We start from the raw sequence: 355,036 nt of genomic DNA, 5'->3' as shown, positions 1-355,036 counted from the left end.
CGATGCCAGCGATCGCACGGCTGAAATAGATCTTGAAATCAGTCAGGTCAAAACAACTGCCCGTATTGTCCTCGATCCGAGCGTAGATCGTCTGGGGGGAAGGGGGAACTATGATGTGGACCCCGCCCAAAATTTCCGTGCCGGGAATACCGTCAAAGGATTTTTGGAAGGTATCGTAATATTTTATGACGAAATCTGCTGGGTTCTGAGCACCCAAAATATCACCGTCATTATCGGTCAGGTTGAAGACACCCGCAGTGCTACCGTAATCGCACTGGTACATATCTGGCGCAGGGTTCGCTACTGGCTGAGGCCTAAATGTAATTACCACGGAATTACTATCAACTCTACAAATACCATCAACTGCTTCAACAGAATAAATACCGTCAATAGTAACAACTAGTGTTGGATTGGTTGCGCCAGGAATAGGAATTGCATTTCTAAACCATTGAATATTGAATGGAGGGTCAGTTACGCCTGAGTCCAAAATAACTGGTCTTCCCAAACAAGCTGGGCCAGGAGTAAGAAGTATTCCAGCCGTACTAAGGTCAACTGGATATATAAATTCATTGTTACTTTCATCAGTTTCTGCAACAATACCAGTACCATTTCCTATATCATCGACAACAGCTCTTAGGTTGAAATTATTTGGTGTGGCTATAGGTATATTTAGAGTAATAGTACCGCTTTCGGACCCTCCTAAAGGAATAATATTAGTAGTAGTGGTTTGTCCTATTAGCACCGCATCCGCATAAAAAGCAATTGGCGTATTGGCAGGCAATTCATTGGTACTGTTAACATTATAGACCGTATATTCTACATCTATATTATTGTTTTGGCAAAGCACCCCAAGATCATCTATCTCAATAGTTGCATCTGGTAATTCGGAATTTACACTGGTAATAATATTATTTACCATTATAAAATCCTGCTGCGATTCCAATTCAATTAGAATACTTGTATCCCCTTGAGCTACAATCCCAGTCAAATCGTAATAATCCAAATCCATGTTATAGTTCTGGGCATTGGCAGGTGGTCCAATATAAGAATTGGTTCCGTTAAATGCATTATTTGCAGGGTTTAATGCATTTGATATTAAAGTTCCATTAATAAAAAGACTTTCTCCATTGGCAATTTCAGCCTCTCCTTCCCAAGCCAAAAAGCCTATTTTTGAAAGAACATCAGAGCTTACATCAATATTAGTCAAGGTGATGCTCAAGTTATTATTATTTGCAGAAACACTTTCCAAACCATCAAAAAGGCTTATTTGATTAAGCAATAATGAAGGATCTTCATAAATAACATATATGGCCCAACCTCCAAAATTAGTTCCGCAATAGCCAGGAAGTAAAGCCTGTACGTCCATGTCAGAAAAGGTATAAGTGCCATTCCCCGTAGCGCCTACCAATGCTGTTACGTCGGCATAGGCGGAAAAATAAGGGCTACCATTAAATGTATGGCTAAAAATACGCTGTGCGCTAATAGGTGTTCCATTTAAAGCAACATCAAAATCGCCTGTACCTATAGAGCCCCAATATAGATGTGCAGACACGAAAGTTTGTCCAGGGTTTAAAGCCAAGTTAGCACTGCTTTGCAGCAACTGTCCACAATATCCATTGAAGTTTGGCTGTGCGTTTAACGTGTTACCAACAGCAGTAAAATCATAACGACCATTAAACTGTTGAAATAGTTGCACCGGTTGCGAAAAAATGAAAAGAGGAAATATGAGAAGAAGTAGAAGTATTAATTTTTTCATAATTGGGCTGTTAAGATGCCAAATATATTGAATACATTGTTTTTCTTTTTATATTTTCGCAAAAAAAACAAGTAAATGCTGCAATTTAACATAGATATTACTCAAACATCCAACCAAAATATTGTTAAATTTATTGTTAATTCCTTCTTAACACGCTCTACCAGCTACGAATTTAAAAATATTGATGAGGCGAAAGCGAGTCCGCTGGCGCAGCAACTTTTTTATCTTCCATTCGTAAAAACCGTTTATATCACTCAAAATTTTGTCGCCATTGAAAAATTTGACATTGTGGAATGGAAAGACGTGCAAGAAGAAGTTGCAGAATCCATTGTGGAATATTTGAATACTGGCAAGCCAGTAATTACTGAAACTGACATTCCTAAGAAAATTCCGGTAAGTATTTATGCCGAAAGCACCCCAAATCCTGCCGTGATGAAATTTGTGGCCAACAAGCCCATGGCTACTGGAACTTTTGAATTTAAAAATATTGAAGATACAGCGCATTCCCCATTGGCGAAGGCGCTGTTCAATTTTCCTTTCGTAAAGGAAGTTTTCATTAGCGGAAACTTCGTTTCCGTGATGATATTTAACATGGCTGAGTGGGAGGAAATTTCCATGGAAATACGAGAATTCATCCGAAAATTTATAGAAGACGGAAAACCAGTATTGAACGATGATGCAATGAACACCACGAATACTGCTTCAACTATTTCTTCAACTAAAGAATCTTCCGAACAGACCGTGAAAGTTCATACCGACCTCGAAAAAGAAATAATCTCCATCTTAGATGAATATGTGAAGCCTGCCGTGGCGAGAGATGGTGGCCATATTCTTTTTGATTCCTTCAATGAAGATACCAAAACGGTAAAAGTGATACTTCAAGGCGCCTGCAGTGGCTGCCCTTCTTCAACCATTACTTTAAAAAACGGGATTGAAACGATGCTGAAGGAAATGCTTCATGGGCAGATAAACAGTGTTGTTGCTATTAATGGGTAGAAGCCTTGTCCCCGTATCCCCCAAAGGGGGAACATCTAGCTGAAAAAGTTTCCAAGAAAACATTGCTATTCCTCCCCTTTAGGGGCCGAGGTAACATCCGTAGCTTTTAACTTAATTTTCAGATTATTGGGCTTGAATAATTGTATCTTGAGGCTTTATTAATATTTCGATGAATATCGAAAAAAAACTAAAATTTATGGCAGTATTAAAAGTAATTGAAATTCTTGCAAACTCAAAAGAAAGTTGGGAAGACGCAACTCGAAACGCCGTTAAAGAAGCTTCAAAAAGTGTTAAAAACATACGTTCTGTTTATGTAAATGAACAAAGCTGCGTTGTGGATGGCGCTAATATTACCCATTTCCGTGTGAACGTTAAAATTACTTTTGAAGTAAGTTAAATTCACCAAGAATCATGAAAATACGCTTTTGAGGTTTCAAAAGCGTATTTTTGTTTTCCTAAAATTCAGCTATGCGCATACTATTTGCTTTTTTGGCAACAACCATCTTTCTTGGCTGCAATTCTTCAAAAAAAGAAACTGTGAAAACACATCCCTTTACCAACGATTTAATCCACGAATCCAGCCCTTATCTGCTTCAGCACGCACACAATCCCGTGAATTGGAAACCATATGGTGAAGCTGCACTCCAGCAGGCAAAAAAAGAGAAGAAACTAATTGTAATAAGCATCGGCTATGCCGCCTGCCATTGGTGCCACGTGATGGAACATGAAAGTTTTGAGGACAGTACAGTTGCATCGGTAATGAACAAAAATTTTATTTCGGTAAAAGTAGATCGCGAGGAACGTCCAGACGTTGACCAAACCTATATTAATGCCGTGCAATTGATGACCGGAAGTGCAGGCTGGCCGCTGAATGTGGTTACCCTTCCCGACGGACGGCCTGTTTGGGGCGGCACCTATTTCCGTAAAAACGACTGGATAAACGCATTAGAGCAAATTCAGGAAACCTATAACAAAGAACCCGAAAAGCTGATTGCTTACGCCAACCGTCTGGAAGAAGGCATCAAAAGCATGGATTTGGTGCATTTGAACACGGAGGATGTTGATTTTACGAAATACCCCACTTCGGAAATAGTTAAGAATCTATCGCAGAATTTCGACCAAAAAAACGGCGGATTTAAAGGCGCTCCAAAATTTATGATGCCTAACAATCTTGAGTTTTTGTTACGACAAGCTTTTGAAAAAAACGACTCCGAACTACTGAATCACGTAACACTTACTCTAGATAAGATGGCCTATGGCGGGCTCTACGATCAAGTTGGCGGCGGTTTTGCACGCTATAGCACCGACGAAAAATGGCATGTACCGCACTTTGAAAAAATGCTTTATGACAACGCACAACTTGTAAGCCTTTACAGTAACGCCTTTTTGGTCACAAAAAAACCACTTTACAAAGAAATTGTTGAAGAAACCTTAGGTTTTATAGCGCGAGAGATGACCAATGAGGAAGGCGGGTTTTATTCTTCTTTAGATGCCGATAGCAAGGATGAAAATGACAAATTAGAGGAAGGTGCTTTTTATGTTTTTACCCCGGAAGAATTGCAGAAATTATTGAAAGGTGATTTCGATATTTTTAAGGAATATTATAACGTGAACAGCTACGGAAAGTGGGAAAACAATCATTACGTCCTCATCCGAAAAAAGACGGATACTGAAATTGAAAATGAATTTGGAATAACTTCTGAAACACTTCAGCTGAAAAAGAAAAGCTGGAAAAACACCCTCCTCGCCTATAGAAACAAAAGACCAAAACCGCGACTGGATGACAAAACCCTTAGTTCATGGAATGCAATGATGCTGAAAGGTTATGTAGATGCATACAAAACATTCGGCAAAAAAGAATATTTAGACGCTGCACTTAAAAATGCTACGTTTATTTCTGAAAAACAGCTTCAGAAAAACGGAGCGCTGTTCCACAACTATAAAAATGGAAAAAGCAGTATCAATGGTTTTTTGGAGGATTACGCATTTACAATTGAAGCATTTATTGATCTTTATCAAGTTACTCTAGATGAAAAGTGGCTGAACCTTTCAAAGAAAATGGCAGATTATGCAAAGGCTAACTTTTTTGATGAAGAAAAACACATGTTTTATTTTACCTCAAAAGAGGACGCAGCCATAGTTACACGAAATTTTGAATATCGAGATAACGTGATTCCTGCTTCAAACTCAGTAATGGCGAAGAATCTTTTTGTGCTTTCAAAATATTTTGAGGAAACTGGTTTTGATGAAATTTCGCGTCAAATGCTAAAAAATGTTTCTGTGGAAATTGAACAATACCCCAGTGGTTTTTCAAACTGGTTGGATCTTTTGTCAAATTTTCAAAATGATTTCTATGAAGTAGTAATCGTAGGAAAAGATGTTTCGGAGAAAATAAAAGAATTTAACAAACACTATCTTCCCAATATAATTATGGCCGGAAGCAAGGGAGAAAAAAACGGGCCACTTTTTGAAAACAGGTACACGCCAGATGCTACACTTATTTACGTCTGCGTGAACAATGCGTGTAAACTGCCCGTAGAAGACACGAAAATTGCAATTGAATCATTAAACAATAAAGAATAGATTTTATGGAAAGATTTCAGGACTTGGATATATATATCGAAAAGTACGGACAAAAATTAATTGATTTTCTGCCGAGCGTAATTGGCTCGCTTTTAATGCTGCTGATTGGTCTTTGGATTATTAAAATGATCAACCGTTTCATTAAAAAGTTTTTTGACAAAACAGAATACGATCCCACGCTGGAAAATTTTATTGCTAGTTTAATCAGATGGGGATTAAAGATTGTACTTTTTGTTTTGGTTGTAACGCAACTGGGTGTTGAATCTGCTTCATTGATTACTATTATTGGTGCTGCTGGTCTTGCCATAGGCTTGGCATTACAGGGATCGCTTTCAAACTTTGCAGGTGGCGTTTTAATATTATTATTAAAGCCTTTTAAAGTTGGTGATTTCATCAGTGCCCAAGGAGTGGACGGTACGGTGAAGGAAATTTCCATTTTCAACACAAAACTCAATACTGTGGGCAACCAATTGGCCATTATGCCCAATGGAAAACTGAGCAACGAAAACATTATCAATTTCACCGAAGAAGGAATACGCCGTGAGAGTTTAACTTTTGGCATAGGGTATGGCGACGACATAAAGAAAGCCAAAGATATCTTGCTGAATTTAGTTTCAGAACAAGAAACTGTTTTAAAAATTGAAGACAAAATGCCAATTGTGGCTGTAATTGAGCTTGGCGACAGCTCTGTAAATCTTATGGTACGTTATTGGGCTAACAATGATGATTTCTGGAAGCTGCGTTGGTTGATTTTGGAAGAAGGAAAAACAAGACTGGAAGCTGCAGGAATATCAATTCCTTTCCCTCAACGCGATGTTCATCACTTTAATTTGGAAACATTAAAAAAATAATGTTTAATTTGTAAGAATTATTAACAGTGTTAAAAAATTAAAATGAAAAAAATAATATTTACAGCGGTATTTGTCTTAATAACAATTTCGCTTTTTTCTCAAAAAAATACAGGCTATTACAGTATGTATGAACGCACGATAGATATAAATCAAAAGTCAATGGCCTTTGGTTTAACCGAGGCCGAATTCAGTGCAATAAAGGATGAGGCTTATGCAAATGTAAATTTCGTTCCTGGAAAAATATTCCAAGAAGATCAATTGATAAAAGACGATGTGCCAATGCGCTACAATGCATTCGCTGACGAAATTGAAATCAAGAGAAACACCTCTGATGTGAGTTATAGCGCTCTGATAAAAGATCCAAATATCTTTGTTAAAATTTTTAAGGATATTTATGTTTTTGTTCCCTATGAAGGAAGTAATGAAAAAGGGGGATATTTTGCTGTGCTTAATGATGGCAAAACTTACGACCTTTATAAAAAAACCACTGCTATTTACCGGGAACCTCATAAAGGCCGAACCAGTTATGAACGGGATACTCCGCCATCATTCACAAAAACTACCACTTATTATTTGGTACAGAACGGGACTTTTATGGAAATGCCAAGTAGTAAATCGAAAGTGCTTAAAATGATGGACAAAAAGAAAGGTGAAGTAAAAAACTATATAAAACAAAACAACATCGATACTGACAAGGAAGCAGACATGATAAAATTGGTTTCTTATTTTGATTCACTTTTGTAGAAGAAAAATCAGCCAAGTATAAATTCCTTTAAATAAAAAGGTTCAAAATAAGCGACATTTTCTGTGTCGCTTATTTTGTATTTAGCCTCCGCCAAAAGTACCATATCTGCTGAAGTTGGAAACGCATCATTTTGGAAAATGGCATTTTCGTTTTTACAAATTGCTTCAAATTTTACAGCGCCATCACCTATAAAAATTGTTTTACCATTTTTCAAATAATCAGTAAAGGAATTCTCGTTTAAAATTTCGGCCTTTGTTTCGCGAATTTGCTTTTTTTCTGAATTGAAAACAGCGGAATAAACTTCCATTCTTCGGGCATCGAGCAATGGAATTATAAAGCAATCTTCGCATTGCACTTGCTGCGCCAATACTTCCAAAGTAAGTGTAGAAATTAATGGAATGTCCATCGCAAAACACAGCCCTTTAGCTGCCGAAACGCCAATGCGCAAACCTGTATAAGACCCCGGACCTTTACTTACCGCCACAGCATCCAAATTCTTTTTATCAATCTTAGCTTCTTTTAAAACTTCATCAATAAAAACGTGGAGCTTCTCTGCGTGTGAATATTTTTGGTTGTTCTCTTCTCGGATCGCCTTTATTTCGCCATCAACCGCAATGGCCACAGAACAATTGGTAGTAGCAGTTTCAAGACACAAAATAGTAGCCATTACTTTTCTTTTTTATCCTTTACGGGAGCGGCAACTTGAACCTTATCGCCTTGTTTTAAAAGTTTGGTCACTGTGTTGTAGGGCCCTGTTATTACAATTTCGCCTTCTTTTAATCCAGATAATATTTCAATGTTTGAATCGTCCTGAATTCCAGTTTTAACAATGCGAAGTTTTGCTTCTTCCCCTTCCTTTATGTAAACAGCTTCAAATTTTTCGGCGTTTGTGTTTGCAACTTCCCCTGTATATGGTTTCTTAGAGTCTGTGGTATCCGTTTTTATAACGATGGCACTGATGGGAACCCCAATTACTTTATTTTTTTTATTGGTAATAACATCAACCGTCGCGGTCATTCCTGGACGAAATGGTGAATAGCTTTCTGGTTTTCCTTCAGTTAGGTCTTTGTACGATTCTGGTAGAATACTCACTTTTACCTTAAAATTGGTTACTTGGTCTGCAGTCAATGCGCTCTCTGCGCTATTTGCTATAGCCGTAACCACACCTTTAAATTCTCGCTTTAAATAGGCATCAACCTCAACAATTGTTGAATCACCAACTGTAACTTTTACAATATCATTTTCATTAACGTCAACTTCCACTTCCATTTTCTGAAGGTTAGCAACGCGGACAATTTCTGTACCTGCCATTTGTGCTGTACCCACTACCCTTTCTCCCAATTCAACAGAAAGCTTGGAAATGGTCCCACTCATAGGCGCATAAATAGCCGTTCTAGAAAGGTTGTCCACAGATTGCTTCACATTTGCAGAAGCACTCTGAACGCTGTAATATGCTGCTTTGGAACTCGCCTGAGCCATATCGTAATCAGCTACAGATTTGTCCCACTCTGATTTTGAAATTACACCTTTTTCAAATAGTGCTTTGTTACGATCGTAGTTTAGTTTTGCATTTTTTTCACTTGCCTGAGCTTGTGACAATTGTGCGCGAACATTTTGCAAACCTGCCTGTGATTGGCTCACGGCTGCTTGAATTAGGTCTGGGTTTATTTTAACCAAAAGATCCCCTTTTTCTACGGTTTGACCCTCCTTTATAGGAAGTTCAATAATCTCACCGGAGACTTCGGAAGAAAGTGCAACTTCTACTTCGGGTTGAATTTTTCCTGTTGCAGCAACAGTTTCAATAATATCAATGGGTTCAATTTTGGTTATTTCAACATCTTTGAAATCTCCCGATTTTCCAAACCATCCTGCTTTTTTCCCAACAAGGAGCAAAACAATAAGTAGGACAACGACTATAATAATCCAAATGAGCGTTTTTTTCTTCATACTTAAAATTTTAATTCGCTTGCAGGAACACCAAAGTAAAGTTCCAACACTTTCAATTTAAAAATATATTCAAATTTAGTTCTGTTTTCTTCAATTTTCGCATTATCGAAACGCAATTTTGATTGGCTGAAATCGAAAGCATTTGTAAGTCCAACATCATAGCGGTCTTTTGCATATTGATATGCCAACTCTTGCGATTCTAAGGCTACAACCGCAGATTCATAAGCCTTTTCTGCGCCCTGTGCATCTACATAGGCTTGGTAAACGTTTGACTCCAAATCAAGTTTTGCCTGTTCTAGTTGGTATTCGGTTCTTTTTAAATTGATTTTGCTCCTTTTCACATTATTTCTAACCGATAAACCATTGAATATAGGAACGTTTAGCTGCAATCCGTAAGAAATACCATCATTTAAATAAAGTTGCTCTGTATAAGGAAGCGCAGAAGTTGATAGTAAAGCGTAATTGGGCGCCACGACCACATCTCCTGTTGCCTCTACTATACCAATAGGCTGGCTTGGCTGATCTGGATCTATACCGCCTTGTAGTATTCTAGGGGCATCAGATTCTCTAGTGTTGTAATTCACAAAACCGCTTAATGAAGGGTAATAATTGCTTCGTGCAAGTTGCAAATCTTTCATTGCAATGGCAGCGTTTTCTTCGGCAATTTTCACTTCGGCGCGATTGTTTTGTGCGGCTTCAATAATTTCTTCAACCGGTTTTTTTGTAATGTCATTTTGAATTATTTCATACCCTTTATCTACAATATCAAAATGTTCGTAATCTTTTATAAGGAGTAATTGCGCCAAGCTTATCAGTGAAATTTTAACTGCATTTTCGGTCACTGTTATTTTCTGTTTTTCACTGGCATCTGTGGCCTTTATTTCCAATAGATCCCCACGAGGAAGCACTCCCGCATCTACTAGATCATTGGTCCTTTTTAACTGTTCTAGCGTAACGATATTCTGGGATTTGGCCACTTCCAGATTTGCTTTATTTAAAAGAATCTGTAAATATGAATTTGCCACAAGCAACGAAATGTCGTCTTTCATTTTGTCCAAATTGTATTGGGCGGCAAGTTTGGCAATATCGGCCTGTTGGCTTTCTCTGATATTTTTAAGTCCATTAAAAATGGTAATTCCTGCTGTAAGATTATAGGAAGAGTTACGCGTTGTTTGCGATTGTAAAACACCCGTAGTCACATTTTGCGTTAGCCCAGTATTCCAAGAATTAGAGGCAGAACCATTGAGGGTTGGTAAAAAATTGCCAATAGCATCTTTTTTAGCTAATTCCGTAGCTTCATAATCTAGTTCGCTTTGTTTTACCGAAATGTTATTTTCAAGTGCATGATTCACACATTCCTGTAAAGTCCATTGTTTTGTTTGGGCTGAGAGTGAAATGCTAAGTATCAAAAAAAAGAAAGGGATTGCTATCTTCTTCATAAGTTTTTCTATTGATGAATAAGTCTTTTGTAAAGCGAATGCGTTACAAAAATTATAATTTTTAATTAGAATTGTGTCTTTCTTAACCACAGAGTCACAGAGGACACAGAGAGATTATCCTCTGCCTCCTGTTGCTGGCGCTGGTTTTAACTGGTTCCAAACTTTAATGTTATCGTCTTTGGAAACACCGCTTTTTACTTCTACATCTATTCCATCACTCACACCCAACTCTATGTCTCTTCTTTCAAATATTTGATCTCCGACCATTACTTCTACAAAAGGCTTTTCTGTTTTGGGATCGTATTGAACCAGAGCTTCTTTTATGGTTAACACGTTTTCGGCCTTAGCCAGAATAATGGAAGCATTAGCACTCAAGCCTGCGCGGATGAAGGTTTGGGCTGTATCTAGATGCTTCATCGTTCCTTTTATTTCAAATTGTATGGCACCGTTTTCATCCACTCCTTTTGGGGCTATGTAATCAAGTACTGCATCAAAAGTTTTATCGGAAATGGCTCCCACAGTAATTTCCAAAGGAAGGCCTTCCTTTATTTTTCCTACTTCACTTTCGTCTACTTTTCCTTCGAAAATCATTTTGTCAACGTCTGCCAAGGTGGTGATGGTAGTGCCGTCATTGAAATTGTTTGATTCAATCACTTGGTTTCCAGTTTTCACGGGAACATCCAGCACCATTCCTGAGACCGTAGCGCGAATTTCGGTATTTGCCGAAGAACCCATGCCGCTGGTTGTACCAGTTTTTACAATGTCGTAATTTTGATTTGCTGCCGTGAGGCCAACTTGCTCTTGCTTAAGTCTTTGTTGGGCTTGATCGTAAGACAATTGTGCAGTATCAAATTCGTTTGCAGAAATCACACCTTTTTCAAACAATTCTTTCTGCCTGTTATAAATATTTTTTTGATTTTCGAAAGCCAGTCGGGCGGTTTCCACTTGTGTTCGAACGCTGTTGATATTGCTTTTGGCGCTATTTAATGAAGAAACGTTTGGAACAACCTTCACTTTTGCAATCAAATCACCTGCTTTTACTATTTCACCAGCTTCCACGAATATTTCATCAATAATCCCAGAAATGTTTGGCTTTATTAGCACTTCTTCTTTCGGAACAATACTTCCTGTAGCAACCGTTTTTTTAACGATTGAGCCCATAACTGGTTTTTCCGTTTCGTAAACAACCGGATCTTCAGCATTTTTGGAGTACAGCCAGTACATAGAAGCCACAAACAATACTGCAATTGTGACGAGGATGATTATGGTTTTTGTTTTTTTCATTTTTTTGATTGTTGAAATTATTCTCTAATTGATGATTTTTTCTAAATGTAAAATTAAGCTCCTAATAGTGACAACTGTTTTATTTTATGATACGTTAGCGCCATTGCGATACATTGTTTTAATTCAGTTTCAGGGATTTCTTCATTTAATTTGAAGCGTATCGCTCTATTTTTTTCATAATCGAATTTATCTTTAAAAATCGTTTTAAACGTAGGCACCAATTTGGATGTACATTTAAAATACATTGCGTACTGTTCTGGGTTCTTTGCTTTCCAATCCATACGTAGTGTGCTTCCGTTTTTTGTTACATAACTGGGTTCGCCCCATTTTAATGTTTCTTCAAGTTTTTCTAGCCCCTCAATTTCGGATGCCGTTTTTAGAACCAACTTTCTAAGATGACGCATCTGTTGTTTCACCAATTTGGGGTAGTTTTTAAAAACCTCCTCAACTTTTGGATCGCTTATTAATTCCATTCTCGATTTTTTATTCAGTTCTCAATGCTTCCACAGGTTTTATTTTTATGGCGTTCTGTGCGGGAATCAATCCTGCCAAAAGTCCGGAAACTATCAAAATGGTCAGTGCTATAAAGACAACGCCAATATTTACGGATGGGTTTATGAACATCATTTCGCTGGTGTCCATGGTGCTGAGCTGATAGTTAACCAGCCAAAGTACAGCAGTTGCCAAAATAATTCCAGCCATGCCGGAAACGATGGTCAAAAATATCGATTCCAATAATATTTGCGCGCGTATGCCCCAAGGTGTTGCACCAAGTGCGCGCCGTATGCCTATTTCTTTTGTGCGTTCTTTAACTACAATCAACATAATGTTACTAATGCCAATAATTCCAGAAAGCAGCACGAGAATTCCAACAAAATAAGCAACAAAATTGAGCGCCGTGAACAAACCATTTATTTTACTGTATTCTTCGTAGAGGTCAAAATTGCCCACGGCGCGGTCGTCGTTTGGGTTTATGGTGTGGCGTGTTTTTATTACATCAAAAATTTGGGATTTCAATTCGGTAATTGAATAATCATCTTGAGCGGTGATTGCCATCCAGCCCACGATATCGCCCATATTAAACGCCTGTGAAAATGCAGTAAATGGAACGTATATCTCCTTTTGCATTTCTTCGGGATCGCCATTGTTTCCTTTCTTTTTATAGGTGCCAACAACCATAAAATTGACTCCATTTATTTTAATATAGGAACCAATAACCTCTTCTTTCGGTCCATATAAAGCACTTTGAACACCACTGCCTATAATGGCAATCTTTCGTTTTTCGTTGATGTCTGAATAATTTATAAACCTACCAGAAGTGATATCCATTGGTTGTTGTTGAATTATTTCGGGATAATCGCCATAAACGTTGAAGGCACCTGTTTGCAAACCTCGAACCACATTATTGCTTCCGCGAAAACCACCCAATTGATTTCTTGGGGAAACAAAACGAAGGCCCTGTACGCTTTGTTTTATGGCGGGAACATCATCGGTCTTAAAATTATATCTGCGTCCCTTGGGCAAACCCTTATAGGGCTGTGAAGCGGTTTGCGACCACATAAACATAGAATTGGTGGCCATACCACTAAAACCTTGTTTAATTCCGTTTTCCAAACCATTGCCGGCAGCAAGCAAAATAACCAAGATGAAAATACCCCAAAGCACCCCAAAAGCAGTCAAAACGGTTCTAAACCAATTACTACTTAAGGCTTCAATGATTTCCGCCCAACTGTCTCTGCTGAATAATTTACTCATCTCTCAAGGCGTCTATGGGTTTGATATTTGCGGCTCGGTATGCCGGAAAAAATCCAGCAATAGCACCAGCAACAACAAGAATGATTACTGTTGTAATTGCCACAGAAAAATCTACGGAGGGATTACGGATATAGTCTGTTTCAATGAATGGGCCAACAATTTGCAATAAAAACAAACTAAAAATAAGCCCAACGAACCCTGCGATTGCGGTAACAAAAATAGATTCGTGCAGTATCATTCCAATAATGGACCACGGCTGAGCGCCAATGGCTTTACGAATACCAATTTCCTTAGTGCGTTCCTTAACGATGATGAGCATAATGTTGCTAACTCCAACCACTCCCGCGATGATAGTGCAAATACCCACACCCCAGAAAAACCAACGGATCATATTATTAAGATCATAAAACTTTTTGGTGTTTTCCAATGTGTTGTTAACGTTTACGGCTCTTTCATCGGTTGGCGCAATGGTGTGTTTTGCTTTTAAATCTGCTTCTAATTCTGCTGAAAAAGCTTCGGAAGCGGCCAAGGCATCTTCATAGTTATCCTGTTTTTCAAGTGTAAAAGCCAATGACCTGAGTTTATCACCAGCGTTATAGACGCGTTGCGCTGTGGTTAGCGGAATGAAAATTCGAGTTTCTTCGCGCTCGCCGCCAGGATCACTGTAAATACCCACAACTTTAAATTTTATTCCCGCGATGTCAACATATTCGCCGAGTGCAATTTTATCTCTGAAAAGATCCAAATACACTTGATTACCTATAATGGCAACTTTTTCAATAGTATTCAAATCGCTTTGATTTATAAATCTTCCGGCAACCAAGGTTGCGTTTTCCAAAAATTGGTAATCCCCACGTACACCTTCCACTCTATAGCTTCCGTTTTCTTTTTTGTAGGTTGTCAACTGCCCCCACCTGCTGTAAACGCCAGATTTGAATTCCAGTTTGTCACTATTTTTGTTAACCGCCATTTCATAATCACGGTTATCCATTTCAATAAATCGTCCGGGATTGAGTCCTTTGTATTCCACTGAAGTTACGTTCGTCCAAACGCTAATACGGTTGGTGGCATCTTTTTCGAATTCTTTTTCAACTCCGTTGGACATACCTTGTCCTATTGCGAGCAAAATGACCAAAATGAAAATACCCGAAGCCACAGAAAGACCTGTTAAAAAGGTTCGCAGTTTGTTTTTGCGAATCGCTTCAAAAATTTCCTGCCAGCGTTCAATATTAAACATATGCTTCGGTTTTGGCACGCACTTGGTTCACTTTGGAGTCGTCAATGATGATTCCATCCTTAAGATTGACAATACGTTTGGTCATATGTGCAATATCGTCTTCGTGCGTAACGATGAGGATTGTTTTTCCTTCATCGTTAATGCCCTGGATGAGCTCCATTACTTCGTAAGAAGTTTTTGAATCAAGCGCTCCCGTGGGTTCATCAGCTAGTAATACTTTTGGATCGCTGGCTAAGGCGCGAGCAATGGCCACACGTTGTTTTTGTCCGCCAGAAAGCTCGCTAGGAAGATGCGAAGCCCAATCAGCCAAACCTACTTTTTCAAGATAGTGCATTGCTTTTTCAGTGCGGATATTTCGTTTTACACCTTGATAATAAAGAGGCATTGCCACATTATCCAAGGCAGATTTGTAATTAATAAGGTTAAAAGATTGAAAAATGAAACCGAGGAATTTATTACGATAGCGTGCAGCTACCTTTTCATTCAAATCTTTAATCAATGTGCCGTCAAGCGTGTATGTGCCTTCATCCGCTTCATCAAGAATACCGAGGATGTTGAGCAAGGTAGATTTTCCAGAACCAGAAGAACCCATGATGGAAACCATTTCTCCTTCGGAAACCGAAAAGTTGATGCCTTTTAAAACATGGAGCGAATTCTTGCCCATGTGATATGATTTATGAAGGTTTTTGATCTCTATCATCCTGAAAATTGTTGGATTACAAAATAAAGGGGAAATACCCTTTTAAATGTGAAATTCTTGTTAAGACTTGAAAAGATTATGCTTTCGGTTTTTAATAAGACTTTAAAAACCGCTGCATGTTACAGAAACAATTGAAAAATTAGGAGTTTTCCTTAGAATGGGCTTTTTTTCGGCTTCTGTAAATAGCATAGCCAACACCGCCAATAAGCAAGTACGGAAAAATCATAAGATAAACGATTCCGTTGTTGATACCCTTGGCTGTTTGCCCTCCTTCCTCGCTTTCCAAAACCGCGCGACACATGGCGCATTGGGCTTCGGCGGGAAGCGCAACCACAAAAAGAAGTAATATTATGAAAAGAAGTTTAATTTTCATTTTTCATGTTTCTAATAATACGATGAAATCATTAAATAAACAATCACGCCACTTACAGCCACATAAAGCCATAGTGGATAGGTAATCCGAGCAATTTTTCGGTGCTTGTAAAACTGCCCCGAAATGGCTCTCACATAGGTTATAAGCACAAAAGGTATAACGATGATTGATAGTAGAATATGCGTTAAAAGAATAAAATAGTACACATATTTCAACATTCCTTCACCACCATACAAGGTTGAGTCTGAAGTCATATGATAGGCTATATATAGTAACAAAAACAAAACGGAACAGCCAATCGCGGTTTTCATCAAGCGTTCGTGCAATTTTCTGTTTCCCTTTCTAATTTGATAAACCGCAATTACCAATAGAATAGCAGTTATACCGTTAATGGTTGCATAAATGGGTGGCAGAAAGCCTAAACGTTCTACCCCAGGAATTTTTACTGAAAACAACGCAGCAACAGCAATAGGAATGGCAATGGATAGCATCCATATCCATACATTATATTTTTTTGTGTTTTCTATTGAAGTTTCCATAGGTTACAAAAGATTTTTGATGTCTTCTTTCAGTATTTGAATCTGTTTGTCGTCCAGCCCATCATAGTATATCATTGGATTTCCATTCTCATCCTTTCGGGAACGGATGTTACCGTTTTGGTCTATCAATGCGAAAAAGCCAGAGTGTTCAAAACCACCTTCCGCTTCTGCCACTTCTCCTACATAAAGATTGAAGCCTTCGTTTGCAAGTTTAAATATTTTTTCTTTTTCACCAGTCAACAAATGCCATTGTAATTTTGTGATTCCTTTAGTTTTGGCGTATTCCTTTAAAACTTCGGGAGTGTCGTACTCAGGATCAATAGAAAAAGAGGCTATACCAACTTTGGGATTGCCCAAAAATTCATTTTGAATTTTGATCATGTTTTCGGTCATTATCGGGCAAATACTTGGGCAAGTAGTGAAGAAAAACTCAACTACATAGACTTTGTCTTTATAATCTTTATTGGTAATCGTTTTTCCGTTCTGGTCCGTAAAACTGAAAGCTGGTACAGAACCTATAGTTTCAAGATCGGATTTTGAAAGGGTGTCCACAATTTTTGGCACTGCCCAAATACCAAAAATTAAAATAATGAATGAAATGCCTATGTATGAATAATTTTTTTTCACGGGAAATAGTATTTGTCTTATAAAATCGAGAAGAGCCTTTATTCTATTCTCTTTCTTATTTTTTTAAATTTCTCTGTTGGATTTATATTTTTTCAAAGCACGTCTGTATTCTGCCAAAAGCACTTTCACATCGTCACTCATTTTGTTGTTTATCTCTGCGATGTTGCTAGAGTCAAAACCATACATCACACCTGCATCTTCATCATCTTTTCTGCCCCGAAGACTTCGTTCTTTGTCAATTATGAAGACATAAGGACTGGACAAACTAGAATCTAAAGTAAGGTTGGAGTTAAGCGACTGAAAAACTCGATTTATGTCTTCGTCAAAACCAAAAGCGAAAAACCATGCATCCGTAGGAGCTATCTGTTTCAGTTTTTGTTCAATATTTTTGGCTTGCGCTTCGGCACCCTCAGGCAATAGAATTACAAATTGAAATTCTTTAAACTCGTGATTCTTGCTGTATATTTTTTGTGCGAGATTATAGGCATACGCTTTATGGGCCTCTACGTCACTTCCAAAAAAACCCAATACCGTAATGCGGTTTTCTAGTTGGACTGGTTTTCCATTGAGGTCCTTAAAACCATCCAACTCAGCAACAGAAGTAGTTAAAACAGGCAATGGCTTAAAATAGTTGGTGCTCATTGCAAAAAAAATGTATGCCGTTATGGGCAATATAAACAGGATTCCGAGTACTAAATACTTCTTCATTTTCGCAATTTTTTGCTTTTGCAAAAATACAGGGTAAAAGGGGGTTGGGCAATCTTTTGGGTGTTAATTTTAAAAATTTCAGGTTATAAAAAAAGCCCTCAAAAAGAGGGCTTTTAAATATATATTAAGTGTAGGTCTAAAAATTAAATTTTATAAAACCATTTTTATAAACTTCAAAAATATAATCACCTTCAATCAATATTAGCGTAACCAAATACGCTATCAGAAAAATTGAAGTCCAGATTACCGCTCTACGCAAACCTGCGGTTTCGTCGCGCATGTGCATAAAGTCCCAAGTAATGTAATAGGCTTTAAAAAGCGTAAGGATTATAAATACCCAGTTAAGAAGTCTTAGTGCCAAAAAGTGATGGTCCACCAAAAAGTCTGGGCGGATAATACCCAAAGCTACTTCTACAGTAGTAACAATGGAAAGTACAACAAATACTCCCCAAATCTTACTTACGTTTGATTTGAACTTTAAAGCTCCTCTAAATATTTCTAATTTATGTTCGTGTGCCATTTTTCTACTATAAAAATTTTAAACAAGATAAAAGAATGTAAATACAAATACCCATACTAAATCCACAAAGTGCCAGTATAGCCCTACTTTTTCAACCATTTCATAATGGCCGCGGCGTTCGTAGGTGCCCAAGATTACATTAAAAAATATGATACAGTTTATCAAAACACCAGTAGCAACGTGAAACCCGTGAAATCCTGTAATAAAGAAGAAAAAGTCAGCAAAAAGAGGATGGCCGTATTCATTATGGCGAAGATTTGCACCTTCCACCACCATAACGCCATCATTCACAACTTTTGCAATGGATTCTTCACGGTTTAAAACGATGTGCTGTCCGTGTTCATCTTTATGTTGTATCCTTACTAAAAGATTATCATTGGCAAGAAACCCTGCCTTTACCTGATCAAATGAAACACTTGGGTAATATTCAGATTCGCTTTTGAACCAAATTCCGTTTTCTTTTGATTGTTCTGTACGTTCCCCAGAGGCTACAGCTGCAAAATCACGAAGTGCAACACGCTCGCCTTCCTTATCCAAAAATTGAACAATTTGTCCTCCTTTGGTTTCTATTGCTCCATAATCACCTTTAATAAAGGTTGCCCATTCCCAAGCTTGTGAACCCAAGAAAATAAAACCTCCAATAATGGTGAGGAATAAATAGAAGATAACCTTGTTTTGTTGCATTTTATGACCAGCATCTACGGCCAAAACCATAGTTACCGATGAAAAAATCAAAACAAAGGTCATAAACGCCACATAATACATTGGCGCATCTACCCCATGCAGGAATGGAAAGTGAGTAAACACTTGATCTGGAATGGGCCAAGCATCTACAAATTTGAATCTTGAAAATCCGTAAGAGGCGAGAAATCCTGAAAAAGTCAAGGCATCAGAAACGATGAAAAACCACATCATCATCTTGCCATAACTTGCTTTTAGCGGATCGTTTCCGCCGCCCCAGGTTTTTCCTTCGGTACCTGTTTTAACAACAGTAGCTTCCATAAAAATAATTTGGTTTTAAATAAGGTTCAAAAATACGTTTAATTTTTATTTAACAAAATATAAAAATAAAAACAGGTAAATCCACACTATATCCACGAAATGCCAAAAAGTTGCAGCTAGTTCAACGCCAAGGGTTTTACCGTTTTCATATTTTAGTTTATAATGATTATAAATTACAACCAAAAGCGCTATTAGCCCTCCAAAAACGTGAGCCACATGCAGCAGAACTACCAAATAGATAAAAGAAGTGGTAACATTACTTGTAGGTCCAGTAAAATTATACCCGCTTTCTATAATTTCGGAAAAGCCAATAAACTGAAAAATAACAAACAAAACACCCAACAAAAAGGTAGTACCCAAAAGAAACATTCCAAGTCCGTTTTGTTGCTTTTTAATTGTTCTGAGTGCAAAATGAACTGTAAAACTACTCACAATTATCAATGCGAGACTTATATAGAATGCTTGTGGAATTTCAAAATTAGAAATCCAATCCGGTCTTTCCTTACTCACCACATAAGCACTGGTTAGCCCAGCAAAACTCATTGTTAAACTAATAATTCCAAACAAGAGTATGTTTTTCTTTGCTCTTTTTCTTTTGGCTTCTTCAGTTCCTTCGGTTAAATCCATTTTATATTTTGTTAATTCGTTAATTCGGGATCTTTTTTTTATTCACATATTATCTAGCACCTTGTTACCTTAAAAACTTATCAGCAACATAGATTATTTGCAACAATGTAATATAGCTCACACTTGCAAGCATAAGCTGTTTAGCAGCTTTTGATGTTTTTTCTTTATAAAGGCGAATGGCGTAATAAATAAGTCCAATTCCTAAAAGGCCAATCAAAATTCCTGAAATTGGCGTTAAGAAAAGTTTTCCAGTAATTCCTAAAACTGGAATAAGCGAAACCAGCACCGTCCAAACGGTGTATAAAATCACTTGAATTGCCGTGCCTTTATCACGCTTTCCGTTGGGAAGCATAAAGAAGCCTCCTTTTTTGTAATCTTCAAAAAGAAACCAGCCGATGGCCCAAAAATGAGGAAATTGCCAAAAAAATTGAATCATAAACAAGGTTCCCGGTTCAATTCCAAATTTGCCCGTAGCAGCCACCCAGCCCAGCATAAAAGGAATGGCTCCTGGAAAAGCACCCACAAAAACCGAAAGCGGTGTTCTGGTTTTTAAAGGCGTATAAAGACTGACATACATAAAAATGGAAATTGCTCCAAACATTGCCGTTATTGGATTGATGGAGTAAAGCACTACAATACCGACAACAGTTAAAATTGCGGCAAGAATAAAGGCCGACTGAACACTCATTTGTCCAGCGGGAAGCGGCCTGTTTTTAGTGCGGTCCATTAGCGCATCTAGGTCACGCTCAATGATTTGGTTATAAACATTGGAAGCCCCAACCATACAGTAACCTCCTACACACAACAAGAAAAGTATATAAAAGTCAATAGAGTCTGCACCCAACAAATAACCTGCAACCGATGAGAACACGACGCTAACGGAAAGCCGAAATTTGGTAATTTCGATAAAATTCCTGACAACGGACTGTGTAATTGATTGTGATTGAGTAACGAACAAGCTCATTTTTTTTAGGCTGGGCAAAGATACGCTTCCTGTAATTTTTCCGCAATATATTCTTAACAATGTTATGCTTTTATTTCAGCATTTTTAGTATTTTCAACCAATTTTAAAACTATAAAATTATGTTTTCCAAATTAATCCTAAACACTGCCTTTCTATTTTTCGTTTTAACAGCATTTGCGCAAACAGATACTGGAAAGAAAGTAAGCACCAAACTTATAAAAGTTAACAACAAAATCTATATGCTTCAAGGCAATGGCGGCAACATTGGCCTAAGTTTTGGCAACGATGGTATTTTTATGATAGACGATCAGTTTGCAGAAGATATTGAACAAATTCAGAATGATATTAAAGAAGTTAGTGACAAACCTGTTCGCTTTTTGGTAAACACACATTTTCATGGAGACCACATTGGCGGCAACGCAGCAATGGCTCAAACCGGAACCGTAATTTTTTCACAAGAAAATGTGCGCAATCGAATACAAGAAATGATCCGAAAAGAAACAAAAAAAATACCCCAAGAGGCACTTCCGTTAGTCACTTTTTCGGAAGATCTTACCTTTCATTTTAATGGAGAAAAAATATATGTTTTTCACATACACAACGCTCATACTGATGGCGATGCAATGGTTTATTTTACAAATAGCAACGTTTTACACACTGGGGACGTTTTCTTTAACGGGAAATATCCGTTCATCGATATCGATAACGGAGGAAGCTTAATAGGTTGTATTGAAGGTCTGGAAAAAGCGAGACTTATAATAAATGAAGACACTAAAATAATTCCCGGCCACGGAAATGTAGGCACCTATAAAGACCTCATAAAAACTATGGACATGCTGTCTACTGTATACAAAAGAGTATATGCGAATTACATCAAAGAAAAGACTGAAGACGAGGTGGCAAAGATGACTGATATAACAAAGGAATATGACGACGAGGGCTATGGCGCTGGCTTTATCAGTACCGAAGCTTTTTTAAGAATGATTTACAAAAGTGTTGCCCTAGAACGAAAATCTATTGAAAACAATGCCGAAAAAAACAGTCAAGCTCGCGAAAAGGTTGAAAAAATGATAAAAGAACATGAGCAAAAAGAGAAAAATTAATTTTTAGAAGTTTCTCTTAAATTCAATCTGTGTTGTGGCCAGGTTTTATCAAAAATCATAATACCAATTAAACAAATCTGTCCGTATTCCAAAATTCACCCAAGTGGTTTGATTTTTAAATACAGTTTCGGTATCAACTTTTGGATCAAAATCTCTAAAAATTAAGCTTCCATAAATCTTTAAGTTGGTTGCGGGGTTAATAACGTAACCAGCTTGCACCTCAGCGTGGAAAAAATTGGTCGTGTTTCCTTGAGCCAAATCGTTGCCGTCATCAGAAATACGATCATCTTCGTTTCCGTAAATATCTCCCCCGTAAAAACTGGAATCTTCCGGGGTATTGAACTCAAATCCACGTTTTGCAATAATAAACTTCGCATCCCCATAAATCCTTCCTTTTTGATAGCGTGCAATGGTTATAAATTCTGAAAAATTGGCGCCAAGGGTGTGTGCCATAGATTGGTTGTTATGCCCATAGTTAAGCACCACGGTATTATGTGAATATGTATAAGGCCTTACCCGGTTGTATTCAGTCTGTAAATAAAGGTTTTTTAAACCAAAGGCATCGTAATATTTCAACCCTAATTGATAGCCAGTTTTGTTTTTATAACTTCCTTTTCCACCAAAAACATCGCTGGTAGAAAACTCATCGATTATAAATTGGCCGTAAGCATTTATGCGGTCGTTCACTTTATACTTAGCACTGATACCAATCAACGCATTCCCGCCTCGGGATCCTGTTGAAAACTCTATGGCACGGTAAAAAATTATTGGGTTAAGATAGTTGACGTCAAAACCACGATTGTTGTCATTCTGCCAAAGTACAGATTCAAAGAGACCAATATTCAATCGTTTTGTAATGTTGTAGCTCAAATAATGGTTTGCCATATATTTTGTTCGGAAAGATCCGTCTTCAGTTACCTCGGGCCGAACATCGCGCAGCGACATCCAAGTGTTGGTGTATTTCAGTTTCCAAAAAGTAGTATTTATTTTGAAGAATGGATATGGGCTTGCATTATCGCTGGTAAATAATGAACGATACCCATCTCCTAAAAATGTTTTACCATGACCCAACTGAATGTTAAAATATTTTGAAGGTGTATAGGAAATATGGCCTGTTGCAAGAGGATAATCATACGAATCTGAGCGAAACTTTTTTGCAATACCACGCCCCGGAATGATTGCTGGATTTCCACCGTCTGGACGAATGGACTCAGCATATTTGTTAAAATAATCTGCAAAGCGGCCTTGACTTTCATAGATAACGCCAAAAAAACCAATTTGCTTCCCAATGCCGCCCTGTGTATAAACCAAACGGGTGTTGTTATAGGTATCAATATCAGCGTCAAAATCTTTTCCGGCTTGTAAATCCACGCCAGCATCCAGCGTTAACCAATAGTCTTTCCCTTTAATTGTAACGAGATGTTCGTTCCAAAGTTTTCGACCAAACCACGAAGTCTTGTTTTTTAAAATTTCTTTGTTGGCGGCTTCAAAATCATAGTACTTGTTTACATCGCTATAAACATAAGGCTTTTGGGCAGTGTGATTGTTCAAGCCAACTCGGTTTAAAGCTGGGTCAAAAAGGCTGTAATTATGGTGTGAAAGTGGAATGTTTACGTTGCTTTTATACTCTTCGTTATTATAAGGAAGATTTTCAAGGGCATCATATTCATTAACTAGTGCTTCTCTTTCGTTTTTCTTTGAAATTTCCGCTGTCTGTATGATGCTTTCGCCCGGCGCAACCAGAGGAATAGCAATAGGCAATGTAAATTGCACATAAGCAGGCGTTCCATTATAGGTAGCAGGTTCTACTTCAGGAAGCGATTCAAAAACACGTCGGGCTTCTTCTTTTAATTCATCATAAATTCCATCAACGTATAATACTTTGAACTTACCCTCTTTAGTTACCTCAAATAAAACATTTACATTTCCTTTGTAATTTTCCGCAAAGACTTTTTCAGAAACTTTAAAGTTTTCAAAAATGAACTGCTGTAGTGTATTTTTAAAACAACTTTCTACAGCAATAACATCTGCATTGGCACATTCCTTAAAAACTGGATATTTTTCATATTGTGCCGAAGTAACCTGTGCAAAAGAAACTACTGAAAAACATAAAACAAAAAGAAATATAAACTGCTTCATCGGGGTTTGACTGTTTAATGCCGAAAGATACAGTTTTTTTGTAATGACCAAATTCAAAAAAGGCCCCCTTTTTTATTGGGAGCCTTTCTTTTTTATATAAAATATGTTATTTAATTTTAAAAATGATGGGCACGGTGTAAAGTACATCTACATTTTTATTCCCTTGTTTGCCGGGTTTCATAGTCGGTAAATTATTAATTACACGCTGTGCTTCTTTCTTTAGGTTATTGTTGTTAGAGTTTGCCATCACATCGGTCACATATCCTTTTGAATCTATTTTAAAGTTAACATAAATCCTGTAGGTTTCATTTGCGTTAAGATCTTCCAATACTTCCTTTCTAAAATTATTATTTATAAATGAATTGATTTTAGAAGACATGCATTCCACCTTTTCGGCGTTTGACCCCAAAGATTCACAACCAGGAAAAACTGGAACAAACTCTACATTTAAGATATTCTTTGGCTTAGTGTCCTCAGGAACTACTGTAGCATTCACAGGTGGTTCTGGCGCTTCAATCACCGGAGCGTCTGTAGGTGCAATTGGCGTTTCAACATCTGTGGTCGTATTTGGTTTTACAACAAAGGTGTTGCTATTTACTACTCTTGGTATTGGCACACGTTTATCTATTATCTTTTTTACTGGATCAACAGGTTTGGGTATGTCCACATCAATTACATAGTCTCTCATAGGCGGTTCTTCCATACCATCGGAAGTTGGTTGCTTAAATTCTGCAACATTCATCTCAAAATCAGTCTGCATTATGAAGAAAACAAACAACAAACTGGCAATGACACCGATTTGGAAAAACAAACGTGAATTCCATTTGATGTTGATTTCCTTTTTTTCGGCTCTTTTGTTTTGGGTATTTTTTACTGCTTTTTTCATAATGTAAAAATTTTAATGGTTTATACTTATATGAAATACAACTGTTGTGCCAAAACGAAAAAACCCCGTATTTGCGGCGCAAATACGGGGTTTTAAAAATTTCTATAACTATTTACTGAATATCGAAAACTATTGGAAGTGAATAAAGCACCCCAACTGGTTTCCCACGTTGTTTCCCTGGGGTCATATTCGGCAAGGATTGTACTACGCTAATGGCTTCCTTTTCCAATCTTGGGTGTGGAGCACGGGCACGAACATCTATTACCTTTCCGTTTTTATCAATCTTAAACTGAACAGCAATACGTTGCCTACCGTCTAAACCAAGATCTGAAGCCAAATCGGTATTGAATTTTTTATTGATGAACTCACTAATTTTAGAGGACATGCATTTCTTTTTTGCATCATTCCCTTTTTCATTCTCGCATCCTGGATAAATAGGCACATTTTCAATTACTGCGAAAGGAACATCGGCGATTTCTTCTTCAACAACTTCTTCTCTAATCTCCTTAACCTCAACAATTTTTTCATCTTGTTTTGCTTCGGTAGACTTAATTACAGTTTCTTCTTCTTCCACTTCATCTTCCATAACCTCAATAACCTCTGGCGCTGGCGGTGGCGGTGGTGGCGGTGGCGGTGGCGTCAATTGTTGTGTAATTGGAATTTCTTCTTCAAGATCTTCACCTACATCCAATTTTCCGAAGTCATTATCGGATTTATCATAAGATTTCCATTCAATTGCTTGCCAAGCTAAGAAAAGCATAACAACCATTCCAAGTTGGAAAAAAAGCATGCTTTTGCGACTAACGTCTGCTTTCGGGTTTTTTTTGGGTTCCATAATAGTGGGTTTAACTTGTTGCTAAAATATAGAAATTATCAATCAATATAAAACTTAATTGAAATTTTAAGTTTTTAATTTATTTTTAATGTTTTTGAAAAAAAAGATTCCAATCAATGAACCTATAAAGTTCGCGGCTACATCAAAAATATCTGCACTGCGTGAAATTGTTAACAGCCCTTGTAATATCTCAATTATTATGCCATAAAGCAGTGCTGAAAGTAACAAAATCAAGATCCATTTATTGTTAAATTGGAAGTCGTTTTTTATATACAAATACAGCATCCAAAGATTCACCAATATAAAATAAATCAAACTGTGAACTATTTTATCTAATGCTGAAAATTGGACTTTCGGCAAATCTTGGCTAGGAATAAAGAACAGAACCGAAATAAAGCAAGTGTAAAATATTGCTATAAGCAAAAGTGGCTTATCCCCCAATAAGTTCTTTATATGCGGCATCATCCAATAGTTCTGCTATTTCATCGGGATTTGAAATTTTGATCTTTATCATCCAACCTTCGCCATAGGCATCAGTATTGACCTTTTCGGGTTCAGATTCAAGGTTATCGTTGAACTCTATGATTTCTCCAGATAGCGGCAAAAATAGATCTGAAACCGTTTTTACTGCTTCAACTGTGCCGAATACTTCATCTTTATCCATAGTATCGCCAACGGTTTCAACTTCTACGTAAACAATATCGCCGAGCTCACCCTGAGCAAAATCAGTAACTCCTATAGTTGCTAAATCGCCTTCAATTAGAACCCATTCGTGGTCCTTTGTGTATTTTAAATTTGATGGTATATTCATAATAATTAATATATAAAATTCTTAGTTTCCAAAGTTATAACGAAGGGTAAATCCACTTCTGATTGTTGTTTGTGGGAATGCCGTCGAGATGGCATATTTAGAGAATGTATGGTCGTAATAGAACAATGCCGTTAGATTTTTGCTCAAAGCATAATCAATGGAAAGCTGTGCGCCGTAGATGGTCTGACCAGCCGTGGTTTGGTTGTTTTGAATATCTAAATACCGAACGATTGTTATATTATCTCTTCTTGAAAGATCGACCTTAAAGTTCAAATCACTAGTTATTACCGATTTCTTTCCGCCAAAGTTAGTTGAAATGCGCAGATCCTTGACTCTGTATCCAAGACCAACAATGTATTCATTCCCTTTTATTTCGGTAAGCAGGTTGTTGGCGAAGCTCATAGAAAGCGCTCGGTCTTTTCGCATTTCGGCAAGGATTTTAACTGAGTTGTTCATTTCAAAATCCACGCGCAATAATGGTGAAAATTGCTCTGTCAAGTTTACATTAGTCAATAAAGTCTTTACTTTAAAGTTACCTGCTTGGTCTGGCGCTTCAGGACTATTTGGATCATAATCTAAATTAGATTGAAACTGATTCACAGTATAACTGGCTCTATATCCATGGGCAAGTGAAAAACGTTTGAAGTTTTTCTTAAACCAAGGAATGTTCATCAAACCGGTGTATTTAATGTCCCAATTTGGAAGTGGTATGTCTCTAAAAATTCCTGTTTTTTCTTTGGAAGCATTACTTCCTTTATATGCAGCAAGGAAGGAAGGCAGCAAGACATCTTGACTATTTCTTCCGAAACCAACTGGATATCCGAGTGTGTCTCGAGGAATTGGTCCACCTTGATAGTAATCTTCGGCAAGCCTGTTTGCAATGACCAATCTATTGCTTCGGAATTCATCAAAAGCAGCAGAACTGATTTCATCACTCGCACTAAATGCGGTTTTAATCAAGATTGTTGAAATGTTGAAGTTACCAAAGGTATTTGGCGTCAACGAATTGTACAAGTCGTTCTGCACAATATAATTTTCGGCATAGTTTTCAGAATAAATCCTGCTTCCGTTTACGTCAATAGTCAAATCATTTATAGGCTCCAAATTAGCTTGAATGTCCATTTGGCGACTTTCAACCTCTGTATATTGTTCGTTAAATTCCGGATATAATGTCAACCAACCTTTTCGGGCGGCCAGGTCCCTAACTTCAGCCTGACTTCCGAAAACAAAACCAGTAGTTGGCTTAAGCGTACCGATAAAACCAATGGATGGTGTGTATCCGGGTAAATAAATACCGTTGTTTTCCTGATAGTTGAATTGTATTTTCTTCAGCATGCTTGCAAAACCAATGGCGGTATTCAATGCTTTATCACCTGTATTTAAGCCTCCTCCAGCACCTTTTCCAAGAACGTTGGGAGAACCGGTTTTTCCATTTGAAAGAGCACCTTTCCCTTCAGGTTCCAATTTGCTTTCCCTACTCTCTTTTCCTTCTTTGCCATTACCTTTTTCGTCACCTTCACCAGCAGAAGATTTTTTTGCCTTACTCTTCTTAATTTTAGTAAGTCCAACATAACGGTAAAAACCATTCATATCTATGCTAGAGTTAATTTGATGTGTGCTTGCATTCTGGATAGAGTTACCCAAATTATAAGTATTTACAGTACCATCACTCAACTCAATGGGCAAATTATTAAACTGTTCACTTCCGCGTTGCCATTGGTAATCGCCAGTATATGAATAGGTAGCTCTAACAAATTTTAGAAATGGAAACTTGCTGAACGGTAAATCATAATTTAATTGTAGAGATTGGAAATGTTGGTTTGGATCTCCCACATCAAAGAAACCGTCCCAAACACCAATTTCGTTGTTAACTACACCGTCATCGCTCAAATAATTATTTACAATCATGTTATTTGAAGACGTGAAGTTTAATCGCAATGATTTGGTCAAGTTGTGATTGATGGTGTATTGCCAGTCAAAAAGGTAATTGCGTTGATATAATCTTGGCAAACCAATATTCCCAGCTTGCAAATCAATTTCCCTAAATTTCTGCTCGTTGTACTGTCGTGTAATGTTAGAGCTTACTGAAATATTGGTAGGCAAGTAATTAAAGTTTAAATCTTTCATAAACCTCCAGTATTGCCCCATAAATATGGAATCATTCTTTTTGAAAGGTTCTACTGGTTTTGCTATAAAGTTGTAATTATAAGTTGCCCCTACACGAACGTTTTGTTCTAGTGCATCTTCCACCTCAAAATCGTGATGGTCTAATTGGTTGTATGAAAAGGATCCTGTAAAGTTTTCTATATCATACACTTTAGCTTTGGAATCTCCTGTCCGTTCTTTACGGACTCCAATTAAGTTTACACTTTCACGCTTGGTATAATTTACTGATTGATTCTTTATCCTATCTTTTTCGTCTTGATCTTCTGCGTTGTCCAGTCTAGTCTCTAACTCTATATCCTGGAATTCGGGATCGTATTGCGGTGTTATCAATTCTTCTGAACGCCCATAATTGAATGGGAGTTGAATGCCCCATTTTTTTGGCAATAGTTGTCCAATATTCAAGTTTGTAACTACATCATATTGTTGTAGGTCTTCTCGGCTTCTTTGATTTGGACCTTGCTCCAAGGTACCAAAACCTAAAGTACTTCTTTTTCCTGTGGCACTAATTGTCGCAAAATCTGCAATATTGGCATCCATACTAACTACCGCTGCCCAGCCACCTTTGTTTTTAAGTTCGGACATCCTGAGTTCGTTGAACCAAACTTCACCACATAACTCATCATTTGTTGAGTTTCTTACACCGAGCATAATAGTACGAACGTTTCCGAAACTTGGATTTCCTTTTATACCTATCCGCAATTCGTTTTCGCCATTGGTTCCACCACCATCAAGTTCAGATTGGTTAAAGAAGTTCACCTCGGTTTGATCATAGCTTTGATCGCCAAGCACTTTTGTTTTTATTTGCTGAAGCAATTCCAAAGGTAAATTTAAACGGTTCGCGAGTGGCCAAATTTCCTCGGCACTTCTGGCACCAAAGTTTGTTGGATTTAAGGGTATTTGAACTTCGTAATAGTTATTAGTAAGGTCATTCCCCAAACGCATGAACGCTACCAACTGCCCGTCCTGCAATTCTGTTGAATTGATATTATCTATAATGGATTCTGCGTGAATGAACATTTCCAGGTTTTTATACTGGCGCATATCCACATTAAAGTTTTTATAAACAGCGCGGCCGTCATTTTGTTCCAAACCGCAAACCCGTAATGAAAGCGATTGCTCGTTCTCGCGAATAATGTTATTGTTGTTGTTTAACTGTTCACGCTCAAGTCCTGGAGGCAATACATAAGGAATAGGCTCGCGATTTTCGTTTTCTTCAATGCTTACCGATCCTACTTCAAAAAGGGTATCGTCATTAGCAGGATCTTCAAAGGTTACATCGTCTAATGTTTTTTCGAATCTTCTGTAATCGCCACGAATCAGCTCCAAAGTTCCAAAACGCAATACAGTCTTTTGTGAAAACTGTGAAAGGAACATTCGCATAAAACGGATAGATCTAAAGTCTGAAATACCATTTATAGCTTGATCAGGCTTACTGATTGGAACTTTAAATTGTACCCAACGCACGTCGATAGTGCTGTTATCTGGGGTGGTTATTTGTTGTAACTTTACATCGGTAACATATTTGTTGTTATCGGTATCCAGCTGGCCGTTAACGTTTTTGAAAGGCACATTGTATTCAAAATAGCTGTCAATCGTGTTCATGCTATTGTCACGATTTATATCTTCCACATCTGGTTGTGCGGTGCTACCACGATTAGTATTTGAAAATTCTACAGGAGAGTTTCCTTGGGTTCCATTATATTTTAGATATCGGTCCAAAATACTTCCATCTGCCTGCAGAAAGTATTGATAGTTGTCATTTGCGGGATCGGGTAAACCACCAAAAGCAGATCTTAAGGCTGCATTTTGAGGATTTATAGGATCAGTTAATTCATCAATATCATTAAGTCCATCCAATCCAATATCTTGATTTAGGCGTTCCTGTCCTTCGGAATCAAAGGTATAAACCAGAGATTGATTGGTAGGTACCTTACCAAAAGCTGTATAAGTTGTATTGTTATTCCCCCCATCTTTAGGCAATCCGTTTTCGTATTGTTTTCTTCCGTCTTTCAACACATCTTCCGAAATGCTTCCAAGGTTAAAATTTATTGTCCCCCCTGGGTTTGCATTGTTTTCTTCGTAGATGAAAGGATCCATTACCCAAAACTGGATGTATTCTACATTTGACTTTTCAAAGTCGGTGGTGGTAATGGGTCTCATTATCCCTCCAAAATTGTCTTGTGGATTCTGAAGTGTATTAGTGCCGTTCGCATTTGGACTAAAGTTATACTCTCCACGCTGTGATGGGTAATAAGCCAAATCTAAAGTGAACAAGGCCTGTGTTTGTCCTTGAATTATATCTTGGTTAGGGAAAATTTCATCCCTAAAAACGCGGCGGGTAAAGGGAGAAGAAAGATCTTCGTCGTTAATGCCTTCCGGTCTTTGGCTACTGTAAAAAATAGGGTCAATAGTGTACCATGCCAATTTTGCACGCTTAAAGTTATATTGAAGATTTTCATTTTCAAATTCACCTCCGTAATTAATTGGCGAACTGGACAAGAACCAACTAGATGGCGTGCTTATATCGTTTCCAGTTTGCGAAGATTCAAAATCATCTACATATACGGTAGTTTTTCCATCGAAGTCGGAAACTTTTGGAGCGCCTGGGTTTAAATATGCAAATTCGCCGCGCAAAGAAATATTGGATTCAACATCCGTATCAATATTTGGTAGATGGTTCACCATTCTGGTCAGGAATGGAACCTCAGTTGAATAATTTAAATTTATCCCGTAAATACTATTATTGATGGGTTCTACGCCATAAGATGATTTTTGAGTTAATGGGCGTTCGTTAAGATTTAAGTAGGTTGCACCCACTAAAAATTCATCACTAATCTTATGCTCCACGTTTAAGCCCGTAAAACGTTTGCTCTGTTGTCCAAAAAGTGAATTGTTTTCCGTACTTACAGAAATTGGAATGTTGCTGTTCAACAATGCAGGATCTATAATCTGAACCCTTCCCAATTGATAGTTAACGGTATAATCAACTCCTTCCACCAAAGTTCGTCCTCCAGCGGTTACGGTAACCGAACCTTGAGGAATATTGAAAGCCCCAATTGGAATTCCATCTGCGCCGGTGGATTTGTAACTTCCCTTTAATTGAAATTTATTTTTCTCACTTTCCTGCTGTTCTGCCTGTGTTTTTGTTCCCGTATAAAGGGTTCGGAAAACGTACTTCGCTTGATTGGCGTTGTAGGTAGCTGGCATAGAATAGGTAGCTGGTATGGTGGGTACATTTAGTTTATCAAACAAGTGTTTTCCAAAAGGTTCTACAGTTGTAAAAATAATCCGTCCGTTTTGTGCATCTACTGTTATTCCCGGAAGAAAATCAAAGAAACCATCGCCATCTTGCACCGGATCATTGGTAAAGTTTAACCTGTCAACATTGAATACCTTTAAAAGAATTTGATTCTTCACATCATCGGGAAGTTCTGGCCCTCCTTGAGCTTGTTCTATATAGTTAAGCGGTGAAGGATCTGTATAAAGTATATTCAGTCTAAAATCTTCTTTTTCAAGTTGGTATGCGCCAATTGGGTAGATGTTTTTCATCATCAAGTCCCAAGCTGGCTCTTGTACATTGGTAATACTGCTCTTCAGAAGTTTTACAACAAGGTTTTGGGCAAGTCCAACTTCTCCGCCTGGAGGATTTCCACCGCCACCGCCATTGTTATTTGTGCCGCCGTTTGCTTCTACACCATCATTGGAAAATTCACCCACTTGATAAACCTTTCCATTAACGGTAAATTGAAACGAAATAGCCAACACCTCATCATTGGTCAAACGTTGATTCAATGATATGTAACCTAATTGTGAGTTAAGGGAATATTCACCTGAATCTAATCTTCGGGCGTTTTCAAGTGTAACATAGTCCGTCCCCTCATTTACTTGAACACCTGTGAACCCTTGCTCTACACTAGCTATATCTCGGATTGCTGGGTTTAACAATGATGGTGTCCCTCCGTTTATACCAAAGGGATTAAAAAGGTTGTTCGCATTATCTGGATACGCATTTTGGGATGCTCTAATAAAGCCCCCTGGAGGAGTATTCAATCCAATATTTGTTGGATCGGATTCACCAATATCCTGCACTGCTACAATGTTTCGTACGTTTTCGGTACGGCTGGTTCGGTTGGTTATCCAAACTTCCATTCGGGTAATCTGGACGTTACTATTGATGAACGGATATTGTTTTAAAGCACGATCATAATTGTCTCTAAAATAGTGTGACAAAAAGAAGTGGCGGTTGTCGTCATAATCTAAGGCGAAAAGTTCATAATCCGTAATGGTAGCACCACCTTCGGCGGTAACTGTTCTTGTTTCCGATTTTTGCTCAGAGAAAACTCCTGTTATGGTGGTTTTACCAAACTGAAGTTGTGTTTTTACCCCGAAAAGGCTTTGTGCCCCTTGAATTAATGAGCTGTTCAGCGGCATGCTTACATTACCCACTTCAATTTTTTGAATGATATCGTCTTCTGTTGGGGTGTATTCCAGTTTTATTTGATTCTGGAAATCAAAAGTACTTTCGGTGTCGTAATTTGCGGTAACCTGAAGTCTTGTTCCCACTTTTGCCAATAGACTTAAACTAATTCTTTGGTCAAAATCGAAAGAGAAGTTGCTTCGGTTTCTTGGGGAATAGGCAGGATTATCCTGTTTGGTGTAAAGCAAACCAAGGTCCATCTCAACGGAACCCTGGGGGATTACTTCGATGGTATTTCCGCCAAAAACGGATTCAAAGAAGTTTGAATTCACATAAAAAGTTGGAAGTAGATTTTTCTGTTCTTCCTCAGAACCTTCTTTTCTACCATCAGCTGCATCAATTTTTTGTTTGAAATATGCCTTCATCTGCTCCTCTTGAATGAGGCGCTGGTATTCTTGAGGCGTAAGAATAATGGGGTAGGTTATATTAAAACTACCCAAGGTTTGGGTATAAATATACCTATCCGTAATAGGATCATAAGTATATAAATCCTGGATGCTGGTGGGGTTGGGAAGATCCATTCTTCCCATCTCGTTTCCGATTGCTGTTGAGTCCTGTGCCAGAGAAATATTGCTGACCAGAATGAAACTTACTATTGCTAAAAGCTTAAAAAAGCCACCCTTATAAACGTAATTTTTTGCCTTCAAATTTTACAAATTTTTTAAAGCTTGTTTAATGATCATTTCTACCGAAGCCTGTGGGTTTTCTTTCACAATGGCATCTACCGCTTTTTCAGACTGTTTACGAACAAAGCCCAAGGTCTCCAAAGCAGATAACGCTTCATTTTTGTTCGTATTGCTCGATCCGGCAGAAATAGACGACAAACCGTATACTTTTAAAATCTTATCTTTTAAATCCAAAACAACGCGCTGTGCGGTCTTGGCCCCTATTCCTTTCACTGATTGAATTGTTGCTATGTCGTTTAAAGAAATAGCATCCAAAACTTGCTCAGGTGCTAATGATGATAGCATCGTTCTTGCGATACTCGCCCCCACTCCAGAAACGCTAATCAACAACTTAAATATTTCACGTTCCGCTACACTTGAAAAACCGTACAATGTATGGGCATCTTCCCGAACAAGCAAATGAGTAAATAGTTTAACATTTTCACTAGTGGGGAGTTCGGAAAATGTGTGCAACGAAATATTAATAAAGTACCCTACTCCATTGCAATCTATCACTACGTCGGTCGGGTTCTTTTCAACTAATCTGCCCTGTATATGGGTTATCATATGTTAACGAAAACTTAAAGGGTCAAATATAGCATAATTATTTGCAACAGCCATTGGGGTTTTTATGAAAATATTGAGCGGAAAAGTATGCATTTTCTCACTTCCTTTCCTCCCTTGCTCGCCTCTCTTTTTGCTGTGCATCTACAACCGCAACTGCAGACATATTTACCATTTCTTCTACACTGGCGCCTAACTGCAGAATATGTACTGGTTTACGCATTCCCAACATAATGGGGCCAATGGATTCAACATTATTAAGTTCTTTCAACAATTTATAATTACTGTTTGCTGAATCAAGATTTGGAAAAATAAGCGCGTTCACTTTTTTACCTGCCAACTTTGAAAAGGGAAATTTCTTTTGAAGTAATTCTGGGTTTAAAGCAAAATCGGCTTGCAGTTCACCATCTACAATCATATCTGGATTGCTTTTGTGAAGCAAATCCACAGCCTCACGAACTTTTGTTGCGTGCGGATCTTTGGAAGAACCAAAGTTGGCATACGAAATCATAGCGATTACGGGTTGCAAACCGAACATTTTCATTGTATGATTCGTCATTTGCGCAATCTTGGCAAGCTCCTTCGCTGTTGGATCAATATTTATGGAAGTATCTGAAAAAAACAATGGGCCACGCTTGGTAAGCATCAAGTTGGTGGTCGCTACTTTGGTAACTCCCTCAAATCTTCCCACGGTTTCAAAAACGGGAATCACTACCGAAGGATAGGAACGTGCATATCCAGAAATCATACAATCCACATCGCCTTCGCTGAGCATCATTCCAGCAAAATAATTTCGTTCGCGCACCAACTTTTCAGCAGTGTAAAGTGAAATACCGCTTCTTCTTCGCTTTTCCCAAAGTTTTTGGGCGTAATGTTGAAGCTTATCAGTATGTTCGTCACTTTTCGGGTCAATAATTTCAATATCGTCGTCAAAATCGATTTGCTTCATTAATTCGAGAATGATATCCTTTCTTCCCAACAAAACAGGAATACCGATACCTTCTTCATGAACTATCTGCGCGGCTTTTAAAACATCCAAATGATCTGCCTCCGCAAAAACAATTCGTTTCGGGTTCAATTTTGCGCGATTCACCAACAAGCGAATGATTTTATTATCGCTGCCCATGCGTTCGCTAAGTTCATCTTGATATTTTGCCCAATCAGTGATTTCTGTAGTTGCAACACCACTTTCCATAGCAGCTTTTGCCACAGCAGGTGGAACATTGGTAATCAAACGTGGGTCAAAAGGCTTAGGGATGATGTATTCCTTCCCAAAAGTGAGTTTCGTTTCTCCGTAAGCAATATTTACTTGTTCAGGCACAGGCTCTTTGGCTAATTCCGCCAAGGCTTTTACTGCTGCCATTTTCATGGCTTCGTTTATTTTTGTAGCTCTAACATCAAGCGCTCCGCGGAAAATGAACGGGAATCCAAGTACATTGTTCACTTGGTTAGGATGGTCGCTACGGCCAGTTGCCATAATGATATCCTTTCGTGTTTTCACCGCCAAATCGTATTCAATCTCAGGGTCAGGATTTGCCATTGCAAAAACGATAGGATTAGGCGCCATACTTAGCAGCATCTCGGGCGTAACTATATCTTTAACAGAAAGGCCTAAAAACACATCGGCATCTTTCATAGCTTCATCCAAAGTATCAATTTTTCGATGTGTTGCAAACTCTGCTTTTTCTTCGGAAAGGCTTTCACGGTCTTTACGGATAACGCCTTTGCTATCTAGCATTACAATATTTTCAGTCTTTGCGCCAAAGGCTTTGTAAAGTCGCGTACACGAAATTGCCGCAGCACCTGCACCGCTAATTACTATTGAAACATCTTCAATCTTTTTTTCAGAAATTTCCAAGGCATTGAGTAGTGCAGCTGATGAAATGATTGCCGTTCCATGCTGGTCGTCATGCATTACTGGAATATTCAGCTCTTCTTTAAGTCTTCTTTCAATTTCGAAAGCTTCGGGAGCTTTTATGTCCTCTAAATTTATTCCGCCGAAGGTTGGGGCGATGTTTTTTACTGTTGCAATGAATTCATCAATATTTTCAGTATTTACTTCAATATCGAAAACGTCAATATCTGCAAAGATTTTGAACAGCAATGCTTTTCCCTCCATCACAGGTTTAGAGGCTTCGGGCCCAATGTTACCCAAACCCAAAACGGCAGTTCCATTCGAAATTACAGCAACTAAGTTTCCTTTGTTTGTATATTTATAAACATTATTAGTATCCTTTTCAATCTCAAGACAAGGATCTGCAACGCCAGGCGAATACGCCAAAGAAAGATCACGTTGTGTAGAATAACTTTTCGTGGGAACAACTTGAATTTTACCCGGTTTTGGTTTTGCGTGATATAATAAGGCCTCGCGGCGTTTGCTTTGCTTGCTCATATTTCTTTTGGTTTTTTTAATAAAATCAACTCGATATAGTAGAACTCGAGAAGTAAAATCAAAGGTACGGGTTTTGAAAGAATCGAAAACACAAATTAAGACTTACGTTTTCGCTAAGAAAATTAAAATCTAACTTTCCATGATTTTTTATATAATCAAAATAGGTTTCAATACTTTTGAGTCTTAACCGCTATTTAATAGAAGAATTGAAACCGACTCGCTTTTTATTTTTTTTATTTGCATTCGCTTCTTGCCTCCAGCTTTCTGCACAGGACAAGAAAACGGCACAGGATAGTACGTATCTATATAACAAAATAGAAACTTATTCCAAAAAAAGTAAGTATACTAAAATGGTCCACCGATGGATCTTTAGGCCCAAAGTTCCAAAATCCAAAAGAGCGCCTATCCCAGTGGAAAGCCCAGATTACAAAAAGTTTGAAGGGAAAATAATTCGGAATATAACCATAGACACTAAAGACCCGTTTGGGTATTCCTTTACAGATAGCACCGAGGTTGCCAATAGCTGGCTCGAAAAAACCGGAAATGCCCTGCATATTAAATCAAAAAAACTGGCTATTCGAAATTTTTTGCTTTTAAAGGAAAACCAACCATTGGACACACTTTTAATGGAGGAATCCGAACGCTTGTTGCGCGCTGAAAATTACATTCGTGAGGTTAAAATTTCGCCAGAGTTTGTTTCTTCAGCCCAAGATTCGGTAGATATTTCCATAACCGTTTTGGATTCTTGGAGCATTATTGCAAAAGCACAACTTTCAGGCACACAGACCAAGCTTAATTTAAGAGAGCGCAGCTTTATTGGGACGGGGCATCAGTTTAGAATTGGGTATTCAAAACGCTTAGAGGATGGCAATTACGCTTATGAAGCAAGGTATACAGTTCCGAATTTTAAAAACACCTTCATTAGTGCCACGGGAAGTTATGCAATTGACTATGAAGACTATTATGAAAAAACAATAGCCTTGGACAGAATGTTTTATTCTCCATTAACACGATGGGCGGGGGGACTATTTTTGCAGGAACGCTACTTGGCAAGAGAACTTCAGAATGATACATTGGCTTATGTTAATCAAAATTTCAAATTCAGTACACAAGATTATTGGGGCGGACATTCCTTTCGGATGTTTAAAGGAAATTCTGAAAAAGAACGCACTACCAATCTAATTATAAGCGCACGTGCCTTGTTAGTAGATTATAAAACCTTCCCCACCTTAGAATATGATAGTATCCGCTTTTTTTCGGACGAAAAGTTTTTTTTGGGCAGCATTGGTATTGCCTCACGCCAATTTGTGGAAGATAGTTATATATTTAATGATGGCATTACGGAAGATGTGCCCATAGGGCTTATTTACTCCCTAACTGGTGGAATTCAAAATAAAAATCGGTCAAACAGATTGTATCTTGGCGCAAAGGCTTCCTACGGCAACTATTTTAAATGGGGGTTTTTGAGTATGAACTTTGAATTGGGAAGCTTCTTCAACCATTCAAAAACAGAGCAAACCACATACAGTTTTCAGGCAAGTTATTTCTCACACCTTATTTCGTTGGGCAGTAAATGGAAGATGAGACAGTTTATAAAACCACAAATTGTTATTGGCATTAATAGATTAAATTCTGTAGGTGATAGGTTAAGCCTTAATGAAAACTCAGATTTTAATGGAGTTTACGGCAATCTATATCTGGACTATAGAAACGGAAACATTCAAGGTTTTGAAAGTCGCGAGGTAGGGACATCAAAATATGTAATTAAGCTGCAAACACAATTTTATGCGCCTTGGGAATTATTAGGGTTTCATTTCAACCCTTTTCTAAATATGTCGGTGGGAATGCTGGCTGAAAACAACCGCAGTTGGGGACGCAACTCTATATATTCTTCTTTTGGCGTGGGCTGCATTATTCGTAACGACTATTTGGTATTCAGTTCCTTTCAACTCTCCTTGGCCTATTTTCCACAAATGCCCGAAGAGGGAAATAATGTTTTTAAAACCAATGCTTTTGAAAGTGACGATTTTGGTTTTCAGGACTTTCAGATTGGAAAGCCACGAACTGTTATGTATAATTAATCTTTCAAAAAATTAATATTTCGCTGTAATCCTGAAAATTTGGTTCGTTTCACTGCGCTATTTTTAAAAAGTTTTTGAAAAACCTCCTCAGTGATTTCTTCCCAGTCTTTCTTGGTCATAGAAAGCATTTCAGGGTGTGGGTTAAAAATCGGTTCGCTGTGTAGTTTACTGAAACGGTTCCACGGGCATACATCTTGGCAAATATCGCAGCCGAACATCCAATCTTCAAAGTGACCTTTTTGTGAAGTTGGGATTTCGTTTTTCAATTCAATCGTAAAATATGAAATGCACTTACTGCCGTCCACTACTTTATCAGCAACGATTGCTTGTGTTGGACAAGCGTCAATACAGGCTGTGCAGCTTCCGCAATGATCGGTTACGGGCGTATCGTATTCCAAATCGAGATCGATTATCAATTCAGCAATAAAATAAAAGGAGCCCAACTGTTTTGTAAGCAAATTGCTGTGTTTCCCAATCCAACCCAAACCGCTTTTGGCAGCCCAAGCCTTGTCTAAAACCGGTGCTGAATCTACAAAAGCCCGACCGTGAACTTCCCCTATTTCTTCGGAAATGAAATCCATCAACTGCTTCAATTTAGCTTTTATGATGAAGTGATAATCGGTGCCGTAAGCGTATTTTGAAATTTTATAGGTTTCAGAAGTTTGTATTTCAGAAGGGAAATAATTCAGCAATAAAGAAATAACACTTTTGGAATCGGGAACCAAAATTGTTGGGTCAAGTCTTTTGTCGAAATGGTTTTCCATATAGGCCATTTCGCCATTCATATTTTTGTTAAGCCAGTTTTCAAGACGCGGCGCTTCTTCTTCCAAAAATTCTGCTTTGCTTATTCCGCAGGAAATGAAACCCAAGCGTTTGGCCTCGACTTTTATCAATTGCGAATATTTTAAAGGATTTTGAATCACTAAACTATCTTAAATTGAATTTCAATGTAGCGTTTTTTGGCTTTAAAGTAATTAGTGGTTTTATTTCGATGGGCGTTAACTTTTCAGAAATCTTATATTTCCCCATAATTTCTGCAATGGCCAAAACCATTTCATACATCGCAAAATTATTACCAATACACATTCGCGGACCCGCGCCAAAAGGAAAATATTGTCCAGAAAAATGATTGGGTTTACCTTCTGAAAAACGCTCCGGTTTAAACTTTTGGGGTTCCTCCCAATTTGCAGGATTGGTGTGGATTTCTAATAAAGAAAATAACAAACTTGAATTTTTCGGAATTTTCATTCCATTAAATTCGTCTACTTCAATATTTACACGGTCAATAAAATAGGCTGGCGGATAAAGTCGCAATGATTCTTCAATTACATTTTTTGTGAAGGAGCAATTTTTTATAAACTCCATCAAAGTTTCTGAATTCTCTTTTGCTTCAATTATTTCTGAATAAAGTTTTTCTTGAATTTCTGGGTTTCGGGCCAATAATTCGCAAGTAAAAGTAAGAGCGTTTGATGTGGTTTCGTGGCCGGCAACAAATAAAATAAGTATTTCGTCAACAAGTTGTTCCATTTCCATTGGCATTCCATCTTCATAACGTGCATCCAAAAGCATATCCAGCAGATCATCTTCCCGTTTTCCGCTTTGCTTCCTTTCATTGACCAGTTTTTTTAAAATGTTTCGGGCTTCTTGAGTTTCAGAAATATGTTTTTTTATTTTTCCACTGAGTATAAACCACCACCCAAGATGCGGTTGGCGCAATTCCTTTACGAGCATTTTTTGGGCGGATTCTGTTATATGTTGAAGTTTATTTATTTCCTTTTGATTTACCGCGCTGCTGAAAAGTGATTGTACAACTGTTTGGAAGGCAAGATCGTTAAACATTGGAAAAACATCCATCGGTTTATCTATTTCTATTTTTCTGAGTTCGGTTTTAATGGCGGCCTGAATGGTTTCCAACAAATTTATTAATTGTTTTTTATGAAAAGCGGGCTGTATAAGTTTGCGCTGCTTTTGCCAAAGCTCCCCTTCCGAAGTGAGCAGTCCAAAACCTACGTATTTTGAAAGATCACGAGTTTGGATAGGCGATTTTGTATAATTTTTATGGTTTTTCTGAAGTGCATATTGAGCAAATCCCGGATCCCTTGAAAAGATCACGGATTTTCCAAAACCCAATTTTAAACGAAAAGTATCTCCATGCAATTCAAAATTTTTATGATGAAATGGCAGGGGGTTTTTAATAATATTTGTGGAATGTATTAAAAAGCGGAAAACAGAAACTGAGGGGATTTTTTTTTCTGGCATTTTTAATGTTTGGTCGAGCGCAGTCGATACCTCAAGTTAATTTAAAATTACCCCTCGACTGCGGCTCGGGGAGACATTTCAATCTAAAACAATCCGCCCTGTGTTGGGCCTTTCAATTTACCGAGATGCTTGTAAGCAGCTTCGGTAACTTCACGTCCACGTGGAGTTCGCATTATAAAACCTTGTTGGATTAAAAACGGTTCATAAACCTCTTCAATAGTTTCGGGACTTTCAGAAACGGCTGTTGCTATTGTAGTAATTCCAACGGGGCCGCCTTTAAATTTTTCGATGATTGTTCTAAGAATTCTATTGTCCATTTCGTCCAAGCCGTGTGCATCTACGTGTAAAGCTTCCAAACCAAATCTTGCGATTTGAATATCAATCTTTCCGTTTCCTTTTATTTGCGCAAAGTCACGGATTCTGCGTAAAAGGGCATTTGCAATTCGCGGTGTTCCCCTACTTCTACCCGCAATTTCTATTGCCGCTTCCATAGTAATGGGAACGTTTAAAATTCCTGCGCTTCGCTGTAAAATTGTGGTGAGTAATTCTGTAGTATAATATTGTAATCTCGAAGAGATTCCGAAACGTGCACGCATAGGCGCAGTTAACAATCCTGAACGCGTAGTTGCTCCAATAAGGGTAAAAGGATTGAGATTAATTTGAACCGAACGGGCATTGGGCCCGGATTCAATCATAATATCAATTTTATAATCTTCCATTGCCGAGTAAAGATATTCTTCAACAATAGGGCTTAAACGGTGAATTTCATCAATAAATAGCACATCGCGTTCTTCCAGATTCGTAAGTAATCCAGCAAGATCGCCTGGCTTGTCTAGAACTGGGCCCGAGGTAACCCTAATGTTTACATTCAATTCATTCGCAAGAATATACGCAAGGGTGGTTTTTCCCAAACCTGGAGGACCGTGAAAAAGAGTATGATCCAACGCTTCGCTGCGCAAGTTTGCGGCTTGCACAAATATTTGAAGATTTTCCAAAGCCTGATCCTGCCCTGTGAAATCGTCAAAACTAAGTGGGCGTAGTTTTTTTTCAATATCCAATTCCTGTGGCGAGAGGTTTTCTCCGGTGGGATCGAGGTTTTCGTTCATAACACAAATATAGGAAAACACTTGGTATCACTTCTATAGTTTTGAAGCAGATAGAATAGGAAGTTTATAAATTTGAAAAATAAAAAAAGGCCGCCTAAATTAGATTTAGACGACCAAGTGAAATAAATGGTAGGTTCCTCACTTCCTACTTATTATAAACTCAACAGTTCAAAGATAGTGTATTGCTTTAAAATTCTTTCTACGTAGTCCTACTTAAAAATTACGTAGAAGCAAAAAGCCCTTTCAAAATTGAAAGGGCTTGATTGTGGTTTATGTACTTGTTTTATTAATGATCTAATTCATCTTCGTTGTCCTGTAACGGAACATGCTGAGGAATAAAGTCTTGTCCCGGAATCACGAAATCGGTTTCGTCTTTATTCAACTTGCTATAGTCATAAGACCAACGGTAAACATGTGGAATTGGACCATCCCAGTTTCCGTGGATGTGTTTCACTTCGGCAGTCCATTCTAAAGTAGTGGAATTCCAAGGGTTTTTTGGGCCTATTTTTCCAAAGAACATAGAGTGGATAAAGTTGTATAGAAAGATCACTTGGGCTGATATTGTAATGATAGCAAAAATGGTCATAACCACATTGATATCTGCTAAATCATCAAAATAAGGGAAGTTGGTATTGGTATAGTATCTACGAGGAAGCCCCGCCAATCCAACAAAGTGCATTGGAAGAAATATTCCGTAGGCACCAATGGCAGTTACCCAAAAGTGGATATAGCCCAATTTTTTGTTCATCATTCTACCTTCAAACATTTTTGGGAACCAATGATACACCCCAGCCAAAAAGCCGTAAGCGGCAGAAATACCCATTACCAAGTGGAAGTGAGCTACAATGAAATAGGTATCGTGAATGTTAATATCCAAAGCACTATCACCCATGATAATACCTGTTAAACCTCCAGTAATAAAGGTAGATACAAATGCTATACTCCATAGCATTGCTACGTTCATTTGTAGTTTTCCACGCCACAGTGTGGTTATCCAGTTAAAAGATTTTACTGCAGAAGGAATTGCAATAAGAAGCGTTGTAAATGTAAATACCGATCCTAAGAATGGGTTCATTCCTGAAATAAACATATGGTGCCCCCATACAATTGTAGAAAGGAAAGCAATGCTTAATAGGGAAGCGACCATGGCTCGATAACCGAAAATAGGTTTTCGTGAGTTAGTAGCCATGACTTCGGAAACGATTCCCATTGCGGGAAGAATCACGATGTAAACTTCTGGGTGTCCTAAGAACCAGAAAAGGTGTTCAAACAAAACTGGCGAACCACCTTGGTGATGCAATACTTCCCCAGCTATATAAATATCCGAGAGGAAGAAGGATGTACCGAAACTTCTATCCATAATCAACATCAGAGCTGCTGAAAAAAGAACCGGAAAAGAAACAACACCAATAATTGCGGTTAAAAAGAATGACCAAATTGTAAGTGGAAGTCTGGTCATGGACATTCCTTTAGTCCTCAGGTTAAGCACTGTAACAATAAAGTTAAGAGAGCCCAATAATGATGCTGCAATAAATATTGCCATGGAAATTAACCACAAAGTCATACCTGCACCAGATCCAGGTATTGCTTGAGGCAATGCACTTAAAGGAGGGTAGATTGTCCATCCCGCAGAAGCCGGTCCTGCTTCAACAAATAGTGATCCTAGCATTATTACACTAGATATAAAGAACAACCAATAGGAAACCATATTAAGGAAGCCAGAAGCCATGTCTCTTGCTCCAATTTGAAGTGGGATAAGTAGATTACTAAAGGTTCCGCTCAATCCAGCTGTCAAAACAAAAAACACCATTATGGTTCCGTGAATTGTCACCAAGGCCAAGTAAACACTTGGATCCATAACCCCATCTGTTCCCCATTTTCCGAGGAATATCTCAAAAATAGTAAACTTGTGGTCTGGCCAAGCTAGTTGCAACCTGAACAATAAAGACATCAAAATTCCGATGACACCCATAAATATACCGGTAATCATATATTGTTTTGAGATCATTTTATGATCTGTACTAAATATATATTTAGTTACAAAGGTTTGTTTATGATGATGCCCGTGATCATCGTGATGATCTTCTAATGCGGGGACCTGTGCGTGTGCTGACATATATTTTTAAAGCTAATATTATTTATTTTCGTTGCTAAGTTGTTCTGCCAAAGAAGGTTGTTGTGCCAACCAGGCTTTATAATCTTCTTCAGATTCAACAATTATTTTCATTTGCATGTTGTAGTGGCTAATCCCACAAATTTTGTTGCAAATAAGTACGTAATCAAATTGGTATGGTTCCAAGGCTTCTTCTCCAGCTGCGGTGAGGGCTTTGCTTTTTTCAGTTCTTATATTATTAATATTTGTTACTTTATCAATCATATAATCATCTTGCCTCATTTCTTCAGTAGTTATTGTTGGTGTGAAGGCAAACTGGGTAATCATTCCAGGCACACAATTCATCTGTGCTCTAAAATGGGGCATATACGCAGAGTGAAGTACGTCTTGTGAACGCATTTTAAACAATATTCTTCTGCCTACGGGCAAGTGTAATTCTGTTACTATTTTATCATCCTGTCCATTTGGATCGCCAGGATCAACACCCAATTGATTAATGCCTTGAATTAAACGAACATTGGCGTCACCAAGTGTGTTGTCATTTCCACCATATCGGGCCTTCCAGTTAAATTGTTGTGCATAAAGCTCTACTATTAATGGATCATCGTCTTTATCAACATCCATAATGTCTGTCCAGGTAAATAATCCATAAATTATAAGCCCTGCCAAGGTAATTACTGGGATTATTGTCCAAATAAATTCCAATTTATCGTTGTCGGCATAAAAGGTTGCTCTCTTAACTTTATTACCGCGATATATAAAAGCAAAGTAATGCAATACAGCCTGGGTAATAATTCCCACAAAGAAAATGAGGATCATCGAGATCAACATGAGGTTGTCTATCTTACTACCGTGTTCAGATCCAGCTTTGGGTAAAAGAGTATCTCCCCAGAACCAGAAGCTAAGAATGGTCAGAATATAGATGAAAGCCAAAAAGCCAATCATCAAATAACCATGTGTGTTATTGTCCTTATCCGAAGCTATTTCGGAATAGATGGTTGGCTTTGTTTGCGCCAAATTGAAAATCCGGCTCATCTGCCAAACAGAGATCCCAAAAAGAATGATTACTAATACAACTAAAAATGCGGTCATCTTTACAATTTCTTCTTTAAACTAAATGATTAAAAATGGTAGTTTTCACTTTCCTTAATAAATGGATCGTTTTCCGGTTTTAAGGAAACCTTGCTAAGTCCCTTTCCAACAACTAAAATGAAAAGACCCAAAAAGAACAGTAATGCTGCTATTTCTGGAATTCCAAAATGCCAGTTGTGACCTACTGTGGAAGGCATAACCAATAGGAAAATATCTATATAGTGTCCCACCAAAATAAATACGGCTGCTATAACCACAAACCACGGAATTCTTTTGTAATCACTATTCATCAATACGAGAATGGGGAAAACAAAATTAAGGATAAGCATTCCAAAAAACAACAATTTATATTCTTGTATTCTTATAATAAAATAGGTTACTTCCTCTGGAATGTTTGCATACCAGATAAGCATAAACTGACTGAACCATAAATAAGTCCAAAAAATACTAAAGGCAAACATATATTTTGCAAGATCGTGAAGATGTTTATCACTTACAAATGGAATAAGTCCAAGTCCTTTTAAATGAATGGTTACCAAAGCAATCACCGTAATTGCAGAAACAAACATACTTGCAAAAATATACCAAGCAAAAAGTGTACTGTACCAGTGTGGCGTCATAGACATAAACCAATCCCATGACATTGTTGCTTCTGTTACTATAAAGAATATAAGGAAAAACACGGATATCTTGAAGTTTTTCCTGTAAGGTCCGTAGTTATTCGTATCAGCTTGCACCAATGAGTTTTTTCGTGAAAAATAACGATATAGGTTCCAACCCAAAAGATAAATAACGGCCCTTATTAAAAAGAAAGGAAAGTTTAAGTATGTAGATTTTTCCTGAAGAATTTTATCACCTGCAACCAATTCGTGATCCTGCCAAGGATAGAAATGTGTTCCCGCAAAAACAACAATTAAGAATACAATAATAGAACCAGGAAGTAAATAAGTGGTAATACCCTCTATTATTCTATAAAGAACTGGAGACCATCCTGCTTGTGAAGCATATTGAATTGCATAAAAAACCAATGCTCCCAAGGCAAGCATCATAAAGAAAAATGCAGCAACAAAAGTTGCAGACCAAGGTCTGGTTTGCAATTGATGCAAAACATGTTCTTCGTGTGATGCGGCACCATGACCTTCTGGTTTTAAATCAGTGGCATGTTTCATGGCGTTTTCTGAGTAACCTTCCTGTCCACGGGCTTCATCAACAAAGTTGGCAGTTTCGCCTTCCTCGTTTCCTGCAACGGCATGGCTGTCACCGTGAAGGCTTTCTTGCTCTGCCATTATTTTTTTAACATCATCGATGGTTTTCGGCGTGGTTAAAAAACCGAAGATTATTCCGGCAAGTCCTAGGACTATCAGAACAATAGAAAACAGTTTTAATTTACTTGGTAGCGTGTACATATCTTTAGCTATTCTCTTTTAAATCTTTATTTAGGCTCCTATTTGGAAGCTGTGTTTGTTCCAGCCATTTTTGTTTCAACAACAGTGCTGTCTACAGTAGCACCAGCTTTTGAAGTTTCTAATATGCCTGGCTCTCCATTAAGGGCAGCTTTTAAATCCATTACATGCATTGCGATTTGCCAACGTTCCTTTTCATTGGTCTGTGAGACATAAGAACCCATTGCATTCAAACCGTAAGTTTCTACATGATAAATACCACCGAGTACAATATTACGTCCCGGATCAGCATAGCTAGGAATTCCCAAAAACTTCTCGCGTGTTGCCAAAATTCCTTTTCCATCACCTTTATCTCCGTGACAAACAGCGCAATAAATTGCAAACAACTGACTTCCTACTGCCAAGTTTTCTTCAGTTACCTCATACGGACTTTTTAGCTCCGCTTTTGCCAACTCAAGTCCAGCTATACTATTTTCGTATTCATAAGGTGTAAAACCACGTGGCACTGTATGTTCCGGCGGGGTCATAGCTTCCTGTTGGTCTGGAAAAATACCGTATTCACCGTATGTTTCATAGCCTACTGGTGCATACATATTTGGGAAATATTGATAGTTTGGTTTTTTATTGTTAAAACAAGAAACCATGCTAACCGAAGCAACAATGGCAATTACTATGTTTATTAATTTTTTCATATTAATGGTCTTGCTCGTTTTCAATTAGACTAATTTCCGATGCACCCGTATCATATAAGAACTTCGTCAATTTTTCGACGTCGTGATTATCAGCGTCAACTTCCATTAGAAAGTGATCGTCTGTGGTACGAGGGTCTGGATTTTCGGCTTTTTTAAATGGCCACAGCTTACTTCTCATATAAAAAGTAATTACCATTAAATGTCCAGCGAAAAATACAGTAAGCTCGAACATAATAGGTATAAAAGCTGGCATGTTTTGATAAAATGTGAAACTTGGTTTACCTCCGATATTTTGTGGCCAATCTTGGATCATCATATAGTTCATCATCAATACGGCAACACTCAAGCCAACCAACCCGTATAGAAAAGACGTAATTGCTATTCTAGTTGGAGCTATCCCTACTGCATGGTCTAAGCCGTGTACCGGAAAGGGCGTAAACACTTCGGAAATGTGATAATTTGCTGAACGTGTTTGTTTAACAGCCTGCATCAACAGGTCATCGTCTGTATAAATTGCGTGTATCTTAGTTGCAGCCATAATTAGTTCTTGTTTTTAAGTGTTAGTGCCTGTCCGGCCCAATCGTCGCGTTTGGCTCTTCCTGGGAATTCACTAACTATCTCGTCCAATAAGTCGTATTCGCGGTCGGTCATTCTACTTACCTGTTCAAAGGTAAAAATTCCCAACTGATGAAGCTTTTGTTCCATAACTGGACCAACTCCGTTAATCATTTTAAGGTCATCCTGTTTGTGAACTGCGGGGTCAAAGATTCCAACGCCACTAAGCAGGTTGTCTATTTTACCTCTGTGAAGTTCGTAATCCACTTCATTATTTTCTGAATCTTCTTCTTTTGAATCATCAAAAACGGTATCAAAATGTTTTCCTTCCACGTTAGCGGCCGGTCCAGCATCTGCAGGATATTCTTCTACAGTTTGAACGTGGCTGTGATCGTCACCATGTTCAGCACGTAATCTTTTAAAAGATTCACCAGAAGATTTCAAAATCGTTTTCACCTCTGCCTGCGCAATTACAGGGAAGGTGCGAGCATAAAGAAGGAAAAGCACAAAGAAGAATCCGATGGTTCCCATAAAGGTTCCTATGTCAACAAAAGTTGGTTGAAACATCGCCCAAGAGGAAGTTAATCTATCCTTGCTCAAATCCACAACAATAATATCAAAACGCTCAAACCACATCCCAATGTTGATAACAAGGGCTACGAAGAATGTCCATCTAATGTTTCTTCTTAATTTTTTTACCCAAAGTGAAAGCGGCACAATCAAGTTACACGTAATCAATGCCCAAAATGCCCACCAATATGGACCAGTTGCGGCACCAAAGGAAAGGTAGGTATAGTTTTCATAAGGCACACCAGAATACCAGCCAATAAAATATTCAGTAATATAAGCCACGGTAACAATACCACCGGTTAACAAGATTACCTTGTTCATATATTCTATGTGTAATACAGTAATATAGCTTTCAAGGTTTGATACTTTTCGCATTATGATAAGTAGCGTTTGCACCATTGCAAATCCTGAAAAGATTGCCCCAGCCACAAAGTATGGAGGAAAAATGGTACTGTGCCAACCTGGAACTACTGAAGTTGCAAAGTCAAAGGATACAATGGTGTGTACTGAAAGCACCAAAGGTGTTGCTAAACCTGCCAAGACAAGCGACACTTCTTCAAAACGTTGCCAGTCTTTTACACGTCCGCTCCATCCAAAGCTTAAAATTCCGTATATTTTCTTCTGAAAAGGACTTTTTGTTCTATCGCGAATCATCGCAAAATCAGGTAACAAACCTGTCCACCAGAATACCAATGAAATTGATAGATACGTAGAAATTGCAAATACATCCCAAAGCAGCGGCGAGTTGAAGTTTACCCAAAGTGAACCGAATTGGTTTGGAATTGGAAGCACCCAATATGCCAACCACGGACGACCCATGTGAATAATAGGGAACAAACCAGCCTGCACAACGGCAAAGATGGTCATCGCTTCCGCAGAGCGGTTAACGGCCATTCTCCATTTTTGGCGAAAAAGCAACAATACCGCCGAAATAAGTGTCCCAGCGTGACCAATACCTACCCACCAAACAAAGTTTGTGATATCCCAAGCCCATCCAATGGTCTTGTTCAATCCCCAAACCCCGATTCCGGTTGAGATTGTATAAATGATACATCCCAATCCCCATAAAAATGCAACAAGGGCAATGGTAAAAACAATCCACCAAGATTTATTGGCCTTTCCCAGAACGGGTGCCCCAACATCTACACTGATGTCATGATAGGACTTCTCTCCCAGAACCAACGGCTCTCTAATAGGTGCTTCGTAATGTGACGACATATATAATTCTTAAAAAATTGGTTCTTAACTACTATTATTATGCTTCCGAGGTGTTTTTTACAATCATATGGTAGAAAACGTTCGGTTTAGTTCCCACATTTTCCAAAAGGTGATACATACGATCGTCATTTTTCAACCTTAATATTTCGGAATCTTTATCATTTACATCCCCAAATACCATTGCTCCGGTTTCGCAAGCGCTTGAACAAGCAGTATGGAATTCACCATCTTTTATTGCCCTGCCATCACGTTTAGCATCGAGAATTGTTTTTTGTGTCATTTGGATACACATAGAACATTTTTCCATAACACCACGAGATCGCACCACCACATCTGGGTTAAGTACCATTCTACCAAGGTCATTGTTCATGTTGTAATCAAATTCATCATTTTCATTGTATAAAAACCAGTTGAAACGACGTACTTTATAAGGACAGTTGTTTGCGCAGTAACGTGTACCCACACAACGGTTGTAAGCCATATGATTTTGCCCTTGGCGTCCGTGTGATGTTGCCGCAACTGGACAAACAGTTTCACAAGGTGCGTGGTTACAGTGCTGGCACATTACCGGTTGAAATGCAACCTGAGGGTTTTCATAAGCGGGTACTTCTACCACTTTATAACTGTCAAAAGCAGGAAGATTTTCAAGTTTTTCAATTTCCTCTTGGAAAGTTTCCCCAGCAGAATAATATCTATCAATACGCAGCCAGTGCATATCTCGGAATTTCCTAACTTCTTCTTTCCCTACGACTGGAACGTTGTTTTCTGCGTGACAGGCAATAACACAAGCCCCACAACCAGTACAAGCATTTAAATCTATGGAAAGGTTGAAATGGTGTCCAATGGTGTCATCAAAAGGACTCCAAATATCAGCTTTTTTATCACGTACTGAAATTGCACTGTGATCATAATCAGTCACCGGAACACTGTTGAAATACTCTTTATCTTTTGTGTTGAAAATTTCAAGCGTAGTATCCTTTATAATATCTTCACTGCGACCTGCCATGGTGCTTTGCAATTGTACACAGGCAAATTCGTGCGTTCCGTTCGTTTTTTCAATAGAAACTTTCTGAACATCAGAAAAGTTCTGATAAAGCGGATAGGCATTAATACCCGTCTGCATTTCCTCTTGAATAGAAGCTGTTTTTCCATAACCCAAAGCCATACCTACTGAGCCCTTGGCTTGTCCTGGCTGGATGATTACGGGAACTTTTTCAAGGACTACATTGCCCATCGTTATATTTACATAACTTCCGTTCAAGGCGCCATTGGAAACGTGATAATTTTCAAGACCCAATGCTTCTGCATCGGCAGCTGAAACTGTAAGATAGTTATCCCAAGAAGCTCTTGTTATAGGATCAGGAAATTCTTGCAACCAAGGGTTATTGGCCTGTTGTCCATCTCCTAAACCAGTTGAAGTGTATAAGGTAAGTTCATAGCCACCCTCCTGAGAAAGTGAAGAAAGCGAACCGTTGGAAGTGCTTCCTTCAATTGCGCCTGCACCTTCAGTCGTAGGCTTCACTTCTTCCATTATCATTTCGGTACTACTAACCAAAACGCCAGCTTCCAAAGCTTTGTTCCAAGAACCGCCTTCCAAAATAGAAGTAGTCCAGTTTTCCTTTATATAATCGAAATATTTTGGTGCGTTACCGGTCCATTGCAACAAACAGTCTTGAAACTGACGCGTATTGAATAACGGACGGATTGTTGGTTGCATAAGGCTATAAGTGCCTTTTTTAATCTGCGCATCGCCCCAAGATTCTAGGTAGTGTGGTGTTGCAGCAACCATTTTTGCCAATGAAGCAGTTTCGTCCTGTTTCATTGCGAAAGCAAGACTCATTTCAAGTTTTTGATATGCTTCAGTAAATTCTACATTATTTGGCAATGAGTATACAGGGTTTACGCCAACGGTAATTAAACCTTTGATGCTTCCTGAAACTACGCCGTTAACAACGTTCATCACTTCGCTATTGTTTCCTTGTCTGATAAGCAATGGTTTATTAACGTCCATTGCTTCACTATTGGCATTGAAATTCAAAGCCATAGTTTGTGATTCAACATCTGGCAAACTAGTTACCAACAATGCTTTATTCCCAGCTTTTTGAAGTTGAGCTTTTGCTTTGTTTACGGCATCAGCTACATTTTCTGGTAAACCTGAAGCACTTCCACCTGTCAATGCTTTAAGAATTTGCATTTGTTGTGACGGTGTTGCCAAAACACGTTTATCTGCTTTACCTCCAGTTAAGGTTAGGTTAGCTTCGAACTGAACGTGTCTAGAAATTTTTCCGTTTTTAGGAATTCGGCCTTGAGCATAGCTTTTGCTATAGCTTCCACCTTGCCAATCTCCCAAGAAATCTGCACCAACAGATACAATTACATCTGCTTTTGAGAAATCGTAATCTGGCAATGCACGGGTTCCATATTTATTTTGAAAAGCGTCCAACGCGCCTGAACAAGATACGCTGTCATAAACAACGTGACGTACGTTTGGGTATTTCGCGGTAAATTCAGAAATCAATTTTGACGCGGAAGGACTTGCGAATGTTTGCGTAAGCAATACAACATCTTTTCCGGTCATTCCATCCAACTTCTGGGCAACGGCAGTATCAAATTCAGCCCAGCTAACTTCGGCACCGTCGACCATTGGGCCAGTTAATCTATTTTTATCATACAATGAAAGCACCGAAGCATGCACACGTGCATTTACGCTTCCACCATTCACTGCTAAATCGTTTCTTTCAATCTTAATAGGGCGGCCTTCGCGTGTTTTAACCAAAATATTGGCAAAATCAAAACCATCGGCCATTGTGGAAGCGTAGTAATTTGCAACTCCAGGAACGATTTCATCTGGCTGAATAACGTAAGGAATGGATTTAACGACTGGCCCTTCACAAGCTGCCAAAGTAGCTGCAGCCGTAGTAAAGCCAACGTATTTTAAGAAATCACGACGTGTAGTTGAAGAAGTTTCTAAGGCTTCTTTATTGCCAAGAAATTCGTCCGTTGGAATTTCGGTTACAAATTCATTGTCCTGCAGCGCCTTAACAATTGCGCTGTCTTCGTTCAGCTCTTCAACACTTTTCCAGTATTTCTTGTTTGATGCCATATTAGTATATGTAATAATCCTTTTAATTAATTAATAGTGACATTTGCCACATTCCAACCCACCCATTTCGGCGATTGTTAGTTTTGCAACACCGTACTTTTTAGAAAGCTCTTCGTGTATTTTGGCGTAATATTCATTGTCTTCCAAATTCACATTGGTTTTCTTGTGACAATCTAAACACCAGCCCATAGTGAGTGGCGCAAACTGCTCAACAATTTCCATAGTCTGAATTTCTCCGTGACATGTTTGGCAAGCCACACCAGCTACTGTTACGTGTTGGGAGTGGTTGAAGTAAACAAAATCAGGAAGGTTATGGATTCGAACCCATTTTACAGGTTCGGTTTTACCAGTGTATTGCTGATTGGCAGCATCCCAACCAACAGCTTGGTATAGTTTGGCAATTTCGCCATCGTAAAATTCTTTTGAATATTCTTCTGTTGCTGTTTCTGGAGCAACTTCCGAAATATTTTTGTGACAGTTCATACAAACATTCAACGACGGTATACCTGAAGTTTTACTCTTTCTTGCTGAACTATGACAGAAATTACAATCTATCTGATTATCGCCAGCGTGGATTTTATGTGAATAGTGTATTGGTTGAACAGGAGCATAGCCTTGGTCAACCCCAACTTGCATCAAATAACCATAAGCAAAATACCCAGCAGCAAGTATCATAAAGATAGATACCACCAAGACCAAGAATTGATTTTGCACAAAAGCTTTCCATAGTGGAGTACGCTTTTCTTTTTCCTCATACTCAACTCCATTAGCCTCTGCAATTCTTTTTAAGGTGTTTGTTACCAAGAAAAGCATGATTACCAATAACAAGAAAATAAGCGCTAAAGCTCCTAAAACCAATGAGTTTGAAACTCCGCCCCCATCGCCTGCAGTAGTGTCAGCAGCCCCAGCAGCAGTAACGGCCACAACGGGGGCTGCTTTAGGTTGACTAGTATAGGCAAGAATATTGTCAATATCTGTATTTGAAAGCGCTGGAAAAGCAGTCATTACAGTTTTATTATTGGCTTCAAAAATTTTTACAGCGTCTGGATCACCCGAGGCTATAAGAGCGGAACTGTTATTGATCCATTTGTATAGCCAATCTCTGCCATACTTGTCTGCAACACCACGCAAAGCAGGGCCAACAGATTTATTATCCAGTTTGTGGCAAGCAGCGCAATTAGCTTTAAACAAAGCTTCACCAGCAGCAACATCGCCCCCAGAGCTTGCATTCGCATCCGCCGGAGCTGCATCCTGAGAATATATGGTAGTTGAAAAAGTTAGTGAAAACACTAACAAAAGAAACGGCAATTTTGAGCGTAGATGTATAAAATTCACCTTTTTCATACTAATGGTTAAATTATGGTCGATAGTTTGGAACAGAATTAGTTACGAACATATGTAATCTTAATGCTCATTCTGTACCACAAATAAAGCAGCAAAAGTACATTATTAAGTCGATTTTGAAAATGCAAATAAAGTGTTAACTATTAATTTATATTTGTTCTAAATAATATTTTTGCACTTCACGAAGTTATTAAGTTTTACATTTGCACCAAAGATAGAATTATATGAATTCACTTACTTTTCCGAAACTTTTTATTGCCAGTATCTTACTATTGTTTATTTCTGCCAAAAGCATTGCGCAAAGTGCAACTTTAACAGTAAATCAAGATCCAAAAATCACTCAGTTGCTTGAATTGAAAAAAAATCTTGAAAAAGAACGTGAGTTTTCAGATGGGTTTACAATACAGTTATACTATGGCGAACTGGACAAAGCAAATCAAACACTTAGAAAGTATAAAGGAAGCTATAGCAACTGGCCTGCCTCCATTGAATACGAAACTCCGAATTATAAAGTTTGGGCAGGAAATTTTGCTTCGCGAATTGAAGCCGAACGCGCATTGATTGAAATTCAAAATAACTTTTCGGCAGCCTTTATTTTAAAACCTGAAAGAAGAAAATAAAAATGTTTAAATCTTTAAATCGCTTCTATTGGAAAAAGCAGATTTATTCATTTTATCATCACGAAACGCAGCACCAACGGGTTGTGTTTTGTTTTTAGGGCCAACCCAGTTTTTTACTCTATTATAATCTAAATAATAGCTAACCCTAAAGGATAAGCTGTTTAGCTGTGATTCGTCAAACAAATTTCTGAAGTTATTGGAAAAATTCACCCGTGAATCGCCTACATAACTGTCCATGGCATTTCTGTACAATAAGGTAAGTTGGCTTCCAGGAGCAAACCACCACGAAAACCGCAAATCTATGTTCCAATTGTTGTAGGTTGCATCACGATTTTCATCATATATTGCATTTTCCAAAAGCCCACCATCGCTTTGCAAAGTGTAAAATTGACTGTATTCTACTTCTGAATAATAATGACGGAATGCCAGGTTCAAAGCCATTTTGTTGTTGAAAATATATTGTGATTCCAAAGAATTTATCACCGTATTCCTGTCCCGTTTTCCGAAAATAATGTCGTCGTTTACAGAATCCACAAAACCTTCTTCTTTGTCCGAAAGAATCACGTTGGTGCCCAAAAACATTTTTAATTTGTCTGAAACTCGATATCGTGGGCTAAACTCCAGGTGTAACTCGCCACGGCCCTCTTCATTGTATTTATACCAATCTACCTTTACGTCAGTCGCTAATTTTTTTCTATAATCAGTGGAGAACCATCCCCAAACATCATAATAATCCGGAACTTTCACGTAACGTCCTTCTATTCGCGGCTCGTAAATATCATTTGTTCCAAATGGGGTCATTTCAAAACCTCCACCAAACCCTAAAAATTTCTTGGTCGTAAAACTGGAATTGAAATTGAACACAAAGTTGTTGTAAAGGTCAGTCTCCAATCTTCGGGTATAAATGAGATTGAAATTAAGATTTAGATTGTTTAGAAATCCTTTTGGTTGAAGATAACGATACCCGTAATAACCCGAATAGTTAATAAAATTTGTATTGCTTGAATAGCCCAAATCATTAATATCATATTCCATTGTCCTGAAATTTATTTCACCAGAAATACGGTGGCTCCCATTTATTTTTGCCATTCCCGCATTCCCTTCCATTCCAAATTTTGCGGAGCCATCCTTTACCCAACTTCCTTCGGCATTGGCGAAATAATTCAATGTATTTTTTTTGTTGGTTAAGTCCATATATAACCCTGTGGCATCGGCGTCTCTAAAACCATCTTCTCGAATTACATTTGTGTTCACAAAAGAAACAGAGGAGTTATCGCCAAAACGCTGGTCCAAAACTAAAATGTTATAGTTTGCAAGAGGTTCAACCAGTTCTTTTCGGGTTTCTTCTGTTTCGGTATTTTTTATATTTGCATAGGTTCTTTCCGTAATAGCGTTAAAAATACCAATTCCCAAATTTCCATCTGTTCTTCCAGAAATTTTAAAAGCATTTATAAGATCTACGGAAGGAGGAAAGTTTTCAGTTTCCTCATTTTCAGTAAGAGTAACATGCCCTGAAGGATAACCTCCAACGCGGCGTGAATAAAAAAGATTTCCTTTTGTGAAAAGTTCCGTTCCTTCTGTAAAAAATGGCCGATTTTCTTCATATTGTACTTCAAAGGCAGAAAGGTTCAAAACCTGTGCGTCAAATTTTGATTGCCCAAAATCTGGGATCAAAATCATATCTAGCGTGAAGGCATCATTTATTCCATATTTAAGATCCATTCCACCATTAAAAATAGTTTCGGTTTTACCGTCATAGTCGTTAACATAAGCCGAAACATAAGGCTGAAAAGAAAGTCTGGTGGGTGATTTTATATTTTCTATTCCATAGATTTCACCATCATATATAGAAAAAGAGCCTTTGGTATTATCAACATGACTCCAGCTATATCTGGTTCGGGTACGGCGCATTTCACGCTCCATATTTAGGCCCCACAACTGTACATTCTTATTGGGAAAGCGAACTTCAGAATAGGGAATGAAAATTTCTGCCACCCAGCCATCATCATTAATTTGCACTGCACTGTACCATATTCCGTTCCACGAATTGTCTTCGTTTTCATTGGTCATTTTCGCATCGTACTGTACCCCCGCAGCTGTGACTATAAATTGCAAGCTTTGTTGTCTATCGTTGTAACCATTTAAAAGAACAAAGAAGAAATCATCATTTCCAATACCGTCTCTTTCGGTAAGTTCTTTTAAAATTTGATCAGGCTGCGGATCTTTCATGGTCGCGCCAAAATAGATTCCCAAATCGTCATAAACTATTTTTACTTCTGTTTTTAGGCTATCAGCAATCGGCTTTCCATTGTTAGGCTGCCGTTCAACAAAATTAGTTGCTATTGGGGCATTTTGCCATGCCTCATCATTTAAAATCCCATCAATTTTTGGAGCTTCAATTATACGTGGAATGGTTATTTTTTTTCTTAGAATGCTGTCTGCAGTCTGGGCATTTACAGAAAAGCACACAGGAAAAAAAAGGGATAGAAGAATGGCTTTAAAGCAAATGTTCATTTGGAAAGTTTTCTTAATAGACATCCAAAAAAACTTGTTGTTACACTTTTATAGAAAATTTAAAATTGGATTGAAATAAAAAACGACCTGAAAATAAATTTTTCAGGTCGTTTAAAAATTAAATTTATGATTGTATTATTTCAGTTTTTTCTTAATCATTACTTCTTGGAACGCTTCAATAATATCGTTCTCATAGATGTCGTTATAGTTTTTAACCTGAATACCACAATCGTATCCTTTTGCCACTTCTTTTACATCGTCTTTAAAACGTTTCAATGAAGCAAGCTCTCCAGTATAAATTACTACTCCTTCGCGAATTAGACGAATTCCAGAATTACGGAATATTTTTCCGCTGGTAACCATACATCCTGCAATAGTTCCCACTTTCGAAATTTTGAAAGTTTCGCGAATTTCAGCTGTACCGGTAATTTCTTCTTTCATTTCCGGTGAAAGCATTCCTTCCATAGCATCTTTCACGTCGTTAATAGCGTCGTAAATGATAGAGTAAGTACGGATATCTATTTCTTCCTTATCTGCAATTTGGCGTGCGTTACCCATCGGGCGAACGTTGAAACCGATAATGATTGCATCAGAAGCCGAAGCCAACAATACATCGCTTTCGGTAATTGGACCAACTGCTTTGTGAATAATATTCACTTGAACTTCTTCCGTAGAAAGTTTTTGGAACGAATCTGTCAGCGCTTCCACAGAACCATCCACATCACCTTTAAGGATAATGTTCAATTCTTTAAAATCACCAAGAGCGATACGCCTTCCAATTTCATCAAGTGTAATGTGTCGTTGTGTTCTAACTGATTGCTCACGCTGAAGTTGGGTACGCTTAGTAGCAATTGCTTTTGCTTCGCGTTCGTCTTCAAATACGCTGAACTTATCTCCCGCTTGTGGCGCACCGTCCAAACCAAGCACGGAAACTGGGGTTGATGGGCCAGCTTCTTTCACGCTATTGCCACGCTCATCCTGCATTGCTTTTACTTTTCCACTGTTCTGTCCTGCAAGAAGGTAATCTCCAACCCTTAGGGTTCCACCTTGCACCAATACAGTTGAAACATAGCCACGGCCTTTGCCAAGGAATGCTTCCACAACGGTACCATATGCTTGACGGTTTGGATTTGCGGTTAGTTCCAGTAATTCAGCCTCAAGCAATACTTTCTCAAGCAATTCCTTTACGCCTTCACCAGTTTTTGCTGAAATATCGTGTGATTGAATTTTTCCACCCCAATCTTCTACCAAAAGATTCATTTGAGCAAGTCCTTCTTTAATTTTTTCAGGATTTGCACCTTGTTTATCAATTTTATTTATCGCGAAAACTATCGGAACACCTGCTGCTTGAGCGTGGCTGATAGCCTCCTTGGTTTGTGGCATAATATCATCGTCCGCTGCAACTACAATAATTGCAAGGTCGGTAACTTGAGCTCCACGGGCACGCATCGCAGTAAACGCTTCGTGACCAGGAGTATCAAGGAATGCTATTTTTTGTCCACCATCCAGTTCAACTCCGTATGCACCGATGTGCTGGGTTATTCCACCGGACTCGCCAGCAATTACGTTTTCTTTACGTATATAATCCAAAAGTGAAGTTTTACCGTGGTCAACGTGACCCATTACGGTAACAATCGGAGCGCGTGGCTCAAGATCTTCTGGGGCATCTACTCTTTGATCTATTGATTCTTCAAGATCAGCAGTTACGAATTCTACTTCATAGCCAAATTCATCAGCAACAATGCTTAAGGTTTCGGCATCGAGACGTTGGTTCATCGTAACCATCATTCCCAAACTCATACAAGCTGAAATAATTTTGGTAACAGGAACGTCCATCATCGTAGCCATTTCGCTTGCGGTAACGAATTCAGTAACTTTTATAAGTTTATTGTCCGCTTCTTGTTGTGCAAGTTCATCAGATTTTTGACGGTGAGTATCACGTTTTTCACGACGATACTTGGCGCCTTTACCTTTAGATGATTTTCCCTGAAGTTTTTCTAAGGTTTCACGTACTTGTTTTTGTACTTCTTCCTCGCTTGGCTCTTCTTTAGGTGTATTGGTACGGCCTTTTCTAACTCCTCCGCGATTGTCTTTAGAATTTCCACCTCCAGAAGCACCAGTTTTAGGAGCTTCCTTACTTATACGACGTCTTTTGCCTTTTTTGTCCTTTTTATCGTCAGCCTTGGGATCTTTTTTCTTTTCCGGCTTCTTGAATTGGGTAAGGTCAATTTTCTGGCCAGTAAAGTTAGGCCCATCCAGTTTGCGATATTGGGTTGTAACAGTATCAGATTCTTTAGGAACTTCTTCCTTTGGCTCTGTTTTGGCTACAGGAGTTTCTTTTACTTTTTCAGCAGGTTTCTCTTCCTTTTTTTCCTTTTCCTTCTCCTTTTCCTTTTCCTCTTTGATCGGAGCAACAGGTTTGGCCACTGGTTTCTCTTCTACCTCTTTTTTCTCTTCCTTAGGTTTTTCAATTACAACTTCAGGTTTTTCTTCTTTCTTGGCTTCAACTGGTTTTTCTTCAGTCTTAACTACTTCTTTCTTGGTCTTTCCAGCATCAAGGTCAATTTTACCTACTTGCTTTGGACCCTCAAGTTTTGTTTCCGCCCTTATAATACGAGAAGCTTCTTCTTTTTTGTGTTTTTCTTCCAGCTCGCGCTCGCGCTCCAAACGGAATTCTTCCTTTTCCTTGCGTTTTTCTTCGCCCACTTCCTTAGAAGCTACTTTTTTACTCTTGTCGGTTTCAAACTCTTCAAAAAGAACTTCGTACTCACCACCCGTTATTTTGGTATTGGGACTTGCGTCCACATCGAACCCTTTGGAACTCAAAAATTCCACGGCACGATCCAACGAGATGTTGAACTCACGTAATACCTGACTTAGTCTTTTCGTTTTTACTTCAGCCATAAATGCTTTTCCTGTTTTGTCTTTTTAAAAAATTTGTATAAAAGTAATTAAAGTTTTAATTACTCTTCAAATTCCTCTTTTAATATGTTAATTACATCGCGGATGGTTTCCTCTTCCAAATCGGTTCGTTTTACCAAATCGTTGATGTCATGCTCTAGTATACTCTTAGCGGTATCCAGTCCAATTTTATGGAATTCCTGAATAACCCATCCTTCTATTTCATCTGAGAATTCGCTCAATTCCACATCTTCTTCCGCACCTTCACGAAGCACATCAATTTCATAACCCGTTAACTGTCCAGCCAAGCGAATATTGTGACCACCACGGCCAATTGCTTTACTCACTTCCTCTGGGCGAAGAATAACCTCAGCGCGTTTTTTCACTTCGTCTATTTTGATTGAAGTTACTTTTGCGGGGCTTAATGCACGCGTAATGTATAGGTTAAGGTTGCTAGTATAATTTATTACGTCTATGTTTTCATTGCCCAATTCACGAACAATTCCGTGGATTCGAGATCCTTTCATACCTACACAGGCACCTACTGGGTCAATACGGTCATCGTAAGAATCTACCGCAACTTTTGCTTTTTCTCCTGGAATACGAACTACTTTCTTCACTGTGATCAAACCGTCAAAAACCTCTGGAATTTCTTGTTCGAATAATTTTTCAAGGAAGACTGGTGCTACCCTAGACATTATAATTGTGGGTTTGTTTCCTTTAAGATCAACACTTTCAATAATTCCACGAACGTTGTCTCCTTTTCTAAAAAAGTCTGAAGGAATTTGTTTTTCCTTCGGAAGAATTATTTCGTTACCATCATCATCCAAAAGAATCACGGCTCGATGGCGAATGTGATGTACTTCGGCAGTATAAATTTCGCCTTCAAGATCCTTGAATTGCTTATATATTATAGTGTTGTCGTGCTCGTGTATTTTTGAAATAAGATTTTGGCGCAATGCTAAAATAGAACGGCGGCCAAGGTCGATTAATTTAACTTCTTCTGAAACATCTTCGCCAATCTCAAAATCCGGTTCTATTTTTTGTGCTTCACTCAAAGAGATTTCCTCGTTCGGGTCCTCTACTTCGCCATCGGCAACTACTACCCTGTTTCTCCATATTTCAAGGTCACCCTTGTCAGGGTTCACGATTATATCAAAGTTGTCGTCACTTCCGTATTTTTTCTTCAATGCGTTTCTGAAAACGTCTTCAAGTATCGCCATTAGCGTTACTCTGTCTATTTGCTTGTCGTCTTTAAATTCTGAAAAAGAATCGATCAGCGCTAAATTTTCCATATCAATCCAATTAAAATGTTATCATCACTTTTGCTTCCATAATATCTTTATAAGGCAAGGTTGCCACCTTTTGAACGGTAACTTTTCCTTTACCAATAGGCTTGGGCTCTCGCGCAGACCACTTTAAGGTAATGCTATCTTCGTTTGCTTCGGTTAATTCACCTTCAATTTTTTCATCGTTTTTGGTTTTAACCTTTAAGCTTCTACCAATATTTTTTTTATACTGCCTAGGAAATGTCAACGGCTCCGAAGCTCCGGCCGACATAACTTCCAAAGAAAAATCATATTCCTCACGGTCCAGATTGTGCTCAATTGCACGGCTAACCATCATACAATCCTCTACCGTAACGCCCTTATCGCCGTCCAGAATGACCCGTATTTGATTTTCTTCAGAAATGTTTAGGTCAATTAAAAACAGTGATTTGTTTTCTTCCAGCGCACTTTCTAGGAGTTGTGCTACTTTTTCACGCATCATTTTAAGCTATAAAAAGAGGGGACTTTAGTCCCCTCAGATAATTTCGTATCAAATTCTGTGCAAATATACTATATTTTTTAATATTATAAAAACCAAGGGCAAAGGATTTATTTTTGTAATTTAAGGGTTCTAAAAAACATAAAACTAACCTCATTATTTATGAAACGTATTCTCGTCCCTACAGATTTTTCCGAACAAGCAGAAAACGCGCTTAAAGTCGCCTTAAAACTTGCTGAAAGACACAACAGTGAAATCTTTGTACTCCATTCCATGGAAATGCCGCTGCATTTGTCATCTTCAGGCGATACCGGCAACCTTCCGGAGTCCCTATTTTTTATAAAACTTGCTGAAAAACGCTTTGGAGACCTTCGCAAAAAGAAATATTTGGATGGAATTACCTTAAACGAAGCCATAGGCCACAACGAAATATACGAAGATATTGAAGAAGCTTGCAACAAAAACAACATAGATTTGATAGTGATGGGTTCCACAGGGGCAAGCGGTTTTAAGGAAATGTTTGTGGGAAGCAATACTGAAAAAGTGGTACGAACTTCCAATACGCCCGTTCTCGTTATCAAAAACAATCACCCTGAATTTAATATCAAAGATTTTGTTTTCGCTACTGATTTTTCCGAGGAAGGCCGCGGCGCCTTGGACAAAGCGCAAAAATTTGCCAAAATGGTTGGCGCCAAAATGCATTTACTCTTTGTAAACACTCCCGCAAATTTTAAAACTTCTTTTCAAGCTCAGGCTATTATGGAAAATTTTGTTAGAGGAATGGGGGTTGAAAACTATACGCTCAACATTTATAACGACACTTCCGTAGAGAAAGGGATTCTCAATTTTACACAACACATAAACGCAAAACTGATCGGGATGGGCACGCACGGCCGTAAAGGTATCTCACACTTCTTCAATGGAAGCATCAGTGAAGACATGGTGAACCACGCCAATATGCCAGTGATAACTTTTAAGATTTAATCATTAAAACATACATTTTGCTAAAGCCTGCGATCTATCAAATCGACAGGTTTTCGGCTTAATGGAGGAAAGCGAAGCGCTTCAATTTCTTCAGGCCTAGCAAATTCAACTTTTGGAGCTACGCGTAGCTTTGCTCGAAAATGGTCTTTTATTTCCAGCAATAATTCATCTGAAACAGCTTCCGAAACAATTTTTATCAATATCTCATCCGTGCCCAATTCATTGTGAAAAATTTCAATGACATAACTTTCAATCTCCGAAAAAACATTCAGAATATTATACATCGCTGGCGGATAGAGCGTAGTTCCTTTATATTTAATCATCTGCTTTTTGCGACCCACCACTGGCCCCAAACGCAATGTGTTTCTCCCACATTTACAAGGTCTATTGAACACTTGAACCATGTCGCCAGTTTTAAAACGCAACAAAGGCATTGCTTCAACACCTAAAGTAGTTATGGTTAGCTCCCCAACTTCGCCATTGGAAACTGGCAGATTATTATCATCCAGGATTTCAGCAATAATAAGTTCGGGGTGATGGTGACCTCCGTTGTGCATTTCACATTCGTTGAAAGCCGTGCTCATTTCGGTGGAAGCGTATGTTGAAAACAATTCAATGTTCCAATCCATTTTTATTTTTTTCGCTAAAATATTCAACGAAAAATCTTGCTCACGAATAGGTTCTCCGATGCAGATTGCAGCTTTTATTCCCGTGTTATTAATATCTATTTGTTGTTGTTTTGCGTATTCAATCAGTTTTAAAAGAAAGGATGGAACAGTAATTAAATAGGTGGGTTTGAATTTCAAAATGGAATCCCATTGCAGCTCCGGAATGCCTGAACCCACACGGATGATACCCGAGCCAAGTTTTCGCGCTCCTAAAAAATAAGCCAACCCAGCCATAAAACGGCGGTCCATCGTTGTCATCAATTGTAAAGTATCTTCTTTACTAACACCACAACAAGCGAAGGAAATTGCTTCGTTGTACGCCAACCTTTCCAAATCTTTATCGGTTAGCGCAAAAGTCACGGGATCTCCCAAGGTACCCGAAGTAGTTACATAATCTATGATTTCAGATTTTGGAACACAGCAGAAATCATCATTGAATTGCTGCAGATGATCTTTGGTGGTAACCGGAATTTTCTGAAGATCCTCTAATGTTATTATTTCTGAGACCTGAAGGTTGTTCTCTTTGAAAAAGCGTTTGTAGAATGGCGAATTTATATTCAAATATTGAAGTGTTTCCTTCAGTTTATCTTCCTGAAAGGCCTTGATTTCATTAATTGTCGCTTTTTCTATTTCTGGGATCATTCTCCTAATTTTTTTAAATATTGGGCAATATTTTCTTTGTCTGGAACGGTTGTTATTTCTTTGGTCAAAGCCGTTTTAAAAGATTTTTTTGCGGCGGCATCGTAATTTTTTTCAAAGTAATACTTTCCACTTAAATAATAGGCTTTCCAGTACTCAGGATTTTTTTGCTGTAAAGAAGTAATCGTCTCTGCAGAAATAATTTCTTTGTTTTCAATAGCAGCCTCCACTTCCCGCTCCAGAATTCGGTATTCTTCGTACTCTTTATATTCTTTTGACCGAACAAATGGATCCTCCTCCACATTTCCCTTCGGGTTTGAAATGGTTGAAGTTGCAGGATTTCCTTCCCTATTCCTGAAAATCTCATCCAGATCGTACTCCACAAATTCTCCCAACTGATATGGATTTGAAGAAACCCAAACTTTTCTACTTTCAGGTTTAAACACGATGCCGTGGTGCGCCAAAAGTTGGTTTAAAGCTTTTTCGTTCCCAAAACCAATCTCTCTGTCGTTCAATCCCTTTTTGTTTCGGAGAATGGAAACGGCATCGGACACATTCAGTTTGTTTTCTTCAGAAATCAATTCTTCCATTCTTTCAAAACGATACATCGAGTGGCTCTCTGCTATCCACTTCAAATTTCGTTCGTCGTTTTTATAGGCATCACTTTGAAAGTGATTACTACAAATCAATTCATTTGTATTTTCAACTTCATAAACATCGAAATTATCGGGTGCAACTTCTATAATAGCGGCTTTTCTATCCTTTGCACTTCCCACAAAAATAGCTTCTGAAACAAAAACTTTACGTTTTTTGGCAATTTCAATAGCTTCTTCAATGGTTGAGGCATATTGCAAAATCTCTCGTGTTACAATGGAAATAGGCGTTTTTGCAACCAACGGAATTTCCGATTTTCCTGCGTTGATGGTTACTGTTAAGCCTTGGTCGTTCATCCCCGAGACAACACCAATCATCCCGCCCCAGGTTACAGACATAAATTTGTGTCCTTCAGAAGGATTTACGAAAGCGATTATTTTTTCTTTAGCAAAATCATCGCCCGCATAAAAGTCGAAATTTCTCCCTATTAGTAATTCACCATCAACAGTTTTATCGCCCCAAACAGCAAAAGACGAACAACCCACAAGCATCAAATCCTGCATAGCATGGCCAATATCGTGTGCGCCGTGCAAATAAAGTAATCGCAGATAAGGCTCGCCGATTTCACTGAAATTTGAGGATGAATATTGTGAAAGGCCGTAAATTTCAGCTTTATATTCCTCGGGAATATGCTGGTACATTTTCCGATTGTACCAAGCCAAGAACTTTCGAAGCAAATATTGTTGCGCTTTTGAAGGTACCAAATCTTCCACTTTGTCAAAAAAAATGGCTTCCTGTTTTTGCATCAAATTCTGCGTGAGGCTTCCTGTAATTTCACCAATTTGCAATGGGTTTCCTTCTACATAAAGCTCCCATTGGCCTTGTTTGTTTTTCAGGAAAAAATTGTTTCCAGCAACAAAAGTGGAATCGTTTACTTTTACTTTTTTGGGGATTGCCGCATCGTAGCCACTAACATCTGGTCGATTGTGGATAGATTTTGAAACGCCGCATGAATTCAGAAAAATAATCAAAACCGCAAACGTGAATAATTTTTCCAAATTCTTCATCTTAACCGTTTTGTTTTTTCAGTTTTACAGCGTATTTATTGGTTTTTGATAGTGTGCGGTTTTCTTTGTAATCAATCCATTTTTGGCCCAGTGTTTTCCTCATTACGTTTTCAAAATTCCGCATAAAAAAAACATTGTAAAGCATATTCCCTAAACGACCCAAATGTTTTGGAAAAGCACGAAGTGTCATTGAAAAACCGCCATCCAGATATTTTATGTAATGCCAATAACCGCTAGGCATATAAAGCGCATCGCCGTGTTTCATTGTGGCGTGAAGACCTTCCAAATATTGAAGCGCGGGATATTTTTCAAAATCTGGATTATCCAAATCTATGCTTTCAAGATTATGTACTGCGAAAGGAATTTTATATAAATATTTTGTTTGCTTGGGTGAAAAAAGCGTTACACTTTTAGTGCCCTGGAAGTGAAAATGCACCAAATCTGCCAAATCCATATCATAATGAGGTAATACCTTAGAACCTTCGCCGCCAAAGAAAAGCACGGGAAGCCTTTTGAAAAATTTCAAACCAATATTGGGGTATTCAAAGTCCTTCAAAAGCTCGGGCAGCTTTACTTTTAAATCGTAAAAGAAAATACGCAGATCCGTAGGTTTTGTTTTTATCAATTCAATGTAATCGGCCATTTTCATTTCGGTAGCTGGCTCGGCTGAATTTTGTTTTCCTTTGGTAGGCTCGTTGTTGTAGAGTGGCACAATTTGTTCGCCAGCGTGCTGCTGGATGTAGTCCAAATTCCATTTTTTGAATGCTTCCCAATGCTCTGTCAATCCTTCAATTAAAACAGGTTTCTGGGGTTTGTAATAATATTTAATGAAATCCTCTTTAGAAATATTTCGGACCCTTTCAATAGGTGTAGTTTTGATTTGTCCCATATTCAAAAGATTTTAAGTTATTTCTTCCTTTTTTGTAGCTTCCAATATTTTGTTAAGCAAATATTCGCCTCCCAAAATTTCCGAACAGGTAACCACACCACTAATTGTAACGCCCAAAATGCCGTGCATATTCAAACTTTGTCCAGTAAAATACAAGTTTTTGATTTTGGTGCGTGGTGAAACGAAGGATTTTAAAGGGTTGTTGGCATCTTTCACATAACCATACATTGAGCCTTTGTTACAGCCAATGTAATCGCGATATGACAGCGGAGTGGACGAATAAACTGCTTCAATACAATTGCGAATATTAGGAAATTTTTTCTCCAATTCTTTAATAATTACTTCAGATTTATAAGCTTTGAATTCTTCATAAGTCTGCCCACGATCGTTCTTTTGTGCAGCTGTGTTAAAGGTGTTTGCCCAAGGCTTTACCTCATCAAAGTGCATATAGGTCATAACCGTAATATTATCACCATATTCCTCCATGTCCTTTTTTATTCCCATAGAAAGCATATAAGCCTCGGGCCAACTTTCCTGCGTATAATTATGAACATCCCAAATGCTGCGGTAATCTTTAAAATGATAATAATTGTAATTTCGATACTTGAAGCAATTGGGTTTTAGCACCAAATAGAGGCTAAAAGCAGCAACCGTGCTCTCTATATTTTGGATACGGCTGGCGTATGATTTTCTAAAATTTTCCTGCCCAATCATTTCAAGCGTCATTTTTGGATCAACGTTTGAAATAAAAATATCGCCGTATATGGTTTTTCCGTTTGCGGTTTGCACGGCAGTTACCAGTCCGTTTTCGGTTTCAAATTTTATTACCTCGTGACGTTTGTATGCTTTTCCACCTTTTTCTCGAAATCGGGCAAGCAAGGCTTTGGTTATTTGGCTCCCACCGTTAATACAACGGTATGAACTTTCAATATATGAGTTTACTGAAAGCGCGTGCATATAAAAGGGTGTGCGCTCGCCTTCACCCGCATAAAGCAAGTTGCTGCCGCCCAAAACGGCGCGGAGCTTCTCATTTTCAGTTATAGAATCTATAAATTCCTTCGCCCTTACTTCAAAAAGCGATGTGTTTTCATAATAAGGCTTTCCAAGTTTTAGGCCGTAAAGAGGGAAAAAACTACAAGTATCAAGCATTTTTTGGCAATAGGCATCGATAGCTTTTTCCTCTTCAGGAAATTCATCAAAAAGGGTTTTTTTGAAATTTTCATAACCCTGGGCGTGGCAGTATTCTTTTGGATCGTTGTCAAATGTGATTCTGTCAAAACCATTCTCGTCCATTTTTTTAATAGTGATGTCATCCAAAATGTCCAAATACTTAAAATATCGATACAGATTCTGCCCTTCAGAAAGGCCGCCAATGTAATGAACGCCAGTATCAAAGATGGTTTTGTCCCTAACAAAAGTTTGTAGGTTACCCCCAAACTGCTGGTTTTTTTCAAGTATGCAAACACTGTAACCCTCCCTAGCAAGAATAATCGCCGAAACTAGCCCGCCAAGTCCACTTCCGATGATTACTACATCATATTTTTCGCTCATTTTGTTGTGTTTCCCAATGGTTTAAAGATACTAATATTAGTATTTACATACACGTTTTGATAGCCTAAGGTACTAATATTTTCGGTTTGTGAAGAAACACATTCTTTTAATAAAACAATCGTTTTTATAGAAAAATCAGGCAATTTTGAAATCACTTCCGAAGCTTTTTTTCCTGAAGAAATAATCAAAATTTCAGTGTTTGGAAGTAAAGTTTCCGAAGCAGAATCGTTAAAATAAAGTCTTCCGTATTTTTGGGTGATATAGCTATTTTGAAGTATGGTTCGCGTTTCAACATCTTCAATAAAGCTGAAGATTTTTCGATCGGGACCATCGAGGGCCAAAAGAAAGTCTAGCTGACCAAAATCTTCAGAAATATGCGCAATGTTTCCGCTTTTTTCAAGGTGGCGAATGATTTCAAAATAATTTTCAGCATTCTCTTTCAAATCCTTTTTCACGTTTCGGTAAAGCGTATCGCCTTTATAGCGATATTCCTCCAAAACGATTTTATGGAAATATTTTGGCCCTTCCATCTTTTCGCGCAGTTTTAGTAATTCACTTTTAAAAAATACGCCAATTTGCTTAGCCTGTTGTGTGTGGTTTTTACCAAAAGTAATGTCTTCGGCTTTTATTCGCGGTAAAATTTCAACCGTGATGCTTCCGTCTTTTATTATAAAACTTCCTTTCGGATTCACCTCACTGTTTCCGTGAATCAAAACGGGTAGAATATCTAAATCAAATTCATTCGCTAAATAGAATGCCCCTTTATGAAAACGCTTAATCTTGTTGCTTTGGCTTCGCGTTCCTTCGGGAAAAGCCATCAATGAATATCCTTGCTTTATTTTTTTCTGAAGCGGCTCCAAACTATTTTCAATTCCGCTGGAAACCGGATAGAAATCTGCGCGTTGCACTGCCTTCCCAAAAACAGGGGAATTATAAACCCAATCGTTCACTAAAAAACAAATCTTTGGATGCAACATTCCAACAGCTAAAATATCGAGAAAAGACGTGTGGTTTGCAATAATTACGGCAGGTTTCGAAAAATCCTCGTGCGTTGTGTTGATAATCTTTTTCTTCACAAACGGATTGGTGTAGAGCACCGATTTCATAAATTTTGAAATCACTTTATGAAACCAGCCCATTTTTATTTTTTTGCTGATGGGCAAAAGCGGCATTAAAGTTACACTATAAACCGAGAGACAAATTCCACCCAAACCGAAGTAGCCGAAGGAAAAAAGAGAATGTACAAACATTCGAGGTGTTATTGGACGTTTTGTGCGACTTCCAATAAAAAGTCTAAACAATAACGGCTGTACTGTAAACGCTGTAATCATTGCTGAAAATATTCCAATTATTGAAACAATGGAGATGGAATACAGCGCGGGATGCTTTGCGAAAACTAAAACGCCAACGCCCAAAATAGTTGTCAGTACCGAAAGCATAATGGAAGTTTTGTGCGTGGCCATTACTTTTTCGCCAATGCGGAGTTCCTTTAGCAGGCCTTTGGTCATAAATATACTGTAATCAATGCCCAACCCGAAGATGAACGTGGATATGATAATATTGAAAATATTGAATTGAATGTGAAAAAGCCCCATTATTCCCAAAGTTAAAAACCAAGTAAGAAATATAGGAACTGCGGTGACGAGCGTTAGAGCAAAACTTCGGAAGAAGAGAAAAAGTATAAAAAGCACAGCCAGCAAACAATACCCAATGAGGCTGTTGAAATCGTTTTTCAAATTCCCTAAAAATGTCTCGTTCATTTCTTGACGGTCAATTACAAGGGTATTCGGAATTTCCTTAAAAGCCCTTTTTATTTCCGCAGCATTTTCATCGTCTAGTTTAACAAGGGTGGTGATTGTTGTAAAATCAGCTTCGGTTGTGATGTAATCTTCCAAAAGAACCGAAGGAATTTGTTGGTAATCTTCGGGTTTCAGCGTTTCGAAATCTTCATCCAAAAAAGTGTAAAACCTATTGAAAGTTGTAGGTTTGAAGCCTCTTTCGGTCCCGCTTTCAATCAAATTAACTTCGGTGCTGTCTTTACGAGCTTCGCTCCAAAACTGTTTCCACTCCTTTATTTTTTTGCTTTGATCCCGTTGCGAATGTACCAAAGCACCAATGGAACTAAAACTGCTTATTTTTCCTTCTTGTTTCAGCAATTCCAAGGTTGCGTGGATGGAATCGTTTAACTGTAGCGTACCTTCAACCGACTTACCGTAAGTTGCCAGATAGACCGATTTTGAAGAAATATCGGTCAGTTCATCCAAATGCTGCATTGCGGCCTTTATTTCCGCTGTTTCATAATTTAACTTTGAAATGTCTTTGTTGAATTCCACTCGAGGATATGTAAAAATACTCATGACCAAAACCACCGCCAAACCTATCAATAACCATTTGTTTTTGTGAAATGGATAATCCGCAACTTTGTCCAAAACATTGATTTGCTGTTTTCTCGAAAGTGGATTTTTGTAAACCAACGGAATAAAAAACAGCGCAAAAACCGAAGCTCCCAAAACGCTAACGGCTGCAAAAATTCCTAAGTCCTGTAAGGCCTGCGAATCTAAAAAAAGAAGGCACAAAAACGCCAAAGCGGTTGTTAGGCTGCTCATTAAAATTGGTTCGGTTACATCTGTGTAAAGGCTTTCCAGCGTTTCATTATTGCGGATGTGCGTTAAAATATGTAACGAATAATCCAGCGTCACCCCTAGCAATACCGAGCCAATTCCGAGGGAAATTGCCGAAATCTCTCCACGAAACAAATACAAAAGTGCCACAGCCAATAGACCGCCAAAAATTGTTGGCACAAACAAAATGATAGGTATGTAAATTTTTCTGTAGAAAAAGATAAATACCAAAATAAGCAGGGACATTGCAATTCCTACTGTAAATTGAATGTCGCTTTTAATTTGTTCTGCATTGGCAACAGCAATCAGTGCGGCACCAAAATATTCACTACTCACATTTCCAGAATATTTCTGGTTCAGTGTATTTTGAAGTGCGTACAGTTCTTCGGCAAACTTAGAGTTTTCGGCAGTTTCGCTACTTGAAAATTTTGGGGTGATGAATAGCAAAATATTTTTTTCGTTTTTGCTTACCAGAAAACCGTCTTTCAAAATAAAGTCATCCGAAATGCCGAGTTGCTTCAATTTCTTTAATGCAATAAAAGAAAGCCCCAGCGGGTCTCTCAAAATCATGTCTTTTGAAACAATGCCCGATGGAGATATTAGTGTTCGGTAATTCGCTTCGGTAATAGCGGAAATACTATCCTTTTGAAGTTTTCCGGAAATGGTTTTATAATCCGCTTTATCCAAAAAAAGCGGCAGGTTTTCGTAAACAAAATCCATGGTGCGCAACAAATCGTCGTCGTTTACTTTTCCACGGATGTTTTTGATGTATTGTGAAGAATGGATTTGTAAACTGTCTACAAATTCCGTGGCATATTGGGTAAGTTCGTCAACTTCCGAGGAATCATTTCGATGGATGTTAACGATAATCTTGTCTGTGAAATTGACGGTCTTTAATACCTTTTGAAAATCCTGATTTTCACTATTTACGGGAATCAATTTTGAAATATCTTCTTCAAAACGAATTTGTGAAACCAGCACCGTAAGTCCAAAGAGCAGCAATAGCAATGCAAATGCACTTCCTATTTTATTTTTAAGCAGAAATTGATATGCTTTGAAAAACCATTTACCCATTGTCCAGAATCTTTTTACGTTCAAACAACGTTAAGAAAAGGTAGCCCACAAGACCGCAAACAATAGCTGCAGTAACCGAAAGCACCAAACTACCGACAATATAGGATTTTAAATATTTTACCAACTCAATACTTGGATCAATTTCACTCATAGAAAGCACAAAGTTTTCACCCAACAGCCAACTGCCCAATTTAAGACTGAAATAAAGAATCAGCGGAATGAAGGGCGGAATGCTTATGTTGGAAAAAGCAAAGGCAATTACTTTGTTTAAATTAAAAAGCAGCGCCAAAAAAATAACTACAACAGTGTGAAAGCCCCAAAGTGGCGAAAGACCAATGAAAAGGCCTAGTGCAATGGAGAATGCCTTTTTTTCAGCAGAGTCATCACTGCTCAAAAGGTCTTCCATCAGAAACCGTTTGAGACCTTTTTTTTTTAGTTTTCTGAAAAGGTTGCGGGGTTTTATATAGAGAAAGGTAACTAGCACGAACCAGGTATTCAAGATGCTTATTCGTGTAAAATCTTTGAAAGGACGGAAATGCGAAACTCTATCTTCCAGCTCATAATGAATTTGGATTGGGACATTTTTCACTTCAATACCGCTCCATGCGGCCTTTACGATAGCTTCTATTTCAAACTCAAATTTTTTGGTGTAGAATTTCAGCTTTTTCATCGCAAAAAGCGGGTATAATCTAAAGCCCGATTGTGTGTCTTGCAAGCGAGTTCCCGTTTCCACCCAAAACCAAAAGTTGGAGAATTTGTTGCCAAAACTGCTTTTTTTCGGAACGCCTTGTTGGGTCATATTTCGTGAACCGATGAGCAGAATTTCTTTATTTGAATCTTTTTTAAGTGCTTCAATAAATAATGGAATATCTTCTGGAAAATGCTGGCCGTCACTGTCAATGGTCAATGCATAGTGATAGCCCAAACTATAGGCTTTTTGAAAACCTTGGCGGAGTGCATTGCCTTTTCCTATATTTTTTGAAAGATGTATTTGTTGAATTTGAGGAAACTGGGCTACTATTTCAGAAGTGGAATCTGTGGAACCATCGTTCACCACAATAATATCTTCGGTGTAAACCAATACGCCTTCAATAACCTGTTGCAGTGTTTTGTAATTATTGTAGGTAGGAATAATTACGCAACATTTCAGGGTTTTGATTTTTTCTGAAAGTAGTTTCTGGTTCATTGAGGATTCTTTTCCAAAATCTGCAAAAAAAGTCTGTAGCTTATGTTATAAAAATACAAATCTAGTTCGGGCAAAAGTATGTTTTATAACTATAAGTTTCAAAATTTCAGAAAATGATTAAACACATAGAGAATTTAATGCTAATCAATCCGAATGTTTTTTTCAGCTAGCAATCTATTATAGATTTTGAGAATAGTCACTATTTCTTCGGCTTGTTCCTTTTCCAGCACTCGAATCACTAATTTCTCTTTGTCCACTTTTCCTTTTTTATCAAGAAAACCAACAAATACATTTATATAAGCTTCATTGGCGCGATATGAAATATCTTGGAAATCATAAGCTCTGGAAAAATCAAACAAAACTGGATTGGAGTAAAACTCTTCCCCGCGACTTCTCATAATCCATAATTTCAGATAATTTCCCTCAAAACTGGCTTGATAGGGACGGCTTGCACTTTTTGCATCAAAGGCGTAATTGTTTATTTTTTCTAAAATAATTGACTTTACTTCCTCGACAGAAAGCGAGGATGGTGGCGGAGCGTTTCGGAAAACTTCAACTTCGCCATTTTCAAAAACAATTTCTTTTATTTCAGATCGAGTAACATTATATACGGGTCCGTCAGGATTTTGAAGACTTTTATATTTAAAGCCATCATCATTCGCCTCTATTATTTTAGCGTCGATTTTTTTATCACTTTTTAGATAAATAATATCTTGGGCAAAAGTGTGTGAAAAAGTTAAAAATAATAATAGGTAGCAAAATTTCATATGTATACTATTCTTTCTTCAATAAAATCTTTGATTGGGTAAACTGGGAAGCAGCCTCCAGAAAAGCTACCATTTTTTGCCAGTTTGCGTTGGGCTCATAATTTTTCTTGTAGAATTTTTGAATATCTATAACGAGTTTATTTCCATCTATTGAAGCCTTGCTAATAAAACCACCTGTTTCATTTTCAACACTACTTATAAGGTTTTCAAGCCCTGAAACCGAAAATCCATCTGGAATATTAACTATTATTTGATAGTTGAAGGATCTGGGATAACTCATATAAATATTGTTTGTCCTTCCCTTTTCTTTATTGCTCAAATCTACTTGGCTTACTAGCAGTTTACCTATGTCCAGTATGTAATTTTTTCCAGCTGTTTTAATTAAATCGTTGCCGATAGTAAACTCCTCGGTATATTCAAAAGAATCTTCTTTTCCAAATCTTCCGTTTTTTAAAATTTTGAAGGAATAGTTATCAATTTTTAAAGCGTATTCAGCAGCAGTTCTTTCTTTAATCTTTTCCTGTTGTTTATCCTTAAGTTTTTTAAGTAATGCTGCATACTCCTTTTTGTATTTTTCCTTATCCTTTTTGTTTCTCACCCTATCAAGAATAGGTTCTGTTTCATATTTTGCGTGATCTTCATATACATAATCGTAATACATCAACATATTTTTTTGCTCATCTATCTTTGTTTGACCATTGTATGTATAGGATCTGTTTATAGAAATACCTGAAAAATCCGGAGCGATTGTCAACTCTGTTTTCTCTATGGAGTTGTTTTCTTTATAAGTGGAGGTTGGCAAGTTTACAATTTCAATATCTTCAATATGCTTTCTGTCAACAACCTTTAATGCGTAGGCCTTCGTGTTTTCAAGCAATGGTGATATTTGGTTGGGCGTTGCATATGCGTCAAAATATTCTATGTAAACAGGGTTTTCTGCGTTTACTTTCAGAATAAAACTGATGTTGCTTTCCAAGAGCAAATCTTTTATATCGCCATTGTAGCGTTGGGTGCCAATAATAATTTCATAATCTATCTTGTTATCTTTCAAGAAAGCCGTGAAAAAGCGAACAAACTCTTCGTCTTTATTGAATATTATGGGGTTTTTGCCATACAGTTCAAAAGGGTACATTATGTTCGATTCGTCCATGACAAATGCCTCAACATAGTTGGTATAATAAGCATGGCGTATGTAATAGAATACTTCTTTTACTTTCTCTTCATTTGTGGCAAAATTTTTATTTTTTAAGAAACGCTCTACATCGCCAAGATCTCCGTAGGGTCTAAATTTATCTTCATAGAGGTTGAAGATTTCCTCTTTGGAAACATTTGTCTTTAGAGTGTTTGACTCTTCAGGGATGAAGGCATACGCTTTCTTTTGATATTTTCCAGAACGGGCAAAAAGCACTTGAAATTTATAAGAAGGCAATTCTACCAAAGGGAAAAACCATCTTGGAAAATCATTTCTTTCCACATTTTCTGCTTCAAAGGAATAGACTCTTTTTTTATCCTTTTTTGTAGGCTCAACTATTTGTTGAAGTTTTGGTGCGCCGTTGTATGTATTAAAGTTTAAAAAGAAGTCATCTTCAGTTTCCAATAAAAATTCGAATTTGACGATTGGATAGGCATCTCCTATCGTGTTTTCTACTGGTTTATATTGGTAAAGATCATTTTCACCCACAATAGTATTTGTGTAGAAATAATAGTCAATAATGTCTCCTTTTTCCAAAGCTGGGATTGCTATTTTCTTTTCTTCATTGTTGGAAACAGATTCTTGGTTTACGTCTATTTCAATTTCTTCGCCATTGGGCTTTATCACTTTTACACCCAAGAAAAAAGTATTTGTCACCCGGCTCATCTCTCTATAAAAAACGTTTCCTTCGGTATACTTTAATTCTGAATATTCCGAAATAGCAGCTTGATCCAAAAGTTTTATTCTGTCTCTTTCTATTTTGGTATATTCAATGCTATTGCCAGGTCTGTTGTAGATATATTTGATGTTTTTTACAAGAAACACAGCAGATTCATTTTTCCAATTTTCGGGAATATCCATCACATTTTTGTACGGATCATTATCATTCCACACCAGATTTTTTATTTCTTCTTGCTTTTCAAGTGTCTTTTTCGATTGTGAAATTGCAGTAATCGAGAATAGCACAAAAAAGGTAATGCCAAATATTTTTTTAATCATAATAAGTAGTGGTTAGGTAAAATAAGATTTAGTCTTTTACAAGAATTATTTGTTGATTGTAAATGGACTGAAGGCTTTTAATAGTTTCGTTCCATTCTTTAAAATTCGACTTTTTTACAACGGCATTTTTCATCACGAATATCTTTTTATAATGAAGCACGTTGTCAGTAATTTCAAAATCTACAAAAATTTTATAATTTTTTGTGTTAACATCAATTCCTTCGGGTAAATCGGTTATTTTGTATCCTTTGGGAAGTTCAAGGTTTATTTCTGAAGACAGGTATTCCTTATGTGCAAATTCATAATCTGTATTTCGCTCGTTAAAGAGCCATTTGCCATATTCCTGATTATAATCTAGGTTTATATAGATTTCATCATCAAAAGAAGAAACAGCGTTGTCTTGTTTTAAATTAAAATCTATGGAAAGTTGATCATCACGGTTTTCCAAATCTGAAGTTTCAATATTATTTACGGACATGTTCCTGTCTGCCCTTTTTAAATAATATTCTAAAGCTTCGTTTTTCATTTCCGTTCTTAAATTATTAAAAACGTACAGGAATGAAGCCCTACTTTCACCTGAATACGTGAGCGAAACATTTCCTTCCAGAGCATTATTATTGATTTTGGCATTAAAAATATGGGTTTCTTTATTTGTCTCTGGGGCTACAATTGGAACAGTTTCCAATATAAAAGAATCTCCATCTTCAATCATTACTTGCTTGCCTTGAATACGCTCCGCATATTCGCCATAAGGGTTGAATTTTTCGGTACCGTCCAAAAACATTTTTTCTCCATTATAAAAAACAGTACAGATCATATGATTGTCAACAGAGAGTGAAGGGATTGAATAATCATAGGCAATTCTTTTAGTGCCTAGCCAAGTTAAACGAGCGTCAAAACCAGCTTCATTAAGCATTTGTTTGGTAAGATTTGCCATTCCTTTACAGTCACCATATCTTTTTTTGAATACATTTTGAGATTCATCGGGCTTAAAACCCGCCAGTCCGTCTTCAAAAGCTATGTAACGAATATTGTCTTGAATCCAGTAGTAAATATTCTTGATTTTTTCTTCATCCGTTTTGGCATTTGCAGTAAGCTCCGCAACCTTTTCCTTCAAAAAGGAAGAATCATCTTTCATAGAATCAACCAATGATTTGTACCAATTATACAAGTCCTTGGTTTCATTGAACAAGGTATAGCTCTCCCCTTCATTTGTATATGATTTTGCCAAAATCAACAAATGTGGATAAATATAACTAGGTCCAGGCGATTGTTCTTCTTTATAAACAGCATCCAAACCAGAGACTGAATATTTTATTACATCTGCGTTTTGTTTCTCATCAAAAGTGATGGTTTTTGAAATCTGAAATCCTTCAAAATTCATTTCCTTAATCTCAAGATTTAGCCATTTGGGCACGACTAAAGTGATTTCCTTTTTACTAATTGGGTAAACGTCTGTAAAATAGAGGGAGGTAAAATATTTTATATCGAATATTTTTTTTGAGGCTTCAAAATAATATTTATACCCTTGAACTGGAAAATCAATACTTGCGTATTTTACGCGTGCATCATTGAAAAAATATTCTTCTACAGTATAAGCCTCATCTTTTACTTGAAAATAGGCGCTTTTTTTATTCCTATACTTTAAAGCAAAATTGCTTACTTCAGATTGTCCATCATAAAATATATGCTTTTGAATATCGGTTCGAGAAGAAATGTTCAATATCTCCTCGTTAATTTCTTGTTTTACAGAAACCTGGCGATTATCCTTTTTAAAATCGAAAGTCACATAATCTTTACTTTCCAAAAATACAAGATCATCGTTTGGATATTGAATTTTTAGAATTTTTGCTTCATTTAATTCTTCAGGAGTGGGGTCAGAATTTTTTTGTGCCACACAAAAAGCTGTGACTAATAAAAGAGGGAACAATAATTTACTCATTGACAGCGATTTAAAAAACTTATGACTCTTAGAATCTACAAGTGTTAAAAGAATGGTAAAATATTAAAAAAATAACAGTAGTAGGTCTTGATGAGGATTTATTTGATGAAAATTATTGGATAGATTTTTTTTCAGATTCATCAAAGTTTTCAGATTTCAACACAAAATCCTTAATTACACTTTTTAACTCTTTTGAAGAAACTGCTGCATAGTTGTCCAAAAGAAACCGCTTGTCATCTTCAATATTTTTATGATAGCCCAAAAATCGGGGTGAATTTTCCTGAACGCTCATACGAATGTAATGGATTTCAATATTTGAAGGCTCTGTTTTTATTGCGCTTTCAATTAAGGAAACGCCTTCTTTGAAAAAATCCTTTTTTTCGCTTCTTGATTTTGCGAATTTTGCTTTTAAAGTCAAAACTGCTCCTCGGTAAGCCAGTAAAACAGGTTTATCAGAGGAAGTAATATTTGCAAGATTCTCGTCAAGGTTGGTCGTGATCTCAGTACTTCCTGCTGCTTTTGGATATGACGAGCGGATTTCTTTCAAATCCTGCGCATTTCCAACAAAAGAGACAAGAAGCGCTATAATAAAAAGGTATTTCATCAATCAAGAATTTTAAAAGTAGCGTTCAACTTTAATGCCACGATATCTTTATAAGACGTGGTATTTTTCACTTTCACTTCGCCGTTTTCCTCCTTAATATCAATGGTCAGTTGCAAGTCAGGGTTCTTTTCCGGATTAATGATCGCCATAAATTTAATGTTTGATGAAACGGCCAAAAACAACTTTTTCCCAGTTGATTTCTCGGTGAGTTCTTTTATAATCTGAATCATACAAACACCTGGCATCACAGGGTTTCCTGGGAAATGGCCTTTGAAAATCGCGTGGTCTTTATTTAAATGAACCTTTGCCAAAACCCCTTCAGGAGTGGTTTCGGTTTCACTTAGGCTGTATAATCCTTCTATTAGCATACTGTTATTCTTTAAATTTCTTCAGGTCGATTTCCAACTTGATATTGTTGTGCTTTATGGCAATTGTTTCTGCAATATTTTCTTCGGAAGAAGTAAAATCAATTTCAACTTTTTCTTTTGTTTTAGAGGTGTTTACAATTTTTTCAAGCTTTTCGGACGTGTCTTCCAAAAAATAAAAATTGAATCTTTCATCTGATTGCGTTTTGTAAACTCTTTCATTATTAGATTGATACACTGCCAAAACCGTTGCACTTTCGTTTACCAACAGCATAAAGTCATCCTTTAAAATGTTGATGATGAATTTTTTATCCAAATCCTCCACTACAAAATTCTTAGTAAAAGTATTGCCTTCAAACTGAAAATCAAACAGTTTACTGCCAAATTCGGTTGTAAATACCACTCGGTGACTTTCGGGGCCTGTCTTCTTTATAATTAAAATTCCACCAAAGTTTTTCCCGTAAACGGCAATCTTCGCCTTATAAACATAATCAATTTCAGAGTTTGAAAAATAAGGGTTTTCAACATCCGATTTATTAAAATGCACTTGCCGCAAACCCTCCGTAGTCTTTAAAGAACACGAAACTAAAATGGAGCAAGCCAACAGGCTAATTACTAAAAACCGAATCATTAATTGGGCTGTTTAATGTGCGGTTGCTGAAAATGATACGGGTAAAATCCTGCGAGGGCTCCACCATTTTCACTTCATAAACTTGCGCATCGTTTTTATTGAAAAGCAACTCAAAAGAAGCAATGTAACCAGCTATTTTCTTGTCTTTCGGAATAAAAACCGCTTTGTTATATTTTGAAGATTTAAAGAAAGAAACAGTAAAATCGGCATCGTTGAACATATTGCCTTTTACGCTGTTCACAATCAACTGGTTCAACTTTTTAAAGAGTTTACTGTTGCCGATATCTACTTTGCTTTTGGTACCACCATCGTTTATGAGCAGTTGGTCTTCCTTAAATATCACGCTGTATTGATAGGGATTTGTGTATTCCCATTTTACCAAATTTGGTGCTTTAAAGACCATCGTACCCGAAGTTTTTACGTCGTCAGCCAAAAAATCGAGATGTTTATACTGCAAAAAATCGGTGTTTATGGTTTTGGTGGTTTTTGCTGTGGCGATTACTTTTTCTTTAAAAGAAGTAATTTCAGTACTATTCATTGCACTTTCCTGCGCTTGAATAGAACCGCCAATAAAAATTAAAAATAACAATAAACAATAATTACGCATAAGCTTCCATTTCAAGCAAGCGGTCCACTTGAACCGACTGCAATTTGTGCGATTGCAAAAATAGCAATAACTGTTCCAATACGGCAACGGTTTTTGCGCTGCTATCGTGGAGTAGGATGATATCGCCCTTTTTCAAATTAGAAGTTATTCTCTTTAAGATTTTTTCTTCAGAAATGTTTGTCGTATCATAGCTTCGCTTGCTCCATCCAATAGACTGATGACCGGTTCTTCGCAATGCTTTTTTGATGTTTGGATTGGTTACACCGAAAGGCGGGCGAAACAATTTTAATTCTTTTCCAGTGATTTCTTTCAATAGTGAATTGGTTTGCATTAATTCCGTAGCAATTTTTTCAGCAGAGAAAAATCCAAAATTTTTAGAATGTGAATACGAATGATTAGCGATAGTATGGCCTTCCGTTAAAATTTGCCGAACCAAATCAGGATACTTTTCTACCTTCTTTCCTATTAAAAAAAAAGTAGCTTTTGCTTGGTGTTTTTTCAGAAGTGATAAAACTTTTGGTGTGAATTCTGGGTTTGGACCATCATCAAAAGTGATTGAAATTAAATTTTCTGAAATCTTGTAGTTGTGATTAAAGGAATGAAGATGATAGTTCCATTTAACCTGAAAGGAGCCTATAGCTGTAATTATAAACCATATTAGCACAAACAAAACGTAAAGCCAAGCCGGAACATCACCAAAAAACCCCGCAAGCAGCAATAATGAAAATATTACCAAAGCCAGCGCGTTTATGGTGTAGAACTTCAACATTTCTTTAGTAATAAAAGGCTGTGGTTCTGGCCGCGATATTGGTTGTAGCAAAGAACCGTTTTGACTTCCGAAGTTTTAATTTCGTTGATTTTTACAATTTCGGGAATGGATTGGGTTTTCAAAATTTTGCAAGCCAGCCAAACCCCAAAAGCGGAAATGGTATTGTTTTCGCCAACCAAATGCTTGTAAAAAACCTGCTGTGTTTTATTGAAAATCCCTTCAGAAAGTTGGTTGTAAAAATCGTCAAAATCCACATCGCCGTTATTTCCAAATACTATAACATCGATGTCGGCAGCTTTTAAATTATTTCCTTCCAAAAAACTCTCGATGGTTTCAGAAACCTTTTCTTTTTTTAGTGTATTAAAAGTTTCAACAGCAACTAATTCGGCATAACAACTTTCCTTTTTTTCATTGGAAACCACAAAGAAATTTGCTCCTTCACTGAAAACCGCCCCTTCAGTTTTGGAATTTAAAATTTCGGAAATAGTTACAGCTTCAGGTTTTATATGGTTTATCGTTCGGTGAACTTTTGTGGTATGCGCTCCCAATTCTTCTACACCACCTACTAAAATATGTTGTGCTTCGTCATTTTCAAGTTGCATTTTGGCGTCGAGTAAAGCAGATTCAAACGAAATCGCGGAATGAACATAGGTAAAATTATAAGCTTTACATTCCATCCCTAAAGCAATCTGCCCGGCAACCGTATTGTGGGTACTTTGAATGAAAGATGTTGGCGTTAAATATTGTTCGTTATTGTCAATAATGGCACTCACAAATTTCTCCGAATCAATCATACAGCCCATTCCCGTTCCGGTAATAATGGCATCTACGGTTTCTATTCCTGCTTCATCCATTGCTATTTTGGAAGCAACGACGCCCATTTTTATGCCTTTGGCCATTCTACGGGCAGCAGCTGGTGGAATATATTGTTTGTAATCTGGATCTTGGGCAAAAATCACTGTGTTATTATAATCAGTAATTTCATCCAAAAATAAATTATTGTCAAAGGTTTTTTGAGGCGAAATGGAAGCGATGCTATTTATATAAACCTTCTTCATTAGGCTTCTTTTGAAAATATTACGGTGGAACAATTCCCGCCAAAACCGAGTGAATTTGAGAGAACCGTGTTCAATTCTTTTTCCTTCAATTCTGTTTGTGGATTCATTGAAAACTCCTTCATAGGGGTTTTAAAATTAAGGTTTGGAAAAATCACGTTGTGTCGCAATGCCAAAACGGAATAAACCGCCTCAATTGCACCAGCGGCTGCCAAAGTGTGACCGGTGTATGCTTTTGTTGAACTGAATTCGGGAATTTCTTCTCCAAAAACACGAAGTATTGCCCTGCCTTCCGATAGGTCGTTATTACCCGTTGCAGTTCCGTGCGCGTTTATGTAATCTATTTCAGAAGCTTTTAGATTTGCAACTTTCAATGCTTTTTCCATCGCCAAGGTTGCGCCATCGCCATCATCTGAAGAAGCGGTTTGGTGGAAAGCATCGTTGGCGTTTCCATATCCTTTTACGTATGCAAGTACTTTTTTGTTTTCGGCTTTTACCACTTCATCACTTTCCAAGACGAGGAATGCGGCGGCTTCACCTAGATTCAAACCTTTTCGGTTTTCGTCAAAAGGAGTGTTGAAAGTATCGCTTAAAATCATCAAAGTTTTAAAACCGTTGATAGTAAACTTTGAAAGACAATCTGCACCGCCGACCAAAACTCTGTCAAGTTTGCCTGATTTTATTAATCGTGCACCAAGCATTATAGCGTTGGCAGCCGAAGAACAAGCAGTACTAATAGTAGTTACCAAGCTTTCTTCAAGACCCAATTGCTCTGCGATTTTTTGGGTGGAATCGCCTGCATGATGGCTTTCAATATATTTTTGCGGAGCTTTTTCGGTAAGGTATTCGTAATAATATTTTTCGGTCATATCCATTCCGCCCACGCTGGTGCCCGAGATAATTCCTGTTTTATATTTTTTGATATCGGTAATTCCTGCATCGGCAATCGCTTCTTTTGCGGCGATAGCTCCGAGCATTGCGGTACGGGAATAGTTGTTTGAAGTCGGAAGGTTTAGTTGGGCAATCAATTGGTCATTTGTGAATTTCACTTCACCCACCATAATTTCGCTCCGCTGAATGGTTTCAACATTGTCAACTCGAGTGATGCCTTTTCTAGCGTTTATGAGTGCATCATAGTTTTCCGCCACATTGTTGCCAATGGCAGAAATTATACCCATTCCGGTTATGGCTACGCCTTTGCTCATTTAAAATTAACTGAGATTTTGTGAAAAATAAATAGGCTTCGACAAGTTCAGCCTGACACCCAAAAATTACTTCGTGCGGTGTTCTTTAATATAATCTGCCATTACCTGAACAGATTCAAAAATCTTTCTACCTTCTTTTGGGTCACTTAAGCGGATGCCGTAATCTTTATCTAGCATCACGATAAGTTCTAAAGCATCAATGGAATCCAAGCTAAGACCATCACCAAAAAGTGCGTCATCATCTGCAATGTCTGCCACTGAAACATCTTCAAGGTTCAACTGTTCTATGATTTTTGCTTTCAATTCTTCTTTTAATTCGCTCATAATGTGTTGTATAATCTGGTTATTTCTTCCGTTTTATGTTCAATTTTACCTTCCTTTTCAACGAGATAGAGAAAGGCATCGTAGCTATTTTCATCAAAATCTACCCAACCACAAAGTACTTTTTCAGCCTTTTTGTTTCGCAATAAACTGTTGGCGTAAAGTTGTATATGTTCAGCGTTAAAGCGATCAAAGATAAAAAAACTATTTTCAGAATACAGCCTGTGTTTAATACTTATCTCGCCCAAACATATATTTGGCAGTGTGTAAACAAAAACCGCCGGACTGGGGAAGTATTCTTCTTCGTTTTCAATTGCAGCTTGGTGTTTCCTGTCTGTGTCCAAACTGGAAGCTTTATTTGAAAAAACGAGGGCTATATTATTTTCTTCTTCGTTTAAGCCTTCATTTTTCAGCAAAATATCAGCCGCCAAAAATGCGAGTTTGCTGAGATTATCCATTTTGAAAAACTTTGAATAATCTGTTTTAAAAAAATTATATACTTTCTTTATAAATGCCGGAAAATCTTCTGCATTATCACTAAAAAGTAATTCTCCATTCACCGAAACGGTCTGGTTTTTTATATTGCAATAACTTTTTATGTGAAAAATTTCAGACAAAATATTACTTCTTTTTACAAACCAGCATGGTGTGGTATTCCCCAAGTTGGATATCTTCCTGAAGTTGCAAACCTGCTTTATCAATCAATCTTATAAAAACGCTGGCTGGATACATTTTGCTGTTTCCGTTTGCAAGTACCGTAAAATAAAGCGAAGTGGCTTCCAATATAAATTGCGAAGCACGAAATGCCTGTCTGTCTGTAAAGGTTTCAACAATTATCAATTCGGCATTGTCTTCCATAGATTCCGCGCAAGTGCTCAAAATCTTTACTATTTCATCTTCAGAAAAACAATCCAAAAACTGGCACATCCAGATAAGGTCTGCACCATTCGGGATTTGAGGGCTTTCAGAAAGCCAATCAATGGCGTGGCCAGAAATTCTATCTTTAAAACCGTTGCTTTCGGCATTGGCCATAGCCATATTCAATTGTCCTGGCAAATCAACTATTTTCACATTAACATCTTCATTAAAACTGCAACATTTAATGGAAAACTTGCCCGTATTTCCACCAACATCGAAAAGTGTTTTCGGTTTTCTTTCAAATATCTTTTCTAAAGCTTCTCCAAAAACATCATCGGAATAATGATGGTCAAAATCAAACCAAGATTTTTGCTCGTTTGGCTTTAGCTGGGAAAGCCCTTCATAAATAGTGCTCCATTGTCCAAGTTCTTTTAATCCCTCAGGCTTACCATTTTTGATAGAGTCGTTCAAATGAAAGAGACCTTTGTAACAAACATCGTTAGCAAAATTAAGGTTCACGCCAGCCGTTGTGTTATAATTCAAGAAATAACCCACTTTTGTGAGCTCGTATTGATTTTCATCATTTTTACAAACAATATTGGAGGTTTCTGCAATTTCAAGCAATACTCCTACGCCATAAAGGCTGAGTAAAAGTTTTTCAGAAATTTCTTCAACGGTAGGGCCACCTTTATCGCGTTGGTCAAAAATATAATTGAGTATTCCCAGTTTCCGAAGTGATACCGAAGCTTGAAAGACAAAAGGTGCAAAGGCAATCCGGTGGGCTTCTTCCAAAGCTTCAACGGCATTCATTTTTTTAGTTGAATTTGACATTTGTAATTGGTTAGTTGTTTGCTTTTCTTAAAATCACTGCGGTGTTGCAACCTCCAAATCCTGAGGCGGTTTTCAAAAAGATTTGCATTTTTTTTGATGTGTTATCTTTAATGATATTTATTCCTTTTGAGACGCCAAGGTCGGAAAATCCTTTGGAAGAAAAAAGAATATTTTTCTCCATAAAACACATTCCCACAATAGTTTCCAGCAAACCCGAAGCGCCCAAAGTGTGACCAAAGTAACCTTTTAAACTATTGAGCGGAACATCTTCCATTTCCAATCTGCTGAAAGCAATGGCCTCCATTTCATCATTGAAAGGGGTGGCCGTTCCATGGGCGGAGATATAATCTATTTGTGAAGCATCCAAATTTGCTTCTTTCAAGGCTGATTTTACACTTCTGAAGAGTCCTTCGCCAGTTCGCGATGGACCAGAGATATGGTTTGCGTCATTGCAAGTTGCGTCACCATAGATTTCGACGGCTTCCTTCGGAAGATTTTCTGTGGAAGAAGTAACCAAAATGCTTGCCGCCACTTCTCCCAAGTTGATCCCAACACGATTTTTGTCATAGGGTTTGCAAGGTTCTGCTGATAAGGCCTGAAATGAATTGAAACCCGAAAGAATGAATTTTGAAACCAAATCGCCACTGGTTATAAAGACGTGATCATATTTTCCTTCCGAAATAAATCGCTTTGCTGCTGAAATTGCCAAAACTCCCGAAACACATGCATTTGAAAGAACAATTGCTTCATTTTTAAAGCCAAAATAGTTCTGGATTGTCTTGCCCAGTTCGCTTAAATAAGCACGGCTTTCGGGAAAATTACTTTCCTTTTCAAGGACGTCTATATTTCCTTTTGTTGTTGAAATTATCAATCCCACTTTTTCATCCAAAGAAACTGTTGAAGCATCAACAACCCTTTTCAATGAAAGAATCATCATTTGTTCCAGTTTAGTATATTTTGAAGCAGTTCCGATTTTGTTGAATTCATTCTCAACTTTTTCAGAAGAAATTATTGACGCACAAAAAGGTTCGGGTAAAAGAGAAGGGTCATTAAATTTTTCAAGTCCAGAGTTTCCTCTCGAGATATTTTCCACAACCGTTTCACTGTCAAAACCAAGGTTGCTGAAAATATTGTTATATGAAAGAAAGGTTTTGGTCATTATTTACAATCCCATTTTCTTTTTCCAGTTTATGAAAAACTCAGGTTTTGTCAATGAAAGCTCTCCTTCCTCATTCAAAAAAACTTGAATTGTTTCACCCAGACAGACCAATCTTCCTTTGGGGTCAAAAATTCGATACCGAAAAATCATTTTTGCCGCCGGCGAATCTATAAATGTGGTCTTTATAGTTGCCACATCGCCATAGCGTAAGGGCAGCTTATGTTCACAGGAAGATTTCACAATTGGTGAAGTAAAGCCATTTGCTTTCTGCTCTAAATAGGAAATACCGTGCTCGCGCCCAAAAGCTTCGCGGCCATCCTCAAAATATTGAATGTAGTTGCCATGCCAGACTATTCCTAAAGGATCTGTTTCCGTGAAGCGCACGCGAATTTCAGAAGTGAAGCATATTTCATTCTTTTTGTCAGACGGCATTTTTTCTTCGATTATAGATTATTGCTATTATGATTGTAATAAGGAAGAACAACAATAATAACGAAATTTCGGGAAGGATTTTAACAAAACCAACATTTCTTAAAAAAACATCATAAAAAGCCTCTAGGCCCCAGTTCATTGGAGAAATTTTGGATATCATCTGCATAAATTTTGGCATCACAAAAACGGGAACCCAAACGCCGCCGAGGGCAGCTAAAATTACAACCAAAGTAGATCCAAATGGTGCCGATTGTTCCTGTGTCTTTGCAATTGTTCCCAACAAAAGCCCCAATCCAATTGCGGCAAGACCTGAAAACAGCGCAACAATATATAGCATCAATAATTTCCCTGAAACGTCGATTCCCGGAAGTCCCATCGCTGGGAAAAGATAGATTCCAACAAGCAACATCAACGTAAATTGAATCAAACAAACGCCTAGATAAACAATGGTTTTTCCACTCAAAACCGTAGCATAATTTACTGGCTGGGTGCGTAAACGCACGAAAGTGCCTTGGTTTTTTTCTTTCACCAAATTGATTGAAAGCGGGACGATAATGAAGAAAATTGCAAACAACGTCCACGCTGGAACATTGTGCTGTGCTGAGTTCGGGATAATTTCTTCGTTATTTTTTGTCTGTAAAATTTCTTTAAAAGCGATAAAGTTTTCGGTTTCGAAAATGGGCTCTGCATCCTCATCCCCCAATTCCGTTTGAAAGGCTTTGTAGATGCTTTGTGTTTCAATTTTTGAAATCATTTTTTCGATTCCGTTCTTCACTGAAGATTTAAAACTTACCTGTGTTGCGGGATCGAAATACAGGCGAACTTCTTTCTGCGGAATTACTTCTTTGGCAACAGCTAAACTATCTTCTTCCAACCCAAATTTTGACAAAATTCCTTCCACGTTTTGATCCACTTTCTTTTGAAGCGAGGTTGAAAGATTTTCCGGAATTACAATGGCAAGCTGATATTTTCCTAAAAAAACAGCTTCTTTTGCTTGTTCTTCGGAAGATTTCTGAAGGATCTCAAACGAATTGGATTCGGAAAGGTTTTCGATAATATTTTTTGAAACTTCCCCTTTGTCGTTATCTACCAATAGTACTGGGATTTTAATATCACTAATGGTCTTAAAAGTGCTGTCCTGCACCAAAGTGATGACAATCAACAACAATATTGGCATGATAAAAAGTATTGCTATTCCCCCCAAATCTCGGACCAGCAATAGCATTTCTTTATATGTTGAAACCCAAAGTTTATGCATAATCGCGAAGGGCTTTACCAGTTTGTGCCAAAAATACATCTTCAAGACTGTTTGCTCCAGTTTGATTTTTTATCAACTCTGAAGGAATGCCTTTTATAACAATTTCACCACGGTCGATAATGGCGACGCGGGTACAGAAAATTTCAGCTTCATTTAAATGGTGTGAAGTGTAAACAATGGTTGTTCCCTGTTGGTTCAGCAATTTCAAATGGTCGATTATCACATTTTTGGACTGTACGTCCACACCAACGGTGGGTTCGTCCAAAAACAAAACTTTTGGTTGGTGAAGAATTCCGGCAATCAAGTTTACGCGGCGTTTCATTCCGCCAGAAAAAGTGGCGGTTTTTTTATTGGCGAATTTTGAAAGACCCATAATATCCAAATGCCCATTAATGGATTTTTTAAGGATTTCACTTTTAATTCCATACATACTTCCGAAGTAATACAAGTTTTCGTAAGCTGTGAGCGTTGGATAAAGTGCGTATTCCTGTGGAACAATCCCCATTAATTGTTTTAATTGGTTTTTGTGCTCTTTAAAATTCAGTCCGTTTATTGAGAAGGAACCAGAAGTAGGTTTTAGCAAAGAAGTTAACATTGAAATCAGCGTGGTTTTTCCTGCGCCGTTCGGGCCGAGTAACCCATAGATTTGACCTTCTTCAACTTTCAAAGTGAGCTCTTTAACCGAAAAGTCTTCGGCACCTTTATATTTTTTTGAAAGTTGGTTTATTTGTATCATTTTCCCATAAACTTGCCATACTTCGATTTCGCTCAGTAACTAGGCATTTTTATATTGCTTTTTTTAACTTCTTAAAAAACACTTTTTCCAAATCGGCAATATGGTCCAATTGGTCAGCAACTTTATTGTAACTGTCGGTTTGGGCGCTTCGGTTTTTATAAATCCGGGAAGCTTCAAGGGCAAAATCACGCCACAAATCGCCTATTTCGGTCATTTCTTTTGAAAGTTCGATAAGCTTTTTATTTTCTAATAGCTTGCCGGATTCTTGTAAGAATGCTGCGTAAATATAACGAAAACCGCCACCGCCAGTTCCTATTTCTTCCTGCATCCTTACAACTTGGCCTAAATAATGGTTTGCAGTTTTAATCCCTTTTTGCTTTGGCCATTTACGGATTAAGCCGGCTATTTTATGGATTCCTTTTACTCCAACAAAAGAAACTGGTGCTAACATTGCTTTGCAGGTATCTTTAATTCCCTGTACAATTGCTTTTTCGAATTCCAACTTTTCTGGAAAAGCGATGGGATAGTACATATGTCCCTTTGGGGCGAAAGCGCCTTTAGCAAAACGCACCTTTTCCAATTCTTTTTCAGAAAGGGAAGTAACGTCTTCCATCACGGGATCGCTGATTAAATAGCGATTGTCTTTCTTCCCATAAACCACCATGTTATGTGCATTGAAATGAAAGCGGTATTCATCCGGAAAATAGAGTAGATTATAAACCCCTACTTGTAACCCAACGGGATTATTTTTTTCAAGATTTTCATCCAAACGTGCTTTGGCTTCTTTTGGATTGCTGAATTTTTCGCGCTTCATCTTTACCCCTGTGCGTTTGGCAAATTTCTTAAAAATGTGTCCTGGCAATGCACGATAGGTAATTACTGGTGCGTGGTTTACTTTCAACAATGGGATATAGCAAAACAACAACCCACTGCCAATACCAAAAACCATCGGCTCACTAACACTGAAGCCATTGTGTTTCATTAGGTTCGAAACCACTCCATTTTCACAATGGGCGGATTGGTGGTGGGCAAAGTTTATTTCCATTATTTTGAAATGTTCTGAAGTTCCTCTACTGAAATATCAAATGCTTCAGCGTATTTATGTAAGGTATTATCACTTAATTTTTTAAAAATAGAAGGTTTAAAGTGACGTTTCACTTTCCATTGCCAAAAACCTACATAACTCGCCAAAATGCCAATGTCCATTTTGTGAAGTTCCATATAATATTCTATTGGGCTGGTTTTACCTGCAATTACGCGTTCTTTAGCATCCGCGATGCGCTCATTTATTTCCTCGATAGCATTATTTAAAGCTACTGTTTTTGGTTCCCAACCACTGCTGTTTTCGGTAGTGTATTCGCCATTTTCGTCAACGGCATAGCACAATTCCCTAAAATTGGCTGATTCCAAATTACTTTTATCCTGCGGTACTTCTTTTTTCTTCATAATCAGACTTCATGGATTAAAAAATTCATTGTAGAAGATACAATTAAATTTTCATCGAGGTAGGTTTCGGCCTCAAGGCTGCACAATGTTACTTCGCCAGTATCAAACCTCGAAAGGAGTTTTGCTTTGGTGATGATCGTTTCGCCAACATTTGGAAGCTGAAAAATTTCGACTTTTTTTATAGCGCTTATATAACCAACCAGTTTATTGCCTTTGCCTTCCAAATCGTCCTTTTCAAAAAAACTTTGTCCCACAACAGCAGAAGCGGCTTGGGCAGCATTTTCAATAAGCCCAGTTTCTGAAAGTTTTCCATCCTTCAAAAAAATACAATCTTTTGAAATAAGAAACAATGTAGTGACCGAATTATCGTCAATTTCCAAAACAGAAGTCACCATGAGCATCGGCTCCCGATGTGGTAAAAAGTTTGAAACGTCAATATTTGAAATATCTGAGTTTTTCATTAATTGGCCAATACGGTTTTCATTTCGCTGGCAGCAATTATTTTGCCATCACATTCGGTTTCAATAGCTACAAGCGTAACGCCCATAATATCGTGCAGAATGGTCGCGGTGGTTTTTAGCTCCGTTCCCACTAAGGGAAGTTCAAAAATTTCAGCTTTTTTTATGGCACCAATATATCCTATTGGAGCCTTTTCTTCTTTTAAAAAAAACTGATAACCTGTATAAAGCGCTACTGTTTGGGCCATATGCTCTATCAAGCCTGGCGCTGTGAATTTATTGTTTTGCGAAAAAATGTTTTCTTCGGAAATGGTCAAACCTGCAACCACTTTTTTTTCTTCAAAATGAAGCAATTTGTCCACCATCACGAAGGGAGCTTTCTGCGGAATCAATTTTCCGATGAAATCTTTATCCGTTATTTTTTTGGTGAACACATTCATTTAAGCAACCGTTAAATAGGCATAGGAATAAGCAAATCTTGCGCTTTCTGGTACTTGAAGAAATATTCTATCCCCTTTTTTAAGTTTTCCGGAGTGCACCAATTCCTCTAGCATAAGATAAATAGAGCCGGCACCAACATTCCCCACTTCTTGAAGGTTCAAAAACCATTTGTCCCAAGAAAGGTGAAGGCCTTGGCGTTCAATTTCGTTGTAAAGATTTTCCTTAAAATAATAGGAAGAAATATGTGGAAGGTAATAGTCTATATCGTCTTCAGTTATTTTGTGCTTCGCCATTGCCAGCTTCATACTTGCAACACCTTTTTGAAGAATGTTCTCGCCTAACAATTTTACATCTTGTTTCATTGCGAAGAGTGATTTTTTCCCCCAAACATCCGCGGGGTATTCACTCCAAGGTTTTAGATTACCATCTTCCAGTTTATCACCACCTGCGTACATACAGGTTTCAAGTTCAAAAGCGTAACTGTAACCTTCCATCCATTCTATTTTCAAAGGTGTTTCTCCATTTGGTTCGTTTTCCAAAAGCATAGCACCAGCACCGTCAGATAGCATCCAACGCAAAAATTCTTTGTTGAAAGCAAGTATAGGATGTTCTTCAATTTCTACCAAGTGAGCCACTTCGTCTTCAAAAATATCAGACTGCATCCACGAAGAAGTTCTTTCGGAACCTGTACAAACTGCATTGTTTGTTTGTTCAGATTTTACAGCCATATAGCCATATTTCAAAGCATTCATTCCACTACAACAAGCCCCTGAAGGAGAGTTGATTTCCAAGTTTCCATTCTTTAAAAAACCGTGAACCATAGCAGCATGGCTTGGTAAAATCTGGTCTGGGCTGGAGGTGCCGCAGGACAGCAATTCAATTTGGTTTTTATTAAAAGTATCATCACACAAAGCTTCCACTGCTTCTGCTGCTAGCTGTGCGTTATTATGGGTTACATTTCCATCTTTATCAATGGCATAGTAACGTGTTTTTATTTGGTTATTCCGAAGGATTATACGGCGAGCTTTTGAGGTCTTTCCGTTGATGATCCCAAGTTTTTCTTCCATACCTTCGTTATCAACAGGCTCGTTGGGTAAAAACTTCGCAATCCTTGTAATGTATACGTTCTTCATTAATCTTGCTTTAATGCAACAGATGAATAATAAGCTTTGTCTCTTTGTATTTTACGGTACATTGGGAGATAAGAGAGCAAAAATACAATAAATACTATTGGGGCAATAAGCCATATTGCAAATAACAAATAATATTTAAAATATACGAGCCATTTCTCTCTTTCTTGGCCTTCTTTTTTTATTAAATGATTGGCCCATTTGGTAAAAACAATATTTCCACGAATATCTGTAGCGATGAGTGAAGGGTCTACTTTTACGGCGCCAACATCCAAAAGGTTTTTCTGAAGATCTGAATATTCGTTTTGATACAAAGCTTTTTGGATGGGAACTCCAAAACGGGATGCTGCTTCAATATCGTTGTCTGAAACACCTGGCTTTGGAAAGATGCCCAACATTTTGGTTTTCTTACCTCCCATAAGCCAATGCACGATTGTGATAACACTTATATGGTTAAGGTTTCGATCCGTCAGAGCAATGTTCCCAACGAGTTTTGCATTGTTTGCAACCAACAATTTTTTCACTTTTTCCTGTGCCATAATCCACATATTCCTGCTGGCAGAAACAGTGATAACTGGCGTCTTGCCAAGCAAGGATTTTGCTTCCGCAGACTTTAAAAAGGAATTGACCGGAATGGAAGGAGTTAAATACCAAGTGGTATAACCCAAAATAACCAAATCGTATTTTTTTTGAAGAATCTCTGAAGGAATCGCTTCCAGTGGAGCTGGAATTTGAAGGAAAGTTTCAGGGAAAGCGCCGTAAAATTCTTGCTGTGTCCAAGGAAAAGGAAATTTATTCTTTGGAACGATTTCGCAATAGGAAATATTTACATTTTCACCCGAAATAGTTGAAGCTATATTCCTTAGAATATCAAAAAGTTGCCCGGTTTGTGAATAATAAATTATTAATACTTCTTTCATTTCTTAATCATCCGTTTCCCAAAAATCATAATAGTTGAACCATTGCAATGGATATTTTTTCAGCATCCATTCCACACTTTCGGTATATTTTTTTAACAGGCCCTGTGCATCACGATTTTTCACTTCAGCCCTACGAGAATAAAGATGGTAATGCTTGTTGGTTTCCTTCATTACATAAACGAATAATACAGGAACGTTTAACCTGCTGGCCAATAAAAATGGACCCGCGGGAAAATTTGCCTCTTTTCCCATAAGCGTTTCAGTCAACACCTTTTGGCCTTTCATATATCTATCTCCGGTAAAGCAGACTAATTCGCCGTTGCCCAATGCGTTGTTGATTTCAAAAATATGCGACATATCTTCCTTCACCAATATAAACTTAACCTTGGAACGTATGGTTACTTTTTCCATATATTCCTTAATGTTTTCGTGTTCAGCATCCGTGGTTACAAGACTTATTTGTGAACGTGTGTCAATTTCTTCAAAAAAGAATTCGGCTATTTCAAAATTGCCCACATGGGCACTAATCATAATGCCGCCTTGTTGTTGGTCTAGAAGATTTATTATGTTCTCAACACCATCACATTCATGGGTAAATCTATCTTTTAGACCAGAGGAGATTGCGGCCTTATCAATAATGGTTTTTCCAAATATATAATAACTCTTAAAAATACTGGAAAGACTCTTCAGTAAGGAATATTTCAGTCTTTTACGGAAATAGTAATAAATGGAACGGGTACTTTTACCTGCAAAGAAAACATAATAAAATGCGACAAAGTAAAGCAGTATGTAAGCGGCGCGAACCCCTAATTTTTGAATAAAAAATATAAAGATTTTATACCCTAATACGGTTCCTTTGCTTTTGCCTTCCCACTCGCCCGCCATAAACAGTTATTGCAAATTTCAGCTGATTTTTGTTTCAATCAGGTCGTAAAAATCTTGAAGCGTAATAACATTAAGGAAATCCTCACCTGTCAATTTTACGCCAAAGTTGGCCTCAATGGCAACTACCAAATCCACAAAATCCAAACTGTCCAATTCTAAAGTTTCCTTTAAATTGGCCTTTGGCTCAATGTCTTCAGTCTCTACCTCAAACTCATCTACCAGAAAGTAGTTTATCTTCTCAACTATAATTTCTTTAGTCATTTTTAATGTGTGCACTTTTTAATAATTAATGCGGAATTGGTTCCCCCAAAACCGAAAGAATTGGACAAAAATACATCAATTTTTCTATTTAACGTTTTGTTAACAAGGTTTAATTTGGAAGCTGCCTCATCTGGCGTTTCCAGATTAATATTTGGCGCGATAAAGGAATGTTCCATCATCAGCATTGAATAAATTACTTCGCTTGCGCCAGCCATCCAACATTCGTGACCGGTCATAGATTTTGTGGAACTCACATAAGGTCCGTTTTCACCAAAGACTTCGGTAATAGCAAGAGCTTCGTTTGTATCTCCAACGGGTGTTGAAGTTGCATGGGCGTTTACGTAATCAATTTCTGAAGCTTTAATATTTGCTTGCTCCAAAGCCATTTTCATGGCCCGAGCGGGCCCATCAACGTTTGGAGTTGAAATATGGTCTCCATTGGAAGAAAAACCATAGCCAATAATTTCACCCAGAATTGGCGCGCCACGCTTCACGGCACTTTCATAGCTTTCAATAACTAAAGTAGCGGCTCCGCCACTTGGTACCAAACCATCGCGATCTTTATCAAAAGGGCGACTTGCTTTTGTGGGATCCATTTGGGTAGAAAAAACGCCGAGACCGTCAAAACTGCCCATTGCTAGTTCGTTAATTTCTTGTGCGCCGCCAGAAATGATACAATCCTGCAATCCATTTTTTATCAGGAAATAAGCCATCCCGATGGAATGTGAGCCACTGGCACAGGCTGCACTAATTGTAAAATTTATTCCTCTCAACTTAAAAATTGTGGAAAGGTTCATTGTTACCGAGGAGTTCATCGCCTTAAAAATAGCGCCCGAACCTACTAAGGTTGTATCTTTTTTCTCGCGAATTTTATCAACTGATTCAATGACCGATTTTGCGGTGCTATCGTTTCCATAAAGAATTCCCACTTCATTTTCATCGAGGAATTGTTGATCTATTTTGGCGTTTTTCAAAGCTTCTATAGTGGCTGCATAGGCATAGGCTCCTTCTTCGCCCATACTTACCCGTTCTCTACGAGAAAGCTGTTCTTTCAAATTGGGTTCTTCCACCCAACCTGTTAAACATGATCTATAGCCGAAATCCTTTCGTTTTCCGTCACAGATAATGCCAGACTTACCGTTGTATAACGACTCTTTCACTTCCTGCAGGTTTTTGCCGATGCAGGAGTAAATACCCATTCCGGTTATTACTACTCTTCTCACTTCTCCTTCGTTTTATGAATAAATCCCCCCATTAATATTAATAACCTCCCCCGTAATATAAGAAGCTTTTGGTGATGCCAAAAAGCTAACCACATGTGCCACTTCTTCAGCTTCGCCGAAACGATTGGCTGGAATCATTTTTTTAAGTTCTTTTTCATCAAGTTCAGCAGTCATATCACTTTTTATAAAACCTGGAGCTACTGCGTTTACTGTTATATTTCGTTTTGCAACTTCTTGCGCTAACGCTTTTGTGGCACCAATAACAGCTCCTTTTGCTGCGGAATAATTTACCTGTCCTGGAGTTCCCTTTAAGCCTGAAACTGAAACCATATTTATAATCCGTCCATATTTGTTGACCAATAATTTTTGAATCAACGCATTGGTAACATTGTAAAAACCATTCAAGCTGGTATTTATTACGCTGTGCCAATCCTCTGGTTTCATCCACATAAACAGGCCATCTTTGGTAATTCCGGCATTGTTTATAATAACTTCAATGATAGCATCTTTATTGGTTTCGTGCCATACGTCAAATGCCTTATTAACTGCATCGGAGTTTGTAACGTCAAACTGGATTATTTCACCTTTAGCACCAAGAGCCTCAACTTCTTTTAGAGTTTGCCGGGCAGCCTCTTTGTTGCCGTTATAATTTATAAGAAGGTTGTAATCCAAGTCTTTTGCCAATTGAATACAAACTGCACGGCCAATGCCTCGGGAACCTCCTGTTACTAATGCGTATTTCTGTTTTGTTTTTTTTTCTTCCATTTAATTTATTCACACAGAGTCGTAAAGACTCAAAATTGTCTTTTCTCTTTTTTATGTTTTCATTATTCAGCTACCTACTTCGAAGTATCCACAAAAGCCTCGGCATTTTGATGCCATTTGCCAACTACTTGACCGCTTTCATTAATAAAGCCCCATTCTTTGTTTTTCTTTACACGGGCAAGGCCGTTTTGAAACCCTTTTTCGGATCCGCTTTGCAAAAAGCCGAGCATTCCTATTGAAATATCATATTCCATTGGGATTACAAGTTTGCCAGATTTGTCAATAAAACCCCAAAGCTTTTTCTCTTTTACGGGAGCCAAACCAGTGTCAGAAAAAACTTCGGCATCGGCATACGCAAAATCACCTAATTTCTCACCTTTCTCATTGATATAACCCCATTTTTTTCCATCATATACAGGTGCAAAACCAGCATTAAAAGCACGTGCTTTATCATACGCAGGCTGAATGATCCATTCGCCTTTTCCATTGATAAACCCCACTTTTTTGTTACTTCGGGCATAGGTTAACGGAGAATCATTTGTGAAATCCCAAATTTTATCTACACCACTAATCGGGGTAAAAGCTCCATTAATCAACACGCCAAAACTTTCACCTTTTCTGGCCCAAATTCCGTTTTTACTGAAATCACCAATTTCATTATAATCTGCAGGAATAAACACCTCACCTTTTTTACTTAGAAGGCCCCAAGTTTCACCATTTTTGAATTTTGCATACCCGTTATTGAAACCTTTTATTTCATCATATTTCGGATCCAATATGGTTTTTCCGCTGGTATCTATCAAACCAATTTTTTCACCAATACGGAGAATCGCTACGCCGTTGTCAAAATCGTAAATTTTATCATCAGCAGGAGTATTCAGCGTTTCGCCCTTGGCGTTAATATATCTCCATTGGTCATTCTGTGCTACCACAGCGTAACCAGAATTAAATTCTTTTACACGATCATATTCTGGCTGAATAACCCATTCGCCAGAAGTATTAATGAAGCCCCATTTTTTGTCTTTCATTACTGCGGCATACTTGCCTGAAAAGCTAGCTGCCTTTTCAAATTGTGGTTGAATGGCATACTCACCAGATTTGTTGATGTAACCGAACAAATCATTGTCGCGAACCAAAGCCAGTTCCTGTGTGGAAACAGCGTTTATTCCCAACAAGAGAATAAGCGCGAAGGAAAAAATTGTTTTCATAATGTTATCTTTTTGAGTTAGTTGAGGAGAGACGAACAATTTACAAAATTATTCCGAAGTTATTTTGAGGAATCCATCAAAAATTCTTTCACCTGGTTCACATAAGGATACATCACCACATCTTCTTTAAAAACGGGTACAATAGCGCGGATTTCATTATACATTTTTTTGGTTTCGGAAGAAACCTGATCTTGAACTTTTAGATATTCAATGGCTTGAATGATTGTTATAAGCTCAATTGCAATCACTTCAAAAGCGTTTTCAATCACTTTTTTGGTGATCAGTGCTGCATTTGTACCCATACTCACGATATCTTGATTGTCGTTGTTGTTTGGAATGCTGTGAATGTACATTGGGTTGCTTAACATTTGGCTTTCGGCAGTTGTGGAAGTGGCAGTAAACTGCACGCCCTGCATTCCAAAGTTTAGCCCAAGTTTGCCCAAGTTTACAAACGGAGGAAGAATATCATTCAATTTTGAATTGAGCAGATAATTCAATTGTCGCTCGGCAAGCATTGTCATTTTTGCAACCACTATTTTCAGCTTGTCCATTTCCAAGGAAACATAATCGCCGTGGAAGTTTCCACCGTGATATACGTTTTGTTTTTCAACATCAACAATTGGATTGTCGTTGGCTGAATTCACTTCCTCAATCAATATCTTTTCAACCGAATTGAGTGTATCTAGCACGGGCCCCAAAATTTGGGGCACACAACGCAAAGAGTAATATTCCTGGACTTTCTCAACAAAAACTTCCTCGTTAATTGAACCATTATATAAATGATGTTCGCGTTTGCGAGTTAGATTGCTGTCCTTTAAATGAGTTCGCATCATTTCGGCAATTTGGCGCTGGCCCTTGTGCTTTTTGGTTTGATTCAGTTCAAAAGAAAGGTGGTCATCGTACGCTTTAACAATTTCGTTTATGGCCGAAGACGCTTTAATCATCCACTGCATAATTCGGTTTGTGTTTAGCACATTTACCAAACCAATTCCAGTCATTACTGAAGTTCCATTCATCAAGGCCAATCCTTCACGAAGTTCCACTTTTATGGGTTGTAGATTCTCAAGTTTGAAAACTTCTTCCGTATTTCTTAATTCGCCTTTGTAGAAAACTTCGCCTTCGCCTATCAAAACCAAAGCCAAATGTGCAAGCTGCACCAAATCGCCACTGGCACCTACGCCACCATGCTCATAGATAAGCGGAATGATGTTTTTATTAAGCAATTCGCCCATCAGTTTAATAACGGAAGGGTGAACGCCACTGTTCCCAAGGCTCAGTGTGTTTAAACGTGCAAGCATCGCTGCCCGAACGTATTGTGATGTAATAGGATTACCGGTTCCCGAAGCGTGGCTACGGATAAGGTTGTACTGTAACTGGATGCGTTCATCATCCTTTATCTTGTACTGCGCCATCGGGCCGAAACCCGTATTCACACCATAAATAATTTTGTTTTCAGAAAATTCTTTTAGAAAGTCAAAACTGTTTTGAACTCTTTCTATTATATCTTTGTGAAGTTGGACAGATTCGTTTTTGAAGATTATTTTATCAAAATCGGTTATTTCCAGTTTTCCTTTTAATGTTGGCATTTATAGTTGAATCAAATGTTTTATTAAATTTCAGTCTAAAATAATTTGGTAACTTTAGATTGCAAATTTAGAATTTTTTAACAATCTATATCTTAATAATATGAATGATATTACTGTTGATGTGTTAATTATTGGTGCAGGCCCCTCTGGCTGCGTTGCTGCTTCCTACTTAAAGAACAACGGAATAAGCTCCAAAGTGGTTGAAAAAAGTAAGTTTCCTCGTTTTGTAATTGGTGAAAGCCTTTTGCCTCGCTGTATGGATCACTTTGAGGAAACAGGGCTTTTAGATTGTTTGGTGGAGCAGAAATTTGAAATTAAAGCTGGGGCGCGATTTTTGAAAAATGACATTGTTTGTAATTTCGACTTTGGAAAAAAACACACTCCCGGGTGGGATTACACCTGGCAGGTTCCACGAGCCGATTTTGACCATACACTCGCCAAAGAAATCGTGAAAAAAGGCGTTGATGTTTCCTTTGGGCATGAAGTTACTTCGGTGGAATTTGATGAAAACGGAAATTCCACAACAACAATTAAAACCGAAGAAGGAAACGAATACAACATAAAAGCAAAATTCATTATTGACAGCAGTGGTTATGGGCGAGTTCTACCACGTTTACTGGATTTGGAAAAACCCTCTACACTAAACCCTAACTCAGCTATCTATACCCACGTAAAGGAAACCGAACGCCCCGCAGGTGTTGAAGGAACCCTCATTACTTTTGATGTAGTAAAAGACGAAGTATGGCTTTGGGTGATTCCTTTTTCTAACGGAAACACGAGCATTGGATTTGTTGGGCCAACAGAATTTATTGAATCTTTTAAAGGCACTAATGCTGAAAAACTAAAAGATATGCTGAAAATTTCTGACTATTATTATGATAGATTGAAAAATCAGGAATTTCTTTTTGAACCACACATTATTAAAAATTATTCCAAAGCCGTAAAACAACTTTACGGAAAAGGCTATGCGCTTACTGGGAATAGCGCCGAGTTTTTGGACCCTGTATTTTCATCGGGGGTTACCTTCGCTACTGAATCTGGCTTGAAAGCCGCCAAATTAATAACTAAAGAGTTGAATGGCGAAAAGGTTGATTGGCAAGAAGATTACACAAAATATATTATGAAAGGCGTGGATGTTTTTAGAACCTACGTTAGTGAATGGTACACTGGCAATCTTCAAAAAATATTTTTCCATCGTCCCGAAAACCCTGTGATAAAAGAACAGATTTGCGCAGTACTTGCAGGTTATGTTTGGGATAACTCCAATCCCTTTGTAAAAAACCACAACCGTCTTGTAAAGACGGTTGCGAAGGTTATTGATATGGAAAATGAAGTTGCTAACTAACAATACTTTAATGCTTCTTATCAATTGTTTGAAAAAACAACCACCTAATTAAAGATGGTTGTTTTGTTAAACGCAAAAGGATATTTAGGATTTACTTAATGTCAACTTTAATAAGTACATCTTCTTTTTGTTTTTTATAAACTTCTAAAACAAATTGGTCTTCAGCCGTTTTTACAATTCTGTTATTGCTGAATTGATAAACTTCCATTTTGTCTGTCACTTCTCTTGTGTCTAATATTGACCCCTTAGAAAATGACCCAGTACTATCATTTATTTTATAGGAAGTAAGGTAACCTCCATTGCCATCACTATGCAATGCTGGAATTTGATCCAATTCTAAATCGATGTTTTTAACATTATCCAAAAACACAATATAGTGATTTCCGTTTGCATTAAAATAAGAGTATGACATTCCTCCTTTATATGTTTTACTAGTATCATAAACCTCTCCCATCTTTGGTTGGCCTATTTGTCGTTTCGGTATTTTTCGCATCCAAGCCAAGTTTCCGGAGGCATCTATTTTTGAAACCAAAATATCATTGTTATGATAGGTTACGTAAGTTCTTTTTGGAGTACGATGAACAACTAAAAATGTTTGTTCGCCAATCAATAATAAACTACCGTCATCACTAATTACAAGATTTCGTAACTTCATGTGCTCAAATTCTGCTTTTCCATCCTCATCTTTGCGTTCGTTTCGTTTTTTAGTTCTGTTTTTAACATATTGATTCAAAACCTCCAAAGGAATTTCATATGATTTTTCATCAACCAATTTTCCTTCCTTCGTAATTTTAAAGGTGTAAAGACCATCTGCATTGTGCAATTCATTGTTAAGACCGTTTGTATAAAACCCGGAACAAATCATATATCCTTCATAGGATTCGAAAAGAGAAATTCCATTTATAAATTTATCTCCCAGATCAATTTTGGTTTTTTCTATTTCAGAAGAACCTTTTGAAAGTCTGAACAGTTCCATGTGATAATTGGCTTCTTCATCCTTTCGTTTTTTCTTGTCTTTATTACTATCATCATGAAAAACTTTAGCTAATATATATCCATTACCTCCTGAATCAACGGCCAAATCCTCCACATCCATTCTTCTCTCTGTGTATGGCATGGTGTATTCATTTGACCAAAGCTTGTTCAATGATTTATCAAAAACCTCTGTGCCAATGATATCATAACTTTCTTTGTCATTTTTAACCTCTGGCTTTCTTCTGTATTGAACAAGAATTTTTGATTCGTCCAATGATGTTAAGAAATCAAATTTATCGGTAACACCAAACCCAAATGCAAAAGGTACAGAAACTCCGGCGGTCGAGGCAAAAGTACCGGCTAATCTACCGTCAATATCTATTAACTTCACCGCTTCTCCCATAAATTCACCTGTCCCAAAATTTATTTCTCTGTAGAAAAGTTGTTCGTGCTCGGTTTGTTTGCCACTCCAAGATGAATAAAAAAGATAATATTTATCCTGCAATTGCTTCATGCCCTCAACAACATAATTATCGGGAAAGTCTTCATATTCTTTGGCTGAAATTAAATTGAGCGTCCCCACATCAAATTTTTGTAACACCACACTCTTTTTCCATGGTTTGATACTCAAAATTTGGTTTCCGTCAGAGAAATAATATTTTTTTGGGGAGTCATAAACTTGGTATGGCTCACTTACAGCATAACTGTAATCCGATGAAAGTTCTTTTTGTCCATAACTAAAGAATGTTGCTGTCAACAGCAAAAGAGAGAATATTGTTTTTTTCATTGTCAAAAAATTTTTTTACGTGGTTAATAACGGTAAACATAAGAAAATTAAAAAATAAAAAAACCTATTCTATTATAACATAGAACCGGTTTTATATAATTTAGAAGAGAGCTATTTATTAAATACTGAAAATCAAATGGTTCTATAACATTATAAAAAACGATTAAAAAAAATTACCCAATCTTTTTCAAAATTGGGTTATGCATATGTCACCCACGGTCAAGCGAGCCTACAAGTCTTTTTGATTATTTTAAAAAAGATCAGAAAATAAAAAAACCTCAACCTTTTTCAAGATTGAGGTTTTATTTTGTTGGCCCACTAGGGCTCGAACCTAGACTCTTCTGTACCAAAAACAGACGTGTTGCCAGTTACACCATGGGCCAATTCCAAAAAAAAAATTGAGCTTTCGCTCTCCTAAACAAAAAATATTTTTTAGTTAAGGAGGTGCAAATTTAATACAAAGTTTGTCTTTTGCAAACATTTTGTCGCAAAAAATTAGTTCTCGTTTTTTTGGCAAATCTATCAATTAGTTAAAAATATCGTACCAGGTTATACGTTACCCCATTTACATACTTGGGGCTATGTATATTATTAGTAAATTCGTCCCATTCAAATTTATATGTACTTATGGGTTCTTTCAACTTTACAAAATGGAACAAAATCACTGGCTGGCTCGTCTTTGCGATTGCCCTTATTACTTACTGGCTAACCGTAGAACCAACGGTAAGCTTCTGGGATGCAGGTGAATATATTGCCACTTCCAGTAACCTCGAAGTTGGCCATCCGCCAGGAGCGCCATTATTTCAACTTTTGGGAGCGTTTTTCTCCATTTTCGCGCCAGATGCCTCCTACATTGCACTTACCATTAACCTAATGTCGGTTTTTGCTAGTGCATTTACTATTCTATTTATGTTTTGGTCGCTTACCATATTGCTCACAAATGTGGTTTCAAAACATCAAGAAATTGAAAAAACTAATGCTATTGCTATAATAGGAAGTGCTGCAGTGGGTTCATTGGCTTTTGCGTTTACCGATAGTTTTTGGTTCAACGCTGTAGAGGCGGAAGTGTATGCAAGTGCCACATTTTTGATGTCTGTATTGTTTTATACTGCCCTGCGCTGGGAACGTGAAATGCTTGAGCCGCGCGGTAATCGATGGGTAATACTTATCGCCTTTATTATCGGGCTTTCATTTGGAGTTCACTTTATGGCGTTACTTACTATTCCTGCCATCGGGTTTCTTTATTTCTTCAAACATTATAAAACAATTACTGTAAAAAATTTCATAATTGCCAATATTGTTACCGTTGCTATTCTTCTTTTGATCTTTAAACTTTTACTGCCTTGGACGATGAAGTTTTTCAGTGGTTCAGAATTGTTTTTTGTAAACAGTATTGGGCTTCCATTTAACTCTGGGACCATTTTTGCGGCACTATTATTTATTGTTATTTTTATATTTGGATTGCGTTTCACCAGAAAAAAAGGATTTGCTCAATTGAATACGCTGTTGCTGTGCGTGCTTTTTATATTCATAGGGTTTTCAAGTTGGCTGATGCTCCCTATTCGTGCAAATGCTGGTACTGTAATCAATGAAAATAACCCGAACAACGCCCGCGAACTTTTAGCCTATTACAATCGTGAACAATATCCTGAAACACATCTTTTTTACGGCCCTCTTTTTACCGAAAGTTATGTTGGCTTAGATGAGGACAACCCTTACAAGGATGACAAGCCAAACTATGAAAAGGATGAGGCCACAGGCAAGTATGTGATTGTAAACAACTTCAAAAACGCCAGCCAAAACACTGAAGATTCACAAAAAGGTTTCTTTCCAAGAATGTGGAGCACAGAGCATAGTTCTAACTATATGGAATTTACCGGAGGTCTGGATTTTTCTATAAAAAGTGAATATTTAAGTGAACCCAGACTTGTTGAGGAAGTGAACAAATTCAAACAAGCATACAGCCAAGACTTGGTTGATAAAGATGGTTACGACAAGTTTCTAAAGAATTTCGGACAGTATCTCGACATAAAAAGACCTTCCTTTTTTCAGAATATGAAATTCATGTTCGAGTTTCAATTTGGATATATGTACTGGCGTTATTTTATGTGGAATTTCACTGGCAAACAGGATGATGTGCAAGGCCAATACACAGATTTGCACGGAAACTGGATTAGCGGTGTTAAATTTATTGACGCGCTCCGCTTGGGCAATCAGGATAATCTGCCGAGCGATATGAAAACCAATAAAGCACGGAATACTTACTTTTTTCTACCCTTAATTTTAGGAATTATCGGGTTGGTTTTTCACTTTAAGAACGACCAAAAAGGCTTTTGGGTATTGTTGGTGTTATTCCTGTTTATGGGGCTTGCCTTAAAGATATACCTCAACGAACGACCGTTTGAACCTCGCGAGCGTGACTATGCCTTGGTTGGAAGCTTCTACGTTTTCGCGATGTGGATAGGCTATGGCGTGTATGCGCTTTTCGACCTAATGAAAAATTATGTGAAGCCAAAAGTCGCACTTCCGGTTGTGCTTATTGTTTCAGCTTTGGCCGCTCCAATATTATTGGCAACACAGAACTGGGACGACCACGACCGCAGTGGGCGATATACCGCACAGTCTATGGGCAAAATGTATTTAGATTCCTGCGACAAAAATGCAATACTTTTCACCATTGGCGATAACGACACTTTTGCGCTTTGGTATGCCCAAAATATTGAAGGCTACCGTCAAGATGTGCGTATTATAAATACAAGTCTGTTCCAAACGGATTGGTATATAGACGATATGAAGAAGAAAGCCTTTACCAGCGATCCAATTCCTTCACAGTTATCCCACGAAAAATATCGATCAGGCTCGCGCGACTTTTTAATTCATCAAAAAACCACTCAGGACACTATCGACATTAAAACTTGGATGAATTTTGTGGCCAATGACAGTCCCGCCACCCAAATGGAACTGCCAAGCGGCCAGCAGGTGCATACCTTCCCTTCAAAAGTGATTCGTATTCCTGTTGACAAAGAAGCCGTTTTGAAAAGCGGAATCGTGGATCCAAAGGATGCTGACAAAATCGTTCCGTATATCGACGTAAACTTAAAGGGCGATATCATTTACAAAAACCGAATGATGATGCTGGATATCATTGCCAACAACAATTGGGAACGCCCCATTTATTTCAGTGGCGGAAGTTTTGGTGATGATGACTATTTATGGATGAAAGATTATCTGCAATTGGACGGCGTAGTTTATAAATTGGTTCCAATAAAAACACCGGTCGACAAGCGAAGTCCTTTTGATATGGGTCGAATTGACGCAGATAAGATGTATAACATCGTTATGTCATGGGACTGGGGCAATAGCGGTAGTCCAGATATATATCACGATACTGAAACCCGAAGAAACGGAATCACTTACAGAAGTAATCTTGCCCGTCTTGCTGAAACTTTAATAAACAATGACGAAAAAGACAAAGCCGAAAAGGTGCTTGACCTTGCAATGGAGAAAATGCCAGTGAAGTATTTTGAATATTACAGCCTATTGGAACCTTATGTTATCGGCTATTATGAACTAGACAAGCCCGAAAAAGCACGAAAGGTTTATGACGATGTTACCAAAATGTATCAAGAACATCTTTCCTATTACAACAGTTTGAAATTTAACAAACAGCGTACCATTGCATCAGATATTATTAGTGATATGGAGCGTTATAGAAGTTTGGTGCAACTTGTGGTGATGTATGATGACGAAACTTTTGGCAGAGCAGAAGCAAAGAAATTCAATGATTATCTAAAACTTTTCCGCCATTTCTATTCTCCAGATGAAGCTATGGATCTGGACAAAGAACTCGAAAAGGATTCAACAATTGAAATTCCTTTAGATTCAAACCTTTTGAGAAAAATGGAACGGGATCCATCAGAAGAAATTGAGAAAGAAGTTCCTATAAACTAAAACAATTGAAATTCAATTTAGTAAAAATGCCCAGATTCATTCAGCGGTTATACCCTGAACGGATCTGGGCATTTTCGCGTAAATCAAACGCTGTATATCTCACTTTTGACGACGGCCCAATTCCGGAAATAACGCCTTGGGTGTTGGACGAATTAAAAAAGTACAATGCAAAAGCTACGTTTTTTTGTATCGGCGAAAATGTAAAAAAACATCCTGAAATTTACCGAAGAATTCTTTCTGAAGGTCATTCAGTGGGTAATCATACTTTTAACCATTTGAAAGGAACAAAAACAGAAACCTCACCATACATTAAAAACGTGCTTTTGGCAGAAGAAATAATCAACTCTAAGCTATTCCGACCACCTTATGGCAAGATCACTTCAAAACAATCCAAAATACTTCAGAAAAAAGGGTTTAAAATTGTGATGTGGGATATCATTAGCTATGATTATGACGCAACAGTTTCCGAAGAAGAATGCCTGCAAAATGTGCTGAAGTATATAAAAGCCGGAAGCGTGGTAGTTTTTCACGATAGCTTAAAGGCAGAAAAAAACCTTCGGTATGTTTTGCCGAAGGTTTTAAATATTTTTTTTAGTAGTTGTATTTAATTTATAGTTGCATTTAATGAAGCACTTTCAATATTTCCATTTCCACTTTCTCTTTCTGCCCAAACCTCAATAAAATCATCTGTATCTAACTCGATAGTACCTAAAATTGGAACTGCTATAACTTCACTTGTACTGGTAGTAAGTCTTCCATAAACTCTAGTCTCCTGAATAACTGAAGCTGAACCTGCACCACTTCCTTTTGCTATATACAAGACATATGTAGTAACTAATGGACTCCCAGTAAAACTTGTTGAAAATGACAGCGATGCATTCACTTGAAAGAACCTCTTTTTATTTCCTTTATATATAAGTCTATTATTTCCACTTCTTTCAAATCTAAATAGATCAGTGGAAGTTGTAGGTCCATTCAACTTCTTTCTACTGGATATTCCGGTTCCAGTTAATGTAGTATTTACTGGAGTTGATATCGAAGCAGTTAAATTTATATTACCAGTAGCAACATCATCAGATTCTCTGGGAATCCCAGGGCTATTAACCGACCAATTTTTAGTAAAATTAAAACCTGTGTAAGACCCAGAAGTGTATTTTTTAATATATCCAGAAGGAGCGGTAGTTGTTCCCGAAAAAACTGTCCCAAGCAAAACTCCGCTTCCAACAGTGGGATCTGAACTTACATCCATTGCCACATCTGAACCATTAAGCGAACTGAAACCACTCACTTTTTCAATTAATCCAAATGTACCGGAAAAAGTTTCAAATGTTCCGCTGTTAGTTGCTAACCAAGCTTGGTTATTTAAAAGACAATTACCAATATTTGTATAAGTTATTCCCGCAATATTATTGATAAATTGAACGATGTTTCCAAAATACAGACCAATCCCAGAAATACTGCCCACACTGGTAGTCATACCATCAACAACCGTATTTTGAACAAGAAGCGAAGTTGCAGTAGCAATCCCCGGCCCAGTAATTTCAAAAGCTTTTGCGCCTTTTAAAGTAACATTTCGAATGCTTCCGCCAATATTGCCTTTAAAAACAGTCCCTCCCGGAAATGAAAGAATATCCTCATTTGCATCAAGCCCAGAAACATACGCATCGTTCAAATCTATTGGAAAAGCTAGAGTAATCAATCCATTTATTTCATATAAAGTATTTGTTTGGAGTAAATACTTCGAACCTCCTCCAGAGACGAGTTCTGGAGCTAAATCAGCAACAGACTTTACAAGTTTATAATTGTTTCTCTGATTCGTGGATGCATTTATCTTTACCCAAGTTGTGGAAGGCAAATCATAATAATAAAAAGATTTAAGAGTAGTATCATAAACCAATAAACTATTAGCCGGCAAGGTTATGGCCAACCGTTGTGCCGAAGTCATTCTCGGTGCTAGTAAACCTTGGGTTGTCGATTTAATATCAAGTGCTGAAGAAGCATCAGGATTTGTATTTCCGATACCCACTTGGGCCTGTGATATCATTGAAAAAAATAAACAAATAAAGAGTAGTGACCTTGTGACAGCACAAGATCTTGTGTAAGAAAATTTCATAGCGTTAGTGGATTAAAGTAAAATTTTTCCTACAAAGATAAGTGTATTTGTCGGTTAAACCTGTCGTTTTAACGATAAAAACGCAATATTTTAACTTATTTGTAAGAATTTGAAAATAAAAAAACGCTATAAAAATTGTATATAGAAATGCTTAAATGTCTAGATAACCTATAAACACAAAGCATTTAGGGGAAAATTCGATAAATAAAATTTGATTATAAAGGCTAAACGTATTCGTTAACCAGCCCAATAAGTGTATCGGCATCCTGTTCCCCACTTTGGCGCCATTTCATTTCGCCATTTTTGTAGATCATCAATGTGGGAAGGCCTTTCACGCGAAGCGCTTCGGCTAGTTCTTTGTTTTTTTCAACGTCTATTTTTATCACCCGAGCCTTATCGCCAAGTGCGGCGGCAACGTCTCTTAATACAGGGTGCATTTCTTTGGATGCTTCATCCCATTCTGCATAAAAATCTAGCAGGACTGGGATTCGAGTTTCAATTAATTCTCCAAATTTTGACATTCGTCTAATGTGTTAGTTGAACAATCGTATTACAAATATAACATTTCCCGATTATTATACGGTATTCTGCTTCTTTTTAAGTTGAATAACAGTTATCTCTGGCCAGATCCCCACCCTTCCTGGATAGCCCAAAAACCCAAAACCACGGTTCACGTTTATGTACCTTCCAAATTCCTCGTAAATTCCAGCCCAATTTTTATATCTATATTTTATGGGGCTCCATTTTATAATTCCTGGAATCTCAATACCAAATTGCATTCCGTGGGTATGCCCGCTCAAAGTTAAGTGAAAATGACGCGGATCTTCTTTTACTTTTGCCTGCCAATGCGAGGGGTCGTGGCTCATCAATATTTTAAAATCGTTTTCTGAAATTCCTTCGCAGGCTTTATCGAGATCTCCAATTTGTTTAAAGCCATTTAGTCCCCAGTTTTCCACACCTACCAAAGCAATTCTTTGACCGTTTTTTTCGAGATATCTATTTTCATTGAGCAATAAATCCCAACCCATTTCTTTTTGAAGTAATTTCAATTTTTCAAGGTTTAAAGCCTTTTCATTCGCACTTTCCCAATTTACATAATCGCCATAATCGTGATTTCCCAAAACAGAATAAACACCCTGCGGCGCCTTAAGAGTTGAAAAAAGTTGTTTCCAATCATCCATTTCACTGGCCACATTGTTAACCAAATCACCCGTAAAAAGAATCACATCACCTTGCTGTTCATTTATTAGATTCACAGCATATTCCACTTTGTTATGATTGTCAAAACTTCCACTGTGTATATCGCTAATTTGTGTAAGTGTAAAACCGTCAAATTCATCAGGCAAATCGTCAAACTCAAGTGCATATTTCAACACTTTGTAATTGTATTTTCCCTGCACCATTCCATAAATCAAAGATGCAAATGGAATTGCAGCAATCCCCAAAGCAATAGTGCTCACAAATTTTCTTCGAGAAGCCATAAAACTAGCTTCGTTACTTCCGGCAACTTTCATAAATATGCCAACAAAAAAACGGCCAATGTCTTCTCCGAACATAAAAATAATCAGGATCAATTTTGGAATAAAAACTGCGAGAAATATTCCGAAGAAATACATTTTTGGAGGCTCCATCATCTTTGCAGAGCCCAAAAAGGAAAGTTCATAAATCAGCCCTGCCAAAACCGCTAGTGAAATAAAAACATAAAAACCGTGCAACCACGGACTTTTGGCAACTGTTTTTACAGCCTGAAAGGCATAAATATCAACAAGAATGTAAATGACAATAAAAATGAACCAACGCATAGAGTAGAAAGAATTTTTAAAGATAGTATGTTTCAAAAAATTGAAATGGTCCTTCACTTTATTTTAACGGTTTTAGTATCTTTTCAGAATATTTTTTTGAAATGCGAAAAACCATAACCGTATCCTTTTTTCTTTTCTCTTTTTTCTGCTTTTCTCAGGAAAATTCCTTGACTTCATTCGTAAACCCCTTTATCGGAACGGGCGGACACGGACATACTTACCCAGGTGCCACCATGCCTTTTGGTATGATGCAATTGAGTCCAGATACGCGTTTAGATGGCTGGGATGGTTGCAGCGGCTATCATTACAGTGATGAATATATATACGGATTTTCACACACACATCTAAGCGGGACGGGTGTTAGCGATTATGGCGATGTGCTTTTAATGCCTACAAACGATCTTAATTTCAACAACGGTGCTGACGAAAAAAGTGGTTATCGCGCACATTTCTCACATAAAAACGAAATGGCTTCTCCAGGCTATTACAAAGTATTTTTGGATGAAACAAATATTGAAGTAGAGGTCACGGTTTCCAAAAGAAGTGGCATTCATCATTACACTTTTCCGAAGAATTCAAAACAGATTGTAATTCTCGATTTGGAACATCGCGACAAGGTGTTGAGCTCTCAAATAGATGTTGTTTCAAAAACCGAAATTTCCGGTCATCGCCATTCTGATGCTTGGGCGAAAGACCAACGACTTTTTTACAATATTGAATTTTCCCGTCCGTATAAAAAAGTTGAGTATTATTCACCCCTTGGGGGCCAGGGGGACAACCCAACCAAAGCTGCCTTTGAATTTGACACTTCCGAAGGTAATGAACTGGAAGTGAAAGTAGCTATTTCAGCTGTTGACGAAGCCGGAGCAAAGAAAAATTTGGAAGCTGAAATCGGTGATAAGTCTTTTCAGCAAGTAAAAAGTGAAGCCGAAATCGCTTGGGAAAAACAACTTCAAAAAATAGTTGTTGAAACCGTAAACAACGATCAAAAAACCATCTTTTACAGCGCACTTTATCACACGATGATTGCACCAAACCTTTATCAAGACGTTGACGGTCGCTATCGAGGAATGGATTTAGAAATTCATCAAAGTAACGATTTTGAAAACTACACCGTTTTTTCCCTTTGGGATACCTATCGAGCTGCGCATCCGCTTTATACTATTATTGAGAAAGAACGCACAAACGATTTTATAAATTCACTTTTGGCAAAATATGATGATGGCGGAATTCTTCCCATTTGGCCATTGGCGGGCAATTATACTTGGTGTATGGTTGGTTATCACGCTGTTCCAGTGATATCTGACGCGTATTTAAAAGGAATTCGTGGTTTTAATGCCGAGAAAGCTTTTGAAGCGATGAAACACAGCGCAATGCAAGATAAATTGGGACTAATAAGTTATAAGGAATTCGGATTTATTCCGGTGGAAGAAGAAAGCGAATCGGTTTCAAAAACGCTGGAATATGCCTATGACGATTGGACAATTGCCGAAATGGCGAAAGCAATGGGCAAAACTGAAGATTATAAACTTTTCTCTGAAAGAGCACAATACTACAAAAACGTTTTCGACCCTGAAACCAAGTTTATGCGTGGTCGTTTTCGCAACACTTGGTTTGCGCCTTTTGACCCTTATGAGGTGAATTTCAATTACACCGAAGCAAATTCGTGGCAATACAGTTTTTACGCACCACAGGACATTTCTGGTTTGATGAATTTAATGGGTGGAAAAGTTGCTTTTGAGAAACAACTCGACAAACTTTTCACCGCAAAAAACGAAACTTCAGGTCGCGAACAAGCCGATATTACTGGACTTATCGGTCAATACGCCCACGGAAACGAACCGAGCCATCATATGGCCTATCTCTATAATTTTGTGAACAAACCTGCAAAAACGCAAGAAAAAGTTCATCAAATTTTAAATGAAATGTACCAAAACGCCCCCGACGGAATTTCTGGAAACGAGGACTGCGGGCAGATGAGCGCTTGGTATGTTTTCAGCGCGATGGGTTTTTATCCCGTAACGCCCGCGAGCAATCAATATATTATTGGAACGCCTTTGTTTGAAAAGGCCACAATTAATTTAGAAAATGGGAAAAAGTTTGAAATTGAAGCTGAAAACCTTTCGGATACCAACAAATATATCGCTTCAGCAAACTTAAATGGAAAAGCATTGAACAGAAGTTTTATCATTCATTCCGAAATTATGAACGGTGGAAAATTAGTATTTAAAATGACTGATAAACCTTCCAATTGGGCAACGAAAGATGAAGAAATTCCAAAAACAGAAATCACAGAAAACCTAATTGTTCCAGCCCCATTTATTGCGAAAGGCGATGTAGCATTTAAAAATGAAACTGAAATTTCGCTCGGAGTTGCTTCGGATAAAACAGATATTTTTTATTCTTTGAACGATTCAGATTTCAAAAAATATAAAAGCCCTTTTATCATTTCCGATGAATTAATTTTGAAAACCTATTCTAAAAAAAGCGATTCCAAAAGTCAAATCCTTTCAACACATTTTTATAAAATCGATCCAAACCTCAGCATAAAGCTGGAAACTGAATACGCCAATCAATACAACGGCGGCGGCAACAATGCATTGATTGATGGTGTTCACGGCGCTATCGATTTTCGAACTGGCGCTTGGCAGGGTTACCATGATAAAGATTTAAAAGCCACGGTTGATTTGGGATCTTCAAAAGATGTGAAAATGGTGTTGGTGAATTTTATGCAGGATCAACGCAGCTGGATTTTTTACCCAACTGAAATTACCTGTTCAGTTTCGAAAAACGGAAAGGATTTTATTGAACTGCCTCTTCAAAAAATAGAAGCAGAAAAACCTTCTGAAGAGGCTGGAATTAAAACGATTCAATTCGAAGTAGGAAAAAATATCCAATTCATAAAAATCACGGCAAAAAACTTCGGCGATCTTCCAAAAGGACATTTGGGTTATGGCGGAAAGGCTTGGCTTTTTGTGGATGAAATAGAAATAAAATAATATGTTCAAAAAAATAATTTTCACAATTATAATTCTCGGCTGTTTCAACAGTTTTGCACAAAACAAAGATTTCACTCAATTTGTAAATCCATTTATCGGTACCGATAAAATGGGCCACACCTTTCCCGGAGCTACAACACCTTTCGGAATGGTGCAATTGAGTCCGCAGACCAATTTCCAGACTATGTATCAACAAGACGGAAGCTATAACCCGAAAACCTATGCTTACTGTGCCGGTTATCAATATTCCGATTCCACGATTATTGGTTTTTCGCATACCAATTTTAGCGGGACGGGACATTCAGATTTGGGGGATTTTTTGGTGATGCCAACCGTTGGAAAATTGGTTTTGGATCCGCTTAAAACCGAAAGTGGCGAAAAAGGTTTCATTTCCTCTTTTTCACATAAAAATGAAATGGCTTCCCCAGGATATTACGAAGTGAAATTGGACGATTACAATATTTTCGCTGAACTCACGGCGAGTGACCGTGTAGGTTTTCATCAATACACTTTTCCGAAAAGCGATGAGGCTCACATTATTCTCGATATGGTTTACAATGTCTATGGTTACGACGATAAAAACGTTTGGACTTTTGTTCGGGTTGAAAATGATTCTACTGTAACCGGTTACCGTCAAACACACGGTTGGGCGCGAACGCGGACTGTTTATTTTGTGATGCAGTTTTCCAAGCCTTTCAAAAGTTATGGGCATAAAAAATACGACAAAGCCAAATACAATGGTTTTTATAGAAAATTCAACGAAGAAGAGAATTTTCCGGAAATGGCGGGGAAGGAAATACGTGCATATTTCAATTTTGACACTGAAGAAAATGAAAGGATTTCTATAAAATTTGCACTTTCATCAGTCAGCACAAAAGGCGCGATGAAAAATCTAAAAGCTGAAATTCCACATTGGGATTTTGAAAAAACCAAAGCCGAAACGCATCAAAAATGGAATAAAGAACTTTCAAAAATTGAAGTGAAATCCCTCACGACAGAAGATAAAATCACCTTTTACACCGCGCTTTATCACACGATGCTCAGCCCAATTATATATGAAGACGTTGACGGACAATATCGCGGTTTGGACCAAAATATTCACACATCGGATGGGTTTACCAATTATACCATTTTTTCACTTTGGGATACGTATCGCGCGTTGCATCCACTTTTCAACATCATACATCCGCAGCGAAACAATGATATGATAAAAAGTATGTTGGCGCATCACGACCAAAGCGTGCATAAAATGTTGCCCATTTGGAGCCATTACGCTAATGAAAATTGGTGTATGATTGGCTATCACGCTACTTCAGTGATTGCAGATGCGCTTGTAAAAAACGTAGGCGATTTCGATAAAAACCACGCTTTGGAGGCTTCCATAAACACCGCTAATGTTAATTATTTTGACGGCATTGGCGATTACAAGAAAATGGGTTTTGTACCCGAAGACAAAAGCAGTTCTTCAGTTTCAAAAACTTTGGAATATGCTTATGACGATTGGTGTATTGCACAAATAGCGAAAAGCGTTGGCAATACTGAAGCTGAAAAGGAATTTTTGGTACGTTCGGAATATTTCAAAAATGTTTACGATCCCAAAATTGGTTATATGCGACCAAAACTTAGCGATGGAAAATTCAGAAAAGAATTTGATCCGTTGGACACTCACGGACAAGGTTTCATTGAAGGCAACGCATGGAATTACGGGCTTTACGTACCGCAGAATTTGGACGAAATGATACAAATGATGGGCGGAAAAGAACGGTTCAGCAAACATTTGGATTCACTTTTCACTATGGAGCTCGACGATAAGTACATCGAAAAAAATGAAGATATAACGCGCGATGGAATTATGGGCAATTATGTGCAGGGCAATGAGCCAGGGCACCACATTCCGTATTTATATAATTGGACGGGAAAAGATTATAAAACCCAAGAACGTGTACGGATAATTATGGACAAAATGTATGGCAGTAAACAGGACGGTCTTTGTGGAAACGACGATGCTGGGCAGATGAGCGCGTGGTATATTTTTAGCGCGCTGGGCTTTTATCCGGTTGTTCCCGGTTCGCCAAATTATGCACTGGGAAGTCCGTTGGTTGAGGAAGCGATTTTGCATTTAGACAATGGAAATTCAGTGAAAATTGTGGCGAAAAACCAAAGTGCAAAAAATATTTATGTGAAAAGTGTTTCGGTTGACGGAAAAAAACTGGACAGAAATTATTTGACTCACGATGAGGTTACAATGAGTAAAGAAATTGTATTTAAAATGGCCAATAAACCCAAGAAATAAGATTATGAAACGTAGAAAATTTATCCAAAACGCTTCGCTTTCCACCTTTGGAATTGCGGTGGGAAGTTCCGTTTTTGCTTCGGAAAAAAACATTTTTTCTTCGGAAAAAAAATCACCTCAGATTGAAACCGCCAGTTTCCCATTAGTAATCGCCACTTGGAATGTAAATGATAGCACTGCCGAAGCGTGGCGCGTTTTACAAGAAGGAAAATCTGCACTCGATGCCGTAGAAAAAGGTTGTATGGTTGAAGAAGCCAACGCAGAAGGACAATCAGTCGGCATTGGTGGTTTGCCAGACCGCGACGGGAACGTAACGCTAGACGCCTGTATTATGAACAAAGAGGGTGATTATGGCGCAGTAGTTTATCTTCAGAATATTATGCACCCAATTTCTGTAGCACGAAAAGTAATGGAAGATACGCCACACGTAATTTTGGCAGGAAAAGGTGCGGAACAGTTTGCAATTTCTGAAGGTTTTAAACCTGTTGATTTACTTACTGATGCTTCAAAAAAAGCTTGGGAAGAATGGAAAAAAACTTCACAGTACAAACCCATCATCAACATTGAAAATCACGACACTATCGGGATGCTGGCAATTGACAAAAATGGAGATATTTCTGGAGGATGCACCACTAGTGGACTGGCATACAAAATGGCCGGACGTGTGGGCGATTCGCCAATAATTGGCTCGGGACTTTTTATTGATAATGAAATCGGTGGCGCAACTGCCACCGGTTTGGGGGAGGAAGTGCTGAAAACCGTGGGTAGTTTCTTGATTGTTGAATTGATGCGTCAAGGCAAAACACCTCAACAAGCCTGTGAAGAAGCAATTAGACGAATTATCAAAAAGAGTCCTAATTACAAAGATTTTCAAGTAGGCTATATTGCCGTGAACAAAAAAGGTGAAACAGGCTATTATTCCATTCACGATGGGTTTTGGGTAACGAAATATCAAAACGACAAAAACGAAAACTTTTCATCAGATTTTTATGATAAAAAGTAGAATAAATAGTATCAACAGTAACAACCAATTATGACCGAAAAAAAATCCTTCCGCTCTGCTTTTATTACGGTAACCGTGCTCTTTTTCCTTTGGGGATTCATCACCGTTTTGGTGGACAGTTTAATCCCGCGTTTGAAAGATGTCTTTGAACTCAGTTATTTTCAGGCGGGACTCGTTCAGTTTGCTTTCTTTTTGGCGTATTTAGTGATTTCGGTTCCTGCGGGAGCTTTGCTTTCGCGAATTGGGTATCAAAAAGGGATAATCGTAGGTTTGGTTACTATGGCAATTGGCTGTTTACTATTTTATCCAGCAGCAGCGGATAGACAGTTTTGGATATTTTTAGTTGCATACTTTACACTTGCGGGTGGAATAACGGTGCTTCAAGTTGCCGCAAATCCCTACGTTTCGGTCTTGGGAAGTGAGGATGGCGCTTCCAGCCGATTGAATCTTTCACAAGCATTCAACTCTTTGGGAACTGCCATTGCACCTTTGATTGGCGCTTCGTTTTTGTTGAGCGATACCATTAAATCTTCTGAAGAAATTTCGGGTTTAACAGATGTGGATCAAAGTGCCTATTACGTTTCTGAAGCTTCCGCAGTGCAAACACCTTTCCTTTTTATCGCAGCATTTATAGGGTTTTTAGCGTTACTATTTGTTTTTATAAAACTTCCGAAGATTTTGGAAAAAAGCCCTGTGGGCGGTTACGGAAAACTTCTGAAAAACAAAATCGTGATGCTCGGAGCATTGGGTATTTTCCTATACGTAGGTGCCGAAGTTGCCATTGGAAGTTATTTGGTGAATTATTTTATGAGCATGAACATCTCTGAAATCATTCAACAAAACGAATCAATGAAATACATTGCTGAAAGTCTTTTAAATACAGATTTAAATTCGATTGACAGTAAAGCAATCGTGGGAGCATTTGTTGTTTTCTATTGGAGTGGTGCAATGATAGGTAGATTTGTGGGAGCTTATCTCACAAAAATTATGAAACCTACAAAAGTGCTTTCAATTTTTGCTTTTTTGGCGGTGTTGATGTTACTTATTTCAATGAATACAGGAGGTTTAACAGCAATGTGGTCCATTCTTGCTGTAGGACTTTTCAACTCTATTATGTTCCCGACAATCTTTGCTTTGACCATTGATGGTCTGGGCGATTTGAAACCTCAGGCTTCAGGTTTGCTTTGTATGGCTATTGTTGGTGGCGCCGTTATTCCACCAGCGTATGGTTTTTTAACTGATAATGTAGGTTTTAAAATTGCGCTACTATTGGTGATTGCCTGTTATGGCTATATCTTCATTTTTGGGAGAATTAAAAGCCGTGCCCTCAAATAGTTAAAGTTCAAATCTTCATTCACTAACAAAATCATATAAGGAAGTTGCCACATTGAGGTCCTCGTACTTGTATCAATTGTTCTATTTGAATAATTAAAGAAAGCCGCTGTGAAGTGCGGCTTTCTTTAAAAATTTTTTTAATAATACTAGATTAAAGATAAGGTAATAGTTAGCTATTAGTTTTGTTATGAAATCAATCCTGATCAAATTGCTTTCATTTTTTAGTGTTAGAAAGTAAAGTCGCTTTTGAGGAGGAGCGGCTTTTGCTTTTTATTGTGCAAAGATCATTTCGCCATTGCTTTCCTGTTCCTTGAATTTCATCACAAGTTCCAAAGCATCGGGGATTACGTCGCTACAGCAAATAATGAGTGAGCCCTTTATTGCATTTTTAACTGCAAAGGTAATGGCCTCTTTTTCTGAAGGTATAATCGTTGTTTTTTTGTTTGGGTCCTTCATTTTAATACCATCATTGAGCATTTTAATAAGAGCTTCCTCAGATTTTCCACGTAAATGCTTGTCCTGCCGAATAATTATTTCATCAAACATTTCGGCGGCAATGCTTCCTAGTTCATTGGTATCTTCTTCTCTTCTATCGCCCACTCCCGCAATGATACCAACTTTAATAGTTGCTTCGAGGCTGTCAGTGAAATTTTTAAGCGCTCGCATTCCGGCAGGGTTGTGTGCGTAATCAAGTAACATAGTGAAGTTTTCAAATTTGAAAAGATTCAACCTTCCAGGTGTTTGCGAAGCCGAAGGAATAAAGGTTTCCAAAGCTACTTTCATATCTTCAATACCAATTCCGCGAACGTTTGCTGCAATCACAGCAGGAAGAATATTTTGAATCATAAATATTGCTTTCCCACCATAGGTCAACGGAATATTTTCAGCCTTCATTATGCGCATTTTCCATGTACCTCGGCATATTGTTACATATCCATTTTCATAGATAGCAGTAATTCCTCCAAGTTTTTGCAGTGCTTTTATCCGCGGATTTTCTTCATCCATGGAGAAAAGAGCGAGGTTACATTTGATGCTTCTTCGCATTTCATAGACCAAATCATCATCGGCGTTCAGAATTGCGTAGCCGTCGGGTAATACAGTTTCTGGAATTACGCCTTTTACCTTTGCAAGTTGTTCCACCGTGTGGATTCCCTTCAGCCCCAAATGGTCTGCGGCAACATTGGTTACAATTCCAACATCACATTTTTTGAAACCAAGACCAGCACGCAACAATCCGCCTCGAGCACATTCCAAAACAGCGAAGTTTACGGTTGGGTCTTTTAAAACAAATTCTGCACTTGCTGGACCAGTACAATCGCCCTTCATCAATAACCTATTCTGGATATAAACGCCGTCGCTGGTGGTATAGCCTACACGGTAGCCTTTCATTTTTGCAATGTGTGCAATTAAGCGGGTGGTGGTTGTTTTTCCATTGGTTCCTGTTACAGAAATAATAGGAATACGACCTGTGTCGCCATGATTTGGAAATAATTTATCTACTACTGGAGCTGCTACATTTCGTGGCAAACCTATAGTTGGTGCCAAGTGCATTCTAAAACCTGGACCTGCATTCACTTCCAATACCGCTCCGCCCGTATCGTTTAAAGGCTGGCTGATGTCTGTAGTCATGATATCAATACCACAAATATCGAGGTCTATTATTTTTGAAATACGTTCTGCCATTGAAACGTTGGTAGGATGTAAAATATCTGTAACATCTTCCGCCGTACCGCCTGTGCTGAGATTTGCAGTGTCTTTTAAAATTACTATTTCATCTTTTAAAGGAACAGAATCTTCAGTATAGCCTTTGGCCGCAATGATTGTTCTGGTTAAATCATTAATCGTAATCTTTGTAAGCACATTTTCGTGCCCATAACCACGGCGTGGATCTTTGTTTACTTCATCTACCAATTCTTTTATGGAAGATTTTCCATCGCCTATAACATTTGCTGGGGTGCGTTTTGCGGCAGCCACCAAAACATTATTTATCACCAACAAGCGGTAATCTTCGCCTGTGATGTATTTTTCTATAATCACTTTTGGAGAAACAATTTTTGCAGCGTGAAATGCCACTAAAGCATCTTCATAATTTTTAATGTTTACTGTAATTCCACGACCGTGGTTTCCACCAACAGGCTTCACCACCAAAGGAAACCCAACATATCTGCAAGCTTCTTCCAAACTGCTTTCGCGGGAAATAATATCTCCGCGTGGCACTTGTACTTCAGCCTGTTCCAGAAGGTATTTTGTGTCTTCCTTATCGCAGGCTATTTCTACACCAATACTGCTGGTTTCGGAAGTTACCGTAGCCTGGATTCTTTTTTGATTGGCACCATAACCTAATTGGCAGAGCGAATATTTATTTAAACGAATCCACGGAATTCCACGGCTTTCTGCTTCCTCAATAATTGAACCTGTACTTGGGCCTAGGCGTTCGTCTTCACGTATTTCGCGCATTTTTTGGATATCTGCTTCCAAGTTGTAATCCTTATCATCGATCAAGGCTCGACAAATATCAACGGCGGCATTGGCGGCATAGCGACCCACATTTTCTTCAATATAACTAAAGACCACATTGTAAACACCTTTTTCGCCATAAGTACGGGTTCTTCCGAAGCCTGTGTCCATATCTGCCAGCGTCTGTATTTCCAGTGCGATGTGCTCAATAATATGGCCCATCCACGTCCCTTCTTCCACTCTTTGGAAAAAACCGCCTGGTTCTCCAACACTGCAACGGTGACCAAACATACTTGGAAACATAGTTTTCAATCGATCGCAAAACCCTTCAATTTTATTAGAGGGAAGTTCCTCCATTTCCTCAAGATCAAGGACCATTACTATTAATTTATGACGGCGTATTGACCAATAATTTGGTCCCCGCATAGCGTTGATTTCTCTAATTCGCATAAGTTGACGGATTTGTTAGTTTCATATGAATTTGATAAATATATGATTAATTTTTCTAACAATTAGCGTATTTTTGCCCGCAAATCAAATAAATTCATGGGCGTAAAAGGAACACTAATCCCTATTGGCGGAAACGAAGATAAGGGCGTTGAACAAAGCGAAATATATACTTTGGAATATATTCAGGAAGGAATTCTTTCTCGTGTGGTTCGGGAAAGTGGGGGTAAAGATGCTATTATTGTGGTTATTCCAACTGCTTCTAGTATTCCAAATGAAGTGAGCGAAAATTACCTTGATGCTTTTGGTAGGTTAGGCTGCAAGAATGTTCATATTATGGACATTCGCAATCGCGAAGAAGCTGAGGACCCACTTTATTTAACGTTGATGAAAAAAGCTGACTGCGTAATGTTTTCTGGCGGGGATCAATCTAAAATAGTGCAATATATTGGCGGGACACTTCTTCACAAAATTATTCAGAAACGATACGAAGAAGACAAATTCGTAATTGCTGGAACCAGTGCAGGAGCTATGTGCATGAGTAAGGAAATGATTAAAGGTGGCGGTATTAAGGAAGCGTTTACAAAAGGTGCCGTATTGATGGGCGAAGGAATGGGTTTTATTCCAAACTTGATTATAGATTCACATTTTATACGTCGTGGGCGTTTTGGAAGGCTTGCGGAAGCTGTAGCACGTTTTCCAAAAATGATAGGAATCGGTTTGGCAGAAGACACCGCACTGATTATTAAAAAATGTAATATAGTCGAGGTTATTGGTTCTGGAATGGTTATTCTTTTCGATCCACGAAAGCTCAAACACAACAATCAAGCTGTGGTTGAAGAAGGAACACCAATGTCTCTTACCAATTTAAAAACGCACATTTTAGCAAATGGCGATCACTTTGACATTAAGAAAAAGAAAGTTAAAATTTCTCCCCATCACATTCGGGTAATTGAATCTCAGTCTTTGTAAATACCTACCTCTTTTTTTCCTTCAGAAGTTTTAAAGGCACGATACATTCCTTCGGTATTGAAAGGCATTGCTATGTTTCCTTTGGCGTCCACGGCAATGAGACCACCGTCGCCACCAATTTCCAAAACCCTCTTATTGATAACTTCAGAAGCAGCTTCCTCCAAAGACATTCCTTTATATTCCATCAAGCAGGAAACATCATAAGCCACCACTGCGCGGATAAAGAATTCTCCACTACCGGTGCAACTTACAGCGCAGGTTTTGTTGTTCGCATACGTTCCTGAGCCAACCATTGGACTGTCACCCACACGGCCCCAACGTTTGTTGGTCATTCCGCCAGTTGAGGTTGCAGCTGCTATGTTTCCGTTTTTGTCACAAGCTACTGCGCCTACAGTTCCAAACTTTCCTTCCTTTTTCATACTATGATCCAACTGAAAAGTATCACTATCTTTAATGTTTTGCCATTGTTGGTAGCGGTGTTCGTCATAAAAATATTCCGGAGATTCTAAATTGTACCCCAAGCTTTTTGCAAAACGCATTGCACCTTCACCTGCCAGAAAAACATGGTCCGTTTTTTCCATTATATCTCGCGCCAATGAAATTGGGTTTTTAATTCCAGTGATTAAAGAAACAGCTCCTGCATCCAAAGTCTTCCCATCCATAATGGCGGCGTCCATTTCGTGGGTGCCGTCATTGGTGAATACGCTTCCTTTTCCTGCGTTGAAAAGTGGAGAATCTTCCAAATGATTTACAGCAATTTCAACAGCATCCATTGCAGAACCATTATTTTCCAAAACATTGTAACCCTTTTCAAGCGCTTCCTTCAAAGCTACTTTATATTGTTCTTCCTTTTCGGGCGTCATCAATCCTTTTACAAGAGTTCCGGCACCACCGTGTATTACCATTGAGAATTTATTATTCATTTTTGTTTTTTTAATTGGAATAGGTAAACTTACCATTTAAAGTATAGGGTTCTCCCAAGGGGGTGTCGCAAAATATTATTGTTAAATCAGTTCCGTTATTTTCAACATAAAAAACAGTGCCGGGAGCTGCTGTTGCGCCTCCTTGCGAGCCAATTCCATAATCAATAAGATATAACTTTGCAGAACCATTAGATAAGTTATATTGCCCATCAAAGTCGCCTTGAATTGTTATGTATTGCCCGGTTTGGGGAAACTCTCTGTTTATTTCATTAAACTGAACTCTAATTTTAATGGTCGAAGAATAACTGGTAGTTTCAAACTGAAGATTTCCCTCATCAAAACCATAGGAAGGAAAGGATAAATCCACATCTGTAATATTAATTTGGGCGGTGTCAGTATCTATAAAATTATCTATCTGTGGATCACATGCTGATTGCGCATTTGTGGTAAACTCAAACGTTTGGCCGTAGCCTACTCCCACTTCATTTACTGCATATGCCCGATAATAATAAGTTGTGGCATTTTCAAAACCGCCAATTAAATCTGAAAATGCGCCGAGACGTTCTCCTTTAACAAGTTTGTTATCATTGATTGTTGGGGAATCTCCAGTGCTCCAAACCAAACCATATTCCGTAACGTCTTTTCCGCCTTCTCCCAAAACAGCTCCGCCAAGTATTGCGGTATTTGCTTGCACATTTGCAGGCTCATCAGTAATAACTATAGGTGTGAGATATTCAATATTTTCTATTTCGCAACTATATGCAAAAACTAAAAGTAAAAGGAATAATTTTTTCATTCAAGATTTTTATTAGCGACCAAATGTAGGAAATTTATATATATTTGACGCTTTCAAAAAACCAACTAATTTATCATTGTATGGCTTTGTTTCCTCACAAATTTGTTTTTTTCTTATTGCTACTTTTAAGTTTCTCTAATGTAAACTCACAAACTTATTATTCAGGAAAAGGACTTTTCGAAGGTAGGTTTGGGGTAACCGTTGGTGCAACTAATTACAGTCCTGGCGCAAATTTCTTGTTTTCAAAATCGGCTCCAGGTTATAAAGTTGGATTTATAGGAACAGTAATTATTTCAGAAAAATTTGAGGTTTTTGTAGAAATAAACTATGCCAGACATTTTATGAAATTTATAGGGCGTGAAGATCAATTGGCTACACCCGAAGACATTAAGTTTAACCTAGAAACCATAAATGTTCCTTTTATCTTAGACTACACAGTTCTCAATCTTGATGACGAATGGTTTTTCGGTATTAACGCCGGCCCATCGCTCAGCTTTCTTTATGATTACAACTTAGTGGACGAAGCAAAATCAGATTACGTTTTGGACCCGCTTTATAGCACGCCCAGTGATTTGGAATTCGATAGCAACAAAGAAGAAATTTCATTCAATGCTTTTATCGCTTTCGGCGTTAGTGTTGAATACAACCGGTTTATGGCAACCTTTAAATACAACAAAGGAATAACGGACCCTTACCGAAATATAAATCTTTATTCTCCGGTCATGGAATTAAAAGGGAAAGACAATTATTTTGAATTTTCATTGGTCTACTTATTCGAAGACAAGCTATAACCTTCACAATATTTTCTTTTTTATATAAAACCATACTTTTCTGAAGTGTTCTTTTTACTTTTGAAGCATAAGCCTTCCTAACTATGTCAGAAAAAAAACGTCTCTTCCTTGTCGATGCCTACGCTCTTATTTTTCGAGGGTATTTCGCTTTAATAAAAAACCCACGATTAAACAGCAAAGGTCAAAACACCTCAGCAATTATGGGGTTTATGAATTCACTTATAGACGTAGTGAAGAGAGAGCGCCCAGACCATCTAGCAGTCTGTTTTGACAAAGGTGGCAGTGAAGCCCGAAACGAAATGTTTCCAGACTACAAAGCCAATAGAGACGAAACCCCAGACGCCATAAGGTTTGCCATTCCATACATCTATAATATTCTTGAGGCCATGAAGATTCCTATTATGGTCAAGGATGGCTTTGAGGCCGATGACGTTATTGGTACTTTGGCAAAAAAAGCCGAAAAAGAAGGTTACACCACATATATGGTTACTCCAGACAAGGATTTTGCGCAGTTGGTTTCAGAAAATATATTTATGTACCGCCCCGTTTTTGGCGGAGGTTATGAAACTTGGGGTATTCCTGAAGTTCAGAAAAAATTTGAAGTAAAAGACCCATTACAAGTAATTGATTTCTTGGGAATGATGGGCGATAGTAGCGACAACATTCCCGGACTTCCAGGCGTAGGTGAAAAAACTGCAAAGAAGTTTTTGGCAGAATTCGGTTCCATGGAAGGCCTACTAGCAAACACCGCAAAGCTAAAAGGCAAAATGAAGGAAAAGGTCGCTGAAAACGCCGAGCTCGGCTTGCTCAGTAAAAAACTCGCAACCATTATGCTGGATGTGCCCGTTGAATTCAACGAAGCCGATTTCGAAATGTGCCCGCCAGACACAGAAAAGGTATTGGGGATTTTTGATGACTTGGAATTTAGAAGACTTAAAGACAATTTTCTAAAAGCATTCTCCGTAGAAGGAATGGCTTCTAATGGGACCAGTCGTGAAAACCAAGAAAGCAAGAATGTTGCAGACACAAAACCCAAACCGGCTAAAAACAATCCAGCTGGCGAAGGTCAATTCTCACTCTTTGGCAACGACGGCGATGCAACAGAAGAAATAAAAACTTACAACTCCCGCGCAACCATAGAAAACACAGAGCACTTCTACCAAACCGTTCAACCAGGAATGGGCACCAAACTGTTTCTTCAAAATTTAATGAAACAGAAAAGCGTGTGTTTTGACACGGAAACCACGGGTCTTAATCCGTTGGAAGCAGAATTGGTTGGCATTGCTTTCTCTTGGGAAAAAGGAAAAGGCTTTTATATTCCCTTCCCCGAAAATCGTGAAGAAGCACAACAACTTTTGGAAGAACTTCGCCCCTTTTTTGAAGACGAAACCATTCAGAAAATCGGTCAAAATTTAAAATACGACATTAAAGTCCTTGCCAAATACAACATTTCAGTAAAAGGAAAATTATTTGACACCATGCTCGCGCACTATTTGATAAACCCAGATATGCGCCACAACATGGACATTTTGAGTGAAACCTATCTCAACTATACTCCCGTTTCCATCACCGAATTGATTGGCAAAAAAGGTAAAAACCAATTGAATATGCGCGACGTTTCTGTAGAAAAACAGACTGAATACGCCGTGGAAGATGCCGACGTTACCTATCAATTAAAGGAACATTTTGAAAAAGAACTTGGCGAAGCAAACACCCAAAAACTTTTTGATGAAATTGAAGTACCGCTACTTCGCGTTCTTGCAGCTATGGAATTGGAGGGCATCAACTTGGATGAGAGTTTCCTGAATAAACTTTCTAAAGAATTGGATATAGATATTATTCAACTTGAAAAACACATTTACGAAGAAGCTGGCGAAACCTTCAACATTGCTTCGCCAAAACAGTTGGGTGATATTCTCTTCGGAAAAATGAAACTGATAGACAAGCCGAAAAAAACCAAAACCGGTCAATATTCAACTGCAGAAGATGTACTTTCCTATTTAGCAAAAGATCACAAAATAATCCGCGATGTTTTGGAATACCGCGGCCTCGCAAAATTGAAAAGCACCTATGTAGATGCACTGCCAGAACAGGTAGAGAAATCAACAGGCCGAGTACACACAGATTATATGCAGACCGTTGCAGCAACGGGACGCTTGAGCAGCAACAACCCAAATCTTCAGAACATTCCTATCCGTACCGAGCGCGGGCGAGAAGTTCGGAAAGCATTTATTCCAAGAAACGAAGATTACGTTTTGATGGCGGCGGATTATTCACAAATAGAATTGCGTATTATAGCAGCTTTGAGCGAGGAAGATACAATGATTGAAGCCTTTAAACATGGGGAAGATATTCACGCTTCCACCGCTTCAAAAGTGTTTAATATTCCTTTGAGTGAAGTGACGCGTGAGCAACGAAGCAACGCAAAAACCGTGAATTTCGGAATAATCTACGGCGTTTCTGCTTTCGGCTTAAGCAACCAAACCGATCTTTCCAGAACTGAAGCAAAAGATTTGATAGAAACCTATTATAAAACCTATCCAAAACTGCGCAACTATATAAGCGAGCAAATAGATTTTGCACGTGAAAATGGTTATGTGCAAACTGTTTTGGGAAGAAGACGCTATTTAAAAGACATCAACGGAAGCAACCAAGTAGTGCGTGGCGCTGCCGAACGAAACGCCGTGAACGCCCCAATACAAGGAAGTGCGGCTGATATCATCAAAATTGCGATGATTAACATCTACAAAAAGCTAGAGGAAGAAAACTACAAAAGCAAGATGCTGCTTCAAGTGCATGATGAACTTGTTTTTGACACTTACAAACCCGAACTGGAAAAACTAAAAACCATGGTAAAGCATGAAATGGAGAACGCTTACAAACTTACCGTTCCGTTAGATGTAGATTTAGGGGTTGGGGATAATTGGCTTGAAGCGCACTAAAAATATGTCATAAAAAAAGCCGAAAGTAAAACTTCCGGCTTTATACTATTTATAAAAAATAGGTTTATTGCTTCGTAAAAACAAAAGTAATGTCTTCAGTAACAGTTGTAGTTGTACCGTTGTTGTCAACTTCCACAAAGAAACCATCCTGAAAGACATAGGTAAGAGTATTGCCCGAAAGTGTTGCAGTTTGATTTTCTCCTGCTACTATAAGGGTTACATCATTACCATTTTGAATATATGCAAAAGGAGTAGAATCATCTTCAGAAACACAAGTTACTGTGTACTCATACTCATCTGTTGTACCTGCCACTAAAGTAAGTTCAATCTCAGCATACGAAGTGTTAACAGCCGTACCAGTTGCTCCGTCTGCATTGAATACAAGGGTTTCGTTTTGGTAACAGTTGGTTTCATTCATAACACTTTTTGAGGCCGTACCGTCATTATTTAGGTCGTAAGCGTTTTCAGTGTTAAAGGTAGTCATTTTCCAAGTACCTTCCAGAGTTGTAGTGTCGTTGCTGTTGTCATCATCGCTTGAACAAGCAGTAAATGCAATTGCTAAAAAAAGTAATCCAAATAATTTTTTCATAGTGTTTGTTTTTTTGTGGGCGCAAAACTAGATGAAATTAAAGCGAATGAGTTCTATTAAATGTTAAATAACCCTAGTTTTTTAAGAAATCCTTAACGTTTTTATTTTTTCAATTGTTTGAATTCTGTATTTTGCCACCACAAAATTGAAGCTACTTTATATGAAAAAGATAATTACACTTTTAGCACTACTATTTTCTGCAATCTCTATTCAAGCCCAAGACCCAAATATTCTTTGGCAGAAAACTATTGGGGGGAGTGGAGAGGAATATTTGAAAAGTATTGAAGAAACTTCCGATGGTGGAATGATATTAGGAGGATATTCAAATTCAAATATCTCTGGCGATAAATCTGAGAATTCAAGGGGCGCCAATGACTACTGGATTTTGAAATTGGATAGTTCAGGGAATATTGACTGGCAGCGGACTATTGGAGGAAATGGAGAAGATAAACTGGTTGCTATTCATCAAACTACAGATGGAGGGTACATAGTTGGGGGATATTCCGATTCCGGAATTTCTGGAGAAAAAACGGAAAATTCCCGTGGATTTACGGATTACTGGGTACTAAAGCTAAATTCAACAGGAAGTATTGAATGGCAAAAAACAATTGGAGGTAATGATGGAGATTTACTAGTGGAAATACATCAAGCACCTGATGGTAATTACATATTAGCGGGCTCCTCTTTTTCAGATATTTCGGGCGACAGAACCGAAAGTAGAATAGCCAATAGAGACGCTTGGATTTTAGGGCTAGATTCCACTGGAAATATTCTTTGGCAAGATGCATATGGAATCTCTAATGAGGGCTTTAGGTTATATGATTTTCAACTAACATCCGATAGTGGTTATATATTAGGGGGGACTTGGGGTATTGACATGGCTTACTTTTTGAAAAAAATTGGTTTAGATAATACGTGGTCAACCTTTGCTGGCAATGGAGTGACAAATTATTTAAGTTCGGTAAGACAAACTAGCGATGGTGGTTTTATTGTGAACGGCACAACAGACAATCAGCCCCAATTTAATTATTATGTATGGAAACTTGATCCTGAAGGCAATACAGAATGGGATAGAAATATTGACGGAGCACTTTTTGAATTGGGTACTACAGTTCTAGGTTCTACTGAAGGAGGTTCATTAATTGGAGGTTATTCAGATTCGTACATTTCTGGAGATAAAACTGAAGACTCCAAGGGGTTTGAAGATTATTGGATTGTGAAGTTAAATAACGTAGGTATAATTGAATGGCAAAACACTATTGGTGGAAGCAATGTGGATAAACTATCCTGTACCAATCAAAATTCTGATGGAACTTATATTTTTGGTGGAAATTCACAATCCAACATTTCAGGTGATAAAACTGAGAATTCCCGTGGCGGAAATGATTTTTGGATTATAAAACACGCAATAACTTTAGGCCTCAAAGAAAAACCCTTTACCACATCAATAACCCTCTACCCCAACCCCACAAAAAACACCTTGCAACTAAACACCCAAGACAAAACCATAGACCAAGTAATCATTTACACAATGACGGGCAGTAAAGTTTTGCAACTTGATATTGACAGCGTTTCACCAACCTTGGATGTTTCCAGCTTGGCTTCGGGTGTATATTATGTACAGTTATATTCCGGTAAAAATGTGGCTTTAAAAAAGTTTGTGAAAGAATAAAAATACTATCCTGTCCGTTCGAGCGCAGTCGAGAACTCCACATTCTTACTTAATTAAAGCAGATTTCCACTGCCCTCACCTGACATAACAATACTTTATCAATTCCGAATTATTTTATTATAGTGATTAGAAAAATACGTATCTTAGTATTTAATAGATAATTAAACTCTTTACTATGAAAACAATAACTACGCTTTTCGCACTATTACTTTTCGTATTTACTATTCACGCCCAAGAACGAATCATTCAATGGCAGAAAACCATTGGGGGCAGTGGTGATGATAACCTAACCATAATGATTGAAACAGATGATGGTGGATTTCTTGCCAGTGGAACATCTGATTCGGATATATCTGGTGAAAAAACTGAAGATTCCAGAGGGCTCAATGACTACTGGATATTAAAAATAGATGAAAACGGCAACATAGAATGGCAAAAAACCTATGGTGGCAGTGATACTGAAGTTTTATCTTCTGCGCTGCAAACAACTGACGGTGGGTACATTTTAGGAGGGTTTTCGTCATCTAACATATCTGGTGAAAAAACTGAAGACTCTTATGGGTTTGGAGATTTCTGGGCACTAAAACTTGATTCAGCTGGAGCTATAGAATGGCAAAAAACAATTGGTGGCATAGGCCAAGATGCAATATATTCAATAGTTGAAACCGATGATGGAGGCTATATGTTAGCCGGTGATTCTGCCTCGCCAATATCTGGCAATCGCACAGCTCCTCAAATTGGTTTTCATGATATTTTACTTGTGAAATTAGATGCAGCTGGAGCTATAGAATGGCAAAATTCATTTGGCTCTGGTTTGGAAACAAGATGGTCAAAACTTGAAAAAACAAACGATGGAGGCTTTATAATAAGTGCAACCAAATGGGGAATTACATCCACACACGAAGGCTTTTTGATTATAAAAATAGATGCTTCTGGCAATCAGGTATGGGATAAAATTATACAAGGCAATAAAAGTGACTGGTTATCAAAAACAAAACAGACCAGCGATGGTGGTTATATTGTGGCAGGAATCTCCAATTCTGACGCTGTTGCAGACAAAACTGAAAACGCCATAAATGGATCAATGGATTATTGGATTCTAAAATTGGATGAAAATGGCAATATTGTATGGCAAAATACAATTGGCGGTGATGCATCCGAAGGAAACGTGAATGCAATAGATCAGACCGAAGATGGGGGCTATTTAGTACAAGGCTATTCAAATTCAAATATCTCTGGAGATAAGACTGAGAATTCTAATGGAGAATTAGATTTTTGGTTTGTTAAAATTAATAGTATAGGCATTATTGAATGGCAAAATACAATTGGGGGTGAAGGGAATGAATATGGCGGAAGTTCAATACAAACTACTGACGGAGATTTTATAACAGCAGGTTCATCAAATTCTAATATCTCTGGAGATAAAACCGAAAACTCCAGAGGAGGTTATGATTATTGGATTATAAAACACGACTCAACATTAGGTGTCGGAGAAAACACCTTTGCTACCACAATGAGTATATACCCCAACCCAGTAAGCAACATATTACAGATCAATACCCAAGACATAACCATAAACCAAATAAACATTTACAGCGTTTTGGGCAGCCGCGTTCGGCAGTTGGATGTTGAAGCCGTTTCGCCAACCGTAGATGTTTCCAGCTTGGCTTCGGGTGTATATTATGTGCAGCTGTATTCTGGGAAAAATGTGGCTTTAAAAAAGTTTGTGAAGGAATAACTTTTCAATTCAAAATTCAGGAGTTTACATTATTGTGATTTAATAAAATTGTATCTTAGTGTTTATTAGATAGTTAAATTTTAATTTCATTATTATGAAAAAGACAACTACACTTTTAGCACTCCTACTACTTTCATTTATAACTACACAAGCCCAAGTATCAGGTATTCTTTGGCAGAAGACCATTGGCGGCAATAGTAGTGATTGGCTTTCAACTTCTATTGAAACGGACGACGGTGGGTTCTTACTTGGAGGAGCCTCAGAATCAGACATTTCAGGAGAAAAAAGCGAAAATTCAAGAGGAGGAAACGATTATTGGATAGTAAAATTAGATACTACTGGAGAAATACTATGGCAAAAAACCTATGGTGGAAGTGAAGACGATTTTTTAACCTCTATTGTACAAACAACTGACGGAGGTTATCTTATAGGAGGAGGTTCCAATTCTGGTATTTCTGGCGATAAAACTGAAGCTTCCAGAGGAGAACAGGATTATTGGGTATTAAAGTTAGACGCTAACGGCGATATACAATGGCAAAAAACCTATGGAGGGAATCGTCGCGATGAGATAGTATCAACAGTTGAAACAGATGATGGAGGTTATTTAGTAGTTGGCAGTTCTAGTTCAGCAGAATCAGGCGATCGCACGGTTAGCAGAAATGGGCTGCCGGATGCTTGGGTTCTAAAACTAGATTCTATTGGAGCTATTGTTTGGCAAAAATCATACGGCTCTACGGACTATAATTTTGCGTGCAACGTTAAAGATCTTGCAAAAACAAATGATGGAGGTTTTATATTAAGTTCTGATTTACTCATTTTTCAAAGTTTTAATAATCCATTTTGGATTTTAAAAATAGATGCTTCTGGGAATCAGGTTTGGGATAAGACTATAAGAGGGAATAATGCTGACTTAAACCCAAAAATAAATTTAACCAGCGATGGTGGATATATTGTGGCTGGCACCTCAGATTCTGATGCTTTTGAGGACAAATCTGAAAATGCTATTGGAGCTTATGATTATTGGGTCTTAAAATTAGATGAAACTGGCAATATTGTTTGGCAAAATACTATTGGCGGGACATTAGGCGATAATGCAAGTTCAATATCGCAGAGTGCAGATGGGGGTTATTTAGTATCTGGAAGTTCAAATTCTAATATCTCTGGAGATAAAACCGAAAACTCCATAGGAGGATCTGATTATTGGTTTCTTAAACTTAATAGTCTAGGCATTATTGAATGGCAAAATACGATTGGTGGAGAAGCAGGTGAAGGTGGTGGAGCTTCAATACAAACCAGTGACGGAAATTTTTTAACAGCTGGGCGTTCAAATTCTAATATCTCCGGAGACAAAACAGAAAATTCCCGAGGAGGTTATGATTATTGGATAGTAAAACACAAGCAACCACTTATTGGAATAGCGGAAAATACTTTTGCCAACACAATAAGCTTATATCCCAATCCCGTACAAAACTTATTGCAGATCAATACAAACGATCAAACTATAAACCAAGTAAACATTTTTTCTATGCTTGGCAGCCGTGTTATGAAGTTAGATATGGAAACCATTTCCCCAACGGTGGATGTTTCCAGCTTGGCTTCGGGTGTTTATTTTGTGCAGCTGTATTCTGGGGAAAATGTGGCATTGGAAAAGTTTGTGAAGGAATAACGGGGGAAATCGAAACTGAAATCGAAATCGAAGTTGATACTTCGACTTCGCTCAGTAACCTGAAAAGTTGAAGTTGAAATCGAAATTTATTTTTTTAGTCTTATGTCTTAAATCATTCAGCGAAGCGGTCTTACGTCTTTAATGAAATCCATATCTTTAAAAAATATTTCCCACAGCTATGGAGAACAATCAAAAACTGATTTCAAAAAAAAAACCCGCTTATCCTATTAATGATGCACTCTTAAAATACCTAACCCGTCACGGAAGGACTATTAAAATTCCTATCTATTATGATGATTTGTTGCGTTTTCAAGGCTCGATATCTGTATTTGACAAAAATGGAAAGGATACATTATGGGTTAGTGTTTACTATTCTGAATTTGAAACCGAGGAAATAAACCTCAGTCTTAAAAAAGTGTATTCCATTTTGCATTCCGACGGAACCGACACAATTTTACCCTACCTAAATATAGACAGTGTGGATTATTGCACTTTCGGAAATTCAAAACCTTTCCGAGTAAAAGTCCGTAATGTTCTCAACGACAACTACATTTTTCTTTACATAAAAAAAGCCGATGCTTCCCGAATCTACGGGCTGGAACTGGAACATTTGCTTTCGCCAAACCATATCAACTTTTTGGTTCGTGGCAATACCCTAATAGAGGAACACATTTCTGGAATTCCTGGCGACGATTTTATTGAAAACCATTTAGATAAATGTTCAGACAGAGACAAAATGGAAATAGCCAAGGAATTTGTAAAATTCAATGAACGCTGCTTTGTGCGTCTATTGGGCGATATGCGCTCCTATAATTATGTAATGGTGCTAACCCATGATTTTGACCGCATCCAGTATCGCGTTCGCGCCATAGATTTTGATCAACAAAGCTTCGAGGGCAATATAAAAGTTTACAAACCACAATTTCTGAAAGAAAACAACAAGCTGGTAAATATGACTATGGAATTGCTGCAGGAGGCTTCAGTGGAACAATACAAAAATGAAGAACGTTCCTTGCTTGCAAAAAGGGCTACAAGTGAAAAAAAGCGTCTCAAGGAACTTATGAACTGTATGCGCAAGGATACCATTTCTCTCCCTGAAAAAATAAAGAAACTGAAAGTGAGTCTCTTTAAACTTACGGGAGATGTTAATTTCAAAAAATCCAAGAACATGGGCGATATCCTAAAAAGTGCGCTGGATTTTGTTATTCGGAACTATAAAAATGAAAATCCGTACATAATCAACTAAGGTATTTTTGAAGAATACCAAACAAATAAAGCAACACCGAATTAGTCTAGGTCAACCCATTTAAAATCCAAAATAATCGCAAAATTGTTCAAAAAAAATTTCTCGACTAATCTTATGCGTGCATAGTATTGGCTACCTTTAGCGAGTTAAGTTCAAATTCTAAAAAAAGCTAGGATGAAAATTAAAAAAGTGTTGGTGGCCAATCGCGGCGAAATAGCTATACGGGTATTACGTGCCTGTGCAGAAATAAATTTAAAAACGGTTGCCATTTACACTTATGAAGACCGTTATTCGCAGCATCGCTACAAAGCCGATGAGTCATACCAAATAGGCGGTAACGACCAACCCTTAAAACCGTATTTGGACGGCAATGCCATCATAGCTTTGGCCAAATCGAAGAATGTGGACGCCATTCATCCTGGATATGGATTTTTATCTGAAAATTCCGAATTTGCACGTAACTGCGCAAAAAACGGAATTATTTTTATAGGTCCAGATCCAAAGGTAATGGATGCCTTAGGCGATAAAATCACAGCCAAAAAGATTGCCCAAAAATGTAAGGTCCCCATTATTCAAAGCAACACCAAAAAGCTTTCTTCACTCAAAATCGCTCTTTCCGAAGCTGAAACTATCGGCTATCCTCTAATGCTGAAAGCGGCCTCCGGCGGAGGCGGACGTGGAATGCGGATAATTCGGAATGATGACGATTTAAAAAACAATTTTGATTCCGCTAAAAGTGAATCCCTAAATGCGTTTGGGGACGATACTATGTTTCTCGAAAAATATGTGGAAGACCCAAAGCATCTCGAAGTACAGATTGTAGCAGACAACCACGGCAATATTCGCCATTTATTTGAGCGCGATTGCTCCGTACAACGCCGCCACCAAAAAGTGGTAGAGATCGCCCCGTCTTTTAATGTTTCAGAAAAAGTGAAACAGGCACTTTACAAATACGCCATACAAATTGCAGAGGAAGTGCAATACAACAACGTGGGAACGGTAGAATTTCTGGTAGATAAAGAAGATAACGTTTTTTTCATAGAAGTAAACCCTCGAATTCAAGTGGAACATACCGTGACCGAAATGGTAACGGGCATAGACCTTATAAAAACCCAGATTTTTGTTGCTGGTGGCTACAAACTTTCAGACACACAGATAAAAATCTACGATCAGGATTCACTCGCTACTTATGGTTTTGCGATGCAATGCCGCTTAACCACCGAAGATCCCGAAAACAATTTTACGCCAGATTACGGTACCATAACCACCTACCGAAGCGCAGCAGGAATGGGCATTCGGTTGGATGCTGGTAGTATTTATCAGTCTTACAGCATCAGTCCGTTTTTCGATTCTATGCTGGTAAAAGTTTCGGCTCATGGTAGAACTTTAGATGGCGCCGTTCGTAAAATGTCACGTGCATTAAAAGAGTTTCGCATTCGCGGCGTAAAAACAAATATTCATTTTCTTCAAAATGTAATTCAAAATGAAACCTTTAGAGAAGGTAAGGCAACCGTTAATTTTATAGCCAACACGCCTTCTTTATTTGATATAAAACTTCCGCAGGATCGCACTTCAAAAATCGTGAATTATTTAGGGGAAGTAATTGTAAACGGAAACCCTGATGTAAAAACTTTCGATAAAAATAGAATTTTCAGGACCCCAAAAATCCCAAAGTTCGACTCACAGAAAAGCTATCCGAAAGGCACAAAAGATATGCTTACGGAAATGGGACCGGAAAAATTCTGCGCCTGGCTTAAGGATGAAAAAAAGATACATTATACAGATACTACTATTCGTGATGCACACCAATCCTTGCTCGCCACTAGAATGCGAAGTTATGATATGTTGCAAGCAGCAGAAAGTTTCGCCAAAAACCATCCCAATACCTTTAGTATAGAAATGTGGGGAGGCGCAACCTTTGATGTTTGCCTACGGTTTTTGAACGAAAGTCCTTGGACGCGGTTGCGGGAGCTTCGCAAATTGATGCCGAATATACTTTTTCAAATGTTACTTCGAGGCTCCAATGGAGTGGGTTACAAAGCATACCCCGACAACTTAATTGAAAAGTTTATTGAAACCTCTTGGGAAAACGGAATCGATATTTTTAGAATATTCGATTCCTTAAACTGGGTAAAAGCAATGGAACCCAGTATCAATTTCGTTCGAAACAAAACAGGTGGAATTGCTGAAGCAGCAATAAGTTACACAGGTGATATCCTAGACACGAAGGAAACCAAATACACCTTAAAATATTACACCCAGCTTGCAAAAGACCTTGAAAACGCAGGAGCACATATGATTGCCATTAAAGACATGGCCGGACTTTTAAAACCTTACGCGGCAGCTGAACTTATTTCAGCATTAAAGAGCACAGTAAAAATACCGTTGCACCTTCACACCCATGATACTTCCTCAATTCAATCTGCTACTTACTTAAAAGCTATTGAAGCAGGCGTTGATGTGGTAGACGTGGCTCTGGGCGGACTTTCGGGTCTTACCTCCCAGCCCAATTTCAATTCCATTGTGGAAATGATGCGCAACCAACCTCGCGAAAATAAATTTGATATAAATAAACTGAATGAATTTTCAAACTATTGGGAAGATGTGCGCGAAATGTACTATCCGTTTGAGTCTGGTTTAAAGGCAGGAACTGCAGAAGTGTATCAGCATGAAATTCCCGGTGGACAATATTCAAATTTACGCCCCCAGTCAGAAGCACTTGGTTTGGGCGACCGTTTTGATGAAGTGAAAAAAATGTACGCTCTTGTAAACAAGATGTTCGGAAACTTGGTGAAAGTTACGCCAAGTTCCAAAGTGGTAGGCGATATGGCCATTTTTATGGTTACCAATAACCTTACTCCAGAAGATGTTATGGAGCGCGGAGAAGGTATTTCTTTTCCTGAATCCGTAATCAATTTCTTTAAAGGTGATCTTGGACAGCCTTTGGGCGGTTTTCCAAAGAAACTTCAGAAAATAATTTTAAAAAACAACAAGGCATATACCGATAGACCCAATGCACATTTGGAACCTATAGATTTTGATTCAGAATTTAAAGTTTTCAGTAAAAAATTCCAACAAGGTTTTACGCGTCCTATAGAATTTGAAGATTTCCTATCCTATAGTTTATACCCTCGTGTTTTTGAAGATGCGCACGAAAAATATAAGCAGTATGGAAATGTTGCAATTCTTGCCACGGAAAATTTCTTCTACGGAATGAAACTTCAGGAAGAAGCCATCATTGAGCTGGAACCCGGAAAATCTATTATTGTAAAACTGCTTTCTGTAGGAATTCCGAATGACGATGGGGTTCGCATTGTTTTCTTTTCGGTAAATGGCGAAAACCGTTTTGTGGAAATTAAGGATAAATCTATAAAAATAGAAAAAGAGGCCCATGTAAAAATCGATCCACAGGACACCAATCAATACGGCGCTCCATTACAGGGAAGTTTATATAAGGTATTGATGAAAAAAGGACAGGAAATAAAAAAGAACGATCATCTCTTTATTATTGAAGCCATGAAGATGGAGACCACGATTACAGCGAACAAATCGGGAAAAATTAAATCCATATCTCTAAAACCAGGAACCATGGTAATGAAAGATGATTTGATTTTGACTTTGGAATAGCTCTGAAAATCAATACTCCGGCTACACCCAATAACCAAAATTTTGAAACTGAAATTGAATGCTTTGCGCCTTTGTTTGAGAAAAATTTCACACAAAGCCGCAAAGCTATTTTATCAACAAAAAAAGTCTTTATTCATTTGCCTTTCAGCACAGCGGTCTTTTGTCTTAAATTTTATTCCCACCCCTTGCTTTTCAAATAAATAACACTACATTTGCACCCCTCTTAGACAAAATCCGTTTTGTTTTAGGTGAGAAAACAATGAATTATTAACAATTGACAAAGACTAAATGGATACATTAAGTTACAAAACAGTATCTGCCAACAAAGGAACCGTTGTAAAAGAATGGTTATTGGTAGATGCGGACGGGCAAACATTGGGTCGTCTTGCAAGCGAAGTTGCTAAATTACTTCGCGGTAAGCACAAACCAAGTTTCACCCCTCACGTAGATTGCGGTGATAACGTAATTATTATTAACGCTAGTAAAATAAACCTTACTGGTAACAAATGGAACGACAAAACGTACATTCGCCACACTGGTTACCCAGGTGGACAACGTAGCCTTACCGCTACAGAGATGTACAAAAAAGACCCTGCAAGGCTTGTTGAAAAAGCTGTGAAAGGAATGCTTCCTAAAAACAAATTGGGCGCGGAAATCTTCAGAAACCTTAAGGTTTATGTTGATGCAAACCACGGTCAAGAAGCACAAAAACCTAGAGCTATTAACTTTAACGACAACAAGTAATGGAGACAATTCACAAAATAGGCAGAAGAAAAACCGCTGTTGCACGTGTGTACCTTAAAGAAGGAAAAGGAAACATTACTATCAATAAGCGTGAGTTTGAAAACTACTTTCCAACTGGAACCCTTCAGTATAAAGTAAAACAACCTTTAGTACTTACAGAAAACGAAACTACTTTCGACATTACCGTAAACGTTTTTGGTGGTGGAATTACTGGACAGGCAGAAGCCATTCGTCTTGCAATTTCCCGCGCAATGTGTACGCTTAATGACGAAAATCGCGGCATCTTGAAACCAGAAGGTTTACTTACAAGAGACCCAAGAATGGTAGAGCGTAAGAAATTCGGACAGAAGAAAGCTCGTAAGAAATTCCAATTCTCTAAACGTTAATATTACTCAACAAGATTGGGTATCTCACTTGGGATACCCAATTGCAGTTGAAAAGTTCATATTCATTAATAATCAAAAAGCTGTTAACCCGAAAATTCGGGTGTTAGTTTAGCATCTAAACCAAAGCTCTGCTTTGTGCTCCATAGCCTTTGGCGAAGGAGTACCAATAATGAGTCGGTTGCTATCCTTTCACAGAACGTAAACTAAAACAAAAATGGCAAAAAAAGTAGTAGTAAAAGACTTACTAGAAGCTGGTGTGCACTTTGGCCACCTAACCCGCAAATGGAACCCGAACATGGCACCGTATATATATATGGAACGCAACGGGATCCACATCATCAACCTTTACAAAACCGCTGCAAAAATCGAAGAGGCTAGCGAAGCCCTTAAGAAAATTTCAGCTAGTGGACGCAAAATCCTTTTTGTAGCTACCAAAAAACAAGCAAAAGACATTGTTGCTGAAAAAGCAAAGAATGCAAACATGCCTTACATCACTGAAAGATGGCCTGGCGGTATGCTTACAAACTTTGTTACTATCCGTAAAGCCGTTAAAAAAATGGCTTCAATTGATAGAATGAAGCAAGACGGTACTTTCATGACCCTGTCAAAGAAAGAGCGTTTGGCAGTAGATCGTCTTCGTGCTAAATTGGAGAAAAACTTAGGTTCTATTTCTGATATGAGCCGCCTTCCTGCAGCACTTTTTGTTGTAGATACAACTCGTGAGCACATTGCGGTTGCAGAAGCGTTGAAATTGAACATTCCAATCTTCGCAATGGTTGATACTAACAGTGACCCACGCGTTATTGACTACGTAATTCCATCTAACGATGATGCTTCAAAATCTATTGAAAGCATTATGAATTTTGTTTCTGAAGCTGTTATTGAGGGTCTTTCTGAAAGAAAATCCGGAAGTGATGAAGATAGCAATGATGAAGAAGGAATGGAGAAAAAGGCAAAAGCGCCTAAAAAAGACAAAGAAGTGAAAAAAGAAAAAGCTGAAGTTCCTTCAACAGATGCAGACGACGTAGAAGTTATGGAAGAGGCAAAGAAACCTGTTTCTCAGAAGTCGAAAAAAGAAGTTCTAAACGAAGAAGAATAATAACCTTATCTTAAAATTTAAAAGTCGTTTAGTTCTTTTCTTTATTGAAAATATATTGAACGACTTTTTTTAATACTAAACTTAAAAATTTATACAAATGGCAAACATAACAGCCGCAGAAGTAAATAAACTAAGACAAACCACCGGAGCTGGAATGATGGACTGTAAAAAGGCATTGGTTGAGGCAGACGGAAATATGGAAGAAGCAATCTCAATCCTTAGAAAAAAAGGACAGAAAATTGCTGAAAAAAGAGCCGATCGCGATTCTAGCGAAGGGGTTGCAACTGTAAAGGTAAATAGTGACCATACAAAAGGTGTTGCTATTTCATTAAACTGTGAAACTGACTTTGTTGCCAAAAACGACTCTTACGTTGAAATGGCAAACAAAATGGCCGAAGTTGCTTTGAACACATCTTCAAAAGATGAATTTTTGGCTGCTGATTTTGGCGGAATGACAGTTGCTGAGAAATTGATTGAGCAAACTGGTGTAATTGGTGAGAAGATAGAGATTGGTGGTTTCGAAATTTTGGAAGCTCCATTCGTTGGTTCTTACGTTCACGGAAACAAAATTGCCGCTTTAACTGGTCTTTCAAAAGCAGTTAATAACGCTGAAGAATTGGCAAAAGACGTTTCTATGCAAGTTGCATCAATGGGAGCCTCTACCCTTTCTTATAAAGATTTTACGCCAGAGTTTGTGGAATCTGAAACTGAAGCGAGAATCGCTGTAATTGAAAAAGAAAACATCGAGTTGGGCCGTTTGGGCAAAACGCTTAAAAATGTACCAAAATATATTTCAAGAGCACAATTGACTCCAGAAATTATGGCGCAAGCTGAAGCTGATGCAAAAGCAGAATTGAAAGCTGAAGGCAAGCCAGAGCAAATCTGGGATAAAATCCTTCCAGGAAAAATTGAGCGTTTCATTAGTGACAACACTACAATGGACCACGAAAAAGCGTTGCTTGACCAAAACTTCATTAAAGATGACAAAAAGAACGTTGCAGATTACGTAAAAACGTATGGTGATGTTGAAGTTGTTGGCTTTAAGAGAGTTTCTCTAGCATAAGCTTTTAAGCATATTTTTAAAAACAAAAAGAGGCTGATTAATTTCAGCCTCTTTTTTTATGCTTAAGATTCTAAATATTTATTCTTTTACAATTTTCTTTACAGTCTTTTTCCCTTCGGATGAAATAACGGCTAAGTACATTCCTGTTTTTAAACTGCCCATATTCAGTTCAGTTTTTTCAGACAAAGGTGAAACATCCAAGACTTTTCTTCCCAAAACATCATAAACTTCTACTTTTTCAATTTGTGAGTTTGCCTCTACAAATATTTTGTTTGAAGTGGGGTTTGGGTAGATTGCTATGTCAGTTTGTTGCAAATCTTCGGTTCCCAAATTTGTTCGTATTCCAAAAATGGTTTGATAACTGTTCCCTCCAAATTGCGCTGTAATTGTGTAAACTCCGTCTGGCCAAGTGTTGTCCGCGACAAAGTTCCATTGTGCCCAAGCAGCTGTATAATCTGGCCACGGTGAGGCAAAGTCATAATCATAAAGTATGCTTCCATCGGGTTTGTTGACGGTAATATGTGTATTGGAATTCAGTTGAATATCTCTGTAGAATATTCGGAATCGTATTGTTTCTCCAGTGTCAAAATTTAATTCTCTGTATGTATTCTCCACCACACCACATTCTGTGTCAAAATCGTCTGAATTGTGTGTAGAAAGCGTCAATATTTCGGGAACAAAATAAGCAGGTTGGTTAATCCACCAGCTGTCAGCATTCATACTATTGCAAGGCCCTGCATAAGGGTCTATCGTGTTCCCGACAGAATCATGAACTTCAAAATGCAGGTGAGGAATATCACTACTGCCAGAGCTACCTGCTCTTCCCAAATATTCACCTGCAGCAACTGAATCACCAATATTTTTAGAGGTTGAGCTACCATTTTGGAAATGCCAATACCAACTTCTTGATCCATCAGCATGCTCCAAAATAATTCCATTCCAATTTGGATTTCCATTATTCACACAATTATGGTCAAAGTTTCCGTCACGTTTATCTACAATTATTCCTGGTGCCGCAGCAATTACCTCCATAACGTCTTCTTCCATCTTTTTCCATGGGTAAGGCCATACCACATAATCAGTTCCTGCATGATTACCGCTTGCCCAATCATAGGTTCTTTGTCCGCAGTTATAATCTAGTAATTGGCCGTTCGGACTAAGGTTTTGATCCACTTGATTAAACAATGAATAATATCCATAATCGCTATATCCTGTTTTAGGTCTAAAAGGAAGGATAAATAGAGGATGCCCTCCACGTTTTTGAAATGCGCTTGGATTTTTTTGAAGAATGGCCTGTTTGTTCACTTCAATTTCCTGCATTACCTCCGTTCGTTGCTCATCAGTTATACATTCAGTTTTAGGCAATGAAATAGGATGAAAAGAAAATGTAGCTGAAGGGGCCTTAAAATCTTTGTTTTGAGCCGTCAAAAATGTTGAAACGCCCAACAATAAATAAAATAAATGTTTTTTCATAATGTGAAACTTTAAGGATTAGTTGTTTTCATTATTTATAAATCGAAATAATCTTGGGAATGTCATCATAAAAAAATATTCTTTTTATTTTTCTTACGATCTGCTTCTTAAAAACTACTTTTTTCAATTACTTCCACCGCATCAATATTTTTCTTTATTTTTGCCCCAACAAACCCAAATTATGCACTATAAAAGAATACTTTTAAAACTTTCCGGCGAAGCCTTGATGGGCAATCAACAGTACGGCATTGACCCCATTCGTATTAAAGAATACGCACAAGAGATAAAACAAATTACTGAAAGAGGCGTTGAAGTGGCCATTGTAATTGGCGGCGGTAACATTTTTAGAGGCTTGTCTGGCGCCAGCAGCGGGATGGACCGTGTACAGGGTGACCATATGGGAATGTTGGCAACCGTTATTAACGGACTGGCTTTGCAAAGCGCACTGGAAAATGAAGATGTACCCACTCGTTTACAGAGTGCCATCAACATCAATGAAGTGGCCGAGCCTTTTATTCGGAGAAAAGCAATTCGCCATTTAGAAAAAGGACGTGTTGTTATTTTTGGAGGGGGAACGGGAAATCCTTATTTTACAACAGATTCAGCCGCGGTTTTAAGAGCTATCGAGATTGGTGCAGATGTTATTTTGAAAGGAACACGTGTGGATGGAATCTATACCAGCGACCCAGAAAAAGACAAACTTGCAACAAAATTCGATTTTATTAGTTTTGAAGATGTGTTGCAGAAAGGATTGAAAGTAATGGACACCACTGCTTTCACCTTGAGCCAGGAAAACGAATTGCCTATTATAGTTTTTGACATGAACACTAAAGGAAATCTGCTGAAAGTGGTTTCTGGAGAAAAGATTGGCACAAAAGTGAATTTATAATTATTGGTTTAATTTTTGAAAGGCAAAATTCAGCTTAAAAAAATTTAGTATGGAAGACGAAATAGATTTTATAATTGAAGGCACAAAAGAAGCAATGGGCAATGCCCTAAAGCATCTTGAAAAAGAATTGGTAAACATTCGTGCCGGAAAAGCTTCACCAGCTATGGTAGGGAGTGTAATGGTAGATTATTATGGAAGTCAGACTCCATTGAGCCAAGTTGCGAACGTAAACACACCAGACGGGATGACCATTACCATCCAACCATGGGAGAAAGGGATGATTCCTGAAATAGAACGCGGCATCCATTTGGCAAACATAGGCTTCAACCCAATGAACAATGGGGAAAGCGTAATAATATCTGTTCCACCATTGACCGAGGAACGCAGAAGAGATTTGGCAAAACAAGCAAAAGCTGCTGCCGAAGAAGGAAAAATTGGGGTACGTAACGACCGTAAAAACGCCAATAACGACCTTAAAGTTTTGGATATTTCAGAAGATCTTAAAAAGAGTTTGGAAGAAGATATTCAGGAAATGACAGATGCCCACATTAAAAAGATTGATGAAATCTTGGCAAAAAAGGAAAAGGAAATAATGACAGTATAACTTGCGTTATCGTTAAACTAAATACAATAAAGCGGCAACTATGCCGCTTTATTTTTACTTTTAAAAAAATTTTCCCATCATACTATATGCGCAAAATACTATTCCTTTTTTCTTTCTTAATAGGTCTTTCGGCTTTTGCGCAAGAAACCAATGAAACAAAGAATGATACCGTTTCTGGGGTAAAGGAAACTGTTTCCGAAATATCTGAAAAAAAAGGGCACCCATTTACTACGGGCTATTTTCCTGTTGGTTTTTTTGACATTGATCTTAAGACGCTTTTTAAATATAATGCTCATGAAGGCTTCCGTTTGGGAGTGGGTGGTGTTACCAATAAAAAACTTTTTGAAAATTATAAGCTTGGCGGCTATATTGCTTACGGGTTTAAGGATGAAACTTTTAAGTATAGCTTGGGCGGGAGCGCGCTGGTGAACAAAGAAAAGAAGGCTTGGGTAAGTCTTTATTATACAGACGACATTAAGGAGATTGGTACGTATGATTTTTTAACGGATGCTCGGTTTTATTCCCTTTTTGAGCCTCGTTTGCTCAATATTACCCAGTTTTATAAATATACCCAGTGGCAGGTAAACATACAAAGTGAGCTTTCACCAAAAATACTTACGGAATTGCGGGTACAACATACGGATGTTGGCAATTTTGAAAACTACTATTTTATAAAGGACGGCAAAGGGTATAATGAATACAAACTTGCGGAGGCTATTCTTTCTTTTCGTGTGAAGTTGCAAACGGACTCTATTGTAAATGATGACGGAATAAAAGTGGCTACGGATGTTTTGCCGAAAGTGAGTGCGCAAATTACAAAGGCCTTTAAAGGAATTGCTGATAGCGATTTTAATTATGCGAAATTTGGATTGAAGCTTGATTATGAAATTGCGCGAAAAAACATTTCTAGCACTAGTTTTCTGCTGCAAGGCGAACTTGCTACGGGCGATGTGCCGTTAACACATTTATTTCATGCTTTTCCGAACCAGCCTACTAAGGAAAATATTTCTAAACGGTTTTCGGTGGCGGGGGTGCAGAGTTTTGAGACCATGTATTTTGGGGAGTTTTATTCAGATAAACTGGCTATGCTTCAAATGAAGCATACTTTTAGGAGGTTTAAGCTTGGGGAAAACTGGAAACCAGAGGTGGTGGTGATTTCACGTCACGCTATTGGCGATATTAGTGATTCTGGCCGCCATTTTGGAATACCTTTTAATAATCTTGACCACCCTTATAACGAAGCGGGCTTGGAATTGAATAAGATTGCACTTGGTTTTGGGTTGAGCTTTGCCTATAGGTATGGGTACTACAACTTGCCTAGCTTTGAGGATAATGTTTCCTTTAAGTTTACTTTTAATTTAAAGATTTGATCGGTTCTCGATTGTGAGTTCTGGGTTCTGGGTTCTCAGTTGTGATTTGTCAGTATTTGTATTAATTTTCGATTTTCTCTATCATCTCTTTAAATAACTCTAATAAAAATTTTAGTTTTCCAGAGTCACCTGAAGCGTTAAATTTTTGGTTCTCAATTTTTACACCGTACCAGTCTTGCGCACTATTCTCGTTAAGTATCCATCCTATATTGATATTGGCTATTGAAGTGTTTGATATGTCAATTTCAACTTCCCATCCAGGGTTGTCCAAAGTTGTTATTTGAATACCTTCCCCCTGTTCCCAGTCCCCGTCACAATTATCCTTAAACCAATGCTGTATCCAGTCTATAATTTCCATTTGTTTTCTTCTAGTTATTCCGCGGTAAAGCTACGAAAAGGGTTTGTTAAGGGCAGCTTGTTATTTTGTTTGTGGAAAAATGCTGCAAACCTGCTAGCTGCATATCAAAATATACTCTTTTTAGTATTATAATAGTACCGTTTACTATATATCTGGAAGAAAAAGGTTAGAGAATAATTAGCTTAAAAGGAATATTAAAAAGTTGCTGTTCACGGGAACGGGAATATTTATAGGATACGGGCGGGATACCCGCACCAGCAGGAGATAATATTTAATTATTGATTAATTGATTTTTTATAAATTCATTTTCAAATTCCAAAATGCTATATTGATTATATTTTAAATACGCCATCACACTAATTGGAGGTAAATCTTTAAAGTAAAAATCAAGATGGCTTATCTCATCACCATCACGAACGGTTTCATTATCCGTACTCAAAAATTTAGAAATTCGAAAGGCTAAGCTACTATCTTTGACCAACTTTAATATTTGTATTTTATATTCTTCTCTTTTAGATAAGTACTCAATACCCAAATTACTGTAATCGCTCTTCATAAAGAATAGATTGTTTATGTGTTTTTTGTTTGATAGTTCTCCGATGTAGTCACCTGGAAGATCAAGTGTTGTGACTTCTTCAATTTGATAAAAAACTTTTTCTAAATATTTATAATATTGAACAGTAAGACTATCATAAATTCTGGCTTCCCTATTTTCAACTAAATCAAATTTATTAACGGTTGAGTAAATTTCGTTTTGAATGAACTCACTAGAGGAACTATACTTTCCAACCATAATCCCATACATTGCATAGGTTTGGTTTCTATCTTTTTGATTAGCTTTATCATTATTAGGCTTACAACTAATAATGATTAAAGTAAATATTAAAATTATCCTTTTCATAAATTTTATTGCCAACACACATATATGTCTTAATAAGACTTTAAATCTACAAAAAGCTTTTGTAAAGCTTTCACCCTTTTAAAATACCCCACAAAATAAATCTCCCACTAATTGGGAATACTTACCTTTGCGAAGTCTATAAAAAATTGCTTTGAACAAACTTTTCAGTATTGGGTTTTGGAGCTGGGTGGCCCGTTTTATTTTGCGGAACCGCACCTGGATTTTAATAGTTATTATAGGACTTACCGTGCTTCTTGCGCTTCAGTGGAAGAACATGCGCTTCACCTATACGGAGGCTAATTTGCTGCCGGATGATCACCCTGTTAATCTTGAGTATGATCAGTTTCTTTCGCATTTTGGCGAAGAGGGAAACTTGATTGTTATGGGAGTGAAGGATTCTACCATCTTTACACCTGCGAAATTCAAAGCTTGGAACCAACTTTCTAAAGACATTGGCAAATTTAACGAGGTAGAACTAACACTTTCCGTTGGCAACCTAAAAAAGCTGGAGAAGAAAAAAGACACAACGGGTTTTGAGTTGGTGCCTTTTATCCATGATTCGGTTTTTACAGATGCAAACCTTGCGGTATATAAAGACGAGCTTTTCAACAAACTTCCGTTTTATGACGGACTTATTTATAGTCCGGACAAGCAGAGTATTCGTTCGGCGATTTATCTTAAAAAGGATATTGTAAATACGCCTGCCCGAAAGGATTTTGTGATTGAGGATTTGATTCCGCTTATTAAAAAGTTTGAAGCGGAAACTGGAGTAGAGGTTTATACTTCGGGGATGCCGTATATCCGGACGCTGAATTCGCAGAGTATTATTGATGAAATTGGGCTGTTTATTGGAGCGGCGCTATTTATTACTTCGCTTATATTTTTCTTCTTTTTCCGCTCTTGGCGCGCCACCTTTATTTCTATGTGTACCGTGATTATTGGGGTAATGTGGTCTTTCGGATTTTTGGGACTAATGCATTATGAAATTACGGTGCTTACAGCTTTGATTCCACCTTTGATAATTGTGATTGGAATTCCGAACTGTATTTTCCTTATCAATAAATACCAACAGGAGATAAAACTACACGGGAACCAGGCGAAATCTTTGCAGCGCGTTATTACCAAAGTGGGGAATGCAACTTTGATGACCAACCTGACGACGGCATCGGGCTTTGCTACTTTTATTTTGGTGAAGAGTGAGCTGTTGAGTGAATTCGGTATCGTGGCTTCCATCAATATTGTGGCTATCTTTTTGTTGAGTTTGCTTATCATTCCCATTATTTACAGTTATATGCCGGTGCCAAAAGACAAGCACCTAAAACATTTGAACAAAATCTGGATCAACAAATTTGTTCATTGGATAGAGCGGATGGTTCGGGACCGCCGCATCACGATTTATATTGTGGCAATTCTACTTCTTTGCACAAGCATCATTGGAATTTTCAACATTAAAATTTCGGGAAGCCTTATTGAGGATATGCCTAAAAACACTGGGTTTTTTGACGATATTCGCTTTTTTGAAAAGGAATATGAAGGCATTATGCCTCTGGAAATAATGGTGGACACGAAGAAGAAAAAAGGCGTTATGAGTCTTTCCACTTTAAAACGCATTGATGAGTTACAGGACCACATTAAGGAAATTCCTGAGTTCGCAAAGCCTATTTCGGTAGTGGAATTGGTAAAATATTCCAAACAAGCTTATTATAATGGCAATCCGGAATATTACCAGCTTCCCAACAGCCAGGAAAAGAATTTTATACTCTCTTATGCCAAAAGCAGCAACACAAATACAAATCTGTTGAATAGCTATGTGGACAGTACTGGGCAGTTTGCAAGGATTACCACGTTTATGAAAGATACCAAGCCCGATAGGTTTAACAACATTGAGGAAGATCTTCATAAAGAAATAAATAAGGTTTTTCCACCAGATCGTTACAATGTTTCTGTTACTGGTAAAGCCTTGGTTTTTCAAAAAGGGACGCATTATTTGGTGAACAACTTGATTCTTTCGCTCTCTTTGGCCATTTTCTTGATCGCCTTATTTATGGCTTGGATGTTCCGAAGTTTTAAAATGATTGTGATTTCACTTATCCCAAACTTGCTTCCGTTGATTATAACCGCAGGAGTGATGGGGTTTGTGGGTGTTCCCATAAAACCTTCCACCATTTTGGTGTTTAGCATTGCGTTTGGTATTTCTGTGGATGATACCATTCACTTTCTGGCAAAGTATAGGCAGGAGCTGATAGCCAATGATTGGAAAATCAAGAAGTCTGTTTATGCAGCACTTCGCGAGAGTACCGTAAGTATGTTTTATACTTCCATTGTTCTTTTCTTTGGGTTCTCGGTATTTACCATTTCCAGTTTTGGAGGAACGGTAGCTTTGGGAGCTTTAGTTTCTATAACACTCCTTTTTGCAATGCTGGCCAATCTCCTTTTACTTCCCACGCTCCTACTTTCACTAGAAAGAAGTATAGCAAATAAGGAAACCATGAAAAAACCTGCTATTGAAATCTTGTCTGACGATGAAGAAGAAAAAGAAGAAGAAACTGAGTAATCCGTTAGCAATGGCAATTAGCAGTCCAGATTTCCATATATCCTTATTTTGAAATTTGGTGCTTTTACTTTTTTGGAATTTTATTTAAAAGTATCTTTGCTCCTCTTAAAAAACGACCATGCAAGACAAAACAATAGCTGAATTGTTGAAAAGCGAAAAAACTCACGTAGAAGTAATCGTTCGCGGTTGGGTGCGCTCTTTTAGAAGTAATAGATTCATTGCTTTAAATGACGGATCTACAATCAAAACCCTACAATGCGTAGTGGATTTTGAGAATTTTGAAGAAGAAATCTTAAAAAAAGTAACCGTTGGCGCTGCTATAGAAGTTAAAGGCACGCTTGTGGAAAGCCAAGGCCAAGGCCAAACGGTTGAAATACAGGTTTCAAAATTAACCGTTTTGGGGGAAGCAAATCCAGAAGACGTAAAGCTTACCATACTTTCACCAAAAAGACATTCGCTCGAAACCTTGCGCGAACAGGCACATTTAAGAATCCGCACCAATACTTTTGGCGCCGTGATGCGTACGCGCTCAAAACTTGCTTTTGCAGTTCACGAATACTTTCAAAAGAACGGGTTTAATTATATGCATGCGCCTATCATTACGGGAAGCGATGCCGAAGGAGCTGGCGAAATGTTTCGGGTTACAAATTTAGATGCTAAAAACCCACCATTGGATGAAAACGGCAACGTAAATTATAAAGAAGATTTCTTCGAAAAGGAAACCAATCTTACCGTTAGCGGACAGTTAGAAGCCGAAACCTATGCAATGGCGCTTGGAAAAGTCTATACTTTCGGTCCTACTTTTAGAGCTGAAAATTCAAACACGAGTCGCCACTTGGCGGAGTTTTGGATGATTGAGCCAGAGGTTGCCTTCAACGATTTGGATGCTAACATGGATTTGGCCGAAGATTTTATTAAATACGTTGTAAACTACGCTTTAGAAAACTGTGCCGACGATCTTGAATTCCTTGAAAATCGTTTACTAGAAGAAGAAAAGAACAAACCGCAGGATGAACGTAGCGAAATGAAGCTTCGTGAAAAGTTGCTGTTTATATTGGAAAACAATTTTAAGCGAGTTAGCTATACTGAAGCGATCGAAATTTTGAAACGCTCCAAGCCAAACCAAAAGAAAAAATTCAAATATATTATTGATGAATGGGGCGCGGATCTTCAAAGCGAGCACGAGCGGTTTTTGGTTGAAAAACACTTTAAATGCCCAGTCATTCTTTTTGACTATCCCGCAAATATCAAATCGTTCTATATGCGTTTAAATGACGACGGTAAAACCGTTCGTGCAATGGACGTGCTTTTTCCAGGGATTGGAGAAATTGTTGGTGGCTCACAACGGGAAGAACGCTATGATGTGTTGTTACAAAAAATGAAGACCATGAACATTGACGAAAAAGAATTGTATTGGTATTTGGATCTTCGCAAGTTTGGAACAGCCGTTCACAGTGGTTTCGGACTTGGTTTTGAGCGTCTTGTGCAGTTTACAACTGGAATGGGTAACATTCGCGATGTAATTCCTTATCCAAGAACTCCGGGCAACGCAGAATTTTAAAAAGCTTTTTTACTTTTTAAGAAGTTCAAAATTGAAGTTTATTTGCACTTCATCTTTGACTTTGCTTTGAACAATTTTTGGGATTTTAATATCAAAATCGGAAGCTTTTGCGCTAAAGTTTCCCGACAAAATGATTTTATCATTGCTATATTCCAAAGTAACTGGAATTTTGTCGAAGTGTTTTGACACTCCGTGGAATTCAAGTTCGCCTTCAATGAATAAATCATTAACCTCGATGAGCTTTTCAAAAGAGAAAGCAAGTAATTTTCCTTTGAAAGTGGCTTTTGGAAATTTGTCAGATTCAGCGTAATTTTCATTGAAGTGTTCTTCCATTAAAGCATTTTTAAATCGAAATGCCTTAACTAATGCAAGCGCAGCTATCTCACCATTTTCGGCATTTATAATTACCGTCACGGAATTGTTTTTTGCAGCGACTTCTTCAAAAGAAGGTACAGAAGCTTCAAAATTTAATGACCCTGCTTTGGTTATAAATTTATTTTGGCCATAGCAAGTAGCACTTAAAAATAACAGGATATAGAATATTCTTTTCATAGTTTTTATTCTTCAATTAATCCGTCCTCATTCCATTGAATGATAATATCTATTAAGTTTTGGGGCAATCTAGGTCCGCCAAATGGCATAGAGAAAGCAGGATCATCACTTGAAATACGACCAATCAGATTTCTATTTTGAACCGCTTCCTTTACATTCTCATAGTTAGCCAAAGCCATGGGCGCACCATTCTGTGGAGGATTGGAATGGCAAATAATACAATTGTTGTCTATTATTGGCTTTACATCCTCACTATAAGTAACTATTTCGGGTATTGGGGTAGTATCAACCAAATCTTCTTCACTTGTGGCCGTACAACCCATTAAAAGCATTATAGAGCATAACAGTGTTATTTGCAATAAATTTCTTTTCATAGTCATACCGTTAAAATACCCTGCTCAAATTAAATCCGAAATAAATATCTCCATCTGCCCAATCTCCAGAAGCTTGGCCTAAAAACCCGTTGGTGTTCATAGGTTGTGCATTGGTAAAGTGCATTTGAAAAACATGCCCTCCCGTTTCAAGATCGACACCAATGGATAATGGATTTCTGAAAGGTGATGCGCTAGCACGATTTAAGTGAATACCGTAATCCATATTCAGCGACCAGCGCTTAGCTAATTTGTAGCGTCCTCCCAGCCCAATTGCAAACTGAGCGTTATCCTGTTCGTTAATCGCAACATAATTATCATGAAAATATGTTGGCGCTATTTCCACAGAAAAATTGGTGTTTACTTTTCGGGAAATTAAAACTTGGGTCGCATATGACAGGCGATGTTTAAACTTTAATTTTGGAAGGTTGTCTTTATCTAAAGCCGTGTTAATCATCAACGAATTATACCCAACAATGGTAAAGGGAAATCCATTTTCCTGCTGATTTAACAATCTGTATTTTAAAGAACCTTCATAAATTTTTTGATACGAGCTTCGCGAAACACCAATATTGAACCCATCTGAAATTCCGTAGATAAAATTCAATCTGGTAACAGCATCATCGAGACCAAAAAAGCTGTCGAAACCATTTTCAATACTTCCAAATCTGTGGGAAACTATTAATGTAAGTTCCTTTTTGGCAACTAATTTTGTGGATTCAAAATTTACAATTTTAAGCCCTTTAAAGGCCGCTGTTGTATAGCCCTTACTTACCGAGTCGCTATCAATTTCAGCAAGAAGGTCTTCTTGAGCAAAGGATAGAACTGGTATCCACAAAATTAGAAGCAAAAAGGTTTTCAAACAAATCAGTTTTTAATGAATCTTTCCGTTTGCATATTTTCCCCTGAAACTACTTTCAAGAAATAGCTTCCTGTGTTCCAACCCATAATATTTATCGAGATGTTATCTTTTGATTCAAATTCTTCTGAATAGATCTGTTTTCCCAATATATCATAAACAGCTATTTCGCCACTTTGCATATTCTTTGACAATACTAAATTTAATGTTGAGGATGCAGGGTTTGGGTAAAGGCTAATTTTGTTCAAATTGTTTTCTTCCACACCCAGAACCTCCCTAACTGTTATGGTACCAGACATACTAGCTGCCCCGTGAATTCCGCATAAATACCGGTTGTCGCCAACCACAGTAAAAGTATAGGAGTAGGTTTCTCCCATTCCTGTAATTATACCACTGTTAAAAGTTTCCACAGAGTTTCCTACTTCATTTTCAACTGTATGTGGCGCAGCATCTCCCCATGTCCAGATTACGGTATCGCCTTGATCGATTGTTAAATCTACATTGGTGCCAATGCCCATGAACCAATCTAGGTTATAGGTTGTTTGTGCGTTTGCGGCAAAGAAGCCAAATAAGGTTAGTAATAATAGTTTTGTTTTCATAATGGTTTATTTAAGTTAATTAATAATACACTGGTCAAGTTTTACTTGTTCCAGCAAATCGTCGTATCCTATAAATCGTCCTTTTACGGTGATTTTTGAATTAAGTTGTATTCCTTGTTGGGTAATTGGCTCTAAAAATTGACAAAATACCATATCACCTATTGTGATTTCGGTTTTATTGATTTCTGAAACAAGTCCAGAAATTTCAATAGTTTTGTTGAGATACTTCTTTTGGGAAACCACGGCATCATCATTAAATTCTGTATGAATTTGCTGAGCCGTCAATGAATATTGGGCATGTTCACCTTCAATATTTCGGTGTTCTTTATATAGATAGTTATAGCCAATAAAAGCTATTATTACTATCGCTATTAAAATCAAGTATCTACGCATTTGCCCTTGTCTTTAATTACAGTTGTTCACATAACGAATCTGATCTTCACCAAGCCTAAAATCTACTTTTGTTTCCCCTGGGTTTTCTTCAATTTCATGTAAAATCCATTCATTATTACAGTCCGGAAGTGTAGGAATATCAATAACAACAATTATATTATTTGCTGAACCACTGGCAGTCCATGTTCCTTCATAAGTCCACACTGAAAAAATAGAAATCAATGTTCCATCTGGATAAAAATTAAATACATAGTTATCATAATAATCTTCCGTATTACTGCTATCATCGCGTCTTAGCCTGTCAACAATCCAATCCTGACAGCCGGTTAAATAAGTCATTAACTGAGTGGTGGTACATTCATTACAATCATCGTCATTATAATTGTTGTCATCATCTTCGTCACAGCTGTCGCGATATGTTTCCATTATTGCCTCCAACTCGTTCAAATTTTCAACGTTAGTGGTAGCTCCATCTGAAAGTGAAACGACTATAGGAAAATCTATAGTAACTATATCATATTGTTCAATTTCATCAATAAAGACATAAAAGCTTTCGTCATTATTAAAGGTTACCCTATCAATTATTTCATTGTTGGAATTGAAGATAGAGGCTGTAATTGGGTATTGAAAATCAACACATTCAATATCGTCGTCGGCGATGTTTTCTCCGTTGCAATTGCTGGAAAAACTGGAAAGTTCAGTGTAGTTATTAACGCTGACCTGAGCGTAATCTTCTAAAATAATAGTGATTGGGAAAACTATTTCAATAGTATCTTCATCATCGTCCAGTTCGTCAAATACATCTTCAATAGTTTCATAATCCATTTCAGTATTTACTTCAATTTCAATATTGTTTGCAGAAACTGTGACCGGCAATTTAACTTTGAAGCAATTGGCATTATCAATTATGTTATCTACCGATCCATCGTTGCTGATTGTTTGTTTAATTAAATTGACAATGGGAGAATTTACTACCAGAGTTTCATCTTCTGGTGGCTCTATAAGTTCCGTTTCCTCTTTTCTGCATGAAGAGAGCGCTAATAAAAGTGACAGCGTAAGTAGTGATATTTTTAGAACTGTTGTTTTCATAAAAAGTTGAATAAAACTGTATTCTTTTTGAATAGAACAACTCACTTCTAAAAAATCCTGAAAAAAACTGAAAGAATATTTCTATAACTTAGCCGAAGTAAAAACCTGATTTTGCCAAAAAAGCTTGACAATAACATCTGTGAGGAAATAACCTTTGCACGTATTTACAACAAATACGCAAAAGACCTTCATGATTTTCTATACTATAAATTCGGCGAACAATTCAATCCTAGCGACAAGGCCCAAGATGCATTTATGAAGCTTTGGGACAACTGCAAGAAAGTTCCTGTTGACAAGGCGAAATCGTATCTGTTTACCATAGCAAACAATATGATGCTCAACGAGGTTAAGCACCAAAAAGTGGTTTTAAAGCACCAAAAAATAAAACCCGAACACTACACCAATGAAAGTCCTGAATTTATTTTGGAAAAGGAACAATTTCTAGAACTGTACCAAAAAGCTTTGGAGAAACTGAGCGAAGAACAGCGTGTCGCTTTTATGATGAATAAAGCCGAGGGGAAAAAACACAGTGAAATAGCAGAAATGTTAGGAGTAACTCAAAAAGTTGTGGAATACAGAATATATACCGCATTTAGTTTTTTGAAAAACGAGCTTGAAGGTTTTAAAATAAAATAATCAGGAGAAATTCTGCTGAAGTTGTTATATACTAAAGTAATTGATTTATGGAGAAAGAACTTTTAATCAAAAAATGGTTAAACAACGAATTGAATGGCTCTGAAAAAGAGGCATTCGACAAGCTTGATGATTTCGAAATCAACCAAGCGATTGTTGATAATGCGGAATATTTTAAAGCTTCAAATTTTACAGAAATCGCTGATTTCGAAGCATTCAAAAAGAGATATGATTCTCACAAAAAACCTGTACGAAAATTACAATGGCTAAATCCATTATTGAAAATTGCAAGTGTATTAGTGATAGCATTCGGATTGTATTTTACACTATTTCACAACAGTATAACGCAAGTAAAGACGGTAGCAGGCGAAAAAATTACAGTAGAATTACCTGATACGTCAGAAGTAATATTAAATGTGCTTTCAACTATTCAGTATAACGCAAAAAAGTGGGATGAAAAAAGATCCCTACAACTTGAAGGCGAGGCTTATTTTAAAGTGGCCAAAGGGAAAAAATTCGACGTAATTACAGAAAGTGGTGTGGTTACAGTTGTTGGAACACAGTTCAATGTAAAACAACGTTCCGAATTTTTTGAGGTGAAATGTTTTGAAGGAAAAGTAAGTGTTGTTTCAGATACCATTAAAAGGTTATTGCATCCCGGACAAACCTTCCGCATTTCAAATCACAAATTTTCTGAAGGAACAATTACTGCAGTAACTCCAAAATGGGCAGATAATATGAGTGATTTTGAATCTGTACCTTTTAAAGAAGTTTTGGCAGAGCTGGAGCGTCAGTACAATATTAAAATCATAAACAAAAATGTGAATGTTGATAGATTGTTTACCGGAGGTTTCGTTCACCACGATTTAGAAAATGCCCTTATTTCCATCACACAACCTATGAATATGACATATGAATTGAGTACATCAAATCGAGTTATAATTCGTGGGAAAAACAATTAGGCAACTAGCTTTATTTTTTAGCATACTATTTTCTTTGAGCAGTTTTGCCCAAGAGAAGGAATCCCTTTCTGCAATAATTTATAAACTTCAGGAAAAGCATAGTATTCAATTTAACTATGCGGAAGATCTTATTAAAAAAACTTTTTTGAAACCACCCTCCATAGATTTTTCGCTGGAAGAATCTTTGCAATATCTAGAAAAAAACAGCAAATTATTATTCACAAAAATGAACGAGACTCTTGTTTTGGTAAAACCAAAAGAGGCTGTGTTCTTTTGCGGATACATAATAGATAAAGAAACTTTGAAGCCCTTAATAGCTGCTACCGTTCAAAGCAAAAAAAATTATGCGGTAAGTGATGAAAATGGTTTCTTTCAACTTAAAATCGAAAATGAAACTGAAACAATAAGCATACGATTTTTGGGATATAAGAGTCTTGACAGACCGCTGCAAGATTTTAGCAGAGATAAATGCGAGAAAATACTATTGCTTCCAAATTTTCAGGCGCTGCCCGAAGTATTGGTTTCCAACTATATTACTACGGGAATCAATAAAATTAGTGATGGTTCATTCGTTATAGATTTTTCAGACTTCGGGATTTTACCTGGAGTTTTAGACAAGGATGTTCTTCAAGCTGTTCAAGCCTTTCCTGGCATTCAAAGCATCAATGAAACTGTTTCGAATATCAATATCCGTGGCGGTACACATGACCAAAATTTAATAATGTGGGATGGAATAAAAATGTACCAATCCGGACATTTTTTTGGTCTTATCTCTATGTATAACCCGCAAATTACTCAGAAAGTTTCTGTTCTAAAAAATGGAACGGGAGTATCTTACACCGATGGTGTTTCAGGAACCATTGCAATGCATACTAGTGAAGAACTAACTACAGATTTTAATGCAAATGTTGGATTGAATTTAATAGATGCAAATGCTTTTGCCGACATTCCCATTGGAAAAAAATCATCGCTTCAAATTGCTGGTCGTAAAGCTTTGAGCGATTTTTTTAAAACCCCCACCTATAATGAATTTTTCGAAAGAATTTCCCAGAATACTGAAGTTCAAAATAATATTGGGAATACTATAAATTCCGATAAAAGATTTGATTTTTACGACACCTCATTCCGTTGGATTTATCAAATAAGTGATAAAGATATACTTCGTGTAAATTTCATAAACGTGTCTAACAATTTGGAATTTAATGAAAATGCTTTCATCAACAATGTGCAAAAGTCTCGGGAAAGCAGTCTCTCGCAAAACAGTATTGCAGGAGCTATTTATTACAATCGGCAATGGAACAAAAATTTGCAGACTACTTTTGAAGGTTACGAAACAGATTACAAATTGAAAGCCGTAAACGAAAATGTATTGGAAACTCAGCGTTTTCTTCAGGAAAATGTGGTTTCTGAAACAAGTATAAAATTAAAATTGAATTATAAGTTTAATGAGAAATTCAATTTGTTGGGCGGGTATCAGTTTATTGAGACAGAAGTAACTAATCTGGATGATGTTGATGATCCACTTTTTCGTTCTTTGGTTTCGGAAGTGATACGAAACCATAGTGTTTTTTCAGAAATAGGTTTTAAATCGGAGAATAAAAATACAAATATTAAGGGCGGGGTTCGGTTTAATTATATTGATAAATTCAATAAAAACCTATGGGAACCTCGCTTCAGTTTTACCCAACGTTTTCTTGAAAATTTCACTTTTGAAATACTGGGAGAATTTAAAAACCAATATACATCACAGATTATCAATTTTCAGAATGACTTTTTGGGAATTGAAAAGCGAAGGTGGCAATTGTCAAATAATAAAGAGATTCCCATACTAAGAAGCAAACAATTTTCTGCTGGAATAAACTATACTAATAATGGCTGGCTGGCAAGTACAGAAGGTTATTACAAATATGTTGATGGAGTTACTACCCAAAGCCAGGGATTCCAAAACCAATATGAATTTTTAAAATTTACTGGAAGCTATGATGTTAAGGGATTGGACGTGTTGTTAAGAAAAAAGGTGTCTGAATTTAACTTCTGGCTGAGCTATTCATTTATGGAGAATCAATATAAATTTAGTGGTTTGCAGCTTAACGCTTTTCCTAGTAATCTTGACATTACTCATGCCATTGCTTTGGGCACAACTTATTCATTAAAAAATTTAAAAATAGCTGCTGGTTTCAATTGGCATACAGGCAAACCAAGCACTTCTCCCTTAATAAATAATGAAATATCAAACGATGCAATAAATTATGCTGCTCCCAATAGCTCTCGTCTGCAAAATTATTTGCGAATGGACATCTCTGCACGGTATAATTTTAATATTACACAAAAGATAAAAGCAGATGCAGGTATATCTATTTGGAATATTTTAGACAGAGAAAACGAAATCAGCAATTTCTATCGCGTGGACAATGAAGAGGTTATTGAAACCCAACAACGTTCCTTAGGTATTACTCCAAATGCAGGACTGCGTATTTACTTCTAATAGCGGACAAACCATTAAAAACAGAAACCTTAATTTTTAATTAAAACTAGCTACTTAATTATTTTAGTAGCTGGTTTTTTTTAACTTTATGAGGTAGTAAAACAAATCATGTTAAAACAGAATTTAAGCTTTAGACTTTCCCAGAAATTATCGCCTCAACAAATACAGTTGATGAAGATGATTCAACTACCAACGCAGGCTTTTGAGCAACGCATTTCGCAGGAATTGGAGGAAAATCCTGCCTTAGAGGGAGGAAAAGAGGAAAGCGAAGACTATGACGATGAATTTAACAATGATGAGTATGATGACAATTATGACGACGAAGGCAACGAAGTAATTGAAACCGATATAAACGTCGACGATTACTTGAGCGATGACGAAGTGCCAAGCTATAAACTTTCGGCAAACAACTACAGCGCAGACGATGAGGAGCGGCAAATGCCCTATGCAGCCGGAACGTCTTTTACACAACATTTGATGCAACAACTAAGTACCTATCGCCTTGACGATGAGGAAGAGGAAATTGCACAATTTTTGGTTGGCAGTGTTGATGAAAGTGGTTACATACGCCGTGAAATTCGGGATATAGTTGATGACTTGGCTTTCACACAAAATGTTTACACCACCGAAAATAAAGTTGAGAAAGTACTCAAAATAGTTCAGGAATTGGATCCTGCTGGCGTGGCTGCGCGCAATCTGCAAGAGTGTTTATTGATTCAACTGGAACGCAAGGAACATACGCCATCAGTGTCTTTGGCGATTGATATCATCGACAATTCATTCGATCATTTCAGCAAAAAGCATTACAAAAAACTCATTCAGAAATTCGATATTACCGAAGACCAGCTACGTGATGCCATTCATGAAATTGAAGGGTTGAACCCAAAGCCAGGCGGAACCTATTCTGGAAACAACAGAATTGTGGAACACGTAGTTCCAGATTTTGCAATAAAAATTATTGACGGCGAATTGGATTTAACTTTAAACGGAAGAAACGCCCCCGAACTTCACGTGAGCCACGATTACACCAACATGCTGAAGGGCTATAAAGAATCCAAAGACAAATCAAAAGCGCAGAAAGATGCGGTGATGTTCATTAAACAAAAGCTGGATGCTGCCAAATGGTTTATCGATGCTATTAAACAACGACAGCAAACACTTTTCGTAACAATGAATTCCATTATGCATCATCAGGAGGAATATTTTTTGAGCGGTGATGAACGAAAGTTGAAACCAATGATATTAAAGGACATTGCAGACAAAATCAATATGGATGTTTCCACGGTTTCGCGTGTGGCAAACAGTAAATATGTTGACACGCCTTACGGAACAAAATTGATCAAAGAATTTTTCAGTGAATCGATGAAAAACGACCAAGGCGAAGACGTCTCTACCAAAGAAATAAAGAAAATTCTTGAAATAACTATTTCCGAAGAAAACAAACGGAAGCCGCTTACGGATGATAAGCTGGCAAAAATTTTATTGGAAAAAGGCTATCCTATTGCCCGAAGGACCATCGCCAAATACCGTGAACAATTGGATTTGCCAGTGGCAAGACTCCGAAAAGAAATTTGATGAATTTATTCCTAAAAGCTGCTTCATATATCTTTCATCCATTATTGATGCCTATTTTGGGCACCATCCTTTATTACAGTGTTACGCCCAAGTATGTAGATCCACAATTGGTTCGCGTGGAACTTTTTGCAATTGCAATTATTACCATTTTAATACCCATTGTGATCTTTTTTCTTTTGAAAAATTTACGGGTTGTAGAAACCATCTATTTAAAAGAAGTGAAGGAACGTAAATTTCCATTAATGATTCAGTGCATTTTGTTATTGCTTATCATTAAAATGGTTTTTGATCCATACGAAGATTCTGAGCTATATTATTTTTTTGTTGGAATTCTTTTTTCGGCCTTCAGTGCGCTGGTGATGGTGTTTTTTAAAATGAAAGTCAGCCTTCACCAAATGGGTGTGGCTGGAATTTTAATGTTTCTAGTGGGATTGAGCGCACATTTCAAAATTAACTTGCTTATTACTATCAGTTTTTTCCTTTTTGTAAATGGTTGGGTTGCTTCTTCCCGACTGAATAATGATTCGCATACGTATCCAGAACTAGGTGTGGGAATATTTTTAGGAGCACTACCGCAATTGATTCTTTTCAATCTTTGGTTATAGAATATAGAACATCAATCCTAACTTGAGCGTCATAAAGTCAACAGCTTCTCCATCAACAGTCACTGCATTTTTGAAGAAAGGATTAATACTATAGGAAGCAAATAAGTTGAAGCTACTGTAGCCAAAACTTAGTGTGGCAGACAATCGAAGTGGGTCAAACTCTGGAATTTTTGTTTGATTTACATTGTTATCTGGCTGTTTGAAAGTTGCTTTGTACCAATATGCATATCCTACTCTAAATCCCGCGTACACTCTCCAAAACTTATAGCTTGACGGTGTTGAAGTTCGCCATCTAAATTCCAGTGGAGCTTCAATTATAGCCATATTGAATCGGTTACGAGTAAAATCTACGTTCTGATCCAAAACCCTAAAAATTGTTTCATCATTTGGAGTTTCGCCAATAAAAAGGTTCTGCCCAAATTGATCGATTGCAATTCCGGCACCAATGGCAATAGCAAGATTTCGTTGTTTATTAATGGGAATATCCCTCACAAAACCGAATTGAATGCCACCAGAAAGACCACGAGTATTCACTCCAGAAGGCATATTTAATGGGACGTTATATGTTACACCAATATAAAACTGATCCTCTCTATAAAGCGAATCGACCGAGGTTTTACGAATGGTATCCTGAGCCAAAGCTGTAAGGGAAACAAGTCCGATAAATAATATAAAGTAGATTCTAATTACCTTTTGCATACCCATAAAGATAAATGTATTTTTCAGAATAAAAGAAACAAAAAAACGCCTTGATCCCAAAAACCTCGGGACAAGGCGTTTTAAAAATAAAGCTTAATAGCTCTATTGACTTACTTCATTTCCAGGAGTGGTAATATAGATAATCTTTAACATATTAAGATCACGCAATTCCTGTTTAATGTCAGTGACCATTCCAGTATTTGTTTTCTCATCAACTTTAAGCGCAACCATTATTTTATCCTGAAGTTCAGGCAATAATTTTTGGCGTGCTTCAGTCAATGCAAACTTAATATTGGAAATATCTGTGTACTTATCACCAATTTGTATTTTAGGCTCCGAACCGTATTTGTCCTGGTATCTAGAACTTGGTTTTCCTGCATAAATATAAACTGATCGGTCTTTCTTTAATTTCTCAACCTGATCTGCCTTTGGCAATTTGTTTTGTACTAACAAGTTGTCATCGCGCAGAACAGTTACCACCATAAAAAAGAATAATAACATAAATACAATATCCGGAAGGGACGCTGTATTTACCGGAGGCAATTCGTTGCTTTTTTTCTTTGTGAATTTTGACATATTCTTATTGTTATTGTCCGGATTTTTTAGGTTCTGCTTCAGAAAGTTTTTGTGGGAATAACTTTTGAATGGACTCTAGTTTTTCCTGTAATGCTTCTTTTGCGCTTTCTCCCTTTATCTTACCTTCATCAAGGTCTTTGGTCTTTTCGGTAAATTTCCAACCATAAAGTCTTTGCGATTCCCGATCTCTCAAAAAATTGTATGCAGCCACAAGTTCGTTCTGAACAGCTATATACATTTTATAAGAAGTAAGCCTGTCATTCTGAACAGATATAACCGCTTTATCAGGATTATCTGAAGACTCTGGATTTCTTTTACCTTTACAATAATTGCAATATTCTGCAGTTCCAGAAGATGCTCCTCCGTTATCGAGAAAAGCAATTGCTGCTTGGCGCAAATCTTTAAGCTCCATCAGTTTTTCCTCAACAAGCAATTGATCGTTTCGGTTAACATTAACAATGAAGAGGTTTTTTTCCTTAATCTTCACTTGTTCATCTGTGGGCGGCTCTTTGGGCGGCAACTGTCTCGCTATTCCCTTGTCCTTTTCAATGGTAGTGGTTACCAAAAAAAAGATAAGTAATAGGAAAGCGATGTCAGCCATCGACCCTGCGTTTACTTCAGGTGTTGCTCTTCTTGCCATTATTTTGTTATTTTTTTAACTCCGCTGAAAACCATTGCGCCAATAGCTATTATTGCCAATATATAGAATGTATATAAACCTGCACCTACCAATTTTGAGCCACTAGCTGAAAGCGTTTCGCCATCGCCTACTGACATTGGATTTCCATCCGCCAAAACGTATGATATAATCACTATAGCTAGAAAAGCTCCGACGGAAATTAAGGTGTTCTTAATATTTCCTGCAAAAACTCCTTTAATCACAAAGAAGAGAACGAATACTAATGTAATAGCAAATATGATATAAGCAACATACAAGAATCCATCGACACCGGCGCCCGTTGCAGCAACCTCTGTATCACCTTTTGCGATGATCATTGCAAGAAAAATAATCCCTGCAACGCTTAGAAGCAATGCTACTATTTTTAAAATTTTATGTAATGCCATCTTGTGATTTATTTAGATTTTGTTTTTTTGTTTGTAGTCGAACAACATATCGATTAAAGTGATTGAAGCGTCTTCCATACTGTTAACGATACTATCAATTTTAGCGATAATATAGTTATAAAAGATTTGAAGAATAATAGCCACGATCAAACCAAATACGGTTGTTAAAAGTGCCACTTTAATACCACCTGCCACAAGAGACGGGTTCATATCACCAGCTGCCTGAATTTTATCAAAGGCAATAATCATCCCGATTACTGTACCCATGAAACCAAGCATCGGAGCCAATGCGATGAAAAGAGATATCCAAGAAACATTCTTTTCAAGTTGTCCCATCTGTACACCACCGTAAGCAACAACCGCTTTTTCAGCAATGTCGATACCTTCATGTGCACGGTCTAGACCTTGGTAATAGATTGAGGCAACAGGACCTTTTGTGTTTCTGCACACTTCTTTAGCAGCATCAATACCACCACTATTTAATGCGTCTTCCACATCTTGAGCCAATTTTTGTGTATTGGTACTAGAAAGATTAAGAAAGATAATTCTTTCAATAGCAATAGCCAATCCAAGAATTAAACACAATAGTACAATCCCCATAAATCCAGGACCACCTTCCACAAAGCGTTCTTTCAATTCTTGATGGAATCCTTTTTCGGGTTCGGCAGCGGGGGCTGCTTCATCTTGAATAATGGTAAATGTAGCTGCTGTTACCAAAGCTTGTGAACTGGTTGGCATTGTTTGTGCTGTTGCAGCGTTTACGTTTAACGTGCCTGCAAAAACGATTGCGGCAAGCGCCAGAATAGAAAATAATTTTTTCATTGCTATCGACTTAAAGTTTGTTTTTAGTTAAAGGTTTAAAGATATAAAATAATTTAGTTAATCTGCAAGAATATTACTCGACTCTCTTAAACAGCGTTATAATACTCTAAAGTTTGTTGCAGAGAGGAAGGGATTCGAACCCTCGATACGCTTGTGGCGTATACACGCTTTCCAGGCGTGCGCCTTCGACCACTCGGCCACCTCTCTATTATATTCTGCCACTTTTTGAAATGGAGTGCCAAATATCAAAAAAAAAACAACGCCATAAAATAATTTAGGCTGTTAATTTATTGCATTTCTCCGCGCAAAGAGGTTTCAAATATGGTTTTGAAGCTGTTAGCCGAAATTTTTTGTCCCAATAAGTACATTAATTTTGCCAAGGCGGCTTCTGTGGTGCAATCTTTTCCGCTTATAACACCTATTTTTTTCAAATCGGTACTGGTTTCATATAGTCCCATATTGACACTTCCTCCTGAACACTGCGTAACATTTATCACAGGAATACCTTTTTTTATCACCTTTTTAAGTGAATTTATAAACCAATCGGCATTGGTAACGTTGCCACTCCCATAGGTTTCAAGCACCAATCCTTTTATTTCTGGATATTCAAAAAGATACTTTATAGTAGCCTCATCAATCCCTGGAAACATTTTCACCAAAAGAATATTACGCTCCAGTGTTTTGTGAACTTTTAGTTTTTTTCTTCGATTTGGTCGGTATAGCGCTTCGTTGTTTACCACTAGATGCACACCGCTTTGTACCAATTCGGGATAATTTAATGATGCGAACGCCTCGAAATGCTCGGCATTAATCTTAGTTGTCCTGTTGGCACGGTATAATTTGTATTCAAAATAAAGACAGACCTCAGCAATTTTTGAAACGCCTTTTTCCTGAAGTGAAGCAATCTGGATGGAAGTAATTAGATTTTCCTTAGCGTCGGTACGCAAATCCCCGATTGGAAGCTGTGAACCTGTAAAAACGACTGGCTTGCCCAAGTTTTCCAACATAAAACTCAAGGCCGAAGCGGTGTAGCTCATGGTATCGCTGCCGTGAAGCACCACAAACCCGTCCATCTTTTCATAATTATTCTCAATAATGTCTGCAATATCTATCCAATACTTTGGATTCATATTGGAGCTATCAATTGGTTTTGGGAAAGAAGTTGTTGTAATGTTACAATCCAAGAGTTTCAGCTCGGGAATGTGGTTGAGCAATTCACTAAAATTGAAGTTGCGCAAGGCGCCAGTTTCAAAATCCTTGATCATCCCAATGGTTCCGCCAGTATATATAAGGAGTATGTTTGGTTTTTTTGTCATATTGTTTATACCTATTTATATCCCAAAAATGGCTTTTGAATTTTCGGTAGTTACCCGCGCTATCTCTTCTTCTGAAACCCCATAAATATCTGCAATCTTTTTGCAAACCAATGCCAAATAGCCGCTTTCGTTGCGCTTACCGCGAAAGGGTGCTGGCGCAAGGTAGGGCGAATCGGTTTCCAAAACGATATGTTTCAGTGGAATCTGGTTTAAAAAAGTATCAATCTTTCCATTTTTGAAGGTAACCACTCCCCCAATGCCAAGTTTCATATTAAATGAAATGGCTCTTTCAGCCTGCTCAAATGTTCCTGTGAAACAGTGAAAAATCCCGAATAGATCTTCACTTTTTTCTGTTTCAAGAACTTCAAAAATTTCATCAAACGCATCCCTACAATGAATTACGATGGGCAATTTGTATTTTTTCGCCAATTGGATTTGCCTTTTAAAAGCAATTTTCTGAATTTCCAAAGTAGTTTTATCCCAATAAAGGTCGATCCCTATTTCGCCAACGGCATAAAAACTTCTTTTTTTGAATTGTTTGTCAATATGTGCCAATTCTTCCTCAAAATTTTCTTTTACCGAAGTTGGATGTAGGCCCATCATCAAAAATACATTTTGGGGATATTCTTTTTCTAACGCATACATTGCTTCAGTATAACCAGAATCAATGGCTGGTATAAAAAAGCGTTTTATGCCAGCATCAAAAGCGCGTTGCATCATTTCATCACGATCTTCGGCAAAAGCTTCGCTATATAAGTGGGTATGTGTATCCGTCAACATAGTTGCAAAGCTACTTATTTTGTTTGCTATCTTTACACAAAAAAGTTGATGCAATTACGCGAATTTCTTGAAGAGCAAGGCTTTTATCGTATTCCAATGAAAATGCTCGCCACGGGACACTATCTTTTTTCAGCAAAGATTAACGGGATTTTGGGCGATTTTATACTAGATACAGGCGCTTCCACAAGCTGTATAGGTTTTAGTGAGAGTACACATTTTTTATTGATCAGCGAAAAAAGCATCATTAAAGCTGCCGGAGCAGGCGCAATAAATATGGAAACCATGCTTTCGCGAAAAAATGAATTTAGGATAAAAAATTGGGGGATAAAAAATATGGACATTGTGCTTTTTGACCTTTCACATGTGAACGAAGCACTTTCGCAAGTGGACGAAGGCCCCGTACATGGTATTATTGGTGCAGATTTTTTAAAACAGCACCGAGCGGTGATTGATTATGGCAGAAATTGCTTCTATGTAAAATAGAATGATCTTTGGATATGGTTTATTTACAATAATTTAAGTACTTTTATCTTCTTCTCAAACAATTCATTTGTGCTGAAAAAATTAGTAATCTTCTTTTTCATAAATGCGCTTTTCCCAGCTTCAGGGTATTGCCAAGATATTTCTCATTATGAAAAAAAATTAGCTGCGGCCAAAAACAAAGCAGAAAGCATGATTGCGCTGGACAGTCTATTGTCCCGAACATTTTTTTCAGACAGCAACGCTTTCATAAAATATAGTATACAATATATAGATTTGGCACAGGGGATGGACAGTATTGAAGATGCCGCCAGAAAGGCGATGAACCTTCAGTATCCACTCACCAACTATGCCAACGATCCACTAAATGCAATCACCATTATAAACAGTGTACTTGCGCGCAAGTATAAAATAAAGGATAGTCTTTTGCTGGGTGGTCTTTATATTAAACGCGGCAAGGCAAATACCAAGGTAGATTATAAAAAAGCCATTGAAGACTATAATATGGCGCTCGAAAATTTTTCGAAAAGCGATTCCCTAAACATTGCAGACACTTATCTTTTTAGAGGGCAGGCATATTCAAATTTGGGGAGATTTGTTTTGGCAGGTGAGGATTTTACGCAAGCATACACTATGTATGAGAACAAAAAGGAATATGACTATATGGTCTATGCACAACAGGGCATTATAAGCATGTTCAGCATGAATGGTTTTTATGAAAAAGCCAAAGCGGAGCGCTATGCACTTATTGATAAAATGAAAACCTTAGGGCTAAATAGATTTTTGTCCAATGAATATTACAATCAGGCTTTGGATTACAAAAAAATGGGCCTGCGTGATCTAGAATACAAATCATTGCTAACTGCAGAAAAAAAATTCGATAAAAGCCAATCAGACCAGTCTACTTTCATTGGTATCCATTCAAGATTGATAGAATATTATTGTGAGCATAACCAGATTATTGAAGCAAAGAAACACCTTGAACTCATAGAGAATTTGGAGTATGATCTCTCTGGAAACCCTTCGGCAGAATTAAATTTTTTAGGCGGAAAGGCAAAATATCTGCAAACCATAGGAAAATATGACGAAGCATTAATACTTGCACAAAAAAAACTCGATGTGGCCAAAAATTTAGGGCTGGAAGATGAAATTATGAGTTCCTACTCTTTCCTTTCCGAACTCTATTTTGACAGGGGAGATTATAAAAAAAGTGTTGAAAGCAATCAAGCCTCCAATGCAATCAAAGATTCCATATACAACCGCAGTACTGCAAATGCACTTGCCTATTACCAAACACTCTACGAAACAGAAAAAAAAGAAAAAGAACTAGTTGAAAAATCCTCCAACATAAGCCTTCTTGAAAAGGACAACGAAATTTTTAAAAAAGCCATGCTTTTTGGAGGCATTGCCATTCTTTTGGTGTTTGGGCTGATCTTGCTTTTCCGTAACCAACGGCATTTAAAAAGCAATAAAATCCTTCAAGAAAAATTTAGTCAGGAACTGCTAATTTCACAAGAAAGTGAGCGCAGAAGAATATCAAAAGACCTTCACGACGGTATTGGTCAACAATTGTTGGTCATCAAGAACAAGCTTATGGCAAGCGGTGATGATGATACAAAAAAAATGGTGGATAATACCATAGAAGAAGTTCGATCAATTTCTAGGGATTTGCACCCTTTCCAACTTCAGGAACTAGGCATTACTAAAGCCATTGAATATACCATAAACATGATAGATGAAAACACTACACTTTTCATTTCTGCCGAAATAGATAATATTGACAACATTTTCTCAAAGGAAGACGAGGTAAATATCTATCGGATTATTCAAGAAAGCCTTAGTAATATATTAAAACACGCAAACGCCGAAGCAGGAAAAGTATCCGTAAAAAAATTCACAAACAACATTCTTATCTCTATACGAGATAATGGCGTGGGCTTTGACTTTGCCGAAAAATATCAAGACGTAAAATCATTAGGGCTGAAGACACTTTTGGAACGGACCAAGTTTTTGAAAGGCCAAATGAAAGTAACTTCTAAAAAAGACACCGGCACTGTGCTGGAATTTCAATTTCCGTTATGAACAACACTACACCATCCATCATTATTGCAGACGATCACCCATTGCTATTGAAAGGGCTCAGCGATTTTTTAATAGAAAAAGGCTATAACCTATTGGGAAGTGGCAAAGACGGAAGAGAGGCATACAATCTCATCACCAAAAAAAAACCAGATATCGCAATACTGGACATTCAGATGCCGTATATGTCTGGACTCGAAATTGCGCAACAATGCAAGGGGCTCGATTTAAACACCAAAATTGTATTGATAACACTTCACAAGGAGAAGGATCTGTATCAAAAAGCTCAAGAGCTTAATATTTTTGGATACATCCTGAAAGAATTCGCCCTTGAAGAAATTGAGAACTGTATCAAAACTGTTACCGAAGGCGTTCCCTTTTTTAGTGATAAAATAAAAGAACTAATTGGCGTTGTTTTTATTGACGATGGGGAGCTAAGTTCTCTTACCCCTTCAGAAAAAAAGATTTTGAAATTAATTGCACAAGATAAAACCAACAAAGAAATTGCCTCACAACTTTTCATTTCATACAGAACAGTAGAAAAACACCGAAGTAATATCATTACCAAACTCAATATAGAGCCCAAAACAAACAGTCTCCTTATTTGGGCGAAAGAGCATCATGAAAAACTGTTATAGAAAAACTTAGGCTATTTTTACTAATTTACGTGTTACCACGTATTTCATATTTCTATATAAAGACGGATATTTACAATATGAAAGAAACAGTTTTTATAGAGGAAAAAGAAAAAGATTACAATGTCACTTCAGCTTCGGGCAAACCTGGAGTTATAGTGATGACTGTTTCAGTAGTATTGGTCGTTTTACTTAATTTGGTCAATACTTTATTTTTTAGCTGATAAGATGTTTCCTAACTAACCAAAAAAAAATCCGGCTCATTGGCCGGATTTTTTATTTTCTAATTGTTATAAGTTATAGCTCCAAAGCTCTTTTAATATCATTATCCATTAAAAGTTCTTCAGGGCTTTCCAATGCTTCTTTTATAGCTACCAAAAATCCTACAGATTCCCTGCCATCAATAATTCTGTGGTCGTAAGACAAGGCCACGTACATTACGGGAGCTACAACAATACCGCCATCGCGAACAATAGCACGCTCTACAATATTGTGCATTCCCAAAATAGCAGATTGAGGAGGGTTTATAATTGGCGTTGAAAGCATGCTTCCAAAAACACCACCGTTTGAGATTGTGAAAGTACCACCGGTCATTTCATCAACGGTAATCTGACCATCACGTGCTCTAATGGCAAGTCGTTTCACTTCATCTTCAACACCTCTAAAACTTAGGTTTTCTGCATTTCTAATAACGGGAACCATTAAACCTTTTGGCCCAGAAACAGCGATGGAAATATCTTTAAAATCATACGTAATCATGTAATCGCCATCAATCATGGAATTCACATCTGGGTAAAGTTCCAGTGCGCGAACTACTGCCAAAGTAAAGAAAGACATAAAACCAAGTCCAACTCCGTGTTTTTCTTTGAATTGTTCTTTGAATTGGTTTCGCAATTCAAAAATTGCTGTCATATCCACCTCGTTGAAAGTGGTAAGCATTGCGGTTTCGTTTTTTGCAGAAACCAAACGTTCAGCTACTTTTCGGCGAAGCATAGAAAGTTTTTTACGCTCGCTCCCACGGCCACTGGTTCCAGGAGTTCCCATAGATGGCGTAGCGTTTGCGGCATCATCTTTTGTTATGCGTCCGTCACGACCACTGCCTTTTACGTCTTTTGTAGCCATTCGCTTTTCATCAAGAATTTTCTTGGCTGCAGGCGAGGGCGAGCCTGTTGCATAAGTCTTCTTATCCTGCTCCTGATTTGGAGTGGAAGGTTTTGAAGGTGTTTCTTTTTTAGCTTCTGCCTTCTTTGGAGCCTCTTCTTTCTTCTCCGTTTTTTTTGTTGAATCGTCGCTTCCACTAGGTTTTTTGGCATCGGTATCAATAATGCAAACTACGTCACCAACAGCAACTACATCACCTTCTTCGGCTTTTAAAGTAATAATACCACTGGCTTCCGCAGGAAGTTCTAAGGTTGCCTTATCACTATCTACTTCAGCAATCGGTTGATCTTTTTCAACGTAATCGCCATCCTTAACCAACCAAGATGCTATTTCAACTTCGGTGATGGATTCTCCCGGTGACGGAACTTTCATTTCTAATGCCATACTATTGTTATTTAATATAAACCTAGGTTTACAATTCTTTAAATTTAATTTCTTTTTGTCTTTCTGTAAAATTTTTAGAAAAACTAATCCATATTTTTATTAAACACGTTCTCAATTACTTTTGCATGTCGTGCTTTTGATCTTACGGAACTACCAGCTGCAGGAGCCGCGTACATTTTTCTACTGCAAACCCTGAAATCTCGTGATTCTTCAAAATGCATCATAATATGTGAATAGGCACCCATATTCTTAGGTTCTTCCTGTGCCCAAACCACATCATCTGCGTTTTTATATTTTTTGATAATCTTTTTCATTGCATCAGTTGGCAATGGGAACAGTTGTTCCAAACGAACCAAGGCAACATCATCTCTTTTCAATTCTTCTCTTTTTTCAAGTAAATCGTAATAGAATTTACCTGTAACAAAAACCAATGTTTTCACTTTTGCCACTTTGGCTTCTGCATCGTCAATCAACATTTGGAAACTTCCGTTTGCAAATTCTTCTTTGGTTGACACCACTTTTGGGTGGCGCAGTAAACTTTTTGGAGTAAATACAATCAGTGGTTTGCGATAATTTACTTTTAATTGTCTTCTGAAAAGATGAAAAAGATTTGCAGGCGTTGTTACATCTGCAATAAACATATTGTCGGTTGCACATAATTGAAGATAGCGCTCCATTCTTGCAGAAGAATGTTCCGCACCCTGCCCTTCATACCCGTGTGGCAAAAGCATAATCAAACCATTCTGCAGTTTCCATTTATCTTCTGCCGCTGAAATATATTGGTCAATCATTATCTGTGCTCCATTGCTAAAATCGCCAAATTGCGCCTCCCAGATTGTAAGCGAATTTGGGCTTGCCATAGCGTAGCCATAGTCAAATCCTACTACACCGTACTCGGAAAGCAGTGAGTTATATATATAAAATTCACCTTGCTTGCCTTTCAGATTGTTTAAAAGTACAACTTCTTCCTCACTGTCCTCAACTGTTATAACAGCGTGACGGTGTGAAAATGTTCCGCGTTCCACATCTTGCCCGCTCATACGCACGTCGTGACCTTCTTTTAAAAGCGATCCATAAGCAAGAAGTTCGCCCATAGCCCAATCTAGTTTGTTGTCTTCAAAATACATTGAGTGTCTTGCCTCAACAAGTTTGGCTATTTTTCTGAGGAATTTTTTATCCTTAGGCAACTTGGTAATGACTTCAGCAATTTCATCCAACTTTTCCAAATCATAAGTGGTATCAACCGCCTCCATCATTTTATCTTCTTCGGCATATTCATAACCTTCCCACTCATCCTTCATAAAAGGAGTGATTGTGGTTTTATCTTCTTTTCTGGAATCTTCAAGATTTTCTTCTAGTTTGTCTTTGTAATCCTGCTCCAGTTTATCCGTATAGCCTTTTTCAATTACACCGTCAGCAATTAGCTTTTCTGCGTAAATATTACTCGGATTATCATGCTTTGCAATTGCTTTGTATAGCTTTGGTTGTGTGAATCGTGGCTCATCACCTTCATTGTGTCCATATTTTCTGTAACCCAACAAATCGATAAAAACGTCACGTCCAAATTCCATTCTAAAATCTAAAGCGAAAAGCATGGCATGAACAACAGCTTCTACATCATCAGCATTTACGTGAAGTATAGGAGAAAGTGTAACCTTACCAATATCAGTACAATAAATAGATGAACGCGCGTCGAGGTAGTTTGTAGTAAAACCAATTTGGTTATTGACCACAATATGAATGGTTCCTTGTGTTTTATAGCCATCCAACTGTGCCATTTGCACAATTTCATAAACAATACCTTGTGCAGCGATAGCAGCATCGCCGTGAACAATAATTGGCAATACTTTATTCGGATTTTCTTTATAGTGATCGTCCTGTTTTGCTCTTGTTATCCCTTCAACAATTGCGCCCACTGTTTCCAGATGTGAGGGGTTTGGAGCAATGTTTAAATTAATTTCTTTACCAGATTCGGTTTTGCGTTTTGAAGTCCAGCCCAAGTGGTATTTTACGTCGCCGTCAAAAATATCCTGTGCGTAATCCTTTCCGTCAAACTCGCTAAAAATGTCTTTTGCGCTTTTCCCGAAGATATTGGTAAGGGTGCTCAAACGTCCACGATGGGCCATTCCCATTACAAATTCTTTCACACCTCTTTCTGCTGCATTTTCAATTAGGGTGTCTAAAGCAGGAATCAAGCTTTCGCCTCCTTCCAAAGAAAAACGCTTTTGACCAACGTATTTAGTATGAAGAAAACTCTCAAAAGCCACAGCTTCATTAAGTTTCTTAAGTATATGCTTCTTGTGTTCCTGGGAAAAATTAGGCTGATTATCATTTACATTCAGCTTGTTCTGAATCCATTGAATTTCATCCGGTCTGCGGATGTACATGTATTCAATCCCGATAGAATCGCAATAAATACTTTCAAGGTGTCTTATTATTTCTTCAAGTGTAGCTTCACCTATACCAATAATCTCGCCTGCCCTAAAAGTTGTTTTAAGATCATGCTGCGAAAGACCGAAATTTTCTATTGCCAAGGTTGGCGTATACTTTCTGCGGTCCCGTACTGGATTGGTTTTGGTAAAAAGATGCCCACGGGTTCTGTAATCATCAATTAATTTAACAACCTGAAACTCCTTTACAACATCTTCGCAATTTGCTCCTTCGGCATATTGTGGAGCTTCCGAAGCTTCGCTTGTGCCAAAGAAATCTTGAGCACTATTCTCAGTTCCAAAATCAAAACCTTGGAAAAACGCTCGCCAACTAGGCTCAACGCTATCTGGGTATTGTAAATATTTTTCGTAAAGTTCCGCGATTTGAGATGGGTGAATCGCGTTTAAAAAAGAAAATTTATCCATGATAGATATGCAAAGGGTATTTTTTATAAAACGGTACAAAAATACAACAAATACATAAACTAGCTGACTGGAATCTTCATATTTATATGGTTGAAAATATTAAAATATTCACAAATAAATTAGCCAGGAAAAATGGAATTTGCTTCTTAATTTTTAAATATTCCGCTGCATTAAGCTGTTTCCAAACCCGCGCAACATTTCCTTTTTCTCTTCAGAAATATTTATGGCTTCCAAAAGTGAATAAGCGTTTTTGCTATATTTTTCTATTTCATCGCGAGTGGCCTTCGCCGCGCCAGAGGTAAGGAAAATCTCTTTTACTGTTGAAATTTTATCTGTTGGATCTTTCGGATTAATGCTGAAAAGATGTTCCAGTTCCTCAGCTTGAACTGAAGAGCCGTTCCCTACCGCCATCAAATACAGAAAAGTTTTTTTGTTAGAGATAATATCGCCACCCACCTGTTTTCCGAAGGTTTCTGGGTTGCCGAAAACATCTAGATAATCATCCTGCAACTGAAAGGCAATACCCAAATTTCTTCCAAATTGATAAATTTTATCTTTATCACTTTCCGATGCTTCTGCTACGATAGCTCCCATTTTCATTGCTGCACCCAATAGGACTGCAGTTTTATGGTCTATCATTTTTATGTATTCCACCAGTGTAACATCATCACGTGTTTCAAAATCCATATCGTGTTGTTGGCCCTCGCAAACCTGTAAAGCGGTTTCACTGAAGAGTTTTGCAAGCTCTTGAAACATTTTTGGCTCATAGCTCTCAAAAAATTGATAAGCCAAAATTAGCATCGCATCGCCAGAAAGAATGGCGGTGTTTACGTCCCATTTTTCGTGAACTGTTTTTTTTCCCCTTCGCAAAGGGGCGTTATCCATAATATCATCATGGATGAGGGAGAAGTTATGAAATAGTTCAACCGCTAATGCGGCGCTCATTGCTTTCTTAAAATCTGAACCAAAAAAATCGCACACCATCAACGTCAGTGAGGGACGAATTCGTTTTCCCCCCAACGAAAGAATGTACTTTATAGGGTCGTAGAGTTGGTGAGGCTCCTTTTGCAAAACAGCTTTCTCAAGATGCTCTTGTAGCTTTGTGTTATATTTTTTTAAAATTTCCATCCGTCAAAAAATTTCGGCTAAAGTAAAACAAGCAAAGCAAAAGCACACAACTTAAACTCAAAAATAGGTTTGTTGTTAACGCAATGTTAAAAACAATAAACTTAGGAAACTTTTTTTGTTTTAAAAGTTTCCGTGATATATCTTTGCACCCTATTATGAAAGAAAAAATTATCCAAAAAGCAACAGAACTGTTTTTAAAGCTTGGCTTTAAGAGTGTCACTATGGACGACATTGCCAATGAAATGGCTATTTCAAAAAAAACCATTTATACTCATTTTAAGAATAAAACAGCTCTGGTAAAGGAATGTACTTTTTGCGTTATGAACAGCATTACCAGTGGCATAGACCAAATTTGCGCTTTGGACCAAGATCCTATTGAGGAATTGTTCGAAATTAAGAAATTCATTTTGCGTAAACTCGAAGATGACCAATCCTCGCCACAGTACCAACTTCAAAAATATTATCCGGAGATAAGCAAGAAACTACATCAGAACCAGTTTGAAAAAATGATGGAGTGTACCCAAAAAAATATCACTAAGGGCATTAATCAAGGGCTGTACCGAAGCAATTTGGACACCGATTTTATTGCCCGTCTTTATTTTCTGGGGATTACGGGCATCAAGGATCAATATCTTTTCCCAATTGAAAAATTTTCCACAAAATTCCTTACCGAAGAATATCTTGAATACCATTTACGGGGCATTGTTACGGAAGAAGGACTTTTAACACTAAAAAAATTCATCAAAGAGCATCAAACCAATGACTAAAAAACTTTTGATTTTCAGTTTAATACTATCAGTTACTTTAGCTTTTTCACAACAGCAGAAAAATTACACTTTCAGCTTGGAAGAGGCCGTAACCTTTGCGCTAGACAGCAATTACACATCCATAAATGCAAGGCGCGACGTTGCAAAAGCCATAAAGCAAAAATGGGAAACCACGGCGCAAGGCTTGCCCCAGATAGATGGAAGTGTAAGCTATAACAATAACTTGAAACAACCTGTATCCCTTATTCCCGCTGAATTTGGCGGAGGTGAGCCCGGTACTTTTGTGCCGATTACCTTCGGAACAAAACAAAATGCAAATGCGGTTGCAACGCTAAATCAATTAATTTTTGATGGGAGCTATCTCGTGGGTCTTAAGGCAGCCAAAGCATTTTTGAGATATTCAGAAAACGCCAACGAAAAAACACGTTTGGAAGTCAGAAAAGGAGTAATCAACGCTTATGGTAGTGTTTTACTGGCGCAGGAATTGGTAGATATTTTTGATAAAAACAAAGCCAACCTTGAACAAAACCTTTTCGAAACCCGAAAAATTTACGAAAACGGTTTAGGTGAAGAAGAAAGCGTGGAACAACTTGAAATAACACTTTTGGACATAGAAACCCAACTAAACAACGCCCGCAGAAGTCAGGCTATCGCCAAACAAATGTTCAATCTTGCCTTGGGAATTGATGTGGAAGCTCCCATAACGTTGACCGATGATCTGGATCAATTGGCCAGTCAAAATATAAGCCTTTCGCTTTTAGATTCGTCAATAAAAATAGAAGATAACGTAGATTATAAAATTGCTTTTAATTTAACAGAGCAACGCTACTTTGAAAACAGACTTGAAAGCAGCAAATTTCTTCCTAGGCTTTCCGCTTTTGTAAACTATGGCACTTCTGCCAATAGTGAGGATTTTAGTTTTTTTAATGGTGACCAAAAATGGTATCAATCTTCTGTATTAGGAGTTAGTTTGAATATCCCAATTTTCAGCAGTGGTATGCGGAGTTCAGCCGTTCAACGCACCAAAATTGCGTTGGATCAATCTAAGACTGAGTTGGAACAAACCAGACAACAAATAAAACTTGATCTTACAACAGCTCAAAGCAATTATCAATTCGCTATAGAAAACTATGAAAATTCAAGGAAGAACCTTGCTTTGGCTGAAAGAATAGAAAACAAAAATCAAATAAAATTCACAGAAGGTCTTTCAACAAGTTTTGATTTACGTCAAGCCCAAACACAACTTTACACAGCACAACAGCAATATTTTCAATCTATGCTGCAAGTAATTAATGAAAAGGCAAATCTAGAAACTGTTCTCAATATTCCGCAGTTGCGCATTAATTACGAAGAAATTAAAGGCCAATATTAAAACACATCTCATCTAATCGACTATTTTAAAATAAATCAACAAATGAAAAAATCAATTCTATTTCTTATTACGCTAATCACACTGGCTTCCTGCGGCGGTGATAACAAATCGGTGGATGCGGTAATTGGTTCCAATAATATGGAAGCGGTAAAAGCAAAACGTACCGAATTGAACAAACAACAGCGTGAACTTAAGGCTGATATCGATAAGCTAAACGAATACATAGATCAAAACGAAAAGAAAGAACGCCCAGCTTTAATTACTGCTGAAGTCATTAAGGATAGTGTTTTTAAACACTACGTTGAAGTACAAGGCAACGTGGAAACAGACCAAAACGTAGTGCTTAACGCTGAATATTCAGGAGTGCTTACTAATGTATATGTAAAAGAAGGTCAGCGCGTTTCTAAAGGACAGCGTCTTGCAAAAATAGACGATGGCGGAATGTCTAGCCAAGTAGCACAACAAGAAGCTCAATTGGCACTGGCCAAAACAACTTTTGAACGTCAAGAAAAACTTTGGAATCAAAAAATAGGTTCTGAAATCCAATTTCTTCAGGCTAAAACCAATTATGAAGCGGCCAAAAATGCCACACAACAAATGCGTTCTCAGCTAGGAAAAACAATCGTTACAGCACCTTTTAGCGGTGTAGTGGACGAAATTATTTCAGATCCAGGACAAGTGGTTGTTCCCGGCCAAACCCCGATAATCCGTTTAGTAAATTTGAGCGATATGTATGTGAAAGCATCCATCCCTGAAACCTACCTAAAAAATATTAAAAAAGGAACACAGGTAAAAGTGAACTTAGCTTCAATCAACGAAGAATTCACCGGAACGGTGCGCCAGGTGAGTAATTACATCAACCCAAACAATAGAAGTTTTGACATACAGGTTGAGATTCCAAACAAAGACGGATTGGTAAAACCAAACCTCATCGCCACTGTAAAAGTGAACGATTACAGCGCTGAAAATGCTATTACCGTTCCCGAAAATATTTTACAGGAAAATGCCGAGGGTGAAACCATTGCTTACCTATACAAACCTGTAAATGACTCCACTGGAATAGCAAAACGCATCATTCTTGAAACTGGACTTTCTTATGAAAACCATACTGAAGTAAAATCAGGCCTCAAAAAAGGCGATACCATAATTAAAGAAGGTGCAAAAACCCTTCGCGACGGTCAAAAAGTAACCATCAAAAACTAAGAAACACTTTGCACCATGAGCAAAAATCCGTATAAAGAATTTAGTATTTCGTCTTGGGCCATTGACAACAAAATGACGGTCTATGTAGTGATGGCCATTATCCTGTTTTTGGGTGCTTTCGCCTATTACAGCATGCCACGCGAGGCTTTTCCAGAAATTATTGAAACCAAAATTTATGTGAGTTCCGTAAATCCTGGAAACTCGGCAGAGGATGTTGAAAAATTCATCACAGAACCTTTGGAGGAAGAATTCAAAGACGTTGCCGGAGTAAAGGAAATCACTTCCACTACCCTTCAAGATTACTCTATTATTATTGTTGAATTTGAGGAAAGCGTAGAGATTCCTGTTGCAAAACAATTGGTAAAAGATAAGGTAGATCAGGTAAAAGCTGAAACCACGTGGCCTACGCTAACCAATGGCGGAAAAGTAGAGCCAAACGTTTTCGATTTGAATTTTTCCGAAGAAATGCCCATCCTCAACATCAACCTTACAGGAGATTATCCTGTACAGCAGTTGAAAGAGTACGCCGAATATCTTCAAGATAAAATTGAGCTGCTTCCACAAATTAAAGAAGCTACCATCCGTGGTGCTGAGGAAAAAGAGGTTGAAATTGCTGTGGATATTTATAAAATGACCGCTTCACAGGTAAGTTTTGACAATATAATAAATGCTGTGAAAGGTGAAAACAGCACAATTTCCGGAGGAAATATCATTACCAACGGCGTTCAAAAAAACATCCGTATCACTGGTGAAATTGAAGATCCAAAAGAACTGGAAAACATAGTCGTTAAAAAAGACGATGGGGTTATTTTCCTAAAAGATATTGCCGATATAAAATTTAAGGAGAAAGACGCTACAACCTACGCCCGTGAATACGGGAAACCCGTGGTAATGCTCGATGTAAAAAAACGCGCTGGAAAAAACATGATCGAGGCCGTTGAGCAGATCAAGAAAATAGTCGCCGAAGAACAGGAAAACTATTTGCCGCAGAGTCTATACATTAGTTTAACAAACGACCAATCCATCAAAACCGAAAACCAAGTGAACGATTTGGTGAACAACATCATCTTCGGGGTGCTTTTGGTAGTAATTGTATTGATGTTCTTCCTTGGTTTTAGAAATGCACTTTTTGTAGGTTTCGCCATTCCGCTCTCTATGTTAATGTCGCTTTTTATCTTATCATCATTAGGCTTTACATTAAACACAATGGTACTCTTCGGACTCGTAATGGGTCTGGGAATGCTGGTAGATAACGGTATTGTGGTGGTTGAGAACGTGTACACCTTAATGAGCGAAGGCATGTCGCCTAGAAAGGCCGCAAAACAAGGTATGGGCGAAATCGCCTGGCCTATTATTGCTTCAACTGCCACTACTCTTGCAGCATTTTTTCCACTTGGGCTGTGGCCAGGTATGATTGGTAAGTTTATGATTTATTTCCCCATCACGCTTTCAGTGGTGCTTTCATCCTCGCTGTTTGTGGCTTTGATTATCAATTCCATGCTTACTTCAGAGTTTATGAAAACTGAAGAAGAATCCATGACAAAAAAGAAACTTATCCGCTGGAGCTTGATTCTGCTGGGCGTAGGTATTTTGCTTCTGGTTGCTGGTTTTGCAATGGATGTTGCCGCTTTCCGAGGTTTTGGAAACTTGGCCATACTTGCTGCCCTCCTGCTTTGGTTATATAAATATGTGTTGGCAGGAGCTGTGGATTATTTTCAATACAAATCCCTTAAAAAACTGGAGAATTTCTACGAACGAGTTCTCAAATACGCTTTGCGCGGAAAAAAAGCTTACGTGTTTTTCTTCGGAACAATTATCCTTTTAATTCTGTCTTTCGTTTTAGTGGGAATTGCACAACCAAAAGTGCTTTTCTTCCCCGAAAATGAACCCAACCAGATTATTACCTACATAGAATATCCGCAGGGAACAGACATTGAAAAAACCAACGATCTTACCAAGCAGGTTGAGCAACGCGTTTATGACGCCATCTCAAAATATGATGATAACGGTTATAACTATATGGTAGAATCTGCCATTTCGCAGGTGGGTCAAGGTGCAGGAAATCCGCAAACCGATGGAGGGCAAAGCAACGAAATGCCGCAAAAAGGAAAAATAACCCTTTCCATGCGCGACTTCCAATTGCGTCGTGGGGTAAAAAGTAGTACTGTTTTGGAAGAAGTCCGAGAATCTGTAAAAGGTTTCCCAGGAGCTTCTATTATTGTTGAAAAAGATGCTGCCGGACCTCCTGTTGGTTATCCTATTAACATTGAATTGATTGGTGAAAACTATGAAGAAATGCTTCGTCAAGCTGAAAACCTGCGTTCCTATATTGAAGGTTTGGGCATCAGCGGTATTGAAGAATTGAAGATAGACGTGAACAAAAGCAAGCCCGAAATGGACGTTACCGTAAATCGTGAAAAAGCAGGTCAACTAGGCATTTCCACAGGACAGATTGGGCAAACGCTGCGACGCGCTATTTTTGGAGAGGAAGTTTCCACCTATAAAGAAGGCGACGACGATTACGAAATAAACGTGCGCCTTTCCGAAAAAACACGCTATGATGAAAGCGCACTCTTCAATCAGCCAATTACTTTCAGGAATAATCAAGGTAATATTGTTCAAATACCTATTTCCGCAATGGTTACTAAGAACAACACCGCTTCCTTCAGCTCTATTAAAAGGAAAGATTTAAAGCGAACAATCACAGTGTATTCAAACGTAATCGGTGGTTACAACGCTACGGAAATTGTAACCGACTTAAAAACGGAACTTCAAAACTACGAACTCCCCAAAGACATAAACCTAGCATTTACGGGCGAGCAGGAAGAACAGGCAGACAACATGGGTTTCCTTTTAATGGCATTGTTTTATGCCTTGGGCGGTATCTTGCTTATTTTGGTGGCGCAGTTCAACTCGCTTTCCAAACCGGTGATTATTTTAACATCGGTTATTCTAAGCTTGGCGGGCGTGTTCCTCGGTCTGGTAATTTTCCATATGGATTTCGTAATTATTATGACAATGATGGGTATCATCTCCCTTGCGGGAATTGTGGTGAACAACGCCATTGTACTCATAGATTACACCCAGATTTTGATAGACCGAAAAATGAACGACCTAGAAATGGACGATGACGATATGCTTACTAAAAGACAGTATTTTGACATCATAATAGCAGGAGGAAAATCGCGTCTGCGCCCCGTATTGCTTACCGCAATTACCACCGTGCTTGGGCTTGTACCTTTGGCAATAGGTTTCAACATAGATTTCTTTGGATTGTTTACAGATTACAATCCAAACATATACATAGGCGGTGACAATGTTATTTTCTGGGGCCCGCTGGCGTGGACGGTTATCTTTGGCTTGATCTTCGCGACCTTCCTAACCTTGATTGTGGTACCTGTAATGTTTTATTTGGTAAACCGCGCCAAGATTAGATTTAGAAAAAAACGCAGAATGAAGGAGTTGAAGAAATTGAAAGCGAAGGACCAACTGAGAATGGAGAGTAAGTAACCGTTTTGTCCGTTTGAGCGTGTCACACTGAGCTTGCCTGCACTGAGCGCAGCCGAAGTGTCGAAGTTCAGGCGAGAACTTAATTTTAGATTATTTAAAAACCCCTTGGAAGTTATTTTCCAAGGGGTTTTTAAATTATAGGAAACGGACTTCGTGAAAAATAGGAAAAACCCTTTTTTATTTTTGTAGGTTTAGGCTTACCTTTAAAAGATCAACAGTCTATTAACCATCAAAGTTATGAAAGCACTACTATACATATTACTATTCAACCTCAGTGCAATTTCTTTTGCGCAAGACCCACAGCTTTTTGAAAATACCTGGTATTTATATGAAGTTATGAGTACAGATTTGGGCACTTTTTATGATGTTTCTCTTATAAATCCTCCCATTTCTCCCTATTTAGACATTTCAGAAGATTTAACATTTAATGGTGAAGGCGCCTGTAATACATTTAGCGGTACTTACGAGCTTTTTCCACCAAATGAGTTGGGTTACATGAGTTTTACGGCAACCACAAATGATTGTGGCATACAGCAACATAACTGGTTTGAAAATGAATATTTCAGTTTTATTGCCGGCGGCTTTTGGTTCAGTATCACTCAAGATAATGGAGGCAAGGTACTTTCTATGTCAAGTCCTTTAATGGGTTATGCCATTTTTAAAAGTTACCCACTTTCCACTTCAGACTTTCAAAAAAATAAATTTCATCTATACCCAAACCCCGCGACAAGCGAATTGTTTCTAAGTTCAAAAAACATCACTGGAAATCTAACCATAAAAATCTTTAACGTAGCGGGCAAGCTTTTAAGCAACCAAACTTTAGAACTTGAAAATCAAACCGCCATAGACGTCTCCAATCTAACCAGCGGTATGTATTTTCTAAATATTGAAGATGAAAGCGGTAAGATGGAAGTGAAAAAATTTATAAAAGAATAAATTATGAAAACACTATTATACCTTCTGCTATTCAACATTAGTGCAAATTCTTTTGCGCAAATTGTAAATGTTCCCGACACGAACTTTAAAAATGCTCTTATTGAGGAGGGCGTTGATGCCAATAATGACGGTGAAATACAGGTGAGTGAAGCCGAAGCAGTATTGAATTTATCTGTGAACTATAAAAACATTTCATCTTTGGAAGGAATACAAAGTTTTGTAAACTTGGAAGAATTATATTGTTCAGGAAATCAACTAACTATGTTAGATATGTCACAAAACCTGAATCTTCAAAAGTTAACTTGCATATTTAACCAGTTAAATAGTTTAAATGTCACTCAAAATATAAATCTCAAATACTTATGGTGCGAAGAAAATCTTCTAAGCAATTTAGACATATCCCAAAACTTAAATCTTGAGAGATTATGGTGTGCAAACAATCAATTAACTACATTAGAAGTGTCTCAAAACCTAAATCTCAAATCATTACTTTGTTGGGATAACCTAATAGATAATTTAAATGTAACCCAAAACTTGAATCTTGAAGTTTTTGTTTGTTCCAATAATCATTTAACGGGATTAGATTTGTCTGAAAATAATAATCTTAATTATTTAGAGTGCAATGATAATCAGCTAAACAGTCTATTTCTTAATAATGGTAATAATCACAATATGGGTGGAATGTTTTCCACAGGTAATGTAAGTTTAATGTGCATTCAAGTGGATGACGAAAACGCTATTTATCCTGAATGTGAAGGATTTCCTCTTGAAGGATGGTGTAAGGATGATTGGTCTTCATATAGTGAGGATTGTAGTCTAAGTTTAACAGATTTAAAAAGAGCGAACTTTAGTCTATACCCCAACCCCGCAAAAGACAAACTGTTTTTAAGTGCAACAAATCCTACAGAAAATCTAAAAGTCAAAATCTTCAACATAGAAGGCAAACTTTTAAGCACTAAAAATGGAAAGCTTGAAAACCAAATCTTCATAGATGTTTCCAACCTATCAAGCGGCATGTATTTTATAAATATTGAAGATGAAAACGGTAATACTGTAGTGAAAAAATTTATAAAAGAATAGACTCACTGAGTATTCCGAAATATTTCTTGACCTGCAAGATTTTCAAGACCTTGTAGGTCTTTCTTTTTATACATTCGTGTATTCTTGGCAATCAAATAATAATCCCTTCAAAACCACTCCAATTCATTTAATACTTATTAAATTTGCTCCCTCAATACAATTTAGGTTTAATTCAAAAGATTCCCGCCTACGCGGGAAATGTTATGTACAGAACACACAACAACGGCCAGCTTCGCGCGGCAGATATAAATAAAGAAGTAACCCTTGCAGGCTGGGTACAAAAAACCCGTGACAAAGGTTTTATGGTCTGGGTAGACCTTCGCGACCGCTATGGCATCACCCAACTTATTTTTGACGAGGAAAGAACTTCCAAGGAAGTAATTGAAAAAGCTACAAAACTGGGGCGCGAATTTGTAATCCAAGTTAAAGGTACCGTTATTGAGCGCGAATCCAAAAACCCAAACATGCCCACCGGCGATGTGGAAATTTTGGTTTCTGAACTAAATATTCTAAACGAATCCCTAACCCCACCCTTCACCATTGAAGACGAAACAGACGGAGGCGAGGATTTGCGAATGAAATATCGTTATTTAGATATCCGTAGAAAGCCAGTTCGTGAAAACCTTATTTTCCGTTCAAAGGTTGCAATGGCTGTTCGCAATTATCTTTCAAATGAAGGATTTATTGAAGTGGAAACCCCGTATTTAATAAAATCAACTCCTGAAGGTGCGCGTGATTTCGTAGTTCCTTCCAGAATGAACGAAGGGCAGTTTTATGCGCTTCCGCAATCGCCACAAACGTTTAAACAATTATTGATGGTAGGCGGATTGGACAAATATTTTCAAATAGTAAAATGTTTCCGCGATGAAGATTTGCGTGCAGACCGCCAGCCAGAGTTCACACAAATAGATTGCGAAATGGCATTTGTGGAACAAGAAGATATTCTGAACGCTTTTGAAGGCATGACAAGACATCTTCTAAAAGAAATAAACGGCGTGGAAGTTTCCGAGTTCCCAAGAATGACCTATGATGATGCAATGGCGAAATACGGAAACGACAAACCAGACATTCGCTTCGGGATGGAGTTTGGTGAGCTTAACACAGTTGCACAACACAAGGATTTCGGCGTTTTCAACCAAGCAGAATTGGTAGTCGGAATAGCAGTTCCCGGTGGAAATGCTTTCACCAGAAAAGAAATAGATAATTTAATTGATTGGCTAAAACGTCCACAAATTGGCGCAATGGGAATGGTTTACGTTCGTTGCAACGAAGACGGTACTTATAAATCTTCCGTAGATAAATTTTACGACCAAGGAGATTTGGCAAAGTGGGCAGAAGCAACCGATGCAAAATCGGGCGACTTAATCTGCGTACTTTCCGGAACAAAAAATAAAGCGAGAACACAGTTAAGTGCGTTACGTATGCATTTAGCAGAGCAACTGGGATTGAGGAAAAATAATGAATTCGCCCCACTTTGGGTAGTTGATTTCCCGCTATTGGAATGGGATGAGGAAACAAACCGATACCACGCCATGCACCACCCTTTCACTTCTCCAAAACCTGGGCAATTGGAACTTTTGGACACCAATCCGGGGGAAGTAAAAGCAAACGCTTACGATTTAGTTTTAAACGGAAACGAAATTGGCGGTGGCTCAATACGGATTCACGATAAAAAAACACAAGCCTTAATGTTTGATTATTTAGGCTTTACACCTGAAGAAGCAAAAGCACAGTTTGGCTTTTTGATGGACGCCTTCCAATATGGCGCGCCACCTCACGGCGGTATTGCTTTCGGCTTGGACAGATTGGTTGCAATTTTGGGTGGACAGGAAACCATCCGTGATTTCATCGCCTTCCCAAAAAACAATTCAGGTCGCGACGTGATGATAGATGCGCCTGCACCAATAGACAAAAAACAACTTGAGGAACTTCATTTGAAGGTCGAAATAAAATCATAATAAAAAATCCTGCACTTGCAGGATTTTTTGATAGCTTTAAAGATGAATTGGAAAAAAACAATAAAGATCACCGCATTAGTTATTGGTTTTCTTGTTTTAGCCTTTGTCGGTTATAGCAGTTATATTTATTATAACTACTATGGAAAATATGCAACTGATGAAGAAAAATACCCACATTACATAGGCTTTATAGACCAAAACACCGCACTACTTAGCCAAACCTATTCTCTATGTGATGATGGTACAATTTTTAAAACCCATCACGGAGCTCCATTTGATGCCTACAAAAACAACAAAAGAACATTTAAGGACAACGTTCTAAAAGCATATAAAAACGAAGGTTATACAGATTCTGGTTATGTAAATTTCAGGTTTTTGGTGAATTGTGAAGGCAATCCCGGTTGGTTTGAGATTATTGAAATTAACGAAGATTATGTAGAAGCTCCACATACCAAAGAAATGGTAGATCAGCTTTTGAAAATTACTTCAGATCCTTCGCATTGGGCAGTTTATACATATAATGAAGTGCCCAGAAATTATTATCATTACGTATCCTATAAAATTGAAAATGGAGAAATTACCGAAATACTTCCTTAGTATATTCGTGCTGATTCTGGCATTTTCATGTTCAGAAAAAGGCAAGGATTACAGTGCACTTTCCAAAGAAGAACGCAAAAAATTATCTGTGGAAATTTTTGATGGAGGAAGCCACCTTCCCCAAGGTTCACCAAAAAGCATGACCCGTATTGAAGAAGCTATTTCAGCAGACCCCGACAATTGTGATGCTGTTCGTGAGCTTTCAGTTGCTTATTTAAAACGGGGAATGCCGAATAAATGGAAGGTTGAAATGGATAAAGCGGTAGCCTGCAATGCCACTATTTGGCAACCTTATAGAGGCTACAATTATTTATGGTTTTACCGTGACTACAAAAAAGCCATTGCAGATTTTGACGCTTCAGACACTTTGACACCAAATTTTACAGATGCGCCACAGGGTCATAGCGTAGATTATTGGCGCGGCATTGCTTATTTGGGATTGAAGGATTATGAAAAATCCATCAGCTATTTCGAAAAATATTTAACCCAAATTACTGAAGAAAGTGGTGAAGATTGGGCTGAACCAACAGCATTTCTTTACCGTGGAATTGCTTATTTTGAAAAGCGTAATTTTGACGAAGCTTTGAAAGATTTTGACAAACTGCTTTTTTACAATAGAGACCATTCTGCAGACGGAAAATATTACAAAGCCTTAATTCTAAAGGAAAAAGAAGATTGTGAAACCGCAAAAAAATTGCTAGCAGATGCAAAAGTAGATTTTGCGAATGGTTATTATAATAATAGAGATTATGTGGAAACCTTATATCAAATTTTTCCACAAGATTTTGACAAACTAAATTCGGAACTAGAAACCCAATGCCCACACAAAAACGAAACTTACTAACACGCTTCCTTATTTGGAGGATAAAGCACATCTCACATAAACAGTTTGTGTTTATATTGAGCATTGTGGTTGGGCTTTTGGCAGGAATGGGGGCTGTAGTTTTAAAAAACCTCACCCACCTCATCCAACATTTGTTGGAAGGGAAGCTTATTGCACATTACCAAACAGCATTTTATTTTATTTTTCCTATTATCGGGCTTACCTTGACATTCTTGGTAATGCGTTATATAATTCGCCACAAAGTAAGCCACGGAATTCCATCAACCCTTTATGCAATTTCAAAACGAAAAGGTTTTATGCGACCTTTTCAAATGTTTGGTAGTTTAATTACAGCACCAATCACGGTTGGTTTTGGAGGTTCTGTTGGACTGGAAGGACCTACAGTGGCAACTGGCGCAGCGTTAAGCTCCAATCTCTCACGGATTTTTCATCTGAACCAGTCAACGCGAACTTTGCTGATTGGCTGTGCAGGAGCTGGTGCAATGTCCGCCATTTTTAAAGCACCTATCGCCGCAATTATTTTTGCGGTGGAAGTTTTCAGTCTGGACCTTACCCTAGCTTCCATGGTTCCTTTGCTTTTGGCGTCGGTTTCGGCTATTACAACTTCGTATTTCTTTCTGGGAACCGACGTATTGTTGCCTTTTAAAATCACAGACAAATTCGTTATCAACGACATTCCTTTTTATATTCTTTTGGGATTGGTAGCTTCAATGGTTTCCATTTATTACACAAAGATGTATTCCAACATCCAAGATTTCTTTGAGAAAATTGGTTCACCTATTAAACGTTTATTGATCGGGGGCATCGGTTTGGGGATTTTAGTTTATTTCATCCCGCCACTTTATGGAGAAGGGTTTGACGTGATAAACAATTTGGTTCAGGGCAACCCGAAAGTGGCTTTGGAAAATAACTTTTTCAATTTAGACCTTTCCAGCATTTGGGTAGTTATATTGCTATTGGCTGGATTGGTAGTTTTTAAAATTATAGCCAGCGCACTCACTTTTGGTGCAGGTGGTGTGGGGGGTATTTTTGCGCCAACACTTTTTATGGGAAGCATAATGGGCAACTGTTTTGCAAAAATTCTTAATAACATCGGATTTCTTAACCACCCTGTTTCAGAAAGTAATTTTACTTTGGTTGGGATGACTGGCTTAATGGCGGGAGTGTTGCATGCACCTTTGACAGCGATTTTCTTAATTGCTGAAGTGACCGGTGGGTACGAACTTTTTATACCCTTAATGGTTACTGCAGTCATTTCGTTTTCGCTTACCAAATATTTTATTCCCCATTCTGTTTATGCGATGGAACTGGGTAGAAAAGGCGATCTTATTACTCATAACAAAGACCATGCGGTACTCACCTTAATGGACATTACAACGGTAATTGAACGCGATTTCATTGCTGTTTACCCTGAAATGAATCTCGGCGAAATGGTACATCAAGCCGTAGTAAAATCCAAAAGGAATCTTTTCCCAGTGCTGAACAAAAAAACAAATGCCTTGGAAGGAATCATTCTTTTAGATGACCTGCGACCCGTAATGTTTGACCAAAATTTATACGAAGAAATAAAAGCCAGTGAGCTTATGCACAGCCCGCCAGGATTGATTGACCTAAACGAAGATAAAATGACCGACGTGATGAAAAAATTTCAGGATACTGGGGCCTGGAATCTTCCGGTAATCAACAATGGGGAATACTACGGCTTCGTTTCAAAATCTAAATTACTAACAGCATATCGAAGAAAATTGATTGATTTTTCGGGGAAATGATTCAGTAATGAGTAAAAATAAAATAAGATGAAATATTTTTTGACAATTTTGTTCATTTCGGTTCTCATTGCCTTGGGCATAGGTTTTTATATTAAGGCCGAAGATGAAGCTACAGGAAATTTAATTATTGGCCTTACTTTAATGGTTGGTTTTTTTGTTTTAATGCCACTTTTCATCTATCACCGATGGAAAAATCGAAGCGTAAAAGACTATATGCTCACCAAGGAAAACATTGAAAAGATGCAAGATTACCAAAAAGATAAAAAGATTTAAACTACTGGTGATTTTTAAAAAATTTTCATTTCCTTAACACATGAAATCATAATTATTATACATTTGTATCTAATTATTAATTTATTTCTTATTTACAATGGAAGGAACAGTAAAGTTTTTTAACGAATCTAAAGGTTTTGGTTTTATCACTAATGATGATACTGGAAAAGACATTTTTGTACATGTAACCGGCTTAAACGGAGAAGCTCTTAACGAAGGTGACAAAGTAGAATATGTTGAAGAAGAAGGAAGAAAAGGACGTGTTGCGGCTCAAGTTCGCGTAATCCACGACTAAAAGATATACGTTATGGATTTAAGAGCCTTTCAAAAATGAAAGGCTTTTTTTTAGGGCTGAGTGATTCCGATTTTTCATCAGAATTATATCGAAGCCTAATTTAAATTTCTTTTCTCGATAAAAAAACGTTTTAGAAGTTGTGAAGCTTCCTCAGCCATCACTCCACCAGTCATTACTGTTTTGGGATGTAGTTTTGTATTTAAAGAAATACAGCCCCGCTGTTCATCCCTCGCACCATAAACTATTTTTGAAATTTGGCTCCAAAACAAAGCCCCTGCGCACATCTGGCAGGGTTCAATAGTAACATACAGCGTGCAATTTATTAAATATTTCCCCCCCAAATAATTTGCTGCAGAGGTAATGGCCTGCATTTCGGCGTGGGCAGTCACATCGTTCAGTGTTTCCGTGAGGTTATGTGTGCGGGCAATAATCTGATTGTTTATCGTGATTACCGCACCTATTGGTATTTCTCCCTTTTCATAAGCAGCCTCAGCTTCTTGCAGGGCGCGTTTCATAAAATAGGTGTCGTTGTATGGGTTTATTATACTCAAGATTTCAGGCTTTTAATCAGAATTTGAAAAAGCGAAATTACGAATTAACAAATTAACGAATTCACCAATTAACAAATTCTCAATAGCTGTATCTTTGCATCGTGTCAGAAAATATCTTAAGTACTATAAAATACCCCGAAGACCTGCGGAAAATCCCGAAGGAAAAATTGCCACAATTGGCGCTGGAACTTCGTGAATTTATTATAAATATAGTAGCTACAAAAGAGGGGCATTTGGGTGCCAGCCTTGGCGTAGTAGAACTTACCATTGCGCTTCATTATGTGTTCAACACGCCCGATGATATTTTGGTGTGGGATGTAGGCCACCAAGCTTACGGCCATAAAATTTTGACAGGAAGAAAAGAAATTTTTCACACAAACCGACAACTGGGTGGTATCAGCGGTTTTCCAAAACGCGACGAAAGTGAATATGATACTTTTGGTGTAGGCCACAGCAGTACTGCAATTTCTGCAGCGCTCGGAATGGCAATCGCTTCAAAATTAAAAGGTGAAATAGAAAAACAACACATTGCCGTGGTTGGCGACGCTTCCATTGCCAGTGGAATGGCCTTTGAAGCGTTGAACCACGCGGGAGTTACAGACACTAACCTCTTAGTAATTTTAAACGATAATGCTATTGGCATCGATCCGAGTGTGGGTGCGTTGAAAAACTATTTTACCAAAGTGAAATTCAATGGCGCAAAAGATGCTGACAATATTTTTGAAGCACTAAACTTCAACTATTCTGGACCAATCGATGGCCACAATTTGAACATCGTAATCTCAGAATTAGAAAGACTTAAAAATGTTCCAGGACCAAAAGTGCTACACCTAATTACAACCAAAGGCAAGGGGTTACGCCAAGCCGAAGAAAATCAAGTCGTGTATCATGCGCCAGGTAAATTTGATGCGCTTACCGGCGATCTCGCTCCAAAAAGCAGTAATGCTCAGCCTCCAAAATTTCAGGATGTATTCGGAAAAACACTGGTTGAACTTGCTTCAAAAAATAAAAAAATTATAGGTATTACTCCCGCAATGCCTACAGGAAGTTCCTTAAAGTTCATGATGGATGCTTTCCCCGAAAGAGCTTTTGACGTGGGTATTGCAGAACAGCACGCGGTTACTTTTGCCGCAGGAATGGCAACCCAAGGATTTAACGTGTTTTGTAATATTTATTCCACTTTTTTGCAGCGAGCTTATGACCAAGTTATTCACGATGTGTGCCTCCAAAAAATACCTGTAATTTTCTGTTTAGATCGTGCTGGGATTGTGGGTGAAGACGGAGCAACGCATCACGGTATTTTTGATTTGGCCTATTTAAACTGCATCCCTAACCTCATCATTTTTGCACCTCGAAACGAAGTTGAACTTCGGAACATATTGTTTACTGCACAACAAGGATTGGAGCTACCCATCTTTATTCGCTATCCGCGCGGTAGGGGGCGGATTATGGAATGGCAAAAACCTTTTAGCAAAATTGAAATAGGAAAAGCTGATGTTTTAAAAGAAGGGAATGAAATAGCTGTCTTAACCATTGGAACAATAGCAGATAATGCTCTGGAAGCAATTGGAATGTTATCAGCTGTACAACAGGAAAAAATTGGTTTGATTGATATGCGTTTCTTAAAGCCTTTGGATGAAATGCTTCTGCATCAAATTTTCAAGAAATACAAAACAATTATTACGGTTGAAGACGGAACGATTATTGGCGGTCTGGGATCTTCGATAGCTACTTTTGCTGCTTCAAAAGGCTATAAAAACAAAATTGAAATTATAGGTATTCCGGATGTTTTTCCCGAACAGGGTACCGTTTCAGAATTGCAGGAAATTGCAGGTATTTCTTCAGAAAAAATAAATCAAATCCTTCAAAAAAACTTATAAAAAAAGAGGCTCTTTCGAGCCTCTTTTGAGTTTTAAAAAATATATCTAATCTTAGTTGATTATCAATTTAGTTGTCTGCGAACGGTCAGCACTGTTGATCTGCATCAAGTATATACCTGAAGTAAGACCAGATGCGTTGATAGTTGCACTTTGGTGAAGTTCAACTGTTTGATTGAACACCTTTCTACCATTCATATCAAAAATAGAGATTGTAGCTTCTCCAACATCAATTCGAGATTTAATGCTAAGCTCTCCATTTGAAGGATTAGGATAAACTATGAAATTGTTAAAAGTTGAGTTATCAGAAATACCTAGCTCACATCCTACTGGAATATCAAAATTCTCGGTTCCATCAGATCTGCTATTGGTACTTCCTTGAATAGCATTTTCTCCAAGACCTCTCTTGGCAAAAGCACGCCAGATAAGACATCTGTTAGCTCCAGCATTAGCAAGCAGGTCAGCTTCTAGTATAGCATCCCTTCCGTCAACAAATCCAGGGCTACAAGGTTGAAGTTTCATTCCGTCCATAACAAGTTGAAGCGCAATGTTATTACCGCCAGTTCCGTTTTTAACATCTGAGTCAAAACCGTATTGGTCAATCAAGTCCCAAGTTAAATCCCAAAGCATAGTTGTCCAAACGGAGCCCACTCCGTGAGGAACTGCTTGGGTTTTAATACTATTGTATGTAAAATCATTTACTGCGAAGTCTGTATTGTAATATTTAGTTCTTAAACCTCTTCCACCTATACCTTCGCCTAGTGCATAGGTACCAATACCACGGTAATCATTTCTAGAGTCACCTGGCTTCATTGTTAGTATCAATCCAAAATAATCGCTCCAACCTTCACCCATCTGCTCTTCATTTTGAAGACAGCCAGCTTGACTAGGGCCTCCAGTTAAACGGTTAGAAATACCGTGGCCGTATTCGTGTGCGATTATCACATTGTCAAGATCTCCATCTCTTTGGAAAGGATCATCTCCAGAACCGTCATTTTCCAATGTTGCGCTAATGGTATCTCCATTTAGAAGTGAGGTAATTAAAGCCTCTCCGTCTGATTGATATACCATAATGGCCGGAATTGTGATGCCAGAACCATTTCCTCCCATTGCAAGAGGATCTCCAGGAACGTCATTCACAACTATTACAGCTAAAGCACCTTCATTTTGTGCAGCGAGCGTTTTTATATTGTAAGCACAAGTTCCTCTTTTGATTACCACAATTTTACCGTTCAAATCACCGCCATTAGTTACATTGTTGCAACCGTCATTTGGATCGCCACTGTCATCCACTATCACCACAAGATCTGCAGTTATAGGAGAAACTGGCAATGGTGGCGCAAAATTGGAATCGGCTGCATAATAAACACCAGCCAACGGACCATTGTTCACGGTAAGAAAAGTTCCCAATACCTTGCCTGGGGCATTCCAAAGATACATTTGCATTCTTGGTGCACCGCCATCAGGTGGTGTTCCAAAGTTTGCATTGTTCATACCACTACCATCTTGTGCATCAGCAACAACAAAATCATTTCCATTACCAGGATTGCCATAGTTATTTTTTTGGAAGTTTCCACTTTCTTCATCAAAACCGTAATGGTACAGAATGTCGTGCATCATATTGTTCATATAAAACAAATTGGTAAGCGCTCCATCCAAAAAGTTAACTGGGACCTGAGGAAGGTTAAAAGGAAAATCAAAAGTAAGTGTTGGGCCACCATCAGCAGTTCCACCATTACCATTGTTTCCATTTCGATCTTCATTTGCCAAAACATTGTTACCCTTAGTTTCAGTAAAGTCTGCACCTGCTATACCATCCCAATCATGCCATCCAAATGGGGAAGCTGTTGGGTCAGAAGGATCAGAAACTATTGTATCATCTCCATCGTTAGGAGCAACCAATGGCAAAGCAAATACACGATAGGAAGAACCATCACCAAGCGTACGGCTTGAATTGGTTACCTTATTATTTGAGAAAAGCAGACTGCCAGTATTGGCATGAGAATGTGAACCTTCAAAGTTACAGCTCACTACCCAATCGTTAGTATCCAATAATTCGCCAGTAAGGGCATCAATACGAACACTGTAATAATGAGAGGCATCTTTAAGAGAGATACTCAAATCCCAAGCAAGTTTTAAAGCACCCGTTTCATCCATTTTTTGATAAACAAGTTCTACTGGAATGTTTTCCAATGAAATATTGCCATTGGAAAAAATGTAGCTATTATCTGAAATTGTTTCTAACAAATTAAGATTTGAAGGGTTTTCCAAACCAAGCCAGTTTGCAGCTTTTGATATTGCGTTTACTGCCGAAATAGATGGCGAAGTGCTATTTACTTTTGCAGCAGCATTCTCAGTAAAAGAAAGTTTTGCACTTATTACTGCCCCATCTTTTATAACGAATGAGGAAACAGAACTGAACAATTTAATGCCTTGGTGGCGTTGTTCAACATAAACATTTTGAACTTGCAAGCTTTTTGAAAAGCTTTGCGAAGCAACCGAAATATCGGAAATATCCTGCTGTTGTAGCGAATATTGCGCTCGGTTTTGTTGAAGGTACGATTTTATCACACTGCTGTAATCCTGTGCAAAGGAAACATTTACAGCAAAAATGATAATTAAGTAAAGAATTTTTTTCATAAGATAAAAATTAAGTTTTTAGGTGATTACGATCAGAAATGATTGATCAAAAAAAATGTTGATATATAATTTCCAAAAATTGAATTTATAAAAATATCATAAAATTGGTGATAAACCCTATTTAAATTCAATTTTTAACATATTTCGACGCAACGTTCACTTTTATCTACAAATTCCCTCTTACTTTCTGAAAAATCTGAAGGGCGTTCCCATCAGTAAGTCTGGAGATGAAACTACAGCACTCCATTATATATTCATAAACCGACTGCGGTTTTTGTGAAAGATCGCATCCAAACATTCTCAACAATAACTTATCATAATGACGCGCCTTACCGTGGTAATGGTTTTCATAAGCCGTCGTGAATACATCAAGTAAAGTTGACAATATAGTATAACCGGCAATCTCCTTTTCCATCACTTCGGTGCTTTGGTACACTTTTTCAATACTTATTTTAATAATATCTGCGATCTGGGCTTTGTATTGGCTTTTGTCAAGCAAAGCTTCGGAAAAAGTTCCTTTCAATATAGCTTCCTCATTGTCAATAAAAATAGTGGCGGCTTCGGCAATCAAGGTGTTAATGGCAATCGCACGTAAATAAGCCAATCTGTCCTGTGGCGTATTTAAACGCGAATAAACTTCTGTTTTTAAATTGTTTCGAACCAGATTAATCAAATATTCCAGCGCTATTTCTTCTTCAATTAAACCCAGATTGATGCCGTCTTCAAAATCTATTATCGTGTAGCAAATATCATCAGCTGCTTCCACGAGAAACGTGAGCGGATGGCGTGCAAAACCATTATTGTTTCGGTTTAAAAGACCAAGTTCAGAAACTACTTCCGTGAAAAAATCTGTTTCACTTTGAAAAACGCCGAATTTTTTATCGGCAACGTGAGCTGTGGGTTTCTTGGGAAGGGATTGTTTTGGGTATTTCATAAACGCGCCCAAAGTAGCATACGTCAACCGCAAACCGCCTTCAACACCGTTTTTAGATTCGGTCAATATCTTGAAGCCGTTGGCATTTCCTTCAAAGTCCACCAAATCCTGATATTCTTTTTCGGTGAGTTGATTTTTGAAACGCTTGCCTTTTCCGTTTAAAAAATAATCGCCAATGGCTTTTTCACCACTGTGACCAAAAGGCGGATTGCCAATATCGTGCGCCAAAGCGGCCGCAGCCACAATAGCTCCAAAATCGTTGAATTGATAGCCGTGTACATTTTGCAAATGCGGATGTTTTTTCAATATTTCCTTTCCAACAATTCTACCCAAAGAGCGGCCAACTACAGAGACTTCTAAACTATGTGTCAATCGGGTATGCACAAAAGAAGTCTTTGATAGTGGAATAACCTGTGTTTTGTCTTGCAAACTTCTAAAAGGCGATGAAAAAATAACGCGATCGTAATCCACCTCAAAACCCAAGCGAGTTTCGTTTTCTTCTATCCTGAGTCTTTTGCTTTTATTCCCTTGCTTCCGTAAAGAGAGCAACTGTTCCCATTGCATCATAATCTTTATAAAATTTGAAGGCAAGATACTATTTTCAAAAGGGTAGGACAATAATTTTTTTGGTATCTCCATAACATTTAGCTAACCCTAAAATCACTAATTGATAACAGCCAATTAACACATTAGTTACACAAGCACGGTTTCTTTGCACCAATAAATCAAACGACAAAAATGAAAACTATTTTTAAACTTTTATTCTTCTTTTTTACCGTAGCGACCATTGCACAGGAAAGTGGTTCTATAGTAGGTAAACTAACAGATACAGATTACAATAATGAACCTTTGCCTTTTGCAAACGTATTTATTAAAGGAACCACAATAGGGGTAACCTCTGATATTGATGGCTTATATGCAATTGAAAACGTTAAGCCTGGAACCTATACAGTTGTTTTTAGTTTTGTTGGCTATGAAACTGTTGAGATTCCTAATGTTACCGTTATTGAAAATAAGGTTACAAATATAAACGTACCAATGAGCGCGAGTGCAGCCGCTCTGGATGAAGTGGTAATTAAAACCACCACCCGAAGGGAAAGTGCGGTAGCTTTATTATTAGAACAGAAAAAAGCTGTAGGAATTACCCAATCCATAGGAGCCGAAGACCTTTCAAGAAAAGGTGTTGGTGATGCCGAAGGCGCTGTGACCAAAGTAACGGGTGTTAAAAAACAGGCAGGTATTAAGAACGTATTTGTTCGCGGTTTGGGCGATCGTTACAATTCTACAACTTTAAATGAATTGCCGCTTCCTTCCGAAGATCCGGAATATAAAAACATTTCGTTGGACTTTTTCTCTAGTGATGTAATTGAGAGCGTTGGTATCAACAAAACTTTTTCTGTGCCGCTTTATGGCGATGTTGCGGGAGCCAATATAAATATTGTAAGCAAAGAGCTAACCGGACCGAGCAGTTTGCAGTTTTCCATTTCCCCGGAAGTGAATACACGAGCTGTTGGAAAGGAATTTTTGATTATGGACAACGCCAAATACATTGGCAATATCCATAATGTACACGTTCCAATAACAGATTTGAATGTACATGCTTTTGACAACAACTTTAAGCCAAGCACGCAAAACGCCCAACTAAACTCTAGTTATTCTCTTTCTGGCGGAAAACGTTTTGATATAGGCAACAATAGGTTAAGCCTTTTCTTCGTAGGTAATTTTGATAATAAATATGAATACCGCGAAGGAACTTCAGACAGGATAAACGCTGCTGGCGGTTATAATCAGGAGTTTAACCGAACAGAATATAAATACAGCGTTTCAAAACTGGCGATGGCCAATGTGAAATGGCGTTTTCAGGAAGGAGATTATATTGCCGCAAACAGTATGTTCATCAAAAACAACAGCCAAAGCGTTGCTGATTATTACGGACTGAAAGCGGGTCTTACCGAAAATGACGAGCCTGAAAATCCAGTTCGTGCTTTTATAAGAAGACAACAAGAAAACGAAAATAATCTTTTCGTAAACCAACTTTTAACCTCCCTTACCCTTACTGAAAAACTAAGTTTGGAAGCGGGAGCCTCTTACAATACAATCCGTGGTTACGAGCCAGACCGAAGAACCAATACGTATGTTATTGATGTGAATTCAGACGTTGCGAGAGCTGCTTCGGGTAGCGCGCTTAACAATCGCTTTTACTCAAGTCTTGAAGAAAACGATTTAGCCGGAAAGCTTTATTTGGATTATGCATTAAACGGAAAAAACGAAGACAGTAAAAATAGTAGAATCCGTTTGGGATACAATTATAGAGACACAGACAGAACTTTCAATTACACCCAAATAAACTATATTTTAGACAGTCCAGCAGTAGTTGATATTGACAATCCAGACACTTCACTTTTCAATCAACAATCACTGAATGAGGAAATTTTCAGACTGACAACAAACCGCGGTGATGGCCGTGATGGAAAAGACCCTTTCATTCCTTTCACTTATGACGGAACCAGAACAATTCATTCAGGTTTGGGAGAAGTAAGTTATGATTTTTCAAATAGCTTTTCAGCAAACGTAGGCGTTCGTTACGAAAAAGTGAAACAAGAAGTAAATTTTGACACCAACCTTGCATCAACAAACGACCCAAATACCGACCCTTCATTGATTGATGAAAATTTCGTTCTTCCAAGTTTCAATTTGAAATATAATTTCAACGAAAACAGTATTGTACGCTTGGCAGGAAGCAAAACCTATACCCTTCCACAGTTTAAGGAAGTGGCGCCTTTTCTTTATGAAGACGTAAGTTTCAACAGTTTTGGTAACCCAGATTTGTTAACGGCAGACAACTACAATTTGGATTTGAAGTATGAATACTATTTCAGCCCTGGTGAAATTGTTGCAGTTACTGGTTTCTACAAAAACATCAAAAACGCAATTAACCGTATTGAAGTGAATTCTGCCGCAGGCGAACTTTCCTATGTAAACACCGGTGATGCAACTATTGGAGGTGTTGAACTTGAACTGAGAAAAAACATTTTGAAGCTTTCAAATGATTCAGACAGTGAAAAAACATTGACTTTCGGGTTAAATGCTTCCTATTTATACTCAAATCAAAAATTAGAAGACGTACCAACGGATAATCTTACCGTACGTTTCACCAATAAAGAAGATGAACTGGAAGGTTCTTCTCCGTTCATCTTGGGCTCAGATTTAACCTTGAATTTGAAAAAGAAAAAAAGTGGCCTTACCAGCTCTGTAGTTTTTAATTACAACAGCAAAAGTATTTACTCTTTGGGAACTGGCGGGGATGACGCAAACCCTGGCTCTGGAAAGAACAATATTATGCTTTCGGCTATTCCAACCTTGGATTTCATCAACAAAATTGCCATCAATGAAAACTTCGGAATCAAGCTTAACATAAAAAACATATTGAATCCTGAATACAAATTGACACAAGATGTAAACAATATTGGAGTTCCAAATGCTGCATTGCCCGACGGACAGGAAGTTCCAGTTGAAACCTACAAAAGAGGTGTGGTTTTTAGTGCCGGTGTTTCCTATTCATTTTAAAAAATACAATTAACAAAACGATAATATTAACCTAAGCGTGACGAAACAACACAATTGTTTCTTTGCATCAAACTTTTAAAACAAAACAAAAAAATGAAAAAATTTCTTTTATCAAGCTTTGTAATCGCAACATTAGCCCTTACTGGCTGTAGTAAAGACGATAGCCCCACACCTGTGGCCGCTACTTGTAATGATGGAGTTCAAAACGGCGATGAAACCGGTATCGATTGTGGCGGTTCTGCCTGCGAGCCTTGCGCAGTACAAGCTGAAAAGGACGGTATAATAGCATCTCAAGATGATCCAGATTTAGATCCTTTGGATCTTAAAGGTAATGTTACCGCAGATGTTTGTCTTACCAATGACACCGTGTGGATTCTTACTGGCCCTTTAAGTGTTAAGGCTGGCGCAACACTTTGTGTAGAGCCAGGAACAACTATTAAAGCTGTTGCCGGCGGAACCAATGTTTATGTAGCCATTGAGCAAGGCGCCAAAATTAACGCTGCTGGAACTGCTGCTGCTCCAATTAAATTTACATCTAATGCTTCAAATCCACGTTCTGGGGATTGGGGTGGTATTCTTTTAATAGGGAAAGCACCAATTAGTGGTGGTGGAACTGCAACTACTGAAGTTGTTGATTTAACTTACGGTGGAACTGTAGCTAACGATAATTCTGGAGTTATGAAATATGTGGAAGCTTCATATACTGGAGCTCGTATTAACGGTGATAAAGAATTCAACGGAATCACTTTCTATGCAGTAGGAAATGAAACAGTAATTGAAAACGTAGCTGTATTTTATGGAGATGATGATGCCTATGAATTTTTCGGCGGAACAGTAAACGTTACAAATGCAATAGCAGTAAACGCAAAAGACGATTTGTTTGACTGGACCCAAGGATGGACAGGAACTGCAACCAATCTTTATGGTTTGCGTGAAGCCAATTTCACATCAATTACTGAAGATCCACGTGGATTGGAAGGCGATGGAAACCTTGACGGAAATTCTCCTGGTGATACTGGACAATCAAACCCAACTATTAATGGTTTGGTTTTAATAAATGGAGCAGCAATTGAAATGGCTGATATGATTAAAGTGCGAAGAGGTAGTGGTCTTACACTAACCAATGCATACGTAGCCTTTGCAAATGCAAATGCAAAAGCAGCAGATTTCATCGATTTAACAGACTCTAAAGGAGATGCAAAAGGCTCTTCAGTTAATCTTTCTGTAATGGGAGATTCTTCAACAGGTCTTGATATTACAGACATCAAGACAACTGCTGGAGCAACTATAAATGTAACAGATGGAACCCTTCCAACAGTGAGCAGAGATTTGTTCAACTGGACTGGCTACGTTTTTGAATAAAGTATTGAATTAGCAAAAAACAAAAACCCCGCTTTCAATTGAAACCGGGGTTTTTACATATTAATCTTTATTCTTAATTTACAACAATTTGAGTGTCGGAAGATTTCCAAGTAACAACCTTGGCAACACGAGCATCCATATAGCTTACCTCTTTAATATTTTTATCCGTAAAGAAATACCAAGTGCCAACTTTTTCTCCATTATTGTATTGTGCAACGGCAGTTTTTTCTCCTTTTAGATCATAACTCACCCATTCTCCAGTAAGCTTGTTCTCCTTAGAGTAATATCCTGTTTGTGCAATCATTCCATTATCGTGATAGATTGTTGCTTCAATAACATCACCATCCAAGAAGTATGTGTTTTTCTTAGTATCCTGTGAAAAGGAAACTGAAGTGAATAATGCGATTGCTAAAATTGTGATTATATTTTTCATTTGTAAGGCTTTTAAATATTCTGAATATTCAAATTTACAAAATTAACCTTTAAGAAACGATTACATAACGTTTTAGTAACACTAAACCTGCAACTATCTGATTTCTAATTATTTAATTATTAATAAATTTATAAAAATAATAACTTAATGATTTGATAAAACTAAATTCACATAAAATAATCACAGATTAATTTCCTTTGTAATTGTCTTTAAATAGGCAATATTTAAAATCGTTTAGTTTTTGTCGACTAGATTTTAAAACTGGGCTGTTCTTAATTGAGCAGCCCTTTTCTTTTGTTTTTTGCACCAATATTAGTAAAGTAACTTAACATTAAAGAAACATTCAAAATATTTTATAGTCAGTCCTTTGCAGTGACAAAAACTAAAAACGATTTAAATGAAACTTAAGTTAATTACAGCTTTATTGCTAATTCTATCCTTTAGTGCCTTTTCACAAGAAATAGAAGGGCCGAGATTTGGTAAGGGAATACTAAACATAGTAGGTAAAGACAGTACTTGGTCCATGAATATGGCCGCCAGAATGCAATTTCTCTCAACCACATCATGGGATTACGATGGCGACCAATATGGAAAAGCTGAATCAAATTTCTTGGTTCGAAGAGCTCGATTAAAATTCAGTGGTTTTGCCTATACCCCAAAACTTGAATATAAACTTGAACTAGGGCTTTCAAATAGAGACATTGCCGGTTCCTCACCATTTACAAGCGATTCGCCAAACTATATTCTCGATGCGGTTGTGATGTGGAATTTCTACGAAAATTTTGAACTCTGGGTCGGTCAGACCAAATTACCAGGAAACAGAGAGCGGGTTGTTTCATCCGCCAATCTACAATTTGTAGATCGTTCCTTGTTAAATAGCAGATTTAATATAGACCGAGATCTAGGACTTCAATTAAGACATCATACAGATTTTTCTGAAAGTTTCATAATGCGTGAAATGATAGTAGTTTCGCAAGGTGAGGGCAGAAATGTTACTACAGGCAATCTTGGAGGTCATCAATACACTGGCCGCCTTGAAATTCTACCCCTAGGAAATTTTAGCGGTAAAGGCGATTATGTTGGAGGCGATCTTCAAAGAGAAGAAACTCCAAAACTTGCATTGGGAGCCACGTATGATTTTAACCACAATGCGGTTAAAAACCGAAGCAACCAAGGCTCCTATATGGCTAATGATGAAGGTTTTTACGAAACTAATATTTCCACCCTATTTGTTGATGCAATGTTCAAATACAGAGGCTTTTCACTTATGGCCGAGTATAGCAACCGTGACGCAGAGGATGCTTTAGCAAAAAACTCTGACGGAACCTTAACTGGCGATGTGGTTCAGGTTGGTAATGGTTTAAACCTCCAAGCCGGATATGTTTTTAAATCAAATTGGGAAGTTGCTGGACGATACACAACAATTGATTTAGATCAAAACATAACTGGTAAAGATGTTGAAAACCAATACACTCTTGGCCTTTCAAAATATATTGTAGGCCATAAGTTAAAGGTGCAAACTGATATTAGCTATACCACAATTGGCGGTGAAAACGACAACTTGATGTACCGTCTTCAAATGGATATCCATTTCTAAAACTTAGCCTCGTGAGTTTAGGCTCAGAAAGGTATTAATTGCAATTTGTTCACTTTCAAGTAATATTCACATAACATAGAAATCGGTTCTTTGTACTGCAAAAACTAAACTAAAAAAAATGAAAAAAATAATAACAATTATCGCTCTGGCATTCATAGTAGGAGCTTGCGGTAATAAAAAAGATCAAAGCGAAAAAGCTGAAAACGATTCGGGAAATTTGGAAGGAACCATTAAAGTAGATGGTTCTAGTACTGTTTTCCCAATTACTGAAGCTGTTGCAGAAGAATTCAGAAGTGTTCAACCCAATGTAAAGGTTACTATTGGAGTTTCTGGTACTGGAGGAGGATTCCAAAAATTTTCAAGAGGAGAAACTAACATTTCAGATGCTTCCCGCCCAATCAAGGATAAGGAAATAGAGGCCTGTGCAGCAAACAACATTACTTATATAGAACTGGAAGTTGCTTATGACGGCCTTGCGGTATTGGTAAATCCAGAAAATGATTGGGTAGATAATTTTACTGTAGAGGAGTTAAAGAAAATTTGGGAGCCTGCGGCTCAAGGAACAATAATGAAATGGAACCAAATCCGTCCAGAATGGCCTAACGAAGAAATCCATTTGTACGGCCCCGGTATCGCTTCTGGAACCTATGACTACTTTACGGAAGCCGTTGTTGGAAAAAGCGGTTCAAGCCGAGGAGACTATACCGCTAGTGAAGATGATCATGTTTTGGTTCAAGGCATTGCCGGAGATAAATTCTCTTTAGGATTTTTCGGATTGGCATACTACACCGAAAACCAAGATAAGTTAAAATTGATTGGTGTAAACAATGGAACTGAAGTAGTAAAACCAACTTTGGAAACCGTTAGTACTGGAACCTATGCTCCACTTTCAAGACCCTTGTTCATCTACGTGAACAGCACTTCGGTAAAATCACCAGAGGTAGTGGCTTTTGTACATTATTATCTTGAAAATGCTGGTGAATTATCTACTGATGTTGGTTACATCCCGCTTCCAACAGAACTATACACAAAACAAAAAGAAGACTTCCAGGCTTTTGTTGAAAGTAACAAATAAACAGAAGTTGGATTGGGAAAAATCGGGTGCCTGTTCAGGCACCTGATTTCCTTATAAAATTTTACTGATGCAAAAAATAAAAGAACTGGTCATTGAAAGAGCCCTCTTGGCGAGTTCGTTGATCACCATTGCGGTTACCTTAGGAATTGTACTGGTTTTATCTATCGAGGCGTTTCAGTTTTTTAGTGAAGTCTCAATTTTCGATTTTTTCACTGACACTCAATGGACCCCTCTTTTTACCGAAAAGCACTTTGGAATTCTTCCTCTACTATCGGGTACTCTGTTAACGTCGTTTATTGCAATTGCGGTAGCACTTCCTATAGGCCTTACCATAAGTATTTATTTAAGTGAATATGCTCCGCGTTCTTTCAGAAAGACCATAAAGCCTATATTAGAACTTTTGGCATCCATCCCTACTGTGGTTTACGGGTTTTTCGCCTTGATTGTGGTAACCCCATTTTTACAACAATTTATTCCAAGTCTTTCAGGCTTTAACTCTCTTTCCGCCGGTATTGTAATGGGAATAATGATTATTCCATACATTTCGTCATTAAGTGAAGATGCATTGCACGCTGTACCGCGTTCGTTGCGGGAAGCTTCCTTCGGAATGGGCGCCACAAAGCTTCAGACGGCTTTTAAGGTAATTGTGCCCGCCGCTTCTTCAGGGATTATTGTTTCTATCATTTTAGCAATTTCTAGGGCCATAGGCGAAACAATGATAGTCGCCATAGCCGCAGGTCAACAACCTCGATTGACTTTGGACCCTACCGTTCCTGTAGAAACCATTACCGCCTATATTGTTCAAGTAAGTTTGGGAGATGTTCAGCACGGATCATTAGAATACCGCACAATTTTCGCAGCAGGTATCACCCTTTTCGTCTTTACGTTTTTACTGAATACTATCAGCTACAAAATCCGTAAAAAATATCAGAAAAAATATGAATAATATCCGCAAAAACAGGTGGAAAGACCAGGTTTTTAAAATCTGGGGAATATTTTGCACCCTCATTGGTCTGGTTTTGCTTGTAGTTTTTATTGGCGATATACTGATTGATGGACTTACTAGAATAAATTGGGATTTCATCACAAATCTACCTTCCCGTAAACCCGAAAATTCTGGAATTTATACGGCTTTAATGGGAAGTATTTGGATCTTGCTTCTAACCACTATAATTGCTTTTCCTATTGGTGTTGCCGCGGGTATTTATTTAGAAGAATATTCAAAAAAGAACAGGCTTTCTGGGCTATTGGAAATCAATATCTCCAATCTTGCAGGCGTTCCTTCTATCATATACGGTCTTTTGGGATTGGAAGTTTTTGTTAGAATTATGAATCTTGGCGCCAGCGTTTTAGCGGGTAGTTTAACATTATCACTACTTATCCTTCCAATTGTAATTGTGGCAACAAGAGAAGCTATTAAAGCTGTGCCCTCGTCCATAAAAGATGCTTCTTATGCTTTGGGAGCGTCAAAATGGCAAACCATTTGGCATCAAATTCTACCGGCATCGGGCGGTGGAATATTAACAGGGGTAATTCTTGCCCTTTCACGGGCCGTGGGTGAAACCGCTCCTTTAATTGTAGTAGGAGCTTTGGCATATGTACCCTTTGTTCCACAAAGTCCTCTGGATGAATTTTCGGTATTGCCAATCCAAATATTCAACTGGATATCAAGACCACAGGCAGGATTTATTGAAAATGCCGCCGCAGCGATTATCGTACTGCTCGCAATAACTTTTGTAATGAACGGAATCGCAGTGTATTTCAGAAATAAATGGCAGAAAAAATGGAAATAATTATGGAACCTTCAATAATGAAAATAAATACATTGGATAGGATCGTTGACCACTCATTAAAAAAAGTACCTAAAATAGACCTTCAAGGTGTAAAAGTGTGGTATGATGATTTTATGGCAATCAAAGGAATTGATATGTCTGTAAAACAAAATACCGTGACTGCCTTTATAGGCCCCTCTGGCTGTGGAAAATCAACCTTTCTAAGGATGATAAACAGAATGAACGACTATGTGGATGGGTTTAAAATGGAAGGAAAAATAAAGATAGATGGCGATAATATTTATAAGAAAAAAGTAAATGTTGAAGAGCTTCGGAAAAAAGTGGGGATGGTTTTTCAGAAACCCAACCCATTCCCCAAATCAATTTTTGAAAATGTTGCATATGGACTGAAAATTCAGGGCATAAAAGACAAAGATTTCATTAAAGAAAGAGTTGAATCCTCTCTAAAACAGGTAGCTTTATGGGATGAAGTGAAGGACGATTTAAAAAAATCTGGTATGGCATTGTCTGGCGGACAACAACAGCGACTTTGTATTGCCCGGACGCTGGCAGTAGAACCATCCATTATTTTGATGGATGAGCCCACATCTTCCCTAGATCCCATTTCAACAGCAAAAATTGAAGAATTAATATATCAACTCAAAGAAAAATATACCATTGTAATTATTACCCACAATATGCAACAAGCCAGTAGAATAAGTGACTATACTGCTTTTTTCTATCTCGGAGAGCTAATTGAATACGACAAGACAAAAAAAATCTTTACAAATCCTGAAAAAACACAGACCGAAAATTACATCACTGGTCGTTTTGGTTAAAAATAATATTATGGTTGTAAATGCAGAACAACAGCGCGAAGTATTGAATCAGTATGGTTTGGAAATGCTCGCACTTTGCCAATCGCAAGTGGAAAAAGCAAAAGATGCTTTTGTGAATCACGATAGCGACTTGGCAGAAGAAGTAATAAATACTGAAAAACGTGTAAATGCGCTAGATCTAAAAATTGAAAAAGATTGCGAAAAATTTTTGGCACTATATACTCCCGTCGCTATCGATTTGCGGTTTATTATGGCCATACGTAAAATCAATTTCGATCTTGAAAGAATCGCAGACCATGCCGAAGGCATTTCCCGATATGTGGTTCAGGAAAACAAGCCAATTGAACCATCTCTCTTGGAAGCCTTAAGGTTTGAAACTATGTATGAAACAGTTACCTCCATGTTCGAAAACATTACTACAGCATACGAGCATAAGGACGTGAAAATTGCTCGAAAAGTATTTAAAAAGGACAAAATACTCGATAAAATAAATCGTAAGTCATTTAAATTCATTGAAGCTGAAATAAGACAAAATATTGAGATAACAGGTCAGGCCCTTATACTCTTCTCGGTGATAAAAAAAATGGAACGTGTGGGGGATTTATTAAAAAATGTAGCTGAAGAAATTATTTTTTATATCGAAGCCGATGTAGTAAAGCATAAAAAGAAAAAATAATATTTTGGTGTTGTTTTTAAGGCGTTTAAGTAATCTTTTTTTATTTGGTAACATTTACGTAACATTGATAACCCTATTTTAAAGTAATTTTGCGCCGTTACTTTCAACAAATAAATCAATGGACAATATCTATTTATTAATGATTGTTGCTCTTGCAGCGCTTGCCATAGCTGATCTTGTGGTAGGAGTAAGCAATGACGCCGTAAATTTCCTGAACTCTGCAATAGGTTCAAAAGCCATCTCTTTTAGAACCATACTGATTATCGCCAGTTTGGGTATATTCATAGGGGCCGTTTTCTCAAGCGGAATGATGGAAGTTGCCCGTAAGGGGATCTTCGTCCCAGGCGAATTTTATTTTGATGAAATCATGATCATTTTCATGGCAGTAATGATTACCGATATTTTGTTGCTAGATTTCTTCAACACTATTGGTTTGCCAACCTCAACAACGGTTTCCATTGTTTTTGAACTTTTGGGTGCGGCTGTTATTATGGCTTTAATAAAAATTGGCCACTCTGATACCGAATCAATTTCGGCACTCTCCAAATACATTAATACCGACAAAGCCTTAGAAATTATCTCTGGGATTGTAATTTCTGTAGGAGTTGCTTTTTCAGTCGGGATGGTGGTGCAATATATTTCGCGACTTATTTTTACTTTTCACGCCGAACAAAAAATGAAGTATTTCGGCGCCATCTTTGGCGGTGTAGCTTTAACATCAATAAGCTATTTTATTTTAATGAAAGGTTTAAAAGGAACTCCTTTTTACGGAAACTTTAAAGATATTATTGAAACAGAAACCTGGTTAATAATAGGTGTAAGCTTCGTTGTGTGGACGATCTTCTCGCAACTTTTTATGATGATTTTCAAAAAGAGCATCCTTATCATAGTAATAGCTGTAGGGACCTTCAGTCTTGCTTTGGCTTTTGCAGGAAATGATTTGGTAAACTTTATTGGTGTTCCTATGGCCGCATATCACAGTTATATTGATTGGGCTGCGTCTGGGGTTGCCGCATCAGAATACAGTATGCACAGCCTGGCGGAAAAAGTTCCTGCAGAACCTCTGTTGCTTTTTATTGCTGGCGGTGTTATGGTTCTTACCCTTTGGTTTTCTAAAAAAGCAAGAACGGTTTCCGATACCGAAATAGATTTAGCACGACAAGGTGACGGCCACGAAAAATTCAATCCAAATATGCTTTCTAGGTTTTTTGTAAAATCCAGCACCCAAATGTCCACTTATTTTAGTTATATCATTCCAGCTTCTCTTCAGGAGAAAATAGACAAACGTTTTGAAAAGCCGGTTGTAAACCTTACAAAACACAAAACCTACGAGCTACCTGCTTTTGATATGATCCGTGCATCTATAAACCTTATGGTTGCAGGGATATTGATTGCTACTGCAACTTCTATGAAATTACCGCTATCTACAACCTATGTAACATTTATGGTTGCAATGGGTACATCATTGGCTGATAGAGCATGGGGCCGTGAAAGTGCAGTTTACAGGGTCGCTGGCGTACTCAACGTTATCGGTGGTTGGTTCTTTACGGCTTTTGTAGCTTTTGCTGCAGCAGGAACCTTAACCTATCTAATTTTTATAGGAAGAGGTGCAATGATTGCTGTATTGCTGTTATTGGCCATTCTTTTATTAGTAAGAAACTATCTTTCGCATAAAAACAAAGTGAAAGTGAAACTGGATAAAAGCGGCTTAAAGAAAAACGAAAGTAAAACAGTTCAGGGAATCATTCAAGAAAGTGCTGAAAACATTAGTAACGTAGTTTCACGTTCAAACAAAATATACAGCGATATGCTTCGCGGCCTAGCCAAGCAGGACACTAAAAAACTTAAAAAGAGCAAAAAAGGTGTAAATAAGCTGAATGATGAAGTTGAAGAACTACGCGACAACATTTTCTATTTCATTAAAAATTTAGATGATACCAGCGTCCGAGGAAGCAATTTCTATCTTGTGATTTTAGGATATTTGACTGATGTTGTCCAGTCTTTAGAGTTTATTTCAAAAGCGAGTTACAAGCACGTGAACAACAATCACAAAGCACTTCGCTTCAACCAAATAAAAGATTTGCAGGAAATAGACCAACATTTGGAAGAACTCTTAAATGAAATTGAGGATATTTTCCATAAAAAGGAATTTCAACGAATTAAAAACGTACTCAATAAAAAAGAAGAAATCTTCGCAAGCCTTTCAAACAAAATTGAAAAGCAAATAGCCCGAACTCGAACCGAAGAATCGAGTCCGAAAAACACAACCTTGTATTTCAGCCTCTTGCTTGAAACTAAAGATTTGGTATCCGCTTTGATGAATTTGATGGAGGAATATTATACCAGTTACAAAAAAGAGTAACCTTTCTATTTAACAAAAAAAAGAGCCCACTTGGGCTCTTTTTTTGTCATAATTTCTAAAAATCCCCTGAATTGCATAGGGCAATTGCCTTATTTTAAGGGTTTGGGCAATGATTTTAAGCAACAGAAACTTATAGTTTAAAATTAATGTTGGAATATTGTCACAGCAACCAATAAAAACTTAAAATTATGAAACTAAAATTTTTATCAATTGTACTTATGATGACCTTCGGTTTTACCTATGCGCAAGACAAGGTTAAATATAGTGACGAAGAACGCGATATGCTAAAAACCTATTTTTTCAGTGAAGGTTTTAACCAACCTGCAACTTCAAAAGTATCAACTGTAATCCTGAAAGATGGTTCAGAACACAAAGGGTACTGCAAAGGTGTTGTAACTAAAAAAGGACAGATTGCCCAAATTGTTTTTAAAGACAGTATCACTGACAAAAAAGACACCTATGACGCAACGCAGATTAAAGAAGCCTATTTGTTCGCAAGTGGTTGGGAAAAATTTGGAAAAGTATCCCAAAAATTCAGCAACTATGGTATGGGAAGAAGAAACAGCGTGAACAAATTAACAAGTAATGATCAGATTTATTTCGTCAACCAAAAAGTTTCATTAAAAAACAAAAAAGACGAGCAAGAGTTTCTAATGCAGTTGATCAATCCTGAGTTTAGTCAAATAATCTCTGTTTACCACGATCCTTTTGCGAAAGAATCAAAAGGATTTTCAATAGGCGGCGCCCCTGCAATTGGCGGTGGTGTTGTAAAATCGTATTATGTGCAAAAAGGTGATAAAGTACTTTGGCTACCTAAAAGTGATTTTGAAGAAAATTATGAATTTCTTTTTGGCGACAATGCTGAGTTTATGAAAAAGTATCCTTACAAATCCATTAATTGGGATTGGTTTAGTGCACTTGTTTTGGATTATACCAATATGTCTTTACCAAAGGATCAGGAGTAATCATAAACCTTAACAATCTAAAAGCCCCAACATTTTAAAATGTTGGGGCTTTTTTAGTAATCAATTTTACAAAAATTATATTGAATCAAACCCGCAATAAGGCACCAAAACTTCCGGGATTTTAATTCCATCCTCGGTTTGGTAGTTTTCAAGAATTCCTGCTAAAACCCTTGGGAGTGCTAAAGCACTTCCATTTAATGTATGTACAAGTTTGTTTTTGCCGTCGGTATCTTTAAAGCGAAGTTTTAAACGGTTGGCTTGAAAAGTTTCAAAATTTGAAACCGAGGAAATCTCCAACCAACGATCTTGAGCGGTTGAAAATACTTCGAAATCATAGGTAAGTGCTGAAGTAAATCCAAGATCACCACCACAAAGACGAAGAATTCGGTAAGGCAACTTCAATTCGCGTAGAATTCCTTTTACGTGTTCCACCATTCCATCTAAAGCCTCATAAGATTTATCGGGATGCTCGATGCGAACTAGTTCAACTTTATCAAATTGGTGCAAACGGTTCAAGCCGCGAACATGTGCACCATAGCTTCCTGCCTCGCGACGGAAACAAGGTGTATAAGCTGTACAAGTAATAGGCAAATCGGAATTATTCAGTAAATCGCCTCGGAACATATTTGTTACCGGAACTTCAGCGGTTGGAATTAAATAAAGATCGTCAATACCCGCGTGGTACATTTGCCCTTCTTTGTCTGGAAGTTGTCCTGTTCCATAGCCAGAAGCTTCGTTTACCAAATGTGGAACTTGATATTCTGTATAACCTGCAGCAGTATTTTTATCTAAAAAGTAAGCAATCATAGCGCGCTGCAAACGAGCTCCTTTTCCTTTATACACTGGAAAACCAGCGCCCGTAATTTTTACTCCGAGTTCAAAATCTATTAAATCATATTTTTTGGCAAGTTCCCAATGAGGTAATGCGCCTTCAACAAGTTTTGGAATTTCGCCTTCTTTGTAAACCTCTTTGTTGTCGTTTTCATCTGTTCCCGCTGGCACCAAATCATTCGGAATGTTTGGTAGCGTGTAGAGCAATTGCTGCAATTTTTCAGCAGCAGCTAACATTTGTTCATTCAGTTGTTTTGAAGATTCTTTCAGTTCAACTGTTTTTTCTTTCAACTCGTTCGCCTTTTGCATTTCGCCACTTTGGAAAAGCTTCCCAATTTCTTTTGAATAGGAATTACTCTGTGCTAAAATGGCATCTAACTGCGCTTGTGAACCACGGCGTTCTTCGTCAAGAATTAAAACCTCTTCCAAAACGGAAGCAGCGTCAATACCGCGTTTGGCAAGTGCATTTATGTATTTTTCTTTGTTTTCGCGAATGTCGGTTACTTGTAGCATTTTCCTAAATTATATTGAAGCGCAAAGTTAAGGAAATCACCTTATTCATTAACAGCCTTTTCATTATAATCCTTAGGCGAAGGTAAAATCCATTCACTGTGTTTAAAAGGCGTCCATGCTTCAGCAGCCAAATCTACATTTGGGTCAGTAAAAGGATGGTATTCTCCATCGTTCACGCGTACTATTGCTTCCATAAAAACAGAAACGTCCCGGCCCTTTTCAGCTTCAACAGTTTTAATTTTTTGCGCAAGTTGCCACATAATATCAGGTTTCGTCGCTACTGATCCATGCTGCTTGTCACCTAATAATTCTCTGTAGTTATAACGCTGCTTTTCTCCATTTGCATTGTCTTTCACCCACACGGTCAAACTACCACTCTTAGAGCGCAACATCATCCGCCAACTGAGTCGGTGTCCTTCTTCGGTCCAAAGCACGTCGTCCTTAAAAAACCAATGGCGCAGTGGAAGACCAAGCTGAAACAGGAAGTAAACTGAGAACACACCAACAATCAAATTTTTGTATTTCGGAACTATCACTTCATTACCTGTGTATAATTTTTTGTTTGGAAGGAATCGTTTCTGAAGTATTTCGGGAGAAAAGAAAAACAAGGCAAACGCGATTGACATATAAGGAAAAATGCCAATATGAAAGATGAACGAATTAAAGAGATGGAAAAAAACGGCAATGGCAAAACCTATTAAACGAGTTCTTTTCCATAGCATTAAAGGTACAATGAGCAGATCGAAAAAAATACCAACGTATGCAATGGACCAATGCACCCAAGGTTTTTGCAAGATTCCTCCAATGAGCCAGAAATCACTTTTGCCTTCCATTAACAAGGCAGGCATGGAAGCGTTAAGCCAGTCTGGATAAAACTTTGCTACAGAAGCAAAGGTGTAAACAATCCAAACTTGAATTATTAACACCAACAACACCCATCTAGGCATTGCAGGGTTTTTCATTTTTGGATTTATTTTTGTGTCAATTGAAAACCAACGGTTTGCGGGAAGAAAGGCCATTATCCAACACAACAGCATCATTAAGTAATAGTGATTGTTATAACTGGATTTTTGCATCAAATAAACGCCAGTCCACATAATTGCATAGGCAATCATACTGAAACGATATTTGTAGCCCAACATCACAAAAATGCCGAAGATGCTCATTATTACGAAATAGTAATACATCAAATCGCCTTGCAGGTATTGCAAAAAGTCGAAGCCGATAAAGTTGAAAGTAAATGGTGTATCTACCAAAGTGCGCCTTACCCAGCCCGTTAAAATGGCACCAATGGCCTCGGTAGCAATCAAAAGGCCAAACACGACTCTAAAAAGAACGAGTCCAATATTATCAACCTGTTTGAAAAGAAATTTATTCACGTTCTATTAAATATTTCTTTGCGAAAATTTCATCTTTTATAATTTCTTGACGTAGCATTTCAATAGAATCGAAAGTTGCTTCATCACGAATGAATTTCAAAAATTCAACAGTGATTTCCTTTTCGTATAAATCTTGATTGAAATCGAGAAAATGCGTTTCAATTGTTTTCTCCTTTCCGCCAACGGTAGGGTTTGTACCAATGCTGGTTATTCCAAAAACTTTTTCGCCTCTAATTATTGATTGAACAACGTAAACTCCATTCTTCGGAATTAATTTATAGGCTTCTTTCAGCTTCAAATTTGCGGTGGGATACTTAATGGTACGGCCAATAGCTTTGCCTCTCACCACTTCGCCAGAAATCATAAAATAGTAGCCCAAATAACTGTTTGCAGTTTCAACATCGCCTTCGTTCAAAGCTTTTCGAATCTTTGTGGAACTTATTGCAACGTCGTCCAATTCTTTGGCGGAAATTTCTTCAACTTCAAAATCATAGGCTCTTCCAAATTCCTTTAAATCATCAATATCGGCAATTCTATTTCTTCCAAAACGGTGATCGTAACCAATTATAATTTTCTTCGCTTTTAGTCTATTTACCAAAATATCGCGTACATATTCCAAGGCGGTCAAACGTGAAAAGGCGTGAGTAAAAGGATGGATTACCAAATGATCGAGTCCCGTTTTTTCAAGCAATTCAGTACGTTCCTCAATGGTGTTTATAAGTTTGATATCCACATTTTCTTGGAGCACCATCCGCGGATGAGGAAAAAAAGTTAGAACAACGGAATCCAGGTTTTCTTTTTTAGAAGTTTCCACCAAACGTTTAAGGATAGCTTTATGGCCAATATGAACACCGTCAAAAGTACCGATGGTAACCACGCTTTGACGGTCATTTTTATAGGTTGAGGCCGAGGAATATTTCTTCAAAATTATTTTCCGTTAAAAGTGTTCATCGTAATGTTAATTCCTGCAAGGGCAAAGGATTCTATGATATTACAGCCCAATTCTAAACGTTCGGGCAGTTGTTTTTCTTCTTCAGCTTCCCACTCACCCAAAACGTAATCTACTTGTCTTCCTTTTGAAAAAGCATCGCTTATCCCAAAGCGGAAACGATTGTAAGTTGTGGTTTGCAGCGTATTTTGAATATCTTTTAAACCATTGTGGCCTCCATCACTACCTTTAGTTTTTATACGAATAGTTCCGAAAGCCAAATTTAAGTCGTCTGTAATTACAAGCATATTTTCCATCGGAATTTTCTCTTTATCGAGCCAGTAATTTACAGCCTTTCCACTTAAATTCATATAGGTGCTTGGTTTCAGAAAAATAAAAGTTCTTCCTTTTAATTTATGTGAAGTAATATCGCCCAACTTGGCCGTTTCCCAAGTAAGTGAGTTTTTTTCGGCATAAAAATCGACGACTTTAAAGCCTATATTATGTCGGGTGTTTGCATATTTTGGACCAATATTCCCCAGTCCTACAATAAGAAATTTTTTCATGGAATCTTTTTCGATAAAGGTTTGGTCAGTTTTCGCTGAAAATAATTTTTTGAAAAATGATGGCATATATTTTTAAATCTCCGGTAAAAATAAAAAAAGCACCCTGAATTAACAGGATGCTTTTCACTTATCTTTAAAAAGAAGAGTTTATGCTTCAGCTGGAGCCTCAGCATTTTCATCAGCGCCTTCAGCAGCAGTTTCTTCTCCTTCTTCACTTTCAGTTTCTTCTTCCACAATAGCGGTACGTGAAGTTCTAACCTGACAGATAACAGTGTTCTCTGGGTGCATAATTTTGTAATTGTCGGTTTTAATCGACTTGGTGTACATTTTAGCACCAATTTTCATTTCGGTAATGTCTGCCTCAATAAAATCCGGAAGATTTTCTGGCAAAGCTTTCACACGAAGTTTACGTGTAACAATACGTAAAGTACCACCGTTACGAACACCGCGAGAGTTACCAACGGTACGCACAGGGATTTCCATAGATACTTCTTTATCATCAAAAATCTGGTAAAAATCGATGTGAAGAATACGATCAGTCACTGGGTGAAATTGTATATCTTGAAGGATGGCGTTAACTTTTTTGCCACCCAGATTCACTACAACCGTGTGTACGTCTGGAGTGTAAACCAAGTCTTTAAATGCAATTTCTTCTGCTGAAAAACTAATTGGCTCATCCCCTCCGTAAACTACGCAAGGAACCATTCCAGCATTACGTAGGGCTTTCGTTGCCTTTTTGCCCACGCTTTCTCTTTGTGATCCTTTAATTGTAATAGATTTCATTTTTTTTAAAATTATTTATTAATAAAAAACTCCCTAAAAAGCTGTTTTTTAGGGAGTGCAAAGATAAATTATATTTTGGATTATCGGTTTAGGATTTTTGATTTTTTCTTTCTTTTGAAAAAAGCGTTTCATCTTTCAAAAAAATTACATCAAAAACTTACCGCTGATAGATTTATTGGCATTAACGCTCAACATTACATCTGCAAAAAGGTTGGCGCAACTTATTACTCTAATTTTTTTACTGGGCTTAGTGGGAATTGAATCTGAAACAATTAATTCCAGTAGTTGTGATTTTTCAATCCTTTCATACGCATTGCCCGAAAGTAGTGGGTGAGTGCACACGGCGCGAACGCTCAGAGCGCCACGCTCCATCATCAAATCTGCAGCGGTGGTAAGGGTTCCGGCGGTATCAACCATATCATCAACCAGCACTACGTTTTTCCCTTTTACGTCGCCAATGAGTTCCATATGAGAAATAATATTAGCTTTTTCACGCTGTTTGTAGCAGATTACAACATCGCTGTTCAAAAATTTTGAATAGGCATACGCACGTTTTGAACCACCCATGTCTGGAGACGCTATGGTCAGATTTTCAAGGTTCAAACTTCTCAAATAGGGAAGAAATACAGTGGAGGCAAAAAGATGGTCCACAGGCTTTTCAAAAAATCCTTGAATTTGGTCTGCATGCAGATCCATTGTTATTATTCTTGTTGCTCCAGCAGTTTCTAACATTTTTGCAACCAATTTTGCTGCAATCGGAACACGAGGTTTGTCCTTTCTGTCCTGGCGTGCCCACCCAAAATATGGCAACACTGCCGTAATATGACGTGCTGAAGCGCGTTTTGCGGCATCAATCATTAACAGAAGTTCCATTAAATGGTCGCTATTCGGAAAGGTGGAGCCTATCAAAAAAACACGGCTTCCACGAACCGACTCCTCAAAGGAAGGTTGGAATTCGCCATCACTATAATGGGAAGTAATAACTTTTCCCAAGGGTATCCCGAAGGCATCTGCTATGTCTTGTGCGAGTGCTTCACTTTGTTTACAGGCAAAAATCTTGGGGTCCGGTGCGAGAGTTGACATTTTTTAGGTTTTGTTTGAATAGACTACAAAGGTAAAAATTAATAGTTAGCGATATTTAAAAAAATAGCCGGATAAATTTTTAAGTAAATTACAAATATTTGTTTATTTTTGCCTCCCGTTTGCTCGAGTGGCGGAATTGGTAGACGCGCTGGATTCAAAATCCAGTGTTTTAGGACGTGCGGGTTCGATTCCCGCCTCGAGTACAAAAGCTCTAACTATATGTTGGAGCTTTTTTTTATTTTAAGAAACGATACTCCCTTATATTAGATTTCAATTAAATTCTAGTTGTCATAAAACTTTAACATTAACTTTCTTATAAAGTTTTTTTGTGTAATTACCTTTAAGATATTCAATCTGAATTTAATGCCCAAAAAACTAAACCAGCTAGAAGCAACAGCCATCTGCGGCAATGACATAAGTTCTTCTTGTTTATATGTTTCGGCTCTCGCCATTTTCTACGCAGGCCAATACGCTTGGATTTCGCTTTTAATGGTTGCGGGCGTTTTGTTTTTATTCAGAAAAATTTATGGGGAAGTGGTTGGTGCTTTGCCTTTAAATGGAGGAGCTTACAATGCACTTTTAAACACAACCAAAAAATCTACAGCCTCTGTTGCAGCAGCTTTAACAGTGCTTTCTTATATGGCTACGGCCGTACTTTCTGCTAGTGAGGCGGTTAAATATGCTTATAGCATTTGGGATGTAATTCCGGTGTTTCCAGTTACTATTGGTCTTCTATTATTGTTTATGGGGTTGGTTATTCTAGGCATTGGCGAGTCTTCAAAAGTGGCAGTTTTTATCTTTCTTTTTCACCTTTTTTCTTTGACGCTTCTTTGTGGTTTCTGTCTCTATTTTCTTTTCAGTAATGGCTTTGATACGCTGATCGCAAATTTTAAAATGCCCGTTGGCGGAAGCATTACCATGGCGCTCTTTTTTGGCTTTTCGGCTGCGATGCTGGGCATTAGTGGCTTTGAAAGTTCGGCAAATTATGTTGAAGAACAACAGCCAGGCGTTTTCCCAAAAACCTTGCGCAATATGTGGATAGTTGTAAGCATTTTCAATCCACTTATCGCATTTCTTGCGCTGGGCCTTTTACCGCAAGAAGTTGTAAATAATAATCAGGATGCATTACTATCATTTCTCGGCGAAACCTCTGGGGGACATTGGCTTTCATTTTTGGTGGGAATTGATGCAGCGTTGGTGTTGAGTGGCGCAGTGCTTACATCATACGTAGGCGTTGGCGGCTTAATGGAACGCATGGCACTGGATAGGGTGCTTCCGAGTTTTCTATTGATTAGAAACAAAAATAAAAGCCCCTACCTAATTTTTATATTGTTCTTCGCACTTTGCACCTCCATTCTATTGGTAACTCACGGAGATTTACCTTCCCTGGCTGGAGTCTATACTATTGCCTTTCTTTCAGTGATGGTGCTTTTTGGAGTCGGGAACCTTTTATTGAAAATTAACAGAAAGCATCTGCCAAGGCCCGAGCGGGCTTCCTATTTGTCCGTTTTTATCGCGATTGCCTCGGTTATTGCCGCATTGTTGGGAAACATATTCTTGAACCCTGAGTTTTTGGCTACCTTTTTTGAATATCTGGTTCCAACACTTTTTGTGGTGTTTTTTATGCTTTATCATCACTATATATTGAAAGCTGCACTTCTGTTTATAGATTATATTGCTCCCGCTAACAGCAAGTTTTTTAAGAACTGGAAACGCATTACCAAAAACAGGCTGCAGGAATTGACGGGTAAGCAATTTGTGTTTTTTACAAATAACGACAACGTGGAAACAATTAACAAAGTGATGCTTTACATAAAGAACAACGAACCCACCAAAAGGTTAAAAATTGTGGCTGTACTTGATGAAGGAATGTTGGTCGCCAACAATCTAAAAAAAGATGTGGAAGTACTTGACCGCGCATATCCAGACATAAAAATTCAATTTGTAGAAGAATCGGGCGTATTTGGCCCCGAAAAAATCAATGAACTATCAAAGAGATGGCATATCCCCGTCAACTTTATGTTCATTGGTGCGCCAGGAGAACAATTTCCATACAGGGTGCAACAGTTAGGAGAAGTGCGGGTAATTATTTAATTTTTCAAGGTAAAAGTATTGCTAACAATCGCTATATTTGGGCAAACCTTGAAAAACCCCGTCCCCAATGTCTGATTTCTGGTTGTATTTTAACCTTGGCCTCCACCACGTGCTGGATTGGAAAGCCTACGATCACATTCTTTTTTTAATTGTGCTTTGCGCTGCTTATACTTTTTCTTCGTGGAAAAAATTGTTGCTTTTGGTTACTATGTTTACTCTTGGCCACACGCTTTCACTGCTTTTAGCGAGTTATAATGTGGTGAGTGTTTCTGGGAAAGTTATTGAGTTTTTAATTCCAGTTACCATTTTAGTTACAGCTCTTTTCAACCTTTTTACAGCAGGAAAAGAGAAAAAAGTGGAAAAAATGGGCATTTTTTATATTGTAACTATTTTCTTCGGATTGATTCATGGATTAGGGTTTGCTTCTTTCTTTACAGCATTGGACAGCGGTGGCGGTATTTTGCCATTACTCGAATTCGCCCTAGGTATTGAAACTGCACAGATCATCGTGGTAATCATCATTTTAATCATCGCCTTCATTTTTCAAACCATCTTCCGTTTCAATAAAAGAGATTGGGTCTTAGTGGTTTCTTCACTAGTAATAGGAATGGTAATACCGATGCTTATCAATAACTGGATATTTTAAGGAGTTGGTCGTCTTTAAAAAATAATGGTTTGGAATGTATTATACTTCTCAACTCACAACCCATCTAAACTCCAAATCCACTTTGGCAATAACTTAACAACTTTTTTTTTGGCAGTGGTGTAACTTCCAAGTAATTTCGCTACCTATTTAAAAGTATGAAGGACAGCAAACAACGTAAGTATGATATTGCCTATCTGCGGATGGCCCAAGAATGGAGCAAACTTTCTTATTGTAAGCGAAGACAGGTTGGCGCACTTATTGTGAAAGACAAGATGATAATCAGCGATGGTTATAATGGCACTCCAACTGGTTTTGAAAACATTTGCGAAGATGACGAAGGCTACACAAAATGGTACGTCCTCCACGCTGAAGCAAATGCAATACTAAAAGTAGCATCAAGCACACAAGCTTGCCAAGGAGCAACACTTTACATCACGATGTCGCCCTGCAAAGAATGCAGCAAATTGATACACCAAGCGGGCATAAAAAGAATGGTCTATCTTAACGAATATAAAGACAACTCTGGCATTGCCTTTTTAGAAAAAGCGGGAGTAAGCATACAACACATTTCAGATTTAGATTCAGAATAATGGGAAATCAAAAAAAATACTTGCCTCTGTGGATTGGATTGGCGTTGGCCGCGGGTGTTTTTATTGGATCCAAGCTCAATTTTCACGATAACACCGAAAAAATATTTGCCACTAGTTCAAAAAAAGACAAACTCAACAGGCTTATAGACTACATAGATTATGAATATGTTGACAATGTAAACACCGACAGTATTGTGGATGTCACGGTTAACGGAATTCTTGAAAACCTCGATCCTCATTCGGTTTACATTCCCAAAAGTGAATACCAACACAATGCAGACGATATGCGCGGTGCCTTCACGGGCATTGGCGTTAGCTTTTATGTTTACAAAGATACCATTGCCGTAATTCGTGCCATTGAAGGCGGACCAGCAGAAAAAGCTGGAATTAAAGGTGGCGACAGAATACTTTACGCCGACGGCAAAAGACTTTTTGGCGAATTGGTGCAGCGTGATAGCATTTCCAATTATCTGAAAGGCGAAATAAACAGCAAAGTTGCTTTGGACGTTTACCGCCCGAGTGAAAACAAAACATTGGAAATAAAGGTGCGGAGAAAACAAGTGCCATTGGTGAGTGTAGACGCTTCCTATAAACTGTCAGATGATTTGGGTTATATAAAACTGAACCGTTTTTCCGAAACCACTTATAAAGAATTTGAAAGCGCCCTCGAAAAACTGAAAGACCAAGGTATCACAAAACTTGTTTTGGACCTTCGCAACAACCCAGGAGGCTACATTTCGACTGCAGAACGGGTAGTTGATGAATTTTTGGAAAACGACAAACTTGTTCTTATTACAAAAAATAAAAGTGGCGAAATCAATAAAACATACGCTACGCGCCGAGGCGATTTCGAACATGGCAAACTCTACGTTTTAATAAACGAAAACTCTGCTTCTGCCAGCGAAATTGTGGCTGGTGCCCTTCAAGACAATGACAAGGGAACCATAATTGGTCGCCGCTCTTTCGGAAAAGGATTGGTGCAGCGTGAAATGTCACTCGGCGATGGTAGTGCAGTGCGGTTGACTATTGCCCGATATTACACTCCAACGGGTCGTTCCATTCAGCGGCCTTATGGAAATGGAAATGACACCTATTACAATGATTATGAAAAGCGTTACCGCAATGGCGAATTGATACACGCAGACAGTATTAAGGTTGCCGATTCACTAAAATACGTTACCCCTGAAGGAAAAGTAGTTTATGGCGGCGGCGGGATTATCCCCGATGTTTTTGTGCCGAAAGATACAAGTGTGGAAAATGAAACCCTGCAATACGTTGCTCGAAGTGGTTTTATGAGTTATTTCATCTTTGAATATCTCGAAAAAAACCGAACTTTTTTTAAAGGAATGAAATTCGATGATTTCAGGAAGAATTTTAAAGTTGAAGATAAACTTTCCAAAGAATTTATTGAATACGCCAAGTTTAATGAAGCGCAGATAGACCTTTCAAATTATAACGAAGAGTTGAAAAGAACATTGAAAGCGAACATCGCCCAACAGCTTTTTGGTCCTAATGAATACGAAATAATCTTTAACGAAGCGGACCCAATGCTCTTAAAAGTTTTGGAACTGGAAGCCAAAAATCATTTGGACAAAAAATAAAAAACCCTATTTTTTTACTTTAGAAGCAATCCGTTTTGAAATAAGCAAAATACCAAGTGCTAGTATGGCGCAAAGTCCTGCCAAAATACTTATTGCAGCAATAGAGCTATCTCCTTCAAGCAAATGGTTAAAATTCAATTTGGTAATGTTAAAAACTACAAGACCTACAGCGGAGGCAATCAAGATATAGATAAAAATTTTCATTGTTCTTTAATTAAAAAGTTCTTGAATATTTGAAGTGAAAAGTTTCACAGAAATGGCCAGCAAAATTACACCAAATATTTTTTGGATCACAGCAATTCCGTTCTTTCCCAAAAAGCGTTGCAACTTACCAGAAGTTTTCAAAACGGCATAAATAATTACGATATTCACAATTATTGCCACTATAATATTTTCGATAGAATATTCGGCCCGCAGTGAAAGTAATGTCGTCAAACTTCCTGGTCCAGCAAGCAACGGAAATGCCAACGGGAATATAGAAGCCATATCTGGCGATGTATCACCTTCCTTAAAAAGGGTAACTCCGAGTATCATTTCCAAAGCAATAAAGAAAAGTATTAATGAACCTGCTACGGCAAATTCATTGACATTTACCCCAATAAGGTTCAAGATACTTTCCCCCAAGAAAAGGAACACTATCATAACAATCGCCGCTATTACGGAAGCTTTTCCAGAATTGATGTGCCCAGCCTTCTCGCGCAGACCAATTATAATTGGTATGCTCCCAATAATATCGATTACTGCAAAAAGCACCATTGTGGCCGTGGCTATTTCCTTGAAATTAAAATTCATCCTTTTCTTTTTGAGGTCGCAAAATTAGTCAATAATTTCCGTTGGCGTAAAATAAACTGTGGTTAATAAAAGCATAATTTCTGCAGAATAGAATGCTGAAACAATCTATCTTTGCCGCATGTTTCAACTTGGCAAAACAATAGTTTCCGAAGATTTAATCACAAAAGATTTTGTGTGCAACCTCAACGCTTGCAAAGGCGCCTGCTGTATTGAAGGCGAGGCGGGAGCGCCAGTAACGGAAGAGGAAATACAAATTCTTAAAGAGATTTACCCAAAAGTGAAGCCTTTTCTTCGTCCCGAAGGCATTGCAGCTATTGAAAAACAAGGCACTCACATTAAAACTGACCTTGATGAACTTGAAACTCCACTAGTAGAAGACAAGGAATGTGCCTACGTTACTTTTACCGATAAAGGCATTGCGAGCTGCGGTATTGAAGACGCTTTCAATGCTGGCGCAACTGATTTCAGAAAACCTATTTCTTGCCATCTATATCCTGTTCGGATTCAAGAATACAGCGAATTTGCAGCCGTAAACTATCACCGCTGGCCCATTTGTGATGATGCCTGCACTTTGGGAAAAGAGTTACAAGTACCCGTATATAAATTCGTGAAAACTGCCCTTATCCGTAGATTCGGCGAAAACTGGTACGATGAGCTGGAAAAGGTAGCTTCTGAAATGTAATTCTTCACTATAACTTTTTCATATTCTCACTATATTTTATTGATATTGATTATATTAGTTTTGAAATTCAACAGAATTATTAACTAACTAAAATCTTCAATTATGAAAAAGTATGTCTTGGCTCTTTTTATTTTTTCAGCTTTTGTAAGCTGCAAGGACAATCCCGTGAGCAAAAAAATAAAAGAAACCAAAGAAGCGGTTTCAAACACCACCAATGCGGTGGAAGAAATGACCAAAATGCAGGACGACATTAAGGAACTGCAAGAAATAACCCCGCTTACTAATGCGGAGTTAAAATCTTGGCTGCCCGATGAAGTGAACGGAATGAAACGCATCAGCTATAAAGCCGGTCAAGCGGGAATGATGGGCATTGCCTCCATTGAAGCGGCTTACGCCAATGAAGACAAATCAAAGAAATTTTCCATAAACATCATTGATGGTGCTGGCCAAGTGGGTGCAGCGGCTACGGCAGGCATGCGAATGGTTATGAGCCAGGATTTTGAGGAAGAGAGCGAAAACGGCTCCCGAAGAACCGTAACCAAAAACGGTACAAAAGCTATTGAAGAATATCGATCAGGCAATAACAACAGTACAATTCAACTTATGGAAGGCAACCGTTTCTATCTAGAAGCTAAAGGAAACAATATGGATCTTGATGAAACTTGGGATGCAATTGACGAAATAGATTTGGATAAATTGGGTTAAATAAAACATTTAAAACCTATTTAAAAGCCGAAAACCTTAGTGTTTTCGGCTTTTTTTGTTCGTGTTACATCTGTTATAGAGTTTGTTACAATAGTCATACTGTTCGTTTAATACTTGCCATAGATTTGTTTCAGATTTAAATCATTCTAAAGCATTTACTCCTCAGTTATAAAGTAAAATAAATAAGTATTAATTAAAAACAAGTAATCATGAAAAATGTAATTACCTTTTTAATGTGCTCACTTTGTATCATCACGGGGATAGCACAGTCAGATTTAAGCGGGAACGCAATTGTTGTTCCTGAAAAAACACCCGAGCTTGAAGCTTTGTACCAAGAAGCTAAAACTCTTGAACAGAACGGCACGGCAGCCGAGATCAACGCCAACCGTATTGCCCTCAAAAACGCTTGGCAGGCAATTGCCCCTAGCGTGGCTGCACTTTATAAGCCAGTCGTAACAACCATTTATGCCGAAGTTGGAGGCGGTGGCAGCTATCGCTCCACTACTATAAACAAGCGCCCCGAGCAAACAAAATCTCCTGAAGATTGGGATACAGATCGATTGTTAAGAGACGATTATATTGATGGATTGGATATGGATGTTAATAGTGATGGCGATATCTATATAGCTGCCTTCGAAAATTTTACCGGAAGTGGCTCAGATTCAAATCTATATATATACCGCTCCACCGATGGAGGTAATACTTTTGTATTATGGAAAGATCAGCCCGTAATTAATTCTTTTTTCTCAAAAATACAGGCAATCTCCATAGACGGTACTGGTGATGAGTATTTGCTCGTTTATTCTATGTTCCAAAATGGTGTTTTTCAAGCTCTTAGATGGAATACGGCTACCGGAGATTTCACGTTCCAATCTGTGGCGAGCGATGTTACAGATTTTGGTGTAGACCGAAATTATCCTGGAAATACAAATGCACAACGGGTATTTGCAACTTATCAAAAAACCACAAGCTGTGCGGAAGTACATTCGGCTAGAAGTACTGCGGGAAGTTATGGATTTGATTGGGTAGATGAAGTTAGCTTAGGAACTTGTGGGCAACAAGTTGAGTTTAGCTATGGTCTTAATGGAGCTTGTTATGCTACATATACTGGAGCCACTTCAGGAAACTTATATGCAGAAGTAAATTCAAACTACAATGATCCTGCTTCTTGGGGCGCAAGGGAAACCGTTATAGATGGTAGTATAACAGAAGTATTAAATCCTACAATCCGCGCAGCTAGATTAGACCTTGCTAGTGATAAGGTTATAATTTGGGCATCACAAAGAGCAGCTGGATCAACTGACAATTTTAATGGTTTGGGATTAAAGCGCCTAAGCGGTGCGGCCTATGCCAATTTTAGCGGCTTCCCTTCTGGTGGGTCAGATTGGAGTATTGCACATACCGATAGTTGGGTACGCAAAGTTAATGGAACAGAAGAGATTCGCCTTTCCTACGTTCGCGACAATATCCCGAATACTTCAAACGACTCAAACAGATCTCTAACTTTTAACGGGACAGACTTTGACCCATTTGAACCAGTAGTAGACCCAACTAGAGATGTATTTGACGGCTTCCCATCAGTTACTGCTGAAACAGCTGACAACTTACCATGTATGGCTTTTGCCGGCACTAGTGCGAGCGGAAGTTTTGGTTTCGGGCTTTACTTTGACGCCAAAACAGTATTGATAGGTGTGGATGAAAACAGTTTCGAAGGTTTCAAATTCTATCCAAATCCTGCGCAAGATGTTTTGAATCTTTCTGCAAACAACACTATTGAAAATGTCTCGATGTTTTCCTTATTAGGCCAAAAAGTTTTTGAAACCTCAGTGGGCCAAAATGAAACTTCAATTAACATAGCATCCCTAACACCGGGAGTTTACCTTATGAAGGCTATGATTGATGGCAATTCTGCCACATACAAAATCATTAAACAATAAGAGGAGATTGTTTGATGTTGAAAAGAAGGGGTCGCTTTACGGTGACCCTTTTTTTTGAAATAATTTCCTATTAAAAGAATAGGTTGCGGCTTTGTTTTTGATAAATATTTTCAGAATCCAATAGCTATCGGGTCATTTCCTTATATTTACGGCATGCGCAAACTTTGTTTTATTTTATTCCTTTTTATAGCTGCGACGGGCTTTTCGCAAAGCGACGCTTTGGCTAAAAATTATTATGAACAAGGTCAATTTCAAAAAGCTTTGAGTATTTATGAAAAACTGAGCAAGCAAAACCCCTATCGTTTGGACTATTTTATGGCGATGGTGGCCGCCAATCAGCAGCTCGAAAATTTTTCCGAAACAGAAAAACTATTGAAAGAAAAGCTGGGAGACGGCCGTAATTTTCCACAGCTTTATGTAGAATTGGGGTATAATTATTCGCTTCAAAGCAAGACGGAACTTGCCTCTCAATATTTTAATAAAGCAATAGAAGCCTTGGATAAAAACCCAAATTATGCGTATAATATTGGAGTTACTTTTGAAAAATACAGCTTGCTCGATGAAGCCGTTTCTACTTATGAAAAAGCAATGGCCCTAAGCGACAAAATGGATTTTAACGCACAACTAGCGCAAATTTATGGCGAACAGGGAAAGCTTGAAAAAATGTTTAACAGCTATTTAAATCTCATTGAAAAGAATCTAAGTTTTAAAGCAGTGGCACAGCGCTATTTCAGTCTTTATACTACAGAAGACCCTACTAATGAAGCAAATATTATTCTTAAAAAAATACTTCTCCAGCGGTCACAACAAAACCCAGATATACTTTACAATGATTTGCTAAGCTGGCTGTTCATTCAACAAAAAGAATATAAAAAAGCATTTACACAGGAAAAAGCAATCTACAAACGCATTGGCGAAGACCTAAGTGGAATTACTGATTTGGCATATATTACTATTGCCGATGAAGATTATGATACAGGAAGGGAGATAGTTAATTACATTATTGACAATTCATTTACACCTCAAAACAAGCTTCAAGGCAATCAAATTTTGATGAAAATGGAGGTAAAAACCGCCACACCCAAAGAATACACAGAAGTAGAAAAAAAATTTGAAAGCCTATTGGACGAGTATGGCCGAAACCGCGAAACCTATTTGCTCCAAATAGACTACAACCACTTTTTGGGGTTTCAGCACAACAAAAAAGAGGTTGCCATTGAAAACCTAAAAGCTTTAGCAAAGGAAAAACTGACCCCCTACCAAGAAGCACGCGTGAAAATGGAACTTGGAGATATTTTGGTCTTTGATGAAAAATTCAACGAAGCATTAATCTATTATTCCCAAATCCAAAAAAAAGTGCAGAACGATGTTCTGGCACAGGAAGCCCGTTTCAAAGTAGCGAGAACCAGCTACTTTAAAGGCGATTTTGAATGGGCACAGGTGCAATTGGATGTGTTGAAAAAATCCACTTCTCAATTAATGGCAAACGATGCCATGCAACTCAGTTTGCTGATACGCGATAATTCTTTGGAAGACTCCACCCAAACAGCCTTAAAGAAATATGCTCGAGCCGACCTTTTGGAATTTCAGGATAAAGATGCAGAAGCCATTACCGCTTTGGAGGATATTTTAACCAACAATAAAGGTGAAAAAATAGAAGACGAAGCACTTTTGAAACAAGGCGAGATTTATGAAAAGACCGGAGAATATGTAAAAGCTGAATTCAATTACCTCAAAATAATTGAGTTTTACAATGATGATATTTTGGCCGACGATGCTCATTATCGCTTGGCAAAAATTTACGAAGAAAAACTGGACCAACCCGATAAGGCAAAAGCACAATACGAAGCGATTATTTTCAACTTTGCAGACAGTATCTATTTTGTAGAGGCGCGGAAAAAGTATAGATCACTTCGAGGAGATGCGATTAATTAAGCACCAAACTAAAAAGCACTAATAATTAAATCCCAAATTCCAAACCACTGTCAAAATATTCTTAGAATGCTTTTGGAATTTGGGATTTGAACATTGGAATTTTATAAAATATGTACATTTACAACATAACCATAAACATAGAAGAAATCATCCACGATCGCTGGTTACAATGGATGAAAACAGAACACATACCTGCAATGCTCGCCACGGGAAAATTTAGCAAAGCACTTATGGCGCGCGTAATTATTGAGGAAGAAATGGGAGGAATTACCTATTCGGTTCAATATACAACCGACAGCAAAGAAACCCTTAAAAAATATTATGCCGAAAATGCTGCCGAGCTCCGCTCACATAGCAAACCTTTTGAAGGGAAATTCGTAGCCTTCCGCACCGAACTTGAAATTATTGGCGAAGCCCATAACGAACTTTTCAAAAAATAGCTAAACTGCTCCGTATACTTTGCAAAAACCTTTACGTACTTTGCAGCTAAACAAGATTTCAGGTTTTTAAGTTTAAATGAAAAAAGAAAATCCAAATAAGCCAAAAGAACATTCAGAATCAGGAACGGTTCGTGCCAAAAAATACCTTGGCCAACATTTTCTGAAAGACGAAACTATTGCCGAAAAAATCGGGAACACACTCTCTTTGGAAGGCTATACAAATGTTCTTGAAATCGGACCCGGAATGGGCGTGCTCACCAAATATTTAATTCAACAAGATGTGGAAGTTATCGCGATGGATCTCGACAAAGAATCCATTGCATATTTGGAGGAAAACTATCCAAACAAAAATCTAAAAATCATTGAAGCAGATTTTTTGAAGTACGATCTTTCACAGCTTTTTGGAGAAGAACAATTTGCCATAACAGGCAATTTTCCGTATAACATTTCCACTCAAATTGTTTTCAAAACACTAGAATGGAAAGAGCAAATTCCAGAATTTACAGGAATGTTCCAAAAAGAAGTGGCGCAGCGTATTTGTGAAAAAGAAGGCAGCAAAACCTATGGTATCCTTTCGGTCTTGGCGCAGACTTTTTATGATGCTGAATATCTGTTCAACGTACCCCCTTCGGTATTCAATCCACCACCAAAAGTGGACAGTGGCGTACTTCGCCTTAGGCGTAAAGAAAACTTCACGCTTGCTTGCGATGAAAAAATGCTTTACAAGGTAGTTAAAACCGCTTTTCAGCAGCGTAGAAAAACACTTCGCAACAGCTTAAAATCCTTCAATATTTCCGATAAAATAAAAGAAGATGCTATCTTTGGCCAACGCCCGGAACAACTTTCGGTTTCACAATTTATAGCCCTCACCAAAAAACTGGAAAACGATGCAATTTCAACTGACAGATGAATTTATCGAGCAGGTTGAACAGCTCATTGCCACCAACAATGGCGAGGGGCTAAAAAATATTTTGCAAGATCTCCATTTTGCTGATGTTGCCGAAATCCTCCACGAACTCGATACAGACGAGGCAACCTATATCGTAAAGCTACTAGACAGCGAGATTACCAGTGAGATACTGATAGAGCTGGATGATGATTTTAGGGAACGTATTCTCGATAATCTTTCCCCTTCTGAAATTGCAGATGAACTGGATGAAATGGACACCGATGACGCGGCCGATATTATCGCCGAGCTTGATGACCACATTCAAAAAGAAGTAATCAGCCACATTGAAGATGATGAACACGCTGCCGATATTGTAGATCTGTTGCGATATGACGAAGATACTGCAGGTGGTTTGATGGCGAAGGAACTTGTACGTGTAAAAGAAACTTGGACTGTTGCTGGATGCGTTCGTGAAATGCGTAGACAGGCCGAAAACGTGACCCGCGTTCATTCCATTTATGTTACCGATAAACACGGGAAATTAAAGGGTAGGCTATCCTTAAAAGACCTTCTTACCGCCCCAGGAAAAGCACATATCAGTGAAGTTTACATCCCAAAAGTGGATTACGTAAACGTACACACCGAAGCCGAAGATGTAGCCCGAATTATGCAGAAATACGATCTGGAAGCCATTCCGGTGGTTGATGATGAAGGAATTCTGGTGGGTCGGATTACTATTGACGACATTGTGGATTTCATAAAAGAAGAAGCCGAAAAAGATTACCAAATGGCGGCCGGGATCTCCCAAGACGTGGAGGCGGACGACAGTATTTTTAAACTTACAAAAGCACGCTTACCATGGTTGCTGATTGGAATGATGGGGGGATTGGGAGCCGCTAGTATAATTACTGGTTTTCAATCCATGATGTCCACTTTTCCAAAAATCATAATTTTTGTACCGCTTATTCAAGCAACGGCTGGAAACGTTGGTGTACAGTCTAGTGCCATTGTGGTTCAAGGTTTGGCAAACGGTAGCTTAAAAGGAAATATTATAACGCGATTATTAAAAGAATCGCTACTCGCGCTTGTTAATGGAATTGCCATCGCTTTGGTAGTATTGGTTATTAGCCATTTCGTTTTTTTTACATCCTACTTAGAGTCAATTAGTATCGGCATTGCCATTGTCACCGTAATCATCTTGGCCGCCTTGATTGGTACTTTTATCCCTATTCTTTTGGACAAAAAAGGCATTGATCCCGCTGTTGCAACGGGTCCTTTTATAACTACCAGCAATGATATATTTGGGATACTTACCTATTTTCTAATCGCAAAATTGATTTTAGGATTTTGAAATCTGATATTTTTAAACACCGCTTCATCGTACCGGCCTCAGCCATCGATGGTTTAAACCACGTAAATAATGTTACCTATTTGCAATGGTGTCTGGATGCTGCGGAAGCACACTGGATTTCAAAAACTTCGGAAGAACAGCGGGAGAAAAATGTTTGGGTGGTTTTAAACCATTTTATTTCCTATAAAAACCCTTCGTTTTTAGGTGAAGAACTTGAAACCCAAACCTGGATTGAAAGTTATGAAGGCGTTAAAAGTGAACGGCATTACAAAATAATCCGTCCCTCCGATGGAAAAACAATTGTTGAAGCGACCACACTTTGGTGCTTCTTGGATGCAAAAACATTCCGCCCCACAAAAATTACTGAACTAATATCCAATCTTTTCATTTAAATTTGAAGGTAAACAAGTGACCTTCAAAACTATTATTTTCAATACTTTTGCGCTATAAAACTGCACCGCATTGAGCGTTTTCAAAAAACTGTTTAAACAAACATTTATTTACGGCCTCGCCACTGTATTACCAAGGGTTTTGGCAGTTATTCTCGTGCCGCTTTATGTGAAGGTTTTGTTGCCCGAGGAATACGGAATCTATTCCACGGTAATGGCTTTTTTAATTTTGGGAAATGTTTTACTGAGCTACGGAATGGAAACGGCGTTTTTCAGGTTTGTAACCAAAGATAAAGGGCAACAAAAAATCGTTCAATCCACAACGCTTACTTCAATCACGATTTCCACATTAATTTTTTTGGGAATCACGTTATTTTTCAGAAATTACATCGCAAATGTTTCCGAATTTAAACCTGAATATGTAACCTATGGTTTGCTGATTCTAGCCTTGGATGCCTTGGTGGTTTTACCATTCGTCTGGTTTCGCGCCAACGAAAAACCAATGCGTTATGCCACGATTAAAATCTTCAATGTAGTTATCAATCTTCTCTTCAACCTATTCTTTCTTTTGATGCTCCCGAAACTTGCAGAAAACAGCGATTATTGGAATTCCCTTTGGTTTCCCCAAAACAAAGTGGCTTATGTTTTCATAGCAAACCTTATTGCAAGTGCCATAACGCTTTTGGTGTTGCTTCCTCTTTATGTGAAAATTGGTTTTGGTTTCAGCAAAACTATTTGGAAACAGATGATGAAATATGCTTTTCCTGTGCTTATAGCCGGAATCGCTTTCAGTATAAATGAAGCTTTTGACAGAATTCTTCTGAAATATTTACTACCCGAAAATATTGCCGAAGTACAAGTGGGGCTTTATTCCGCCTGCTACAAACTGGGAATGTTTATGACACTTTTCGTAATGGCTTTCCGATTGGGCATCGAACCATTTTTTTTCAACCATTCCGGCCACACAAATGCAAAAAAAACGTACGCTACAATTACCAAATATTTTACGCTGTTTGGCTGCTTGATCCTTTTGGTAGTGGTTGTGTATATCGATATTTTCAAACGAATTTTAATTCCGAATAGTCAATATTGGGAAGCGTTGAAAATTGTTCCTCTCATCCTGCTGGCAAATCTTTTCTTGGGAATTTACCACAATCTTTCCGTGTGGTACAAAGTAACTGACCAAACAAAATACGGTGCTTACATTTCGGTGTTCGCAGCAATTGTAACATTGGTACTTAACTATGTCTTAATTCCTATAATTGGATATATGGGTTCTGCCGTTGCCACACTTGCAGCTTATGGCAGTATGATGGTGCTTTCGTACCTTTACGGGCGAAAGTATTACGACGTGCCGTACGAAGTTAAAAAAATATGTAGCTATTTATTGATTGCGATTGGTTTTTCAGCGATTTCCTATTATGTTTTTAACGGAAATATTTGGATAGGAACTGCGTTGTTATTAGTGTTTTCCATAATTATGTTCTTTTCTGAAAAGAAAGAATTTTTAAAAATCATCCGAAAATAATTTCAATGAAAATTAAAATAATCAACAAATCCAACCATCCTCTACCTTCCTACGAAACAATCGCTTCGGCAGGAATGGATCTGCGCGCCTGTGTTGAAGGGCCTTCAACTTTAAAACCCTTGCAACGCGCCATCGTTAAAACGGGACTTTTTATTGAACTGCCAATCGGTTACGAAGCCCAAGTGCGACCACGAAGCGGTTTGGCAGCAAAAAAAGGAGTCACCGTACTGAATTCCCCCGGAACTATCGATGCCGATTATCGCGGCGAGATTGGAGTGATTTTGGTTAACCTTTCCAATGAAGATTTCACTATTGAACACGGCGAGCGTATTGCACAATTGGTAATCGCAAAACACGAACGTGCGGTTTGGGAAGAAGTTGATGAGCTTACTGATACTTCGCGTGGTGCTGGGGGGTTTGGCAGTACTGGAGTAAAATAAAAAATTGAATTCAATCTAAAATAAATGAAAATAATAGTCCCAATGGCAGGCCGCGGAAGCCGTCTTCGCCCACATACACTTACTGTCCCAAAACCACTAATTCCCGTTGCCGGAAAACCTATCGTGCATCGTTTGGTGGAAGACATCGTTGGCGTTTTGAATGAAGATATTGATGAAATCGCTTTCATTCTTGGTGATCCTGCTTTTTTTGGAGACGAGGTTGTTGAAAGTTTAAAAGAGCTTGCTACAAATTTGGGTGCTAAACCAACAATATACCGCCAACTTGATCCAAAAGGAACCGGACACGCCATTATGTGCGCCAAGGATTCGCTTTCCGGGCCAGCAGTTATTGCATACGCAGATACTTTGATTCGTGCCGATTTTGATTTAGACAAGGAAGCAGACGCTGTAATTTGGACTAAAAAAGTAAATAATCCCGAAGCTTATGGCGTTGTGAACCTCAACGAAAAAAACGAAATAATCGAATTGGTGGAAAAACCACAAGAATATGTGAGCGACCAAGCCGTTATAGGTATTTACTATTTTAAAGAAGTGGCCGAGTTAAAAAATGAATTGCAATATGTATTGGACAACAACATCATTAACGGTGGAGAATACCAAATTAATGATGGTATAAAACGGATGATGGCAGCTGGAAAAATTTTCAAAACTGGCACGGTGGATGAATGGATGGATTGCGGAAACAAAGAGGTAACGGTTGAAACCAACAGGAAAATGTTGGGCTTCCTTTCTGAAGCAAATAAACCCTTGATTTCTGAAAATATCAGCAACGAAAATTCAAAAATAATTGCCCCTTGCTTTATAGGCAAAAATGTAACTTTAAAAAATAGTACTATCGGCCCTTACGCCTCTATTGGCGAAGGCACGGTAATTGAAGAAAGCACAGTAAAAAATAGCATTATCCAAACCCATTCAAAAATCAAGAACGCAAATTTGGACAACGCAATGATTGGCAATTATGCTACTTTTGATGGAAAGTTCACAAATGTGAGTATTGGCGACTATTCAGAATTGAAATAATTTATTCGTACAAGAACAGGAGGATTATAATTTGAAGCTACAACTGATATACATATTTTTAATTTTCTTCGGAATTCTTATTCCGAGGCATATCTCTGCCCAACAAATTAAAAACGATTCCATCCAAAACCCAATGGACGAATTGGGGGATGTTACCGATTCCTTTCAGGAAAACTTTTTTGAAGCATTGAAACAAAAAGCTATCGAGAATTACGAATTGGCCCTCAATGCATTGAACAAAGCCGAGAAAGCAGCAAAAACTGAAGAAAACAAAGCGGTTGTCTATTTTGAAATGGGTAAAAACCATACCTATCTAAAACAATACGCCGAAGCCGAGGCAGACTTCAACAAAGTATTGAAAAGTCAGGGCGACAGAATAGATGTATTGGAGCAGTTTTATGAGCTGTACTATCAACAGAAAGATTACGAAAAATCAATTCCACTGGTAAAACGGTTAATCCTTTTTGATGAAGACTACAAAGAAGATTTGGCCAACCTTTACACACTTGCGAAGCAATATGACAAAGCTTTAGAGCAATTGGATGAACTTGACCAAGTGTGGGGCGAAAGCGATATAAGAAACGCCCTGCGCGCCCAAATTTATCGAGCCACAGGCAATACCGAAGGTGCCATTGAAAATCTGGAGCAAAAAATAGACAACAACCCAAAAAACGAAAAGGAATACCTAAACCTCATCTTCCTTTATAGCGATCAAGGCAACAAAGAAAAAGCCTTCGACACTGCAAAAAATCTTTTGAAAAGCAACCCAAAATCGCAGCTGGTCCATTTGGCGCTCTACAAGTTTTATTTAGATGAAGGAAATACTTCAGATGCTATAAAATCCATGAAAAGTGTTTTTTCTTCAGAAGAGGTTGACAAAGAAACCAAATATAAAGTACTGGGTGATTTTATTCAGTTTGTAAATGAAAATTCAGAATATGAAACCGAATTGACGGAAATAGTAAATCAATTTTCTGTTGAAAACGGACGCGTTTATGAAAAACTCGGAGATTATTACGCTGTTAAAGATAGAAAAGAAGACGCGCTCAATGCCTATGAAAAAGGGATAGCTCAAGACCCAGACAATTACAACCTTTTGAAGAATACGCTTCTGTTTCAAATTGAATTCAAAAAATATGAAGCTGCTGCAAAATTAAGTGCTGAAGGCTTGGAAATTTTTCCCGCACAGGCACTTTTATATTTGCTGAACGGCGTTGCAAACAATGGGCTCCAACAAAGCGATACCGCAATAGAAAGTTTGGAAACTGGCTTAGATTTTATATTGGATGACCAAAAAATGAAACACGATTTTTACGAACAACTCAGCTTTGCATACGCTACAAAAGACGATGCTAAAAATGCTAAAATGTATTCCGAGAAAGCCGCAGCAGTAAAATTGCCGAACTAAAAAAACTATGAAACTGAAACCGTATTACCTTTTGTTATTATTAGTACTTGCTTCCTGCGGTGGCGCCAAGACTATTACAGATATTGAAAGTGCTTCAATTAAAGAAGTGATTTCTGCCCACAAAGCTGCAACTCCAGATTTTAAAACCTTGGCAGGTCGCGTACAATTGGTTTATGAAACCGATGAAAAGCTTCAAAGTATTACCGTGAGTCTTCGGATGGAAAAGGACAAAAGCATTTGGATAAAAGCTTCGGTTTTGGGAATTACCATTGCAAAAGTTTTAATAACGCCAACAAGTGTGAGCTATTATGAAACCATTGGAGGAACTTATTTTGAAGGCGATTTTGCACTTTTGGGCGAATGGATAGGCACACCGATAAACTTTCAGCAGGCGCAGAATATGCTTCTTGGGCAGTCCATTTTTACCTTAAATCCTTCGGAATATAAGACGGAGCTTTTTCAGAATAAATTCAAAATTCAACCTAAGCAGCAACCACAAAATTTTATACATTCGCTGTTTTTAAACCCAGAAAATTTCAAAATTGCTTCGGAAACATTATCACAGCCCAAAGAAGATCGTTTATTGAGTATTCGGTATGGCGATTATCAAAAAATTGAGGGTCAATATTACCCATCAACAATTTTGATAGACACTTCAGAAAAAGGTTCGAAAACGAAAATTGAAATGAATTTTAAAAAAATAGATGTGAATGTGGATGTGAGTTTTCCATTTGATATTCCGCAAGGTTACGAAGAAATCCAACTAAATTAAATGAAGCATTTTCGCACATATCTTTTTTTATTCATCTGTTTAATTACGGTTTCAACAGTTTCTGCGCAAATTGATAAACAAAAGGAACTGGAGGAAAAAAGACAGGCTATTTTGGAAGAAATAACGCAGATAAATTCGCTTCTTTTCAAAACAAAAAAGGAGGAGAAATCTGTGCTTTCACAAGTTCAAGACCTAAACCAACGCATTTCAGCTTCTGAAAATTTAATTCGCGTTACCAATCAACAAGCAAATTTACTTACCAGAAACATAAACGAGAATATCAATAAAATAAGTTCCTTGCGCGAAGAGCTGAAAGTAATGAAAGCGGATTATGCTGAAATGATTCAAAAATCATACAAGAGTAAAAACCAACAGAGTCGTGTTATGTTTTTGCTTTCTTCGGAAAACTTTTTGCAGGCCTACAAACGTGTTCAATATATGAAGCAGTATGCCAAGTTCAGAAAAAAACAAGGCGAGGGTATTAAAGCGAAAACTGAAGAACTTCAAAAACTCAATTCAGATTTAATAAGTCAGAAAAAAACAAAACAAAAACTGATTTCTGAAAACGAAGTTGCAAAAAGTAAACTAACTGAGGAACGCAAAGATCAACAAGCATTGGTGGCTACTTTGAAAAAGGACGAAAGCAAATTTACATCACAAATAAGGACAAAACAGAAAGAGGCAGACGAGATAGATCGCCAAATAGACGCATTGATTAGAGCCGCAATTGAGGAAGCTAACAGAATAGCGAAGGCAAAAGCAGAGGCTGAAGCCAAGGCGAATGGCACCTCAACTACGCCTTCCACCAAGAACGTTATTACCAAACCCGCAAAAACAGATGAGTTCGCTTTAACTGCCGAAGACAAAGCACTCGCCGCTAGCTTTACAAACAACAAAGGAAAACTTCCGTGGCCTGTGGAAAAAGGAATGGTAGTAAAAAGCTTCGGAACACACCAGCATCCACAATTTCCAAACGTTACCACCAATAGCAGCGGTGTGGAAATTGCAACTAGCGATGACGCCGATGTGCGCTCCATTTTTGAAGGGCAAGTAATGGCAATCCAGATAATAAAAGGGGCTAACAAAGTAGTCTTTATTCAACACGGGGACTATATTTCGGTTTACAGCAATTTGGCCACAGTTTCAGTGAAAAAAGGAGATAAGGTTACTACCAAGCAAAAAATAGGAACCGTGGCAAAGAGCCCTACGGAAGGAAAAACAGTTTTGAAATTCTACATTTATCAAAACAAGACAAAGATAAATCCAGCAGATTGGATTTATAGAATGTAAAAAAAGGGAGCCAATGGCTCCCTTTTTTTATGTCATTAACAATATTATTACTGGACAACCAATTTTTTAGTTGAAACATTTTCACCGGCCTTTATTGTTACAAAATAAATTCCAGAAGAATAATTTGAAACATTTAGTGTGGCTCTTGTGGTATTGTCAATACTCAATTTACTTTCCAAAATTTGACCTAAGCTGTTAGCAACGGTAACATCAAAATTACTAAAGGTTTTATCTGAAAGACTAATATAAACCTCATTGGTCGCTGGGTTTGGGTATAATGATAAAGCATTATCAAACGCATTTTCTTCAACACCAATGAGACAATCTAATATGCCGCCACCATAAAATTTAGCCTGTGTTCTTTCCCCTTCCCATCCTTCGGTGTCGTTTTTGGCACTTACAGCATACCACATTTCATCATTTGGATCAGTAATAGGAATGGTTATGGAATTGGTATTTGACGTTGCAATTACCTCCATATATTTTTCGCCCAAAAGATAAAATTCGTAAGATTCAGCATCAGCGATAGCACTCCATTCAAAATATGCTGTGTCTTCGCAAACTTCAATAACATTAACAGTAACCGAAGTTCTTGCAATATTAAAAGTATCATCACTTACATCCTGAAATGCGCCACTGGTAACTCTAATAAGCGTATTCCCGCCAACCTCATTTGGAACAGTCCAATTATAGAAATGGGTGTCGTTTGGCACGGTGGCTATGTTGTTCCAAGTGTTTCCATTATCTATGGAATAATCCAAAACGAAGTCGTCTGTCGTATTAACCTCATCCCAATGAATGGTTTCGGCAAGATTTGGTTGAAAATGTTCGCCTCCGTTGGGATATGTCATAGCAACATGGTCCGAGATTAGTTCATAAACAATATAATATTCCTGTGGCCCTATTGGCACATTAAATCCAGTTATGTCAATATCATAATTCCCTACTGCAGGATCATTGATTAATACCTGCTCCACATTGTTTAAATGATCAGGGCCATTGGTTGCGGGATCATTAAGAGTAATTGGATCGGGTGTGGGGTCAAGAATCCATGGTTCCAAAACGTTGCTGGAAGGATCTGTAACAAGCAAATCCAAATCGTTCACCAAAGCTGGATCTGCTCCAGGACTTGCCGCAACATCACTCCAATACACCATAAAACGCACTTGAGTGGTTCCAGCTGGAACATTTATAGTGTGCGTGTTTGTATTTCCTTGAGAAATTTCATCGGAAAGGTAATGACCATCTTCTATAAGCTTAACAGCTTGAAGCGCATTTACAATTCCCCATCCAAATTTATAATCAGGCCCAATATTTCCTGCTTCATTGGCTGTATTCAATAAAGTTGCTTTTATTAAAGCTGAAGGAGGAAAATCGCCTCCGTTCAAATCTCCATAAGCTTGATAAAGCTGTGCAGAAATACCCGCAATGCCCGGAGCAGCACCTGAAGTTCCGCCAAAAGTTTGATAGGTGTTATTCTCATTTGTAGAAATTTGGTTTTGACCATTTGCCGTAATGTCCGGTTTTATTCTTCCGTCGTGAGCAGGCCCGCGACTACTTGAATTTACCAAAGAACCATCAAAGTAAACATTGGCAGTAGCAATTACATTTTTTCCTTGTTTATGGCCTCCAGTAATATTTCCCCATTGGCTACCGGCTCCATAGCCGCAATTATTGTTGTTTGAATTTCCTGCGGAAAAAACATGAAGCAAACTTGGAGTGTCCAGTGTTTGTTGGTCAACGGTTTGGGTTATACTGGTATAGCCATCATTACAACCATTGCTATATGATGAATTTGTTATTTGAACACTTCCATCATTAATTAGGTTTACAGTAGAACCATCTAAAAAATTACTAGCATAATTAACTACATAAACATCAGATCCGGCGGCCATTCCCCTATTTGAGGGAAGCAAATTACCTGCACCGGTCATAATTCCAGCAACTCCATCACCATGCGATTGGTTAGCAACATTTGTCAAATTGGTCAACCTTCCTTGAAAATCTATGTGTGGACCAACGCGGCCGTCATCGCGAACCATAACACCAATACCTTCGCCTGTATAATTTCTACCTGCACCAGTTTGAGTGTCTAAAGAATTTGCTCTGTGAAGACTTCTTCCTCTGGTATCATCTGGCACAGCAGGAGCAACTACAAGATCGACCCATTTTACAAAAGATAATTCTGAAAGTGCTTCCAAACAATTGTTGGGAATAGAAAGATCAAGCATATTTTGACCTTTAAAGTTCTCTTTCACGATTATTTGTTGCTGAGCCAACTGGCTTATGGCGTAGGTACCGGTAACATTTTTGTGAAACTGAAGTGTCACCAAAATATTATCGCCATCCATTGCCCAATAATTATAATCCCCACTTTTCAATGCCGCCGATAGCTTTGCCCTGCCATTAACGGGAACAATGGTGCGCACACCGTTGTTTCTTAAGAAAGTTACAGAAGTATTTTCTGGAAAATAAAAAAGGTAGGTTCTCTGTGGAATATATTCTAACAATTGCAGATTGTTTTGTTTGAACAAATCTTGAACCTGTTGTGAAGGAGTTGCGTAAAATTGAACCCAGCCCAGATAACCATTATCCAGTCTAGCAGATTCTGGCATTTGGCTCCATTGAAAGCTTGCAATGTTTTCAGGCATTTCATAGGTTTCACCTTGAAAAACAATGTCATTTGAATTTTGAGAAAATGTTAGTGAAAAAACCAACATCATCACCAACAGCGTAAAGTTTTTAATTATTGGGAAAGTAATTTTTGCCATGATTAACTTGTTTTATTTGGGTTATAGTTAAAAAAAAATGGCTTAAAACTCGCCATATCTTCTCAAATATATTTATTTGAATCCAAAAACAAGTCATTTCAAAATAAAAAACAGGAAATTTAACACATTTCACTTCCTGTGGAAGAAACAGTAAATCAATAATTTATAAAGAAATTTAAAATGTATTATTGAAACAAAGCCTTCAACTCAGTGGCGTCTTTTGGCTTCATTTTTCCAGCCAATACCAAGCTCAGCTGTTTGCGACGGAGCGCCGCAATAAATCGTGATTTTTCAATCTCAGTTTCTGGTAAAAGCTCTGGCACACGTACGGGTCTACCCGTTTCATCAACAGCCACAAATGTATAAATGGCTTCGTTGGAAAGGCTTCTTTCGCCACTTTCGCGGTCTTCAATATAAACGTCCATATAAACTTCCATAGAACTGCTAAACGCTCTCGAAACCTTTGCCTCAACCGTCACCACACTTCCCAATGGAATCATTTTGTTGAAAGCAACGTGGTTTACAGAAGCGGTAACCACAATTCTTCTACTGTGACGCCGTGCGGCTATACTAGCAGCACGATCCATTCGGGCAAGCAGCTCGCCTCCAAACATATTACCTATAGGATTGGTTTCACTCGGAAGAACCATGTCTGTATAAATGGTCAATGAATCTTTTGGGGTTTTGGCTTGCATCAGAAAAATTTTTGCAAAGATACCCAACTAGAAAAAAAGAATAGAGTAAAAAGAAGAAAGAAAAGCTGATTATTATCTGTAATAAACCATATACCTACTTAAAACTGTGCCCCGACTTCAATATACTGATTTACTGAATCTCTTGTACCAACATCCAAGCATCTGCATTTTCAGTTCTTTTGATTTCACTTAGCTTATTCAAAGCCTCCAAGCGGTCTTCAAAACTTGCGTACAAAACCTGATGCAGACCGTAGCGCGTAGGCTCCATTTTTAGAGGTGAAAAACCTTTATCGCGCAATTGCTCAACTTTTTTATCGGCATTGTCTTCCTCACGGTAAGCACCCGCAACAATATGGTACATTCCAGTGTGTTTTGGAAGTTGTAAACTAAGTACTGGCAGTGGATTTTCAATTACAAAAGTAGCCTCCTGTATCTGATTTTCTATCAATGAATTTGCTTTTTGCCTTTCTGCCAAATTAAACTTTTGAACTTGACTCTCGTAAAGTTTTAAACTTCCAAGCCCTATTGCAGACATTGCTATAACTGCGATTGCAGCGTATTTAAGGTAGGATTTTGCGGCTTTTCTTTCTGGTGTAAAAATAATGGGAGCTTTTTCTTCTAAAGCTTCAACAGTTTCTTTATAAAACTCACGGGTTATTTTTGGTGAAACGAATGATGAAAGCCCAAAAGCCGAAGTGCTGAAATTCTGCTGCTGCAAGGGTTCAAACTGAAGTGATTGTTCTTCGTTCAGCGAAAATTCACCTATATTTTTGAATGAAATGGTTTTCCCTTCTGAAAGTTCTCTAGAAATTTGAGAAGTAAAGCTTCTTATTTTTTGTAAAGCGGTTTCATAACTACATTTTTCAACCGAAGCAACATAATTGGCAAACAAACCGTCATTGGCCTGCAATTGTTTATTGAAAGAAACAATTTTTGAAGGCGGATTGAAGGTGTTTGTGGAATTGTCAATATGTGCAGATTTATAACGCGTTAAAAAAGCGCCAAAACCAGGAATAATCACACATTCGTATCGGTAAAGCAGGTCAGAAATGTAGGTTGTAAGTTGCATATAAACAAAATTAGCCTTTTTTGAAGGCAATCCAATTTTTGTTTTGGTAATTTATTAACAACTTAAAAATTTGTATTTTTAAACTCCCTCCCCAATTTTAATTTTCGAAATTATGCTTTCAAAAAACGAACTGCGCTATACGCTTGCTTTGCAGCGTATTCCAAATTTAGGGGATATTTCAGCGAAAAAATTATTGCGGAAAATGGGTTCTGCCGAAGACATTTTCAAAGAGAAAAAAAGCAATCTTGCCAAAATTGATGGTATTGGAATTTTGCGGCTAAAAGATCTCGATCTAAAAAAACAATTGGAAGAAGCCGATGAAGAAATGAAATTTATTGAAGAAAACAATATTCAATTCAGCTATTTCAAAGACAAAACCTTTCCCGAAAAATTAAAACATTGCATAGATGGGCCAATACTTTTCTTTTATAGCGGAAATATTGATTTGGTTGGCAAGAAAATAATTAGCATCGTAGGCACCCGAAAAATAACCAGTTACGGCAACGCTTTTTGCCGAAATTTAATTGAAGAAATCGCGCCACTAAACCCTGTGATAGTTTCTGGTTTGGCTTATGGAGTTGATATTTGCGCACACAAAGCTGCGATAGAAAATAACTTACAGAATATTGCTTGTTTGGCCCACGGATTAAATCAAATGTATCCCAAAGACCATAAAAGATATGTTCAAAAAATAGAGGAAAACGGCGGTTTTATCACAGAATTTTGGAGTAGTGACGCTTTTGATAGAAACAATTTTTTAAAGCGAAACCGCATTATCGCGGGACTTTCCGAAGCTACAATCGTTATAGAATCTGCTGAAAAAGGTGGAAGTTTGGTAACGGCAGATATTGCGAACTCATATAACCGCGAAGTTTTTGCCGTTCCCGGAAGAGCTACGGATAGCCAAAGTCGTGGCTGCAACAACTTAATAAAACAGCAGAAAGCACAGTTACTAACCAGTGCCGCGGATATAATCTATATGTTGGACTGGGAATTAAAAGAAAACCAAAAGCCCAAACAAACCCAACTTTTCGTGGAATTAGATGATGAAGAAAAAGTAGTCTTCCGATTTTTAAAAGAAAAGGAAAAAGAACTGTTAGATATCATCGCTCTGGAATGCAACATTCCAGCATACAAAACAGCAAGCATTTTAATGAATATGGAACTGAAAGGAGTTGTTAGGCCGTTACCCGGGAAGTTGTTTCAATTGGTTTAGTACCCAAGTTTTTCCCGTACTCTTTTTAATACCCCATCAGCAACTTTCCTTGCCTTTTCAGCACCCGTGGCCAAAGCTGCATCTATTTCAGGAAGATTTTCCATAAAATATTTATAGCGAGCACGTTCTTCAGAAAATTTTTCGACTATCAATTCAAACAAAGCTTGTTTTGCGTGGCCATAGCCGAAGTTTCCCCCTTCGTAGTTTTTTCGCATTTGTGTAACTTCTTCTTTTGAAGCCAATAATTTATAAATACCAAATACATTGCAAGTATCAGGATTTTTTGGTTCTTCCAGCGGCGTACTATCTGTTTCAATACCCATTACTTGTTTTCGAAGGTTTTTATCATCCAAAAATATATTAATGAAGTTCCCTTTGGATTTACTCATTTTGGTTCCGTCCGTTCCGGGAACATACATGGTTTCTTCTTGCACTTTTCCAACCGGTAACACAAAAGTTTCACCCATTTGTGTGTGAAAACGTGAAGCAACATCGCGGGTTATTTCAATGTGCTGCATTTGGTCTTTTCCAACGGGAACAATTTCAGCATCGTACAATAATATATCAGCTGCCATAAGCATTGGATATGTAAAAAGACCTGCATTCACATCTTCTAAACGGTCAGCCTTATCTTTAAAGGAATGTGCCAATGTTAACCTTTGGAACGGAAAAAAGCAGCTTAAATACCAAGAAAGTTCTGTAGTCTGCGGCACGTCACTCTGACGATAAAAAACTACGCGTTCTATATCCAACCCAAAAGCTAACCAAGTTGCGGCAGCACTATAGGTGTTTTCCCGAAGCGTTGCGGGATTTTTTATCTGTGTGAGTGAGTGCATATCCGCAATAAAAAGAAACGACTCGTTTTTGGGATCGTTTGCCATTTCAATAGCGGGAATGATTGCTCCCAAAAGGTTTCCGAGGTGCGGAGTATTTGTACTTTGTATTCCTGTGAGTATTCTTGACATCGTTCTGAAAAATTTCAACAAAGGTACTTTTTTTGATTTATTCACATCGTTCAAATGAGTACTTTTGAAGCTAATGAAATTACTAAAACAAATATTTGCGACCTTTTACCGTATTTGGTTCTATTTGATTATAGCTCTTGCTACAATTTTGCTATTTCCCTTTCTTGTTATTAGTATTCTGAAATATTCTTGGTATCCTTTTTTCTTCAAAGTTGCACGAACTTGGTCTGCACTAATAATTTATGGAATTGGATGCTACCCCATTATAAAACGTGACATACATTATGAAAAGGGCCAAAGCTATATGTTTGTTGCCAACCACACTTCCATGACAGATATTATGCTAATGTTTTATGTCACCAAAAATCCATTCGTTTTTGTTGGCAAAAAAGAATTGGCAAAAATTCCACTGTTCGGATATATTTATAAACGAACCTGCATTTTGGTAGATCGTGGAAACAACAAAAGCCGTGTTGAAGCATTCCGAAGAGCCGAAATGCGTTTGAACGAAGGCTTAAGTATTTGCATTTTTCCCGAAGGTGGCGTTCCAGAGGATCTTTCGCTTTTGTTGGATGAATTTAAGGATGGTGCGTTTAGACTTTCCATTGAACACCAAATACCCATCGCTCCGATGACCTTTCACGATAATAAAAAAAGGTTTCCTTATTCATTTTTTAAGGGCGGTCCGGGCAAAATGCGAATTAAAGTTCATAAACTTATTCCAACTGCGACATTGAGTTTGGACAAAAGAAAGGAATTGAAAAAAGAAACGCGGGAAGTAATTTTGGGTGAATTGCAAAACCCTACGGTTTAGTATTTAGATTTTTTTACCTTCTACTTGGCCCACAATCAGGGTATAAAAAAACCGTCCTATGGCGAAGAACGGTTTTTTGCAATCATTTTGTTTGAAGTATATCAAACACATCCAACTAAAAACTAACCTAAAACTTGAAACTCAATCCACTGTATACACCTAAATAGTAAGGCTTGAAGTCTACAGATGAATCGGTATAAGGGTTGAGCTGGTATTTAAACATTGGCTCAATATTAAACGTAAATTTTTTGGACAGTTTATAGTCCAATCCCAGCCCGACGTTAGTTGAAAAACTTACAGAGGAGAGATTATTTGCCTCTCCAAGCACATCAGTAAAATTATCTGCTTTCACTGAAATTTCGTTGTTGCCTAAAAACAAAGTGCTTACTCCGCCAATTACATTTACGCCAAATCTACTTTCAATAACAGCATATTTAAGCTCAACCGGCACTTCGTAATAGTTTAAATTTTGAATAAGCCTTGCTTCGCCTTGCGTAGATTTTGGCATAATATCTCCAAAACCATTAGATGGGGCAGCATTGGCAAAAGATCCTTTATCAGCAGCCGTTACAACAATATCCCTTCCCCCATAATCAACAGAACGCAGCGCGACAGCCACTGGGCCCGTACCCACTTCAATACCAGAGGTGCTATAGCTTAAATCTACATTGTTAACCCCAGTACGCACGCTTAAACGATTGTTAAGAGCATAACTCACCTGCACTCCGTAGCTCATATTTACATCGCCTTTTTGTGGATTGTCTGCAAAACTTGGATCTATTGAAGAACCATTTCCTAGGCTACTGTAATAAACTGGAGCTAAGTTTGGAGCTACATTCCAGCGATGTTCTGGTTTTTGCTTCTTTTTCTTTTCAGGAGCTGCATCTTCATTAGCTTCTGCAATGGCGTCAAAAATTGATTTTTTATTGTTTGATTCTTGCGTTATTTCTTCCTCGGTTTTTACCAGGTTTTTTTCTGAATCTGTCTTTTCAGAATTTTGGTTAACAGCAACTCCTTCTTTTTTGGTGTCGAAAATAGCTTTATCCTTATTTATGAGACCTTCGTTTGCCTCTTTTATATTTTTATCAGCATTGGCCTTTTCAGAACTATTTTTTGAAGTAGCTATTACCTCATTCAGCTGCGTTTTAGATGTATTCTTTTCAATCAAATCTTTCTTTTGATTTTCTTTTGATTTTGAAGAATTCTTTTCTGAACTATTGGCAGCTATTACAGTATTAGTTGATTTTTTAGAAGAATTTTTGAAAAGTTTATTTGAAGGTTTTGTTTCACCTTTATTTTTTGAAGAACTATCCTCAGAAGCATCCGAGTCCTGAGAGCCATCATTTCGAAGCGTCTTATCTTCAGAAGCTACTTGCGTATCATTAGCTTGTTTTTCAACCTCAGATTTATTTTCTTGAAGTTGATTTTCAGTTTGTTCCAAATTCTGGTTAGTAATTTCAGGTGCAACAACAGTATTAGTAGAATTGTAAAGTGAATCGCCCACAGTCAATAAAAGTGCAAGTAACGCAGCAACACCGCTAAGTTTTATCCACAGCGGGATAACTTTGCGCTCTTTTTTCTCCTTTTTAAGGGCTGCTTGAATGTTTTCCCAAACGCGCGGCGAAGGAGTGGCCTCAAAATTTTTGAAACCTTCGTTAAAAATGTTGTCTATGTTTTTCTTTTCTTTCATCCTTACCCTTTAACAGGGAAAACTTTTAAAAACCCCTACCCAAAAGCAGGGGTATTTTATTCAATCTAAACAATTTATACAATGCTTTAAGTGTTATAATTTATAGCATTATATTCTTCAATCTTATTTTTCAAAATCATTCTGGCTCGAGCCAGGTTTGATTTAGACGTTCCATCGCTGATTCCTAACATTTCTGCTATCTCTTTATGTTGATAGCCATCCATCACGTACATACTGAAAACCAATCTGTACCTATCCGGCAGTTCCTGCACAATTTTCAGCAGAAAATCCAAAGGAATTTCTTCGCTTTCAATTTCCACCTCGGCCTCATCTTCAATTTGGCCTTCATCAACAATTTCAAAGGTGCGTTGTTTCCTATATTTCTGAAGCACGGTATTCACGGTCACCCGTTTCATCCATCCTTCAAAAGAACCTTTTCCGTTATACTGCTCAACTTTCTTAAAAATGGTTATAAAAGCATCCTGCAAATTGTCTTCAGCCTCGGTATAATTAGGCGAATAGCGAAGACAAATGGCAAAAAGGATTCTGTTGTACTGTTTGTACAATTCGCCCTGCGCCGTTGCATTCTGCTTTTTGCATTGTATTATGAGCTCGTCTAAAGTCAAATGCGGTCCCGTGAATTATTGTTCTGTTGTAAATACCTCTTTATTTTAGAGGGCAACCGTAATAATCAAGGTTCCTACATTTTGTAGATACCAGTGTATCAAAAGGGTTGCGTGGTTCGCTGAAAATTATTTACTTATTGCAGTAATAGCATCTTTAATTTTCTTTTCCAACTCATCCATTAAATCTGGGTTGTCTAAAAGAAGTGCTTTTACAGCATCACGACCCTGCCCAAGTTTGGTGTCGTCATAACTGAACCATGAACCCGCTTTTTTGATAATTTCAAAATCAACGCCGAGGTCAATAATTTCACCTACTTTGGAAATTCCTTCGCCATACATAATGTCAAACTCTACTTGTTTGAAAGGTGGCGCCACTTTGTTTTTTACAACTTTTACGCGGGTTTTGTTTCCCATGGCATTGCTGTCACTATCTTTTATTTGTGTGGAACGACGAATATCCAATCGCACGGAAGCGTAAAACTTCAAAGCGTTTCCCCCCGTTGTAGTTTCTGGGTTTCCGAACATTACCCCAATTTTCTCACGCAACTGGTTAATGAAGATTACAGTACATTTTGTTTTGCTGATGGAACCCGTAAGTTTTCGAAGTGCTTGGCTCATCAAACGTGCGTGAAGCCCCATTTTGCTATCGCCCATTTCGCCTTCTATTTCGCTTTTTGGCGTTAAGGCTGCAACGGAGTCGATAACTACTATGTCTATCGCACCACTTCGGATTAAGTTATCGGCGATTTCTAAAGCTTGCTCGCCATTATCGGGCTGTGAAATTATCAGATTTTCAACATCAACTCCAAGTTTTTCAGCATAGCCACGATCGAAAGCATGTTCTGCATCGATAAATGCAGCTATTCCACCTTTTTTCTGTGCTTCCGCCATTGCGTGAAGCGTAAGCGTGGTTTTCCCGGAAGATTCTGGGCCGTATATTTCAATGACCCTTCCGCGCGGATAACCACCCACGCCTAGGGCAACATCCAGACCCAAAGAACCTGTAGGAATCACTTCCACATCTTCTACGGCGCGATCGCCCATTTTCATTACAGTTCCTTTGCCGTAAGTCTTGTCAAGTTTATCGAGAGTTAGCTTTAAAGCTTTCAGTTTTGCGTCTTTTTCAGTGCTCATTTTCAGTATATTTTATGATGGGATTTTTAATTAGCTAAGATACTATTTCTTTGTACTTAGGGCAAAAGTAAAATGTGAGGGGAAGGTATTTTTGTTAACAACTAAAAAAAGAAACAAGACCGCTTACTTCGACAAGCTCAGCACAAGCCACTGAAAGAGACAAGAGCCAAGACTTGATTGGAACTAATTTACATGTTTTTTCAATTTAATGGGGAAATAAAATGAAAAAAGCTGCTTTAATAACGCCAGATTGGTTGTCTTTTTTTGTTGCTGCTATTCCTTTAAAAACTTTTTAATAGCTGTATTGCCGTTTTCATCTTCAATATTTAAAAAATACATACCGCTTGATAGATTTGAAACATCTATGAACACCTCTTTAAACGCTATATTTTGATTGCTTAAAAGTTTGCCCTCTAAGTTGAAGATTTTCACTTTTAGATTTTCTGTGGTGTTTTTTGAATTTAGAAATATTATGTTTCTTGTTGGGTTGGGATAAAGGTTGATGATGGTACTTTCTAAATCTGTTAAACCTAAACTGCAATCCTCGCTGTAAGAAGACCAATCATCTTTACACCAACCTACAACAGGAAATCCTTCACATTCGGGATACGTAGCGTTTTCATCATCAATTTGGATGCATATTAGGTTTAAATTCCCTGTGGAAAACATTTCACCCATATTGTTGTTATTACCATTGTCAATATATAGGCTATTTAGTTGGTTGTCGGAACAAATTAAGCCTCTAAGGTTTATGTTTTGAGACAAGTCCAAACTGTTCAATTGATTTTCCGAACAAACCAACGATTCAAGATTTACATTTTGAGATACATCCAATTCACTTAAAAGGTTATCATCGCAATATAAAGATACTATCATAATATTCTGCGTGACATCTAAACTAACTAATGAATTGTCTGAACACCATAATGTCTCAAGATTTATGTTTTGGGATATATCCAAATTACTTAAAAGGTTCTCTCGACACCGTAAGTACTTAAGATTTAAATTTTGGGTTACATTTAAATTGCTTAACTGATTAAATATACAGGTTAACTTTTGAAGATTCAGGTTTTCTGACATATTCAACGCAGTTAGTTGATTTCCTGAACAATATAATACTTCCAAGTTTACAAAACTTTGTATTCCTTCCAAAGATGAAATGTTTTTATAACTCACGTTTAAATTCAGCACAGCTTCGGCTTCATTTACCTGTATCTCTCCATCATTATTAGTATCAACATCTTCTTCAATAAGAGCGTTTTTAAAATTGATATCTGGAATATTTACAATCTGTGCATGAAGAAAGGTATTTACCAATAAAAATATAACTATATATAATTTTTTCATGATTTTATCGATTAAAGCTCGTTGATTTGTTAAAGCTATGCTAATTTTTTATGACATAAAACAGGATTTTCCCTGTTCTTGTAGGGGGATTTTCCCTTTTTTTATTGAAGTGCTTTTCCTACATTTTATAAAAAAGTAAAGCATTAAAAAGACTTTAATCTTTCTGATTTCATTAAAACCTTTACTTTTGCAACTTCAAAATCAATTCTTTTCACCTAAAAAAGTATAGCATGCAACTGTACAATAAATTAAGTGCAAAAGAGAGGGAAACACTTTTGGAACAGGCCGGCGAGGAACGGCTTACCCTTTCTTTTTATCAATACGCCAAAATTGGCAATCCACACCTTTTCCGCAACCATCTTTTTGTAACCTGGCACGAGCAGGATGTGCTTGGCCGTATTTATGTGGCGCACGAAGGCATCAATGCTCAGCTTTCCGTTCCGGCGAAACGCTTTAAGGAATTTAAGGAATTTCTGGACGGCATTTATTTTCTGAAGGATGTACGGCTGAACATCGCCATTGAGCAGGATTTGAAATCGTTCCTAAAACTGAAAGTAAAAGTCCGCGATAAAATTGTTGCTGATGGGTTGAATGACGAAACCTTCGATGTTACAAACAAAGGAATTCATGTTGATGCTTTGAAATTCAATGAACTGATTGAAGATCCAAATGTGGTTTTGGTTGATATGCGAAACCACTACGAAAGCGAAATCGGTCATTTCAAAAACGCTGTAACCCCAGATGTTGATACGTTCCGCGATTCGTTGGATATTATTGAAGCAGATTTAAAAGACCATAAAGAAGACAAAAAGCTAGTGATGTACTGTACTGGCGGCATCCGTTGCGAAAAAGCCAGCGCATATTACAAACACAAAGGTTTTAAAAATGTGTTTCAGCTTGAAGGTGGCATTATTGAATATGCACGTCAGGTTGAAAACCAAGGTTTGGAAAATAAATTCATCGGAAAAAATTTCGTTTTTGACCATCGTCGTGGCGAACGGATTACAGACGATGTAATTAGCCACTGCCACCAATGCGGCGAAGCTTGCGACATACATACCAATTGCGCCAACGAAGCCTGCCACTTACTTTTCATTCAATGCGAAAAATGTGCAGTAGCAATGGAAGATTGTTGTAGTGAAGAATGTGTAGAAACAATCCATTTACCTGAAGAGGAACAGAAAAAACTTAGACAAGGTATCCCAAACAGCAACAAAATTTTTAAAAAGGGGAGATCGGAAAAGTTGAAGTTTAAGAAATAGTCCCCCTAACCACTACTTCGACAAGCTCAGCACATCGCAAAGGGGGAACTCACTGTGCTCTCTCTCCTCCTTTGGAGGGGTCGGGAGAGGATTTCAAAAATCTAAAATCGGAAATTCAAAATCGAAAATTTTATTGGTATCTTTACCGATTAACTCATTTGTTTAATTTTCGTCCCTCTTCATTTGAAAAAGGGCTTTATATATAAAAAATATGGGCTGTACCAGCTGTGCCACAGGCGCCAACGGACAGCCAAAGGGATGCAAGAACAATGGTACTTGCGGAACCGATGGCTGCAACAAACTTACGGTGTTCGACTGGCTTTCAAATATGCAACTTCCCGCTAATATGGAACCCTTCAATGCGGTGGAAGTGCGCTTTAAAAATGGAAGAAAAGAATTTTTCCAAAATCCTGAAAATCTTACTTTAAGTATTGGCGATGTGATAGCTACTGAAGCTTCGCCAGGTCACGATATAGGTATTGTAACGCTTACTGGTGAACTGGTTCGCGTGCAAATGAAAAAGAAAAAAATTCTCTTAAAAATTGAGGCACTGCTCAAAGTTTACAGAAAAGCTTCGCAAAAGGATATTGATATTTGGCAAGGGGTGCGCGATAAAGAGGCTGATGTACAAAAGCGTTCCCGCGAAATTGCCATCCGGCACGGGCTTCATATGAAAATTAGCGATGTGGAATTTCAGGGCGACGCTTCCAAAGTTATTTTCTATTACACTGCCGAAGAAAGAGTTGATTTCCGTGAATTGATAAAGGAATTCGCACGAACCTTCAATACGCGAATTGAAATGAAACAAGTCGGTTTCCGTCAAGAAGCCGCACGCTTGGGTGGTATTGGAAGTTGTGGGCGCGAGCTTTGCTGTTCTACTTGGCTGACGGATTTTCGATCAGTAAACACTTCCGCAGCGCGCTATCAACAACTTTCCTTAAATCCTCAAAAATTGGCTGGACAGTGTGGAAAGTTAAAGTGCTGCTTGAATTATGAATTGGATACTTATTTGGAGGCTTTGGAATCTTTTCCAAGTACCGAAACAAGACTTCAAACTGAAAAAGGATATGCAACATGCCAAAAGATAGATATTTTTAAAGGTTTGCTATGGTATGCCTATGAAAAGGAATTTATGAATTGGCATGAATTAACCGCTGAAAAGGCAAATGAAATAATAGCCCTGAATAAAAAAGGTGAAAAACCACTGGCGCTGGAGGAATTTATAATTGAAACTCCAAAACCTGAGAGAGAACCCTATAGCAACGTGGTTGGCCAAGATAGCCTAACCCGCTTTGATCAACCGAAACAAAAAAGCAATAAACGCCGAAATAAAAGTCGAAACAAAAATAAAGGTACGGTAGAAGCTAATGCTGGAAACGCTCCTAAAAATAACCCAAGAAATAAGGCTTCAAAAAAACCCGGAAATAAACCAGACAATAAAAACAGAAACCCCAAGCCAAAAAAAAATGAATAAGTTATCTGCACTTTTTTTGACTGCTATTCTCCTCGTTTCCTGTGAGTCTGATACGGTTTTTAGTGAAGTTCGCGCAATGGATGGTCATTGGGGTGCTGATGAGGTGGTAGAGTTTAAACTGCCACAAATGGATTCGCTCAAAAAATATAATCTCTTTTTAAATATTAGAAATACTAACGAATACAAGTTCAACAATCTGTTTTTAATCGTTTCAATGAATTTTCCCCACGGAAAAACGGTTACTGATACAATTGAATACCGAATGGCCAATCCAGACGGCTCGTGGATGGGTCAAGGAATTGGCGATATAAAGGAAAACAAACTGTGGTATAAAGAAAACGTAAAGTTTTTTGAAGAAGGTAATTACACCATAGACATAGCCCAAGCAATGCGCAATAATGGCGACGTGGAAGGCGTTACAAAACTCGAAGGCATTTCAGATGTTGGTTTCAGTATAGAAGAAGCCGCCAAACAGTAAAAAATAATATGGCAACAAAAAAAGCAGCTCCAAAAAAGAAAAAACAGAATGATGTTAGCCATCATATTAAAACTTTCTGGAAGATTTTCGCAGGGTTTATTCTATTTGTTATCTTAATCTTTTTATTGGCCTCATGGGGTGTTTTTGGGAGTCTTCCAGATGAAACCAGCCTTGAAAATCCCGAAAAAAATCTCGCTACTGAAATTATTTCTTCCGACGGAAAAACAATCGGTAAGTTTTACAAAGAAAACAGAACCCCCGTTCTCTTTGACTCCCTGCCCGACCATTTAGTAAACGCATTAATAGCTACGGAAGATGTCCGTTTTTATGACCACTCCGGTATTGACGGTAGGGGAACTATACGTGCTGTTGCGTTTTTAGGCTCACGTGGAGGCGCGAGTACCATTACGCAACAGTTGGCAAAACTTTTCTTTACGGAACAGGTTTCAAGGAACAAACTACAGCGTGGGTTACAGAAAATAAAGGAATGGATTATCGCAATCCGCTTGGAACGCCGCTACACAAAAGAAGAAATTATCACAATGTATTTCAACGAATACGATTTTGTGAACCAAGCAGTAGGAATAGAATCTGCAGCTAATATATATTTTGACAAACCGCCTGCAGCACTTTCAACCGTTGAATCTGCCACACTTGTAGGAATGTTCAAAAATTCCTCACTTTATAATCCAGTGCGAAACCCAGAAGGTGTTACCAACAGAAGAAATGTGGTACTCGCCCAAATGGAGAAGTACGATTATATTTCAGAAAAAGTAATGGATTCGTTGCAAGCGCTACCATTGAATATAAAGTTTACACCGCAAGGCCATGATGAGGGAAGCGCAACCTATTTCCGCGAATACGCCCGTCAATTTATGGAAGACTGGATCAAAGAGCACTCAAAGCCGGACGGCGGTAAATACAATATCTATCAAGATGGATTGAAAGTATATGTTACTATCGACAGTAAAATGCAGGAATATGCCGAAACAGCTGTAAAAAAACATATGGCACACTTGCAAATAGCCTTTGACGACCAAAACAAAAAAAATAAAACTGCGCCTTTTCGAGATATTTCTGAAGAAGAAACCGAAGGGATTTTAAATTCCGCCATGCGAAAAAGCGACCGATGGCGAGAAATGAAAAAGCAAGGAAAGGATGAAGAAGAAATTATAAAAAGCTTCAAAAAGAAAGTCCCGATGCGCGTTTTTTCTTGGAAGGGAGATATTGATACTTTAATGACACCGATGGATTCCATTCGCTATCACAAATCATTTTTGCAAGCGGCAATGATGTCCATGACTCCGCAAACAGGCGAAGTGAAAGCTTGGGTAGGTGGCATAGATTATAAACACTATAAATATGATATGGTGAAAAAAGGAAGACGCCAAATTGGCTCTACTTTTAAACCTTTCGTGTATGCTACGGCAATAGATCAAATGCACATGTCGCCCTGTGATACCTTGCCAAACACCATTTATACTATACCCGCTGGCAGATATGGTCTTCAACAACCTTGGACCCCAAAAAATGCAGGTGGGAGTTATGGTGGAATGGTTACCCTAAAATATGCACTTGCAAATTCAATAAACACCATTACCGCGCGATTGATAGACCGCGTGGGGCCAGAGCCAGTAATTGATTTGGTCAAAAAAATGGGCGTCGATACAAAAAGCATGCCCGCAGTGCCCTCCATTGCGCTCGGAACACCAGACGTTTCAGTTTTCGAAATGGTGGGAGCCTACAGTACTTTTGCCAATGAAGGCGTTTATGTTGAGCCAATATTAATTCAAAGAATCGAGGACAAAAACGGAACGGTACTTTATCAAAATGTGCCTAAAACTAAAGATGTTATAAGTAATGAAACGGCCTACGTAACTGTTAGCTTAATGGAAGGCGTAACACAGTCTGGATCCGGTGCTCGATTGAGAGGAACATGGGCCGTAAATTCTCCAATCTATAAAAATGCAGTTACTGGATATCCGTATGATTTTAAAAACCCCATAGCCGGAAAAACTGGAACTACACAAAACAACAGTGACGGCTGGTTTATGGGTATGGTTCCAAACCTTGTTACAGGCGTTTGGGTAGGTGGTGATGACCGGGCAACCCATTTTGGCTCCACAGCTTATGGCCAAGGTGCTACAATGGCGCTGCCTATTTGGGGAATGTATATGAAAAGCTGCTATGCCGATACAGATTTGGATGTTTCAACAGGAAACTTCAAACGACCCGCAAATCTTTCCATTGAAACAGATTGTTCAAAGTGGCGCGAAGGCAATCCCGATATAGAGGAAATGCCCGATGAGTTTGGTATTTAAACTCAAACCCTTCTCAAAGAAGTAGAAGAAAGACCTCACAAGCTTTGAAGCTATGTGAGGTTTTTTTATAGATTGAAATTTCGTAATTTTCAGAAAATTTTAAACATGATAAAAAAGACAGTTGCAAACGTTCAGGAAGCTTGTGAAGGCATTGCAGACGGAATGACTTTTATGCTCGGCGGCTTTGGGCTTTGTGGCATTCCAGAAAATATTATTTCAGAATTGGTTCGGAAAAATATTCAAAACGTAACCTGTATATCAAACAATGCGGGCGTCGATGATTTTGGCCTTGGCCTTTTGTTGAAAAAACATCAAATAAAGAAAATGATTTCTTCCTATGTAGGAGAAAACGCCGAGTTTGAGCGCCAAATGCTCAGTGGAGAAATGGAGGTTGAACTAATTCCCCAGGGAACATTGGCACAACGCTGTGAAGCTGCCAGAAGCGGCATTCCAGCCTTTTTTACTCCTGCTGGCTACGGAACCGAAGTGGCTGAAGGAAAAGAAACCCGAGAATTTCACGGAAAAATGCACATAATGGAAAAAGCTTTTGAGGCAGATTTTTCTTTTGTAAAAGCTTGGAAGGGTGACGAAGCCGGAAACCTCATCTTTAAGGGAACAGCTAGAAACTTCAACCCAGCCATGTGCGGTGCTGGAAAAATTACCGTAGCCGAGGTGGAAGAATTAGTTCCTGCTGGAGAATTGGACCCCAACCAAGTCCATATTCCAGGAATATTTATCCAAAGAATATTTCAAGGGGAAAAGTATGAAAAGCGTATTGAACAATTAACGGTTAGAAAAAGAAACTAATGGCACTTTCAAAAGAACAAATAGCACAGCGCATAGCAAAAGAAGTAAAAGACGGCTACTACGTTAACCTCGGCATAGGAATCCCAACCTTGGTTGCTAACTTTGTGCAAAACGATATAAACGTGGAATTTCAAAGCGAAAATGGAATCCTTGGGATGGGCCCATTTCCTTTTGAAGGCGATGAAGATCCAGATTTAATAAATGCCGGAAAACAAACAATTACCGCTTTGCCTGGCGCATCATTCTTTGATTCGGCAATGAGTTTTGGAATGATCCGCGGCCAACACGTTGATCTAACTATTTTGGGTGCCATGGAAGTTTCGCAAAATGGAGACATAGCCAATTGGAAAATTCCTGGTAAAATGGTGAAGGGAATGGGTGGCGCCATGGACTTGGTAGCTTCCGCAGAAAATATAATCGTGGCGATGATGCACACAAACCGTGAAGGTGAATCCAAACTATTAAAGAATTGTAGTTTACCGCTTACTGGCGTAAAATGCGTTAAAAAAATAGTAACTAATCTTGCCGTTCTTGAAATAATTGATGGGAAATTTCACCTTCTTGAACGTGCACCAGGAGTTTCAGTTGAAGAAATTCAGAAAGCTACCGAAGGAGATTTGGTTGTAAAAGGAGAAATTATTGAGATCAAATTTTAAGAAAAGAATGATTTTTAAACTTTAAAAAACCAGGATTTCAAGGTTTTTTATGTTAAAAAACATTAAAAAAGGCTTAAAATGTTAAAATTTAGTGTATTTCATCGAATTTATATGCTTCTTGTCGTTCTATTCAAAAATAGTTCACATCTTAGCAGACCCAAATCTTACCAACTTAACCTCATATGGAAAAAGTAACTAGATCAATTAAAAGCACTAAAGAATTGTTACTAAACGTGCTTTTCATTTTTAAGAAAGTGTTTTTATTGTTCTAAACTTTTTCAATAGTTGTTTATGCCCCAAATCTGTCATAAACACAGATAAAAATTAAACCCGTTCTTCGTGAGGTTAGAACGGGTTTTTTTATACCCCTTTTTTAAATCCTTATATCCTTATATCCCCTTCGGAATTGCCGCTATTAGTTTCTTTGAATATTCCGTTTGTGGATTTTCATAGATTTCATCCGCATCACCTAATTCTTCTATTCTTCCCTTGTTCATCACCAAAAGCTGGTCCGACATATATTTTACCACGGCCAAATCATGCGATATAAATATATAGGTAAATCCAAAATCATTCTTCAGTTCATTGAGCAAGTTCAAAACCTGAGCCTGCACCGAAATATCCAAAGCAGAAACCGATTCATCACAAATAACAAGTTTGGGCTCAACAACAATCGTACGAGCGATGCCAACACGCTGTCGCTGCCCACCGGAAAGTTCGTGTGGATAGCGATAAAAATAACTTTCGTCCAAGCCTACTCTTTCAAGAAGTGAAAGCACACGTTCTTTCCTTTCTTTTTTGGATTTTCCCAAATTGTGAACTTCCATTGGCTCCATAAGTGCTTGGCCTATCATTAAACGGGGGTTTAATGATGAATAAGGATCTTGAAAAATAATCTGTATTTCCTTCCGAAGGTTTCTAATTTCGCCTTTGGAAAGTTTTGTAAGTTCCTTACCTCTATACTTTATACTACCAGAAGTTACTTTCTCCAATTGGAGAATCGTTCTTCCTAAAGTAGATTTTCCGCAGCCGGATTCGCCGACCAACCCCAAAGTTTCACCTTCGAAAACAGAAAAACTGACATCGTCCACAGCTTTTACGATTTCCTCTTTAGCAAATATCCCCACATTACTGAAATAGTATTTTTCCAAATTGGTAATTTCCAAAATTGGTTTTTGGGTGTATATTCTTTTGTGTCTCTTAGCGCGCTCTATAGGTTTTACTTCTCGCGGCTCGAAACTTTTATCGGCAATAGATGCAATAGTTGGCAATTTCGCCAAACGAACCTTAAGTGAAGGCCGTGATGCCAACAATGCCTTGGTGTATTCTGCCTTTGGGTTTTTGAATATTTCAACAGTGGTTGCATTCTCAACAATATCACCTTTATACATTACCACCACCCTATCGGCAATTTCCGAAACTAAACTTAAATCGTGCGAAATGAACAGCATCGCCATTTTTGTTTCTTGTTGAATTGATTTTAAAAGTGAAATAATTTCCTTTTGGACAGTTACGTCCAGCGCCGTAGTGGGTTCGTCTGCAATGAGCAGTTTTGGTTTGCAAGCAATGGCCATAGCAATCATTACCCGCTGCATTTGTCCGCCGCTTATTTGGTGCGGATAACTGTTGAAAATTTCATTCGGACGGGGCAGTTTTACTTTTTGGAATAATGAAATGGTTTCTTTTTTAGCTTCGGAAGCATTCATTTTTAGGTGAAGTCGAAGTATTTCGGAAACTTGAAAGCCACATTTTAAAGAAGGGTTCAGCGCACTCATCGGTTCCTGAAAAATCATGGCTATTTCCTTACCTCGTATTTTCCGGAATTCTTTTTCATTCGTTTTCAAAAGATTTTTTTCTTCAAAAAGTATATTTCCTGATAGCTCTGTGTTCTTTTTCGGCAACAATCCCATAATGGCGAGAGAGGTAACAGATTTGCCCGAGCCAGATTCCCCCACTATGCCCAAAACTTCGTTTTCGAATACATCAAAAGAAATGGAATGCAGGATTTCAATACTATTATCCTTATTTCCAAAGGATACCGAAAGTTTTTCAACTGATAATAAAGTGCCATTTTTCATTATTTCAAAGGTAATACAATCAAAGTGATTATAACTTTAACTGTAGTTCATCGAATATAATTTCATTTAATCGAATTTTTTCGTTCATTTAAGTGTTTTTAATAAAACAACAATCCTTTTTATTCACTAAATCTTATTTATTATGAAAAAAATTAACAAATTCGTTTTTCTATTTTCATTATTAATCTTTGCGTTTTCTGCGGTCGTCTCCGCCCAAAACAAAAACGATGAAAAGAAAAGCGTTAAGCAACCCCCAAGTCTTGTGGTTTTTGATGCTTCACAATCGTATTCGCTTCAAAACTCCACTACAATTTTCAAAGAAGTTTTAAATCCTTCCTCCCAAACTTCTTTCACTACACTAAGCCAAGAACAAGACCCATTAGGGTTTACACACCAAAAAATGCAACAATACTTTAACGGTGTTAAAGTTGAATTTGCAACAGTTACACTAAGCAGCAAAAACGGAACGGTTCAAACCTTAAGTTCAGCCTATTTTCCAATTGCTGATGATTTCAATGTAACATCATCAATAAGTAATTCACAAGCTTTAAACAGTGCAATTGCACATGTTGGCGCTTCAAAATATATGTGGCAGAACGCTGCAGAAGCTGCATTAGCAGACAACTATAAAAAGCCAACGGGTGAGTTGGTTATTATCCCTGCAATTGAAAACATTACCGAAACCAACCGTTTGGCATATAAATTTGACATTTACGCCACAGCTCCCCTTTACAGAGCTGATGTATATATTGATGCCAAAACTGGGCAATTCATAATGGAGAATAAAAGAATCCACGATGCCAACGTGCCCGCTACCGGAACTAGCCTTTACAACGGCAATGTTTCATTTACTGCAGACAATGCATCGGGTCCATACCGCTTGCGCCAAACTGCAGACGGCGGCGGAATCCAAACTTTTGATTTGAACAACAGCACAAATTATAATAACGCTGTGGATGTTACCAGTAGTTCAACAAACTTTACTTCGAACCCAACTGGTGTTCAGGCGCATTTTGGAGCTGAGAAAACTTATAAATACTTTTCACAGAATTACGGAAGAAACTCTTATAATAACACTGGCGGTGTTATTAAATCTTACGTGAGCTATTCCTCTAACTATGTAAATGCTTTTTGGGACGGAAGCCGTATGACTTATGGTGATGGCGATGGCACCAATTATGGGCCATTGGTTTCATTGGATATTTGCGGTCACGAAATTACTCACGGTGTGACTGAATATTCCGCAAACCTTGTTTATAGCTACCAATCTGGAGCTTTGAACGAATCGTTTTCAGATATTTTTGGTGAATCTATTGAAAAATTTGCTTCAGGAACCAATGACTGGCTAATGGGCGATGACATTGGTGCTGGCGGAAGCGGAGGTGCATTGCGTTCTATGAGCAATCCGAACGCTTATGGAGATCCTGATACTTATCAAGGAACCAATTGGTATTCTGGCTCAGCCGACAGTGGTGGAGTACATACCAACTCTGGGGTACAAAACTTTTGGTATTATGTTTTGAGCGTAGGTAAAAGTGGTACAAACGATAAAGGAGACAGCTACAATGTTACCGGAATTGGAATGGACAAAGCGGGTGCAATTGCTTATAGAAATCTTACCGTTTACCTGAATTCAAATTCGCAGTACAGCGACGCCAGAAATGGTGCAATTCAAGCAGCGAGAGATTTATACGGTGTTGATAGTGCCGAAGAAATTGCAACCACAAACGCTTGGTACGCTGTTGGCGTTGGCGCTGCTTACGGTGGCGGTGGCGGTGGAAGCAACTATTGTGCTTCACAAGGAAATAACGTGAATGATGAATACATAAGCCGTGTACAGTTAAACACAATAAATAATGCTTCTGGCGCGCAGCTTTATTCAGATTTTACAAGTATATCTACTTCTTTAAATGAAGGTTCTGCTTATACAGTTATCGTTACTCCTACTTGGACTGGAACCGTTTATAACGAAGGTTACGCAGTATGGATTGACTATAATGGGGATGGTGATTTTGGCGATGCAGGCGAATTGGTTTGGTCCAAAGCCGCTTCAAAAAACACTCCTAACAGTGGAACATTCACAGTACCTTCAGGAACTGTTGGCGGAGAAACAAGAATGCGTGTTTCTATGAAATACAATGGAATTCCAACTTCTTGTGAAACTTTCAGTTATGGTGAAGTGGAAGACTATACCATCAACTTGGGAGGTGCTGGACCAGATACTCAGGCTCCAACCGCACCATCGAGCTTGGTAGCTTCAAGCATAGCACAGACAACACTTACACTTTCGTGGAATGCTTCCACAGACAATGTGGGGGTTACAGGTTATGATGTGTTCCAAGGCAGTACAAATTTAGGAAGCGTTACAGGAACTTCAGCAAACATTACTGGATTGACTCCTTCAACTGCATATTCATTTAAAGTTCGTGCGCACGATGCGGCAGGTAACAATTCTGGTTATAGCAATACCGTAAACGTTACAACACTTTCAAATACTATAACCTATTGTTCTTCACAAGGAAACAATACAAATGATGAATACATAGACAGAGTTCAGCTGGGAAGTATCAACAACCTTTCTGGTAATAATGGCGGTTATGCAAATTTCACAAGCATTTCTACTGCGCTGGCAAAAGGAAGTAGTAACACAATTACTATTACTCCAAAATGGACTGGAAGTAAATATAGTGAGGCATACAGAGTATGGATTGACTATAACCAAGATGGTGATTTTGATGATTCTGGCGAACAAGTATATTCACGTTCAAGAACTACAGCTTCTCCAATCTCTGGAAGTTTCACAGTGCCAACATCTGCACTTTCTGGAGCAACAAGAATGCGTGTTACTATGAAATACAACGCAAACCCATCTCCTTGTGAAACATTCACCTATGGCGAAGTGGAGGATTATACTGTAACTATCAGTAATTCTGTTAATCAAGGCATTACAGGGGATACTGGCTTCAACAATTCAGATATGTCAATCTATCCGAATCCTGCAAAACACACCTTAAATATTTCGTTGGTTGACGCAACAGGAAAAGATTATGTAATCTATAACGTAATGGGTCAGGTAGTTAGTAAAGGTTCGTTTACAGAAAGCTTAAATGTTTCATCATTGCAAAGTGGTGTTTACATGCTTGAAGTAAATTCTGACAACAACAAACTCATGAAACGTTTTGTGAAAGAGTAATTAGTTAATATTAATAAATAAGACGGCCCGTTTCAAAATTGAAACGGGCCGTCTTTTTATCTGTACAAAATTTTTAAAGCGGGTCTCCCACTTTTATATCACATCTGTGTCCAGGCTGACCGTGTGCTGGGTTTATACCTGAACCACCTGATGCTTGTATAGGACTGGCGGTACTAGAAGAAGCTCCGCTTCCATCTAAAGGCGCACCAACAGGAATAGCACAATCGTGCCCTGGTTGCCCGTGTGCAGGATTTAATGCTAGGTTGCCACTTGAAGATGTGTTATTTGTTGTTTGTGTTGACGTGGGTGCAACATTTTGCAACGCTTGTTTTTTTTGTTCAAGGGTTGCTTCTTGGGGTGTATTTATTGTTCCTTCTGCTGGGGTTGCTTTATCCTTACATGCAATAAATAAGGGGGCCGCAACAAGCATTGCTATCATAAATGGTTTTGGATTGAATCTTGAAATTGTCATAAAACGGGTTTTTAATATGGCTGATAAATCTACTAAAAAATAAATAGAAAACCACACTGTTGAAGTTATTCCGTAACAATCAGATTAAACCGAAAGTATTTCGTCTTCATTTAAAATCTCCTCATTCCGAAGCCGCAAAAGAATCTGGGCAACGGTAATTGTGTCTTTTTCACAGTAAATAATAATCCTATCAATATCTTTTTCTTCGTAATAAACACTGCGCACCTGGCTGCCATCAATATCGTCTTTTGGTGAAGGAATGCCTAAAACGTGAGCCATTAATTTAAGTGAAGTAAAAGTTTTGTAATCGCCAAACTTCCATAGTTCCAGCGTATCCAAATGCGGGACTTCCCAAGGTTTTTTACCAAAAAGGTCAAGTTTGAAAGGAATGTCAATGCTATTGATTATCATTCTTCGGGCAATATAAGGAAAGTCAAATTCCTTGCCGTTATGTGCACAAAGCACATGGTGTGGTTTGTTGAAATGGGTTTCGAGCAGTGTTTTAAAATCTTTCAAAATTTTCACTTCATCGCCGTGAAAACTGGTCACACGAAAATTGCGAACATCTCCTTTCAACACAAAATAACCTACGGAAATACAGACAATTTTTCCAAACTCTGCCCAAATACCAGCGCGTTCATAAAAATCTTCGGCAGAAATATCGTCCTTTCGTTGATATTGGCTTTTCAACTCCCATAGCGTTTTTGAAGTATCATCAAGTTCGTCAAAATTTTCGTATTCCGGAACGGTTTCAATATCCAGGAAGAGGATATGTTCCAAGTTTATTCGCTTAATCATAATTTGAAAATTTCAATCGGGGAGAACTTTAAAAATACGAAAAATTATTGATTTTCACCAAGCATCTTATAGGCTTCTTCAATGTAAACATAAAAATCAGAACTAAAAGGTAAAGTAGTTTTATTGCCTCGTTGGTGGCCCAATCGAACAATAATCAAATCATCCTCGGGAACCACAATAACGTACTGCCCTAGAATTCCCCGCATCGCAAAAATGTTCTTCCCCAAAAAATCACTCAGCCAAAACCCATAACCGTATTCTGGACTTTTGGCAAAACGTGGCGTAATGGATTTCGCCACAAAAGCAGAATCCAAAATTTGTTGGCCTTTCCACTTGCCGTAATCTTTATAAAGTTTTCCGAAACGCGCAAAATCCCTTGCGTTGCTTCCAATACAGCAATACGCTTTTGCCAATCTGCTTTCATCATCATCCACCTGCCAAATTGCGGAATTTTCTGCGCCCAGCGGTTGCCAAAAACTTTCGTATAAATAATCTGCCAACTGCTGCTTCGTATCTTTCTGAATCACCATCGCCAAAAGCTCGGTATTTCCACTTAAATATTTGTAGTGCACACCCGGTGTATCAACCACTTTCATTTTCAAAATAGTTTTGGCTAAATCGCTGTCATAGTATGCCCGCGCGGTCATTCCAAACGGATTGGAATACGATTCATCCCAATCTAAGCCCGAAGCCATAGAGGAAAGATCGCCCACCGTTAAACCAGTTCCTGCATACTGCGGATAAAAATCGCTCACTGGCTGCTCCAAACTTTTTATAAGACCATCATCTATAGCCTTCCCCAGCATTGCAGAGGTAATACTCTTCGCCATAGAAAAAGAATTGGTCTGCGAGTCATTTCCAAAACCATCAAAATATTTTTCAAACCAAATACTATCATTCTTTATAATCAAAAAAGCAATCGTCCCCAACGTATCGTTCATTTCAGAAAGTGCTTGGGTAGCCTCAACAGAGTTGTAATTTTTATGAATGGGCCAAGGCTGCGGGTCGGTGCTTGCAGGAATTTCTTCTGTTTTGAAAAATTTGAAATCGTCGATATATGCAGTAGTGTGCCCGTGAAGATAAACCACCCAAACCCCTTTTAAAATATAGCCATAACCTGTAACGTAAAGTCCAATTACAAAAGTAATCAGTAGTATAAAAACCCACTTAAAGAATTTCTTGACCCGCCTCATTTAAAACAAAGATTGCTGTTGTGACGGACTTTCAAATTCCAACAACCACTTTTTTCGATGCAATCCCCCTGCATAACCTGTTAGCGAGCCATCACTACCAATAACACGATGGCAGGGAATTATAATTGAAATAGGATTCTTCCCATTGGCAGAAGCCGCCGCCCGAATCACCTTCGGATCACCCAACTTGTTCGCCATTTGTTGATAGCTTGTGGTTTTTCCAAAAGGTATTTCTTCCAATTGCTTCCAAACCCGCTTCTGAAAATCAGTCCCTTCAGGAGAAAGCTTTAAACTGAATTCCTTCCGCTTCCCTTCAAAATATTCCTCAAGCTGCACAACCGCATCTTTCAATTCTTTTGGAATCTTACTTGAAACCTCAACTTTATCAATATCTTTAAAAAAAACAGATGCCAAGCCCTCAACATCTCCTTTCAATTCCAAAATCCCCACGGGTGTATTTATAAAAACAATTTTCATTATTCGTCTTCCTTTTTGGGTTCTAGATTTTCATTCAGTTGTATTCCCATCCGCTTAGCGCGTTTTTCCCAATTTTTTCTAGCCTGCAGTTGCATATCCTCAATATTATCGCTCTCATCCATTATTTCAAGACCCAACAAGGTTTCAATAATGTCTTCCATCGTTACCACACCTATTGTGTTCCCAAAATCATCCACCACAGAAGCAATATGAACCCGTTGTTTTATAAACGTTTCAAAAAGTTCCGGAATTGGTTTTTCAGCAGCAATAACAAAAATATCTCGTTTCAAATCGCTTAAAAGTTTGTCGCCGCGATCTTCCACAATTTCCTCTAAAATATCATCCCGAAGTACAAACCCTGTTATGTTATGGCTCTTACCTTTATAAAGAGGAATCCGCGAAAATCGCAAACTTTTATGGTTTTGGTGAAAATTTTCTAAACTCATCGTTTCATCCTCGAGGGTTACAACCGTAAAAGGTGTCATCACATCCTTAGCTTGTACACTTTTAAAAACCAAGAGGTTTTTAATAACCGTTGTTTCGCTTTCCTCAAAAACCCCTTCTTCTTCAGCTGCATCTGTTATGGCCATAAATTCCTCCCTACTCATCGTGCTAACGTGAGCAGATTTCCCAACAAGGCGAGTTATGAGCATTAACAACCAAAGTAGTCCCGTATATTTCAATGGAAAAATAATCACGTTTAAAAACATTGCCGTAAAAGGACCGAGTTTTTTCCAGTAGGTTGCACCAATAGTTTTCGGGATTATTTCTGAAACCACTAAAATAAGCATCGTCATGATTGCCGAAACAATCCCCACAATGTTCATCCCAAAAAGGTCTATTTTATAGGGTAACTTCTCTGCCTCAACCCCAACTAATATCGCACCCACAGTGTGCGCAATAGTATTCAGCGTTAATATCGCTATCAACGGCTTGTCTATGTCTTTTTTAAAATTCGTCAAGGTCTTTGCATACGCCTTTCCATCTTGGGTCTTCATCCGTAAATACGTTGGTGTAAAACTCAGCAGCGCGGCCTCCAGAATGGAGCATAAAAACGAAAAGAAAATAGAAAGAACCGCATAAACAATCAGTAAGGTCATAGTGGATAAAATAATTTTCCCCTAAAATAAAGATTTAGAAACTGTTTTAGTCGAAACACTTTGTTAATTGCAAAAAAAAACCGCCACATTGGACGGTTTTTAAAACAATTTTTAGGAAGCCTTCAAGAGCGGCCTCAATGTATTCTCCCAACGTTTTGCATCTTGAAGACAAACAAACGGGTCCTGTGAAAGTTCGTTTTCATCGTGCTCGTTATAAAAAGGTATTTCAAGTCTGCCAGCTTTCTCCACAATTTCCAGTCCAACCCAGTCAAGGGTTTTATTGGTTTGCTTGATGCTTTTTGCGCGACAGTCCTTAACATCCTCCATGTTTACAATTTTAAAATCTACCGAAGGACTTCTTTTTGAAGTGTAAACCAACTTTTTTGAAACTTCGTCCACACCAATTACACAATTGCCAATTACGTCAATGGTTTTCAAATTGATTCCGTTGCTCTGTGAAAGCTTCGTAACAGATTTTTTCACTTTACTGTCCGTGCCGGAAGAGTTCATAATCAAAAAAATAACTGGCACTAACATAACTACTGTAATAATAATACCCACAAGGGTTGAGCTAAATTCCATATTGAATAATTTTAAGATGAATAATTTTGAATAAATAAGTGTTTGAAAATCAATTCAAGCACATCGAAAAATCATCAAAAATTTACCAAAAAAAGTGGAATGGAAACAAATGTCGGAAGATGAGCTCCCGTTTATCTTTTAATAAATAAGAAGAATTGTATAATGAAGAAACGCGAGCGTCAGAAAAATCCTGACTGGAATTGAACATTCCATTAAACCCTAGGCCTGTATATTCGTTTTGTGAAACGGTCTGCGAAACTTCGCCAATGGAAACCTCGTTAAACACGAAGGGTTTTTGGTCATCATTCTGAAGTTCGGAAATAGCTGCTGTCTTACCCTTATATGTAAAAGTCTCACTAGCCAAAGCCACATTCCCGAATACCAAGAAAACGGCCATCGAGAGTAGCAACCTACCTATATATTTTTCAACAGTATTCACCCCGCAAATGTATGCGAAAATTGAATTGGAAATAATAAAATTTTGCTAATTAATTAGCTTCGCGACATCCTTTGCAAAATAGCTCGCAATCATTGAGGCACCAGCGCGTTTTATGGCAGTAACCTGCTCTAGCAATACCGCATCATGGTCCAACCAACCTTTCTCTGCAGCCGCTTTCAGCATCGCATATTCTCCACTTACTTGATAGACCGCTACAGGAACATTAACAACCTCTTTTATGTCGCGCACAATATCTAAATAGCAAAGTCCGGGTTTCACCATCACAATATCTGCGCCTTCATCAATGTCCATCAATGCTTCACGAATTGCTTCTTCCCGGTTTCCATAATCCATTTGGTATGTTTTCTTATCCTTTGGAATATCTTTTGCATCCACTGGAGCTGAATCCAAAGCATCGCGGAATGGACCGTAAAAGGCAGAAGCATATTTCGCGCTATATGCCATAATTCCAGTATCGCAGAAACCTTCATCTTCCAATAGTGTCCTAATTTCAAAAATGCGACCGTCCATCATATCGCTCGGAGCAACTATATCTGCTCCCGCCATTGCATGGCTCAAAGACATTTCGGCCAACACAGCATTTGTATCATCGTTTAGTACTTTTCCTTCGGAAATAATCCCGTCGTGGCCGTAAATAGAAAAAGGATCCAAAGCAACATCAGTCATTACAATCATTTCCGGCACGGCGTTTTTAACGGTTTTTATGGCACGTTGCATCAATCCATCAGCATTTAGGGCTTCTTTTCCGCTGTTGTCCTTCAGTTTATCATCAACTTTAACAAAAAGCAACACCGACTTCAATCCAAGTTTCCAAAGTTCTTTCACTTCTTTTTGAAGTATATCCAAACTAAGTCTATAATAATTCGGCATTGAGGCAATTTCTTCTTTCACTCCCTTTCCTTCCACCACAAAAAGCGGCACAATAAAATCATTTGGGCTAATAATAGTTTCGCGAACCAAGCTTCTCATGCTTTCATTGGTTCTTAACCTTCTGTTTCTTCTTAATGGGTACATAATTATTTATGATTTATGATTAACGATTTATGATTTTTAAATTAAAAATCATAAACCTTACATCTAAAATTAATTTATCCAATCTTTGGGGCTTCTTAGAATTTCAACAAGCTTCTCTTCCTCACTTCCCGCCTCAGGGTGATAATCATATCTCCACTGCACATGTTGCGGTAAACTCATCAAAATACTTTCAATCCGGCCATTGGTTTTTAATCCGAAAAGCGTTCCTTTATCGTGAACTAGATTAAACTCAACATAACGTCCACGGCGAATTTCCTGCCAAGTTCTATTTGCTTCGGAATAAGGAAGGCTTTTTCTCTTTTCAACAATAGGAACATAACACTCCACAAAACTATTACCAACTTCGGTCACAAAATTAAACCAATCCTGCATTTTCATTGCATTAGTTTCTTTCAAATAATCAAAAAACAACCCCCCAATACCGCGCGCCTCTTCACGATGTGCGTTCCAAAAATATTCGTCACAGCGTTTTTTATAAGTCTCATAAAATTCAGGACTATGTTTATCACAAGCAGTTTTACATACTTTATGAAAATGCCTCGCATCTTCCTCAAAAAGGTAATACGGCGTTAAATCCTGTCCGCCGCCAAACCAACTATCCACAATATTCCCTTCCGCATCATACATTTCAAAATAGCGCCAGTTTGCGTGTACCGTTGGCACCATTGGACTCTTTGGATGAAGTACCAAACTCAAACCGCAGGCAAAGAAATCGGCATCTTTCACACCAAAATATGCTTGCATGCTTTCTGGCAGTTTACCGAAAACTTCACTGATGTTTACGCCCCCTTTTTCAAAAACGCTTCCGTTTTCTATTACGCGGGTTTGGCCGCCGCCACCTTCTTCACGCATCCATTTATCTTCTCTAAACATAGCCTTTCCGTCAATTTCTTCAAGAGCGGAAGTAATTTGGTTCTGTAAATTCTTTATATAATTAATAAATTGTTCTTTCATCATATCGTTTTCTGAAGTGATTTAGCATTATCCAATACTCTCAAGGTTTCCGTACTCGCTGCCGTAACCGAAAGTGGTAATACTAAAATAATTCCAACCACGGGAATTAAAAGCATCAGCATAAAAATGATACCATTTCCTATTGCCAAACCACGGTTTCTTCGAACAAATTCAATACTTTCCGAATACTTAAAGTGTCTTTCTAAAGTGTAATCCATATTTCCGAAACCTGCGTAATAGCTCTGCACCAAAAACAAAAGTCCCGAAGAAATAATTCCTATAACAGGTATAAACCCTATCAAAATTATTGGAATTGTTAGCAATAGTTCCATTATTAAATTCCGAACGTTTATCCGAACGCCACGCCATAGCTGCTCTGCGTTTGAAGTATTTCTGTGCAAATGATCTGTTCCAAAAAGGTGCTTTTCAATTTTTTCAGAAACTGGACTCATAAACGGGGCGCTCAAGGCCATCACAATATGCCTATATAAAATGATTCCCAAAGCAATGATTATTAAAGCTCCAATGAAATCACTAATAGTTCTGAAAGTTTCGGCACCCCATTCCCAAAACCAAATTTTAGAAATAAATTCTCCCAGATTATCACTTAATCCCCAAGCCGAAAAACCAATCAGCATTGCAGTAAAAAAACTAATAGCCATTGGTATAACAAAATACTTCCAAAGCCCAAGTTTTCCAATGAGGTTGAAAGTTCCTGCATATGCTTTTATGCCTTTTAGAATATTTTTAATCATTTATTCTTCAATAAAAACAAGTTGTTTTTCAAACTTGTCTGTTTCTTCAACCGTTTCAATCTTTGCGGCTTCCGAAGCTTTTTGTTTTAAAAGTGAAATGATTTCAGTTTCATTTTTACCTTTTATTTCTTCAAAAGAAACGATTCCCACTTGGTTATTGTGCAAGTCCATTGCTCTTTCCAAAGCTTCGTTTGGTGAAAAATCTTCATGCCAATCCGTAAATGTTTTTGCCCATGCTTTTGCTTTTTCTACGTTATTGTGCCATTTTAAACATTTTTGAATTATCAATATAGCCCAAAGTGCATGTCTAAATGCATTCGCTTTATTGCTTAAATGATGTTTGCTGCCGTATTCCTGATAGGCTATATTCATACATCGTTTTGTGGCAAATATAGTAGGGAACGCATAAATAGGATTCTTAAGAAACAACCAAAACAACCCGAAAAGTTGCTTGAAATCGAGCTTCTTTAAAATCTGCCAAAGCATCTATTCTTGTTTGTATTCTTTAACCGCTTCAATAAAAGCACCTGCGTTTTCCAACGGAATATTTGGCAAAATACCGTGACCTAAGTTCACGATATATCGATCTTTCCCAAATTCGTCAATCATTTGTTTTACCATCTTTTTTATTACTGATGGCGGACTAAAAAGACGTGTTGGGTCAAAATTTCCTTGAAGGGTAATTTTACCACCAGTTAAATATCTTGCGTTTTTAGGCGAACAGGTCCAATCCACACCCAAAGCCGAAGCCCCACTTTTTGCCATCGTGTCCAACGCAAACCAGCAACCTTTTCCGAAAGCAATTACATGCGTCTCATCTTTTAAGGCATCAATAATCTGCTGCATATATTGCCAGCTAAATTCCTGATAATCGGTTGGCGAAAGCATTCCGCCCCAACTGTCAAAAACCTGCACTGCGTTAACGCCGCACTTTACTTTTTCCTTTAAGTATAAAATCGTAGTATCGGTTATTTTCTGAAGTAACGCGTGTGCTGCAACCGGTTGAGTGAAGCAAAATTCCTTTGCTAAATCAAAGTTTTTGGAGCCTTGACCCTGCACACAATAACACAAAATAGTCCAAGGGCTTCCGGCAAAACCGATTAATGGGATTTCGTCGTTCAATTTTTCTTTGGTCATTTTTATGGCTTCCATAACGTAACCGAGGGTTTCATTAATGTCTGGAACAATAACACGTTCCAAATCTTTCATAGAACGAATTGGGTCAGGAACCCAAGGACCAATTCCGGGTTTCATTTCTACGTGGATGTTCATAGCCTGTGGAATTACCAAAATATCGCTAAACAAAATAGCGGCGTCCATTCCGTATCTTCGGATGGGCTGAATTGTAATTTCACTGGCCAGTTCCGGGGTTTGGCAACGGGTGAAAAAGTCATATTTTGCCTTTATTTCTTGAAATTCGGGTAGGTATCTTCCAGCTTGGCGCATCATCCAAACGGGTGGTCTTTCCACGGTTTCACCGCGGAGGGCTTTTAAGAATAAATCGTTTTTAATCATCGTTTTTTAAAGTATTTACCGCTTTGGCAATTACGCTTTCTACGGTTGTGGTGTTTGAAATTACCACGTATTCAGTATATTTTTTTGCTTCGAAAGCAGTTGTTTTGCCTATGCAAATGGCTTTTGCAGCATTTAATTTATTTTCTGAAAAAAAACTTCGCACTCCACTGGGACTGAAAAAAAGAACAGCATCAAACTGTCTTTCAAATTTCTTCAGATTCAGCGTTGTTTTATAAACTTCAATTTCTTCAAAAGTAATATTGTTCTCTTTCAATTTTGAAGGTATTTCATCACTTCGAATATTTCCACAGAAAAAATGAAATGAGTCGTTTTTATGATTTTTCGCTAAATAATCAGCTAATTCGGTTGCATATTCGGTCATTTTAATCACTTTTTGGCCGTTTTCTTCCAAAAGGGATTTCGTTTTTTCGCCAACACAGAAACATTTCTCGATGGGGGTTCCACCTATTGAAGTTGATTTGTTTGAACGCACATTCTCAAAAAATGAATTGACGCCGTTTTGGCTCGTGAAAATAGCGTTTTCAATATTTACAGGAACTTCATAAGGAACAAATTCAATAATTATGGCGTTGTATTCCACTAGCGAAACACCTGCATTTAGCAGCAATGATCTTTGGTTTTCTTTTAATTTTTTAGTTGATAGAACCGTTGACATAATTTTTTAAATATTTTTTTATGTCGGCATCTCTTCCAAAAACCACCAAAACATCACCGTTTTGAAAAGTCATATCTGGCGTGGGAAGCCCTACCACTTCTTTCTTTTCAATAATTCTTCCCAGTAAATTAGTATGTTGTTTTTTGCGGATTATAGTTATTATATTTAGATGAAATTTCTTTCGAAAATTCGATTCCTGTATGGTCTTTCCCACCAAAGATTTACAAACCTCAACTTCAGAAACCAAGAATTCATCATCAATTTCAAAGTTGTCTATACTTCCTTTTAAATTGATTTTTTTCGTGAACCTTTCCGCATATTCCTGCTCGGGGTGGATAATCTGGTCCACGCCCATCGCTTCTAGAATAGTATCTTCCAGAGCTGATGAAGAACGCGCAATTATACGGGCTTTGGTCAGTTTTTTTACAATTGCAGTACTCATAATGGCAGCACCGTTTTTTTCGCCAATTGCAATAATTGCTAAATCTGCATTGTTCAATGGTAACGATTGGTAGGCATTTTCATTAGTGGCATCAATTGCCACGGCATGTGCTACCTTATTCTTTATCTGTTCTATTTTATCGAGGTCGTGATCTGCAACAATAACCTCATTGCCTGTGTTTGAAAGATGGACGGCCAGTGACATTCCAAAATTTCCAAGGCCAATAACTACAATCTTCATATGCTTTTTTTTAGAAATTCCGGATTTTTAGTTTATCAAAATATTTTCTTCGGGATAGGTGTATTCTGTCTTTCCGATGCTTTTCAAAAGTCCGATCATCAAGTTCAGCAAACCAATTCTTCCGAAGAACATCAAAAATATTACAACATACTTGCTGTATTCAGAGAGTTGAGAGGTTATTCCCATAGAAAGCCCAACCGTTGAGAACGCTGAAAATACTTCAAAGGCTATCTGTATCAGCGAAAATTCAGGATTAAAAATAAGCAATAACATAATACCTGCACCTATGCTGGCTAAGGAAATCGATATGATGGCGAAGGCACGGTGTACAGCTTCAACAGCAATTCTTCGGGTGCCTATTTCAATATACTTTTTGTCACGTGCTATGGCGAAAATATTAAGTGTAGCGAGGGCAAAAGTTGTGGTTTTTATTCCCCCTCCCGTTGATGCTGGGGAAGCGCCTATCCACATTAAAAATATCATGAAAAGGATTCCGGGAATAGTAAAATCAGCCATATCAACAGTATTAAATCCAGCTGTACGCGACGTTACTGATGAGAACATTGCAGTGGTAAATTTTCCAAAAGCGGTTGTGTGTGGCAAAAGGTTGGTTTGTTGTTCAGAGAAAAGGAAAAAAACGGTACCTGCGGCTATCAAAATTACCGTTGTGTAGAGTACAATTTTGGTATTTAGATTTATTACCCTCGAAATAAATACACGATCCTTTTTGCTGAAAATATTGGTGATGAATTTCTTTAAATATTGAACAACATTGTACGCAATGTGATACCCAAGTCCGCCAAAGACGATAAGCCCCATTACAACCCACTGCATATAATAATTGAAGCGCAATCCGTTTTCATAAAGTCCATTTGAGGCGAGTGAAAAGCCAGCATTGCAATATGCTGAAATAGCATGGAAAACAGCAAAAAAGCCTCTACTTTTAAAAGAATCAATATGGGCCAGTGAATGATAGATGAACAGAGCGCCGATGCCTTCCAAAATCAAGGAAAAAACCACAATCTGCATTACGGTTTTCATCACGCTGTTAAGTTTGTCGTGTCCCAGAATATCCTTCATATAAAGACTTTCCTTGAACGAAGCACCACTTTTAAAGAAATAGGCAAAGAAAGAAGTAAATGTTAACATTCCCAAACCACCAATTTGAAACAAGATCATTATAATGGTTTGCCCAAATGGGGTGAAATCCTTTGCGGTATCAACCACAATCAAACCAGTAACGGCTGTGGCGCTTGTTGCTGTAAACAATGCATCAGTAAAAGTTATACCATTTGTAGTGGCGCTTGGAAGCATCAATATAAATGTTCCAGCTAGCGCGATGATGGCGAAACTACCAACAAAAAGAATGGCAGGGTTAAAGTAGATACTGTAAATTTTCCGAAGCAGAAAGGTGAGCCGTATAAAAAAATAAAACAATAGCCCATATTCTATAACATAGCGTGCATTAAAAAAAGTTTCAATCAAAGATGTTTCATAATTGGCCAAAATCATAACGACTTCTAGCACAATTAACAACAGTAGAATGAACAAGTTTATCCTGCTACTTCGATAAACATCTGGATCTTTTCGGTACTTATAGTATTTGTAAAAGTTAAATGCAATCAATGCAAATAACAAGCTGGGGAGTACAATGAGTTTGTACTTCCTGAAGTCATTGAAATTTTCAAAGCCGAAGTCAAAAATCAAAAACGAGAGTAGGCCTAGGTCCAAAAACCAAACGACAATATTCGTTAGGCTTGTTTTTTTCCAAAGGCTCATTTCAATTGATTTTTTATAGAAAGCATTAGTTCAGCCCCGCCATTATTAAGAATAAATGTAGCACAATCCTTACCGAAACCTTTGATTTTTGATGTTAAAACTTTCTTTTCAATTTCAAGTTTTGTCTGGCCGTCCAAAGAGAAAAGACACCCTTTAAAAAGAACTTCATCGCCAATAATTTCTGCAAAAGCCCCTATTGGCGCTGTACAGCCACCTTCCAGCGTCCTTAAAAATTCACGTTCTATATGAGTGGATATTTCGGAAGTGGAATCATTCAGTTTTGAAGAGGCTTCCTTACTAAAATCATCATTTTCTAAAGCCACAATCACCATTGCACCCTGTGCGGGCGCAGGAAGCATCCAGTCAAGTTCAATGAAATTTTCGGGCAAAATATTGATCCGTTCCAGTCCGGCTTTCGCAAAAATTGCGCCTTGCCAATCATTATCATTTAATTTCTGAAGACGTGTGTTAACGTTTCCGCGAAGATCCACCACATTGTGATTTGGATATCTGTGAAGCCATTGGGCCTGTCTGCGCAAGCTTCCAGTGGCAATAGTACCAGACTTTTTAAAATCAATTTCACCTTTAACTACCAAAATATCTTTGGAAGAAGCGCGCTCCAAAACAGCGGTTTGCACTATGCCATTGGGCAAAAGGGTGGGCACATCTTTCATACTATGCACAGCTATATCCACCGTTCCGTTTATCATTGCAACATCTAAGGTTTTTGTAAAAATCCCTGTGATGCCCATTTCGTAAAGTGGTTTATTTAATACTAAATCACCTTCAGATTTTACGGGTACAAGTTGCGTGTTATAGCCTAAATTTTCAAGTTTGGATTTTACAGTGTTGGCTTGCCAAAGTGCAAGTTCACTGTCGCGGGTACCAATTCTGATTGTTTTTTTCAAGATTAGGCAGTTTCAAGTTGGAAAACCCGTCTGATGAGTTCTATACTTTCGGCGGAGCCTTCTTCGCCTTTAAGGTGGTTGGCGAAATGAGTAGTAATTTTTTGAATAATGCGATCGCTGATTATTTCAGCTTGTTCTTCGTTGAACCCATCAATTTTTCTGCGTTGGTAATCTATTTCGCCAGCTTTAATTTCAACTAGTTTGTTTTTTAAGGCTTTTATGGTTGGCGCAAATTTTCGGTTGTCCGCCCATTGGTTGAATTCTTTCTCTACTTCCGCAATAATTTTTTTCGCCAAAGGAAGTTGCGCCGCACGCTGTTCCAAAGTTTGATCTGTAACCGCTGAAAGATCGTCTAAATGAACCAGCGTTACCATTTCATTCTCCAAAACGTCTTTTGAAACATTTTTAGGAATGGAAAGATCCAAGATTAGCAAAGGCTTTTTTATGTGTAAAAGTTCTTTCGAAATGGTTGGTTGCTGTGCACCGGTTGCCACTATCAAGACATCTGTCTGGGCTATTTCACTTTGAATATCTGCGTAATCTTTTACTACCAAATTAAATTTTCCGGCAATTTTTTCAGCTTTATTCTTTGTGCGATTTATAAGTGTTATTCGTTCGTTTTTGGTATGTTTAATCAGGTTTTCGCAAGTATTTCTACCTATTTTTCCTGTTCCAAAAAGCAAAAGATTTTTTTCAGAAACATTGGCCACTCTTGCCATTATATACTGAACCGCCGCAAAACTTACTGAGGTAGCTCCTGAAGAAATTCCAGTTTCATTTTTTATACGCTTGCTAGCCTGAATGACCGCATTGGCAAGCCGCTCCATAAAAGGATTGATTATTTCGTGTTTTTTTGCCTCTCGAAAACCATTTCGCAATTGACTGATGATTTCAAAATCTCCCAAAATTTGGCTATCAAGACCTGTACCCACATTAAAAAGATGCGAAACAGCATCGTGATTTTTATAAATATAGGCTACTTTTTCAAACTCCTCAACGGTGCCGTTGGTATGCTCGCAAAGCAATTTTATAATCTTGTATGGATGCTGTGCAAAACCGTAAAGCTCGGTTCGGTTGCATGTAGAAATTACGGTAAGTGAGGGAATTCCATCTGCTTTGGCCTGTAATAAGATTTTCTCTTTCGCATTGTTATCAATACTGAAATGACCTCGTATTTCAGCATCGGCTTTTTTGTAGTTAAGGCCGATGGCGTAAAAATTGCCTTCAAGTGATTCCCCAGAATATGTATTCAAGTTATTTTTCATCCACAAGTAATATTTGAGAAATAGGAAGATGCAATGCCTTTGACATTCATTTGGGTTTGCTTAAAAAAAGTTAAAGGACATTTCATATAAAAACACAGCAAATGTAAGTGCATTGTTTTTTAAAAAGTAACGCCAGCGGTATCTTTTGTGTCGATGTGTGTTAAAAATGGACTAAATATGACATTTATCATACTTTAACCCCTAAATTCGCGGTTTCCAAACAAGATTAATATAATTTTATTTAGAACTATTCTAAATAAAATCATTTTAAATATACTATGGATTCTCACAAAAATGTCGCTCAAAGTTTCTACGAAGAAACTATAATTGAACCAGGGTTTTTCATTTTGAAATTCAATAACGAAACTGATGAAAATCAAACTTTTAAGCGCGAAGTAAGCTCCAATTTCATTCAATTTCATTTCTGTATAAAAGGATCCGCTTCCTTTGTTTTTAATGAAGGGAATTATAAACTGCCCATTCAGGAAGGAAATTCATTGTTACTCTATAATCCGCAGCGAGATTTGCCATTGGATCTATCACTAGACCGCCATTCTTGGGTTCTTTCAGTATTGCTTCCTATTAATAAATTCCACGGTCTTTTTTCAACTGAAGCGAATTATATCACTTTTTTGAGCGACGAAAACAAAGACCGAAAATATTACAAGGACGCACACATTTCACCTTCTATGGCAATTGTATTGAACCAATTGATGAATTATAACCTGCATCCAACTATAAAACCGCTCTATTTTAAGGCGAAGGCATACGAGTTATTGAGCCTATACTTCAACAGACCCGCAGATGCAGATGTAGAACAATGTCCATTTTTAGCAGATGAAGATAATGTTTCAAAAATAAAAAAGGCGAAGCAGATTATGATTGCAAGAATGGCAGAACCGCCAACTTTACAGGAGTTAGCAGATGAAATAAACTTACCGATAAACCGATTAAAGGAAGGTTTCAAACAAGTTTACGGCGACTCGGTGTTCAGTTTTCTGTTTGACTATAAAATGGAGGTGGCTCGCCAACTCCTCGCGACAGGCTCACACAATGTTAACGAGGTGGGATTGAAAGTAGGATATAGCACTTCAAGCCATTTTATTGCTGCATTTAAAAAAAGATTTGGCACTACGCCTAAGAAATTTTTAATGGGGTTGAATACTTAAGGTTTTAAAGCCCATTGCGATGTAATTAAACTTACTCTAGAATTGATTGAGCTTACTCCATTTTCAATTAAATCAATTCATGATTTTCGTTTATAAAATGTGCTTGGGGTAGGTTCATTTTTATAGACAATTCTTATAAAACAGTATAACCCAAATCAGTAATTTTAAGATGGAATATGATTGTTAGTAATTATTCGTTATTGGTTATAAGAAGGTTAATTATTTTTCACTTAATTTATACTGTTTCTTAAATCCTAATACTAAACAACTTGAAAAAATCTGTCCACATGGCATATATAGGTATCATGGTATCTATAGTTGTGCTTGTAACAATTTATCTGGCTTATACTGGCTACAGTTATTACACGACTCCCTTAGAAGAACGTTTTTATCATCCACGATACAACTGGTTTAAAGCAAGTGGTCTCTATGGTCAGGGCTTGGGGGTTATTGGCACCTTCTTAATATTATTTGGGGTTTCTATATATATTTTGCACAAACGATACAACATATTGGGAAAATGGGTGCGGTTAAAATATCTTTTAGAATTCCATATTTTTCTTTGTACTCTTGGGCCTATTTTGGTTTTGTTTCATACCACATTCAAGTTTGGGGGAATAGTATCGATTGCTTTTTGGAGTATGGTTGCGGTGGTTGCCAGTGGAGTAATTGGGCGGTTTATATATATTCAAATTCCTCGAACCATCGAGGGTAGGGCATTAAGCCTCAACGAAGTTCAAAATATGAAATCCGATATTACCAAAGTTCTGGAGGAAAAATACAGCCTCAATCCACAAACTATACAATTGTTCCTAAATTTTACAAGCGCTGAAAAAGTTTCGAAAAAACCTTCTGTGGGTACACTAAAAAATGTTCTGAAAGAAAATAATGTATCTACTGAGGAACGCCATTCCATTATAAATAAAGTGAGGGAAGAACGATCTCTTTCACGGAAGATTGCCCGTTTGGAGACCATGAAAAAGTGGTTTGAATACTGGCACGTAATCCATATGCCTTTTGCATTAATAATGCTTGTTATTGTGATAATTCACGTAGTTGTGGCATTCACCTTCGGGTATAAATGGATATTTTGATGGATGAGATACTACTTGAGGAAACGATCATTTACGGCACTGTATTTTTACTTTGCGCAGGGATTATATTCTTTTATCTCCGGAAAAAAAACAAGGCTTCCAAAAAAACATTCCAAAAAGTTGAAATTGCCAAAGAAGAAGGTCTTCATGAGCCAGTTTCATTGCATCCATATATTGACCCCAACGTTTGTATAGGTAGTGGTGCATGTGTCTCCGCATGTCCAGAAAAGGATATTTTGGGTATTATAGACGGCAAGGCCACGGTGATAAATGCCTCCAACTGCGTTGGACATGGATCGTGTTTTCACGCCTGCCCCGTTGAAGCCATTTCCTTGCGAATTGGTACTGAAAAGCGAGGAGTCGATCTGCCACACGTAAACCAAAACTTCGAAACCAATATAAAAGGTATTTATATTGCCGGAGAATTGGGGGGTATGGGCCTTATCAAAAATAGTGTCGAACAAGGTCAGCAGGCCATAGACAGTGTTGTGAAAAGCAAAAAAATAAAGAAAAATGGCTGCTTGGATATCGTTATTGTAGGAGCGGGCCCAGCAGGGATTTCCGCATCGTTGGCAGCAAAAAAAGCTGGACTTTCCTCACTTACATTAGAACAGGATTCTTTGGGTGGGACGGTATTCACTTTCCCCCGTTCAAAAATTGTAATGACCTCTCCCATGAATCTTCCCTTGTACGGAAAGGTGAAATTGTTTAACACCTCCAAAGACGAATTATTGGCACTTTGGAAAAAGGTAATCCAGGAACATAATCTGGAAATAATTGAAAACACCAAGGTTGAAAATATAATTCCACAAAAAGACGAAACCTTTAAAATTTTAACCAATACAGGTAGGGAATATGTAGCCAACCATGTTCTATTATCAATTGGGCGTCGAGGAAGTCCAAGAAAACTTGGTGTGCCCGGAGAGGACACGCAAAAAGTCGCATACCGTTTGCTTGAACCTGAAACCATCACAGGAAAAAAGATTATGGTTGTTGGTGGTGGCGATTCAGCAATAGAATCTGCCTTGTTGTTGAGCGATGAAAACGAAGTGGTTTTATCTTACAGGAACGATAAATTTTCACGATTAAAACCCAAGAATAAAGATAATATCCTAAAAGCCGAAGAAGCTAATTCCATAGATATTATTTTTGAGTCTAATGTGGTGAGTATTAACGAAAAGGACGTACTTTTAAAATTGAAAGATGACACTACCCAACAAGTAGAAAACGATTTGGTTTATATTTTTGCTGGGGGAGAGCTTCCAACACACTTTTTAGACAAAGCAGGGGTGAAAATCACCACGCGTTTTGGTTACATTTTAAAGAAATATTAAACTTTTGGGTGAAAATAATTTCAAAACATATAATCTCTTTAATTACACTTCTTGTTTGTTCGGTTGGACTATCACAGATATCCCCTGGTGATTTATCCACAGCCCACTCAAAGATGGAGGGAATGGGCAATTGCACGCAATGCCATGAACTTGGCGACAAAGTTACCGATCAAAAATGTTTGGATTGCCATACCGAAATCAAAAGCCTGATGAACCAAAAAAAGGGTTTTCATGCAAATTCAAAAGTGGAAAGCCAAGATTGCGTGAAATGCCACAGTGAGCATCACGGGCGTAATTTTGAAATGATTCGGTTTGATACTAAAACCTTCAATCATGATCAAACTGGTTATGAGCTTGAAGGGGCGCACAAAAAAGTGGATTGCCGTGAATGCCATTCCCCAGAAAATATTTCTGATTCGAAGATTAGGAAGCGTAAAGACACTTATTTGGGACTGGACAACAAATGTTTATCGTGTCATGAAGATTTTCACCAAGGCGGCCTTCCCAACGATTGCTTGCAATGTCACAGTATGGAAGCCTTTGCCCCTGTAAAAAAGTTTGATCACGATCAAGCAAAATTCAAACTACGCGGCAAGCACACCACGGTTGATTGTAAGGAGTGTCACAAAACAACCATTAAAAACGGGAAAGAATTTCAGCAGTTTACGGGTCTCGCTTTTGAGGACTGTAAGGCCTGCCATAAAGATCCACACAACAACCAACTTCCGGGGAATTGCGCTCAATGCCATACGGAGAGTTCGTTTTCAACTTTTGTTGGCAAGGGCAATTTTAATCATAGCAGAACCGGATTCAATTTAAACGGAAAGCACAGAACGGTTGATTGTTATAGCTGTCACACAAAAACAAGCAGCCCAACCCAAGTATTTCAGGATAAAATTGCTACCGATGAAAACAACTGTGTTGAATGCCATAAGGATCCACATGAAAATAAATACGGACAAGATTGTGCCAAATGTCATAAAGAAGAAAGTTTTGTGTCCCTTAAAAAAATGGATTTCTTTGACCATTCCATTACCGACTATCCCTTAGAAGGCATGCACACCGAAGTGGATTGCAGAAAATGCCATGTGGATCGTTTTTCGACACCTATAGATTTTTCAGAATGTAAAAACTGCCATGAGGATTATCACATGGGGGATTTTGCCGAAAATGGTATTTCCCCAGATTGCAAGGAATGCCACTCCATAGAGAAAAGCTTCGAACATACCTCTTTTACCATTTCGGATCATCAAAAATCGGGTTTCCCATTGGAAGGAGCGCATATTGCCACTCCCTGCTTTGCCTGCCATGTAGATGAAGTCAAGGATCGATGGACTTTTGCGAATTTAGGCAATAAATGTATTGACTGCCACACCAATATCCACAAAGGATATTTGAATGAAAAGTATATGCCCAAAAATGATTGTGCTTCCTGCCATGGCACTGAATCATGGGATTTAATAAACTTTGATCATACTAAAACTGATTGGCCTTTAACCGGGAAACACAATGAGGTATCCTGCCGAAAATGTCACTTCGAAATTTCTTCTAAAAACGAAGTTATATCTCAGAAATTTAGTACCTTAGAGACAAATTGTGCTTCTTGTCATGAAAATATTCATGGCGAAACTTTTGCGATAAACGGGATCACAGAATGCTCTAGATGCCATGTAACAACTAGCTGGTTTCCTGAAAAATTTGATCATGGTAAAACACGTTTTCCACTAACTGGAAAACATGAAGAAGTAGATTGTAAGGTATGTCATGAGGTAAACAATGAAAAGGGAGTACCTGTCGTTATATATAAACTAAATAAACTGGATTGCAAAGACTGTCATTCATAATTGGCTTCTTATTAATTTGCTCTCATATTCTGGGGCAGTCTCCTCACGGAAATTCTTTAAAAATAGATTGTGCCCAATGCCATAACCCAGAAGGATGGACGGTAGATTTACAGACCATTAAATTTGACCATAGTACTACTGATTTTGAATTGGAGGGCACCCACCAGCTTACCGATTGCAAATCCTGCCATACTTCTTTGGTTTTTAATGAAGCTCCAACAGATTGTATTTCCTGTCACACCGATGTACACAGCCAATCGGTTGGCAATGATTGCGTGCGTTGCCATACATCTGAAAATTGGTTGGTATTTAATATTCCAGAAATACACGAAGAAAATGGATTTCCGCTTATTGGTTCCCATTCCAACTTAAGCTGTGTGGAATGCCATAGCAACGAAAGTAGTTTAATTTTTAATCCTATTGGCAATGAATGTATTGAATGCCATAGAAATGATTATTTGGCGACCCAAAACCCGAATCATTCCCTTTCTGGATTTTCTCAGGATTGTATAGAATGTCATAATCCACTTGGTTTAGGGTGGGATTCAACAGGTATCATTCACGACTTTTTTCCTCTTACCCTTGGTCATGACATTCAGGATTGTAGCCAATGCCATGATGTAACAAACTTTTCGGATATTTCGGCAGATTGTTTTTCATGCCATAACGATGATTTCGCCCAAACCACAAACCCCAATCACACCAACGCAGGGTTTTCAACAGATTGTATTGAATGCCATACTACCAATCCTGGATGGGTGCCTGCAACTATAAATCACGATTTCTTTCCACTTACTTTGGGTCACGATATTCAAGACTGTAATGCCTGTCATGTAAATGGTAATTATAACAATACACCAACAGACTGTTTCGCTTGTCATGAAAACGATTATAATCAGACCAGCAATCCAAATCACATAGCGGCAAATTTCCCGACAGACTGTGCTGTTTGCCATACCACCAATCCTGGATGGGTGCCAGCAACAGTAAATCACGATTTCTTTCCACTTACTTTGGGTCATGATATTCAAGATTGTAACGCCTGTCATATAAATGGTAATTATAACAATACGCCAACAGACTGTTTCGCTTGTCATGAAGTCGACTATAACCAAACGACCAATCCCAACCATCAGGCTGCTAATTTTCCAACAGACTGTGCTGCATGTCATACAACCAATCCTGGGTGGACGCCAGCAACCTTAAATCATGATTTCTTTCCACTTACTTTGGGTCATGATATTCAAGATTGTAACGCCTGTCATATAAATGGTAATTATAACAATACGCCAACAGACTGTTTTGCTTGTCATGAAGACGATTATAACCAAACAACCAATCCAAATCACATAGCTGCAAATTTCCCGACAGACTGTGCTACTTGCCACACCACCAATCCAGGGTGGATGCCTGCCACTTTTGATCACGATAATATGTATTTCCCTATATATAGTGGAAAACACGAAGGCGAGTGGAACAGTTGTGTGGACTGCCATACAAATCCAAGTGACTATTCCACTTTTTCATGTTTTCTATGTCATTCTCAAGGCGATATGGCAGATAAGCACGATGGGGTAGGTGGTTATGTATATGAAAGTAATGCTTGTTTTTCCTGTCATCCAGATGGGTCAGCAGATTAATTTTTATGAAACAATTTTTGTACATCATACTATCAGTTTTTTATAGTACAACCTGTCTATTTGCACAGGATGATAAAGATACTATGGTCGGGAAAATTTCATTTGTTACTTCAAACAACGCGTACGTAAAATTTGATTCTACCGAAAAGATTGTAATTGGAGATATGCTTCAGATAAACGGTACCAATTGCTTGCAGGTAACAGAAAAATCCTCGACCTCGGTGGTGTGTTCAATTATAAACAATTGTGAAGTAAAAACGGATGATAGTGTTGTATATAAAATTACCGTTGCCAAGGAGCCTCCTATAATTTCCGAAAACAATGTAACTGATACCATTCCAACCAAAGTGATCCAGAAAAAGGGTACTTATCCAAAAAAACAATCTATATATTCGGAAAATATCAGGGGAAGAATTTCTGTGGCAAGTTATAATAATTTTTCAAACCTAAGGGAGGATCGCCATAGGATGCAGGGAAAATTTTCACTAAATGCGGATCAAATTAACGATGGAAAATTTTCGATAGAAACATTTCTCGCCTATCGGAACAACATATCGGTTCCAGAAAATTATCTGGGTAGGACCAGTATTTTTAATGTTTATAATCTGAATGCAAAATATGATGCCACGCCTACTCTTTCCCTTACACTTGGAAGAGAAATAAATTCAAAGGCCTCAACTTTTGGTGCGAATGACGGTTTACAAATAGAAAAATATTTTGGAAACTTTTATGTGGGCGCCGTGGGCGGTTTCCGTCCAGATTTTTTCGACTATGGTTTTAATTCAGATTTGCTTCAGTATGGTGGCTATTTTGGAATTGAAAGTAAAACGTCCAACTATTATGGCACAACCACATTAGGTGCAATGGAGCAGACCAATGCGGGAGCAACGGATAGACGGTATGTTTTCTTTCAGCATTCCAGTACCATTGCCAGCAACCTAAATCTTTTTGGTTCTGCCGAAATGGATATTTTTAGCAAAACCGGAAGTGCAACCCGATTGACCAATCTGTATGTGTCCGCAAGATATCGTTTTAGTAAGGCAGCCAATCTTATGATTTCCTACGATTCCAGAAAGCAGATTATTTATTATGAAACTTTTCAATCTGAAATTGAACGAATATTGGATGATGATTTAGCCAGGCAGGGGATACGAGCCCGATTAAATGTACGGCCCGTAAAGATTATTTGGATGGGAGCTAGTTATAGCACTAGGTTTCAGACAGGTGAACAAAACAAATCGGACAATATATATGGGTATATTACCTTAACTAAAATCCCAGCTGTGGGAGGCAGGTTGAATGCAACTTATAATATGAATACCTCCAGATATTTAAAAAGCAATATATTTTCCGTACGGCATTCAAGGGATTTGGTTAAAAACAAACTAAACGCTGACTTTTATTATCGAATGGCAGATTATGATTACGAAAACCAAAGCACAAAATACAAGCAAAACTACTATGGTATGGCGTTATTGTACCGAATTTCCAGAAGTTGGCAGTTCAATATATCAGGCGAAATGTCGCAGTTTGAAAACGAAAACAGCTATCGTTTTTACACCCAGCTTACCAAAAGATTTTACAGTAAAAAGAAAAAATAAACAGATACAGATGAAATTTTATAATACCCTAAGCCTCGGAGTTATTGCAATGTTCTTATTGGCCTGTAACAATGGTCCCAAGGTGATTACTTCAAATGAAACACCTTCGGCGAAATACGATAGCGGTATTTTTTCAGAAGAAGACAACCAAACAATTGAAGCTCCAATGGAGTCTGGTGGCTTTACCGAAAATTTACATACTGTTGTGGTGTCAAAAATACTTCCGACAGAGAAATACATTTACTTAAACGTCACCGAAGGGGGAAAACAGTTTTGGATCGCTACAGGAAAACAGGAAGTGAATGTTGGGGATACTTATTTCTATCGCGACGGCCTACTAAAGACCAACTTTGAAAGCAAGGAATACAAGCGAGTGTTTGATACTATATATCTTGTTTCTAAATTTGTACCAAAAAACCATGGAGGCAATACCGGAAACTTAACGGCAAACTTTGCAGAAGGAAATTCAAAAAACCCACAGCTAAGTCAAAAGGAAACTATTCCTACCCATACCGAAGAAATCAAGCAACACAAGGGTTCCATAAAAATAGCTGAATTGGTTGCCAATCCGTCTGCGTATGAAGGTAAAACCGTCCAAATAACTGGGAAAGTAGTAAAGGTAAACCCAAACATTATGGACCGTAACTGGATTCATCTACAGGACGGCAGCAAGAATGATTTTGACCTTGTGGTTACATCAAACACGTTTGTTCCCGAAGGAAAAATAATTACAATTCGTGCGGAAGTAGGATTGAATCGTGATTTTGGTGCCGGCTATCGCTATGATCTTATTTTGGAAAATGGTACGATTATAGAATAGTTATGCTATGATATAATGTCAAATTTTCGTTTTCTAATATATGCCAAAACACTTATAAAAATAATACAGCCCACTGCGATATATACCCAACTTGGGATAGGGACAGGATCCCCTGTTGCATAGGAGTGCAAGCCTGATAGGTAATAATTTACCCCGAAATAGGTCATAATCACGGTGCCTAAGCCAAAAATTGTAGCCAAATTATAGGCAAACAGTCCACGCAATTTTGGAATCAGTCGCATATGCAATATAAAGGCGTAGACCAGTATGGTTACAAGGGCCCAAGTTTCCTTGGCATCCCAACCCCAATAACGACCCCAGGATTCGTTTGCCCAGACGCCGCCCAAATAGGTGCCTATACTTACCATAAACAATCCACCAATAAGGGTAAGCTCGCTTATATAGCTCATTTCTTGAATAATTCTTTTAACCCGGATCTTGTTTTTATCAGAAATAAAAATCATTAAGATTAAGTTTATCAAACCAATGATTGCTCCTAACATCAAAAAACCATAGCTGCCTGCTTCCAAGGATACGTGAATGGTAAGCCAATACGATTTCAACACGGGTACCAAAGGGGTAATCTCTGGGTCTAAAAAGCTTAAGGTAGAAACAAATAGGATGGTGCCCGCCAAAACCATGGTCGCCGCTAAGCCCCCAAAGGATTTTCGGGTAAATAGAATTCCCGCCAAAGTTGTGGTCCATGCAATATAAATCATAGATTCATAGCCATTGCTCCAAGGGGCCCTGCCGGATACAAACCAGCGCATTCCAAGCCCAACGGTATGTAGCACAAAACCAATTGCCACCAAGGAAAAAAGGACAATATATACCTTCTTTAAATGCCAACTCGGTTTAAAGACCGAAACAAACAAAAAGAACAATAGCAAAACGCCCAAAATCATATAAAGCCCAGCCAAACGAGTAAAAACATTCATCTTGTTAAGCAAGATTTCAATATTTATTTTAGATTCCGAAGGCATTACCGATCCGCCTTTTGCTACTTGATACCCTTTGAGTTCTGCCAACAAATGTCCTGCATGGCTATAGTCCTTGGTTGAGGTTGCCTTTTGTAGTTCACTGCCATATGAATTAAAGAAATTATTGGCAACGGTGCTATGGTCGTGACCATCGTCCTGGTTATGGTTGCTGTATCCTTCCCAGGTATTATTGGGATCGTTGGGCCTAGGAATTATTTTGAGCATACTCCCTGAAAAGACCATGCTCAATATGTTGAGCCGCTCGTCTATTTTCAGTAATTCCTTTTCGTATACTCCGCGGTCTATGGGTTCAAGGCTATAAACTCGTCTTACTTCGTCCTGAAATTTATATTTTCCGCTTTCATCAAAAAAATCTTTATAGGAAGCGTATTCTCCCGAAACTCCCAAGAGTTTTTGGATATCCTCATGTTTGCCCAATTTAATTAAGGGCACGTCATACCAATCTTCTTTGTTTACAAACATACTCAGTACTACCTGGTCTGCATTTAGGCCGTCCCAACTTTCTTTGCGCGTTATTTTTCGAAGCACTTCGCGGGATAAGGTATGCATCGGTTTCATTCGTCCTTTAAAATCCTGTACTACAACTGTACTAAAAGCCTCCGCATGTTCTTTCGAAACAGCATTTTTAATATGGATGTCAGTCTGGGCATTAATCACAGAACAGAAAAAGAGCGCAATAAGAATGGTAAAGGTGCCACTTTTGGCCCTGATGGCCTTGATTTTTTGTATCAGGCTATAAAAACGAGTGTTCTTGCTGAAGAGGGTCAAAATCATTCCCAGGGTAAGGAGCGCATATCCTATATAGGATATAATAGTTCCCCACCAATCGCTATTAACGCTTAGATAGGTTCCTTTCTCGTCCCTGTCAAACGAGGATTGAAAAAATCGGTACCCACCATAGTCTAAAATATTGTTCATATAAATGCGGTAGTCCATATTCACATTTTCAACTGGATCCACAACGGTTACTTCGCTTGCATATGAAGAAGCGCTATTGGTGCCGGGATATTTATCCATAATAAAATCGTTCAGTTTTACCGAGAACGGAACTTTTATTTCTTTGGAGCCATAGGAAGCTGAAATATTTAAATCTTTAAAAGAAAGATTGGATGGATTTCCAGGAAACCCTTTGTTGCCATATATATACGTTTCCTTGGTTTCTCCATTGACAGTAATATCCATCACCACCGCTGTATTGCTTTCGTTTTTAACTTTGGGGTCAGCCGACTTAATAAATGTCTTGGCACTCGGATTGAATTCTGAAAAAACGAAATTGTTCACTCCGTCTGAATATAAAGACCGCAACAACAAGGGTCTGTACTCCCCACTAGGGTTAAGAGTATCTTTTTGTTGGGTGGCCATAACCGTTTGGGTAAGGGTTCGGTTAGTCAGGAAGATAGCTCCCTCATTTTCATATTTAATGTTAATAGCATCAGCTATGGCTTGGTCATTAAAGTTGTAGAGGAGGGCACCAATACGTCGTGTTTGACCTTTTTCAAGATAGTATTCTTCCCTGCCGTTGGCGCCTGCAATCACAAGCTTTATAATTGGTTTGCCATCCAAACTGCTGGGCTCGATTTGTTGTTCTGGATTGGGGATAAACTCCTTTACTATAACCTCTATCAATTCATTTTCAACAAGATACGATTCCTTAAAATGATTATTTCCGAGGGAAGCGAACAAAACGGGTTCGTCAAAATTATATGTAGTTCCATTCTTTTGGACTTCAAACTTTAAATAGGTATTTGATGAAAGAAAGGTGTTGGCGGCATCATTTTCACGGATATGCATCACTCCCTCAAACCCGAAATAACGGGTTACCCCTGCACCAATCAATATTATAATAATGGACGCGTGAAACATTAAAACTGCCCATTTGCGCTGCTGCACCATTCGGAACTTAATGATGTTTACAAGAATGGTGATGCCAAATAAAAGAAGCAGCAACTCGAACCACCAAGACTTAAAGATTACCTTTTGAGCGGCACTGGTACCAAAATCATTTTCAATAAAAGTTGCAATGCCTATTGCAGCTGCAAATAGTATAAAATACAATCCTGCAGCACGGGTCGAGAAAAATTGGGAAAGTATTCGTTTTAGGCTCAAAATGACTTCTTTTATATTTAGGTTTAAACTTCAATGTAGTACAAGATATTGTTTTTTAAGTAAATAATATTAAAAAAGCATCTCGCACTTTTCTAATCAAATTTAATAATACTCAATTGACCCGTCTTTACTCCATAGATGGTTCCTTGATTTCTAAGAAAACAAGTGTTTTAACTCTTTAAAAATCATTATTAATTATAATCCAAAAACCTTAAGCAGACAACTCTCGCTTCAATTCTCACTATTCACAATCACCCCTCCTATGTCTTCCTTTTGATGTACTTTTACATTTCTAATCCCATCAATGACACCCGAAACAGAAATCGTAACCACCATATTTAAAGACCTCTCCTTTAAGCCAGAAGAAATCCAACTATTGGTGTGTAGTTTTGAAAAACTTCACCTTCCCAAGAACAGCTTGTTACTGGAAGCGGACCAACAGGTGTATGACCAATATTTTGTGGCTGAGGGTTGCCTGCGCACCTATTACATAGCTCCCGACGGCAAGGAACACACCGTGCAATTCGCTATAGCCGATTGGTGGATCAGCGATTACACTGCCTTCTTCAATAGCAGTAAGGCCCTGATGCATATTGAGTGCATACAGGAAGCCACACTCTACAAAATATCTAAAAATGATATGGAATCTCTCTACCAAGCCATGCCTCGTTTAGAGTCTTACTTCAGGAAGAAGATGGAACGCGCCTTCGCTTCCTTCCAAAAAAGAATTATTGCAAACCTATCCCAATCAGCTACAGAACGCTATTTAAATTTTATCCACACCTACCCAAACATAGAACAAAATGTTAAAAATTACCACATTGCTTCTTATTTGGGAATCACAACCCAGAGCCTGAGCCGCATCCGTAAGGAACTGGTGCAGGCGTAGTTTATTACCATAGGTCAACTTTTTTGTAGGGTATGTGCCCTAACTTTGTATTCAATAAGAGTAACTGCAATACATAACCAGTAGGCTATACTAATTTCAGCACTTCAAAAACTATTATGAAACACAAAATGATATTATTAGCGGTGGTTATTGCCGCAGCGGTTACTTCCTGCGGAAATAAGCAAGAAGACAAGACTAAAAATGAAGTATCAAACACTTTAAAAGAAAAAACTATGAAAAAGGTATTATTTGTATTGACAAGCCATTCCGAATTGGGAAACACTGGCGAGAAAACAGGATTTTGGATTGAGGAATTTGCCGCTCCCTACTATTTGTTAAAGGACAAAGGCGTTGAGATCACCATTGCCTCTCCAAAAGGTGGACAACCACCCATAGATCCTAAGAGTGCAACCCCAGATGCACAAACCCCAGCAACAGTTCGTTTTAATGGTGACAAAGAGACTCAAGAAATTCTTGCAAATACAGTGAAACTAGAAACGGTTGACCAAGCAGGTTTTGACGCAGTGTTCTATCCAGGAGGACACGGACCGTTGTGGGATTTAGCCGAAGACAAAAATTCCATTGCCCTTATAGAATCCTTTTATAAGAATAACAAACCAGTAGCAGCAGTATGCCACGCTCCCGCGATTTTCAAAAACACAAAAGCAGCTGATGGCTCGCCTTTAGTAAAAGGAAAAAAGGTTACTGGGTTCACTAATAGTGAAGAAGAAGCTGTACAACTAACAGATGTTGTTCCATTTTTGGTGGAAGACATGCTTAAGGAAAATGGAGGTGAATACTCAAAAGGTGGTGATTGGGCTGCATATGCAGTTGAAGATGGCCTTTTAATTACCGGTCAAAACCCAGCCTCTTCTGAATTGGTTGCCGAGAAACTTTTGGATAAACTGAACAATTAAAAAATAAATCAAATGACTATGAATTTAGTAGAAGATTTAAAGTGGCGCTACGCCACCAAAAAGATGAATGGCAAGACCATTCCGCAAGAAAAACTGGATTATATACTTGAAGCTGCCCGATTGGCCCCTTCCTCCTCTGGCCTACAGCCTTATAAGATATTCGTAATATCAAACAAAGAGCTATTACAGAAAATAAAAAGTGTTGCTTGGGACCAAAGTCAGATTTTAGATGCCTCACATGTATTGGTTTTTGCAGCTTGGGATGGATATACTTTAGACAGAATAGAATCTGTTTTCAATTATACCTTGGATCAACGTGGCTTGCCACATGAAACCATGGACGCTTATAAAGAAAAGCTTTGGGGCATGTATGAACCACTGAGCCAAGAATGGCAAGCAAATCACTCCGCAAAACAGGCATATATATCTTTCGCTATGGCTATTGCAGCCGCAGCCGAACAAAAGGTAGATGCTACACCTATGGAAGGTTTTACTCCTGAAGCGGTTGATGAGTTGTTGGGATTAAAAGAACAGGGATTAAAAAGCGTTTTGATATTAACTTTGGGCTATCGCGATGAATCGGAAGATTGGTTGGTGAATATGAAAAAAGTGCGCACCCCGAAAGCAACGTTTATTACGGAATTAAAATAGTGTTAGATTAATAGTTAGTTTAAGTTGATAGATTTATTAGATTGTTCCTTCGTAAAACCCCCATATTTCTTTGAAAAAGGAAATGTTGGGGGTTTTATTTTTTAAGATTTTAAACCATTATGACCCCCATTAGAAAATATAAGCTTTTGCTATGTCATCATAATTTTAAATAGCCCTTCTCGCTTTGAAGGTTCAATTATAAAAGACTAATTTTGTTTTTCCAAAAAATTGACTTTATGAAAAGCCCAGTAACAATTTGCAAACCCAGAGAAGATGCTTATTTGGGCATTTCATCTTCCTATTTCTCAAATACTGAATACAGATGAAAGGAGTCCTCCTTGTAAATCTCGGTTCGCCAGACAGCACCGACCCAAAAGATGTAAAGAAATACCTCGATGAGTTTTTGATGGATCCTCGGGTCATTGATGTTCCTTTTTGGTTCCGTTCATTCTTGGTGCGCGGCATTATTTTGAATACCCGCCCAAAAAAATCTGCAGAAGCCTACCAAAAAATTTGGTGGGATGAAGGTTCGCCTTTAATTGTTATTTCAGAAAGACTTCAGAAAAAAATTCAGGAGAAAACAACCGTTCCTGTTGCTTTAGCAATGCGCTATGGAAGTATGACCCTTAAAAAAGGTTTGCAGCAATTGGTAGATCAAGGTGTTGATGAAATTTTAACCATTCCGCTCTATCCACAGTTTGCAATGGCCACTACTGAAACTATTGATGTGAAGGTGGAAGAACTTAAAAATGAATTCTTTCCACAGCTAGAAATTACATCGCTTCCCGCATTTTACAACAAGCCAGAATATATTGAGGTACTTTCAAAAAGCATTTCTGAAAAAATTAAAAACCTAGATTACGAACATCTATTGTTCAGCTATCACGGCGTTCCCGAAAGACACATTTATAAGCGAGACATAACCAAAAGCCATTGTAAAATTGATGGAAGTTGTTGTATAACACCTTCGCCCGCCCACGAGTTTTGCTATCGCCACCAATGTTTAAAAGTAACCGCATTAGTTGCGAAAAAATTGGATTTACAGCCTGGAACCTATTCAACATCGTTTCAATCGCGTTTAGGTTTTGATCCATGGCTAAAACCACCAACCGATAGAACCATAGAACGTCTAGCCCTTGAGGGGACTAAAAAAATGGCAATCGTAACTCCAGCCTTTGTAAGCGATTGCTTAGAAACTTTAGAAGAAATAGCCATGGAAGGCCAAGAAATTTTCCACGAAGCTGGTGGAAAGGAATTTACTGTAATTCCCTGCCTAAACGACCGCGACGATTGGGCCGAAGTAGTGACAGGCTGGATAGATACATGGCGCATTGTGGATGTAAAAACTGCAATTGCCTAATGAAACCAAGCCAAAGCGCCACCCTAGGCACCGAATCCATTGGTCGTTTATTAATAAAACAAGCAGTACCCGCCTCTATTGGAATTTTGGTAATGTCCCTAAACATTTTGGTGGACACGATTTTTGTGGGAAACTGGATTGGCTCCATTGCCATCGCGGCCATAAATGTGGTTTTGCCCGTTTCATTTTTTATCGCAGCACTCGGAATGGCAATTGGTATTGGTGGGTCTTCAATAATTTCACGCGCTTTAGGGGCCGGCCATAAAGAGCGGGCGCTTAAAACTTTTGGAAATCAAATCACCTTAACGCTATTGCTAACTACCGCCATGGTTGTTTTCGGTTTGGTTTTTATTAATGACCTGATTCCCGCTTTCGGGGGAAAAGGCGATATCTTTGAACCCGCAAAAATTTATTACCGCATTGTACTCTACGGCGTGCCGCTCTTGGCGCTTTGTATGATGGGAAATAACGTAATTCGCGCCGAAGGGAAACCAAAATTTGCAATGATTGCAATGATAATTCCATCGGTGGGAAATCTTGTTCTTGATTACATTTTTATTAACCTTATGGATTTGGGAATGGCCGGTGCCGCCTGGGCAACGACTATTTCTTACGGCCTGTGCTTTCTATATGTATTGTGGTTCTTCTTAAGTGGCAAATCTGAACTGAAAATAAGTTTGCCACACTTTGGGTTGGATTTGCCCATTCTGAAAGAAATGTCTGCTCTCGGATTTGTTACCCTTGCACGACAAGCAGTAGTGAGCGTTACCTACCTGTTGATGAATAATATTCTGTTCGATATTGGCGGCGAATCTTCCGTTGCATCCTACGGAATTATCGCCCGAATGTTGATGTTTGCACTTTTCCCCGTTTTGGGTGTCACCCAAGGATTTCTTCCGATTGCTGGTTACAATTATGGCGCACACCAATTTACTCGCGTTCGTGAAAGCATCAATAAAGCAATTATGTATGCGGGTGGTTTGGGACTTGTTATTTTTGCTGCGATAATGATTTTTCCCGAGCAAATTGTTTCTGTATTTACCACAGATCCCGATATACTTTCTGAAACACCACATTACATGCGCTGGGTTTTTGCGGCAACGCCAATTATTGCTATCCAGTTGATTGGTTCGGCTTATTTTCAGGCAATTGGAAAAGCAGTTCCTGCTTTATTGCTTACGTTGACGCGACAGGGATTTTTCTTTATTCCGCTTATTTTTATTCTTCCGCATTACTTTGGGGAACTTGGGGTTTGGATTTCCTTTCCAGCGGCCGATATACTTTCAACTATTGTAACGGGTTATTTTTTGAATCGAGAAATTCGAAAGACCCTGAAATAAAGCCTCAGTTCAAAGTTTTTATTTGCTCTGTTCAGACTCTTTTTCAAAAAAAATCCTTCTAAAGGAAATGCATATATTTGCCGCCTTGTATAAAACTTAAAAAAATATTATGAAAAAAATGATGAAATTAAGTGTAATTGCCTTTTTAACATTACTTGCCGTTGGATGCAATAAAGACGATGACTCCAACAACGATAATGGTGCAGCAGATGGAGAATTGATAGCTAATGTTGATGGCAACGAATTTAAAGCTTCAACCCAAGTGGGCGCAACTCTTTATGCCGGAACATTTAACATAACAGCTATTAAGCCTTCAACTGGAGAAACCATTGTAATAACTGTTTCAAACGCTTCAGAAGGAACTTTTGATTTGGGTCCAGATGCAAATGCACAAAGTGGAGCGATTTATATGATAAGTGGCCAAGATGCTTACGGTTCTGTAGGTGAAGGCGGAAGTGGCCAAATAATTATTACCAAGTTGGATTTGGATAATGAAACCGCAAGTGGAACTTTTAGCTTTACCGCTGTTCACCAAATAGTGGATGGTAATGGTGTAATTATCACAGAAACTGTTGAAATTACTGATGGGGTGTTCAATAACATTACACTTGCAACCACAATACCGGGCGGTAATAGTACGCTTGAAGCAAAAGTTGATGGGAATGATTTGAACGCTGACAGTGTTACTGCCTTGAAAATTACCTTTGGAGGAAATACAAACATTGTTATAACCGCTAACAACAATACCACAAATCAAAATCTATCATTAAGTTTTTCAGACAATCTAACTGTTGGTACGTATAGTGCTGCTTCAGACTATGTGGGCATGTACAACCCAAGTTTGGGAGGAGGAACAAACAATTATGCCGCTGAAACAGGAACTTTGACCATCACGGCCATCGACCTTACTGCAGGCACTGTTGAAGGTACTTTCAGTTTTACAGCAAAACGTTTGGACCCTAATGATCCAGACGTTACTTATGAAATTACCGCTGGAAGTTTTTCTGCCGAAATTCAATAGAAAAAATATTAAGTTTTAAAAAGGCTTTGGAATATTCCAAGGCCTTTTTTATTTTCAATTAATTTTGACTTGGATATACGTATAACACTTAAAGATTGAAAGTAAATTTTTAGTATATTTAATTGCTGACCAATCTTTTCAATTATGAAAAAAATCTTCCTTCTTTTTGTCACCAGTCTTACAATGCTGGTCACATTTGCGCAACCCGCTGGAATGTTGAACGAAACCTTCCGACTGAAATCATTGTCCGTTGGAAATGGTTATTTAACCCCAAATGGGGAAAATCCCACTATTACAATATCAGATCAAGCTGGGGATTATTCGGTTGAAGCTAACGGAATCACCAATACACTTTCCGCGGAAGCAACATTCAGTGGCAGTTCCATTACTCTTGATACTAATTCCATTACGTTGGATGACTGTACTGGCTCAGCTTGTTATTATGAAGACTTATATTTTTATGACCTCTTGACAAATATGAATCTCGATTCCAAAACGTTTACGTATTACTACTCTGAAAACAACAGCTATAAATTTTTGAGGCTGAAGGATGCAAATAACAATACAGCATATTATAGTACCGAACCTGCGCCTGTAGCCAATACCATGTTGTTTCAAACATGGTATCTCTTTATGCAGGAAGGAGATATGGGAGATCCTATTTTTTATAGCGGTCCCAATCCACCCCAAATAACTATAAATCCAGATTTTACATACACTGGCATTGAAAGCTGTGCAATCATCAGCGGGGATTTTATTTTGGGCTTTGGCGACAATTATTTATTTCCCTTACAGCCACAGAATTACATAAATGACGAAAGCAATTGCGAACCGGGAGAAGCGGAATACTCATTGTTTGAACTTACCAATAGATCACTTTTAGATACCAGCGTTTATGAAGGAAATGACGGAAATGATTATCTTCAGTGGGAATATGCCCCAGGCTTTCTCTCCCATTTCACAAACGTGTTACTCTCAACTCCTGAAAATAACCTGGCCGATTTAAAGATTTATCCAAATCCTGCCCAAAACAAATTGATTATTCAATCCGCTATTAATTATTTTGATTCTGTTTCCATTTCAGATATTAATGGAAGAATAATAAATTCAACAAAAAAATTGATTTCAAATGAAATAGACGTTTCAGCCTTAAACTCTGGAATGTATTTTATAACCATTACCGCTTCCGAAGGGAATATTACTAAGAAGTTCATCAAAAATTGATTTTCAGTTTCTAGTTGCTGCAACCGCATATTTTGAATTATTAGGTATCTTTACGGTCAAGTTTTTACAAAACTGAGCCGTTAATGGAACAATATTATCCTTACATAAAATCCCTTCACTTAATATTTATAATCACATGGTTCGCTGGGCTTTTTTACATTGTCCGTTTGTTTGTCTATCAAATTGAAGCCACCCAGAAACCTTCTCCTGACAAAGAAATTTTAGGTGATCAGTTAAAAATTATGGCTTCCCGACTTTGGAATATCATTACTTGGCCGTCCATGATTTTAGCGCTTTTTTTTGGATTTTGGCTCATTGGAATGCGTATGTTCTTTTTAAGCGATGCGTGGATGCAAGTAAAGTTGGCCTTCGTTCTGCTTTTGATTATCTATCACTTCAAGTGCCATCAAATTTTTAAACAACTTCAAAATGGTGTAGTGAAACATTCGTCAAACTATATGCGCCTTTTTAACGAAGTGCCCACAATAATTCTTTTTGCCGTAGTGTTTTTGGTTATTTTAAAAGATGGCACCAATTGGATTTACGGGACCGTTGGTATTATAGTTTTTGCCGTTTTGTTGATGTTGGGATATAAGATTTACAAAAGAATTCGGGAGAAATAATCTCACCGTTTTTTGGAATTTGGATGTTGGAAGTTTGAATTTTTCCGTTTACGGTGTAATTATTGCTATCTTTCTTTCTCAAAAAAATGTAAATGTACTTTTACAAAAAATCACTTCGCACCCGTATCTTTCTTTCTATGTTCCTTTTGGTTCTGGGAGCTTCGGTGCTTATTGCTATTGTTACCGTCTTTCAATATAAAGAAGAAGCTCAAGATTACCACCGCGACCGATTATTAAGGAAGGAGGCCGCTATTCGTGAAAACATAAATTACGTTTTAAAAACCACTACCTATCCTGTTGAAACGGCTCAGATTCCGCTGATTTTTAAAGATAAAATCTACGAAATAAAAGATATCCACAGTCTTGAGATTTTTCTATATGATCTTGACGGAAATCTTCTGAAATCGTCAAAACCTTCTTTTTTCAAGGATACCGTTTTGCCAAAAATGCCAGATTACGCTTTGGAAATGCTTCAAAACTCTCCCACAAAAAATTATATAAAAGAGTTTGAAGAAGGCGGCCAGAAGTACCAATCTTCTTATACTTTTATTACCGATAGTTACTTTAAACCTTTGGCAATACTCAATTTGCCCTACATTGAAGATGACGGTTTTATTACCAAAGAACTCACCGAATACCTTTACAGGCTTGGAATTGCTTATTTTTTTATGTTGCTGGCGGCCATTGCGCTGGCCTATTTCCTTTCAAAATATATAACACGTTCCCTTAATGAAATAAGTGAAAAACTTACCGAAACCCGCTTCGATACCCGAAACAAAAAAATCCATCTAAGCGATACGCCTACCGAAATTTCCACCATCGTGAATGCTTACAACGGAATGATTGACGAGCTGGAAAACAGCGCCGCACAACTTGCAGCCAGCGAACGCGAAACAGCTTGGCGCGAAATGGCAAAGCAAGTAGCGCACGAAATTAAAAATCCACTAACTCCAATGCGACTTACCGTACAGAGTTTTCAGCGTAAATTCGATCAAAACGATCCCGAAATTGATAAAAAAATGGCGGAATATACCAATACATTGCTTCAGCAAATTGATACATTGAGTTCCATTTCATCAGCCTTTTCAACATATGCAAAAATGCCAGCACAACAGGATGAAACCCTGAATGTGGTGAAAATAAGCAAGCTGGCGCTGGATATTTTTAACGAAGATTATATCTATTTCTTTTCAGAGGAAGATTTAGTTCGCGCACGCTTTGATAGAACCCAACTGATTCGCGTAATTACAAATTTGGTAAAAAACAGTATCCAGTCCATCGAGCAGAAAAAACCCGCCGAACCCCGAATTGATGTGGTGTTAAAAACGGAAGGCGCTTTCGTGAATATTTTGGTCACCGACAATGGTATTGGGGTGCCAGAGGAAAACAGGAACTGCATTTTTGAGCCCCAATTCACCACCAAAACCAGCGGCATGGGCCTAGGTTTGGGAATGGTAAAAAATATAGTTGAAACCTACGGTGGAACAATAACACTGAATTCTTCCGAAGAAAAAACCACTTTTAAAGTCTCGTTTCCTGCAATGCTTTAAGGTTTTTATTAGCTTTGTGCAATAGTAACATTCGCCAAAGATTATTAAAATCATTTGTGAATTCGCGGCAAAAAGCTTTCATCAAAAAATATAATCTCTATGAAATACGAAAACATACTCTCCGAAACCAAAAACGGCATCACTACAATAATTATTAACCGTCCTTCAAAATTGAACGCATTGAATCGCGAGACCATTCAAGAATTGCACGATGCTTTTGAGGATGCCGAAAATTCTTCAAAAACCAAAGTAATAATCATAACAGGAAGTGGCGAAAAAGCCTTTGTTGCTGGAGCTGACATCAGCGAATTTGCAGATTTTTCAATAGAAGAAGGTGGAAAACTGGCCGCTAAAGGACAGGAATTGTTATTCGATTTTGTTGCTAATCTTTCCACCCCAGTAATTGCTGCTGTAAATGGCTTTGCCTTGGGTGGCGGACTGGAACTAGCGATGGCGGCACACTTCCGCATTGCTTCTGAAAACGCAAAAATGGGTCTGCCCGAAGTTTCGTTAGGAGTAATTCCTGGCTATGGCGGCACACAACGTTTGCCTCAACTTGTTGGCAAAGGTCGCGCAATGGAAATGATCATGACCGCCGGAATGATTGATGCCAACCAAGCCTTGCAATACGGCTTAGTAAACCACGTAACTACACCCGAGGAATTACTTGAACTTGCAGAAAAACTTGCTGGAAAAATTATGAGAAATTCTTCTGTTGCCATTGCTTCTGCAATTAGAGCCATTAATGCTAACTTTGAAGATGGTGAAAACGGTTTCGATATTGAAATTGAAGAATTCGGTAACTGTTTTGGGACTGAAGATTTTAAAGAAGGCACACAGGCGTTTCTTCAAAAGCGAAAAGCTGAGTTTCCCGGAAAATAATTAAAACTCTAAATAATATGAAAGTATATCTTCTGTTAAGTTTCGTTTTTGCTTTTACATTTTCATTAATCGCACAAGAAAAAGCCGAACCGTGGTTTAAAGATGGCGAAGCCCAAATTGTTCCAGCTTTTGAAAATCAACAAGATTGGATTAGAACCGATTTATGGGTTGAAACTACTTTTGACACTGACGGCGACGGCAAGCCGGACCGCATGCACGTAGACGTTACAAGGCCCAAACAAACCGAAACCGATGGATTGAAACTTCCCGTAGTTTATGAGTCAAGCCCTTATTTTGCAGGTGTAGCGCCAGAGGTTGAAGGTGCTTTCCACGACGTGCACCACGAATTAGGAGCTTCCGAAAAAGAAATTGTGCATCCATCAGTAACAAGAAGAGGCGAGCGACCTATAATTTCCAACACACAAATCAAAACCTGGGTGCCTCGTGGTTACATTGTTGTACATTCCTCTTCTCCAGGAACGGGACTTTCCCAAGGTTCTCCAACCGTTGGCGGTGATAATGAATCCTTGGCTCCAAAAGCAGTTATCGATTGGTTAAACGGCCGCGCAAAAGGTTATACAGCTCCCGACGGAACTGAAGAAGTAAAAGCATATTGGACCAGTGGAAAAGTAGGAATGACTGGCACTTCATATAACGGAACAATTCCATTGGCTGCAGCAACTACTGGTGTTGAAGGGCTTGAAGCTATCATTCCCATTGCGCCAAATACTTCGTATTACCATTATTACCGTTCTAATGGATTGGTGCGTTCCCCCGGCGGTTATTTAGGTGAAGATGTTGATGTGCTTTACGATTTTATCCACAGTGGTGACGAGTCAAAACGAGCATACAATAATGCAACCTATCGCGATAACGAAATAAAAAACGGTATTGACCGCAAAACAGGCGATTACAACAAATTCTGGGCTGGCCGTGATTATTTAAACGATATGAAACCAATGAAGGCAGCACTTTTTATGTCGCACGGTTTTAATGACTGGAACGTAATGCCAGAGCACAGCTACAGAATTTACAAAGCAGCTGAGGAAATGGGATTGCCCGTAAAAATTTATTATCACCAAAACGGTCACGGCGGGCCGCCCCCATTTTCAATGATGAATAAATGGTTTACGAAATATCTTTTCGGAATAGATAACGGTATTGAAAAAGGTCCAAAAGCTTGGATTGTTCGTGAAAACGATAAAAACGACAACCCTACTCCCTACGCCGATTATCCAAATCCTGATGCTGAAAAAGTTACGCTTCATTTAAATTCCACCTCCCCAAATGAAGGAGTTTTGGCTATCAAAAAGAAGAGTACAGCACAACTAAAAGCTATGTTGAGAGATGACTATCATTTTTCGGGAGATTCGCTCGCGCAACTTAAAAATTCTATTCACAGATTATTATTTGTAACGCCTGTTTTAAAAGAAGATTTGCATCTTTCGGGTCTTTCAAAATTGAACATCAAATTAGCCAGCAGTAAACCAGCTGCAAACCTTTCCGTTTGGATGGTTTCACTGCCTTGGAACAATGACAAGAATGCAAAAATAACCGACAATATTATTACCCGAGGTTGGGCAGATCCGCAGAATTATAAATCCATTTCGGAAAGTGAGCCTTTAAAACCTGGGAAGTTCTATGAAATGTCTTTTAATCTTATTCCAGACGATCAAGTAATTCCAGCTGGGCAGCAGATTGGTTTGATGATTTTTTCAAGCGACAACCAATTCACGCTTTTGCCAAAACCTGGAACTGAACTTACTATTGATCTTGAAGGAACTAGCGTAGAAATTCCTGTTGTTGGTGGAAAAAAAGCTTTGGAAAAAGCAATTAACAAATAGGAATATTTCCAAATATAAAAGGAATTATTCCAAATAATAATTAACTTTGAAGAAACCCATTCTTTAAAGTTTTTTTATGTCTGCTGACTTCCTAAAAGGCCGTGGCGCTCAGAAAAATGTCCACAATCGCTTCTTCGAAAATAGTCACGAAGTATTGGATGAGTATTTGAATTTCTGCGAAGCAGAAGGCGAAGAGGCGGACAAAAACAAAACAAACTACATAGAGGTTTTTCCAAAAACCTTTGTAAACAAAGTGGATAGCCCAGATGTTGGCATGGGCTTTTCTGCAAATCCATACCAAGGTTGCGAACACGGCTGTGTTTATTGTTACGCCCGAAACAGTCACGAATATTGGGGTTATGGTGCAGGTTTGGATTTTGAACGAAACATTCTTTTCAAAAGAAATGCACCACAGCTTTTAGAAGAAAAAATAACTTCCAAAAACTGGCAGGGAAACACTGTCATTTTTTCGGGAAATACAGATTGCTACCAACCGCTGGAACGGAAGCTGGAAATAACCCGAAAATGTTTGGAAGTAATGCTGAAATGGAAACACCCGACGGGTATTATCACAAAAAATTCGTTGATACTTCGCGATCTCGATATATTAAAGGAAATGGCAAAACTGAATATTATTTCAGTAAATATTTCAATCACTTCGCTTTCCGAAGATACACGTAGGTTGTTGGAACCGCGAACTGCTAGTATTAAACAAAGGCTAAAAGTGGTTGAAGTTCTTTCAGAAAACAACATTCCTGTTCGTGTTATGATGGCGCCGATTATTCCTTCATTGAACAGTCATGAAATTCTTCCTTTGGTAAAAAAAGTGGCAGAACTTGGCGCTAACGATGTTGGTTATACGATTGTTCGTTTAAATGGGCAAATTGCAGAAATTTTTAAAGATTGGGCATACAAAACTATTCCGGATAGAGCGGAACGTATTTTAAATCAAATAGCGGAATGTCACGGCGGAAACCTCAACGACAGTAATTGGGGAAGACGAATGAAAGGTGAAGGAACCATTAGCGAACAAGTGAAAAACACGATGGCAATTGCCAAAAAAAGATATTTGAAAGATATGAGAATTGAACCTTTGGATACTTCGCATTTTCTTCAACTTAAAAATCCTCAGATGAAATTATTTTAAATTTCTTTATGGTCTTTGTGCCTCAGTTCTGAAAAATTTCCACGGAGACACAGAGGGCAAAGAAGTTTATTTCATTCCCTCCCATTCCGCATAGAATTGGCTCAGAAATGTTTCCATAAATGCGTGTCTTTCTTCCGCAATTCGTCGCCCGGTTTCAGTATTCAATCTATCTTTTAAGAGAAGTAGCTTCTCATAGAAATGATTGATGGTTGGCGCATCGGAAACTTTGTATTCCGAAGGAGTCATGTTCAAATTCGGTTTTATTTCTGGATCGTAAAGCTTTCTATTTTTAAAACCACCGTAATTGAAAGTTCTTGCAATTCCTATTGCTCCCAGCGCATCAAGTCTATCAGCATCTTGCACAACTTCTAATTCTTTTGAATTGAAGTTGTGGGTTTTGTTACCTCCTTTAAACGAAACGTTTTCAATGATTTTTATAACGTGATCGATTATTTCATCGGTAAGGTTTTGGGTTTTTAGAAAATGTCTTGCTTTTTTAGGCCCCACAGATTCATCGCCATCGTGAAATTTTGAATCGGCAATATCGTGAAGCAATGCACCGAGCGCAACTATCATTTTATCAACTTTTTCACTTTCAGAAATTAGCAGCGCATTTTTATATACCCGTTCAATGTGAAACCAATCGTGGCCTCCTTCGGCATTTTGCAATTCCGCTTTTACAAAAGTGGTTGTGTTTTGTATAATTTCTTCCGAAGAAAATGAAGTCATTATTTGTGGATTTTTGAAGTGATTGTTTCTTCCACCTTGTCAATCAACATTTCAATATCAAAATCCGCGATTTTGATGGCGGGATGGGCAATAATTTCTAAGCGGACACCCAGTTGAATAGGGAACATGCCTCGTCGCTGTAATTTCCAAGAATTGTTGATGGTAACGGGAACAACATATCCGTCGGGAATTTTTTTGAACAGTGTTTGCAATCCGGTTCTTCGGAAAGGTTTTGGAATGCCTGTTTTACTCCGGGTTCCTTCGGGGAAAATAACCCCACTTCTCTTGAATTTCTGAAGGTATTTTGAAAATTTTACCAATTCAACTATCGCTTGCCGGGGGTTTTTTCTGTCTATCAAAATGGAACCGCCGTGACGTAGGTTATAGGAAACAGAAGGAATTCCTTTTCCTAATTCTACTTTGGAAATGAATTTGGGATGATATTTCCGCAGATACCAACTTAAGGGCGAAATATCCCACATACTTTGATGGTTGGAAACAATTATTATCGGCACATTTCTGGGAATCTTCGGGTTTATATCAACGTGAAAAGTGGTTCCCAAAACATTCAAACACCGCAATAAGGTCCAGTTAAAACAATCAACACTTTTTTTGTGTGCTGTGTAGCCAAACCAATTAAAACAAACCCACTGAACTGGATGAAAAACCAAGATGGTAATACCAAAAAGCAGGTAAAATAATACCGAAAAGGGATAGCTTATTATTTTTAAAAGTGCGTTCATTTCGGTCCAAAAGTAAGAAAACCATCATTAAAATGAAGGTTTTCTTTTTGCTTGTTTAAATTTTCAAAATGAAAAAAATCAACGTTTTGATTTCGATTTATTTTTCAATGTATTCCGGTCTATGTATATGTAATTGTAAACACAGAGTAAAACAACCACTAACCAAAATGCTCGGTAAAGCCAATCATTTATTTCTTTTCCGAACAAATGCGATACCTTAGGATCTTGATAAAAGTTAAATAAAAGAGCTCCGAGTGCTAAAATGCCAATGACAATAGTGAACGGCTTGGTGATTTTCATAGCAAACTTTTTAAAGTTTAACAGTATTCGTTATAAGCACCTTTTAGGTTTTCAGCAATCATTTGTGCTGGACGACCTTCAATATGGTGACGTTCTAACATGTGGACCAATTCGCCATTTTTGAATAACGCCATAGACGGTGAGCTTGGCGGAAATGGAACCATATTGGCTCTTGCGGTATCCACGGCTTCGCGATCAACACCTGCAAAAACAGTTACCAAATGGTCTGGTTTTTTTTCGTTTTGAAGTGACATGGCTGCTCCAGGGCGTGCATTGGCAGCTGCGCATCCACAAACAGAGTTTACGACAACTAAAGTGGTTCCTCCTTGCTTTAATGCTTCTTCAACATCATTGGCTGTATGTAATTCGGAAAAGCCTACTTTGGTTAGGTCTTCACGCATGGGTCTTACTAGTTCAGGTGGGTACATAATATCTATATTTAAAGTGTATTAAAATTTGATGGCAAAGATACAAATTTTGAAAGGGGAAATATTTTAAATAAATCCCAAAACTCTTGTAAAAAATTCAAGTTATGAGCCTAAAATCCAAATAAATTACAAATAACAATATTCAAAAACCAGCTAAACATTTCCTTTTTTTTAAATTGGAGCTTGGAGTTTATTTGAGATTTGAAATTTGGTACTTTTAATGTTTACCTTTGTCGGCTCTAAAAAAGAAAAATTACAATTCTATGCTTCGTTGGTTATTGGCCGTTCTTGGTTATTTTGTGTATCGATTTCCCGGTGCAATTGTTGGTTTTGTTTTAGGAAGCCTCTTAGATAACCTAAGTGTAAAAGGCAAAACATTTCAAACTTCCTTCGGTTCATCACAGCAGCAAGTTACACCTGCAGATTTTGAACTAAACCTACTATCTTTAGCTTCTTTAGTTATTAAAGCCGATGGAAACGTGAGTCAGACAGAACTGGATTACGTTCGTCAATATTTTGTACAAGCTTACGGGCGGGAGCGCGCCAATGCCACTTTCAAAGTTTTTAATGAGGTAATAAAGAATCGTGAAATTTCGGCTCAAAACATTTGTACCCTTTTACGCCAACGAACACGTTATGAAAGCCGGTTGCAAATCCTTCATTTTCTATTCAGTATTGCAAATGCAGACGGTAACGTTTCAACAGCGGAGGTAAATGAAATAAATCGCATTGCCGGATTTTTGGGGATTTACGCGCGCGATTTCGAAAGCATCAAAGCTATGTTTTTCAAAAATCCAGACAGTGCTTACAAAATTTTGGAAATAGAAAGAACAGCCACAACTGCCGAAATTAAAACTGCATACCGCACAATGGTAAAAAAATACCATCCCGATAAACTGCAACATCTGGATGAAGCCCACCAAAAAGGCGGCGAGGAAAAGTTCAAAAAAGTGCAGGAAGCCTACGAACAACTTCAGAAGGAGCGGGGATTTTAGCTTCAACTCAGTTACTGACACTTAACTGTAATTTTCTTTAAATTTCTGAAAGTTTCTCTTTAGAAATTAATCAATCGTGAAAATAATGCTCTAAATAATGCTAAAATAGATATATCAGCGATTTATTTTAGTCTTGTCTAAAAATAAAATATGGGTATGTAAAAAAATATATTTACTTTTGTGCCTATGTTTACATTAGCTGAAGAAAACTATTTAAAAGCCATATTTCACTTAGAGCATGAAAGTGCGGGTGACGTTAGCACCAATGCCATCGCTGAAAGTATGGACACAAAGCCATCTTCTGTGACAGACATGATACAAAAACTGGCCGAGAAAAAATTGCTAGTTTATAAACGCTATAAAGGCGCTCAACTTAGCGATACTGGAAGAAAAGTTGCCATAAACGTTATCAGAAAACACCGGTTGTGGGAAGTTTTTTTGGTGGAAAAATTAAATTTCCACTGGGATGAGGTCCACGAAATAGCAGAACAATTAGAGCACATTCAATCTGAAGAGCTCATAACACGACTCGATAAGTTTCTAGGTAGCCCCGATTTTGATCCACACGGCGATCCAATTCCTGATAAACACGGCGTTTTAAAACGCACAGAGAAAAAATTGCTTTCAGAAATCGAGAAAAATCAAAAAGGAGTTTGTGTAGGCGTAAAGGAATCCAGTGCTGAATTCCTTCAATATCTGGACAAAAAGAAAATAAGCATTGGCACCAAAATCAAAGTTTTGGGGAAAGAGTTTTTTGATGGGTCTATGATAATTCAGATAGGGAATGACCAGTTTTTTATTTCAAATAAAATTGCTGAAAACCTCTACGTTCAAACCCAAGAATAACGATGGACAGAAGAAGCCACAAATCACTGGAAGAAGTCCACGGAACCATTGAAACACAAGGAAAAAAATCTCCTTGGAAAAAATTGCTCGCCTTTTTGGGACCTGCGTATTTGGTTAGTGTTGGCTATATGGATCCCGGAAACTGGGCCACCGACATTGCGGGTGGAAGCCAGTTTGGCTATCAACTGATCTGGGTATTGTTAATGAGCAATATTATGGCCCTATTGCTTCAAAGTTTATGTGCCCGTTTGGGCGTTGTACGCGGAAGAGATTTAGCGCAAGCATCCCGGGAAGCTTACAATCCTTTTATAAATTTCATTCTATATATATTAGCCGAAATTGCCATTGTGGCTTGTGATCTAGCTGAGGTTATTGGAATGGCTATTGGTTTGAACCTGCTTTTTGGCTTACCAATGATTTGGGGTGTTACGATTACGGCGCTTGATACTTTTTTGCTGCTCTTCCTTTTAAATAAAGGCATGCGCAAAATGGAAGTATTTATCATAGGGTTAATTTTTATTATTGGAGGTTCCTTTGTTGTTGAAATGTTTTTTGCGAAACCTGATATGGGTGATCTTATGGCAGGTTTCATTCCTTCACTTCCCAACAGCGCTGCTTTGTACATTGCAATTGGTATTATTGGGGCAACCGTAATGCCGCACAACCTATACTTACATTCTTCTCTCGTGCAATCGCGAAAAATAGAACGGACAAAAAAGGGAATTAAGCAAGCATTGAAATTCAATTTTATAGATTCAGCCATTGCGCTCAACCTTGCCTTTTTTGTGAATGCTGCCATTTTAATACTTGCGGCAGCAGTTTTCCACAAAAATGGAATGTTTGAAGTTGCAGAAATACAAGACGCACATGCACTGTTAGAACCACTTTTAGGGTCAAGCTTGGCGCCTACTTTTTTTGCAGTTGCCTTGATTGCAGCTGGACAGAGCAGTACACTTACGGGAACATTAGCAGGACAGATTGTAATGGAAGGCCATTTAAATTTGCGTATCCAGCCTTGGGTCCGAAGATTGATTACCCGCATGCTGGCCATTATTCCCGCAATTTTTACGGTAATCTATTTTGGCGAAAGCGGAACTGGTAAATTGCTTGTTTTAAGTCAAGTAGTGCTGAGTTTACAACTTGGTTTTGCCATCATACCTTTGATCCATTTTGTGAGCAACAAAAAACTGATGGGAGATTTCAACATAAAATGGCCCCTTCGGGTTGCCTCTTGGCTTGTTACTTTAATTATTGTAGCGCTAAATGCAAAGTTGGTTTATGATGAAATATTGGGCTGGCTTACCACTTCCGAAAATCCAATCTATATATGGGTGTTTGTAGTTCCTGTGGCTATAGGCGCAGCCATATTGCTCCTATATATTACATTCAAATCCACGGCGAAGGATATCGCGACCGAAAATCGTAAAATGGTTCCGCATATACTCGATGCCAAAGTGGACGAACTGGCGCAGCCACTTTCCTATAAGAAAATTGCGGTTCCTGTAGATTTTTCCACTTCAGATGAAAAAAGTATTTCCGCAGCACTTCAATTAGGTGGCAAAGATGCCGAATATACGCTTATTCACATTGTTGAAACACCCGGAGCGATGATATACGGAGATGAAATAGACGATTATGAAACCGAAAGCGATGAAGCCTTTTTGAATATTTATAAAGAAAAACTACAAGAAAAGGGATACAAGGTTTCGGTAGAACTTGGTTTTGGCTCTGCAAAAAAAATTATCCCTAAAATTGTGAACGCATCCGACTTTGATTTACTGGTTTTGGGCGGGCACGGACACACAGGTATAAAAGATTTGCTATTTGGAACCACAGTGGATAGTGTTCGCCACAGAGTAAATATTCCTGTTTTTATTGTTTAACAAAATCGGGGGTGGGTCTGTTTTTAAAATTTTGAATTTTCTGGCACTATTTTTTATAGTATCTTTAAAATTGAAAAAACAAAAACAATGAAAAATTCACTATTAGCAATTATAATTCTTTTTTCAAGCTTTGCTTTTGGGCAAGAAGATTCTGCAGAAACCCCTAAAATTGGAGTGAAAATACCAATTGGACAAGCAATTGTTATAAAAGGTGTTTCTATAAAATTTTTAGAGGTTATAGAAGATTCACGCTGCCCAACTGGTGTGCAATGTATTTGGGCTGGCCGTGCAATAGTAAAGGCTGCAGTAACCTCAAACGGAAAAACTGAAGAAAAAACATTAACTTTTGGTGAAACAAAACCAGGAGAGGAAAAAAATACCAATCTTTATAATTCGAAAGAATTTGCTATTAACGGATTGACACTAAATCCATATCCAACTTCTGAAAATACAGGCAAAGATAAAGGCTACTTTTTATTGGTTTGCGAAGAGAAAAACAACTAATTAATGGCAACCACAGTCTTTCCTGCCACATTTGGTTTTTTCACCATCTAGCGTACCTGTTGAGCTTTGGCGCGCTTCAAAAATAGGATTCCAAACAAACTTTTTAATCAAAAAGCCTGCGGCCAATAAAAACGTTACTAAAACTAATATTGTTTGCATAGGGCAAAGATAGTCAAAAGCCCCTAAACCCCCAAAGGGGAGCTTATTCTTGACGAAGAAATCCGTAAATTAAAGAAAACTACAACTGCCACAATCTGAATGGTCGCCAGGCTTATTCTTTTTTGGACTTTTACCGATTTTAAAGGGATTCCATACGAACTTTGTAATCATAAAGAATACTGCGAATACGAAGGTTATTAAAACTAATATTGTTTGCATACAAAAAAATATTAAAATCGATTGAACTAAATACCCTTTTCGGCAAAAGATATTATTTCAAAAACTGATAGGCAGCCAAGGCCACAACATAAGCAATAGCGCTCATAACAACCAATTGCCACATAGGCCACTTCCAACTGTTGGTTTCTTTTTTAACAATTGCCAAAGTACTCATACACTGCATGGCAAAAGCATAAAACAGTAATAACGAAACTCCGCTAGCAAAATTGAAAAGCGGGCCACCCAAAATAGGATTTATCTCTGCTGCCATTCTGTTTTTAATGGTTTGTTCATCGTCACTGCCCACGCTATAAATGGTAGCAAGCGTTCCTACAAATACTTCGCGTGCGGCAAAGGAGCTCACTAGGGCAATCCCTATTTTCCAATCATAACCCAAGGGGCGCACGGCAGGTTCAATGGCGTGGCCTACGTGACCAATATAGGAATGTTCCAATTTATAGGAATCTATGTGCATCGCAATCTCTTCTTCTGAAAGATTTTGTGAAGCGTATTCATTTTTAATGATTTCTTCTGCATTATTAAAATCCCCAGGACCATAAGAAGCCAATACCCAAAGAATAATTGAAATTGCAAGAATTATTTTTCCTGCTCCAAAAACAAACGCTTTGGTTTTCTCAATTACAGTAATAATCACGTTTTTGGGAAGCGGAAGTTTATAATTGGGCATTTCAACCACAAAGAAACTTTTGGAACGGATTTTCAAAATTTTATCAAGCAAATACGCTGAAAATATTGCGGCACCAAAACCTAAAATATACATAAACATTAAGGTAAGGCCTTGCAAACTGAAAATTCCCAAAACCCGGGTGTCTGGAATTACTAGAGCTATAATTATTAAATAAACCGGCAACCGCGCTGAACAAGTAGTAAAAGGCGTAACCAAAATAGTGATCAACCGTTCCTTCCAATTTTCAATATTTCGTGTAGCCATAATCGCGGGAATGGCACAGGCAGTTCCGGCAACCAAAGGGACAACACTTTTCCCGCTGAGCCCAAAACGACGCATTAATTTGTCCATCAAAAAAACAACACGGCTCATATAACCTGTTTCTTCCAAAATGGAAATGAATAGAAAAAGGAACGCTATCTGCGGAATAAAAATGACGATTCCACCAAGACCTGGAATTATTCCCTCGGCTATCAAACTAGAAAAATCTCCTGGCGGTAATGTGTTTTTGGCCCATTCACTTAAAGAAGCAAAGGTGCTGTCTATAAAATCCATCGGGTAAGCGCTCCAATCAAAAATAGCCTGAAAAATGAGCAAAAGTATTCCAAAGAAAATGACATAGCCCCAAACTTTGTGGGTTAAAACGCGGTCTAAACGGCTTCTTAAATCCTTTGCGTTGGCAGTGTCTATATGAAGCGTTTCTTTTAAAGTTTCGTTTATAAACTGATAGCGAATCACGGTTTCCTTTTGCTGGAGTCGTTTCAGATTGCTAATGGACTCTGTTTGGAAAGAAGCAACGCCTTTCAACTCATTTCTATCCAATTTTCCGAAATTCACGTCTTGCGTTATTACCAGCCAGAGCTTGTAAAGGTCTTGGTTTGGAAAGGCTTTTCGCAATCGGTCAAAATATTCCGGAGAAATACTGGAGGCGTTCAGGCTTGGTTTTGTGGAAAGGTGTTTATAATCTTCTATCAGCTCCTTTAAATAATCGAACCCCAGATTTTTCCGTGAACTGATAAGGGCGATTTTTGTCTTTAATTTTTTTTCAAGCGCAGGAACGTTTAGCGAAATTGCTTTCCGTTTCATCCTGTCCGACATATTTATTGCGAGAATTGTGGGAATTCCCAAATCCTTAATTTGTGTAAAAAGAAGTAGGTTTCGTTTCAGATTTTCAATATCGGCAACTACTACGGCAACATCAGGAAAATCTTTGTCGTTTTTGTTCAGTAGAAGTTCAATCACAACATTTTCATCTACCGAGGAAGCATTCAAACTATAGGTTCCGGGTAAATCGAGTACATGAACTTTACAAGCTCGTCCAAACTTGCAAGTACCTTGTTTCTTTTCAACTGTGATTCCGGGATAGTTTCCCACTTTTTGGTTCAGCCCTGTAAGCCGATTAAACACAGAGGTTTTTCCTGTGTTTGGGTTTCCAATAAGAGCAACATTTATGTGTTTTGCCATACTTCAACTGAGCCTGTCCTGAGCCTGTCGAAGGGTTCAGTAACCAGCGGATGTATTATAAATTTATATCAATTCAATTTCAATCAGGCAGGCAGTTTCCTTCCGAATGGCAAGGTGACTGCCATTGATGTTTAGGTACAAAGGATCGTTGAATGGAGCTATTTGTACCAAAGAAACTTCATTGCCCGGAAGACAGCCCATCTCTAAAAGTTTAAGGGGAACAACATCTACCGAAAAATCCTTGATAATGCCACGCTGCCCTTTTTTTAATGATGCGATTGTAATCATCTTTTTATTTAGATTGATTTTAAACAAGGCAAATGTAAAGGTTTTATTTTAGAATGAAGAATTCAGAATTCAGAATTATTCAGCTCGAGCATAACTTTTATAAAGTTTTAAACTTTTTAATGTTAGTAGCATCAATCTTCCTGTTCCAAAATTTTAATATCCGTCAATAATTTTTCAATAGACTCCGAATCGGTGCCGTCATAAAAACCGCGAATGCGCTTCTTTTTATCAACGAGCACAAAATTTTCAGTGTGCACCAAGTCATTGTCAGAATATGGAACATCTTTCGCCGCTAGGTAGGATTTTCTGGCCAGGTCGTAAATTTCTTTTTTGTCGCCTGTTACCAAGTTCCATTTTGCATCGTTCACGCCTTTTTCCAAAGCGTATTTTTTAAGTTGGGCAACAGAGTCAATTTCTGGAGTTACAGTATGTGAGAGCAACAGGACCCCATCATCATTTTTCAATCTTTCTTGTATTTCTACCATATTATCCGTCATTATTGGGCAAATGGTCTGGCAGGTTGTGAAGAAAAAATCGGCCACATATATTTTGTCTTTGTAATCTTCCTCCGTAATGGTCTTCCCATTTTGGTTGGTCAAGCTAAAATCTGCAATGGTGTGGTATTTTTTTACATATAGAAGAGTGGTATCCACGAGTTCTTCTGAAACATCTGCAGGTTGATAGATTTTCAATACTTTTTTGGGTATCATTATTTGGTAAATGATCAGAATAATGATAATTGAAAGGATAAGAAAAAAAACTGCAAAGAATTTATATTTCTTGAAAAAAGTAAGCATCGCGTTAAATTTTAGACTGAAGTCACATATTTTGGCGCAAAAATAAGTCCTAATTATATCAAAATGAATACATTTAACATCCTAATTTCACGTTGAAATGAATCCTTTGGTTTCTCCTTACTACATCTTCAGAAATCGTCCCATTAATTTCAACCACCGTATAATCAAAACAAATATTTTACAATGAAAGCAATAGTACTCCCCTTTTTATTTTTAATCTCCCTTTTTTCCTTTTCGCAAAATTTTAGAACCGATGACATTAGTGAAGCAGAAGCCAAAGCAGCAACGGGTTTGTTTACTACCCAACGCAATATGAACACCGGCAACTATGATATTAAATATGCTCGGTTGGAATTGAACATAGATCCCACCCAAGCATTTATTAGCGGCAAGGTAACTTCACATTTTGAAGCGAAAGAAAACTTGAATGCCGTTACTTTTGAACTTGTGGACAATATGACCGTTTCAGCAGTAACACAACGTGGCACACCGCTTTCCTTCACTCAAAACAATAATGATGAAGTAGTAATCACACTGCCTCAAATGCAAAATCAAGGTGTTTTAGATTCGCTTTCCATTAGTTATTCTGGAAACCCGATAAGTTCTGGATTTGGTTCTTTTGAAATAGACACACATAATGGCGACCCTGTGATGTGGACGCTTTCGGAGCCTTTTGGCGCAAAAGCATGGTGGCCATGCAAACAGGATTTAATTGATAAAATAGAAATGTTGGATGTTTATATTACCACCCCACGTTTCAATCCTTCCAATGAAGAATATGTGGCGGTATCCAATGGTTTAGAATTGAGCCAAACAATAAATGGCAACAACAAAACAACCCATTACAGGCACCAACATCCCATTCCTGCCTATTTGGTTGCAGTTGCGGTAACCAACTATACTGTTTATTCGCATACAGTTGCAAACAACGGAAACCCTTTTGAAATTGTAAATTACATTTATCCAGAAGACCTAAGTTATGCACAACAACGCACTCCAATTACGGTTGATATAATTAATCTATACGCAGACCTTTTTGAACCCTATCCATATGCCGATGAAAAATACGGTCATGCCGAATTTGGCTGGGGCGGTGGTATGGAACACACTACTGTTTCGTTTATGGGTGGGCTCAGCCGCGGACTTATTGCTCACGAGCTTGGGCACCAATGGTTTGGCGACAAGGTAACCTGCGGAAGCTGGCAAGATATATGGCTTAATGAAGGTTTTGCAACCTATTTGGCTGGAATGGTAATCGAGAATTTGGATGGCGAAGCAGCTTTTAGAAGTTGGAAACAAGACCAGATTTCTTCCATTACCCAAGAGACAGATGGATCTGTATATATTCCTGTACAGGACACAACCTCCGTTAATAGAATTTTCAGTAGCAGGCTTACCTACAACAAAGGCTCCATGGTACTGCATATGCTTCGTAAGAAAGTGGGCGATGCTATTTTCTTTCAAGGCTTAAAAGATTATTTAGCCGATCCAGCACTCGCTTACGGCTACGCAAAGACCCCAGATCTCATCAGAAATGTAGAAAATGCGAGCGGCGAGGATCTATCAGAATTTTTTAATGACTGGATTTACGGAGAAGGCTACCCACGTTTTACCATAACCTGGAACCAAGCCATTGCAGGAAGCCTTAATGTGAAAATAACCCAGTTCCAAAGCCATCCTTCTGTATCGTATTTTGAAGTACCTGTCCCGCTAAGACTTCACGGAACACAGGGCGAAACACTGGATATTGTTTTAGACAACACTTTTGATGGCCAGACTTTTCAACCTGCGGTGCCCTTTACTGTACAAAGCGTTCAGTTTGACCCAGAACACGATATTATTTCAAAAAACAATCAAGTTATTTTAGGCACAGACGATTTGGCATTTGACCAGCAACTAGTTTTATATCCAAATCCAGCTTCGGGTGTTATCAACATTCACAAACCAGATGCACTGCAAGTGAACCAGGTTCGTGTTTACAACACTTTAGGACAAATGCTTTATTCCGAAGTTTATTCAGAAACGATTGATGTTTCAAAGTTTTCAAAAGGCATTTTGTTCTTTCAAATGGAAACGACAAAAGGAGTTATCAATAAAACCATTGTGAAAGAATAGATTCAAAATACCAAGAAAACTACTTCAAAATAATAAATAAGCGGGAACACACCCGCTTATTTTTTTTGCAAGCTCTAAAAGGTTACTTTTGTGCGATTTTTTGCTGAAACTGACACACTGCAAGAAATATCATTTTAGGCTCGATTTTGGTAACAAGTGATTTATAATCGAGACTATTAAAAACATATTTAAAAACACTATGAGTCCATTTTTTATAAAAACCATTCAACTTCTTTTAAGTTTATCCATATTAATCGTGCTCCATGAATTGGGGCATTTCATTCCCGCAAAACTTTTTAAAACTAGGGTCGAAAAATTCTATCTTTTCTTTGATGTGAAGTTTTCACTTTTCAAAAAGAAAATAGGCGACACCGTATACGGAATCGGGTGGTTGCCTTTGGGGGGCTATATAAAAATAGCCGGAATGATAGACGAAAGCATGGATAAGGAACAAATGGCCGGTCCGCCGCAACCATGGGAATTCCGAAGCAAGCCAGCTTGGCAACGTCTTATTATTATGCTTGGCGGTGTAACGGTGAACATTATCGTGGGATTTGTGATTTATATGGGGATTCTGTATTTCTACGGAAGAAATATTACTACTGCTGAAGATCTTCCACAAGGGTTTGCTGTTACCGAACAATTTAAGGAGTATGGTTTTCAAGATGGCGATCAGATTTTAAGTATAAATGGAGAGCCGCTGGACGATGTGCTCGAAATAAACCGATATATTTTCGTTCGGAATGTCTCAATTGTAGAAGTGAAGCACGCTGATGGAAGCATTGAAAATATTAACGTTCCAGAAGATGCAGGTTCTAAAATGTTCAAAAGTGGTATAATGCCCGCCTTCAGTCCACGACAAAATATTGTATTAGATTCTGTATGGACCGACTATCCAGCACAAAAGGCAGGTTTATTAAAATCGGATAAAATAGTTTCGATTAATGGACAAGATATTCAATATTTAGGTGAATTTGAGAAAATAGCTGAAGCCAATAAAGGCAAAGAAAATACATTAATTGTAGCGCGAGCTAATCAATTAGACACTTTAAAAGTTATTCCCGATGAAAAAGGAACTTTTGGTGTAACGTTTTCTTCAAAGGAACTTAATTCGCAATTGGGCAAAACTGAAATAAAGTACTCTTTGGGCGAAAGTATTGTCGGCGGTTTCGGTTTTGGCTATGACACTTTAAAAGATTATGTAGCCCAATTTAAATATGTATTTACCCAAGAAGGAGCTACAAAAGTAGGCGGTTTTGGTGCCATCGGCAACCTTTTTCCTGGTGTTTGGGATTGGCAAAGTTTCTGGGCAACCACGGCTTTAATCTCAATAATCCTCGCATTTATGAACATTCTGCCCATTCCGGCTTTGGATGGTGGTCACGTAATGTTCCTTTTATACGAAATTGTAACAGGCAGAAAACCGAATGACAAGTTTATGGAATATGCCCAAATGGTCGGCTTCTTCATTTTGATAGCCTTAGTGCTCTTCGCTAACGGGAACGATATTTATCGTTGGCTGTTTGAATAAAACAAAACATATAATTTTTTCAAAAAATACTTCGGAATAACAACCGGAGTATTTTTTTTTGAAATATTTGATGACATTTCCATTCCTTTTCCGATGTATTTAAAATGGCGAAGTTGAATTTTCGGCTTTTGGACAATAAAATAGGTAATGGATAAGTTCCTTTAAACGATAAAAAATCTCCATTTACCTTAAGTTGGTCAAAAATTTTAAAACGATTGCGGATATATTGTATCTTTCTGTATTGTTTTATAACCAATGCAGAAAATAAGCAACAAAAAATTCAACGATTTGCCATTAAACAGAACGGCAGTGCTCATTAAACAAAATGACGCTGCCACCTTAAAGGAATTATACAAAGTAAACTTTGCGAAAGTGAAGCACTATGTTCTCAAAAACAGTGGTGACGAGCAACAAGCAAAGGATGTTTATCAAGAAGCATTTGTGGCAATGTGGCGAAATATTAAAGACAATAAATTTTCTGCAGAAAACGAAACTGCCATCAACGGCTATCTTTTTAAGATTGCAAAATATAAATGGCTGGATCACGTAAGGTCAGTAAAATATAAAAACACAACTTTCATAAATCGTGAAATTGAATACGACGAACCCGATACAGATGAAAACGAAGTGCAAAACAGAAAGATTAAGATTATTATGGATTCCATAAACCAGCTTGGCGAACGCTGCCAGCTTTTGTTGAAACTTTTCTATTTTGAACGAAAACCCTTTAAAGAAATAGCCGAAATTATGGCTATGGACGAAGCCTCTGCCCGCAATGCAAAATATCGTTGTCAAGAGCAATTAAAAAAAATGACCCAAATTATCCCCAATGGATCCAAATAACAAAATACAGAACAATCAGGAAACACAAGAGCTTATAGACGCTTACTTGTTGGGTACTCAGGACTCTGATGCCCAAGCCGATTTTAAGGAGCGAATGAAATTATTTCCCGAATTTCGTGCCTTGGTTGAAGAGCAGAAAGCAATAATTAAAGGTGTGGAAGAACACACTCTAAAAAATTCTTTGGAAGATTTTCACGAAGAAATAGTAGACATGCCTGAAAAAAATTGGTTTTCGCCCAGCTGGTTGGCGCTGGCAGCCTCGTTTTTAATACTCATCTCGGTTAGTACTTGGGCAATTTTAAGCAGCGGGAATTCACCCCAAAAAGTCTTTGCGGCAAATTTTAAACCTGACCCTGGCCTACCGACCACTATGAGCACTTCTTCAAATTATGATTTTTATTACGGAATGGTTAATTACAAACGCAAAGAATATGGCGAAGCCATTTCACGTTGGGAGACGCTTTATGCTGCCAATCCAGAGAACGATACTGTGGTTTATTTTTTGGGTGTTGCAAATTTGGCAAATGGCAACGCTCGCCAAGCGAGAAAATATCTACAATCGGCAAAAGGAAAAACCGAAAGTGCTTTTTATGAAGACGCTCAGTATTATCTAGCCTTGGCCCTTTTAAAAGAAAATAAAATAGAAGAAGCCAAACAAACCCTATTCAAAAGTACTTCTCCAGCTAATATAGTGCTGCTTAAAGAATTAAAATCCCTATAGTCGTTCCTAAATTTTTGTATTTTCGGAACATTAAAAAAACAAATTTCATAAAGTTTTATTTTTTATTTTGAAGGAATCAAAAAATAGGTATATTTGCACCCGCCTACGCAAACTAACGTTCGCTTTGATGGGTGAAAGCCCGCAAAATGGCAAAAAATAAATTCCTCCTTAGCTCAGTTGGTTAGAGCATCTGACTGTTAATCAGAGGGTCCTTGGTTCGAGCCCAAGAGGAGGAGCAAAAAGCCCAACATTTATGTTGGGCTTTCTTGTTTTAGACAGGTAAGCATCGACTGTCAACACCTCCCACATGGCTGGCGTGAAAATATTAAATTAATGCGGATATGAATTATCTATAAGTATCCGTGAAAGTTTCCTGTCCTAAAATCGAGCGGCGTATTTTCTCTTTTCTTATAGCACGATCACTGGGTTTTTCAAACTCCCTCACATACAATTCTTTCCACATTTTCGCCAATTGTTGATAAACATTTAACAACAATATGAGGCATCATTCAAAATGTATTGATATAATTTTCATATTTATACCTTATCCATTTTGAACAAATTCAAGACCCAATTAGCATGGAAATTACCCACGTCATAAAAAGAGATTTCACCACGAAACTATTTCATTTACAAAAGATTACAGATGCAATTCTAAAGGCAATGACCGCTGCGAAACACGGTGATCAGGAAGATGCAAATTGCATTTCTAAGAACGTTTATGAAGCACTTCTAGAAAGAAAGCAAAAAGAAGAAAAATATATTCCTACGGTTGAGGAAGTTCAGGATCTTGTAGAAACCAAATTGATGGAAAGTGGTTTTTTTGATGTGGCAAAGGGATATATTCTTTACCGAAATCAGCAGACTCAAAAGCGTAAGCTAAACATATTTGAAAATCGTATAAATTTAAAACCATACGAATATCCGGCACTCTATGAATATGTGCCAGCTATCCGTCATTCATATTGGATACATACTGAATTCAACTTTACAAGTGACATTCAGGATTTTAAAACCCGTCTTTCAGAAGTGGAGCGCAGCGCCATTAAAAACACGATGCTGGCAATCTCACAAATTGAGGTGGCAGTAAAAAGTTTTTGGGGCGATATCTACCACAGAATGCCAAAACCGGAAATTGGCTCTGTAGGCGCAACCTTTGCAGAAAGTGAGGTACGCCATCACGATGCCTATTCACATTTACTGGAAATATTAGGCCTTAATGAGGAATTTAAAGACCTAAAGAAAAAACCGGTGATCATGATGCGCATCCATTACCTGGAAACCGCTCTTAAAAATGCTAAAAGTGATGATAATAAGGAATATGCCGAATCTATTTTATTGTTTTCACTCTTTATAGAACACGTTTCGTTATTCTCCCAATTTTTGATCATCATGGCTTTTAACAAGCATAAGAATATGCTTAAAGGAATTTCAAATGTTGTAGAGGCCACCTCAAAAGAGGAACAGATTCATGGCGATTTCGGAATTGATGTTATCAAAATCATCAAAGAAGAAAATCCAGAATGGTTTGATGAAGGCTACAACAGTATGATCCAAGAGATATGTAGAGAAGCGTTTACAGCCGAAAGTAGAATTGTGGATTGGATTTTTGAGGATGGAGAACTTGACTTCCTACCCAAGGCTGTAGTAAATGAATTTATAAAAAACCGCTTCAACAATTCACTTGAAAGCATAGGAATAGAAAAAATATTTGAGATAGACGAAAGCCTTTTAGTGCAGACCGAATGGTTTGATGATGAAATCATAGGCACCAAGCACGGTGATTTCTTCGTGAAACGCTCTATCAATTACAGCAAAAGAACCCAAAGTATAACCAGTGATGACCTATTCTAAATGAAGGAACAAAATCTAAACCTCGACAAACAGACTTCAAAAACAATTTCCGAAACAGACAACCTTGTAAACGCTCGAAAGGAAGCGCTCCATCATACAGGAGAAAAAGAAACTCAAGGCTTTGAATGGCTTACAGAGCACAGTCGAAACTTTTTAGCTTCAGGGTATTTAACGCCAGGAGTAACCGCCGAGGAACGAATTCGCGAAATAGCCGACAGAGCCCAACAAATATTAGGTATTCCGGGTTATTCAGACAAGTTTTATAAGTATATGTCTGAAGGATTTTTCTCTTTAGCATCACCTGTTTGGTCTAATTTTGGAAAGAAAAGAGGACTTCCCATAAGTTGCTTCGGATCGCATATAGCCGATGATATGGGTAACATTCTATACACCCAATCTGAAGTTGGTATGATGTCTAAACTTGGAGGTGGTACTTCAGGATATTTTGGTAAAATCCGTCATCGTGGGGCTGAGGTAAAAAATAACGGACAAGCTTCTGGTGCTGTACACATCATGCAGTTATTTGAATCAATGGTCGATGTGGTAAGTCAAGGCTCGGTTAGACGTGGCCGTTTTTCGCCTTATTTACCAGTTGAACATCCAGATATTATGGAGTTTCTGGAAATCGGTACTGAAGGAAACCCAATTCAGGAACTTACCCACGGCGTAACTGTAACCAACAAATGGATGCAGGAAATGATAGATGGCGATGAAAAAAAGCGTGCTATTTGGGCAAAAGTGCTTCAGCGAAGAGGCGAAATGGGCTATCCTTATATTTTCTTTAAGGACAATGCCAATAATTCAGCCGCAGATGTATACAAGGATAAAAATCTTCCTATTTACGCCAGTAATCTATGTACCGAAATAATGTTGCCATCAAATGACGAATGGTCGTTTGTATGCGTGCTGTCTTCAGTAAACTTATTGCATTATGACAAATGGAAAGATACCGATGCAGTTGAAACTATGGTCTATTTCTTAGATGCGGTTATTACTGAGTTTGTTGAAAAATTAGAAGATTATCGGGATTCAGAAAGTCGGGAGGATAGACAAACCTTTCTATTTATGGAACGAGCCTACAATTTTGCGAAAGATAACCGCGCTTTGGGCCTTGGTGTTTTGGGATGGCACTCTTTGTTACAGTCAAAAATGCTTCCTTTAAATAGCGAAAAAGCTTATAACTTAAATAGTGAGATATTTAGGGTTATCAAGGAAAAATCATATAAAGCTTCGGAAGAGTTGGCTGAAAAATTTGGCGAGCCAGCAGTTCTTAAAGGCTACGGAAGGCGTAATGCTACGCTGAACGCGATTGCACCTACTACGTCATCAGCCTTCATTCTAGGGCAAGTATCACAGGGCATTGAACCAATATGGTCTAATGTTTATGTGAAGGATATTGCAAAGATTAAAACCACTATCAAAAATTCATTCTTAGAGCAATTGCTTGAGGAAAAAGGCATGAACACGCTAGAGGTATGGCGAAACATTCGCGATTACGATGGCTCGGTGCAGCATCTTGATTTCTTAACAGAACACGAAAAAGAAGTGTTTAAAACCTATTCGGAAATAGACCAACTAGATCTTATCTACCAAGCGGCGAACCGTCAAAATCATATTGACCAGGGACAGTCGGTAAATATTATAGTACACCCAGAAATGCCCGTTAAAGAGATAAATAAAATTCACGTGACCGCGTGGAAATTAGGATTGAAATCTCTTTACTACCAACATAGTATGAATGCCGCCCAAAAGTTTGCACAGAAAAAAGACTGTGCAAGTTGTGAGGCATAAAGCCACTTTAAACACAGTAGGCACAAAAATAAAAGGACAGGTTCAAATATAGCTGAACCTGTCCTTTATATTTATGGTCACATTAATGAGATACTACTTCAGAAAACCTGATGAAAGATCAAAAATATTTAAATTTGCATCCAGTAATAACGGCCTCATAGTTCAATGGATAGAATAGAAGTTTCCTAAACTTTAGATCCAAGTTCGATTCTTGGTGAGGCTACAAAAAAACCGTTCCTTTTTAGAACGGTTTTTTTAAAATATAAACTTCATTAGTTATTGCTCCTGGAAAATTAAATTCAATACTTCTTCTTCAAATTATCAAGCATTATTTCAGTCATTTCATCAAGAGAAATTTTACTTTCCCAGCCCCAATCTGTTCTGGCTTCGCTATCGTCAATACTTTGCGGCCAACTGTCGGCAATGGCTTGTCTAAAATCTGGCTCATAGCTAATTTTAAATTCAGGAATGTGTTTTTGAATGCTTTCGGTAATTTCTTCTGGATCAAAACTCATGGCAGAAAGATTATAGGAGCTGCGTATTTTAACCTTTTTACTTTCAGCTTCCATAATACTTACAGTAGCATTTATGGCATCGTCCATAAACATCATTGGCAGTGTTGTTTCCGCATTTAAAAAGCAGATGTATTTTTTGTGCTTCAAGGCTTTGTGATAAATATCTACGGCATAATCTGTGGTTCCACCACCAGGAAGGGTTTTATAACTTATAAGCCCAGGATAACGGATGCTGCGAACATCCACTCCATAACGATTAAAGTAGTATTCACACCAGCGTTCGCCTGTTTGCTTGCTGATGCCGTAAACAGTACTAGGTTCCATAATTGTGCGCTGAGGTGTATCTTTTTTAGGGGTTGTGGGCCCAAAAACTGCAATGCTGGAAGGCCAGAATATTTTCTCGATTTTTTTTTCTTTTGCCAAATTCAAAACGTGAAAAAGTGAATTCATATTTAGGTTCCAGCCTTTCATAGGAAATTTTTCCGCTGTGGCTGAAAGCATTGCCGCCATCAAATAAACATCCGTAATTTCGTGACGGATCACTACTTCTTCAACCGCGTCATAATCCATGGCATCCAAAATTTCAAAAGGACCACTTTTCATCAGTGCTTCATCTCCTTCACGTATGTCACTGGCTATCACTTTGTTTATTCCAAATTTATTGCGTAGATAAATTGTTAATTCAGTGCCTATTTGTCCACAAGCACCAATAATTAGAATCCGCTTCTTCATTACTTTATTTTTTCAAAAATGAAATGTAAATATACGTATTATCAGTTCTTTCAGCACTTAAAAAATTTATGTATCATTTGGTTAATAACCAGTATCTTTGTGCCTCTTTTATTCTTTATGAAGTTTATAATTCCTATTTTATTAATTATCGGTTTCATTTTTTCCTGCAGAAATTCTTCAGAAGAAAAACAAAACCAATCATCCTCAATCGATGCTTCCATTATTTTTGGAAATAAGGATTTTGACTTTCCGAAACTCTCCGCACCAGCAAAGGAGCAAGCTGTGCACTGGGGAGTTCTGGAAGATTTTCTTTTGGAAGCAAAAAACACAAACGGCAGCAACTACGAAGACCTTCGAAACCATTCCGAACTTTTAAAACAGTATTCCGATTCGCTTTTAAAAAATATTCCCGACACTTTGAACACCAAACCCATTAACAGCAGGTTGTTAGTTCTTAAAACAAGGTCGGCCTTATTGTTTCAAACTGCACATCAAGCCATCATTGACTCTTTGAAAGTTCAAAATTCCATGGAAGAATTGAACGTTGCCGTAAAGAACCTTATCATTCAATTGAACGAGAAATTTCAAAAGGACAATATTGATTTCCAAAGAAAGGAAGACGAAGAAAACGAACTGAAGAAACAACAGAGTTATAAAGATTCCATTATGGATTTGGAACTTCAAGATAAAAAGAAAAAGAAAGTGTAACAAACACATTAAAAGAACAACTTATACTTTCAGTATAAGTTCAAGACAATAAATACCTTAAACAAAAATCATAAAATGAAGACTAATTTTTTTAAACCTGTTTTGGCCCTTGCAGTAGTTGCAGTAGCCGCAACCTCTTGTAAAGAAAAAACTGATTTGGCCGCAGCAGACACCGAACCACACGGAATAATACTTGCAAACATGGACACCACCGTAAGTCCAAAAGCTGATTTTTACAATTACGTGAACGGAAACTGGATGAAAAACAACGAGATTCCAGATGATGAGACTAGTTGGGCTGGGTTCACTATTCTGCGGAAAAAAACCAGCAAGGATATGTTGAATATTTTGGAGAAAGCTAAGGAAAGTGGAAAATACGCTCCCGAAACAGACCAAGCAAAAGCTTTAATGATTTATGAATCTAAACTAGATACTGTTGCAAGAAACAAGGCTGGTATTGAGCCAATAAAGCCAACGCTTGCTAAAATTGCAGCCATGAACAGCATGGAAGATTTTCAAAAATTGATGAGTGAGGATGCCGTTGCTGTTTCACAACCATTTTTGGGTCTTGCAGCTTTTTCAAACCCAAGCAATAGTGCGATGAACTCGGCGTATATTACTCCAGGCGGTTTAGGCCTTCCAGACCGTGATTTTTATACCAATACCGATCCTGCTTCTGTAAAAATACGTCAGCAGTATGTAGATCACATTACACATATGCTACAATTTTTAGGCGATACTGAAGAATCTGCCCGTAAGCAAGCAGAAATCATTCTCGCTTTTGAAACAAAACTTGCCACCCCAAGATTGGACAAAGTGGCTAGTCGCGATTTCAGAAACTTCAACAATCCAAGAAGTATTACTGAATTGCAAAAAATGCTTCCACAAATTCAATGGGAAGCGGCTTTCAAAGGTATGGGCATTACCAAACAAATGGACACTCTTATTGTAATGCAGCCAAAGTATACGGAAACATTGAAGCAAATGTTCGCGAAGCCAGATTTTGATACATGGAGAACTGTAATGCGTTGGTCGACTTTGAATAATGCTACTGGAATGTTAACCACAGAAATTGATCAAGCCAATTTTGATTTTTATGAAACAACTCTAAAAGGCACCAAAAAACAAAAACCTGCAGACGAACGTGCTCTTGAAGTTGTTAATGGAAGCGTAGGCGAAGCATTAGGTAAACTGTATGTAGATGAAATGTTCCCGCCAGAGGCAAAGCAAAAAGCTGAAGCAATGATTACCAACGTAATTGCAGCCTACAAAGACCGTATAAATGCTTTAACTTGGATGAGCGACAGCACGAAAGTGAAAGCTATCGAAAAACTTGATAAGTTCACCGTAAAAGTTGGTTATCCAGACAAATGGAAAGACTATTCTTCTATGGAAGTGAAGCAAGGTAATACGTATTATGACAATATGGTTGCCGTTCAAACTTGGGGTCTAAAGGACAATCTCGAAAAAATAGATGAGCCTGTGGACCGTACTGAATGGGGAATGAGCCCACAAACAGTGAATGCGTATTTTAACCCTTTCAATAACGAAATCGTTTTTCCTGCAGCAATCCTTCAGCCTCCTTTCTATGATTACAAAGCAGATGAAGCTGTAAACTACGGTGGAATTGGCGCTGTAATCGGCCACGAGATTTCACACGCTTTTGATGACAGCGGTTCACGTTTTGACTCCAATGGGAACTTGGTGAACTGGTGGACAGAAACCGATCTTATAAACTTCACCGAGCGCGGTGATAAACTAGCCGAGCAATACAGTAATGTAGAAGTTTTGGACAGTGTTTACATCAACGGAAAATTCACTTTGGGTGAAAACATTGGCGATCTTGGTGGTGTGCTTGGTGCTTATGATGGCTTGCAACGTTTTTACAAAGAAAACGGACGTCCAGATAATATTGACGGTTTCACGCCAGAACAACGTTTCTTTATGAGTTGGGCCACAGTTTGGCGCACCAAATCTCGTGATGAAGCACTTCGTAACCAAGTGAAAACAGATCCACACTCTCCAGGAATGGTTCGTGCTACACAACCATTGCAGAATGTCGACGCTTTTTATGAAGCTTTTGATATTAAGGAAGGCGACCCAATGTACGTTGCTCCGGAAAATAGAGTTCGTATTTGGTAGTTTTAAAGTATTCTATATAATTAAAAAGGAGCTGTAAAAGGCTCCTTTTTAATTATATAGAAGTTTTAAAAGAATAATTTAAAATCATCTTTAAGTTTTCAGAATCCACTTGTTTATAAACCTCATCAGTAGAATTTTCAGCAAAGGAAGGTAGTTCCAAACCAAGCTCCTCCGCCTTTTGAATATAATAATCAGATTTTCTGGGATGGTTTGGATTTACAGCGTTAAAAATCTTTCCGAAGGCATCCTGTTTTAAAATTTCAACCAAAATATTAATACAATCCTCGCGGTGAATCAAATTCACGGGGGCATTGCCATCTGACAAATCTTTGCGTCCCGCCAAATATTTTGCGGGTTGGCGAGTGCCGCCAATCAAGCCGCCAAAACGTACGATTGTAGTTTGCAATTCTTCTGAATTGATAAATAATTCTTCCACTTGCCGCAATTGTTTTCCGGCGATTGTTTCGGGTCTTGGCTCGTTCTTTTCTGTCACGTTTCCCTGCGAATCATCATAAACCGAAGTACTGCTCACCAAAATAATTTTAGAAACAGCTGATTCGTTTATTGCCGCAACCAAATGAGCCATTTTCAAAACATAATCTGCGCCCGTGTTTTTGCGAAGTCCGGGTGGAATCATTATCACTAAACAATCTGCATTGTTTAAAAGTGCCTGAATTTCACCCTCAATTCCGTTTTCTGAAATTTCCACAGGATATACATCAAAACCGTTTTGTTGCAATAAAGTAGCTTTTTCAATTGTTGTCACTGAACCTTTTACCGTATAGCCCAGAGAAGCCAGACGATACCCCAATGGTTGACCTAGCCATCCTAAGCCTGTAATTGCGATTGTTTTATTTATCATTCAAAATAATTTGAGGATTTATTTTAACTGTATCGGCTATTTTCCTTTTTAGAGAATCTATTGAAAAAGTTCGTTTCACTGCAACGGCATCGGTAATTACAAAAGGTTTCGGCATTGTATAATCTGGTCTTTTTGCAATTTCAAATTGTGGGTTTGTCATTAAGTCGAAGGAATATTCCATCACTTTAAAAGAAACTGATGTATTTTCTTCTACGGAAAACTTCACTTTAAGAGAATCATTTTCAGAAACATAATAATTGATGAGTGCACTATTCTTTGTGCCGCGATAGTCGTTAGAAACTTCTGAAATCGGCATAGTTTCACCATTAAACTCCAAAGATTTAAAAGATGTATTCCCTTCACTGTATAAATCTATTTTATTAACTCTCCGTTGCGGAACGATTATAAATTTCACGCTTCGAAGGTTTTCAATAAGGGTATCTTCTTCCAAAATTATTTCGAAATTAGCAATGTTTTTTTCGGGAGCTTCGGCTGCGTAACTGAAATTGGTTCCGTATTTATTATACGAAGCAGCATCCAAAATTTCAGCGGCATCTTGAGGTTTTTCTCCTAAATATTGCTGCGTCCATTCGTCAATATCCTTATCGTAAGTAAGCCAATAGGTTTTGTTTGCATCCGCATCTTTGTAATAAACTAGGCTGTTAGGCTTTCTTCGCTCATCAGAAAAATCACTTTTTGAATGGGCTTTTATAAAAAAGAAAACGGCGAGCAATAAAAATAAAACTGAAAGCAAACCTTTCATTTTATAATATCCAAAAACGGGCCAGAGCAACACAAAAAGCAAAACGGTGAAAACGCAGCTTATAACAAGCATTTTCAAGCCCAACCCAACTGGAAAAAACTGAATGAGGGGCGCAAAAATAAAGATAGCGGGAACTGCCAATAGCGTCATCGCTAATATATTGGGGCGTTCCTGTCGAAGCATTACAAAAAACGATAACAATCCAAAAAATACTGGAATAATGAAGAAGGCAGCACCTTTCAGAATAATAAAAACCGCTATGTTTATCAAAAGCCAAAAAAGCAATGGAGCAACGTAAAAGGAAGGCTCGTTAAATTTTTGAGTAAACTTTTTATAAAATGCAAACGTAATGGCCAATGAAAGAAAGACGAAAAATGCAATATACCAATGCCCATTATACGTAAAACCCTGTTGGATTTCTGTGTATTGAGGATACAAAGCTATAATCAATTTCCAACCAAATAGGCCGACAATGCCACAAACAATCAGGGAAAGCAAAAACGGAACAAAGCCCAAAGCCATCTTTTTTCCGTTTAGTTTTCTTTTGTGGAGTCCGTAAAAAATAAGGAACAAAAAAAGAAACGTTGCCAGAATTAGCATCGGCAAAATCCATGAAAATGGATAGCTTATCATCTTTACTAAAGGCAAATTCACGTAAACATCGTCTGTTTTGGACTTCAATTTTGAGAGATCGGCATTGCCAAAATAATGCATAAGCGGCAGTAAATAACTGCCTTGATGTGCCAAGCTGTTCCAGTCTAGATGATACATATTGTCATTGGCCGTGTGATAGTTAAAATGATTGTCAATAAAGGCGAAGAAAAAACTATCAATATCGCCGTCTTCCCTAAAAACAGTGGAATCGGTATCATTGGGCAACATTTTGTATACGCTGTACATCAACGAGGAAGCCACGGGAAAATCTGGATTGGCTTTTATAAATTCCTTTACTAAATTTGAATTACCACCATTAGTTTCCAAAATCATATTGCTTGGGCCACTTGTGCCGCGAGCTTCAAAATTAAGCACTAAACCAACGTTTTTTGCCCAAGGATGTTCGTTTACAAATAGTTTGGCACCGTCCAACCCAATTTCTTCGGCATCGGAAAAAAGAATGATGATATCGTTTTTAGGTTGTTCTCCTGACGCCAAATAGGCGCGAAGGCTTTCCAAGATAGTAACCAGACCACTTCCCGCATCGCTTGTGCCATAAGAAGGCACCAGCGCGCTATCGTAATGCGACAGCAAAAGCAACGCTTTTCCTTCTCCTGAACCTTTTATCCGGCCAACAATATTTATGGGTTTGTTCAGTGTTTTCGATTCTGGATTTATGCTAAATCCTTTTTGGATATGAGGATCAAGTCCTAGTTTTCGCAATTCAGATATCAAAAATTCACGAACTTCTTCGTGTCCTTCGGAACCTAAATAATGTGGTTTTTTTGAAATTTCGCTTAAAGGCTGTAGTGCTCTGTCCACCGAAAATTCAGTAGCCGGAGTCGTTTCGTCTTCATTGTAATGCGGTGTGAGTCCATAAAAACTGTAATAGACTAATGCAATTATGAGCAGGAGCGAAAGAATGGCACCAAGTTTTTTCATGGTTGGGAAGTTTAATTGGTTAAAAGTACAATTTTAATCGCTTTAAGCTAAAAGGTTCCTGATGATTGAGACATCAACATTCGCGTGCTACTGCTCAATTACCCAATAACTTAAGGACCCAATAATTTAATTTAATAAAAATGAGTATATTAGAAGTTCGCAAAAAAATGATATAATGGGAATTAAAAGTTTTATTGGTAAAAGGGCAAAGCCCCAAAAAGGTTCTTCGGAAAAAATAAAGGTATCCGACTTTATGACCCGCAAGCTCATTACATTCAGACCAGAACAGTCCATTCTGGAGGTTATGGAAGTACTTTTGAAAAAAAGAATCTCTGGAGGGCCTGTAGTAAATGAAAAGAATGAATTGGTCGGTATTATTTCCGAAGGCGATTGTATGAAACAACTTAGCGATTCCCGTTATCACAACCACCCAATGGAAGACGTGAAAGTGGAACAGCACATGATAAAAAACGTAGACACTATTGATGGTGAAATGAACGTGCTGGACGCCGCCAATAAATTTTTGGAATCAAAACACCGGCGTTTTCCTATTTTGGAAAAAGGTAAATTGGTCGGCCAAATTAGCCAAAGCGATGTCTTGCGAGCAGCTATGAAGCTGAAGGGACAAACTTGGTAACTACTCTTTTTTCTTTAAAATTATTTCTATTCTTTTATCGGGTATCAACCACATTAAAGCCACCAAAATATAAAGTGCGCCCGCAACCCAGGGGTTATAAAAAGAGGAAATGATTGCTATACCATAAATGATTGGCGAAGCTTTCCCTTTTATATCCTTTCCCAATGCATTTGCCAACAATGAATCTTTTCCTTGCACGGACAAAATTCTATTCTGTAATATAAAATAGGCTATGGCTGCCATTAACAGCACTCCGCCATACATTGCCATTGGCAATTCGGCAAAATGATTTTCACCAAGCCAACCGGTAACGAACGGAATCAATGAAAGCCAGAACAACAAATGCAGGTTTGCCCAAAGGATTCCCCCACTCACTTTCTGCACGGTATGTAACATATGATGGTGGTTGTTCCAGTAAATTCCAATGTAAATAAAACTTAGCACGTAGCTTAGAAATACAGGTAACAACGGCGCCAAAGCTTCAATATCGGTCCCGTGTGGAACTTTCAGTTCCAAGACCATAATTGTGATTATTATGGCAAGTACACCATCACTAAAAGCTTCTAATCTGTTGCTGTTCATAACTGTTTTTTAATGTGAATTATAAAAGATGTGATTTTCAACGGTTTAAATTACAGAAATTTTAATAATTATTGAATATGTTAAGATATTGATTGTCAATTATATATTCGTTTACAAATGATTACAAACAACTATAAACGAAAGTAAGTATGTAACAACCAACTAAAATTTGGAAGCCAATGTAAGTTTGTCCTGTCGAATAAAATGAAGTTCGATAGTATCAATTGTTTAACATTAAATATTAAAAATCATGAGTACACTTAGAAACAAAGTACAGTTGATTGGAAATTTGGGAAACGATCCCGAAATTGTAAATCTTGATGGCGGAAAGAAACTTGCCAAGTTCAGTATCGCCACAAATGAAACTTACAAAAATCAAAAAGGGGAAAAGATCACAGATACCCAATGGCACAATGTGGTTGCTTGGGGAAAAACTGCTGAGATCATTGAAAATTATGTCACAAAAGGAAAAGAAGTGGCAATAGAAGGAAAACTGACTTCCAGATCATATGATGACAAGGAAGGAAACAAAAAATATATTACAGAGGTAGTATGCAACGAGCTAGTCATGCTGGGGAGTAAGTAAAATGACTGGCCAATCAAGCCCTCGCTTTCTGCGGGGGCTTTTTTTAAATTTCAAATCTTTATTTTTACCGAAATGGAAACAAATACCCAGCTAAGTATATTCGATTTGCTCAAAACGCATTTCGGGTACGACAAGTTTCTTCCAAATCAGGAAGAAATTATAAAGAATGTATTAAATCAAAAAGACACTATTGCCATTATGCCCACGGGCGGCGGTAAATCGTTGTGTTTTCAATTGCCGGCTTTGGCTTTGGAAGGAACGGCGATAGTGATTTCTCCATTAATTGCTTTAATGAAGGATCAAGTGGATGCATTAAAAGCAAACGGAATTGCTGCAACATTTTTCAACAGCTCACAAGCTTCCGAGGAACAACAGCAAGTTTTAAAAGATTTACAAAACGGAAATTTAAAGTTGCTCTATGTAGCTCCGGAAAGTCTTCCTCAGTTGAATTTTATTCTGAATTCAATAAAAATTAGCCTCTTCGCCGTAGATGAAGCACACTGTATTTCCAGTTGGGGTCACGATTTTCGGCCAGCTTATACACAGCTGAAAAGTTTGAAGGAACAATTTCCAAACGTTCCTTTGATTGCTTTAACAGCTACGGCAGATCGCGCTACGCGGGTAGATATTGCCATACAACTTTCAGTTCCCGAAGCCAAGACCTTTATCGCTTCGTTTGATAGACCAAATTTATATCTAGATGTTAGGCCTGGCCAAAACCGCAACAAGCAAATTTTAGATTTTCTGAAAAACCATTCAAAAGAATGTGGCATTATTTATTGCCTAAGCAGAAAAAGTACCGAAAAACTCGCTGCGACACTTTCTTCAAAGGGTTATAAAGCTGAAGCATACCACGCAGGATTGACTTCCGAAGAAAGAACTCAAATTCAGGAAAATTTTATCAACGATACTTCACCTATAATCGTTGCTACTATCGCCTTTGGAATGGGCATTGACAAAAGCAACGTGCGCTGGGTGATTCATTATAATATGCCCAAAAATATTGATGGATATTATCAAGAAATTGGTCGAAGTGGACGCGATGGCCTAGCAGCGCATACTATTCTTTTCTACAGTTTCGCTGATGTAATTATGCTTCGGAAGTTTGCAGAAGGCACCGAAACAGAAACGTATCAATTGGCGAAACTTGAACGAATGCAGCAATTTGCCGAAGCCTTGAGTTGCAGAAGAAAAGTACTTCTTGGCTATTTTGGGGAACACATTACTGAAGATTGTGGCAATTGCGACATCTGCAAAACCCCACCAAAATATTTTGACGGCACGCTCATAGCCCAAAAAGTCTGTTCGGCAGTTTCGCGATTACAGGAACAAGAAGCGCTGGGTATGGTTTTGGACGTATTGCGTGGTGCACAAAATGCCCAAGTTTTTGATAAAGGTTACCAAAGAATAAAAACTTTCGGTGCCGCAAAAGATATCGCTTGGCGCGACTTGCAGCAATACGTTATTCAACTTTTAAACCAAGGCGTTTTGCAAATTCATTTTCATGAAAACGGTCGGTTGTTGCTTACTCCCCTTGCCAAAAAGGTTTTATTCGAAGGAAAAAAAGTGCAACTGGCAAACCTACTGCAAGAGAAAGAACAAATTGTAGTAGAAAAAGTAAAAAGAAAACGTGCTGAACTTTTTGATAAGTTACGGGAGCTGCGTTTGAAATTGGCGCAAGAATTAAATAAACCGGCGTTCGTTGTTTTCAGTGACGCAACTTTGGAAGATATGGAATTCAAAAAACCTAGAACTCGTGAGGAGTTTGCAGAAGTTTCTGGAGTTGGCCAAGCAAAACTGGAGAAATATGCAGATGATTTCCTAAAAGTCATCAATCGGCATTTGGATGGTCTTGAAAATAATATACCAACCCACGAGCGCAGTTATAAAATGTTTATTGAAAACAATCTTTCACCTTCAGAGATTGCAGACAAACGTGGACTTTCAGAAGATTCAATTTATGGTCATTTTATAAAAATGCATCAATTGGGTGTGCCTTTTGATTTTTCAAAATTTATTTCTTCCGAAGAAATCCATCAAATCAAGGATGTACAAAAGACGCTCGAAAATCCCGAAGCCCTAAAACCATATTTTGAATATTTTGAGGAGAAGATGGCGTATTGGAAAATAAAACTTGGGCTGTATTTGGGAAGCTGAAACCCTGTTTTAAAAATTTACTATATGTAAAATTGAGTGCCGAATACTATTCAAAATCTTCATAACGATTGCAATATTTCAACCAAACCTAACATATATCATATTTTAAAAAGAAAACAAGTCCGAAATTTGTAGGTATTTTCAAAATTTTTCAACAAATGACTTCTTCAGGAAAAATAGAATTAATGGCTCCAGCTGGTAATTTTGAATCGTTGCAGGCTGCCTTGGACAATGGCGCAGACTCCGTCTATTTTGGCGTCGAACAATTAAATATGCGTGCCCGGGCGAGTATTAATTTTACAATCGAAGATCTTTCTGAAATTACCAAAAGATGTAAAAAGAAAAATGTTCGAACCTATATCACGCTGAATACAATCATTTATGATCACGATCTTTCAGTAATAAAAACGGTTTTAAATGCAGCGAAGAAAGCAGATATTACTGCTGTTATTGCGATGGATCAAGCTGTGATTGCCTATGGAAGACAGATTGGGATGGAAGTGCACATTTCAACTCAAATAAATATTACTAATATTGAAACGGTGAAATTTTACGCCCTTTTTGCCGATACGATGGTAATGAGCCGAGAATTAAGCCTGCGGCAAGTGAAAAATATTACCGAACAAATTGAGAAAGAACAGGTAAAAGGGCCTTCAGGAAATTTGGTTGAAGTGGAAATTTTTGGTCACGGCGCACTTTGTATGGCTGTTTCGGGGAAATGTTATTTAAGTCTACATTCGTATAATTCTTCAGCCAATCGAGGTGCTTGCAAGCAGAATTGCCGAAAAAAATACACGGTTATTGACCAAGAAACTGGTTTTGAGATTGAATTGGACAACGAGTATATGATGTCTCCAAAAGATCTTTGCACTGTAGATTTTTTGGACCAAGTCATCGAAACTGGCATAAAAGTTCTAAAAATTGAAGGCCGTGGTCGTGCGCCTGAGTATGTTGCAACCGTTACCAAAACCTATCGCGAAGCTATTGATGCGTATTATGGCGGCACTTATTCAAAAGAGAAAGTGGAGCAATGGATGGTGGAACTGGCTAAAGTATATAACCGCGGATTTTGGGGCGGCTATTATTTGGGACAAAAACTGGGTGAATGGAGCAATACTGAAGGTTCACAAGCCACACAAAAGAAAGTGTATATCGGGAAAGGGGTTCATTATTTCCCAAAAACCAAAATTGCAGAATTTAAGATTGAAGCCTATGATTTAAACTTAGGCGACAAGATTTTGATTACCGGCCCCACTACTGGTGCCAAAGAATTCGACCTTTCTGAAATGCTAGTAAATGACGAGTCCCTGTCAACCGCAAAAAAAGGCGATTCCTGTACCATTCCAACTCCCTTCCGAGTGCGGCCTTCAGATAAATTGTATAAAATCGTTGCTTCATAAAATGGTTGTTGTCACTCTGCAAAGAAACAAATGTATCGGTTGTAACTACTGTGTGGAGCTAGCGCCGACTTATTTCCGTATGTCAAAAAAAGACGGAAAAACTGTATTGCTACATTCTGAACAAAAGCGTGGTTTTTTTACATTAAAATTTGTCGATAATGCAGCATTTGAAAGCTGTGAACAAGCCGCAAAAGCCTGTCCGGTAAAAATTATTTCAACAAAATTGGTCTAATTTTTCAAGCAGCTTCTTCACTACTATTATTTCTTCTGAAGAAAGGAATTGGTTTATTGTAAAAAGTAATCCGAATTCCGAAAAGTAAAACAATTCCGCCCACAATCATTTGAAAACTTACTTCTTCCCCAATAAAAAGCCACGCCAAAATGGTTGTTAAAACTGCCTGACCCAAAAGACTCACGGACACACGTGTTGCCCGCATGTGTTTGGTTGCATAACCCAAAAGCAGCCACGCCATCAATTGGCAAACTACGCCCTGAACCACCAAAACAAACCAGCCCATATTGCTAAATCCTGTAAAAGGTTGGTCAAGGCCACAACTTAAAATAGCCAAGAAGAAAGCCGAGGAAAGCGTGCTAATAGTGATAAATGGAAGCACTTCCACTTCATAAAGCACATATTTGCTGAGTAGCATATAAATGGCGTAAAAAACGCCAGAAAGGATTGCAAAAACAAAAGCAAGGTCAAAATCCAATTCGAGGAAAAACCGAAAACCCACCAAAGTAATCATTCCGAAAATGGCAATTGCAGTACCTATCCAAAAATTGAATGTCGGTTTATTTTTTAAGAAGAAAAAGGCTCCAACTCCTACCCAGACTGGTGAAAGGTTAGTGAGCAAAGTAGCTTGCGTTGCAGTTGACTCTTGTATGGCGATGTTCCAAACTGCCACGTCACCAGCGAAAATAGCACCACAAAGAACGGTCAGCAAGAAAATCTTTCGAGATGGGATTTTCATTTTACCAGTCAAAAAAGTGAATGGAACCAAAAGTGCCGCAGCAATCGCCATTCTATAAAAAGCCGAAATAACACCCGGTGACAAACTGAGCTTGACCAAAATAGGAAAAATGGAAATACAAATGATTCCAATAACGAGGGCGATGCGGGGCTTCGTCATAAGTTTTTGCAATTGCTATAGTTGAACAAAAACCGCAAAATTAGTGTTTAATAATTGATAGAAACCTATTTAATTTTAGATAAAACAATTATTAACACCTTCAGAAAATTATTAGTGCAGTTTCAACTGAATTCGTTTTCTAGGCACATCCACATCTAGCACTTTTACTATTATTTGTTGGTGCAAATGCACGTGTTCACTAACATCTGAAACATATGCATCGGCAAGATTTGAAACGTGGATCAGGCCGCTTTCCTTTATCCCTATATCCACAAAACAGCCAAAATTAGTGATGTTGTTCACAATTCCGGGCAGTAATTGTCCTTCCTGCAAATCGCTTATGGTTTTTATGTTTTGGTTGAATGTAAAAACTTTTGCCTCTTCGCGAATGTCAAGTCCAGGTTTTTCCAGTTCCTTTAAAATATCTTGCAAAGTGGGAAGTCCAATTTTTTCTGAAGTGTATTTTTCTAAATCTATCTTCTGTAGAAGGGCTTTATTTCCAATCAATTCAGAAACTTTTACCCCTACATCTTTCGCCATTTTTGAGACCACCGAATAACTTTCGGGATGCACAGAAGAATCGTCTAATGGATTTTTACCATTTTTTATTCGTAGAAATCCAGCTGCCTGCTCAAATGCTTTTCCGCCCAAACGTGGAACTTTCTTAACTTCTTCTCTCGAAAAGAATGCGCCGTTTTCTTCGCGATAGTTTACTACATTTTCTGCCAATTTCGGGCCTATTCCAGAAACGTAACTCAATAGAGGAACGCTTGCGGTATTTATATTCACCCCAACAGAATTTACGCATAATTCTACCGAAGTATCCAGCGAACTTTTCAGTTTTGACTGATCCACATCGTGTTGATATTGACCTACACCTATGGATTTAGCATCAATTTTAACCAGTTCCGCCAAAGGATCCTGCAAACGGCGACCGATGGATACTGCGCCTCGCACAGTAACATCATAATTCGGGAATTCATCGCGCGCAATTTTTGAAGCCGAATATATAGATGCCCCAGCCTCGCTCACTACAAAAACTTGTATTGGATTTTTAAAATGAATTCGTTTTATGAACTGTTCTGTTTCCCGCGAAGCCGTTCCGTTTCCGATTGCAATTGCTTCAATTTTATGGGCATCTGCGAGTGAACTAATCTTCTTCATCGCACCTTTAAGATCATTTTTTGGTGCGTGCGGATAGATTGTTTCATTATGCTGTAAACCGCCTTGAGCATCTAAGCAAACCACTTTACAGCCTGATCTAAAACCAGGATCGATTGCCAAAACACGCTTTTCACCCAAAGGCGAACCTAGTAAAAGTTGTTTTAAGTTTTTGGCGAAAACATTAATTGCGGTTTCATCTGCTTTTTCCTTTGCGGCGGAAAGTGCTTCGTTTGAAAGTGCCGGAAGCAAAAGCCGTTTGTAGCTATCTTCAATTGCAAGTTTTATTTGTTTTGAAGCCGCATCGTTTAGTTTTACAACGCGATCTTCAATTTTTGAGATTGCTTTTTCATCATCAATTTCTATTTTCTGGCGAATAAAACCTTCGGAAGTTGCACGTAGTATTGCCAATAATCTGTGTGAAGGAATTCGGTTTAAAGCTTCATTCCAATCAAAGTAATCACGGAATTTCTGCGCTTTTTCATCGTCTTCAAGCTTCTTTATAACTTTGGTTGAAATCGCTGCAAAACGCTCCAATTGGTGACGCAGCATATTCCGAATATCGGTGCGTTCGTTGATCCATTCGGCAATAATGTGTCGTGCGCCTTCCAAAGCTTCTTCTTCGGAAATTACTTCGCCTTTTATATATTTTGAAGCAAGTGAAGAAATATCGGAACTCGAGATACTTCGGGTCTGCACCATTAAAATTTTCGCCAAAGGCTCCAAACCGTTTTCGCGTGCTGTATCTGCCTTTGTTTTTCGCTTCTTTTTGTACGGCAAATACAAGTCTTCCAAAGCGATTAAATCTGTAGCTTCTTCAATTTTTTTCCGAAGTTCGGCAGTTAAGACCTCCTGTTCTTCCAAAGATTTTAAGATTGCAACTTTCCGCTTTTCCAGCGCTTCAAACTGTTCTTTGAATTTTACAATATCGCCAATTTGAACCTCATCCAGATTTCCTGTCAATTCTTTCCGGTAGCGGGAAATGAAAGGAATGGTGCAATCTTCGTTTAAAAGTTTGACTGTGTTTTCTATGCTTTTTGAGGGAAGCTGGGTTTGAGAGGTTATGTATTGAAGAAGGTTGTTCATTTTTAGAAGTTATTCTGAAAATTTAAAAAGTTCATAAGTATCTTCTTTGGAATTATATTTTCCATAAATAAAAAAATCATTCATTTTGAATACGTTTTCTGCCTTTCCATTGGGATTTCGAAGTGTATATGTTCGGATTTTATCAAAAACATTCACTGGAACTATTCCATCAACATGCTCAAAACTATCATTAAAAACACATTCAATACGGGTTGATTTGTTGTGCTTATAGGAATTAAAAGCATAAAATACGGGATTGTAAGAAACCGTAAAGGCTCCAGCTGTTCCAATTGGCATTCCACCACCAAAGCCGCCCATCATCATGGGTGCTCCACCACCAGTTTGTTGTATTTCTTTATTGCCCCCCATTGTAACTTGATAACCGCTCTTGGACTTAATTACAGCCACACCAATATCCTCTGAAGTTATTTTTCGAAGAAACTGAGCTGTCTTTTCCAACTCTCGTCGACCATCCGAGCTAATAGAAGTTCCTTCTTGTATAATTGGACTGTTTTTAAAAGTAATTTCTTCATCTTTTGAAAGTTCAATTCTTTTAAGTTCTTCTTTTGTTTCAATATTTTTTACTGTAAAAACCAAAGTATCGTTTAAACCACTGATTTGAAAAATTTTGTCTTCGTATAAATATGAGTTGCTAGACGCCAAAATACCTTTAAGTGGAAGTTGTTCTTTTTCAATTGCTTTCAAACTTACAGTTAAATTTGGAACAACAAATTCAAAAATATAAGTGTAGAGCATTCCTTCGTCAATGGTTAAAATAAAGGTCTCTCCGCGATCATAAACTTTGCAAACATTACTGGTAATAGCAATGTTGTTAGGATTAGATTCTTCAATTTTAACCACAGTACCTTCGGTTTTAAATTGACTTCGCTCCGTTAAGAGTTGGTCAAGTCTTGTACGGTCATTCCGCATATCTCCAAAAAACTTATCACTAAAATCAAACTCTTTCTTACCAAATTTACCGTCGTGATCAAAAGTGTAAATATTTAGAATTGAACTTCTCCTGGTTACGGTAAGTATGTAAAATTTGTCTTTAAAACTGTGTGATTGAAGGAAAATTTCATCATTCAATTTAAATCCATACTCTGTTTCTATTGTTGCCTCTCTTTCAAAATCGAAAAGAACGCTTCCAAAGTTTCTATTGTTTGCATTCTTCAAAAACAATCTTATTTGTCCATTTTTAAGGGTCTGACCGATAATCTCAGTATAAATTTTTGGCAACCCATTTGAAGCAAATTTTCCTATAGGTTTAAGATCTTCGGAATATAAATATCCATTTAGAGTTTTATCATCATCCAAAAAAATCGCAAACGTATTATTTTCATCATCTACCACTGCAAAAGCATCTTTTGGCGATTTATTTCGAGTTTTTAAATCGTTCGGAATAGTTAAAAAGGATGTTTGTGCTACTGTAGAAAAAATACAAAAAGTTGAAAAAAAAATTATTCTTAAAAACATAGACTTTGAGGATTTGAAGAAAATTTTATTGAATGAATTTAAAGTTAATTGATTGTCGCCCCATTATCAACTCCTTCTTCTCCAGGATTTACAAAAACAAGTTTCCCTTCCGCATTTTCCGTCATCAAAATCATTCCTTGGCTTTCCACGCCACGAAGTGCCCGCGGTGCGAGATTTACCAAAACAGTAACTTTTTTACCAACAATATCTTCTGGCTTGAAACTTTCCGCAATACCTGAAACAATAGTACGCACGTCAATTCCTGTATCAACTTTTAGAACTAAAAGTTTATTTGCTTTTGGCATTTTTTCAGCTTCAATGATTGTTCCCACTCGCATATCGAGTTTTGTAAAATCATCAAATTGAATGGTTTCTTTTTGTGATGTTACTTTTTTGTTGGCAATCTCATTCATCTTTTTGCTTGCTTGTAATTTATCTAGTTGTTGTTGAATTTGTTCGTCTTCTATCTTGCTGAAAAGCAATTCGGCTTTGTCCACTTTATGGCCTGGATTTAGTAATTCTGATTTGGAAGAAACGTCGTCCCATTTCAGTGAGGTTTCGGTTGCATTTGACCGAATATTGAGCATGTTTTTCAATTTATCTGATGTAAACGGTAAAAACGGTTCACTCAAAACTGCCAAGGCAGAAGCAATTTGCAACGCAACATACATCACGGTTTTGGTTCGCTCTTCATCGGTTTTGATGGTTTTCCATGGCTCTTCATCGGCAAGATATTTGTTTCCAAGACGGGCAACATTCATCAATTCTCCCTGTGCCTCACGGAAGCGGTAACGCTCCAGCGAGCTTGCAATCACCGTTGGATAGGCTTTCAATTCGCTTAAAGTCTGTTCGTCAACTTCTGAAAACGGTCCTGCATTTGGCACGATTCCTTCGTAATATTTATCGGTCAAAACCATCACTCGGTTTATGAAATTCCCGAAGATGGCAACCAATTCATTATTATTTCGGGCTTGAAAATCAGCCCAAGTAAAGTCGTTATCCTTTGTTTCGGGAGCGTTTGCAGTTAAAGTATAACGCAACACATCCTGCTGGTTTGGAAAATCCTCTAAATATTCGTGCAGCCAAACTGCCCAGTTTTTACTAGTTGAGATTTTGTTGCCTTCAAGGTTCAAAAATTCGTTTGCCGGAACATTATCAGGAAGAATGTAACTTCCTTCAGCTTTTAACATAGCGGGAAAAATAATACAATGGAAAACGATGTTGTCCTTCCCTATAAAATGAAGCATTTTGGTGTTTTCGTCTTTCCAATAATCTTCCCAGTTTTTGCCTTCACGTTCGGCCCATTCTTTAGTTGAGGAAATATAGCCAATCGGTGCATCAAACCAAACGTAAAGCACTTTTCCTTCGGCTCCTTTTATGGGTACTGGAATTCCCCAATCCAAATCGCGGGTTACTGCACGAGGGCGTAAACCGTCGTCAATCCAGCTTTTGCACTGACCATACACATTTGTTTTCCAGTCTTTTTTGTGATCCACGAGAATCCATTGTTTTAAGAAATCTTCGTATTCATTCAAAGGCAAAAACCAGTGTTTTGTTTCTTTCAGAATAGGCTTATTTCCTGAAATTGCACTTCGCGGATTTATCAAATCGGTAGCATTATGGCTAGTTCCGCAGTTTTCGCATTGGTCTCCATAGCTTTCTTCAAAACCACATTTCGGGCAAGTGCCAATTATAAAACGGTCTGCCAAAAACTGGTTGGCTTCTTCGTCATATAATTGCTCGGTTACTTCTTCAATAAATTTTCCATCTTCGTATAATTTTTTGAAAAATTCCGAAGCGGTTTTATGGTGGATTTCCGCAGAAGTGCGTGAATAATTATCAAAGGAAATTCCAAAATCGGCAAAACTCTTTTTGATGATGGCGTGGTATTTATCAACCACTTGCTGTGGTGTGATGCCTTCTTTTTTTGCTTTTATGGTAATTGGCACTCCGTGTTCATCGCTTCCGCAGATAAAGGCAACATCTTTGTTTTGAAGACGCTGGTAACGTGCATAAATATCCGCTGGCACATACACCCCTGCCAAATGGCCAATGTGCACGGGGCCGTTGGTATATGGCAATGCAGCGGTAATGGTATAGCGTTTTGGGTCTTGGTCCATATCTATTTTTTGAAAACCTATATTAATTAATTTAGAAGTCACAAAAATAGGTATTTTATCTTCGGAAACCAGCGCCCTGTTTTACATTCCTTTAGTTGTTTGAGATTTAGAATTTCCCCTAATCGAAAATCTTAAACTAAAAAAGCTTCCCAAAATATAGGAAGCTTTTCAATAAAAGGGTTTTATAAAATATTACCTAATCTGTATAGATTTACTATAAAATTGTCCTCCAGTTGAAATACGGTAAATGTACTGTCCGTAGGAAAGTCGTGTCTTGACTTTTTCCTTAACGTCTATACTGTATTTTCCAGGGTACAATATTTTGTTTTCCAACAAACCTACTTCTCTTCCCATCATATCGTACAGCCTGATGTCAACATTCGCTGTATTGGGCATATTTATTTCAATAAGGGTACGGTTGTTTTGGTAAATAGGTATATGTACAAAGCGGGTAGTGTCGCTAAAATCAGTATTCGACAAAGACTGACAAGTAATTCCCATATTCAAAGTTTGGTAGGTCTGGTTAAGCAAAATAGTACTTACTACAGAAGGGTCCAAGCAGAACCACTCCGTTAAAACGGTGGAATATATGTCTCGAAAATCGGATGTCGGTATAAGATTGTCATTGGCGTCCCATTCGGTAAGGTTTGGGTGGGTGCCCACAAATCCATTTCCATCTAATCCAGCACCAAACAACATAACTGGTGAGGCTGCTCCGTGGTCGGTACCGTTAGAACCATTTTCATAGGGCCTACGTCCAAATTCTGAAATGGTCATGGTCAAAACTTTGTCATCCATTCCGGTAGCGGCAAGGTCATCATAAAAATCCTTGATGGAATCTGAAAGGTCTTCCAACAATGCCCTTTGGGCATCTACTTGGTTAGCGTGTGTGTCAAAACCATCCAAAGTAACCATATATACTTTAGTGCCCAAGTTTCCTTTTATCAATCGGGCAACGATGGCCAATTGTTTTGCAAGGTCTTCATCACTATAAGAAGAACTGTTGCTTGATGCCAAATAGGCATCATTGATAACAGAAGAATACCTAACCGTTGTGTTTGTAGTGGCACGCATAAACAAGAGTTTATCTCCATAGACGCAATCCGGCAAATCGGTTACATTGTGCTGAACACCATTTTGTGCAACGTTTGCCAATTGTTCGGTGTTGGCAACAGAAAAGGCATAATTACTGTCATTGCCTTCAAAAATAAGATCTCCAATACTTCCTATTTGTACTGCTGGCGGAACTTCTGGTGGGTTTATCAAATAATCTGGGTATAGGTCTTCATAATATCGGCCCCACCATCCTGTAGGTTCCACGTTTATATCGTCTGTAGAAGCCCAGATTGCTGCAGAACGGAAATGAGAGAGATTTTGTTGTGGATACCCCACACCATGGATTACCTTCATTTTTCCATCACCCCAAACAGATTCAAGAGCGCTCATATAATTAGGGATGGCAAAATCTGCGTTCAAATTTATCAAATTGCTTTGTTGATGACGAATGTTAGGGCGCAAATTGGCATAGGTAGCATAGTCATAAACTGGGACTATAGTGTTAAGTCCATCATTTCCACCTTTTAGACGGATAATGACCAAAATATTTTCATTTTCACTTGCTGCCAAAGCTACCGAAAGAGGTGATGGTTTGGACGCAGCAATAGAGGCGTGACCAAGCATGATGCCACCAGCACCAGCCAAACCTAAAGCCTGAATAAAAGAGCGTCTGTTCCAGGTGGAGTGCTCTTTATCGTGAATATTTTTTTCACCTTTTGACGTATTTTTTTCGGGGATAGTATGATTTTTACACATGAGGCTACTTATTTAAGTTGAAATTCGGGCATTCTTGCAATGTGTTTCAGCAGAATTGAAACTTGATAAGGAGCGGAATTGAAGTCTAAATCCCAGATGCCCTGATCATAGTAATTCTGTGGTACTTCCCACTTAAAGATGACTGTTGCTATGTCATAATCTGATAGCGTGTATAATTCTTTGCACATAAAATGATCCACAAGTGTTTTGGTAATAAAGTATGGGTCCTTGCTATTGTTAGTAAGTGCTTTCGCCAAGTCCACAAATATACTGTCGTAGCCATTTTGGTCTAGATAGTCTATATATTCATCTATCAGCGCCCAGCGGCCGGTGAGTGTTGAGGCGTTTATCCATGATTCATCACGTTGCCACCCTGCTACATCCACGGGATCGTAAATTTCCTGCCCTACTAGTCCCATATAATAGATCAGGGCATTGAGTATAGTGTTATTGTAATAAAAGTCTGTTTCTTTCATAAAATTCAATACCACGTCAAAAGGACTTTTAATCACAACAGCCACAGCGTATTCATCAAAAAAATGTTGGCTTTTGAACAATTTTTTCAACATTGGGACCATCTCAAAATTATTGTTGATCAATGTTTGTGCTAATTCTTGGATAATGGTTTGTCCAATGTTGTCCGTAGCTGGGCTCACAAAAAATTTGTATAGCTTTTCACATATATAATATGCAATTTCAGAACCCTTCTCCTGAAACAGGATGTCCACAACATCATCATAACCCCAATTTCCGGTTTGTCCAAAAATGGTTTTTATACCATCGTCAAAAGATTGGGGGTCAAAATAAATGGCACCGTTTTCGTCGTCCCATTCATTATATCCCGTTAGTGCCCTAGCAGTTTCGGTAATGTCGTTTTGAGTATACCCATTGCCTTCGCCAAGGGTAAAGAGTTCATACAACTCCCGAGCATAATTTTCATTAGGGCTATAGTTGGTGTTTTCATACCCATTAAGAAAAATCAACATGGCAGGGTTTATACCTACCGCCCGAGTAAGTTCCTTAAAATTTCCCAAGGCATGAACTTGCATCATATGGTAATACTGAAATGCGTAGGGTGAATGAAAATAGACCCCAAAACGGGTCACAAAATGGTTCATCCAAAAGAATGCAAGCCTCCCGCGAAGGTTTTCTTCCAGAAGGTCTTTGGTAGTCTGTAACCGCCATTGTTCAAAAAATGCGAAGTTTTGGGTCTCGTAGTCCGGAAAATCATTGTTGGAATAGTAACCCCAATACGGCGTCGGGGTTGGTGGCATGTTCTGCGCAGTATCTACAAGCGAATTAATAAATTGTCCCGGGTTTAGCGAGAGTGCGGCATCCACATCATCTTGTGAAGCCCCAAAACCAAGGCGGCGGTACACGTGATTGATCTTACGTGTATCCCACGGATTCTGGGAAGATGGCTCAAAAGGAGCAAGTGTGGAACTATTGCAAGTGGGGGTAGCAATTGTTTCCATTAAAGTTTTTTGTTTGGTTTGGCGCCAAAAGTATTAATCTATAAAAGACTTTAATACATTCTAACATAATATTAACTTAAAAGTCTGGATTTTAGTATTCTAGAGTCAAAAATTTTACGAATGAAAATTCCTACTCTATTAAAAATATAAGATATTTGGGTTATTTAAGTTAGAATTTAGGCATCCTCCCAAGGTGATTCTGTAAAAATAAAACTTGGTAAAAGAGGAGGGCCAGTCCATGTTCAATAGGGTTTGTCGGCAATGTTCTCCAAAAATTCCCCCTAGAAAAGAGTTAGTGAGTTATTCATTTCACGAGGGATTGCCAATTGTTTCTACTAACAGTGAGAATGTTAGGTTTGTTGTTCTAAATTTGCAGATTATTAATCTTTTATCAATAGTTCGTTATCATTTTAACTCAAAAGTTAAATTTTTAGTACTTTAAAACTTTTAATCAGATTTATGCTCACACCTCCATTTTTACATAAAGGCGATACCGTTGCCATTGTTTCAACGGCGCGGAAAATTTCAGAAAAAGAACTGCAGCCTGCATTAAAATTAATTGAAAATTGGGGTTTAAAAGCCATTATTGGAGATACCATCGAAGCCGAAGAAAACCAGTTTGCCGGAAGCGACGACCTTCGCGCATCAGATTTTCAGCAAATGCTTGATAATCCAAATATAAAGGCAATTTGGTGCGCCCGAGGCGGTTACGGAACGGTCAGAATAATTGATAAATTGAACTTTTCAACTTTCAAAAAATACCCAAAATGGATTATTGGGTATAGTGATGTTACGGTTTTACATTCACATATACATAACTTTGGAATTGAGACGCTGCATGCGCAGATGTGCTTGGAAATAGAAAATAAAAGCCCCGAAACTACCGAATCTATTCGGAAAGCCTTGTTTGGGGAAGATTATAGCATAGAAATTTCGCACAAAGATTACTTTGCTTCGTCTGGAATTTATTCAGGAGAACTTATCGGTGGAAATCTTTCGGTGCTTTATTCGCTTTGCGGAAGTGCTTCGGAAATGGAAACCGACGGCAAAATTCTTTTTATTGAAGATCTTGATGAGATGCTGTACCATATTGATAGAATGATGATTAATTTGAAGCGCAGCGGTTATCTAAAAAATTTAAAAGCCCTCGTCATTGGTGGAATGACGCAAATGAAGGACAATAAAGTTTACTTTGGAAAAACGGCAGAAGAAATTATTATGGAATTGGTAAAAGACTACAATTATCCCGTGATCTTAAATTTTCCATCTGGACACATTCCTGATAATCGAGCGTTAATTTTCGGACGGGAAATCAAAATAGATATACAACCATCAAAAATTAAATTTCAATTTTAAAATTCGACAATCAAAAATCGTTAATCGTTAATCAAAATGGCAACGCACAACGAACTCGGAAAAATAGGTGAAGAAATAGCCGCGCAATATTTGCTTCGCAGTGGCTATAAAATTCTGCGACGTAATTTCTTTTTTGATAAAGCCGAGATTGACATTATAGCCCAAAAAGAAGAAGATACCCTTGTAATTGTGGAAGTAAAAACACGCAATAGTGACTTTTTCGGCGATCCACAGAGTTTTGTTACACCTGCAAAAATCAAGCTTTTGGTAAAAGCTGCCAATGAATATATTGTTTCAAATGAACTTGATGTGGAAGTGCGGTTCGATATTATCGCAATTTTAAAAAACCAAAAAGTTGAAAAATTGGAGCATTTTGAAAATGCTTTTTATCATTTTTAATTCTTTTGAAGACGGGAATCTCTTTCCTTTTTTACAAATTCCTCAATTTTATAGAGCAAAATTATTTGCAAAATCACAGCCGGAATTAAAAAGAGGAGTCCCAACCAAGCCATAAAAACAATTGAAAACAATATACCGCTTACTATTTCAAATCCCCCAGCTATTTCCGGAATTTTCCCGAGAGGTTCTTTCAATCGCATCAATGCAAAACCAAAAATAATACTGCCAATTCCACAGAAAATAGATTGTGTTACCATAACATATTCAGTATAAAATGGCTCCAAGTAAAGCGAAACCATATCATAGCCATAAAATAAAATGGTAGTCCCAATTAAAAAGAAAGCACCTATTTTCAGTAAATAATTGTTGAAGATTTTACCGCTCAAAACAAAGCCCCACAAGAAATAAATGTATGCAATCATTACAATAAATTTCATACTGATGTATGCGGCTTTGGGAATTATCAATTCATCTTCATAAAATCTGGCATAGTCAACGGCAAATTCTACAAAGCCTGAAAGAAAATAAATCAATCCACAAATCCAGGCAAGTTTTAGATAAAATGATGAATATGTAACTTCATTTAAATCGAAATTTTCTATATGGGAAGCTTCAGATTTTTGCATATTTTCCAAATCCTCGCCCAAGACACTTAATATTGTTTTAAGTGTAAAACTTCGCGGCATAACCTCACCGGCCTCAATTCGTTGAATTGTCCGTACATTAATATTGCATTGCTCCACAAGTTCTTCCTGCGTAAAACCTTTTTGCTTGCGAAGTTCCAAAAGTTTGCGGCCGAGTTCTGGTTGTTTCATTGTTTAAAATTTTATGAAGCAATAGTACGATGGCAGTAAATATAGTGCAATATTTTCAAGTGTATTTCACACGACATTTACCCGACATTTGCCAATTTTAAGGGCTTTATTTCTAGAATAGTTACAAACCCAGAGACGCTTTTTTGAAAAATGTAATTTCTTCAAAAATAATTAATTTGTTTCTCATTTAAAATCAATAAATTTACTCAAAACGTGGTTATCTATGAAGTTTATAATATATCCCTTCCTATTATTAATATTTACTACAGTATTCTCTCAGGCTCCTTCTATAGAATGGGAAAAATCTTATGGCGGTTCTAAATTTGATTTACCCTCAAGTATTTTTCAAACAGCCGATAATGGTTATGTAATTGCTGGTAATTCACGCAGTGATGATGGAGATTTAACATTGAACCATGGCAATGGAGATTATTGGATTGTTAAGATTTCATCTAACGGACAATTAGAATGGCAAAAATCCCTTGGTGGAAGTCGTGGAGACACTGCATATAGTATTTTACAAACTATGGACGGTGGGTATATGGCTTCAGGCTTCACGAGTTCCTCTGACGGTGATGTAACTTTCAACCACGGCGCTAGCGATATTTGGGTTGTTAAATTGGATTCAGAGGGAAATATTGAGTGGGAAAAGTCTTATGGAGGAACTTCAAATGAAACCGGTCATAATATTATACAAACATTAGAGGGAGGATATATAATAGCCGCGAATACCTCCTCTAATGACGGAGATGTGTCTAACAATAATGGAGGAGTAGATTATTGGATTATTAAAATTAGCAGTACTGGTTTAATAGAATGGGAAAAAAATTATGGAGGTTCGGATAATGAATGGGCATATCGTATTCTTCAACTTGCTGATGGATCATATATTGTAGCAGGAATCACAACTTCGAATGATGGGGATGTTAGTTTCAATCACGGAGGCTATGATTATTGGGTAGTAAAATTGAGTTCCATTGGCTCTATTGAATGGGAAAAAACATTCGGAGGTTCATTAGAAGATAGCTTAAAAAGCATAGATCTTACTCAGGATGGTGGATTTATTTTGGGGGGACATTCCAAGTCTTTAGATGGTGATGTTTCAATAAATTATGGGGCAAGGGATTTTTGGATACTGAAATTATCTGGATCAGGAAATATTCAATGGGAAAAGTCATTTGGAGGAACATTAGAAGATTTTGTGACGAATATTGAACAAGCCCCAAATGGAGATTATATAATTTCAGGCTATACAGGATCAAATGACGGTCATGTTTCCAACAATTATGGGGGCTTTGATTATTGGTTAGTCAAAACAAATAGTTCTGGTTCAATAATTTGGACAAAATGTTATGGTGGCTCAAATTGGGATTTGCCAGCAGATTTTACATTAACGTCAGATAATAGTATTGCATTATGTGGCAGAAGCGAGTCTATTGATGGGGATGTATCGGAAAATAAAGGCGGAGCTGACTATTGGATTGTAAAATTGGAATCGAATATTTTAGATATTACTGAATTTGATAAGCATATTATTTTATATCCAAATCCTGTTTCAGAAATATTGAAAATAAATTCGAAATTTCCTGTTAAACGTATAATTATTTATAATTCATTAGGTCAACAAGTATTTCTAAAAACAATAAATGATTCTCAATTCCAAATAAATATATCAAGCTTACCTGAAGGAACATATTTGGCTAAAATCATTTCCAAAGATATTGCAGACACACAAAAATTTATAATAAAGCGAGAATAGTTATTCCGAAAAAGACTCCAAAGCACGAAGTGCTTTATCCACTGAAGAAATTCCCTCAAAAGTCAACAACAACCTTAATCCGTTTCGGGTTTGTTTTTCTTTCATCGTTACTTTTTGTGGATGGCTTTGCACGTATTGCAAAACTTTGGAAAAAGCTTCGCTTTGATAAAAACCGCTCATTTGATCTGCCACAAAATATCCAACGAGTTTTTTCTGTTTCATAATAACACGCTCCAAGCCCATAGAAATTGCAATCCATTTTATGCGCACGCTATTAAGCAAATCTTCTGCCTGTTTTGGCAATTCTCCAAAACGATCCAATAATTCTTTTTCGAATTTTTGAAGATCTGCTTCATTTTTCAGCTCGTTCAATTTTGTGTAAAGGTTGAGTCTTTCGGTAATGTTGTTTACGTAATCATCCGGAAACAGCAATTCGAAATCGGTATCAATCGTCATTTCTTTTACGAAACTTTTCTTAGGCCCTTCGGTTTCATCGTAAAGATTTTTGAATTCTTTTTCTTTCAATTCATCGATGGCTTCAGCTAGGATTTTTTGATAGGTTTCAAAACCTATTTCATTGATAAATCCACTCTGTTCACCGCCCAATAAATCTCCCGCACCGCGAATTTCCAAATCCTTCATTGCAATGTTGATACCGCTTCCCAATTCTGAAAATTGTTCCAAAGCGGTAATTCGTTTTCGAGCTTCATCCGTCATTGCAGAATATTCTGGAGTGATAAAATAACAGAATGCTTTTTTGTTGCTTCGGCCTACGCGACCGCGCATTTGGTGCAAATCTGAAAGCCCAAAATTATTGGCGTTATTGATAAAAATGGTATTCGCATTCGGGACGTCGAGACCGCTTTCAATAATGGTTGTAGAAACCAAAACGTCGAATTCATTATTCATAAACCGAAGCATCAAATCTTCAAGTTTTTTTCCTTCCATTTGCCCGTGACCGATACCAATTTTTGCATCGGGAACCAAACGTTGAATCATTCCAGCAACTTCTTTTATGTTTTCAATTCGGTTGTGAACAAAGAAAACCTGCCCGCCACGCGAAATTTCATACCGAACCGCATCGCGAATGTTTTCTTCCCCAAACCGCACAACGTGAGTTTCCACGGGATAACGGTTGGGCGGCGGAGTAGTAATTACCGAAAGATCGCGCGCAGCCATCAAACTGAACTGAAGCGTACGCGGAATTGGTGTAGCCGTCAAAGTCAGTGTATCCACGTTTTCCTTAATGGTTTTCAATTTATCTTTTACACCAACGCCAAACTTCTGTTCCTCATCAATAATTAAAAGCCCCAAATCTTTAAATTCAACCGATTTGCTGACCAATTGATGGGTGCCAATAACAATATCCAATCTTCCATCTTTCAGGCCTTCAAGGACTATTTTGCGTTCTTTGGCGGTTCTAAAACGGTTTAAATAATCAACTTTTACGGGCATTGCGGAAAGTCGTTCTGTAAAAGTTTTGAAATGCTGAAACGCCAAAATAGTTGTCGGCACCAAAATAGCAACTTGTTTACCGTTGTCAACCGCTTTGAAAGCAGCGCGAATAGCAACTTCAGTTTTTCCAAAACCCACGTCGCCACAAACCAAACGGTCCATCGGCCGCTCGTTTTCCATATCTTTTTTTACGTCTTCGGTAGCAGTGATTTGGTCTGGCGTGTCTTCATAAATAAAGGAAGATTCCAATTCGGCTTGTAAATAGCTATCTGGATCGAAGGCGAAACCTTTTAAAGTACGGCGTTTTGCATATAGTTCAATTAAATTGAAAGCGATTTCCTTAACGCGCGTTTTGGTTTTTTGCTTCAGTTTTTTCCACGCATCGCTACCTAGCTTGTAGATTTTGGGCTCTCTTCCGTCCTTGCCATTGTATTTTGAAATCTTGTGAAGCGAATGAATGCTGAGGTATAAAATATCGCGTTCGCCATAAAAAAGTTTGATGGCTTCCTGCATTTTTCCTTCAACATCAATCTTCTGCAAACCACCAAATTTCCCAATTCCGTGGTCAATGTGCGTAACATAATCGCCAACTTCAAGATTGGTGATTTCCTTTAAAGTGATTGCCTGTTTTTTGGCGTATCCATTTTTCAGTTGGAACTTATGGTACCGCTCAAAAATTTGATGATCTGTGTAGCAAACAATTTTTAAATCATCGTCTATAAAACCCTGGAATAGCGGAAACAGAATGGTTTCAAATTGTTCCACATGCTGTTCAGCATCTTCAAAAATGTCGTGAAAACGTTTTGCCTGCTGTTCGCTACTGCAGAAAATGTAGTTTTTAAAACCGTTTTCTGTGTTTTCATTCAAATTTTCAATCAGCAGATTGAATTGTTTATTGAAAGACGGTTGTGGTTTGGTATCAAATGAAATTGATGTTGAATCTGAAACTGATCCGTTTTTTATATGAACTTCAGTAAAATCTTCAAGTTGCTGGTTCAACAATTCTGAAGTACAGAATAATTCCGAAGGTTTTGCGCGTTTAATTTCCGAATCGATTGCATTAAAAGCGTCAGTTGCTTTTTTGAATAGATTGTCGATAGCACTGCTGAAAAGTTCTTCATTTTTAAGGAAAACAATCGTTTTGGAAGCAATGTATTTCAGAAAACTTTCGCGGTTTTCATCTATCATTTTGTTTTCCACATTTGGAATGATGGAAACCTTTTTAACTTGTTCCAATGAAAGCTGTGTTTCCACATCAAAGGTGCGAATGCTGTCCACTTCATCACCAAAAAATTCAATTCGATAGGGTTCATCATTACTGAAACTGAACACATCCAAAATTCCCCCACGCACTGAAAATTCACCCGGTTCGGTAACAAAATCGGTCCGTTTGAAATTGTATTCAAACAAAACTTCGTTCACAAAATCTATGGAAAGTTGGTCGCTTACTGCAATTTTTAAAGTGTTTCGTTCTAGTTCTTTTCGTGTAACTACTTTTTCAAAAAGCGCTTCGGGATAGGTAACAATCAATGCAGGTTTTTTCCGAGAATTTATTCGGTTTAAAACCTCGCTCCGCAGCAGAACATTGGCATTATCTGTCTCTTCAATTTGGTACGGACGCCTATAACTTCCAGGGTAGAACAGCACATTTTTGTCGCCTAAAAGATTTTCCAAATCGTTTAAATGATAGGCCGCTTCTTCTTTATCATTAAAAATTAAAAGAAAAGGTGATTCCGAAGTTTTAAAAACCTCAGCCAAAACCAGTGAAAGCGAAGAGCCTACAAGGCCAGAAACTGAAATGTTTGATTGGGATTCGGCAATAGTATCCCCCAGTTTTCGTGTTTGCGAAGACTTTGAATAAAGTGAAGTAACGAGTGTTTTGCTCATCGAGCGGCAAAGATAGTACGTAGCTTTATTTTATAAAGAGCAAAATTCAACTTTATCATTTTGATAACACAAATAACTTGAATGATTTTCTATTTTCGAGTTATGGCAATATTAGAATTTGATGTTTTTATAATAGGAACCGGAACCGCTGGAAAAAGCGTGGCATACGAATGTGCAGCCGAAGGAATGAAAGTGGCAATTGCAGACAACCGTGAGTTTGGCGGAACTTGCGCCAATCGTGGTTGCGACCCGAAAAAAGTTTTAGTGGGAATTACTGAAGCGATGCAACTTTCAGAAAACTTAAAAGGAAAAGGAATAGTTTCCGTACCAAAGATTGATTGGGCGGCACTTCAGAAATTCAAATCTACTTTTACAGATGCTGTGCCTGCTTCCACTGAAAAAAAATTGAAAGAAGCAGGAATTGAAATGTACCATCAATCTCCAAAGTTTCTTAATGAAAACACGCTTTCTGTTGAAGGAAAAACAATTAAGGCGAAGAAAATTGTAATCGCAACGGGACAAAAACCAATGGAATTGAAAATTCCGGGAAGGGAACATTTAATGATAAGTGATGACTTTCTGGAATTGGAAGAACTGCCCGAAAGTATTGTATTTGTTGGCGCGGGTTATATCGGGATGGAGTTTGCACATATAGCGGCTCGTTGCGGAGCGAAGGTTACTGTGGTGGAATTTGGAGAAAGGCCACTCGCACCTTTTGAAGCCGATATTGTTTCGCACCTCACAAAAGCTTCGGAAAAATTGGGGATAGAATTTATCTTCAACGCACAGGTTTCCAAAGTGGAAAAACTTCAGAAAAACTATCGTGTTTCCTTTCAAAAAAACGGTAAAACAGAATCTGTTGATGCGCGAGCAGTTTTTAATACTGCCGGCCGAGTACCTTCCATCGATGAGCTAGATTTGGAAAAAGGAGGTGTTGCTTTTGAAAAGGGCGGAGTTTCCGTGAATGAATTTCTCCAGAACACTACCAATAAAAATGTTTACGCTTGTGGTGATGTTTCGGCTAGCGGGGCACTTCCACTTACTCCAACTTCTTCACAGGAAGCGCGGATTGTTTCGCTAAATATTAGAAATGGAAACCATACAAAAATGGACTTTCCTCCGGTTCCGTCCGTTGTTTTTACAATTCCGCAGATTGCGTCCATCGGTTTGACGGAAGAAGAAGCAAAGAAAAAAGGCTATGATTTTGTGGTAGAATATAAAAGCGTTCCCAAATGGTTTAACGCAAAACGCACTAATGAGCAGGTTTACGCATATAAAACCATTGTGGACAAAGAAAGGAATATCGTTTTAGGCGCACATATTATTGCTTCAGAAGCTGGGGAAATGATTAATTTATTCGTCCTCGCTATGTGCGGAAAATTGACCGCTGAAAATATTAAAGCAATGATTTTTGCCTACCCAACTTGGGGGAATGACATCAAGGGAATGGTTTAAAAAGTACGAAGTCGGAAGTAAGAAATACGAGATTATCTGTTTAAATATTCTTTGCATTTTTCTGCGGGACTAGTTGCACGGTTTTTGAATGCGTGATAACTGCTGCTGACAAAAAGAACCGCTGCCACTGTAATTGCAGCGAAGGCAACTGTTTGACTCACTTCCCAATTAGCAACCGCGATAGCTGCCAAAGCCCAAACACCAACCAATGCGAATTCACGCATATTTCGTTTCCAAGTAACAACTAGATTTATGATTCCTGCAATTACAATCATTACTACTGCCCATGAAACTTGACTGTAACCCCAAGCGTTCCATTCTATACTCGTTAAATATGCCGCGACGTTTGCGATGCTCGCAACGGTAACCCAACCGCTGTAAAAAACGAAAGGCCACCACAAGAAAGCGATTACCGATATTTGGGCATCCCAAAGTTCCATTCGGTTTTTCATCACAATTTTCAATAGTGAAAACAACAAAACGAAAATCGCCAAAATAGAATATTCCATTAATCCATTTAGCCAAAAGATAATCCACATAATATTGGCGAAGCAGGAAAGCACAAACCACCAACCAGTTTGAAGCACAAACGCGTCATCTCGCACTTTTGTAAACAGACTGCGGCTTTGATAAATTACAAACCCTAAAAGCATCAAATAAATAAGTCCCCAAATGGAAAAAGCATATCCTGCAGGAGTGAAAAGATTTTTTGATGAATTTGAAATTTCCCCAATGGTGGTTCCATTTATAGCTCCTGTATTGGAAAGATAATTTACGAAAACCGTTGCCACGAAGGCAATGATGTTGGCTATTTGTAGTGTTTTTTTCATAAAAATATTTAATTCTCTATAAAGTTAAAGTTAGTGTTTTGCGGGGGATTCGTTTTGCAATTAAGAAAAATTTAAAACAGATTATTTTTCAAAAGAAATAAGGCTTTAAAAATGAATTACAAACTTTATATTTGCAGCATAAAAACCAAATTATGTCATTTACAGATTTATTCGAAAGCGGGGAACATTCCCGAAATTTAGGGCACTTTGCTTCTATTGCAAATATTGCTTCTATTAACGGTGAACTGAATCCAGAGGAAGAAAAAATGTTGAAGCGATTTGCGCGCAAACTGGATATTGAAGAGGCCGAATACAAAGAAGTTTTGAAAAATCCAGGCAAATATCCTATCAATCCGCCAAACGATTCTGAAAAACGTTTGGAGCGAATCCACGACTTGTTCGAAATGATTTTTGCCGATCATGAAATTGACGACCATGAGCGCTTTTTAATTGAAAAATATGCTATCGGCCTTGGTTACACTGCCGAGATTGCACAAGATTTGATAAAAAGATCAGTTGCAATATACAGTGGTGGCTTAAGCCTTGAAGATTATCGTTATTTGCTTAATAGAAAAGATTAATTCTTTTTTTGAAGAAATAATAAGAAACCCATTGTGAAAGCTTCGGGTTTTTTTATTTGGCATTACTCATAAACTCCTCTGCCTTTTCTACCATATTTGTATTTCCAGAGAAAAACGGCACGCGTTGGTGCAAGGTGGTTGGTTGAATTTCTAAAATTCTTTGAAAACCATTGCTGGCCTTTCCTCCTGCTTGTTCAGCAATCATGGCCATTGGGTTACATTCGTACAAAAGTCTTAATTTTCCTTTTGGATCTTTTGAAGTACTTGGATAGATATAAATACCGCCTTTTATCATATTTCGGTGAAAATCTGAAACCAACGAACCTATGTAACGCGAGGTATATGGTCGATCATCTTCCTCCTTTTGACAATATTTTATATAGTCTTTTACGCCTTGTGGAAAGTGAACGTAATTCCCTTCGTTTACGGAATATATGTGTCCGTCCTCAGGAAATTTCATATTTGGATGTGAAAGATAATAGGTGCCTATAGATGGATTTAATGTAAAACCATTCACACCGTGGCCTGTTGTATAAACTATCATTGTTGAAGTACCGTAA

General features: G+C 37.9%; 294 protein-coding genes and 5 tRNA genes (1 of these 299 only partly in view). 136 read left to right on the top strand and 163 right to left on the bottom strand.

Annotation, left to right across the window (positions count from 1 at the left end; genetic code table 11):
• Nucleotides 1-1,756, bottom strand: a 1,756-nt coding sequence (locus ESU54_RS02575; RefSeq protein ID WP_146848073.1) for a CARDB domain-containing protein, incomplete at its 3' end; no start/stop codon positions are given.
• A gap of 75 nt (nucleotides 1,757-1,831) precedes the next feature.
• On the opposite strand from ESU54_RS02575, the gene ESU54_RS02570 reads away from it, so the two are divergent.
• The 5 genes from ESU54_RS02570 (at nucleotide 1,832) to ESU54_RS02550 (ending at nucleotide 6,930) form a co-directional block, all read left to right on the top strand.
• The gene (locus ESU54_RS02570) at nucleotides 1,832-2,752 is read left to right on the top strand and encodes a NifU family protein (protein ID WP_111842684.1); all 921 of its coding nucleotides are present in this window, start codon (nucleotides 1,832-1,834) and stop codon (nucleotides 2,750-2,752) included.
• 196 nt (nucleotides 2,753-2,948) lie between these two features.
• The gene (locus ESU54_RS02565; RefSeq protein WP_111843238.1) at nucleotides 2,949-3,149 is read left to right on the top strand and encodes a dodecin family protein; all 201 of its coding nucleotides are present in this window, start codon (nucleotides 2,949-2,951) and stop codon (nucleotides 3,147-3,149) included.
• A gap of 71 nt (nucleotides 3,150-3,220) precedes the next feature.
• Nucleotides 3,221-5,335 carry a thioredoxin domain-containing protein gene (locus ESU54_RS02560; protein WP_111842685.1) on the top strand — a complete coding sequence of 705 codons (2,115 nt, stop codon included), beginning with the start codon at nucleotides 3,221-3,223 and terminating at the stop codon, nucleotides 5,333-5,335.
• A 5-nt stretch (nucleotides 5,336-5,340) separates the two neighbouring features.
• Nucleotides 5,341-6,186 (top strand): mechanosensitive ion channel family protein, encoded by an 846-nt coding sequence (locus tag ESU54_RS02555; protein WP_111842686.1) that lies wholly within the window; start codon nucleotides 5,341-5,343, stop codon nucleotides 6,184-6,186.
• Nucleotides 6,187-6,228: 42 nt separating this feature from the next.
• Nucleotides 6,229-6,930, top strand: coding sequence for a hypothetical protein (locus ESU54_RS02550; protein ID WP_111842687.1), 702 nt, complete (start codon nucleotides 6,229-6,231; stop codon nucleotides 6,928-6,930).
• An 8-nt stretch (nucleotides 6,931-6,938) separates the two neighbouring features.
• On the opposite strand, the gene tsaB is transcribed toward ESU54_RS02550, so the two are convergent.
• The 16 genes from tsaB to cyoE form a co-directional block, all read right to left on the bottom strand.
• Entirely contained in the window at nucleotides 6,939-7,598 is a 660-nt protein-coding gene (gene tsaB / locus ESU54_RS02545; RefSeq protein WP_111842688.1) for a tRNA (adenosine(37)-N6)-threonylcarbamoyltransferase complex dimerization subunit type 1 TsaB, read from the bottom strand.
• The gene (locus ESU54_RS02540) at nucleotides 7,598-8,878 is read right to left on the bottom strand and encodes an efflux RND transporter periplasmic adaptor subunit (protein ID WP_111842689.1); all 1,281 of its coding nucleotides are present in this window, start codon (nucleotides 8,876-8,878) and stop codon (nucleotides 7,598-7,600) included. The genes tsaB and ESU54_RS02540 overlap by 1 nt, the downstream gene beginning before the upstream one ends.
• A gap of 2 nt (nucleotides 8,879-8,880) precedes the next feature.
• Nucleotides 8,881-10,317, bottom strand: a complete 1,437-nt coding sequence (locus ESU54_RS02535; protein ID WP_111842690.1) for a TolC family protein — start codon at nucleotides 10,315-10,317, stop codon at nucleotides 8,881-8,883.
• Nucleotides 10,318-10,431: 114 nt separating this feature from the next.
• Entirely contained in the window at nucleotides 10,432-11,601 is a 1,170-nt protein-coding gene (locus ESU54_RS02530; RefSeq protein WP_111842691.1) for an efflux RND transporter periplasmic adaptor subunit, read from the bottom strand.
• Between the two features lie 53 nt (nucleotides 11,602-11,654).
• On the bottom strand, nucleotides 11,655-12,074 hold the full coding sequence (locus ESU54_RS02525; protein ID WP_111842692.1) for a DUF1801 domain-containing protein: 420 nt from the start codon (nucleotides 12,072-12,074) through the stop codon (nucleotides 11,655-11,657).
• Nucleotides 12,075-12,084: 10 nt separating this feature from the next.
• Complete coding sequence (locus ESU54_RS02520) at nucleotides 12,085-13,356, bottom strand: ABC transporter permease (RefSeq protein ID WP_111842693.1); 1,272 nt, start codon at nucleotides 13,354-13,356, stop codon at nucleotides 12,085-12,087.
• Nucleotides 13,349-14,593, bottom strand: a complete 1,245-nt coding sequence (locus tag ESU54_RS02515) for an ABC transporter permease (RefSeq protein WP_111842694.1) — start codon at nucleotides 14,591-14,593, stop codon at nucleotides 13,349-13,351. The genes ESU54_RS02520 and ESU54_RS02515 overlap by 8 nt, the downstream gene beginning before the upstream one ends.
• Entirely contained in the window at nucleotides 14,586-15,293 is a 708-nt protein-coding gene (locus ESU54_RS02510) for an ABC transporter ATP-binding protein (RefSeq protein ID WP_111842695.1), read from the bottom strand. The genes ESU54_RS02515 and ESU54_RS02510 overlap by 8 nt, the downstream gene beginning before the upstream one ends.
• 139 nt (nucleotides 15,294-15,432) lie before the next feature.
• Nucleotides 15,433-15,666 (bottom strand): hypothetical protein, encoded by a 234-nt coding sequence (locus ESU54_RS02505; protein WP_111842696.1) that lies wholly within the window; start codon nucleotides 15,664-15,666, stop codon nucleotides 15,433-15,435.
• Between the two features lie 11 nt (nucleotides 15,667-15,677).
• The gene (locus ESU54_RS02500; RefSeq protein ID WP_111842697.1) at nucleotides 15,678-16,205 is read right to left on the bottom strand and encodes a DUF420 domain-containing protein; all 528 of its coding nucleotides are present in this window, start codon (nucleotides 16,203-16,205) and stop codon (nucleotides 15,678-15,680) included.
• Between the two features lie 3 nt (nucleotides 16,206-16,208).
• On the bottom strand, nucleotides 16,209-16,832 hold the full coding sequence (locus ESU54_RS02495; protein ID WP_111842698.1) for an SCO family protein: 624 nt from the start codon (nucleotides 16,830-16,832) through the stop codon (nucleotides 16,209-16,211).
• A gap of 63 nt (nucleotides 16,833-16,895) precedes the next feature.
• Nucleotides 16,896-17,540: a hypothetical protein gene (locus ESU54_RS02490; RefSeq protein WP_111843239.1), complete on the bottom strand. Its 645-nt coding sequence runs from the start codon at nucleotides 17,538-17,540 to the stop codon at nucleotides 16,896-16,898.
• Nucleotides 17,541-17,676: 136 nt separating this feature from the next.
• Nucleotides 17,677-18,060, bottom strand: a complete 384-nt coding sequence (locus ESU54_RS02485) for a cytochrome C oxidase subunit IV family protein (protein WP_111842699.1) — start codon at nucleotides 18,058-18,060, stop codon at nucleotides 17,677-17,679.
• An 18-nt stretch (nucleotides 18,061-18,078) separates the two neighbouring features.
• Nucleotides 18,079-19,062 carry a cytochrome c oxidase subunit 3 gene (locus ESU54_RS02480; protein ID WP_111842700.1) on the bottom strand — a complete coding sequence of 328 codons (984 nt, stop codon included), beginning with the start codon at nucleotides 19,060-19,062 and terminating at the stop codon, nucleotides 18,079-18,081.
• 45 nt (nucleotides 19,063-19,107) lie between these two features.
• Nucleotides 19,108-19,689 carry a cytochrome c oxidase subunit 3 gene (locus ESU54_RS02475; protein WP_111842701.1) on the bottom strand — a complete coding sequence of 194 codons (582 nt, stop codon included), beginning with the start codon at nucleotides 19,687-19,689 and terminating at the stop codon, nucleotides 19,108-19,110.
• A gap of 64 nt (nucleotides 19,690-19,753) precedes the next feature.
• A complete protein-coding gene (gene cyoE / locus ESU54_RS02470) occupies nucleotides 19,754-20,653 on the bottom strand; it encodes a heme o synthase (RefSeq protein ID WP_111842702.1) in 900 nt (299 codons plus the stop codon).
• Between the two features lie 119 nt (nucleotides 20,654-20,772).
• Here cyoE and ESU54_RS02465 point away from each other — a divergent pair, with 119 nt between their 5' ends.
• Nucleotides 20,773-21,756: an MBL fold metallo-hydrolase gene (locus tag ESU54_RS02465; RefSeq protein WP_111842703.1), complete on the top strand. Its 984-nt coding sequence runs from the start codon at nucleotides 20,773-20,775 to the stop codon at nucleotides 21,754-21,756.
• Between the two features lie 48 nt (nucleotides 21,757-21,804).
• Here ESU54_RS02465 and ESU54_RS02460 read toward each other — a convergent pair whose 3' ends face one another.
• From ESU54_RS02460 to ESU54_RS02425, 8 genes are all read right to left on the bottom strand, one after another.
• Nucleotides 21,805-23,895, bottom strand: a complete 2,091-nt coding sequence (locus ESU54_RS02460) for a gliding motility protein RemB (RefSeq protein WP_111842704.1) — start codon at nucleotides 23,893-23,895, stop codon at nucleotides 21,805-21,807.
• Between the two features lie 106 nt (nucleotides 23,896-24,001).
• Entirely contained in the window at nucleotides 24,002-24,781 is a 780-nt protein-coding gene (locus ESU54_RS02455) for an energy transducer TonB (RefSeq protein WP_111842705.1), read from the bottom strand.
• Between the two features lie 112 nt (nucleotides 24,782-24,893).
• Nucleotides 24,894-25,616: an energy transducer TonB gene (locus tag ESU54_RS02450; RefSeq protein WP_111842706.1), complete on the bottom strand. Its 723-nt coding sequence runs from the start codon at nucleotides 25,614-25,616 to the stop codon at nucleotides 24,894-24,896.
• Nucleotides 25,617-25,682: 66 nt separating this feature from the next.
• Nucleotides 25,683-26,078, bottom strand: coding sequence for a VanZ family protein (locus ESU54_RS18210; RefSeq protein WP_394348860.1), 396 nt, complete (start codon nucleotides 26,076-26,078; stop codon nucleotides 25,683-25,685).
• A complete protein-coding gene (gene gcvH / locus ESU54_RS02440; protein WP_111842708.1) occupies nucleotides 26,047-26,427 on the bottom strand; it encodes a glycine cleavage system protein GcvH in 381 nt (126 codons plus the stop codon). The genes ESU54_RS18210 and gcvH overlap by 32 nt, the downstream gene beginning before the upstream one ends.
• 21 nt (nucleotides 26,428-26,448) lie before the next feature.
• Nucleotides 26,449-33,717, bottom strand: a complete 7,269-nt coding sequence (sov, locus tag ESU54_RS02435; protein WP_111842709.1) for a T9SS outer membrane translocon Sov/SprA — start codon at nucleotides 33,715-33,717, stop codon at nucleotides 26,449-26,451.
• Between the two features lie 3 nt (nucleotides 33,718-33,720).
• The gene (ruvA, locus tag ESU54_RS02430; protein WP_111842710.1) at nucleotides 33,721-34,302 is read right to left on the bottom strand and encodes a Holliday junction branch migration protein RuvA; all 582 of its coding nucleotides are present in this window, start codon (nucleotides 34,300-34,302) and stop codon (nucleotides 33,721-33,723) included.
• Between the two features lie 97 nt (nucleotides 34,303-34,399).
• A complete protein-coding gene (locus tag ESU54_RS02425; RefSeq protein ID WP_111842711.1) occupies nucleotides 34,400-36,691 on the bottom strand; it encodes an NADP-dependent malic enzyme in 2,292 nt (763 codons plus the stop codon).
• Nucleotides 36,692-36,867: 176 nt separating this feature from the next.
• Between ESU54_RS02425 and ESU54_RS02420 the strand changes: the two genes are divergently transcribed.
• Nucleotides 36,868-38,772: a hypothetical protein gene (locus ESU54_RS02420; protein ID WP_235004449.1), complete on the top strand. Its 1,905-nt coding sequence runs from the start codon at nucleotides 36,868-36,870 to the stop codon at nucleotides 38,770-38,772.
• On the opposite strand, the gene queG is transcribed toward ESU54_RS02420, so the two are convergent.
• From queG to ESU54_RS02365, 11 genes are all read right to left on the bottom strand, one after another.
• A complete protein-coding gene (queG, locus tag ESU54_RS02415) occupies nucleotides 38,769-39,695 on the bottom strand; it encodes a tRNA epoxyqueuosine(34) reductase QueG (protein WP_111842712.1) in 927 nt (308 codons plus the stop codon). The two genes, ESU54_RS02420 and queG, sit on opposite strands and share 4 nt — an antisense overlap.
• A 4-nt stretch (nucleotides 39,696-39,699) precedes the next feature.
• A complete protein-coding gene (locus ESU54_RS02410; protein ID WP_111842713.1) occupies nucleotides 39,700-41,031 on the bottom strand; it encodes a cytochrome P450 in 1,332 nt (443 codons plus the stop codon).
• Between the two features lie 83 nt (nucleotides 41,032-41,114).
• On the bottom strand, nucleotides 41,115-42,137 hold the full coding sequence (gene ruvB / locus ESU54_RS02405) for a Holliday junction branch migration DNA helicase RuvB (RefSeq protein ID WP_111842714.1): 1,023 nt from the start codon (nucleotides 42,135-42,137) through the stop codon (nucleotides 41,115-41,117).
• 286 nt (nucleotides 42,138-42,423) lie between these two features.
• Nucleotides 42,424-44,253: a cytochrome c oxidase subunit I gene (locus tag ESU54_RS02400; protein ID WP_111842715.1), complete on the bottom strand. Its 1,830-nt coding sequence runs from the start codon at nucleotides 44,251-44,253 to the stop codon at nucleotides 42,424-42,426.
• An 18-nt stretch (nucleotides 44,254-44,271) separates the two neighbouring features.
• A complete protein-coding gene (locus tag ESU54_RS02395; RefSeq protein ID WP_111842716.1) occupies nucleotides 44,272-45,342 on the bottom strand; it encodes a cytochrome c oxidase subunit II in 1,071 nt (356 codons plus the stop codon).
• A 29-nt stretch (nucleotides 45,343-45,371) separates the two neighbouring features.
• A complete protein-coding gene (locus ESU54_RS02390; protein ID WP_111842717.1) occupies nucleotides 45,372-46,748 on the bottom strand; it encodes a quinol:cytochrome C oxidoreductase in 1,377 nt (458 codons plus the stop codon).
• Nucleotides 46,749-46,786: 38 nt separating this feature from the next.
• The gene (locus tag ESU54_RS02385; RefSeq protein ID WP_111842718.1) at nucleotides 46,787-47,437 is read right to left on the bottom strand and encodes a c-type cytochrome; all 651 of its coding nucleotides are present in this window, start codon (nucleotides 47,435-47,437) and stop codon (nucleotides 46,787-46,789) included.
• A 1-nt stretch (nucleotide 47,438) separates the two neighbouring features.
• Nucleotides 47,439-47,975, bottom strand: coding sequence for a DUF3341 domain-containing protein (locus ESU54_RS02380; RefSeq protein WP_111842719.1), 537 nt, complete (start codon nucleotides 47,973-47,975; stop codon nucleotides 47,439-47,441).
• Between the two features lie 2 nt (nucleotides 47,976-47,977).
• Complete coding sequence (gene nrfD, locus ESU54_RS02375) at nucleotides 47,978-49,780, bottom strand: NrfD/PsrC family molybdoenzyme membrane anchor subunit (RefSeq protein WP_111842720.1); 1,803 nt, start codon at nucleotides 49,778-49,780, stop codon at nucleotides 47,978-47,980.
• Between the two features lie 37 nt (nucleotides 49,781-49,817).
• The gene (locus tag ESU54_RS02370; RefSeq protein ID WP_111842721.1) at nucleotides 49,818-52,883 is read right to left on the bottom strand and encodes a TAT-variant-translocated molybdopterin oxidoreductase; all 3,066 of its coding nucleotides are present in this window, start codon (nucleotides 52,881-52,883) and stop codon (nucleotides 49,818-49,820) included.
• Between the two features lie 30 nt (nucleotides 52,884-52,913).
• Entirely contained in the window at nucleotides 52,914-54,227 is a 1,314-nt protein-coding gene (locus ESU54_RS02365; protein ID WP_111842722.1) for a c-type cytochrome, read from the bottom strand.
• 224 nt (nucleotides 54,228-54,451) lie between these two features.
• Here ESU54_RS02365 and ESU54_RS02360 point away from each other — a divergent pair, with 224 nt between their 5' ends.
• Entirely contained in the window at nucleotides 54,452-54,847 is a 396-nt protein-coding gene (locus tag ESU54_RS02360; RefSeq protein WP_111842723.1) for an SPOR domain-containing protein, read from the top strand.
• Nucleotides 54,848-54,853: 6 nt separating this feature from the next.
• Here the strand turns inward: ESU54_RS02360 and ESU54_RS02355 are convergent, their stop codons facing one another.
• The 4 genes from ESU54_RS02355 to rimP all read right to left on the bottom strand — a co-directional run bounded on the left by ESU54_RS02355 (nucleotide 54,854) and on the right by rimP (nucleotide 62,032).
• Nucleotides 54,854-57,361, bottom strand: coding sequence for a DUF5916 domain-containing protein (locus ESU54_RS02355; RefSeq protein ID WP_111842724.1), 2,508 nt, complete (start codon nucleotides 57,359-57,361; stop codon nucleotides 54,854-54,856).
• 135 nt (nucleotides 57,362-57,496) lie between these two features.
• Nucleotides 57,497-60,265: a translation initiation factor IF-2 gene (gene infB / locus ESU54_RS02350; protein WP_111842725.1), complete on the bottom strand. Its 2,769-nt coding sequence runs from the start codon at nucleotides 60,263-60,265 to the stop codon at nucleotides 57,497-57,499.
• Nucleotides 60,266-60,324: 59 nt separating this feature from the next.
• The gene (nusA, locus tag ESU54_RS02345; RefSeq protein WP_111842726.1) at nucleotides 60,325-61,557 is read right to left on the bottom strand and encodes a transcription termination factor NusA; all 1,233 of its coding nucleotides are present in this window, start codon (nucleotides 61,555-61,557) and stop codon (nucleotides 60,325-60,327) included.
• A 10-nt stretch (nucleotides 61,558-61,567) separates the two neighbouring features.
• Complete coding sequence (rimP, locus tag ESU54_RS02340; protein WP_111842727.1) at nucleotides 61,568-62,032, bottom strand: ribosome assembly cofactor RimP; 465 nt, start codon at nucleotides 62,030-62,032, stop codon at nucleotides 61,568-61,570.
• 159 nt (nucleotides 62,033-62,191) lie between these two features.
• Between rimP and ESU54_RS02335 the strand changes: the two genes are divergently transcribed.
• A complete protein-coding gene (locus ESU54_RS02335; RefSeq protein WP_111842728.1) occupies nucleotides 62,192-63,013 on the top strand; it encodes a universal stress protein in 822 nt (273 codons plus the stop codon).
• A gap of 20 nt (nucleotides 63,014-63,033) precedes the next feature.
• On the opposite strand, the gene ESU54_RS02330 is transcribed toward ESU54_RS02335, so the two are convergent.
• The 35 genes from ESU54_RS02330 to ESU54_RS02160 all read right to left on the bottom strand — a co-directional run bounded on the left by ESU54_RS02330 (nucleotide 63,034) and on the right by ESU54_RS02160 (nucleotide 99,356).
• Nucleotides 63,034-64,323, bottom strand: a complete 1,290-nt coding sequence (locus ESU54_RS02330; protein ID WP_111842729.1) for a phenylacetate--CoA ligase family protein — start codon at nucleotides 64,321-64,323, stop codon at nucleotides 63,034-63,036.
• On the bottom strand, nucleotides 64,320-65,981 hold the full coding sequence (locus ESU54_RS02325; protein ID WP_111842730.1) for a C45 family autoproteolytic acyltransferase/hydolase: 1,662 nt from the start codon (nucleotides 65,979-65,981) through the stop codon (nucleotides 64,320-64,322). The genes ESU54_RS02330 and ESU54_RS02325 overlap by 4 nt, the downstream gene beginning before the upstream one ends.
• Before the next feature lies 1 nt (nucleotide 65,982).
• Nucleotides 65,983-66,870, bottom strand: coding sequence for a cupin-like domain-containing protein (locus ESU54_RS02320; RefSeq protein ID WP_111842731.1), 888 nt, complete (start codon nucleotides 66,868-66,870; stop codon nucleotides 65,983-65,985).
• 12 nt (nucleotides 66,871-66,882) lie between these two features.
• Nucleotides 66,883-68,421, bottom strand: a complete 1,539-nt coding sequence (locus ESU54_RS02315; RefSeq protein WP_111842732.1) for a phytoene desaturase family protein — start codon at nucleotides 68,419-68,421, stop codon at nucleotides 66,883-66,885.
• Entirely contained in the window at nucleotides 68,418-72,116 is a 3,699-nt protein-coding gene (locus tag ESU54_RS02310) for a 1-acyl-sn-glycerol-3-phosphate acyltransferase (protein WP_111842733.1), read from the bottom strand. Before ESU54_RS02310 ends, ESU54_RS02315 begins: the two co-directional genes overlap by 4 nt.
• Nucleotides 72,109-73,302 (bottom strand): DUF2062 domain-containing protein, encoded by a 1,194-nt coding sequence (locus tag ESU54_RS02305; RefSeq protein ID WP_111842734.1) that lies wholly within the window; start codon nucleotides 73,300-73,302, stop codon nucleotides 72,109-72,111. Before ESU54_RS02305 ends, ESU54_RS02310 begins: the two co-directional genes overlap by 8 nt.
• A 140-nt stretch (nucleotides 73,303-73,442) precedes the next feature.
• Entirely contained in the window at nucleotides 73,443-74,069 is a 627-nt protein-coding gene (locus tag ESU54_RS02300; protein ID WP_111842735.1) for a hypothetical protein, read from the bottom strand.
• A 7-nt stretch (nucleotides 74,070-74,076) separates the two neighbouring features.
• Nucleotides 74,077-76,260 (bottom strand): DUF3857 domain-containing protein, encoded by a 2,184-nt coding sequence (locus ESU54_RS02295; RefSeq protein WP_111842736.1) that lies wholly within the window; start codon nucleotides 76,258-76,260, stop codon nucleotides 74,077-74,079.
• Nucleotides 76,261-76,288: 28 nt separating this feature from the next.
• A complete protein-coding gene (locus tag ESU54_RS02290; RefSeq protein ID WP_111842737.1) occupies nucleotides 76,289-78,202 on the bottom strand; it encodes a transglutaminase-like domain-containing protein in 1,914 nt (637 codons plus the stop codon).
• 112 nt (nucleotides 78,203-78,314) lie between these two features.
• Entirely contained in the window at nucleotides 78,315-78,806 is a 492-nt protein-coding gene (locus ESU54_RS02285) for a hypothetical protein (protein WP_111842738.1), read from the bottom strand.
• Nucleotides 78,806-79,174 (bottom strand): hotdog family protein, encoded by a 369-nt coding sequence (locus tag ESU54_RS02280; RefSeq protein ID WP_111842739.1) that lies wholly within the window; start codon nucleotides 79,172-79,174, stop codon nucleotides 78,806-78,808. Before ESU54_RS02280 ends, ESU54_RS02285 begins: the two co-directional genes overlap by 1 nt.
• Nucleotides 79,175-79,178: 4 nt before the next feature.
• Complete coding sequence (locus ESU54_RS02275) at nucleotides 79,179-79,802, bottom strand: hypothetical protein (protein ID WP_111842740.1); 624 nt, start codon at nucleotides 79,800-79,802, stop codon at nucleotides 79,179-79,181.
• A complete protein-coding gene (locus tag ESU54_RS02270) occupies nucleotides 79,780-80,409 on the bottom strand; it encodes an outer membrane lipoprotein carrier protein LolA (protein ID WP_111842741.1) in 630 nt (209 codons plus the stop codon). Before ESU54_RS02270 ends, ESU54_RS02275 begins: the two co-directional genes overlap by 23 nt.
• Nucleotides 80,402-81,178, bottom strand: a complete 777-nt coding sequence (locus ESU54_RS02265) for a polysaccharide deacetylase family protein (RefSeq protein ID WP_111842742.1) — start codon at nucleotides 81,176-81,178, stop codon at nucleotides 80,402-80,404. Before ESU54_RS02265 ends, ESU54_RS02270 begins: the two co-directional genes overlap by 8 nt.
• Complete coding sequence (locus tag ESU54_RS02260; protein WP_111842743.1) at nucleotides 81,172-82,236, bottom strand: beta-ketoacyl synthase N-terminal-like domain-containing protein; 1,065 nt, start codon at nucleotides 82,234-82,236, stop codon at nucleotides 81,172-81,174. Before ESU54_RS02260 ends, ESU54_RS02265 begins: the two co-directional genes overlap by 7 nt.
• Nucleotides 82,236-83,438 (bottom strand): beta-ketoacyl-[acyl-carrier-protein] synthase family protein, encoded by a 1,203-nt coding sequence (locus ESU54_RS02255; protein ID WP_111842744.1) that lies wholly within the window; start codon nucleotides 83,436-83,438, stop codon nucleotides 82,236-82,238. The genes ESU54_RS02260 and ESU54_RS02255 overlap by 1 nt, the downstream gene beginning before the upstream one ends.
• 66 nt (nucleotides 83,439-83,504) lie before the next feature.
• Nucleotides 83,505-83,762: a phosphopantetheine-binding protein gene (locus ESU54_RS02250; RefSeq protein ID WP_111842745.1), complete on the bottom strand. Its 258-nt coding sequence runs from the start codon at nucleotides 83,760-83,762 to the stop codon at nucleotides 83,505-83,507.
• On the bottom strand, nucleotides 83,759-84,376 hold the full coding sequence (locus ESU54_RS02245; protein WP_111842746.1) for a 3-oxoacyl-ACP synthase: 618 nt from the start codon (nucleotides 84,374-84,376) through the stop codon (nucleotides 83,759-83,761). Before ESU54_RS02245 ends, ESU54_RS02250 begins: the two co-directional genes overlap by 4 nt.
• Nucleotides 84,377-84,380: 4 nt before the next feature.
• Entirely contained in the window at nucleotides 84,381-85,448 is a 1,068-nt protein-coding gene (locus tag ESU54_RS02240; protein WP_111842747.1) for a methyltransferase, read from the bottom strand.
• 10 nt (nucleotides 85,449-85,458) lie between these two features.
• A complete protein-coding gene (locus ESU54_RS02235) occupies nucleotides 85,459-86,607 on the bottom strand; it encodes a beta-ketoacyl synthase N-terminal-like domain-containing protein (RefSeq protein WP_111842748.1) in 1,149 nt (382 codons plus the stop codon).
• A gap of 3 nt (nucleotides 86,608-86,610) precedes the next feature.
• Nucleotides 86,611-87,039 carry an acyl-CoA thioesterase gene (locus ESU54_RS02230; RefSeq protein WP_111842749.1) on the bottom strand — a complete coding sequence of 143 codons (429 nt, stop codon included), beginning with the start codon at nucleotides 87,037-87,039 and terminating at the stop codon, nucleotides 86,611-86,613.
• Nucleotides 87,029-88,297: an ABC transporter permease gene (locus ESU54_RS02225; protein WP_111842750.1), complete on the bottom strand. Its 1,269-nt coding sequence runs from the start codon at nucleotides 88,295-88,297 to the stop codon at nucleotides 87,029-87,031. Before ESU54_RS02225 ends, ESU54_RS02230 begins: the two co-directional genes overlap by 11 nt.
• Nucleotides 88,290-89,033 carry an ABC transporter ATP-binding protein gene (locus ESU54_RS02220; protein WP_111842751.1) on the bottom strand — a complete coding sequence of 248 codons (744 nt, stop codon included), beginning with the start codon at nucleotides 89,031-89,033 and terminating at the stop codon, nucleotides 88,290-88,292. The genes ESU54_RS02225 and ESU54_RS02220 overlap by 8 nt, the downstream gene beginning before the upstream one ends.
• 49 nt (nucleotides 89,034-89,082) lie before the next feature.
• On the bottom strand, nucleotides 89,083-90,078 hold the full coding sequence (locus ESU54_RS02215) for a BtrH N-terminal domain-containing protein (RefSeq protein WP_111842752.1): 996 nt from the start codon (nucleotides 90,076-90,078) through the stop codon (nucleotides 89,083-89,085).
• Nucleotides 90,078-90,479 carry a hypothetical protein gene (locus tag ESU54_RS02210; RefSeq protein WP_111842753.1) on the bottom strand — a complete coding sequence of 134 codons (402 nt, stop codon included), beginning with the start codon at nucleotides 90,477-90,479 and terminating at the stop codon, nucleotides 90,078-90,080. The genes ESU54_RS02215 and ESU54_RS02210 overlap by 1 nt, the downstream gene beginning before the upstream one ends.
• Nucleotides 90,480-90,481: 2 nt before the next feature.
• Nucleotides 90,482-90,940, bottom strand: coding sequence for an ABC transporter permease (locus tag ESU54_RS02205; protein ID WP_111842754.1), 459 nt, complete (start codon nucleotides 90,938-90,940; stop codon nucleotides 90,482-90,484).
• Nucleotides 90,940-91,377 (bottom strand): hypothetical protein, encoded by a 438-nt coding sequence (locus ESU54_RS02200; protein WP_111842755.1) that lies wholly within the window; start codon nucleotides 91,375-91,377, stop codon nucleotides 90,940-90,942. Before ESU54_RS02200 ends, ESU54_RS02205 begins: the two co-directional genes overlap by 1 nt.
• Nucleotides 91,378-92,511, bottom strand: coding sequence for a beta-ketoacyl-ACP synthase III (locus tag ESU54_RS02195; RefSeq protein WP_111842756.1), 1,134 nt, complete (start codon nucleotides 92,509-92,511; stop codon nucleotides 91,378-91,380). It lies immediately after the preceding gene.
• On the bottom strand, nucleotides 92,511-93,428 hold the full coding sequence (locus ESU54_RS02190; RefSeq protein WP_111842757.1) for a hypothetical protein: 918 nt from the start codon (nucleotides 93,426-93,428) through the stop codon (nucleotides 92,511-92,513). The genes ESU54_RS02195 and ESU54_RS02190 overlap by 1 nt, the downstream gene beginning before the upstream one ends.
• A gap of 3 nt (nucleotides 93,429-93,431) precedes the next feature.
• Nucleotides 93,432-94,313, bottom strand: coding sequence for an LpxL/LpxP family acyltransferase (locus ESU54_RS02185; protein WP_111842758.1), 882 nt, complete (start codon nucleotides 94,311-94,313; stop codon nucleotides 93,432-93,434).
• Between the two features lie 18 nt (nucleotides 94,314-94,331).
• Nucleotides 94,332-94,574, bottom strand: coding sequence for an acyl carrier protein (locus ESU54_RS02180; RefSeq protein ID WP_111842759.1), 243 nt, complete (start codon nucleotides 94,572-94,574; stop codon nucleotides 94,332-94,334).
• A gap of 2 nt (nucleotides 94,575-94,576) precedes the next feature.
• The gene (locus tag ESU54_RS02175) at nucleotides 94,577-95,797 is read right to left on the bottom strand and encodes a beta-ketoacyl-[acyl-carrier-protein] synthase family protein (protein ID WP_111842760.1); all 1,221 of its coding nucleotides are present in this window, start codon (nucleotides 95,795-95,797) and stop codon (nucleotides 94,577-94,579) included.
• Nucleotides 95,798-95,809: 12 nt separating this feature from the next.
• Nucleotides 95,810-96,562 (bottom strand): 3-oxoacyl-ACP reductase FabG, encoded by a 753-nt coding sequence (gene fabG, locus ESU54_RS02170; protein WP_111842761.1) that lies wholly within the window; start codon nucleotides 96,560-96,562, stop codon nucleotides 95,810-95,812.
• A 74-nt stretch (nucleotides 96,563-96,636) separates the two neighbouring features.
• Nucleotides 96,637-97,770 carry a WG repeat-containing protein gene (locus tag ESU54_RS02165; protein ID WP_111842762.1) on the bottom strand — a complete coding sequence of 378 codons (1,134 nt, stop codon included), beginning with the start codon at nucleotides 97,768-97,770 and terminating at the stop codon, nucleotides 96,637-96,639.
• Between the two features lie 59 nt (nucleotides 97,771-97,829).
• Nucleotides 97,830-99,356: an HAL/PAL/TAL family ammonia-lyase gene (locus ESU54_RS02160; RefSeq protein ID WP_111842763.1), complete on the bottom strand. Its 1,527-nt coding sequence runs from the start codon at nucleotides 99,354-99,356 to the stop codon at nucleotides 97,830-97,832.
• 100 nt (nucleotides 99,357-99,456) lie between these two features.
• Between ESU54_RS02160 and ESU54_RS02155 the strand changes: the two genes are divergently transcribed.
• Nucleotides 99,457-100,701, top strand: coding sequence for an NAD(P)/FAD-dependent oxidoreductase (locus ESU54_RS02155; protein WP_111842764.1), 1,245 nt, complete (start codon nucleotides 99,457-99,459; stop codon nucleotides 100,699-100,701).
• A 91-nt stretch (nucleotides 100,702-100,792) separates the two neighbouring features.
• Here ESU54_RS02155 and ESU54_RS02150 read toward each other — a convergent pair whose 3' ends face one another.
• Nucleotides 100,793-102,463 carry a hypothetical protein gene (locus ESU54_RS02150; protein WP_111842765.1) on the bottom strand — a complete coding sequence of 557 codons (1,671 nt, stop codon included), beginning with the start codon at nucleotides 102,461-102,463 and terminating at the stop codon, nucleotides 100,793-100,795.
• Nucleotides 102,464-102,773: 310 nt separating this feature from the next.
• Nucleotides 102,774-102,846: transfer RNA gene (locus ESU54_RS02145), tRNA-Gln, on the bottom strand.
• 244 nt (nucleotides 102,847-103,090) lie between these two features.
• On the opposite strand from ESU54_RS02145, the gene ESU54_RS02140 reads away from it, so the two are divergent.
• Both ESU54_RS02140 and ESU54_RS02135 read left to right on the top strand, forming a co-directional pair.
• Nucleotides 103,091-106,414, top strand: coding sequence for a glycosyltransferase family 117 protein (locus ESU54_RS02140; protein ID WP_111842766.1), 3,324 nt, complete (start codon nucleotides 103,091-103,093; stop codon nucleotides 106,412-106,414).
• A 26-nt stretch (nucleotides 106,415-106,440) separates the two neighbouring features.
• The gene (locus tag ESU54_RS02135; RefSeq protein ID WP_111842767.1) at nucleotides 106,441-107,022 is read left to right on the top strand and encodes a polysaccharide deacetylase family protein; all 582 of its coding nucleotides are present in this window, start codon (nucleotides 106,441-106,443) and stop codon (nucleotides 107,020-107,022) included.
• Here the strand turns inward: ESU54_RS02135 and ESU54_RS02130 are convergent.
• The 3 genes from ESU54_RS02130 to ESU54_RS02120 form a co-directional block, all read right to left on the bottom strand.
• Complete coding sequence (locus ESU54_RS02130) at nucleotides 107,019-108,458, bottom strand: hypothetical protein (protein WP_235004450.1); 1,440 nt, start codon at nucleotides 108,456-108,458, stop codon at nucleotides 107,019-107,021. The two genes, ESU54_RS02135 and ESU54_RS02130, sit on opposite strands and share 4 nt — an antisense overlap.
• Before the next feature lie 293 nt (nucleotides 108,459-108,751).
• A complete protein-coding gene (locus tag ESU54_RS02125) occupies nucleotides 108,752-109,048 on the bottom strand; it encodes a thioredoxin family protein (RefSeq protein ID WP_111842769.1) in 297 nt (98 codons plus the stop codon).
• Nucleotides 109,049-109,102: 54 nt separating this feature from the next.
• Nucleotides 109,103-110,329: a metallophosphoesterase gene (locus tag ESU54_RS02120; RefSeq protein WP_111842770.1), complete on the bottom strand. Its 1,227-nt coding sequence runs from the start codon at nucleotides 110,327-110,329 to the stop codon at nucleotides 109,103-109,105.
• 101 nt (nucleotides 110,330-110,430) lie between these two features.
• Between ESU54_RS02120 and ESU54_RS02115 the strand changes: the two genes are divergently transcribed.
• From ESU54_RS02115 to ESU54_RS02100, 4 genes are read left to right on the top strand one after another with little or no spacing between them, the layout of a single operon-like run.
• Complete coding sequence (locus ESU54_RS02115) at nucleotides 110,431-113,328, top strand: GH92 family glycosyl hydrolase (protein WP_111842771.1); 2,898 nt, start codon at nucleotides 110,431-110,433, stop codon at nucleotides 113,326-113,328.
• 1 nt (nucleotide 113,329) lies between these two features.
• Nucleotides 113,330-115,621 carry a GH92 family glycosyl hydrolase gene (locus ESU54_RS02110; protein WP_111842772.1) on the top strand — a complete coding sequence of 764 codons (2,292 nt, stop codon included), beginning with the start codon at nucleotides 113,330-113,332 and terminating at the stop codon, nucleotides 115,619-115,621.
• 4 nt (nucleotides 115,622-115,625) lie between these two features.
• Nucleotides 115,626-116,624 (top strand): isoaspartyl peptidase/L-asparaginase family protein, encoded by a 999-nt coding sequence (locus ESU54_RS02105; RefSeq protein ID WP_111843241.1) that lies wholly within the window; start codon nucleotides 115,626-115,628, stop codon nucleotides 116,622-116,624.
• Nucleotides 116,625-116,654: 30 nt separating this feature from the next.
• Nucleotides 116,655-117,959, top strand: a complete 1,305-nt coding sequence (locus tag ESU54_RS02100; protein ID WP_111842773.1) for a sugar MFS transporter — start codon at nucleotides 116,655-116,657, stop codon at nucleotides 117,957-117,959.
• A 270-nt stretch (nucleotides 117,960-118,229) separates the two neighbouring features.
• On the opposite strand, the gene cphA is transcribed toward ESU54_RS02100, so the two are convergent.
• Nucleotides 118,230-120,866, bottom strand: a complete 2,637-nt coding sequence (cphA, locus tag ESU54_RS02095; protein ID WP_111842774.1) for a cyanophycin synthetase — start codon at nucleotides 120,864-120,866, stop codon at nucleotides 118,230-118,232.
• A gap of 96 nt (nucleotides 120,867-120,962) precedes the next feature.
• Between cphA and ESU54_RS02090 the strand changes: the two genes are divergently transcribed.
• Entirely contained in the window at nucleotides 120,963-121,835 is an 873-nt protein-coding gene (locus ESU54_RS02090; RefSeq protein WP_111842775.1) for a cyanophycinase, read from the top strand.
• Here the strand turns inward: ESU54_RS02090 and ESU54_RS02085 are convergent.
• A complete protein-coding gene (locus tag ESU54_RS02085) occupies nucleotides 121,823-122,758 on the bottom strand; it encodes an isoaspartyl peptidase/L-asparaginase family protein (RefSeq protein WP_111843242.1) in 936 nt (311 codons plus the stop codon). The genes ESU54_RS02090 and ESU54_RS02085 overlap by 13 nt on opposite strands.
• A gap of 10 nt (nucleotides 122,759-122,768) precedes the next feature.
• Complete coding sequence (locus ESU54_RS02080) at nucleotides 122,769-123,554, bottom strand: hypothetical protein (protein ID WP_111842776.1); 786 nt, start codon at nucleotides 123,552-123,554, stop codon at nucleotides 122,769-122,771.
• 80 nt (nucleotides 123,555-123,634) lie between these two features.
• On the opposite strand from ESU54_RS02080, the gene ESU54_RS02075 reads away from it, so the two are divergent.
• Together ESU54_RS02075 and polA are read left to right on the top strand one after the other, a co-directional pair.
• Nucleotides 123,635-124,345, top strand: a complete 711-nt coding sequence (locus ESU54_RS02075; protein WP_111842777.1) for an outer membrane beta-barrel protein — start codon at nucleotides 123,635-123,637, stop codon at nucleotides 124,343-124,345.
• 83 nt (nucleotides 124,346-124,428) lie between these two features.
• A complete protein-coding gene (gene polA, locus ESU54_RS02070; RefSeq protein ID WP_111842778.1) occupies nucleotides 124,429-127,287 on the top strand; it encodes a DNA polymerase I in 2,859 nt (952 codons plus the stop codon).
• Between the two features lie 64 nt (nucleotides 127,288-127,351).
• On the opposite strand, the gene ESU54_RS02065 is transcribed toward polA, so the two are convergent.
• On the bottom strand, nucleotides 127,352-127,876 hold the full coding sequence (locus ESU54_RS02065) for a hypothetical protein (protein WP_111842779.1): 525 nt from the start codon (nucleotides 127,874-127,876) through the stop codon (nucleotides 127,352-127,354).
• Between the two features lie 160 nt (nucleotides 127,877-128,036).
• Here ESU54_RS02065 and ESU54_RS02060 point away from each other — a divergent pair, with 160 nt between their 5' ends.
• The 9 genes from ESU54_RS02060 to tsf all read left to right on the top strand — a co-directional run bounded on the left by ESU54_RS02060 (nucleotide 128,037) and on the right by tsf (nucleotide 141,117).
• Complete coding sequence (locus ESU54_RS02060; RefSeq protein WP_111842780.1) at nucleotides 128,037-129,548, top strand: T9SS type A sorting domain-containing protein; 1,512 nt, start codon at nucleotides 128,037-128,039, stop codon at nucleotides 129,546-129,548.
• A gap of 175 nt (nucleotides 129,549-129,723) precedes the next feature.
• Nucleotides 129,724-131,286, top strand: a complete 1,563-nt coding sequence (locus tag ESU54_RS02055) for a T9SS type A sorting domain-containing protein (protein ID WP_111842781.1) — start codon at nucleotides 129,724-129,726, stop codon at nucleotides 131,284-131,286.
• A 94-nt stretch (nucleotides 131,287-131,380) separates the two neighbouring features.
• Complete coding sequence (locus tag ESU54_RS02050) at nucleotides 131,381-132,952, top strand: T9SS type A sorting domain-containing protein (protein ID WP_111842782.1); 1,572 nt, start codon at nucleotides 131,381-131,383, stop codon at nucleotides 132,950-132,952.
• A 178-nt stretch (nucleotides 132,953-133,130) separates the two neighbouring features.
• Complete coding sequence (locus ESU54_RS02045; RefSeq protein WP_111842783.1) at nucleotides 133,131-134,198, top strand: hypothetical protein; 1,068 nt, start codon at nucleotides 133,131-133,133, stop codon at nucleotides 134,196-134,198.
• 174 nt (nucleotides 134,199-134,372) lie between these two features.
• Nucleotides 134,373-137,825 (top strand): pyruvate carboxylase, encoded by a 3,453-nt coding sequence (locus tag ESU54_RS02040; RefSeq protein ID WP_111842784.1) that lies wholly within the window; start codon nucleotides 134,373-134,375, stop codon nucleotides 137,823-137,825.
• A gap of 288 nt (nucleotides 137,826-138,113) precedes the next feature.
• Nucleotides 138,114-138,569, top strand: a complete 456-nt coding sequence (gene rplM, locus ESU54_RS02035) for a 50S ribosomal protein L13 (RefSeq protein ID WP_111842785.1) — start codon at nucleotides 138,114-138,116, stop codon at nucleotides 138,567-138,569.
• Complete coding sequence (rpsI, locus tag ESU54_RS02030; RefSeq protein WP_014781730.1) at nucleotides 138,569-138,955, top strand: 30S ribosomal protein S9; 387 nt, start codon at nucleotides 138,569-138,571, stop codon at nucleotides 138,953-138,955. The genes rplM and rpsI overlap by 1 nt, the downstream gene beginning before the upstream one ends.
• Nucleotides 138,956-139,169: 214 nt before the next feature.
• Nucleotides 139,170-140,054 (top strand): 30S ribosomal protein S2, encoded by an 885-nt coding sequence (gene rpsB / locus ESU54_RS02025; protein WP_111842786.1) that lies wholly within the window; start codon nucleotides 139,170-139,172, stop codon nucleotides 140,052-140,054.
• Between the two features lie 97 nt (nucleotides 140,055-140,151).
• Complete coding sequence (gene tsf, locus ESU54_RS02020) at nucleotides 140,152-141,117, top strand: translation elongation factor Ts (RefSeq protein ID WP_111842787.1); 966 nt, start codon at nucleotides 140,152-140,154, stop codon at nucleotides 141,115-141,117.
• Between the two features lie 78 nt (nucleotides 141,118-141,195).
• On the opposite strand, the gene ESU54_RS02015 is transcribed toward tsf, so the two are convergent.
• Complete coding sequence (locus ESU54_RS02015; protein ID WP_111842788.1) at nucleotides 141,196-142,590, bottom strand: T9SS type A sorting domain-containing protein; 1,395 nt, start codon at nucleotides 142,588-142,590, stop codon at nucleotides 141,196-141,198.
• A gap of 181 nt (nucleotides 142,591-142,771) precedes the next feature.
• Here ESU54_RS02015 and pyrH point away from each other — a divergent pair, with 181 nt between their 5' ends.
• The 3 genes from pyrH (at nucleotide 142,772) to ESU54_RS02000 (ending at nucleotide 145,453) form a co-directional block, all read left to right on the top strand.
• Nucleotides 142,772-143,479, top strand: coding sequence for a UMP kinase (gene pyrH, locus ESU54_RS02010; RefSeq protein WP_111843243.1), 708 nt, complete (start codon nucleotides 142,772-142,774; stop codon nucleotides 143,477-143,479).
• A 49-nt stretch (nucleotides 143,480-143,528) separates the two neighbouring features.
• Complete coding sequence (frr, locus tag ESU54_RS02005; protein ID WP_111842789.1) at nucleotides 143,529-144,083, top strand: ribosome recycling factor; 555 nt, start codon at nucleotides 143,529-143,531, stop codon at nucleotides 144,081-144,083.
• Between the two features lie 86 nt (nucleotides 144,084-144,169).
• Entirely contained in the window at nucleotides 144,170-145,453 is a 1,284-nt protein-coding gene (locus tag ESU54_RS02000) for a DUF5686 family protein (RefSeq protein ID WP_111842790.1), read from the top strand.
• Between the two features lie 61 nt (nucleotides 145,454-145,514).
• Here ESU54_RS02000 and ESU54_RS01995 read toward each other — a convergent pair whose 3' ends face one another.
• Both ESU54_RS01995 and ESU54_RS01990 read right to left on the bottom strand, forming a co-directional pair.
• Entirely contained in the window at nucleotides 145,515-145,811 is a 297-nt protein-coding gene (locus ESU54_RS01995; protein ID WP_111842791.1) for an immunity 53 family protein, read from the bottom strand.
• 271 nt (nucleotides 145,812-146,082) lie between these two features.
• Nucleotides 146,083-146,712 (bottom strand): hypothetical protein, encoded by a 630-nt coding sequence (locus tag ESU54_RS01990; RefSeq protein ID WP_146743941.1) that lies wholly within the window; start codon nucleotides 146,710-146,712, stop codon nucleotides 146,083-146,085.
• 151 nt (nucleotides 146,713-146,863) lie between these two features.
• Here ESU54_RS01990 and ESU54_RS01985 point away from each other — a divergent pair, with 151 nt between their 5' ends.
• A complete protein-coding gene (locus ESU54_RS01985) occupies nucleotides 146,864-149,266 on the top strand; it encodes an efflux RND transporter permease subunit (protein ID WP_111842793.1) in 2,403 nt (800 codons plus the stop codon).
• Nucleotides 149,267-149,384: 118 nt separating this feature from the next.
• On the top strand, nucleotides 149,385-150,827 hold the full coding sequence (gene asnS, locus ESU54_RS01980) for an asparagine--tRNA ligase (RefSeq protein WP_111842794.1): 1,443 nt from the start codon (nucleotides 149,385-149,387) through the stop codon (nucleotides 150,825-150,827).
• A gap of 9 nt (nucleotides 150,828-150,836) precedes the next feature.
• On the opposite strand, the gene ESU54_RS01975 is transcribed toward asnS, so the two are convergent.
• The 6 genes from ESU54_RS01975 to ESU54_RS01950 are packed head-to-tail and all read right to left on the bottom strand — an operon-like array spanning nucleotide 150,837 to nucleotide 154,690.
• A complete protein-coding gene (locus ESU54_RS01975) occupies nucleotides 150,837-151,379 on the bottom strand; it encodes a YceI family protein (protein ID WP_111842795.1) in 543 nt (180 codons plus the stop codon).
• 5 nt (nucleotides 151,380-151,384) lie between these two features.
• On the bottom strand, nucleotides 151,385-151,753 hold the full coding sequence (locus tag ESU54_RS01970) for a hypothetical protein (RefSeq protein WP_111843244.1): 369 nt from the start codon (nucleotides 151,751-151,753) through the stop codon (nucleotides 151,385-151,387).
• 10 nt (nucleotides 151,754-151,763) lie between these two features.
• Nucleotides 151,764-152,612 carry a DUF5777 family beta-barrel protein gene (locus ESU54_RS01965; RefSeq protein WP_111842796.1) on the bottom strand — a complete coding sequence of 283 codons (849 nt, stop codon included), beginning with the start codon at nucleotides 152,610-152,612 and terminating at the stop codon, nucleotides 151,764-151,766.
• Nucleotides 152,613-152,617: 5 nt separating this feature from the next.
• Nucleotides 152,618-153,208, bottom strand: a complete 591-nt coding sequence (locus tag ESU54_RS01960; RefSeq protein WP_111842797.1) for a T9SS type A sorting domain-containing protein — start codon at nucleotides 153,206-153,208, stop codon at nucleotides 152,618-152,620.
• Between the two features lie 15 nt (nucleotides 153,209-153,223).
• The gene (locus tag ESU54_RS01955) at nucleotides 153,224-153,601 is read right to left on the bottom strand and encodes an OB-fold protein (protein WP_111842798.1); all 378 of its coding nucleotides are present in this window, start codon (nucleotides 153,599-153,601) and stop codon (nucleotides 153,224-153,226) included.
• A gap of 12 nt (nucleotides 153,602-153,613) precedes the next feature.
• Nucleotides 153,614-154,690, bottom strand: a complete 1,077-nt coding sequence (locus ESU54_RS01950) for a hypothetical protein (protein ID WP_111843245.1) — start codon at nucleotides 154,688-154,690, stop codon at nucleotides 153,614-153,616.
• Between the two features lie 111 nt (nucleotides 154,691-154,801).
• On the opposite strand from ESU54_RS01950, the gene ESU54_RS01945 reads away from it, so the two are divergent.
• The 5 genes from ESU54_RS01945 to ESU54_RS01925 all read left to right on the top strand — a co-directional run bounded on the left by ESU54_RS01945 (nucleotide 154,802) and on the right by ESU54_RS01925 (nucleotide 160,950).
• Entirely contained in the window at nucleotides 154,802-155,326 is a 525-nt protein-coding gene (locus ESU54_RS01945) for an RNA polymerase sigma factor (RefSeq protein ID WP_111842799.1), read from the top strand.
• 47 nt (nucleotides 155,327-155,373) lie between these two features.
• Complete coding sequence (locus ESU54_RS01940; RefSeq protein WP_111842800.1) at nucleotides 155,374-156,285, top strand: FecR family protein; 912 nt, start codon at nucleotides 155,374-155,376, stop codon at nucleotides 156,283-156,285.
• A 145-nt stretch (nucleotides 156,286-156,430) separates the two neighbouring features.
• Nucleotides 156,431-158,770, top strand: coding sequence for a TonB-dependent receptor (locus ESU54_RS01935; protein ID WP_235004453.1), 2,340 nt, complete (start codon nucleotides 156,431-156,433; stop codon nucleotides 158,768-158,770).
• A gap of 108 nt (nucleotides 158,771-158,878) precedes the next feature.
• Entirely contained in the window at nucleotides 158,879-160,345 is a 1,467-nt protein-coding gene (gene rpoN / locus ESU54_RS01930; protein ID WP_111842801.1) for an RNA polymerase factor sigma-54, read from the top strand.
• Complete coding sequence (locus tag ESU54_RS01925) at nucleotides 160,345-160,950, top strand: hypothetical protein (protein ID WP_111842802.1); 606 nt, start codon at nucleotides 160,345-160,347, stop codon at nucleotides 160,948-160,950. The genes rpoN and ESU54_RS01925 overlap by 1 nt, the downstream gene beginning before the upstream one ends.
• Here the strand turns inward: ESU54_RS01925 and ESU54_RS01920 are convergent.
• The 8 genes from ESU54_RS01920 to ESU54_RS01885 all read right to left on the bottom strand — a co-directional run bounded on the left by ESU54_RS01920 (nucleotide 160,945) and on the right by ESU54_RS01885 (nucleotide 166,208).
• Nucleotides 160,945-161,649, bottom strand: a complete 705-nt coding sequence (locus tag ESU54_RS01920) for an outer membrane beta-barrel protein (protein ID WP_111843247.1) — start codon at nucleotides 161,647-161,649, stop codon at nucleotides 160,945-160,947. The genes ESU54_RS01925 and ESU54_RS01920 overlap by 6 nt on opposite strands.
• 102 nt (nucleotides 161,650-161,751) lie before the next feature.
• Nucleotides 161,752-162,225 carry an ExbD/TolR family protein gene (locus ESU54_RS01915; RefSeq protein WP_111842803.1) on the bottom strand — a complete coding sequence of 158 codons (474 nt, stop codon included), beginning with the start codon at nucleotides 162,223-162,225 and terminating at the stop codon, nucleotides 161,752-161,754.
• A 10-nt stretch (nucleotides 162,226-162,235) separates the two neighbouring features.
• Nucleotides 162,236-162,865, bottom strand: coding sequence for an ExbD/TolR family protein (locus tag ESU54_RS01910; RefSeq protein WP_111842804.1), 630 nt, complete (start codon nucleotides 162,863-162,865; stop codon nucleotides 162,236-162,238).
• Nucleotides 162,865-163,290: a hypothetical protein gene (locus tag ESU54_RS01905; RefSeq protein ID WP_111842805.1), complete on the bottom strand. Its 426-nt coding sequence runs from the start codon at nucleotides 163,288-163,290 to the stop codon at nucleotides 162,865-162,867. The genes ESU54_RS01910 and ESU54_RS01905 overlap by 1 nt, the downstream gene beginning before the upstream one ends.
• Before the next feature lie 12 nt (nucleotides 163,291-163,302).
• Nucleotides 163,303-164,112 (bottom strand): MotA/TolQ/ExbB proton channel family protein, encoded by an 810-nt coding sequence (locus tag ESU54_RS01900; protein ID WP_111842806.1) that lies wholly within the window; start codon nucleotides 164,110-164,112, stop codon nucleotides 163,303-163,305.
• A 119-nt stretch (nucleotides 164,113-164,231) separates the two neighbouring features.
• Nucleotides 164,232-164,319, bottom strand: a tRNA-Ser gene (locus tag ESU54_RS01895).
• 80 nt (nucleotides 164,320-164,399) lie between these two features.
• Nucleotides 164,400-165,428 carry an asparaginase gene (locus ESU54_RS01890; RefSeq protein WP_111842807.1) on the bottom strand — a complete coding sequence of 343 codons (1,029 nt, stop codon included), beginning with the start codon at nucleotides 165,426-165,428 and terminating at the stop codon, nucleotides 164,400-164,402.
• Between the two features lie 15 nt (nucleotides 165,429-165,443).
• On the bottom strand, nucleotides 165,444-166,208 hold the full coding sequence (locus ESU54_RS01885; protein WP_111842808.1) for a TatD family hydrolase: 765 nt from the start codon (nucleotides 166,206-166,208) through the stop codon (nucleotides 165,444-165,446).
• A 48-nt stretch (nucleotides 166,209-166,256) separates the two neighbouring features.
• Between ESU54_RS01885 and ESU54_RS01880 the strand changes: the two genes are divergently transcribed.
• The 4 genes from ESU54_RS01880 to ESU54_RS17740 all read left to right on the top strand — a co-directional run bounded on the left by ESU54_RS01880 (nucleotide 166,257) and on the right by ESU54_RS17740 (nucleotide 169,626).
• Nucleotides 166,257-166,691 (top strand): retropepsin-like aspartic protease family protein, encoded by a 435-nt coding sequence (locus tag ESU54_RS01880; protein WP_111842809.1) that lies wholly within the window; start codon nucleotides 166,257-166,259, stop codon nucleotides 166,689-166,691.
• Nucleotides 166,692-166,760: 69 nt separating this feature from the next.
• Nucleotides 166,761-168,770, top strand: coding sequence for an ATP-binding protein (locus ESU54_RS01875; protein WP_111842810.1), 2,010 nt, complete (start codon nucleotides 166,761-166,763; stop codon nucleotides 168,768-168,770).
• Complete coding sequence (locus ESU54_RS01870) at nucleotides 168,767-169,405, top strand: response regulator (protein WP_111842811.1); 639 nt, start codon at nucleotides 168,767-168,769, stop codon at nucleotides 169,403-169,405. Before ESU54_RS01875 ends, ESU54_RS01870 begins: the two co-directional genes overlap by 4 nt.
• Before the next feature lie 77 nt (nucleotides 169,406-169,482).
• Nucleotides 169,483-169,626 carry a hypothetical protein gene (locus tag ESU54_RS17740; RefSeq protein WP_160113235.1) on the top strand — a complete coding sequence of 48 codons (144 nt, stop codon included), beginning with the start codon at nucleotides 169,483-169,485 and terminating at the stop codon, nucleotides 169,624-169,626.
• Between the two features lie 73 nt (nucleotides 169,627-169,699).
• On the opposite strand, the gene odhB is transcribed toward ESU54_RS17740, so the two are convergent.
• From odhB to ESU54_RS01855, 3 genes are all read right to left on the bottom strand, one after another.
• The gene (gene odhB, locus ESU54_RS01865; protein WP_111842812.1) at nucleotides 169,700-170,947 is read right to left on the bottom strand and encodes a 2-oxoglutarate dehydrogenase complex dihydrolipoyllysine-residue succinyltransferase; all 1,248 of its coding nucleotides are present in this window, start codon (nucleotides 170,945-170,947) and stop codon (nucleotides 169,700-169,702) included.
• A gap of 83 nt (nucleotides 170,948-171,030) precedes the next feature.
• The gene (locus ESU54_RS01860; protein ID WP_111842813.1) at nucleotides 171,031-173,802 is read right to left on the bottom strand and encodes a 2-oxoglutarate dehydrogenase E1 component; all 2,772 of its coding nucleotides are present in this window, start codon (nucleotides 173,800-173,802) and stop codon (nucleotides 171,031-171,033) included.
• Nucleotides 173,803-173,955: 153 nt separating this feature from the next.
• Entirely contained in the window at nucleotides 173,956-174,930 is a 975-nt protein-coding gene (locus ESU54_RS01855) for a polyprenyl synthetase family protein (RefSeq protein WP_111842814.1), read from the bottom strand.
• 155 nt (nucleotides 174,931-175,085) lie between these two features.
• On the opposite strand from ESU54_RS01855, the gene ESU54_RS01850 reads away from it, so the two are divergent.
• The 12 genes from ESU54_RS01850 to ESU54_RS01795 all read left to right on the top strand — a co-directional run bounded on the left by ESU54_RS01850 (nucleotide 175,086) and on the right by ESU54_RS01795 (nucleotide 189,534).
• A complete protein-coding gene (locus ESU54_RS01850; RefSeq protein WP_111842815.1) occupies nucleotides 175,086-175,697 on the top strand; it encodes a TetR/AcrR family transcriptional regulator in 612 nt (203 codons plus the stop codon).
• Nucleotides 175,690-177,069: a TolC family protein gene (locus tag ESU54_RS01845; RefSeq protein ID WP_111842816.1), complete on the top strand. Its 1,380-nt coding sequence runs from the start codon at nucleotides 175,690-175,692 to the stop codon at nucleotides 177,067-177,069. Before ESU54_RS01850 ends, ESU54_RS01845 begins: the two co-directional genes overlap by 8 nt.
• 42 nt (nucleotides 177,070-177,111) lie before the next feature.
• The gene (locus tag ESU54_RS01840) at nucleotides 177,112-178,272 is read left to right on the top strand and encodes an efflux RND transporter periplasmic adaptor subunit (protein WP_111842817.1); all 1,161 of its coding nucleotides are present in this window, start codon (nucleotides 177,112-177,114) and stop codon (nucleotides 178,270-178,272) included.
• A gap of 15 nt (nucleotides 178,273-178,287) precedes the next feature.
• Nucleotides 178,288-181,782, top strand: coding sequence for an efflux RND transporter permease subunit (locus ESU54_RS01835; RefSeq protein WP_111842818.1), 3,495 nt, complete (start codon nucleotides 178,288-178,290; stop codon nucleotides 181,780-181,782).
• Nucleotides 181,783-182,019: 237 nt separating this feature from the next.
• Complete coding sequence (locus ESU54_RS01830) at nucleotides 182,020-182,718, top strand: T9SS type A sorting domain-containing protein (RefSeq protein ID WP_146848072.1); 699 nt, start codon at nucleotides 182,020-182,022, stop codon at nucleotides 182,716-182,718.
• A 3-nt stretch (nucleotides 182,719-182,721) separates the two neighbouring features.
• Nucleotides 182,722-183,798 (top strand): T9SS type A sorting domain-containing protein, encoded by a 1,077-nt coding sequence (locus ESU54_RS18035; RefSeq protein ID WP_146848071.1) that lies wholly within the window; start codon nucleotides 182,722-182,724, stop codon nucleotides 183,796-183,798.
• A 203-nt stretch (nucleotides 183,799-184,001) separates the two neighbouring features.
• Nucleotides 184,002-185,756, top strand: coding sequence for an aspartate--tRNA ligase (gene aspS, locus ESU54_RS01820; RefSeq protein WP_111843248.1), 1,755 nt, complete (start codon nucleotides 184,002-184,004; stop codon nucleotides 185,754-185,756).
• 42 nt (nucleotides 185,757-185,798) lie between these two features.
• Nucleotides 185,799-186,353, top strand: a complete 555-nt coding sequence (locus ESU54_RS01815) for a hypothetical protein (RefSeq protein WP_111842821.1) — start codon at nucleotides 185,799-185,801, stop codon at nucleotides 186,351-186,353.
• On the top strand, nucleotides 186,325-187,197 hold the full coding sequence (locus ESU54_RS01810) for a tetratricopeptide repeat protein (RefSeq protein WP_111842822.1): 873 nt from the start codon (nucleotides 186,325-186,327) through the stop codon (nucleotides 187,195-187,197). The genes ESU54_RS01815 and ESU54_RS01810 overlap by 29 nt, the downstream gene beginning before the upstream one ends.
• Nucleotides 187,170-188,966 carry a chloride channel protein gene (locus ESU54_RS01805; protein WP_111842823.1) on the top strand — a complete coding sequence of 599 codons (1,797 nt, stop codon included), beginning with the start codon at nucleotides 187,170-187,172 and terminating at the stop codon, nucleotides 188,964-188,966. Before ESU54_RS01810 ends, ESU54_RS01805 begins: the two co-directional genes overlap by 28 nt.
• Before the next feature lie 27 nt (nucleotides 188,967-188,993).
• Nucleotides 188,994-189,239: a hypothetical protein gene (locus tag ESU54_RS01800; RefSeq protein WP_111842824.1), complete on the top strand. Its 246-nt coding sequence runs from the start codon at nucleotides 188,994-188,996 to the stop codon at nucleotides 189,237-189,239.
• 97 nt (nucleotides 189,240-189,336) lie between these two features.
• Nucleotides 189,337-189,534 carry a cold-shock protein gene (locus ESU54_RS01795; protein WP_111842825.1) on the top strand — a complete coding sequence of 66 codons (198 nt, stop codon included), beginning with the start codon at nucleotides 189,337-189,339 and terminating at the stop codon, nucleotides 189,532-189,534.
• Between the two features lie 95 nt (nucleotides 189,535-189,629).
• Here the strand turns inward: ESU54_RS01795 and ESU54_RS01790 are convergent, their stop codons facing one another.
• A complete protein-coding gene (locus tag ESU54_RS01790) occupies nucleotides 189,630-190,079 on the bottom strand; it encodes a nucleoside deaminase (RefSeq protein ID WP_111843249.1) in 450 nt (149 codons plus the stop codon).
• Nucleotides 190,080-190,186: 107 nt separating this feature from the next.
• Here ESU54_RS01790 and ESU54_RS01785 point away from each other — a divergent pair, with 107 nt between their 5' ends.
• Nucleotides 190,187-191,965 (top strand): 1-deoxy-D-xylulose-5-phosphate synthase, encoded by a 1,779-nt coding sequence (locus ESU54_RS01785; RefSeq protein ID WP_111842826.1) that lies wholly within the window; start codon nucleotides 190,187-190,189, stop codon nucleotides 191,963-191,965.
• Between the two features lie 51 nt (nucleotides 191,966-192,016).
• Here ESU54_RS01785 and ESU54_RS01780 read toward each other — a convergent pair whose 3' ends face one another.
• On the bottom strand, nucleotides 192,017-194,602 hold the full coding sequence (locus tag ESU54_RS01780; RefSeq protein WP_111842827.1) for a T9SS-dependent M36 family metallopeptidase: 2,586 nt from the start codon (nucleotides 194,600-194,602) through the stop codon (nucleotides 192,017-192,019).
• Between the two features lie 166 nt (nucleotides 194,603-194,768).
• Entirely contained in the window at nucleotides 194,769-196,100 is a 1,332-nt protein-coding gene (locus tag ESU54_RS01775; RefSeq protein WP_170253248.1) for a deoxyguanosinetriphosphate triphosphohydrolase, read from the bottom strand.
• Nucleotides 196,101-196,274: 174 nt separating this feature from the next.
• Here ESU54_RS01775 and ESU54_RS01770 point away from each other — a divergent pair, with 174 nt between their 5' ends.
• The gene (locus tag ESU54_RS01770; protein WP_111842828.1) at nucleotides 196,275-199,103 is read left to right on the top strand and encodes a TonB-dependent receptor; all 2,829 of its coding nucleotides are present in this window, start codon (nucleotides 196,275-196,277) and stop codon (nucleotides 199,101-199,103) included.
• A gap of 93 nt (nucleotides 199,104-199,196) precedes the next feature.
• On the top strand, nucleotides 199,197-200,465 hold the full coding sequence (locus ESU54_RS01765; RefSeq protein ID WP_111842829.1) for a hypothetical protein: 1,269 nt from the start codon (nucleotides 199,197-199,199) through the stop codon (nucleotides 200,463-200,465).
• A gap of 73 nt (nucleotides 200,466-200,538) precedes the next feature.
• Here the strand turns inward: ESU54_RS01765 and ESU54_RS01760 are convergent, their stop codons facing one another.
• A complete protein-coding gene (locus ESU54_RS01760; protein ID WP_111842830.1) occupies nucleotides 200,539-200,898 on the bottom strand; it encodes a toxin-antitoxin system YwqK family antitoxin in 360 nt (119 codons plus the stop codon).
• Between the two features lie 397 nt (nucleotides 200,899-201,295).
• On the opposite strand from ESU54_RS01760, the gene ESU54_RS01755 reads away from it, so the two are divergent.
• The 8 genes from ESU54_RS01755 (at nucleotide 201,296) to ESU54_RS01720 (ending at nucleotide 210,184) form a co-directional block, all read left to right on the top strand.
• Nucleotides 201,296-202,495 (top strand): porin, encoded by a 1,200-nt coding sequence (locus tag ESU54_RS01755; protein ID WP_146848069.1) that lies wholly within the window; start codon nucleotides 201,296-201,298, stop codon nucleotides 202,493-202,495.
• A gap of 118 nt (nucleotides 202,496-202,613) precedes the next feature.
• Nucleotides 202,614-203,570 carry a PstS family phosphate ABC transporter substrate-binding protein gene (locus ESU54_RS01750; RefSeq protein ID WP_111842832.1) on the top strand — a complete coding sequence of 319 codons (957 nt, stop codon included), beginning with the start codon at nucleotides 202,614-202,616 and terminating at the stop codon, nucleotides 203,568-203,570.
• 67 nt (nucleotides 203,571-203,637) lie between these two features.
• Nucleotides 203,638-204,516 carry a phosphate ABC transporter permease subunit PstC gene (gene pstC / locus ESU54_RS01745; protein ID WP_111842833.1) on the top strand — a complete coding sequence of 293 codons (879 nt, stop codon included), beginning with the start codon at nucleotides 203,638-203,640 and terminating at the stop codon, nucleotides 204,514-204,516.
• Nucleotides 204,509-205,363 (top strand): phosphate ABC transporter permease PstA, encoded by an 855-nt coding sequence (gene pstA, locus ESU54_RS01740; protein WP_111842834.1) that lies wholly within the window; start codon nucleotides 204,509-204,511, stop codon nucleotides 205,361-205,363. The genes pstC and pstA overlap by 8 nt, the downstream gene beginning before the upstream one ends.
• A 17-nt stretch (nucleotides 205,364-205,380) precedes the next feature.
• Entirely contained in the window at nucleotides 205,381-206,181 is an 801-nt protein-coding gene (gene pstB / locus ESU54_RS01735) for a phosphate ABC transporter ATP-binding protein PstB (protein ID WP_170253247.1), read from the top strand.
• A gap of 10 nt (nucleotides 206,182-206,191) precedes the next feature.
• Nucleotides 206,192-206,857, top strand: a complete 666-nt coding sequence (gene phoU / locus ESU54_RS01730) for a phosphate signaling complex protein PhoU (RefSeq protein WP_111842835.1) — start codon at nucleotides 206,192-206,194, stop codon at nucleotides 206,855-206,857.
• 118 nt (nucleotides 206,858-206,975) lie between these two features.
• Nucleotides 206,976-209,219 (top strand): inorganic phosphate transporter, encoded by a 2,244-nt coding sequence (locus ESU54_RS01725; RefSeq protein ID WP_111842836.1) that lies wholly within the window; start codon nucleotides 206,976-206,978, stop codon nucleotides 209,217-209,219.
• Between the two features lie 188 nt (nucleotides 209,220-209,407).
• Nucleotides 209,408-210,184 carry a hypothetical protein gene (locus ESU54_RS01720; protein ID WP_111842837.1) on the top strand — a complete coding sequence of 259 codons (777 nt, stop codon included), beginning with the start codon at nucleotides 209,408-209,410 and terminating at the stop codon, nucleotides 210,182-210,184.
• A 75-nt stretch (nucleotides 210,185-210,259) separates the two neighbouring features.
• On the opposite strand, the gene serS is transcribed toward ESU54_RS01720, so the two are convergent.
• The 6 genes from serS to ESU54_RS01690 all read right to left on the bottom strand — a co-directional run bounded on the left by serS (nucleotide 210,260) and on the right by ESU54_RS01690 (nucleotide 216,267).
• Nucleotides 210,260-211,528: a serine--tRNA ligase gene (gene serS, locus ESU54_RS01715; protein ID WP_111842838.1), complete on the bottom strand. Its 1,269-nt coding sequence runs from the start codon at nucleotides 211,526-211,528 to the stop codon at nucleotides 210,260-210,262.
• A 41-nt stretch (nucleotides 211,529-211,569) separates the two neighbouring features.
• Nucleotides 211,570-212,907 (bottom strand): HTTM domain-containing protein, encoded by a 1,338-nt coding sequence (locus ESU54_RS01710; RefSeq protein WP_146848067.1) that lies wholly within the window; start codon nucleotides 212,905-212,907, stop codon nucleotides 211,570-211,572.
• Nucleotides 212,900-213,832 (bottom strand): bifunctional riboflavin kinase/FAD synthetase, encoded by a 933-nt coding sequence (locus ESU54_RS01705; protein ID WP_111842840.1) that lies wholly within the window; start codon nucleotides 213,830-213,832, stop codon nucleotides 212,900-212,902. Before ESU54_RS01705 ends, ESU54_RS01710 begins: the two co-directional genes overlap by 8 nt.
• Nucleotides 213,833-213,834: 2 nt before the next feature.
• Nucleotides 213,835-214,467: an aminoacyl-tRNA hydrolase gene (pth, locus tag ESU54_RS01700; protein WP_111842841.1), complete on the bottom strand. Its 633-nt coding sequence runs from the start codon at nucleotides 214,465-214,467 to the stop codon at nucleotides 213,835-213,837.
• An 81-nt stretch (nucleotides 214,468-214,548) separates the two neighbouring features.
• Nucleotides 214,549-215,184 carry a 50S ribosomal protein L25/general stress protein Ctc gene (locus ESU54_RS01695; protein WP_111842842.1) on the bottom strand — a complete coding sequence of 212 codons (636 nt, stop codon included), beginning with the start codon at nucleotides 215,182-215,184 and terminating at the stop codon, nucleotides 214,549-214,551.
• 144 nt (nucleotides 215,185-215,328) lie between these two features.
• Nucleotides 215,329-216,267: a ribose-phosphate pyrophosphokinase gene (locus tag ESU54_RS01690; protein WP_111842843.1), complete on the bottom strand. Its 939-nt coding sequence runs from the start codon at nucleotides 216,265-216,267 to the stop codon at nucleotides 215,329-215,331.
• A 121-nt stretch (nucleotides 216,268-216,388) separates the two neighbouring features.
• Between ESU54_RS01690 and ESU54_RS01685 the strand changes: the two genes are divergently transcribed.
• From ESU54_RS01685 to ESU54_RS01665, 5 genes are all read left to right on the top strand, one after another.
• Nucleotides 216,389-216,470: transfer RNA gene (locus ESU54_RS01685), tRNA-Leu, on the top strand.
• Nucleotides 216,471-216,630: 160 nt separating this feature from the next.
• Complete coding sequence (locus tag ESU54_RS01680) at nucleotides 216,631-218,361, top strand: APC family permease (protein ID WP_111842844.1); 1,731 nt, start codon at nucleotides 216,631-216,633, stop codon at nucleotides 218,359-218,361.
• Between the two features lie 67 nt (nucleotides 218,362-218,428).
• Entirely contained in the window at nucleotides 218,429-219,007 is a 579-nt protein-coding gene (locus ESU54_RS01675) for a HupE/UreJ family protein (protein WP_111842845.1), read from the top strand.
• A gap of 155 nt (nucleotides 219,008-219,162) precedes the next feature.
• Nucleotides 219,163-219,597 carry a deoxycytidylate deaminase gene (locus ESU54_RS01670; RefSeq protein ID WP_111842846.1) on the top strand — a complete coding sequence of 145 codons (435 nt, stop codon included), beginning with the start codon at nucleotides 219,163-219,165 and terminating at the stop codon, nucleotides 219,595-219,597.
• Entirely contained in the window at nucleotides 219,597-221,198 is a 1,602-nt protein-coding gene (locus ESU54_RS01665; protein ID WP_111842847.1) for a S41 family peptidase, read from the top strand. Before ESU54_RS01670 ends, ESU54_RS01665 begins: the two co-directional genes overlap by 1 nt.
• Nucleotides 221,199-221,204: 6 nt before the next feature.
• Here ESU54_RS01665 and ESU54_RS01660 read toward each other — a convergent pair whose 3' ends face one another.
• Together ESU54_RS01660 and ESU54_RS01655 are read right to left on the bottom strand one after the other, a co-directional pair.
• Nucleotides 221,205-221,402 carry a hypothetical protein gene (locus ESU54_RS01660; RefSeq protein WP_111842848.1) on the bottom strand — a complete coding sequence of 66 codons (198 nt, stop codon included), beginning with the start codon at nucleotides 221,400-221,402 and terminating at the stop codon, nucleotides 221,205-221,207.
• A 6-nt stretch (nucleotides 221,403-221,408) separates the two neighbouring features.
• Nucleotides 221,409-221,990, bottom strand: coding sequence for a MarC family protein (locus tag ESU54_RS01655; RefSeq protein WP_111842849.1), 582 nt, complete (start codon nucleotides 221,988-221,990; stop codon nucleotides 221,409-221,411).
• A gap of 118 nt (nucleotides 221,991-222,108) precedes the next feature.
• Between ESU54_RS01655 and ESU54_RS01650 the strand changes: the two genes are divergently transcribed.
• The 14 genes from ESU54_RS01650 (at nucleotide 222,109) to ESU54_RS01585 (ending at nucleotide 236,797) form a co-directional block, all read left to right on the top strand.
• Complete coding sequence (locus ESU54_RS01650; protein WP_111842850.1) at nucleotides 222,109-222,672, top strand: DUF3109 family protein; 564 nt, start codon at nucleotides 222,109-222,111, stop codon at nucleotides 222,670-222,672.
• Nucleotides 222,673-222,774: 102 nt separating this feature from the next.
• A complete protein-coding gene (locus ESU54_RS01645) occupies nucleotides 222,775-223,377 on the top strand; it encodes a hypothetical protein (protein WP_111842851.1) in 603 nt (200 codons plus the stop codon).
• Between the two features lie 209 nt (nucleotides 223,378-223,586).
• Nucleotides 223,587-225,314, top strand: coding sequence for a T9SS type A sorting domain-containing protein (locus tag ESU54_RS01640; RefSeq protein ID WP_111842852.1), 1,728 nt, complete (start codon nucleotides 223,587-223,589; stop codon nucleotides 225,312-225,314).
• A 153-nt stretch (nucleotides 225,315-225,467) separates the two neighbouring features.
• Nucleotides 225,468-227,249, top strand: coding sequence for a tetratricopeptide repeat protein (locus tag ESU54_RS01635; protein ID WP_111842853.1), 1,782 nt, complete (start codon nucleotides 225,468-225,470; stop codon nucleotides 227,247-227,249).
• A gap of 110 nt (nucleotides 227,250-227,359) precedes the next feature.
• Complete coding sequence (locus ESU54_RS01630; protein ID WP_111842854.1) at nucleotides 227,360-227,689, top strand: DUF4286 family protein; 330 nt, start codon at nucleotides 227,360-227,362, stop codon at nucleotides 227,687-227,689.
• Between the two features lie 76 nt (nucleotides 227,690-227,765).
• On the top strand, nucleotides 227,766-228,599 hold the full coding sequence (gene rsmA, locus ESU54_RS01625) for a 16S rRNA (adenine(1518)-N(6)/adenine(1519)-N(6))-dimethyltransferase RsmA (protein ID WP_111842855.1): 834 nt from the start codon (nucleotides 227,766-227,768) through the stop codon (nucleotides 228,597-228,599).
• Nucleotides 228,577-229,929: a magnesium transporter gene (mgtE, locus tag ESU54_RS01620; protein ID WP_111842856.1), complete on the top strand. Its 1,353-nt coding sequence runs from the start codon at nucleotides 228,577-228,579 to the stop codon at nucleotides 229,927-229,929. Before rsmA ends, mgtE begins: the two co-directional genes overlap by 23 nt.
• Nucleotides 229,926-230,321, top strand: coding sequence for an acyl-CoA thioesterase (locus ESU54_RS01615; protein WP_111842857.1), 396 nt, complete (start codon nucleotides 229,926-229,928; stop codon nucleotides 230,319-230,321). Before mgtE ends, ESU54_RS01615 begins: the two co-directional genes overlap by 4 nt.
• A 70-nt stretch (nucleotides 230,322-230,391) precedes the next feature.
• Nucleotides 230,392-231,846, top strand: coding sequence for an oligosaccharide flippase family protein (locus ESU54_RS01610; protein WP_111842858.1), 1,455 nt, complete (start codon nucleotides 230,392-230,394; stop codon nucleotides 231,844-231,846).
• Between the two features lie 5 nt (nucleotides 231,847-231,851).
• Nucleotides 231,852-232,286 carry a dUTP diphosphatase gene (gene dut / locus ESU54_RS01605; RefSeq protein WP_111842859.1) on the top strand — a complete coding sequence of 145 codons (435 nt, stop codon included), beginning with the start codon at nucleotides 231,852-231,854 and terminating at the stop codon, nucleotides 232,284-232,286.
• Between the two features lie 24 nt (nucleotides 232,287-232,310).
• Nucleotides 232,311-233,327 carry a sugar phosphate nucleotidyltransferase gene (locus ESU54_RS01600; protein WP_111842860.1) on the top strand — a complete coding sequence of 339 codons (1,017 nt, stop codon included), beginning with the start codon at nucleotides 232,311-232,313 and terminating at the stop codon, nucleotides 233,325-233,327.
• 31 nt (nucleotides 233,328-233,358) lie between these two features.
• Entirely contained in the window at nucleotides 233,359-234,735 is a 1,377-nt protein-coding gene (locus ESU54_RS01595) for a tetratricopeptide repeat protein (protein ID WP_111842861.1), read from the top strand.
• A gap of 7 nt (nucleotides 234,736-234,742) precedes the next feature.
• Nucleotides 234,743-235,507, top strand: coding sequence for a DUF4292 domain-containing protein (locus tag ESU54_RS01590; RefSeq protein ID WP_111842862.1), 765 nt, complete (start codon nucleotides 234,743-234,745; stop codon nucleotides 235,505-235,507).
• Nucleotides 235,508-236,797 (top strand): murein hydrolase activator EnvC family protein, encoded by a 1,290-nt coding sequence (locus tag ESU54_RS01585; RefSeq protein ID WP_111842863.1) that lies wholly within the window; start codon nucleotides 235,508-235,510, stop codon nucleotides 236,795-236,797.
• A gap of 47 nt (nucleotides 236,798-236,844) precedes the next feature.
• On the opposite strand, the gene ESU54_RS01580 is transcribed toward ESU54_RS01585, so the two are convergent.
• The 3 genes from ESU54_RS01580 to ESU54_RS01570 form a co-directional block, all read right to left on the bottom strand.
• The gene (locus ESU54_RS01580; protein WP_111842864.1) at nucleotides 236,845-239,568 is read right to left on the bottom strand and encodes a S8 family serine peptidase; all 2,724 of its coding nucleotides are present in this window, start codon (nucleotides 239,566-239,568) and stop codon (nucleotides 236,845-236,847) included.
• Between the two features lie 185 nt (nucleotides 239,569-239,753).
• Nucleotides 239,754-240,263: an acyl-CoA thioesterase gene (locus ESU54_RS01575; protein ID WP_111843252.1), complete on the bottom strand. Its 510-nt coding sequence runs from the start codon at nucleotides 240,261-240,263 to the stop codon at nucleotides 239,754-239,756.
• Between the two features lie 130 nt (nucleotides 240,264-240,393).
• Nucleotides 240,394-241,332, bottom strand: coding sequence for an HU domain-containing protein (locus ESU54_RS01570; protein WP_170253243.1), 939 nt, complete (start codon nucleotides 241,330-241,332; stop codon nucleotides 240,394-240,396).
• Nucleotides 241,333-241,444: 112 nt separating this feature from the next.
• Between ESU54_RS01570 and dprA the strand changes: the two genes are divergently transcribed.
• Nucleotides 241,445-242,548 carry a DNA-processing protein DprA gene (gene dprA / locus ESU54_RS01565; RefSeq protein ID WP_111842866.1) on the top strand — a complete coding sequence of 368 codons (1,104 nt, stop codon included), beginning with the start codon at nucleotides 241,445-241,447 and terminating at the stop codon, nucleotides 242,546-242,548.
• On the opposite strand, the gene trpS is transcribed toward dprA, so the two are convergent.
• Nucleotides 242,545-243,513: a tryptophan--tRNA ligase gene (trpS, locus tag ESU54_RS01560; protein ID WP_111842867.1), complete on the bottom strand. Its 969-nt coding sequence runs from the start codon at nucleotides 243,511-243,513 to the stop codon at nucleotides 242,545-242,547. The genes dprA and trpS overlap by 4 nt on opposite strands.
• Before the next feature lie 73 nt (nucleotides 243,514-243,586).
• Here trpS and ESU54_RS01555 point away from each other — a divergent pair, with 73 nt between their 5' ends.
• A complete protein-coding gene (locus ESU54_RS01555; protein ID WP_111842868.1) occupies nucleotides 243,587-244,327 on the top strand; it encodes a lysophospholipid acyltransferase family protein in 741 nt (246 codons plus the stop codon).
• Nucleotides 244,328-244,454: 127 nt separating this feature from the next.
• On the opposite strand, the gene ESU54_RS01550 is transcribed toward ESU54_RS01555, so the two are convergent.
• The 4 genes from ESU54_RS01550 to ESU54_RS18030 all read right to left on the bottom strand — a co-directional run bounded on the left by ESU54_RS01550 (nucleotide 244,455) and on the right by ESU54_RS18030 (nucleotide 249,124).
• Nucleotides 244,455-246,017 carry an outer membrane beta-barrel protein gene (locus tag ESU54_RS01550; protein WP_111842869.1) on the bottom strand — a complete coding sequence of 521 codons (1,563 nt, stop codon included), beginning with the start codon at nucleotides 246,015-246,017 and terminating at the stop codon, nucleotides 244,455-244,457.
• A gap of 86 nt (nucleotides 246,018-246,103) precedes the next feature.
• Complete coding sequence (locus tag ESU54_RS01545) at nucleotides 246,104-246,643, bottom strand: RNA polymerase sigma factor (RefSeq protein ID WP_111842870.1); 540 nt, start codon at nucleotides 246,641-246,643, stop codon at nucleotides 246,104-246,106.
• Between the two features lie 126 nt (nucleotides 246,644-246,769).
• Nucleotides 246,770-247,777, bottom strand: a complete 1,008-nt coding sequence (recA, locus tag ESU54_RS01540; protein WP_111842871.1) for a recombinase RecA — start codon at nucleotides 247,775-247,777, stop codon at nucleotides 246,770-246,772.
• Nucleotides 247,778-248,050: 273 nt separating this feature from the next.
• Nucleotides 248,051-249,124 carry a T9SS type A sorting domain-containing protein gene (locus ESU54_RS18030; protein ID WP_111842872.1) on the bottom strand — a complete coding sequence of 358 codons (1,074 nt, stop codon included), beginning with the start codon at nucleotides 249,122-249,124 and terminating at the stop codon, nucleotides 248,051-248,053.
• A 230-nt stretch (nucleotides 249,125-249,354) separates the two neighbouring features.
• On the opposite strand from ESU54_RS18030, the gene trhO reads away from it, so the two are divergent.
• From trhO to ESU54_RS01505, 6 genes are all read left to right on the top strand, one after another.
• Nucleotides 249,355-250,386 (top strand): oxygen-dependent tRNA uridine(34) hydroxylase TrhO, encoded by a 1,032-nt coding sequence (gene trhO / locus ESU54_RS01530; protein WP_111842873.1) that lies wholly within the window; start codon nucleotides 249,355-249,357, stop codon nucleotides 250,384-250,386.
• A gap of 211 nt (nucleotides 250,387-250,597) precedes the next feature.
• Nucleotides 250,598-251,860 carry a PSP1 domain-containing protein gene (locus ESU54_RS01525; RefSeq protein WP_111842874.1) on the top strand — a complete coding sequence of 421 codons (1,263 nt, stop codon included), beginning with the start codon at nucleotides 250,598-250,600 and terminating at the stop codon, nucleotides 251,858-251,860.
• Nucleotides 251,853-252,338 (top strand): gliding motility lipoprotein GldH, encoded by a 486-nt coding sequence (locus ESU54_RS01520; protein ID WP_111842875.1) that lies wholly within the window; start codon nucleotides 251,853-251,855, stop codon nucleotides 252,336-252,338. The genes ESU54_RS01525 and ESU54_RS01520 overlap by 8 nt, the downstream gene beginning before the upstream one ends.
• 8 nt (nucleotides 252,339-252,346) lie before the next feature.
• Nucleotides 252,347-254,659 carry a penicillin-binding protein 1A gene (locus tag ESU54_RS01515; RefSeq protein WP_111842876.1) on the top strand — a complete coding sequence of 771 codons (2,313 nt, stop codon included), beginning with the start codon at nucleotides 252,347-252,349 and terminating at the stop codon, nucleotides 254,657-254,659.
• A gap of 105 nt (nucleotides 254,660-254,764) precedes the next feature.
• Nucleotides 254,765-255,466 (top strand): CoA transferase subunit A, encoded by a 702-nt coding sequence (locus tag ESU54_RS01510; RefSeq protein WP_111843253.1) that lies wholly within the window; start codon nucleotides 254,765-254,767, stop codon nucleotides 255,464-255,466.
• On the top strand, nucleotides 255,466-256,122 hold the full coding sequence (locus tag ESU54_RS01505) for a CoA transferase subunit B (RefSeq protein WP_111842877.1): 657 nt from the start codon (nucleotides 255,466-255,468) through the stop codon (nucleotides 256,120-256,122). Before ESU54_RS01510 ends, ESU54_RS01505 begins: the two co-directional genes overlap by 1 nt.
• A 389-nt stretch (nucleotides 256,123-256,511) precedes the next feature.
• Here ESU54_RS01505 and ESU54_RS01500 read toward each other — a convergent pair whose 3' ends face one another.
• The gene (locus ESU54_RS01500) at nucleotides 256,512-258,200 is read right to left on the bottom strand and encodes an ABC transporter ATP-binding protein (protein ID WP_111842878.1); all 1,689 of its coding nucleotides are present in this window, start codon (nucleotides 258,198-258,200) and stop codon (nucleotides 256,512-256,514) included.
• Between the two features lie 142 nt (nucleotides 258,201-258,342).
• Here ESU54_RS01500 and ESU54_RS01495 point away from each other — a divergent pair, with 142 nt between their 5' ends.
• The gene (locus ESU54_RS01495; protein WP_111842879.1) at nucleotides 258,343-261,393 is read left to right on the top strand and encodes a M4 family metallopeptidase; all 3,051 of its coding nucleotides are present in this window, start codon (nucleotides 258,343-258,345) and stop codon (nucleotides 261,391-261,393) included.
• Between the two features lie 73 nt (nucleotides 261,394-261,466).
• Here ESU54_RS01495 and ESU54_RS01490 read toward each other — a convergent pair whose 3' ends face one another.
• The 17 genes from ESU54_RS01490 to hemA all read right to left on the bottom strand — a co-directional run bounded on the left by ESU54_RS01490 (nucleotide 261,467) and on the right by hemA (nucleotide 276,044).
• Nucleotides 261,467-261,865 carry a hypothetical protein gene (locus ESU54_RS01490; RefSeq protein ID WP_111842880.1) on the bottom strand — a complete coding sequence of 133 codons (399 nt, stop codon included), beginning with the start codon at nucleotides 261,863-261,865 and terminating at the stop codon, nucleotides 261,467-261,469.
• Between the two features lie 84 nt (nucleotides 261,866-261,949).
• The gene (locus tag ESU54_RS01485) at nucleotides 261,950-262,663 is read right to left on the bottom strand and encodes a 3'-5' exonuclease (protein ID WP_111842881.1); all 714 of its coding nucleotides are present in this window, start codon (nucleotides 262,661-262,663) and stop codon (nucleotides 261,950-261,952) included.
• A gap of 44 nt (nucleotides 262,664-262,707) precedes the next feature.
• Nucleotides 262,708-263,856, bottom strand: a complete 1,149-nt coding sequence (locus ESU54_RS01480) for a serine hydrolase domain-containing protein (protein ID WP_111842882.1) — start codon at nucleotides 263,854-263,856, stop codon at nucleotides 262,708-262,710.
• Nucleotides 263,857-264,333 (bottom strand): methylated-DNA--[protein]-cysteine S-methyltransferase, encoded by a 477-nt coding sequence (locus tag ESU54_RS01475; protein ID WP_111842883.1) that lies wholly within the window; start codon nucleotides 264,331-264,333, stop codon nucleotides 263,857-263,859.
• Nucleotides 264,333-265,433 (bottom strand): CNNM domain-containing protein, encoded by a 1,101-nt coding sequence (locus ESU54_RS01470; protein WP_111842884.1) that lies wholly within the window; start codon nucleotides 265,431-265,433, stop codon nucleotides 264,333-264,335. Before ESU54_RS01470 ends, ESU54_RS01475 begins: the two co-directional genes overlap by 1 nt.
• Before the next feature lie 111 nt (nucleotides 265,434-265,544).
• Nucleotides 265,545-266,015 carry a hypothetical protein gene (locus ESU54_RS01465; RefSeq protein ID WP_111842885.1) on the bottom strand — a complete coding sequence of 157 codons (471 nt, stop codon included), beginning with the start codon at nucleotides 266,013-266,015 and terminating at the stop codon, nucleotides 265,545-265,547.
• An 82-nt stretch (nucleotides 266,016-266,097) separates the two neighbouring features.
• The gene (locus ESU54_RS01460; protein WP_146743942.1) at nucleotides 266,098-266,454 is read right to left on the bottom strand and encodes a hypothetical protein; all 357 of its coding nucleotides are present in this window, start codon (nucleotides 266,452-266,454) and stop codon (nucleotides 266,098-266,100) included.
• 45 nt (nucleotides 266,455-266,499) lie between these two features.
• The gene (hemB, locus tag ESU54_RS01455) at nucleotides 266,500-267,489 is read right to left on the bottom strand and encodes a porphobilinogen synthase (protein ID WP_111842887.1); all 990 of its coding nucleotides are present in this window, start codon (nucleotides 267,487-267,489) and stop codon (nucleotides 266,500-266,502) included.
• Between the two features lie 69 nt (nucleotides 267,490-267,558).
• Complete coding sequence (gene hemF / locus ESU54_RS01450) at nucleotides 267,559-268,464, bottom strand: oxygen-dependent coproporphyrinogen oxidase (RefSeq protein ID WP_111842888.1); 906 nt, start codon at nucleotides 268,462-268,464, stop codon at nucleotides 267,559-267,561.
• Nucleotides 268,464-269,219: an EI24 domain-containing protein gene (locus tag ESU54_RS01445; protein WP_111842889.1), complete on the bottom strand. Its 756-nt coding sequence runs from the start codon at nucleotides 269,217-269,219 to the stop codon at nucleotides 268,464-268,466. The genes hemF and ESU54_RS01445 overlap by 1 nt, the downstream gene beginning before the upstream one ends.
• The gene (locus tag ESU54_RS01440) at nucleotides 269,220-269,705 is read right to left on the bottom strand and encodes a DUF6973 domain-containing protein (protein ID WP_111842890.1); all 486 of its coding nucleotides are present in this window, start codon (nucleotides 269,703-269,705) and stop codon (nucleotides 269,220-269,222) included.
• Nucleotides 269,706-270,734, bottom strand: coding sequence for a uroporphyrinogen decarboxylase (hemE, locus tag ESU54_RS01435; RefSeq protein WP_111842891.1), 1,029 nt, complete (start codon nucleotides 270,732-270,734; stop codon nucleotides 269,706-269,708).
• Nucleotides 270,727-271,410, bottom strand: coding sequence for a uroporphyrinogen-III synthase (locus ESU54_RS01430; protein WP_111842892.1), 684 nt, complete (start codon nucleotides 271,408-271,410; stop codon nucleotides 270,727-270,729). The genes hemE and ESU54_RS01430 overlap by 8 nt, the downstream gene beginning before the upstream one ends.
• Nucleotides 271,388-272,092, bottom strand: coding sequence for a potassium channel family protein (locus tag ESU54_RS01425; RefSeq protein ID WP_111842893.1), 705 nt, complete (start codon nucleotides 272,090-272,092; stop codon nucleotides 271,388-271,390). Before ESU54_RS01425 ends, ESU54_RS01430 begins: the two co-directional genes overlap by 23 nt.
• A gap of 27 nt (nucleotides 272,093-272,119) precedes the next feature.
• Nucleotides 272,120-273,871: a TrkH family potassium uptake protein gene (locus tag ESU54_RS01420; RefSeq protein WP_111842894.1), complete on the bottom strand. Its 1,752-nt coding sequence runs from the start codon at nucleotides 273,869-273,871 to the stop codon at nucleotides 272,120-272,122.
• Nucleotides 273,868-274,779 carry a hydroxymethylbilane synthase gene (gene hemC / locus ESU54_RS01415; RefSeq protein ID WP_200830085.1) on the bottom strand — a complete coding sequence of 304 codons (912 nt, stop codon included), beginning with the start codon at nucleotides 274,777-274,779 and terminating at the stop codon, nucleotides 273,868-273,870. The genes ESU54_RS01420 and hemC overlap by 4 nt, the downstream gene beginning before the upstream one ends.
• 2 nt (nucleotides 274,780-274,781) lie before the next feature.
• Nucleotides 274,782-276,044, bottom strand: a complete 1,263-nt coding sequence (gene hemA / locus ESU54_RS01410; protein ID WP_111842896.1) for a glutamyl-tRNA reductase — start codon at nucleotides 276,042-276,044, stop codon at nucleotides 274,782-274,784.
• A gap of 278 nt (nucleotides 276,045-276,322) precedes the next feature.
• Here hemA and ESU54_RS01405 point away from each other — a divergent pair, with 278 nt between their 5' ends.
• The 7 genes from ESU54_RS01405 (at nucleotide 276,323) to ESU54_RS01380 (ending at nucleotide 285,546) form a co-directional block, all read left to right on the top strand.
• The gene (locus ESU54_RS01405) at nucleotides 276,323-277,213 is read left to right on the top strand and encodes an AraC family transcriptional regulator (RefSeq protein WP_111842897.1); all 891 of its coding nucleotides are present in this window, start codon (nucleotides 276,323-276,325) and stop codon (nucleotides 277,211-277,213) included.
• 287 nt (nucleotides 277,214-277,500) lie between these two features.
• A complete protein-coding gene (locus tag ESU54_RS01400) occupies nucleotides 277,501-278,307 on the top strand; it encodes a hypothetical protein (protein WP_235004471.1) in 807 nt (268 codons plus the stop codon).
• The gene (locus ESU54_RS01395) at nucleotides 278,307-279,641 is read left to right on the top strand and encodes an NAD(P)-binding domain-containing protein (RefSeq protein WP_111843255.1); all 1,335 of its coding nucleotides are present in this window, start codon (nucleotides 278,307-278,309) and stop codon (nucleotides 279,639-279,641) included. Before ESU54_RS01400 ends, ESU54_RS01395 begins: the two co-directional genes overlap by 1 nt.
• Nucleotides 279,642-279,763: 122 nt before the next feature.
• Complete coding sequence (locus ESU54_RS01390; protein ID WP_146743944.1) at nucleotides 279,764-281,485, top strand: cytochrome c3 family protein; 1,722 nt, start codon at nucleotides 279,764-279,766, stop codon at nucleotides 281,483-281,485.
• On the top strand, nucleotides 281,464-283,125 hold the full coding sequence (locus ESU54_RS01385; protein WP_146743945.1) for a hypothetical protein: 1,662 nt from the start codon (nucleotides 281,464-281,466) through the stop codon (nucleotides 283,123-283,125). The genes ESU54_RS01390 and ESU54_RS01385 overlap by 22 nt, the downstream gene beginning before the upstream one ends.
• A gap of 5 nt (nucleotides 283,126-283,130) precedes the next feature.
• Nucleotides 283,131-284,726, top strand: a complete 1,596-nt coding sequence (locus tag ESU54_RS17735; protein WP_160113237.1) for a hypothetical protein — start codon at nucleotides 283,131-283,133, stop codon at nucleotides 284,724-284,726.
• Nucleotides 284,727-284,736: 10 nt separating this feature from the next.
• Nucleotides 284,737-285,546 (top strand): GW dipeptide domain-containing protein, encoded by an 810-nt coding sequence (locus ESU54_RS01380; protein ID WP_160113238.1) that lies wholly within the window; start codon nucleotides 284,737-284,739, stop codon nucleotides 285,544-285,546.
• 5 nt (nucleotides 285,547-285,551) lie between these two features.
• Here the strand turns inward: ESU54_RS01380 and ccsA are convergent, their stop codons facing one another.
• Nucleotides 285,552-288,653, bottom strand: a complete 3,102-nt coding sequence (ccsA, locus tag ESU54_RS18195; protein WP_317046600.1) for a cytochrome c biogenesis protein — start codon at nucleotides 288,651-288,653, stop codon at nucleotides 285,552-285,554.
• Nucleotides 288,654-288,957: 304 nt separating this feature from the next.
• Here ccsA and ESU54_RS01370 point away from each other — a divergent pair, with 304 nt between their 5' ends.
• The 12 genes from ESU54_RS01370 (at nucleotide 288,958) to ESU54_RS01315 (ending at nucleotide 302,101) form a co-directional block, all read left to right on the top strand.
• Nucleotides 288,958-289,542, top strand: a complete 585-nt coding sequence (locus ESU54_RS01370) for a Crp/Fnr family transcriptional regulator (RefSeq protein ID WP_111842902.1) — start codon at nucleotides 288,958-288,960, stop codon at nucleotides 289,540-289,542.
• A gap of 116 nt (nucleotides 289,543-289,658) precedes the next feature.
• Nucleotides 289,659-290,459, top strand: a complete 801-nt coding sequence (locus ESU54_RS01365) for a type 1 glutamine amidotransferase domain-containing protein (protein ID WP_111842903.1) — start codon at nucleotides 289,659-289,661, stop codon at nucleotides 290,457-290,459.
• A gap of 18 nt (nucleotides 290,460-290,477) precedes the next feature.
• Nucleotides 290,478-291,110, top strand: a complete 633-nt coding sequence (locus ESU54_RS01360) for a nitroreductase family protein (RefSeq protein ID WP_111843256.1) — start codon at nucleotides 290,478-290,480, stop codon at nucleotides 291,108-291,110.
• 322 nt (nucleotides 291,111-291,432) lie between these two features.
• Nucleotides 291,433-292,470 carry a ferrochelatase gene (gene hemH / locus ESU54_RS01355; protein WP_111842904.1) on the top strand — a complete coding sequence of 346 codons (1,038 nt, stop codon included), beginning with the start codon at nucleotides 291,433-291,435 and terminating at the stop codon, nucleotides 292,468-292,470.
• Nucleotides 292,470-293,810 carry an MATE family efflux transporter gene (locus ESU54_RS01350; RefSeq protein WP_111842905.1) on the top strand — a complete coding sequence of 447 codons (1,341 nt, stop codon included), beginning with the start codon at nucleotides 292,470-292,472 and terminating at the stop codon, nucleotides 293,808-293,810. Before hemH ends, ESU54_RS01350 begins: the two co-directional genes overlap by 1 nt.
• Nucleotides 293,811-293,928: 118 nt before the next feature.
• Complete coding sequence (locus ESU54_RS01345) at nucleotides 293,929-294,831, top strand: DUF6252 family protein (RefSeq protein ID WP_146743946.1); 903 nt, start codon at nucleotides 293,929-293,931, stop codon at nucleotides 294,829-294,831.
• Between the two features lie 144 nt (nucleotides 294,832-294,975).
• Nucleotides 294,976-296,055: a T9SS type A sorting domain-containing protein gene (locus ESU54_RS01340; RefSeq protein WP_111842907.1), complete on the top strand. Its 1,080-nt coding sequence runs from the start codon at nucleotides 294,976-294,978 to the stop codon at nucleotides 296,053-296,055.
• An 83-nt stretch (nucleotides 296,056-296,138) separates the two neighbouring features.
• Complete coding sequence (locus ESU54_RS01335; protein ID WP_111842908.1) at nucleotides 296,139-296,678, top strand: CopD family protein; 540 nt, start codon at nucleotides 296,139-296,141, stop codon at nucleotides 296,676-296,678.
• Between the two features lie 92 nt (nucleotides 296,679-296,770).
• Nucleotides 296,771-298,228: a sensor histidine kinase gene (locus ESU54_RS01330; RefSeq protein ID WP_111842909.1), complete on the top strand. Its 1,458-nt coding sequence runs from the start codon at nucleotides 296,771-296,773 to the stop codon at nucleotides 298,226-298,228.
• A gap of 99 nt (nucleotides 298,229-298,327) precedes the next feature.
• Nucleotides 298,328-299,110 carry an enoyl-CoA hydratase/isomerase family protein gene (locus ESU54_RS01325; RefSeq protein WP_111842910.1) on the top strand — a complete coding sequence of 261 codons (783 nt, stop codon included), beginning with the start codon at nucleotides 298,328-298,330 and terminating at the stop codon, nucleotides 299,108-299,110.
• Nucleotides 299,111-299,127: 17 nt separating this feature from the next.
• On the top strand, nucleotides 299,128-300,954 hold the full coding sequence (locus tag ESU54_RS01320; RefSeq protein ID WP_111842911.1) for a Xaa-Pro dipeptidyl-peptidase: 1,827 nt from the start codon (nucleotides 299,128-299,130) through the stop codon (nucleotides 300,952-300,954).
• A gap of 76 nt (nucleotides 300,955-301,030) precedes the next feature.
• A complete protein-coding gene (locus tag ESU54_RS01315) occupies nucleotides 301,031-302,101 on the top strand; it encodes a PA0069 family radical SAM protein (RefSeq protein ID WP_111842912.1) in 1,071 nt (356 codons plus the stop codon).
• 66 nt (nucleotides 302,102-302,167) lie between these two features.
• Here the strand turns inward: ESU54_RS01315 and ESU54_RS01310 are convergent, their stop codons facing one another.
• From ESU54_RS01310 to ESU54_RS01300, 3 genes are all read right to left on the bottom strand, one after another.
• Nucleotides 302,168-302,830, bottom strand: a complete 663-nt coding sequence (locus ESU54_RS01310; protein WP_111842913.1) for an HD domain-containing protein — start codon at nucleotides 302,828-302,830, stop codon at nucleotides 302,168-302,170.
• A complete protein-coding gene (locus ESU54_RS01305; protein ID WP_111842914.1) occupies nucleotides 302,830-303,573 on the bottom strand; it encodes a lysophospholipid acyltransferase family protein in 744 nt (247 codons plus the stop codon). The genes ESU54_RS01310 and ESU54_RS01305 overlap by 1 nt, the downstream gene beginning before the upstream one ends.
• A gap of 317 nt (nucleotides 303,574-303,890) precedes the next feature.
• A complete protein-coding gene (locus ESU54_RS01300) occupies nucleotides 303,891-304,301 on the bottom strand; it encodes a BrxA/BrxB family bacilliredoxin (RefSeq protein ID WP_111842916.1) in 411 nt (136 codons plus the stop codon).
• Between the two features lie 263 nt (nucleotides 304,302-304,564).
• On the opposite strand from ESU54_RS01300, the gene ESU54_RS01295 reads away from it, so the two are divergent.
• The 4 genes from ESU54_RS01295 (at nucleotide 304,565) to ESU54_RS01280 (ending at nucleotide 308,529) form a co-directional block, all read left to right on the top strand.
• On the top strand, nucleotides 304,565-305,296 hold the full coding sequence (locus ESU54_RS01295) for a TerB family tellurite resistance protein (protein WP_111842917.1): 732 nt from the start codon (nucleotides 304,565-304,567) through the stop codon (nucleotides 305,294-305,296).
• 186 nt (nucleotides 305,297-305,482) lie between these two features.
• Entirely contained in the window at nucleotides 305,483-306,142 is a 660-nt protein-coding gene (locus tag ESU54_RS01290; protein WP_111842918.1) for a metal-dependent transcriptional regulator, read from the top strand.
• Nucleotides 306,143-306,144: 2 nt separating this feature from the next.
• Nucleotides 306,145-308,025 carry an Nramp family divalent metal transporter gene (locus ESU54_RS01285; RefSeq protein WP_111842919.1) on the top strand — a complete coding sequence of 627 codons (1,881 nt, stop codon included), beginning with the start codon at nucleotides 306,145-306,147 and terminating at the stop codon, nucleotides 308,023-308,025.
• An 87-nt stretch (nucleotides 308,026-308,112) separates the two neighbouring features.
• Nucleotides 308,113-308,529 carry a hypothetical protein gene (locus ESU54_RS01280; RefSeq protein WP_111842920.1) on the top strand — a complete coding sequence of 139 codons (417 nt, stop codon included), beginning with the start codon at nucleotides 308,113-308,115 and terminating at the stop codon, nucleotides 308,527-308,529.
• A 430-nt stretch (nucleotides 308,530-308,959) separates the two neighbouring features.
• Here ESU54_RS01280 and feoB read toward each other — a convergent pair whose 3' ends face one another.
• From feoB to ESU54_RS01265, 3 genes are all read right to left on the bottom strand, one after another.
• Nucleotides 308,960-311,059 (bottom strand): ferrous iron transport protein B, encoded by a 2,100-nt coding sequence (gene feoB, locus ESU54_RS01275; RefSeq protein ID WP_111842921.1) that lies wholly within the window; start codon nucleotides 311,057-311,059, stop codon nucleotides 308,960-308,962.
• Between the two features lie 63 nt (nucleotides 311,060-311,122).
• Complete coding sequence (locus ESU54_RS01270; protein ID WP_111842922.1) at nucleotides 311,123-311,347, bottom strand: FeoA family protein; 225 nt, start codon at nucleotides 311,345-311,347, stop codon at nucleotides 311,123-311,125.
• A 131-nt stretch (nucleotides 311,348-311,478) separates the two neighbouring features.
• Entirely contained in the window at nucleotides 311,479-312,144 is a 666-nt protein-coding gene (locus ESU54_RS01265) for an SCO family protein (protein ID WP_111842923.1), read from the bottom strand.
• 183 nt (nucleotides 312,145-312,327) lie between these two features.
• Between ESU54_RS01265 and ESU54_RS01260 the strand changes: the two genes are divergently transcribed.
• The 8 genes from ESU54_RS01260 (at nucleotide 312,328) to ESU54_RS01225 (ending at nucleotide 321,222) form a co-directional block, all read left to right on the top strand.
• On the top strand, nucleotides 312,328-314,259 hold the full coding sequence (locus ESU54_RS01260; protein ID WP_111842924.1) for a M1 family aminopeptidase: 1,932 nt from the start codon (nucleotides 312,328-312,330) through the stop codon (nucleotides 314,257-314,259).
• Between the two features lie 199 nt (nucleotides 314,260-314,458).
• Nucleotides 314,459-315,790: an RIP metalloprotease RseP gene (gene rseP, locus ESU54_RS01255; protein WP_111842925.1), complete on the top strand. Its 1,332-nt coding sequence runs from the start codon at nucleotides 314,459-314,461 to the stop codon at nucleotides 315,788-315,790.
• A gap of 255 nt (nucleotides 315,791-316,045) precedes the next feature.
• The gene (locus ESU54_RS01250; protein ID WP_111842927.1) at nucleotides 316,046-316,633 is read left to right on the top strand and encodes an RNA polymerase sigma factor; all 588 of its coding nucleotides are present in this window, start codon (nucleotides 316,046-316,048) and stop codon (nucleotides 316,631-316,633) included.
• Nucleotides 316,620-317,354 carry a tetratricopeptide repeat protein gene (locus ESU54_RS01245; protein WP_111842928.1) on the top strand — a complete coding sequence of 245 codons (735 nt, stop codon included), beginning with the start codon at nucleotides 316,620-316,622 and terminating at the stop codon, nucleotides 317,352-317,354. The genes ESU54_RS01250 and ESU54_RS01245 overlap by 14 nt, the downstream gene beginning before the upstream one ends.
• A 162-nt stretch (nucleotides 317,355-317,516) precedes the next feature.
• Nucleotides 317,517-317,590: transfer RNA gene (locus ESU54_RS01240), tRNA-Asn, on the top strand.
• Between the two features lie 343 nt (nucleotides 317,591-317,933).
• A complete protein-coding gene (locus ESU54_RS01235) occupies nucleotides 317,934-319,208 on the top strand; it encodes a ribonucleotide-diphosphate reductase subunit beta (RefSeq protein WP_111842929.1) in 1,275 nt (424 codons plus the stop codon).
• Nucleotides 319,209-320,999: a ribonucleoside-diphosphate reductase subunit alpha gene (locus ESU54_RS01230; RefSeq protein ID WP_111842930.1), complete on the top strand. Its 1,791-nt coding sequence runs from the start codon at nucleotides 319,209-319,211 to the stop codon at nucleotides 320,997-320,999. It abuts the gene before it with no gap.
• A 151-nt stretch (nucleotides 321,000-321,150) separates the two neighbouring features.
• Nucleotides 321,151-321,222: transfer RNA gene (locus ESU54_RS01225), tRNA-Arg, on the top strand.
• A gap of 76 nt (nucleotides 321,223-321,298) precedes the next feature.
• On the opposite strand, the gene ESU54_RS01220 is transcribed toward ESU54_RS01225, so the two are convergent.
• A complete protein-coding gene (locus ESU54_RS01220) occupies nucleotides 321,299-322,246 on the bottom strand; it encodes an NAD-dependent epimerase/dehydratase family protein (RefSeq protein ID WP_111842931.1) in 948 nt (315 codons plus the stop codon).
• Between the two features lie 99 nt (nucleotides 322,247-322,345).
• On the opposite strand from ESU54_RS01220, the gene ESU54_RS01215 reads away from it, so the two are divergent.
• Together ESU54_RS01215 and ESU54_RS01210 are read left to right on the top strand one after the other, a co-directional pair.
• Nucleotides 322,346-322,954, top strand: coding sequence for a hypothetical protein (locus tag ESU54_RS01215; RefSeq protein ID WP_146743947.1), 609 nt, complete (start codon nucleotides 322,346-322,348; stop codon nucleotides 322,952-322,954).
• A gap of 75 nt (nucleotides 322,955-323,029) precedes the next feature.
• The gene (locus tag ESU54_RS01210) at nucleotides 323,030-325,096 is read left to right on the top strand and encodes a M13 family metallopeptidase (protein WP_111842933.1); all 2,067 of its coding nucleotides are present in this window, start codon (nucleotides 323,030-323,032) and stop codon (nucleotides 325,094-325,096) included.
• A 52-nt stretch (nucleotides 325,097-325,148) separates the two neighbouring features.
• On the opposite strand, the gene ESU54_RS01205 is transcribed toward ESU54_RS01210, so the two are convergent.
• Both ESU54_RS01205 and ESU54_RS01200 read right to left on the bottom strand, forming a co-directional pair.
• Nucleotides 325,149-325,958: an NAD(P)H-binding protein gene (locus tag ESU54_RS01205; RefSeq protein ID WP_235004478.1), complete on the bottom strand. Its 810-nt coding sequence runs from the start codon at nucleotides 325,956-325,958 to the stop codon at nucleotides 325,149-325,151.
• The gene (locus ESU54_RS01200) at nucleotides 325,948-328,317 is read right to left on the bottom strand and encodes a M20/M25/M40 family metallo-hydrolase (protein ID WP_111842934.1); all 2,370 of its coding nucleotides are present in this window, start codon (nucleotides 328,315-328,317) and stop codon (nucleotides 325,948-325,950) included. Before ESU54_RS01200 ends, ESU54_RS01205 begins: the two co-directional genes overlap by 11 nt.
• A 175-nt stretch (nucleotides 328,318-328,492) precedes the next feature.
• On the opposite strand from ESU54_RS01200, the gene ESU54_RS01195 reads away from it, so the two are divergent.
• Nucleotides 328,493-328,954, top strand: a complete 462-nt coding sequence (locus tag ESU54_RS01195; protein WP_111842935.1) for a CBS domain-containing protein — start codon at nucleotides 328,493-328,495, stop codon at nucleotides 328,952-328,954.
• On the opposite strand, the gene ESU54_RS01190 is transcribed toward ESU54_RS01195, so the two are convergent.
• Nucleotides 328,955-329,536, bottom strand: a complete 582-nt coding sequence (locus tag ESU54_RS01190; protein WP_111842936.1) for a TMEM175 family protein — start codon at nucleotides 329,534-329,536, stop codon at nucleotides 328,955-328,957.
• A 250-nt stretch (nucleotides 329,537-329,786) separates the two neighbouring features.
• Here ESU54_RS01190 and ESU54_RS01185 point away from each other — a divergent pair, with 250 nt between their 5' ends.
• From ESU54_RS01185 to ESU54_RS01170, 4 genes are all read left to right on the top strand, one after another.
• Nucleotides 329,787-330,122, top strand: coding sequence for a single-stranded DNA-binding protein (locus ESU54_RS01185; RefSeq protein WP_111842937.1), 336 nt, complete (start codon nucleotides 329,787-329,789; stop codon nucleotides 330,120-330,122).
• 72 nt (nucleotides 330,123-330,194) lie between these two features.
• Nucleotides 330,195-332,279, top strand: a complete 2,085-nt coding sequence (gene recQ, locus ESU54_RS01180) for a DNA helicase RecQ (RefSeq protein WP_111842938.1) — start codon at nucleotides 330,195-330,197, stop codon at nucleotides 332,277-332,279.
• A 158-nt stretch (nucleotides 332,280-332,437) separates the two neighbouring features.
• Nucleotides 332,438-333,679, top strand: coding sequence for a peptidase U32 family protein (locus ESU54_RS01175; RefSeq protein WP_111842939.1), 1,242 nt, complete (start codon nucleotides 332,438-332,440; stop codon nucleotides 333,677-333,679).
• A 1-nt stretch (nucleotide 333,680) separates the two neighbouring features.
• A complete protein-coding gene (locus ESU54_RS01170) occupies nucleotides 333,681-333,911 on the top strand; it encodes a ferredoxin (RefSeq protein WP_111842940.1) in 231 nt (76 codons plus the stop codon).
• A 4-nt stretch (nucleotides 333,912-333,915) separates the two neighbouring features.
• On the opposite strand, the gene ESU54_RS01165 is transcribed toward ESU54_RS01170, so the two are convergent.
• The 6 genes from ESU54_RS01165 to ESU54_RS01140 form a co-directional block, all read right to left on the bottom strand.
• Nucleotides 333,916-334,809: a DMT family transporter gene (locus tag ESU54_RS01165; RefSeq protein WP_111842941.1), complete on the bottom strand. Its 894-nt coding sequence runs from the start codon at nucleotides 334,807-334,809 to the stop codon at nucleotides 333,916-333,918.
• A gap of 111 nt (nucleotides 334,810-334,920) precedes the next feature.
• Nucleotides 334,921-337,056, bottom strand: coding sequence for a Tex family protein (locus tag ESU54_RS01160; protein WP_111842942.1), 2,136 nt, complete (start codon nucleotides 337,054-337,056; stop codon nucleotides 334,921-334,923).
• A gap of 9 nt (nucleotides 337,057-337,065) precedes the next feature.
• Nucleotides 337,066-338,532 carry a hypothetical protein gene (locus tag ESU54_RS01155; RefSeq protein WP_111842943.1) on the bottom strand — a complete coding sequence of 489 codons (1,467 nt, stop codon included), beginning with the start codon at nucleotides 338,530-338,532 and terminating at the stop codon, nucleotides 337,066-337,068.
• 44 nt (nucleotides 338,533-338,576) lie between these two features.
• Complete coding sequence (metG, locus tag ESU54_RS01150; protein WP_111842944.1) at nucleotides 338,577-340,652, bottom strand: methionine--tRNA ligase; 2,076 nt, start codon at nucleotides 340,650-340,652, stop codon at nucleotides 338,577-338,579.
• 192 nt (nucleotides 340,653-340,844) lie between these two features.
• Nucleotides 340,845-342,464 carry a DUF1501 domain-containing protein gene (locus tag ESU54_RS01145; RefSeq protein WP_111842945.1) on the bottom strand — a complete coding sequence of 540 codons (1,620 nt, stop codon included), beginning with the start codon at nucleotides 342,462-342,464 and terminating at the stop codon, nucleotides 340,845-340,847.
• 8 nt (nucleotides 342,465-342,472) lie between these two features.
• Nucleotides 342,473-343,939: a DUF1800 domain-containing protein gene (locus tag ESU54_RS01140; RefSeq protein WP_111842946.1), complete on the bottom strand. Its 1,467-nt coding sequence runs from the start codon at nucleotides 343,937-343,939 to the stop codon at nucleotides 342,473-342,475.
• A 459-nt stretch (nucleotides 343,940-344,398) separates the two neighbouring features.
• Here ESU54_RS01140 and ESU54_RS01135 point away from each other — a divergent pair, with 459 nt between their 5' ends.
• The gene (locus ESU54_RS01135; protein ID WP_111842947.1) at nucleotides 344,399-345,295 is read left to right on the top strand and encodes a S66 peptidase family protein; all 897 of its coding nucleotides are present in this window, start codon (nucleotides 344,399-344,401) and stop codon (nucleotides 345,293-345,295) included.
• Between the two features lie 36 nt (nucleotides 345,296-345,331).
• Nucleotides 345,332-345,694 (top strand): YraN family protein, encoded by a 363-nt coding sequence (locus tag ESU54_RS01130; RefSeq protein ID WP_111842948.1) that lies wholly within the window; start codon nucleotides 345,332-345,334, stop codon nucleotides 345,692-345,694.
• Here the strand turns inward: ESU54_RS01130 and ESU54_RS01125 are convergent.
• Nucleotides 345,691-346,509: a helix-turn-helix domain-containing protein gene (locus ESU54_RS01125; RefSeq protein WP_111842949.1), complete on the bottom strand. Its 819-nt coding sequence runs from the start codon at nucleotides 346,507-346,509 to the stop codon at nucleotides 345,691-345,693. The genes ESU54_RS01130 and ESU54_RS01125 overlap by 4 nt on opposite strands.
• 223 nt (nucleotides 346,510-346,732) lie before the next feature.
• Here ESU54_RS01125 and ESU54_RS01120 point away from each other — a divergent pair, with 223 nt between their 5' ends.
• Complete coding sequence (locus ESU54_RS01120; protein ID WP_111842950.1) at nucleotides 346,733-348,268, top strand: T9SS type A sorting domain-containing protein; 1,536 nt, start codon at nucleotides 346,733-346,735, stop codon at nucleotides 348,266-348,268.
• On the opposite strand, the gene mfd is transcribed toward ESU54_RS01120, so the two are convergent.
• Nucleotides 348,269-351,610, bottom strand: coding sequence for a transcription-repair coupling factor (gene mfd, locus ESU54_RS01115; RefSeq protein WP_111842951.1), 3,342 nt, complete (start codon nucleotides 351,608-351,610; stop codon nucleotides 348,269-348,271).
• 81 nt (nucleotides 351,611-351,691) lie between these two features.
• On the opposite strand from mfd, the gene ESU54_RS01110 reads away from it, so the two are divergent.
• Nucleotides 351,692-353,065 carry a dihydrolipoyl dehydrogenase family protein gene (locus ESU54_RS01110; RefSeq protein ID WP_235004480.1) on the top strand — a complete coding sequence of 458 codons (1,374 nt, stop codon included), beginning with the start codon at nucleotides 351,692-351,694 and terminating at the stop codon, nucleotides 353,063-353,065.
• Nucleotides 353,066-353,097: 32 nt separating this feature from the next.
• Here ESU54_RS01110 and ESU54_RS01105 read toward each other — a convergent pair whose 3' ends face one another.
• Nucleotides 353,098-353,895, bottom strand: a complete 798-nt coding sequence (locus tag ESU54_RS01105; protein ID WP_111842952.1) for a tryptophan-rich sensory protein — start codon at nucleotides 353,893-353,895, stop codon at nucleotides 353,098-353,100.
• Nucleotides 353,896-354,047: 152 nt separating this feature from the next.
• On the opposite strand from ESU54_RS01105, the gene ESU54_RS01100 reads away from it, so the two are divergent.
• On the top strand, nucleotides 354,048-354,476 hold the full coding sequence (locus ESU54_RS01100) for a tellurite resistance TerB family protein (RefSeq protein WP_111842953.1): 429 nt from the start codon (nucleotides 354,048-354,050) through the stop codon (nucleotides 354,474-354,476).
• A gap of 52 nt (nucleotides 354,477-354,528) precedes the next feature.
• On the opposite strand, the gene fbp is transcribed toward ESU54_RS01100, so the two are convergent.
• Nucleotides 354,529-355,036, bottom strand: the 3' portion of a protein-coding gene (fbp, locus tag ESU54_RS01095) for a class 1 fructose-bisphosphatase (RefSeq protein ID WP_111842954.1). The gene runs 500 nt beyond the window's last position; 508 of the gene's 1,008 nt are visible here — the last part of the coding sequence; the start codon falls outside the window, past its right edge — the gene reads right to left on this strand; the stop codon is at nucleotides 354,529-354,531.

Origin of the sequence: Aequorivita antarctica (genome assembly GCF_007997155.1) — a bacterium.
Taxonomy (GTDB): domain Bacteria; phylum Bacteroidota; class Bacteroidia; order Flavobacteriales; family Flavobacteriaceae; genus Aequorivita; species Aequorivita antarctica.
This window is presented reverse-complemented; position numbering and strand designations above follow the sequence as displayed.

Coding starts and splice junctions, on each gene's coding strand:
- ESU54_RS02570 (WP_111842684.1), top strand. CDS start 1,832: ATGCTGCAATTTAACATAGATATTACTCAAACATCCAACCAAAATATT.
- ESU54_RS02565 (WP_111843238.1), top strand. CDS start 2,949: ATGGCAGTATTAAAAGTAATTGAAATTCTTGCAAACTCAAAAGAAAGT.
- ESU54_RS02560 (WP_111842685.1), top strand. CDS start 3,221: ATGCGCATACTATTTGCTTTTTTGGCAACAACCATCTTTCTTGGCTGC.
- ESU54_RS02555 (WP_111842686.1), top strand. CDS start 5,341: ATGGAAAGATTTCAGGACTTGGATATATATATCGAAAAGTACGGACAA.
- ESU54_RS02550 (WP_111842687.1), top strand. CDS start 6,229: ATGAAAAAAATAATATTTACAGCGGTATTTGTCTTAATAACAATTTCG.
- tsaB (WP_111842688.1), bottom strand. CDS start 7,598: ATGGCTACTATTTTGTGTCTTGAAACTGCTACTACCAATTGTTCTGTG.
- ESU54_RS02540 (WP_111842689.1), bottom strand. CDS start 8,878: ATGAAGAAAAAAACGCTCATTTGGATTATTATAGTCGTTGTCCTACTT.
- ESU54_RS02535 (WP_111842690.1), bottom strand. CDS start 10,317: ATGAAGAAGATAGCAATCCCTTTCTTTTTTTTGATACTTAGCATTTCA.
- ESU54_RS02530 (WP_111842691.1), bottom strand. CDS start 11,601: ATGAAAAAAACAAAAACCATAATCATCCTCGTCACAATTGCAGTATTG.
- ESU54_RS02525 (WP_111842692.1), bottom strand. CDS start 12,074: ATGGAATTAATAAGCGATCCAAAAGTTGAGGAGGTTTTTAAAAACTAC.
- ESU54_RS02520 (WP_111842693.1), bottom strand. CDS start 13,356: ATGAGTAAATTATTCAGCAGAGACAGTTGGGCGGAAATCATTGAAGCC.
- ESU54_RS02515 (WP_111842694.1), bottom strand. CDS start 14,593: ATGTTTAATATTGAACGCTGGCAGGAAATTTTTGAAGCGATTCGCAAA.
- ESU54_RS02510 (WP_111842695.1), bottom strand. CDS start 15,293: ATGATAGAGATCAAAAACCTTCATAAATCATATCACATGGGCAAGAAT.
- ESU54_RS02505 (WP_111842696.1), bottom strand. CDS start 15,666: ATGAAAATTAAACTTCTTTTCATAATATTACTTCTTTTTGTGGTTGCG.
- ESU54_RS02500 (WP_111842697.1), bottom strand. CDS start 16,205: ATGGAAACTTCAATAGAAAACACAAAAAAATATAATGTATGGATATGG.
- ESU54_RS02490 (WP_111843239.1), bottom strand. CDS start 17,540: ATGAAGAAGTATTTAGTACTCGGAATCCTGTTTATATTGCCCATAACG.
- ESU54_RS02485 (WP_111842699.1), bottom strand. CDS start 18,060: ATGGCACACGAACATAAATTAGAAATATTTAGAGGAGCTTTAAAGTTC.
- ESU54_RS02480 (WP_111842700.1), bottom strand. CDS start 19,062: ATGGAAGCTACTGTTGTTAAAACAGGTACCGAAGGAAAAACCTGGGGC.
- ESU54_RS02475 (WP_111842701.1), bottom strand. CDS start 19,689: ATGGATTTAACCGAAGGAACTGAAGAAGCCAAAAGAAAAAGAGCAAAG.
- cyoE (WP_111842702.1), bottom strand. CDS start 20,653: ATGAGCTTGTTCGTTACTCAATCACAATCAATTACACAGTCCGTTGTC.
- ESU54_RS02465 (WP_111842703.1), top strand. CDS start 20,773: ATGTTTTCCAAATTAATCCTAAACACTGCCTTTCTATTTTTCGTTTTA.
- ESU54_RS02460 (WP_111842704.1), bottom strand. CDS start 23,895: ATGAAGCAGTTTATATTTCTTTTTGTTTTATGTTTTTCAGTAGTTTCT.
- ESU54_RS02455 (WP_111842705.1), bottom strand. CDS start 24,781: ATGAAAAAAGCAGTAAAAAATACCCAAAACAAAAGAGCCGAAAAAAAG.
- ESU54_RS02450 (WP_111842706.1), bottom strand. CDS start 25,616: ATGGAACCCAAAAAAAACCCGAAAGCAGACGTTAGTCGCAAAAGCATG.
- ESU54_RS18210 (WP_394348860.1), bottom strand. CDS start 26,078: ATGCCGCATATAAAGAACTTATTGGGGGATAAGCCACTTTTGCTTATA.
- gcvH (WP_111842708.1), bottom strand. CDS start 26,427: ATGAATATACCATCAAATTTAAAATACACAAAGGACCACGAATGGGTT.
- ruvA (WP_111842710.1), bottom strand. CDS start 34,302: ATGATAACCCATATACAGGGCAGATTAGTTGAAAAGAACCCGACCGAC.
- ESU54_RS02425 (WP_111842711.1), bottom strand. CDS start 36,691: ATGAGCAAGCAAAGCAAACGCCGCGAGGCCTTATTATATCACGCAAAA.
- ESU54_RS02410 (WP_111842713.1), bottom strand. CDS start 41,031: ATGCCAGAAAAAAAAATCCCCTCAGTTTCTGTTTTCCGCTTTTTAATA.
- ruvB (WP_111842714.1), bottom strand. CDS start 42,137: ATGAACGAAAACCTCGATCCCACCGGAGAAAACCTCTCGCCACAGGAA.
- ESU54_RS02400 (WP_111842715.1), bottom strand. CDS start 44,253: ATGTCAGCACACGCACAGGTCCCCGCATTAGAAGATCATCACGATGAT.
- ESU54_RS02395 (WP_111842716.1), bottom strand. CDS start 45,342: ATGACCGCATTTTTAGTTGTATTAGTAATCATTCTTTTTGGGATCTCT.
- ESU54_RS02390 (WP_111842717.1), bottom strand. CDS start 46,748: ATGTACACGCTACCAAGTAAATTAAAACTGTTTTCTATTGTTCTGATA.
- ESU54_RS02385 (WP_111842718.1), bottom strand. CDS start 47,437: ATGAAAAAATTAATAAACATAGTAATTGCCATTGTTGCTTCGGTTAGC.
- ESU54_RS02380 (WP_111842719.1), bottom strand. CDS start 47,975: ATGGCTGCAACTAAGATACACGCAATTTATACAGACGATGACCTGTTG.
- nrfD (WP_111842720.1), bottom strand. CDS start 49,780: ATGTCGTCACATTACGAAGCACCTATTAGAGAGCCGTTGGTTCTGGGA.
- ESU54_RS02370 (WP_111842721.1), bottom strand. CDS start 52,883: ATGGCATCAAACAAGAAATACTGGAAAAGTGTTGAAGAGCTGAACGAA.
- ESU54_RS02365 (WP_111842722.1), bottom strand. CDS start 54,227: ATGAAAAAGGTGAATTTTATACATCTACGCTCAAAATTGCCGTTTCTT.
- ESU54_RS02360 (WP_111842723.1), top strand. CDS start 54,452: ATGAATTCACTTACTTTTCCGAAACTTTTTATTGCCAGTATCTTACTA.
- ESU54_RS02355 (WP_111842724.1), bottom strand. CDS start 57,361: ATGAACATTTGCTTTAAAGCCATTCTTCTATCCCTTTTTTTTCCTGTG.
- infB (WP_111842725.1), bottom strand. CDS start 60,265: ATGGCTGAAGTAAAAACGAAAAGACTAAGTCAGGTATTACGTGAGTTC.
- nusA (WP_111842726.1), bottom strand. CDS start 61,557: ATGGAAAATTTAGCGCTGATCGATTCTTTTTCAGAATTTAAAGACGAC.
- rimP (WP_111842727.1), bottom strand. CDS start 62,032: ATGATGCGTGAAAAAGTAGCACAACTCCTAGAAAGTGCGCTGGAAGAA.
- ESU54_RS02335 (WP_111842728.1), top strand. CDS start 62,192: ATGAAACGTATTCTCGTCCCTACAGATTTTTCCGAACAAGCAGAAAAC.
- ESU54_RS02330 (WP_111842729.1), bottom strand. CDS start 64,323: ATGATCCCAGAAATAGAAAAAGCGACAATTAATGAAATCAAGGCCTTT.
- ESU54_RS02325 (WP_111842730.1), bottom strand. CDS start 65,981: ATGAAGAATTTGGAAAAATTATTCACGTTTGCGGTTTTGATTATTTTT.
- ESU54_RS02320 (WP_111842731.1), bottom strand. CDS start 66,870: ATGGGACAAATCAAAACTACACCTATTGAAAGGGTCCGAAATATTTCT.
- ESU54_RS02315 (WP_111842732.1), bottom strand. CDS start 68,421: ATGAGCGAAAAATATGATGTAGTAATCATCGGAAGTGGACTTGGCGGG.
- ESU54_RS02310 (WP_111842733.1), bottom strand. CDS start 72,116: ATGGGTAAATGGTTTTTCAAAGCATATCAATTTCTGCTTAAAAATAAA.
- ESU54_RS02305 (WP_111842734.1), bottom strand. CDS start 73,302: ATGAACCAGAAACTACTTTCAGAAAAAATCAAAACCCTGAAATGTTGC.
- ESU54_RS02300 (WP_111842735.1), bottom strand. CDS start 74,069: ATGAAATTTTGCTACCTATTATTATTTTTAACTTTTTCACACACTTTT.
- ESU54_RS02295 (WP_111842736.1), bottom strand. CDS start 76,260: ATGATTAAAAAAATATTTGGCATTACCTTTTTTGTGCTATTCTCGATT.
- ESU54_RS02290 (WP_111842737.1), bottom strand. CDS start 78,202: ATGAGTAAATTATTGTTCCCTCTTTTATTAGTCACAGCTTTTTGTGTG.
- ESU54_RS02285 (WP_111842738.1), bottom strand. CDS start 78,806: ATGAAATACCTTTTTATTATAGCGCTTCTTGTCTCTTTTGTTGGAAAT.
- ESU54_RS02280 (WP_111842739.1), bottom strand. CDS start 79,174: ATGCTAATAGAAGGATTATACAGCCTAAGTGAAACCGAAACCACTCCT.
- ESU54_RS02275 (WP_111842740.1), bottom strand. CDS start 79,802: ATGATTCGGTTTTTAGTAATTAGCCTGTTGGCTTGCTCCATTTTAGTT.
- ESU54_RS02270 (WP_111842741.1), bottom strand. CDS start 80,409: ATGCGTAATTATTGTTTATTGTTATTTTTAATTTTTATTGGCGGTTCT.
- ESU54_RS02265 (WP_111842742.1), bottom strand. CDS start 81,178: ATGTTGAAGTTCTACACCATAAACGCGCTGGCTTTGGTAATATTTTCA.
- ESU54_RS02260 (WP_111842743.1), bottom strand. CDS start 82,236: ATGAAGAAGGTTTATATAAATAGCATCGCTTCCATTTCGCCTCAAAAA.
- ESU54_RS02255 (WP_111842744.1), bottom strand. CDS start 83,438: ATGAGCAAAGGCGTAGCCATAACCGGAATGGGTATAATTTCTGCCATT.
- ESU54_RS02250 (WP_111842745.1), bottom strand. CDS start 83,762: ATGAGCGAATTAAAAGAAGAATTGAAAGCAAAAATCATAGAACAGTTG.
- ESU54_RS02240 (WP_111842747.1), bottom strand. CDS start 85,448: ATGTCAAATTCAACTAAAAAAATGAATGCCGTTGAAGCTTTGGAAGAA.
- ESU54_RS02235 (WP_111842748.1), bottom strand. CDS start 86,607: ATGACCAAAACCTTTCTTTCATATAACAATATTTTCAGCAACCTTGGT.
- ESU54_RS02230 (WP_111842749.1), bottom strand. CDS start 87,039: ATGCCGTCTGACAAAAAGAATGAAATATGCTTCACTTCTGAAATTCGC.
- ESU54_RS02225 (WP_111842750.1), bottom strand. CDS start 88,297: ATGCATAAACTTTGGGTTTCAACATATAAAGAAATGCTATTGCTGGTC.
- ESU54_RS02220 (WP_111842751.1), bottom strand. CDS start 89,033: ATGATACAAATAAACCAACTTTCAAAAAAATATAAAGGTGCCGAAGAC.
- ESU54_RS02215 (WP_111842752.1), bottom strand. CDS start 90,078: ATGGAAATAAACTTTGCCCACCACCAATCCGCCCATTGTGAAAATGGA.
- ESU54_RS02210 (WP_111842753.1), bottom strand. CDS start 90,479: ATGAAGAAAAAAGAAGTACCGCAGGATAAAAGTAATTTGGAATCAGCC.
- ESU54_RS02205 (WP_111842754.1), bottom strand. CDS start 90,940: ATGAAAAACTCAGATATTTCAAATATTGACGTTTCAAACTTTTTACCA.
- ESU54_RS02200 (WP_111842755.1), bottom strand. CDS start 91,377: ATGAATGTGTTCACCAAAAAAATAACGGATAAAGATTTCATCGGAAAA.
- ESU54_RS02195 (WP_111842756.1), bottom strand. CDS start 92,511: ATGAAGAACGTATACATTACAAGGATTGCGAAGTTTTTACCCAACGAG.
- ESU54_RS02190 (WP_111842757.1), bottom strand. CDS start 93,428: ATGAAAGAAGTATTAATAATTTATTATTCACAAACCGGGCAACTTTTT.
- ESU54_RS02185 (WP_111842758.1), bottom strand. CDS start 94,313: ATGGCGGGCGAGTGGGAAGGCAAAAGCAAAGGAACCGTATTAGGGTAT.
- ESU54_RS02180 (WP_111842759.1), bottom strand. CDS start 94,574: ATGACTAAAGAAATTATAGTTGAGAAGATAAACTACTTTCTGGTAGAT.
- fabG (WP_111842761.1), bottom strand. CDS start 96,562: ATGGAAGAAAAAAAAACAAAACAGAAATACGCATTAGTAACAGGAGGT.
- ESU54_RS02165 (WP_111842762.1), bottom strand. CDS start 97,770: ATGAAAACAATTTTTTCCTTCGCGCTTATTCTCTTGTTGGGAATAAAC.
- ESU54_RS02160 (WP_111842763.1), bottom strand. CDS start 99,356: ATGCCAACATTAAAAGGAAAACTGGAAATAACCGATTTTGATAAAATA.
- ESU54_RS02155 (WP_111842764.1), top strand. CDS start 99,457: ATGAATGATATTACTGTTGATGTGTTAATTATTGGTGCAGGCCCCTCT.
- ESU54_RS02150 (WP_111842765.1), bottom strand. CDS start 102,463: ATGAAAAAAACAATATTCTCTCTTTTGCTGTTGACAGCAACATTCTTT.
- ESU54_RS02140 (WP_111842766.1), top strand. CDS start 103,091: ATGGGTTCTTTCAACTTTACAAAATGGAACAAAATCACTGGCTGGCTC.
- ESU54_RS02135 (WP_111842767.1), top strand. CDS start 106,441: ATGCCCAGATTCATTCAGCGGTTATACCCTGAACGGATCTGGGCATTT.
- ESU54_RS02130 (WP_235004450.1), bottom strand. CDS start 108,458: ATGATATCACAGGCCCAAGTGGGTATCGGAAATACAAATCCTGATGCT.
- ESU54_RS02125 (WP_111842769.1), bottom strand. CDS start 109,048: ATGTCAAAATTTGGAGAATTAATTGAAACTCGAATCCCAGTCCTGCTA.
- ESU54_RS02120 (WP_111842770.1), bottom strand. CDS start 110,329: ATGCGTTGGTTCATTTTTATTGTCATTTACATTCTTGTTGATATTTAT.
- ESU54_RS02115 (WP_111842771.1), top strand. CDS start 110,431: ATGCGAAAAACCATAACCGTATCCTTTTTTCTTTTCTCTTTTTTCTGC.
- ESU54_RS02110 (WP_111842772.1), top strand. CDS start 113,330: ATGTTCAAAAAAATAATTTTCACAATTATAATTCTCGGCTGTTTCAAC.
- ESU54_RS02105 (WP_111843241.1), top strand. CDS start 115,626: ATGAAACGTAGAAAATTTATCCAAAACGCTTCGCTTTCCACCTTTGGA.
- ESU54_RS02100 (WP_111842773.1), top strand. CDS start 116,655: ATGACCGAAAAAAAATCCTTCCGCTCTGCTTTTATTACGGTAACCGTG.
- cphA (WP_111842774.1), bottom strand. CDS start 120,866: ATGCGAATTAGAGAAATCAACGCTATGCGGGGACCAAATTATTGGTCA.
- ESU54_RS02090 (WP_111842775.1), top strand. CDS start 120,963: ATGGGCGTAAAAGGAACACTAATCCCTATTGGCGGAAACGAAGATAAG.
- ESU54_RS02085 (WP_111843242.1), bottom strand. CDS start 122,758: ATGAATAATAAATTCTCAATGGTAATACACGGTGGTGCCGGAACTCTT.
- ESU54_RS02080 (WP_111842776.1), bottom strand. CDS start 123,554: ATGAAAAAATTATTCCTTTTACTTTTAGTTTTTGCATATAGTTGCGAA.
- ESU54_RS02075 (WP_111842777.1), top strand. CDS start 123,635: ATGGCTTTGTTTCCTCACAAATTTGTTTTTTTCTTATTGCTACTTTTA.
- polA (WP_111842778.1), top strand. CDS start 124,429: ATGTCAGAAAAAAAACGTCTCTTCCTTGTCGATGCCTACGCTCTTATT.
- ESU54_RS02065 (WP_111842779.1), bottom strand. CDS start 127,876: ATGAAAAAATTATTTGGATTACTTTTTTTAGCAATTGCATTTACTGCT.
- ESU54_RS02060 (WP_111842780.1), top strand. CDS start 128,037: ATGAAAAAGATAATTACACTTTTAGCACTACTATTTTCTGCAATCTCT.
- ESU54_RS02055 (WP_111842781.1), top strand. CDS start 129,724: ATGAAAACAATAACTACGCTTTTCGCACTATTACTTTTCGTATTTACT.
- ESU54_RS02050 (WP_111842782.1), top strand. CDS start 131,381: ATGAAAAAGACAACTACACTTTTAGCACTCCTACTACTTTCATTTATA.
- ESU54_RS02045 (WP_111842783.1), top strand. CDS start 133,131: ATGGAGAACAATCAAAAACTGATTTCAAAAAAAAAACCCGCTTATCCT.
- ESU54_RS02040 (WP_111842784.1), top strand. CDS start 134,373: ATGAAAATTAAAAAAGTGTTGGTGGCCAATCGCGGCGAAATAGCTATA.
- rplM (WP_111842785.1), top strand. CDS start 138,114: ATGGATACATTAAGTTACAAAACAGTATCTGCCAACAAAGGAACCGTT.
- rpsI (WP_014781730.1), top strand. CDS start 138,569: ATGGAGACAATTCACAAAATAGGCAGAAGAAAAACCGCTGTTGCACGT.
- rpsB (WP_111842786.1), top strand. CDS start 139,170: ATGGCAAAAAAAGTAGTAGTAAAAGACTTACTAGAAGCTGGTGTGCAC.
- tsf (WP_111842787.1), top strand. CDS start 140,152: ATGGCAAACATAACAGCCGCAGAAGTAAATAAACTAAGACAAACCACC.
- ESU54_RS02015 (WP_111842788.1), bottom strand. CDS start 142,590: ATGAAAAAACATTTATTTTATTTATTGTTGGGCGTTTCAACATTTTTG.
- pyrH (WP_111843243.1), top strand. CDS start 142,772: ATGCACTATAAAAGAATACTTTTAAAACTTTCCGGCGAAGCCTTGATG.
- frr (WP_111842789.1), top strand. CDS start 143,529: ATGGAAGACGAAATAGATTTTATAATTGAAGGCACAAAAGAAGCAATG.
- ESU54_RS02000 (WP_111842790.1), top strand. CDS start 144,170: ATGCGCAAAATACTATTCCTTTTTTCTTTCTTAATAGGTCTTTCGGCT.
- ESU54_RS01995 (WP_111842791.1), bottom strand. CDS start 145,811: ATGGAAATTATAGACTGGATACAGCATTGGTTTAAGGATAATTGTGAC.
- ESU54_RS01990 (WP_146743941.1), bottom strand. CDS start 146,712: ATGAAAAGGATAATTTTAATATTTACTTTAATCATTATTAGTTGTAAG.
- asnS (WP_111842794.1), top strand. CDS start 149,385: ATGCAAGACAAAACAATAGCTGAATTGTTGAAAAGCGAAAAAACTCAC.
- ESU54_RS01975 (WP_111842795.1), bottom strand. CDS start 151,379: ATGAAAAGAATATTCTATATCCTGTTATTTTTAAGTGCTACTTGCTAT.
- ESU54_RS01970 (WP_111843244.1), bottom strand. CDS start 151,753: ATGAAAAGAAATTTATTGCAAATAACACTGTTATGCTCTATAATGCTT.
- ESU54_RS01960 (WP_111842797.1), bottom strand. CDS start 153,208: ATGAAAACAAAACTATTATTACTAACCTTATTTGGCTTCTTTGCCGCA.
- ESU54_RS01955 (WP_111842798.1), bottom strand. CDS start 153,601: ATGCGTAGATACTTGATTTTAATAGCGATAGTAATAATAGCTTTTATT.
- ESU54_RS01950 (WP_111843245.1), bottom strand. CDS start 154,690: ATGAAAACAACAGTTCTAAAAATATCACTACTTACGCTGTCACTTTTA.
- ESU54_RS01940 (WP_111842800.1), top strand. CDS start 155,374: ATGGAGAAAGAACTTTTAATCAAAAAATGGTTAAACAACGAATTGAAT.
- rpoN (WP_111842801.1), top strand. CDS start 158,879: ATGTTAAAACAGAATTTAAGCTTTAGACTTTCCCAGAAATTATCGCCT.
- ESU54_RS01925 (WP_111842802.1), top strand. CDS start 160,345: ATGAATTTATTCCTAAAAGCTGCTTCATATATCTTTCATCCATTATTG.
- ESU54_RS01920 (WP_111843247.1), bottom strand. CDS start 161,649: ATGCAAAAGGTAATTAGAATCTACTTTATATTATTTATCGGACTTGTT.
- ESU54_RS01915 (WP_111842803.1), bottom strand. CDS start 162,225: ATGTCAAAATTCACAAAGAAAAAAAGCAACGAATTGCCTCCGGTAAAT.
- ESU54_RS01910 (WP_111842804.1), bottom strand. CDS start 162,865: ATGGCAAGAAGAGCAACACCTGAAGTAAACGCAGGGTCGATGGCTGAC.
- ESU54_RS01905 (WP_111842805.1), bottom strand. CDS start 163,290: ATGGCATTACATAAAATTTTAAAAATAGTAGCATTGCTTCTAAGCGTT.
- ESU54_RS01900 (WP_111842806.1), bottom strand. CDS start 164,112: ATGAAAAAATTATTTTCTATTCTGGCGCTTGCCGCAATCGTTTTTGCA.
- ESU54_RS01890 (WP_111842807.1), bottom strand. CDS start 165,428: ATGACAAAAAAACCAAACATACTCCTTATATATACTGGCGGAACCATT.
- ESU54_RS01885 (WP_111842808.1), bottom strand. CDS start 166,208: ATGTTGACGGATACACATACCCACTTATATAGCGAAGCTTTTGCCGAA.
- ESU54_RS01880 (WP_111842809.1), top strand. CDS start 166,257: ATGCAATTACGCGAATTTCTTGAAGAGCAAGGCTTTTATCGTATTCCA.
- ESU54_RS01870 (WP_111842811.1), top strand. CDS start 168,767: ATGAACAACACTACACCATCCATCATTATTGCAGACGATCACCCATTG.
- ESU54_RS17740 (WP_160113235.1), top strand. CDS start 169,483: ATGAAAGAAACAGTTTTTATAGAGGAAAAAGAAAAAGATTACAATGTC.
- odhB (WP_111842812.1), bottom strand. CDS start 170,947: ATGGCATTAGAAATGAAAGTTCCGTCACCGGGAGAATCCATCACCGAA.
- ESU54_RS01860 (WP_111842813.1), bottom strand. CDS start 173,802: ATGGATAAATTTTCTTTTTTAAACGCGATTCACCCATCTCAAATCGCG.
- ESU54_RS01855 (WP_111842814.1), bottom strand. CDS start 174,930: ATGGAAATTTTAAAAAAATATAACACAAAGCTACAAGAGCATCTTGAG.
- ESU54_RS01850 (WP_111842815.1), top strand. CDS start 175,086: ATGAAAGAAAAAATTATCCAAAAAGCAACAGAACTGTTTTTAAAGCTT.
- ESU54_RS01845 (WP_111842816.1), top strand. CDS start 175,690: ATGACTAAAAAACTTTTGATTTTCAGTTTAATACTATCAGTTACTTTA.
- ESU54_RS01840 (WP_111842817.1), top strand. CDS start 177,112: ATGAAAAAATCAATTCTATTTCTTATTACGCTAATCACACTGGCTTCC.
- ESU54_RS01835 (WP_111842818.1), top strand. CDS start 178,288: ATGAGCAAAAATCCGTATAAAGAATTTAGTATTTCGTCTTGGGCCATT.
- ESU54_RS01830 (WP_146848072.1), top strand. CDS start 182,020: ATGAAAGCACTACTATACATATTACTATTCAACCTCAGTGCAATTTCT.
- ESU54_RS18035 (WP_146848071.1), top strand. CDS start 182,722: ATGAAAACACTATTATACCTTCTGCTATTCAACATTAGTGCAAATTCT.
- aspS (WP_111843248.1), top strand. CDS start 184,002: ATGTACAGAACACACAACAACGGCCAGCTTCGCGCGGCAGATATAAAT.
- ESU54_RS01815 (WP_111842821.1), top strand. CDS start 185,799: ATGAATTGGAAAAAAACAATAAAGATCACCGCATTAGTTATTGGTTTT.
- ESU54_RS01810 (WP_111842822.1), top strand. CDS start 186,325: ATGGAGAAATTACCGAAATACTTCCTTAGTATATTCGTGCTGATTCTG.
- ESU54_RS01805 (WP_111842823.1), top strand. CDS start 187,170: ATGCCCACACAAAAACGAAACTTACTAACACGCTTCCTTATTTGGAGG.
- ESU54_RS01800 (WP_111842824.1), top strand. CDS start 188,994: ATGAAATATTTTTTGACAATTTTGTTCATTTCGGTTCTCATTGCCTTG.
- ESU54_RS01795 (WP_111842825.1), top strand. CDS start 189,337: ATGGAAGGAACAGTAAAGTTTTTTAACGAATCTAAAGGTTTTGGTTTT.
- ESU54_RS01780 (WP_111842827.1), bottom strand. CDS start 194,602: ATGAAAAAAATTCTTTACTTAATTATCATTTTTGCTGTAAATGTTTCC.
- ESU54_RS01775 (WP_170253248.1), bottom strand. CDS start 196,100: ATGCAATGGGAACAGTTGCTCTCTTTACGGAAGCAAGGGAATAAAAGC.
- ESU54_RS01770 (WP_111842828.1), top strand. CDS start 196,275: ATGAAAACTATTTTTAAACTTTTATTCTTCTTTTTTACCGTAGCGACC.
- ESU54_RS01765 (WP_111842829.1), top strand. CDS start 199,197: ATGAAAAAATTTCTTTTATCAAGCTTTGTAATCGCAACATTAGCCCTT.
- ESU54_RS01760 (WP_111842830.1), bottom strand. CDS start 200,898: ATGAAAAATATAATCACAATTTTAGCAATCGCATTATTCACTTCAGTT.
- ESU54_RS01755 (WP_146848069.1), top strand. CDS start 201,296: ATGAAACTTAAGTTAATTACAGCTTTATTGCTAATTCTATCCTTTAGT.
- ESU54_RS01750 (WP_111842832.1), top strand. CDS start 202,614: ATGAAAAAAATAATAACAATTATCGCTCTGGCATTCATAGTAGGAGCT.
- pstC (WP_111842833.1), top strand. CDS start 203,638: ATGCAAAAAATAAAAGAACTGGTCATTGAAAGAGCCCTCTTGGCGAGT.
- pstA (WP_111842834.1), top strand. CDS start 204,509: ATGAATAATATCCGCAAAAACAGGTGGAAAGACCAGGTTTTTAAAATC.
- pstB (WP_170253247.1), top strand. CDS start 205,381: ATGAAAATAAATACATTGGATAGGATCGTTGACCACTCATTAAAAAAA.
- phoU (WP_111842835.1), top strand. CDS start 206,192: ATGGTTGTAAATGCAGAACAACAGCGCGAAGTATTGAATCAGTATGGT.
- ESU54_RS01725 (WP_111842836.1), top strand. CDS start 206,976: ATGGACAATATCTATTTATTAATGATTGTTGCTCTTGCAGCGCTTGCC.
- ESU54_RS01720 (WP_111842837.1), top strand. CDS start 209,408: ATGAAACTAAAATTTTTATCAATTGTACTTATGATGACCTTCGGTTTT.
- serS (WP_111842838.1), bottom strand. CDS start 211,528: ATGCTACAAGTAACCGACATTCGCGAAAACAAAGAAAAATACATAAAT.
- pth (WP_111842841.1), bottom strand. CDS start 214,467: ATGCCATCATTTTTCAAAAAATTATTTTCAGCGAAAACTGACCAAACC.
- ESU54_RS01695 (WP_111842842.1), bottom strand. CDS start 215,184: ATGAAATCTATTACAATTAAAGGATCACAAAGAGAAAGCGTGGGCAAA.
- ESU54_RS01690 (WP_111842843.1), bottom strand. CDS start 216,267: ATGTCAACTCTCGCACCGGACCCCAAGATTTTTGCCTGTAAACAAAGT.
- ESU54_RS01680 (WP_111842844.1), top strand. CDS start 216,631: ATGCCCAAAAAACTAAACCAGCTAGAAGCAACAGCCATCTGCGGCAAT.
- ESU54_RS01675 (WP_111842845.1), top strand. CDS start 218,429: ATGTCTGATTTCTGGTTGTATTTTAACCTTGGCCTCCACCACGTGCTG.
- ESU54_RS01670 (WP_111842846.1), top strand. CDS start 219,163: ATGAAGGACAGCAAACAACGTAAGTATGATATTGCCTATCTGCGGATG.
- ESU54_RS01665 (WP_111842847.1), top strand. CDS start 219,597: ATGGGAAATCAAAAAAAATACTTGCCTCTGTGGATTGGATTGGCGTTG.
- ESU54_RS01660 (WP_111842848.1), bottom strand. CDS start 221,402: ATGAAAATTTTTATCTATATCTTGATTGCCTCCGCTGTAGGTCTTGTA.
- ESU54_RS01655 (WP_111842849.1), bottom strand. CDS start 221,990: ATGAATTTTAATTTCAAGGAAATAGCCACGGCCACAATGGTGCTTTTT.
- ESU54_RS01650 (WP_111842850.1), top strand. CDS start 222,109: ATGTTTCAACTTGGCAAAACAATAGTTTCCGAAGATTTAATCACAAAA.
- ESU54_RS01645 (WP_111842851.1), top strand. CDS start 222,775: ATGAAAAAGTATGTCTTGGCTCTTTTTATTTTTTCAGCTTTTGTAAGC.
- ESU54_RS01640 (WP_111842852.1), top strand. CDS start 223,587: ATGAAAAATGTAATTACCTTTTTAATGTGCTCACTTTGTATCATCACG.
- ESU54_RS01635 (WP_111842853.1), top strand. CDS start 225,468: ATGCGCAAACTTTGTTTTATTTTATTCCTTTTTATAGCTGCGACGGGC.
- ESU54_RS01630 (WP_111842854.1), top strand. CDS start 227,360: ATGTACATTTACAACATAACCATAAACATAGAAGAAATCATCCACGAT.
- rsmA (WP_111842855.1), top strand. CDS start 227,766: ATGAAAAAAGAAAATCCAAATAAGCCAAAAGAACATTCAGAATCAGGA.
- mgtE (WP_111842856.1), top strand. CDS start 228,577: ATGCAATTTCAACTGACAGATGAATTTATCGAGCAGGTTGAACAGCTC.
- dut (WP_111842859.1), top strand. CDS start 231,852: ATGAAAATTAAAATAATCAACAAATCCAACCATCCTCTACCTTCCTAC.
- ESU54_RS01600 (WP_111842860.1), top strand. CDS start 232,311: ATGAAAATAATAGTCCCAATGGCAGGCCGCGGAAGCCGTCTTCGCCCA.
- ESU54_RS01590 (WP_111842862.1), top strand. CDS start 234,743: ATGAAACTGAAACCGTATTACCTTTTGTTATTATTAGTACTTGCTTCC.
- ESU54_RS01585 (WP_111842863.1), top strand. CDS start 235,508: ATGAAGCATTTTCGCACATATCTTTTTTTATTCATCTGTTTAATTACG.
- ESU54_RS01580 (WP_111842864.1), bottom strand. CDS start 239,568: ATGGCAAAAATTACTTTCCCAATAATTAAAAACTTTACGCTGTTGGTG.
- ESU54_RS01575 (WP_111843252.1), bottom strand. CDS start 240,263: ATGCAAGCCAAAACCCCAAAAGATTCATTGACCATTTATACAGACATG.
- ESU54_RS01570 (WP_170253243.1), bottom strand. CDS start 241,332: ATGCAACTTACAACCTACATTTCTGACCTGCTTTACCGATACGAATGT.
- dprA (WP_111842866.1), top strand. CDS start 241,445: ATGCTTTCAAAAAACGAACTGCGCTATACGCTTGCTTTGCAGCGTATT.
- trpS (WP_111842867.1), bottom strand. CDS start 243,513: ATGTCAAGAATACTCACAGGAATACAAAGTACAAATACTCCGCACCTC.
- ESU54_RS01555 (WP_111842868.1), top strand. CDS start 243,587: ATGAAATTACTAAAACAAATATTTGCGACCTTTTACCGTATTTGGTTC.
- ESU54_RS01550 (WP_111842869.1), bottom strand. CDS start 246,017: ATGAAAGAAAAGAAAAACATAGACAACATTTTTAACGAAGGTTTCAAA.
- recA (WP_111842871.1), bottom strand. CDS start 247,777: ATGAGCACTGAAAAAGACGCAAAACTGAAAGCTTTAAAGCTAACTCTC.
- ESU54_RS18030 (WP_111842872.1), bottom strand. CDS start 249,124: ATGAAAAAATTATATATAGTTATATTTTTATTGGTAAATACCTTTCTT.
- trhO (WP_111842873.1), top strand. CDS start 249,355: ATGCAACTGTACAATAAATTAAGTGCAAAAGAGAGGGAAACACTTTTG.
- ESU54_RS01525 (WP_111842874.1), top strand. CDS start 250,598: ATGGGCTGTACCAGCTGTGCCACAGGCGCCAACGGACAGCCAAAGGGA.
- ESU54_RS01520 (WP_111842875.1), top strand. CDS start 251,853: ATGAATAAGTTATCTGCACTTTTTTTGACTGCTATTCTCCTCGTTTCC.
- ESU54_RS01515 (WP_111842876.1), top strand. CDS start 252,347: ATGGCAACAAAAAAAGCAGCTCCAAAAAAGAAAAAACAGAATGATGTT.
- ESU54_RS01510 (WP_111843253.1), top strand. CDS start 254,765: ATGATAAAAAAGACAGTTGCAAACGTTCAGGAAGCTTGTGAAGGCATT.
- ESU54_RS01505 (WP_111842877.1), top strand. CDS start 255,466: ATGGCACTTTCAAAAGAACAAATAGCACAGCGCATAGCAAAAGAAGTA.
- ESU54_RS01500 (WP_111842878.1), bottom strand. CDS start 258,200: ATGAAAAATGGCACTTTATTATCAGTTGAAAAACTTTCGGTATCCTTT.
- ESU54_RS01495 (WP_111842879.1), top strand. CDS start 258,343: ATGAAAAAAATTAACAAATTCGTTTTTCTATTTTCATTATTAATCTTT.
- ESU54_RS01490 (WP_111842880.1), bottom strand. CDS start 261,865: ATGACAATTTCAAGATTCAATCCAAAACCATTTATGATAGCAATGCTT.
- ESU54_RS01485 (WP_111842881.1), bottom strand. CDS start 262,663: ATGATTAAGCGAATAAACTTGGAACATATCCTCTTCCTGGATATTGAA.
- ESU54_RS01480 (WP_111842882.1), bottom strand. CDS start 263,856: ATGAGGCGGGTCAAGAAATTCTTTAAGTGGGTTTTTATACTACTGATT.
- ESU54_RS01475 (WP_111842883.1), bottom strand. CDS start 264,333: ATGAAAATTGTTTTTATAAATACACCCGTGGGGATTTTGGAATTGAAA.
- ESU54_RS01470 (WP_111842884.1), bottom strand. CDS start 265,433: ATGACCTTACTGATTGTTTATGCGGTTCTTTCTATTTTCTTTTCGTTT.
- ESU54_RS01465 (WP_111842885.1), bottom strand. CDS start 266,015: ATGGAATTTAGCTCAACCCTTGTGGGTATTATTATTACAGTAGTTATG.
- hemB (WP_111842887.1), bottom strand. CDS start 267,489: ATGTACCCATTAAGAAGAAACAGAAGGTTAAGAACCAATGAAAGCATG.
- hemF (WP_111842888.1), bottom strand. CDS start 268,464: ATGAAAGAACAATTTATTAATTATATAAAGAATTTACAGAACCAAATT.
- ESU54_RS01445 (WP_111842889.1), bottom strand. CDS start 269,219: ATGATTAAAAATATTCTAAAAGGCATAAAAGCATATGCAGGAACTTTC.
- ESU54_RS01440 (WP_111842890.1), bottom strand. CDS start 269,705: ATGCTTTGGCAGATTTTAAAGAAGCTCGATTTCAAGCAACTTTTCGGG.
- hemE (WP_111842891.1), bottom strand. CDS start 270,734: ATGATTAAAAACGATTTATTCTTAAAAGCCCTCCGCGGTGAAACCGTG.
- ESU54_RS01430 (WP_111842892.1), bottom strand. CDS start 271,410: ATGTCAACGGTTCTATCAACTAAAAAATTAAAAGAAAACCAAAGATCA.
- ESU54_RS01425 (WP_111842893.1), bottom strand. CDS start 272,092: ATGAAGATTGTAGTTATTGGCCTTGGAAATTTTGGAATGTCACTGGCC.
- ESU54_RS01420 (WP_111842894.1), bottom strand. CDS start 273,871: ATGAGCCTTTGGAAAAAAACAAGCCTAACGAATATTGTCGTTTGGTTT.
- hemA (WP_111842896.1), bottom strand. CDS start 276,044: ATGAAAAATAACTTGAATACATATTCTGGGGAATCACTTGAAGGCAAT.
- ESU54_RS01405 (WP_111842897.1), top strand. CDS start 276,323: ATGGATTCTCACAAAAATGTCGCTCAAAGTTTCTACGAAGAAACTATA.
- ESU54_RS01400 (WP_235004471.1), top strand. CDS start 277,501: ATGGCATATATAGGTATCATGGTATCTATAGTTGTGCTTGTAACAATT.
- ESU54_RS01395 (WP_111843255.1), top strand. CDS start 278,307: ATGGATGAGATACTACTTGAGGAAACGATCATTTACGGCACTGTATTT.
- ESU54_RS01390 (WP_146743944.1), top strand. CDS start 279,764: ATGGGCAATTGCACGCAATGCCATGAACTTGGCGACAAAGTTACCGAT.
- ESU54_RS17735 (WP_160113237.1), top strand. CDS start 283,131: ATGAAACAATTTTTGTACATCATACTATCAGTTTTTTATAGTACAACC.
- ESU54_RS01380 (WP_160113238.1), top strand. CDS start 284,737: ATGAAATTTTATAATACCCTAAGCCTCGGAGTTATTGCAATGTTCTTA.
- ESU54_RS01370 (WP_111842902.1), top strand. CDS start 288,958: ATGACACCCGAAACAGAAATCGTAACCACCATATTTAAAGACCTCTCC.
- ESU54_RS01365 (WP_111842903.1), top strand. CDS start 289,659: ATGAAACACAAAATGATATTATTAGCGGTGGTTATTGCCGCAGCGGTT.
- ESU54_RS01360 (WP_111843256.1), top strand. CDS start 290,478: ATGAATTTAGTAGAAGATTTAAAGTGGCGCTACGCCACCAAAAAGATG.
- hemH (WP_111842904.1), top strand. CDS start 291,433: ATGAAAGGAGTCCTCCTTGTAAATCTCGGTTCGCCAGACAGCACCGAC.
- ESU54_RS01350 (WP_111842905.1), top strand. CDS start 292,470: ATGAAACCAAGCCAAAGCGCCACCCTAGGCACCGAATCCATTGGTCGT.
- ESU54_RS01345 (WP_146743946.1), top strand. CDS start 293,929: ATGATGAAATTAAGTGTAATTGCCTTTTTAACATTACTTGCCGTTGGA.
- ESU54_RS01340 (WP_111842907.1), top strand. CDS start 294,976: ATGAAAAAAATCTTCCTTCTTTTTGTCACCAGTCTTACAATGCTGGTC.
- ESU54_RS01335 (WP_111842908.1), top strand. CDS start 296,139: ATGGAACAATATTATCCTTACATAAAATCCCTTCACTTAATATTTATA.
- ESU54_RS01330 (WP_111842909.1), top strand. CDS start 296,771: ATGTACTTTTACAAAAAATCACTTCGCACCCGTATCTTTCTTTCTATG.
- ESU54_RS01325 (WP_111842910.1), top strand. CDS start 298,328: ATGAAATACGAAAACATACTCTCCGAAACCAAAAACGGCATCACTACA.
- ESU54_RS01320 (WP_111842911.1), top strand. CDS start 299,128: ATGAAAGTATATCTTCTGTTAAGTTTCGTTTTTGCTTTTACATTTTCA.
- ESU54_RS01315 (WP_111842912.1), top strand. CDS start 301,031: ATGTCTGCTGACTTCCTAAAAGGCCGTGGCGCTCAGAAAAATGTCCAC.
- ESU54_RS01310 (WP_111842913.1), bottom strand. CDS start 302,830: ATGACTTCATTTTCTTCGGAAGAAATTATACAAAACACAACCACTTTT.
- ESU54_RS01305 (WP_111842914.1), bottom strand. CDS start 303,573: ATGAACGCACTTTTAAAAATAATAAGCTATCCCTTTTCGGTATTATTT.
- ESU54_RS01300 (WP_111842916.1), bottom strand. CDS start 304,301: ATGTACCCACCTGAACTAGTAAGACCCATGCGTGAAGACCTAACCAAA.
- ESU54_RS01295 (WP_111842917.1), top strand. CDS start 304,565: ATGCTTCGTTGGTTATTGGCCGTTCTTGGTTATTTTGTGTATCGATTT.
- ESU54_RS01290 (WP_111842918.1), top strand. CDS start 305,483: ATGTTTACATTAGCTGAAGAAAACTATTTAAAAGCCATATTTCACTTA.
- ESU54_RS01285 (WP_111842919.1), top strand. CDS start 306,145: ATGGACAGAAGAAGCCACAAATCACTGGAAGAAGTCCACGGAACCATT.
- ESU54_RS01280 (WP_111842920.1), top strand. CDS start 308,113: ATGAAAAATTCACTATTAGCAATTATAATTCTTTTTTCAAGCTTTGCT.
- feoB (WP_111842921.1), bottom strand. CDS start 311,059: ATGGCAAAACACATAAATGTTGCTCTTATTGGAAACCCAAACACAGGA.
- ESU54_RS01270 (WP_111842922.1), bottom strand. CDS start 311,347: ATGATTACAATCGCATCATTAAAAAAAGGGCAGCGTGGCATTATCAAG.
- ESU54_RS01265 (WP_111842923.1), bottom strand. CDS start 312,144: ATGCTTACTTTTTTCAAGAAATATAAATTCTTTGCAGTTTTTTTTCTT.
- ESU54_RS01260 (WP_111842924.1), top strand. CDS start 312,328: ATGAAAGCAATAGTACTCCCCTTTTTATTTTTAATCTCCCTTTTTTCC.
- rseP (WP_111842925.1), top strand. CDS start 314,459: ATGAGTCCATTTTTTATAAAAACCATTCAACTTCTTTTAAGTTTATCC.
- ESU54_RS01250 (WP_111842927.1), top strand. CDS start 316,046: ATGCAGAAAATAAGCAACAAAAAATTCAACGATTTGCCATTAAACAGA.
- ESU54_RS01245 (WP_111842928.1), top strand. CDS start 316,620: ATGGATCCAAATAACAAAATACAGAACAATCAGGAAACACAAGAGCTT.
- ESU54_RS01235 (WP_111842929.1), top strand. CDS start 317,934: ATGGAAATTACCCACGTCATAAAAAGAGATTTCACCACGAAACTATTT.
- ESU54_RS01230 (WP_111842930.1), top strand. CDS start 319,209: ATGAAGGAACAAAATCTAAACCTCGACAAACAGACTTCAAAAACAATT.
- ESU54_RS01220 (WP_111842931.1), bottom strand. CDS start 322,246: ATGAAGAAGCGGATTCTAATTATTGGTGCTTGTGGACAAATAGGCACT.
- ESU54_RS01210 (WP_111842933.1), top strand. CDS start 323,030: ATGAAGACTAATTTTTTTAAACCTGTTTTGGCCCTTGCAGTAGTTGCA.
- ESU54_RS01205 (WP_235004478.1), bottom strand. CDS start 325,958: ATGATAAATAAAACAATCGCAATTACAGGCTTAGGATGGCTAGGTCAA.
- ESU54_RS01200 (WP_111842934.1), bottom strand. CDS start 328,317: ATGAAAAAACTTGGTGCCATTCTTTCGCTCCTGCTCATAATTGCATTA.
- ESU54_RS01195 (WP_111842935.1), top strand. CDS start 328,493: ATGGGAATTAAAAGTTTTATTGGTAAAAGGGCAAAGCCCCAAAAAGGT.
- ESU54_RS01190 (WP_111842936.1), bottom strand. CDS start 329,536: ATGAACAGCAACAGATTAGAAGCTTTTAGTGATGGTGTACTTGCCATA.
- ESU54_RS01185 (WP_111842937.1), top strand. CDS start 329,787: ATGAGTACACTTAGAAACAAAGTACAGTTGATTGGAAATTTGGGAAAC.
- recQ (WP_111842938.1), top strand. CDS start 330,195: ATGGAAACAAATACCCAGCTAAGTATATTCGATTTGCTCAAAACGCAT.
- ESU54_RS01175 (WP_111842939.1), top strand. CDS start 332,438: ATGACTTCTTCAGGAAAAATAGAATTAATGGCTCCAGCTGGTAATTTT.
- ESU54_RS01170 (WP_111842940.1), top strand. CDS start 333,681: ATGGTTGTTGTCACTCTGCAAAGAAACAAATGTATCGGTTGTAACTAC.
- ESU54_RS01165 (WP_111842941.1), bottom strand. CDS start 334,809: ATGACGAAGCCCCGCATCGCCCTCGTTATTGGAATCATTTGTATTTCC.
- ESU54_RS01160 (WP_111842942.1), bottom strand. CDS start 337,056: ATGAACAACCTTCTTCAATACATAACCTCTCAAACCCAGCTTCCCTCA.
- ESU54_RS01155 (WP_111842943.1), bottom strand. CDS start 338,532: ATGTTTTTAAGAATAATTTTTTTTTCAACTTTTTGTATTTTTTCTACA.
- metG (WP_111842944.1), bottom strand. CDS start 340,652: ATGGACCAAGACCCAAAACGCTATACCATTACCGCTGCATTGCCATAT.
- ESU54_RS01145 (WP_111842945.1), bottom strand. CDS start 342,464: ATGTGTAAAAATCATACTATCCCCGAAAAAAATACGTCAAAAGGTGAA.
- ESU54_RS01140 (WP_111842946.1), bottom strand. CDS start 343,939: ATGGAAACAATTGCTACCCCCACTTGCAATAGTTCCACACTTGCTCCT.
- ESU54_RS01135 (WP_111842947.1), top strand. CDS start 344,399: ATGCTCACACCTCCATTTTTACATAAAGGCGATACCGTTGCCATTGTT.
- ESU54_RS01130 (WP_111842948.1), top strand. CDS start 345,332: ATGGCAACGCACAACGAACTCGGAAAAATAGGTGAAGAAATAGCCGCG.
- ESU54_RS01125 (WP_111842949.1), bottom strand. CDS start 346,509: ATGAAACAACCAGAACTCGGCCGCAAACTTTTGGAACTTCGCAAGCAA.
- ESU54_RS01120 (WP_111842950.1), top strand. CDS start 346,733: ATGAAGTTTATAATATATCCCTTCCTATTATTAATATTTACTACAGTA.
- mfd (WP_111842951.1), bottom strand. CDS start 351,610: ATGAGCAAAACACTCGTTACTTCACTTTATTCAAAGTCTTCGCAAACA.
- ESU54_RS01110 (WP_235004480.1), top strand. CDS start 351,692: ATGATTTTCTATTTTCGAGTTATGGCAATATTAGAATTTGATGTTTTT.
- ESU54_RS01105 (WP_111842952.1), bottom strand. CDS start 353,895: ATGAAAAAAACACTACAAATAGCCAACATCATTGCCTTCGTGGCAACG.
- ESU54_RS01100 (WP_111842953.1), top strand. CDS start 354,048: ATGTCATTTACAGATTTATTCGAAAGCGGGGAACATTCCCGAAATTTA.